Genomic DNA, 451,964 nt, shown 5'->3' on the forward strand with positions numbered 1-451,964 from the left:
GACCAGGGCCAGCACGGCGAGGGTCTGGAGGCTGCGGGTGGCGGCGAGCCCGATACCCCGCGACCAGAGTCCTGACTCTTCTCGGGGTGCGGTCCCCAGCGGCGTCGTCTCCGGTCGTCGGAACAGTCCCAGCACTAGCGTCCTCCTGCAGGTCGGAGATCGTCGGAGTGACGATCCGTGGCCGTGGTCTTTCTATCCGGGTAGCGGGGTCGATGGCAAGCCCCTGGCGCCGGCCGCATCCGAGCTTTGAACGTCATACCGGCGGCGTCGACTCCGGGGGATCGTACGTCTCCCGGGTCTGCCGCTCGACACGCTCATCGATGGCCTTGGCGCTGTACGCCCAGATCGCCGCGGCGCCGCCGTAGATGACGGCCTTGACAGGCCACTCGATCCACCAGCTGAGCAGTCCGAACCCGTTTGCGACGAGCATGGCGACCAGCGTCAGGAGAGCGGCGCCGACCCCGATCATCCACTTCTGACGGCGGGCTGTCCGGCGGAGGGTGCTGACCACTTCGGCTGCGCTGCTCACGTGCGGGACTCCTCTGACCGGGTACAAGAAAACCCGCGATCTCTCGCGGGTTTCGTTGTGGACCTGGGGGGACTCGAACCCCCGACCCCCTGCATGCCATGCAGGTGCGCTACCAGCTGCGCCACAGGCCCATAATCGCTTCGTTAGCTCCCGAAGCAACTTGAACAGAGTACTACACGCATCGCGCGCAACACCAATCGGCGCCGGTCTCCCGGGCGCGTCGCCGATGCCTGGTGAATAGGGTGGGGGAATGACGACGATCGACGCTCTCACACAGCACGACTTCTCGGACTGGGAACGTCTGTGGGCCGGCTATCTCACGTTCTATGGGGCCGAGATCTCGAGCGACGTCACCGCTGACACGTTCGCCCGTCTCGTGGAAGACCAGGACCTGCACGGCGCGATCGCTCGTGATGACGACGGCCGTGCCGTGGGCATCGTGCACTGGCTGACGCATCCGGCGACATGGAGCCGATCCGACTACTGCTATCTCGAGGATCTCTTCGTCGATTTCGAGTCGCGCGGCGCCGGCGCCGGGCGGATGCTGATCGCGCACGTTCGCGACTGGGCGGCGCAGCGCGGATGCACGAAAGTGTACTGGCTCACCCAGGAGGGCAACGAGACCGCCCGGGCGCTCTACGATCGCGTCGCCACCCACACCGGATACACGCACTACCAGATCGCCCTCTGACTCGCGAAGCCTGCCGACGATGGGCGGGTGGGCGCCGGAACAACCGCACCGCTGCGCGCGTTGACTCCATCGTGAACCTCCTCGACAGCATCGTGATCGGCGCGGGACAGGCCGGACTGTCGGCGTCCTTCCATCTCACGCGACTCGGGGTCTCCCACGTCGTGCTCGACGGCGACACAGAGCCTGGGGGAGCATGGCGTCACCGCTGGGATGCTCTGACGATGCGCGACGTGCACGGAGTCGCAGAGCTTCCCGGCGACGTTGCGCCGCCCCGCGACGGTCGCCGGGCGAACATGGCGGTGCCGGAATACTTCGCAGCGTACGAGCGCGATCATCGGCTGCCGGTCGTCCGGCCCGTGCGGGTCGACCGGGTGGAGGACGAAGACGGAGAGCTCGTCGTGCACGCGGGCGAGAGGTCGTGGCGCTCCCGCACGCTCGTGAACGCGACGGGTACGTGGACGCATCCGTTCCTGCCGCATTACCCCGGCATGGAGACGTTCGTCGGTGAGCAGCTGCATACCGTCGACTACCCCGGGCCCGAACATTTCGTCGGGAAGCGAGTGCTGATCGTCGGAGGCGGCGCCTCCGCCGTCCAGTTCCTCGGTGCGCTCGCTCCGATCACCGACACCCTCTGGGCGACTCGCCGGGAGCCGGTCTGGCGGACTGACGACTTCACCCCTGAGGCGGGCGCTGCAGCCGTCGCGCTCGTCGAGCAGCGGGTGGCGCGCGGTCTCCCGCCTCAGAGCGTGGTGAGCGTCACCGGACTCATGCTGCGCGATCAGGAGAGAGAAGCCGAACGGCTCGGTGCGTACGCGGCCCGTCGACCGATGTTCGTGCGTATCGAACCGGACGGCGTGCGTTGGGCCGACGGATCCTTCGAACGCGTCGACGTGATCCTCTGGGCCACCGGGTTCCGGCCCGCGATCGCTCATCTTGCGCCGCTGCGGCTGCGCAGCGAAGCCGGTGGCATCCAGCTCGACAGGGCCGGCCGCGGAACGACGTCGGTCAAAGACCCTCGCATCCAGCTCGTCGGCTACGGTCCTTCCGCGAGCACGATCGGCGCGAACCGTGCGGGGCGTTCTGCGGCGACAGGGGTGCGGAAGGCGCTTCGCGAGACATACTCTTCTGCCGTATCCCCCTGACCCGAGCTCTCTGCACTCACGGACAAGCCTGCCTCGGCCGCTACGCTGAGGCCATGCTGCGCGTGGTGGTCCTGGTCGTCTGGCTGCTTCTGTCCGCCTGGCTCGTCGTCTGGACGGGGGAGGGGCTCTTCGGCGTCGACCAGAGGGAGTCGATTCTGCCCTTCGGCGGCGAGGACACCCTGGCGGCCCCGATCATGATCGGCGTCGCGTGGGGTCTGATCCTCACATTCGCCGGAACGATGTCCGGGCTCGGAAGACGCCGCAGGGTGCGCGGAGAAGCGCATATCGGCGTGGGGCGCATCGTCGAGGTCGCCCGCACGGGACTGACCGTGAACGACATGCCGCAGTACGACCTGTTCATCCGCGTCACGCCTACGGCCGGCGACGACTTCATCGGCCAGCTCGGGATGCTCGTGGATGCCGGCGACATCTCCTCCGTGCAGGTCGGACAGGTGCTGCCGGTGCGTTACAGCGCGACCGACCCCGACACGCTGGAGCTCGCGGACGTCACCGATCCGGCGGTGCATGACGCACTGCTGCAGTGGCGGATCGACCGGGGCCTCATCGATCCGCGTCTCGTGAAGGCGCGGACGACCGGCATCCAGGTGCCGGCATCCGTGCTCGAGGTGCGTCCGACGGGCCGCAGGCTCGAAGGCCAGAGCGAGCTCGCACTTAAGGTGCTGATGGCGCCGGACGGAGTGTCGACCTGGGAGGCGGACACGACGGTGTTCGCGCACCCGGAGGCGATCTCGCGCTTCCAGGTCGGAGCGCCGATCTGGGCGTTCTACCGTCGCGAGGATCCGCAGACCGTGGCCGTGACGATCGAGAAGGAGCCGGCCCGATGAACATCCTCGACACCCTGATCTGGCTGGTGAACTTCCCCGCCGCCCACGGGTACGCGATGGTCTTCATCGCCGGCTTCTCGATACTCGGGCTGTTCGCGCTCTCGGGGTCTCGGAGCACGCCTGGCGCGGCACTCCGACGCGTCCGGGAGCGGGAGGGCCTGCTCCACGACGGCGATGCCACCCGCGGTCGGCTCGGCGGAGTCGTCCGTCGACTCGTGTTCAGGATCCTCGCCGTCGTCATGGTGGGAAATCTCGTCATCGGCATCCTCAGCCTCACCGGCGTGCCCGTCACTCGCGCGTACATCCACGAGCACGGCCAGCCCACGACCGGCACCATGGACGGAGAGTGGGTGACGTTCACGACCTCGACAGGCGTGGAGTACACGATCGAGAGCAACTTCTTCACTCCGGCCGTCTATCCGGATCGCGATGCCTACCTGCCCTTTGGGGAACCGGTCGTCGTGCGCTACCTGCCCGGGCACCCGCAGGCTTTCGTGATCGACAGCTCCGAAGGGCCGCGCTGAGTCTCACGAGAAGCGCATCCGGAGCCGACGTCGGAGAGGGCGCGTAGGGTGGAGGACATGTCGCGAATCATCGTCTTCGGCGGCCACGGCCGCATCGCACTGCTGCTCGCTCCTCTCCTCGTCGCTCGAGGTGACGAGGTCACGGCGGTCATCCGCAATCCTGATCATGTCGCCGAGGTCGAGCAGGGCGGTGCCCGTGCGCTCGTCGCCGACGTCGAGTCCCTGGGCACGGAGGAGCTCGCCGCGATCATCGGCGGCCACGATGCCGTGGTGTGGTCCGCCGGCGCAGGGGGCGGCTCAGCGGAGCGCACCTACGCGGTCGACCGCGATGCTGCGATCCGCACGATGGATGCCGCAGCGGATGCCGACGTGAAGCGATACGTGATGGTCTCCTGGATCGGGTCGAAGGCCGATCATGGCGTCCCTGAGGACTCCGACTTCTTCCCCTACGCCGACGCCAAATGGGCTGCAGACGAGCACCTGCGCGGCACCGATCTCGACGGCACGATCCTCGGACCGGGAACGCTCACGTTCGACGAGCCGACCGGGCGAATCCTCCTCGATGCCGAGGGCAAGGCAGAGGTCTCCCGTGCCGATGTCGCGGCCGTGATCGCCGAGACGCTCGAGAATCCATCGACCTTCGGCCGCACGATCCGCTTCGGCAACGGAGGCGACGAGGACTCCACGCCGATCGCCGACGCGTTCCGCGCCTGAGAGACATGTCTCGCTGCCGGGGCTGGGCCGCCGGAGCGATGATCGCCGTCGCGGCACTGGCCGTTCCGGCGAGCGCGTCGGCCGGAGCCGCCCACGCGGCCGCGACTCCCTCCGCGCACGTCGCCGCGGCGGGCGCCGCCTCGCCCGGCCCAGACGAACGCGCCGCGGCGATGGTCGAGAACATGACCACATCCGAGCAGGCGGCGAGCGTCGTGATGGGGCACACCTCCACGACCGACCCCGCGGCGTTGAGCGCGTATATGGCTCAGGGGCTGGGCGGGTTCATCCTGATGGGCGGGAACATCCCGGCCAGCGGTGTCGACCTGACGGCGATCACGACCGCACTCGCCCCTGACGCGGATCTGCCCCCTCTCATCGCGATCGATCAGGAGGGCGGCATCGTGTCGCGGCTGGAGGGCGACGACTACGCCGCATCCACGACGCTCAAGTCCGCGCCCCTCGATCAGACGACGGCCGCGTTCTCCGCGCGCGCCTCGCTCGTGGCGCAGTCCGGAATCACGGTGAACTTCGGCACCGTCGCCGACGTCACCGCCGACCCGTCGTCATTCATCCACGGCAGAGCGCTGGGCATCGATCCGGCCTCTGCGGCCCAACGGGTCGCTGCCGCCACCGTCGCGCAGGAGCAGTTCCTTGCCTCGACACTCAAGCACTTCCCCGGCCACGGCGCGGCTCCCGGTGACTCTCACCACGCGATCCCGAGCACGGACGAGTCGCTGGAGCAGTGGCGGGCCTCGGACGCGACACCGTTCGCTGCGGGGATCGACGCGGGGGCCTCCGTGCTGATGTTCGGGCACCTCGCATACACCGCGGTGGATCCGGCTCCGGCTTCGTTGTCGCCGCGGTGGCACGAGATCGCTCGTGAAGAGCTCGGTTTCGACGGAGTGATCGTGAGCGACGATCTCGGTATGCTCCAGTCCTCCGGAATCCCCGCGTATGCGGACCCCGTCGCGAACGCGATCTCTGCACTCGCGGCGGGTACCGACCTCGTGCTCATGATCGCCGGTTCGACGGATCAGACGGCGGGGCAGATCGTCAGCGGCGTGACCGCAGCGGTCGAATCCGGAGGCCTGTCGGCCGACCGGCTCGCCGATGCGGCGACGCGCGTGCTGACCTTGCGAGGGGAACTCAGCGCGTCGAGCGCCGAGTGGGTGCTGTGCGGCGAATGCGAGCCGGTCGAGTGAGGTCGCAGCGAGAAGGTGTCAGACGTCTGAGGTGACCGGAAGTTCCGCTCCGAGCCAGACGTTCAGCAACTCGGTGCGCAGCGATGCTCCTCGATCGGCGAAGACCCGCTGGCGACGCACATACTCGGCCTTGCCCTCAGCGGTCTCGATGCGCACGGGCACGATGCCCCACGCCGAGAGGTCGTAGGGCGCAGCCTGCATGTCGAGCAGCCGGATGTCGCGTGCGTGCTCGAATGCGTCGAGCAGCAGCTCGCCCGGTACGAGTGGCCCGAGCTTCAGAGCCCACTTGTACAGGTCCATACCGGCGTGCAGACATCCCGGTTGTTCGAAGAGGGGCTGGTCGTCGCGCGTCAGCGCTTCTCGGTTGAGCGGAACGGCCTCGGGGGTGAAGAACCGGAAGGCATCGAAGTGCGTGCAGCGCAGATCGTGGCTCTCGATCACCGCATCGGTGCCGGACCGGCCGAGCCGGAGCGGCACGGAATGTCGATGCTCGTCGGCGCGATAGACCATGGCCCACTCATGCAGCCCGAAGCATCCGAACTGTCCGGGTCGAGATGATGTGCGCCGCAGCATCCGCTCGATCAGCGCGGCGAGTTCGGACTTCTCGCTCGCGAAGAGATCCGCATCGGGAACGACGCCACCGGCCGTCGCGCCGGGGGAGTACCAGCGCCAGCTCGCGCGCTCGGGAGCGTCCTCGAGTTCGACGCCGGCGCCGGGGTGCCACCGTCTCAACTGTGCCGGCTTATACGAATAGTAGGTGAAGAGGAAGTCCCAGACCGGATGCTTCTCGCCGCGAGCCGAACGCGCGCGATGCTCGGCGGTGAGCGCATCCGCCCGCTCGTGGTGCGCCGCCTCGCGCCTCTGCCACTCGGCACGGAAGAGGATCATCTCAACGCAGGATGCCGGCTTCGCCGAGCAGATCGCGGAGGCCTGCTCCGTCTTCGGCGCTCACCCACGGGGCGACATCCTCGGAGTGGGGCTCGCGTCCTGCACGACCACCCGCGAGCACGGCCTCGGCGGGCAGCAGACGGCGGATGGCGACGCCTGCCACGGAGTCGGGGTGCTCGTCCATGAACTGGGAGTAGATCGCCTCGTCGTGCTGGCCGTCGTCGCCGATGAGCAGCCACTTCATCTCGGGGAACTCGGTGGCCAGGCGGCGCAGGTTCGTCAACTTGTGCTCACGACCGCTGCGGAACCAGCGGTCGTGAGTGGGGCCCCAGTCGGTGAGGAGCATGGACCCGGCGGGGAAGAGATGGCGTCCGAGAAAGCGGGTCAGTGTGGGAGCCACATTCCACGCCCCCGTGGACAGATAGATCATGGGAGCACCGGGATGCTCGCGCAGCACCTGGTCGAGCAGCACGGCCATGCCGGGCACAGGAAGTCGAGCGTGCTCGTCAACGACGAACGAGTTCCACGCGGCGATGAACGGGCGAGGGAGCGCGGTGACCATCACGGTGTCGTCGACGTCTGACACGATGCCGAATCGTGTGGACTCCGACACCACGAATGCCGTCGTCTCGACGGGTTTCTGACCTTCGACCGAGAAAGTGAACGTCTGCCACCCGGGCTCCAGCGTCGACTCCACGACCGAGTCGATCACGCCGCCCCGGTCTGCGATCACATGGTGCACCGAGTCGCCGATCTGCACGGTGACCTTGGCGAAGCTCACCGGGATGCCGACGAAGCTCCGCCAACCTCTGACGCTGGCAGGCTCTCCGTCCTTCGTCCGTCGCTGCGGAGGGACGATCAGCACCCGACCGACGACGCGCACCCATCCGGGACCGCCGTAACCGGGGAACGGCAGAATCGTCGCCGTACGACCGCGGCGGCGCGCTCGGCCCTCTCGCCACACATGGAAGCGGTGTTCGAGACGCGCGAACCAGTGGATCCGGGGCGCCGGGGGTGCGGAAGCCATTGCTTCAGTCTTTCACGTCCGCGCTGCTCTGCGTGTCGGCGTCGCCGGACTCGAGGTGGCGTGCCTCCAGACGCGCGAGCACCTTCTTGCCCACGAAGATCAGCACGAGGAAGAGCGCGATGATCCCGACGAAGATGTAGCCGGCGAAATGCACGCGGTCCACGAGCTCACGGAAGCTGCCGGCAGCGAGCGACGTGATGCTCACGTAGGCCGCCGCCCACAGCAGGCAGGCAGGCGTCGTCCATGCGATGAAACGTCGGTATGAGAAGTGGCTCATCCCCACCGTGAGCGGTACCAGGGAGTGCAGCACGGGAAGGAAGCGCGAGAGGAAGATGGCGATGCCGCCGCGCCGGGCGAGGTAGTTCTCCGCCCGGACCCAGTTGGCCTCGCCGACGCGACGGCCTATCCACGAGCGGCGGATGTGCGGCCCTGCCCAGCGGCCGAGCCAGAATCCGATGCTCTCGCCGATCAAGGCGCCGATGACGACGGCGACCACCATGGCGATGGCCTCGATGAGGCCGGAGACTCCCATGGAGGCGATGATGACGATCGTGTCGCCGGGAACGACGAGACCGATGAGAATGCTCGTCTCGAGCATCACTGCGACGCCGGCGATGAGCGTGCGCGTGACTGGATCGATCGACTGGATCAGGTCGAACAGCCACAGCAGCAGGTCATCCACTCCTTGAGAATACGGGAGCAGGGGAGGCCTAGGCTGAGAACGTGCCCGACCGCCTGACCGCTCGCGTCCTGCCCCTCGAGGTCGATCCCGACGCTCTGTTCGTCGCCCTCGAAGCCGTGGTCGAGGACGTCTTCTGGTTGGATGCCGGTGCTGGAGCCGTCGAGGGCTGGAGCTATGTCGGCACCGGGGAGGCGTCACCCGTTCCCGACGACGTTCGCATCGATGCCACGGCCGCGACCGTCGCGGCAGGGCCGCCGCTGCAGAGCGGCTGGATCGGGTGGTGGGACTACGAGTCAGGGGCGCGCGCCGCAGGGGCGCCGATCGTACTCGGGGAGGACGAGCCCGCGGCGGCAGGGGTGCGCATCACACGGATGGCCGCCTTCGAGCACGCGACGGGTCGAGTGTGGACCGTGACGGACGAGCACGATCATGACGCATGGGCGGGGTACATCGCCTCGGTGAGCCCGGCGCCGGCCGTGGCGGCTGTCTCGGAGACCACGGTGGCGGTCGCCAGGCATGCTCCTGACGAGTATGCGGCGCTCATCGAGCGATGCCGCGAGCTGATCCGGGCGGGCACCGCCTATCAGCTCTGCCTCACCACGCGGTTCTCCGTGCCCGGGGCCCATGACCCGGTGGCGACGTATCGCCGGCTCCGATCAGCGACACCGGCCCATCACGGGGGATACCTGCGCATCGCCGGGGTGACGCTTCTGAGCGCCAGCCCGGAGCAGTTCCTGCACGCCGAGGCCGGTGTGATCCGCACCCGACCGATCAAGGGCACGCGTCCCCGCGGACGAGACGCCGTCGATGACGCAGCACTCGCTGCGGAGCTCGCCGTCGACCCGAAGGAGCGTGCGGAGAACGTCATGATCGTCGACCTCATGCGCAACGATCTCTCGCGGGTCAGCGAGCCGGGGTCCATCCGCGTCGACGCGCTCTGGGAGGTCGAGACATATCCGGCCGTGCACCAACTGGTCAGTACTGTCAGCGGCACAGTGGCGCACGGGACGACGCTCGGCGGTCTCCTCGCCTCGGCGTTTCCCGCGGGAAGCATGACGGGGGCACCGAAGCTGTCTGCCATGACCGCGCTGCGGGACCTCGAAGGAGGACCGCGCGGGCTCTACTCCGGATGCTTCGGCTACGTCGGCGACGACGGGACGATCGACCTGGCCATGGTCATCCGGAGCGTCGTCCTCGATAATCGCGGTGCACGCGTCGGTGCGGGCGGGGGGATCACCTGGCGGTCGGTTGCGGCATCCGAGGTCCGAGAGGTCGCGACCAAGGCGAGTGCACCGTTGGCCGCACTCGGAGCGGAAATGCCGGGCGCCTGGGCTTCCGATATCCTGAGCTGATCCCCTTTTCCCTTCAGATTGGTCGTGCGTTCGTTGTCTGAGAACCTGTCCACCTCTCCCGTCGACGAGGAGTCCTCCTCGGCGCACGCCATCCAGGCCAAGTGGCAGAAGTACTGGGCGGAGAACGGCACGTTCCTCACTGGCGGCGACGACGACACGCGGCCGCGTCGCTACGTGCTCGCGATGTTCCCGTATCCCTCGGGCGATCTGCACATGGGGCACGCCGAGAACTACCTCTACTCCGACATCGTCGCGCGCTTCTGGCGCCACCGCGGCCACAATGTGCTCAACCCGATCGGCTGGGACTCCTTCGGTCTGCCCGCTGAGAACGCGGCGATCCGTCAGGGCGCCGACCCCCGCGAGTGGACCTACCAGAACATCGCCCAGCAGAAGGTCGGGTTCGAGGCCTATGGCGTCTCGTTCGACTGGAGTCGGGTGCTGCACACCTCCGACCCCGAGTACTACCGCTGGAATCAGTGGCTGTTCCTGCAGATGTCGGAGCGTGGCCTGGCTTACCGCAAGAAGAGCCCGGTCAACTGGTGCCCCAACGACCAGACCGTGCTGGCGAACGAACAGGTCGTCGACGGCCGCTGCGAACGCTGCGGCTTCGAGGTCGTCAAGAAGAAGCTGACCCAGTGGTACTTCCGGATCACCGACTACGCGGACCGTCTGCTCGACGACCTGAACCAGCTCGAGGGACGCTGGCCGCACAAGGTGCTGCAGATGCAGCGCAACTGGATCGGTCGCTCGGTCGGAGCCGATGTCGACTTCCGCATCGAAGGCCGCGACGAGCCGGTCACGGTCTTCTCGACGCGCCCTGACACCCTGCACGGTGCGACGTTCTTCGTCGTCGCGCCCGACGGTGATCTCGCTGCCGAGCTGGCAGCCGACGCTCCGGTCGAGGTGCGCGAGCGCTTCGAGAAGTACCTGGGTGACGTGCAGAAGACGACCGACATCGATCGCCAGTCGACGGATCGCCCGAAGACCGGTGTCTTCCTCGAGCGCTACGCGATCAACCCCGTGAGTGGCGAGAAGCTGCCGATCTGGGCCGCCGATTACGTGCTGGCGGACTATGGCCACGGCGCCGTCATGGCGGTGCCTGCGCACGATCAGCGTGACCTCGATTTCGCCCGCGCGTTCGACCTGCCGGTCAAGGTCGTGGTCGACACGACGGCACCGATCACCGGCGCCATGCCTGTGATCGAGGTCGACGATGAGGGCGTGCCGATCGATACCGGTGCAGCACTCGACGAGCAGAACCCGGCGTCGACGGGCATCGCGCTGACCGGCGAAGGCCGCATGATCAACTCCGGCGCGCTCAACGGCCTCTCCAAGCGCAATGCGATCGCCAGGGCGATCGAGCAGCTCGAGGCATCCGGAACGGGTCGTGCCGCGAAGAACTACCGTCTGCGCGACTGGCTGATCTCGCGCCAGCGCTTCTGGGGCACCCCGATCCCGATGCTCCACGCCGAGGACGGCAGCATCATCCCGGTGCCCGAAGACAAGCTGCCCGTCACGCTGCCCAGCGTCGAGGGCCTCGACCTGAAGCCCAAGGGCACCTCGCCCCTGGGCGGCGCGGAGAGCTGGGTGCGCACCGTCGATCCCGCGTCCGGTGAGCCGGTGCTTCGCGACCCCGACACGATGGACACGTTCGTCGACAGCTCGTGGTACTTCCTGCGGTTCCTCTCGCCGAACAGCGACACCGTGGCATTCGACCCGGCACAGGCTGCTCGTTGGGCACCGGTCGACTCATACATCGGCGGTGTCGAGCACGCGATCCTGCACCTGCTGTACGCGCGCTTCATCACGAAGGTCCTGTTCGACATGGGACTCATCGACTTCACCGAGCCGTTCTCGAACCTGATCAACCAGGGCATGGTGCTGCTCGACGGACAGAAGATGTCGAAGAGCAAGGGAAACCTCGTGCTCTTCCAGGAGGAGCTCGACGCTCATGGCGCTGACGCGCTGCGCGTGGGCCTCGCCTTCGCCGGCCCGGTCGAAGACGACAAGGACTGGGCCGACGTCTCGACGACCGGTGCCCAGAAGTTCCTGTCACGCGTGCTGCGCATCGCGCATGAGGTCTCGAGCCCCGTCGACGTGGTGTTCGCCGGCGGCGACGCCACGCTGCGCCGCGCGACGCACAAGCTGCTGTCCGAGGCGCCGGGTCTCGTCGAGCAGACGAAGTTCAACGTGCTCGTCGCCCGACTGATGGAGCTGGTGAACGTCACGCGCAAGACGATCGACGGCGCCGGAGGCGCGGGTGACCCCGCGGTGCGGGAGGCGGCCGAGACGATCGCAGTGATGCTCGACCTCATCGCCCCGCACACCGCGGAGGAGATGTGGGAGGCTCTCGGCCACGAGCCGTCCGTCGGCCTGGTGACGTGGCGTTCCGCCGACCCCGTGCTGCTGGTCGAAGACACCGTCACGGCAGTCGTGCAGGTCGGCGGCAAGGTCCGCGCGCAGCTGGAGGTCTCCGCTCGCATCGGCGAGGCCGAGCTCGAAGCGCTCGCCCGTGCCGACGAGCGTGTGATCCGCTCGATCGGCGACCGCGAGATCGTGAAGGTCGTCGTGCGCGCGCCGAAGATCGTGAGCATCGTCGTCAAGGGCTGAGCAGTCCTGCACCGCGTGCCGCTGTCCGTGATTCTCCACGGCCGGCGGCACGCTGCACGAGGCGAGGGATCGCCTCCCCTTAGCGTGGCCGGATGCCCGAGACACCGCCGAGTCCTCCGCGAACTCGCCGATTCCAGGTGAGTATCGGTGCGGCCGTGGTCGTCGGACTCGTGGTCCTGTCGGGAGCGGTCGGTCTCGGTCTGCTCAAGGGGCAGTCGGCGCCGACCGAGTCGGTGGCACTGACCGCGGACGCCGGTGAGACCGCGGCATCGGGAGAGCTCTACGTGCACGTGCTCGGGGCAGTCGCGCATCCGGGCCTGTATGTCCTCGATCTCGATTCCCGCATGGTCGATGCCGTAGCCGCCGCCGGTGGTACGACCGATGACGCCGATCTGGCAGGCATCAATCTGGCTCGCGTGCTCGAAGACGGCGAGCAGATCGTCGTTCCGGTCGTCGCGGCGGTGGGTGGTGAGGGCGGTGCCGGTCCGTCTCAGCCCGCCGACGACCGGATCGATCTCAACAGCGCGGACCAGGCCTCGCTCGAGACGCTGCCTCGCATCGGTCCGGCGCTGGCCGAGCGGATCATCGCATGGCGCGAGGAGAACGGGCGATTCGCGTCCGTCGACGATCTGCTGGCTGTGCCCGGAATCGGTGAGAAGCTGCTCGCCGGCATCCGCGATGGTGTGCGGGTGTGAGGGGCCGACGGCCTCAGTCCACGGCGTCCATCACAGAGCCGAGCTCAGACGGGTGAGTGAGTCGCCACCACTCGGTGGGCGGATCGATGGTCCCCGCGATCGTCACGGGAGCGGTGACGGTGTTCGGGCCGGCCGTCCAGGTGACGGTTCCGACGACCGTGCCGTCTCGGTAGGTGGGTGGGGTCTCGATATCCATCGTCACCTCGATCGGGGTGTCCGACCAGGTGAAGATCGACGCGCTCTCGCCGATCAGGAGCGTGGCGGTCTCTCCCCAGGGGGTCGAGATGGATCCGACTTCCTGGCCTTCGGTCGCGACGGGCACCTGGTGGAAACCTGAGCGGATGCTGTCGAGGGCGGAGACCACGGTGGCGTTCACCGACTCGCGCGATGCTCCTCCGAGGACGACGCCGGTGACGGCGAGCGGAGCGGCCGTGCCGACGTCGAGTGTCGCCGTGTACAGGAGGTTGTGTGTGCCCGTGCCCAGGTTGCCGGTCTTCAATCCCGTGATCCCGGCGGTGCCGAGGAGTCCGTTGGTGTTGTGCAGCGGGCCGGCGCCGGGGATCGTGACCGATGAGGTCGCGACGATCTGAGCGATGGCCGGATGCGCGGCGGCGAGTTTCGCGATGGCCAGCAGGTCGGCGGTCGTGCTCGTGTTGCGCGGACTGATGCCGGTGGGCTCCGCGACCGTCGTACCGGTGAGTCCGTGGGCTGCGAGCCAGTCGCGCGTCGCGCCGAGGAATGCACTCTGCGATCCGAAGATCCGCGATGACAGCGCCTCGGCGTAGTTGCTCGCGGAGGGGATGAGCATGACCGCCAGGGCATCGTGCAGCGACATCGAGGTGTCGGTGGGCATCGGAGCGATGGTCGCGCCCTGCACGTAGTACTGGTCGTAGAGATCGTGGTCGGCCTTGTCGAATGTGATGGTCGGCCCGGGGTCGTCGGCCGAGGCGAGCGGCGATGCATCGAGGATGACGAGGGCGGTGATCAGCTTGGTGATGCTCGCGATCGGGAGCGGTTCGCCCGTCCCTGTGATCGACCAGGTGCCGCTGGCCGTCTCGCCCAGATAGGCCTCGGCTCCGGCGATGCTGATCGCCGAGGCGGCGGCCGGCGGTGCGGCGAAGGCAGCAGGGGCGCCGACCGGGACCTGCGGTGTGTGCGTGGTCGCCGCGGGCGGGTTCACCGGCGTGGTGAGCGCCCACCCGATGTAGCCGCCCGTCACAGCGAGCAGCAGAACAATGCAGGCGGTGGTGATGATGAGCCCTCGTCGCCTGCGCTTTCGGCGCACCGCGGGATCGATCAGGTCGCCGCTGAGCTCCTGCTCGTGGGCCATGAGGTCTGCGAAATCGGAGAGGGCGTCGGCCGATTGATCGCGCGTCGTCATCGAGAGCCCCTCATCGCGCCCACCTGTCGCTCGCAATCCTCACAAAAGGCAATCCTCGCGTATGTCCGCAGCCTCCGGTATCGGCCGTTCGGGGGACAAGCGCGGCGTCGCGAGTACGTGAGACCGTCAGCTGTGATGCGGTGGGCTGCTGCTCGACGCTCGCGCGTCGGTCAAGAGCACACGCGCGGCGCGTTCGCCGGACGCGAGCGCTCCTTGGATCGACGCGGTGTCGCGATGGTCGCCGACGACGTACAGCCGCTCGGTGCGACGCGGCGGTCGGGGCGCGCGCAGGGGCGCCGGCTGGGCCGGGAGCGCGTCGACGATGTCGTCGCGCCGGATGAGCTCCCACGCGCTGATGTCTGCATCCCAGATCTCACCGAGGTGGCGGCGGACCTCGCTCTCCTCCGCGGGGTCACCGCCTCGCGGCAGCAGGCCAGTAGCAGCGATGAGGTGGTGCCCGGCCGGGGCGTAAGAAGGCACTGTGTGTGTCATCACGACGGTGTTGACGATGGGGCCGCGTCCGTGCCGCCCGTCGACGGTGAGCAACGCGGATCCGGTCGGCGGTTCGGCAGCGGCGAACCACCAGGTCTGCAGCCCGTTCGTCGCCGGCTCGGCAAGCCCGGTGAGACCGGCGACATCCTCGGGGCCGACCGCGACGACCACCCGGGCGGCGTGGACGGAGTCGCCGTCGGTCACGTCCGCGCGGATGCCTTCTCCGAGAGCCGAAACGCGTTCCACGGCGGCGCCGAGACGGATGTCAGCGCCCGCCGTGCGTGCGTGTGCCGCAAGCTGCTCCGGAACCGCAGCGATCCCTTGTGCGGGGAGGCCGGGGCGGCCCAGCGCGAAGTACCGCACGAGCAGCCGGGCGAACGCGTTCGATGTCTCGCCGCGGCTCTCCGCCAGGACCCCGGCGAGGAACGGTTCGAGCACGGCGGTGCGGAGCGGGCCGCGGAGCCCCACGGCGTCCCAGCCCTCGCGCAGCGTGACGTCGTTCCGTGCGAGACGTGAGAGCGGACGCACCAATGCCGGTGCGGCCCAGCGAGCCAGCCCGACCGCATCCCGACTGTTCACCAGGCCGCTGCGCAGTGAGGTGCCGATCGACAGCGGATGCCGCAACGGATGCCGCAGCTCGGCCATCCCATCCGCCGTGCGCACCCCTACACCCACCGGGAAGCTCCGCAGTGCGAGCGCATCGAGATCGACGCTGCGGCGGAGCGCGGGGTAAGCCGGGTTGAGTACCTGAAAGCCACGATCCAGCCGGAAGCCGTCGACGATGTCGGTGCGCTGACGTCCTCCGACGGCATCAGCGGCCTCGAGGACGACGACATCGAGCCCGCCCGCGGCGAGCAGTCCAGCGCAGCGGAGGCCCGCGAGTCCGGCGCCGATCACGATCACGTCATGCATTCGCGACGACTTCCTCTCTCGAGATCGAGCTGGTCGCGAGCACGATCCCCGGATTGCGCAGCGGCCGCTCCATGGCACCAGCGTACGATGGTGTCGAATCCTGTCCACGATCGCGCGCGGATGTCGTCGCGTCCCTCCGGCCTCAGGGGACGATCGAGTCGATGTAGCCGCCGTCGACGCGCACTGCGGCGCCGGTCGTCGCCGACGCGAGTGGGGAGGCGAGGTAGGTGACCATGTTCGCGATCTCCTCGGGCTCGATGAGTCGTTGCAGCAGCGACTGCGGGCGGTGCGACTTCATGAACTCGCGCTGTGCTTCGTCCCACGGCAGCTCTGTGTCGACCAGCTCGTAGACGAAGTCCTCCACGCCGCCGGTGTGGGTCGGGCCGGCGAGCACGGAGTTGACCGTGACGCCGGTGCCCGCAGCATCCTTCGCGAATCCGCGGGAGACGGCGAGCAACGCCGTCTTCGACATCCCGTAGTGGATCATCTCGGCGGGGATCACGACGGCTGAGTCGCTGGCGATGTTCAGGACCCGGCCCCAGCCGCGCTCCTTCATCCCCGGGAGTGATGAGCGGATCAGTCGAACGGCTGCGAGCACGTTCACGTCGAAGTAGCGCCGCCATTCGTCGTCGGTGATGTCGAGGGCGGGTGTCGAGCCGAAGATGCCGAGGTTGTTGACGAGGATGTCGACCCGCCCGACGGCATCGAGCACTGCGTCTGCCCCCGCCGAGTCGGTGACGTCGCCGGGTGCGGCGACCAGATCGCGACTGGGGTTCTCGCCCTGGAGGTCGGAGACGACGGACGACACGGTTTCAGGGGTGCGTCCGTTGATGGCGACACGAGCTCCGGCATCAGCGAGTGCTGTTGCTATCGCTCGTCCGATGCCCTGGGTCGAGCCGGTCACCAGGGCTGATTTGCCTGTGAGATCGATACGCATCTGAACGTCCTCTCGGTCGGGCGGTGTGGTTCCGCCATGGACCGGGCGCCGCGCGCATGCCGGGCTCCCGTGACCGGCAACGTTACGCCGATGATCGAGGAGAGGCGGTGGGTGCGGGTGCGTGAGGCGGGTGGGTGCCTCTGGTTGATGAGCACCCGTCGAGGGCGTTCTCGCGCAGTATCCCTCCGCTGTGCGCACCCCGTAGATACAGAAGTGTATTGGGCGTATGGTGGCCGTGGCCAAGGTACGCGGCCTCCAGCCGGTGGAGTCCCCAATGAAGCCGGCTAGGTGTCCCGATGGGTTCCCCCAGGACCGGTCGGGACGCCGTCACAGCGGCCTTCAGCTGTTCGCCCCGATCATCGGCCGCGTCGTGTCCCTGATGAACCGGCGACTCAGAGTGAGCTGTCACAGCGCGATCGTCGGGTCTTTCTGCTCCTGGTCTTCGCCTGCGCTGGCTCGCGATTCCCCGTCTCGCGGGGTGAGTGGGTTCCCACCGGCATCTCGGACCGTACGGTGTCGCGGGTGGCCGCTTCGAGCAGCTTGCGGGCAGGGCGACCTACGCACTGGATAAGGTGGAGTGCTCAGCGCGACGCGGTAAGCGGATCGCGCTGAGCACTGACTACCTCGTCATCGAGCGCGCGAAGAGCAAGACGGACTGCGCACATACACCCAGGGAGCCACCTCATGACGACTCGCACCGATCCGCGACCGGTTCCCCGCAGCATCTGGGTCGGCATCGCAGCCGCTGTCCTCTACGTCCTCATCGCCGCAGTCATCGCGAACCTCCTCGACCCGCTTGCCGGCGATGATGACGCCCTGAGCTTCATCATCAACACCTGGCTTCCGGTGGGTGTCCTCATCATCATCGGGCTGTTGTTCGCCCGGCGGGCCGGCTGGCTCCGAGAAGCGTGGACATCTCCATCGCCGTTCACCGAACGCAAGCGCTGGTGGCTGCTGGCCATCCCCGTGGTCCTCGTCGTCCAGATCACGCTGATCCTCCTCGACGTACCCTGGTCGGACCGAGCTGTCCCGGTCATGCTGATCTTCCTGGGCGGATCGCTCCTGATCGGCATCGGAGAAGAACTCTATTTCCGCGGCATTTTCCGAGTCGCCATCCGCGGACACCACGGCGAGCTCGCTGCACTGCTCATCACCTCGATAGCCTTCGGTCTCGGCCACATCGTCGGCTACCTCTTCAATGGCGTGCCACTTCCCGCGACGGTTCTGGCCGTCGCCTTCCTCGCAATGGACGGCGCGCTCTTCTACGGCGCACTGAGAGCAACCGGGACGCTCTGGGTGCCCATCCTGCTCCACGGCCTCGGGGATTTCGCCCGATTCATGCAACTGGGCAGCGACGCGCACTCGGACGCGCCTGTGCTCGGCGGTGACGCCGCGGTCGCCACCGTTGAGTACGTCCTCATCGGCCTCTCGATCGCGCTTGTGATCAGTGTCGCTCGCAGCGACCATCGCGCGCGAAAGTCCGGACAAGCTATCCGAATCGCGTAGTGATCGAGACTGTAACCTTTTGAGTCGCCTGCAACGTTTCGCGGCGCGGCTCTCGCTTCCAGCGTCAGGTCTGTCAACCTCGGGGCAGCTGATCTGTGTCAGTGAGTGCCACCGGCGGTGAGGGCGTCCGGAGGGGCAACATGGTCGGTATCGGAGACGCCGCGGCAGGGGCCGAAACTTCGACACTCGAGCGCACGCCGAAGCCACGGCGGGACGCCTGATCCTCGCCCCTAAGGCGGTGCCCCAGGACACCAGTGACCCCACCCGCCGGGGCTCGTACCCCCGCGACGAACAAGAGGTGTGTGTGGGATGGACTCCCCTCGTCGACGTGAGTGACGAGCAAGGCAGACTCCATCCGTTCGATTAGTCACGGACCGCGCGCCAGCGTCCCGCTGTGCGAGACGGTATTTCCCACTACGTCTGCACATCCCTCCAGCATCCACTTAGTCTCCACGCACGTGTTCGCTTCGATCAGCGCCGCTAGACAGCTGCCAATACGGTGTTCTGATGTGCGTGGCTAACGGGCCGAACGATCTGTGCGGAACTCCGATCCTCCAGATTTCTAACGGTGCGCGGGTGTGATGCGCGATCTGCGCGTTCTGCCGATGGCCGGAGCGGCGTGGGCGGTCGCTCTTCTGTGCGTGTTCGTGCCGGTCGCGGCGGGATGGTGCGCTCTCACGGGCGCGACGGGGGCGGCCGTGGTGCTGGCTGTCATGGTGCGCCGCGCGGACCGCTCGGCATCGAGGGGCGGATTGGTGCTGGTGGTGCTCGCTGCTGCGGCTGCCGTGGCGATAGCGGTTCTCACCGCGGTACCCGCTCGCGACAGCGCGGCGTCGTGGGACGGGCGTGTGGTCGAGGCGACCGGCGAGGTCACCTCGTCTGCGTCGGTCGGTCGCGACGGTCGGTTGTGGATGGAGGTGCAGCTCACGGGCATCGGGCCGCCGGGGTCGGTGCAGGCTGCGTCGGCGCCGGTGCGGGTCGGTATCGATCCGACGGAGGGCTTCGATCTCGGCGCGACGGTCAGGGTCATGGGCGAGGTTACGGCGACGGATCCGGGGGAGAGGGCGGCGCTCGTCGTGTTCGCGAGCTCGGCCGAGGTCGACGTGCCGGCGCAGGGCGTCTTCGCCGTGGCGGCCGATCTGCGCAGCGGCTTCATCGGTCGCGTACTGAAGCTGCCCGAGCCGGGTGCCGGGCTTCTTCCTGGCCTCGCCGTCGGCGACACCCGCGCGGTGTCGGCGGAGCTCACCGAGCAGATGAAGGCGAGCGGACTCAGCCACCTGACTGCGGTCAGCGGCGCGAACTGCGCGATCGTCGTGGGCGCCATGTTCTGGCTGACTGCGCTCTGCGGCGGCGGACGACGAACCAGGGTGATCGTCGCGGCCGTGGCGCTGAGCGGGTTCATCGTGCTCGTCACCCCCGAACCGAGCGTCATTCGCGCAGGGGTCATGGCGGGTGTCGCGATGATGGCAGTGATGCTCGGGCGTCCGAGTGCCGGTGCGGGCCTCCTCGCGCTCAGCGCGACCGGCATCCTGCTCGCGGATCCGTGGTTGGCGGCGAATGCGGGCTTCGCGCTCTCCGTCGCAGCATCGGGTGCGCTGATCCTGCTGGCTCCCCACCTCGCGCGCGGGATGCGACGATGGCTGCCCTCGCCGCTCGCGCTCGCGATCGCCGTGCCCCTGGCTGCCCAACTCGTGTGCGGACCGATCATCGCGCTGTTCGCCGACCAGCAGTCACTGATCGGACTCGCCGCGAACCTGTTGGCTGCGCCAGCCGCACCGGTCGCGACGGTGATCGGGATGCTCGCATGTCTGGCGGCCCCGATCCCGCCGGTGGCAGATCTTCTCGCAGCCTCCGCATGGCTGCCGTCATCATGGATCGCCGCCACGGCGGAGGTGAGCTCGACCGTGCCTCTCGCGCAGATACTGATGCCTGCCGGGGTCGTGAGCGCCGCAGCCGTCACTGCTGTCAGCGCGGCGGTCGGGATCGTGTTGATCGGCGGGCCTCTCACGGTCGGCGGGCGTCGTCTGCGGCTCCTGGCCGGAACTGTGCTCGCCGTCGTGATCGCCCTCGGCTGTGCGCGTCTTCTGCTCGACGGGCCTCTGGCGAGCTCGACCACGCCGGACGGCTGGTCGATGGTGGCGTGCGATGTCGGGCAGGGTGATGCGCTGCTCGTCCGGTCGGAGGGGAAGGTGGCGCTGATCGATACCGGACCCGAACCGGAGCCGTTGGCCGCATGTCTTCAGTCGCTGGGGATCGACAGGATCGATCTCCTCGTGCTCACGCACTTCGACCTCGACCATGTCGGGGGTGTGACTGCGGTGCAGGGGCGCGTCGGGACCGTGGTGCACGGCCCCATCGGCGAGAGCGCCGACGACCGCATGCTCGGGCTTCTGGCCGACGGAGGGGCCACGGTCACGCTCTCTTCCGCGGGCCTTCGCGGCGAGCTCGGGGCAGCCGAGTGGAAGGTGCTGTGGCCTCAGCGCGACGCTACGGCGTTCCAGCCCGGAAATGATCTGAGCGTGATCGTCGAGATCGGAGGAGGTGATGTCCCACGCTCGCTCTTCCTGGGGGATCTGTCGGCGGAGGCGCAGCGGATGCTGATGCGCACCGCGCACATCCGCGGCGCCTTCGATGTGGTGAAGGTCGCCCACCACGGGAGCGCGGATCAGGACGCGGGGCTGTACGAGGCTTTGGCACCCGCTGCTGCGATCATCAGCGTGGGAGCGGGCAACGACTACGGGCATCCGCGCGACGAGATACTGGCGATCCTGCAGGGGACCGGCGCCCACGTGCTGCGCACCGACCTGCAGGGCCGAGTCATCGTGGCGGAGCGCGAGGGCGAGCTTCAGGTGTGGACCGACAGGTAGGCACCGCATCTGCGCCGCCGTGGGATGGTGTCCGACCTCGCCGGTAGGCTGGAGGAATGCCAGCTTCGCGTCCCTCGTCTCGTGGTGGGGCATCCCGTGGGGGCGCCAAGACGACCAAGATCGCCCAGGTCTCGTGGCGTGATCCGCGCCCGGCGCCCCTGGTGCTGGTGTTCGGTCCCGAAGAGGTCTGTGCCGAGCGTGCGATCGCCGGAGTCCGCGACTATCTGCGTGCGGAGGACCCGGCCCTCGAGGTGACCGACGTGCGCGCCGACGACTACGCGCCCGGCACGCTCCTCGCGCTCACGTCACCGTCGCTGTTCGGCGAGCCGCGACTCGTGCGGGTGTCCGGCGTCGAGAAGTGCTCCGATGCGTTCCTGAACGAAGCCGTGTCGTACCTCGACCACCCGCAGGAGGGCGCGACCGTCATCCTCAGGCACACCGGTGCGAGCGTCCGCGGCAAGAAGCTGCTCGATGCGCTCCGAGCAGGAACCGGCGACGGCATCGAGATCGCGACTCCCGCGATCAAGCGTGACAGCGACCGCGTCGACTTCGCCGCCGGCGAATTCAAGGCAGCAGGCAAGCGCATCGCACCACCCGCACTGCGGGCGCTCGTCTCAGCCTTCGCCGACGATCTCACTGAGCTCGCCGCGGCATGCCAGCAGCTGATCGGTGATGTCGAGGGCGACATCACCGAAGACGTGGTCACCAAGTACTACGGCGGTCGTGTCGAGGTGTCGGCGTTCGTCGTCGCCGACACGGCGATCGCAGGGCGCTACGGCGAGTCTCTCGTGGCGTTGCGCCACGCGCTGGCATCCGGTGCCGACCCCGTGCCGATGGTCGCCGCCTTCGCGATGAAGCTCCGCACGATGGCGCGCGTCGCCGGCAACCGCGAGCCGAGCCGCCAGCTCGCGCAACGGCTGGGCATGAAGGACTGGCAGGTCGATCGTGCACGCCGTGACCTCGCCGGGTGGAACGAGCGCTCGCTGGGTCTCGCGATCCAGGCGACGGCGCGCGCGGACGCCGAGGTCAAGGGCGCGTCACGCGACCCGATCTTCGCGCTCGAGCGGATGCTGACCGTGATCGCGACCCGTCGACCGTTCGGCGAGTAGAGCGCGCCCACACGCAGGACGTACGGACACGAAAGAGCCCGCCCCGCGAACGGGACGGGCTCTTCACACCCTTGCAGGTCTGTTCTGCGAATGCAGAGTGCTCAGAGAGCGGCGACCTGCTTGGCGATGGCCGACTTCTTGTTGGCGGCCTGGTTCTGGTGGATGACACCCTTGCTGACGGCCTTGTCGAGCTTGCGGGCAGCGGTCTTCAGTGCGGCCTCAGCGGCGGCCTTGTCACCGGAGACGACAGCGGCGCGGGTCGCGCGGATGTGCGTCTTCAGCTCGCTCTTCACTGCCTTGTTGCGCTCGTGCGCCTTGTCGTTGGTCTTGTTGCGCTTGATCTGCGACTTGATGTTTGCCACGTGTGGACACTTTCTGTACAGGAGATATTCGGAGTGCCGGCAGAAGAAGAGGGCTTCCACACGGCGGTCGTGAGGGAAGAACCCACACGCAAGCCAAGAACCAACTCTACCAGCAGTCGGGTCGTTCGCCCTAAACGGCTTCTGAGGTGCACAATCATCTCAGCCGGAGACAGCGCGGCCGACCCGTTAGCGACGACGACGTCAAGGAGCCACATGATCCGCTGCTTCGGCACCACAGGACTCCGATGAGCGCCAAGGGACGGGTGGGCACCCGATGGATGACGCTGTTCACCCTCGCCTGGCTCGCCGTCTGGACCGTCCAGCTCACTCCGGTCCAGCTCCTTCTTCCCCTGCAGCTCGACACTCCCCAGGACGACTGGATCCGTGGAGTCGTGTCGTCGGGTCTCGTCCTGGGGATCGGCGGACTCGCGGGAATCGTCGCCGGCCCCGTGGCAGGTGCGCTCTCCGATCGCACGCGAGCGGGCCGCCGACGGCGACGCCCCTGGGCACTCGGCGCGGTCTGGCTCACCGCCGGATGTCTCGTCGCCACAGGGCTCGCAGAAGGCCCCTGGGCGGTGGGGGTCGCGTGGCTGGGCGTCTCCGTCGGGGTCGCCGTCGCTTCCGCGGCCTTCGGTGCTCTGATCGCCGACCAGCTTCCGCAGACACAGCGCGGTGCCGCATCGGCGGCGGTCGGGTCGAGCCAAGCAGTCGGGATCGTGCTCGGAGTCGGACTCGTCGTTCTGCTCGGACTGGGCATCCGCGAGGGCTATCTGATGCTCGCAGCGCTCATCGCCGTGGTCGGCACGACGACCTCTCTGCTGCTTCCGGATGCGCCGGCTCGCGATGAGCAGCGTCCGCCTCGGGAGAGGCGACGGGTGCTCGCTGCCTTGCGTGATCGTGACTTCGCCTGGATGCTGTCGGGGCGCCTGGTGACGAACGTCGGCAACGCGCTCGGCACGTCGCTGTTCCTCTTCTTCCTCATCCACGGTCTCGATCAGGGAACGGTCGAGGCGCAGGACAATCTGCTGCTGCTGATCGTCGTCTACACGGTCTTCGTCGTGATCGCCTCCTTGGCCACCGGCATCCTGTCGGACCGCACCGGCCGTCGTCGAGGGCTGGCGGTCACGGCTGCTCTCGTGCAGGCGTGCTCGGGCGTCGTGATCGCAGTCGTGCCGACGTTCGAAGCGACGATGTTCGCCGCAGCGCTCATGGGCATCGGCTACGGAGCGTTTTCGACGGTCGGCCTCGCCTTCGCCGCCGACCTGCTGCCCGACGATCAGGACCACGCGCGCGATCTCGGTGTGGTCACCGTCACGGCTGCACTCGGACAACTCATCGGCCCGGTGCTGGGCGCGGGTCTGGTCGCTCTGGCGGGCGGTTTCTGGCTCGTGTTCGTCGTCGCCGCGGTGCTGTCGGTGGTCGGAGCACTCCTCACCGCTCGCGCGCGTCAGCCTGTTCGCTGATCGCCACCTCGGCCTCGATCGTCGCGACACCCAGTTTCAGCACGGCGTTGAACACCTCGGGACGCATGGCTGTCACGAGGTGGGTGGTTCTCGGCACGACAATGAGCTCGGCACGCGGGGCGAGGCGGCGGAACAGCGCCTCGTTCAGGCGGAGCTGGTCGTACTGACCGTTGACGAACCAGAGCGGTACGTCGATGCGAGCGACCGCGGTGGCGAGATCGAGTGTGGCGAGGTTTCGCAGCGCAGTGTCCTGCGTGTCGAGCGCATAGCCGCCGGCGGCGAAATCGGAGCGGGTGTCTTCGGGGATCGTCGCCTCGAGGATCCGCTCGGTGATCCACATACCCCGGTCGGGCAGCCGATCCACCGCCCGCGCGATCACGCGGTACGCGGCGAGGCCGGTGCCGCGGGGGAGCGAGGTGCAGGAAGCGGCGATCAACCCCGACACCGGCGGACGCTGCGCCCCTCCCGTGTATGCCAGCGTCAACAGCCCGCCCATCGAATGACCGACGAGCAGCACCGGCCCACGCGTCGCAGCGTCGCGCACCGCCGCGTCGATCGTGTGCAGCGCCTCGTGCAGGGTGAAGTCCTCCTGCATCCGGGTGCCGTGACCGGGGAGGTCGACCGCATGAGCCGGTATCCCGGCCTCCTCCAGGAAGGCGAGCTGAGACCGCCACATCGTCGCGGACGTGCGGATGCCGTGCACGAGGACGATCTGGACGGTCACGTCTTCAGCATACGAAAGGGAAGCCCGTGTTCAGGATCCGGTTCCGAGGAGAGCATGGCGGGCGATGCGCCGCTGCGACTGCTCCGCGGGATCGGGGACCGGTGCGGAGGCGAGCAATGTCTTCGTGTACTCGTGTTGAGGGGAATGGAGCACGCGGCTGGCCGGGCCCTGCTCGACGGCGACTCCATCCTTCATCACCAGCACATCGTCGGCGAGCAGATCGATCACGGCGAGATCATGGCTGACCAGCATGCACGCGAACTCATACTGGTCCTGGAGCTCTTTGATCATGTCGAGCACCGCCGCCTGCACCGAGACATCGAGCGCCGAGGTGGGCTCATCGGCGATCAGGAGCTCGGGTCGGAGCATCAGAGCACGTGCGATGGACACTCGCTGGCGCTGGCCACCGGACAACTCGTGCGGGTATCGATTGATCACGCTGCGCGGCAGGCGCACGGCGTCGAGCAGTTCCTGGGCGCGTTCGAGACGCGTCTTGCGGGTGCCGACCTTGTGGATCACCATCGGCTCGATGATGCAGTCGCCGATCGGGAACCGTGGGTTGAGGGAGGCGGCCGGATCCTGGAAGATCACGCCGATCCTGGCCCTCGCCGCCTTGGCCGCTCTTCCGCGCAGCCGCGCGAGGTCCATGCCGTGAACCTTCAGGCTTCCACCGGCCACCGGCAGGAGACCCAGGGTGGCCTTCGCGATCGTCGACTTGCCCGAGCCCGACTCACCGACGATCCCCAAGATCTCCTTCTTCGACAGAGTGAAGCTCACCCCGTCGACCGCGCGGAAGATCTTTCCACGCTGGTCGTACTCGAGCACGAGATCGCGGGCCTCGAGGACGAGGTCCTTCCGGTTCTCGTCGTCGATCGCGCGCTCCACGGCCGGGGCGGCTGTGACGTCGAGCGGGCTGAGGCGGGGTACGGCATTCAACAGCTTCTGTGTGTAGGGGTGCTCGGGTCGCTTCAACACGTCGTCGACGCGTCCCGATTCCACGATGCGACCGCGGAACATGACTTCGACGCGGTCGGCCAGATCGGCGACCACTCCCATGTTGTGCGTGATCAGCAGGATCGCGGCACCCAGGTCGTCCTTGAGGCGACGAAGCAGGTCGAGGATCTCGGCCTGCACAGTGACGTCGAGTGCCGTGGTCGGTTCATCGGCGATGATCACCTTCGGCGAGCAGGCGATCGCCATCGCGATCACGATGCGCTGCCGCTGCCCGCCGGAGAACTGATGCGGGTACTGCCTGATGCGCTTCGCCGCGTCGGGGATCCCGACGAGGTTGAGGAGGTCCAGCGCCCGTTGCTTCGCGTCGGAGCCGTAGGCGATGTCGTGGATCTCGAAGATCTCGGTGAGCTGACGCTCGATCGTGAGCACGGGGTTGAGCGCGGTCATCGGCTCTTGGAAGATCATCGCGACCTCGGTCGCGCGCAATCTGTTGATCTGCGCCGCGGGGAGTCCCACGACCTCGATGTCACCGAGTCGCGCGGAGCCGCTGATCAGCGCGTTGTCGGGAAGCAAGCCCATCGCCGCCGACGAGGTGACGCTCTTTCCGGATCCGGACTCGCCGACCAGAGCGACGACTTCGCCGGGGCGCACATCGAAGGAGATGCCCTTCACGGCGTCGACGATCCCGCTCTCGGTGGCGAATTCGACGCGGAGGTCGGTGAAGGTCAGCGCGGCAGGGGAGACGGCGAGCGGGAGTGACTGATCGGAATCGTTCATGCGTCGTTCCTCCTCGCCCGGAGCAGGCGTCGGGTCTTGTGAGTCTGGCGAGGATCGAAGGCATCCCGGAGTCCGTCGCCGATGAAGTTCACCGAGAGTGCGATCACGAGGATCAGCATGCCTGGCCACCAGAACAGCCAGGGTCGCGATGCGAAGGCGTTCTGGTACTGGCTGATCAGCAGACCGAGTGAGGACTCCGGCGGTTGCACCCCGAAACCGAGGAAGCTGAGCGAACTCTCGAGCAGGATCGCCCCCGCGATGCCGAAGGTCGCGTTCACGACGATCACACCGACGGCATTGGGCAACAGATGGCGGAAGACGATCCGGGACGATCCCGCCCCCATCGAGCGCGCCGCTGAGACGAACTCCCGCTCACGCAGCGTGAGCACCTCTCCGCGCACCAGGCGAGCAAGACCCGTCCACGTCAGCAGCCCGAGCACGAGCGCGAGCGGGAGAATCGAGTCACCCAGGTTGCCGGCGATCTTGCCCAGCACGGCGGCGAGCGCGAGGAGCGGGATGACGATGAACAGGTCGGTCACTCGCATCAGGAACGAGTCCACGCGCCCACCCCAGTACCCGGCCACGGCGCCGACGATCGAGCCGATGCATGTCGCGACGAGCCCCACGACCAGTCCGATGATGAGGGACTTCTGGGTGCCGCTCATGACGAGCGCGAAGTAGTCCTTGCCGGTCGAGTCCTGACCGAACGGGTGCTCACCCCAGGTGATTCCCGTCCCTCCGAGCCACTCCGGGAGGAGGCTCAGCGTGGGACGACCCCCGTTGACGACATCGGCTGCGTCGAGATAGCTCTTGCCCCACCATCCGGGAATGCCCGCGATTCCCACGGAGGAGAACGCGACGATCGTGATGATCGCGAGCGTGATGATCGAGATCAGTGCTCCGCGGTGCCGGAAGAACCGGCGCCGTACGAGCTGACCCTGTGACAGCGGTGCCGCATCGTCGCGGAGGAGCGCGACGTCTTCGGCCTCGGCGAGGGAGTAGATCTCGGTGGGTGCTGTGCGTGGAGTGTTCTCAGTCATTTTTCCTCACACCCTGATCCGGGGGTCGAGCACGGCATAGAAGATGTCCGCGAGAAGGTTGAAGAAGATGGCCGCTGCTCCGGTGACCAGGAAGAAGGCCATGACCGGCGCCGGGTCGGCGTTGTTGAGGCCCGTGCGGAAGAGCTCGCCCATTCCCTTCCACCCGAACACCGTCTCCGTGATCACGGCACCGCCGATCAGACCCGCGAAGTCGAACGCCGCGATCGTCGCGATCGGGATGAGTGCGTTGCGGAAGGCGTGCCGGAAGATCACGACCCGCTCCGGTGCCCCCTTGGCCCGCGCGGTGCGGATGTAGTCCTGTCGCCCGACCTCGAGCATCGACGAGCGGGTGTATCTGCTGTAGCTGGCGAGAGAGATGAGGGCGAGGAGCAGCGTCGGCAGGAGAAGCTGAGTCGACAGGTCGAGGAAGGTCTCCCAGAACGTTCCGGAGAAGTTCGGAGTCTGCGATCCGATGGTGGAGATCGGTCGCGGCTTCTTCTCGAGGAACCCGGGCCAGCTGCGGAACAGGTGGTCGATGACGGTCAGAGCGGCGCCGCCGAGACCGGTGGTGATGCTCACTCCGATCGCGGCACTGCGATACCGCCCGCCGAGTCGTGCTCCGATCGCCCACGGTACTGCGATCGCCACGAGAGCACCGAGGATCAGGATCCACCAGTTCATGTAGTAGACGAACACGTTGACGAGCGCGAACTGCAGGACCACCACGAACCCGGCGGTGATGAGCGCCGGAAGAAGGACCTCGCGCCGATCCAGCCCGACGGTCATGGCCGTGGCGCTGAGCGCGAGTCCGATGGTGAGCACTGCCACGCCGGCGTACCCGAGCTGCGGCGTGCGGAAGAAGTCCGTCGCGAGCATCGCCGCGAGGCCGCCCCCGATGACGACGGCGGTCACGATGAAGGTGATGGCTCGCCGCTTCCAGGATCCGCCGAGCACGACCTGCAGGATGAAGGCGAACGCGAGGGCTATCAGCACTATCTGCAACGGAGGCAGTTGAGGTTCGGCGATCCAGTCGTTGAAGCCGATGGCGAGGTACTCCTTGAGGAGCACGGCCGCCCAGAAGACGGGCAGCGAGAAGAAGATGAAAGTGAGGAAGGTCACCGCGTAGTCGAGCCCGCTGTACTGGCGGATGGCGGTGAGGATGCCGATCGCGATGCCGACCACGAGGGCGATCACCGTGGCCAGGAACACGAGTCGCAGAGTCGACGACGCCGCCTGCCCCAGAAGGGTGCTCACCTCGACGCCGGTGCGATCCCGGCCGAGGTCGCACTGACCGATCACGCACTTGCCGACGCCGCCGAGCCACGTCAGATACCGCAGGTACCACGGCTGGTCGAGATTCATGAAGTCGATGCGACGCTCCATGAGAAGCTCGCGGTTCTTCGCGCGGCTCTCGCGCAGGTCTTCGAGGGGGTCACCCGCGTTGATGACGAGGACGTACATCAACACCGAGGCGACGAGGAGGATGCCGACGGCAGCGGCGAACCTCCGGAGGATGAACTTGATCACGGTAGGGGCCTCATCGTTCGATCACGACGGTGCGGGCCCGGCACTCCGGTGCCGGACCCGCACGGTCGCACGTGCAAGCGGTAGGGAGCTTATTCAGCCCGCTGCCATGCCTCCGCGTTCCAGATGATGCCCTGCTGGGTCACGTTGTGCTCCAGCCCTTCGAGATCGGACGACGAGGCGTCCAGGCTCGGGTGGGCGAAGACGGGAATCCCGAAGAGGTCGTCCCACAGGAGCTTCTCGATGATCTTCGTCTGCTCGAGGTGGACGGTCGGGTCCATGCTCGTCGCGAGCGTGGTCCAGGCTGCGTCGACCGCCGGGTTCGAGTACTGGCCGTAGTTCTGCGGCTTGCCCGTCGCGTAGATGTTCTGTCCGGATGTGATCTGACCGGAGCCGGCCCAGGCGAACAGCGCTACCTCGTAGTCGCCGCGCTCCTGGGTGCCGCCGGGAGCGAAGAAGTCCTCGTTGCCCGCGTCGACGATGTTGAATCCGGCCTTGTCGCAGGAGGACTTGATGATCGCCACTTCCTCGGTGCGCCGCGGGTTGGGAGCGGAGTAGCCGATGCGGATCTCGGTGCCGGTCGCGACCTGCTCTTCGACGATCGCCTTCGCGGCGTCGATGTCGACCTCGTCGTAGGCGCCGTCGTACGACGCGTCGACGACCTCCTGGTAGGTGTCCTGGAACGGGAAGACCTCGCGGGCGTTCATCACCTCTGCGTTCGGGTTGATCGGCTTGATGAGGTTGTCCACGATCTGCTGGCGAGGAACGCACAGGGCGAACGCCTTGCGCAGCTCGAGGTTGTCCGAGAAGACCGCACCGGGCATGAAGTTGAAGTCGAGGTGCTCCCACGTCAGGGTGTCACCGTCGTAGATCGTCGCCTTGTCACCGAGGTCTTCGAGCTGGCTCAGGGTGTCGACGGTCGGCTGGGGTGAGATGACGTCGAGATCTCCGTTGTCGAGGGCCTGGACCATCGCATCCTGGGCGACGAAGCGGATCACGAGCTGCTCGGTCTCCGGCGCGGGTCCGTAGAACTCGTCGTTGGCGACCAGCGTGACCGACTCGCCGGCCTGCCACGAGTCGATCTTGTAGGGGCCGGAGGAGGGGATGAGGGATTCCTCGGGCACCGTGCCCGGATCCGTCATCCAGCCTGTGTTCCAGAACTCGGCGGCATCCGCGAGCGCTGCCGCGTCCTTCGCGAGAATCGCTTCGGTGAGCTCTTCGACGCTCATGCCGGCCTGCTCCGCGACGACGTGTGCGGGGTCGAGGAGGTACGTCTGGATCTTCCAGTCGGGGTCGGGGTTCCCGTACTGCACGGTGAAGGTCTTGCCGTCGAAGTCTCCTTCGGGGCCCGCCGGAATCGTGTCACCGAGGTCCTGCGAGACGGAGTTGAACAGCGGCGCGCCCTCGGCGTCGGCGATGTTCACATTCTGCACACCCCAGGCGAGCACAGCGTCGGCGACCGTGATCGGTTCGCCATCGGACCACACGGCGTCATCCGCGATCGTGAACTCGATCGTCAGCGGATCGTCGGAGAGCACCTCGGCCGTTCCGAGTTCCTCGTACGGCTGGATCTCGCCCTTCGCGTCGAAGTAGAAGAAGCTCGCCTTGATGCGGTCCGTGATCGCGCTGTTGTACGTGCTGTAGGTCTCGGGCGTGAAGCCGTTGTAGCTGATGAAGTCGTTGGGTCCGACGGATACGGACACCGACGTGGAGGAACTGCTGTCACTGTCGACCTCACCTTCCGGCGGTGCACAGGCAGTGAGGACTATTCCGACGGCGGCAACGGATGCGATGGCCGTGGAGACACGCCTAAGACGCATATCTACTCCTTGGTTTCTTGTCGACGATGTGGCAGGCGACTCGGTGTTGGGTTTGTCAATTGGGCGACATAGGGACATACCGCCCGTGCATGTTGTGTGAGCCTGCCACCTGTCGAGCCCCAAAGCAACGATTGCGTGAATCACGGCTAACTGGTAAAGGCGATGCCCGTGGAGTGCCTGCGGGAGTCGAATCGGGCAATCCCTCGCCCTCACCGTAGAATCGACGGGACATGTCACCACGCTCCCTCACTCCGCTTCAGCCTGCCTCGACGCCTGCGACGAAGATCCGCAATTTCTGCATCATCGCCCACATCGACCACGGCAAGTCGACCCTCGCCGACCGTATGCTCCAGATCACCGGCGTGGTCTCGGATCGTGACATGCGCGCCCAGTATCTGGACCGGATGGACATCGAGCGCGAGCGCGGCATCACCATCAAGAGCCAGGCGGTGCGCATGCCCTGGGAGCTCGAAGGTGAGACCTTCGCGCTCAACATGATCGACACCCCGGGTCACGTCGACTTCACCTACGAGGTCTCTCGGTCTCTCGCGGCGTGCGAGGGCGCGATCCTCCTGGTCGACGCGGCGCAGGGAATCGAGGCTCAGACCCTCGCCAATCTCTACCTCGCGCTCGAGAACGATCTGCACATCATCCCGGTGCTCAACAAGATCGACCTCCCTGCCGCTGATCCTGACAAGTACGCCAAGGAGCTGGCATCCCTCATCGGAGGCAAGCCGGAGGACGTGCTGCGGGTGTCGGGCAAGACCGGCGTCGGCGTCGAGGAGCTGCTCGACCGCCTGGTGCAGGAGATCCCGGCTCCGGTCGGTGATGCGGACGCTCCTGCGCGAGCGATGATCTTCGACTCGGTCTACGACGCCTACCGCGGCGTCGTCACGTATGTCCGCATGGTCGACGGCAGCCTGTCGCCGCGCGAGCGCATCCAGATGATGTCGACCGGTGCGAACCATGAAGCGCTCGAGGTCGGCGTGTCGAGCCCCGAGCCCGTGCCCTCCAAGGGCCTGGGCGTCGGTGAGGTGGGCTACCTGATCACCGGAGTGAAGGACGTCCGACTGTCAAAGGTCGGCGACACCATCACCACGGCTCGCAAGCCCTCGACGCAGGCGCTTCCGGGGTACACGGATCCGAAGCCCATGGTCTTCTCGGGCATCTATCCGATCGACGGCAGCGACTACGCCGACCTTCGCGAGGCGCTCGACAAGCTCAAGCTCTCCGACGCCTCGCTCCAGTACGAGCCGGAGACCTCGGTCGCCCTCGGCTTCGGGTTCCGCTGCGGATTCCTCGGACTCCTGCACCTCGAGATCATCACCGAACGTCTCGAACGCGAGTTCGGCCTCGATCTCATCACCACCGCGCCGAGCGTGATCTACGAGGTCCTCACCAGCGACACGGGTGAGACGGTGACGGTGACCAACCCGAGCGAATACCCCGATGGCCGCATCGGCTCGGTGTCGGAGCCGATGGTGAAGACAGCGATCCTCCTGCCCAAGGACTATGTGGGCACGGTCATGGAGCTCTGCCAGTCCCGCCGAGGGACGCTGCTGGGCATGGAGTACTTCTCCGAGGAGCGCGTCGAGCTGCGCTACACGATGCCGCTCGGCGAGATCGTCTTCGATTTCTTCGATCAGCTCAAATCCAAGACGCAGGGCTACGCGTCGCTCGACTACGAGCCCGCCGGACAGCAGGAGGCGGACCTCGTGAAGGTCGACATCCTGCTGCAGGGTGACAAGGTCGATGCGTTCAGCTCGATCGTGCACCGCGACAAGGCCTACGCGTACGGGACGCTGATGACGGAGCGTCTGCGCAAGCTGATCCCTCGCCAGAACTTCGAGGTGCCGATCCAGGCCGCCATCGGCGCCAGGATCATCGCCCGCGAGACGATCCGGGCGCTCCGAAAGGACGTGCTCGCCAAGTGCTACGGCGGTGACATCTCCCGAAAGCGCAAGCTCCTCGAGAAGCAGAAGGAGGGCAAGAAGCGCATGAAGATGGTCGGTCGCGTCGAGGTCCCTCAGGAGGCGTTCATCGCAGCGCTCTCCGGCGACGTCGAGGGCAAGGACAAGAAGTAGCGTGAGGCTGCCGCGGTACGAGCGCGGCCTGACACGGCATCCGCTCCATGACGTCCCGAAGCGGATGCGCGGCGCCCAACGCTCGGTCGCCGTGCCGGAGTATGCCCAGGAGCGCGTCGCCGCGCTCATCACCTCATGGGATTTCAAGAGGCGCGCCGGATTCGAGGCGCCCGGGGACGATCCCTTCGCCGAGCAGGAAGGACGACTCGGCAAGACCGTGCTCGGGATTCACTTCGCCGAGCCGATCCGCGTGGTGTGGGCCGGCAGGCACGGATTCGGCTACGAGACGCGCCCGGGTCATCCGATCTACGGAGAGGAATCGTTCGTTCTCGAAAACGGGCGGTTCACCGCGCGATCGATCTCGCGCCCGTCGACCCTGCGATGGTGGCTGCTGACGCCGGTTCTCCGCGTCATGCAGCGCAGGGTGTTCCGTCGCTACATCTCGAGCGTCGAGTCGGAGATCGAGTGCTGCAGACAGGCCCGAGAGCTCGGAGTGAGTGATCGTCCAGGGAATGGCAAGTAGGCTGGTTCTCATGCGGCGCGGGACTTTCCGAGACGACACGGTGGACTATGCGGCCGTGGGTGCGACCCACGCCCCCGACCTGATGCAGTATCCGCCGGAGCGCAGCATCCCTGCGGAGAGCTCCTGGCGTATCGGCAGCGGCGTGGAGCGGTTCCAGACCGCGGGCGAATCGCTCCTGACCTGGACGGCGCAGCGCGCCTCGGGGCTGAGCGTCGACGACGTGCGTCCCGCTCCCGGCCCCGCCTACGCCGGTGTGAGCTTCGACGCGGAGGGCACCCCGATCGCCCCGAGCAAGAACGACGTCGAGCAGCGTTTCGACGCCGAGGGAACCCCGTTCGCAGGGCCGGGTATGACTCTGCATCTGCACGGCAGGGTCGCCGGTATGCGGGCCGATGCCGAACTGCGTGTCATCTCGGTCACCGAAGAGAAGCGCCGCATCGGCTTCGTGCTCGGAACCGTCGGTGGCTCGGTCGTGCGCGGCGAGGAGTCGTTCGACATCGACTGGCGTGAGGACAACGACGAGGTCTGGTTCACGGTCCGCGCTTTCGACGCGCCGAACTCCCTGCTCTACCGCACCGTGCCAGCACTCGTGAAGCGGCGTCGCCGTGAGCTGTTCGCCCGCTACCTGCGTGCGATCTCGCCGCTCTACGCGACGCCCGTCTGATGGATTCAGCCCTCTGATGGCCGGACCTCTGCCTCTCGGCGATCCGGCCCCGGCCGATGGCCGCCTTCCCTCCGATCTGCCGATCGATCTCGGAGTGCCGTTCTCGGCATACCTGCACATTCCGTTCTGCCGTGTGCGATGCGGTTACTGCGACTTCAACACGTATACGTCCGGAGAGCTTCGTGGTGCGAAGCAGGAGGACTACGCCTCGACGCTGCTCACCGAGATCGACCTGGCGAAGCGCGTTCTCTCGGATGCGGGCGCGCTGCGCCCGATGGACACCGTGTTCTTCGGCGGAGGCACGCCGACTCTCCTGCCCGCGGGAGATCTCGCCCGGATGCTCGGTGCGGCGACCGATGCGTTCGGTCTGACGGACGGCGCCGAGGTCACGGTCGAGGCGAACCCCGACACGGTGACCCCCGAGGTCGTCCGCACACTCGCGGATGCCGGTGTGACGAGGCTTTCGATCGGCATGCAGTCGGCAGTGCCGCATGTGCTCGCCGCTCTCGACCGCACGCATCGCCCCGAGAATGTGACGACGGCGGTCGCCGCGGCGAAGGACGCAGGCCTCGCCGTGAGCGTGGACCTCATCTACGGTGCCCCCGGTGAGTCGCTCGGTGATTGGGAGGCGTCGCTCGATGCGGCGCTCGCACTCGAATCGGACCACATCTCGGCTTACGCGCTGATCATCGAGGACGGCACGAAGCTCGCACGGCAGATCCGCCGAGGCGAGGTGCCGACGCCGGACGACGACCTGCAGGCCGACATGTATGAGCTCGCCGATGCGCGTTTCGCAGCGGCGGGCTTCGACTGGTACGAGATCAGCAACTGGTCGCGCACTGTGGAACAGCGCTCGCGTCACAACCTCGCCTACTGGCGGGGGAGCGACTGGTGGGGGTTCGGACCCGGAGCGCACAGCCACGTCGCCGGGCTCCGATGGTGGAACGTCAAGCACCCGGCGGCGTATGCGCAGCGCCTCTCAGCGGCCGAGTCTCCGGCGGCGGGGACCGAGCGCCCCGACGAGGGGTCGCGCACCCTCGAGCGGATCCTGCTGCTCAGTCGCATCCGCGAGGGCATCGCGGTGTCCGATCTGCAGGCCGACAAGCGCACGCGCGTGGCCGGACTGATCGCCGACGGGCTGGTCGATCCCGCCGCGGCGGTGCGTGGTCGCGTGCAGCTCACGCTGCGGGGGCGGCTGCTCGCCGACGCTGTCGTGCGAGAGCTCACGGACTGAGCGCCGTCGATCCGGCCGAGCGTCGATCGTCTACGGCAGCAGATCGAGTGCTGCGGCACGTCGCTGCGGCACCGTCGAGCTCTCGGCATCGAACACGCGGGTGATCCGGTCGGCGCCGAAGACGGGCCACCCGGGATCCCCGGTCTTGATGAACGAGATCCACGCAGCGTGCATCTCGTCCGCGAGCTTCTGCGGAGCATCATCTCCTGCGAGCCGCTGCGCCTCGGGATCGCCGAGACGGTCGAAGACGAAACCCAGCTCGAGAGCATGGGCTGCACGCAGGTCGCGCACAGGGCTCGCCCAGGCGAACTCGTAGACGTAGGTCGGCGCGGTGCGCACCTGCGCCACACGGGTGAGCGGCGCGCGCAGCATCACGTCCGTGGCGAGCTGGCCGAAGATCTCGCCGGTCGACGCTCCGGGAAAAGCTGACCGGTAAGCGGCGACGGCGCGTCGGGGGATGCGCAACGCGAGTCGTGCGAGCAGCAGTTTCACCTCGCTGATCGAGGCGAGCGCCGCCGGAGGGAACCACAGTCGGTACTCGTCGGTGTTGCTCCCGATGAGCAGCGGTACCGCGGTCTCGGCGATCACCTGATGCGGCGAGCGGGGGAGTGAATCGGCCCCCACTGCCAACTGGAATCCGGGGGCGCCGCCGAGGGGCGACGAGCCCGCCGCCTGTCGTCGCCGTGCATGCAGCAGGCGTCGGGGAGAGATGGACGAGAACCCGGCTCGGTCGGCGGTGACGCCGAGCATCTTCGCGATCTGAGCGGTGACGCGACCGGCCTTCGCGGTGCTCTGCGCCTCGAGCGGCCCGGATTCGATGATCGCGCGGGCGATGTGGGGACGCGAGGAAGCATTCGCGAGCAGGCCCGCGACGATCGCCCCGCCGGCGGATTCGCCCATGACGGTGATCTGCGCGGGATCGCCGCCGAATGCGGCGACCTCTCGGTGGATCCAGGCGAGACCGGTTGCCGCATCCTGCAGTCCGAGATTCCCAGGCGCGTCCTTCAGAACCGAGAAGCCCTCGGATCCGAGTCGATAGTTGATGGATGCGAAGACGATCCCTGCGCGCGCGAAGGCGGCGCCGTCGTAGAGGGGGAGTGCTGCAGTGCCGCGCTCGAGCGCGCCTCCGTGGATCCAGAGCACCACGGGGGCGCGATCGGCACCCTCCGGTGACCAGACGTTGACTGTGAGGATCTCCTCGCCGGGGATGTCGACCGAACCGAGGATTTCGGCGATGGCGCCGGGGTACGGATCCTGCGGGGCCGTGGGTCCGAATGCCGTGGCGTCGCGGACGCCGTCCCACGCAGGGACGGCCCGCGGCGCACGGAAGCGGTGGGCCCCGAAGGGAGCTGCGGCGTACGGGATGCCGAGATAGCGATGCACTCCGTCGACGGCTTCACCGCGCACGATCCCGCTCGACAGGGTGGTCTGCGCTGCGACACTCATGGTGCTCATCGTAGGGGGATCAGCGACTCGGGCTCCTCGACGGGTAGAATTGGCACTCGTCGTCCGTGAGTGCCAGAGGGAGGAGACACGATGGTCAGTGAACGAGGCCTTCAGGTCCTCCGTGCGATCGTGCAGGACTACGTCGAGACCCATGAGCCGGTCGGCAGCCGTTCCATCGTCGACCGCTACTCCTTCGGAGTCTCGGCGGCGACGATCCGCAACGACATGGCCCTGCTCGAAGACGAGGAGCTGATCGCCGCACCGCACACCTCATCCGGTCGTGTTCCGACCGACAAGGGGTATCGGGTATTCGTCGACCACCTCGCCCAGCTTCGCCCGCTCTCGGGCGCGCAGCGAACAGCCATCGAGTCGTTCCTCACCGACCCCGCCGATCTCGACGACCTCATGGTCCGCACTGTCAGGGTGCTCACTCAGCTCACCGGTCAGGTCGCGCTGGCGCAGTATCCGTCGTTCGCCCGCGCCAATCTCACCCACATCGAACTCGTCGCTCTCGCACCGACACGTCTGCTCATCGTCCTCGTCACCGATGCGGGTGGGGTGTCCCAACGCATGGCCCCCTTGCCGGCGGTGGTCGACGAGACCGACATGGCCGTGCTCCGCGCGAGGTTGTCGGCGCTCATCACGGGGCGGGCGGTCAGCGATGCAGCCGATCGGCTGCAATCGCTCCTCGCGGCAGACGAGCACGCGAACGATCATGTGCTTCGGGCACTGGCGACCATCATCATCGACGAACTCGGGCAGTTCCGGCAGGAGCGCCTCGTGATGGCCGGGGCCGCGACGCTCGCCCGACGCGAGCAGGACTTCCGCGGCAGCATCCATCCGCTGCTCGAGGCGATCGAGGAGCAGGTGACGCTGCTGCGGCTGATGAGCGAGATGGAGACCGACTCCCACGGTCTCGCCGCGAGCATCGGCACCGAGAACGCCTCGTTCGGTCTCGGCGAGGCATCGATCGTCGCAAGCAACTACGCCGCCCCCAGCGGCACCGCACGGGTCGGCGTGATGGGGCCGACCCGCATGGACTATCCGAGCAACCTCGCGGCGGCACGGGCTGTGGCCCGCTACCTGTCGCGGATGCTCGATGAAGACGAGGCCGCCCGCTGACGCGGGTGTCCTGACACAACACGCAGAAGGGCCATTGTGGCGGATCACTACGAGGTACTCGGCGTCTCCCGCGACGCTTCCACCGACGAGATCAAGAAGGCATATCGACGTCTCGCGCGTCAGCTGCACCCGGACGTGAATCCGGGTGAGGATGCCGCCGAGAAGTTCAAGCTCGTCACGCATGCCTATGACGTGCTCAGCGACGACGACTCGCGTCGTCGGTATGACATGGGCGGAGGCGACGGCGCGGCGGGCAACTTCGGCGGCTTCGGTGGCTTCGGCGACATCTTCGAGACGTTCTTCGGCGCGGCCCAGGGCGGCGGACGTGGAGCGCGACCGCGCTCTCGGCGCGAGCGAGGTCAGGATGCCCTGGTGCGCGTCACCCTCGATCTCGGCGACGTCGTCTTCGGGGCGCACCGCGACATCGAGGTCGACACGGCCGTGCTGTGCGAGACCTGCAACGGCTCGTGCTGTCAGGAAGGCACGTCGCCGGTCACGTGCGACATCTGCGGCGGCTCGGGTCACGTGCAGCGTCAGGTGCGCAGTCTGCTCGGCAACGTCGTCACGTCTCAGCCGTGCGGCACGTGCGAGGGGTACGGCACGACGATCCCGTATCCCTGCGGCACCTGCGGAGGCCAGGGCCGTGTGCGTTCGCGTCGGACGGTGTCGCTCGACATCCCGGCCGGCGTCGAGACCGGACTGCGCCTGCAGCTTCCCGGGTCGGGCGAGGTCGGCAAGGCGGGCGGCCCCAACGGCGACCTGTACGTCGAGGTCACCGTGAACCCGCATCCGTCGTTCAGCCGCGACGGCGACGACCTGCTGGCGACGCTCGAGGTCGCGATGACCGATGCGATCCTCGGCACCGAGACGAAGATCCAGGGGCTCGACGGAGAGGTCGATCTCGAGATCCGGCCCGGCGTGCAGTCAGGAGACGTGCTGACGATCAAGGGGCGTGGCATCACGCCGCTGCGCGGGAACCAGCGCGGCGACCTCAGAGTCGGCGTGCAGGTGCTGACCCCGACCAAGATCGATTCGGCTCAGCGGAGGCTGATCGAGGACTTCGCCACGAAGACCAAGGCTCCGGCGCCGCAGCTGGCACAGTTCCAGCAGGGACTCTTCTCGAAGTTCCGCGATCGTTTCCGTTCGCACTGATCGGCATCCCATGGCACTGCATTTCCTCGTCGAATCCGCATCGGACACCGCCGTCGGCGACATCGTCACGTTGACGGGGGCCGAGGCGAAGCACGCGGCGGTGGTGCGCAGGCTGCGCGTCGGTGAGTCCGTCACCGTGGGAGACGGTGCCGGGGTCTGGCTGACCGGCACCGCCGAAGAGGTGGCGCCGGCCCGCGTCGACGTGCGCGTATCTCATCGCACGGTCGTGCCCGCCCCGAGCCCTCGGATCATCCTCGTGCAGGCCCTCGCGAAGGGCGACCGCGACGAGCTCGCGGTGCAGGCAGCTTGCGAGCTCGGCGTCGATGAGGTCGTCCCCTGGCAGGCGAGCCGCAGCGTCTCGCGCTGGGAAGGCCCCAAGGCTGTCAAGGGTCGTGAGCGCTGGACGAGCATCGTGCGCGAGGCGGCCAAACAGGCGCACCGCACGTGGGTTCCTGAAGTCTCGGCGCCCGTGACGACCAAGGAGCTCGCCGCACGGGCGTCGCAGCAGCGGGTGCTGCTTCTCGACCCGACGGCCCGGACGAAGCTCTCGGAGGTGGAGCCGGACGGGCGCGATGTCGTGCTGGTCGTCGGGCCCGAGGGAGGAATCTCAGACGACGAGCTGTCGCGGTTGAGCGAGGCGGGCGCCGAACCGGTACTGCTCGGCGACACCGTACTGCGCACCTCGACAGCGGGACCCGCCGCGATCGCTGTGCTGTCGGTGGCGCTCGGGCGCTGGTGATCAGGCTCGGACCCCTCGAGTCACCCCTGTCAGTAGACTGAGATCATGGCAGAACCGTCGATCTTCACGCGCATCCTCCAGGGCGATATCCCGGGCGAGATCCTGCTGGACACCGGTCGGGTCTTCGCGGTCCGCGACATCGATCCGCAGGCGCCTCTGCACGCTCTGGTGATCCCCAAGACCGAGGACTACCGCGACGTCACCGAGCTCGCGGCAGGCGACCCCGGTCTGCTCGCCGAGATGGTGGCGGCTGCGAAGCAGCTCGCCGATGACCACGCGAACGGCGAGTACCGCCTCATCTTCAACAACGGCGCGAGCGCCGCACAGTCCGTCTTCCACGTGCACGCCCATGTGCTCGGCAATATCGAGGAGAACAAACTCGTTGGCTTCTGACGATCAAGACATCATCACCGAACGCGTGTACGCCGACGGTGTGGCGATGGTGCAGCTGCTGGGTCCGCAGGACCGCCTGCTCCGGATGCTCGAGAAGGAGCACCGCGATGTGCAGGTGCTCGTGCGCGGCAATGAGATCACGCTGACCGGAACCGCGGATGCCGTGGAGAAGGCCAAGACCCTCGTCGACGAGCTGATGACCATGACGAAGGCCGGGCACGACCTCGCTCCGAGCGATGTGACCAGCTCTGCACGCCTCCTGCGCAATGACGGCGGTCCCCGCCCGAGCGAGGTGCTCGGCGAGGCGATCCTGTCGACCAGGGGCAAGGTCATCCGGCCCAAGACCCTGGGTCAGAAGGAGTACGTCGACGCGATCGAGGAGAACACGATCGTCTTCGGCATCGGCCCGGCCGGTACAGGAAAGACCTACCTCGCGATGGCGAAGGCCGTCCAGGCGCTGCAGCGCAAGGAGGTCACCCGGATCATCCTCACGCGTCCTGCGGTCGAGGCGGGAGAGCGACTGGGCTTCCTGCCCGGCACGCTCACCGACAAGATCGACCCGTATCTGCGCCCGCTCTACGACGCGTTGAACGAGATGATGGACCCCGAGATCGTGCCTCGCCTGATGGCGACGGGGACGATCGAAGTGGCACCGCTGGCGTACATGCGCGGACGCACGCTCAACGACTCCTTCGTCGTGCTCGACGAGGCGCAGAACACGACGCCCGAGCAGATGAAGATGTTCCTGACGCGCCTGGGCTTCGGCTCCAAGATGGTGGTCACCGGCGACATCACGCAGGTCGACCTGCCGCAGGGCTCGTCGGGGCTGCGGCTCGTCACACGCGTGCTCGACGGCATCGACGACATCCACTTCGCCCGTCTCACCAGCGAAGACGTCGTGCGTCACTCTCTGGTCGGCCGCATCGTCGACGCGTACAGCGAGTACGACGAACGCCGCACCGCGCAGCGCTTCGAGCGCGAGCAGGCAGCCGAGTTCGCCAATCGCGCCGACCGCCGAGGCGCACAACGACCAGGACCCCGCGACCGGATGCCGAAACGGGGCCTCTCCTGATGAAACGAGCACAGCCATGATCGAGATCAACAACGAGTCGGCCATCGATGTCGACGAGACCGTGCTGCAGCGACTGACCGACTTCAACCTCGAACAGCTGCATGTGAGTCCGGATGCCGAGGTGGCCATCGTCCTCGTCGACGAGGGTGCCATGGAAGCCCTGCACGTGCAGTGGATGGACGAGCCGGGTCCCACCGACGTGCTCAGCTTCCCGATGGACGAACTGCGGCCCGGCACCGAAGACCGCCCGACCGCTCCGGGCCTGCTCGGCGACATCGTGCTGTGCCCGCAGGTCGCTGAGGCGCAGGCGCAGGCTGCGGGACACACGCTGATAGATGAGCTCATCCTGCTCACCACGCACGGACTGCTGCACCTGCTGGGCTTCGACCACGCAGAACCCGACGAGGAGCGTGAGATGTTCGGACTGCAGAAGGAGCTCATCCAGGGCTTCGCTGCCGTCGAACGTCGACGATGACCGCGGCTCTCCTGCTCGCGGGGGCCGTCCTGCTGGTGGCCTTCGGCGGTCTCATGGCCGCGATCGATGCGGCCTTCGGCGTCACCTCGCGCTCTGACATCGCTGAGATGGGTACAGAGGGACGCAACGCTCGCCAGCTGGCGCGGATCGCCGTCGACCCGGATGCGCACGTGAACTCGGTGTCGTTCATCCGCGTCCTGGCGGAGACCGCGGCTGCTGTGCTCGTGACCGTCGCCTTCAGCATCCTCTTCGACAACATCTGGTGGGCGATGCTCGCCGCCGCAGTGCTGATGACCGGCATCTCCTTCGTGCTCGTCGGCGCGAGCCCCCGGTCGTTCGGACGCCAGCACGCCGACCGCATACTCCGCGCCAACGCGCGCATCGTCCGTGGACTGCGCATCTTTCTGGGCCCGATCGCGCAGGGGCTCGTGCTCCTCGGCAACAAGGTGACGCCGGGTACCGGGCGCAGTTCGTTCACCTCCGAAGAACAGCTGCTGAGCATGGTCGACGAGGCAGCATCGAACTCGCTCATCGAGGCGGACGATCGCGACCTCATCCATTCGGTGTTCGACTTCACCGACCAGTTCGTGCGCGCCGTCATGGTGCCCCGTACCGAGATGGTCACGGTCGATGCGACCGCCACCACCGACGAGGCCATGACGCTGTTCCTGCAGCGCGGTGTCTCGCGCATGCCGGTGGTCGACGACGACGCCGATGATGTCGTCGGTGTGCTGTACCTGAAGGATCTCGTGCAGTTCGCCTATCGCGACGAGAGCGCGTGGCGAGCGGCATCGATCCGTCCCATCTCGCGACCCGCGACTTTCGTTCCCGAATCGATGCGCGCCGAGACATTGCTGCAGCAGATGAAGCGCGATGCGGTGCACGTCTGTCTCGTGATCGACGAGCACGGTGGCATCTCAGGACTCGTCACGCTCGAGGACCTCATCGAGGAACTCGTCGGCGAGATCTCCGACGAGTACGATCGAGTGGCAGCAGAAGTCGTCGAGCTCGGCGACGGACGATACCGCGTGAGTGCCCGACTCTCGCTGGAGGACGTCGGCGATCTGTTCGGACTCGAACTCGAGGATGACGACGTCGATTCCATCGGCGGGCTGCTGGGTAAAGCCCTGGGCCAGGTCCCGCAGCCGGGAGCCATGGCGACCGTCGAAGGACTGAACCTGACGGGTGGCGCGTCGAGAGGACGTGGCCGCGGGATAGCGACGGTGTTCGTCGAACGTGCGCCGAACGATTCTGCGGGAGCAGGACACGAAGGAGACCAGAACGATGACTGAGCAGATGCGAAGCGGGTTCGTGACCTTCGTCGGGCGACCCAACGTCGGCAAATCGACTCTCACGAACGCCCTCGTCGGCGAGAAGATCGCCATCACCAGTGAGAAGCCCCAGACGACACGTCGGGCGATTCGCGGAATCGTCAACCGCCCTCAGGGGCAGCTCGTGATCGTCGATACTCCCGGTATCCACAAGCCGCGCACTCTGCTCGGCGAGCGTCTGAACGACCTGGTCGAGCAGGTGCTCGGCGACGTCGACGTGATCGGATTCTGCGTGCCGGCGACGGAGAAGGTGGGCCCGGGCGATCGACGTATCGCCGCGTCGCTCGACGGCTACTCCCGCGCGAAGAAGGTGGCGATCGTGACGAAGACCGACGCCGCCGGCCGCGATGAGATCACCGAGCGGCTCCTCGAGGTCGATGCACTGCGCGAGGACTGGGCGGCTGTGATCCCGCTGTCCGCTCTGACGAGGGATCAGCTCGAAGTGCTCGCCGACGAGGTCCTCTCCCTCATGCCGCAGGGCCCTGCCCTGTACGGCGAGGGGGTCACGACCGACGAGTCGGAAGAGGATCGCATCGCCGAGATGATCCGCGAGGCGGCGCTCGACGGAGTCCGCGATGAGCTGCCGCACTCGATCGCCGTCGTGATCGATGACATCGCACCTCGCGAAGACAGCGACCTGACCGATGTGCACGCATCGATCGTGGTCGAGCGCGACAGTCAGAAGGCGATCATCATCGGTCACAAGGGCAAGCGGCTGGCTGATGTGGGGCGTCGCGCGCGCGTCGGTATCGAGGAGCTCCTGGGCACTCGGGTGTTCCTGGGGCTGCACGTCAAGGTCGCCAAGGAGTGGCAGCGCGACCCGAAGCAGCTCGGTCGACTCGGCTTCTGACATGGAGGGCCGACGCGCAGAGCGGGTCGGGTGCTCCACCGGACGACAGAGATGAGCACCCGCGGCGACGATGCCGAGAAGAAGAAGGATGCCGCCTTCAGCGCTGTGTTCGATGCGAACTGGGCGCGGGTCCGTCACCACGTCGAGGGAGTCGTCGACGACGACGCCGAAGTGACGGAGATCGTCTCGGAGATCTTCCTCGTGGCGTGGTCGCGGCTCGACCCCACCAAGCCGATGGATCGTCTGTGGCTCCTGCGCGCCGCCGACCGGGTGCTTCGCTCGCGGTCAGCCCGTGCCGTCACGCGACGGACTGCCCTCGACGCCGTGCACCAGGGGATGACCGGCACCGAGGGGGCTGCTGACCTCACCATGCGGGTGCGCGTGCTCACAGCTTTGGGTGTCCTATCCAGGGCTGAGCGGCGTATCATCATGCTGACATACTGGGATGGGCTCGCGGTGGGGGAGATCGCTGAGATGCTGCGCAGCCCACGAATCCGAGTGAGGAAGACGCTGCGTCGGGCACAGCAGAAGCTGAGCGCGGCGCTCGGACTGGAGGGGGGTGACGGCGATGGGTGACCACGCGCTGCTCGACCGTGTGCTGACGGAAGCGGATCCCGCTCGGACTCCTCGCGATGCGCATCCTGATGCGGCCGCATTGATGGTACGCGACAGGATCATCCGGAACGCCCGAGCGCCCCGACGCGGACGCGCCGTGCTCCTCGGCTGGACTGCCGGGCTCGCCACGGCCGCAGCCGCCGCGGTGGTGGCGGTCGCCGTGTTGATTCCGCAGGGCCAGGCGGTCGCCGACGGGCTCGACCCGCTCGACTTCTCACCCGCAGAGAGCACGGCGGCGACGGTCGAGACGGCGCAGGGTGCCCTCGCATCCACCGCGGGGCCCGCGGCACCTGAGAGGCTCGTCCGTTCAGCAGGGTGGGCCTTCGACATCGACGGCAGCACCGGCGAGACCGAGGTCGTGCCGCAGCTGACGGTCCTCGAGTGGGAGCCCGATCTCTCGGGCCACATGACGAGCGTCCTCGGCGTTCCCTACGATCCTGCCGATGCGACGGCCAACATGGGCGCCGAGGTGAGCAGCTCGGGAAAGGTCGCAGTCGAACTCCCGATCGAACCCGGTCAGTTCGCCACTCCCGTGCCGGATGCGTTCGGCAGCACGGAGGGTGACGTGGCAGCGGCGCTCACGGCGTTCGGGATGCCGGCGGATCCCAGCGGGGCAGAGATGCTGACTGCCATGACCACGATGCTGCAGCAGTGGACGCTGACGAACGCGCAGCAGTCGCAGCTGCTCGGCATCCTCGAAGCCACCGGCGATGCCGAGGGGCTGGGGACGACGGTCGACCGCCTCGGTCGGCCCGCGGCCGGCCTGAGGGTGGTGTCGGAGGAGGGGACGGCCAGCGACGTCGTACTCGTCTCAGCCGACACCGGTCGCATCATCGGCATCGAGCGCACCAATCTCGAGGACACCGACCTCATCGACGCCGGCGCGGTCGTGTCCTATACCCTGTGGGACGTCGACGAGAGCCTCGTCCGATGAGGGCTGGCCGGGTCGCGCTCGCGATCGCGCTGGGCGTTCTGACCGCCGGGACTGTGGGCGGTGCGGCGACTGCCGAGGACTTCGGCGACGAAGAAGTGGCCGCACTCGTCGTCGATGTGATGAAGGAAGTGCCTGGCGGAATCATCGTCGACGCGAACCGCGCGGTGTGGCCCGATCTCGGCATGACCCTCACGGTGCCGTCTCGGGCAGAGGTCGGTCTGCGCGCGGCGGTCGGATCGTGCGCCACCGGCCAGGTCTGCGCGTTCACAGGCGGTTCGCTGACCGGGGCCAAGCTGAGCTGGACCACCTGCTCGACCCACACGATTCCTTCGAGTTTCGTCACGAGGTCCATTGCGGATGCCCGCTCGAGCGGATCGCTCCAGGCACGCAACGGCTCGACGGTGTTGGCCACGGCACCCGCGAACGGGTGGGCGAATGTGTCGGGAACAGCGAACAACGTGCGCTGCATCCTCTGACTCGACCGCCGCTCTGCGCCGTGGCCGTCGCCCCGGTGTCCCGACGGCCGCGCGTCAGGAGATCGGCTGCAGTGCCGACGTGATGATCAGGACGCCGTCGCCGTAAGCGTCATCCACGGCATCCTGCAGAGTTCCGTCGTCCCACACCACCTGCACCCAGACGTATCCTCGCTCGGGCCAGGCCGTCAGCGCGTCGGTGCCGAGCCATGCGAACACCTCGTCCTGCACCAGGGACAATTCATGAGCATCGGTGCTCCCATCGACTCCTCGCGTGGGGTCCTCGATCGGCATCGGGTCGTACAGGGCGAGCAGGATCGGCGGATCGGTGAGCATGAATCGCTCCCCGTCATACGTACCCCGTGCGGCATAGGAGCCCCACCGGACCTCCCCGCTCGACTCGCTGCCCTCGACCTGATCCCACGTCCACCCGTCGACCGGCACGCCGACGCACTGTGGTGGGTACGACTCCATCACGCCGCCGAGACAGAACTCGACGTCACCGGCCGCATCGATCACCATGCCGGCCGCAGTCACCGGCCCCTCAGGCGGAGCCACGAAGGGGACCGTCGCGGCAAGGCCGGCAGGCGAGCTCGTCGGGGCGGGGGAGGAGCCGGCACCCGTCGAACAGCCCGACAGCACGAGAAGCGCGGCCACAGCGGCTGTGGCGGCGGCAGACGCGGAAGTGCGCGAGATCGTCATACTCCCTAGTGTCGCGCCTTCCGCGATCGTCTCACCGTGCGGCCTCCGTGTCTCTTCCTGCTAGCATGGCCGCATGCCTTTCGGCGGTCTGCTTCTTCTTAGCTGCCGCGACGAGTCCTAAAGCCAGGGCCTTCCTCGTCGCGGCGCTTGTGTTGGCCCGTTCACATTTCTGACGAAGAGAAGAAGCCCCATCATGCAGAACACTCAGCGCCCGTCTGCGATGCCGATCCACAAGTATCGGCCGTACCACGAGCAGATCGCGGTCACCCTGCCTGACCGCACCTGGCCCGACGCCCGAATCACCGAAGCCCCGCGCTGGTGCGCGGTCGACCTCCGTGACGGAAACCAGGCGCTCATCGACCCGATGTCGCCCGAGCGCAAGCGCGTGATGTTCGAGCTCCTCGTCAGCATGGGCTACAAGGAGATCGAGGTCGGGTTCCCGTCGGCGAGCCAGACCGATTTCGACTTCGTCCGTCAGCTGATCGAAGAGAACCTGATCCCGGACGACGTCACGATCCAGGTCCTGACGCAGGCGCGTGAGCACCTGATCGCCCGCACCTACGAGTCGATCGCCGGCGCCAAGCAGGCGATCGTGCACCTGTACAACTCGACCAGCGTGCTGCAGCGAGAGGTCGTGTTCCGCACCGACAAGCAGGGCATCATCGACATCGCCCTCGAGGGGGCACGCCTGTGCCGGAAGTTCGAGAAGACGATCCCCGACACGAAGGTGTATTACGAGTACTCGCCCGAGAGCTACACCGGCACCGAGCTCGAGTTCGCCGTCGACGTCTGCAACCAGGTGATCGAGATCTTCGAGCCCACCCCCGACCGCAAGGTCATCATCAACCTGCCCGCCACTGTCGAGATGGCCTCGCCGAACATCTACGCCGACTCGATCGAGTGGATGAGCCGCAACCTCGCACACCGCGAGAACGTGATCCTCTCGCTGCACCCGCACAACGACCGCGGCACGGCGATCGCGGCCGCAGAGCTCGGCTACATGGCCGGTGCCGACCGCATCGAGGGCTGCCTGTTCGGCAACGGAGAGCGCACGGGCAACGTCGACATCGTGGCGCTGGGCATCAACCTCTTCACGCAGGGTATCGACCCGCAGATCGACTTCAGCGACATCGACCAGGTCAAGCGCACGGTCGAGTACTGCAACCAGCTGCCGGTGCCCGAACGCAGCCCGTGGGCCGGAGACCTCGTCTTCACCGCCTTCAGCGGATCGCACCAGGACGCGATCAAGAAGGGCTTCGAGGCGATGGCCGCCCGTGCCGAGGCCGAGGGTGTCACGGTCGACGACATCGAGTGGGCCGTTCCCTACCTGCCCGTCGATCCCAAGGACCTCGGTCGTTCCTACGAGGCCGTGATCCGCGTGAACTCGCAGTCCGGAAAGGGTGGCGTCGCCTACCTGCTCAAGGCCGACCATGCCATCGACCTGCCGCGGAAGCTCCAGATCGAGTTCTCAGGCGTCGTGCAGACCAAGACCGATGCCGAGGGCGGCGAGGTCACGAGCGAGCAGATCTGGTCGATCTTCAACGACGAGTACCTGCCCGCCACCGACACCGAGGCCAAGTGGGGCCGGTTCGAGCTGCTCTCGACGCAGACCCGCAGTGACATGTCGGGCGATGTCGTGCTCGATGTGACGCTGCGCGACGATGACCAGCAGGTGGCTGTCGCGGGCAACGGCAACGGTCCGATCGCCGCGTTCATCGAGGTTCTGCGCGGTCAAGGCTTCGACATCACGCTCTACGACTACGTCGAGCACGCTCTCAGTGCCGGCGGCGACGCGCAGGCCGCGGCCTACGTCGAACTGCAGATCGGCGACCAGCGCCTCTGGGGCGTCGGTATCGACGGCGACATCTCGACCGCGTCGCTCAAGGCGATCGTCTCGGGTGTCAACCGCTCGATCCGCACCCGTCAGCAGGAGCTCGCAGCGGTCTGATCGGATGCTCGTTCCCGGTCGTCGAGCGATGCTCGTTCCCGGTCGTTGAGCGATGCTCGTTCCCGGTCGTTGAGCGATGCTCGTTCCCGGTCGTTGAGCGAGGACGGCGGAGCCGACCGAGACGAAACGTGGTGACGTACGCCACGCGGGTCACCACGTTTCGTCTCGGTGCTTCGCGCCTCGCTCAACGACCGGGGTCTCGGTGCCTCGGCCCTCGCTCAACGACCGGGGTCTCGGTGCCGTCAGGGCTTGATGATCGGGATGACACCGGTCTCGGCTGCCACCTTGCGGCGATAGAGGCGCCGCTGCTCGGGAAGCGAGACGTCGAAGCTCACGGCCAGCACGCGGATCACAGCGGTGACGACGATGCCGAGGATCGCCGCGAGGGTGATCGACATCCCCAGGGCGCTCGCGGTCGCGATGAAGACGCAGCCGGCCCCGGCCGCAACGGCGTAGAGCGAGCCCACGTGCATGATCGACGTCGGCAGGCCCATCAGCATGTCGCGCAGCACACCGCCTCCGACGGCTGCGCAGACGCCGATGAACACGGCGGGGACCGGCGGGATGCCGAGCGCGATCGCCTTGCTCGTGCCGAAAGCGCCGAACATGCCGATGACCACGGCGTCGAGCACGACGATCACGGTGTTCAGCCTGTTGAAGAGTCCGGCCAACAGCATCCCCAGCAGCGAAGCGCCGGTGGCCGTGAGCAGGTACCAATTGCTCTGCAACGTCGCCGGGGTCTGCCCCAGCAGGATGTCCCGGATGAGACCGCCGCCCATGCCGATCATGATCCCGATGATCGCGACCCCGAGCCAGTCGAGTCGTCGCTGCCCCTGGAATCCCGAGGCGAACATCGCACCCTGCACGCCGCCGAGCCCGACGCCGAGGAGGTCCGCCCAGAGCGGAATGATGAAGAGCGGTTCGGTCACCCCTCCATTCTCCCGCACGGAGGATAATCGAGGTGTGCCCACCTACCGAGACGAAGCGGTGATCCTGCGCACCCACAAGCTGGGCGAAGCGGATCGCATCGTCACGATGCTGTCCCGCCGCCACGGCAAGATCCGGGCTGTGGCTAAGGGAGTGCGTCGCACATCCTCGAAGTTCGGCTCACGCCTCGAGCCGTTCATGGTCGCCGACGTGCAGCTCTACCAGGGCCGCACTCTCGACATCGTGCAGCAGGCGGAGTCTCTCGGGTCGTACGGGTCCGACATCGCGGCGCACTACGACCGGTTCACGTCAGCCAATGCGATGGTCGAGACCGCCGACCGGCTCAGCGACTCCGAGGCGACGCCCCAGCAGTACCTTCTGCTCGTCGGCGGCCTACGAGCACTTTCACGGGGAGAGCATTCGCCCCGCAGCATCCTCGATTCGTATCTGCTGCGCGTGATGGCACTGTCGGGCTGGGCGCCATCGCTCGGAGACTGCGCTCGGTGCGCCGCGCCCGGCCCTCACGCGCACTTCGTCGGCCAGCTCGGCGGTGCCGTGTGCGTGAACTGCGCGCCGGCCGGCAGCCCGAGAGTCGCAGACAAGACCCTCTCGCTGCTGCGTTCTCTGATGGCCGGCGAGTGGGACATCATCGATGAGGCCCCGCACGCCGACAACGCCGCGGCATCCGGACTCGTCGCAGCCTACGCACAATGGCATCTGGAGCGCGGGATCCGCTCGCTCGCGCACCTCGTGGCCGACGAACCCCGAGAAGGAGCACGGTGAGCCCCAAGCCCTACACGCACAAGGATGCCGTGGCGTACCGCCCGCTCGATTGGACGGGCGTGTACCCGCCGGCATTCCCGGCAGTGCCAGAGCATGTGGCGATCGTCATGGACGGTAACGGACGCTGGGCGAACAGGCGCGGTCTGAGCCGTGTCGAAGGGCACAAGGCAGGGGAGGAGGTGCTCCTCGACGTGGTCGCGGGGGCGATCCAAGCCGGAGTGAAGCACTTGTCGGTGTACGCGTTCTCGACCGAGAACTGGGCGAGGTCTCCTGACGAGGTCCGCTTCTTGATGGGGTACAACCGTGATGTCCTGCACCGTCGGCGAGACCAGCTCAACGAGTGGGGCGTGCGCGTGCGCTGGGCAGGCCGCAAGCCGCGGCTGTGGGGCAGCGTCATCAAAGAGCTGCAGTACGCCGAGAAGCTCACGCAGGGCAACGACGTGCTCACGCTGACGATGTGCGTGAACTACGGAGGGCGTATCGAGCTCGTCGATGCCATGCGGTCGATCGCCGCCGACGTCGCTACCGGCAACGTCAAGCCGAACGCCATCAGCGAGAAGATGATCCGTCGCAACCTCTACGTGCCGGATATGCCCGACGTCGATCTGTTCCTGCGGAGCTCCGGCGAGCAGCGCACGTCGAACTTCCTGCTGTGGCAGGCGGCGTATGCCGAGATGGTCTTCCTCGACACGCTGTGGCCGGACTTCTCCCGAGAAGAGCTCTGGCGTGCGATCGGGGTCTACCTGTCGCGCGACCGTCGCTTCGGTGGGGCGATCGACACGCCTGACGCCTCCGCCTGAACCCGCAGCCACCGCTCTGTCTCGCGGGGATGGCCCAGCCGCACGATCGTGAGGTGGGGATGCCGGTCCGGCACACCGGGCATCCGTTCGGACCAGGTGTGCAGGGTCGCGGTCTGCCAGGCGATGATATTCCCTTCAGCTCCTCCCTGGAACATGCGCCACAGCGGCTTCTCGACATTGTCGTTCCACATCCTGGTGCGCAGGATGCTGCGCCCGATCGTCCGCCGCAGCAGCCGGGACCGGACGACGCGGTAGGGGTAGTCGAGCCAGACCACGAGCTGGGCGCGTGGCGTGAGGATCTCGTCCGTCCCCTTGCTGGTGTACTGCCACTCGGTGACCCACCGGTCGGTCGCCGCGAACGTGCGTACATCGTCGAGGAACGAGGGGCGCGGTGTCCAGTTCTCACCGTGGTAGAGGCCGTCGAGCTCGACATGACGGAGATTCCAGAGCGCTGCCACTCGACCACCGAGCGTCGTCTTGCCCGATCCGGTGACTCCGGCGATGAGCACTCTCTCGGGGAGGAGGGGGAGCGGATCGTCGGCGCGGAGCATCTGAGAATCCTAACGACGGAATACAGCACAGGCCCATGCGGTTGGATGTGAGTGTGATTGAAGCCATCTCGATCGACATCTGGTCCGACATCGCCTGCCCCTGGTGCTACATCGGCAAGCGCAACCTCGAGAAGGGGCTCGAAGCCGTGTCCGGTGACGACGACGCCCCGCAGGTGAACGTCACCTTCCACTCGTTCGAGCTCTCTCCCGACACCCCTGTCGACTTCGACGGTGACGAGGTCGACTTCCTCTCGGGACACAAGGGGATGCCTCGCGAACAGGTCGAGCAGATGCTGTCGAACGTCTCCGGTGTCGCCGCGAACGCAGGACTCGAGTACCGGTTCGACCTGCTTCAGCACACCAACACCGTGAAAGCGCACGAGCTGCTGCACTTCGCGAAGGCCCAGGGTCTTCAGCACGAGATGGAGGAGCGGCTGATGTCCGCGTACTTCACCGAGGGCAAGCACGTGGGTCGCATCGACGATCTGGTCGCCCTCGCGGTCGAGGTCGGGCTGAACCCCGACGACACCCGTGATGCGCTGGTGTCTTCACGCCACCTCGCAGACGTCCGCCAGGATCAGGCGCAGGCTCAGGCCTACGGGATCCAGGGCGTCCCCTTCTTCGTGATCGACGGGCAGTACGGCATCAGCGGCGCGCAGCCGCCGGCCGCTTTCGAGAACGTCCTGCGCGACCTCTGGGCCAAGCGCGGCGAGACCGAGAGCGATCTCGAGGACGCTGCGGTCTAACGGTCCACGAGCGCATCGAGCCACACGGCGCGGTGCGTGCCCACGTAGTCGACGACAGCGGTCCAGTGCGAGCCGTGGCCATCCGAGAACATGGATGCCCACGGCTCGCGGTGTTCCTCGTGGGCCGTGGTGAGCAGAGAGAGCATCGCCGCGGCACGCTCATGCATCGCGCTCGGCAGCCGCAGACGGAGTTCGAGGTCGGCCCCGTATCCGTCGACGAATGCACGCAGATCGGCTGCGGCGCGCGCGGGGGAGGCGTCGACGGCGGAGAGCGTGAAGCTCTGCGCCGCGTAAGCGAGATCCCAGAGGCGGGTGCTCGGCGCGGCGGCATCCCAGTCGATGAAGACCCACCGGTCACCGATCACGAGATTCCAAGGGGCGAGATCGTTGTGGCAGACGAGGTCTGCAGCCGGAGCCGCGATCGCGGTCTGCCACGACACGTCGGCCGGAGGCGTGAAGCTCTCGCTCGCGTCGTGGATCGCACGCACCATCGCACCGACCCTGTGCAGTTCTTCGCGGTTCAGCGGCGGCGAATCGATCGCGAGGCGCCCCGGCACGTACTCGATGATCTGGCGCGTGCTGTCGTCTTGACCGAGGGGCGAGGGGACGTCGACACCACCTTCTCGCACGTGCGCCATGTATGCCTGGACGCCGGGCGTCGCGGCAGTCCAGAGCTTGCGGACGGTGTCACCGACTCTGACTACGGCGCCGCTCGCGTTGCCGCCGGACAACTCGTGCTCGTGATCCATGGTCCGACACCGCCCAGGTCGAGCCTGCGACCGCAGCCGTCTAGCGGGTCAGTGCGGCTTCGATCGCGCCGACGATCTCGGGGTCGTTCGGCTTCTGCTTCGGGCGGAACCGGATGACCTCTCCGTCGGGCATCACGAGGAACTTCTCGAAGTTCCACTCGACGCGGCCGGCCTTGCCGCCGGCATCCGGGGTCTCCTTCAGCGTCTTGTAGAGGTCGCTGGCGTTCTTGCCGTTGACCTTGACCTTGTCGTTGATGGGGAAGGTCACGCCGTAAGTGGTGGAGCAGAACTCAAGGATCTGGTCTACCGAACCGGGCTCCTGACCGAAGAACTGGTTGCAGGGGAACCCGACGACGCTGAATCCGCGGTCGCCGTAGAGACGCTGCAGTTCTTCGAGCTGTTCGTACTGCGGGGTCAAGCCGCACTTCGAGGCGACGTTGACCACGAGCACCACGTCGGCGCCGAGATCGTCGATCGTCTTCTCCGCGCCGTCGGCGTCGATGAAGGGGATGGAGCGGACAGCGGGATCAGTCATGTTCACAGCTTAGATCGATGCGCCGCGACGGGCTCCGTGTCTGGGAGAATGGAAGGGACATGACTCTCGCCACCGCATCTGCTCGCACCCTCAACATCGGTCCGATCGCCCTCGACGTGCCGGTCGTCCTCGCACCCATGGCGGGCATCACCAACACCGCATTCCGTCGCCTGTGCCGGGAGTACGGCGCGGGACTGTACGTGAGCGAGATGATCACCTCCCGGGCGCTCGTCGAGCGCAACGAGACGACGATGCGTCTGATCCGCCACCATGAGTCCGAGACGCCGCGGTCGATCCAGCTCTACGGCGTCGATCCGCACACGATCTCCGAGGCCGTGCGCATCATCGTCGCCGAAGACCACGCCGACCACATCGACCTCAACTTCGGCTGCCCCGTGCCCAAGGTCACACGCAAGGGCGGGGGAGCAGCTCTTCCCTGGAAGAGTTCCCTGTTCTCGCAGATCGTCACGCAGGCGGTCAAGGCCGCCGGAGACATCCCGCTGACCGTCAAGATGCGCAAGGGCATCGATCCCGACCACCTGACCTTCCTCGATGCCGGTCGCGCGGCCGAAGACGCAGGCGTCGCATCGATCGCCCTGCATGCTCGCACGGCGAGCGAGTTCTACTCCGGTCACGCTGATTGGAACGCGATCGGCGAGCTCAAGCAGGCGGTCACGAGCGTGCCCGTGCTCGGCAACGGTGACATCTGGTCGGCAGACGACGCCGTGCGCATGATGCAGCAGACCGACTGCGACGGAGTGGTCGTCGGACGCGGATGCCTGGGCCGGCCCTGGCTGTTCGGAGAGCTCGCCGCGGCATTCGGGGCCGAGTCGCATCCGGTCGACGCCACCCTCGGGTTCGTGGCCGACGCCTTCCGTCGTCACGCCGAACTGCTCGTCGAGTTCTTCGAGGACGAGGACCGCGGATGCCGCGATGTGCGCAAGCACGTCGCCTGGTACTTCAAGGGCTACCCCGTCGGCGGCGACATCCGTACCGGGCTCGCGACGGCATCCAGCCTCGCCGAGATCGACGATCTGCTCGGGCAGCTCGATCACACCGCTCCCTACCCGGGTGCGGACGCCGAGGGCCAGCGCGGTCGATCCGGTCGCCCGAAGCGGCCGGCGCTGCCGGACAAGTGGCTGGAGTCGCGGGAGCTCGCGGCATCGGCGTCGGAGATGATGCGAGGGGCGGAGATCGAGAACAGTGGTGGCTGATCCTCAGTCGGGCGCGTCTCAGCGGCGCGCCGACGGCTACGACCCGCGCGACGCCGAGCGCTTCTTCGCTGAGACCCACCGTTCTGAACGAGACGACTTCGCCCGTGACCGTGCTCGCGTGCTGCACACCGCTGCACTGCGACGCCTCGCCGCGAAGACCCAGGTACTGAGCCCCGCGAGCACCGCCGACTTCGCGCGCAACCGGCTGACGCACTCGCTCGAGGTCGCGCAGGTGGGCCGCGAGTTGGCCACTGCCCTCGGCGTCTCGGCCGATGTCGTCGACACCGCCTGCCTCAGTCACGACCTCGGGCACCCGCCGTTCGGTCACAACGGCGAGCGGGCGCTCAACGAGTGGGCAGCTGACATCGGCGGGTTCGAGGGCAACGCGCAGTCCCTGCGTATCCTCACTCGTCTCGAAGCCAAGGTGATCGACGATTCAGGGCAGTCCGTCGGACTCAACCTCACGCGGGCGAGTCTCGACGCGACCTGCAAATACCCCTGGACCGTCGACAGCCCGGTGCCGGACCCCGGCGGCCGGCTCAAGTTCGGTGTATACCCCGAAGACGAAGCCGTGTTCCGGTGGATGCGCGAGGGCGCGACCGGTCGCCTGCGCTGCATCGAGGCCGAGATCATGGACCTCTCCGATGACATCGGCTACTCGGTCCACGATTTCGAAGACGCGATCGTCAACGGGTACGTCGACGTGGCGCAGCTCTCCGATCCGCGCGCGCACGAGTCGCTGATCGACCGCATCCAGCAGTGGGTCGGTTACGACTTCACCCGAGACGAGCTCGCCGACGCGCTGTACCGGTTGGCATCGCAGCCGATGTGGCTGGAGTCGTTCGACCGCTCTCGTCGAGACCTTGCGAGACTCAAGAACCTCACCAGCGACTTCATCGGACGCTTCGCCCGCGCCGCCGTCTCGGCGACGCGAGAGGCGTATCCCGGTACCGCTCTCGTGCGCTACAACGCGCACGTCGTGGTGCCGCGCGTGATCGAAGCAGAGATCGCCGTTCTCAAGGGCATCATGGGGCAGGCCATCGTGACCATCGATGCCCGCAAGGGCGTCTACAAGGAGCAGCGCCGCGTGCTCACCCGCCTCGCCGATGCGCTCTGGTCGACGGATGCGCTGTGGTCCGCCGGAGCCGATGTGCTCGAGCCCGCTTTCTCAGCGGACTTCGTCGCAGCGACCAACGACAACGAGAGGGCACGCGTCGTCGTCGACCAGATCGCGAGCCTGACCGATCAGAGCGCCATCGACTGGCACAACCGCCTCGTGAGTGAGATCGACCCCGCCGAGGTCGGCATCTGGAATCCGCGTCATGCACGCCCGGGCGCACGCGTGCACCCGCCGCGGCAGGCGGTCGTCGAAGGGGCCGGCTGATGCCCCGCATCCGCCAGGCAGACGTCGATGAGGTCAAAGCCCGCACGAACATCGCCGACATCGTCGGCGAGCGCGTCTCCCTCAAATCCGCCGGTGTCGGGTCGCTGAAGGGACTGTGCCCTTTCCACGACGAGAAGAGTCCGAGCTTCCACGTCAGACCGCAGGTCGGGTATTACCACTGCTTCGGCTGCGGTGAATCAGGCGACGTCTATTCGTTCCTCCGCGAGATGGACCATGTCAGTTTCACCGAGGCCGTCGAGCGCCTCGCCGGCCGCATCGGATACGCGCTTCACTACGAAGACGGGGGATCAGCCCCCGAGACCAGTGGCCGCAGTCGGCTCTATGCGGCCAACACGGCGGCGGCCGAGTTCTTCCGCAGTCAGTTGCTCACTCCGGATGCCGAAGCCGGGCGACGTTTTCTGGGGGAGCGTGGCTTCGACGCAGGAGCCGCGGCCCACTTCGGAGTCGGCTTCGCCCCCCGGGGGTGGGATGGGATGCTCAAGGCGCTCACGGCACAGGGTTTTACCCGCGATGAGCTCAGCACCGCGGGGCTCGTCTCGACCGGGCAGCGCGGCGTCTACGATCGCTTTCGCGGACGCCTGGTATGGCCGATCCGTGATGTGTCGGGCCAGACCATCGGCTTCGGTGCCCGCAAGCTGTTCGACGACGACCAGGGCCCGAAGTATCTGAACACCCCCGAGACGCCGATCTACAAGAAGGCGCAGGTGCTCTACGGCCTCGACCTCGCCAAGCGCGACATCGCCCGCGGCGATCCTCGCCGTGTCGTCGTCGTCGAGGGGTACACCGACGTCATGGCCTGCCATCTCGCGGGGTTGACCACCGCGATCGCCACCTGCGGCACCGCGTTCGGTACGGACCACATCAAGGTGCTGCGCCGGGTCATGGGTGACGACAACGCCTCGGGCGAGGTGGTCTTCACCTTCGACGGCGACGAGGCGGGGCAGAAGGCGGCACTCCGTGCCTTCACGGAGGACGATCGCTTCAATGCACAGACGTTCGTCGCCGTCGCACCCGACGGGCTCGACCCCTGCGACCTGCGGCTGCAGCGCGGAGATTCGGCCGTGCGGTCGCTCATGGAGACCAAGCAGCCCATGTTCGAGTTCGCGATCGACCGCAAGCTCGGCGGCTTCGACCTCTCCACGGTCGAGGGCCGCGTGGGGGCGTTGCGGGCCGCGGCACCGATCGTCGCCGAGATCCGCGACCGCCTGCTGCGCCCCGGATACGAGCGTGTCCTCGCTCGCCGGCTGGGCATGGATCCGACCGAGGTGCACGGTGAGGTCGAGCGCGCAGCGCGCGGCGCATCACAGGGCGGCAGGCAGGAGGCGGGGCGGCGCGAGACGACGCGCGACGAGCCGCAGGCCGGTGGTGGCCCGGCGGTGGCTGCGGTGACCCTCGCGAGCCTTCCGCGCACTGCTGATGTCGCCGTCGAGCGGGATGCTCTCATGGGGGCGCTGCAGTACGGACACCGCATCGACCAGGACCTGCTCACCAGGGCGCTCGAACAGCCTTTCCGCACGACGGGCCTCGATGCCGTGCGCGAAGCCGTGGCATCCGCTCCCGATCGCACGCGTGCCGGATGGGTGACGGAGGCGGTCAACTCGGTCCGCGAGCCGTACCGGTCTCTGGCCGGCGAGCTGCTGATGACGCCGTTCCCCGCGCGCAACGAGGAAGGGGCCGTCGTCTCGACGACCGATCTCGCCCGCCGCCTGATCCTGCGGGGTCTCGAGCGTGAGAAGCAGGAGCTGCTCGGCGCGGTGCAGCGGGTGCCCGCCGACTCCGACGGCGGCCGTGCTCTGCGGATGAGACTGCGTGACATCGACGTCGAGCGTCAGCGCTTCACCGAGTCGTAACGAGGCGTAGCCACCACCGCAGGGCAGGATGGGAACATGTCTGCCCGGCCCGAATCCACCAATGCGATCGACTGCTCCGACCTGGTGATCGACCGGATCGGACACAGCGGCCCGACCCGAGCGATCGACGGCGTCACGTTCTCTCTGGCGCCCGGTGGGCTGATCTGCGTCGCAGGTCCGACAGGATCGGGAAAGTCCACGCTCGTCGCCGCTCTCGCAGGTTCCACGGATGCCTCCGTGCGCGTCGTCGGCGGCACCGCGCAGGTGTGCGGGGTCGATGTGCGTCGGCCGGGGCGCAAGCATCGCGTGCTCACATACCGCACGGGATTCGTGCCTCAGGGAGCCGGAGCCGATCTGCCCCCGCAGCTCACGGTCAACGAGGTGATCGCAGAGCCGATCCTGATCCGCGAGAAGCGCGTCAACTCGAAGGCGCTGTCGATCCGTATCGCCACCCTGCTCGACGAGCTCCACCTGCCGCTCGGACTCGCGGCGAAGTTCCCTTACGAGCTCAGCGCAGGTATGCGCCAGCGCGTCGCGATCGCGCGATCGTTCGTGCTCGAGCCCCGTGTTCTCATCGCCGACGAGATACTCGCGAATCTCGACCTCGAAGTGCGTCCGGTCGTCTTCGACGCGATCACCCGTCGCCGTAAGGAGGAGGGGATGGGGGCGCTGCTGGTCACCAACGACGCCGACTTCATCCGCGAACTCAATGCCGAGACACTGATGCTCCGATCCGGTCATGTCGTCGCTCGAGGGGTCGGCAAGGACCTGCTCTGGGCGCCGAACGCCGAGGCGGATTCGCAGCCGTGATGGTGACCGCGAGCGACACGCCCGATGTGCGCCTGATGTCACGAGCACGTGCGGGAGTTTGCTAGGATTGACGAGTTGCCCGCGCAGCGGAGCACATTCCTCGGTAGCTCAATTGGCAGAGCAGCCGGCTGTTAACCGGCAGGTTCTTGGTTCGAGTCCAAGCCGGGGAGCCAATACCCCCGATCTTCGTCAGAAGGTCGGGGGTTTCCCTTTTCAGCCGCGTATTCCAGCGGATTCTCACTCGGGTGGTCCCCATATACAGGAAGGGGACCCCGCCGCCGGCGGAGTCCCCTTATGCTGATGCGCGATCTGATCAGCGCGCGGCGCCCGAAAGCGACCCTGTCGTCTGTCCGGCCTCGTCGAAGATGATGCACTGGATGACGCGGTCGTTCAGCTCGTCCCAGGTCTGCTGGGTCGGCGTGATCGTCGTCACCTGCAGGGCGGAGTCCTGGTAGCCGACTCCGACGAACGTCGTGTAGGCGTCGCCGATGCACTCCTCGGATGCTGCGTCCACGGCCTCGTCGGAGAACTCCCCGTCCTCCATCGTGATCTCGTGGTAGACCTCCATGTCGTGCGGCTGGTCGCACGGCACGACGTCGATGTCCTCGAGCTGTCCGGTTCCGCTGTCCATCGTGCAGTCGCCGAGCTTGAGCGCGAAGATGTCGATGTTGGCGCTCTCGGTGACCTGCCCGGTGTCCTCATCGCGGTCGGCATCTCCCGAGCCGCCGCCCAGGATGCCGTCGAGTGCGCTACAGCCGGTCAGAGCGAGCGACAGCGCCGCCGCGGCACCCGTGAGTGCCAGTGCGCGTCGAGTACGCAGTTTCATCATGATTTTCCCCTCCAGAGCCTCTTGGTGCGCGGGCATAGAGAAGCCCGCCTCAAGCACGCTATCCGCCTCGGAGTCTGTGATGCAACTCGGAAGACCCTGTGACCGGGCTGAAAGGTAAGGTCAGCCTTCCAAGTCGTCGACGCCCGGCATCCAGCTTGCGCCACCGCGGCCCCACCCGCGCTTCTTGGCGATCTTCTGCACCGTCTTCCAGTCGCCGTCCGAGAGGCGGTCGATGTAGAGGATGCCGTCGAGGTGATCGAACTCGTGCTGCATGATGCGTGCACGCCAGCCGTCGACCGCGATCTCGACCGGGCGCCCCTCGAGGTCGATACCGGTCACCCTCACTCGCTCCGAGCGCCGCAGCGCGAAGCGCTCGCCCGGGAACGAGAGGCACCCTTCGGATTCGAGATCGTCGTCGGGCGCGCCGGGCTCGAGTGGAACCATCCACAGCTCGGGGTTGATGATGACGCCGCGCCACGGCTCGTCGTCGTCATCGACATAGGAGTACGTGTACAGGCGCAGCGGCACGCCGACCTGGGGAGCCGCGAGACCGACGCCGGGAGCGGTGTCCATCGTCTCGAACATGTCGGCGACCAAGGTACGGATGTCGTCGGTGATCTCTTCGACGACGGAAGCGGGGGAGTGCAGGACGGGGTCGCCCATGATGCGAATAGGAAGTACAGCCACGCCATAACCCTACTCGGAGCATGTCGCCGGGTAGGGTCGTAGGGTGAGCATTTCCGTATGGACGACCGGGGCGGAAGACGTCACCGATCAGCTGGTCGGTGCATTCCAGAACCCCGGGCTGCTCCTCGGCATCCCCCTCGCCCTCGCGGGTGCCGTCTTCATGTCGCTCGGTGCGCAGTATCAGCACCGAGGCGTCGAGAAGGTCGAGCGGTTGAGCGGCTCGACCGGTACCAGCGGGCTCACCTTCGGTCAGGTGAAGGCGCTGCTCACCCGCCCCTCCTGGATCGCCGGCACGCTGATGCTCGGTCTGGCCGTCGTGTGCCAGCTCGCCGCTCTCGTGCAGGCGCCGCTCATCGTCGTGCAGCCCCTGGGCGCGATCGCACTCGTGATGACGACGCTGCTGAATGCACGTATCTCCGGCCATGCGCCCACCAGGCAATCGATCACGGCCATCGTGGCATGCGTGGGGGGTATCTTCCTCTTCGTCTTCTTCGCGGCGATCTTCGCGACCGAGAAAGACGTCACCGACACCGAGCTCTTCACGATCCTGGCGATCCTCCTGGTCGTGATCATCGTGCTCGGCGCGTGCTGGCTCGTCCTCCGCCACCGCATGCGCGCCCTCTTCTACGTGATCGGTGCCGGCATCCTCTACGGCTTCGTCGCGACACTCGCCAAGGTCGTCATCAAGCGCGTGCAGGCGGGTGACTTCGAGTGGATCACGATCGTCTGCGTGATCGCGCTCATCGCCGCTGCCGCCGTCGGTGCCTACTTCGTGCAGACCGCCTACAGCTCGGGCCCTCCCGACCTCGTCATCGCCGGCCTCACCGTCGTCGACCCGTTGGTTGCGGTCATCATCGGCATGACGATCCTCGGCGAGGCCGCCGCAGCCCCGCCCTGGGTGCTGGTCATCTTCGGCATCGCCGGGGCGATCGCGGTCTGGGGTGTCGTCGGGCTCGCGCGCTACCACCCACAGGTTCTGAGCGACAGTCAGGATCTCGGCATCACCCGCGGCAGCGATGCACCGGCTGATGGTCCGTCGAAGGACGCCGAGGCCTGACCGGCGCAGCGAAAACGCCGAGGCCCGAAGGCGCTCGGCGTTTCGACTGGAGCAACGATCAGTACGACTGATCGATGAGGTCTGGGGAGACCTCCGACGCTGCGGCGTCGTCGACGAAGAAGACCGTTCGCTTGCGCCCCTTCGCCCCGGCTACGGGCACGCTGGTGTAGCTGGCGCCGGCGAGAGCGAGGCCGAGAGCTGAGGCCTTGTCGGCCCCGGTGAGAACGAGCCACACACGCTTGGATGCATTGAGCACCGGGCGCGTGAGCGTGACCCGCTCGGGCGGCGGCTTCGGAGAGTTGCGCACCGGGAGGGCAGCGACATCGGTCACCGTCACCTCTTGGCGGTCGGGGAAGAGCGACGCGATGTGACCGTCGGGGCCCACTCCGAGGAAGCAGACGGCGAAAGACGGCCACGGGTGCTCATCGGTTCCGAACCGTGCGAGCTCGTCCGCGTACGCCGAGGCTGCCTCGTCGAGCGTCAAGCCCTCGCCTGCTGCGGCGACCTCATGCACGTTCTCCGGCGGCACCGGGATGTGATCGAGCAGTGCCGCACGTGACTGCACCGCATTGCGGTCGGCATCCGTCCGGGCGACGAAGCGCTCATCGCCCCACCAGAAGTGCACCAGCGACCAGTCGATGCTGTCCGAACGGGGATCTTCGAGCGTCGCGCGCAGGACCGCACTGCCCATGGAGCCACCGGTCAGGGCGACGTGGGCGATGCGGCCGTTGCGCGTGCGCGCGCGCAGCCGGGTGAGGAACCTGTCGGCCACCCGCGCAGCCAGTGCTCCGGGGGTGCTCTCGACCACGACCCGCTTCTCTGCGGGCGTCGGCTGCGTCGACATCATTCTCCTGTCTCGGGCGGGCCCAGCTTTTCCCAGCCCTCGGTGATCACTCGACCGTACAGGACGTCGGGGTCGAGGCGACGCAGCTCCTCAGCCAGGCACTCACGCAGAGTGCGGCGGGGCAGATGCAGATCGTGATCGGGCTGATCGGGCTGCGTGAGGACTGCGACCCCCGGCTCGGGGCGCTCGAGCAGGATGTCGCCGGACGCACGCGTCAGACGCACCGACTTGATGCCCTCCTGCCAGTTCTCCGGGTTCTCGTAGTGCCACGTGACCTTCACGTCGAGCGCCATCTGCAGCCATGCGGCGAGCAGGGCGGTGGACGGCGATGCCGAGCCTCCCCGCACCTCGACAGCGGTGACGTCTTCGAAGGGCGGCTGGTCGAGCACGGCCGCGAGCTGCTCACGCCAGTGGGTGAGTCGGGTCCACGCCAGATCGGTGTCGCCGGGCGCATGCGTCTCGCCGAGAAGCGCGAGCCGGTCGCGGACATCGGGAGCCGTCGCTGCATCTGTGATGCGGCGCTGAGCGATCTTTCCGAGTGGCGAGTTGGCGGGAGAGGCCGGAGCCTCCTCCGGCCACCATGCGACGACGGGAGCGTCGGGCAACAGGAGGCCGGTGACGAGGCTCTCCTCATTGCTCGCGGCGTCGCCGTACGCGTGGAGGACGACGACCTCGCTCGCGCCGGCGTCACCTCCGACACGGATCTGAGCGTCGAGGCGGGCATCGCCGTCGCCCGTCGTGAGCACGATGACGCGCATCGGATGCTCGCGGGAGGCGTCGTTCGCCGCATCGATCGCTGCTTCAGCGACGCCGTTGCGGGCGGAGATGATCAGCGTGAGCACGCGGCCGAGGGCCACGGCTCCGCCGTCTTCGCGCACCTTGACGAGCTGCTTGGCGACCTGGCTGACGGTCGTGTCGGGAAGGTCGATGATCACGGGCGTCTCCAGACTCGTCCGTCACGGGCAAGGAGGTCATCGGCGGATGCCGGACCCCACGAGCCGGGTGCGTACTGGTCGACCGGGCCGCCTTCGGCTGCCCAGAACTTCTCTACGGGGTCGAGGATCTTCCAGGAGAGCTCGACCTCTTCATGCCGCGGGAACAGCGGCGGGTCGCCCAGGAGGACGTCGAGGATCAGTCTCTCGTAGGCCTCGGGGCTCGCCTCGGTGAACGCATGGCCGTAGCCGAAGTCCATCGTGACGTCGCGGACGTTGGTGCCGTTGCCCGGAACCTTCGAGCCGAAGCGGATGGTGACGCCCTCATCGGGCTGAACGCGGATCACGAGGGCGTTCTGTCCGAGCTCGGAGGTGTTCGAACGGCCGAACAGGTGCTCCGGCGCCTTCTTGAACACGACGGCGACCTCGGTCACACGCCGACCGAGGCGCTTGCCGGTGCGCAGATAGAAGGGCACACCTGACCAGCGGCGCGTGTCGATCTCGAGCTTGATCGCGGCGTACGTCTCGGTCGCGGACTCGGGGTTCATCCCGTCCTCGTCGAGGAACCCGGTGACCTGCTCGCCGCCCTGCCATCCGCCGGCGTACTGTCCGCGGGCGGTGGCGAGGGAGAGGTCGTCGGGCACGTGCACCGCGGCGAGGACCTTCTCCTTCTCAGCGCGAAGGTGCTCGGCGGAGAGCGAGATCGGCTCTTCCATCGCGGTGAGCGCGAGCAGCTGCAGCAGGTGGTTCTGGATGACGTCGCGAGCGGCGCCGACACCGTCGTAGTAGCCCGCGCGGCCGCCCACGCCGATGTCCTCGGCCATCGTGATCTGCACGTGGTCGACGTAGTTGCGGTTCCAGATCGGTTCGTACAGCTCGTTCGCGAAGCGCAGCGCCAGGATGTTCTGGACCGTCTCCTTGCCGAGGTAGTGGTCGATGCGGAAGATCGAGTCGGCGGAGAACGCCACCTCGAGTGCGGCGTTGAGTTCACGCGCGGACTCGAGGTCGTGACCGAACGGCTTCTCGATGACGACACGACGCCAGCGCTCATCATCGTCGTCGTTCGCTCCGACGAGTCCCGAGTCCTTCAGCTGCTTGGCGACGAGCGGGAAGTCCTTCGGCGGGATCGACAGGTAGAACGCGTGGTTCCCCATCGTGCCGCGTTCGACATCGAGCTGGTCGACCGTCTCGCGGAGCTTGCGGAACGATTCGGGGTTGTCGAACTCGCCGCTGACGAAGCGGATGCCCTGCAGCAGCTGCGCCCACGTCTCCTCGCGGAACGGGGTGCGGGCGTGCTGCTTGACGGCGTCGTAGACGACCTGGGCGAAGTCCTGGTCCTCCCAGTCGCGGCGGGCGAACCCGACGAGCGCGAATCCGGGTGGCAGAAGACCGCGGTTGGCGAGGTCGTAGACGGCGGGCATGAGCTTCTTGCGTGACAGGTCGCCGGTGACGCCGAAGATCACGAGGGCACTGGGCCCCGCGATACGGTTCAGCCGGCGATCATCGGGGTCACGCAGCGGGTTGTGACCGCGCGAGATGGGAACAGACATCGGTGGGGGATTCTCCTGGCTGTTACTTCTGTGCTGCTTCGAAGAGGGTGAGGACGTCAGCCGACGAGTCGGTGATCGTCAGTGACACGACCGGTCGGCCGTGCTCGGCGAGGACACCGGCATCGCCGGCGGCCTGAGCCTCGATGAGCTGACCGAATGTGAACGGTCGTCCGGGGATCTCGAGATCCACCTCGGTGCGCTCCAGGATCTGCAGGAAGACGCCCTGTGCGGGGCCGCCCTTGTGATACTGGCCGGTCGAGTGGAGGAACCGAGGTCCCCAGCCGAAGGTGGCCGGCCGGCCGGAGTCGGCGGCGACCAGTTCGCGGATGCCCTGCAACTGCGGCACGTCGAGACGGTTCACGTAGGCCTGGATCGACACATAGCCGTCGACGGCGAGGCGTGCCCAGAGTGCATCGAGCACTCCTTCGACGGTGCCCGATGCTGCGAGAGCGGGGTCGGACACGCGGACCTCGACGCCGTTCTCGACGAACGCCGGGACGGTCGGGGCGGGACGTGCGTCGAGAAGACCGCGCGCGGCGACCTTCGCCGACTCGACGTCGGGCTGATCGAACGGGTTGATCCCGAGCAGGTAGCCCGCGATCGCCGTGGCGTACTCCCAGACGATGAGCTGCGCTCCCAGCGATCCGCTGACGAGGATCTCGCCTTCGTGGCGCTCTCGCAGGTGGAATTCGTTCGCGTCATCCACGAGCCGCACGATCTGCAGATCGGCCGGCTTCGATTCGAGCTCCGGGGAGACCGGGAGCAGGACGACCGGAAGGATTCCGGTGCCCGCCTTGCCGGTGGATTCCGCGATCAGCTGCTCGATCCAGTCGGGAAGACCGTTGATGTGCGTGCCGTCGGTGATGAGACCGAGCTTGTCGCGCCGTGGCACGGTCGCCGAGATCGCCGCGGCCAGTCGCAGAGCCGGGTTGTCCGCGGAATCGATCGCGAGCTCGAGCAGCGATGCCTCCGCCTCGCCCAGCAGCTCGTCGATGTCGACGCCCGCGAGCCCCGACGGCACAAGCCCGAAGGCGGTGAGCGCCGAGTACCGTCCGCCGACGTTCGGATCCGCGTTGAAGACACGGTATCCGGCCTCGCGAGCCGAGCTGTCGAGCGGCGATCCGGGATCGGTGACGACGACGATGCGCTCGACGGGGTCGATGCCGACGTCGCGGAACGCGGCCTCGAAGGTGCGTCGCTGCGAATCGGTCTCGACGGTGGAGCCGGACTTGGAAGAGACGACGAGAACGGTGTTCTCGATCCCCTCGTCGAGGGCTGCCAGCACCTGGCCGGGTGCCGTCGAATCGAGGATCGTGAGCGGCACGCCACTCGTCTGCGCGATCACCTCGGGGGCGAGCGAAGAGCCGCCCATGCCCGCGAGCACGACCCGGGTCACGCCCTTCGCGTGCAGCTCATCGCGCAGTGCTGCGATCTCCGCGACCAGCGGACGCGAGACCGAGACGGCCTCGACCCAGCCGAGGCGAGTAGCCGCCTCGGCCTCGGCCTCGGGGCCCCACAGGGTGGCGTCGCCGCCCGTCACGCGCGAGGCGATGAGATCGTGCACGAGCGCCGGCACGGTCTCATCGATGGCCGCTCGCGCCGCGCCCGAGGCGTGGATCGCGAATGTCATCGCTGCGCCTCGAGCCCTTCGCGCACCTGGGTGAGCAGGTCATGCCAGGAGTCGATGAACTTGGCGACGCCCTCGTCCTCGAGCACCTGGGTCACGTCGGTGAAGTCGATGCCGAGGTCTGCGAGGCCGGCGAAGACGGCGCGAGCCTCTTCGTAGCCACCCGTGATGGTGTCGCCGGTGACCACGCCGTGGTCGAAGGTCGCCTCGAGCGTCTTCTCGGGCATCGTGTTGACGACGTCCTTCGCGACGAGCTCGGTGACGTAGAGGGTGTCGGGAAGGGCCGGGTCCTTGACGCCGGTCGATGCCCACAGCGGACGCTGTGCGTTCGCACCGAGCTTGAGCAGGTCCTGAGCGCGCTTCTCGGCGAACTTCTGCTCGAAGAGCTCGTAGGCGAGACGGGCGTTCGCGAGTCCGGCCTTGCTCTTGAGCGCCTCGGCCTCGTCGGTGCCGATCGCGGAGAGACGCTTGTCGGTCTCGGTGTCGACACGCGACACGAAGAACGAGGCCACGGAGTGGATGCTCGACAGATCGAAGTCGGCACTGTGTGCCCGCTCGAGCCCGGTGAGGTACGCGTCGATGACCTCGGCGTAGCGCTCCAGGCTGAAGATCAGGGTCACGTTGACGCTGATGCCGGATGCGATCGCCTCGGTGATGGCCGGGAGTCCGGCCTTCGTCGCGGGGATCTTGACGAGCAGGTTCGGACGGTCGACCTTGGCCCAGAGCTGCTTGGCCTGTGCGACCGTGCCCTCGGTGTCGTGTGCGAGGTCAGGGGAGACCTCGATCGAGACGCGGCCGTCGACGTGGCCCGACTTCTCCCAGACGGGACGGAAGACATCGAGCGCCGCCGCGACATCCTGCGTCGTCGCGGCGAAGACTGCCTCTTCGGCGGTGGCGCCGGAGGCCGCGAGTTCGGTGACCTGCGCGTCGTACGACGTGTTGTTCTTGTCGGTGATCGCGTTGGCGAAGATCGTCGGGTTCGTGGTGACGCCGACGATGTTGCGGGTCTCGATCAGCTCGGCGAGGTTGCCGGAGGAGATCCGGGTGCGTGACAGGTCGTCGAGCCAGATGCTGACTCCGGCTGCGGCGAGGTCTGCGGTGGGGGTGCTCATGCGTTCTCCTTGATGGTCTCGCGTGCGGCCGCGATGACGGCCTCGGTGGTGATGCCGAACTTCTGGAACAGGGTCTTGTAGTCGGCGGAGGCGCCGAAGTGGTCGATGCCGACAGAACGGCCGCGGTCGCCCACGATGCCGCGCCAGCTGAGCACGGAGCCCGCCTCGACGGAGACGCGCGCGGTGACGGCCTTCGGCAGCACGGACTCGCGGTAGGCCTCGTCCTGCTCGTCGAACCACTCCAGTGAAGGAGCGGAGACGACGCGCACGTTGACGCCCTCTTCGGCCAGTGCGGCACGTGCGTCGACCGCCAGCTGAACCTCGGAGCCGGTCGCGACGATGATCACGTCGGGTGTGCCGTTCGGAGCCTCGGCGAGCACGTATGCGCCCTTCGAGACGCCGTCGGTCGAGGCGAAGACGTCACCGTCGGCCGCACCCAGGCCGCGCTCGAACACCGGGATGTTCTGACGGGTCAGCGCGATGCCTGCCGGGCCCTCGTGGCGCCGCAGGATCTCGAGCCAGGCGGCCGAGGTCTCGTTGGCGTCGGCGGGGCGCACCAGGGTGAAGTTCGGGATGGCGCGCAGCGTGGCGATCTGCTCGACCGGCTGATGCGTCGGGCCGTCTTCGCCGAGTGCGACGGAGTCGTGCGTCCAGACGAAGATGCTGGGCACGTTCATCAGCGCGGCCAGACGCACGGGCGGGCGCATGTAGTCGCTGAAGATGAGGAACGTGCCGCCGAAGGCACGCGTCGGGCCGTGCAGCACGATGCCGTTCACGATGGCGCCCATGGCGTGCTCGCGGATGCCGAAGTGCAGCACGCGGCCGTAGGGGTCACCCGACCACTCGTGGGTGGACCACTCGGCGGGGATGAAGGACTTCGAGTCCTTGATCGTGGTCAGGTTCGACTCTGCGAGGTCGGCGGATCCACCCCAGAGCTCGGGGAGCTCGGCGGCGAGTGCGTTGATGACCTGGCCGGAGGCCGCGCGGGTCGAGACGTCCTTGCCGCTCTCGAAGACCGGGAGAGCTGAGGTGATGTCCTCAGGCAGCGCCTTCGCCTCGAGGCGGTCGAGCAGGGCCTTGCGCTCGGGGTTGGCGGCTGCCCATGCATCGAAGGACTGCTGCCATGCGGCGCGGGTCTCAGCGGCGCGGTCGGCGAGAGCGCGGGTGTGGGCGATCACGTCGTCGGCGACCGCGAAGTGCTCCTCGGCGTCGAAGCCGAGGACCTTCTTGGTCGCGGCGAGCTCGTCTCCACCGAGGGCGGAGCCGTGGATCTTCCCGGAGTTCTGCTTGCCGGGCGAGGGCCAGCCGATGATGGTCTTCAGAATGATGAGCGAGGGCTTGGACGTCTCGCCCTTGGCTGCCTCGATCGCGGCGTTCAGCTCGGCGACGTCTTCGACGTACTCGCCCGTCTTCTTCCAGTCGACGGTCTGCACCTGCCAGCCGTAGGCCTCGTAGCGCTTGGCGACGTCTTCGGTGAAGGCGACGTTGGTGTCGTCCTCGATCGAGATCTGGTTGGAGTCGTAGATCGCGATGAGGTTGCCGAGCTCCTGGTGGCCGGCGAGCGAGGAGGCCTCGCTGGTGACGCCCTCCTGGAGGTCGCCGTCGCCGGCGATCACGTAGATGAAGTGGTCGAACGGGCTGGTGCCCGCTGCGGCCTCGGGATCGAAGAGGCCGCGCTCGTAGCGGGCGGCGTAAGCGAAGCCGACGGCGGAGGCGAGGCCCTGGCCGAGCGGGCCGGTGGTGATCTCGACGCCCTTGGTGTGGCCGTACTCGGGGTGTCCGGGGGTGAGCGAGCCCCAGGTGCGGAGCGCCTTGAGGTCGTCGAGCTCGAGACCGAAGCCACCGAGGTAGAGCTGCACGTACTGCGTCAGCGACGAGTGTCCGACCGAGAGGATGAACCGGTCACGGCCGAGCCAGTCGGTGTCGGTCGGGTCGTGGCGCAGCACACGCTGGTACAGGAGATAGGCGGCGGGAGCGAGACTCATCGCAGTGCCGGGGTGTCCGTTGCCGACCTTCTCGACAGCGTCCGCGGCCAGCAGGCGAGCGGTGTCCACCGCGCGCCGATCGATTTCTTCCCACTGCAGTTCCGACACGGTGAAGCCCTTCTCAGACAGTTCGAGAGCACCCGGAGAGCAGCATCGATGTCCGCGTCGTTACGGAAGGAATGTGATGTGCGCCGGGCACGCGAGTCTTTTCAGCATAGCGCTGTGATCCGACCCGTTACCTCCCTTTACAACGCGCGGCGAGGCGTGTAATTCCCGGGTCGACGGATCCTCTCCCGGGCTGCTGGAACCAGGGCTCATGACCTGCGAAACGCCGTGCCACACCGCCCGTCCCGCGGGGCTCGCAACGGCTGTGCGTCAGCATCCGATGCCGTCGGGATCCTCGGCGCAGGTGTGGGCGACGAGAGCAGTGTGGGCCTCGAGGATGCGGATGGTCTGAGGCGTGCCGGGAATCGTGATCTGCCCGGAGAGGGGGATCCAGCCCGTGCCGAGGTCGATCTCGACGCTGTAGCCGATGGCGACGGTGGCGGTGTAGTCGCCGCGCTCACCGTATACGTGCGTCGTCGGGGTCGGGGTGAACTGCGGCTGGCCGAGTGCTTGCCACGTTCTGCCCGGTGTGGTGAGGGTGGCCCTGATGTCGTCGCCATAGTCGTAGAGATAGGTGCTGGGGGTGAAGCGGACGGTGATCGGGACGCCGAACAGCTCACCGGTCTGGACCTGGATCTCCGGCGCTGCAGTGAAGTTGGCCGGGAGATCGGCGATGCCGACGTTGCCCGGTTCCGTCGTCGCTGCGGTGGGGGCGGGTGCGAAGCGAGCGAGATCGGCGATGGTGATCGTCGGAGTCGCTGGGGACGTCTGATCGCTCGGGATGCCGGCCGGTGGTACGTCGTCGGTCGGAGAGACGAAGGTCGAACAGCGGACGGTTCCCCCATCGTCCATGCACTCAGCGAGGCGGATGGCACGATCGCTGGGTGGTACCGGTTCGACGGGAACCTGCGGAGCGGTGTCGCTCCGACTGCCGGGTACTCCCGGCGTGTTCGGGATGGCGGGGGCGCCGGGGCGCTGTTGGGTGCCCGAAATCGTCAACGAGGAGGCGCCGTCGCTACCGACGACAACATCAGCGCCTCCAACGCCCTTATCGTCTCCCAAGCCCGCAGAGGCGAGAATCAGCGTTGCGACGACAAGTCCCACGGTTAACTGTTGCATTCAGATTCCTGATGGCGATCGGCGTGCTCGATCAGAAGGGTGTCGCTTGCCGCTACGAACCGGACGAGCAATGGGTTCACGTCGGGCCTCGATTCCGGCAGCACCGAGCGCCCGTCGGAGGTCGTCACGTCCGACCTGCTGACATCCACGCAGATAATCGCGGTCAGCGTCTCGAAGCGCGGCGAACGGTCGAACGCTTCGAAGTAGACCAGTTCGGTAGACCCAGCGAACGAAAACCCTTCGGCATGGAGTTCTGAGAGCGTCGTACGATCGGCCTCTTGGAAGTCGCCTGTCGTGAAGGAAAACACCGGCTCGAACGTCGCAGGATCCGCGAGGTCGATGGCATTGAATGCCTCGAGGTACGCCTGATAGACCTCCTCGGCGGCCGCGAAGGCTTCGGCTTCGCTCGCGAAAGCCGGCGTCGGTGTCGGGGTCGGGGTCGGCTCGACCGGAGCGCAGCCGCCGAGCAGCGACAGCAGAACGGGAAGCGCGGCGACCGCGGCGAGGGGGAGCACGGGGCGAAAGCGCGGATTCACCCGGTCACGGTAACCGTGATCGCGAAGGCGGCGGGCGCGTTATCCACAGCATCCCTGTGCCCTAGACTGGGAAAGCTGTCGTGACGCGTGCGGAGGAGGCGATCGAGATCTCGACGATGTCTGATCAGACCGTTGTGAAGAAGTCCATCGGTCGTACCGTGAAGGCGTACGTCGCCCTCACCAAACCGCGCGTCCTCGAACTGCTGCTCGTGTCGACCGTCCCGGTGATGTTCCTCGCCCAGGGCGGGCTGCCCGACATGCTGTTGGTGCTGGCGACCGTGATCGGCGGCTCGTTGAGCGCCGGATCCGCCGCCGCGTTCAACATGTATCTCGATCGCGACATCGATGCCCACATGCACCGCACGGAGAACCGTCCGCTGGTGACGGGGGAGATCACGCCACGCGGTGCTCTCATCTTCTCGTGGACTCTGGCGATCCTTTCGACGGTCTGGCTGCTCGTCACCACCAACTGGCTTGCTGCCGCACTCTCCGCATTCGCGATCTTCTTCTACGTCGTGATCTACACGATGATCCTCAAGCGTCGTACCGAGCAGAACATCATCTGGGGCGGCATCGCAGGGTGCTTCCCCGTGCTGATCGGCTGGGCCGCGGTCACGGGTTCGCTCGACTGGCCCGCGTTCATCCTCTTCGCGCTCATCTTCCTCTGGACGCCGCCGCACTACTGGCCGCTGTCGATGAAGTACAAGGATGACTACGAAGACGTCGACGTGCCCATGCTCGGAGTGACCCGCAATGCCTCGCAGGTCGGGCTCCAGGTCATCCTGTATGCCTGGGCCACCGTCGCCTGCTCGCTGCTGCTGATCCCGATCGCGAACATGGGCCTCGTCTACGGCGTCTCCGCCACAGTGTTCGGCGGATGGTTCATCTACGAATCACATCGCCTCTATAACCAGGCGGTGCGGGGGAACGAGGCGCGGCCGATGCGAGTCTTCCACGCCTCGATCACCTACTTGACGCTGATCTTCGTGGCCGTCGCGGTCGACCCGCTGCTGCCGTTCTGAGCGTCGTCTTCCTGAGCGGTCTCTGCGGCGGTGTCCGCGTCGACGGTCGCTTCGTCGGTCTGCGTGAGGTCGGTCTGCTCGACCTGGTCTGATTCGGACGTCCAGTCGATCGGCTCGACGACCACCGGTGCGGCCGACGGGATCAGTGCCTGTGCGGCGGTGAGCGCGATGGCGAGAAGGATGCCGAGCACTCCGGCGCCGAGCAGAGCCGCGCCGACGACGACGAGCGACTGGCCCACGTAGACCTCGATGCCGGTCGCCGTGCCGTCGAGCAGCGTGCTCGTCATCGTGCCGATCTGTCCGGCGATGAGCCATCCTCCGACGCCTGCCGAGGCGAGCGAGAGCACGAGGAGGAGCCAGAAGCCGATGCTGCGTGTCAGTGACTTGTTCATGCCCGCCACGTTGCACGACGAACTGATGAGCCTGTGATGTCGCGGCTATGCATCGCCTGTGCGCGGTCGGGCGGGCACAGGGCGCAGCGGGTCAGTCCCGGGTGTCGACGGGCTTCTTCAGGTGCAGCACGACGACGGTGTAGGCCGCCGCCGACAGCGAGGCCAGCACCATGTGGATGCCGACGAGCAACGGCGGGAGACCTTCGCGAGCCTGCCACACGCCCACGGCGACCTGCACGAGGATCGCGATCACCAGCACGAGGAGCCAGCGACGCGGTTCGAGTCGGAGAACCCAGGCCGAGACCGTCAGCGCGAGCACCAGACCCGCGAGGATGTACCCGGGCCATGAATGCACGTGCGCGAGGACCGTCGCGTCGAAGCCGTGCCGTAGAACGTCGGCGTCGCCGGAGTGCGGCCCGGAACCCGTGGTGAGGACCCCGAACACGATCGTGACGGCGAGAGCGAGACCGGTGACGTGGGTGAGGATGCCGAACCACTTGGGCACAGCTCGCTCGCGCGGTCCCGTGGCTGCATACAGGCGAACCAGGAACGCCGCAGTGACGCAGACGAGCAGCAGCGACGAGACGTAGTGGAACCCGACGATGAACGGGTTGAGCCCTGTGAGCACTGTGATGCCGCCCACGAGTGCCTGCGCGACGACTCCTGCGAGCACGATCCAGGCGAGGACGACGAGGTCTCGGCGTTCGGTGGTGAGGCGCAGCGACCGGACGATGGCAGCGATCACGGCCACGAGCAGCGCGCCCATCGCGAAGGGGGTCGCGGGGAGGTCGATGAGCGTCGCGACGAGGAAGACGACGCCTGCAGCGACGATTCCGCCCGCCGCGAACCGCAGCGCGGAGAACACCAGGCGCTTGCCGCCGACCCGTGCCAGCACGAGCAGCAGCACCGCGAGCGCGATGACGCCGACCACGCCCGTCATGACCCGGTTGCCGAATTCGATGATTCCGTGGATCCCCTGATCCGCGTAGATCGGCACGAGCGACTCGGGAGTGCAGAGCGGCCACTCGGAGCATCCGAGACCCGAACCGGTGAGGCGCACGGCACCGCCGGTGCCGATGATGATCGTCTGGGCGAGGAACGACAGCCACGCGAAGATGCGGAGTGCGCGGCTCCACAGGGCGGCGCGTGTCGAAGAAGCGGCCGGTGCGTGCGTGGGGGAGGAGATCGTCGTCTCGGGCATTGGTCTCTCCGAACCGCGTCGGACACGGCGAGCGGCCCTGTCTTCAGGCGGAACCTGTAGAATCGGATTGTTGTGATGAGCGCTGACCGCGCTGCACCATCACTAACAGTTTAGGCGCGATGGAAGCGCCGGTGATGAGGGCCCACCAACGGCACCCGCTCCCGCAGACTCGACGGGGATCAGGTGTGTCGGGGCGGATGACACCGTTTTGGGACCTGTGAGGAGAGTGTGTGATGTCGGATGTGCTGATCGACCGCCCGGAGCTTGATGGCCTGGGGGTGTATGAATTCGGATGGCACGATGAGGACGCCGCCGGAGCAATCGCCAAGCGCGGAATCTCTGAAGAGGTGGTCCGCGGGATCTCGGCGCTCAAGCACGAACCCGAATGGATGCTGAAGACCCGTCTCAAGGGATACCAGCTCTTCGGGCGCAAGCCGATGCCCACCTGGGGTGCAGACCTCAGCGAGATCGACTTCGACAACATCAAATACTTCGTGCGCTCCACGGAGAAGCAGGCGCAGTCCTGGGAGGACCTGCCTGCGGAGATCCGCGAGACGTATGAGCGCCTCGGCATCCCCGAGGCCGAACGCCAGCGTCTCGTTGCCGGCGTCGCAGCGCAGTACGAGTCCGAGGTCGTCTACCACCAGATCCGTGAGGATCTGGAGGAGCAGGGCGTCATCTTCATGGACACCGACACCGCACTCCGCGAGCACCCCGAGTTCTTCGAGGAGTACTTCGGCACCGTGATCCCGGCAGGTGACAACAAGTTCGCCGCGCTGAACACCGCCGTATGGTCGGGCGGATCGTTCGTCTACGTCCCCAAGGGCGTGCACGTCGAGATCCCGCTCCAGGCATACTTCCGCATCAACACCGAGAACATGGGCCAGTTCGAGCGGACCCTGATCATCGCCGACGAAGACAGCTACGTCCACTACATCGAGGGCTGCACCGCCCCGATCTACAAGTCCGACTCGCTCCACTCGGCCGTCGTCGAGATCATCGTGAAGAAGAACGCCCGCGTTCGCTACACGACGATCCAGAACTGGTCCAACAACGTCTACAACCTCGTCACCAAGCGTGCGGTCGCGCACGAGGGAGCGACGATGGAGTGGGTCGACGGCAACATCGGCTCCAAGGTGACGATGAAGTACCCGTCGATCTACCTGATGGGCGAGCACGCCAAGGGTGAGACCCTCTCGGTCGCATTCGCCGGCCCCGGCCAGCACCAGGATGCCGGCGCCAAGATGATCCACATGGCTCCCTACACGCAGTCGTCGATCGTCTCGAAGTCGATCGCGCGTGGCGGCGGACGTGCCGGATACCGTGGCGAGGTGCGGGTGGACGCCAATGCGCACCACTCGGCGAACACCGTGCGCTGCGACGCCCTGCTGGTCGACACCAAGTCGCGATCCGACACCTACCCGGCGATCGACATCCGGGTCGACGACGTGCAGCTCGGCCACGAGGCCACGGTCTCGAAGGTCAGCGAGGAGCAGCTCTTCTACCTGCAGTCCCGCGGCATGCCCGAGGACGAGGCGATGGCGATGATCGTGCGCGGCTTCATCGAGCCGATCGCACGCGAGCTGCCGATGGAGTATGCGATGGAATTGAACAAGCTCATCGAGATGGGCATGGAAGGATCGGTCGGCTGAGATGACGGCCCAGACGACGACGCCGACGGCGTCGCATCATTCGAGCGCGCATGTCGACCCGGCCGCGCAGGTCGCGGACGCCGGATTCGTTCCGGTTCAGACGCGTTCCGAGCGCCCCCATTCGTTCGAGCCGGCCGACTTCGGCACGCCGACCGGCCGCGAGGTCAACTGGAAGCACACTCCTGTCGCGAAGCTCTCGTCTCTCTTCGAGGTCGCAGGCCCCGCTGAGGGAGTGAGCTACACGTTCGGCGCCGGAGAGCAGTACGTCTCCGCGCCGCTCGCCGCCGGCGACGCTCCTCGTGGCGAGGTGTTCCTCGCCGAGGACGTCACCGCGGCCGTCGCCTGGCAGGGTGCGGCAGAGGCTCTGCACATCCGCATCCCTCGCGAGGAAGAGGTCGCAGAGCCGATCCTCGTCTCGATCGACGGTCTCGGCGCAGAACTGCGCGCCGATGCCCACATCGTGATCGAGGCTCTCGAGCACAGCTCGGCCACCGTCGTGCTTCAGCACACCGGAGCCGCGCAGTACTCGCAGAACGTCGAGATCATCGTGCGCGACGGCGCGAAGCTCACCGTCATCAGCCTGCAGCAGTGGCAGGATGCGGCTGTGCACACCTCGGCGCACCAGGCGCGGGTCGACGCGGATGCCACCCTCAAGCACTTCGTCATCAGCTTCGGCGGCGGCGTCGTGCGCGTGAACCCGAGCGTCGAGCTCGCGGGCGCCGGTTCCGAGGGCTACCTCTACGGTCTGTCGTACGCCGACGCCGGGCAGCACCTCGAGAGCCAGGTCTATCTGCACCACAAGGGTCCGCACACCAAGGGTGACGTGCTCTACAAGGGTGCCCTGCAGGGCCAGGGCGCGCACAGCGTCTGGATCGGCGACGTGCTGATCGGCGCCGACGCGACGGGCACCGACTCGTACGAGGCGAACCGCAACCTGGTGCTCACCGAGGGCGCTCGCGCCGACTCGATCCCGAACCTCGAGATCGAGACCGGAGACATCCTCGGCGCAGGCCACGCCAGCGCCACAGGTCGTTTCGACGACGAGCAGCTGTTCTACCTGCAGGCTCGTGGCATCAGCGAAGAGGAAGCACGCCGCCTCGTCGTGCTCGGCTTCCTCACCGACATCGTCCAGCGCCTGGGCATCCCGGCTCTGGAGACCGAGCTGCTCGACGCTATCGAGACGGAGCTCGCCGAGGTGAACGCGTGAGCGCCGAGCGCGTGTGCGGCGTCGCCGAACTCGAGCAGGACATGCCGATCCGTGTGGAGCCGAACGGCGTTCCGATCACCGTGATCAAGGACTCCGAAGGCGTCATCCACGCCATCGGAGACACCTGCACGCACGGCGACATCTCTCTCGCCGAGGGCTTCGTCGAGGGCGACACGGTGGAGTGCTGGGCCCATGGCTCCGCATTCTCGCTGCTCACCGGCAAGCCCCAGAACCTCCCCGCTTATGAGCCCGTTCCGGTCTACGTCGTCGAGATCGACGGCGACGACGTGCTCATCGACCCGACTGTGACGAAGGAAGTCTGAATGTCTGTTCTTGAAATCCGCGACCTGTACGTGACGGTCGAGACCGAGGCGGGTACCACCCCGATCCTCAACGGCATCAACCTCACCATGAACACCGGTGAGACGCACGCGATCATGGGCCCCAACGGCTCGGGCAAGTCGACCCTCGCGTACACGATCGCCGGACACCCGAAGTACACCGTGACGTCGGGGTCGATCACCTTCGACGGCCAGGACGTGCTCGAGATGAGCGTCGACGAGCGCGCTCGCGCCGGACTCTTCCTGGCCATGCAGTACCCGGTCGAGATCCCGGGCGTGACGGTGACGAACTTCCTCCGCACCGCCAAGACGGCACTCGACGGCGAAGCCCCCGCGATCCGCGGCTGGACCAAGGACGTCAAGGCGGCAATGGCGAACCTCCGCATGGACCCGAAGTTCGCGCAGCGCAACGTCAACGAGGGCTTCTCAGGTGGCGAGAAGAAGCGTCACGAGATCCTCCAGCTCGAGGTGCTCAAGCCGAAGTTCGCGATCCTCGACGAGACCGACTCGGGTCTCGACGTCGACGCTCTGAAGATCGTGTCCGAGGGCGTCAACCGTGCGAAGGAGACCACCGGACTCGGTGTGCTGTTGATCACGCACTACACGCGCATCCTTCGCTACATCCGTCCCGACTTCGTGCACGTGGTCGTCGCGGGCAAGATCGTCGAAGAGGGCGGCCCGGAGCTCGCCGATCGGCTCGAGGACGAGGGATACGACCGTTTCCTCGACCCCGCAGCCCCCATCGAGGCGTAGGCTGATTCGCATGACAGCCACCCTCACGGACCAGAAGTACGACGAGGTCACCGAGGCTCTCAAAGACGTCATGGATCCCGAGCTCGGGATCAATGTCGTCGACCTCGGCCTGATCTATGACCTCGCGTGGGACGACGAGAACGATGCTCTCGTCATCCACATGACGCTGACCAGTGCCGGTTGCCCCCTGACCGACGTGCTCGAGGATCAGACCGCACAGGCTCTGGAGAGTGTCGTCGATCGGTTCCGCATCAACTGGGTGTGGATGCCGCCGTGGGGACCTGAGAAGATCACCGACGACGGTCGCGACATGATGCGCGCCCTCGGCTTCGCCATCTGAGGATGCTCGAGGTCAAGGCTCTGCCTCTGGCCGAGCTCCGTGAGCGGAGCAGCGAGAAGTGGCGGGAGTATCCCGCCGATGTTCTTCCGCTGTTCGTCGCGGAGACCGACTTTCCCCTCGCGCCTGCGATCTCGGCGGCGCTTCGCCGCGCCGTCGAGACGGGGGACACCGGGTACATCGCGTCGCGGACGCCGCTGCCATCCACGTACGCGGCATTCGCCCGACGGCGATTCGGGTGGGACGCAGACCCCGCGCGCATGCGCAGCACGGCAGACGTCAGCATGGGCATCGTCGAGATCCTCCGTCGCGTCACCCAGCCGGGGGAGCGCGTCGTCGTGACTCCTCCCGTGTATCCGCCGTTCTACGATCTGGTCTCCGAGGCCGGCGCCGAGGTCTCGCGGGTTCCGCTGCATGACACGGGCACCGCGTGGGAGCTCGACCTAGACGGCATCCGTGCCGCGTTCGAAGACGGCGCGACCGCGATCCTGCTCTGCAACCCGCACAACCCGACGGGGACGGTGCACAGCCGCGATTCACTCACCGCGCTGGCTGAGATCGCCGACGAGTTCGGCGCCTCCGTGATCTCCGACGAGATCCATGCGCCGCTCGCGCAGCCCGGCACCGGGTTCACGCCTTTCCTCCACACCGGTGAGGCGGCCGAGAGGGTCGGATTCGCGGTCGTGAGCGCCAGTAAGGCGTTCAATCTTGCCGGACTCAAATGTGCACTGATGGTGACGGCATCCGACGCGACGAGCGAGGTCGTGCGGGGCCTGCCGATCGAGGTCGTCTGGCGCACCGGGCAGTTCGGCCTTCTTGCCGCGGTCGCCGCATTCTCGGAGGAGAGTGATGAGTGGCTCGACGGACTGCTGAGAACGCTCGATGCGAACCGTGTTCTGCTGGAGGATCTGCTCGCATCGAAGCTGCCTGAGGCCCGCTACCGGATCCCCGACGCCGGCTACCTCGCCTGGATCGATCTGTCAGGTCTCGGATGGGGCGAGAACCCTGCGCGCAGGATTCTCAAGGAGGCGAGAGTCGCGCTGCACTTCGGCCCGGCTTTCGGAGATGAAGGCGCGGGGTACGTGCGTCTGAACTTCGGCACGAGCCCTGAGATCATCACCGAAGCCGTCGAGCGCATCGCGGCGCTTGTGAAACGGTGATCGGGCAGAGGCGACCGCGCAGTAGGCGCCGGCCTCACCCGAGCTGTCTGCCACGCACCTCGTCGTCGACCGTGCCTCTCGACAGCGCTGTCACTCCGAGGTCGAAGATCCGATCCAGCCCCGCGGTGACATCGACCGAGTCGCCTGTGGAGACGGCACCGTGGCTGTCGGCGTGCATGCGCTGCTGCACGAGTGTCGCGTGACCGAGGATGAAGTGCAGGAGGGCGACCGCACGCTCCCGCGAGTCCTCGGCTCCCACACGATGCAGGGAGTCTTCGAGCGCCGTCTGCGCGTGCGAGGAGCCGAGCTGCAGTGCGTACGTGCTGAGCACGAGCTCCGCGCCGTCGCGATAGGTGAACAGGGCGTCGCGGATGCTGCGCGCTGTGGTCAGCACATCGACGTCATCACGCGGGATGGTCGAAGTGATGCGGTCGGCGAGATCGGCGAGCAGCTCCTGTTTGCTCGTGAAGTGCCAGTAGAGCGCGCTCGGCTGGACATCGAGCCTGCTCGCGATCCTGCGCATCGAGAGGTCGGCGAGTCCGACCTCGTCGAGAAGCGCCAGAGCGGCCCGAGCGACGCCGTCGCGATCATGGCGGGTCGAGTTGTGATCGGGGCTCATGTTCTCACTATAGTGAACACCGTTCAGGTGAACAGTGTTCAGGAAGGTGTCGACTATGACGCAGCAGCGAGGCGACCTCGGTCGCGAACTGGCCAGGGTGGCGATCTTCGCCGCCCTCATCGTGGTTCTCGGGATGGTGACGATACCGATCCCCGGCGGGGTGCCCATCACCGCACAGACTCTCGGAGTGATGCTCGCCGGCGCCGTCCTCGGCCCGCGGCTCGCTCCGCTCTCGATCCTGCTCGTGCTCGCTCTCGCGGCTGTGGGGCTTCCGGTCCTCGCCGGAGGGCGCGGTGGCCTCGCGGTGTTCGTCGGTCCCACGGCCGGGTACCTGCTCGGGTGGGTGGTCGGAGTCGTCGTGATCGGACTGATCGTGCATCGAGGCAGGCTCACGTGGTGGCGCATCGCGCTCGGCACGGCGGTCGGCGGCATCCTGGTCGTATACCTGTGCGGGATCCCCGTCACCGCGCTCGTCCTCGGCCTCGACCTCACGCCGACCGCCGTGGCGGCCCTCGTGTTCCTGCCGGGGGACCTCCTCAAGGCTGCGGCGGCCGTGGCGCTGACGCTCGCGGTGCGGCGCGCGTACCCGAGGGTGTTCGGCTCTCGGGGAGGTTTCGTGACTGCACCCGTCCGTGCGGTCTGAGACGACGGTCGCGCGTATCGCGCTCGACGGGGTGACCGTCGAGCGCGAGGGGCGACGGATTCTCCGCGATGTGAGTGTCGATCTCACGGCGGCGCGCATCGCGGTGATCGGTGCGAACGGATCGGGCAAGTCGACCTTCGCGCGGCTGTTGAACGGGCTCGTCATGCCCACGGCGGGGCGGGTGAGCGTGCACGGCCTCGACACGCGGCGTGACGTCGCGGCGCTGCGTCGACGCGTCGGATTCGTGTTCACCGACCCCCAGTCTCAGATCCTGATGCCGACTCCCGCCGAGGATCTCGCGCTGTCGCTGCGCGGGCTGTCCCGGCGGGAGGCCGACATGCGGGTGGCCGATGCGCTCGCTGAGCACGGACTCGCGGATCGGGCGGACGTCGCGGCATCCGACCTCTCCGGCGGTCAGAAGCAGCTTCTCGCACTCGCGTCGGTGCTCATCACGCAACCGGAGCTGATCGTCGCAGACGAGCCGACGACCCTGCTCGATCTGCGCAATGCGCGGCGCATCGCCGGCCTCCTGCTCGCGCAGGCGGCACAGGTCGTCATCGTCACGCACGATCTCGACCTCGCGGCACGCTGCGATCAGGCGGTGCTGTTCGACGACGGCGCTGTCGTGGCCGCGGGTGAGCCGAGCAGCGTGATCGCCGCGTATCGGGACCTGTGCCGATGATCCATCTGTATCGACCCGGGACGAGCATCGTCCATCGGATGCCGGCGGCGGCCAAGCTCGCGATCTTCGCCGCACTCGCGATCGGTGTGTCCGCCTATCCGCATGATGTCTGGAGTACCGGCGTCACCGTGATCGGCGTCGGCGCGCTCTTCCTCCTCGCCCGACTGCCGCTGCGCGTGCTGGGGGCTGAAGTGTGGCGACTCCGCTGGCTCGCGCTCGTGCTCGGAGCAGCGCTGTGGATCTTCGTCTCGCCACTCGCCGCCTGGATCAGTACCTCTCGTGTCATCTCGCTCGTACTTCTCGCCTCGCTGCTCACGATCACGACGCGAATGGGCGATCTGCTCGGCGTGCTGCACCGGATGCTGCTCCCGCTGCGACGCCTCGGCATCGACGCTGACGCCGTCTCGATGACGATCTCGCTCACGATCACGATGATTCCGGTCGTGGCATCGTTCTCCCACGAGGTCAGGGACGCACAGCGGGCGCGGGGGGTTCGGTTGGGCATCCGGGGCGTCGTGCCGCTTCTCGTCCGCACGCTACGCCACGCGGACGACGTGGGCGACGCTCTCGCCGCTCGCGGTCTGGTGTGAGCGGCGAGCCAGACGAAGCGCCCACAGCATTCCGCCGACGGCGACGGCCGCAGTGATCACGGTCGAACCGAGCACCAGCAACAGGACGACCGAGAGGAGCCCCGCAGCCACGGCGCCGAACAGGCGGCGAGGCGAGTCCGTCGGAGGGGGCGACGGTCGGGTCTCGAATCGAGTGAGCGCGACGGCCACCGCAGCGGTGAGGGCCACCGCGGTCGCGAGCCACAGTGGACGGGAGAGCCACCATGCGATAGTGCTCGGATCGGGGAGCGCCGATCCTGTCGCCAGGGCCGCCACAGCCGAGAGCCCCGCCATGCCGAGAAGTACCGGCATGTGCCAGAGGTAGATCGTCATGGTGCGACGGTTGACGAACGACGCGAAGGCCGCCGCCCGTGGGCGTCGGCTGAACGCCTCGATGCGATCCCGGAACAGCGAGACCGCGCTCAGATGCACGACCCCGACGAGCAGTAGCGCTCCGGTGGGCGGATTGATGTTCGCGATGAGGTCGGGGGAGTAGATGCCGCTCATGAATGTCGCGACGAGGGCCGTCGCCGCCGCTGTTCCGCAGACGGCTCTGCAGCGTCTGCTGAGTCGTTCGATCGTGCCGTCCGCGAGGAAGAATCCGACCTGCTGCAGTGCGAGCCAGACGAAGGCGAGGTTGAGGAACCCGAGACCGTCGACACCGGTCAGCGCCCGGAGCCCGTCGACAGTGATTGATGCCGCGACCAGCGCCGCCAGGGTCGACTTCGGCGCCCTGCCATGCGCACTCGCGAGAACCGGGAGCAGGGCCTGGCACAGCAGGAAGACGCCGAGGAACCAGAGTGGCTGACCGTAGCGGAAGCCGGCGACCACCACGAGCTCAGGGGGAACCCCGGCGAGACTCAGCACCGCGAGGACTATGCCCACGATCCCGATCGCGAACACGGCCGGCCGGAGGAGTCGGTGCACGCGAGCAGCCACGAAGCCGGATGCGGTGCCGCCGCGCTCTCGCTGCCGCCGATGGGCGAGGAAGCCCGCGAAGCCGCCGATGATGAAGAAAAGCGGCATGACCTGCAGCATCCAGCTGATTGGCACGATCCACCCGCTGCCGTCGCTGGCGTTCTCGAAGACGGGTGCGCCGTCGACGACGGTGACACCCACCATGATCGCGTGGAGCAGCACGACGCCGACGACGCAGAGTGCACGCAGGAAGTCGATCGCGGTGTCTCGACCACGTGGCTGCAGAGCTTGCTGAGCGGTGCGCCGGGGTGCCTCGACGATGGCCATGGGGTCCTCCTCGGATGGGTGTCCGAGGAGCGTATGAAGACGATATCGGCTGGGGGATCAACCCGTGGGGCTGTCCATCCCCCTACCGCGGGATGATCTCTCCGCCGACGATCACGACGCAGGTTCGACGAGCCCGGTGTCGTAGGCGAGGATCACGGCGTGCACGCGGTCGCGCAGCCCGAGTTTGGCGAGAACCTTGCCGACGTGGGTCTTGACGGTCTGCTCGGCGATGAAGAGGTCGCCTGCGATCTCGCTGTTGGATCGACCGCGGCCGATGAGCACCAGCACCTCGCGTTCGCGCTCGGTGAGGTCGGCCAACGCGGCGGCTGCCCGAGGGGTGCGCGGCCGGCGGCCGGCGAACTGTTCGATCATCCGTCGGGTGACGCTCGGCGCGAGCAGCGCGTCGCCTCCGGCGACCACGCGCACGGCATGGACGAGCTCTTCGGGGAGAGCATCCTTCAGCAGGAAGCCGCTTGCGCCCGCTTCCAGAGCGTCGTAGACGTAGTCGTCGATGTCGAAGGTCGTGAGCATGAGGATTCGGGGCACATGGGCTGCCGGATATCCGGGCCCCAGGATGCGCCGCGTCGCCTCGATGCCGTCGACCTCAGGCATCCGTACGTCCATCAGGATGACGTCCGGGTCGAGGCGGGCGGCGAGGGTGACGACTTCGGCGCCGTTCGCGGCCTGACCCGCGACGCGGATGCCCTCGTGAGCGTCGAGGAGCGCCGCGAAACCTGCTCTGACCATTGCCTGGTCGTCGGCGATGAGGACGCTGATGGTCACGGGGTCTCCTCCAGGGATGCAGCGGTGTCGGTGTGCGGATCCGGGTCGCGAAGTGGCAGCGACGCCGCGACCTCCCAGCCGCCGTCGGTGGTCGGCCCGGCCGTGAAGACGCCGCCGAGCAGTTCGACGCGCTCGCGCATACCGCGGAGACCGTAACCGCCGCCGGTCGGTACAGGGTGAGTGGAAGCGCGGCCGTTGCGCACCCGGACGCGGACCGCGTCGGCATCCGCCTGCACCCGAACGGTCACCGGAGCGCCCGATGCGTGCCGCACCGCGTTGCTCAGAGCCTCCTGCGCGATCCGGAACGCTGCGATCTGCACGGCCTGCGAGGCGTCACCCGCCGCTCCGGTGATCTCCAGACCGACCGTGACGCCGGCTCGTCGCATGGTGTCGACGAGTGCGGGGATGTCGTCGATGCGCTGCTGCGGGGCGAGCTCGGCGGTCTGATCCTCGGTGCGCAGGACGCCGAGCATCCGTCGCATCTCGGTGAGGGACTCCCGTGCGGTCGCCGCGATGCTGTCGAACTCGGCGGACGCTGTGTCGCCGATCTCGGGAAGCCGATATCGCGCCGTGGATGCCTGCACCTGGATCACCGACATGCTGTGTGCGATCACATCGTGCAGCTCACGGGCGATGCGCGTGCGTTCCTCGACGAGTCCGCGGCGGGATTCCTCGAGCGCGGAGTGCTCGCGCTCGCGCGTGAGTTCGGCAGACACGCGCACCCGGCCGGCGACCAGGATGGCGACCAGGAACATCGCCGCCGCCACGGACGTGGTGACGATGAGGTCGGCGGTCGCGCTGCCGGCCGTGGGCGCAGTGGCGACGATCTCGGGGCGCAGCAGGGGAGCCGTGAGAGAGAGCACGGCGCCGATCACGAGAGGGAACGCGCCGAGCCTGGCGCCGTGCATGAAGGTCACGACGCCGACGAAGAGCACGAGCGTCAAGAGCGCGGGCACCGACCACGGCCACGGTGACTCGGTCGCGAGCGTGGGGACGACGATGAGGGGAAGCGCGAAGGCGGAAGCACAGAACGCCGTGATCGCCCAGCGCGGGTGGGTCAGCGCCAACAGCGGCGATCCGCAGAGGGCCGCGCCCAGGATGAACGACAGGGGGAGGGACGTGCCGTAGAGAACGGTCTGGATCGGCACCAGTATGGAGAACAGCACGAGGCACGCAGCGCCGAGTGCCGCCAGAGCGGCGGTGCGGCGGCTGATGCGGGGAGCGCGCTCGGTGCGCGGCCGACGACGTGCCATGACTGTCATCCTGCCAGTTGTGCCACGGGTGCACGTCGCCGACGGGCGGCGGTGACCCGGTCGATGACGAGCCCGATGACGAGTGCGACGACGATCCCGATGCCGGCGCTGAGCAGGGGCTGGTCGGTGACCCACGAGCCGGCGAGCAGTCCGATGGCGAGGCTCAGCGCACTCCAGCTGATCCCGGCCACGACGCTCAGCGGCAGGAAACGTCGCCACGAGAAACGAAGGGCGCCGGCAGAGATGTTCACCGCGACCCGACCGACCGGGATGTAGCGGGCACCCAGGATGAGGGCGGCGCTGCGCTGCTGGAGTGCGCGTTCGGCGTGCGCGAATGCCGCCGCCACGCGGGGGCGACGCATCCAGGACCATCGGGTGGTGCCCAGGCGCCGTCCGAGCGCGAAGGCGATGTTGTCGCCGATCGCGGCGCCGAGCGCGGCGACCAGGCCCAGGGGGACAAGGGCCCAGTACTCACCCGCCGACGCGAGCACCGCCGCCGCGGCGACGAGGACGGTCTCACTCGGCACCGGCGGGAAGAACCCGTCTATCACGGTCACCGCGAGCAGCACGACGTACAGCCAGGGCGATGCGACGGTCTGCATGATGAGCTCGTTGATAACATCCACCCCAGAAGGCTAGGAAGCAGGTGGCACGTGGGGCATCACCCTGAGGTATCGACCGCATCCACCCGGAGAGGTAGATCGGCTGACCGTCCGACACGCGTCGGTGATGTCACTGTGCACGGGCTCGTGGTCGACGGCGAGACCCGCTGCGAGCACTACCGCGGTCCGCTCGACGTCATCGCGCTCAGGTTCGCCTGCTGCGGTGACTGGTATCCGTGCCATCTGTGCCACGAGGAGATCGCCGGTCATGAGGCGCGGCAGTGGGGTCGCGACGAACGTGAGACGCAGGCGGTCCTGTGCGGTGTGTGCGGGGCGCTGCTGAGCGTCCACGCCTACCTCGTGGCGCAGGGATGTCCCGAGTGCTCGGCCGGGTTCAATCCGGGTTGTCGACTGCACCACCATCTCTACTTCGACTGAACACTGCACGTCGACTGAACACACAGCCGATCGATCTATACTGGGAGTTTGGCCCCTCGGCCGCTTCCCCCCTGAAAGAACGGACATCCCGCCTGTGCTTGCCGTGCACGAACTCGAGATCCGCGTGGGCGCACGCCTCCTTATGGAGAACGTGTCGTTCCGTGTGAGCGACGGAGACAAGATCGGTCTCGTCGGCCGCAACGGTGCAGGCAAGACCACGCTCACCAAGGTGCTCGCCGGAGACGTCCTGCCCTCCGGCGGCAACGTGACGCGGTCGGGCGAGCTCGGCTACCTGCCGCAGGATCCCCGTTCGGGAAACCCCGAGGACCTCGCACGCACCCGCATCCTCGACGCGCGCGGACTCGGTCAGCTCAATCTCGGGATGACCGAAGCGGCACTCGCGATGGGATCAGACGACCCCGCGGTCGCCGAGAAGGCGATGAAGCGCTACGCGCGCCTGACCGAGGAGTTCGAAGGGCAGGGTGGGTACGCCGCAGAGGCTGAGGCGGCATCCATCGCGAACAACCTGTCGCTGCCCGACCGCATCCTCGACCAGCCGCTGTCGACGCTGTCCGGTGGTCAGCGCCGTCGCATCGAGCTGGCCCGCATCCTCTTCTCCGACGCCGAGACGATGATCCTCGACGAGCCGACCAACCACCTCGACGCCGACAGCGTGGTGTGGCTGCGTGAGTTCCTCAAGAACTACAAGGGCGGGCTGATCGTGATCAGCCACGATGTCGAGCTCGTCGGCGAGACCGTCAACCGCGTCTTCTACCTCGACGCGAATCGCCAGATCATCGACACCTACAACATGAACTGGAAGAACTACCTGCGTCAGCGGGTGGCCGACGAGGAGCGCCGTAAGAAGGAACGCGCCAACGCTGAGAAGAAGGCCACGACCCTGCAGCTGCAGGCGGCCCGCTTCGGGGCGAAGGCGTCGAAGGCCGCTGCCGCTCACCAGATGATCGCACGCGCCGACAAGCTGCTCGCCGGCCTCGACGACGTCCGCCAGGAAGACCGCGTCGCGAAGCTGCGCTTCCCGAAGCCGGCTCCCTGCGGCAAGACCCCGATGATGGCGACCGGACTCTCGAAGTCCTACGGGTCGCTCGAGATCTTCACCGACGTCGACCTCGCGATCGACCGCGGATCGAAAGTCGTCGTGCTCGGGCTCAACGGTGCGGGAAAGACCACGCTGCTGCGCATGCTCGCCGGCGTCGACAAGCCCGACACCGGCCAGCTCGAGCCCGGACACGGGCTCAAGGTCGGCTATTACGCGCAGGAGCACGAGAACCTCGATGTGAATCGATCGGTCCTCGAGAACATGGTGTCGGCCGCACCGCACATCACCGAGATGGAAGCGCGCAGGGTGCTCGGCTCGTTCCTGTTCACGGGAGATGACGTGCTGAAGCCAGCCGGAGTGCTCTCCGGAGGCGAGAAGACCCGTCTGTCTCTGGCGACGCTCGTGGTGTCGTCGGCGAACCTGCTGCTGCTCGACGAGCCCACGAACAACCTCGACCCCGCCTCGCGCGAGGAGATCCTCGGAGCTCTCGCGCATTACGAGGGCGCTGTCGTGCTCGTCTCGCACGACCCGGGGGCGGTGCAGTCGCTCAATCCCGAGCGCGTGCTGATCCTGCCGGACGGCGTCGAGGATCTCTGGAGCCAGGAGTACCAGGACCTCATCGAGCTCGCCTGAGACTCCGTCTCGCATGGCATAGTCGAGAGCGTGACGCACGATGAGCATGCCCTCGAATCCTTCTCAGTGAATGAGTGGCTGAGAGGCAGGCACGCTCTCACCGGATTCGCCCCGGAGTGGGACCTTGCAGCGCTGCCTGACGATCCGCGAGCGCTGTTCGCGACATGGCTGCGCGCAGCGGACGCGGCAGGAGTGCCGGAGCCGCACACGGCGACTCTGGCGACGACCGGGATCGATGACATCCCTGACGCCCGGACGCTCATCCTGAAGAGGATCGACGAGCGCGGGTGGGCGTTCGCCAGCACGCGGTCATCGCGCAAAGGGGCGCAGCTCGAAGCCTCACCGGCGGCGGCACTGAACTTCTGGTGGCAGCCTCAGGTGCGCGCGGTGCGCGTGCGTGGCCGGGTGCAGGAAGCGACAGTAGAGGAGAGCGCTGCTGACCTGGCCGCGCGATCTCCGGCCGCGAGGGAGGAGATCGCCGCCGGGGACTGGGCGCTGTGGCGGATCGTCCCCACCCGGATCGAGTTCTGGCAGGGCTCGCGAGACCGTCGTCACACGCGCGTGATCTACGACGCCGCGGACACCGCTTGGAGCCTGTCGGTCGTGGCGGGCAGCATGGGCCGTGAGCCGCACTGAGCGGCATACTGGCCAGCTCCAGCCCCGCCGCGGCAACAGTGGCATAGTCGTGGGAGTGACGCCCTTTCCTTTCTCTGATCACGGTTCGACCGCCGCCTGGCTGCGTGCCCAGCCTTCTCTCACAGGTGATGCACCAGCCCTCGACCCGAGCGCCGTGCCTGATGATCCACACGAGCTCTTCCTGTCGTGGCTCTCCGAGGCGATCACCCTGGAGGTCATCGAGCCCCTGGCGGCGACCCTCGCGACGGTCGATGCCGCCGGCGTTCCCGACGCGAGCACCCTGATACTCAAAGACGTCGATGAGCGTGGGTGGGCGTTCGCCGGACCACGCTCGTCGCGCAAGGCTGCGCAACTGGCCGCGCATCCGGTCGCGGCGATGAACTTCTGGTGGCAGCCGATCGTCCGTGCGGTTCGAGTGCGCGGGCGCGTCGTGGAGGCGTCCGCCGATGAGATCGCCGCAGACCTCGCCGCGAGATCGGCGGCGGCACGCGAAGGAATCGCCCCCGGCGAGTGGGTGCTGTGGCGGATCGTTCCCTCGCGTGTCGAGTTCTGGCAGGGCGAGACCGATCGACGTCACTCGCGCATCGTCTACGAACCCGGTCCCGAGGGGTGGACCCGCACGATCAGCGGTCGAGCAGCCGACCAACTCACCGAGGGCGACAGACGGTGAGCGACTACGAGGTGGTCGTGATCGGCGCGCTGGACGAGTGGCGGGCGCATCACGGCGGCTTCGACGAGGCGCGATCGTGAGACGGTCGGCGTGTCGTCGATCACGAGTTGACGATGCAGTACATAGGCCTCACGGCGAACGCGCTCGCGCCGGGTGAGCATGCGGGCTACTGGCACGTGCATTCGCGAATCGAGGAGCTCTACGTCTTCCTCGAGGGGCGCGGGCAGATGGCGCTCGATGACGACATCGTCGACGTCGGGGCCGGAACGGTGATCCGGGTGGGTCAGGGGGTTGCCCGCACGTGGCGGGCTCTGCCGAGCGTCACCGGCGAGCTGCGCTGGTTGTGCATCCGAGCCGGGGGAGAACAACTGCCGCACCTGCCGGACGACAGCGTGAGACTGCCAGAGCGGCCCATGCCGTGGATTCTCTGAGCGACATCCGTGCCGTCTGCTGGGATTGGAACGGCACATTGCTCGACGATGTCGAGATCTGCCTCCAGGTGATGAATGACCTGCTGATCGAGCATGGGGAGGCGCCACTCGTCGATGCGCACGACTATCGGTCGCTTTTCCGGTTCCCGCTGAAGGACTTCTATCGGGACGTCGGAATCGATGATGAGCGTTTCGAGGATGCCGTCACGCAGTACCTGCGTCTCCTGGCAGCCCGTGCAGGCGAGTCACGACTCCATCTGCATGCTCGACAGACGCTCGATGACGTCGCGGGCATGGGGATTCGTCAGGTGCTCGCCTCGGCGACCCTGCCGGATCTGCTCGAACTCCAGATGGCTCCCCACGGTGTCAGCGGAGCCTTCGAGAGGATACTTGCGATCGACGATCCGTACCGCGCGTCGAAGAGGGACGTGATCGAGGACTGGCTGAAGGAGTCCGGCCTGCCGGCGGCGCACGTGCTCCTGATCGGCGATACCAATCATGATCGTGAGAACGCGGAGGAGTTCGGCGCGCACTTCGTCCATTTCGGTGCCGGCCACCAGGCACACGGAGGACGCGGACTGAGCATCTCTGCGCTCGATGAGCTGCCTCGTCTGCTTCGCACAGCCGGCGGCGCCAGCCGGTGAGCAGGCCTGCTCATCGAGGGGTCAGCGAGCGTCGAGCAGCTCGTCCTCGATGTCGGCGTCACGGTCGCGCCGACGAGGCTGCGTCACAGGCGCAGGGGCGCCTTCGAGGTCTTCTCGTCTCTTGATGATCTCGGTGCGGATGATGTACCCGATGAAGATGAAGCCCATGAGAGCGAACAGGATCCACTGGATCGCATAGGAGAGATGCGGCCCGGGGTCGTCGGTGGGGGAGTCGAATCCACCGAGTGCGACCTCGGGAGACGGGTCCTCAGCGACGATCTGCCCATACGCGCTCGTCACGACATCGCCATCCACGATCTTCGCGATGGAGGGCAGATGGATCGTCGGGAGCTGACCTTCCGGTGCGCCCCGGCCCGAGGCGGGCAGCTGTTCTCCCGGTCGCAATCGCACGGTGACCTCGACCTCACCCTCGGGTGGGGCGGGAACGGCATCCGGTGACTCGCCGTCGCCGGGCGGCACCCAGCCACGGTCGACGATGAAGATGCGTCCGTCCGCGTCGCGGAACGGCACCAGCACTTCGAACGCGCTTGTGCCGCCGTGCGGCCGATTACGAACGAGCAGCTGCTCGTCGCTCAGATATTCGCCGGTGAGCACCACCGGGTGCCAGACGTCGCCTTCGGCGAGCTCGCCGTCGCTGCCGATGAGGTCGATCAACGGCACCGGGGTGGCGTCGTAGTTCTTCTCGACGAGGGCGATCTGCTCGGCGCGCGACTCATTGCGGTCGAACTGCCACTGGGAGAGGAAGGCGCAGCCGATGGCGAAGCCGATCGCGATCAGAACGTAGACCGTCCAGCGGGTCAAGCGGGAACTCACGAAGGAACACCGTCTCTCACGGTCACGGGAAAATCGCGGGCGGCCAGGTAGTCACGGAGGAAGACGACGTGCTCACCGCAGGCGAGCCACACCTTCTCGCGGTCAGCGGCGTGAATTCGCGGATTCCGCCACACGACCTGGGCGGTCGCCGCGTTCCGGCATCCGGCGCGCGAGCACTCCAGATCGTTCACGCGTCGTCCCGGCCGCTCTCCCGGATCGTGAAGATCTGAGGGTCCGACGGCGGCGCGGGCGTTTCAGGTACCGAGGCTGGCGCCTCGATCTCTTGGCGAGGAGATTCCGCAGTCGTCTCCGTGGAGTCGCTCCCGGCGTTCGCCAACACCACGGCGATGTACGGCAGCACTGCCGCCGCAGCGGCGAAGACCCAGGTGTACCAGCCATACGGCTGCACGAACATCATGAGGGCGAAGCAGACGATGCGAATCGTCATGGTGAGCGCATAACGGCGCACGCGATGGTCGGCCTCGGCCTGCGGCGATTGCGGCAGAGAGGTCACAGCGGGGACCAGGGGCTTGCTCTTCACGATGAGTCAAGCCTACGCCGACCTTGATCGAACGGCGCGCCGTTCTCAGGCGTCACGCGGAGAAGATGAAGGGCAGGGTGAATGCTCCGAGGAAGAGGAAGCTGAACACTGTGATCGCAACGCTGAACAGCAGGAAAGCGACCATGATGTAGCCCATGATCAGGCCGGCGATGGCCATGCCACGGCCGCCGAGTACAGGGCTCGTCCTGATCTGACGAAGTGCCAGATGTCCGGTGACGACCGCGACGATCGACGCGAGCATCGGTACGAACAACCAGAAGAGTGCCACGCCCGAGATCCCGCAGATGAGCGAGGTGAGGGCGAGGCCGCTCGTGGGCCGCGGGGCAGGAGCGTACTGGCCGTTGTACTGCGCATAGGCGGGCTGCGCCGGTGCGGTGTTGTACGTCGACTGCGATGCGGGGGCGAGTCCGTACGCGGGGGCGGCCGGTGGTGGGCCGTACGACGGTGCGGCGCCCGGATATGCCTGGTTCTGAAACGGCGGCGGGCCCTCGGTGTTCGGACCGGCCTGCGCCTGTATCTGCGGCGGGTACGGCACCGTGGGCTGCGTGGCGTTCAACGGGGGGAGAGGCGCTGTCACCTGGTCGGGGCTCGATGCGCCCGGCCATGATGATGCCGGCGGTGCGGGGGGAGCCGGGGGTGCGGCTGGCCGCGGTGTCTCGCTCGACGGGATGGGGATGCCACTGTCGCTCACTGTCGCGCCTTTCGTCGGACTCAGGGTTCCAGCGACAGGCTGCATCTGTCAAACGTCGCGAGGGATGGAGCATCGGTAGGATCGTTCTCGACCCGGCCGCAGTTCCTCGCGGCGAGATCAGGAGTGGAAATGAGTTCTCAGCGCGTCGTCCTCGTCACCGGCGGAAATCGCGGCATCGGCCGCGCCATCGCCGAACGCTTCGTGCGCGACGGCTACAGCGTGGCTGTCACGGCTCGCAGCGGCGAGGGGCCCGAGGGCACACTGACCGTTCGTGCCGACGTGACGGATGCTGTGGCGCTCGACGCCGCGTTCACAGAGGTCGAGCAGAAGCTCGGACCCGTGGAGGTGGTGGTCGCCAACGCGGGCATCACCAAGGACACTCTGCTGTTGCGGATGAGCGAAGACGACTTCGACAGTGTCGTCGCCACGAACCTCGGCGGCACGTTCCGGGTCGTCAAGCGTGCGTCCAAGGGCATGCTCCGAGCCCGTTTCGGACGAGTGATCCTCATCTCGAGCGTCGTCGGTCTCTACGGTTCCGCCGGCCAGGTGAACTACTCCGCGTCCAAGAGCGCACTCGTGGGATTCGCCCGTTCGCTGACGCGCGAGCTCGGGGGACGGGGGATCACCGCGAATGTCGTGGCCCCCGGATTCATCGAGACCGACATGACGGCTGAACTGCCCGAAGAGACGCAGAAGCAGTACAAGGCGAACATCCCGGCGGGCCGTTTCGCGACGCCCGACGAGGTCGCCGGCGTCGTCACATGGCTCGCGAGCGACGAGTCGGGCTACATCTCGGGTGCCGTGATTCCGGTCGACGGCGGCCTCGGGATGGGCCACTGAGCGTTTCTCAGTCCTCGCGACGGGTGACAGCCGCGTCGATGAGCGCAGCCAGGCGCTGCGGCACGGAGAACTGCGGCCAGTGCCCTGACCCGATCCGTACGACCTCTGCGTCGGAGATGGCGCGGAACTCGTCGGCGTACGGCTCCCACTGATCGAGCTCGGACTCGAGAGTGTCTCGGTCCATGCCGCCCATCAGCAGCGTCACGGGGACCGAGTGCCGTGCCCCGGGGCCGAGCGTGATCTCGTCTGTGGGCACCCTGGCCGGCACGCTTCGTGCGAGGGGCGCGGTGCGCGCGCGGGTCTCATCGTCGAGATCGTCGACGTCTTCGTCAGGGAAGTAGTCCCAGCCGGGGAAGGGGACGACGCCGTCGACCACCTCGAACGCGCTGATGCCGAAGCCGGACGGCGGCGGCACGGTGTCGACGAACACTGCTCGGCTCACGACGTCGGCGCGCGCATCTGCGACGCCCCACGCGACATTGCCGCCACCGCTGTGCCCGACCACCACGACGGGCCCGCCGACCGCGTCGACCGCGGCCACGGCGGCGTCGACCCACTCGGAGATGCCGATCTCTGATGACTCCGCGGCAGAGGCTCCGACACCGGGCATGGTCAACGGATGCACGGTGTGACCGGCGCGCTCGAGATCCGTGGTGACGTCGCTCCAGCTGGAGGCATCGAGCCAGAGGCCCGGGATGAGGATGATGTCCATGGCCCGACGATAGACCCGGCCACCGACATGCGCTACGGGAGCAGCGCGATGACCTCCGAAAGGTCGTGGGGGCCGACGACTAGGCTCGCCGCGGCGCGCACAGCAGGCTTCGCGTTGAACGCGAGTCCGAGCCCGGCGACCGACATCATCTGCAGATCGTTGGCACCGTCGCCGATCGCGATCGTCGCGTGGTGCGGTACTCCGAGCTCGTCAGCCCAGGCCAGCAGCGAAGTCGCCTTCGCAGCGGCGTCCACGATCTCGCCGTCCACGCGCCCGGAGAGGGCGCCGTCTGCGATCTCGAGGCGATTCGCGCGCCAACGGTCGACGCCGAGTGCGGGGGCGACGTCGTCGAGGATCTCGTGGAAGCCGCCCGAGACGACGCCGACGACACCGCCGCGCTCATGGACGGCGGCCGTCAGCTCACGCACCCCCGGGGTCGGCTCGATGCGGGCGAGCACTCGCGCGAACCCGGAGACGGGAACGCCCTTTAGCGCAGCCACGCGGGATCTCAGGCTCGTCGCGAAGTCGATCTCGCCACGCATCGCGGCCTCTGTCGCCGCCTGCACCTCGTCGCGACGCCCGGCTTCGTCGGCGATCAGCTCGATCACCTCATTGCGGATGAGGGTGGAATCGGCATCGAGGACGACGAGGAAGCGCGCTGAAGTCACGGTCCGAGCCTACCGATCGCAGAGTGACGCGACGTCCGTCGTGACGTGGCGCTCCGCCGCCGTGTCATCTCTCGATGAAGACGCCCTTGCCCACCACGGTGATGCCGGACTCCGTCACGGTGAACCCACGCGCGAGGTCACGCTCGCGGTCGACGCCCACGGTCGCGCCGTCGGCGAGAACGACGTTCTTGTCGAGGATCGCCCGATGCACCCGTGAGCCTGCCCCCACACGCACTCCGTCGAACACCACGGAGTCGGTGATCGTCGACCCGCCGCCGGCGAGCGTCCACGGACCGACCACGCTGCGTTCGAGGTGCGTACCGGAGAGCACGGATCCGAGAGACACGATGGAGTCGATCGCGTTGCCGATTCGGCCCACAGAGTCGCGCACGAACTTCGCGGGCGGCGAGTTCACCGCCTGCGAGTGGATCGGCCACTCCATGTTGTACAGGTTGAAGATAGGCAGCGTCGAGATCAGATCCATGTGCGCATCGAAGAAGGAGTCGATCGTACCCACGTCACGCCAGTACGAGCGGTCACGCGGCGAGGATCCCGGAACCTCGTTCTGCTTCATGTCGTAGTACCCCGCCTCGCCTCGGTCGACGAAGTACGGGACGATGTCGCCACCCATGTCGTGGCCCGAGGTGGGGGATTCGCCGTCGGCCTCGACGGCAGAGATCAGTGCATCGGCGTCGAAGATGTAGTTTCCCATCGAGGCGAGCACCTCATGCGGAGAGTCTTCGAGGCCGGCGATGTCGGTCGGCTTCTCGAGGAACTGCTTGATGCGTCCGGTCTCCGTGTCGGCATCGATCACACCGAACTGCGATGCCATCGCGAGGGGCTGGCGGATGCCGGCGACGGTGGCCTTCGCTCCGGATTCGATATGCGCCTCGAGCATCTGACGGAAGTCCATGCGGTAGACGTGGTCTGCTCCGATCACGACGACGATGTCGGGCTTCTCGTCGTTGATCAGGTTCATGCTCTGCAGGATCGCGTCTGCCGAGCCGGAGAACCACCGCTTGCCGAGGCGCTGCTGGGCGGGGACCGACGTGACGTACGAGTCGAGCAGTGCCGACATCCGCCAGGTCTGCGAGATGTGCCGGTCGAGGCTGTGCGACTTGTACTGGGTCAGCACGACGACCTGTCTCAGTCCCGAGTTGATCAGGTTCGAGATCGCGAAATCTATCAATCGGTACTGTCCGCCGAAAGGAACTGCCGGTTTTGCGCGGTCGCCTGTGAGCGGCATGAGACGCTTGCCCTCGCCGCCGGCGAGGATGATGCCGAAGATCTTCTTTGGTGCGGACATGCACCAACCATAGAGGCGAATCGGCCTGGCGAACTAGCATCTGGACAAGTGAGTCACTACCGTCTAGACATGCGCGTCGAGATGATCACGAAGGAATACCCGCCGGAGATCTACGGAGGTGCCGGAGTGCACGTCGCGGAGCTCGTCACGGCGCTGCGACAGAATATCGATGTACGGGTTCGAGCCTTCGGTTCGCCCCGTGAGGAGACGGGGACTTTCGCCTACCGGACGCCTGCCGAACTCTCGTCCGCGAACGCCGCGCTGCAGACGCTGGGGACGGACCTCGAGATCGTCGCGGCGATCTCCGACGCCGATGTCGTGCACAGTCACACCTGGTACGCGAACTTCGCCGGGCACCTCGCCTCGCAGCTGCACGGCATCCCTCACGTCCTGACCGCGCACAGCCTCGAGCCCCTGCGTCCGTGGAAGGCGGAGCAGCTCGGAGGCGGCTACGCCGTCTCGAGCGGAATCGAGAAACTGGCCTACGAGAACGCGGCGGCGGTCATCGCCGTGAGTGCGGGGATGCGCGCCGACATCCTGCGCAGCTACCCCGCCGTGGACCCTGCGAAGGTGCGGGTGATCCACAACGGCATCGACGTGGAGCGGTGGAGGCCGGTGCAGAACCCCGCCTTCCTCGATTCCGTGGGTATGGACCCGAATCGTCCGTCCGTCGTCTTCGTCGGGCGCATCACACGCCAGAAGGGTCTGCCCTATCTGCTCCAGGCGGCACGACTGCTGCCCCCTGAGGTGCAGCTCATCCTCTGTGCCGGGGCCCCGGACACACCGGAGATCATGGCCGAGGTGCAGGACGGTGTGAAGCTCCTGCAGCAGACCCGTGACGGTGTCATCTGGATCGACCGGATGCTGCCGCGCGACGAGCTCTCCGCGATCCTCACCGCCGCCACCACGTTCGTGTGCCCATCGGTCTACGAGCCACTGGGAATCGTGAACCTCGAGGCGATGGCGTGCGGGGCGGCCGTCGTCGGCACCGCGACCGGCGGTATCCCGGAGGTCGTGGCCGACGGCGTGACCGGACGGCTCGTGCCGATCGAACAGGTGCAGGACGGCACGGGCACGCCGGTGGACCCCGAGCGCTACATCGCAGACCTCGCCGGGGTGCTGACCGAGGTCACCTCCGATCCTGAGCGTGCTCGTGCGTACGGGGAGGCCGGTCGCGAGAGGGCTCGTGACGAGTTCAGCTGGGGGTCGATCGCCGACACGACGCGCGCGCTCTACGCGGAGCTGACCGACTGAGCCGATAGGCTGGAGGAATGTCGAGCGCTCTGGAATTCACCGACGTCGTCGTGCGCCGCGAGGGGCGCAACATCATCGATAACGTGACCTGGCAGGTCGACGATGATCAGCGATGGGTGATCCTCGGCCCCAACGGCGCGGGAAAGACCACGCTGCTGCAGCTGGCCGACACGCTGATGCACCCGACCTCGGGCACCGTGACCGTGCTCGGCGAGACCCTGGGCCGGACGGACGTCTTCGAGGTGCGGCCGCGCATCGGGTTCGCCTCGTCGGCGATGGCCAAGCGCGTCCCCCGAGACGAGACGGTGGTGAACACCGTGCTCACCGCCGCGTATTCGGTGCTGGGCCGCTGGAACGAGAGCTACGAGGACATCGATGAGCGTCGTGCTCTGCGTGTGCTCGGCGATTGGCGCCTCGACCACCTGGCAGACCGCACGTTCGGCACCCTGAGCGACGGCGAGCAGAAGCGCGTGCAGATCGCGCGCGCCGTGATGACCGACCCCGAGCTGCTGCTTCTCGACGAACCCACCGCGTCGCTCGACCTCGGGTCGCGTGAAGAGCTGCTCGCACTGCTGAGCGGTTATGCCTCGTCGCCCACGACGCCGGCGATGCTGATGGTCACGCACCACGTCGAGGAGATCCCGGTGGGCTTCACCCACGTGCTGCTGATGCGCGAGGGCCGGATCGTGGCCGCGGGCCCGGTGGCTGAGACGCTCACGGCCGAGACGCTGACCGAGACCTTCGGCATGCCCATCGTGCTGACCGGTGAAGACGGCCGATACGCCGCGCGCGCGGCATCCTGATCGCGATCTGGTAGCATTGATCCTTGGTGCATTCTGCACCGCAGACTTCCCTCGTCCCTGGCACAATCCAGGGCAGCAACTAAGGAATCCCATGAAGACTGACATTCACCCCGAGTACAAGGCTGTCGTGTTCCGCGACCTGGGCTCGGGAGAGACGTTCCTCACCCGTTCGACCGTGACGGGCGACAAGACCATCGAGCTCGACGGCGTCGAGTACCCCGTCATCGACGTCGAGATCTCGTCGGCATCGCACCCGTTCTACACGGGCAAGCAGCGCATCATGGACTCGGCCGGCCGCGTCGAGAAGTTCAACCAGCGCTTCAAGGGCTTCGGCGGATCGTCCAACTGACGACCTCCGCACGACGAAGGCCCCGGTTCATTCGAACCGGGGCCTTCGTCGTGTTCGGGATTCGTCAGAGGGTGAGGACGATGCGATCGCCGACGATCGGGCTGGGAGGATCCCCTGGGGACGGCGCGGGTGCGGTGCGCTTCGTCTGGCGGTCGCGTTCGATGGCAGCCTCGTGCGCCGACGGCGACCACACGCTGTCGAAGACGCCCACGAGCCCGCCGTTCGCCATGCCCTCATACTTCTGCTCTACCGGCTTGCGCGAGAACGTGTGCATCATGCCGTACACGATCAGGGCGGGGCCCGCCACAAGCACCATCGCCAGGGTTGCCCAGCCCATGATGTCGTTCATGTCGTCAGCGTAGACGAGCACGAGCGGAATGTCAGCGGATGCGGCGACCGTGCGCGAGATCGATCAGGCGAGTCAGTACAGGGCCCGAGCGCAGCCCGTTGTGCTCATGTTCACTGGTCACCCACAGCTGGATGCCCGGCAGCAGCCGAGCGGTCTCGAGCGAGTACTCGATGGGCACGTACGCATCGTTCACGTACACGGCGGCGGCGCCACGGGCGTTGGATGCCGAGATGGCGACCTCGTCGTAGATGCGCGGCCACTCGAAGTCCGCCAGCTCGAGAGCCACGTCCCGCCACGGCTGGAACGCGGGCACCGTCTCCGTCCACTCGCGTCTGATGTGCTCTCCCGTGAACAGTGTGACGTCGGAACGGAAGTCCGCTGGCTCCACGCGCTCCGCAGACCAGCGTGTCGCGTGTCCGTTCGCGTAGCTCGATTCGTGGAACGCGAAGTACAGGGGGTTGCGACCGCCGTACGGCATCGCGTGCATGAGGTCGTGCCGGAAGGCGTTCGACGCGGGGTCGCGCTCGAGAATCGACCAGAGGGTCTGCCAGCCGTCGTTCGTGCCCAGAGCGGAGCCGACGGACCGCAGCCGCGACGGTGACACGATCTCTCCGTCGGGGAGGACGATCTCTCCGGCAGCCGCCAGGTCGACGAGCCTGCGCATCACGTCGCGGTGCTCGGGGAAGCGGGAGTAATAACGCTCGGATGCTGCACGCATCTTGTCGTAGCAGAGCGCGTACACCTCGTCGGGGTGGCGGCTGACGGTGCTGAGACCACCCGTGATGAAGACGTCAGCGAGCGAGTCCGCGTCGGTCGACAGGTAGGCCAGAGTGGTGAAGCCGCCGAAAGACTGCCCCAGCACACTCCAGGTCTCGGCGCCGAGGTTCTCGCGCATCGCTTCACAGTCGCGGACGATGGAGTCCGCGCGAAGGTGAGTGAGGTACTCGGCGACCTCGGCGGAGCCTCGCACGAGATCGGCGTCCCCGACAGGGGAGGAGAGTCCCGTACCGCGCTGATCGAGCATGACCACCCGATAGTGCGCGAGAGCCTCATCGAGCCAGGCCGGAGAGGCGGACGAGTGGAACGGGCGCGGCGCCTCGTGTCCCGGGCCGCCCTGCAGGAAGACGAGGTAGGGGAGTCGTTCGCCTCCCTCGCGTGTGACGACGCGGGCGAAGACGTCGATCGTGCGGGTGTCGGCCGGGTCTTCCCAGACGAGCGGGACGGTGAGCGTGTGCTCCTCGACGGTCAGGTCGAGCAGGCGGCGGACGGTGGTCGTCATGTCACATCACATTTCCGATGTAGGAGTACTTGACGAACACCTCGGAGGCGATCCCGGCCTCGTCGAGCACGCCCTGTACCGCGTTCATCATGTAGTTGGAGTCCCACCCCATGTACAGGTGGTGTGAGTCGTCGAGCTGGTCCCACTGGCCCTTCCACGCCATCCCGTCGTAGATCGGGCCGCCGTGGGTGGCGCAGTACGAGACTGCGGCGACGCGGGTGTCGGTCCACGCGCGACGGAAGACGCGATTGAAGAGATACCTGACGTCGAACACCTCCCAGCGCTCTCCCCGGTACTCGACGTAGTCGAACTCGCGCTCCCAGCCGGCCGGCCAGCCGCGCCGACGGACGGCATCCAGGATCGGGGTGAGTCCGTCGTCGTCGATCTCGGGCAGGGCGGGACGCGCCCAGATGCGCAGCAGGTCGGCGGTGAGGCGGACCGTCCGATCCGAGATCGCGGCGGTGCCCCAGGTCTCGATCCGCTCGAGCGCCCTCGTCTCGGGCACCGCACTGCGCGCATACGCCGAGTCGCGCTTGACCGCGAACGACTCGCCGAACACCCGCTCCGCGAGGCGCTGCTCGAGCAGGGTGAGGTTGCCGAGAGTGGGGGCGAGAGCCCGGTGAGCGTTGCGCTCGTCATCCGAGTAGTCGATCCAGGGTCGCACTCCGTCGCCCGACCAGCTGTCGCTGGGAACGGTCGGAACGATGTGTTCGACGTCGAAGTCGTCGGCGTCGTCGACGCCCTCCAGGCGACCGAGCACATAGGCGGGATGCGGAAGCTCGCTGTACTTCAGCACCGCACTCACGCGCTCGTCCGACGGAGTGATGCGCGCGAAGGCCCGCGCGAGCGCGTCGCGGCCGTCGGAGCGGGCGCGGCAGAGACGCGCGATGAGCCTCTCGTTCGGAAGGTTCACGAGCGTACGACGCAGGTACATCGCCTGGAGCCATTCGAGCGTCTCGAGGAGCTCCTCCCGTGCGATCGCTCCCCGAGCGTGGTCGCTGTAGACGCTGAGAAGCAGAGGGTACGACGCGCGTCCGAAGGTGTTCACGAATCGCAGCTGCCGCGCGATCTCGGGATCCTTCTCGCGCGAGGGATCGAGCAGCGTCCCGTAGATCTCGGCGTAGTGGCGCCAGACCTCGGCATCCGCCTGCAGATGATCGAGGTCGACGCGGGGGAACGAGTGCCGGAACGCGCTGTAGACGCCGTGCTCGCCGTTCGCGGCGACCTCGCGCCCGGTGGTCATCACGAGATAGTGCCGCCAGAACGCGCCGATCGTCTCACCGGTGTGCTGCTCGATCGGAAGCCAGAAACGCGCCTCGACATCGATCTGCTCGGCGTGGGTGAGCCCCATCAGGATGTAGTTGTGGATGAGCTCGTGATCTCGCAGCGGCTCGCCTGTGGAGTTGAGGCTCTCGAAGATCTGCTGGGCGTTCGCGTCGGAACCGAGAGTGATCGAGACGTGCTCGAGCCTCTGAAGACCGGCCCAGATCAGCGGCGCCTCGTCGGCGTGGACCTGGCTGCGGAAGAACGCGTAGTTGTCGTCGAAGCGCGATTCGCGGTCGCCGAGATCGCCGTGCTCGAGCACCACGGACTCATAGAGGTGGGCCCATGCGTCGTGCGGGCGCAGCTTGGTGCGTGACGGGTCGTCGGATCGCACGAGCACTCGGTCGAGGTCTGCGGCGAGTTCGGGGGAGGAGTCCTGCACAGCGTGCCGGAGTGCGGCGACGAGGAGCATGAGTGTGGTGATCCGCTGCTGGCCGTCGATCAGCACGAGGTCGGTGTCCGCGTCGCTGTCGTCAGCCGCAGACAGGATCGAGCCGATGAAGTGGCGGTGAGAAGAGTCCTCGCGGGCGACCGCCCTGACGTCGGAGAGCAGCTGCTCACATCCGCCGATGTCCCAGCGATACTGACGCTGATACACCGGCACGACGATGGTCGTGGAGTCCGCTGCGAGCCATTCGATCGTGTTGACAGCTGTCGCCTCGACGTTGGTCGCAGTGCTCATGCTGGTGTCTCGTCCTCCCGTAACGCCGGGCGCCGAGGAGTCGCCAGGCGCCCGATTCAGTCTATTCGCTTATTCACGGCGACCCTCGGCGGCGCTCCAGAGGTGCCCTGTTAGGCTTGCCTTATCAGGGCCTGTTAAAACGTGCTGGCCCCCGATGAAAGGATCTGGTTCAGATCATGGGATACATCAAGTCTGCCGCGCTCGAAGACAAGGGCTTCGTCGTGCTCGACAGCTACAACCAGGAGCTCGACCCCAAAGAGTGGCTCGACATCGAGTACAACGACTGGAAGTCGTCGGGGGACACCCGCTTCGCGCCGCTCGCCAGTGCCAAGGGCGAGATCGAGTGCAACGGCTTCTGGAACCACAAGCCGCCGCGCACCGACAAGGACGGCGTCTGGATCGACGAGCAGACCTCCAAGGCCCCGAACCTGACGCGCCGCGCGCAGGAGCCGGGTGCCAACGTCGGTCGTTGCCGCGTGATCGAGCTGCAGCCCACCCCGTACGGGGAGTGCCTCTACAACCTCCACCAGGATGACAACAACCGTCTGAACCCGGACGGCACCGGCTGGGTGGTGCGCGGCTTCTTCAACCTCAGCGACGACAAGGACAGCTTCTTCGTCCTTCGCGAGAACCGCACCGATCCGAGCATCGAGTACCGCATCGCGCTGCCGGCCGGCGCTCAGCTGATCGTCGACACTCAGCGTCTGTGGCACGCCGCGACCCACGTCGGCACCGAGCCGCGCTACTGCCTCATCACGTCGTGGACGTCTGGCCCCGAGCTCGACGCCTACATCGAGAAGTACAACGGCACTGACGACGTTCCGAACGTCGATGTCCCGCAGGACGTGCGCGAGGCCGGCTACGCAGAGCAGGCTCGCCGCGACGCCGCCCGCGCCGCGTACTACGCCGCAAAGGGCCAGCAGGTCAAGCAGGCCATGAGCGAGGCGTGATCCTCGTCTGATTTTCAGGACCGGACACGGTCCGAAGGCCCCGGTCGCTCTGGCCGGGGCCTTCGTCGTCGAATCACATGCTTGTGATTTTGCCTGGTCTGGGCGAGAATAGCCCCATAACCGCATATTCACGCCAGTTCTCGTTGTTTCAGGTCGTTGGGGAAGACGCACCTGATGAAACGGAGAGATCATGGCGACGGCTTACGCACGCGGAGTGGTTTTCGTCCACTCTGCACCTCGCGCGCTCTGCCCGCACCTGGAATGGGCGGTGGGACGCGCCATCGGTCGTGCGGTGAACTTCGACTGGAGCGACCAGCCGGTGCTCGACGGCGCACGCCGTGCCGAGTTCTACTGGGACGGCCCGGTCGGCACCGGTGCGGCTCTCGCCACCGCGATCCGCGGCTGGGAGCACCTGCGCTTCGAGGTGACTGAGGACCCCACTCCTCGCAGCGACGGCGGACGCTGGCTGCACACGCCCGATCTCGGGATCCACTACGCGCAGACCGATGCCGCGGGCAACATCGTGATCGGTGAGGACCGCATCCGCTATGCGATGGAGATCGCCGCAGGCAGTGCGAGCGAACTGCAGCGCGAACTCGACATCGCGCTCGGGTCGGCCTGGGATGAGGAGCTCGAGCCCTTCCGCCACGCGAGTGACGATGCGCGTGTGGTGTGGCTCCACAAGGTCGGCTAGCCGATCGACACACAGACCTGGAACGGGAAGGCGCGAGTATCGGATGCCGGTGAGTGATCCCGGACGCTGAGAAGGCGAATTCCCGTTCCACACGACGAGGACCCCGTCCCTGAGATCAGGGGGGCGGGGTCCTCGTCTGCGGTCAGATCACGGCGGTGCGGGGCATGTCGTCGCTGAGCGAGGAGCTTCCCGCCATGACGTCGTGCCACGCGAGGCCCAGTCGGCTCATCGCCTCTGCGGTGCGTTCGGGCGGCAGCGTGATCGGGACTCGCAGGCGTCGCTCGAGCACGCCGCCGGTGGAGAAGCGCGGACCGGGCGGCAGGATCAGCCCGTGGTCGCGAGCTGCGAGCGACAGCGCCGTCGACGCAGGGGCACCGAGATCGAGCCAGGCCGAGAGCCCGCCGCTCGTGTGGGGCATGGAGATGCCCCCGATCGTCTCGAGTCCCGCAGCCACTGCGGCTCGACCCGCGCTGAGGCGCTCGGCGACGTGCGCCGTCAGCGCAGGCATGTCCTGCAGGAGCTCGAGGGCGATGCACTGCTCGAGCAGGGCGGTGCCCAGTTCGAATGATGGTCGTGTGGCGAGCAGGCGGGCGATGAGAGGACGATTCGCGCGGATCCAGCCGATGCGCAGTCCACCCCAGGCGATCTTCGACATGGAGCCGACGGTGATCACCTGGGGGCTGAACGCCGCCATCGGCAGCGGTGCCCACCCACGGTCGATGTCGAGTTCCGCAGTCGTCTCGTCGACGACGAGGTGTGTGCCGACGCTGCGAGCCGTCGTCGCGATGCGGGATCTCTCCGCGTCCGCGAGCGTGGCACCCGTCGGATTGTGGAAGTCCGGGATCAGGTACGCGACATGGGGGCGACTGCGAAGGAGGGTGTCGGTGAGATGCCGCTCATCCCAGCCTGTGACATCGACCGGAGTGGGCAGCAGACGGTATCCGTGCCGGTGCAGCGCCTCGAGCGCGTGCGGGAAGGTGGGCTGCTCGACGAGCGCGTGCTCGCCCCGTCTGCCGATGGCGGCGAGAACCAGATGGAAGGCGTTGAGCGCACCGGAGGTGATGATGATCTCGTCGGCATGCGTCTCGACACCGCGTTCGGTGAAGCGGAGTGCGACGGCTTCGCGCAGCTCTGCGAGCCCCCGCAGGGAGTAGCCGCTGGTGCCCCGGAGCGCGGCGAGCCGGGGCAGCGATCTCACCGTCGCGTCGTAGAGTCCCGGCGTCGAGTCCATAGAGGCGATCGAGAGGTCGATCGCGGAACCGTCGTCGTCGTTCGGCATCTGCGACGTGCGGTGGGGGAGCGCGACGCGGGTGCTCCCGCCGTGCAGTCGCGAGACGTAACCCTCGTCTTCGAGGAGGCCGTATGCGCGGGTCATGGTCGAGCGGGATCGACGCAGTTCCAGGGCCAGTGCGCGCTCGCTCGGAAGACGTTCTCCCACGGTCAGGCGCCCGTCGAGGATGAGCGCTCGGATATGCTCCGCCAGGGCCGCGGCGGTCGCGCCGACGATGTTCTGGGCTCCCAGCTGCTCGACGAGTCGTGAGGTCATATCTCCAGCATGCCGCAAAGTGGCCTGATAAGAGCAGGCCACTTTTCGACGAGTGGCCTGGCGTCCTGCGGTGGCTGTGGGGCCACGATGGAGGAATGCACCGTCGGTCCATCTTTCTCCCCATCAGCGCCACAAGCCGTCGCGACGTCGTCGAGCGCATCGTGCAGCTGCTCGTCGGCCTCTTCCTCTACGGCGTCGCTCTCGGGTTGATGGTCCGCGGCGGCATCGGTGTGGCGCCGTGGGACGTGCTCGCGCTCGGGATCGCCGGCCAGGCGGGGATCGGCTACGGCGTCGTCACGGTTCTCGTCTCCGTGCTCGTGCTGGTGCTGTGGATCCCGCTGCGGCAGCGTGTCGGACTGGGCACCCTGCTGAACGCGCTGCTCGTCGGTCCGAGCGCCGATCTGGCCCTCCTCGTGATTCCCACGCCTCCGTCGATCTGGGTGGGCGCCCCGATGTTCGTGGCCGGGCTGTTCCTTCTCGCGTTCGCGACGGGCCTCTACATCGCCGCGGACTTCGGCCCCGGTCCTCGCGACGGGCTCATGACCGGACTCGTGGCGCGCACGGGGCGGCCCGTCTGGCTGGTGCGCACCCTCATCGAGGGCAGTGTGCTGCTGATCGGCTTCCTTCTCGGCGGGCCGGTGGGCGTGGGAACCGTCCTCTTCGCCTTCGGGGTCGGCCCGCTCGTCGGCTGGTTCCTGCCGTGGACGACGCGTCTGCGCGCGGCCCGCTCGCGGCAGCTCGCCCGGGCATAGCCCCCGACAGGACTCACGACGAGAACGGCCCCCGGGATCACCCAGGGGCCGTTCGATCGTGTGTGCGGGTCAGTCGACGCTCGCGAAGACCGCGACGGCATTGTGCCCGCCGAAGCCGAACGAGTTGCTGATCGCGTACAGCTTGCCGTCACCGAGAGGCTGTGCCTCGCCCGAGAGGTTGAAGGGCACGGCCGGGTCGGGTTCGGTCATGTTGATGGTCGGCGGAGCGACGCGGTCGCGGAGAGCGAGCAGCGAGAAGATCGCCTCGAGCGCTCCGGTGCCACCGAGCAGGTGACCTGTCGATGCCTTGGTCGCGGATACCGGGATCTCGTCGATCCGGTCACCGAAGACCTTCTTGAGCGCGACGTACTCGTTGGGGTCGCCGACCGGTGTCGAGGTGGCGTGCGCATTGATGTGTGCGACCTGGTCGGCGGTGATTCCGGCCTCGTCGAGGGCCTGGGTGACCGCACGGGCGGCTCCGTTGCCCTCGGGGTCGTTGCCCGTGATGTGGTACGCGTCTGCGGTCACTCCACCGCCGAGCACGTAGCCGTAGATCTTGGCGCCGCGAGCCTTCGCGTGCTCCTCGGTCTCGAGGATCAGTGCTGCGGCTCCCTCGCCCATCACGAAGCCGTCGCGGTCGATCGCACCGGGGCGGGACGCGGTGGCGGGGTCGTCGTTGCGACGTGACAGTGCCTGCGCAGAGGCGAAGGACGCCATGGTGATCGGGTGGATGGCCGATTCGGTGCCGCCGGCGATCACGACGTCGGCGAGACCCTCCTGCAGGTGGTGGAACGCGTGGATGATCGACTCGGTGCTGGAGGCGCACGCGCTCACGACGGTCTGGGCATAGGCGCGGGCCTGGAACTGCAGCGAGAGGTTTCCGGCCGCCGCGTTCGGCATGAGCATCGGAACGGTCAGCGGCATCACGCGGCGAGGGCCCTTCTCTCGCAGCGTGTCCCACGCGTCGAGGAGGGTCCAGAGTCCACCGATGCCGGTGGCGAAGTCGACACCGAGGCGCTCGGGCGCGACCTCGGGGGATCCGGCGTCAGCCCAGGCCTCACGCGCAGCGATGAGCGCGAACTGGGAGGAGGGGTCGAGCCGCTTCGCCTCGTGGCGGGGCAGGACCTCTTCGGGCCGGACGATCGCCTCTGCGGCGAAGGTGACGGGCAGCTCGTACTGCTGCACCCAGTCATGTTCGAGGGGTCGGGTTCCGGACTGACCTGCGAGCAGGTTGGTCCAGTTCTCGGGAGCTGTCCCGCCGATGGCGGACGTGGCGCCGATGCCGGTGACGACGATGCGCTTGGTCATGTGTGGTTCCTTGTCAGGCGGGTCGAGCGGGATGCGGGCAAGGCGGAGGATGCCACGCCCCGCGAGCGCGGGGGTGGCATCCTGCGAGGATTACTCCTGGCCTGCGACGATGAAGTTGACGGCGTCGCCGACGGTCTTGAGGTTCTTGACCTCGTCGTCGGGGATGGTGACGCCGAACTTCTCTTCTGCGTTGACGACGATCGTCATCATCGAGATCGAGTCGATGTCGAGGTCGTCGGTGAACGACTTCTCGAGGGCGACCTCGGAGGCGTTGATGCCGGTCTCGTCGGTGATCAGCTCTGCGAGGCCAGCGAGGACCTCATCGTTGGTGAAAGCCATGTGGTCTTCCTCTTTCTTACGGGTTGTGTATCGGAACCGTGGAACAGTCTAGGGAAGGTCGGCGCGTTCTCAGGGGAGGACGACGACCTGAGCGGCGAACACGAGGCCCGCGCCGAAGCCGATCTGCAGTGCCAGGCCACCCGAGAGCTCGGGATGCTCGGCCATCAGCCGGTGGCTCGCCAGCGGGATCGAGGCGGCCGACGTGTTGCCGGTCGTCTCGATGTCGCGAGCGATGACGGTGGTCTCAGGCAGCTTCAGCTGCTTGGCGAACTCGTCGATGATGCGCATGTTCGCCTGGTGCGGGATGAACGCGGCGATGTCGGTCGGCTCGACGCCGGCCCGATCGAGCGCCTCGCGAGCGACCTTCGCCATCTCCCACACGGCCCAGCGGAAGACCGTCTGGCCCTCCTGACGCAGCGTCGGCCACGGCACCTCGCCGTCGCGGAACTCGGTGAGAGTGCCGTTCATTCCGACGGCGTCGGCCTTCGAGCCGTCCGAGCCCCAGACTGCAGGGGCGATGCCCGGCGTGTCGCTCGGGCCGATGAGTGCGGCACCCGCGCCGTCGCCGAGCAGGAACGAGATGCTGCGGTCGGCGGGGTCGACGATGTCCGAGAGCTTCTCGGTGCCGATCACGAGGGCGTAGCGTGCGGCGCCGGAGCGGATCAGCGCATCGGCCTGGGTGACGGCGTAGGCGTACCCGGCGCAGGCGGCGTTGATGTCGTAGGCGGCCGCCGGGTTCGCGCCCACGCGGTCGGCCACGATCGCCGAGACCGACGGCGACTGCTTGGGGTTGCTGATGGTGGCGACGATCACGAGATCGACCTGGTCGGCCGAGATACCGGACTTCTCGATCGCCTCGGCAGCCGCGACGGTCGCGAGATCGATCGCATCCGTGCCCTTGTCTGCCCGCACGCGCGTCACGATGCCCGTGCGCTGGCGGATCCACTCGTCGCTGGAATCGATCGGACCGATGAGGTCGTCGTTCGGGACCGCGTTCTCACCGCGCGCAGCACCGTACGAGTAGATGCGGGTGTACGCGGGACCGGTGACCTGGTTCAGGGTGGGGCTCATGCGGCTTCTCCGTTCAGCAGCGCGACGGCCGCATCGAGGTCATCGGGGGTCTTGACGGCGACGGTCGGCACGCCGCGCAGGCCGCGCTTCGCGAGCCCGGTCAGCGCACCCGCAGGGGCGAGCTCGATCAGACCGGTGATCCCCTGATCTGCGAATGAGGCCATGCAGAGGTCCCAGCGGACCGGCGAGGACACCTGGTCGACGAGGTAGGAGAGTGCCTGCGCGCCGTCGGACACGAGCGACCCGTCGCGATTGGTCCAGAGAGGGAGTTCCGGGTCGTTCGGTGCGACGGTCGCGACGACATCGCGCAGCGCAGCGACTGCCGATTCCATGTAGGAGGTGTGAAAGGCCCCGGCAACCTGCAGGGGGATCACGCGCGTGCCCTTGACCGGCTCGCTGGCGAGGGCATCGAGACCTGCGAGCTCACCCGCCACGACCAGCTGGCCGCCCCCGTTGTAGTTCGCGGGGGAGAGACCGAGTTCGGTGAGGCGAGTGAGGATGGTCTCCTCGTCGCCGCCGAGGACAGCGCTCATGCCGGTGGGCGTCTGTGCCGCGGCATCCGCCATCGCACGACCCCGGATGCCGACCAGGCGCATGCCTGTCTCGGCGTCGATCACGCCGCTGGCGACGAGCGCGGCGATCTCGCCGACCGAGTGGCCGGCGAGGCCGTCGGCGCGTCGGCCTGCCCGTGCGGCGAGGGCGTCGCCGGCGATCAGTGACGCTGCCACGATCAGCGGCTGTGCGATGCGCGTGTCACGGATGGTGTCGGCATCCGACTCCGTGCCGTGCTGCCGGAGATCTACCTCTGCCGCCTCGGAGTAGGCGGCGATGGTGTCGGAGACACCTTCGAGCTCGAGCCAGGGAGAGAGGAAACCGGGGGTTTGCGAGCCCTGTCCTGGGCATACGACGACAATCACACCCCCAGTCTGCCAACGATCGCTCGGAAGTGGTGGATGATCCATCACAAGATTCCGAAGAACGATTGTGTGTGGCGTACAGATCTCAGGGAATCCGGGTCAGCGAGAGGGGCGTCGCAATGGTGGACGACGACGAACCTGTTCGGCCGCGCCGATCGATCCCAGGATGAGAGCCGTCTGCAGGATCAGCGCCTCACGTGGACCGGTCGCGTCCCAGCCGATCACCTCACTGACGCGCTTGAGTCGGTACCGCACGGTGTTCGGATGCACGAACAGCTCGCGTGCGGTCGCCTCGAGCGAGCGTCCGTTGTCGAGGTAGCTCCAGAGAGTGGTGACGAGGTCTGTGGAATGTGCCTGCAGCGGGCGGTAGATCCGCTCGATGAGCGTCTGCTTGGCGAGCGGGTCGCCCGCGAGCGCACGTTCGGGCAGCAGATCGTCGGCTTCGACCGGCCGCGGGGCTGCGCGCCAGGCGCGCGCGACGGCGAATCCGGCGAGAGCGGCCCGCGCACTCTGGCTCGCGTCGACGAGCGCCGCGACGGCCGGGCCGAGCACGACGTAGCCGGGACCGAAGGACGGCTCGAGACGCGAGGCGATCTCTTCGAAGCCGAGTTCTTCCTCTTCGCCCTCGGGTGCTTCCTGTCCGGCGATGCGAGCGCGACCGATGACGAGCACGAGGCGAGAGCCCTGCACGCCGATGAGCACGTCGACGGCGAGCTTTCGTGCCGTGCGTCGTACCAGGTCGACGTCGAACTGCGGGGGAGTCGTGCCGACGAGCACGGCGACCTCGCCGTGGCCGTGCCATCCGAGGGCCGCGATGCGGCTCGGAAGCTCTTCGTCCGCCTCGCCGGTGAGGATCGAGTCGACGACGAGTGCCTCGAGCCGTGCATCCCAGAGTCCGCGCGCCTCGGCGGCGCGGGCGTAGACGTCGGCTGCGGCGAAGGCGACGTCGCGCGAGTAGAGCAGGATCGCTTCGCGGAGGTCCGCGCCCCTGCCCGCGACACGTTCTTCTGTCACCTCGACGGTGACGCGGATGAGCTGCAGGGTCTGCTGCAGGCTCACACTGCGGAGCAGCTCACGCGGCGCCGCGGCGAAGATGTCCGCCGCGATCCACGGGGTGGACGTCGGGTCTTCGTACCACTGGATGAACGAGGTGATGCCGGCCTGGGCCACCAGCCCGACCGCAGAGCGGCGGGCTGGTGGCATGTCGGCGTACCAAGGCAGGGTGTCTTCGAGGCGCTTGATCGTCACCGAGGCGATGTCACCGGAGATCCGGCGCAGCCAGGTGAGCGTGGCGGTCTTATCCATGCCGCGCGAAGAGGAACCCGTCACCGATGGCTCAGCTTTCGCCGCCCGCGTTGCCGCTGGTGCCGGCGTTCACGTCGTGCAGGCTGTACTTCTGGATGGCCTGCGCAGCGAGAGAACGGTCGACGACCCCGTCTTCTGCGAGCGACTGCAGCGTGCGGACGACGATCGACGGGCCGTCGATCTTGAAGAAGCGACGAGCCGCGGCACGCGTGTCGGAGAACCCGAAGCCGTCAGCACCCAGCGTCGCGAAACGCTGCGGAACCCACGGACGGATCTGGTCCTGCACGGCGTGCATGAAGTCGCTCACGGCGACGACGGGACCTTCGGCGCCCTGCAGCTTCTGCGTCAGGTATGCGGTGTGCGGCTCTTCTTCGGGGTGCAGGAAGTTGTGCTCGTCGGCGGCCAGGCCGTCGCGGCGCAGCTCGGTCCAGGAGGTGACGGACCAGACGTCGGCGATCACGCCCCAGTCGTTCTTCAGCAGCTGCTGTGCCTCGAGGGCCCAGGGGAGTCCGACGCCCGATGCGAAGAGCTGGGCGCGGGGGCCTTCGCCCTCGCCGACCGAGACGCGGTGGATACCGCGCACGATCCCCTCGACGTCGACGTTCTCCGGCTCGGCGGGCATGACCATCGGCTCGTTGTAGAGAGTGATGTAGTACATGACGTTCGGGTCTTCGTGGTCGCCGCCGTACATGCGCTCGAGACCCGAGCGCATGATGTGCGCGATCTCGTAGCCGTAGGCCGGGTCGTACGAGACCGTCGCCGGGTTGGTGGCAGCGAGCAGGTGCGAGTGACCGTCGGCGTGCTGGAGGCCCTCACCCGTGAGGGTGGTGCGTCCTGCTGTCGCGCCCATGATGAACCCTCGGGCCATCTGGTCTCCGGCCGCCCACTGGGCGTCGCCCGTGCGCTGGAATCCGAACATCGAGTAGAAGAGGTAGATCGGGATCAGCGGCTCGCCGTGCGTGGCGTAGGAGGTGCCCGCCGCGGTGAACGCCGCGAGAGCGCCCGCCTCGTTGATGCCGACGTGCACGATCTGGCCCTGCGGGCTCTCCTTGTAGGCGAGGAGCAGCTCACGGTCGACCGACGTGTAGTGCTGACCGTTCGGGTTGTAGATCTTCGCCGACGGGAAGTACGCGTCCATGCCGAACGTGCGAGCCTCGTCCGGGATGATCGGGACGATGCGGTGGCCGAAGTCCTTCGAGCGCAGCAGGTCTTTCAGCAGACGGACGAACGCCATGGTCGTGGCGATCTCCTGTGTGCCGGAGCCCTTCTTGGGCAGCGCGTACGCAGTGTCGTCGGGAAGGGAGAGCCCGACATGCGTGGAGCGGCGTTCCGGCAGGTAGCCGCCGAGAGCCTGACGGCGCTCGAGCATGTACTGGATCGTCTCGTCCTGCGGGCCGGGGTTGTAGTACGGCGGCAGGTACGGGTTCTCCTCGAGCTGAGCATCCGTGATCGGGATGTGCATCTCGTCGCGGAACGTCTTGAGGTTGTCCAGCGTCATCTTCTTCATCTGGTGGGTCGCGTTGCGGCCCTCGAAGTGCGGACCGAGGCCGTAGCCCTTGACGGTCTTCGCGAGGATGACGGTGGGCTTGCCCTTGTGCTCGGTCGCTGCCTTGAACGCGGCGTAGACCTTGCGGTAATCATGGCCACCGCGCTTGAGGTTCCAGATGTCGTCGTCGGAGTAGTCCTTGACCAGAGCGGCAGCGCGTTCGTCGCGGCCGAAGAAGTGCTCGCGGACGTACGCGCCGGACTCGGCCTTGTAGGTCTGGTAGTCACCGTCGGGGGTGACGTTCATGAGGTTGAGCAGCGCACCCTCGGTGTCGCGGGCGAGCAGGTCGTCCCATTCGCGACCCCAGACGACCTTGATGACGTTCCAGCCGGCACCGCGGAAGAACGACTCGAGCTCCTGGACGATCTTGCCGTTGCCGCGCACCGGGCCGTCGAGGCGCTGCAGGTTGCAGTTGACGATGAAGGTCAGGTTGTCGAGGCCCTCGTTCGCTGCGACCTGCAGCTGTCCGCGGCTCTCGACCTCGTCCATCTCGCCGTCGCCGAGGAATGCCCACACGTGCGACTGCGACGTGTCTTTGATGCCGCGGTTCTCGAGGTACTTGTTCGACATCGCCTGGTAGATGGCGTTGATCGGGCCGAGACCCATCGAGACCGTCGGGAACTGCCAGTACTCCGGCATCAGACGCGGGTGCGGGTACGAGGGGATGCCGTGCGGTGCGTGCGACTTCTCCTGGCGGAATCCGTCGAGCTGGTCTTCGCTCAGTCGGCCTTCGAGGAAGGAGCGCGCGTAGGTTCCGGGCGAGGCGTGGCCCTGGATGAAGATCTGGTCGGCGCCGCCGGGGTTGTCGGCACCCTTGAAGAAGTGGTTGAAGCCGACCTCGTAGAGAGCAGCCGACGACGCGTAGGTCGAGATGTGGCCGCCGACGCCGATGCCGGGGCGCTGCGCGCGGTGCACCGTGATGGCTGCGTTCCAGCGGATCCAGGCACGATAGCGGCGCTCGATCTCTTCGTCACCGGGGAACTCGGGCTCGTTCTCGGCGGCGATCGTGTTGATGTAGTCGGTGGTCGGGACCATCGGCACGCCCAGGTGCAGCTCCTTCGAGCGCTTGAGCAGGCTGAGCATGATCTCGCGCCCCCGGCCGTGGCCCTTGGCGTCGACGAGCTCGTCGAGCGACTGCTGCCACTCGCCCGTCTCTTCCGGATCGCTGTCGAGGGGGCCCTGGGAATACGGATCCTGGTCGTGCACAGTCACGGGGGAGCCTTTCGTCAAGCTGGCAGGTCATGCCATTGAAACGGGAAGCGACGCGGGCAGCCTTGTCGGCTGTGCACAACGCGTGCCTCCCTCACCCTATCCCCCTTCCACGACATGCTCGCGCATCGCGGCACCGATACACTGGAAGCACCAGGGCCTTTAGCTCAGCTGGTAGAGCGCCACGTTTACACCGTGGATGTCGTCGGTTCGATCCCGGCAGGGCCCACTCCGCACCGCCCGCCGCATACGGGGTCCCCGCCCGCCACGGCCGCCCTCGACGCCCCACGTGAGATACCGCACGCGGTGGTGCCGGTCGGGCGCGAAGACGAGTGATCATTCGCGGGGAGACATCTTCAGATCGCGCTGTTCCCTGGAATGCTTGCGGAGCGCGGAGAGCACCGCGCCTCGGATCACTGCCCACGAGATCGCCGCAGAGATGCTGGTGATGAGCGCCAGCATCGGGACGTTCCGCATGAAGTCGTCGAAGTCGATCATGGACGACAACATACCGACCTCTGACGGGGCCCGAGCTGCTCCGCTACGGCCGCGTGAGCTCCTCGAGGATCTCGATGACATGGCGATAGGGCTTTCCCGTCGCCCGCGTCATACCGATCTCGCACGTGCGGTTCGCTGACACGAAGGCATCGAACCCGGAGCGGACAGCGTCTGCCGCGGTCAGCTCTGCGCTCTCGGCGGCGGTGGCGCTTGCGGTGAGTTCGGGATGCAGCATCCCGCGGTCGCCCGCGAAGGCGCAGCATCCCCACTCGTCGGGGATGAACACCTCGTCGGCGACCGCCGCCGCGAGCGCGGTGAGCGCACTCGTCGCGCCGAGAGCGGTGGTGGAGCAGGTCGGATGCACCGCGACGCTGCCGAGCTTCATCGTGACCGACAACCGCGGCAGGACCTCGCGGGCGACATACGTCGTGGCGTCTTCGATCACGAGCCGGGAGTAATCCGGATGCGCCGCAGCGGCTTTCGCGAGCATCGTGTGGAGTCCTTCGGTGCACGATGCGGCGTCGCAGACGACGGGAATCGCACCCTGCCTGCTCGCAGCCCAGAGTGAGGCGAGCACGCGGTCTGTCATCCGCTCGTACCCTGCGAGGTGCCCCTTCGACTTCCACGGAGTGCCGCAGCAGAGCCCGCCCGCGTCGTCGGGTACCACGACGGGGATCCCCGCCCGATCGAGCACGGCGCGCAGCGCGTCTCTCGACCCTTCGCCGTCGCCCTCGGCCCCGAACATGGTGCCGATGCAGGCCCCGAAGAACACGACCTGCGCGTCTGCGCGGTTCAGCGGCTTCGGTGGCTTCGACCCGCCGCGGGGAAGGTCCTCGGCGTAGAGGGGGACGGTGTCGGCGCCGAGCACCGCGCGTCCGAGTGCCGTGACGCCCGTGACGAGTGCAGCAGGCATCGCATCGGCGACGGTGAGTGCCACCCCGCCGATCTTCGTGACGGCTCCCCAATTCTTCGCCGCGGCATCCCACAGCCCGTCTTCGAGCTTCGACGACTCCTCGGCCCGCAGCCGACGCACCAGGTCGCCGGTGTTGATGTCCACCGGGCAGGCGACGCCGCACATCCCGTCGACTGCGCAGGTCTGAACGCCTTCGTAGTCGTAGTCGGCACGGAGCTCGCTCGCGAGTTCCGTGTCTCCCTGCATCTCCGCCCAGGCCATGTCGCGTCGGAGCACGATCCTCTGCCGTGGCGTGAGCGTGATGCTCTTGCTCGGGCACGTCGGCTCGCAGTAACCGCATTCGACGCAGCGATCGACCTCGCTCTCGACCGTCGGCACGCGCTTGAGGTGATGCAGGTACGACTCGGGGTCGTCGGACAGGATCACGCCGGGGTTGAGGATGCCGGCCGGATCGATCAGCCGCTTGATGTCCCACATCAGATCGGTGAGGAAGTCGCCGTACTGGGTGCGCACGAACGGCGCCATGATCCGCCCCGTGCCGTGCTCGGCCTTCAGTGAACCGCCCTGGCCCAGCACCAGCTCGACGAGATCCGCGGTGAAGCGCCGGTAGCGGGCGAGGCTCTCGGCATCGTCGAACCGCTCGTTGAGCAGGAAGTGGACGTTGCCGTCCTTCGCATGACCGAAGATCACCGACCCGTCATAGTCGTGAGCCGCGAACAGCTCGATCAGCCGTTCGCAGGTGGTCAGCAGGCGATCGACGGGCACGACGATGTCTTCGAGAAGGGCCGTCGTGCCGCTCGGCCGTGCGCCCGCGACCGCCGTGTAGAGCCCTTTGCGCACGAGCCAGAGGGATGCGCGCTCGCTGGCATCGGTGGTGAGTCGTGGCGGCGAGGCGAGGGGAAGCCGGGCGAAGTGGGCGAGTGCCGAGTCCGAGGTGAGGGTCAGCTGCTCGGGATCGGAGGCGTGCACCTCGACCAGCAGAGCGGCATGACCTTCGACGACGATCTCGGCGATGGCCGACGGCACCTCGGCGAGTCCCTGGGCGACGCGGAGCGACGCCGCATCCATCAGCTCGATCGTGGCGAGGTTCTGAGCCACCAGTTCCGGGAGCGCGGCCATCGCCTCGGCGAGGGTCGTGAATACCAGCAGGCCGGTCGCGATGTGCGGGCGCACCTCGACGGTGCGGAATCGAGCCTCCGCGACGAAGGCCAGCGTGCCTTCGGACCCGATGATCAGGTGCTCGAGGATCTTCACCGGGTCGTCGAAGTCGAGCAGCGAGTTCAGCCCGTAGCCCATGGTGTTCTTCATCGAGAACTGCTGCTGCACGATCGCGGCATGCTCCGGTGAGGCGAGCAGTCGCGCGCGGAGGTCGCTCAGTCCTGCGGCGATCGCGGGCTCCGCCGCGGTGAGGTGCTCGAGGGCGTCGGGCGCTCCGGTGTCGATGACGGTGCCGCTGGGAAGCACCAGCAGCAGCGAGTCGATCGTGCGATAGGAGTTCTCGGTGGTGCCGCAGGCCATACCGCTGGAGTTGTTGGCGACGACGCCGCCGATCGTGCACGCGATCTCACTCGCGGGATCGGGGCCGAGCTTGCGTCCGTAGCGCGCGAGTCGCGTGTTGACCTGGCGCACTGTTGCGCCGGGGCCGACCGTGACGAGCGTTCCGTCGTCGTCGACGCGGATGCCGCGGAACGCGCTCCGGGTGTCGACGAGGATGTCGCCGGAGACGCCCTGGCCCGACAGGCTCGTGCCACCCGAGCGGAAGGTGAGCGTGCGTCCGGCGGCACGGACGGCCGCGAAAGCGCGCGCGACACCGCCCGCATCCTGCGGGGAGAGCACGGCATCGGGGATCAGCAGATAGTGCGAGGCGTCGTGCGCACGGGCGAACCTGTCGATGGAGCGCGACGCGACGACGGTGCCGTCGCCGAGGAGATCGCTGGAGAGCGGGGTGAGCAGAGTCGCGGACATTGAGGCTCCTTCGCCGAATTGTCTGACAAGAATACCTAAACCCGAGGAGTCGTCTACGCTGGTCGCATGACCGGCGCTTCTCCTCACGCATCGCTCGCTGTGGTGGGCGTCGTCGAGGCCGTCGCGATGCGGCTGCGGGCGGAGATACTCAGTGGTGCGCTCGGCTCCGGGGCTGCACTCACCGAAGCGCGGGTCTCTGCGGCCTACGGCGTCGCGCGGCCGACCGCGAAGGCGGCGATCGAGCAGCTCGTCGCCGCGGGCCTGCTCGTGCGCACGGCTCATCGAAGTGCGCGCGTCATTCCGATCGCCCCGGAGATGGTGCGCGATGTGTATCGCACGCGGAGCCGTCTCGAGAGCGCAGCCCTCAGGGAGCTCGCGCTGGACAGGGCGATCCCGCAGGCGGCGGTCGATGCCAACGCCGAGCTGCTCGCCATGCCGCCGGGCCCGGACGCCGCGACCGTTGATCCCGATCTCCGATTCCACACGGCGGTGATCGACGCGCTGGGCAGTGAGCGAACCTCGCGGATGTACCGCAGCGTGCTCGACGAAGTGCGTCTCTGCATGGCACAGGTTCAGGACCGGAAGCTGCTGGATGCCGAGGTCATCGCCGCCCAGCATGCGGCGATGTTGGACGCTGTGCGTGCCGGCGACGGAGACCTCGCGGCGGCACTGCTGGCAGAACACCTGGCATCGGCCGAGGAGCGGCTCGTCGACGCCCTCGATGTCTCTACGGGGACTCCACGGTCCATTCCAGCCGAGTGAGACCCCCGAGGGTGAGCGTCGCTCGGCCTTCGGAGCGCAGATAAGTCAGCATCGTGTGACCGCATCCTCGACACAACAGGATCATCCCGGCCTCGTCCAGCTCGGCGATGGCGTCTGCCAACGCGGCCTCGTGCTCGCAGTGCATGCACGCGGCTCGCGCGCTCGTCATGTCTCTGCCGAACAGCTCGAGCAGGAGACCTCCGGCCGCGTTGCCGTCGACTCTCTCACGGTGGCCGGGTTGTGCGGGGTGAGCGGGTTCCATCAGGCACCTCCGAAGCGCTCGGTACGGATGCGGTCGGCAGAGTGCCCTGCAGCGACGAGCAGATCGGCGACCGCCTCGACGAAGCCCGTCGGGCCGCAGACGTAGACGCTCGGGTTCTCCGACGCTGAGATGGTGGATGCCGAGATCGTCGCCGCGTCGACCCTCCCGGCCGGTCGTGCGACACCGTCGGGAGCGGTGCGCGTGTAGGCCCAGTCGAGAGCGAAGGTCGAGTCGTCGAGGGCGTCGAGCTCGTCGGCGTAGAACGCATCACCCGGACTCCGCACCGAGTAGAGCATCCGCATGGGCGCATGGCTGGCGGCGCTCGCGTGTTCACGCGCCATCGCGAGCAGAGGGACGATGCCGGATCCGCCGGCGATGAGCTGCACCGGTTCGGGTCGGTCAGGGGTCCACACGAAATAGCCGCCGATGGGGCCGCGAACCTCCAGTTCGTCGCCGGGGCGCACGTCCTGAACGAGGTAAGGGGAGACCTCGCCGTCGGGCACCTCGTCGACGGCGAGTTCGACGACGTCGGAGTCTCCCGTCGAGGCGAGCGAGTAGGAGCGGACGGCCTGATAGCCGTCTTCTGCGGTGAGACGCACATCGACGTGCTGGCCGGCCAGATTGCCCGGCCATCCGCCGACCTGCAGATGCAGCACCCGTCCGTGCGCGGTGATCGCTCGCGTCTCGACGACCCTGGCGACCAGCCACTCCGGCGCCGAGGTCACCAGTACCGCTCCTCTTTCCACGGATCCCCGTACATGTTGTAGCCGTTCTGCTCCCAGAAACCGGGCTCGTCGCTCTCGAGCAGATCGAGCCCGTGGACCCACTTGGCCGACTTCCAGAAGTAGAGGTGCGGGACGAGGAGGCGCGCGGGGCCGCCGTGCTCTGCGGCGAGCGGTCGGCCGTCGAACTCGAACGCGATCCACGCCTTCCCACCGGTGAGATCGGCTCGCGGGACGTTCGTCGTGTATCCGCCGTAGGAGAAGACTCGAGTGAACTCGCCGTCGCCGGAATCGGCGAGCAGATGGTCGAGCGAGACTCCACGCCACTCGGTGCCGAGTTTGGACCAGCGGGTCACGCAGTGGATGTCGGTGGTGATCGTGTCGATGGGGAGAGCCATCAGGTCGTCCCACGACCAGGTGCGGCGGATGCCGTCGAGCCCGACGACGGCGAACTCCCATGTCTCTGTATCGACGCGGGGCGTGGGGCCCGCGGAGAGCACGGGAAAGTCGGAGGTGAGGTACTGGCCGGGCGGGAGCCGGTCGTCGGATTCTCGTCGTCGTGCACCGAATCCGCGGGAGATCACAGCCATGGACCGATCCTACTGAGACGTGGAGTTCGGAGCACCGCTCTTCTGAAGCGATCTGTGTTTCCAGTCGGTGAACTTTTTACTTGTATACGCGTGAATCCTGCTATGTTCCTGATAAACCAGTTGAACAGATCTCGGAGTCACATTGCTGCGTCATTCTGATGTTTTTGCTGATTCTGAGAGATCTCAGGACGCACCCCTCACGCCCGAGCAGCTCGCGCGCGAGAACATGCCGCTCGCCACCTTCCTCGCGGTCGAGAAGGCGCGATCGGCGACGCACGTCGATCTCGACGACCTGCTCTCGGCTGCTCGACTGGGACTCGCTCGAGCAGCGATGTCGTTCGATCCGTCGCGAGGCATCCCGTTCGGTGCGTTCGCGAGCGGACAGATCAACTGGGCGATGCTGTCGGAGATGCGTCGGGCCGACCCCGCAGGGGAGCGCAGCCGCGACAAGATCGAGCGGGTGCGCGTCGCTGCCGAGACCGTGCTCGCACGGACGGGACGAGCGGCGACGACCGCCGAGCTGGCGAGGGAGTCGGGCCTCGATGCCGCCGCGGTCGCCGAGATGCTGAAGCTCGACGAGATGGTGCGCACCGCCACCAGCTTCGAGGCGCACTTCGATGTGGAGACGGGGCGCCAGGCCGCCGATCTCACCGACAGCGTGATCCTGCCCGAGCACGCCGCGGAGAGGTCGGAGCTGCGCACGATGCTCACGCGCGTCATCGAGGCGCTGCCCGAGGCGATGCGGAACGTCGTCCGCGGCATCTATCTCGAGGATCGGATGGTCAAGGACATCGCGGAGGAGCTGGCGGTGAGCCACGCCTACGTCTCGAAGCTGCGGTCGAAGGCTCTCGTGCTGATGCGCGAGGCCATGCAGGCCTGGGAAGACGGCACGACCGGCGACCGGTCGACCAAGGCGAAGTCGGAGTTCTTCGAGGTGCTGTTCGGCATGCCGGCACCGGTCGTGCCGCCCGTGTCGGAGCGGCTGCTCGCGGCGGTCTGAGAATTCCGCCTCGCGGCGGTTACGGTCGATCCGTGCGTCGCGAATGTGGGGAGTACGGGTCCACGGATGGACCTGAGTCCAACCCCATAACCACGGAGGAATTCTCATGGGTCTTCAGATCGCAACCAACGTCGGCGCGCTCAACGCGTACCGCAACCTGTCCGTCAACCAGAACGACGTCTCGAAGTCGCTCGAGAAGCTCTCGAGCGGTCTGCGCATCAACCGCGCAGCCGATGACGCCGCCGGTCTCGCCATCTCCGAGGGTCTGCGTTCGCAGGTCAACGGCCTGAACGTCGCAGCCCGCAACGCTCAGGACGGCATCTCGGTCATCCAGACCGCAGAAGGCGCACTGACCGAGGTCCACTCGATCCTTCAGCGCGTGCGTGACCTCGCCGTCCAGGCCGGCAACGACTCGAACAACGCCGACTCGCGCACCGCGATCACCACCGAGGTGACGCAGCTGGTCGATGAGCTCGATCGCATCGCCGACAGCGCCAACTTCAACGGCATCCAGCTGCTCGACGGCACCGCGGGAGCTGCCGGCGACGGCACTCTCAGCTTCCAGGTGGGAGCCGACGGTTCTGCATCCAGCCAGATCACCGTCGACCTGACCAGCGCCAACATCAAGGCGCTCACGACGCAGCTGCGCACCGACATCGTGACGACCGACGGCTTCGCCGACCCGACGGTGGCCGCTGCGACCATCACCACGGTCGACACCGCCATCAAGAGCGTCTCGTCGGCTCGCGCCGACCTCGGTGCCGTGCAGAACCGCTTCGAGTCGACGATCAACTCGCTGCAGGTCTCGGCCGAGAACCTCGGCGCTGCGAAGAGCCGTATCGCCGACACCGACATGGCTGCCGAGATGGTCAAGTACACCGCCTCGAACATCCTGCAGCAGGCCGGTACCGCCATGCTCGCGCAGGCGAACCAGTCGGGCCAGGGCGTCCTGCAGCTTCTCCGTTGAGTCGCTGCGCCTGAGGCGCACCGGGCGCTCGGGCGGAGTCACCTCCGCCCGAGCGCCTTCCTGTAGGACACCTTGACCACATCGCACGGAAGACGACCGGGATGAAACTCGACGGACTCGTATCAGGGCTCAAGACCGAAGAGCTCATCAAGGCGCTGATGGACGTGTCGGCGATCCCCAAGACGCTGATCACCAACAAGATCACCGATCGAAACTCGATCATCACGAACCTGCAGTCTCTCAACACGACACTGCAGGAGCTCGTCACGAAGGCCAAGACCGCAGCCACGCCGACATCGCTCTCCTCGTTCATCGCGTCCTCCTCGTCGGAGAGCGTGACCGTGACCGCCGGTTCGACGGCGAATGCCTTCTCGACGAGCATCGTCGTCGACGCGGTCGCCTCCGCGCACTCCGTCGTGACCGCCGCGGCCGGATCCTCCGCGTGGGGTGGCACGTTCACCGTGGTCGGTACCGACGGCGGGCCCGTCGAGATCACGCCGACCGGTACCGGGCCCCAAGATCTCGCGAAGGCCATCAACAACGCCAAGGCAGGCGTGATGGCCACCGTGGTCCCCGCGGGAACGGATGCCGACGGCAAGCCGCTCTCGCGCATCCAGCTGACCTCGATCGAGACGGGCGAAGCCGGCGGGTTCACGATCCATCGCGGATCCGCAGCCGATGTCGCCGCCGGGACAGCCACCGACATGGGGGCAGAGACCGGGGCGGCGATCCTCACCCAGGGTGCGGACGCCCGGGTGCGACTCTTCGCAGGCACCGCGGCCGAGCAGACGCTCACGAGCGCCAGCAACACGATCAGCGTGGGTGAGGGCATCGACGTCACGATCACGAAGCCGAGCACCGACCCCGTGACGGTGACGGTCGCGCGTGACGAGAAGAAGCAGACGACGACGGCCCAGACCTTCATCAAGGAGATCGCCGCGCTGCTGACGCGCATCGACAACGGCTCGAAGGCGACGGTCGGCGATGTCGGCGAGTCCACGACTCTCGGGGTCTTCACCGGCGACAGCACCGTGCGCAACCTCCGCGGAGCACTCGCCAATGCCGTGCAGCATCCGGTCGACGGGATCTCGCCCTCGACGATCGGCATCACGATCAGCGACAAGGGCGTGCTCTCGTTCGATGCCGAGAAGTTCGCTGCGGCCGTGGCCGACGACCCCGAAGCGACCCAGGAGCTGTTCTCCGCCATCGCGAGCCGACTCGAAGGGGTGACGACGCAGTACTCCGACAAGTACGACGGACTGCTCACGGCACGCATCACGGGTCAGGAATCCGAGGTCAAGACCCTGAAGACCCAGGTCGAGCGGTGGGACATCAGGCTCGAGCAGCGTCGCGCCACGCTCGAGCGCACCTACGCGCAGCTCGAGGTGCAGCTCTCCAAGCTGCAGTCGCAGTCGAGCTGGCTCACCGGTCAGCTCGCCGCGATGACGCCCAGCTCATCATCGTCCTGAGCCAACCCACCCTGACACCTCATCCGCATCCGCATTGGAGCCCGGAATCATGCCCATCACCTCTCTGGACCGTGCCAAGCAGCAGTACCTCGAGCAGCAGGTCGCCTCGGCGTCGCCCGAGCGCCTGCTGGTGCTCCTGTACGACCGGCTGCTCGTCGATGTCGACCGTGCCGGTGTCGCACAGGACGCCGGTGACTGGATCGCCGCCGGCACGCACCTGACCCACGCGCAATGGATCGTGGCGGAGCTGAACGGCTCGCTCAGCGACGTCTGGGACGGCGCGGATGACCTCCGTGGCCTCTATGCGTACCTGACCGGGCGTCTCATCGCCGCGAACATCGATCGGGATCGGTCGATCACGACCGAGTGCCGCGAGATCGTCGCCCCGCTTCGAGAGGCGTGGCACCAGGCCGCGGCCTCGACGGCCAGCTCGTCTCACGGCATCGCCACGGCGACGGCCTGACCGCCCGTGCCCGACAACCTCACGGCGTGGCTCGCGGTGCTCGACCAGTTCGAACGCGCACTCGATGCCGCCGACGATCAGATGGCGCCCGCAGACTTCGACCGGCCCCCTGGCGCCGTCCCGGAGCAGCTGCGTGAGCGAGCCGAAGCGGTGCTGGCCCGCCAGCAGCTCATGATCGGGGGCCTCGTCGCCTCGCGTGCGAACGTCGCGCGCGAGATCGCGGCTCTCCGCCGGGTGCCGACGGCTCCCGGCGGCACCCCTGCCTACCTCGACGTAGAAGGCTGAACGAAGCGGTTACGCCGCCCTCCACTGTCGCGATAGTCCCACCCGAGCACGGATCGCTCGATGATTGGCCAGGGATCGGCTTCTCCCACGACGTCCGGAGTGCCCCCGTGCTCGAATCCGTTACCTCTTCCGCGCTGATCAGCGCGCTCGACGGTCTGGCTCTGCGTCAGCGTTCGATCGCCGAGAACATCGCCAACGTCAACACACCGGGCTATCACGCCAAGCGCGTGCAGTTCGAAGACGAACTCCGCTCCGCCGTGTCAGCGGGGTCGGGAGCCGTCGCTCCCACCGTCGAACGTTCGCTCGAGCCGACCCGGATCAACGGCAACAACGTCAACCTCGACACAGAGACCCTGTCGAACATCGACACCGTGCTGCGCTTCCAGTTCGCGAGCCAGGCCATCGGCGGGCAGGCCGCATCGATCTCCAAGGCGATCGGACAGGCATCCGCATGACCTTCGACGCGATCGGCATCGCCGGCACAGGACTCACCGCACACCGCAAGTGGCTCGACGCGCTCAGCGACAACATCGCCAACGCCAACACGGTGACGCCCGCGGGCGAAGAGGCGTTCCGCGAGAAGCTCGTCACGGTTCAGGCGGGCACCGAGAGCCCGGGCGTGTACGTCACCGGTGTCGCCGAGTCGGAGGCCGAGGCCAAGCGCGTGTACGACCCTGAGCACCCCTACGCCGACGCGGACGGCTATGTGGAGTACCCGAACATCGAACTCGGCGACCAGATGAGCATGCTCATCGTCGCCCAGCGCGGCTACGAGGCGAACGCAGCAGTCGTCGACCGTGCCAAGACGACCTACGAAGCAGCGCTGCAGATCGGACGCAACTGATGAGCACCCCGATCGAGGGAATCTCGGCCGCAGGAGTGAGCCCGCTCTCGGCGCTGAGCTTCGAACGCGATGTCGAGGCTCCGAGCGCGACCGGCGGCGGCGCGTTCGCGAACTCGATGTCGGGAGCGATGGAGAACCTGCAACAGCTGCAGGCGTCGTCGAACGAACTCTCGGTGCAGGCCGTCACCGGAGACCTGCAGGACATCCATCAGGCGATGATCGCCTCATCGCGGGCCTCGGTGACGCTCGACCTGGTCGTCGCCGTGCGAGACCGAAGCGTCTCAGCCTTCAACGAGATCATGAGGATGCAGGCCTAAACGATGCCGAAGATGCTGACGGGTTATCTCGACCGCGCGAAGCAGGTCGTCTCGGGTTTCACCCTCGCCCAGCGGACCATCGCCATCATCGGCGTGGCGCTGCTGGTCATGGGGGCCATCGCACTGGGGTCATGGCTCGCGCGGCCGCAGATGAGCCCGCTGTTCACCGGTCTGAGCGCGGGAGACGCCTCCGCGGTCGTCGATCAGCTCAAGACCGCGGGGGTCTCCTACGAGCTCGCCGAGGGCGGCGCGACGATCCTGGTACCCGATGATCAGGTCTATGCGCAGCGGCTCAGTGCCGCCGCTGCCGGTCTTCCCGGTGACTCGAGCGAGGGCTACACGCTGCTCGACAAGATGGGTGTGACCGCGAGCGAGTTCCAACAGTCCGTGACGTACAAGCGCGCCATCGAGGGCGAGCTCGCGAGCACCATCGGATCGATGGACGGCATCACCGCGGCATCCGTGCAGCTCGCCATCCCCGAAGAGAGTGTCTTCGTGTCGGAGCAGCAGAGCCCGACCGCATCCGTCTTCGTCAAGACCCGCAACGGGTCGACGCTGGGTGACGAGAAGATCGAGGCCATCGTGCACCTCACGAGCGCCGCAGTGCCGGGAATGACCCCGGAGGACGTCGCCGTCACGGATCAGAACGGCGCGGTGCTCTCGGCCGTCGGCGCAGGTCTCACCGGGAACTCCTCGAAGCAGGCCACCGAGCACGAGGCGAAGGTCGCGGCATCCGTGAGCTCGATGCTCGAGACGATCGTCGGTCCCGGAAACGCCACCGTGACCGTCTCGGCGGATGTCGCGAACTCGACGTCCGAGCGGATGGAAGAGACGTATACCGCTCCGGAGGGCGAACTCAGCGCCTCGGAGCAGACCAAGACCGAGACCTACACCGGCGGGCAAGGCGGGGGAACCGGTGTGCTCGGCCCTGACAACATCGCCGTTCCGAACGGTGCGGCGGGCGATGGGGCGTACGAGTTCGAGGAGACGTCACGGGACAACGCCGTGAACAAGTCGACGGAGAAGACCGTCACCCCCGCCGGCGAGGTCACCAGGCAGACGGTGAGCATCGCCCTCAATCGCGGAGCGGTCACCGGCGTCACGGCCGCCCAGGTCGAGACACTCGTCGCCTCGGCGGCAGGGATCGACCTGGAACGGGGCGATGCGATCGCGGTGGAGTTCGTCGAGTTCAGCGAGACGGGTGCGACCGCAGCCCAGGCCGCGTTGCAGGCGGCGGAGGCCGAGCAGGCCGCCCAGATGCAGCAGGAGCTGCTGCGCGCCGCGATCATCGGCGGATCGATCCTTCTCGCGGTGATCATCCTCGTCGTCTTCCTGGCGGTGCGGCGCAAGATGAAGCGCCGAGTGATGTACACCGAGGACGGACCGATCGAGTACTTCGCGACCGTGACCGAGAGCGAAGAGCAGAAGTTGAAGTCGCTGCGTGGCCTGAAGGAGTCGGATGCGATCCCGCTGCCTGCCCCCACCACGCTGCTGCCGTCGGCCTCCGTCGACCTCGATGATGACGAGCGCGAGCCCGACCAGATGCTGGTCGAGCGTCGTCGCCGTGAGATCGACGACCTGGCGAAGCGCGAGCCCGAGTCGATCGCGGTCGCACTCGCGAGCCTGATGGATGAGGCGAGGGTATGAGCGCGCTGACCGAACTGCTCGATGCACAGGCCGACACCGTGGAGGTGTCCACGGCGCTGACGCCCTCTCCCGCATCGATCCCCGGCCAGGAGATGAGCGGCCTGCGCAAGGCCGCCATCGTGCTCATGAACATGGACCGTGCCGCGGGCGCCGAGGTGTTGCGTCACCTCGGCGAGGAGCGCTCGGAGATGCTGGCGGCCGAACTCACGCAGCTGGGCGGCGTCGATGTGGCCTCCACTGCCCGCGCTCTGGGCGAGTTCCGGCGCATCGCGACAGGTGGCTCTGTGCCGTCTCGAGGCGGGCAGGAGCTGGCGACCGGACTGCTCGAGACGGCGTTCGGGCGCGAGAAGGCCGTCGGGATGGTCGGGCGCGTGATGTCGCAGGGCTCTGTCTCCTTCGACTTCCTCAACGCCGCTGATCCCGCCCAGCTCGCGACGATCCTCGAGGGTGAGCTGCCGACGACCGTGGCCGTGGTGCTCGCGAACCTGCGGGCAGATCGTGCGGCCGCGGTTCTCGCCGCTCTGCAGGACCCGCTGCGCACCGACGTCGCCCAGGCCATCGCGACCATGGGCACGGCGACGCAGGAGGCCATCTCGATCGTCGCCGACTCGTTGCGCTCGCGCACCGGCGTCTTCGCGATGCGCGACAACCACGAGTCGATCGGCGGAGTGCAGCCTCTGGTCGAGATCATCAACCGCTCGGACACCGCGCTCGAGAAGTCGCTGCTCGCGTCTCTCGAAGGACGCGATCTGGCCCTGGCCGAGGACATCCGGAGTCGCATGGTCACGTTCGCCGACTTCGCGCGTCTCGAAGACCGCGACGCGCAGCGGGTTCTCCGTGGAATCGATCTGCGGATGCTCGCGCTCGCGCTCAAGGGAGCCGATGAGCAGATCGTCGAGAAGGTGCGCACCAACATGACCGAGCGCAATCAGGAGAACCTGGCGGAGGAGACCAGAGTCCTGGGACCGGTGCGCATGCGCCAGGTCGATGAGGCGCGATCGGAGATCGTGCGGATCATCCGCGAACTCGAGGCGTCCGAGGAGATCACGATCTCCCGCGAGGACGAGGACGAGCTGATCGAGTGATCCCTGCGCCGGTGCGGGACACGACGCTGGTTACGTCTTCGGCCGAGCGTCGCGATAGTGACGGGGGAGCACGGATAGCTCGCCCTTCGGGCCACGGACAGGCCAGACCTTCGACTCCCGGGGTGCCCACCGTGCTCGATTCCGCCTTCACGCCGCTGGTGGTGCCGCGCGTGGGCGAGGCGCCCGTGGACATTCGGGCAGAGGCCGAGCAGGCGCGAGCGCGCGGTTATGCCGAAGGCTTCGCGGAGGGTCTTCGGCGGGCGCGCGGTGAGGCGGCTGATCAGGCAGCGGTCGCGGAGCGACGCCAGCGAGAGCTCGCCGAGGCGTACCTGCATCAGAGGGGATCGGCGCTTCGGGCTCTCGACGCGGCACGCGATGCGCTCGACGCGCGGGCTGTGGGCCTGAGAGAGGTCGCGGTCGACGACATCGAACAGCTCGCCCTGGAGCTTGCCTCGACGATTCTCGGCGCAGAGCTCTCGGATCCCGCGCGCACCGCAGCTCATGCGCTGCGCAGAGCCATCGCCGAGGTCCCCGTCGAACGGTGGACCAGAGCGCTCCTCAGCGAGCAGGACGCGCGGACCGTCGAGGCCGATGACGAGCTGCGCGGCTTCACCGCAGGTGTCGAGGTCATCGGCTCATCGGCGGTGGATCCCGGCGGTGCGGTGATCGAGATCGAAGACGGCGCGGTCGACACGCGGATCCACGCCGCTCTGCGGCGCGTTCAGGCGGCGCTGCGACGCGACGTCGAAGATGGCGTCGAGGCATCCTGATGACGGCGACCTGGAAGCGTGCCCTCGTCGCCGCGCGCCCCGAGCACACGGGTGTGGTGCAGGCGGTACGTGGACTCGGTGTCGAGGTGCGTGGAGTCACGGGCGCGGTCGGCGACCGGGTGCGCATCGACACGACGGCCGGACGATCGGTCGAGGCAGAGATCGTGGCGCTCGACGGGGGATCGGCACGTTGTATGCCGCTCTCCCGACTCGACGGGATCACGGCACGCGCACGGGTGCGACACGGGGGTGCGCCCCTCCAGGTGCCGACCGGGCGGGCACTGCTCGGCCGGGTGCTCGACGGCCTGGGCCGACCGATCGACGGCAAGGGGCCGCTCGGTCACGCCGTACCGCTCGTGCCGCTCGACCACGACGCGCCGAACGTCATCACCCGACGACGGATCGACCGTCAGCTCGGTCTCGGCGTGCGCGTGCTCGACACGATGACCCCGGTCGGCTCGGGCCAGCGACTCGGTCTCTTCGCAGGATCGGGCGTGGGCAAGTCATCGCTCATGTCGATGATCGCTCGCGGATCGTCGGCCGATGTCACGGTGATCGCCCTCGTCGGCGAGCGCGGGCGTGAGGTGCGAGAGTTCCTCGAAGACGACCTCGGACCGGAGGGACTCGCCCGCTCGGTCGTCGTGGTCGCGACGTCCGACCAACCCGCCATGGCACGTCTGCGCTCGGCCTTCGTCGCGACCCGCATCGCGGAGCAGTTCCGTGATGACGGCCTCGACGTCGTGCTGATGATGGATTCGTTGACCCGTGTGGCGATGGCACAGCGCGAGATAGGACTCAGTGCCGGCGAACCGCCGGCTACGCGGGGCTACCCGCCGTCGACGTTCTCGGTGCTGGCGAGACTTCTCGAGCGCGCGGGCACCGCGGAGACCGGGTCGATCACCGGTCTCTACACGGTGCTCGTCGACGGCGACGACCACAACGAGCCGATCGCCGACGCGGCGCGCGGCATCCTCGACGGGCATGTGGTGCTCGATCGTTCGCTCGCGATACGAGGACACTTCCCCGCCATCGATGTGCTCGGATCCGTGTCGCGTGTGGTGTCGAAGATCACGACCCCTCAGCAGCGACAGCAGGCGGTGGCATTGCGCAGCGTGCTCGCCGCCCGCCGTGCGGCGAACGATCTGATCGACATCGGTGCCTACCGTCAGGGAGCGAATCCGCTCGTCGACGCCGCTCTCGCGCACGAGCAGGACATCGCGGGGTTCCTGACCCAGCCGATGGATCACCTGAGCGCGACGGACGAATCCTGGCAGCGACTGGCTGCCCTCACTGACGAGTTCGGAGGACTCACCTCATGACCTTCCCTCTGGCAGGGCTGCTGCGGGTGCGCGGTGCCCAGGAACGTGTCGCCGCCGAGCGGCTCTCGCGCGCGACCGCTGATCGCGTGCACACCGAATCCGCGGCACAGGACGTTCGAGCGAGCCTCGCCGAGCTCGGTGCTCAGGTCGGCGATGCGCACACTCTGCTCGCGATGGCGGCCGCCCGTGCCGCCGGACGCAGCACGCTCAGCGATCTGCAGGCACTCACCGAGCTGCGGCGGGCGGCGGAGGCGGACGCGAAGGACGCGCATGTCGAGTCGCGGCGTGAGCTGAAGGGTCTCGAACGGCTCGAGAGCACCCATCGAGTCGAGGAGGCGCGCGCAGACCTGTCGGCCGAGCAGAGCCGACTCGACGAGATCGCTGTCGCCCGTGCGGCACGCGGAGAGGGGAGTGCGGCGTGAGCGGGTTGGACGGCGTGCTCGCCCGCGTCGGCGAGATCGAGAGCCGCATCGTCTCACTGGATCCCACTGCTCGGGCTGCATCCGTCGAGTCGGCGACGTCGGCGACACCCGCGACATCGGGTGCGGGGGCCGAGTCCGCATCGGCATCGGCGTTCGCCGGGCTCCTGGAGGCGGCGAAGACCGCGATCCCCGAGGGGTCCGGGGCCCTCGCATCGACTGATCCGGCGGACCAGACCGCTGCCGCATCGTCTCAGAGCACGGCATCGGCGACGCAGACGAATGCAGGCACTGCCGAGCTGGCGACAGCTCTGCAGACTCTGTTCGCCGCGAACACCGGCTCGAGTGGCGGGGCCTCGTCGCTCACGCAGTACGCCGGGTTGATCGGATGACCGCGGTGAGTCTGCTGGGCGCATCGGTCGGCGGAGCATCCTCGGAGAACCCCGCTCAGCGCCGGGAGGTGGGGGAGGCGGAGGCTCGCTTCGGCGAGATCATCGTGCAGGTTCGCGAACGCGCGGCGGTGTCGGGCGAGTCCCCCTCGAACGACGGCATCACCGAAGACGCGGCATCGTCGGGTGACGTCGCAGCCCGGTCGGGGGCGGCACCTGCGGATGCCAGGGACATCGCCGCTGCGGCCGCGCTGTTCGGCGGAGTCGACGTGGCAGCCGTCGATGAGAGCACGCTGTCGACGGGCGCGGACGGGCAGGGCCCGGAGAAGCCGGGCGCTGACGAGCACGCTACCGGCGAGCACGGCGCAGACGAGCAGATCATCGCTGCGCCCGGTGCCGGCGAGCCGAGCACGACGCAGGTCGAGCCGACGTCGATCCCTCCGTTCGCCGAGTCCCCGGCCGTGACGACCGCGGTCGAGGGATCGGAGATGCGCCATGACCAGGGCGTGCGTGCCGCCGCATCCGCGGTCGCTCCGGCAGCGGCATCCGCCGTCGTATCCGACAGTGCCGATGCCCCGCAGGTCGGCCGCGGCGCGGCATCCGCGGTGGAGGCACAGGGCCCGTCGACCAGTGGCCGCACTGCTGCGGTGGCGCCCGACTCGTCGTCGGATGCCGAGCAGCCACGACTGTCTGCTCAGGCGCAGTCGTCGGGTTCGTCGGAGTCCGGGGCTGAGCGCGATGGGGCTTCTGCCTCGCCGACACCGACTCGCACGTTGTCGTCTCTGCCCGCGCCCATGGGGTCGTACGCAGAGATCCGCGCCTCCGCCGAGTCCGCCGCGAGCGGCACAGCACCCATCACCGGCGTCGACCTCTCGGCGGGCGATCGCGGGGTGTCCGTGGCTCCCGCCGCCGCGACCGCCGGCAGTGCCTCCGGCGCCGCGTCCGGCGCGTCGTCGATGCTCCCGATGGCTCCGGTCCTCGCTCCTCCTGCGCCGCTCGCCGTCGCTCCCGACGGTGCCCGCACCGTTGCCGCGCAGGTCGCCCCGGCGGTGCTCAGCATCGCTCAACGACCCGCCGGCGCACACCAGCTCACCATGACTCTGAATCCCGACTCGCTGGGGCCCGTCACGGTCCGCGCGAACATCGGTCAGGCCGGTGATGTGAAGGTGGAGTTGATCGGCGGTACCGATGCGGGCCGCGACGCGCTGCGTTCGCTCGTCGCCGATCTGCGCCGCGATCTGGCATCCGTGTCGCCGCACGCCACCCTCTCGGTGAGCACCGCAGTCGCGGCCGACACCGGAGCAGGCCGAGGAGGGCACCCGGGATCCGAGGCGGCGGCGGGGGAGCAAGGGGCCTCTCGTGACGGCGCATCCCCGCAGCGCGACCGACGCGCCGCCACCGACCGCATGGACGACCTGGCCCAGGTCATCCGGATCAGCACCAGCACCTTCGCCGGCTCAGGCGAGGGGCTCGACACCTTCGCCTGAGAGGACTCACCCATGACCGTCGACGCCGTGAGCGCACCGACCTCGATCCACACCACGGGCACGACCGACCCCGCGGCCCGCAAGCAGACTCTCGACGGCGAGGTCTTCCTGAAGCTGCTCGTCACGCAGCTGACCCACCAGGATCCGTCGAACCCGATGGACACGAACGAGATGATCTCGCAGACCACTCAGCTGGCGATGATGGAGCAGCTGACCACGCTGTCCGAGAACGGCACCGAGGCGTTCGCACTGAACATGCGCCAGGCGGCGACGGCACTGATCGGACAGGAAGCCAGCTACAAGGATGCCGACGGCAAGACGATCACCGGCATCGTGACGAAGGTGTCGTTCGACGGCCCCGTTCCCCAGGTGACCATCGGCGACAAGAGCATCTCGCTCGACGCCATCACCGGTGTCGCCACGCAGCCCGCACCCACCCAGACCCCTGCAGCACCCCAGACCCCCACCGCGCCGGAAACCCCCGCCGCGGCCTGACCTCGCATACCCACACAGGAAGAGAGACACACATGCTCCGCTCGCTCTACTCCGGTATCTCCGGCCTCCGTTCGCACCAGACCATGCTCGATGTCACCGGCAACAACATCGCCAACGTCAACACCGCAGGCTTCAAGGGATCCTCCGTGCTGTTCCAGGACTCGCTCTCACAGCTCATCGGCAACCCCGGCATCCCCGACGACGAGGTCGGCGGGCGCAACCCCGCGCAGGTCGGTCTCGGCGTGCAGGTCGCCGGTGTGCGCACCAACTTCGCGCAGGGGTCGGCTCAGGCGACCGGTCGAGGGGGCGACCTCATGATCTCGGGTGACGGGTTCTTCGCCGTGCGCTCGGGTGGAGAGACGCTCTACACCCGCGCGGGAGGGTTCTCCTTCGATCCCACCGGCAAGATGGTCACGGCCGACGGAGCCGTCGTGCAGGGCTGGTCGGCGCAGGACGGCGTGGTCAACACCGGGCAGGCCGTCGGCAACATCGTGCTGCCCCTCGACGCGGTGTCGCCGGCGCGGGCGACGACCACGGCGGCCGTCACGGGCAACCTCCCCTCGACGGCGGAGGTCGGCGACGAGCTCGTCCGCGATGTCGAGATCTACGACGCGCAGGGCGCCCCCTCGACGCTGAGCCTGACCTTCACCAAGACGGCCACGGGCTGGGATGTCGAAGAGCCGACCAGCGGCGCCACCGGAGCGCTCGCCTTCACCGACGGCGCCCAGACCCCTCCCGGTCTCACCCTCGCAGTCGGGGGCGTGAGCGTCGACCTCAGTGCGGTCACCGGGTACGCGACGCTGTCGACGGTGGCGGTCACCGAGCAGAACGGTGCGGCCGCAGGCACGCTCAAGTCGTACAGCATCACCGGAGACGGCTCGATCGTGGGCACGTTCAGCAACGGGGCCACCCAGACCCTGGGCAAGATCGCGATGGCGACCTTCGCGAACCCGGAGGGACTCGAGAAGGCCGGCGGAAGCGCCTATCGCCCGTCTGTCAATTCCGGCGCCGTGCGCATGGGCGAGCCCGGCCAGGCAGGGTTCGGCGACCTGGTCTCGGGTGCGCTCGAGATGAGCAACGTGGACCTCTCCCAGGAGTTCACCAATCTGATCGTGGCGCAGCGCGGCTTCCAGGCGAACGCCCGCATCATCACCACGAGCGACGAGGTCCTGCAGGAGCTGACACAGCTCAAGCGCTGATCCCGGCATCCGCCGCACCATGACGAGGGCTCCCCGCGGATCGCGGGGAGCCCTCGCGTGCTCCGGTTACCGCAGCGCATCCGCGTCGCGATAGTCAGGTGGACTTGCCCCTCCTCCCACGCTCGGAGACGATCCGATGATCACCGTCACCCGCCTCGACCGCACGCGGTTCGCGGTCAACCCCGACCTGATCGAACGTATCCAGGCATCGCCCGACACGACCCTGCACATGATCGACGGTCACGTGTACGTCGTCGCCGAGGATCTCGAGGCCGTCATCGACCTCATCGTGGCCTATCGCGCCAGAGTGCTGCACGTCGCGCAGGCGATGAGCGCGAAGTCGGGGGAGTGACGATGGATCCCGCATTCATCATCGGAGTGATCCTCGCGTTCGGCGCGCTGGTCGCGATGATCACGATGGAGGGCGCGAGCTTCCAGGCGCTGCTCATCCCCGCTCCGATGATCCTGGTGCTCGGGTCGACCATCGGTGTCGGCATCGCGAGCCACACGATGCGCGACACGATCATCGCGGTCAAGAGCCTCGGACGCATGGTGCGCGGACCGAAGGCGACACCCGAGGCGGTGATCCCTTTCCTCGTCGGTTACGCCGAGAAGGCTCGCGGTGAGGGGCTGCTGTCTCTCGAGCAGGAACTCGACTCGGCTCCCGACGTCTTCACTCGCCAGGCGCTTCAGGCACTCGCCGACGGCACCGACGCCGAGGACCTGCGCCTGACGATGGATGACGAGATCACCGCGACCTCGTCGCGCAACCGGGTCGCCGCGAAGTTCTTCGCCTCGCTCGGCGGATATGCGCCGACGATCGGCATCGTCGGCACGGTCGTCTCGCTCACGCACGTGCTCGAGAAGCTCGACGAGCCCGACCATCTCGGGCCGATGATCGCCGCCGCGTTCGTCGCCACGCTGTGGGGGCTGCTCTCCGCGAACTTCATCTGGAACCCGATCGCCGGGCGGCTGAGTCGCATCGGCGCCGTCGAGCTCGAGCGGATGACACTGGTCTCGGAGGGCATGCTCGCCATCCAGGCCGGCAGCGCACCCCACCTTCTGCAGGAACGACTCGAGGCCCTGTCGACGGTCAAGCCCAAGGCCGCCAAGAAGAAGGGTCAGCCCTCGGAGGAATCTCCGTGAGCGCGAGTCGTCGATCACGCGGGCGGGGCCATGACGAAGACACCCATGACGAGCCGGACGAGCGCTGGGCGGTCTCGTACGCCGACATGGTCACGGTGCTGATGTGCCTGTTCATCGTGCTGTTCGCCGTCTCGAACGTCGATAAGACGAAGTTCGAGCTGCTCGCCAACAGTCTGGCGACCGGATTCGGCCAGGAGAGCACCGAGGGCGGTGCCGACACGGCCGAGGGCATGGTGATCCCGCCGGAGCTGCAGGACGAGGACGGCGTCGTCGACCTGAGAGCTCGCGCCGAGGTCGAGTACGAATCGCTCGAGGATCTGCAGGAGCGGATGCATGCCGCGCTCGAAGTGCACGGGCTTCAGAATGCCGTCGAGTTCGTGATCGATGACCGCGGCCTCAACGTCGGCCTGATCGGAGCGGAGACGTTCTTCGCCGACAACAGCACGTCGCTGTCGGGCAAAGCCGATGCCGTGCTCGACGCGATCGGCGATGTGCTGCTGACCGTCGGCAACCAGGTCAGCGTCGAGGGACACGCGGACCATCGTGTCTCGGCCGACCCGTACCCCACGAACTGGGAGCTGTCCGGGGGCCGAGCCACTCAGGTCGCGCGCTTCCTGGTCGAGCACGAAGGAGTGGGCGGCCCGAGGGTGAAGGCGACAGCGTTCTCCGACACGCGTCCTCTCGTCGCCGGAGACAGCCCCGAGGCTCTGGCAGGGAACAGACGCGTCGACATCGTCGTCGAATCGACAGAGGAAGAGCAGGTGCGAGCGCTGATCCCGGCGATCGCGGCTGCCGCCGGGGGAGCTGACCGCAGATGAACACGACAGTCGAGGAGACTCCGATGACCGCATCCGCACGGACGGATGAGTCCGTGGCGCGGTACGCCGAGTACGACTTCAGTCGCCCGGCGCAACTCGGACGCGAGAGCACGCGCCACCTCGAGGCCGCATTCGAATCGTTCGCACGCCTGTGGTCGTCTCAGCTGACCGCGAAGATCAGGGTGCGGGCGCACCTCGCGCTCGAGAGCGTCGACCTGATCTCCTATGAGGAGTACGCCGAGACGCTGCCGAGTACGACCGCCATGGTCACGGGAGCGTTCGATGGACGCGACGAGCCCTGCGTCGTGCAGTTCGCGCTCGACAGCGCGCTGCTCTGGGTGGTCCAGATGATGGGTGGCAGAACGACCGCCCCGCCCGATGCACGCACTTTCACGCCGATCGAGCTCGCGCTCGTGCGCAACCTCATGGAGGGCACGTTCGAGCACCTGCATGCGAGCCTGGGTGCTCTTCTGCCGAGCGAACCCCGATACACGGCCGTTCATTACAACCCGCAGTACATGCAGGTGATCTCGGCCGCCGCTGCCGTCATCGTCGCCCGGTACACGATGCGTCTGGGCGATGTGGAGAGCACGGCGACGGTCATGCTCCCGGCGTCGACCGTGGTCGATCGCCTCGCGGCGTCGGGATCGGACTCTGCCGCCGAACACACACCTCGGCAGACGCTGGACCAGGTGCGCAGCACGCCGCTCGAGCTCACGCTGCGCCTCGCTCCGCTGACGATCGGTGCCGGTGAGGTGCTCGATCTCGCGCCCGGTGACCTGCTGAGGCTTCCCCACGCCGAGACCGCTCCGTTCGAGCTCGTCGCGGGTGCGACGCCGATCGCCCGGGCCACCCCGGGCAGCCGGGGCTCGCGCCTGACCTGCAAGATCATGACCATTCCCGAGGAGACCCACAGATGAGCACCTTCCACGAGACCGCCGTCGCCGCGGCGATTGCCGGCAGGCTGCCGTTCGCCTACCCCGTGATTCCGACGCCGTCGACGGACCCCGGTGCGGCGGGCGACGCTGTCGCCGTGACCGTCACCGGCACGCCCGGTGCGCGTATCGCGATCCAGATCATCGATCCGTCGCAGCTCGACGACGGATCGCCCACGGCGCGGCTCGCCGATCGACTGCATCCGATCTTCGAGTCGGCTGCGGCGGTGCTCGGTGCCGGGGCGCTCGGCGGCACCGAGTCTGTCGATGCCGCAGAGACCTTCACCCAGCGGGGTGCTCAGGTGTTCGACCTCGTCGACGCCGACGGCGCCGTGGTCGCCCGCACGTCCGTGCGGATCGACGGAGAACACCCGGCATCGGCACAGGGACCGCAGCGTCTCAGCCGGATCGCCGGGGTGGAGATGGAGCTGGTGGTCGAGATCGGACGCACTCGGATGCCGGTGCGCGACGTGCTCGCCCTCGAGCCCGGCCGCGTGGTCGAGCTCGATCGTGCTGCGGGGTCGCCGGCCGACATCAAGCTCAACGGTCGTCTGATCGGACACGGCACGGTCGTGGTCGCCGAGGGCGACTTCGCCATCCGTGTGGAGCGCATCCTCGACGGCGCCGAGACGGTCTGACGGTGGACGACCTGCTCGTCGCGCTCCGCGCAGTCGTCGCTCTCGCGGCGGTGCTCGGTCTGCTGTTCTTCCTCAGTCGCCGCCTGCAGAAGAGCCAGAACTCGGGGGCGAACCCACTCGCCGGCCTGATGCCGAAGAAGCTCGCGCGGCTCACCGCGCTCCGCCCCGCGAAGAGCTCCGGCGCCGAGCGGCCGCGCCCCGAGAAGATCACGGTCGTGGCGCGTTCCGGCATCGGCGGCAAGGCACAGCTCGTCGTCGCCGAGTTCGGCGGCATCCGCTACGTCCTGGGCGTCACGGAGCACGGCATCAACGTGGTCGACACCCAGGAGGCGCCGCTCATCGACGAGGACGCGTTCCGCGCGGAGGCGATCGATGACACGACGGACAGAACGGACGACCTCGACGACCAGCCGAACGACATCGTCGATCGGGCGCTGCGCTCGGTGGCCTGAGGGCTCGCCGCACCGGTTACGCCAGAGCATCCTGTCGCGATAGTCGTCTTCGAGCACGGATCGCTCGACACCCCTGGCTACGGATCGGCCACGTCACCCATCTTCGGAGTGCCGCCGTGCCCCCATCCGCGTCCACCACAGCGCCGCCCCCGCGCGCGTGGCAGCGGTCGCGACGCACGGCTCTGATCGTCCTTCTCGGATGCGCGTTCGCTGCGCTCCTCGTGATGCTGAGCGCCTCCGGAGCTCACGCTGCCGCTGCGATCCTCCCCACCGAGACGGTCGACGACGGCGGCGGAAGCGGGGTGACGATCAACGGCATCAACGGCACGCCGTCAGACAGCATCATGACGCTGCTGGGGATCACCGTTCTCAGCGTCGCACCGGCGCTTCTGCTGATGATGTCGAGCTTCACCAAGATCTTCGTCGTGCTGGCGCTGACCCGCAATGCTCTGTCGCTCCCGTCCATCCCGCCGAACCAGGTGCTCGCAGGCCTCAGCCTGTTCCTGACGCTGTTCATCATGTGGCCGGTGCTGACCGACATCAACGCGGTCGCCGTGAGCCCCTTCACCGCAGGACAGGTGGATTTCGGGCGGGCCTTCGAACTCGCTCAGGAACCGCTTCGCCAGTGGATGCTCACGTACACGCGCGAAGAGGACATCGCGCTCATGTACCGCGCCGCCCAGCTGGACAACCCGACCGACCCCTCGAGCATCCCGCTGCAGACGCTCGTGCCCGCGTTCATGATCAGCGAGCTCCGCGCCGCTTTCCTCATCGGGTTCATCATCTTCGTGCCGTTCCTCGTGATCGACCTCGTCGTCGCCAGCGCTCTGATGTCGATGGGCATGATGATGCTGCCGCCCGTCATGATCTCCCTGCCGTTCAAGATCCTGCTGTTCCTCCTCGTCGACGGGTGGGGCATGGTGATCACGGCTCTCGTGCAGTCGTACAGCGGGGGTGGCGGATGACTCCCGAGGCGGTCATCGACATCGGCACGGCTGCGCTGATCGTCGGAGCGAAGCTCTGCGCGCCGATGCTGGTGACGGCGCTCGTCGTCGGATTCGCCATCTCGCTGCTGCAGTCGATCACCCAGGTGCAGGAGATGACGATCTCCTTCGTGCCGAAGCTCATCGCCGTCGGCATCGCGCTGCTCGTGAGCGGCCAGTGGATGATCGCCGAGCTCATCGCCTTCACGAACGAGATGTTCGCGCGCATCCCGTCGCTGTTGAACGGCGGCTGATGAACATCCCGATCGACTTCACCTGGCTCGAGGCCACGGCTCTCGCATGCGTGCGCATCACGGCTTTCCTGGTCATCGCACCGCCGTTCAGTCACGGCACGATCCCGATGCGCATCCGCGCCATGCTCGGCGTGGGGCTCGCGCTCGCTGTCTCGCCGGTCGTCTCCGACGGCTACAAACGCCTCGACACCGGTGGCTTCATGTTCGCGCTCGTGGGGCAGACGCTCACCGGTGCTCTGCTCGGCTTTCTCGTGATGGTCCTGTTCAGCGCGATCCAGGGGGCCGGACACCTCATCGACACCTTCGGCGGGTTCCAGCTGGCACAGGCGTTCGACCCGGGGATGGCGATCAACGGCGCCCAGTTCACGAGGCTCTTCCAGATGACGGCGATCATGTTGCTGTTCGCCTCCGACGGATACCAGCTCGTGCTCGCGGGGCTCTTCCGCTCGTTCGATGCGGTGCCGGTGACGGGCATGATCGACCTCGCCGAACCTGCGCAGGCGCTCGTGGGTGCGGCGGGCCAGATGATGCTCAGTGCCGTGCAGATCGCAGGACCCCTGCTGATCGTGCTGTTCCTCGCCGACGTCGGCTTGGGTCTGGTGTCGCGCGTGGCCCCCGCGCTCAACGCCTTCGCGATGGGTTTCCCGATCAAGATCGGTCTCACACTGCTCCTCGTCGGCTTCGTCTATGCCGCGTTGCCCGCTGTCGTCGCCGTCATCGCCGACACCGCCGCCACGCTGCTCGTGGGGGTGACCCGATGAGCGATGGAGGAAGCGGCGAACGCACGGAGAAGACCACCGAACGGCGTCTGAAGGAAGCGCGTCGCAAAGGACAGATCGGCCGCAGCCAGGACTTCACCGCCTGGATCTGCATCGGCGCCGCAGCGGTCATGATCGTCCCGACGATCTCGTCGAGCACGCAGGTGCTCACCGAGCTCTTCCTCAGCGTGACGCAGGTCGCGAACCACCCGACCGATGCTGCCGCGCTCGATGTGCTGGGCGCAGCGTTCGGGTCGCTCGGAGGGATCCTGCTTCCGATGCTCGTCGTGGTGCTGCTGGCCACCACCGCCACTGCGGTGGCGCAGGGGGGCATCCATCTGCGCGGTGTCACCATGCGCATGGAGCAGTTCAACATCGCCACAGGTCTGATGAGGGTCTTCGGCAAGCAGGCTCTCTGGGAGGGCGCGAAGGCGCTGCTCAAGACGGTCGCGATCGGTCTGGCGCTCTGGATCGTGGTCTCAGGCCTCGTGCCCGTGCTCATGGCGAGTGGCAGCCACAACATCACCTGGCTGCTCGAGCAGGCTGCCGGGGGAGCCGCAGCACTGCTGCAGGTGGCGGTGGTCGTCGGCATCATCCTCGCGGCGCTCGACGTCGCAGTGGTCATGCGACGCAATCGCAAGCACACGCACATGACGAAGAACGAGTCGAAAGACGAGCACAAGAAGACCGAGGGTGACCCGCTCGTGCGTTCTCAGCGCCGTTCACGCCAGATCGCGATGAGCCGGAACCGCATGATCGCGGCTGTCGGCGACAGCGACGTCGTGCTGGTGAACCCCACGCATGTCGCGGTGGCCCTGCGGTACGAGCCCGGCAAGTCGGCTCCCCGGGTGGTCGCCAAGGGCGCGGGCATCGTCGCGCTCAAGATCAGGGAGAAGGCGGAGGAGGCCGGCGTGCCCATGGTCCGCGACATCCCGCTGGCTCGCGCTCTGCACTCGGCGTGCGACATCGGGCGGGAGATCCCCGAGGAGCTCTTCACGGCCGTGGCACAGGTGCTCGCGTTCATCGAGCACCTGAAACGACGAGGATCGGCGCGCGGCACGCACACGATGCCGTTCGCCAGCACCAGGGAGCGGGGACTGTGACGGGGCACCGGCACCGCTCGGCGGGAAGAACGACACGAACAGATGAGACCAGGAACGGGAAGGTGAGGACCGCATGATCGGTCAGCTGCTGTCGAAGGCCTCGGTGCCGGTCGGCGTCGTCGGCATCATCCTGCTGCTCATCGTGCCGATTCCCACGGGTCTGCTCGATGTGCTGATCGTGCTGAACATCTCGTTCGCGCTGCTCATCCTGCTCACCGCGATGTTCGTGAAGAAGCCGCTCGACTTCTCGGTCTTCCCGAGCCTGCTGCTGGTGGCGACGCTGTTCCGCCTGGGCCTGAACGTCGCCTCGACCAGGCTCGTGCTGAGCGAGGCCCACGCAGGTCAGGTGATCCAGGCTTTCGGCCAGATCACCATCAGCGGTTCCCTGGTGATCGGCGCGGTGATCTTCCTCATCCTGACCGTGATCCAGTTCGTCGTGGTGACGAAGGGCGCAGAGCGTGTCGCCGAAGTCGGCGCCCGATTCACCCTCGATGCGATGCCCGGCAAGCAGATGGCGATCGACGCCGACCTCAACGCGGGCCTCATCACCGACACCGAAGCGCGGCAGCGCCGAGCCGAAGTCGCCGCAGAGGCCGACTTCTACGGCGCGATGGACGGTGCCTCGAAGTTCGTCAAGGGCGACGCGATCGCCGGGATCGTGATCGTCGTCATCAATTTCGTCGGCGGCATCGTCATCGGCATGCTGCAGCACGGCATGGAGGTCGGCGAGGCGTTCGAGACGTACAGCATCCTGACTATCGGTGACGGACTCGTCACCCAGATCCCGGCGCTGCTCATGGCCGTGTCGACCGGCATGATCGTGACCCGCGAGAACGCCGAGTCCGAGATGGGGCAGGCCGCGGGCCGCCAGCTGATGCAGTCGCGCAACGCGCTCGTCATCACGGGGCTCGCCGCCATCGCGATGGGGTTCATCCCGGGGATGCCGCTCGTGGTCTTCCTGGCGATCGGCGCACTGCTGCTCTTCGCTGCTTCTCGAGTGAAGGCGAACGAGACCCGGGAGGCCGAGCGCGAGGTCGAGGCGCTGCAGAAGGAAGCGAATGATTCCGCTGCCGAGGGGCCGGAAGAGCTCATGGATCGGATGCGCGTGCACGCCCTCGAGATCTCGCTGTCGCCCGACATCGTCGATCTCGCGTCCGGGGGTGCCGGTGATCTGCTCACGCGAGTGAAGTCGCTGCGGCGCAAGCTGGCGCTCGACATCGGCATCCTGATGCCGCCCGTGCGCACGCGGGACAACATCGATCTGCCGGCGCAGACCTACGCGATCCTCATCGCCGGGGTCGAGGTCGGACGCGGGTCTGTTCCGCGTGGTCATGTCCTCGCCCTCGGCACCGGACTCGAGCAGCTTCCCGGTACGGCTGTGGTCGATCCGGTGTTCGGCCTCGAAGGCAAGTGGGTGCCGGCCGAGATGTCGCATGCGGCTGACATGGCGGGTGCCACCGTGATCGATCGGGTGAGTGTCATCATCACGCATCTCTCCGACGTCGTGCAGGGGCAGGCCGACCGACTGCTGTCGCTCGAAGACGTGCGTCAGCTGACCGAGCACCTCAAACAGACGAGCCCGACCACGGTCGAGGAGCTCACTCCGGCCGTGCTCTCGCTCGCCGCGATCCAGCGTGTTCTCGCGGGTCTGCTGGCCGAGCGGGTACCGATCAACGACTTGGCCCGCATCTACGAGGCATTGGCTCTGCGTGGCAAGACGTCGACCGAGACACCGGCTCTCATCGACGCGGCCAGGGCGTCTCTCGGACCCGCGATCGCCGCCCGATTCGCCGAGGAGGGCCGCATCCGGGTGATCATGTTCGATCCGATGCTCGAGCAGCAGATGCTCGAGGGAATGCGTGTGATCGACGGCCAGTCGCAGATCGTGCTCACGCCCGAGACGACGATGCAGGTGATCGACAGCGTGCGGAGCACGGTGACCGAACTCGACCAGCTCGGCCCGGAGCCGGTGCTCGTCTGTGCGCCCTCGTTGCGGCAGGCGGTGCGCCGGCTCGTCGCCGCCCAGGTGAGCGGGCTGCCGGTTCTGTCCTACGACGAGGCCGCAGCCGGTGGCATGGCGACGGATGTCGTCGGCGTGGTGCGGATGACGCGCTCTGCGCTTCCGAGCGGGTCTGCCTGATATCTATGTTCCTCTCATTTACGAGAGGAATACAGTATGTTTGCTCGAGTACGGTGCGCACGCGCACAGCCATGGAGGGCGGACGACGAGCATGCTGGTACTGACGAGGCGGGCGAACGAGAGCATCGTGATCGGCGATGACATCACGGTGACGATCCTGGCGGTCACGCCCGGTGGCGTGCGGATCGGGATCGACGCGCCACGCGAGACGCGGATCCACCGTGCGGAGATCGTGGTGGCCGTGAGCGATGCGAACCAGGATGCGGTGCAGGCGTCGTCCGACGGATCCGCGGAGGCTGCCCTGCTCGGGGCTCTGGGGCGGGTCGACGTCCCACGCTGAGCGTCACCGCTCGGGTGCGGCGTCCCCCGACGAGTTACTGCCGGGCATGTTGTCGCGATAGTCGCAGACATGACGGGCTGACCCGTCAGGAAACCGCGACTGACGAGGTGACGAACCGTGGCCGCTCACGACCTGAGCATGCAGCTGATGCGCGAGCGAGAGATGCTCGAACTGCTGCTCTTCAAGCTGGATGCACAGCAGATGCTGCTCGCGACCGGACGCAACCGATGGATCCGACACGCCGCGAACGAGATCGAGCGAGTGATCGCGGCGATGCCGACCATCGCGCTCTCACGGGATGCGCTCGTCGTCGCTGTGGCCGACGAGTGGGGCGTGCCCACGGCGACCTCCCTGCGCGAACTCATCGACGCCGCACCGACAGACGCCTGGCGTGAGGTGCTCACCGGTCACCTCACGACGATGATCGCTCTGGCTGAGGAGATCCAGCAGATGAAGCACATCAACGAGCAGCGGCTGCGCACGGCGATCCGTGTGACCCAGGAGACCATCGCCGGCCTCGGAACGCCGACCGGCGAGTACGACCCGACGGGGGGTGTCGTCCGCGATGCGGATGCACGACTCCTCGACACACGGATGTGAGGTGACCATGTCGTCGTTCGCAGGACTACGTCTCGCTGAATCCGCGCTCTCCGCGGCGCGCGCTGGCATGACCGTCACCGGCCAGAACATCGCCAACCAGACCACCTCGGGCTACACGCGGCAGCGGGTCGATCAGGCACCCGTGTCCGCTCCGGGGCTGTCGGGGCTCTGGAAGACCGGATTCGGTGCCGGCGCCGGTGTCAGCGTCACGGGTATCGCCCGTCTCGGCGACAACGTGCTCGACGCCAGAGTGCGCGATGCGCTGTCGACCGCGGGATTCTGGTCGGCCAGGGCGAGCGCGGCCGGTCAGGCCGAGAGCATGATGGCCGAACCCACCAAAGACGGGCTCGCCGCCAATCTCGACCGGTTCTGGGCCGGATGGTCCGACCTGGCGAACAACCCGGATTCGGCAACAGCCCAGGTGGTGCTCACGGACGCGGAGGTGCTGACCGGTCAGATCGCGGCCGGGTACCAGTCGATCGCCGGGCAGTGGACCGATCTGCGTGGTCAGGTCGATCGCGACGTCGCCGACGTCAATGCCGCTGCCGGACAGGTCGCCGCGCTCAACGGACAGATCCGCGACGCCCTGAACTCCGGGCGCAATGCCAATGAGCTCATCGACCAGCGAAACGTGCTGGCGCAGCAGATCTCGACCGCGGTCGGGGCCACAGGCATCGTCGAGGCGGACGGCACGCTCACGCTGCGCGTCGACGGCAATGCCCTCGTCTCGGGTGACTCCAGTCGCACCCTCATCACCAGCGGCCCACGGGAGATCTCGGACGCCGGACGCATCGCCGTCGCGTGGGCGGATCGACCCGGCGTCACGGTCCCTGTCACCGGAGGCGTGATCGGCGGCACGATCAGCGCGCTCGCCCCCGCATCAGACGGAGGTTCCCTCGCAGCGGTCGCCGCGGCGTACAACCAGACCGCGACCGAGCTCGCCACGGCCGTGAACGATCTGCACCGCAGCGGTGTCACGTCTTCGGGCGCCCCCGGTGGAGACTTCTTCGCCCTCGACGCCACGGGACCCGCAGCCCTCGGGCTCCGGGTCGTCCCGACCGGACTCGACGACCTCGCGCTCGCGGCTCCCGGCGCCGGGGCCAAGGACACCACCATCGCGGATCGCATCAGCGCGTTGGGCGCATCGGCGACCGGACCGAGCAAGACCTGGACGAGCTTCGTGACCGGCTTCGCCGTCACGGTGGCCGGCGACCTGCAGCGCGCCGACATCGCCGACATGGGCGCCGTGGCCGCAGTCACCGCCCAGCAGTCGAACGCGTCTGTCGACGGCGACGAGGAGACGGTGAACCTGCTGACCTACCAGACGGCGTACCAGGCTGCGGCGCGTGTGCTCACGGCTATGGACGAAGCACTCGACCTGCTGATCAATCGCACCGGCCTCGTCGGCCGCTGACCCGGGGAGACACCATGATCGGGCGCATCACGAGCACCACCATGACCCAGCAGTCGCTGCGGACGCTGCAGACCAATCTCGCCGATCGCGAGCGCCTGCAGAATCAGGCGGCGTCGCAGCGTGCGTTCCGCTCCCCGAGCGAAGACCCCGCAGCTGCCGCCACGACCATCGGCGTGCACGGCGAGCAGTCGAGGGTGGCACAGTTCGCGCGCAATCTCAGCGACGGCATGGCGTGGGTGACCACGGTCGACACGGCGCTGGACGCCAGCACCGATCTCCTCAATCGCGCCCGTGATCTCGTCGCTCAGGGGGCGAACTCCGGGGCGCTGAGTCCGACTGCGCGCGAATCGATCGCGCAGGAACTCGAGACGATCAGCAAGGAGCTGATCTCCCAGGCGAACACCACGCTGCTCGGGCGCAACGTCTTCGCTGGAACGAGTGACGCCGGGGCCGCGTTCGATCCGGCCACATTCACGTTCAACGGCAGTCCCGGTGACGGCGTGCAGCGCCGCATCAGCGACAACGAGACGGTGCGTGTCGACGCCGACGGCGCTCAGGTCTTCGGGCAGGGCGCGAACAGCGCGTTCGCGCTCCTGAACGACATCGCTGCCGAGCTCCGTGGGGGCACCAACATCGGTGGGCGCCTCGACGACATCGATGCTCGTCTCACGGATGTGGTCTCCGCGCGCGGTGCAACGGGCGCTCGTCAGATGCAGCTCGAACGAGCGACGGCACAGAATCTCTCGACGTCGATCGACCTCGAGGCCCGACGCACCGAGGTCGAGAACGTCGACACCCTCGAGGTGCTCGTGCACCTCGAGTCCGCCGAGCTCGTCTTCCAGTCCGCTCTGCAGGTGACGGCCCGGTCGATGCAGACCAACCTGATGGAGTTCCTGCGATGACCGCGACGCACGCCCCGATGTCCGACGTCGATGTCGAGTCGTCGCCGATCGACGTCGAGTTCTCCGCTCCGATGCTCGGGCTGAGCCCGCACACCGCGTTCCGCCTCGAGCGGCTCGGGGGAGCCGAAGGGCTCTACGCGCTGCGAGCGAACGACGCCGACCTGCGACTCTTCCTGGTCGACCCGCGATCGGGAGGACTCGACTACGAACCGGTCTTCTCGGCGGGCGATCAGGCAGAGATCGGGGCGACCGGAAGCGAGTCGTTCCATGTGTTCGTCGTGGCCAACCCGGCGGATGACGGGGTGTATCTCAACCTCCGCGCTCCTGTCATCGTCCATGCGCAGACGGGGCGAGCGGCGCAGGTCATCCTCGACGACCAGGCCTACCCGGTCCGTGCGCTTCTCGGCGGCTGAGCCGGAGAGTCCGACACCACGGCGACCGCATATCTGCGGGGCCGCCCCGCAGGCACAGGAGAGCACGAAGTGGTAGATCTTCGATCCAGGATCCACGGCGCAGGAGCGACGAGAGCCGTGAACATCGTCGTCATGGCATACGACGACCACGTCGTCATGGACGGCGACGTCATCACCCATCATCTCGACGCCCGCGTGCATCCGGGGGACCGGCGCGCGCCGGGCGAGACCGATCTCGCGCTCGTCCCCGCGACGTCCGGTGATCGTCTCGCGAACTCGGCCCCGTACTCGGCCGATCAGCTCGCATCGATCGTCCAGGCCGCGGGGGACAACACGAGTGACCTCTCCGACCCGACGGGCGCCGTCGTCGGACGCGCGTACGGAATCCGAGCCGATCTGTTGATCGATGACGGAGCCGTGGTGGTGAACACGAAGACGCTGCGGTCGACCGAACTGTCGGTAAGCGCCGATGTGAACGGCCGTGATATTCGGGAGCAGATCGAGGAATCGGTTCGACTGGCCAGGCGCGCGCGCGAAGCCGTACGCGCGACTGCCCTCGATGAGCCCGCGCTCGTGCAGTAGCGCGGAAGAGCGAAGAACTTCGAAGATCAGGGGATCCCGTAGTTCACTGCATATATCAAGGAAGAGGGGCTACCCTCGAAGAGCACAGGCTGGGGTACTGGCAAATCCCGGCGTCGTCGACGGAGATCACGATGTCGTCGCGCCGCGGGTCGCTGGTAGGGGTACAGCGCAAGACGCTCGGTGACGAGCGAAACCATTGGGACGGTAAGCAGATGAGCACTTCAAGGACGCTCGAGGCCAATCGCGTGAGCAAGCGCGAGTTCGTGCAGAGATTCGCACGACGGGGTGGGATCTCCGTGCATGCGGCGCAGACGGCGTACAACGCGATGATCGACGAGCTGCTCGACCTGGTCGGGCAGGGGAACACGGTCACGCTCACCAACTTCGGAAAGTTCTATCCGCAGAACCACAAGGGGCACCGAGTGCAGTTCGCGAAGAGCGAGGATGCGGCAGAGGTCACCGACTACACGGTGCTGAAGTTCTCGGCGACGCGTGAGGTGAACCGTCGAGTGAAGGTGAACGATTGAACATCGTTATCTGAACGTAAACGAGAATCCCCGGTGGTTTCGGCCATCGGGGATCTTTCATGCCCGCGGCGGCTCTAGCATGGAGACGAATGGACGTCTGGCCGCTGGGGTGTGGCCGCACTGTGAGTCGCTGGGGAGGGCTTGCGCTGACAGTGGAAGGGGCGGTGTGCAATGCCTCTGCGCGCACGCAACCAGCTCGTCGTCGATCACCTGCACATCGTGGGGGTGGCGACCGCCAAGGTGGCCGCCCGGCTCACCCATGTGTCGCGCGACGATCTCGCCTCGGCGGGATCGGTCGCGCTGATCCGTGCCGCAGACACGTTCGACCCGAGTCTGGGGGTTCCGTTCGGGGCCTACGCGACAGATCGTGTGAAGTGGGCACTGCGGGATGAGCTGCGGTCCATGGACTGGGCGCCCCGTGACATCCGCATCCGCGCGAGGCGGGCTACCAGTGTGCGCGAGACGCTCGGCGCCTCGCTCGGGCGCACTCCCAGCGCTTCCGAGATCGCTGCGGCGATGGGCGTCGAGCCGGAAGAGGTGCGCGAGAGTCTGGCCGACGCAGAGCTTCTGACCGTCACGAGCCTCGATGCCGCAGAGACGAACCAGGTCGCCTGGCCGGGGTTCCTGCCCGAAGAGATCGCGATCTTCACCGAACGCGATGCTCTGCTGCACAGGGCTGTCGACGCATTGCCCGAGCGTCGGCGCTACGTCGTGCGCGCGATCTACTTCGAGGAGCGCACGGTGGGGGAACTCGCCGCGGAACTCGGTGTCTCGCACGCTGCGATCTCTCAGCAGCGTGCCGAAGGCGTCCGCATGCTTCGTGACGCCCTCGATCGACACTATGCAGACGATCGTCAGATTCGCACGACGCCGACGTCGCGCTCTTCGGCTCCGATCCTCGAGGCCTATCTCTCGCGGATCGCGGCCGGCGGGCGGAGCCTCACGCGCGCGCTGACGCCGCAGCCGGTCGCTGTCTGAAGGACGTGCCCGTCACAGACCGAAGCCGTAGGCCGTCTGCGCCACGAGTGTGAGACTGACCGACGTCGGGTAGATCTCGGGTTCTTCGTCTTCATCGTCGAGGATGTCGAGACGGGTGATCGGCACGTAGATTCCGCCGTCGGGCTCGAAGATGAGGTCCTTGGGGGTGAACGACGCGAAGATCGAGCGCGTCGCATTACGGAGTTCGAAGGTGCGACCGACATCGCCGCGCTCGAACAGATTCATCTCGACCTCGTCGGACCACACCTTCCCGTCGGGAAAGCGCGCCTCGATGCGATACGTGCTCGGTTCGATGGATTTGATGTTCAGATCTTCGACGATTTCCGCGAACAGCGAATCGGGCTGTTGGAGCTCGAAGGCGATCGCGCGCAGGTGGTCGTAGTTCAGGCGTGCCCGACGAGAGAAGAGCGCGACGTTCTCGATCTCCTCCGGATGCGCGTTCGGCGCCTGATCGAGCAGGTACTGGCGCACCTCATCCGGCCCGGGGTAGTCGAAACGCATGTGGTAGTGGAATCGACCGGGGCGGTTCACGAGATAGGTGCTGATCTCGGCCACGTCGTTCACCGTCAGACAGTAGATGCGCTTCACGGCGGAGAGACCGTCGAACAGCGACAGGAACTGGTTCTGGCGGTTCCCACTGTCCGAGCCGCCGCGGCGACCGGCGGGGAAGATCTTCTCGAACTCGTCGAAGACGATCAGGCACTCGTCCAGGCTGTCGAGGAACTCGACGATCCCGTCGTGATCCTCCGATACGACGACGACGGGGAGGCCCTGCTCCCGTGCGGCCTCGGCGACCATCCGCAGGAACAGCGACTTGCCGATGCCCTTGTCGCCCGAGAGCATCACCCCGAGACTGCGCTCCGACAGAGCGTACGAACGGAAGATCTTCGCGACCTTGCGATCACGTCCGCCGTAGACACGCTCATCGCCCACGGTCAGATCATCGATCTTGATGAGGCTGAATCCCTCTTTCGAGGAGAAGTGCACGCGGTAGGTTCCGAGAGGGAAGATCTGATGCGTTCGGACGGCATCGTCGTAGACGCGAACATGTCCGCCGGTCTCGATGTAAGTGCTTGTCACTGGTCCTCCGACTGTCCTTTCCTCTCCCCACCATGACTATCGACAGGATTCGGCGATCGGTAAGGGAGATCGCGAAGAAAGTCTCCGTGCGTTCCGTCGATCGGGTCGCGGCAGTATCCTGGGCCGACAGCGGCGTGGGGCCGCTCAGGTCGGGGGACTGTCATGAGCGCACGCGCACCCGCGGAGGCGCCGTTCCACGGTGCCATCGAGATCGTCGTCGAAGCGGCGCCACAGGGCCTGCTGCGCTACACACTCGACCCGGACGGTCCGGGCCGGGTCTGGAGCGAGACATTGCTCGCGCACGACGACTCGGTGATGGGATCGGCGAGCTCGCCCGAGCAGACGGCGGAACTGCTGGTGCGCGGCAGCATCGGATGCATCGCACGGGAGATTCCGAGCCTGGCCGTGGGAGGGCTCACCATGCGCCCGGAACTGGGCCCCCACCTCAACGCTCAGATCGTCGCAGCGGGCGCCGCGACGTTCAGGGCGTCCGAGTGGGCGATCGTCAGGCGGCGGATGCTTTCGCTGTGAGTGCGGATCCCGCGGCGCGCACCTCAGGTCTCGGAGAGATAGGAATCGACCACCAGTGCGCCGCGGATGACACGGAGCGTGTCGATGATGCGTTCCACTCCACGCACGGTCACCGACGGCATCTGCAGATCGTGGGGGCCGAGCGATTCGAGGTGCCCGGTGCGGATCCGCACCACTTCCCAGCCTGCGGATCGCAGATGCCTGTCCTTGCGCAGATCCGAGTCCTGCCGCCTCCCGACATGCTCGAGTCCGTGTCGACCCACGGTGTCGTACTCGATCGCGACACGGAGTTCCGTCAAGACGATGTCCGGCCAGACCTCGGTGTGACGGAAGAACGGTCGAGCGATCTTGACGGCATTGGCGTCGCTTGCCACCGAGAGCCGTGAAGCCAGCATCTGGCGGAGCCGAGCCTCGGCGGCGGATGCGGGCGCTGGTGCGCACTCGCTGCTGAAGGCCTCGCCCGGGCGCAGCGGGGGAGTCTTGGTGCACAGCGCGGGAGCCTGTGGCTTCGCGCGTCGAGGGACAGCGCGAGGTTCGCCGAGGACGACCGGCTGTGGACGCGCGAGCGATGAGCATTCGGGGCACCATGCCGATCGTCGTCGCACGCGCCCGGGGCGTTCGCGCTGCTCGGCCGGTGTCGCGGCGAAGCGGTGGCCAACCCGGCATTCCCAGCACAGCAGCACCTCGGCTGCCAGTGGCACCTGCGACAGCGCTATGCCTCCGTTGAGCTCGGGGTGGTACTGCCGGATGAGCTCGGGGTAGGCGGCCCACGCGGCCCGGTACGTGCCGCGCTCGTAGGGCACGGCACGTCCTTTCGAGAACTGTCTCCGCGCCCACCAGATCTGCACGGTGTCGGTCACGCGGAGCACGCTACTGCGCAGCTCCGACATCGCCCGCGCAGAGACGAGCCGTGCGAGACTCGGAGCACGCGGTATCCACACGCGCATGGACAGGAGCGATCATGGCACAGCGCATCGTCATCAGCGGAGCATCCGGTCTCATCGGCTCAGCGCTCGCGTCGGCGCTGCGTGAGGACGGCATCGCCGTCACGACCCTGGTCCGACGCCCGCCGCGCACGCTCGACGAGGTGCAGTGGTGGCCGGGCGAGCGAGAGCTCGACCCCGACGTGCTCGCGGGAGCGCAGGCCATGGTCGCGCTCGGAGGCGCGAGCGTCGGACGACTGCCCTGGACACCGCGCTATCGTCGGGCGCTCGTCGATTCGCGCCTCGTGACGACGAGGGCGATCGCGACCGCCGTGCGGGCGCTGCGAACGGATGCGCCGGCGCTGGTGTCGGCGTCGGCCGTCGGCTACTACGGGTCGGTGCCGGGCGAGCCCCTCACCGAGGACTCTCGGGCCGGCGACACCTTTCTTGCGAAGCTCTGCGTCCGGTGGGAGGAGGAGGCGCGCCGAGCCGGAGACGATTCTCGCGTCGCTCTGCTGCGCACGGCCCCGATCATCCACCGACGTGGCGTGCTCAAGCCGATGATCCAGCTCACGCGGTTCGGGCTCGCCGGACCGATCGGACCCGGCTCGCAGATGTGGCCCTGGATCTCGCTCGACGATGAGGTGAGAGCGATCCGACACATCATCGATGAGCGCATCGGTGGTCCCGTCAATCTGACGGGCCCCACGCCCGCTTCGGCGAACCGCATCGGCCGCGCCCTCGCGCATCGTATGCGTCGTCCGTTCTGGCTCCCGGCTCCGAGCTTCGCGCTGCGGCTCGCGCTCAGTGCGGCAGCAGCGGACTCGCTTCTCCTCTCCGACGCCGACGTCAGGCCGGCGGTGCTCGAGCAGAGCGGCTTCACCTTCGTGCACCGCACGCCCGAGGCAGCGGTCGACGCCGCGCTCTGAGTCGCGGCGCCGAGCGTACCTCTCGGTGCCCGGTCAGCGCCGATCAGCGCCAGTACGAGGCCCGCGCTCGATCACTCGCGATGCCCGTGGGCTCATCGGAACCCAGCACGAGACCCGCGAACGGTAGTCGGCGAACTCGGCGCCGAAGCGCTCCTCGAGGTCCAGCTCCTCGAGCGGACGCACGACCGTGTTCCACAGCACAGATCCGCACAGCGAGTAAGCGACGACCATCCATGAACCGAGCAGCAGCCCGACAGCCACACCCTGCGCGATGCCGGCGACGGCCATGGGGTTGCGCACGAATCGGTACGGTCCGGTGATCACGAGGCGTCGGGCCATCTGCGAGGGCAGCGGTGTTCCTCGGCCCTCGACCGTCATCGATACGGCCGACCACACGCCCAGCGAGGTGGCGGCCACCAGAAGCACACCGCCGGCCGCATGCACTGCGAAAGGGAGATCGATTCGCAGCATCCATCGGGCCTCGATGAATGCGACGAAGACGGGGATGACGAGGAGGAACGTCCCCCAGAAGAAGACGGTCTGAAGACCTGTGCGTGCGAGGAGTCGTGTGGTGCCGATCGGGTCGGCACGCCGGAAGGCGAACGGACCGGTCACGATCCACTCGACCGGCGCCCGCCCACATACCAGCACGACGGCGGCCGCGGTGCTCGCCCCCGCGGCGAGCACCATGAGCAGAGCGCCCCAGCCGGCGATCGTCGTGGCGGTCGAGTACAGCGCCATGCCGATCGCCACGATCGCCGTCCAGGGCACCGTGATCCACAGCGCCCACCGCACCCCCAGGGCGACGAGTCCGGAGCCGATCACGAAAAGCGGGATGTCGAGAACCGCCACCGGGAGGATCGGCAGTTCTCCGAGCGTCGAGAAGCGCACCGTGTCAGAGGCGAACACGCCGATCCACCAGCCGACGCCCGCGAGCGCCTGCACGGCGAAGTAGACACGTGCCGTCGCGGGCGTGATCCGGAAGCCGGCGATGACGAGCATCCCGTCAGTCTAGAAGCGCGGTCGAGCGACCTCGCGTCGACGCGGTCTCAGGACTCCTCGTGCGTCGCGGGGTCTGCGTCGAAGAGGCGGCCGTCACTGCGTCCGAGCGCCGAGATCGCCTCGACCTCGGCGTCCTCGAGCGCGACCGATGCCGCTCTGAGGTTCGACTCCTGGTGCTCGCGCGAGGAGGCTTTGGGAATGGCGACGGTCTGTCGGGCGATGTGCCATGCCAGCACGGTCTGGGCGGGAGAGATGCCGTGAGCGGTGGCGATCTCGGTGATCACCCGCTCCGTCATCAGCTCCTTCGCACGTCCCAGCGGACTCCACGCCTCGGTGAGTATGCCGCGCTCGCGGTGGTACGCGAGCTGATCATCCTGCGGGAAGTACGGGTGCAGTTCGATCTGGTTCACCACAGGGCGCACCCCGGTCTCACGCTCGATGCGCTCGAGGTGCTCAGGGAGGAAGTTCGACACACCGATCTGGCGCACGACGCCGCGCTGCTGAGCCTCGACCAGCGACTCCCATGCCTGCACGTACTCGTCCTGCGACGGGTTGGGCCAGTGGATGAGGTGCAGATCGGTGACGTCGAGACCGAGACGCGACCTGCTCTCCTCGATGCTCTGGCGTGCCTTCGCCGTCGAGTGATGGCGACCGGGCAGCTTCGTCGTGACGATGAGTTCCGCTCGGTCGACACCCGAAGCCTGAACGCCGCGACCGACCGAACCTTCGTTCTCGTAGTTGAAGGCCGAGTCGATGAGGCGATATCCGGATGCGATGGCGGTGGCCACTGCATCGGCTCCGGCGTCACCGCCCAGGGCATAGGTGCCGAGCCCGAGGGCCGGGAGCGAGAAGCCGTTGTGGGCCGTGAAGAGAGGAAGAGCCGTCATGGCGCCAGCGTACGCTGGACGTATGAGCGAGGCCGAGACCGTGGCGCCCGACGCCGACATACGCGATGATTCGTCCCGCTGTCCCTGCGACTCGGGCGACGTGTTCGGCTCATGCTGCGCACCTCTGCTCGCGGGTGCGGCTGCACCGACCGCGTTACGTCTGATGCGCTCGCGGTACACCGCGTTCGCCCTGCGCGACGCGGGCCATCTGACGGCGACGTGGCATCCCTCGACGCGGCCGAGCAGGATCGAGTTCGATGATGATCTGCGCTGGCGTCGGTTGGTGATTGTCGACCGCACCGGCGGCGGACCGTTCGACGCAGAGGGTACGGTCTCGTTCGAGGCCCAGTGGCGGCAGGGAGATGAGCGAGGCACGCTGCGCGAGCGCAGCCGGTTCGTGCGAGAGCAGCGACGCTGGTTCTACGTCGACGGTGAGGTCGGGTGATGCCGTCGCCGTCGCAGCGGGTAGATTTGAGATCGTGAACGCCAGCCCCGAACATCAGCGCATCCTGCTCGACGTCGCCGACCTGGACCGGCGCATCGCGCAGGCCGATCGGGCGCGGACCAAGCCGACCCAGGCTGCTCGTATCGCCGAGCTCGTCGCCATCCGTCAGGAGCAGCTGCGAGAGCTGACGACCCTGACCGGTACCCGTGACGATGCCCGCACCGAGCTCACCCGACTCGAGTCCGACGTGACTCTCGTCGAGAAGCGTCGTGCCCGCGACGCCGATCGGCTCGCCGCGGCGACGAACGCCAAGGAGGCGCAGGCCCTGGAGCACGAGCTCGCGAGCCTCGCGAAGCGTCAGAGCGACCTCGAAGACATCGAGCTCGCCGTGATGGCGCGGGTGGAGGATGCTGATGCCGCGGTCGCCGCGCAGCAGGCACTGCTCGACGTCACGACATCCGAAGGCAGCGCGCTCACCGCTCAGGCCAAATCCGACGTCGCTGCCGCCACCGACCTCGGCGCGCAACTCGCGCGTGATCGACAGGCCGTCACAGAGTCTCTTCCCGCGCCGCTTCTCGCCGAGTACACACGTCGCGCGGCGAACAGCGCGGGTGCGGCGCTGCTGACGCGCGGCACCTGCGAGGGGTGCCGCATGATGTTGCCGGGAACCGCTCTGAACGACATCCGACGCGCGGCCGACGACGCCGTCGTCTCGTGCCCCGAGTGCGGCTGCATCCTGGTGCGCACCGAGGAATCCGGACTGTGATCCGCGTGCCGCGCGTGTTCGGGCGGTGACGGAGAAGCCGTCGACCGAGCGCCGTGTCGCGCTCCTCGCACTCGGCCGACGCGGTTACGCCGCGATCGAGCTCGGCGCGGATGATTCCGAGCTGAGCAGGGTCGATCTCTCCGTCTCCGAGATGCCGGAGTGGGTCGCGAACGAGGAGAGCACCGCTTCTCCGCGCTGGGTGATCCGCAGCGCACGCGAGATCTATCCCGCGCTCCTCGAGCGGGGCGTGCTGTTGGGCCGTTCTCACGACCTGCTGCTGTGTCATGCCATCCTGCGTGACACCGACACGGTGGCGCGACCGTTGGCGCCTTCGAGCGAGTGGGTGCGCCGCGATCCTGTCGATGATGCGCCCACCCTGTTCGACGTGGCGGACCACGGCGATGCCGGCGACCCGGTGGTCGCTGCGCTGGACCAGTACCGTGCGCAGCGCCGCGTTCTGAGAGAGGCCAAGGACGGACGGCTCACGCTGCTCACCGCCGCCGAGTCGGCGGGCGGGCTGATCGCGGAGGAGATGCGTGCCGCAGGGCTGCCCTGGAACGAGGCTGCGCACGATGCGATTCTTACGGAGATCCTCGGGACACGTCCCGTCGCGGGCGGTGTCCCGAGCCGCATGGCGGCGGAGGCGGATCGTGTGAGAGCGATCCTGAGCGACCCGACCCTGAACCTCGAGAGTCAGCCGAAGCTCCTCCGTGCTCTGCACCGCGTCGGAGTGCAGGTCGAGTCGACCGGTCGGTGGGAGCTCGCCCAGCACAGTCATGCGGTCGTGGAGCCGCTTCTGGCCTACAAGAAGCTGTCCAGGCTCCTCAGCGCCAACGGCTGGGGGTGGCTCGCAGAGTGGGTGCATGAGGGGCGCTTCCGCCCGATCTACATCACCGGCGGCGTCGTGACGGGCCGTTGGGCGTCGGCAGGAGGGGGAGCGCTGCAGCTGCCGCGCAACCTCCGTGCAGCGGTGCGGGCCGACGAGGGATGGACGCTCGTCGTCGCCGACGTCGCGCAGCTCGAGCCTCGCATGCTCGCCGGCATGGCCGGCGACCGGGCGATGGCCCGCGCAGCTCAGGGCAAGGATCTCTACGCGGGCGTCGTGGAGTCCGGTGCGGTCACCACGCGTGAGGAGGCGAAGTACGCGGTTCTCGGAGCGATGTACGGAGCCACGACCGGTGACAGCGGTCGTCTGGTGCCACGGCTCCGCAAGGTCTATCCGCGGGCCATGGCGCTCGTCGACAAGGCGGCGCGATTCGGGGAAGACGGGGGCGTCGTCTCGACCTGGCTCGGACGCTCGTCTCCCCGCCCCTCGAGCGAGTGGGAGGCGATGCAGGCAGCGGCCACGGATGCCGATGCGGACCCTGCGGCGGTCGCGCTGGCCCGCCGTCGCGCACGTGACTGGGGTCGATTCACCCGCAACTTCGTGGTGCAGGGCACCGCTGCCGAATGGTCGTTGATCTGGCTCGCGGAGATCCGGCACCGCCTGCAGAGCCTGCCCGCCGCGGAACGCCAGGCACCGGCATCCGGCGTGTTCCGTTCGCACGCGCATCTGGCGTTCTTTCTGCACGACGAGGTGATCCTGCACGTTCCCGCGGAGCAGGCCGAGGCCGCAGCCGAAGCGGTGCGTGAGGCGGCCGCCGTCGCCACTCGTCGCCTCTTCGGGGGGTTCCCGATCGACGTGCCCCTCGATCTGCGGATCGCGGAGTCGGCCGAGAAGTAGTGCGCCCTGGTCGTAGACTGGGTCTGCGAATGGGTCGACTGGACGGTCGCGTGGCGGGCAACCGCACCGAGGAACGTCCGGGCTCCTCAGGGCAGGACGGTGGGTAACGCCCACCCGGAGCAATCCGCGAGAAAGTGCCACAGAGAGCAGACCGCCCCGCAAGGGGTAAGGGTGAAAGGGTGGTGTAAGAGACCACCGGGGGCCATGGTGACATGGCCCGCCAGGTAAACCTCGTCCGGAGCAAGGTCAGACAGAGGATGTTGACGCGGCTCGCCGAGTCCTCGGGTAGACCGCTAGAGTGCCACGGCAACGTGTCGCCGAGAGAGATGGCCGTCGAAGGGGCGAAGAACCCCGGAACAGAACCCGGCGTACAGGTCGGCCCATTCGCCCTGAACGTGAAGAAGGCCCCGCCGAGTCGGCAGGGCCTTCTTCTGCTCCGGGGATCCGACGGATCCCCGGACGCGTCGGAGAGTCAGTCGCCGGCGAGCGATGCCGCGCCGATGATGCCGGAATTGTTGCGGTGGATCGCCGGGACGATCGGGGTCTTCAGATCGAGCAGCGGCAGGAAGTCGCCCGCATTCTTCGACACGCCGCCGCCGACCACGAACAGGTCGGGGCTGAAGAGGAACTCGATGTGCGAGTAGAACTTCTGCAGGCGCTCGGCCCACTCCGCCCAGCTGAGGCCCTCTCGCTCGCGCGCCGAGGTCGCGGCGAACGTCTCGACGGACTCGTACTTCCCGAAGTTCAGGTGTCCGAGCTCGGTGTTCGGCAGCAGCACGCCGTCGTACAGGAATGCCGACCCGATGCCGGTGCCGAGCGTGGTGAGCAGCGTGAATCCGCGTACATCGCGAGCCGCACCGTGGCGAGCCTCGGCGACGCCCGCCGCATCGGCGTCGTTCACGAAGACGATGTTGCGACCCAGGCCGTCGCGGAAGAACCGCTCGGCGTCGAAGTCGATCCATTCCTTCGAGACGTTGGCGGCGGAGAGCGTCTTGCCGCGCTTGACGATCGCCGGGAACGCGACGCCCAGCGGCAGGGTCGAGTCGTGCACGTCGAGCGTCTTGAGCACGGTCTGCACCGCCTGCAGCACATCCTGGGGAGAAGCGCCCTCAGGAGTGGGGACGCGCACCCTGTCGGATGCCATGGTCCCGTGCTCGAGGTCGACGATGCCTGCCTTGATACCCGTGCCGCCGATGTCGACGCCGATCGCTTTTGCCATGATGGATAGCTTAGCCAGGTGCTCCGCGCCGGTAGGATCGATGACATCACGTGATGAAGGGGATCTGCCATGTCGAACGGCGATGAGAAGTACTGGTACAACCTGGAAACCGGTCAGGTGGAGTTCGGCATGATCTCCGCATCCGCCGATCGGGTCGGCCCCTTCGATACAGAGGCCGAGGCATCCCGCGCTCCCGAGAAGCTGAAGGAGCGCTCGCGCGCCTGGGCCGAGGAAGAGGCCGCCGAGAGCGGCTGGGACTCCGGAATCGGCAAGGTCGCAGAGTGACGATGGACAAGCAGAGGGATTTCGTCCTCCGGACGATCGAAGAGCGCGGCGTCAAGTTCGTGCGGCTGTGGTTCACCGATGTCATCGGCACGCTCAAGTCCGTGGCGATCGCGCCGGCCGAGGTCGAGGGTGCCTTCGCCGAGGGCATCGGCTTCGACGGCTCTGCGATCGAGGGGCTCACCCGCAGCTACGAGTCCGACCTGCTGGCGCAGCCCGACCCGACCACGTTCCAGACTCTGCCGTGGCGGGGCGAGATCGACCCGACCGCGCGCATGTTCTGCGACATCACGACGCCCGACGGTCGCCCTGCCGTGTCCGATCCCCGGCACGTGCTCAAGCGCACACTCGCCAAGGCCGCTGACGCGGGCTTCACGTTCTACACACACCCCGAGATCGAGTTCTACCTGCTGAAGTCGTCGTCCTTCGGCCCCGAGGGTCCGGTTCCGGTCGATTCGGCAGGCTACTTCGACAACGTGCCAGGCGGCACGGCGCACGACTTCCGTCGTCGTTCGGTGCGGATGCTCGAAGACCTCGGCATCTCCGTCGAGTTCAGCCACCACGAGGGCGGCCCGGGACAGAACGAGATCGACCTCCGTTATGCGGACGCGCTGACCATGGCCGACAACGTCATGACCTTCCGCACCGTGATCAAGGAGGTCGCGATCGAGCAGGGCGTGTACGCGACGTTCATGCCGAAGCCGCTCAGCGGTCACCCCGGCAGCGGTATGCACACGCACATGTCGCTCTTCGAAGGCGAGCGCAACGCGTTCTACGAAGAGGGCGCCAAGTACCAGCTGTCGAAGACCGGCCGCCACTTCATCGCCGGTCTTCTGCGTCACGCGAACGAGATCTCCGCCGTCACCAACCAGTTCGTGAACTCCTACAAGCGGCTGTGGGGCGGAGACGAGGCTCCGAGCTTCGTCACATGGGGTCACAACAACCGCTCCGCGCTCGTGCGCGTCCCGATGTACAAGCCGAACAAGGGCGGCTCCTCGCGTGTCGAGTACCGTGCCCTCGACTCTGCGGCGAACCCGTACCTCGCCTACGCGCTCATGCTCGCCGCGGGCCTGAAGGGCATCGAAGAGGGTTACGAGCTGCCGCCTGAGGCAGAGGACAACGTGTGGTCGCTGAGCGACGCCGAACGGCGAGCACTCGGCTACGCGGCGCTGCCGGCCAGCCTCGACCACGCGCTCGAGTACATGGAGACCTCCGAACTCGTCGCCGAGACCCTGGGCGAGTCGGTGTTCAACTACGTGCTGCTGAACAAGCGCAAGGAGTGGGAGGCCTACCGCGGGCAGGTCACGCCGCTGGAGCTGAAGAACAACCTCGAGCTTCTCTGACCTTCCCGCATGGTCCGCTCGGACGATTCCGTCTCTCTCTCGGCACTGGCGCGGCTCGGGTTCGCCGAGCTGAGCGAAGCCGCGGCCAACCTCGCCGAACTGGCCGAGCTGCTCGGCCTCGACAGAGCGACTCTGCTCGAGGGAGCGGTGGCCGCCGACCCCGACGCCGCCGTCGACGGGATGCTGCGGGTCGCACGCCGTGACGCGAAACCGGTCGCTGCGCTGTTCGCGCACCCGGATGCTCGTCGCAGCGCGTGGCGTCTGTTCGGGGCCTCGAGTGGGTTCGCCGACTTCTTCCTGAGGCATCCGGGTGAGATCTCCGTTCTCGAGGAGCCCATCACGGTGCTTCCCTCGGCGGATGAGTTGCGCCGTCGCCTGCTCGACGCCGTCGGCGCACACGACGGATTCGCCGCCTCCGGCGAAGATTCCGAGGTGGTGGCCCTCCGCGTCGCGTATCGGCGGAATCTGGCAGCCATCGCTGCGTTCGACCTCGCCGCGCACAATCCCGTGATGATCGTGCCCGACGTCGCCGCAGCACTGGCCGACATCGCCGGTGCGGCGCTCGAGGCGTCGCTCGCCGTCGCCAGGACGAGGGTTGCCGATACGCTTCGCCGCGAACAGGTCGCCGCCACGCAGCTCGCCGTGATCGGCATGGGCAAGGCCGGCGCGCGCGAGCTGAACTATGTGAGCGATGTCGACGTGATCTTCGTCGGCGGCACGAGCGACGAGGAGATCGTCGAGGAGTCGAGGGCGATCGACATCGCCACTCGCCTCGCCCGAGAGACGATGCGGGGCCTCAGCGGAATCGAGGTCGAACCGCCGCTGTGGGAGGTGGATGCGGCACTCCGCCCCGAAGGCAAGCAGGGAGCGCTCGTACGCTCGCTGTCGTCTCATCTGGCCTACTACGATCGTTGGGCCAAGAGTTGGGAGTTCCAGGCGCTGCTCAAGGCACGGCCGCTCGCTGGAGACCCCGAGCTCGGTGCCGAGTACATCGCCGCCGTGCAGCCGAAGGTCTTCTCGAGCGCGGCGAGGGAGAACTTCGTCGACAGCGTTCAGCGCATGCGCGAGCGCGTCATGGAGTACATCGACCCGGCTGATGCGCCGTACCAGCTCAAGCTCGGTTCGGGCGGGCTCCGCGACATCGAGTTCACCGTGCAGCTCCTCCAGCTCGTGCACGGACTCACCGATCCGCGGCTGCGCACCCGCGGCACACTGGAGAGCCTGGACGCGCTCGTCGAGGGCGGATACATCGGTCGGGCGGAGGCGGGCACCTTCGCCGATGACTACTGCATCCTGCGTGTCATGGAGCATCGGCTGCAGCTTCGCGAACTGAGCCGCACGCATCTGATGCCGCGGACCCCGGCCGGACTCCGTGTGCTCGCGCGCAGTTCCGGTCTCGCCGACTCCGGCGAGGCGATCTGGGCGCGATGGGAGGGCGTGCGCCGCGAAGTGCGCGACATCCACACCAAGCTGTTCTACCGCCCGCTCCTCAGCGCTGTCGCGTCGCTGCCCGAGGAGGAGCGCACGCTCTCGACCGCGCAGGCGCACGACCGTCTCATGGCGATCGGCTTCAGAGACCCCGCGGGGGCACTGCGGCACATCGGCGCACTCACGACGGGTCTCAGCCGCAAGGCCACGATCCAGCGGCATCTCATGCCCGTCATGGTGCGCTGGTTCGCTGACGGCAGTGATCCCGACTATGCGCTCATCGCATTCCGACGCATCAGCGAGCGGCTCGGTGACACGCCGTGGTTCCTGCGCATGCTGCGCGATTCCTCGGGTGCCGCCGAGAGCCTGACCCGGCTCCTGTCGTCGTCGCGCTATGTCGGCGAGCTCATGGAGTGGATCCCCGAATCCGTCGCCTGGCTCGACAGCAGCGATCTCCTGCGGCCACGCAGCGGGGCGGCGATCGACGATGAGGCCAGGGCCATCCAGACACGCCACGAGACGATCGGCGGGGCGCTGCAGGCCGTACGCGCACTGCGGCGGCGTGAGCTGCTCCGCACCGCGATGGGCGGTGTGCTCGACGTGCTCACGATCGAGGAGATCGCCCGATCACTGACAGAGATCACCGAGGCGACGATCCAGGCTGCGCTTCGCGCGGTGCGGCGTGAGATCGTGCCCGATGAGGACGACGCCCTGGATTTCGCGGTGATCGCGATGGGGCGTTTCGGGGGAGCGGAGCTGGGATTCGGCTCCGATGCCGACATCCTCTACGTCTACGATGCGAACGGCGTCGATCCACAGCGCGCGCAGGCACTGGCCACGCGCATCGTCGCGGGGCTCCGAGAGCACCTCACCGATCACCGGGTACCGCTCGACCTCGACGCCGACCTGCGTCCCGAGGGGCGGAACGGCCCCGTCGTGCGCACCCTCGACGCATACGCCGAGTACTACCGGCGCTGGTCGCTCTCGTGGGAAGCGCAGGCGCTGCTTCGCGCTCGAGGCATTGCAGGGAGCGCGAAGCTCATCGCCCGCTTCACCGACCTCGCCGACAGCATCCGCTATCCCGAGGCGATCGATCTGCAGGGCACGCGTGAGATCAAGCGCATCAAGGCGCGCGTCGAGGGCGAGCGGCTGCCGCAGGGGGTCGACCCTCGACGGCATCTGAAGCTCGGTCCAGGCACGCTCAGCGACGTGGAGTGGCTCGTGCAGCTGCTGCAGCTGCAGCACGCGCACGAGGTGCCGTTGCTGAGGACGACCTCGACCCTCGCCGCCCTCGCCGCCGCCGTCGACGCGGGGTTCGTCCCATCGGAGTCCGCGGATCTGCTGCGCGACGCGTGGCTGCTGTCGAGTCGTCTGCGCTCCGCGATCACGCTGTACACCGGGAAGACCAGTGACATCCTGCCGACCGATCCGCGTGCTCTCGACGCGGTGGGTCGTCTGCTCGGCTACCCGGACCGCTCGGCGAGCGTGCTGGACGATGACTATCTGGGTGTGACACGGCGTGCTCGCAGAGCGTTCGAGGACCTCTTCTACGGGTGATCGCTCACGGGCGCGTCGTTTGCCTTTTCCGCGCCGTTCGCACAGGCTGAGCGCATGACGATCTCGAAGCTCGGTGTGATCTGGAACCCCTCGAAAATCGACGAGGGCAAGTTGCGCACCGCCGTGTCCGACACCTTCCCCTCCTCCGAGGTGGAGTGGTGGGAGACGAGCGTCGAAGATCCCGGCCGCGGAATGGCCGAGCTCGCCGTCGAAGCCGGCTGCGACGTCGTGGTGGCGGTCGGCGGCGACGGAACGGTGCGCGCTGTCTCCGAGGCCCTCGCAGGTACCGACGCGGCGCTGGGCATCGTCCCGCAGGGCACAGGGAACCTCCTGGCTCGGAATCTCGAGATCCCCCTCAACAACATCCCTGCCGCGCTGCAGCGGGTGCGTGACAGCGAGCCCAGGAAGATCGACATGGGCTGGGTCGACCTCGACGGCACCGAGCACGGTTTCGTCGTCATGGTGGGCTTCGGGATCGATGCGCAGATGCTCGTAGAGACGGACGATGACCTCAAGGACAAGGCGGGCTGGCTCGCCTATGTCGAAGCGATGGGTCGCGCACTCGCCGGCACGGAGATGACCGACATCACGGTGACGCTCGACGACGGCGATGCACAGGAGCTGCGCGGGCACACCATGCTGATCGGCAACTGCGGAATGGTGCAGGGCGGCATCCGCCTGCTCCCTGACGCGGTGCTCGACGACGGGCTCCTCGACATCCTTCTGGTGAGCGCCGACGGCCCGCTGCAGTGGCTCGACACGGTGCGCTCCTTCGTGTGGGAGAACGGCATCCGGCGCATTCTCGGCGGGGTCGACGAAGCCGTCAGCACCGAGTCCACGCGCCACATCTCGGCCGAACGCGCCACGATCGCGCTCTCGTCGCCGCTGGCCTTCGAGATCGACGGCGAAGAGGTCGGCGAAGTCTCGACGTTCTCGGTGCGGGTCCAGCCCGCAGCGCTCATCGTTCGCTGAGCGTTCCCGGGGGACGACCTTGCTGTCCTGAGTGGGGAACACGACCTTCTGCACGATGATGATGACGCTCGCTGCGACGGGGATCGCGACCAGCGCACCCAGGATTCCGCCGAGCGCACCGCCGGCGACGGCGGCGATGACGACGAGGGCGCCGGGCACGGCCACAGCCTTGTTCATGATGCGCGGCGAGAGCACGTAGGCCTCGATCTGCATGTACACGAGGTAGTAGCCGAAGGCGATCAATGCCGTGACCGGGCTCACGATGAGGCAGATCAGCGAGTTGATGATCGAGGCGCTGAGGGTTCCGACGAGGGGGATCAGTGAGCCGATGAAGGCGATCAGGGCGAGCAGAGCCGGCACCGGCGCTCCGATGATGCTCAGCACGATGAGGCTGAGGACGCCGTTGATGAGCGCGAGGCTGGCCTGACCCATCACGTATCGACCGACCGCGCCCGAGACGTCCTCGAGCAGGCCGCTGAAGGTCTCACGCTGGTACGCCGGGACGAAGCGCGCGGCCACGGTCTTGATACCGCGCAGCGATGCCATGAAGTAGAGCGTCAGGATGAGCACGATCGTCACGCCGGTGAAGCCGCCTGCTATCCCGGCTCCGACGGCGAACACCCCACCGCCGATGTCGGCGAGATTTCCCGGATCCTGCAGGAACGACAGGATGCCGTTCGCAGCGTCCTCGAAGGTCGATCCGAACTGGTCGTTGAGGTCCTCGAACCAGGCCGACGCCATGATGTCCTTGACCATCTGCGGGCCGTTCTCGATCAGGTTCGCGACCTGCTCCACCAGGATGGGGACGATCGCGAGGATGATGCCCGCGAAGGCGAGCACGACTCCGGCGACGACGATGGTGACTGCAGCCGGTCGGGGGAGCTTGCGCTCGAGGAACGAGACGATCGGGTCGAGACCGAGTGCCAGGAAGATCGCGACTCCGATGTAGACGAGCACCGTCGCCAGCTGGTTGACGATGCCGCCCAGCACGAGGGCCACGAGCACGCCCAGGGCGCCGAGGAGTCCGTACATGAACGGATTGATGCGAGCGATCGCCGCTGCCGCGGTCTTCGGCTGCGCCGGGGGAGTCTCAGAGGCGAAGACCCTCTTCGACTGCGACTTGTCGTGCTTGCGGCGCATTGCGGCCCCCACTGTGTTCGATCGGACCCCTCAGTTGACCAGTCGCACCGGGCGAAAGCAAGCGCGACACGGTCACGCGAGGTGCCGGGGTGCGTCGCGCGTGTCCGTGGCCTGTGACATCGTTCGTCCATGGAGACGATCACGCTGCGCCCCTGGTCGGCCGATGACATCGGTCTGCTCCGCCTGGCGAACACCGCGGAGATGACAGCCCACCAGAACGGTTCCGAGACCGAGGAGCAACTTGCCGAACGCAGTGCCCGGTACCTGCGCCTGCGCGAGACCGGCGAAGCCCGGATGTTCGTCATCGAGGACGACACAACACGAGCTGTGGGCTCCATCGGCCACTGGAAGACCGAGTGGCGGGACGAGCCGGCGCTGGAGACGGGATGGTTCGTCGTTCCCGCTGCGCAGGGAAGAGGGATCGCGTCGCGCGCCCTGCGCCTGCTGATCGATGACGCTCGTGCCCATCGAGACGGACGTCGATTCCTGACCGCATTCCCGTCGGTGACGAACCCGGCGTCGAACGCCCTGTGCCACCGCGGCGGCTTCGAGCACGTCGGCTCGTTCACCGGGATGTTTCGCGGCGCCGAGCTGACGATGAACGAGTGGGTCTTCGATCTCGAGAGCGGTCAGCGGTAGTGTGATGCGTCTCAGGGCGTCGAGCGGGGGAGAACAGCGATGACACGAGCGGTGCGCGTCGCGGCATGGACAGCCGCAGCAGGACTCCTGGTGGTCGGTGTCGCCGGCGCGATGGCGACGTACGCCACCTGGTCGGTGTGCGAGGGGGATCAGACCACCGAGCTCTGCCTGCAGACGATGGACCAGCCGGGGCACCTCGTCGCCCTGCAACTGCTCTGGCTCGCCGCGCTGGGACTCTGCATACTCGCGCTGGTCACGGCCCGCGGCCGCTCCGCACGTATCGCCGCCGGTGCAGCGGGGGTTCTCGTTCTCGTCATGAACTATCCGACGGAGTACATCCTGTGGCTCGGAATCGCCGGAGGGCACTGGGACGTGGCGCCGGGGACCGGATCCACGCAATCCCTCGCGTTCCTGCTGGCCGGTCTGCTCGCATCGCTCGCTGCGGCCCTGTCTTCACGGAGACCGCGGGCGACGGACCGCGAGCGCGCGATGCTGCCGAGCGAGGCCGCCGTCTGACGACAGAGCCCCGGCCCGCCCGGTCTCGATCACGAGATTCCAGGCGAGCCGGGGCTCAGTGCGACAGAGACTCAGACGCCGTAGTACAGCTCGAACTCGAACGGGTGCGGGCGCTGCGCCATCGGGAGGATCTCGTTCTCGTACTTGTACGAGATCCAGGTCTCGATGAGCTCCTCGGTGAAGACGCCGCCCTCGAGCAGGAACGCGTGGTCCTCACGCAGTGCATCGAGCGAGTCGAGCAGGGAGTTCGGAACCTGCGGGATGTTCTTGGCCTCCTCGGGCGGAAGCTCGTAAAGGTCCTTGTCGACCGGCTCGTGCGGCTCGATGCGGTTCTTGATTCCGTCGAGGCCCGCCATGAGCTGCGCGGCGAACGCGAGGTACGGGTTGCCCGAGGCATCCGGCGCGCGGAACTCGATGCGCTTGGCCTTGGGGTTGGAGCCCGTGATCGGAATGCGGATCGCGGCGGAGCGGTTGCCGGCCGAGTAGACCAGGTTGACCGGAGCCTCGAAGCCCTTGACCAGACGGTGGTAGCTGTTCAGCGTCGGGTTGGTGAAGGCGAGCAGTGCCGGAGCGTGCGCGAGGATTCCACCGATGTACCAGCGAGCGATGTCACTGAGCTGGCCGTAGCCGGCCTCATCGTAGAACAGCGGCTTACCGTCGCTCCAGAGCGACTGGTGGGTGTGCATACCCGATCCGTTGTCGCCGTACAGCGGCTTCGGCATGAACGTGGCGGTCTTGCCCCACTGGTCTGCCGTGTTCTTGACGATGTACTTGAACTTCAGGATGTCGTCCGCAGCGTGCACCATCGTGTCGAAGCGGTAGTTGATCTCCTGCTGTCCCGCGGTACCCACTTCGTGGTGCGAGCGCTCGAGGATGAATCCGGCGTCGATCAGCTTGAGCGTGATGTCGTCGCGCAGGTCGGCCGTCTTGTCGACGGGGGAGACCGGGAAGTATCCACCCTTGTACGGCGTCTTGTTGCCGAGGTTTCCGCCCTCTTCCTCGCGACCGGTGTTCCACGCGGCCTCTTCGGAGTCGACCTTGTAGAAGCTCTCGCCGGCGGTGACCGAGTAGCGCACCTCGTCGAAGATGTAGAACTCCGCCTCGGGGGCGAAGAACGCGGTGTCGGCGATGCCGGTCGACGCCAGGTACTTCTCGGCGTTCTTGGCGACCTGACGCGGGTCCTTCGAGTAGATCTCGCCGGTGCGCGGGTTGTAGATGTCGAAGATCATGACGAGGGTGCTGGCCTCGCGGAACGGGTCGATGTACGCCGTCGTGACATCCGGGATGAGCTGCATGTCGGACTCGTGGATGCTCGCGAAGCCGCGGATCGAGGAGCCGTCGAACAGCTGGCCGTCGGTGAAGAAGTCCTCGTCGACGGTGGAGGCGGGAATGTTGAAGTGCTGCTGGACACCAGGAAGATCGGTGAATCGGATGTCAAGGAACTTGACGTCGTTCTCCTTGATGTAGGCGAGCACCTCGGACGAATCTTTGAACATGTACGACTCCTGGATTGCGGATCGATGGCTTCACGGCCATTGTGCACAGTACGTGCAGGGCGTTACTCCACGGTATCGGCTTTGTTTCGGGCATGTTACGCGCCGGTAGGCTTGTCGTGTGACGGATGCCGCGAACACGTACCCCGGAGAACGACTCGGAATGCCGGAGGCGGGACCCGGAAGCATCGCCCGACCCGGGCGGAGGATCGGTGCACTTCTGATCGACTACGCCGCCGCGACGATCATCGCGACCGGATTCCTCGGATTCGACCAGTTCGCCTTGCCGAGCGAAGCGGGACTGACCCAGTTCGCGCCGCTCGCGGTGTTCGCGGTGCTTCAGATCCTGTTCATCCCCACCGCCGGGGGCAGCCCCGGCCATCGCATCCTCGGAATGCGCGTCGTCCGGTTCTCGGGAGGCTGGGTCGGTCTCTGGCGGCCGATCGTCAGGACGCTTCTGATCGTGGTCGTGATTCCGGCGGTCATCTGGGATGCTGACCAGCGCGGCCTGCACGACAAGGCGTCGGGGCTGGTGCTGGTTCGCGCCTGAGAGGTTTCAGTCCTTGCCGCGGTTGCGTCGACGGGCCTCGCGAGGAGCGCGACCTCCGACGAACGAGCGGGCAGGGTCTACGACGTATCCCTGTCGCAGCGCTTCGCGCCCGATGAGCATCCGGAATCCCATCTGATCCCGGTTGCTCAGTGTCACCTCGGCGAGCACCTCACGATCGTAGAGACGGATCAGCAGCTCGACCACATACCGTCGCTGCGCATGACCCGAGGAGCTTCGCACGTCGCGTCGATCATGGATCGGCGACTCGACGACGACGGTGTCGTCCTGGCTGTCCTGCCAGGGCTTGACCTGAAATCTCACCCACGACGCGCCGTCGCGCTCGAACTCGTGAATATCGAATGCGTGAAGTGAAGAGGTGCGCGCTCCCGTGTCGATCTTGGCTTTGATCCAGTCGACGCCGAGATCGGGCAGGCTCACCCATTCTCGCCACCCGATAAGAGTGTTTGAATGGGAAGACTTGCTCACCCGACCATCCTGGCAGGAATTCCCCGTGAAGATCGCAGTGCTCTCCCGTGCGCCGCAGGCGTACTCCACCCAACGACTGCGCGCGGCCGCGCTGCAACGCGGTCACACCGTCAAGGTGCTCAACACCCTGCGATTCGCCATCGATCTGACCGCAGACGAACCCGATCTGCATTACCGCGGGCGCCAGCTCAGCGACTACGACGCGATCCTGCCGCGCATCGGCAACTCGATCACCTACTTCGGTACGGCCGTGGTCCGCCAATTCGAGCAGATGGACGTCTACACGCCCAACACTGCGAACGGCATCTCGAGCGCGCGCGACAAGCTGCGTGCCAACCAGATCCTCTCTCGACACAACATCGCGATGCCGCCGACGGCCTTCGTGCGCAATCGGGCGGACGTGCGGCCTGCGATCGAGCGGGTCGGCGGGGCACCTGTCGTCATCAAGCTGCTGGAAGGCACGCAGGGCATCGGTGTGATCCTCGCCCCTCAGGTCAAGGTCGCCGAGGCGATCATCGAGACTCTGCATTCGACGAAGCAGAACGTGCTGATCCAGAAGTTCATCTCCGAGAGCCGCGGACGCGACATCCGTGCGCTCGTCGTCGGCGATCGGGTCGTCGCCGCCATGCGCCGATCGGCGGCCGGCGACGAGTTCCGCTCGAACGTGCATCGCGGCGGCTCGGTCGAGGCGGTGGAGCTCGACCCGATCTACGAGAGGGCCGCCGTGCGCTCGGCGCAGATCATGGGCCTGCGCGTCGCCGGCGTCGACATGCTGGAGGGCGATGACGGACCGCTCGTGATGGAGGTCAACTCCTCGCCCGGGCTGCAGGGCATCGAGACGGCCACGAAACTCGATGTCGCCGGGGCGATCATCGACTACATCGCAGGCCAGGTCGCGTTCCCCGAGATCGACGTCCGCCAGCGCCTCACGGTCTCGACCGGCTACGGCGTCGCCGAGCTCATGGTGCACGGGGCGGTCGATCTCGTCGGCAAGACGCTCGGCGAAGCGGGTCTCTGGGAGCGTGACATCACGGTGCTCACGCTGCACCGAGGGGTCTCCGTCATCCCCAACCCGCGCAAGCACGTGGTGCTCGAGGCAGATGATCGACTCTTCTGCTTCGGCAAGCTCGATGAGATGCGATCTATGGTTCCGGAACGTCGCCGTCGCCGTGCGAAGGTTCGCCGGCTTCCGCGACAGCCACTGTCGGAGTGAACGAGAAGCGCGGCCGCCCTTCGAAAAGGGCGGCCGCGCTTCTTCACGTGCGGATGAGCGGGATCAGCGCGGACGCTGAGCGCGGACCTTCGTCGGGTCGATGCCCTTCGGGATCGGCAACGAGGAGATGGACTGAGACACCGATTCGATGCGGCGGAGCACGGCACCCATCGTCGCCTTGTCGATCGCCTTCGGAAGCTTTTTGATCGTCTTCGCGAGGTCGGCGATCCTCAGATCGCCTTCGCCTGTGCCGACGTAGAGGACCGTGACCGGCACGCCGTGGGCGACACGAGCGGCCTTGCTGCGCTCATCGTTGACCAGACGGGTGAGGCGGCCTCGGGCGCCCTCGCCGACCACGACCACGCCGCCCCGACCGACGGTGCGGTAGACGGCGTCCTGGGTCTTCGGGTTGATGCCGACAGGAGCATCGGTCGCCGACCAGTGGCGGCCGAGGCTGGTGCTCATGACATGGCCCGCCGCGCCGGGCCTGCCCTCGATCTTCTGGTACATCGCTGAGGTCGACAGCCTGGTCATGAGGAACATCGACCCGAGCACGCCGACCATGAGTCCGGAGATTCCCCAGAGGACGAGGGTCCACACCTGGAACGGCGGGAGGAGATAGCCGACGATGAGACCGAGGAGCACGCCCAGCACCAACAGGGCGATCTGAGCCCAGGGAAGCCACGGGTACACCTCGCGGGTGAACCTGAAGAGGGACTTGATCTGGGAGAAGAACCCAGGACGCTTCTCGGGTGCGGGCGTGCGGTTTGCCATGCTTCTAAGACTACCGATTGCTCGACGGGTTCATGACGCCGTTCGCGTGAGGCGGATTCGGTGTGACGGACTGCTCCTGCACCGCTGAGGTGCCGTGTGCGATCGGTGCACAGCGGCATCGATCGGCACCGCGGTGAGTGCGACCGCGGTGTGATGGGTGGATGAACATCCCGGATGGTCCTCCCGAAACGAACATGCTCGTACCGGGGGCGCACCGGGTCATCCGCCTCCTCGGCGCCGACGAGGGCCCGTACAAGGGTGTACTCGTCACTGATCGGGACTCCGTGGCCGTGATGACCGACGCCGACGCGCTGAGCGGTTGGGCGGGGTGGGGCCATGCAGGTGACGAGCATGTCGCAGGTCCGGTGGACCTCGTCAGGCGAGCCGACGGCCACGATGTGCTGCTCCCGTGGTGCACCGAGCGCATCACGGTGTTCCTCGGGCGTCGCGAGGCTGCGGCCGAGACGCTCTCCGCAGGCGAGGTGAGCACCCTCGTCGGAAGCCTTCTTCGCGGACTCGGTGAGCTCGGACACTCATCCGCCGCCGTAGAGGGCGGCGAGTGGTGGCTCACCGACGACGGCCGTCCGCTGTTCGTCATCGGCGCCGGCGAGGATGCCCGTCTCGGTGCGGCGACGCTCATCGACCTCGTGCACCGTGCGACCGTCGACCGCACCTCGGCGCGTGTGCTGGCGGCGATTCGAGACGGGCTGCGGAAAGGCTCCGACCGTCCAGGCGCGCCGCATCGGCAGCTGCAGCTCTGGGAGACCGAGCTGTTCTCGATCGCCGCGCCTCGTCCCCTGCGGCGGGATGCCCATGCGCCGGAGCGGGTGCGCGATATCGAGATGGCGAGGAGTCTCCGCGCGGCACCGATCGAATCGCGACGTGACGCCCGGGCCACGGCGCGCGGTGTGGCGAGACGTGATCGGGAGTCGGCGCACGGTGGGATCGTCGCCGTGACAGCGCCGCTCCGTCGGGCGTTGCGGCAGATCGTCGCGCGGTGGATGAAGCTCGCGAGCCTGCGCACGAGGGCGCACCGCGCGTCTGCGAGCGTGCGAGGGCTCGCGAACGCTGAGCGGGAGGATGCGGTGGGGGCACCCTCCCGCTCAGGACGCAGGTACCTCCTCGCCGGGGCGGCCGCCGCTCTGATCCTCACGGGCGGTCTGCTGTGGCCGGGCGGGGCCACGGGCGAGGCCCCGGCCATGGATCGCGAGGTGGCGGACACCAGTGCCGACGCTGCCGCGGGCGCTGCGGAAGCCGGCAGCGGTGCGACTGCCTCGCCTGCGGAGATCCCGCCGGATGCAGTGTCGGAGGGGACAGCTCTCGACGACCCGGTGCTGGCGGCGCCGCGACTGCTGGCGGCGATCCGGCAGTGCGCCGATGCCGGAGACGACGCATGCGGCGAAGCCGTCGCACCGGGATCCACAGCGGTGAACGACGTCGGGTCCGCACGGTCCGACGGTGTGGGTGAGGCGCAGGAAGAATTCGCGCTGGTCGACGAGTACGGCGATATCGCAGTGGTGCGGATCACCACGACCGCTGGTGGTGTCGCCGACTCGCCTTCGACCACTGAGCGGATGCTCGTGCTCGTCAACCTGGAAGACGAATGGCTGGTCCGCGACGCCTACGACGTCGCGGACCAGCCAGGATGATTCGGTGCTCAGGCTCCGAGCTGTGCGGCGAACTGAGCCGACTCGAGACGCGCCTTGACAGCGCCGAGGAAGCGCGCGGCGTCCGCTCCGTCGATGATGCGGTGGTCGTACGACAGTGCCAGGTAGACGTACGAACGGACGGCGATCGCGTCGCTGCCGCCGACCTTCACCAGACCGGGGCGCTTCACGACCGTGCCGGTGCCGAGGATCGCGGACTGCGGGAGGAACACGACAGGTGTGTCGAACAGCGCGCCGCGCGATCCGGTGTTCGTCAGCGTGAACGTGCCGCCGGCGAGCTCGTCGGGCTTCAGCTTGTTGTCACGAGTGCGCGCAGCGAGGTCAGCGATTTCGTGGGCGATCTCGGCGATGTTCTTCGATGCGGCGTCGCGCAGAACGGGCGTGAGCAGACCGCGCTCGGTGTCGACCGCGATCGAGACGTTCTCGGACTCCGGGTAGACGATGTTCTCTCCGTCGACCGTGGCGTTCACGATCGGGAAGGCGCGCAGCGCCTCGGCGGCGGCGAGTGCGAAGAACGGCAGGAACGACAGCTTGTCGCCGGTCTTCTCGAGGAACGAGCCCTTGACGCTGTCGCGGTACTCCGCGAGAGCGGTGACATCGACCTCGACGACGGTGGTGAGCTGAGCGGTCTGCTGCATCGACTCGACGGCGCGCTTGGCGAGCACCTTGCGCAGACGCGACATCGGCTGTGTGGTGCCACGCAGCGGGGAGGTCTCGAGCGGAGCGGGAGCTGCGGGAGCAGCGCCCGCGGCCGGTGCGGATGCCGCGCTCTCAGCAGCCTTGAGTACGTCCTCCTTGCGGATGCGCCCACCGACGCCGGTGCCGGTGACGCTCGCGAGGTCGACGCCCTGCTGCGACGCGAGGCGCCGAACCAGCGGGGTCACGTACAGGTTGTCGTTCTCGGTCGGAAGCGAAAGCTTCGACTCGGCCGGTGCGGCTGCCGCAGCGGGTGCGGGCTCCGACGGCGCTGCAGGGGGAGCGGGAGCGACAGGTGCGGCCGCGTTCTCGGCAGCGGGTGCCTGAGCCACGGGGGCCTCGGCCGCCGGTGCGGCCGGAGCCTGGGCGGCGGGTGCCTCGGCGGCGGGCGCGGGTGCCTCAGCGGCGGGGGCAGGAGCGGCGCCGGAACCGACGCGAGCGAGAACAGCGCCGACGGCGACCGTCTCGTCTTCGGCGGCGACGATCTCCTGCAGCACACCTGCGACCGGCGAGGGGATCTCGGTGTCGACCTTGTCGGTCGAGATCTCGAGGAGTGCCTCGTCGACCTCGACCGTGTCGCCGACCTGCTTCAGCCAGCGGGTGACGGTGCCTTCAGTGACGCTCTCGCCGAGCTCGGGGAGGACGATGTCCTTCGCGTCGCCGGCGGGGGCGGCCGCGGGAGCAGCCTCAGCGGGTGCGGACTCTGCGGCGGGTGCGGGTGCCTCTGCCGGCGCGGCAGGCTCCGGAGCCTGCTCCTCGGCCGGAGCGGCCGCGGCGGGTGCATCCTGCTCGGGGGCCGCGTTGCTGCCGTCGCCGATGCGCGCGAGGAGCGCGCCGACCTCGACGGTCTCGTCTTCGGCGACGAGGATCTCCTCGATCACACCGGTGACGGGAGAGGGGATCTCGGTGTCGACCTTGTCGGTCGAGATCTCGAGCAGGCCCTCATCCGCCTGGACGGTGTCTCCCACCTGCTTGAGCCAGCGGGTGACCGTACCCTCTGTGACGCTCTCGCCGAGAGGGGGGAGGACGACGGATGTGCTCATGACTGAGGCTCCTTCAAAAGATGAAATGACGCGTGACTAGCTTAGTGAACTGTGCACCGGTTGGTGTTCAGAGGGCGTGGAGTGGCTTTCCGGCGAGTGCGAGGAAGGCTTCGCCGAGTGCCTCGCTCTGTGTGGGATGAGCGTGGATGAGGGGCGCGATGTCTTCCGGGTGTGCTTCCCATGCGACGGCCAGCTGGCCCTCGGTGATGAGCTCGCCCACGCGGTCGCCGAGCAGGTGGACGCCGACGACGGGACCGTCCTTGAGGCGCACGACCTTGACCAGGCCGCTCGTGCCGATGATCTCGCTCTTTCCGTTGCCGGCGAGGTTGTACTCGTAGGCGACGACGGCATCCGCACCGTGCTCGGCGACGGCAGCTTCCTCGGTGATTCCGACCGACGCGACCTCAGGGCTCGAGTAGGTGACCTTGGGGATCTGGATGTCGGGGATGTTCGCGGGGGACAGCCCCGCGATCCGCTCGGCGACGGCGATTCCCTGCTGGAAGCCGCGATGCGCGAGCTGCAGTCCCGGGGTGATGTCGCCGACGGCCCACACGCCGGGGACGCCGGTGCGCAGATCCTGATCGACCGTGACGAAACCACGGTCGAGGGTGACGCCGGCTTCTTCGAAGCCCAGGTCTGCCGTGACAGGACCGCGCCCGACCGCGACGAGGAGATAATCCGCGGAGAACTCCTTGCCGTCTTCGAGCGTGACCGTGACCGATCCACCGTCCTGCGTGGCCGACTGGAACCGGATTCCGAGCGAGTACTGGATGCCGCGGCGCCGGAAGGCACGCTCAAGACCCTTGCTCATCGCGATGTCCTCGTTCGGGACCAGATGCGGGAGAGCTTCGATGATCGTCACCTCGGAGCCGAACGAGCGCCACACGCTCGCGAACTCGACGCCGATCACGCCGCCGCCGAGGATCAGCACGCGCTCGGGGATGACATCCAGAGCCAGCGCCTGCTCGCTCGTCAGGATCCGCCCACCGATCTCGAGGCCGGGCAGGGTGCGGCTGTACGAGCCGGTGGCGAGGATCACGTCCGTGCCGACGTAGACGTCGTCGCCCACGCTCACGGAGCGGTCGGCGTTCAGCCGACCGAAGCCTGCGACGGTGGTGATGCCGCGGGCCTTCACGAGCCCTTCGAGACCTTTGTACTTCTTCGCGACGATCCCCTCGCGGTACGCACGCACGCCAGCCGGGTCGATGCCCTCGAGTGTCGCGGAGATGCCGACGTGAGCGGCATCCCGCACATGCTCCGCCACCTCTGCGGCGTGGAGGAGCGCCTTGGTGGGGATGCATCCGCGGTGCAGGCAGGTGCCGCCGACCTTGTCCTTCTCGATCAGCGCGACGGACTTGCCGAGCTCGCTCGCTCGCAGCGCTGCGGCGTATCCGCCGCTTCCGCCGCCCAGGACGACGATGTCGAAGGTGTGCGTGGTCATGGTCATACCTCCGTGTGGGATGCGTCGGCGAACGCGATGATCGATCGGACCATGGCGCCCGTGGGGCCCTTGTCGGTGAAGCCGTACGGCGCACCGTTGTGCTCGCCGGATCCGGCGATGTCGAGGTGCACCCAGGGGATGCGAGGGGCGTCCTTCTCGTCGGAGACGCGTCCGACGAAGCGTCGCAGGAAGAGTCCTGCATACGACGCACCGCCCATGCGGTCGCTCATGTTCGCGTTCTGCATGTCGGCGATGGGGGAGTCGAGCGAGTCCTCCATGTGCTCGGGCAGAGGCATGTGCCAGGCGAGCTCGTCTGCGCCCCGCGCGGCGCTCAGGAACTCGGCGACCGCGTCGTCGTCGCCGAAGACCCCCGTGTGGCGGTGGCCGAGCGCCATGACGATCGCGCCGGTGAGCGTCGCGACGTCGATGATCACGTCGGGGTTCTCGCGGCTGGCGGCGACCAGGCCGTCCGCCATGACGAGTCGCCCCTCAGCGTCTGTGTTCGGGACCTCGACGGTGGTGCCGTCGAGCATCCGGATGACATCGCCGGGGCGCAGCGCCCGCCCGGAGGGCATGTTGTCGGTGATGCAGAGCCAGGCCGTGACGTGCACAGGAAGACCCAGCGTGGCGATCGCACGCAGCGCGGCGACGCTCGTCGCGGCACCGGCCATGTCGAACTTCATGCCCACCATCGATGCCGCGGGCTTGAGCGAGAGTCCGCCGGTGTCGAAGGTGATCCCCTTGCCGACCAGGGCGATGTGCCGGGTGGCGTCTTCGGGCGCGTAGTCGAGCCGCACGAGTCGCGGAGGGCGGTCCGAGCCCTGGGCGACGCCGAGGATTCCCCCGAAGCCTTGCTCGGCGAGGGCCTTCTCGTCGAGGATCTCGACGGTCACGTCGAGGCCCTCGACGCTGTCCGCGGCGCTCTGCGCGAGCTGGGTGGGGCTCTGCCACTCGGCAGGAACGAACACGAGGTCCTTCACGAGAGCGACGGCCTCGCCGACCGCGACGGCTCGAGAGAGATCCTGGTCATCGAGATCCGCGTGGAGCACGACCGACGTGGCACGGCTCTTGCCGGGCTCGCGGCGGTAGCTGTCGAATCGGTAGCCGCCGAGCGCTGCGCCCTCTGCAGCAGCGGCGGCGAACTGCTCGAGCCCGGGAGCGAGTCCGAGGGAGACGCTCTCGAAACCGGTCAGGGAGCGAAGTGCTGCACCGACGGCGTTCCGAACGGCGGAGGCGTCGGGCTCGCGTCCGACACCGACGACGGCGAACGGCAGCTCCGTGACCTCGGGGGCGTACACGCGGGTGAACGCCGATGGCGAGCCCGTGAATCCGATGCCCTTCAGAGAGGCGGCGAGTCCCGGGTGGTCCGACAGCGACTCGGTGGAGTCGGAGATGTCGGGGATGACGAGCACTGCGGCGTCTGCAGCGCTTCCGGGAAACTGATCTGAGGTGCGCGTGAGCGCGGGAAGCGTCATGCACTCCATCCTACGGATCGACGACGGTCGGGTCGCGGAGCGGAGTGTTCGCTCTCAGCATGACAGCCGCAGCCCTCCCATCGGAAGGTGCTCGTAGCATGGACATATGCCCTTCTCCGGAGAGATCCTCGAACGTGTCGCGAACGCGCCGGCGGTGCCGCGCGGGCTGCCGCTTGTGCTGCTTCTGACGGGTTTCACCGACGCGGGCAACGCGGTCGCAGGGCTTATCGAGCACCTGCGCGAGACCACCTCGCCCGAACCGATCGCGATGTTCGACAACGATGTGCTTCTCGATTACCGCGCGCGTCGCCCCGTGATCTCGTTCGATCAGGATCACCTCACCGAGTTCCGTCCCGCCAGGCTCGAACTCTCGCTCGCGACCGATGCTCTGGGTCAGAAGTTCCTGCTGCTGGCCGGCTACGAACCCGATTTCGCGTGGAACGAGTTCGCACGCACTGTGCTCGATCTCGCCGACGAGTTCGAGGTCTCGGGCCTCAACTGGGTGCACTCGATCGCGATGCCGGTGCCGCACACCCGACCGATCGGAACCACTGTGAGCGGCAATCGACGCGAACTCACCGTCGCGCATTCGGTGTGGCGGCCACGGACCCAGGTGCCCGCCACGGCCGGTCATCTGCTTGAGTTCCGTTTCGCCGAACGGGGAGATCGCGTGGTCGGCTTCGTGCTGCTCGTGCCGCACTACCTCGCCGAGACCGAGAACCCCGATGCGGTGATCGCGGCCGCCGAACGCCTCATGGCCGCGACCGGTCTGGTGCTCATGCTCGACGAGGTGCGAGAGAGCCGAGAGGCCTACATCAACCGCGTCGACGAGCAGGTGATCGGCAATGACGAGTTGCAGCAGATGGTGCAGGGACTCGAGCGTCGCTACGACGCCTACATGGCAGGACGCGACCCGGAGGACGGTTCGTTCGACGAGGGCGGTTTCAACGAGCGCGACCTCCCCAGTGCTGATGAGCTCGCCGCCGAGCTCGAGAGATACCTCGCCTCACGCCCCAGCGGCGACGAGGACAAGCCCGGTCGAGGGTGAGCGCGACGGGCCGTACGGCACGGTCGTGAAGACCAACTCGTCCCGAATGCGCCCGCATGCCCACACGTGTGCGATACTAGGACTCTGACCCGTTGTCAATCGATCTTTCCGGAGATTCGACTTGACAAGGGTCTTACTAGTGTCCGAAAAGTCCCGGGGTCGCCAGCGGCCCCGTGAAAGGCGAAACGTGACTCCTGCCACGACAAAGAACACCCGGACGAAGAAGACCGCTGAAGCTCCGGAGGGCGAGGCGAAGGTCGAGGAGGTGGCTGAGAAGCCGGCCCCGAAGACCGCCGCGCAGCGTGCCGCTGCGAAGCGCGCCCCCGCCAAGAAGAAGAAGGCGGACGACATCGTCGAAGATGACGAGGCTCCCGTCGCAGAGGCGGCCGAGGACGAGGACGAGGACTCCAAGCCCAAGTTCACCGAGCCCCTGCCCACCGGCGCGATCGTCATCTCGTCGAACGATGACGAAGACGTCCCGGTCTACTCGACTCAGATCACCGGCGCCACCGCCGACCCCGTCAAGGACTACCTGAAGCAGATCGGAAAGGTCGCACTGCTGAACGCGGCCGAAGAGGTCGAGCTCGCGATGCGCATCGAGGCCGGGCTGTTCGCGGAGGAGAAGCTCTCCGCGATGTCGACCGCCGAGAAGACGAGCCAGCTCGGGCTCGACCTGCAGTGGGTCGCCCGCGACGGTCAGCGCGCCAAGAGCCACCTGCTCGGCGCCAACCTGCGTCTCGTCGTCTCTCTCGCCAAGCGCTACACCGGCCGCGGCATGCAGTTCCTGGACCTGATCCAGGAGGGCAACCTCGGTCTGATCCGTGCCGTCGAGAAGTTCGACTACACCAAGGGCTTCAAGTTCTCCACCTACGCCACCTGGTGGATCCGTCAGGCGATCACGCGAGCGATGGCCGACCAGGCCCGCACCATCCGCATCCCGGTGCACATGGTCGAGGTCATCAACAAGCTCGCTCGCGTGCAGCGTCAGATGCTTCAGGATCTGGGCCGCGAGCCCACCCCCGAAGAGCTCAGCCGCGAGCTGGACATGACGCCTGAGAAGGTCGTCGAGGTCCAGAAGTACGGTCGCGAGCCCATCTCGCTGCACACGCCGCTCGGCGAGGACGGCGACAGCGAGTTCGGTGACCTCATCGAGGACACCGAGGCCGTGGTCCCCGCGGACGCGGTCGGGTTCACGATGCTGCAGCGCCAGCTCGAGCAGCTGCTCGACTCGCTCTCCGAGCGTGAGGCGGGTGTCATCCGCATGCGCTTCGGACTCGGTGACGGCCAGCCGAAGACGCTCGACCAGATCGGTGACACGTTCGGCGTGACGCGTGAGCGCATCCGTCAGATCGAGTCGAAGACGATGGCGAAGCTCCGCCACCCGAGCCGCTCGCAGTCGCTGCGGGACTACCTCGAGTGATGCAGGCGAACGAAGGCAAGGCGCTCGAGACGAAGGTCGAGGGGAAGAGCTACGCTCGCATCCCTCTCAAGACGCGTGTCGTCATGCCGAGCGACGACCTCGACTCCGTGATCGCGGAGTACGCGAAGGATGCCGTGCAGCCGGGAGACCTGCTGTTCGTGACCGAGAAGATCGTGGCGATCACGCAGGGACGGTCCTACCGCCTCGATGAGATCACCCCGCGTCCCCTCGCGCGGTTCCTCTCCCGCCACGTCGTGCGTACCTCCTACGGCATCGGCCTCGGTATGCCCGAGACGATGGAGATGGCGCTGCGCGAGTGCGGCACGCTGCGCATCCTGTTCGCCGCAGGTGTCTCGGTGATCACGAAGGCCTTCGGCCGCAGCGGTGATTTCTATCGCATCGCGGGCGACAAAGCTCGCGCGATCGACGGTCCGACGAAGAACACGATCCCTCCATACAACGAGGCCGTCGTGCTCGGGCCGAAGGACCCCCGCGGCGTCGCGCTGCGGATCCAGATGCTGATCGGTGGAAAAGCCGATGTCGCTGTCGTGGACATCAACGACATCGGCGGCAACATCCTCGGCTCGACCCTCGACAAGGCAGGCGAACGCCGCCTCGTGCAGATCCTCGGTGACAACCCGCTCGGACAGGCCACGCAGTCGACCCCGATGGGCATCGTTCGCGAGGTCTGACCCTTCGACGGGCTCAGAGACTCACGGTCTCCGGGACGAAGGCCACAGCGACACAGACAGCGAGAAGGCCCGGATGCTCAGCATCCGGGCCTTCGTCGTATCAGCGTGTGCCGGGTCAGAACCCGATGGCCTCCTGATAGCGAGACTTGTGTCCGGTGCGGATGCCCGTGACGCTGGGCTTGTTCTCGTAGACGCCTGCACCCCAGTTGCCCTCGACGAGAACCGGACCGTCCGGCGTCACGACGATGTCCCAGCCCACATACTGCACCTGAGGCACGACCCGGGCAGCCTGATCGACGAACTCTTTCACCTCGTCGATCATCGGGAGCTGGAAGTCGGCGATCGGGAACCCGGAATCCGGGTGCGTCACGTGGACGTGGCCGTGCGAATCGTAGCCGGGGCCCACCGAGTGGCCGTTCTCATCGAGCATCGTGTAGAACCCGCCGAAGCTCATCTGATCGCTCACCGCGCCGCGGCCGAACTTCTGAGCCATCGCGAGGATGTGCGTCTTCTCACCGTCGAAGAACGCGGTCACTCGAGTCGTGTTGACGGTGCCGGGGCAGACGGCGGCGAGATCGGCATGCTGACGGATGACCTCCTCGACGAGTACCTGGTTCTTGCCGAGAAGTTCGGAGTGGAACGCGCTCCAGTCGGTGACATCGGCCGCGTGGTACCGGTGCACACCGGTGCCGGCCTGACCGTGCGTCTCTTTGACGACGATCGTGCCCTGTCGCTCGGTGAAGTCGCGCAGTTCGTCGGCATTGCCATCGACGATCATCATCCACTCGCGCTTGAGCAGCGCGTCGAAGCGCTGGTTGAACTCGGCCTTGTCGTGGAAGAGATGGCGGAAATCGGGGTGATCGTACTTCTGCGAGATCTCGTTGGAGACAGGGTGCGTCATGTACGTGTCGCGCTCCGCCTTGGTCAGGATCGCGAAGTCGTAGTCGATGTAATCCTGGAAGCCGACGTTGTGCCGGCCGGCTGACCACAGCATGTCCACGACCACGAGCGGCACGGCCTTGCCGTGCTGCGCAGAGGCCTCCTTGGCCCGCTCGACGACCGAGGCGACATCGATGCGACGGGCGCGCGCGAGCAGATAGCGGACGCGGGGCACGGGGGAAAAGCGTGACATGGATCTCCAGGGTCGGGTACGGCTCCAGTCTACGGGGGCCTCTCAGGGCAACCTGGAAGGCCCGGGCTAGTCTTGTCGGGTGTGTGAGACGACTACTTCCTCCCGCCCGCGCGCGATGATCTCCCGATCGGCACTCGCTTCGGCTGCGTCGGAAGCGGTGTCCGCCGGGGGCCGCGTGGCCGATCTCCGGCGCGACGCATGGGGGCACGGGGTTCTCGCGGTCGCCCACGCGGCGACCGCAGCCGGGGCGCGTGCCGTGCTCGTGGATTCCCGGGCAGAGGCTGACATGCTCGCGCTCGAAGGCATCGAGGCGATCATCGACGGCGCCGCCGACATCGACCCTCGCATCCTCTATGGGCTGCCGGATGACGAAGGGACGCTCAGAACACGCCCCGTGATGCGTCTCGTCGGTCGGGTGCTCTCGACGAAACCCCTCAAGGCAGGGGACGCGGTGTCCTACGGATACACGCACCGCGCCACCACCGCCACGACGGCAGCGCTCATCACCGGCGGATATGCGCAGGGGATCGTGCGCGCGCTCGGGAATGCCGCGCAGGTCGAGGTCGATGGGGCAGTCCGCCCCATCGTGGGTCGCGTCGCGATGGACGTCTGCGTGATCGATCTCGGTGATCAGGATGCCGCGGTCGGTACCGAAGCCACCTACTTCGGGGGGAACGGCCCGATCGCACCGGCTCTCGCCCGGTGGAGCACCGTCACCGGCCTCTCGGTCGCGGAGCTGATCACCGTGGCGGGCACCCACGCCGACCGGGGATGGGAAGCATGAGCCGCCCCGAACTGCGGCTGAGGACCGACCGTCTCGTCGCGAACGTCCGAGCAGTGCGCGAACGCATCGCGCCCTCGGAGCTGATGATGGTGTTCAAGGACGACGCCTACGGCCACGGCCTGACCTGGGCGGTCGAATCCGCGAAGGAAGCGGGAGTCGAGTGGTTCGGATCGTATGACATCCCGGACGGTGTCACGATGCGGCGGCTGCTCGGTACCGAGGGCAGGATCTTCGCCTGGGTCACATCGACGGATGCCGAGATCGACGAGGCCCTGATCCATCGGATCGATCTGGGAGTCGGCAGCACGGAGTACCTGGCGCGTGTCATCACACGGGCCAGTGAGCTCGGAGCATGTGCCCGAGTGCATCTCAAGATCGACACCGGACTGCACCGCAACGGGCTGCTGCCCGAGGAATGGCAGGAGACGGTCACGGTCGTCCGAGCGGCTGAGCGTGAGGGGCTCGTCGAGCTCGTCGGCGTCTGGAGCCATCTCGCCGAGTCGAGCGATTCCGAAGATGATGACGCTCGCGAGGTGTTCCTCGAGGCCGTTCGCGTGGCAGGTGAGTCCGGAACGACACCGGTGTCGCTACATCTCACCGCCTCGGCTGCGTCGTGGTGGCGACCGGAACTGCGCGGCACGCTCTCGCGCATCGGCGCCTTCTGCTACGGCATCCGCTCTGCTGACGGCCCGGAGATCGACGGCATCGACCCCGTCGCGGAGCTGACGGCCACGGTGACAGAGCTTCGGGGCGCCGACGTGGTCATCGCGATCGGCTCGTTCGACGGGATTCCGTCGACGCTCGCGGGTGCCGAGGTCGGCACCCCGGCCGGCGCACGCGAGCTGAAGATCGTCGACTCGACCGCCTCGATCGTGGCGGGCTGGCCGGGCGCAGCTCTGGGCGACACGGTCTGGCTGTTCGGTGCGGGGGAGCACGGCGAACGGACTGCGACCGGAATGGCGGAGTACATCGACACGGTCGGAGAAGAGATCCTCACGAGGCTGACTCCGCGCGTGCGTCGAGTCGTCGTCTCGTGAGACAGGTATGAGAGCCGTGACATGAAAAACGGAGCCCGGCCGATGTCGGGCTCCGTTCTCGGCTGACTGCCGCGATCAGTCGATCAGGCGAGCGGTCTCGTCGTGCCAGCTGGTGGCGATGCTGCGGAGCTTCTCTTCGTACTTGCGGCCGTGGTGGGCGCAGAAGAGCAGCTCGGAGCCATTGACCTCGGCCGCGATGTAGGCCTGAGCGCCACAGGAATCGCAACGATCCATGGCGGTCAGGCGGAACTCGACGGCGGAGGTCTCACGTTCGGTCGTTGCGTTCATCTCGGTGCCTCCTTGAGTGTCGGGTCCGCTGGTTGGGCGTGTTCAATACAACCACGCGATACCTGTGCGCATGCCCGCTTTGCGGCGTGTTTCGCTCAGCGCGTACGCGATGCGTCCAGGTCGCAGCCCATCGGGGAGTGTCTGCGCGGTTCGGGCACCTGCCGCGAATAGACTCGGAGATTGTGACCGCCGAGTATTCCGCCCATCATCTCCAGGTGCTCGAAGGGCTCGAAGCCGTCCGCAAGCGACCGGGTATGTACATCGGTTCCAACGGATCGCCGGGCCTGATGCACTGCCTCTGGGAGGTCATCGACAACGCCGTCGACGAAGCTGTGGCCGGCAACGGAACGAAGATCGACGTCATCCTGCATTCCGACGGAAGCGTCGAGGTGCATGACCGAGGCCGTGGCATCCCTGTCGATGTCGAGCCGCGCACGGGGCTCACAGGCGTCGAGGTCGTCTTCACCAAGCTGCACGCCGGCGGCAAGTTCGGCGGTGGCTCGTATGCTGCATCCGGCGGACTGCACGGTGTCGGGGCTTCTGTCGTGAACGCTCTCTCCGAACGTCTGGACGTCGAGGTGGATCGCGGCGGCAAGACCTACGCGATGTCCTTCCACCGGGGGGAGCCCGGGCTCTTCGCCGACAAGGGCGAGAAGCGCCCTGATGCGCCGTTCACGCCCTTCGAGCAGAAGAGCGAACTGCGCGTCATCGGCAAAGCGGCACGAGGTGCCACCGGCACCCGGGTGCGCTATTGGGCTGACCGACAGATCTTCACCAAGGACGCCGCGTTCCAGCTCACCGAGCTCGAGACGCGTGCACGTCAGACCGCGTTCCTGGTGCCCGGCCTCGAGATCGTGGTCAAGGATGCCCGAGCAGTGGGCGACGGCGACGCGGCCGCTCAGATCGACGAGACGTCGTACCACTACGAGGGCGGCATCTCGGAGTTCGTCGAGTACCTCGCGACCGACGCACCGGTCACCGACACCTGGCGCATCCAGGGCGAGGGCACCTTCACCGAGACCGTGCCGGTGCTGCAGGCGAACGGCCACATGGTCGCCACCGAGGTCGAACGCGTGTGCGCGGTCGACATCGCGATGCGCTGGGGCACCGGCTACGACACCGTGACACGCTCGTTCGTCAACATCATCTCGACCCCCAAGGGCGGCACTCATCAGCAGGGCTTCGAGCAGGAGCTCCTCAAGATGCTCCGCGCTCAGGTCGAGCAGAACGCGCGTCGCCTCAAGGTCGGCAGCAACGACAAGATCGAGAAGGACGATGTGCTGGCGGGTCTCACCGCCGTGCTCACCGTGAACGTCCCTGAGCCGCAGTTCGAGGGCCAGACCAAGGAGGTGCTCGGCACGCCCGCCGTGCGCCAGATCGTGGCCCAGGTGCTGCGCAAGGACCTCGCCGCGCGATTCTCATCGACCAAGCGCGATGACAAGAGCCAGGCGACGCAACTGCTCGACAAGGTCGTCGCCGAGATGAAGGCGCGCGTCTCTGCTCGCGCCCACAAGGAGACCCAGCGTCGCAAGAACGCGCTCGAGTCGTCGACATTGCCGACCAAGCTCGTCGACTGCCGCACGAACGAGGTCGAGCGCAGCGAGCTCTTCATCGTCGAGGGCGACTCCGCACTCGGCACCGCCAAGAACGCACGCAACAGCGAGTTTCAGGCATTGCTGCCGATCCGCGGCAAGATCCTCAACGTGCAGAAGGCATCGGTGGGCGACATGCTCTCGAACGCAGAATGCGCGTCGATCATCCAGGTGATCGGAGCGGGTTCCGGTCGGAGCTTCGACATCGATGCCGCCCGCTACGGCAAGGTCATCCTGATGAGCGACGCCGACGTCGACGGGGCGCATATCCGCACGCTGCTGCTGACGCTCTTCTACCGCTACATGCGTCCTCTCATCGAGCACGGCCGCGTGTTCGCGGCGGTGCCTCCGCTGCACCGCGTGATCGTGATGAACCCGGGTTCCAAGCCCAACGAGACGATCTACACCTACAGCGAGCAGGAGATGCATGCGCTTCTGACGAAGCTGCGCAAGGCCGGGAAGAAGTGGCACGAACCCATCCAGCGCTACAAGGGCCTCGGCGAGATGGATGCCGAGCAACTGGCGACCACCACCATGGATCGCGGTGGACGTCTGCTCAGGCGGGTCCGCATGGAGGACGCGGAAGCCGCAGGGCGCGTGTTCGAGCTGCTGATGGGCAACGAGGTCGCCCCTCGGCGCGAGTTCATCATCGAGTCATCCGACAGGCTCTCGCGCGAGGCCATCGACGCCTGATGGTCAGCGTCTCGGTGCGAGGACCGAGCGGTAGACATCGAGCAGCGCATCGCGATGGGTGCTCTGTGCGACGAGACGGCGGTGCTCGATCGCGGCGGTGCTCATCGTCGTGATCCGCTCAGGGGCGTCACGCAGCTCACGGAGTGCCGCGGCGAGCCCGGCGGCATCCGGAGCGCGGGTCACCAGTCCGCCGCCCGGGGGGAGCATCTCTGCCAGGTCGGGGTCGGTGACGATCACCGGAAGTCCGGCCGCGATGCCCTCGAGGATCACCATCGGTTGGTTGTCGAAGTCGAGCGAGCTCGAGACGAGAACGTGCGAGTGCCGCATCGCTTCCAGCACGCGCGCCTGAGGCACCCCGCCGTGCACCGTGAGCCTGCCGTCCGGCAGATGGGCTGCCGCTGCAGCGACTCGACTTCTCGCGATCCCATCGCCGAACATCTCGGCCCGAATGCCGGGCACCTCTCTGATGGCGTCGAGGAAGACCTCCGGTCTCTTCTCGGGCGAGAGACGACCGCACCACACGATGCGGAGGGGATCGCCATGCTCGACCACCCGCGGGGCGGGGGTGCCGACCGCGGCGAGCACCGTGTCCTCCAACCCGTTCGACAGAACGGTGACGGGTGTTCGGACCCCCTGGTCTGTGAGCTTGGTCGCGAAGTGCCGTGACGGCACGATGACGTGATCGGCGTGATTGGCCTGGCTCACCATCAGCCGCCACATCAGCCTCGCGCTTCGCGTGCCGATGTACGGTGCGTCCCTGTCGAGCCGAGCATCGTCGTGGCTCATTCGGCTGCGGTGCATCGCGGCGAGCAGCGCCGTCGTGACAGACGGCAGAGGGAGCACCGAGCGCGTGTAGACGTCGATGCGTCCGTGCATGGTCTGCACGACGGGAACCCCGCGCTCGCGTGCGGCTTCGAAGCCTGCGAGCGCGGCGAACATCTCGGTGTGCACGTGGACGACGTCGAATGCGTGCCTGCTCAGCGCATCCCGCAGTGCGGAGGCGGCGGCTGAGGGCGTCCAGGTGAAGGGGTACCCGTCGGGTGCGAAGCCACGCGCCGTGGGCAGCCGCACGATGTGTGGATCGCTGCTCGGCTCGGACAGGGGAGCGAACACGAACACCTCGTGACCGGCGTGCTCGAGGGCCTCCCGGTGTGCTTTGATCACCGTCTGCACTCCTCCGAGAGTCGGCAGGTAGTAATCGGTGACCATGGCGATGCGCACCCGACCACCATAGGACGACTATCGTGAAGTCCATGTCCGGAGCCCGTGTGCTGGTGACGGGGGCGAGCGGGTTCCTCGGTGGGTACGTGGTGCCCGACCTGCAGCGGCACGGCCACGAGGTCTTCGCGTCCGGCCGCAACACCGAAGCGCTCGCGGGTGTCGCCGACGAGGCGCACCGAGTGCCGGGGGACCTTGCGTCTCTCCGTATGCGCGATCTTCCTGTCGATGCCGTGATCCACTGTGCGGCGCTGTCGTCGCCCTGGGGGCCGTGGAAGGACTTCCACGAGGCGAACGTCATCGGCGCCGGTCATGTCGTCGAGTTCGCACGGCGCAACGACGTGCGACGTGTCGTGCACGTGTCGTCGCCGAGCGTGTATGCGACGAACCGTGATCGCCTCGGCATCCGAGAGACCGACGTCGATCCCAGCAATCGCCTGAACGGCTACATCCGCTCGAAGATCGCTGCGGAGAACCTGCTCCTCGAAGCGCTCGACGAAGGAGCGATCCGAGAGCTGGTGATCGTGCGCCCTCGTGGCCTCATCGGGGTGGGCGACCCGAGCCTCATCCCACGGCTGCTGGATGTTCACGAACGGATCGGCGTGCCACTGTTCGGCGGTGGCGAGAATCTCATCGACGTCACAGCGGTCGAGAATGTCGCGGCAGCTCTCCGGCTCGCCGTGACCCGAGGCGACGCCGCAGGAGGCGTGTACAACATCTCGAACGGCGATCCGCGGCGGTTCCGAGAGCTGTTGACGGCACTGCTGACGCTCATGGGCGTACGGCCCCGCTTTCGCCCCATGGATCGACGGATCGCCTGGGCTCTGGCGTCGGCGCTCGAGGGGGTCTGTACCGCCCTGCCGAACCGACCGGAGCCGCCGCTCACGCGCTACACCCTGAGCACGATCGCGTACTCGCAGACGCTCGACATCACCCGGGCGACGGCAGAGCTCGGCTACCGGCCCGAGGTCTCCCTCGACGACGCCCTCGCCGCGGTCGCCGCACATCTGACGGTGAGCGCCTGATGGGGCGTCTGCGTCACTATGTCTGCGGCAGCACGTCTCACGAGGTCGGCGCGATGTTCCGCGGAATGCCCGCCGAACGGCGCGAGTTCCCCGCGGGGGTCTTCCTCTACGACTCCGACGAGGGACGCCGCGTGCTCTTCGACACGGGCTACGCCACAGGACCCTGGCACACCGGCTGGCGTGGTCGTGCATACCGGCGATTGCTGCCGCCGCGGGTCTCAGAGGCCGATGACATCGCCGTGCGTCTCGCTGCAGACGGCGTCGACCCGGCATCCGTCACGCACGTCGTCCTGTCCCACCTGCATCCCGATCACGTCGGGGGAGTGCGGCGCTTCCCCGAGGCGACCTTCGTGCTCAGCGAGGGACACGAGCGGACGCTGCGCGCTCCACACCTGCGCACGGGGGTGCTGCCGGGGCTGATCCCGGAATGGTTCCCACGAGCCGCAAGGGTCGTCGTGCAGGATGACGCGTTCGAGCGCGTGAACATCGGTGGGGTCGAACTGCACGCTCATGACCTCCTCGGTGACGGTTCGTATCTCGTCGTCGACCTGCCAGGACACGCCGACGGGCACCTCGGAGCACTGATCGAATCCCGCGTGCTTCTCGCCGGAGATGCGGCGTGGGGACGGGACCTGATCGAAGCGTCGTCTCGGATGCGGCCGCTGCCGCGGGCGATCCAGAACGATTCGGCCCGGTATGTGTCGACCGCAGCGGTGCTCGGACTCCTTGTGGACGCCGGTGTCCGGGTGGTCTGCAGCCACGATCCGCTCGGATCGACGGAGTTGCTCGACTGATGGGGAAGCTGCGGATCCTGCGCGAGTTCGCGATGGTGCGATGGTTGCGCCCGCTGCGCACGCGAAAGTCGATCACGCGCCGTCAACGACGCCTGCTCACAGCACACCTGAGGTTCCTCCGTCGGAGCTCTCCGTACTTCAGGGGACTGCTGACGACCGGTTCGTTCGCGGATCTGCCGTTGATGGACAAGAGCATCATGATGAGCCGCTTCGATGAGATCAACACGGTCGGTGTCGGACGAGACGACGCTCTCGACCTTGCGATCGCGAACGAACGGGCGAGAGAGTTCGACATCGATCTCGGATCGAACTCCGTCGGGCTCTCGAGCGGCACGAGCGGTCATCGTGGTCTGTTCGTCGTCAGCGGCGCGGAACGCGATGCCTGGGTGGGCACTGTGCTCGCGCGCACTCTGCCGCGTGGCAGACTGCTCGGGCACCGGATCGCTCTCTTCCTGCGGGCGGACAACACCCTGTACGAGTCGGTCGGCTCGAAGGCGGTGTCGTTCCACTACTTCGATGTGTACGACGACATGCACGAGAACATCGCCCGGCTTCAGGCATACCGCCCGACCATTCTGGTGGCCCCACCATCAGTGCTCCGGATGATCGCGCGGGCAGCCGACGCCGGGGCGTACGATGCGATCCCGCAGAAGGTGTATTCGGTCGCGGAAGTCCTCGAGCTCTCGGATGCCGGCCGCATCGCGACGTCGCTCAATCAGCCGAGGATCCACCAGCTCTACCAGTGCACGGAGGGCTTCCTCGCTCACACGTGTGAACACGGCGTGATCCACCTGAACGAGGACAACGTCCTCGTCGAGCGCGAACAGCTCGATGCCCAGCGATTCACGCCGATAGTGACGGATCTGCGGCGCCGCGCGCAGCCGATCGTGCGTTACCGGTTGGACGACGTGTTGCGCGAACGAATCGATCCGTGTCCCTGTGGCAGTGCACTCAGCGCGATCGAGAGGATCGAGGGGCGAGAAGGAGACACCCTCCTCTTCCGGGGGCTCGACGGCGGTCGTATCCCGGTCTTCGCCGACATCGTGGCGCGCGCGATGATCCATGCCGATGGATTCGATGAATACCGTGTCACTCAGAAAGCCGAGTCACGGCTGGAGATCGCGCTCGACACGGTCGATGATCGTTCGAAGCGCCGCGTCACCGACGAGATCGACGCGTTGGCTGCACGGTTGCAGTGCGAGTCACCGGAGCTCGTGTTCGTCGACTACGTGCATGACGGGTCGGTGAAGCTGCGGCGCGTCGTGCGGGATTGGGGGGACCGGAGATGGTGAGGAACTGTGAGATCGCGGGGTGGGGAACGTCGTTGCCTGCGCGGACCGTGCATTTCGGTGCCGAGGTGAGGTATCGCATCGAAGACGATGTGTCCCATCTCGACATGCTCGCCCAGGCGTGCGAACGCGCGCTGGAGCACGCGGGCGTCACCGCAGACGAGGTGGATCTCGTGCTCGGCGCCGCAGCCGCAGGAATCCAGCCGATCCCGTGCACCGCGGCGCTCGTGCTCGAGCGACTGACGCTCACGGGGCATGCGGCGGCCTTCGACGTGAACTCGACCTGCACCAGCTTCATCACGGCGCTCGATGTCGCATCGCGCTACCTCGATGCCGGAGACCACGAGACGATCCTCGTGTTCGCGGGCGATGTCGGCACACGCTTCCTCAATCCGGCCCAGCGTGAGAGCTTCGAGCTGTTCAGCGACGCCGGCGCTGCCTTCGTGCTGCGACGTGCCTCGACGCCCGGTCGCGGGGTGATCGCGACCGCCCAGCGCACCTGGCCCGCCTACGCCCACGACACGGAGATCAGAGGAGGGCTGTCGAGGTCACCCGCGCAGATGTACGACAGGAGCGATCCCGGCGACTACCTCTTCGACATGGACGGGCGCCGGGCGCTGCTCGGGATGATGCGCGTGCTTCCGGAGTTCTTCGGCGAGTTCCACCGGACCTCGGGCATCGATCACGATGACGTCGCGCTGTGGGTGCCCCATCAGGCGTCCGCGGCCCTCGGGCCGATGCTCGATCGCCTCGGCATCCCCGCAGCGAGGCGCATCGATGAGGTCAGCGCTTTCGGCAACATGGTGTCCGCCTCGGTGCCGTTCATGCTCGCACGAGCTCTGGACAGCGGTCGTGTGAGTTCAGGAGACGTCGTGATCCTCTGCGGGACGGCGGCAGGCCTCACGGCGAACATCCTCGCGCTCAGGCTCTGAGCACGACCGCTCAGGCTCTGAGCACGACCGCTCGTGAACGGGGCGTCGAGCTCAGACGAGGGTTCGTCCGATGCTTCCGATCACGCCGTCGATGGGCTGACCCGATGCATCGCGTCGAGCACCCGGCTCGGGGAGCTTGCGTACGGCACCCGTCGGGTCGACGGCCTGAGCGGGACTCGGGCCGACCCATGCGACGGTGAGCCGGTCTTCGCCCTTCAGGAACGCGTGGGCGCGCACGCCGCCGGTGGCCCGCCCCTTCGAGGGGTACTCGGTGAACGAAGACACCTTGGCGCGACCCGGTTCCGTGCCGGGCAGACTGCTGTCGGCCCCCGAGACGGTGGCGACCACGGCGTCTGCCGCGGGCGACACAGCTCCGAAGAACAGCACAGCCGCTCCGGCACCGAGCTTCATTCCGGCCATCCCTCCCGCTGGGGCCCCCTGAGGGCGCACGGCAGAAGCGGAGAAGCGCAGGAGCTGAGCATCCGTCGTCACGAAGACCAGGTCGGCGTCGTCGGGAGCCGGGACCGCACCCACCACTGTGTCACCAGGCTTCATGCCGATGACCTCGAGATCGGGGCGCACCGGCAGCGTCGAGGGAACGATGCGCTTCACAGTGCCCTGAGCCGTGCCGAGCGCGATGGGTACATCGCTGTCGAATCGGACGAATTCGAGGATCCGCTCGCCTCTGGTCGTGATACCGAGATAGTCGCGCAGCGGAGTGCCGGCGGCGAGCTGCACCGAGGACGACGGGACGGAGGGGAGATCGACGGGCGAGAATCGCAGCACTCGACCCTCTGTCGTCAGTGCGCCGATGTCAGCGCGCACGGTGGTCTCGACGGTCGTCAGGATGGCATCGTGCTTGCTTCGACGGGCCGGAACCGTGAGCTCCTGGCCCTCCGCGAGGTCGACGCGCACCGCACGTCCGGTCGTGGAGAGCACGAGCACAGTCGGCGCGTCGGCGATCTGGAGATCGGCGGGCGCGCCCTTCGACGCTCGCGGTTTCGGGGGAGCGGCATTCATCAGCAGCGTGCGCCGCGGCGTGCCGTACGCGTCGGCCGCTGCGTCGAGCTCGGTGGCGACCGCGGCACGCAGGAGCACCTCGCTCGCGAGCAGCTCACGCAGCCGGGCGATCTCTGAGAGCAGCGCGTCTCTCTCGGCCTCCAGCTCGATGCGCGAGAACTTGGTGAGACGACGCAGACGGAGTTCGAGGATGTACTCCGCCTGGAGCTCGCTGAGGTCGAAGACCGACCTCAGCCGTGTGCGTGCCTGTTCGGAGTCGTCCGACGAGCGGATGACCTGGATGACCTCGTCGATGTCGAGGATCGCGACCAGAAGGCCCTCGACAAGGTGCAGACGCTCCTCGCGACGTGCGAGGCGGTACCGACTGCGACGAGTGATGACCTCGAGTCGATGCGCGACGTAGACGCTGAGCATCTCTTTGAGACCGAGCGTGCGCGGCTGTCCGCCGACGAGCGCGACGTTGTTGATGCTGAAGGAGTCTTCGAGAGGGGTCAGACGGTAGAGCTGATCGAGCACGGCGTTCGGTTCGAAGCCCGTCTTGATGCCGATCGCGACACGCAGACCGTGGTTGCGGTCGGTGAGGTCGGTGACATCGCTGATCCCCTGCAGCTTCTTCGACTGCACGGCGTCGCGGATCTTCTCGATCAGCCGCTCAGGACCGACCATGTACGGCAACTCGGAGACGACGATCCCTGTGCGGCGCGGGCCGAGGGACTCGATCGACACCTTGCCGCGCACCTTCAGCGCACCGCGGCCGTTCGCATACGCGTCTCTGACCCCGTCGAGACCCATGAGGATGCCGCCCGAGGGGAAGTCCGGGCCCGGCACGAACTCCATGAGCTCTTCGGTCGTCGCGTCGGGGTGTTCGAGCAGATGGGTGGCAGCGGCGACGACCTCGATCAGGTTGTGCGGCGCCATGTTCGTCGCCATGCCCACAGCGATCCCGCTCGCACCGTTGACCAACAGATTCGGGAAGGCAGCGGGGAGCACAGCCGGCTGTTGGAACTGACCGTCGTAGTTCGGGATGAAGTCCACGACGTCTTCGTCGAGGTTCTCCGTGAGTGCCATGGCGGGCGCTGCGAGCCGAGCTTCGGTGTAACGCGCGGCGGCGGGGCCGTCGTCGAGGGACCCGAAGTTCCCGTGACCGTCGACGAGGGGCACGCGCAGGGCGAAGTCCTGGGCGAGGCGCACCAGCGCGTCGTAGATGGCCGAATCGCCGTGGGGGTGCAGCTTTCCCATCACCTCCCCGACGACTCGGGCGCTCTTCACATGACCGCGATCGGGACGCAGCCCCATCTCCGCCATCTGGTAGAGGATTCGACGCTGCACCGGCTTGAGACCGTCGCGCGCGTCGGGGAGTGCGCGCGAATAGATGACCGAGTAGGCGTACTCGAGGAAGGAGCCCTGCATCTCGCTCTCGAGATCGATGTCCTGGATTCTCTCCGGAGCGAGCTCGGGCGGCGGGGTCTTCGGCATGGCCATCCTGAATGGTGCGAGGCTGAGATCGTAGGGGAGCCTGTGTCAGACTGGCTCGGATGTCCCTCATTCTACCGTCCGAGTCGGCCTCAGCCCGGAGCCTCGTCGGGGTGGCGGACCACCTGTTCGCCGCTCTTCGCGGAGAATCGACGCTGCTTCCGCGTGCGACCTCGGTCGTGCTGGTCCTCATCGACGGGCTCGGCGCGATCGCCCTGCGGGCGCACGCCGGTCATGCACGTGCCCTCACCGCCGGGATGGCGAAGAAGGACGTGGCACACTCCGTGTTCCCGTCGACGACGGCCGCGGCGCTCACGAGCGTCCTCACGGGCGCCTGGCCGGGAGAACACGGTCTGGTCGGGTATCGCGTCCTCGATCGTTCGCGCGATGTGCTCGTGAATCAGCTCACCGGCTGGGAGTCGGAGGGGTTGGATCCGGCCACGTGGCAGGCGATGCCGACCGTTTTCGAGCGTGCTCTCACCGAAGGGCGCCCGACTTTCGCCGTCGGGGTCGCTGCATATGCCCACAGCGGATTCACCAGGGCCACCCTGCGCGGTGCCGACTTCGTCGCCGCGAGCTCGCCGGCTGAGCGGATCGAGACGGCGTACGATCTGGCGGAGCGGCACCCCGGATCGCTCGTGTACTGCTACCTGCCTGAGGCGGACAAGGCAGGGCATCGGCACGGTGTCGCCTCGTTGGAGTGGGTGACCGCACTCGAGGAGATCGATGGAGCGCTCGCACGTCGTGTTCCGCCCGGCGTCGGCGTCCTCGTCACCTCGGACCACGGCATGGTAGACGTCCCGTCAGCGCGCCAGGTCGTGCTCGAGGCCGAGCACCTCCGGGGGGTGCATGCGATCGGCGGCGAGCCGCGAATGCTGCATGTCTATCTCGATCCCGAGTCCGATGCTGACGACGTCGCCGCTCGATGGTCGGGCGACTTGGACGGTTTGGCCGATGTGGGCACCCGCCAGGAGGCGATCGCGGCCGGCTTCTTCGGTCCGGCTGTGACGGACGCCGCGGCGTCGCGGATCGGAGACCTGCTCGTCGTCGCGCGCGGGAACGGAGCGGTCTACGACGGCACTGCGTCCGACCAGCGCGGCCGGGGCATGATCGGGCAGCACGGTGGCGTCACTCCGGAAGAACGTCAGGTGCCGCTGCTGCGCTTCGGAGCCTTCGCGCGCTGAGCGTCGATTCGGCGGTGGATGCCGGTCGAGTCGACGGACTACTCGTCGGTCCGAGCGCCGAACACGATCTCATCCCATGACGGCATGGCATTGCGCCGCTTGCGGCGGCCGCTGCTGTCGGAGCCGCCGGCTTCCGGGGCAGGAGACGGCTCCGCGGCCGGTTCATCGATGGGCCCGGTCTCGAATGCGTCGAAGATCGCGATCGGATCGTTGTCCACATCCTCGAAGGAGTCGTCGACGAGAAGTGGGGCCGTCTCGCGCTGACCGCGTCTGCGTCGCAACGCCTCCAGCAGATCAGCCGTCTCGGGGCTCGTCGTCTGAGATTCCGGTGCGCGCTTGGTGGCCGCCTCCTGAACGGATGCGGGGGAGCGCTCGTGCAGCGCCGCATCGTCGACGCCCTCCGGCGCCGGAACCAACCGGGGGCCGAAGGCTCCGGAATCGAATCGGCTCTCGTCCTTGTAGGGCGACGCCTGGCGCTCGCTCTCGACTGCGCGGAGCCGGGGGATGAGCCCATCCGGCAGCGATCCCTGACGAGACAGCTGCGTGGCGTCGGCGTTGAGCGGTGCGAGGGCGCTGCGTCGAGGGTCGAAACTCCAGCGCGCGTCATGTTCGACCTCGTTGGCTGCGAACTCGAGTTTGATGATCCAGCCGCTGTCGTCCTTCCAGCTCGCCCAGCGCTCGGCTGATGCCTCGACCTCGCTGAGCTTGGCCCGGATCGCTGTGCCGAACGTCGGCTGCGCATCGGGTTCCACATCGCTGCCGATCAGGACGGGGACGGCCAAGGCCTGACCGATGATGTGCTCGCGCTCGGCGAGCACGGGTCCCTCGAAACGAGCGACGTCTTCGACGGTGATGCCGAGCAGCTCCGCGACCTCCGGTGCGGTGAGACCGGCGCGGATCTGCGCCTGGATGTCTCGGGGACTCGCTGCCAGGCGCTGAGGCGTCGGCTCGCCCTGGCGGGTGGCTCGCCTGATCTCGCGGTGCAGGACGTCGTCGATGGGCAGCGCGAACCGCTCGCCCGACTCGGTCGCGAGTACGAGGACTCCTGCTTCTGTGCCGACGATGGTGACGTTTTCCATGCGAATGCCCCTCTGATGGGTGTGCGTTCATGGTGTCATGAGGGTGCGCCCGCAGCAGGGAATACTCTGGGCGCGCCGCCAGTTTGGTCTGTCGCACGCACGGGCATTTGCTTATTGTCTCGAGGTCGTGCAAACTATGGCCGCCGATTACCCCGACGGCGCACCACCCACTCGCATGAAAGTGGAGATTCACCACATGGCAACCGACTACGACGCTCCCCGCAAGAGTGAAGACGACTCCGAGTCGATCGAAGCCCTCAAGGAGCGTGTGCCGGACAAGAGCTCCGGCTCTTCGGGAGACGAAGATGCGGACAACCCGTCCAGCTTCGATCTTCCCGGAGCCGATCTTTCCGACCTCGAGCTCGATGTCGTCGTGCTGCCCGCGCAGCAGGACGAGTTCACCTGCATGAACTGCTTCCTCGTGAAGCACCGTTCTCAGCTCGACCACGAGGGCGCTTCCGGCCCCATCTGCAAGGAATGCGCCGCCTGAGCGCATCCGAGCGACGCTCCACGCGCCCCCGACCTTCCGGTCAGGGGCGCGTTCGTCGTTTCGGGCTCAGCCCTCGACGCCTCGGATCGCCGCGGCGAGTCGATCCGGCGTGCGGGTCGAGATCGTCCAGGTATCGACAGGGTCGTCCTGGTCGAGGTTGGGGATGACCACGACCCCGTCGACACCGCCGCGGATCAGGTGCCATCCGCGAGCAGGGAGCTTCGGGCCCCGTGCCTGGCGCGCCTCTTCGCCGCTGAGGGCGATGGGCTCACCGAGATGGCGCGCCTCGATGTGAGCGCGCCCTGCGCGAAGGACGCCGCCCTCCACTGAGACGACGGGTGTCACGATGACGAGCGCAGTCACGAGGAGTGCGGAGACTGCCGCCCCGACGATGAGAGCGAGGGTCGCTGAGCCGAGCGGGATGAAGATGAGTGACACCATGGGCCCCGCGAGCGCCACAGTCATCAGGAGCCACAGGCTCGGCGAGAGCCTCTCGCGGTAGCGCGGGCGTGTGTCGGGAGCGATGTTCTGCATTAGCCTCGGGGGGTGACTGAATCCGTTGATCTCCCCATTATCGCGCCTGTGCTCGACGGCGCAGCCGTCGTGCCCGGATATGCGCATCCGGGAGACGCCGGTGCCGACCTCGTCGCGGCAGAAGCCGTGCATCTCGAACCGGGCGAACGTGCCCTCGTCGCGACCGGCCTGCGAATCGCACTGCCCGACGGCTATGCCGCGTTCGTGGTACCGCGCAGCGGGCTCGCCGCCAAGCACGGGATCTCCATCGTGAACTCGCCCGGCACTGTCGATGCCGGATACCGCGGCGAGATCAAGGTGAGTCTGATCAACACCGACATCCGCAGCGCGTACGATGTCGCCGTCGGCGATCGCATCGCTCAGCTGATCGTGATGCCCGTGACGCGCGCCGTGTTCCTCCCGGTCGAGGAGCTGCCGGACAGCGTCCGCGGCGACGGCGGCTTCGGTTCGACCGGGTACCAGGCAGCATCCCATTCGACTCCAGCAGGACAGGCCAATGACTGACAACAACGCGACTCCCCCGAAGTCGGCTCCCGTGAACCGGGCGACCGAGGGCCCCTTCGACGATTCCGAGGCGAACCCGGTACGGCCCTACATCGACCTCGGGGGCATCAAGATCCTTCCGCGCGAAGGGCTGAACCTGCGACTCGAGGTCGAGGAGCAGTCGAAGCGCATCGTCGCTGTCGGTCTCGACTACGCCGACTCGTCGCTGCAGGTGCAGCCGTTCGCGGCCCCGCGCACCGGCGGGCTGTGGGACGAGACCCGGGTGCAGCTGCGCGATCAGGTCCGCACGCAAGGCGGACGCGTCGAGGAGCGCGAGGGGCCTCTCGGCAAGGAGCTCCTCGCCGAGGTCCCGGCGGCGGCGAACGAGGGCTCCGGCCTCCGTCTCGCACGCTTCATCGGGATCGACGGTCCGCGCTGGTTCCTGCGCGGAGTGATCGGTGGTGCCGCGGCATCCGACCTCGAGGCTGCGGCCAAGGTCGAGGATCTGTTCCGATCCATCGTGGTCGTGCGTGGTGGAGCCCCCATGCCGCCGCGGGATCTGATTCCGCTCAAGATGCCGGCGACGCCCGGTTCCGCGTGAGCACCCCGGCCCCGGACCCGGACCCGGAGCGCGAGCAGAGCACGTCGGACATGCTCGGCGCGGCTCTCGGCGGTGCGGCTCGCCGTGCAGGACTCGATCCTGCCGAGACCGGAGCGACCCACAAGGTCGTGTGGTCCGCCATCGGAGGCTGGCGAGGGATCCTCGAGTCGGTACTCCCGAGCCTCGCCTTCGTCATCCTCTTCACGATCGCGCCCGAACCGCTGCTCCTCCCGCTGGGTGTGTCGGTGGGGCTCGCCGCCGTGTTCACGGTCGTGCGGCTGATTCAGAAATCGCCGCCGTCGGCGGCGATCGGCGGTCTCGTGGCAGCAGCCGCGGCCGCTGCGCTCGCGCTGTGGACGGGGCGCGGTGAGGACAATTTCGTTCCCGGACTGCTCACCAATGCGGCGTACGGCACGGCGATGCTCGTCTCTGCGCTGGTCGGATGGTCGCTCATCGGACTCGCGGTCGGATTCCTCATGGGAGAGGGCACGGCGTGGAGGAAGGACAGGCGCAAGCGCCGGGCCTTCCTGTGGCTCGGCATCGCCTGGGCCGCGCTGTTCTACGCCAGGCTCGCCGTGCAGTTGCCGCTCTATCTCGCGGGTGAGGTGACCGCTCTGGGCACGCTGAAGCTCATCATGGGCCTCCCGCTGTTCGCGCCGCTGATCGCCGTCACCTGGCTCGTCGTGCGCGCCCTGTATCCGCGAACCCCGGATGCCGGAACACCGCCGCAGTCGTGATAGATTTATCTTGACATCAAGATAAATTGCAGGCTTTCGCCCGGAGGTCGTGTGGAGCAGACTGGTTAGGTCTGCCTTGCTAGCCGCAGGGGCTCGCTGGCGAGCAAGATGGAGGCGCCTGTCGCTCCCATCCGAATAGAAGGAGACGGATTCGTGTCCACGGTGAACAGCTTCGGTGCCCAGAGCACCCTGACGGTCGGCAGCACCGACTACGAGATCTTCCGCATCGACACGGTGCCCGGTTTCGAGAAGCTCCCCTTCAGTCTCAAGGTCCTCCTCGAGAACCTGCTTCGCACCGAGGACGGCGCGAATGTGACGAAGGCGCAGATCGAGGCTCTGGGGTCGTGGGATGCCGCGGCAGACCCGAGCACCGAGATCCAGTTCACGCCCGCGCGCGTGGTCATGCAGGACTTCACCGGTGTTCCCTGCATCGTCGACCTCGCCACCATGCGCGAGGCCGTCACGGCGCTGGGCGGCGACCCCAACAAGATCAACCCGCTCTCGCCCGCCGAGATGGTCATCGACCACTCGGTCATCGCCGATCTCTTCGGCTCGGAGAACGCACTCGAGCGCAACGTCGAGATCGAGTACGAGCGCAACGGCGAGCGCTACCAGTTCCTCCGCTGGGGCCAGACGGCCTTCAGCGACTTCAAGGTCGTTCCGCCCGGGACCGGCATCGTGCACCAGGTGAACATCGAGCACCTGGCCAAGGTCATCTACGACCGCGAGGTCGACGGCGTGCTGCGTGCGTACCCCGACACCTGTGTCGGCACCGACTCGCACACCACGATGGTCAACGGCCTGGGCGTGCTCGGCTGGGGCGTCGGCGGCATCGAGGCCGAGGCCGCGATGCTCGGCCAGCCCGTCTCGATGCTCATTCCGCGCGTCGTCGGCTTCAAGCTCTCGGGCGAGATCCCCGCCGGTGTGACCGCGACCGACGTCGTGCTCACCATCACCGACCTGCTGCGCAAGCACGGCGTCGTCGGCAAGTTCGTCGAGTTCTACGGCGCGGGTGTCGCATCGGTGCCGCTGGCCAACCGTGCGACGATCGGCAACATGTCGCCGGAGTTCGGCTCGACCGCCGCGATCTTCCCGATCGATGACGTCACCCTCGACTACCTGCGCCTGACCGGCCGCAGCGAAGAGGCCGTCGCCCTGGTCGAGGCCTACGCCAAGACCCAGAAGCTGTGGCACGACGAGAACGCCGAGCCGACCTTCAGCGAGTACCTCGAGCTCGACCTCGGCACGGTCGTGCCGTCGATCGCCGGACCGAAGCGCCCGCAGGACCGCATCCTCCTGTCCGAGGCGAAGTCGCAGTTCGAGCAGGACATCCTCGCCTACGCCGCGCCGTCGACGTCGGACGACGTCGTCGACCTCGAGTCGAAGCACTCGTTCCCCGCATCCGACCCGGGCAATGCACCGGGCGAAGAGGAGCCGCGCACCACCCGTCCGGTGCACATCAACAGCGGCGCTCCGGCCAACGCATCCAAGCCGGTGCCGGTCACCACGCCCTCGGGCGAGAAGTACATCCTCGACAACGGCGCGGTGACGCTGGCGGCCATCACGTCGTGCACCAACACCTCGAACCCGTCGGTCATGATCGCCGCAGGTCTCGTCGCCCGAAAGGCGCTCGAGAAGGGCCTCAAGCAGAAGCCCTGGGTCAAGACGACGCTCGGCCCCGGCTCGAAGGTCGTCACGGACTACTACGAGAAGTCCGGACTCGACAAAGACCTCGAGGGCCTCGGCTTCTACACCGTCGGCTACGGCTGCACGATCTGCATCGGAAACTCCGGCCCGCTGATCGAAGAGGTCTCCGCGGCCATCAACGACCACGACCTCGCCGTGACGGCAGTGCTCTCGGGAAACCGCAACTTCGAGGGGCGCATCAGCCCCGACGTGAAGATGAACTACCTCGCCAGCCCGCCGCTCGTGATCGCCTACGCCCTCGCAGGGTCGATGCACTTCGATTTCGAGAACGACGCGCTCGGCAAGGGAACCGACGGCGAGGACGTCTTCCTGAAGGACATCTGGCCCACCCCGGCCGAGGTGCAGGAGCTGGTCGACTCGTCGATCTCCCGTGAGCAGTTCATCAAGCAGTACGCGACCGTCTTCGACGGTGACGAGCGCTGGCGCAGCCTGCCCACCCCGGACGACGACATCTTCCAGTGGGACGAGAACTCGACCTACGTGCGCAAGGCGCCCTACTTCGACGGCATGACGATGGAGCTCACCCCGGTGAGTGACATCCAGGGTGCCCGTGTCATGGCGACCCTGGGCGACTCGGTCACCACCGACCACATCTCGCCCGCCGGAAACATCAAGGCAGGCACGCCGGCCGCGCAGTACCTCACCGAGCACGGTGTCGACCGCAAGGACTTCAACTCCTTCGGTTCGCGTCGCGGCAACCACGAGGTCATGATCCGCGGAACGTTCGCGAACATCCGTCTGAAGAACGTCATGGTCTCGGCCGTCAACGACGGTCAGGTCGTCGAGGGTGGATACACCCGTGACTTCACGCAGCCCGGCGGCCCGCAGTCCTACATCTACGACGCGAGCATGAACTACCAGGAGCAGGGCACCCCTCTCGTCATCTTCGGTGGCAAGGAGTACGGCTCCGGCTCGTCGCGCGACTGGGCGGCCAAGGGCACGAGGCTGCTGGGCGTCAAGGCGGTCATCACCGAGAGCTTCGAGCGGATCCACCGCTCGAACCTCATCGGCATGGGCGTCGTCCCGCTGCAGTTCCCCGCCGGCGAGAGCTGGGAGTCCCTGGGGCTCGACGGCACCGAGGTCGTCTCGATCACGGGTCTCGAGGAGCTCAACAACGGAGTGACGCCGAAGACGGTGCGCGTCACGGCCACCCCGAGCGAGCAGTCGCCCGAGGGCAAGCAGGTCGTCGAGTTCGACGCGGTCGTCCGTATCGACACCCCCGGTGAGGCCGACTACTACCGCAACGGCGGCATCCTGCAGTACGTGCTGCGTTCGCTCGTCTGATCCCGGTCAGGAAGGGCCCGATTCTTCGGAATCGGGCCCTTCCTGCGTCACGGGCCCGTGTCAAGGGGGAGCCTTCCTCCGGCCTTTCGCGGGCACCCCGGGGTAGGATCGAGCAGGCGTCCGAACCGGAATCGGATGCCGCGAACGGTGCCTATGAGGAGGTGCAGATGCCGATTCTTCCGAGCATCTCAGGACCCCGTGACCTGGACTCGCTGTCCGAGGATCAGCTCATCGAGCTGGCGGGGGAGATCCGCGAGTTCCTCGTCGAGAACGTGTCGCGCACCGGCGGGCATCTCGGTCCGAACCTCGGCGTCGTCGAGCTGACGATCGCCCTGCACCGCGTCTTCTCGTCCCCGGACGACCCGTTCATCTTCGACACCGGACACCAGTCCTACGTGCACAAACTGCTCACCGGTCGCCAGGACTTCTCCTCCCTGCGACTGCGTGGGGGCCTCGCCGGGTACCCGCAGCGCGCTGAGAGCCTGCACGACGTCGTGGAGTCGTCGCATGCGTCGAGCTCGCTCAGCTGGGCCGACGGAGTCTCGCGGGCGCTCACGGCCACCGGCCGCGCAGATCGTCACGTGGTCGCCGTGCTGGGAGACGGATCACTGACCGGTGGCATGACGTGGGAGGCGCTCAACAACATCTCCGACGACAACGATCGCAACCTGGTGATCGTGGTGAACGACAACGGACGCTCCTACGCTCCCACGATCGGCGGCATGTCCCGGTATCTCAACCGAGTCCGCACCGCGGCCGCGTACAAAGACCTGCATCACAGGTCAGACCGACTCTTCCGCGCGTTCGGCCCCGTGGGCCGCGCTGTCTTCCGTGGGGTCCGCGGCGGAACGCATGGCTTCCTCTCGCGCTTCACGAACAACGAAGCGCTGTACTCGAACCTCGACATCAAATATCTCGGCCCCGTCGACGGGCACGACCTGCCGGTCCTGCTCGAGACGCTGGAACTCGCGAAGTCGTACGGCGCACCCGTCATCGTGCATGCGATCACGGAGAAGGGGCGAGGCTACCAGCCCGCCCGCGACGACGAAGCCGATCAGTTCCACGCTGTCGGGCGCATAGATCCGACGACCGGCGAGACGCTCTCGTCGGGAGGAACCGGCTGGACCGATGTCTTCTCCGACGCGCTGGTCTCCGTCGGAGAGCGACGCTCCGATGTGATCGCCATGACTGCGGCGATGCTGCGGCCCACCGGGCTCGCTCCCTTCGCCGAGCGATTCCCCGACCGTGTGTACGACGTGGGGATCGCCGAACAGCACGCTGTCGCATCCGCCGCAGGTCTCGCCTTCGGCGGCCTGCACCCGGTCGTGGCGCTGTACGCGACCTTCATGGGCCGCGCATTCGACCAGGTACTCATGGATGTGGCGCTGCATCGCGCGGGCGTCACATTCGTCCTCGACCGCGCCGGCGTCACGGGCCCCGACGGCCCGAGCCACCACGGTATGTGGGACCTCGCCATGCTGCAGATCGTCCCGCACATCCGCATCGCCGCCCCGCGAGACGGAGCGCGACTGCAGGAAGCATTGGACGAGGCAGTGCTCGTCGAAGACGCCCCGACGGTGATCCGATTCCCCAAGGGCGACGTCGCGCCTGAGCTTCCGGCCATCGAGCGGCTGCATGACGGAGTCGACGTGCTCGCTCGCGGCGAGTCGGAGGACGTGCTCCTGGTCGCGATCGGTCCGTTCGCCGCACTCGCCATGGACGTCGCCGAGCGACTGCGCGCCCAGGGGATCGGTGCCACCGTCATCGATCCGCGGTGGGCGATTCCGGTGCAGCCGTCGATCGTGAGCATGGCCGCGCGCCACCGCCTCGTGATCACCCTCGAGGACGGCATCCGTGTGGGTGGCATCGGTACGCGTGTGCGTCAGGTTCTCCGCGAGGCCGGCATCGACACCGCCGTCGACGAGCTCGGGCTTCCTGATGAGTTCATCGATCACGCGACCCGCGACGAGATTCTCGCGGATGCGGGACTGACCGCATCGAAGATCGCGCAGGATGTCGTGTCGCAGGTGCTCGGAACACGGATTCCCGTCGCCCGGAACGCAGGTGAGACGGGTACCATCGACCTCCCGTTGCGCGAGCGCAGCTGACCGCTCAGTTCAGCGCGTGCAACGCAGCGACGGCTTCTTCCCGTCGGTCGCTGTCGCGAAGCGCCGTCGACAGCAGGTAGCCGTCGGTCAGCGCGTCTCCGGTGACCATGACCCGCACGAGTTCGACTCCGCACGCGCGACGCACATCGTCGGCGCTCGCTGTGAGGATCCGCGTGTTGATCTCATCGTTGTGGGGGAGCTCGGCGCCGTCCAAGCCGCGTATGACGTCGCGCAGAGCCGCCCCGACGATGTTCGACGCTCGCTCTGCCACGTTCACCACATCGAGCTCGAACACGCGCAGGTCCCGGCCCGTGGGGATCGGGCGCCATTCGAACGATGCGTGCACACGATGCTGATGCCCGGCGGCGCCGGTCATGTCGCGCGCAGGGAGGTCTGTCGCACGGCAGCGCACGTCGATGAGCCTGTACCAGTAGAACAGCGGGAACGCCCCGTGGGATCCGGGGCCGAGCACGACGACCTCGCCGACGGCTCCTCCCCGTGATGTCGGGCGGCGCTGCGGCCTGTTGCGGATGATCGGCTTGCCGTTGCGCGTGCGGATCGCCGCCCAGCCTTCATCGACCGTCACGACGAAGATCTTCAGCAGTGCCGGTACGACCAGCAGGATGGTGAGGATCGCCGTGCCGGTCTTGAACAGACCGGACATTCCTTTGCCGCCGAGCATCGAGAGGAGCATGTCCATGACACCACTGTGCCGCGTCACACGGGTGCGTGTGACTCTCCGAACGCCTGATGCGCCCGTGTTCACATGCTGTTCCGTCTTCGTTCTCCGCAGCGCCCTGAGGGAGCAACACCGCCGCGGCCGGCGCACACCCGCAGCGTGTCAGGCGAGGTCGGTGAGTGTCTCGGTCACGATGCGTCGAACGTGATCTTCGGCGCGCTGTCGTTGCGTCTCGACGAGGCCGACGCGGGTACGACGATCGAGCACATCGTCGGCTGTCAACGCTCCCTCCGCCCGCACGGCGAACTCGACCTGGGCACGTGACGGCAGGCCGCCGGAGGCGACGTCGGACATCAGTCGGGCCGTATCGGTCAGACGCAGCGACGCAGTCCGGCTCGGCCCGGCATTCAGGCCCCTCGTCTCCGACGCGAGGTCCACAGCGTCCTCCGCCATCCGGCGGTAGGTCGTGAGTTTTCCGCCGAGGACGTTCACGAAGCCACCCGCCGACACGGCGACCAGGTGGCGCCGCGATATGTCGGCTGTCGAGGTGGCTCCCGTGTCCACCAGCGGTCGGAGCCCGGCGAAAGCTCCCTGAACTCGGTCCCGGCCGATCGGGGTCGAGAGGACCCTGTTGAGATTGTCGAGCAGGAAGGAGATCTCCCGGTCCGTCGGCATGGCGATTCGCGGTGCGGGACCCGGCGCATCCTCGTCCGTCAGCCCGACGATCACGCGTCCGCTGCGCTGCGGCAGCGCGAACACGTAGCGGCTGACCGAGCCTTCATGCGGGATCGTGAGGGCGGCAGAGGGGAGTCCGAGGTCGACGGCGTCGAGCACGATGTGGGTTCCGCGGCTGGGTCTCACGGTGATCGAGTCATCCAGTGTGCCGGCCCAGACGCCTGTGGCGTTGATCACGCTTCGTGCTCGGATCTCCAGGGCCTCGCCGGTCAGGGTGTCTTCGACGATCGCCCCGTCGCTGCGGAGATCCCGTGCGCGGGTCCGCGTGAGGATGCGTGCGCCGAGAGCCGCGGCCGTGCGCGCGACAGTCACGACGAGGCGGGCATCGTCGATGAGTTGACCGTCGTACGAGAGCATCCCTCCTCGCAGGCGGTGACGGTCGAGAGCCGGAACCAGCTCGTGGGCCCTGCGCGCGGAGACGAGCCGTGGCGCGGGCAAGACCGCGCGGGGCGTTCGTGCGCGCATCCGCAGCAGATCGCCCATGGTCATCCCCACGACACCGGCTACGCGCTGCGTGGCCGTCACTCCGGGCGCGAACGGGAGGAGCTGGGGCAGCGGTCTGATGAGGTGTGGAGCGATGACCGACATCAACAGGTGTCGTTCGAGCGCGCTCTCCCTCGCGGTCGCGACATCGCCGGTCGCCAGGTAACGGAGCCCCCCGTGCACGAGCTTCGAGCTGAATCGACTCGTGCCGAATGCGAGGTCGTCCGCTTCGAGCAGCGTGACGGTCAGCCCTCGGGAGGCGGCGTCGAGAGCGACTCCCGTACCGGTGATCCCGCCGCCGATCACGAGCACGTCGACGGTCTCTTCGGCGGCCCGAACGAGATCTGCGGCCCGACGCGCGACGTTGAGGTCGGGGGAGTGGGGGGTCATGGCCGGAGCAGTCCGTCGAGTGCCGCACGCAGCTCGCGTTCCCACGATTGCTCGGAGATGAGCTCCGAGACGGTGCCGTGCGACAGCACCGCCGATTGCGCGATGAGCAGCAGCATCACCGCGATCTCGCTCGGCTCTCCCGCCCTGACGCTCCCGCCCTGCTGCGCGGTCCGGATCGCCGCGGCGAGCCACTGCAGGATCAATCGCTGGCTCGATCCGACGCGCTGCAGCGTATAGCGGGTGAAGACCTCGGGCTCGTCCGCGAGCAGTCGCCCGTACACCTCGTCGGAGCGGAAGGACGCCGAGAATCGGAGCACGTCGTCGACGAGGTCGTGGCGGGTGAGGGGCTCTGTCGGGAACTGCGAGACGATGCCGGTGACCCGGCGGAGCAGAGCCGAGCGAACGACGTCGTCGGCGTCGTTCCAGCTGCGGTAGATCGTCGGTCGACTGTGGCCTGCGCGACGCGCGAGTTCTGCGATGGTGACTCCGTGCACCCCCCTGCGGCTGATCAGCTCATCGGCCGCGTCGAGGATGCGCGCCTGGGTGGCGTCCCAGAGCGGATGCTGCGCGAGCCGCTCTGGTGTTATTGCTTGACGTTCTTCCATGATCTGTCACACTGTAACGCATGGGTCAGGAGAACGGCAGAGTCGCCGCACGATCGGAGATGCGCTGGAACGGGTGGGGTGACCCCGCGAAGGCCGATGATCTGCCGAGGGCTGTTCGGGCGCTGCTCCCGTTGCTGCTCGGGCGCATCCGCAAGCCCGCCGCGCCCGTCGAGCTCGGAGACGTGCTCGTCGACGCCTCTGCGCTGACTCCGGACGACATCGTGGCGTTCACGGTCGTCGTGGGCAAAGATCGGGTCGATGTCTCGGACGAGGCTCGGATCCGCCATGCGGGTGGCCGCTCCACGTCGGACCTGCTGCGAAGACGACGGGAGCGTCAGGCCACCACGGATGCCGTCGTCCTTCCCGCCGATCACGACGAGGTCGCCGCCGTACTCGGGGTCGCCGCCGAGCGGGGGGTCGCGGTGATCCCCTTCGGTGGAGGGACGAGCGTGGTCGGTGCCCTCGACCCCGAGCGCGGCCGACACCATGCCGTGGTCAGCCTGGATCTTCGCCGACTCAGCGGTCTTCTCCGTCTCGACGAGGTCAGCGGCGAAGCCGTTCTCGCCGCAGGAACCACCGGGCCTGATGCAGAGGCGCTGCTCAGCGCGCTGGGATACGAGCTCGGCCACTACCCGCAGAGCTTCCGCTATGCGACGATCGGCGGGTTCGCGGCTGCTCGGTCGTCGGGACAGAACTCTGCGGGTCACGGTCGCTTCGACAGCATGGTCACGGGCGTCAGAGTGGCCACGCCGACCGGCGACATCGACCTCGGGCGGTCGCCCGGCTCGGCTGCGGGTCCCGACCTCATCCGTGTCTTCCTGGGTTCCGAGGGCATCTTCGGGGTGATCACCGAGGTTCGCGTCCGCATCCATCCGATCCCGCGTGAGCGTGTTCTCGAGTCCTGGACCTTCCCGGATTTCGTGGCGGGTACCGATGCCCTCAGAGCGGTGGCGCAGCACGGTGGAGGGCCGACCGTCATCCGCCTGTCCGACGAGGCGGAGACCGCGGTCAGCCTGGCGCAGGTCGGCCGGATCGGCAAGGCGCTCTCGAAGGGCGCAGCGGTCGTCACGGTGTACGAGGGCGAGGGCATCGTCGAGCGCCGCGAGAGGACATCCGAACTGCTGGTGGCCGCCGGTGGAGTCTCCTCCGGCGAGGGAGCGGCGGAGGACTGGCTCGACGGACGCTTCGACGGCCCGTATCTGCGCGATGCGCTGCTCGACGCCGGAGTCTTCTGCGAGACGCTCGAGACCGCGACCACCTGGGCGAACCTCCACACGCTGAAGGCGGCGGTCTCTGCGGCCCTTCGTGACGGACTCTCGGATGCCGGCGCGAAGTCCTCCGTGATGTGCCATGTGTCTCACATCTATCCGACGGGCGCGTCGCTGTACTTCACGGTGCTGGCCGGCATCCGGTCCGACCCGCTGGAGGTCTGGGCTCAGGTCAAGGCGCGTGTGAACGATGCGATCATCGCGAGCGGCGGCACGATCAGCCACCACCATGCCGTCGGCCGGGACCATGCGCCGTGGCTGGAACAGGAGATCGGCGAGACCGGTGTCCGGATCCTGGGCGCGATCAAGCGAGAACTCGACCCGACGGGGATCCTCAACCCCGGTGCCGTGATCTCCGCTGATCGGACGCGTTGACGTGGGCGACCACATCGCCGTGCTGTCGAATCCCTTCGCGGGCAAGGGGCGCGCCGGGCGTGAGGCCGACGCGGCTCTGGCACACCTGCGGGCTCGCGGCCAGGACGTGCATGTGTTCACGGGGGATTCGGCGGCATCGAGTCTGGTACTCGCAACGCAGGCTCTCGCTGAAGCGCCTCGCGTGCTGGTGGTCGTCGGGGGAGACGGCACGCTGTCCGGCATCCTCGACCTGCTCTGCGAGAGCGCCGTCCCCGTCGCGCTGGTGCCCGCCGGCACGGGGAACGACCTCGCGCGGGCGCTGGGGCTGCCGCGCCACGACCCGGTGGCCGCAGCCGAGCTCGCGCTCTCCGGAATCGCCAGGGCGATCGATGTCGGCGAGATACGCACCGAGGGCAGAGTCGCGCCGTTTCTCACGATCGCCGCTCTCGGCTTCGACGCGAAGGTCAGCGATCGCACCAACCGACTCCGCTGGCCCCACGGCGTGCTGCGCTACTACCTCGCCCTCGTGATCGAGCTCCTGCGCCTGCGCCCGATGGAGTTCACGGTATCGGTCGACGGCTCTGACGCCGTGGCAGCTCCTGGCACACTCGTGGCGGTCGGCAACACCGAGAGCTATGGCGGTGGCATGCCGTTATGCGCCGGGGCATCGGCCGACGACGGTCTCCTCGATCTCGTGCAGGTGGCGCCGCTGAGTCGCCTTCGACTGCTACGACTGTTTCCGCTGCTGCTGCGGGGCACCCACCTGTCGCGTCGGGAGGTGTCTCACAGACGTGCCCGCGCGGTGACGGTGAGCGCGCCGGGACTCGTCGTGTACGCCGACGGAGAGCGGCTCGGCGAGGAGGAGTGCACGATCGGGATCCGCCCGGCCGCGCTCACCGTCCTCGTGCCGGCGAAGGAGATCGATCGTGGCTGACACCGGCAGGAAGGCGCACGAGAGTGCTGCGTTCGACGAGGACGTCATCGTGGTCGGCTCGGGGTTCGGAGGATCCGTCTCTGCGCTGCGGCTCGTCGACAAGGGGTATCGGGTGCGGGTCTACGAGGCGGGGCGCCGCTTCGAAGACGAGGACTTCGCGAAGACCAGCTGGGACGTGCGTCGCTACCTGTGGGCTCCGGCGATCGGCTGCTACGGCATCCAGCGCATCCATCGGCTGCCGCACGTCATGATCCTCGCCGGAGCGGGCGTCGGGGGAGGATCGCTGAACTACGCCAACACCCTCTACCAGCCGGGCGGCGCCTTCTTCATGGACCCCCAGTGGAGCGCGCTCGCGAACTGGGATGCCGAGCTGTCTCCCCACTACGCGACGGCCAAGCGGATGCTCGGTGTGGTCAAGCGGTACCCCCATTCCGGTCCCGTCGAGCGCATCATGGCGGGCGCCGCAGAAGATCTCGGCGTCGGAAGCACGTTCCGGCGCGCGCCGGTGGGCGTGTGGTTCGGTACGCCGGGGGAGCGCACGCCCGATCCGTTCTTCGAGGGAGAGGGCCCCGATCGCACCGGCTGCACACTCTGCGGCAACTGCATGGTCGGATGCCGTGTCGGCGCGAAGAACACGCTGATGAAGAACTACCTCGCACTCGCGGAGCGCCGCGGCGCGGTGATCGAGCCGCTCCGCACGGTCACCGAGGTGCGCGAGCTCGCGGGTGGCGGGTTCGCCGTGACGAGTGAGCGCAGCGGTGCGTGGCTGCGTCGTGATCGCCGCACTGTTCGCGCCGGTCAGGTCGTGCTGGCCGCGGGCACCTGGGGCTCGCAGCAGCTGCTGCATCGGATGAAGCACTCGGGTGCTCTTCCCCGTGTGTCCGACGCTCTCGGGCGACTCACGAGGACCAACTCCGAGGCGCTCGACGGCGCGATCGCGACACGGGTTCCGGCTTCTCTCGACCTCGCGAAGGGCATCGCCATCACGACCTCCTTCCACGTCGACGAGCGCACTCACGTCGAGAACGTGCGTTACGGGCCGGGCTCGAATCTGATGGGCGCGCTGGCATCGATCATGGTGCCGGGAGATGTGCCGCTCGGCCGCCGACTGGGCGGGCTCGTCGGGCGATTCCTCCGGGCGCCGATCCGTCAGCTGCAGTTGGGGTCTCTCCGGCACTGGAGCGAGCGCGGCATCATCGCCCTCGTCATGCAGACCGTGGACAACTCGCTCACGCTGTCTCTGCGGCGCCGATTCGGGCGCCTGGTGATGACGAGCAGGCAGGGGCACGGTGAGCCGAACCCGAGCTATCTGCCGCAGGCGCACCGGGCGGCCGCGGCGATCGCCGCGCGCATGCAGAAGGAGGGTGGCGTGCCGGCAGAGGCGCGGGGTTCTTGGCCCGAGGTCTTCGGCATCCCCCTCACCGCGCACTTCCTCGGCGGCGCCGTGATCTCGGCGTCTCCTGCGACCGGGGTCGTCGATCGCTATCACCGCGTGTGGGGGCATCCGGGGCTGCACGTCGTCGACGGGGCGGCGGTACCCGCGAATCCGGGCGTGAACCCGTCGTTGACGATCACGGCGCTCGCGGAGCGGGCGATGTCGTTCTGGCCGCGCTCCGGCGAGGCCGACGAGCGTCCCGTACAGCAGGCATGACGAAGGGGGCCGCGCCGAGCGCGACCCCCGTCGATGCATCCGCTCAGCGGCTTTCGATACCGCGGATCTGCGGGGTGTGGAACTCTCCGCCGAAGGCGCGCTCCGAGGCGCCCTCGCGGTCGAGGTACGGCGACGCGCCACCGTCGATGAACGGCCAGCCGGCGCCGAGGATGAGGCACAGGTCGATGTCCTCGACCTCGGGCACGACGCCCTCATCGAGCATCAGCTTGATCTCGCTCGCGAGACCGTCCTGCACCCGCTGCAGGATCGTCTCGGCCGACGCGGGAGTCTTGCCGACGGCGGGCTTCAGCAGCTTCTCGGCCTGCTTCGTCCAGCCGGTCACCCGACCGCCCTTGTCCTTCTCGATCACCGCGTCGAGCTCTGCGAGAGCGTGGAAGTTCTCGTTCGCGTAGAAGCGGTCCGGGAACGCGTGCGCCATCGTGTCCTGCACGTGGGCGGCGACCTTCCATCCGACCAGGTCGATCAGCTGGAAGGGCCCCATCGGCAGCCCGAGAGGCGCGAAGGCCTTCTCGACGTCGGTGATCGGAGTGCCCTCGTAGACCGCGCGAGCGGCCTCGCCCATGACCTTGGCCAGCAGACGGTTGACCACGAAACCGGGCGCGTCCGCGGTGAGCACCGCGTTCTTGCCCAGGTTCTTCGCGACGACGAACGCGGTCGAGAGCGCACCCTCTGAGGTGACGGGCGTGTTCACGATCTCGATCAGCGGCATCACCGCGACCGGGTTGAAGAAGTGGAATCCGACGAGGCGCTCGGGGTGAGCGAGCTTCGCGCCGATCTCCTCGACCGAGAGCGACGAGGTGTTGGTGGCCAGGATCGCGTCCTCGGCGATGATCTTCTCGATCTCGCCGAACACCTGCTGCTTGACGCCGACCTCTTCGAACACGGCCTCGATGACGAAGTCGCAGTCCGCGTACAGGCTCTTGTCGGTCGTGCCGGTGACGAGCGCACGCAGCTTGTTCGCGGAGTCCGCGTCCAGGCGGCCCTTGCCCTCGAGCTTGCCGATCTCTTCGTGGATGTAGGCGACACCCTTGTCGACGCGCGCCTGGTCGAGGTCGGTGATCAGCACCGGCACCTGCAGCTTGCGCACGAACAGCAGCGCGAACTGGCTCGCCATCAGCCCCGCGCCGATGATGCCGACTTTCGTGACCTTCTTGGCGAGAGCCTTGTCCGGCGCGCCGACGGGCCGCTTCGCGCGCTTCTGCACGAGGTCGAACGCGTACATGGACGCCGCGAACTGGTCGCCGGTCACGAGTTCTGCGAGCGCCTCGTCTTCGCGAGCGAAGCCCTCGGCCTTGGTGCCGCTCTTCGCCTTGTCGAGCAGTTCGAGCGCAGCGTACGGTGACTTCGGAACGGTGCCGATCTTCGACTCGAGCATGCCGCGCGCCATCTTGATGGCGATCGGCCACTTGGTGAGCCGCTCGATCTTGCCAGGCTCGTTCTTGCGCTCGACCTTCCTGCCGCCGAGAACTGCGTCTGCCCAGGCGAGCGAGTTCTCGAGGTAGTTCGCCGCGGGGAAGATCGCGTCGACGATCCCCAGGTCGAACGCCTGCTGCGGTTTCAGCATCCTGTTCTGCTTGAGCGGGTTGGAGATGACGACCTCGAGGGCGTTCTCGATCCCGATCAGGTTCGGCAGCAGGTAGGCGCCACCCCAGCCGGGGATGATGCCGAGGAAGACCTCGGGCAGAGCGATCGCCGCGGCGGATGCGTCGACCGTGCGGTAGCTGGAGTTGAGCGCGATCTCGAGGCCGCCGCCGAGCGCCAGCCCGTTCACGAACGCGAACGAGGGGACGCCGAGCTCGCCGAACTTGCCCAGCACCTTGTGGCCGAGCTGCGCGATCAGGCGGGCGTTGTCACGCGAGCCGACCTTGCTGATGTCGGAGAGGTCGGCGCCGGCGGCCAGGATGTACTGCTTGCCGGTGATGCCGACCGCCTGGATCTCGCCGGCAGCCGCGCGTGCGGCGAGGCCGTCGAGGGTCTCGCCGAGAGCGGTGAGCGTCGCCGGTCCCAGGGTGTTCGGACGCGTGTGGTCGCGTCCGTTGTCGAGGGTGATCAGGGCGAGCACCTTGCCCGATGCGAGGCGGATGTCGCGCACGGGAGAGTGCGTGATCACCTCGCCGTCGGTGAGGGCCTGGATGGGGGAGAAGTCGACGTTCGCGTACTGTTCGGAAATCGAGTGTGCCATCGGCGCTTACTTCCTCTTCTTGCCGTCGAAGTGCGGGTTCTCCCAGATGACGGAGCCGCCCTGCCCGAGGCCGACGCACATGGCCGTCAGGCCGTAGCGCACGTCGGGACGCTCGGCGAACTGCGCCGCGAGCTGGATCATCAGACGCACGCCGGATGCCGCGAGCGGGTGTCCGAGCGCGATGGCGCCACCCCACTGGTTGACACGGGGGTCGTCATCGGCGATGCCGAAGTGGTCGAGCAGGGAGATCACCTGGATGGCGAACGCCTCGTTGAGCTCGAACAGGCCGATGTCGGCGATCGTGAGCCCGGCCTTCTTCAGTGCCTTCTCAGTGGAGGGGATCGGGCCGATGCCCATGATCTCGGGCTGGACGCCCGCGAACGCGAACGACACCATGCGCATCTTCGGAGCGAGACCGAACTCCTTCACCGCACCGCCACCGGCGAGCAGCGACATCGTGGCGCCGTCGGTCAGGGGAGACGAGGTTCCGGCCGTGACGCGACCGTGCGGACGGAACGGTGTCTTGAGCGCGGCGAGGTCCTCCATCGTCGTCTGCGGGCGTCGGCCCTCATCCTCCGTGGCGAGTCCCCAGGCTCCGTCTGCGGTCTTGGTCGCGACCGACACGAGATCCGGCTGGATCTTGCCGGCGTCGTACGCGGCCTGCACCTTGTGCTGGCTGAGCATGCCGAACCGGTCGGAGCGCTCCTTGGTGAGGTGCGGGAAGCGATCGAAGATGCGCTCGGCCGTGACGCCCATGTTGAGGGCGCCGGGGTCGACCATCCGCTCCGCGACGAAGCGCGGGTTGGGGTCGGCGTTCCCGCCGATGGGGTGGTGGCCCATGTGCTCGACTCCGCCGGCCAGGGCGAAGTCGTACATGCCCACACCGATCGACGCGCCCATGGTCGTCACGCTGGTCATCGCACCGGCGCACATGCGCTCGACTGCCAGGCCGGGAACGGTCTGAGGGAGTCCTGCGAGGATCGCCACCGAGCGGCCGAGGGTGAGTCCCTGATCGCCCGTCTGGCTGGTCGCGGCGATCGCGACGTCGTCGATGCGATCAGCCGGGACGGCTGCGTTCCGCTCCATCAGGCCGATGGTCGCCTTCACGGCGAGGTCATCTGCGCGGGTGTTCCAGTACATGCCTTTTTCGCCGGCGCGCCCGAAGGGGGTGCGCACTCCATCGACGAAGAAGACGTCCGAGATCTCGGCCACTCTGCCTCCAAGTTTGTGCGGTGGCCTCAGTCTATGGAGGGCCGGAAACCGGGAGGAATCGGTTGGATCGAACCTACGAAGCGGGCGTGGACGCCTCGTCGGGCGTTTGCGCCGCCTCTACAAAGGCGTCGGCGATCTTCTGTGCGGTCTGTGCAATCTGCCACGGGCGGGCGCCGAGGGCGGCGAGCGCGCCGGCGATGGCATCCGGCGTGGTTCCGGGAACGTCCCATGCGACGCGTCGGAGGTAGTCGGGGGTGAGGAGATTCTCGGTCGGCATCCCGAGTTCGCCTGCCGTCGCCTCGACGAGGGGCCTCGCCGCCTTCAGCCGGGCGTCTGCTTCGGGGTTGCGATCGGACCAGGCACGAGGCGGCGGGAGCGTGTCGCTGGGAACGCGCTCCCGCGGGAGCTCCTCGGTCGTGCGCCCATCGACCATCGCCTGCCACCAGCGATCGAGCTGTGTGCGACTCGCGCGTCCTTGGAACTCCTTGATCCCCGCGAGCGCCTGCTTGCTCTGCGGGTTGGCGAGCACCGCGGCGATGAGCGAGCGGTCGGGGACCAGGCGCCCGGGTGAGACATCCTGTTGCTGGGCGTACGCCTCCCGGGCGTGCCAGAGAGAACGAGCAACGGCGAGATTGCGCGCTCCCCGCACCTGATGCAGGCCGCTCAGGCGGCGCCAGGGGTCGTCACGCGGGGGCTTGGGCATGCGGGTCAGAGTCGCCGCGAACTCCTGGGCCGCGAACTCGGTCTTGCCCTGTTCCTCGAGCTCCAGCGTCAGGATCTCGTACACGTCGATGAGGTGGAGTACGTCGAGTGCCGCGTACTCGAGCCACGCCGCGGGGAGCGGGCGCGTGGACCAGTCGGCGGCCGAGTGCTCCTTCTTGAGCGTGATGCCCAGAGTGTTCTCGACCACTGCAGCGAGTCCGACACGCTCATGGCCCAGGAGACGCGATGCCAGCTCGGTGTCGAAGATCGACTGAGGTACGAGATCGATCTCGCGGAGGGACGGAAGGTCCTGGCTGGCAGCGTGGAAGATCCACTCGACGTCGCCGATGGCAGCCTGCAGAGGGCTGAAGTCCCCGAGCGCCGGCGGATCGAAGAGGAAGACTCCGGCGTCGCGCCGGAAGACCTGCACCAGGTAGGCGCGCTGCGAATAGCGGAATCCGGATGCCCGCTCGACGTCGACGGCCACAGGGCCGCTTCCTGCGGCCAATGTCGCGCATGCCGCATGGAACTCCGAGACGTCGGAGATCACGGAGTATTCAGTCACGTGCTGCCTTTCGCGCGCCGATCACGGCGATGCCCTCGGATCCCGGCGGAAGGCCCGCCAGCATCCCCACCAATTCGGCCCACGCCTCGACATGAGGTCGGAAGGGGCCGGCAGGCGTCCAGGACGCCCTCAACTCTATCTGCGCTCCGTCGCCTTCGTCCGCGAGGCCGCCGAAACCCTTCGAGAGCGTCTTCGTCGATGTGCCGGAGGCGGCGTGATAACCGGCGTCGCGGGACTCGAGAGCATCGATGAGCCACGACCATGTGACATCTGCGAGCAACGGGTCGGTGCCGATCTCGGTCTCGAGCGGAGCCTGCGCGAAGATCACGATGCGCCATGCACCTCCCCACGCGGAAGGAGCCTCAGGGTCGTGCAGCAGCACGAAGCGCCCTGTGCCGTAGACGGACTCGCCCGAGTCGTCAGGTCGGACGTCAGCGGCCAGCGCGAGGGCGTGCGGAGCGAGGCCCTGTGGGGTGGAGATCTCTCGCACTGCGAGGTCGGAACGGAACGCCGTGTCACGGAGCTCTGCCACAGCAGCGTCGAAGATCGTCCCGGCATCGGGGTTTGCGGTCACGGCAACAGGCTAGAGTCAGGAGGCGATGAAGAGTCTCAGGCACGCCGTTGCGCTCCTTGTCCCCGCACTGCTCGCCCTGGGTGGGGCGATGACGCTGCTCGTGCTCGGCGTCGCGCGGAGGGTGGTGGTTCCGGCCTCACGCCCCGCTGATGTCGAGATCCTCGCCGTAGACACCGGCGCACAGACGATCGAGCTCACCCGAACTCCCGACACCGAACTTCCCGGTCGATACGGTCTCTTCACGTCCGGCACCCACGGCTATGTGAAGCTCGGCGCAGTGCTCGCAGCAGACTCCGACACGGTGCGGCGAAAGCTGCTCACGCAGATCGAGCCGGGCGCTCGGGTCGATCGTGCGGCCGCGTTCAGCGGCTGGTACTACTCGTCGCCGAGCGAGTTGCATCTGCGCTGGGAGAGCGTGCTGATCGGATCACCCGCCGGGCCCTGCCCGGCATGGTTCTTCCCCGCCGAATCGAAGACCTGGGTGATCCAGGTCCACGGCCGAGGCGTGACGCGGGCGGAGTGCCTGCGGGCCGTGCCCGTTCTGCACGCCGCAGGTTTTCCCACTCTCGTCGTGTCGTACCGCAACGACGGTGAGGCACCGCGCAGCCGCAGCGGTGCATATGGGCTCGGAGCCACCGAGTGGAGGGACGTCGACGCTGCGATCTCCTATGCGCTGCGCCGTGGAGCTGAGCGGGTCGTGCTGATGGGATGGTCCATGGGTGGCGCGGTGGCTCTGCAGACTTCACTCAACTCCGGCAATCGCGGACGGGTGGCAGGTCTGATCCTCGAGTCACCGGTCGTCGACTGGCGTACTGTGCTGCGCTTCCAGGCCAAGATCGCGGGTATGCGGGCGCCGCTGCCCGATCTTGCGATGAGTGCGCTGTCGGTTCCCCTGACGGCTCGTCTCAGCGGCGCCGACGACGCGATCTCCTTCGATCGCCTCGACATCGTCGCGCGGGCCGAGGAACTGGATCTGCCGATCCTGATCCTGCACAGCGACGACGACGGGTTGGTGCCTTCTGATGCCTCGCATGCGCTGCAGGAGGCGCGGCCCGACATCGTCACGATGCCGCGATTCTCCGTGGCCAGGCACACGAAGTTGTGGAACTACGACCAGATGGGGTGGAGCTCGGCGATCACCGACTGGCTGCGTGAGCAGGGACTCAGCGCTTCTGCCTGACCTGCTTCTTCGCGCGCATGAGCATTCCGGTCATCCCGCCGATCCGCAGGGGCGACACTGCCTTCGTGAGACCGATGGACTGCGGATAGTCGTCAGGAATCGCGAGCACCTCGTCGGTCGTGAGTCCGGTGATGCCCTGTACCAGGATGCTCGCGAAGCCTCGCGTCGTGGGAGCCTCGGCCGGGGCGGTGGCATGCATCGTCACGATGTCGTCGTGCACCTCGACGAAGATGTACACCGGCGACTGGCACTCCGCGACGCGTTCACACATCTCGGGGTGGTTCGCGACCTCGTCGGACACCTCGGGAAGCTCGTCGGAATACTCCAGGAGCAGGAGCAGCCTGTCGGTCTCGGGCGTCTCGAGGAAGCCGTCACGGATCTCGGCGAGGATGTCAGGGAGTTCGCTGGTGCTCATCCCTGACATTCTCACACGGTCAGAGCGATCCGGGCTCGGCGCCGGTGACGATCGGGACGCGCACCGCGCTGCCCCACTCTGTCCATGAGCCGTCGTAGTTGCGCACGTTCTCGAAGCCGAGCAGGTGCTTGAGCACGAACCAGGTGTGGCTGGAGCGCTCACCGATGCGGCAATAGGCAACCACATCGTCGCCGTCGGCGAGGCCTGCACCGTCGCGGTAGATGGCGTCGAGCTCGGCACGCGACCTGAATCCGCCGTCCTCGGCGACGGCCTTGGCCCACGGAACGCTCTGCGCGGTGGGGATGTGACCGGCACGCAGCGTTCCCTCTTCGGGGTACGCGGGGGCGGTGGTGCGCTCACCGCTGTACTCCTCCGGGGAGCGCACGTCGATCAGCGGGCTGCCGATGTGCGCGAGGACGTCTTCCTTGTACGCCCGGATGACGGAGTCGTCGCGCTCGACGACCGGGTACTCGGTGGGGGTGATCTGCGGAGCATCCCGTGTGATCTCGCGACCCTCGGAGATCCAGCGGTCGCGCCCGCCGTCGAGGAGGCGGACGTCTTCGTGGCCGAACAGCGAGAAGACCCAGAGGGCGTAGGCGGCCCACCAGTTGTTCTTGTCGCCGTAGATGACGACGGTGTCGTCGCGGGAGATGCCCTTGCTGCTGAGCAGCTTCGCGAACCCTTCGCCGTCGACGTAGTCCCGCACGACGGGGTCATTGAGCTCCGTGTGCCAGTCGACCTTCACCGCTCCGGGAATGTGGCCGGTCTCGTAGAGCAGCACGTCTTCGTCGGATTCGACCACCACGAGTCCCGGCTGACCGAGACGTTCGGCGAGCCACTCGGTGGTGACGAGCCGGCCGGGCTCGGCATACTCGGCGAACTTGGGCGATGACGTGTCGAACTCGATGGCCACAGGGATCTCCTCAGACTGTGAGCGGCGGTGATGCCGGGTGCGGACGGCGTAGTGTTGATCCGTCACTTCGACGATAGATCCACGCCGAGCGCACTGCACCCGATTCGTAAGACTTCGACACAGGTGCGCCCCCGATACAGGACCGTGATGACCGAATCGCCCACCCGCACGGGCATCGTGCACCTCACCGATCGCCAGCCGACCGTCACCGGTCCTGAGATGCTCGCAAGCCTCGTGCCGCCGCCCCAGTTCGACGGTGCGACCTTCGAGAGCTACCGGGCGGACGCGGAGTATCCGTCGCAGGAGGAGGCGAAGGAGACCCTCATCCGCTTCGCGGGGCGAGGCGCTGCCGTCAAGCGGGGCGGCTTCTTCAGCCGTGCGAAGAAAGAACCGGAGCTGAAGCCTGGCGTCTACCTCGACGGTGGCTTCGGAGTCGGCAAGACCCATCTCCTCGCATCGATCTATCATGCGATGCCCGCACGACGGAAGTATTTCGGCTCGTTCATCGAGTACACGGCTCTCGTGGGGGCTCTCGGCTACAAGAACACCGTCGACCTGCTCAAGGGCGCCGACCTGCTCTGCATCGACGAGTTCGAACTCGACGATCCGGGCGACACGATGGTGATGACCCGCCTCATCGGTGAGCTCGTGCCGACGGGCACCAAGCTCGCCGCCACATCGAACACTCCGCCCAACGCGCTCGGAGAGGGACGCTTCGCGGCTCAGGACTTCCTGCGCGAGATCCATGCGATGTCCGACAGCTTCCAGACGATCCGCATCGACGGGGTGGACTTCCGGCAGCGCGCGCTCGACGGCCACGCGGTGGTCAGCGACGGCGACTCGTATGCAGGGGCCATCGAACTCGGAGCCGAGCGGGGAACGGCATCCGACGATGCGTTCGCCGATGTGATCAGGCACCTGGCGCGTGTGCATCCGTCGCGCTACCTCCGGGTGATCTCGGGTATCGACCTCGTCGGGCTGCGCGATGTGCACGTGCTGACCGATCAGTCCGAGGCGCTGCGGTTCGTGGCCTTCGTCGACCGCGTCTACGACGCGCAGATCCCGATCGTCGCGACGGGTGTGAGCCTCGATCAGGTCTTCGCCGACGAGATGCTCGGGGGCGGTTACCGCAAGAAGTATCTGCGAGCTATCTCCAGACTCAATGCACTCACACACGCAGATCGCAGCATCGCGTAACGCGATGTTCACACGAAGCGCGCTGCTGTAACACCCCGGCAACAAACTTCACGCATTCCGGAAATCGGGCCTCGTCACACTGAAGCTCTCAGTTCCCGAATGTGAGGTTTGACTATGGATGCTCCAGGCAACATCTCCTGGGCGATCACCGCGACCGCCCTCGTACTGCTCATGACGCCCGGCGTCGCCTTCTTCTACGGCGGCCTCGTGAAGGCCAAGAGCGTCGTCAGCATGATGATGATGAGCTTCGGCTCGATCGGACTCGTGGCCGTGCTCTGGATCCTCTTCGGATTCTCGATGAGCGCCGTCGACAGCCCCACCGCCTTCGCAGGCAACCCCTTCGCCGACATCGGCCTCTCGTCCCTCGCTGAGGGCGAGGGATCCAACGTGGCGCTCCTCGGCGTCGCCTACGGTGCCACCTTCGCGATCATCACGGTCGCCCTGATCTCCGGCGCGATTGCCGACCGCGCGAAGTTCGGCAGCTGGCTGATCTTCGCCGGTGTGTTCGCCACCGTCGGATACTTCCCGGTCGCCGCCTGGGTCTGGGGCGGCGGTTGGATCATGAACCTCGGCACCACGCTCTTCGGTGAGGACAGCGGAATCGGTGTCATCGACTACGCCGGTGGAACCGCCGTGCACATCAACGCCGGCGCGGCGGCCCTCGCCCTCGCCCTGGTGCTCGGAAAGCGCATCGGATTCCAGAAGGGCATCCTGAAGCCGCACAACGTGCCGCTGACGCTCCTCGGTGCTGCACTGCTCTGGTTCGGCTGGTTCGGATTCAACGCCGGTGCCGAGTGGCTCGCAGAGGACATGGGCGGCGTCGGCCTCATCGGCCTGAACACGCTGGGTGCGACCGCAGCCGCGATCCTCGGATGGATCCTCATCGAGAAGATCAAGGACGGCAAGCCCACCTCTGTCGGCGCCGCATCGGGTGCTGTGGCCGGCCTTGTCGCCATCACGCCTGCCTGCGCCAACCTGACGCCCGGCTGGTCTCTGCTGCTCGGCGCGATCGCCGGTATCGTCTGCGCTCTCGCGGTCGAGATGAAGTTCCGCCTCGGCTTCGACGACTCGCTCGACGTCGTCGGCATCCACCTCGTCGGTGGTCTGATCGGAACGCTCTACCTCGGCTTCTTCGCCAGCGGCACCGGCCTGTTCGTCGGTGGCGACGCCCGTCAGCTCGCCGTCCAGGCGATCGCCGCACTGGGTGTGCTGATCTACTCCTTCGTGGTCGCCTTCATCATCGGCTTCGCGATCGAGAAGACGATCGGCTTCCGCGTCACGAACGAAGACGAGATCGCCGGTGTCGACCAGGTCGTCCACGGCGAGGAGGGATACGCTCTCGCGGACGCGTGACATGCGGTTAGGGTGACCGTGTGGCTAAGAGCAACGGCATCCTGACAAGACTCGCGGAGATCCTCCTCACGGCATTGGGATCTGACCGGGCGTCTCGGACAACACCCCGTCCGAGGCGCCCGGACGCGCGTCTGCGCACCTCCGACGAGGTGCGCATTTCGCCGTCGGTGGCGGGCACGGACACGAGACGGATCGATCCCAATCGGATCCATCGACTCCGCATCGAGTACGCCCCTGACCGCGACGGTGCCCCCGACGCCGGAGAGATCGTATGGACGTGGGTGCCGTACGAGGAGAACGACGGCCGAGGCAAGGATCGGCCGGTGCTGGTGATCGGCAGGCAATCCGCAGACCGCGTCTATGCGGTGCGGATGACGAGCAAGGCTCACGAGGGTGACCGTGACTATCTGTCGATCGGATCGGGGCGATGGGACTCGCAAGGGCGCGAGTCGTGGGTCGACATCGAACAGCTCTACAGCGTGCACGAGACGGGACTGCGGCGTGAGGCTGCGGCGCTCGACCGCTCACGCTATGGCCGCGTCGCGGCGGCGCTCGTCGGCCGCTACGGGTGGGCGGCTGCCTGAGAGTCAGCGGACTCCGGCATCCGTCGCTCGATCCGGACTCTGCTGAGTCCCCACACCAGGACTGCCGCGGCAAGCAGAGTCGCGAGCAGCGCGGCGACGGTCATCGCCAGCGACAGTGTCCCTCGCTCGGGGAGAAGGAACCCATAGGGCACCCATCCATCTGTCCGTCCCCGGATCAGCACGACGATCAGCCAGAGCAGGGGATAGGGCAGCACGACCCACAGAAGCCTCCACGGCTGTGGTCGGCGATCAGGCACGAGTGCCCAATCGATCAGGACGAGCAGCGGCAACGCGACGTGCAGGGTCACGCTCACCCACGCCGGTGCGCTCCCCGTGCCGGGGACGACGAGGTTGTACACCAGGGCCACCACGATCATCGACGCCACCGACACGGCACGGGCGGTGATGAGCCACGTCGGCACGCTCCGACGACGCAGCCCCAGGACTCCGGTGCTGCACAGCACGATCGCGGCGAGCAGGCTGGTGAGGTTCGTGAAGTAGCCGAAGTAGTCGAAAAGGCTCGCCCCCTGGCGCGGGATGCCGATCACATACGTGTGGATCAGAATGCCGATCACCGACGCTCCGACGACTGCTCGCAGAGCGGAGACCGCGCGGGAAGGCGGAGGCGTCGACGTCATCCGTCCAGGGTACGAGGGGGTGGACCGCAATCCGTTTCCCCGAGTGCTGCGAACCATCTGTGAGTCGCAGGACGCGACGACACCACAGGAGGAATCATGCGTTTCATCCCCACCAAGGTCCACGGAATTCTCGACTACGTCGTCGGAGTCGCATTGATCGCTGCTCCGTGGCTGTTCGGATTCGCGAGCATCGGCGGCCCTGCCGTCATCATCCCGATCGTGCTCGGTGTCGGACTCATCGTGTACAGCCTGTTCACCAAGTACGAATGGGGCCCCTTCGGATTCATCCCGATGCCGGTCCACCTGGTCTTCGACATCGTCGCGAGCCTGTTCCTGGCATTGTCGCCCTGGATCTTCGGCTTCTCCACCGAGGCGCCGAACGTGTGGGTCCCGCACGTCGTGGTGGGTGTCGCCGTGATCATCGTCGTGCTGTTCTCGCAGCCGCAGCCCGCGAAGGTGAAGGCCACGGCACGCGCCTGACCACAAAGACCCTGAGGCCCCGCACGGTATCGGTCCCGTGCGGGGCCTCAGTCCTGCAGTGAGGCACACACCCAGCGGGCGTAGAGCTGCCAGGGGTCGCCCACGGTGCGGAGCTCCGCGATGTGAGACTGGAGCTGCGCGGTGAGCGTGAACCATTCGCCCCCCTCGCGGATGTCGGCGAATTCCCGATGCCGTGCCTGTTCCACCGCCCGCCCGCCCTGCTCGAACGCCAGCAACTCTTCGTGACGGATGCTCGCGAGTCTCTGGCGGGGGCGTCGGCTCGTACCGATCTTCACCCGATGTTCGTAGCGGATGTAGTACACGACCTCGATGACGGGGCGCGAGAGGCCGGGGTCGGGAGAGTCGCCGTAGCGCCACCCGCACCAGGCGCACATCAGAGCCGCCGCGATTCGCACCGCGTCGCGGTGGCCGCAGAGTGCGCAGGGGCTCGGCAGCGGGGTCGTCTTCACCGTCGGCACGTTACCGGCGACCACCGACGTCAGACTTCTCCGCGGCGCCGCTGTCAGAGCTTCAGCGCGGAACGACGAGCGGGGTGCCCGTATGCGGGTCGGGGATGATCGAGCACTCCAGCCCGAAAACCTCCTGTACGCGCTCGGACGTCACGATCGACGCCGGGTCGCCTGCGGCGACGATCCGACCGTCGCGCATCATGATCATGTGGTCAGCGAACCGCGCCGCCTGATTGAGGTCGTGCAGCACGGCGACGATCGTGCGACCCTGCTGATGCAGGCCGTGGAAGAGCCTCAGCAGGTCGTACTGGTGCGCGATGTCGAGGAAGGTCGTCGGCTCGTCGAGCAGCATTGTCGGCGATTCCTGCGCGAGCAGCATCGCGACCCACACGCGCTGGCGCTGTCCTCCGGAGAGCTCGTCCACGAGCCGGCCGGCGAGCTCCGTCGTCCCGGTTGCGGCGAGCGCTGCGGCGACGGCCGTCTGGTCGTCGTGGGACCACTGTCGAAGGATCGTCTGGTGCGGATGACGACCCCGCGCGACGAGATCGGAGACGCGGATGCCGTCGGGGGCGATCGAGGTCTGCGGGAGCAGGCCGAGGCGTCGCGCGATCTCCTTGGTCGGGAGCTCGGTGATCGCACGACCGTCCAGCAGCACCTGGCCGCTCCTGGGCTTCAGGAGTCTGGCGAAGGCTCGCAGCAGAGTCGACTTGCCACAGGCGTTCGGCCCGACGATCACGGTGAAGGCGCCTGCGGGGATGTCGACGCCGAGGTGCTCGGACACGACCCGCCCGTCGTAGCCGATCATGAGATCCTCGGCGCGCAGCCGCGCTGTGGAGGTGTCGATGACGGTCATCGCTTTCTCGCTTCCTGAATGAGCAGCCACACCAGATAGACACCGCCGAGGCAGACCGTGACGATTCCGACGGGGATCTGGGTGGGCGCGAACAGCCGTTGTGCCAGCACGTCGCTGGATACCAGAAGCAGGGCACCGACCGCGGCGGAGGCCGTGAGGGTCACGCTCGCGGATCCGGTGAGGCGACGGGCGATCTGCGGGGCGGCGAGCGAGATGAACGCGATGGGGCCGGCCATCGCGGTCACGGCGGCGGTGAGGCAGACACCCAGGATGATGAGGGTCAGCCGAGTACCGCCGGTGCGGACACCGAGTGCAGAGGCTGTGTCGTCTCCGAGCTCGAGCAGATGCATCCGATCGGCGAGCGTGGCCACGGCGATGCCGATCGGGACGATGACGCACGCGGCGATGGCGACCTGCTCCGCGGTGATGACGTTGAGCGACCCCGCGCCCCATGCGCTGGCGAGCATCGCGATCCGCAGGTCGGCATTGAGGATGATCCACGTGTTCACCGACGCCAGCATCGAGGCGACGCCGATGCCGACGATGATGAGGCGGAAGCCCGTGAATCCTCGCCGGAATGCGAGCAGGTAGACGAGCAGAGCCGTCGCCGCACCGCCCGCCAATGCGGCTGCGGCCGTCGAGGCGACGCTGATGCCCATGGTGGTGATGACGATGAGCGCACCGGTGTAGGCGCCGGCGTCGAAGCCGATGACGTCGGGGCTGCCCAGCGGATTGCGGGTCAATGACTGGAAGATCGCACCGCCGATGCCGAGCGCGATGCCGAACACCAGGGCTGCGAGGACGCGGGGGAGTCGCCACTCGATGATCACGAGTTCCGCGCGAGGCTCACCGAAGCCGAGGAGCGTCATGAGCACCTCTCCCGGAGAGAACGGGGCGTCGCCGAGAGTCAGGGCGAAGACGCCGACGGCGACGGCGGCGAGCAGCGCAGCCACGGTCACGACGGTGGCGCGGACCCCGATGCGACGCGAGAAGACATCGGTCCGGGGGGCGAAGACCCGGCGACCGGCATCGACCTCGGTCGACGGAGGGAGCAGAGTGGTCACAGTCCGCTCACCTTCTTCCTGCGGACGAGGGCGATGAGCACGGGAGCACCGATCAGCGCGGTGACGACGGAGACGGGGAGCTCTCCGGCGCGAAGGACCAGGCGGCCCACGACGTCTGCGGTCAGCAGGAGCAGCGGAGCGGCGAAGACGGTGCCCAGGAGGATCCATCCCTGATGCGGCCCGACGAACCAGCGGACGGCGTGCGGCACCATCAGGCCGACGAAGGCGATGGGCCCGGCCGCGGCGGTGGCGGCTCCGCAGAGCAGCGTGACGGCCAGGATCGACAGCACCCGCGTCAGCACGACGCGCGAGCCGAGAGCGGTCGCCAGGTCGTCGCCCAGCGCCAGGGCGTTCAGCGAGGGCGCGAGACAGAAGGCGAGCACGAGTCCGACCACGAGGAAGGGGAGCACGGTGTAGGCATCCGGGGTGAGCGCCGACAGCGATCCTGCGTTCCAGGAGCGGATCGAGTCGAACGCCTTCGGGTTCAGCAACCCGATCGCCGCGACGACGCCGCCCATGACGGCGCCGAGTGCGACACCGGAAAGCGTCATGCGCATCGGGTCAGGCGCCGTCCGGCCCGCGGAGCCGATCAGATAGACCAGCACGGTCGCGACGATCGCTCCCGCGAAGGCGAACCAGATGTACCCGCTGGCGGCGCTGAGCCCGAAGAAGGCCACACCGATCGTGACTCCGAGGCTGGCGCCCGCGTTGACGCCGAGGACTCCGGGGTCTGCGAGCGGATTTCGGGTGAACCCCTGGATCAGCGCGCCGGCGATGCCGAGAGCGGCGCCGACCGACAGGCCGATGAAGGTGCGCGGGACGCGCATGCCTTGGACGATCGCGCCGGAGTCGCCTGCGCCCGTCGTGAGTCCGATCCAGACCTCGTCGACGCTGATGCGCTGGGAGCCGAGGAAGATGCTGGCGACGGAGGCGATCGCCAGTGCGATGGCGAGGATGAGGACGACCAGGCCCCGGCGCGTGGCCGAGACCTGGGTCGTCTGGTCCTCGGAGAGAACAGCGGTCATGAGTCGGTGATCACAGACCCAGCTTCTCGAGTTCGGCCTCGTAGGCTTCCTCGATGTCCTCTGTGGGGCGGGTGTCGTCGTCCCACATCGCCATCAGTCGCGCGTGAGTGGATTCGTCGAGCGACTCGTACCGCTCGCGCCAGGCTTCGGCGTTCTCGGTCCAGTAGCCGATCACCTTGTAGGCGGACGCGGGGAGCTTGAGCTCGTGCCGCAGGTGCTTGCGCACGCCACGGGTCGCCTTCGTCTCTCCGGCGACCCAGACGTATCCGGGACCGCGGGGAAGCTCGGAGGCTCGGAGGATCTCCTCGATGCGAGTGGGTGCATGGCCGTTCCCGCCGTGCACCCAGTGCAGCTCGACGCCATCCGCCGGGGTGAGATCGAGCTCGTCCTCGGGGGTGGACACCTCGAGCACCACGCGGGTGCGGATGCCCGACGGGGCGTTCTCCGCCAGGCGTGCGGCGGCGGGGAGCCCGGTCGCGTCGGCGATCAGCAGCTGCCACTCGATGTCGGCGGGCGGGTCGTACAGTCCCTTCGGGGTGTTGACGCCGATCACGTCGCCGGGTTTCGCCTGGAGCGCCCAGGCAGCGGCGACGCCACCGTCGTGCACCACGAAATCGATCGTGAGCTCGCCGGCCGCGGCATCCCAGCCGCGCACCGTGTAGGTGCGCATCGGTGCGGGCTCGACACCCTCGGGGTAGTCCCAGTAGCCGTCGTCCGTGGGGAAGGGGAGGTTCGGCTCGTGCTGCCCCTCGGTGGGGAAGAAGACGCGGAAGTACTCGTCACCGACGTCGGTGGAGACGAATCCCTCGAGCCCCTCGCCGCTGAACACGATCCGGACCATGCCGGGGCTCAGACGCTCGACTCGCTGGACGACGATGCGGTGGACCAGGTTGACAGTCATCCGAGCAGCGCCTTCTCGACCACGGTGAGGAACGCATCCATGCCGCTGGGCGATCCGTAGATCATCTCGTAGTTGTACGGGAAGTACGCGCCGTCCTGGACGAACGACAGGTTCTGCCAGAGCTGGTTCTGCTGCAGGGCGGCGTCATCCTCGATCCAGACCGTGCCGTCCTCGTCGGCTCCGGTGAAGACGACGTCGATGCCCTCCAGCTGGCCCACCTGCTCGGAGCTGAGCTCGGTGTAGTCCTCGCTCGCGGGGAGTCCCTCGTCGGTGGCGTTCATGAGTTCGTGCATCTCGAGGCCGAGGTCTGCGAACACCAGGCACGGCACGCCGTAGCAGGAGGTGGTGACCTGACCCTCGAAGTAGCCGACGTCGGCGACGACGGGGTGGATGTCCGCGGCATCGAGGCGCGACGTGATGTCGGCGACGCGCTCCTCGTACTGGTCGACCCAGGCCTGCCACTGGTCTTCCCGTCCGAGGTCGGATGCCGCCTGCGCGACCACATCGCGCCAGTCACCGCCGTCGAAGGCGTTGTAGGTGTATGTCGGGGCGATCTTCTGCAGCTTGCCGTCGAGGTCCTCCTCGTAGCCCAGTCCGTTAAGGATGAAGTCCGGGTCGGCCTCGAGCACAGCCTCGAGGTTGAACTCGGGGAAGTTGCCGAAGGTCTCGAGTCCCTCGAGCTCCTCCTGGGAGAAGAAGTCAGGGAACGCGGTGAAGTCGTCACGGATCGGCTGGGTGTCGGCGAGCTCGAAGCCGAGGGTGATGAGGATGTCGAGATCGGTCGTGTAGAACCCGAGAGCGGACTGAGGTTCGGCGGGGATCTCGATGTCGACGCCGGCGGGAGTGGTCAGTTCGACCGTCTCGGCATCGCCGGAGGCGCCCGCTGCGGTGGAGCCGGCGCAGGAGGTGAGCAGGAGGCCGGTCGCGGCGAGCGCGACGAGAGAGAGGGGAGTGGAGCGCATGGATCGTCTTCCAGGTGTGAGTTCGGGAGGGGCCAAGAAGGTTAGCTAAGGCTTGGCTTACCAAGTATCGAACGGCGCGATGTCGCTGAGGAGCCAGCCGCTGTCGCGCTCAGGCCGACTTCTTACCCGACTCGTTGCGCGCGGACGTGAACTCACCCGGGGTTCGGCCCAGTTCGCGGCGGAAGGCCTGCACGAACGCGCTCGGCGTCGAATACCCCGAGCGCCGGCTCACATACGCCACCGTGTGATCGGCGGCGAGCCACTCGATGGCTCGCCGCATGCGTGCACGTGTGCGCCAGGTCGAGAAGCTGAGGCCCGTCTCCGCGACGAAGAGACGGGACAGATTTCGGGCGCTGGCGCCCACGTGGCGCCCCCAGTCCTCGATCGATCGATCGTCGGCCGGATCGGACAGCAGTGCCTGGGCTACCACGCGTATCCTCAGGTCGAGCGGAAGGGGGAGGTCGATCGTCGAGACCTCCACCGGCTCGAGCAGGCTCAGGGTCAGCTCCTCGGCATGCAATCGCGGGGAGGGCGGAAGGTAGGGCGCCGCTTCGAGGCGCTCCAAGATCACTCTGACGACTTCGGGGATGGCGACAGCGGTGGTGCCCGTCGCTATCGAGGAGAGCTCGGCGTCGATGAACGTGCAGCGAAAGGTCGTCCCGGCAGCGGCGACCACGCGGTGCTCGGTCCCGGCCGGTATCCACAGACCCAGCGAACCGGGGATCGCGAAGTAGCCGTCCGCTGTCTCGGCCGTCAGAGCGCCCCGTGTGCCCCAGAGGAGTTCGTGGCGGTCGGAATGCGTGTGGGGTTCCCACTCGACGTGATCGGAGAGGGCGAAGGAGTTCGTGTCGATGCGCCAGGCGACCGACTCGGGGGCGTCTCCGATCAGCGACATCTTCAGCTCACCAGTCGTCTCGGGGATAGGTTAGGAGAACCTAACCTATCAGGAGTGCGGGTGGTGGCGACGACGCAGCAGCGGCGCAAGTGATCCCAGAGTACGCCCGCTCGTGGCGGTGCGCCACGGGGTGGTGCGACGCGGATGTCGGGCGTACGGTTCGCCCAGAGCACGCGCCGGAAAGGTCCATGGGGAACCCGTCGGGACGTGGCTCCGGTAGAGGGGTTCTCGCGCCGGTAGCGATCCGCCCGTCGCGCGAGGACCTCTCCGCTGTGCTGGCGTGAAACGCCGTTCGGGCGGCTGTGAACGCGCACAGCCAGCAGGCGTAACGTCAGCACATGAACGCACAATTGAAGATCGCGGGGCAGAGCCCCGAACTGCTGGGTCTGGAATCCATCCTTATCGGCTCGCTTCCTGCGGCGCTGATGACCGACGAGGCACCCGACCGTTACACCGTCGAAGCGGTGTTCACGCGCAAGACGGATCGCGACGAAGTCGCCGCCATCCAAGGCAGTGAAACGCGAGCGCACCTGTCCGCGAACGGTTTCCCGACCGTCGAGCTCCACGTCGCCGATCGTCGGCTGGAGATCGCCAACACCAATCTCGAGGAACTGCGAGACGGCCTCGCGGCCGTCATCGCGGAACGCCTCGCCGAGATCAGCGCATCCCTCGTGGCCGCTCGCGAGATCGCGGCCCTGCGCTTCCAGGACGCCACCGACCGCGAGCAGGCGAGGGCGGCATCCGTCGCGGCTCTCGCCGAATCGGTCGTCTTTGCCCGCCGTCCGATCGCCACCGTCCTCGATGACGATGCGCGCATCGAGGACTGGTTCGAAGAGGGCGGTGCCTTCCGCTCCTAGAGCGGATGCAGCATCGAGAGGAGTACCGGAGAAGAACTGAGCCCCTGAGTGGAGCGTAAGGCTCTGATCAGGGGCTGTGTGGTGGGCGATACCGGACTCGAACCGATGACCTCTTCCGTGTGAAGGAAGCGCGCTACCAACTGCGCCAATCGCCCATACCTGCGGGGTACGTCAACCGATACTACCGGACGCCTGGGCGCCCTGATGACCATGCATCTGGACACGCGCGAGATTCGTTCCCGGTTTTGACAGTCGCCGTTCATCGGCTAATGTTTCATATGTGCCCGGGACAACAACCGGGAACAACGCGGATGTAGCGCAGTTGGTAGCGCACAACCTTGCCAAGGTTGGGGTCGCGAGTTCGAGTCTCGTCATCCGCTCAAGTGCAGGGGCCTTCTTCGGAGGGCCTTCAGCACGTGGGGTCAATCCACACGGTGGCGTGGCCGAGCGGCTAGGCACCGGCCTGCAAAGCCGTTTACACGGGTTCGAATCCCGTCGCCACCTCTCTGAAAACTGAACAGCCCACTTGGGCGCGATTGGCGCAGCGGTAGCGCGCTTCCCTGACACGGAAGAGGTCACTGGTTCGATCCCAGTATCGCGCACAGATGAAAACCCCCGGTTCGCCGGGGGTTTTTTGTTTTCTACTGCGAGGTCTCCGGTGCGGATCATCCTCGGGCCGCCGCTCCTGGCTCTCAGACACCGGTGACCAGCGTCACCCACCGGGGCAGTCACAGTCGCTGCCGCTGTGACACATGCAGTGAAGCGGCTCTGTTGTCGTGTCGTGCGACGGCGCTGTGCCGCCACGGGGGACGTCGTGATACCAGTCCCTGGTGCTCAGTTCGATGACCAGGGCGCTGCCGCTCGCGGCGATGGCCCCGCCGTCGTGCGCGAGGAACTCGATCGCTTCGTCCTGTGGTTCGGCGTACGAGTGGAGTGCCGGTTCCAGCCCGCCCGGAGTCGAGAAGCGCAGAAAGACGTTCCCGTGCGACGGACACAGCGCGCTGGCCCCCGGCAGATTGTCGACGGTATAGGGATCTCCGTGGTCGTTCTCCCCGGGGATGCCGTACTGATTCCAGTACGAGGCGAGTATGTCCCACTCCGCTTCGTCAGGCGTGCACCCCACCTCGAGAAGGTGTGTCCGGTACGCCTCGATCAACACCCCGGCGTCCGTGATCTCTGTGGTGACGACCCACGATGTCCACCGTTCGCATTGCCAGTCGTAGCTGTCGAATGGCCCCCATGGGACGCTGTAGGAGCCGTGCTCGCACACGTCGTCGATGCTCTTCGACACGGGCTCTCCGAGTGCGGCCGCGTCGAGCGCCGACTCCTGATCCGCTTCGTGTGGAGCGGTACGCGGCCTGAGCCAGGTGTCCGTCAACCCTCGGTGCGGTCCGCGCGCTTCACCACGTCGTAGGCCGCGAGAGCAGCCTTGCGCGTGGCGGCGAGGTCGACGATCGGTTCCGTCGGCGCATCCGATGCCCACTCCGAGATGTAGAGCCCGTGCGGGTCGAACTTCTTCGCCTGCAGCTCCGGATTGAACACGCGGAAGTACGGTGCGGCGTCTGCGCCGGAACCGGCGACCCACTGCCAGTTGAACGGGTTGCTCGCGCCGTCGGCGTCGACGAGGGTGTCCCAGAACCATTCCTCGCCGCGTCGCCAGTCGATCAACAGGTTCTTGACGAGGAAGGATGCGGTGACCATGCGCACGCGATTGTGCATGAAGCCGGTATGCCAGAGCTCGCGCATCCCGGCATCCACGAGAGGGATGCCGGTCTCTCCCCGTTGCCAGGCTTCGAGCTGCGACGGGTGTAGCCGGGGCCACGGGAATCGGTCGTACTGAGGGCGGAGGTTCTTCGTCGCGATGTCGGGCGCATGGAACGCGGTGTGCCAGGCGAATTCGCGCCACCCGATCTCGGAGAGGAAGCCAGCCGCGCCCGCGGCCTCCACAGCCTCGTGCCAGACCGTGAAGGGGCTCAGCTCGCCCCAGCGCAATCGTGGGGAGAGCAGTGAGGTGGCCCCGGCCGACGGTTCGTCGCGGGCGCGGTCGTACGATCCGATGTCGTCGTGCAGGAAGGTGCGCAGCCGTGCCCGTGCGGCGGGCTCTCCGGGCTCCCAGGTGTCGCGGAGTCCTCCGGCCCAATCGGGACGAGTGGGCAGGAGGTCCCAGTCGTCGAGGTCGTCGGAGGGCGGAGGATGCGAGACCCCATTGAGTTTCCTCGGCGCAGGTAGCGGAGCTCGCGGCGTGGGAAGCGCGAGGCACGCTCGCCAGAAGGGCGTGAACACCGAGAAGTGCGTGCCGCTCCCCGTCTTCACCGTCCACGGCTCGTGCAGCAGCGATGCCTGGAAGGAGGTCACTTCGTGGCCGTCCGCGCGCAGCGATGACTTCAGGGTCGTGTCGATCTCACGCTCGGCACCCCCGTAGCGACGGTTCCAGAACACTGCCGTCGCGCCGGCGTCTGCGACGGCCTCGCGGACGACGCGATCAGCGGCACCCCTCCGGAGAGTCAGGGTGGCGCCGAGCTCACGCAGCGCGTCGCTCAGCGATGCGAGGGACTGGTGGAGCCACCAGCGTGCGGCGCCGCCGAAAGGACGGATGCCCGGACTCTCCTCGTCGAGCACGTAGATCAGGACGATCGGTTCGCCTCGGTCGACTGCGGCGCGAAGTGCCGGGTTGTCGGCGACCCGGAGGTCGTCGCGGAGCCAGACGAGAGAGGGAGAGGCCATGGCTCCATTCTCGCCCGTCCGATCGAACCCGCAGACAGGGTTGCGCGTCGCCCGGCTCAGCGGCTACGGCGTCGCGGCGAGACGGGATCAGGGGCGGTCGCCCACAGCGCCCAGAGCACGAGGACCGGCTGCAGGAACAGCCGACCGAAGCGCCGCGCCTCGGTGTCGAGACCAGGGGTCGAACGGTGAGTGCGCCATTGGTGCACGTTGCCGGGCAGGACAGCCACGAAGAAGGCGGCGGTGGCGAACCCGACGCGGCGTCGTTCGCGGGGCAGTGCGATGAGACCGGCCGCCAGGGCCACCTCGGCGGCTCCGGAGGCGATGATGATCGCCTCCTTGTCGAGACGCGTGGCCTTCGTCGCCCAGTCCGGTACGACGACCCGGAACCCTCTGGTGCTCACGAAGTGCACGATGCCGATCGCCCCGAGGGCGAGTGCGAGGATCCAACGCGCCAGTGCTTTGACCATCCGCTCACGCTACCCGGTCGCGCCGCGACGGCCCTGCGATCCATCGCGCGTCAGCCGCAGCGGTGCGACACACTTGGAGCCATGACCGTCCTGCGCATCAGCATCCTCTTCGTGCTCGCCGCCGTCGCCGAGATCGGCGGGGCCTGGCTGATCTGGCAGGCCGTCAAGGAGAACAGGGGATGGGTGTTCGCGGTGCTCGGGGTCATGGCGCTCGGCGCCTACGGCTTCATCGCGGCGCTGCAGCCCGACGCGAACTTCGGACGCGTGCTCGCCTCGTACGGCGGCGTGTTCATCGCGGGATCCCTGGCGTGGGGGATCATCGTCGACGGCTTCAAGCCGACGATCTGGGACTGGGTCGGCTCGGCGATCGCGCTGGTCGGTGCGGCGATCATCATCCTGGCGCCGACGGCCGCCAACACCGCGACCGAGGCGGTGTCGTAGCGGTCAGCAGCCCCCGGGCATGCGAGTAACCTGGATCCAGACCCAGATGGAGTGTGCAGTGCCTGAAAATGCTCAGCCGAAAGACGGCTTCGCCCTGTTCTCTGACCGTTCAGTCGTCGCGATGCGCGTCAACGGAACCCTCAAGGACCTCGCCGCGACAGTGACGGATGCCGACGAGGTCGAGCCGGTCACGATCGACAGCCCCGACGGGCTCAACATCCTCCGTCACTCGGCGGCGCACGTGCTCGCACAGGCGGTGCAGCGGATCAACCCGCAGGCGAACCTCGGCATCGGCCCGCCCATCACCGACGGCTTCTACTACGACTTCGGCGTCGACACTCCGTTCACGCCCGAGGACATCAAAGCCATCACGAAGGAGATGCAGCGCATCGTCCGTGAGGGCCAGCGCTTCGTGCGCCGCGTCGTCACCGACGACGAGGCACGGGCGGAGCTCGCAGACGAGCCGTTCAAGCTCGAGCTCATCGGTCTCAAGGGCCCTTCGGCAGGCTCAGGAACCCAGGTCGGAAAGGTCGAAGGCGCATCCGTCGAGGTCGGCGAGGGCGAGCTGACGATCTACGACAACACGACCCGCGATGGCGAGGTCGTCTGGAAGGACCTCTGCCGCGGGCCGCACCTGCCCAACACCCGCATGATCGGCAACGGCTGGGATCTCACCCGCATCGCCGCCGCCTACTGGCGCGGCAGCGAGAAGAACCCGCAGCTGCAGCGCATCTACGGCACGGCGTGGCCGTCGAAGGACGAACTGCGCGAGTACCAGCACCGTCTCGAGGAGGCCGCCAAGCGCGACCACCGGCGCCTGGGCAAGGAGCTCGACCTGTTCTCGTTCCCCGAGGAGATCGGCTCGGGTCTCTCGGTCTGGCACCCGCGCGGCGGCGTCGTCCGTGGCGAGATGGAGCAGCACGCGCGCAAGCGCCACATCGAGGGCGGGTACACGTACGTGTACACCCCGCACATCTCGAAGGAAGACCTCTTCCTCACCTCGAACCACCTCGTCACGTACAAGGAGGGCATGTACCCGCCGATCGTCATGGACGAGGAGCGCGACGACGAGGGCAACATCACCAAGCAGGGCCAGGACTACTACCTCAAGCCCATGAACTGCCCGATGCACATCCTGATCTACAAGGAGCGTGCGCGCAGCTACCGCGACCTGCCGTTGCGGTTCGCCGAGAACGGCACCGTCTACCGCAACGAGCTGTCGGGCGCGCTGCACGGCCTCACCCGCGTGCGCGGCTTCACCCAGGACGACTCTCACCTCTTCGTCACGCCCGATCAGCTCGAGGACGAGGTCTCGAAGGTCCTCGAGTTCATCCTGTCGATGCTGCGCGATTTCGGACTCACCGACTTCGAGCTCGAGCTGTCGATGAAGGACGACGAGAAGTCCAAGTGGATCGGCTCCGAGGAGTTCTGGGAGTCGTCGACGGATGCTCTGCGTCGCGTCGCTGTGGCATCCGGGCTCAAGCTCACCGAGGTCCCCGGTGAAGCGGCGTTCTACGGACCGAAGATCGACCTGAAGACGCGTGATGCCATCGGCCGCACCTGGCAGCTCTCGACCGTGCAGGTCGACCCGAACCTGCCCGAGCGCTTCGAACTCGAGTACATGGACAAAGACGGCCAGAAGAAGCGTCCGATCATGATCCACCGCGCCCTGTTCGGCTCGATCGAGCGGTTCTTCGCGATTCTGCTCGAGCATTACGCGGGTGACTTCCCCGTGTGGCTGTCTCCCGTGCAGGTCGTGGGCATCCCCGTGGCCGACGAGTTCGCCGACTACCTGGGCGAGATCGTTCAGACGCTTCGCACGCAGGGCGTGCGCGCCGAGCTCGACGCCTCCGACGACCGGATGCAGAAGAAGATCCGCACGCACACGACCGGCAAGGTCCCGCTGCTGCTGATCGCGGGGGAGAAGGACCGCGATGCCGGCACCGTCTCGTTCCGCTACCGTGACGGCACGCAGGAGAACGGCGTTCCGATCGCCGATGCCGTGTCGCGCATCCGTGCCGCGATCGATGCGCACACGCTCGTGCAGACAGCAGGGGATCTGGCGTGACGACGCCGCCTGCATCGTGGGAGGACGCCGGTGAGTTCGCCGGCGTCCCCGACGAGTTCCAGCGTCTGTGGACCCCGCACCGCATGGCGTACATCCAGGCGGGCCCCGAGCCGTTGCGCGAGGAGTGCCCGTTCTGCGAGGCTCCCAAGTTCCCGGATGCCGAGCGGCTGATCGTCGCGCGGGGTGAGACGGCCTATGTGCTGCTCAACCTTTTCCCGTACAACTCGGGGCACCTTCTGGTCTGTCCGTACCGCCACATCGGCACCTACGACCAGGCCACGGCCGAAGAGGTCGCCGAGATCGGGGCGCTGACCCAGATCGGCATGCGCGTTCTACGCGAGGTGTCGCGCTGCGACGGGTTCAACCTCGGGATGAATCAGGGTGCTGTCGCCGGTGCCGGCGTCGATGGACACCTGCACCAGCACATCGTGCCGCGGTGGACGTCGGACGCGAACTTCTTCCCGATCATCGCCAAGACCAAGGCCCTGCCTCAGCTGCTCGGCGAAGTGCGAGAAGCCGTGGCGAACGCCTGGCCGACCTCCGGTCGTTGATCGAGGAGCGCAGCGACGAGACGACACGCGCCGCGCTCGCTCGAGCCGCTCAGCGCACCTGGCGTGCGGTGAACTGCATCCGCGGGTTCGCGTAGAACTCCTGCGCCTCGACGAGCTGCAGTTCACGCGCGCCGGAGTCGAGGGTCGCGGCGAGCAGGTCGAACACGCTCGACGCCGTGCGCTCGAGCGCCGTCTTCGCGTCGCCGGTCTCGACGTAGTGGGCGGTGAACAGGGCAGCGGTCACGTCGCCCGAGCCGTTCGCCTTCATGGGCAGCCGGGGTGTCTGCACGATCCAGGCGCCCGCCGAGTCGGCGACGAGCATCTCGATCGTGCCCTTTTCGCGGTCGGGTCGCTCGACGCTCGTGACGAGCACGGTGCGCGGTCCCATCGCCATCGCCAGGTCGACAGAAGCGAGCGTGGACTCCAGCGTGTCGGGTTCGGTGCCGGTGAGGAAGCCGAGCTCGAACTGGTTCGGAGTGATGATGTCGGCGGCAGGCACGACCTTCTCACGCAGCAGGATCGGGATCGCCGGCGCGACGAAGCATCCGGACTTCGCGTTCCCCATCACCGGGTCGCACGCGTAGACCGCGTCGGGGTTCGCCGCCTTGACGCGGGCGACGGCGTCGATGATGACGTCTCCGATGCCCTCGCCGCCCTGGTATCCGCTGAGGACGGCGTCGATCTCGCCGAACACGCCGCGCTCCTCGATACCCGTGAGGACCTCGCGCACATCGTTCGGATCGATCATCGGGCCGCGCCAGGCGCCGTAGCCGGTGTGGTTCGAGAAGTTCACCGTGTAGACCGGGAGAACCTCGACGCCGATGCGCTGCAGCGGGAAGACCGCGGCGGAGTTGCCGACATGGCCGTACGCGACGGCGGACTGGATGGAGAGGACCTTCATTCCCCGATCCTTTCTTTCAGGGCGGGACTGCTCCCGCAGCGGTGGGTCATCGTGCGGCCGAGACCAGGTCGGCGACGAGCGTCGCGGTGTCGTCTTCGGACAGATCGTGCACCGTGAGGCGCAGGTGGCGCGACGGGTCGGCGCGCTCATCGAGGGCGAAGTCGTCGCCGGTGCGCGCGAGCCAGCCTCGGCGCATGAGCCGCTCGGCGACGAGGCGCGCGGGTGTCGGCAACTCGATCCACAGGCTCAGGCCGTCGGTGGTGGGGGAGTCGAGGCCGTGCTCGCGCAGGCGCGAGGCGAAGGCCTCGTTGCGTGCGGCGTAGTGCTCGCGAGCGTCGGCGATGCGTGAAAGCACCGAGTCGTCGGTCAGCTGCGTGAGCGTGAGACGCTGCAGCAGGTGGCTGACCCAGGTGGTCCCGGGGCTCAGGCGCATGGCGAGGCGCTCGGCCGTGGTGGCATCCGTCGCCGCGATGGCGAGGCACATGTCGGGACCGAGGAACTTCGACACCGAGCGCACCAGCGCGAACCGGCGGTGATCAGGGCCGATCAGGGACTCGTAGGTGCGCTGCGACAGCATCGAGAAGTGATCGTCCTCGATGATCAGCACGTACGGATGCTCGGCGAGCACGGCACGCAGCTCCGCCGCGCGAGCGGCCGTGAGACTCGCCCCCGTCGGGTTCTGAGCGCGCGGGGTGCAGATCACAGCGCGCACGCCGGCGTCCAATGCGGTGCGCAGCCCCTCGACCGTCATCCCCTGCTCGTCGACGGGCACGGGTACGGCCCGATACCCGCCGAGCCGGACCGTGTGGATACTCGCCAGGAAGCAGGGGTCCTCGAGGGCGACGGCGTCGTCGCGCATCAGCGCCTGGGCGAGCAGACGTTCGACGGCGTCGACGGCGCCGCTCGTGATGGTGATGCCGAAGTCGAGGTGACCGAGATCCTGCGCGATCCATTCCCGCGCCCACTCATCGAGTCCGCGGTCGATCACCGGCTCGCCGTAGAGCACCGGACGACCGGCGACCGTCGACAATGCCGGCGACGGATCGGGGATCAGGCGGGGGTCAGGGTTGCCCGTTCCGACGTCGCGCAGCACTGTGTCGGAGGCGTAGCCCTCTTGGGCGACCGATTCGAGCCCGGCGATGACGGTGCCTGCCCGCCCTCTCGAGATGACGAGCCCTGCCTGGGCGAGCTGTCGGTAGGCGGCGACCGCCGTGTTGCGATTGACACCGAGGAGGGTGGCGAGCTCGCGCACGGGAGGCAGGGGGCTGCCGGCGCGCAGCACGCCGCGGTCGCGCAGGCCGCGCACGCTGTCGGCGATGTCCGCTGCGGTCGTTCCGGTGATCTGTTCGCTCATGTCTCCTCACCACCGATTCTAGGTCGTTCCGGACAGTGCTACTGTTTGGCCTAGATCAAACGAGACATCGTTCGACACACTCATGCACATCGTGCTTCCCCGACAGGAGCTCTCATGACCGAACAGACCACCATCGGATCCTCGCGCGTCAAGCGCGGTCTCGCCGAGATGCTCAAGGGCGGCGTGATCATGGACGTGGTCACCGCCGATCAGGCGAAGATCGCCGAAGACGCGGGCGCCGTCGCCGTCATGGCGCTCGAGCGGGTTCCCGCCGACATCCGCGCGCAGGGTGGCGTCTCGCGCATGAGCGATCCCGACATGATCGACAGCATCATCGCGTCCGTGTCGATCCCGGTGATGGCCAAAGCTCGCATCGGTCACTTCGTCGAGGCTCAGGTGCTGCAGGAGCTCGGCGTCGACTACATCGACGAGTCCGAGGTGCTCTCGCCCGCCGACTACGTGAACCACATCGACAAGTACGGCTTCACGGTGCCCTTCGTCTGCGGTGCCACCAACCTCGGTGAGGCTCTCCGTCGCATCAACGAGGGCGCGGCGATGATCCGCTCCAAGGGTGAGGCCGGCACCGGGGACGTCTCGGAGGCGATGAAGCACATCCGCAAGATCCGCGGCGAGATCGCCGCTCTCACGGCTCTTCCGAAGGATGAGCTGTTCGTCGCCGCGAAAGAGCTGCAGGCGCCCTATGAACTCGTGGCCGAGATCGCCGAGACCGGCAAGCTCCCCGTCGTGCTGTTCGTCGCGGGTGGCGTCGCCACTCCTGCGGATGCCGCGATGATGATGCAGCTCGGAGCCGACGGCGTGTTCGTGGGATCCGGCATCTTCAAGTCCGGAAACCCCGCGGAGCGTGCCAAGGCGATCGTCAAGGCGACCACGTTCTTCGACGACGCGAAGGTGATCGCCGAGGTCTCGCGCGGACTCGGAGAGGCGATGGTCGGCATCAACGTGTCCGACCTCCCCGCCCCGCACCGCCTGGCCGAGCGTGGCTGGTAGTCCACGGGTCGGAGTGCTCGCTCTGCAGGGCGACGTGCGAGAGCACGCCGCCCTGCTCGCGGGGCTCGGCGTCGAGGTGTCGCTGGTGCGTCGCCCGGCGGAGCTGGCGGCCGTCGACGGCCTCGTCATCCCCGGCGGCGAGTCGAGCGTGATCGACAAGCTGTCGCGCATCTTCGGGATGCAGGAGCCGATCCGCGCCGCGATCGCGGCGGGCCTACCGGTGTACGGCACGTGCGCCGGGCTGATCCTGCTCGCAGACGAGGTGCTCGACGGCATCGAGGGGCAGCAGTCTTTCGGCGGCATGGACGTGAGCGTTCGCCGCAATGCCTTCGGTCGTCAGACCGAGTCGTTCGAGATCGGACTCGACGTGCCGCTGCTGGGCGATGTGCCGGTGCACGCGACGTTCATCCGCGCGCCGATCGTCGAGCGCGCAGGCGACGGGGTCGAGGTGCTCGCCTCGCTGCCGGACGGCGGTATCGTCGCGGTGCGCCAGGGGGCGCTTCTCGGAACCAGCTTCCACCCGGAGGTCGACGGCGAGACCCGTTTCCACGAGCTGTTCCTCGAAAGTGTCCGGGAGTACACCTCCGGGCATTGACGATCTATCGTTCGACCCGCCACGGTCCCGCGCATGACAAGCGAGGGGCCGAGGTCGGACTATTCTCGTTCGAGTGACTGGATCAAGGGCTGAGGCCGCGTACGCGCGTGCCGTCACCGCATTCAGCACCCCGACTCTTGACCTCCTGCACGGTCGTTTCGCTCCGTTCGTCGTGGCGTCGCTCACTCTGTTGTTCAACGCCGGCCGGGCGTCTGTTGCGGTCGCGGATGCGCATGCCGAACTGGCCGAGGTGCTCGACGAGCTCCGCGCGGCGGGGTACGACGAGGACGACCGGAAGCTGCCCTCGGGGAGCGGACGCGACGTGTGCAGGAACTGGGTGCGTCTCGGCTGGTTGATCCAGCAGATCGACGATGACGTCGAGGTGTATCGCCTGTCGGCCCATGCGGTCGCCGCACTCGAGATCTCGGGCCGCACCGGCGGAGGGCGCACTCGTGTGTCGAACTCGCGCGTCCGCACCCTGCTGGATGCCGTGGACCATCTCTCGGCCAGCGCCGAGGTCGACCCGGTTCGTCGCCTGTCGCGACTGCACGCCGAGCGCGAGCTGCTCGATTCCGAGATCGCTCGAATCCAGGAGTCCGGTCACGCGGACCCTGCGGACGACGAGGAGCTCCTCGAAGAGGCGGAGAACGTGCTGCACCTCGCACGCGAGCTCCCTGCGGACTTCACGCGAGTCGCCGAGTCGCTCAGAGCGATGCAGCGCGACGTCGTCGCGCACCTCCGGAGGGACGAGAGGCCGACGAGCGAGGTGCTGCGCGAGTACCTCCAGCGCGCGCAGGACGTGATGCAGTCGACCCCGGAGGGTCGGGCCTTCGCAGGCGCCCTGCGCCTGATCGGCGACCCCGACCGCATCGACGCCCTCACCGAGCAGCTCCGCGGGCTCCTCGACCAGCCCTTCGCCCGCATGCTCGACGGCACGCAGCGTGCCGAGCTCGACGCGATCGCGCGACGTGTGGAGCTGGGGGTCGAGGAGGTGCTGGCCGCTCAGCGCCGCGCCTCGCATGTCATCACCGGACAGGTGAAGACCCACGATCCGCTGCGTGATCGCCAGATCGACGACCTCCTCCGAGACGTCATCGCAGGACTCCACGGGTGGGCAGGGCCCGCGACCGTCGTCGACCCGGTGCGCAACATGCCGCTGATCGACCTCGGGCATCTCCGTCAGACCACCAGCGACATCCGTCCTCCGCGTGCTCCAGCACCCCTCACCGACGCGGATGACGTCGATTTCCTCGATCACGACACCCGGGCGTGGGGCGGTCCGCGATATGCGGAGCTCGAGGCGTACGTCGCAGGTCTCGGCGCGGACTTCGATCTCGCCGATGCGTTCCGCGCGGTGCCTGACGCGGCTCGACGCCCCGTCGATCTGCTCGGTCTTCTCGAGATCGCGCACCGGAACGGTCTCACGGACGGAGACGGCATCTCGACGGTCGAAGCGCTGCGACCCGACGGGACGACTCGTCGATTCGCCTTCGGCACCGTGACCGCCCGCAGCACGAAAGAAGATGCAGATGAGTGATGACGATCTCACCACAGCCGTCGCGGACGAGGGTTTCATCGCCCCCACGGCGATGGAGGACGACCTCGAGGCGCATTTCCCGGGCGACCGGGGCACGCTCGACCCCGAGATCAGGCGAGTGCTCGTGCACCTCCTCCAGCGCCGCTTCCTCTCGATGGAGCGCAACCGCCGGGAGTGGACTCTGCTGCTCGAGCACCAGCAGGTGATCGAGTCGCGTCTCAACGACATCTACCTGCGTCTGATCATCGATCACGCCCGAGGGTTCGCGTACAAGCAGCAGTTGCGCTCGGATGAGGTCGAGATGCCTGTACTGCTGAAGGACTCTCCGTACTCGCGTGCCGAGACGCTCGTCCTGGTGCACCTGCGGACCGTCTATCAGCGCGAGTCGGCGACGGGCGAGGGCTCGGTGCGGATCGACATCGAGGACGTCGAGCAGACGGTCCTCAGCTACTTCGCCGACGTCGACGGCGGAACGGCGAAGCAACAGCGGGCGATCCGCAGTGCGCTCGACCGCCTGGACCGAGAGGGCATCGTGCAGGAGGAGACCAGCGGACGGTATCGGATCACCGCCCTCGTCGAGGTGGTGCTCAGCGCCGAGACGCTCAAAGAGCTGCGGGAGTGGCTGCGAGCCCAGGCGGTGGTGGCGCGATGACGATGATGGACACGCTCTTCGGGATGATCCCCGTGAGCTCCCGCGGTCAGCAGTGGGTTGCCGAGGAGCTGCAGCTCATCAACTGGGGCGGCTACGACGGCGGACCGCACCGGGTGCGGTTCTCGCCCGATGCGACCCTGCTGTGCGGTGGTTCGGGATCGGGTAAGTCCACGCTCATGGACGGCTACATCGCGCTGATGATGCCGCACACGACGCCCTTCAACGGCGCCTCGAACGGCGGGGTCACGGGACGCCCGCGCGGTGAGGAGCAGCGGAACATCCTCTCGTACGGTCGGGGGAAGATCGACGAGTCCCGCACCGACGAGGGCACGAAGCTCCGCGTGCTGCGCGGTGACGGCGAGGACACATGGAGCGCCGTCTCGATGACCTGGTTGGACCACGACGGCTCGCGCTTCACGGCGGTGCGCGGGTGGTACATCCCCGCGGACGCCCGCACGCTCGAGGACACCACGAGGCTGCGTGCCACGATCGACGGGGCCTTCGATCTCACACAGCTCGAGCGTGCCGCGGGTCAGCGACTCAGCGACTCAGCGGTGCGCGCCGTCGGGCTCGATCCCGTCGCGACCGATCGCGAGTTCTCGGCGCGCCTGCACGCGGTGCTCGGCATCGGCGCCGCAGGCTCCGGGGCGAAGGCGATCAGCCTTCTCGCCCGGATCCAGGCCGGCCAGCAGATCACCACGGTCGACGACCTGTACAAGAAGCTCGTGCTCGAGGAACCCGAGACGATGGCGACTGCGGACGCGGTGGTCGCCCACTTCGACGAGCTGGAGAGTACGCGCACGCGGATGCTCGTCGCGAAGCAGCAGGTGGCGGCTCTCGAGCCCCTCCGGGGAATCTCGCAGCGCATCGAGGCGGCATCCGAGCGGATGCGGGTCGTGGACGAGGTCGGGGTCTTCTCCGAGCCGACTTCGCTCGCGGCACTGTGGAGCGCTGAACGTCGTCTCGACCTCCTGCGCGAGGTGGAGACAGATCTTCGCGACCGGACGCAGACCCTCCAGCTGGCGGTCAGAGAGAAGAACGCCCTCATCTCCGCCGCCGAGGTCGAGCGCGAGGGGCTGCTCGATGTGCTCCGACAGTCGGGAGGCGATCGCCTGGAGACCGCCCAGCGTGAGCTGCGCGGCGTCGAGCGCAGACTCGACGATGTCCAGCGCGAGCGGGCCCGTTTCGACGCCGTCGCAGCCGAGCTCGGCGCTGAGGTGCACGACGCCGCCGGGTTCGAGAGCCTGCTCGCCCGTCTCGGTCGCGAACTCCCGCAGACGGGTATCCGCGGCGCGCGTGCCGCCTTCGCAGACGCCGAGTCCGCGCGCAGGACGGCCCTGACGGAGTTGTCTCGCATGCAGGCCGAGCGGGACCGCACCCGAGAGCTGCGGGGGAGCATTCCCGCGCATCTGCACGAGTCGCGAGCCCTGCTCGCTCAGGCCGCGGGACTCGCTCCGACGGATCTGCCCTTCGTCGGTGAGCTGATCGAGGTGCGCACCGAGTTCGAGCCCTGGCGGGAGGCGTTCAATCTCGCGCTCGGCGGGTTCGCGCGCACGTTGCTGATCGACGCCTCGAACCTCGGACGATTCCGCGCCGCCATCGACACGGTGCGCACCGCCGAGCGCATCAGCTACGAAGGCGTGCACACCGGTCTCGCTGAGTCGAGCACCGCCGACCCGCGAACTCTTCCTGGGCGTCTCGATCACCGGTCCACCCCCTTCACCGGGTGGCTCCAGCAGCGACTCCGCGAACGGTTCGACTACGTGTGCGTCGACTCGTCAGCAGAGCTCGCCGAGCACCCTCGGGCGCTGACGATCGCGGGGCAGGTGTCCCAGGGCGACCGCGGGTCGCATGGCGGTCACGGACGCGCGAACCTACTCGGATTCTCGAACGCGCGCCGTCTGCGCGAGCTCGACGAACAGATCGGCGAGCTGGAGAGCCGACGGGATGCTGCGGCTTCCGCAGCTGCCGAGGCGGAGGCCGGTCTCGACCGGATCGAGGCCACAGCCAAGGCGCATGCGAAGATCGAGGACCTCACCTGGGATCAGATCGACGTCGAGGCCGTCGAGGCGGAGCGCGCGCGCTGGCTCACGGTCGAGGCGGAGGTCACCGACGAGAACCCCAAGATCGCCGAGCTGCGTTCTCAGGCCGAGGAGCTCCGCACGCGGGCGGGCCGTCTGCGGGATGAGACCTCCCGCCTGGGCGGCGAGCTCACGGTCGCTCAGGATCGATGGGTCGAGGTGACCGACCAGGTCGACGCGTGTCAGCGGATCGTCGACGCGGCGGAGGCAGCCGAGATCGCTCTCGAGGAGAGGCACCGTTCCTTCCTCGATGCACGCTTCCTCGGCGCGGACTCGGCTGTCAGCGTCACCGCGTCGGAGCGACTCGCCCACCTCGACTCCGCGTTGCGCACCGCGGCGACCAGGCTGCTCGAGGATCGCACGTCGGCAGCTGCCGCACACGCCGACCAGCGTGAGCAGATGCGACGCCTGATGACGGGGTTCCTCGAGCGCTGGGACACGCTCACGCTCCTGCCCGACCCCGACGAGTCGGTCGCCGAGTTCGAGGGCATCCTCGAGGCGCTCGAGACCAACGGGCTGCACGAGCTGGAGTCCGAGTGGCGAGACAGCCTGCTCAAGCTCTCCGGAAACGATCTGACGAGTCTCGATTCGACTCTGGGCCGCTCGCTGCGTGAGATCAAGAACCGCATCGACCCGATCAACAGGATCATGGAGGAGCTGCCGTTCTACGACGACGAACACCGCCTGCAGATCACGCCGCGCGAGAACCAGTCCGAGGCGCGCAGGCGGTTCCGCAGGGAGCTGCGCGAGGTGCGGGGGCTCATCGAGGCGGCGACGACGGATGCCGATCGCGAGAGCGTCTACCGGAGGATGAGCCGCCTCATCGGTCGGATGCGGCGGACCGCCCCGGACTTCGCCGAGCTCATCGATGTGCGAAACCACGTCAGAGTGAGTGCCGAACGGATCCACGCCACGACGCGGGAACACGTCGCGCTCTACGACCACATCGGCGAGAAGTCGGGTGGAGAGTCGCAGGAGCTCGTCGCGTTCATCGTCGGCGCCGCCCTGAGATATCAGCTCGGTGACGCGGGAGCTGCGCGTCCGCGGTACGCGCCGGTGTTCATGGACGAGGCGCTCATCAAGGCCGACGCGCACTTCACGAAGCGCGCGATCGGCGCCTGGCGCGGTCTCGGCTTCCAGCTCGTGATCGGTGCGCCGAATGACAAGTACAGCGCGATCGAACCGCACGTCGACGTCGAGTACGACATCTTGAAGGACACCCGCGGTCGCTCGTGGGCGCGGCCGAAGGTGGGCCTGCCCGCCGGGACCGAGTGATCCGAGTCGATGCGCCTCAGCCGGACACCAGAGCCCGGATCGCCCCGACCGTGCGGTCGATGTCGTCTCGAGTCGTCACCCACGATGACATCGAGCAGCGCAGTGCTGCGCGACCTCGCCATTGGGCTCCGGTCAGAGCGGCGGTGCCCTCCGCCAGCACGGCTTCGCCCAGGGCGCGGGTGGCATCGTCCTCATCGAGTCGGAACATGACCTGCGTGTAGTCGACGTCATTGAGGATGCTGATGCCGTCGATCGTGGCGAGTCCCGCGGCCATCGCGACCGCGTTCTCGTGCAGTCGGTCGATCAGACGGGCGATTCCGTCTCGGCCCAGGCTGCGCATCGCCGCCCAGGCGGGCACGCCGCGTGCGCGACGCGACAGCTCGGGCGTGACATCCCACGGATCCAGGCTCGTGTAGACCAGGTAGTCGCCACCGGTTCGGAAGGCGGCGATCGAGTCCGCCGGGTCACGGACGATCGCCATGCCGCAGTCGTAGGGCACGTTGAGGGTCTTGTGCGCATCGGTCGCCCAGGAGTCGGCGTCGCACATGCCCGTCGTGAGCGGCCGCAACGAGTCGGATGCCGCGGCCCACAGGCCGAACGCTCCGTCGACGTGCACCCAGGCGCCGTGGTCGTGGGCGATCGGCACGAGCGCTGCGAAGTCGTCGAACGCGCCGGTGTGCACCTCGCCGGCCTGAAGGCAGACGATGGCCGGACCTGAGCCGGTCGCGAGCGCGCGGCTCAGTGCGTCGGGGCGCATCCGCCCCTCGTCGTCGGAGTCGACGACGGTGATCTCGGAGCGGCCGATCCCGAGAAAACGTGCCGCGCGGTCGATCGACCCGTGACGGTCAGCGCCCACGATGAAGCGGATCGGCGGAGACTCCCGCAGCCCCTGCTCGCTGAGGTTCCATCCGACTCGGGCCAGCACGGCATTGCGGGCAGTCGCGAGGCAGGTGAAATTCGCCATCTGGCCGCCTGTGACGAAGCCGACGCTCGCGGAATCGGGCAGGCCGAGGATGTCGAGCATCCATCGCCCGGCCACGCGCTCCAGCGCCACGGTCGTCGGTGTGAGCAGCGCCGAACCTGAGTTCTGGTCCCACGCCGAGACGAGCCAGTCGGCGGCGAGAGCGGCGGGATGCGTGCCGCCGATCACGAATCCGAAGAAGCGCCCGCCGGGAATGGCGACGAGACCGGGGTCTGCCCGCGACACGATCTCGGCGATCACCTCGTCCGCGTCCGCGCCTTCGTAGGGCAACGGGCCGCCGAAGGCGTCCAGCATCTCGGCGAGAGTCGCACGCGGCCACACCGGTCTGTCGTCGAGCGACCGAAGGAACGCGAGTGCCGCTCGGTGGGCGGCGTCCAGTCCGCGGATCCTGTCATCGTCGACGCTGTCGTCCATGAGTCAGGACTACACCCGTGATCCGCGTCGCACCAGTGCGTCCTCAGTGTGCGACCGCATGGCGTAGACGTGGTTCGATAGAATGGACGATGCCCTGGGCCGAGCCCCCGGGCGGATACGACGAGCGGAGACTTATGTCCGGGCATTCCAAGTGGGCCACCACGAAGCACAAGAAGGCCATCATCGACTCCAGGCGCGCCAAGTCCTGGGCCAAGCTCATCAAGAACATCGAGGTCGCCGCCAAGCTCGGCGGAGCCGACCTGCAGGGCAACCCGACGCTCTTCGACGCCGTGCAGAAGGCGAAGAAGACGTCCGTCCCGAAGGACAACATCGACCGCGCGGTGAAGCGCGGAGCCGGCATCGGCGGCGAAGCCGTCGAATACTCCTCGATCATGTACGAGGGCTACGGACCCAACGGTGTCGCGATGATGATCGAGTGTCTGACCGACAACAAGAACCGCGCGGCAGCCGAGGTCCGCACAGCGCTCAGCCGCAACGGCGGCACGCTCGCCGACCCGGGCAGCGTCGCCTACAACTTCAGCCGCAAGGGCGTCATCGTCGTCGGCTCCGAGGGGACGACCGAGGACGACGTCATGATGGCCGCTCTCGAAGCGGGTGCCGAAGAGATCGAGCCCCACGCGGAGGGCTTCGAGATCATCACCGAGGCGACCGACCTCGTCGCGGTGCGCAGCGCACTGCAGGATGCCGGCATCGACTACGAGTCGGCAGACGTGGAGTTCGTGCCGAACCTCAAGGTCGAGATCGACGCCGACACCGCGCGTAAGATCTTCCGCCTCATCGACGCGCTCGAAGACAGTGAGGACGTGCAGAACGTCTTCACCAACTTCGATCTCACCGCCGACGTCCAGGCCGAGCTCGAGAACGACGACGCGTAGGCGCGCCGACCCGTCGACACGACGACCGGCGAATAGCCTGGGGGAGTGACCTCCTCTCTGCGTGTGCTCGGCATCGACCCCGGCCTCACCCGCTGCGGTGTGGGGGTCGTCGACGTCGACGGGTCGCGTCGTGGAACCCTCGTGCACGTCGGAGTGATCCGCTCCGATCCGGATCTCCCTATCGGAGAGCGGCTGGCGCTCGTCGCCGCAGGCATCCGTGAGGTGCTCGCCGAGCACCGCCCCGACGCGGTCGCCGTCGAGCGGGTCTTCGCGCAGCAGAACACGCACACGGTGATGGGAACCGCCCAGGCGAGCGGCGTCGCGTTGCTCCTCGCGGCCGAGGCCGGCCTCCCTGCCGCCACGCACACTCCGAGCGAGGTGAAGGCGGCGGTCACGGGCTACGGCTCTGCAGACAAGAAGCAGGTGCAGGCGATGATCGCCCGCATCCTGCGTCTGGATGCTCCCCCTCAGCCCGCCGACGCGGCGGATGCGCTCGCGATCGCGCTGTGTCATGCCTGGCGCCGCGGTGCCGCGGGAACTCCCGGCGGCGAGGCTCTGACCCCCGCCCAGAGGGCATGGGCCGACGCCGAGCGTGTCGCTCGAACATACCTACGATCCCGCGCTTAGTCTGGAGTGATGATCTCCTCGCTGCACGGCACCGTCCTGCACTCGTCATCCGACCAGGTCGTCATCGATGTCGGGGGTGTCGGTTTCTCCGTCGCGGTTCCCGCCGATGTGGCCCACACGGCCACCGTCGGCGAGAAGCTGCTGCTGCACACGAGCCTGATCGTGCGGGAGGACTCGCTGTCGCTCTTCGGGTTCGCCGATCGCAGCGAGCTCGAGATCTTCGGACTGTTGATCAGCGTGACGGGGGTCGGGCCGAAGTCGGCGCTCGGGGTGCTCTCGCACCTCACCGTGGATCAGATCGCCGATGCGGTGACGACCGAGGATGACGCGCCGTTCCGACGCGTCTCCGGGATCGGACCGAAGACAGCCAAGCTCATCGTCCTTCAGCTCGCGGGCAAGGTGCACCCGGTGGGTTCGCCGACCAAACAGGCGGCCAGCGGGCCCGTCGACGTGGTGGATCAGGTGACCGCCGCGCTGGTCGGCCTCGGCTGGTCTGAGAAGGTGGCGGCAGAGGCTGCCGCGCAGACCGCCGCCGAGGCGACGGACGCCGAGCGTGCGACCGTCGCGCCGTTGCTGCGGCGCACCCTCGCGCTTCTGGGGCCTGCGCGTGTCTGACGCCCTCGACGCGACGGAGCCGTCCGACGACACCGAGCTCGCGATCGAAGGCGCGCTGCGCCCGACGAGCCTCGGCGAGTTCGTCGGGCAGCAGAAGGTGCGGGGGCAGCTGCAGCTCCTTCTCGACGCCGCTCGCATCCAGAATCGTCCCCCCGACCACATCCTGCTCGCGGGCCCTCCCGGCCTCGGTAAGACGACTCTCGCCATGATCGTCGCGCACGAGAGCCAACGTCCGCTCCGCCTGTCCAGCGGGCCGGCGATCCAGCACGCCGGCGATCTCGCTGCGCTCCTCTCGAGCCTCGTGCCCGGCGAGGTGCTGTTCATCGATGAGATCCACCGCATGGCTCGCTCCGCAGAAGAGATGCTGTACCTCGCGATGGAGGACTTCCGCATCGACATCATGGTGGGCAAGGGCGCGGGAGCGACGAGCATCCCGCTCGAGCTCGCGCCGTTCACGCTGGTCGGAGCGACGACCCGTTCGGGATTGCTGCCCAATCCGCTCCGGGATCGCTTCGGGTTCACTGGGCATCTCGAGTTCTACGACGAGCCGGAGCTCGAACGGGTGATCGCCCGATCGGCACTCGTTCTCGGGGTCGATCTTCCGCACGACTCGCTCTCCGAGATCGCAAGACGATCCCGCGGCACACCGCGTATCGCCAACCGACTTCTCCGCCGGGTCAGGGACTACGCCCTCGTGCACGGCGGGGGAGCGGCGACGCTCGAGGGCGTGCAGGCGGCGCTCGAGCTCTACGACGTCGATCCGATCGGCCTGGATCGCCTCGACCGCGCAGTGCTCGAGTCTCTCGTGCGCAGGTTCCGCGGGGGGCCCGTCGGACTCAGCACGCTCGCGGTCGCGGTCGGCGAAGAGGCGGAGACGGTCGAGAGCGTGGTCGAGCCGTACCTGGTGCGCATCGGCTTTCTGGGGCGCACCCCACGAGGAAGGGTCGCGATGCCCGAGGCCTACGCACACCTGGGGGTGGCGCACCCTGACGGGGCGCTTCGCCTCGATGACCTATAATCGCTGAAGACTTCCCCCGTTAAATCTGTGCGCCCGTTGGTTGGTGCGTGCACCTGCGAAAGGCGCTAGCCACCCATGGAAATTCTCCTCTTCGGTCTTCTTGCCGTTCTCGTCGTCTTCATGTTCGTCAATGGCCGCAAGCGCCAGAAGCAGATGAAGGCGGAGCAGGAGGAGAAGGCTTCCAAGACCGTTCCGGGCGCCAAGGTCCTCATGCAGGGCGGCATCTACGGAACCGTGGTCGCCTACGACCACGAAGACCTCGACTCGCCCGCCCTCATCGAGATCGCTCCGGGCACCGTCATCGAGGTGCACAGCCAGGCCATCCTGCGCATCGTCGAGCCGAAGGACGACCTCACCGTCGCCTCGTTCGAAGACGACGAGACCCCGGTCGTGAGCGAGGTCGACCCGCTCGCTGCGGACGCCGCAGTGGTGGAGACCCCCGAGGAGACCCGCCGTCGCCTCGAGCGCGACGCCGACGACAAGTAAGCACCCTCGCTCGCTGTACCGCAGCGCTCCGCGCTCGGGCATCTCAGAAAGCTGATCACACGTGGCTTCATCCTCTCCGGTCCGTCACGCCTGGCGGGTCCTCCTCGGCCTGCTCCTGGTGACGGGGGTCCTGTTCGGCGTCAACGCCCTGGGCGTGTACGTCTTCCAGAAGAGTTCCTGGACGCCTGAGCTCGCCCTCGACCTGCAGGGCGGAACACAGATCGTCCTCAGCGCCGAGACCGAGAGCGGAGCCGCCCCTTCGCAGGAGCAGCTCGACCAGGCGGCAGCGATCATCCGTCAGCGGGTGGATGCGTCCGGCGTGGCCGAGGCTGACATCACCACAGAGGGCGGCCAGAACATCGTCGTCCAGATCCCGGGCAACGCCGACGAGGAGACGCGACAGCGCATCCAGTCGAGCGCCCAGCTCGAGTTCCGCCCGGTTCTGGCCACCACGGCAGCTGCCAACTCCTTCGTGGGTGAGGACGGCAACGCCACGCCGTACCCGACTCCCGACGACTCGCTCAACGCGACGCCGACCGCGGAGCCGACCGACGCCAGTGACCTGTCATGGGTGACCGACCGTCTCAGCGCGGAGTTCCTCGCGTACGACTGCGCCAACCCGTCGACTGATCCGTCCAACGCCCCGAAGGACGAGCCCCTCATCGCCTGCGATCCGACGAATCAGGCGAAGTACCTGCTCGGACCGACCGAGCTCACCGGCGACGTGATCACCGATGCCACCTCGGGCCGCGATCCGCGATCCGGAGCATGGCTCGTGCAGCTGGAGATGAACGGAGAGGGCACCGAGAAGTTCGGCGAGGTCAGCACGCGCCTCAACCAGAACCGCATCGACGGTCTCACCCCTCGTGACCAGTTCGCGTTCGTCCTCGACGGATCGGTGATCAGCGCCCCGCAGATGAACGGGCAGATCCTCGACGGCCGCCCCAGCATCTCCGGCAGCTTCACCCAGGAGACGGCGACGACGCTCGCCGACCAGCTCAAGTTCGGTGCGCTGCCGCTCAGCTTCGTCGTGCAGAGCAGCGACACCGTCTCGGCGACGCTCGGAACCCAACAGCTGCAGATCGGTCTGATCGCGGGTCTCATCGGTCTCGCGCTGGTCGCGATCTACTCTCTGATCGTCTACCGAGCGCTCGGCACGGTGATCATCGCGTCTATCGCCGTGATGGCGATACTGACCTACGTCATCATCTGCATCCTGGCGTGGCGGCTCGGATTCCGCCTCTCGCTCGCGGGGGTCGCCGGCCTCATCGTCTCGATCGGCTTCACGGCCGACTCGTTCATCGTCTACTTCGAACGAATACGAGACGAGCTGCGCGACGGCAAGTCGATCACCTCGGCGGTCGAAGACGGCTGGGGTCGAGCGAAGCGAACCATCTACATCTCGAAGTCGATCAACATCCTCGCAGCCGTCGTCCTGTACATCCTGGCCGACGCGACCGTGAAGGGTTTCGCCTTCACTCTCGGTCTCACGACCATCATCGACGTCTTCATCTTCGTGATCTTCACGCACCCGGTGATGCAGTTGCTCGCACGCACGAAGTTCTTCGGCGGCGGACACAAGCTCTCCGGTCTCGATCCGGAGTCGTTGGGTTCCGTCTATCGAAGCCGCGCACAGTTCCGCGAGGTGGCAACGGCGTCGGCCGGGCGTGGAGCGAAGAACACGCGTGCCCGAGGCGAGGCGGAACGCCGCCAGACCATCGCAGAGCGCAAGCGCGCCGAAGCACTCGCCGGTGAGAGATCCACCAGCACCGGAAGTGAGGGGGACGCGTGATGGCTTCCATGAACGAGTTCGGCAACAATCTCTACTCGGGTAAGACCTCTTTCCCGTTCGTCGGCAGGCGCCGACTCTGGTTCATCATCGCGATCGCACTCGTGGTCGGATCCGCGCTCGTTCCGCTGCTCCGCCCCATCCAGTTCTCGATCGAGTTCACCGGCGGTTCGCAGTTCACCGTCCAGGCGCCCGACTCCCTCGAGCAGGAGACGGCGACGGAGGCCGTGCAGTCGGTGGTCGCGAACGCGGCGACCAAGGTCGTCGTCGTGGGCGACACGGACATCCGCGTGCAGACCGACCAGATGAGTGCGGAGGAGACCCAGCAGGTGTCGGCCGCACTCGCCGACGCGTACGGTGTCGATCCCGACAGCGTCACCTCGTCGTTCATCGGTCCGGCCTGGGGCGAGAACGTGACGAAGCAGTCCCTCTGGGGGCTCGCGATCTTCCTCGCGCTCACCTTCCTGATCCTGGCGATCTACTTCCGCACCTGGAAGATGTCCGCAGCGGCGATCATCGGTCTGCTCGACGTGCTCGTGATCACCGTCGGCGTCTACGCGCTGGCCGGATTCGAGATCTCGCCCGCGGCCGTCATCGGCTTCCTCACGATCCTCGCGTATTCGCTCTACGACACCACGGTCGTGTTCGACAAGATCCGAGAGAACACGACGGAGGATGGCGAGCAGTCCTCGCGGCTGTTCGGTGAATCGGTCAACCTTGCGGTCAACCAGACGCTGATCCGTTCGATCAACACGTCTGTCGTCGCTGCGCTGCCGGTCGGTGCCGTGCTCTTCATCGGTGCCTTCTGGCTCGGTGCCGAGTCGCTCACCGACATCTCGTTGTCGATCTTCGTCGGCATCCTCGTGGCGACCTATTCGACGCTGTTCGTCGCGGCACCGCTGTACTCGCTCTTCCGCGAGAACGAGCCCCAGCTCGCCGCCCGTGACGCGCGGATCCGCGAGGCACGAAGTCTCGCCACCGCAGAGGCCTGATAGTCCCCGCTCCGCGGGGCCGCACCCCGCAGAGCACGCGTAAGCTGTTGTGATTCGGAGGTGAGCGGATGGCGGAACCGCAGACGGCGTCGCAGGGCTCCAGCCTGAGACGACTGGTTCCTCGCATCTTCTCCCGCGCGCCCAGGATCAACGACCTCGACAACCTGATCCGCACCGTGCGGGCGAACCACCCGCGTGGTGATCTCGCCGTGATCGAGCGCGCCTACGCCGTGGCGAAGACCAAGCACGAGGGCCAGAAACGGCAGAGCGGCGAGCCGTACATCACACACCCGCTGGCGGTGGCGCAGATCCTCGCTGAGATGGGACTCGGGCCGCGAGCGATCGCCGCCGCGCTGCTCCATGACACGGTCGAGGACACCGGATACGCGCTCTCTGACCTGACGGCGGAGTTCGGCGACGAGGTCGCGATGCTCGTCGACGGCGTGACGAAGCTCGACAAGGTCAAGTACGGCGAAAGCGCCCAGGCTGAGACCGTCCGCAAGATGATCGTGGCGATGTCGAAAGACATCCGCGTGCTGTTGATCAAGCTGGCCGACCGCCTGCACAACGCGCGCACCTGGGGCTTCGTCCCGCCCGAGAAGGCGGCGAAGAAGGCGAAAGAGACCCTCGAGATCTATGCGCCGCTGGCCAACAGGCTCGGTATCCAGGCGATCAAGTCCGAGCTCGAAGACCTCTCGTTCGCGGTGCTGCACCCGAAGATCTACAACGAGATCCACAACCTGATCGCGCAGCGCACCCCGCAGCGGGAGAAGTACCTCACGCAGGTCGTCGAGGAGATCGACGAGGATCTGCGCGACCTGCGGATCCGCGGCAAGGTCGTCGGACGCCCGAAGCAGCTCTACTCGGTGTACCAGAAGATGGTGGTCCGCGGCCGCGAGTTCGACGACATCTACGACCTCATCGGCATCCGCGTGCTCGTGGCGTCCGTCCGCGATTGCTACGCGGTGCTCGGGGCGATCCATGCTCGGTGGACCCCTCTTCCCGGTCGGTTCAAGGACTACATCGCGACGCCGAAGTTCAACCTGTACCAGTCGCTGCACACCACGGTGATCGGGCCGTCGGGTCGCACGGTCGAGATCCAGATCCGCACGCACGAGATGCATCAGCAGGCCGAGTACGGCGTCGCTGCGCACTGGATGTACAAAGAGCGGATGAACGGGGGCAAGGCCGAGGTCCGTGCGTCGGACAGCGACATGGCCTGGCTCGCACACATCTCGGACTGGCAGGCGGAGACCGCGGATCCGGGCGAGTTCCTCGACTCGCTGCGGTTCGAGATCGGGGCGAAGGAGGTCTACGTCTTCACGCCGAAGGGGCGTGTCGTCGGCCTCCCTGCCGGGGCGACTCCGGTCGACTTCGCGTACGCCGTGCACACCGAGATCGGTCACCGCACGATGGGCTCGAAGGTCAACGGTCGCCTCGTGCCGCTGGAGTCCGAGCTCAAGAGCGGTGACGTGGTCGAGGTCTTCACGTCGAAGAACCCCGACGCCGGTCCGAGCCAGGACTGGCTCGGCTTCGTCAAGAGCACACGTGCCAGGAACAAGATCCGCGGGTGGTTCACCAAGGAGCGACGCGAAGAGGCGATCGAGCAGGGCAAGGAGGCGATCGCCCGGGCGATGCGTCGCCAGAACATGCCCCTCCAGCGCCTGATGAGCCAGGACTCGTTCGCCGAGGTCGCTCATCAGCTCCGCTACGAAGACGTGTCTGCGCTGTATGCCGCGGTCGGCGAAGGCCACGTGTCGACGCAGTCGGTGCTCGAGAAGGTCACGGCACTCGTCGCCGCGACCGACCCGGCCACCGGGCCGATCGATCTCCCGGGCAGCATGCCTTCGCGAGAGCCGCGTGCCGGCGACTCAGGTGTGCTGGTGCGGGGTGCCTCCGACATCCTCGTCAAGGTCGCCAAGTGCTGTACACCCGTTCCCGGCGACGAGATCGTGGGCTTCGTGACGCGTGGAAGCGGCGTCTCGGTGCACCGCACGGACTGCCCGAACGTCAAGGCACTCGCGGGCGAGGAAGATCGTTTCGTCGAGGTGTCCTGGGCACCCACGACGAAGAGCGTCTTCCGTGTGCAGATCCAGGTCGAGGCGCTCGACAGGTCGGGTCTGCTCTCGGATGTCACCCGGGTGCTCAGCGAGCACCACGTGAACATCCTGTCAGCGACGGTGAGTACGACGGATGAGCGTCTGGCGATCAGTCGATTCGTCTTCGAGATGGGCGATGCCGTACATCTCGATCGGGTGCTCAACGCCGTGCGTCGGATCGACGCGGTCTACGACGTGTATCGCGTCACCTCGTCCTGATCGCCGTCCTCATCAGGGCTGCGCGCGCGGCCTTCGTGCCCGGCACGCGAACGAGAGCGTCGACATGACGGATCGCCGCATCGACGAGCGACTCGTCAGTCTCGGCGAGGAGCAGGAGCCACCGCATCAATGATTCGTCACGATGCAGTCCCAGTGCGAGGTCGACCATGGTCCGCACCCGGGTCATCACGACGACTCCGCCGAGCACCTCGAGTTCGTTCTGGGGAACGCTCGTGTCGTGAAGGATGATGCGTGCCATGCGAGTCGAGCGGATGCGGCGCTCGACAGCCCGACGCACATGGTGGATGGCCGGGGGTGAGTCGCCGGCGCCATGGATCCACGCGGCGGTGGGGCCAGAGGCAGCCGTGTCGACCGGGATCAGACCTGCGATCGATGCGGCTCGCGTGCCGCGCGCTTCGACGAGGTCGGCGGGGATGAATCCTTCGCCGATCTCGAACAGATCACCGTCGAGGCGCGCAGCGGTCAGTTCCGACACGGTGAGTGCGACTCCGGGCAGATACAGGAACGCGGGATGCATCACGCCAGTGTGGCGCAGTGAATCCCGCGTTTCCGATCGTCGCGTTGAACTGTGGAGAGATCAGCCGCCGAGTGCGCTCAGCCAGGTGCGTCGCGCCTCGAGCGCATCCGCTGCCTCCTTGGCGGCCTTCTTGTCGCCGGCCTTCTCGGCTGCGGCAAGTTCGGATTCGAGCTTCTCGATGGCCTCGAGCAGACGCGAGCTCATGTCATCAGCACGCGCCTTGGTCTCGGGGTTGTTCTTCTTCCAGTCGACTTCTTCGCGTGCCTTCAACGCCTGCTCGATCACGCGCAGGCGGTCATCGAGCGCGCGCTCCTTGTCGCGGGGGAAGATCCGTCCGATCTCGTCCCACTGGCGCTGGATGCCGGTGAGCAGCGCGCGAGCCTTCTTGATGTTCGGCTCGTCGGCGACCGCCTTGGCCTCTTCGAGAAGAGCCTGGCGTGCCTCGATCTTCGGTCCGGACTCGGCTTCTTCCGCAGCGGCCTGCTCGGCTCGGGCGGAGTAGAGGGCGTCGCCGGCCGCCTTGAATCGCGCCCACAGCGCGTCGTCAGCCTTGCGTCCGGCACGGCCGGCCGCCTTCCACTCGTCGAGCAGCGAGCGGTACGCGGGAATACCGTCGATTCCCCGCGGAGCGAGAGCCTCGGCGCGCTCCACGAGACGCGTCTTCGCGTCGCGGGCCAGCTTGTGCGAGTCATCGAGCTCCGAATAGAACGAGCGACGGGCCTTGTCGACCGTGGCGCGGGCGTCGCGGAAGCGCTTCCAGAGCTGCTGCGAGATGCCCTTCGAGAGGCGCGGGCCGTTCTGCTGGTGGGCCTGCCACGAATCGAAGAGCTCGCCGAGTTCGGCGGTGACCTGCTTCCACTGCACCTTCGTCAGGTCGCGGGCAGCGATGGCCTCGGCGCGTTCGACGAGTGCAGTGCGCTCGGCGACCGCCTGGTCGACGAGTTCCTTGGCCTGCTGCGCCTCCTGGGCGCTCGCCTCCGACAGCGAGGACGTGAGTGCGTCGAGCCGGGCGCGCAATCCGGCGAGGTCGCCGACTGCCGCAGCATCCGTCGCCTCTTCGAGGAGATGGCCCGCCTGCTTGACGAGGTCGCCGGCCGATGCGCCTCCGGCCTGATGGCGCTGTTCGAGCGTGGTGACCTTGAAGGCGATGTCCTCGTACTTGCGCACGAAGTAGGCGAGTGCCTCATCGGGCGTGCCGTCGGGATACTGGCCCACGACGCGCCAGGTCTCTTCTTCCCGCACCTCGACGGTGCCGTCGTCGGAGACACGACCCCATTTCGCCGCGTCAGCGGCGGAGGCGCTCGCGGAAGGCGCAGCAGGCGCTGCGGAGGGCGCGGGCGCCTGTGAAGGCAGCTTGCGGGGCAGCGGCTTCGCCGGGGGAGCGGGAACGGCGGGAGTCGGCTTCGACGGCTCTGTGGCAGACACGGTGATTCTCCTTGCGCGGTAGGCCCGCGGGAGGCGGAAAGGACGAGCTTCAGCCTAGTACGCACGGGCACTTCCGGTGTGGTCCGTCGCTCCGCCCGTGATCGTTACCGATTTGTGAGCAGAACGTTCGACGTCTGAAACACCGCCTGTCACATGTGGGAAACACGGTGCTCATATCGTCTCGATCACGACGTCCCGACGAATGGAGCAGAATGAACGACGCGATCCTCGCGACCGAGCAGATCGTGGTCGTGGGAGCGGGCATGGTGGCGCACCGTCTGGTGCAGAGCCTCATCGGCAGAGCCGAGACACGGTTCCATGTCACGGTGATCGGCGACGAGGGGCTGCTCCCGTACGACCGCGTCGCTCTGACCGGCGTCCTCACGGGCGCGCCAGGCCCAGGGCTGGAGCTCGACTGCTCGGTCTTCGACGATTTCCGGGTGCGCTTCCTCGCCGACGACAGGGTCGTCCGCGTCGACCGCGAGGCGCGGACCGTCAGAACGCGGTCTCGGCTGACCATCCCGTACGACACCCTCGTGCTTGCGACCGGGTCGTATGCGGTCACGCCAGAGATCGACGGCGCCGACCTCGACGGGTGCTTCGTTGTGCGCACGGTGGATGACGTCGAGCACCTGAAGACCTTCTCCGCCCAACGCGAGACCATGATCGGCCGAGGCCTTCGTGCTGCGGTCGTCGGCGGCGGGCAGCCCGCGCTCGAGGCGGTCGATGCTCTCGCAGTGATGGGCGTCGAGTCGAAGATCTTCCTCCATGCCGAGCCTTTCACATCGTCGCAGCTCGATCGGGCTGACGAGAACCTGCTCCCCGACTTGCTCGACGCCGTGCGAGCCGATGCGCACGTCGATCGCATCGTCGCCGGGCCAGCGGGAACGGTGACGGCTCTGATGCTCGATGACGGCACGACCGAACCCGTCGACCTCGTCGTGTTCGCCGCGGGGGTACGACCGCGGGATGAGCTCGCACGCAACTCGTCGATGCGGGTGGCCCCTGCGGGCGGGATCGTCGTCGATGAACGCTGCCGTACGTCGGATCCACACATCGTCGCAGTCGGTGAGGTCGCGTGCTTCCAAGGACGCTGCCTCAATCTGCTGGCGCCGGGATTGGCGATGGCTGAGGTGGCGACGACGCGGATCCTCGGCGGCGACGCGGTCCTGCGCAGTGACGACGACCCGTCGCGACCTGCGCTGCGTTGCGTCGAGATCGTGAACGTCGGCGACGCTGCGAACCCGGATCGGTATGGCGAGGGCTGGCGCCGGGTATCGCAGCGGCCGAACACGGCGGTCTCCGGGCCGGGCCGCGGTCGCAGTGCGCGCTCGCTGCGGGTGATCTGATGCATCTCGCGGCCGAATGTGAGGGAGGCGAGGTCAGCTGGTGCGGCGCGTCGCTTTCGTGAACACCGCGGATACGGATCTGACCGGCTGCGCTGTGATCGTCGTGGGCGCAGAGCGCGACCGGGCTGACGAGGAACTGCTGGCGGCTCGCGGGGCGGCCGTGGAGCGGTGTCTCCTTTCCCATCCCGTCGCGCGGCCGAAGGACGTGCAGAGGCTCGCGCGTTCCATCTCGCGCGCTTCGAAGGGGGAGGTCGACGCCGTGCTGTTCACCGCCGCGGCATCCGCCTCGGAGTGGATATCGCTCGCGCAACGAGCCGACGCGCTCGACATCCTCCGTCACCGTGTCGACGTCGGACGTTTGCTTCTCCTCTCAGCGGAGCACGGCGACGCGGCAGGGGCAGAGCCTGGATGCCTCCCGATTCCGATCGACGAGGTCGATCGGAGCACTTCGCTCGCGCTCCGGGTCATCGAACACTTCACCGGAGACAGCGCACCGTCGCTGTCCACGGACTTCGGATGGATCCAGGTCCGTAGCGGTGGTGTCGCGGTGGACGACGGATTCATCCCACTCTCGCGGTCCGCCGTGGCGCTGATGGATGCTCTCGCGGCGGCGCGTGGCCGCGTGATCTCGCGCGCCGAACTGGACAGTGTTCTGCCGGGGGAGGGGCGCACCGCGCACGCGGTGGAGGTCGCGATAGCTCGACTGCGCGAGACCCTCGGGGACAGGGCCCTCATACAGACCGTCGTGAAGCGCGGTTACCGGCTCGCCGTGACCGACGACTGAGTCGACGCCACAGAGGGCGATCGACCGCGGCGGAGATGAACAGGGGGGACCCGGCGGTCCCGGGCGCTACTCGGCAGGCGTGTTGGCGGGATCCGTCGGCTCGACCGTCGGGGTCGGAGCGGGAGCCGTCGGGGCGACCTGCGCATGGACGACCTGACTTCCGATCGCAGCGGCCACGATCATCACCGCGACGATCACCGCGATCGTGTTGTCACGCACCCGGCGTCGGATCTGTCCGTCGTGCCACTCGGTACGGGCGGTGTGGAGTCGTGCACGCTCCGCCTCGGTGCGCTGCTGGGTGTTCTTCGACCCGCGTGTTGCCATGCCGTGCTCCTTCGTGGAGGTCGACTCTCGACGTGCATGAGAGAACCTCGACGCCCGACGACGTCGATACATCAGAGCCTACCGGCGCGCTCGGCAGTCGATCGATCGCCGCCGCGTTGTCGGTGACCGGCGTTAGCCTGGACTGATGACCGCCGCCGCCGCACTGCTCTCTGGGCAGACGCCCCTTGCCGTGCGCATGCGCCCGGTCTCCCTCGACGAGGTGGCCGGGCAGAAGCATCTGCTGCGGGCCGGCTCGCCGATCGTCGCTCTGGCCGATCCGGCCGCCACGTCCCCCGGTGCGGTCTCGATCATCCTCTGGGGCCCCCCAGGCACCGGCAAGACCACGCTCGCCCAGGCGATCGCGCGGTCATCGGGCCGCCGGTTCGTCGAACTGTCGGCGATCACGGCCGGGGTCAAGGACGTGCGCGAGGTGATGCAGGAGGCGATCACCCAGCGCGATCTCTACGGTCAGACCACGATCCTGTTCCTCGACGAGATCCACCGCTTCACGAAGGCCCAGCAGGATGCTCTGCTGCCCGGCGTCGAGAACGGATGGGTGCTGCTGATCGCCGCGACGACCGAGAACCCGTCCTTCTCCGTCATCTCTCCGCTCATGTCGCGGTCTCTGCTGCTGACGCTGCAGCCGCTGACCGACGACGACATCGGGCTGCTCATCGACCGAGCGGTGACAGACGCCCGCGGGCTCAACGGCGCGGTGACCCTCGCCGACGACGCGCGGGCCGCCCTCATCCGGCTGGCTTCCGGCGATGCGCGGCGCGCTCTCACCGGGCTCGAGGCGGCAGCCGCAGTCGCCCTGTCCCAGGGTGCAGACGGTGCGGTGCCCGCCGCGACAGCCGACGACGTGGCACAGGCCGTCGACAAGGCCCTTCTGCGATATGACCGGCAGGGCGATGAGCATTACGACGTCATCAGCGCCTTCATCAAGTCCATCCGCGGCTCCGACCCCGACGCGGCGCTCCACTACCTCGCGCGCATGATCGAAGCGGGGGAGGACCCCCGCTTCATCGCGAGGCGCCTCGTCATCTCCGCCTCCGAGGACGTCGGGCTCGCCGACCCGCAGGCGCTCTCGATCGCGGTCGCGGCGGCCGATGCGGTCGCCTTCATCGGCATGCCGGAAGGGCGCATCCCGCTTGCCGAAGCGACCGTCTATCTCGCCACGACGGCCAAGTCGAACGCGGCATATGTCGGTATCGACGCCGCGATCGCCGACATCCGCTCGGGCGGATTCGGTCGCGTGCCACTTCACCTGCGCGACGCGCACTATCCGGGGGCCAAGCGACTGGGCCACGGTCGCGGCTACGTCTACCCGCACGACAGTGATTTCGGCATCCTCCCGCAGCAGTATCTGCCGGATGAGCTGCAGGGAAAGCGCTACTACGAGCCCAAGAATCTCGGCGCCGAACGCGACATCTCTGCTCGTCTCGAGCGCATCCGTCGCATCCTCGACGGGCGCTGACTCCGATCTGTTAGACTTGATCGGCTCGAAACCGAGTTTTCGGGCATCTCCTCGTTCACACCCCACCTTGCTGGCGCCCCGGCGTGCGCTCCAAGGCAGAACGCGGACGATACGTCCGTGAGTCGTGAGAGACGCGACCACGTCATCGGAAGGACAACTTCGTGACCACGAAGTCCCAGGACCGCCGCAAGGTACGTCTGAGCCGTGCCCTCGGCATCCCGCTCACCCCGAAGGCCGCCCGCTACCTCGAGAAGCGTCCCTACGCTCCGGGTGAGCACGGCCGCACCAAGCGCAAGGCAGACAGCGACTACGCCGTCCGCCTGCGTGAGAAGCAGCGTCTGCGCGAGCAGTACGGCATCCGCGAGAAGCAGATGCGCAACACGTTCAACGAGGCTCGTCGTCAGGACGGTCTGACCGGTGAGAACCTGGTCGAGCTGCTCGAGATGCGTCTCGACGCACTCGTCGTTCGTTCGGGCTTCGCTCGCACGACCGCACAGGCTCGTCAGCTCGTCGTGCACCGTCACATCCTCGTCGACGGCCAGCTCGTCGACCGCCCGTCGTTCCGCGTGAAGCCGGGTCAGCTCATCCACGTCAAGGCTAAGAGCGAGGGCACCGAGCCCTTCCAGGTCGCAGCCGCCGGCGGTCACGCCGAGGTCCTGCCTCCCGTTCCCGGCTACCTCGAGGTCGAGCTCGACAAGCTCCAGGCTCGCCTGGTTCGTCGTCCGAAGCGCGCAGAGGTCCCCGTGACCTGTGAAGTGCAGCTCGTCGTCGAGTACTACGCAGCTCGCTGAGTTCAGCTTTTCCACAGAAGGCGTCGGGTTTCCCCCGACGCCTTCTGTCGTTTCCGCATACGATGGAGGCACCGCGCCTTCGCGGATCAAGGGCAAGGATGGCGACATGAAGAACGTGCTGTGGTTTCTGATCGGTGTGATCGGCGGCTTCGTCGCGGCGCACTTCATGAACAAAGACCCGCGCGGCCACGACATCCTCGCCGAGGTCGATGCTCGATTCAACGAGTTCACCGGGATCATCGGCGACTCGTACCGCGAGCAGCAGGCCAGGCTCACCGAGCCGACCGACGACTGATCCCCGCGCGCACCCGCGCAGCTCAATCTCACCCAGTACGCAAGGACACCCGGCACCCCTATGAAAACTGCGGACATCGCGCAGCGCTATCTCGACTTCTTCGAGAAGAACGACCACGTCATCGTCCCGTCCGCCTCACTCGTGAGCGACGATCCGTCCCTGCTGTTCACGGTCGCCGGCATGGTTCCGATGATCCCGTACCTCACGGGCGTCGTGCCCGCGCCGCATCCGCGCATCGCCGACGTGCAGAAGTGCATCCGCACCAATGACATCGAAGAGGTCGGTCGCACCGCACGTCACGGCACGTTCTTCCAGATGCTCGGAAACTGGTCGTTCGGGGACTACTTCAAAGAGGGCGCGATCCGCTATGCCTGGGAGCTTCTGACCAGCGCCGAGGCCGATGGCGGTCTGGGGTTCGACGAGAAGGATCTCTGGGTCACCGTCTACGAGACCGATGACGAGGCCGAGGCGATCTGGCGCGACATCATCGGTCTGAAGCCGGAGCGCATCCAGCGTCTCGGGCGCGCCGACAACTACTGGAACACCGGGCAGCCCGGCCCGGGCGGTCCCGACTCGGAGATCTTCTTCGACCGTGGTCCCGCGTATGGCGCCGACGGCGGCCCGGCGGTGGACGACAACCGGTTCGTGGAGATCTGGAACCTGGTCTTCATGCAGGACTTCATCGACAACATCCGCGGCAAGACCGAGTTCGACATCGTCGGCGAGTTGCCGATGAAGAACATCGACACAGGCATGGGCCTCGAGCGCGTCGCCTTCCTCAAGCAGGGCGTCGAGAACATGTACGAGACCGATCAGGTGCGCCCGGTGCTCGACCGAGCCGTCGAGCTCTCCGGCCGTCGCTACGGAGCAGTGCACGAAGACGACGTGCGTTTCCGCGTCATCGCCGATCATGTGCGCTCGTCTCTGATGCTGCTCTCCGACGGTGTTCGTCCGTCGAACGAGGGCCGCGGCTACATCCTGCGCCGACTCATGCGTCGCACCGTGCGATCGATGCGTCTGCTCGGTGTCGACGACCCCGCTTTCCCCGAGCTGTTCGCCGCCTCGCGTGACGCCATGAAGTCGGCGTATCCGGTGCTCGAGACGGAGTGGGCGACGTTGTCGGCCTCGGCATTCGCAGAAGAGGAGACCTTCCGCCGCACTCTCGCGCAGGGGTCGACGATCCTCGATCTCGCACTCGACGAGACGAAGAAGAAGGGCGACGCCTCGCTGAGCGGTCGCGAGGCATTCCTCCTCCACGACACGTACGGATTCCCGATCGACCTCACGCTCGAGGTCGCCGAGGAAGCCGGGCTGAACGTCGACCGCGCGGCTTTCGACTCGCTCATGCAGGAACAGCGCACGCGCGCCAAGGACGATGCGCGCAACCGCAAGCGTCAGCTCGCCGATGTCTCGGTGTACCGGGACCTGCGCGCCCTCGGCGAGACCGGATTCGACGGCTACAGCGAGCTCGAGGTCGATTCACGCATCCTCGGGATCCTCGTCGACGGGCAGGTCGTTCAGAGCGCTGCCGAGGGGCAGATCGCCGAGGTCGTGCTGGCCGAGACGACGCTGTACGCCGAATCCGGCGGCCAGGTGGCGGACAAGGGCGTGATCGTCGGGCCCGGCTACGAGCTCGAGGTGCTCGATGTTCAGCGTCCGGTCGCCGGGCTGATCAGTCACACCGTCGAGGTGACCCGTGGTTCGGTCGCCGTCGATGATGCGGCGACCACGGTTGTCGATGCCGCGAATCGGCGCGCCGCGCGGCAGGCGCACTCCGCGACCCACCTCGTGCACGCGGCGCTCCGCGACACCCTCGGCCCCACCGCCACACAGTCGGGGTCGTTGAACCGGGCCGGGTACATGCGCTTCGACTTCGCCTGGTCCCAGGCTCTGTCCGCAGACACCCGCACCGAGATCGAGGAGATCACGAACCGGGCCGTGCAGGACGCCCTCGAGGTGACGACACGGATCGTCTCGCTCGACGAGGCGAAGGAAGCCGGCGCCATGGCGTTGTTCGGGGAGAAGTACGGCGATGTCGTGCGCATGGTCGACATCGGCGGCCCCTGGTCGCGCGAGCTCTGCGCCGGCACCCATGTGAGCACCAGCGCCGAGGTAGGACTGGTCAGCGTCGTCGGCGAGTCGTCGGTCGGCGCATCCAACCGGCGCATCGAGGCTCTCGTGGGGCAGGACGCGTTCCGCGAACTGGCGGCCGAGCGTGCTCTCGTCTCTCAGCTCACCTCTTCGCTCAAGACGCCGCGCGATCAGCTCGCCGAGCGCATCTCCGACCTGTCGGCGGGTCTCAAGGCAGCCGAGAAGCGCATCGCCCAGTTCGAGGCCAAGGAGCGTGCCGGACAGGTGCCTGCCATCGCCGATGCCGCCGGCCGCGTCGGCGACTTCCGCGTCGCAGCCCAGTCGCTCGGCGCGGTGGCGTCGGCCGATGACGTGCGCGAGCTCGTGCTCGGGGTACGCGACCGTCTCGGCTCCGAGGCCGCAGTCGTCGCACTCGGCGGCATCGTGAACGACCGCCCGGTCGTGGTCGTCGCCACCAACGACGCTGCTCGCGCAGCAGGAGCCAGAGCGGGGGCACTCGCGAAGCGCGCAGCGTCTGTGCTCGGCGGTGGCGGTGGTGGCCGAGACGATGTGGCGCAGGGCGGCGGCACGGATGCCTCTGCGCTGACCGCCGCGCTCGAGGCCGTGTCGCAGGAGCTGCGGACAGCGTGAGCGTGTTCCGTCGCGGGGTCCGCCTCGGAATCGACGTCGGCAGGGCCCGCGTCGGGGTCGCACGCTGCGACCCCGACGGCATGCTCGCGGTTCCCGTCGAGACGGTACCTCGCACCGACCAGTCGGTCGAGCGGATCGCCTCGATCGCTGAGGAGTACGAGCCGGTGGAACTCGTCGTCGGACTCCCTGTGAACATGCAGGGAGCGGACACCGCGTCGACGCTCGACGCGAGGGAGTTCGCGGCGGCCCTCAGCGCGCGCACGAGGATCCCGACGAGGTTGGTGGACGAGCGTCTGAGCACCGTGAGCGCACACGCCGCGCTGCGATCTTCGGGGAGAACTCAGAAGAACTCTCGTAGCATTGTGGATCAGGTCGCCGCGGTGGTTCTGCTGCAGCAGGCGATCGACACGGAGAAGAGCACCGGAAACCCGCCCGGTGACACGATTCCGCTCGATGAGGAGTCTTCCTGACATGCCCGAACGCGATAGTGCTTCCCCCCGGCACGATCCGGACGCCCGACTGAGCGACCTGTTCGAGAACCTGCCGGAGCCCACGCAGCAGATCCCGACGGTCGATGACGCACCCCCCGCTCCCGGATCCCGGCGGGCTGCCCGAGAGGCCGCCACGCGACCGGCCTCGTCCCAGCCGAACTCGGCCCCACAGGCCCCAGTACAGCCCTCTTCAGAGGCCTCACCCTCGGGCCGAGAAGCTCAGACCGCGCCCGACGGGCCTCAGCATGGCGAGGCTGCGCCAGAATTCGTGACCGCCGATCAGACAGGCCGTCGACAGGCGCCTTCTGTGTCGACTCCTGCCGCGGCCACGGCGGCCACCGCGGCATCGGCCGAGGTCGGCTCATCAGCGCCATCCGCCGCTCCAGGGCGCGACGGAGCGGGTGGCCGGCTCGAAGATCTGTTCCACAGCCACCCCGAAGACGACGGCGTCTCCAAGCCGCCCAAGAAGAAGCGGCGCACCGGGTGTCTCGTGGCGCTGATCATCGTCCTGGCAGTCCTCGGAGGCCTCGCGGCCGCGGGAGTCTGGGCGATGAACACCTACGGCGACAAGATCAGCGACGCGCTCGGTTGGGGTGAGCCCGACGATTGGGAGCCTGGTCTCGCCACCGGCGAGGTGCTCGTCACGGTGAAAGAGGGCGACACCGGCTCACCGGTCTCGACCGCGCTCTACGAAGCCGGTGTCACGCGCACCGACACGGTGTTCTACGACTACCTCGTCGACGAGGGCATCGCCGTGACGTTCTACCCCGGCAACTATCGCCTGCAGGAGAAGATGACGGCAGAGGCCGCTCTCGAGGCGCTGCAGAATCCGGAGAACAAGCTCGAGAACTCGGCCAATGTGGGGGAGGGCTCGACGATCGAGTCCACTCTTCCCGCAATCGCCGAGTCTCTGAGCATCCCGCTCGCAGATCTCGAGGCCGCAGTGGCCGATCCCTCGGTCTACGGCGTGACCGCCCAGACGCTCGAAGGATGGCTGTTCCCCGCGTTGTACACCTTCGACCCGGGAGTCACCGCGCAGCAGGTCATCCAGCGAATGGTCGACCGCACCCACGAGTCGTTGGACAAGGCCGGAGTGCCTGCTGAGGATGCACAGCGCATCCTCACCATCGCGTCGATCATCCAGCGCGAGGGACTCACCGCGGACTTCCCGAAGGTGTCGCGCGTGATCCAGAACCGCCTCGACATCGACATGAAGCTCCAGATGGACTCGACCGCGCAGTACGGGTACGGGTCGATGCACGAAGGCGTCGTCTCGAGTTCGGCGGAAGCGCTGGAAGACCAGAACGACTGGAACACGTACGTGCACACCGGTCTGCCGATCACCCCCATCGCCAGTGCGAGCGACAAGGCGATCGACGCTGCGATGCACCCCGCCGACGGACCGTGGCTGTACTTCGTCACGGTCAACCTGGAGACCGGAGAGACTCAGTTCTCCGAGACCTACGAGGAGCACCTCCGGGGCGTCGAGAAGTGGGGCCAGTGGTGCGAGGAGAACCCCGACGGCGGATGCTCGGCCGGATGACCGCGCGTCGCCTGGCGGTCTGGGGTGACCCGATCGCTCATTCGAGGTCGCCTCAGCTGCACACCGCCGCCTACGAGGTGCTCGGTCTCGACTGGCAGTATTCGCGCAGACAGGTGGGGGAGGCGGACTTCGCAGCGTCTCTCGGATCTCTGGACGCCTCGTGGAGGGGGCTGTCGCTGACGATGCCGCTGAAGGAGCCGGCGCGTCGGGCCGCAGACACCCTCGACACTCACGCCGACCTCACCGGTGCTGTCAACACGCTTCTCCTCGGCGACACTGTGCATGGGTACAACACGGATGTCGGGGGGATCGTCGACGCCTTGAACGACGAGGGCCTCACCCGGATCGACAGCGCCAGAATCCTCGGAGCCGGCGCCACGGCCGCATCCGCGCTGGTCGCCGTATCGGAGATGGGTGCGGCGAGGGTCGACGTGCGCGCCCGGCGCCCGGATCGTGCAGCTCCGCTGGTCGCACTCGGAGCTCGACTCGGCGTCGATGTCTCGGTGCGGGGCTTCGCGGAAGGCGCTGATCAGGTCGCTCTGACCGTCGCGACGCTCCCTGGTGGCGCGGCGGTCGATCCCGATGCGATCACCAGGATCTCGGCGACGGGCGGAACCCTCTTCGATGTCGCCTACTCACCGTGGCCGTCCGCGTTGGCGACGGGCTGGACAGGCGGGCCGACGATCTCCGGGCTCGGGATGCTTCTGCATCAGGCGGTGCGCCAGATCCGGGTCTTCCGTGACGGTGATCCCTCGCGTCGTCTCCCCGATGAGGACGCGGTCGTGACTGCGATGCGCGCCGTTCTGTCGTCGTAGGGCGACACGAGGGACGAGCGGGTCCGAAACGCATGGGAGACTAGAGCAATGCTCCGCGTGCTCACGGCCGGCGAATCGCACGGCCCAGAACTCATTGCCGTCATGGAGGGACTGCCCTCCGGCGTCCCGGTGTCGTCCGAGGCCATCCAAGCCGATCTGGCTCGACGCAAGCTCGGCTACGGTCGCGGCTCCCGTATGAAGTTCGAGCAGGATGAGCTCACGATCTCGGGCGGTGTCCGCCACGGCAAGACGCTCGGCAGCCCGATCGCGCTGCGCATCGGCAACACCGAGTGGCCGAAGTGGATCGAGGTCATGAACCCCGAGCCCGTCGAACTCACCGACAAGTCGAGGGGCCGCAGCGCGCCGCTCACCCGGCCGCGGCCCGGCCATGCCGATCTCGTGGGCATGCAGAAGTACGACTTCGACGAGGCGCGTCCGATCCTCGAGCGTGCGAGCGCCCGTGAGACCGCAGCTCGCGTCGCGCTCGGCGCCATCGCCCGCTCGTTCCTCGGCGAGCTCGGCATCCGCCTGGTCAGCCACACGCTCTCCATCGGTCCGGTGCGGGTTCCCGAGGGCAGCGCGCTCCCGACGCCCGACGACGTCGAGGCATTGGATGCCGATCCGCTGCGCTGCTTCGACCCCACCACCTCGGCGCTCATGGTCGCCGAGGTCGATGACGCCAAGAAGGACGGCGACACCCTCGGCGGAATCGTCGAGGTGCTCGCGTACGGTCTGCCGCCGGGACTCGGTTCGCACGTGCACTGGGACCGTCGGCTCGACGCCCGTCTCGCGCAGGCCCTCATGAGCATCCAGGCGATCAAGGGCGTCGAGGTCGGAGACGGTTTCGAGACCACCCGGCGCCGCGGCTCTGCCGCTCACGACGAGCTGTTCGCGACTCCGGACGGCATCAGCCGCGGCTCCGACCGTGCTGGAGGCACCGAGGGTGGCATGTCGACCGGAACCGTGTTGCGCGTCCGCGCCGGCATGAAGCCGATCGCCACCGTGCCGCACGCGCTGCGCACGATCGACATCGCAAGCGGTGAGGATGCCACGGCGCACCACCAGCGGTCGGACGTGTGCGCGGTGCCTGCGGCGGGAGTCGTGGCCGAGGCCATGGTCGCTGTCGAGCTCGCACGCGCGGTGCTCGAGAAGTTCGGTGGTGACAGCATCCGCGAGACCCGGCGCAACGTCGAGGGATACCTCGAGGGAATCCCCGCCGAGCTGCGGACGACGCCTGCGTCCGAGGCCGCGCTCATCGCGCATGACGAGCGCGACTGAGTCCCTGACGCTGGTGCTCGTCGGCCCGATGGCGTCCGGCAAGACCAGCATCGGGCGGAGGGTCGCACGTGCGCTCGCGCTGCCGTTCGTCGATACGGACAAGCGGGTCGTCGCGGAGCACGGGTCGATCCCGTCGATCTTCGAGGCGCATGGAGAACAGCATTTCCGCACCTTGGAGCGCTCCGCGGTGGCCACTGCACTCGCCGAGGGTGGGGTGATCTCGCTCGGGGGCGGCGCGGTGACCGACGCCGCAACCCGTGGTCTGCTTCGCGAGCACCCTGTCGTGTTCCTGACGGTGAGCCCCTCGGCGGTCGCCGATCGGATCGCCACCGGAGGGCGCCCGTTGCTCGAGGGCGAGGACCCGGTGACCCGCTGGACGGAGATCTTCGAGGCGCGCCGAGCCTGGTACGACGAGGTCGCGAGTGTGACGTTCGACACGTCCAGGCGGCCGATGCAGCGGATCGCCGAAGACATCGTGGCATGGAGGAGAGATCAGAGATGAGTACGACGACAATCACGGTCACCGGGGAGTCCCCCTACGACATCACGATCGGCCGCGGCATCCTCGACCGCGTGTCCGCGGCGCTGGCTCCGAGCGTGCGGAAGGTGCTCGTCGTGCACCCGCCGACGCTCGCCGCACGCGCCGCAGAACTGCGCGACCGGCTGCTGGCCGATGTCAGCGAGGGGCCCCGTGAGGTGCTGCTCGCCGAGGTACCGGATGCCGAGCAGGGAAAACGGGTCGAGGTCGCGGCATTCTGCTGGCAGGTCATGGGCCAGGCCGACTTCACCCGCACGGATGCCGTCGTCGGATACGGAGGCGGCGCGGTCACGGATCTCGCCGGCTTCGTCGCCGCGACCTGGCTTCGCGGCGTACAGGTCGTGCACGTGCCCACCACCGTTCTCGGACTCGTCGACGCCTCGGTCGGCGGCAAGACCGGCATCAACACGGCCGAGGGCAAGAACCTCGTCGGCGCGTTCTGGGCGCCTCGCGCTGTGATCGGCGACCTCGACGAGCTGGCGAGCCTCAGCCCGAACGAGGCGACGGCAGGTTTCGCGGAGGTGGTGAAGGCCGGGTTCATCTGGGCACCGGAGATCCTCGACATCGTCGAGGCCGACCCGGCTCGCGCGGTCGACACGTCGACTGCGGAGTTCCGTCGGGCGATCGAGCTCGCGATCGACATGAAGGCGACGGTGGTCTCGAGCGACTTCCGCGAAGCCGGACAGCGGGAGATCCTCAACTACGGGCACACCCTCGGGCACGCGATCGAGCACTCGGAGCGCTATCGCTGGCGTCACGGCGCGGCGGTCTCGGTGGGGATGCTGTACGCGGCCGAGCTCTCGCGGCTCGCCGGACGCCTCTCGGATTCCGCCGCCGAACGGCATCGGACGGTTCTCGAATCACTCGGTCTTCCCACCTCTTATCGCGCGGGCGCGTGGCAGCAGCTGCTCGCGACCATGCAGCGCGACAAGAAGAGCCGCGGCGGAATGCTCCGGTTCATCCTGCTCGACGACATCGCGAAGCCGACGGTGCTGCAGGCTCCCGATGAGTCGCTGCTCTTCGCGGCCTACCAGGAGATCGGCGCATGACCAGGCGGCTGCTCCTGGTCAACGGACCCAACCTCAACCTGCTCGGTACGCGTGAGCCCGACGTGTACGGCACCGCGACGCTCGCGGATGTCGAGCTTCTGACGCGCGCGGCTGCGAACGAGGCCGGCTTCGACCTGCGGGCGATCCAGAGCAACCACGAGGGGGTGCTGATCGATGCCATCCATGCCGCGCGCGAGGACTGCGTGGGCATCGTGATCAATCCCGGGGGGCTCACGCACACCTCCGTCGCGCTGCGCGATGCGCTCACCGGAGTGAACCTGCCCTTCGCAGAGGTTCACATCTCCGACGTCCATGCGCGGGAGGCTTTCCGTCATCATTCCTACCTGGACGATGTCGCCGCGGTCCGCGTGATCGGCGAGGGCGTCGATGGCTACGCGAGCGCTGTGCGGCAGCTCACCGCCCTCATCGCGTAGAATCGACTCTCGGCCCACCCAGTCCACCGGGACGTGAACGGCCCCCAGACTCTAGAAACGGAAAGTCCAGCGCATGGCATCTACCGCAGACATCAAGAACGGCGTGGTCCTCAGCATCGAGAAGCAGCTCTGGAGCGTCGTCGAGTTCCAGCACGTCAAGCCCGGCAAGGGTGGTGCTTTCGTGCGCACCAAGCTCAAGAACGTCATGAGCGGCAAGGTCGTCGACAAGACGTTCAACGCCGGTGCGAAGATCGAGATCGAGAACGTCGACCGCCGTGACTACACGTACCTGTACACCGACGGTGACGGATACGTGTTCATGGATCAGACCGACTACGACCAGATCACGGTCCCTGCCGCGACCGTCGGCGACGCGAAGAACTTCCTGCTCGAGAACCAGCAGGTCACGATCGCGCTCAACAACGGCAACCCGCTGTACATCGATCTTCCGGCGTCCGTGATCCTCGAGATCACCTACTCCGAGCCGGGCGTGCAGGGCGATCGTTCGTCGGCTGGCACGAAGCCCGCCACGCTCGAGACCGGCTACGAGATCCAGGTGCCGCTCTTCGTCGAGACCGGCACCAAGGTCAAGGTCGACACGCGCACCGGCGACTACCTCGGTCGCGAGAAGTAAGGCGTGAGCGCCCGTACGAAGGCGCGCAAGCGCGCACTAGACATCCTGTTCTCCGCCGACGTCCGTGGCGACGAGGTCGGCGTCGCGCTGGCCTCCGAGGCGAAGCGGGCGGCTTCCGAGCCTGCTCGGGAGGCTTCCTGGCTCTACGCCCGCGAAGTGGTCGACGGCATCATCGACCACCGCGACGAGATCGATGAGCAGATCACGACCCACAGTCGCGACTGGAAGCTCGAGCGGATGCCCGCGGTCGACCGCGCGTTGCTGCGTATCGGCGTCTGGGAGATCCTGTTCAACGACGAGATCCCGACCGCCGTCGCGATCGATGAGGCGGTCGAGCTCGCCAAGGAGTTCTCGACCGACGATTCCGGCGCGTTCGTGCACGGCGTTCTGGCACGGGTGGCCCGCGCCGTCTGAGGGCTTAGCCGCGGTCCGACATCGTCGATGTCGGTACCCGCGGGAAGGATGAGGGCATGTCCGCGCCGCACGTCGATCTCCGCGAGATCATGCAGATCACCGACGCCGGTGGATACAAGCGAGGTCTTGCGTACTTCCGCGAGGGCAACGTGCTCGATGTGGTGTGGCATGAGGATCTGCTCGAACTCGAAGGTCATGTGCGTGGCGGCCCGGAGACGCCCTATCTCACCGAGATCACGTTCATCTCGTCCAACGGCAGGCGCCGCATGCGAACGACGCGATGCTCCTGCCCGGTGCGTTCGGGATGCAAGCACGTCGTCGCGACCGTGCTGGCCTCTAACGTCCACGAGTACTCACAGCAGGCTGCCGCACTCGAGGTCGCTCCCGAGCCCTCGAAGACGCCGCAGAAGCCCGCAGCGACCTCCTGGCGCACACTGCTCGACCCGGAGGTCGTTCGCCACGCCCAACCGCTCGCTCTGGGCGTCGAGCTCCGCCATCGCGAATCGCGGGCGGAGAGCCACTGGGGGCCCCGCCCGATGCGCACGGCCACACTCCGAGATCTGGCCCGGCCTTCTGGTGAGCTACTGCTCGCCGTTCGCCCTCTCATGCGCAGCGCGCAGACCGGTTCCTGGATCCAGGGGCACGCCGGGTGGGATGCGGTCCGCCGAGATGCCGCACAGTTCGGTCGTGCGCAGACGCGCTGGTTCGGCGATCTGCTGAGCCTCTCCCGTGACTCGCTCCTGTCGGGCAACGCAGGCGAATGGCTCGTCGTGGACCAGATCGAGTCTGCTCTGCTCTGGGGTCATCTTCGAAGCGGCGCCGATCTCGGCATCCCGCTCGTCCCGAGCCAGAAGAGCGCCTCGGTGCGGCTGGCCGGCGCTGCGACCGTCGCTGCCGCGATCACCCGAGCCGACGACGGATCGCTGTCGGTCGGGGCCGATGTGACGGTGGACGGCATCACGGTCGCGGCAGCAGACGCGCATCCGATCGGCAGGACCGGTCTCTACACCGCGCGACTCACCGGCAATCGCATGGAGATCGTGCTGGCCGAGTCGCCGCTCAGCGAGCAGACGCGCACGCTTCTCGCTGCTTCGGCTCCGGTGCTGGTCCCGGCGACCGAGGAACAGGCGTTCATCGACGACGCCTATCCGCTGCTCGCCCGACGCGCTTCCGTTCGCGCCGTCGGAGCGGTGGATCTCCCCGAGGTGCCCGAACCCTCACCTGTGCTCACCGTCGTCTTCGAGCGCGGAGACGTCGTGAGCTACGAGTTCCGCTGGTCGTACGGCAGCTTCGGAACCGTACCCTTCGCGTGGAACCCCTCCGCGGTGCGGGATGCCGCCGTCGAGGCTGACCGACGGGCCGAGATCGAGGCTGTCTGGCAGGAGCACCGTGCCACGACGTTCCGCCCCGCGGGATCGCTGCACGACATCGATGCGGCGGACTTCGTCGCGCAGCTCGTGCCGGCGCTGCAGGATCGCGGAGTGCAGATCGACTCGCAGGGTCAGCGCAAGGACTATCGGGAGCTCACGGGCGATCCGCAGGTCACAGTCACGACGGTGGAGTCCACGGATTCCGACTGGTTCGATCTCGGCATCCTCGTCTCGATCGACGGACGCAGCATTCCCTTCGGCCCGCTGTTCGCAGCGCTGAGCAAGGGGAAGAAGAAGCTGCTGCTCGCAGACGGCGGCTACTTCTCACTCAGCCATCCCGCGCTCGACCGCCTGCGCGACCTCATCGACGAGGCCGGGGAGCTCAACGAGTGGGAGACCGGCCCACGGATCAACCGCTACCAGGTCGATCTCTGGGAGGAGTTCGAGGATCTCGCCGATGAGGCCCAGCCTGCCGTCAGCTGGAGAGCGACGGCCGAGGGGCTGCGTCGAGCCGAGGGCGTACCTGCCACGCCGGTGCCGGCCGGCCTGCGCGCCGAACTGCGGTCGTATCAGAAGACCGGCTTCGACTGGCTCGCATTCCTCTGGAAGCATCGACTCGGCGGAATCCTCGCCGACGACATGGGACTCGGCAAGACCCTGCAGCTGCTCACTTTCATCCAGCACGCGAGGGAGAGCGGGGAGGAGCGTCCGTTCCTCGTGCTCGCTCCCACCTCCGTCCTCAGCACCTGGCGGACGGAGGCTGCACGATTCACTCCCGAGCTGCGGGTCGCGGTCGTGGAGACCACGAGCTCGACGCGAACGACGGGGCTGCGTGCCGCCGCGGCGACAGCAGACGTCGTCGTGAGCTCGTACACGGTCGCGAGACTCGACGAGGACGAGTTCCGCGAGGTGGAATGGGCGGGACTGATCCTCGACGAGGCGCAATTCGTCAAGAACCCGAAGACCAAGCTCCATCGCGCGATCTCGACATTCCGCTCCGACGTGACGTATGCCGTGACCGGAACGCCGATGGAGAACAGCCTGACGGAGCTGTGGTCGCTGCTGAAGCTCGCAGCCCCTGGTCTCTTCCCCTCGGCCCGCAAGTTCCGGGATCGCTACGTCCAGCCCATCGAGAAGGGCAAGGTCCCCGAGAACGAGGAGGGCGGCGAGTATCGTGCTCGGCGCCTCGCCCAGCTGCGCCGTCGCATCCGTCCGCTCATGCTGCGGCGCACCAAGGAGCTCGTCGCGTCTGACCTGCCGGCGAAGCAGGAACAGCTTCTCGAGGTCGAACTCAGTCCGGCGCATCGGGAGCTCTACGACGTCGTGCTCCAACGCGAGCGGCAGAAGGTTCTCGGGCTGCTCGACGATCTCGACCGCAATCGCTTCATCGTCTTCCGATCGCTCACCCTGTTGCGAATGCTCAGTCTCGCTCCGGAGCTGATCGACGAGAACGATGCGGAGATCGGTTCGAGCAAACTCGACACGCTGCTCGATCGCGTGGTCGAGCTGCAGGCGGAGGGGCATCGCGCGCTGGTCTTCAGCCAGTTCACCTCCTTCCTCGATCTCGCCGCAGCCAGACTCGACGAGGCGGGGATCCCGTACGCCCACCTCGACGGATCGACTCGGCGCCGCCAGGACGTCGTGGACTCGTTCAGGGCGGGGGAGCAGCCGGTGTTCCTCATCAGCCTGAAGGCCGGCGGCTTCGGTCTCACCCTCACCGAGGCCGATTACGTCTTCCTCCTCGATCCGTGGTGGAATCCTGCGGCCGAGGCCCAGGCAGTCGATCGCACGCACCGCATCGGACAGACCAATCAGGTGTTCGTCTACCGCATGATCTCGACGGGCACGATCGAGGAGAAGGTGCTCGAGCTGCAGCGCCGCAAGGCGCGCCTGTTCACCGCCGTCATGGATGACGAACAGCTGTTCGCGCAGTCGCTCACCGCCGACGACATCCGCGGTCTCTTCGACGGCAGCTGATTTCTCCCGGCCGGTCACCGCGGGCGTACAGGGGCCCGCCGGTAGAATCGAACGGTTCACCTCAGGAGGATTGCATGCGGATCACCGGACTCGGCCACGCCGGGATGTTCATCGAGACGGTCGGCGGGAACATCATCTGCGACCCGGTTCTGGGGCCGTCGTTCTTCGGCTCGTGGTTCCCTTTTCCCGACAACCGCGGGCTCGACTGGGAGCGCTTCGGGCGCGACGCCGACTTCCTGTACATCTCGCACCGGCACCGCGATCACTTCGATCCCGCCCTGCTCGAGCGGTACATCCGCAAGGACATCGAGGTGCTCCTGCCCGAGTACCCGATCGATGACCTCGAACAGGACATCCGCGCTCTCGGATACACGAACATCACCTACGCACCCGCGGGGCAGATCATCGAACGCGGCGACCTGAAGATCATGATCACGCCGCTGCGTGCCCCCAGCGACGGTCCCATCGGCGATTCCTCCCTCAGCGTGGACGACGGGACCGGATCGGTGCTCAATCAGAACGACTCACACCCGCTCGACCTCGAGACCCTGCTGCACTTCGGCAAGCCCGACGCGTACTTCACCCAGGTCTCGGGCGCCATCTGGTGGCCGATGGTCTACGACCTCCCCCTCGATGCGAAGCAGAACTTCGCGCGTCTGAAGCGTGAAGCGCAGAACAAGCGCGCCATGTACTACATCGACAAGGTCGACGCCCCGCATGTCTTCCCGATGGCAGGGCCGCCCATGTTCCTCCGCGACGACCTGTTCGACTTCAACGGCGTCGGGCGCAACGGCGAATCGATCTTCACCGATCAGAAGCAGTTCCTCGCGCACATGAAGGAGCTGTCGCCGCAGTATGCCGGACACCTTTTCGTTCCGGGCACCGTCGTCACGGTCGACGGCGGCGAGGTCACCACCGAGCAATCGCTGTACTCCGAGGCAGAGCTCGCCCACATCTTCGACGAGAAGTGGGACTATCTCGACGAGCAGCGCGCGAGCCGGCAGGACGAGATCCGCGACGAGGAGGCCGCTCGCGCCGAGGTGCTTCCGGCGGCCGAGATGCTCGAGGCCCTCAAGACCTGGTGGGAACCACTGCTCAAGAAGTCGCGCACGATCCGACTCGGCGTCGGAGGATGCGTGCGCTTCAAGATCGGCGACCTCGACATGGTCGTGGACTTCCCCCGGGCAAAGGTCCGCGAGTATGCGGGGGAGGAGTGCATCTACTGGTACACGATCCCCGCCGAGCTCGTCTCCACCAACATCCGCGATCACGAGATCGACTGGTCCAACTCCATCTTCCTGTCGATGCAGTTCAGCGTCGGACGCAGCGGAAAATTCAACGAGTTCCTCACGACCTTCCTCAAGTGTCTGTCGGTCGACCGCATCGAGTACGTCGAGAACTGGTACCAGGAGCAGACCGATCAGACGGAGGACGCCGAGGTCGGCGACTGGATCGTGCAGCGGCGCTGCCCCCATCTGCGCGCAGATCTCACCCGTACCGGCACCGTCGATGAGAACGGCATCCTGACCTGCAGCATGCATGACTGGAAGTGGGATCTGAAGTCCGGCCGCTGCCTGTCGACGAGTGGGCACCCGATCCGTGCGACGAAGATCGACGAAGTCACGGACGCCGTTCTGCGCGAGGCCAGCTGAGGTGCCCGTCGGCTCGCACCCGCAGGGATCGGGCCGGGATGCTCGAACTTCGCGGCTGCGGTTCGAGGGCCCGTTCCGCGGCGCCCGATGGGTCGTGAGATCGGATGCTCCGCGATTGGTGCACATCGCCACGGAGTTCCTTCAGGAGCAGGGGTTCGAGACCCGCGGCGACGGCTTCGATGACGTGCTCCGTGAGCAGGGTTCTGACTGGACGGTCTCCACCCTCGAGATCGGCGACGAGAGACGTTCGCGTCGCGGATTCTGGCAGGGGCTCCTGACCGATGAGCTGCCGTTCCCGCTTCCGCGCGCGCTCCAGCACTCCATTCCGCCGACGCTCGTCGTCGTCGCGGCTCGCCGGGCAGCCACCGGGGTCGCCGAACTCGTGGTGTTCCCGCATGTCTCCCGCCGCGGTGATGCGGAGTACGCGCGGGCAGCAGGACCGCGCATCCGCGCAGCGCTCGAGGGCATCACCTCTGCGGCGGGCGCCGAAGGTGCCATGGTCTCGCACGAGTCCCTCCGCGGCGTTCCCGATGACGGCGCCCCGTTCTCGCAGGCGGTGGTCCGCGAGGTTCTCGGGTGGCGATGAGGTCGCGCTAGACTGGTGGCATCAAGCAACCTTTAACACCGTCCTGTGAGGCGGAGAAGGGAGCGGCTGATGAGTGCACGCACCGTACTGCACGAAGCCGATATCTCGCGGGCTCTCACCCGCATCGCACATGAGATCCTCGAATCGAATCGAGGGGCTGAGAATCTCGTCCTGCTGGGCATTCCGACCCGCGGCGTGACCCTCGCCCGACGCCTCGCCTCGGTCATCGGAGAGATCGCCGATACTACTGTTCCGGTGGGTGCTCTCGACGTCACGATGTTCCGCGACGATCTCGCGAAGCATCCGACACGGTCGCCGCGACCGACGGAGATCCCCGACGGCGGGATCGACGCCAAGACGGTCGTCCTCGTCGACGATGTGCTCTTCTCCGGCCGCAGCATCCGCGCCGCTCTCGATGCTCTGCAGTCGATAGGTCGCCCCGCGGTCGTGCGCCTCGCAATCCTCGTCGACCGCGGCCACCGCGAACTGCCGATCCGCCCCGACTTCGTCGGCAAGAACATCCCGTCCTCCCGGCAGGAGCGTGTCAACGTGCGCCTCACCGAAGACGACGGCGCCGAAGAGGTGACGATCGAAGCATGAGACATCTCCTCGACACCCGCACCCTCGACCGCGAGACCGCCCTGCGCATCCTCGACGTCGCCGAGGACATGTCCGACACGCAGTCCCGCGAGGTCAAGAAGCTCCCGACGCTGCGCGGCAAGACCGTCGTCAACCTCTTCTTCGAGGATTCCACCCGCACGCGCATCTCGTTCGAGGCCGCCGCCAAGCGGTTGTCCGCTGACGTCATCAACTTCGCGGCCAAGGGGTCGAGCGTGTCGAAGGGCGAGAGCCTCAAGGACACGGCTCAGACCCTGCAGGCGATGGGAGCGGATGCCGTGGTCATCCGCCACCATGCGTCCGGCGCACCGCAGACGCTGGCAACCAGCGGCTGGATCTCGGCCGGTGTCGTGAACGCGGGCGACGGCACCCACGAGCATCCCACCCAGGCGCTGCTCGATGCCTTCACCATCCGCAAGCGGCGTTTCGGTGCCGACAGTCGCGGGCGCGATCTCAGCGGCACCAGCGTCGTGATCGTGGGAGATGTGCTGCATTCGCGCGTCGCTCGCTCGAACGTGTGGTTGCTGACGACGCTCGGCGCCGACGTCACCCTGGTCTCACCGCCGACGCTCGTTCCGCAGAACGTCTCTCGCTGGCCCGTGCGGGTCGTGTACGACCTCGATCAGGCGCTCGCCCACGGGCCCGACGCCGTGATGATGCTGCGCATCCAGCTCGAGCGCATGAACGCGGCGTATTTCCCCACTGAGCGGGAATATTCCAGACGATGGGGTCTTGACGCACTGCGGGTCGCAGGCCTTCCGGACGGTAGCATTGTCATGCACCCCGGACCCATGAACCGTGGGTTGGAGATCTCTTCAGAAGCCGCCGATTCACCGCGCTCGACGGTGTTGGAACAGGTGACTAACGGGGTGTCCATCCGAATGGCAGTGCTGTACCTGCTTCTTGCAGGGGAACGAGACGACGAACGAGGGGGAGACCAGTGAGCGAGACCCTCGTCATCACCGGCGCACAGCTGCTCGGCGCGGAGAGCGCCGACATCATCGTGGAGAACGGCGTCATCGCTGAGATCGGCACCGGGCTCAGCCGCTCGGGCGCACGCGTCATCGACGCCTCCGGCCTGGTCGCGCTTCCCGGTCTCGTCGATCTGCACACGCATCTGCGCGAGCCCGGCTACGAAGCGTCCGAGACGATACTCACCGGCACCCGCGCTGCTGCTGCCGGCGGCTTCACCGCCGTCTTCGCGATGCCCAACACCTCGCCCGTGGCAGACACGGCTGGTGTGGTCGAGCAGGAGCTCGCACTCGGTGAGGCCGCACGCTACGCGACGGTGCAGCCCATCGGGGCCGTGACGGTCGGACAGAAGGGCGAGCGTCTCGCCGAGCTCGGAGCGATGGCGACCTCGCGCGCCCGGGTACGCGTCTTCAGCGACGACGGCTTCTGCGTGTTCGACCCGCTGATCATGCGCCGCGCGCTCGAGTACGTGAAGTCCTTCGGCGGAGTGATCGCACAGCACGCTCAGGATCCGCGTCTCACCGAGGGCGCGCAGATGAATGAGGGCGTGGTCTCGGCGGAGCTCGGCCTCGCCGGCTGGCCCGCGGTGGCTGAGGAGTCGATCATCGCGCGCGATGTTCTGCTGGCCGAGCACGTGGGCTCTCGCCTGCACGTCTGCCATCTCTCGACCGCCGGTTCGGTCGACATCATCCGGTGGGCGAAGAAGCGCGGCATCGATGTGACCGCCGAAGTCACGCCGCACCACCTGCTGCTGACCGACGAACTCGTGCGCGGGTACGACGCGCGGTACAAGGTCAACCCGCCGCTGCGTCGTGAAGAAGATGTGCTCGCGGTGCGCGAGGGCCTGGCAGACGGGACGATCGACATCGTCGCGACCGATCACGCACCGCATCCCAGCGAGCACAAGGCCTGCGAATGGCAGGCTGCGGCAAACGGCATGGTGGGTCTCGAGAGCGCGCTGCGCGTGGTGCACCAGTCGATGGTCGCAACCGGCCTCATCGGATGGAATGACGTCGCGCGCGTGATGAGTGCGACGCCCGCGCATATCGGACGTCTGGACGGCCACGGCACGCCGCTCGAGGTCGGTGCGCCCGCTCACCTCGCCCTCTACGACGCGTCGGTCGCCGGAGTCTTCACCGAGGCCGACCTGCGCGGACGCAGCCGCAACTCCCCGTACCTCGGACGCGATCTTCCCGGCAGCGTCGAGTACACGGTGCACGGCGGTGTGCTCACGGTCGACGCCGGAAACGTGGTCGAGGAGCTTCACGCATGATCCCCAGGGATCTCGCGATCGCGCTGATGATCGCTCTGGCGGTTCTCGTACTGCTCTCCATGCTGTTCGCCTGGCGACGACGACTCCGACGCGACGCCTCACTCGCGGCGCCCCTGGGCGTGCCGGAGCATGCCGAGGTCATCGATCGTCGCGCGGTGCTTTACGTGTCGACCACGAAGCACGATCAGCCGCTCGAGCGCCTGACCATGTCCCCTCTCGCATATCGCGCGCGGGGCGAGGTCGCGGTCACCGATCGGGGTGTGGCGCTCTGCCTCGACGGCGCGCCGACGGTGTTCCTGGCCTCGTCACGGCTCTCGAGCGTCGATCGCGCGACGGTCACCATCGACCGCGTGGTCGAACCGGGCGGCCTCGTGCGAATCGCCTGGAACGCAGACGACGACACGATCGTCGACTCCTACCTCCGTCTCACCGACGGAGACCCCCAGAACTTCATCTCAGAACTGCAGCGACTCGTCCCCGCCTCCGGCGCCTCGGACGACACCGCCGCCCCCGACACAGGAGCAACGTCATGACAGCCCTCCCCGAACCCGCCGTCCTCGTCCTCGAAGACGGGACCCGCCACACCGGCCGCGCGTACGGCGCCCTCGGCACCACGATCGGCGAGGTCGTCTTCGCCACCGGCATGTCCGGCTATCAGGAGACGCTCACCGACCCGTCGTACGCAGGACAGATCGTCCTGCAGACGGCGCCTCACATCGGCAACACGGGGATGAACGACGAGGACCCCGAGTCCCGCCGCATCTGGGTGGCCGGGTACATCGTGCGCGATCCCTCGCGCGTCGTCTCGAACTGGCGTGCGAACGCATCGCTCGACGAGATCCTCGTGCAGGACGGAATCATCGGCATCAGTGGCATCGACACCCGGTCGATCACGCGCCACATCCGGTCCGCCGGCTCGATGCGCGGCGGCATCTTCTCGGGAGAGGCCGCGCACCTCGATCCCGCGGAGCAGCTGCGCATCGTCGGCGAGGCACCGCAGATGGCCGGCCAGAACCTCTCGGCACAGGTGTCGGTCGACGTCGCCACGGTGACGACCGCCATGGGGGAGAGGGTGGGCAACCTCGCCGTCCTCGATCTCGGCGTCAAGCAGGCCACGATCGACAACCTCGCAGCCCGCGGCTTCGAGGTGCACGTGCTGCCGCAGAACGTGACGATCGACGACATCCGGTCGGTCGACCCGGTCGCCGTGTTCTACTCGAACGGTCCCGGTGACCCTGCGGCATCCGGCGACCATGTCGAGCTGCTCCGCGCCGTGCTCGACGACGGACTTCCGTTCTTCGGCATCTGCTTCGGGAACCAGCTGCTCGGACGCGCTCTGGGGCTCGGCACCTACAAGCTGCCGTTCGGCCACCGCGGCATCAACCAGCCGGTGCTCGACAAGTCGACCGGACGCGTCGAGATCACCGCCCACAACCACGGCTTCGCGGTGGACGCGCCGCTGGAGGGTTCGTTCGACAGCCCCCACGGCTACGGCAAGGTCGAGGTCAGCCACGTGGGACTCAACGACAACGTGGTCGAGGGCCTGCGCGCCCTCGACATCCCCGCGTTCTCGGTTCAGTACCACCCGGAGGCTGCCGCCGGCCCGCACGATGCCAACTACCTCTTCGACCGGTTCCGCGACATGGTCATCGCGAGCAAGAAGGACACCAAGTAATGCCCAAGCGCGACGACATCAACTCCGTTCTCGTCATCGGCTCCGGCCCGATCGTCATCGGTCAGGCCTGCGAGTTCGACTACTCCGGCACCCAGGCGTGCCGTGTCCTCCGCGAGGAGGGCGTGCGGGTCATCCTGGTCAACTCCAACCCGGCGACCATCATGACCGACCCCGACTTCGCCGACGCGACGTACATCGAGCCGATCACCTGGCAGGTCATCGAGACCATCATCGCCAAGGAGCGTCCGGATGCCATTCTGCCGACCCTGGGCGGTCAGACCGCGCTGAACGCCGCGATCGAACTCCACAACCACGGCATCCTCGAGAAGTATGACGTCGAGCTGATCGGTGCGAGCTTCGAGGCGATCAACAAGGGCGAGGACCGTCAGATCTTCAAGCAGCTGGTGCTGGATGCCGGAGCCGACGTCGCGCGCAGCATCATCGCGCACACGATGGACGACCTGCTCGAGGGCGCCGCCGAGCTGGGCTACCCGCTCGTCGTCCGCCCTTCGTTCACCATGGGCGGGCTCGGCTCAGGCTTCGCGTACGACGAAGAGGATCTCCGCCGCATCGGCGGCGCAGGGCTCCGGGACTCGCCGACCACCGAGGTGCTCCTCGAGGAATCCATCCTCGGCTGGAAGGAGTACGAGCTCGAGCTCATGCGCGACACGGCCGACAACACGGTGGTCGTCTGCTCCATCGAGAACGTCGATCCGGTCGGTGTGCACACGGGTGACTCGATCACCGTCGCCCCCGCGCTGACTCTGACAGACCGTGAGTACCAGAAGCTCCGCGACATCGGCATCGACATCATCCGCGCCGTCGGCGTGGACACCGGGGGCTGCAACATCCAGTTCGCCGTCGACCCCAGCAACGGGCGCATCATCGTGATCGAGATGAACCCGCGCGTCTCGCGTTCGAGCGCTCTGGCCTCGAAGGCGACGGGCTTCCCGATCGCCAAGCTCGCCGCCAAGCTCGCCCTCGGCTACCGGCTCGATGAGATCCCGAACGACATCACCGGCGTGACTCCGGCGAGCTTCGAGCCCACGCTCGACTACGTCGTGGTCAAGGTTCCTCGATTCGCGTTCGAGAAGTTCCCGGCCGCCGACGCCACCCTCACGACGACCATGAAGTCTGTCGGCGAGGCGATGGCGATCGGACGCAACTACGCGACCGCGCTGCAGAAGGCGCTCCGATCGCTCGAGAAGCGCGGCTCCAGCTTCCACTGGGGCACGGAGGAGCGTTCGGTCGACGAGCTGCTCGAGATCTCGAAGATCCCGACCGACGGTCGCATCGTCACCCTGCAGCAGGCGCTGCGCAAGGGCGCGACGATCGAGCAGGCGTTCGATGCGACGGCCATCGACCCGTGGTTCATCGACCAGATCGTCCTGATCAACGAGGTCGCCGAGCTCGTGCGCACGGCGCCCGAGCTCGACGCCGCGACCCTTCGGTACGCCAAGGAGCACGGTTTCTCCGACGCTCAGATCGCTGAGCTGCGCGGCGAGGCCGAAGCCGAGATCCGCGGCCTTCGTCACGGTCTCGACATCCGCCCGGTGTTCAAGACCGTCGACACCTGCGCCGGCGAGTTCCCTGCTCTCACGCCCTACCACTACTCGAGCTACGACTTCGAGACCGAGGTCACGCCGTCGGATCGCACCAAGGTCGTGATCATCGGCTCCGGCCCCAACCGCATCGGCCAGGGTGTCGAGTTCGATTACTCGTGCGTGCACGCGTCGTTCGCGCTGTCGGATGCCGGCTTCGAGACCATCATGGTCAACTGCAACCCGGAAACCGTCTCGACCGACTACGACACGTCAGACCGGCTCTACTTCGAGCCGCTGACGCTGGAGGACGTGCTCGAGGTCCTCGATGCGGAAGCCGCGAGCGGAACCATCCTGGGCGTCGTCTGCCAGCTCGGCGGCCAGACCCCGCTGGGTCTCGCGAAGGGCATCGAGGCTGCGGGGTACACCGTGCTCGGCACCAGCCCCGCGGCGATCGACATCGCGGAGGAGCGCGAGCTCTTCTCGCAGCTGCTCGACTCGGCAGGGCTCGTCGCTCCGCGTCATGGCACCGCGATCGATGCCGACGGCGCGGTGGTCATCGCCGAGGAGATCGGCTACCCGGTGCTCGTCCGCCCGAGCTTCGTGCTGGGCGGCCGCGGCATGGAGATCGTCTACAGCTCGGAATCGCTGCGCGAGTACTTCGTGCGCACCGCGGGCGAGGTCGTCATCGAAGAGGGCAAGCCCCTGCTCGTCGACCGGTTCCTCGACGATGCGATCGAGCTCGACGTCGACGCGCTGTACGACGGCACCGAGCTGTTCATCGGCGGCGTGATGGAGCACCTCGAAGAGGCGGGCATCCACTCCGGCGACTCCAGCTGCACCCTTCCTCCCGTCTCGCTGGGACGCACCGACATCGACCGGGTGCGCGAGGCGACGCTGGCCATCGCCGAGGGCGTGGGCGTGCGCGGACTGCTGAACGTGCAGTTCGCGATCAGCGCCGGCGTCCTCTATGTCATCGAGGCCAATCCGCGCGCGAGCCGCACGGTGCCGTTCGTGTCGAAGGCGCTGGGCATTCCGATGGCCAAGGCTGCCAGCCGCGTGATGGTCGGATCGACCATCGCAGAGCTCCGGGCCGAGGGCATGCTGCCCGAGCAGGACGGTTCGCGTGTGCCTCTCGACGCCCCGGTCTCCGTGAAGGAGGCAGTGCTCCCCTTCAAGCGGTTCCGCACGGCCGACGGCAAGACCGTCGACTCGATCCTCGGCCCGGAGATGCGCTCGACGGGTGAGGTCATGGGCATCGATCGCGACTTCCCGACGGCGTTCGCCAAGAGCCAGGCGGCCGCGTACGGCGGTATGCCGACCTCGGGCACGGTGTTCATCTCGGTCGCCGACTCCGACAAGAGAGCGGTCATCCTGCCGGCGCACCGCCTGCAGCAGCTCGGGTTCACGATCGTCGCCACCGAGGGCACCGCCGAGATCCTGTCTCGCAATGGCATCGCGGTCACGGTCGTCGAGAAGTACAGCGAGACCCAGGAGACGGGCGCGACGAACATCGTCGATCTGATCAACGACGGGTCCATCGACATCGTCGTGAACACCCCGTCCGGTGGTGCAGCGCGTGCAGACGGTTACGAGATCCGCGCGGCGGCGGTCGCCGCGGACAAGGCACTGTTCACCACGATGGCCGTGCTCGGCGCCGCGGTGAGCGGTATGGACGCGGCGCACGAGGGCTTCCAGGTCAAGAGCCTGCAGGAGTACGCGCTCGACCGGAAGGCGGCGGTGTGAGCGCACGCTTCGGAGAGAGGGTCCGCGCGGCGCTCGACGCGCGCGGCCCCCTCTGCGTGGGCATCGATCCGCATTCCGCACTGCTCAGCAGCTGGGGGCTGTCGGACGACTCCTCGGGAGTGCGTGAGTTCGGGCTCCGGACGGTGGATGCCGCGGCCGGGCGCGTGGGGATCGTCAAACCGCAGGTGTCGTTCTTCGAGCGTTTCGGGTCCGCCGGTTTCGCTGCTCTCGAGGAGGTGATCGCCGCGGCCCGTGCCGCCGATCTCCTCGTGATCGCCGATGCGAAGCGGGGGGACATCGGCTCGACGATGGATGCATACGCCGCGGCGTGGCTGTCGCCCGGCTCGCCGCTCGAGGCCGATGCCCTGACCGTCAATCCGTACCTGGGGGTGGGCGCGCTCGACGGCGCCTTCGAGCTCGCGAACACGCACGGCAAGGGGCTCTTCGTGCTCGCCGCGACGAGCAATCCCGAGGCCACGGCACTGCAGCGATCCTCGTCGGCGACCGGCCGCACGGTCTCTGCAGACATCGTCTCGGTGGTCTCCGCGCGCAACGCCGCACACACCGAGCCAGGGGAGTGGGGCAGTTTCGGATTCGTGATCGGAGCGACCGTCGACTGGACGGACGCCGGTCTCGCCGCGTTCACGCCCTTCGCTCCGATCCTCGCTCCGGGGTTCGGGAGTCAGGGGGCGACACCGGCCGATCTGCGGCACCGCTTCGGTTCGATGAGCGCAACCGTGGTCGCGAGTGAGAGTCGCAGCATCCTCTCGGCGGGACCGGCCGGTCTCTCCGCCGCCATCGACGCTCGCGTCGCAGAGTACAGGGAGGCCGACCGTGGCTGAGTCCCGTCCGGTACCCGAGGTGGATCGCGTCGCCGCAGCACGTCGCGCGGTGGAGCGGCGGCGCGCGCGCGCGTCTCTCAAGCGTGACCTCACCACGCGGGTCGTGACGCCTCAGAGCGTCCTTGCGCGGGCGACGGCCGATGCCGATTCCGTCGAGGGCTCGATGCGGATCACCGACTTCCTCCTCGCTCTTCCCGCGATCGGCGCCGGAAAGCGCGACCGCATTCTCGCTGAACTCGGAATCTCGCCGGTCAAGAGGCTCGGGGGACTCGGGGTGCGTCAGCGAGTCGCGCTGGCTCAGTGGCTCGACGCCCGATTCCCCGTGACCGAGCCCCGCGGCGCGCGCAGTCGTCTGCTCGTTCTCGCCGGCCCCACAGCCGTCGGCAAGGGCACGGTCGCGGCTCACATCAGGGAACACCACCCCGAGATCCATCTCTCGGTCTCGGCGACGACGCGTCCGCCGCGGCCGGGTGAGATCGACGGCGTGCACTACTTCTTCGTCGATGACGCGGAGTTCGATCGCCTCATCGCGGAGCATGAGCTTCTGGAGTACGCGGTCGTGCACAACCGCTCGCGCTACGGCACGCCGCGCGCTCCGATCGACGCGGCACTCGCGGCAGGCAAGACGGTGCTGCTCGAGATCGACCTGCAGGGCGCGCGCCAGGTGCGCAAGGCTGAGCCGAAGGCGACCCTCATCTTCCTGTTGCCTCCCACCTGGGACGAACTGGTGCAGAGGCTGGTGGGTCGAGGCACCGAGGACGCAGAGGAGAGGGCCCGGCGCCTGCGCACGGCGAAGGTCGAATTGGCGGCGCAGAACGAGTTCGATCACCTCATCGTGAACGAGGACGTCGCCTCGGCTGCCGCCGAGGTCGTAGAATTGTCTTCAAGCTCTGCGCGCTGAGCGTCTTCGCGCGCCCGCTGCACCGTCTTCGCGACGATCCCGTCGCCTGATCAGGAGGTCCCACCATGGCCGGACACCACACCAACGGAATCATCGATCCCCCCATCGACAACCTGCTCGACCGTGTCGACTCGAAGTACGAGCTCGTGATCTACGCCGCCAAGCGCGCACGTCAGATCAACGACTACTACTCCGACCTGCACGAGGGAAACCTCTTCGACAACGTCGGACCGCTGGTCGACTCGTCCGTCGAGGACAAGCCGCTGACGATCGCTCTGCACGAGATCAACGAGGACAAGCTCCGTCTCCGTCACGCCGAGTGACGTCCGATGACCGCATCGCCGACTGATGTCGGCGGTGCGGTCCATCATGGGAGCCACCCCCGTCCTGCTGTCCGATTCCGTTCTGGAGCCCTGATGAGCGCGCTGCGTCTGTTCACGTCCGAGTCCGTCACCGAAGGGCACCCCGACAAGATCTGCGACCAGATCTCGGACAGCATCCTCGACGGCCTCCTCGCGAAGGACCCCGGATCGCGTGTCGCGGTCGAGACCCTCGTGACGACCGGACTCGTGCACGTGGCCGGCGAGATCCGCACCGAGGCATACGTCGACATCCCCACGATCGTCCGTCAGGTCGTCAACCGCATCGGCTACACGTCGAGCGACACCGGCTTCGACGGCGACTCCTGCGGCGTCAGCATCTCGGTGGGAGAGCAGTCGACCGACATCGCCCATGGCGTCGACAACGCCCAAGAGCACCGCGACGGCAGCTCCGTCGACCCGCTCGACGGTCTCGGGGCCGGCGATCAGGGCATCATGTTCGGTTTCGCCACGAACGAGACCCCGCAGCTGATGCCCATGGCCGCGTGGACCGCACATCGCATCGCGGAGCGCCTCGCCGAGGTCCGCCGCTCGGGCGTTCTGCCCTTCCTGCGCCCCGACGGCAAGACGCAGGTCACTCTCGGATACGACGGCTTCACGCCCAAGACGGTCGACGCGGTCGTGCTGTCGACCCAGCACCACCCCGACATCTCCCAGGACGAGATCAAGGCGCAGGTTCGAGAGCACGTCATCGATCCGATCCTGGCGACCACAGGTCTCGATCTCGACGACATCACGTACTACATCAACCCGGCCGGCCCCTTCGTGACCGGCGGCCCCAAGGGCGATGCCGGACTCACCGGACGCAAGATCATCATCGACACCTACGGCGGGGCGGCTCGTCACGGCGGTGGAGCATTCAGCGGCAAGGACCCCTCCAAGGTCGACCGCTCCGGCGCCTACGCCACACGCTGGGTGGCCAAGAATGCGGTCGCAGCGGGACTCGCCGATCGTCTCGAGGTGCAGGTCGCATATGCGATCGGTGTCGCTCGCCCCGTCGGCCTGTACGTCGAGACGTTCGGCACCGGCCGGGTGTCCGACGAGGTCATCACCCGTGCGATCGACGAGGTCTTCGATCTCCGTCCGCAGGCGATCATCGAAGAGCTCGACCTGCTGCGCCCGATCTACGCGCAGACCGCCGCATACGGTCACTTCGGCCGTGAGCTCCCGGACTTCGCCTGGGAGCGCACCGACCGCGCAGAAGATCTGCGACGCGCTGCCGGTCTCTGATGCGCGGGCCGCTGACGACGGGCCAGCGACGCCGATGACGACGCAGAGCCGGCGTATAGCGCGTGTGCTCCTCGACTCGCCGTTGCCGCAGCTCGACCGACTCTTCGACTATTCGGTGCCGGCCGCGCTCGGCGACGTGCATCCGGGTGTACGCGTACGTGTTCCGCTGCGCACCGCAGGAAGAGTCATCGACGGTTACGTGGTCGAGCTCGACACCGAGGACGACGCCGACAGGCCGCTCTCAGAGGTCGACTCCATCGTCTCGCAGGTCCCGGTGCTTCCGGATCATCTCTACCGACTGGCACGGCGGGCCGCGGATCGCGCAGCCGGGTCTGCGTCGGACGTACTCCGTCTCGTCATCCCGAAGAGGCAGGTCAGGGTCGAGAAGGCATGGACCGCCGACGCTCCGCCACCGGTGCCATCTGCCGATGCCCTCGCCGCCGCTCACAGCCTCCTCGACACGTATGACGGCCTCGCGGATGTTCTCGAGACGCAGGGCAGGGCGGCGGTCGAGGCGATCCCCGTGTTCCACGAGGGCGAGCCCGGATGGGCGGCGCTGCTGGCATCGGTCGCGGCGAAGGCGCTGTCATCCGGTCGATCGAGCATCCTCGTCGTCCCCGACCACCGCGACCTCGATCACCTGCTCTCTGCCCTCGACAGATCGGTGCCGGCCGAAGCGGTGGCCCGCTACGACTCGCGCCAGACGAACCCCGATCGCTATCGCGCGTTCCTCCGCTCTCTCGAGGATTCTCCCTGTGTCGTGGTCGGCAACCGCTCCGCCGTCTACGCTCCTGTGCGGGCCGGAGTGGTCGCCGTGTGGGACGACGGCGATCCCCTGCTCGGCGAGCCGCTGGCGCCCTACGTCAATGCGCGCGATGCGGCACTGCTGCGCCAGGAGCAGGAGGAGTCGTCCCTGCTGTTCGTCGGGCACACGCGCACCACCGATGTCGAGCGACTGGTCGCGCACGGCTGGTTGCAGGACATCCGGGCGACTCGCCGGGTACTGCCGCGTGTGGTGCTGAGCACACCGCAGGAGATGGATGCGCCGACCGCGCAGCGGATGCCGTCATCGGCCTTCCTCTCGGCGCGCAACGCCGCTGCGGAGGGACCCGTGCTGGTGCAGGTGTCGCGCCCCGGCTTCGCCCCGTCGTTGGTCTGCGGCGAGTGCCGCGCGCCTGCCCGATGCGCCCACTGCGGCGGTCCGCTGGGCGCGAGGCATCGCGGTGCGGTTCCCGTCTGCGCCTGGTGCGGGCGAGGAGCAAGGGCCTGGGCCTGTCCCGCGTGCTCGTCGACGACATTGCGTCTCGCCTCCTCGGGCAGTGAGCGCACGGCCGATGAGCTGGGCAAGGCGTTTCCCGGAATCCGAGTGATCGTGGCCGACAGCGCTCACCCGGTGGAGCACGTCGCCGACAAGCCCTCGCTCGTGGTCGCGACACGTGGCGCGGAGCCGCTCGCCGAGGGCGGCTACCGCGCGGTCGTCCTGCTGGACGGACCACGGATGCTGCAGGCGCCTGACCTCCGCATCGGCGAGGCGTGCCTGCGGTGGTGGTCCAATGCCGCAGCCCTCGCGGCTCCCGGCGCTCCGATCCACCTCGTCGGAGTCGACGGCTCCATCGCGCGGGCCCTCGCCACGTGGAACCAGTCCGGCTACGCGAGGTCAGAGCTCGCTGAGCGCGCACCGCTCCATATGCCGCCGGCCACCCGCGTCGCGCTGGTCGAAGGCACCACCGCAGCGGTCGCTCGCGCGTTGGCGTCGCTGCAGGAGCTCGCGCTTCCGGCCGATGCGGTCCTCGGTCCGGTACCGATCGAGTCCGACGACCATCCGCCCCGTGTCCGCGCGCTCGTGCGCTTCGAGTACGGCTCGGGCGCGAAGGTCGCGACCACGCTCCGTGCCTCGGTCGTCGCCGAAGCCGTGAGTGCCCGTCGCGGCAAGGGCAAGTCCACTCGGAGCGCGCTCTCGGTTCGGCTCGATATCCTCGACCCAGAGCTCTGATCGCGCACAACCGTCAGCCGCCACCCGATCCACCCCGCATCCCTCCCGGAGCACCTTCATGCGTCTCGTCTTCGCCGGCACACCGTCGGCAGCCGTTCCCACCCTCCGTCGCCTCGCGACGGAGCACGACATCGCCGCGGTCGTCACGCGGCCCGACGCGCCGCTGGGCCGCAAGCGGGTACTGACGCCGTCGCCGGTCGCGCAGGTCGCCGCCGAGCTCGGTCTGCCGGTCATCAAGGCCGCGCGCCTGGATGCCGAGGCCACCGACGCCATCGCCGCACTCTCTGTCGACCTCGGCGTCATCGTCGCCTACGGCGGCCTCGTCCGGGAACCGCTGCTCTCGATTCCTCCGAAGGGCTGGATCAACCTGCACTTCTCGCTCCTGCCCGAGTGGCGAGGGGCAGCGCCTGTGCAGCGCGCGCTGATCGCGGGCGACGACCGCCTCGGCGCGAGTGTCTTCCAACTCGTCGCCGACCTCGACGCAGGTGACGTGTTCGCCACGCGCATCGTCGATGTCGCGTCGGACGCGACAGCTGACGCGGCGCTCGAGACCCTCGCGGTCGACGGCGCCGATCTGACATCCGAGGTCGTCGCCGCGATCGCCGACGGCACGGCTCGCGCCGTGCCTCAGGAGGGCGAGTCGACGCTCGCCCCCAAGCTCACCCTCGACGACGGGCTGCTCGATTGGAATGAGCCTCTCACCCGTGTCTTCGCGCGTTTTCGGGGAGTGACTCCCGAGCCGGGTGCCCACACGACCGTCGACGGTCTGCGCCTGAAGATCCTCGAGGCAGCACCGACAGCAGACGGGTCGCCGCTGGCGCCGGGCGAGATCACGGCGACGAAGACGGCGCTGCTCATCGGAACGGCATCAGCACCGCTGTCGGTCACGCGGGTGCAGCCCGCAGGAAAGGGAGCCATGAACGCTGTCGACTGGTGGCGTGGTCAGCGCGACACCGAGAATGTGCGGGCAGGAGCATGAGCGGCGATCAGAGCGACCGTCCCCGGCGCACCGGAGCGCCCCGAGGCCGCTCGCAGGGTGGACGCGGCCCCTCGCAGGGTCAGCGTGGTCAATCCTCGAGCGCCCCGCGGGCGCAGGGTACGCAGCAGCGCGGCCCGCAGCGGACGGTGCAGCCGGCGCGCAGGGTCGCGTACGAGGTGCTCCGCGCCGTGTCGGAGTCAGATGCGTACGCGAACCTGATCCTGCCTCCGGCCATCGCCGAAGCGGGCCTGAACCCGCAGGACGCGGCGTTGGCCACCGAGCTCGCCTACGGGACTCTGCGCCGACGCGGCACCTACGACGCGATCATCGCGGCCGCCGCCGATCGTCCTGCCGAGCAGATCGATCCGGCGGTGCTCGATGCTCTCCGGCTGGCGACGCATCAGCTGCTCGCGACCCGTGTCGCCTCTCATGCCGCCGTCAACGAGTCCGTGAACCTCGTCGCCGCCGCCCAGGGCAGGGGGGCCTCGAGCTTCGCGAACGCCGTTCTCCGCCGGATCTCACGCGAGACACCGGGGGAGTGGGAGCAGCGCATCGAGGGATCCGCCCGCTCGGACGATGAACGGCTCGCTCTGCGCTCCGCTCACCCGGTATGGGTCATCCGGGCGCTGCGCCGCGCGCTGGCGGCGGAGGGCAGGGCAGATGAACTCGATGATCTCCTCGATGCCGACAACGCATCGCCCGAAGTGACTCTCGTCGCGCTTCCCGGGCTCGCACAGCCGGGGGAGCCGCGCCGGCCCTATGCGCCGACGGCGTACGGCTCGCCGGGCGGAGACCCGCATCGGGTGATCTCCGAGTCCGGGGGAAGGGTGCGCGTGCAGGACGAGGGGTCGCAGCTGGTGGCTCTCGCCCTGGCGGAGGCCGCGCCGATCGCAGCGGGTGAGCGGTGGCTCGACCTCTGCGCGGGCCCCGGAGGCAAGACCGCGCTGCTCGCGTCGATCGCTCGCGAACACGAAGTGACGCTCGAAGCCAACGAGGTCGTCCCGACCCGCGCGCGCCTCGTGCGCAATGCGTTGCGCGCCGTGCCGGGCGAGGTCGTCGTGCACGAGGAGGACGGACGGTCCTTCGGCTCCACCCACACGGGCGTGTACCACCGCATCCTCGTCGATGCGCCGTGCACCGGCCTGGGGGCACTCAGGCGGCGCCCGGAGGCGCGCTGGCGCAAGACTCCGGCCGATGTATCCGAGCTCGTGCCGCTGCAGGTCGAGTTGCTGACGTCGGCGCTCGACGCGCTCGCCCCTGGTGGCATCGTCGCCTATGCGACTTGTTCTCCGCATCTCGCCGAGACCACCGGTGTGGTGCAGGAGGCGCTCCGCGGTCGCGCGGACATCACCGAACTCGATGCCCGCGCGGTGCTCACGGGCATCGCCGAATCGCCCATCGACCTGGGCAGCGACGGATCCGGACGAGTGCAGTTGTGGCCGCACCGCCATGGCACCGATGCCATGTTCCTGGCGCTGTTGAAGCGCGAAGAAGCCGATGAGCAGCTCGAGACCCACCGCACGGCGTGAGCGCCGAAGAAGGAGACCAGAGACGTGGAACTGCCCGGCGCACCGCGCATAAACCCCAGCATCCTCGCCGCCGACTTCGTGAACATGCAGCGCGATCTCGCGAAGATCGCCTCAGCGGACTTCGCGCATGTCGACGTCATGGACAACCATTTCGTGCCCAACCTCACATTCGGGCCGCAGATGGTCGAGCGGATCCAGGCGACCAGCCCGATCCCGCTCGACGTGCACCTCATGATCACCGAGCCTGAGCGATGGGCTCCCGCCTACGCCGAGCTGGGGGCGGCGAGCGTCACCTTCCACCTGGAGGCTGCGGCCGACCCGATCTCCCTCGCCCGCACTCTTCGGAGCATGGGGGCCCGCGCCGGAGTCGCGATCAAGCCCGACACTCCCGCCGAAGGCCTCTACAGCGTGCTCGAGGAGTTCGATCAGATTCTCGTCATGACCGTCGAGCCGGGGTTCGGCGGCCAGGGTTTCATGCCGGAGACGATGCCGAAGCTGCGCGCCCTCGCCGACGAGGCGAAGCGGCGCGGCTCGAACGTCTGGCTGCAGGTCGACGGCGGCATCTCGGATTCGACCATCGAAGCAGCCGCGGCCGCAGGCGCCGACACCTTCGTCGCAGGGTCGGCCGTATACGGCTCGGAAGACGTCGAGGCGGCCGTCACCCGGCTCAGAGACCGCGCCAGAGCCGCTAGCCTGGAATCGTGAAGACTTTCGACGAGCTGTTCGCCGAGCTCAGTGTCAAGGCCGAGACCCGACCCGAGGGATCGGGGACGGTCGCAGAGCTCGACGGCGGCGTGCACACGATCGGCAAGAAGATCGTCGAGGAGGCCGCAGAGGTGTGGATGGCATCCGAGTACGAATCGGATGACGCCGCTGCCGAGGAGATCTCGCAGCTGCTCTACCACGTGCAGGTCATGATGATCGCGAAGGGCCTGACTCTTCAGGACGTCTACCGACATCTGTGAAGCGCTCCGCCCCACTCGCTTCGATCCGAAGGCTTTCCATGCTGCGCATTGCTGTTCCCAACAAGGGCTCTCTCTCCGAGACGGCCGCCGACATGCTCGCGGAGGCCGGTTATGCCGGTCGTCGTGATCCCAAGACCCTCCACGTCGTCGACTCCGACAACGACGTCGAGTTCTTCTATCTCCGTCCGAAGGACATCGCCACCTATGTCGGTTCCGGGGCGATCGACGTCGGGATCACCGGGCGCGATCTCCTCCTCGACGCACGGATGCCGGGTGCGCGCGAGATCGAGGCGCTCGGTTTCGCCGGTTCGACGTTCCGCTTCGCGGCGCCGTCCGGCCGCTACACCGACGTCTCCGAGCTCGACGGGCTCCGCATCGCCACGTCGTACCCCGGGTTGGTCGACGCCTTCCTCGACGAGCGGGGCATCGCGGTCGACCTCGTGCCGCTCGACGGCGCGGTCGAGTCGGCCGTGCGCCTCGGCGTCGCCGACGCCGTCGCAGACGTCGTCGAGACCGGCACGACCCTGCGTCAGGCGGGGCTCGACGTCTTCGGTCCTGTGATCCTGCAGTCCGAAGCGGTCCTGATCGCCGGCCCGCAGGACGCCGAGGGTTCCGAGACGCTGCTGCGTCGCCTGCGCGGAGTGATGGTCGCCCGCCGATTCGTGATGATCGACTACGACCTTCCGCTGGCGCTGCTCGACGACGCGGTGAAGATCGCCGGGGGCATCGAGTCCCCGACGGTCTCGCCGCTGCGCGACCCGGAGTGGGTGGCGGTTCGCGTGATGGTGGCGCGGGCACGCGTGAACCCCGTGATGGACGCGCTGTACGCGCTCGGAGCGCGGGCGATCCTCGTCACGGCGATCCACAACGCGAGGCTCTGATGACGCTCGCGAGCCGAGTCATCCCCTGTCTGGATGTCGCCGACGGGCGCGTCGTCAAGGGCGTCAACTTCGAGAACCTCCGCGACATGGGCGACCCGGTCGAACTCGCGCGGCACTATGCGGCGCAGGGCGCGGACGAGATCACCTTCCTCGACGTCACAGCGACCGTCGATGCGCGCGCGACGACGTATGACGTGGTGCAGCGCACGGCGGAGCAGGTCTTCGTGCCGCTGACGGTCGGCGGGGGAGTACGCAGCGTCGACGACGTGGCGCGCCTGCTGTCGGTCGGCGCTGACAAGGTCGGGGTGAACTCCGCCGCGATCGCCCGCCCCGAGCTGATCGGCGAGATCGCCGACCGTTTCGGCGCGCAGGTGCTGGTGCTCTCGCTCGATGTGAAACGGGCCGACACGACACCCTCGGGTTTCGTGGTCACCACCCACGGCGGTCGGACGCGGACGACTCTGGATGCGCTCGACTGGGCGCGCGAGGCCGCGGAGCGTGGCGCCGGAGAGCTGCTCGTGAACTCGATCGATGCCGACGGCACCCGTGACGGCTTCGACCTCGAACTCGTGGCGCTCATGCGGGAGGCGGCATCCGTGCCGGTCATCGCCTCGGGCGGTGCGGGCAAGGCCTCGGACTTCGCACCCGCGATCAAGGCGGGAGCGGATGCGGTGCTCGCGGCGAGCGTCTTCCACACCGGCGCACTCACGGTCGGCGATGTGAAAGATGCTCTTCGAGCGGAAGGAGTGCTCGTCCGATGAGCGATGTGGAGGGGCGAATCGCCCAGGTCGCGTTCAACGCCGACGGTCTCGCACCTGTCATCGTGCAGCAGTGGGACACGAACGAGGTCCTCATGCTCGCGTGGGTGAACGACGAGGCTCTGCGCCGCACGCTCACGACGGGTCGCGCGGTGTACTGGTCGCGGTCCCGGCAGGAGTACTGGCGCAAGGGTGACACCTCGGGCCACATCCAGATCGTGCACGAGGCACGCCTCGACTGCGACGGTGACGCCATTCTGCTGCGAGTCGATCAGAGCGGCCCTGCCTGTCACACCGGAACCCGCACGTGCTTCGACACCACCGACCTCGAAGCTGTCGAAGGCAGCGCCTCCGCATGAGTCTTGCGCGCAGAGGGCGTTCGATCGCCGTGTCGGGGTTCCTCCTCGCCGGTTCGATCGGCATCATCTCCTCCACGCAGACCTGGCTCACGGTCGAGAGGGCGGATGCGGCGGAGGCGATCCTCGTGCCGGGTGCTTCCGCCTTGCCGCTTCTCGCCCCGCTCAGCCTGGCCGTGCTCGCCCTCGGGCTCGCGCTGTCCATCTCCGGACGGGTCGTGCGTCTGGTCTTCGGTGTACTGGCCACGGCCACGGCTCTCCTTCTCGGCTGGTCGACCCTGCAGCTCCTCGCATCCGAGCCGCTCGGAGCAGTCGGGCCGACCGTGACCGAGATCACAGGGCTCGCGGGCAGCGCCGCGATCGCCGACGTGGTCGCGGGCATCGAGGTGTCCGCGTGGCCGTACGTGACGCTCGTCGGCTGGATCGTCCTCCTCGTCGCCGCTGTCGTGGTGTTGCTCACCTGGCGCGGGTGGAAGTCCGGTGGACGCCGCTACCGCACCGATGCCGCGCACGAGACGGCCGCCTCGGGCCCCGTCGACGCGATCGATTCCTGGGACGACCTGTCCCGCGGAACCGATCCGACGCGGTGACCCCGATAGACTGAGACCGATCCCGCACGCCGTCCCCGGAGGAGAACATGACCAACCCGATCGCCGACCCCGGCCACGGACACTCGCCCGCAGCCTGGACGGCCGTGATCATCATGCTCGCCGGCTTCACGCTCGGAACGCTGGCGTTCTGCCTCGCCGAGTTCAGCCCGATCTGGGTCACCCTGGTCTGGGTGTTCGCCGCCCTCATCCCGATCGGCGCGCTCGTCGGTTGGGCACTGGCCAAGGCCGGCTACGGCGTGAAGGGCCCCAAGTACCAGCCGAAGGCGCACTAGTGGTACTCGCCGACCTCACGGCCGGCGCAGTGGCAGACGCAGAGCGCCGCGCTCTCACCCGGCCGATCGCCGAGGTCGAACGCGACGCGCTGGCTCGCCGTGCCGCCAAGGACGCGGTCGCCGCACTCTCACGCGCAGAACGCGTCAAGATCATCGCAGAGGTCAAGCGCGCGAGCCCGTCGCGCGGTGCACTCGCCGAGATCCCGGATCCAGCGCTGCAGGCCTCGCTGTACGAGACCGGAGGAGCGTCCGCGATCAGCGTGCTCACGGAGGAACGCCGGTTCGGCGGCAGCCTCGCCGATCTCGAGGCGGTCACCGCCCGGGTATCCCTGCCCGTCCTCCGCAAGGATTTCATCGCGACGCGCTATCAGGTGCTCGAGGCCCGCGCGGCCGGCGCGGACCTCGCGCTGCTCATCGTCGCGGGCATCGAGCCCGCGGTGCTGCACGATCTGTTCGGCTTCATCACCGAGCTCGGCATGACTCCGTTGGTCGAGACGCATTCCGCCGACGAGCTCGAGGCTGCGATCGATCTCGGTGCACCGCTGATCGGCGTGAACGCGCGCGACCTCAAGACCCTCGAGCTCGACAGGGATCTGTTCGGCCGCCTGGTCGAGCGCATCCCGGATACGGCCGTCAAGATCGCCGAGTCCGCCGTGCTCACCCCCGCAGACGTCACGCACTACCGCTCTGCGGGTGCCGACGTCGTCCTGATCGGTGAGGCGCTCGTCACGGGCGACCCGGTCGCCACTCTCAAGAGCTTCCTGGAGGCGTGATGAGCCTGCGTGATCAGCATGGTCCACTGTTCGGCGACTACGGCGGACGGTACATGCCCGAATCGCTGATCGCCGCGATCGACGAGCTCTCCGCGGCGTATGCCGACGCGATCGCCGACCCGGCCTTCCGCTCCGAGCTGGCGTCTCTGCTCAGTTCGTATGCGGGCCGCCCGTCGCCGCTCACCGAAGTCGCTCGGTTCGCCGAGCACGCCGGCGGCGCGCGCGTCTTCCTCAAGCGCGAGGACCTCAACCACACCGGGTCCCACAAGATCAACAACGTGCTGGGTCAGGCGCTGCTGACCAAGCGACTCGGCAAGACGCGTGTGATCGCCGAGACGGGCGCGGGACAGCACGGTGTCGCGACCGCGACCGCTGCGGCCCTCTTCGGACTCGAGTGCACGATCTACATGGGCGAGGTCGACACGGAGCGTCAGGCGCTCAACGTCGCACGGATGCGCCTGCTCGGTGCCGAGGTCATCGCCGTCACATCGGGATCCCGCACGCTGAAGGATGCCATCAACGACGCGTACCGGGACTGGGTCGCGAGCGTCGAGAACACCAACTACATCTTCGGCACCGCCGCGGGCCCGCACCCGTTCCCCGCCATGGTGCGCGACTTCCAGAAGATCATCGGCGAAGAGGCTCGTCAGCAGCTGCTCGACGAGGTCGGCCGTCTGCCCGACGCCGTCATCGCCTGCGTCGGCGGAGGCTCGAACGCCATCGGCATGTTCGATGCCTTCCTCGACGACGAGAGCGTCAAGCTCTACGGCGTCGAGGCTGCGGGCGACGGCGTCGACACGCCCCGTCATGCCGCGTCCATCGAGCGCGGACGCCCGGGCATCCTGCACGGCGCGAAGACCTATGTGCTGCAGGACGAGGACGGACAGACGATCGAGTCGCACTCGATCTCGGCCGGGCTCGACTACCCGGGCGTGGGGCCGGAGCACTCCTGGCTCGCCGACATCGGACGAGCCGAGTACATCCCCGCCACCGACGACGAGGCGATGCAGTCCCTGCGACTGCTGAGCCGCACCGAGGGCATCATCCCCGCGATCGAGTCGGCGCACGCGCTTGCGGGTGCGCTGCGCATCGGTCGTGAGCTCGGGCCGGATGCCGTGATCGCGATCTGCCTCTCGGGTCGCGGCGACAAGGACATGGACACCGCTGCACGCTACTTCGATCTCTACGACGCCGAGGCGCTCGCGCACGACGTCGCAGAGGAGAGCGCCGAAGAGCAGGCGGCGTCGAAGGGGGAGCCGGAGCTGTGAGCCGTGTAGAACAGGCGATCACCGCCGCACATGAAGCGGGTCGCAGCGCATTCGTCGGGTATCTCCCGGTCGGGTTCCCTGATCTGGAGACGAGCATCCAGGCCGCGATCACCCTCGCGCAGAACGGCGTGGACATCATCGAGCTCGGCCCGCCCTACAGCGACCCTGTGATGGACGGCGCGGTGATCCAGGAGGCGACCACCGCAGCGCTCGCGAACGGGTTCAAGATGAAGGACCTCTTCACGGCGGTCCGGGCGATCACCGCAGCCACCGACGTCCCGGTGCTGGTCATGACGTACTGGAACCCGGTGTTCCAGTACGGCGTCGACCGCTACGCCGACGCTCTACTGGCGGCGGGCGGTGCGGGACTCATCACTCCCGACATCACACCCGAGGTCGCAGGCGACTGGATCGCGGCGAGCGAGCGGACCGGCCTCGACCGTGTCTTCCTCGCCGCCCCCACATCGACGGACGAGCGTCTCGAGCTCGTCGTGAAGTCGTCGACCGGCTTCGTCTACACCGTCTCCACCATGGGCATCACGGGGGAGCGCACCGAACTCGATCGTGCGGCGCGCACCCTGGTCGGCCGCCTGCGCGAACACGGCAGCATCCGTGCCTGCGTCGGCATCGGCATCTCGACCGCCGAGCAGATCGCGGGCGTCTCCGAGTATGCCGACGGCGCGATCGTCGGCACCGCGCTCGTCCGCGCCCTCCGCGACGGCGGCCTCCCGGCCCTCGCCGAAGTGACCCGAAACCTGGCCGTCGGCACGTCTTCGACGCGCCCCGCACACGAGAACTAGAATCGCACTCATGTCCCTCGCGCTCCACAGCACCTTCAGCGGCGTGCTCGCCAGCATCCCGAGCCCCCCGGTCTCGTACATCGACCTCGGGCCGCTCCGGATCCACTTCTACGCGCTCTGCATCATCGCCGGCATCATCGCCGCGGTGCTGCTGACGAACCACCGCCTGACCAAGCGCGGTGCCGAGCCGTGGGTCGTGATCGACATCTCGATCCTGGCGGTTCCGCTGGCGATCATCGGCGCGCGCATCTTCCACGTCCTCACCCACCCGAACTTCTACTTCGGCGAGGGCAGGAACACCTGGAACCCGTTCGAGCCGGGTTCGGTCTGGGCCATCTGGGAGGGCGGCATCGCCATCTTCGGTGCCCTGATCGGCGGCGCCGTCGGCGCGTACCTGGGATGCCGCTGGACGGGCATCCGCTTCTGGACGTTTGCGGACGCGTTGGCGCCCGGCCTGCTCCTGGCACAGGCGATGGGACGTTTCGGCAACTGGTTCAACCACGAGCTGTTCGGACTGCCGACCGACCTGCCCTGGGGTCTGGAGATCGAATCCGACAACAGCGCGTTCCCACCCGGGCTTCCCGAGGGGACCCTTTTCCACCCGACGTTCCTCTATGAGGTGATCTGGAACGTCCTCGGTGTCATCGTCCTGCTCTGGTTGAGCCGCAAGGTCACCGCCTTGCAGTGGGGCAGGCTCTTCGCGATCTACCTCATCTGGTACAGCGCCGGCCGCGTCGTCTGGGAATCGATCCGCATCGATCCGAGTGAGATCATCCTGGGCCTGCGCAGCAACGTGTGGGCCGCGATCATCGGCATCGTGGTCGGCCTCGTCATCATCGTCGTCCAGTCGCGCCGTCACCCCGGTCTCGAGCCGTCTCCGTACCAGCCCGGTCGCGGACGGAAGGACCTGGACGCTGATGTAGAATCGCAGGACAATCCCTCCGATTTCGTGGACCTGAGCGAGCCTCCGTCCGAAGAAGTCACCGCAGGAGCCAGCGCCACAAGCACCGCTCCCTCGGACGCGGAAAGCTCCCGATAGCAGACCGGTCCGTGAGGACCCCATCGCATCCACCCGGCCAATGACGTCCCCGGGTCATCCGAAGATCTGAGGACGGTACAGGTGTATTTTCAGCCTCCGTACGGCGCATCCGGCGCATACCCCCCGAAGCAGGGCATGTACAACCCGGCGTTCGAGAAGGACGCCTGCGGCCTCGCCATGGTCGCGACCCTTCGCGGCGAAGCGGGCCACGACATCATCGCGCTGGCGCTCGAAGCGCTGCGCAACCTGGAGCACCGCGGAGCGATCGGCTCCGATGCCGGCACCGGAGACGGTGCGGGGATCCTGACGCAGATGCCCGACTCGTTCCTGCGAGCGGTCACCGGCTTCGAGCTGCCGCCGGTCGGCGAGTACGCCGCGGGTCTGGCATTCCTCCCGCGCGACTCCAGCGAGCGCCGTCAGCAGAAGGCCGGCATCGAGAAGATCGCCCGCAGCGAGGGTCTCCGCGTCCTCGGCTGGCGCGAGGTGCCCACCGTCAACGACAACCTCGGAAAGCTCGCCGACGAAGCGCGACCGGCCTTCGAGCAGCTCTTCGTGAGCGCCGGGGGAGCCACGCACGCGCAGGCGCCCCTCACCGGCATCGCCCTCGACCGCGTCGCCTACCGGTTGCGCAAGCGCGCGGGGCATGAGCTCGGTGCGTACTTCGTGTCTCTGTCTGCCCGCACGCTCGGGTACAAGGGCATGGTCACGACGCTGCAGCTGGAGCCGTTCTATCCGGACCTGCAGGACGAGCGGTTCATGTCCGAGCTCGCCGTCGTGCACTCGCGATACTCCACGAACACGTTCCCCTCGTGGCCGCTGGCTCAGCCGCTGCGGATGCTCGCGCACAACGGCGAGATCAACACCGTCGGCGGAAACCGCAACTGGATGCGGGCGCGTCAGTCCCAGCTCGAATCCGAGCTGCTCGGCGACGTCGCACCCCTCCTGCCGATCTGCACCGACGGCGCCAGCGACTCGGCATCCTTCGACGAGGTTCTCGAGCTGCTCACGCTGACCGGCCGCAGCCTGCCGCACGCCATCATGATGATGGTTCCCGAGGCCTACGAGAAGCAGTCCGACATCTCTCCCGAGCTCCGCTCGTTCTACGAGTACCACTCGAACCAGATGGAACCGTGGGACGGCCCGGCGGCACTCATCTTCACCGACGGCACCCTCGTCGGCGCCACGCTCGACCGCAACGGTCTGCGACCCGGACGCTGGACCGAGACGACCGACGGACTCATCGTGATCGGCTCCGAGACCGGCGTGCTCACCTTCGAGCCTGAGCGCATCAAGCGTCGCGGTCGACTGCAGCCCGGCAAGATGTTCCTGGTCGACACCGCACAGCGCCGCATCATCGAAGACGACGAGATCAAGCACGATCTCGCCACCATGCATCCGTGGCAGGAGTGGCTGGATGCCGGAGCGGTGCGGCTCGCCGATCTGCCCGAGCGCGAGCACATCGTGCATCCGCCCGCATCGATCACTCGGCGTCAGCGCACCTTCGGCTACACCGAGGAGGAGATCCGCATCCTTCTGACCCCGATGGGTCAGAACGGGATGGAGCCGCTCGGCGCGATGGGGTCGGACACTCCCATCGCCGTGCTCAGCAAGCGCCCGCGCCTGCTCTTCGACTACTTCACCCAGCAGTTCGCGCAGGTCACGAACCCACCGCTCGACTCGATCCGAGAAGAGGTCGTCACGAGTCTCAAGCTGGGACTGGGCCCCGAGAGCAACCTGCTCAGCTGGGGTCCCGACCACACGCGCACCGTGTCGCTCGATTTCCCGGTGATCGACAACGACGAGCTGGCGAAGATCCGCCACATCGACAAGGCGATGCCCGATCGCTCCAGCGTGACGATCAAGGGTCTGTACCACTTCGACGCCGGTTCCAACACGCTCGAGAAGCGCCTCACCGAGATGTGCGACGAGGTCGACGAGGCCATCGCACAGGGTGCGGAGTTCATCATCCTGTCCGATCGCGACTCGAACAAGGACCTGACTCCGATCCCGTCGCTCCTCATGGTCTCGGCGATCCATCACCACCTGATCCGTCGTGAGAACCGGATGAAGGTCGGCCTGATCGTCGAGGCCGGTGACGTCCGCGAGGTCCACCACGTCGCGACCCTCATCGGCTACGGCGCCTCCGCCGTCAACCCGTACCTGGCGATGGAGACGGTCGAGCACCTCGTGCGCACCGGATACATCACGGGCATCACCCCTGAGAAGGCCGTTCGGAACCTGATCTACGCGCTCGGCAAGGGCGTGCTGAAGATCATGTCCAAGATGGGAATCTCCACGGTGTCGTCGTACGCCGGGGCTCAGGTGTTCGAAGCCGTGGGTCTGAGCGAGGAATTCATCGACAGGTACTTCACCCGTACCGAGTCGAAGCTCGGCGGAATCGGCATCGAAGAGATCTTCATCGAGAACCAGGCACGCCACGACTACGCCTACCCGGAGGATGAGGCCGCGCGGGCGCACGAGCGTCTGTGGACCGGTGGCGAGTACCAGTGGCGCCGTGACGGTGCACCTCACCTCTTCAGCCCTGAGACCGTGTTCAAGCTGCAGCACTCGACGCGCGAACGCCGCTACGACGTCTTCCGCGAGTACACGAGACTGGTCGACGACCAGGCCGCCGAGCTCAAGACGCTTCGTGGTCTGTTCACGCTCCGCACGGGAACACGCAAGCCGGTGCCTCTCGACGAGGTCGAGCCCGTCTCCTCGATCGTGAAGCGATTCTCGACAGGGGCGATGAGCTACGGCTCCATCTCGAAGGAAGCCCACGAGACCCTCGCGATCGCGATGAACCGCATCGGTGGCAAGTCGAACACCGGTGAGGGCGGCGAGGACAACGATCGCCTCGTCGATCCCGAGCGTCGCAGCGCGATCAAGCAGGTCGCGTCGGGACGCTTCGGCGTCACGAGCCTGTATCTCACCGAGGCCGACGACATCCAGATCAAGCTCGCGCAGGGCGCGAAGCCCGGTGAGGGTGGCCAGCTGCCGCCGCAGAAGGTCTACCCGTGGGTCGCGCGCACACGCGGCGGCACCCCCGGCGTCGGACTCATCTCGCCGCCGCCGCACCACGACATCTACTCGATCGAGGACCTCAAGCAGCTCATCTTCGACCTGAAGCGGGCGAGCCCCGAGGCGCGCATCCACACCAAGCTGGTGAGCCAGTCGGGAATCGGCGCCGTGTCGGCCGGAGTCGCCAAGGCGCTCAGCGACGTCATCCTCGTCTCAGGGCACGACGGAGGCACCGGCGCCAGCCCGATGAACTCCCTCAAGCACGCGGGCACCCCGTGGGAGCTCGGTCTGGCCGAGACGCAGCAGACGCTCATGCTCAACGGCATGCGCGACCGCGTCGTGGTGCAGGTGGACGGCCAGCTGAAGACCGGCCGTGACGTCATCATCGGGGCTCTGCTCGGCGCCGAGGAGTTCGGTTTCGCGACCGCGCCTCTCGTCGTGAGCGGATGCATCATGATGCGTGTCTGCCACCTCGACACCTGCCCGGTGGGCGTGGCCACGCAGAACCCGGTGCTGCGTCAGCGATTCAGCGGCAAGCCCGAGTTCGTCGTGAACTTCATGGAGTTCATCGCCGAGGAGGTGCGCGAGCATCTCGCGGCGCTCGGCTTCCGATCGATCGACGAGATCGTCGGCCGTGCGGAGCTCCTCGAGGTCGACGCAGCCGTCGATCACTGGAAGGCCGCGGGTCTCGACCTGAGCCCGGTGCTCGATGGACCCGCCTTCCCGGCGAGCGAGCCCCGCCGCAGCGGCCGAACGCAGGATCACGAGCTCGAGAAGCACTTCGACGTGCAGCTCATCGACATCGCGAAGAACGCCCTGCTCAACGGCGAACCGGTGGTCGCAGAACTCGCCATCGCGAACACCGAGCGAGCGGTCGGGACGATGCTCGGTCACCAGGTGACCTCACGACACGGCGCAGCGGGTCTGGCGCGCGGCACGATCGACATCACGCTGCACGGCACGGCCGGCCAGTCGCTGGGTGCATTCCTCCCGTCCGGAATCGTCCTGCGTCTCGAGGGCGACTCGAACGACTACGTCGGCAAGGGGCTGTCGGGCGGCGACATCTCGATCCGCCCGCCGCGCGGATCGAAGATCGTTCCGCACGAGAACGTGATCGCGGGCAACGTCATCGGCTATGGCGCCACGTCGGGAACCATGTTCCTGTCCGGCGTCGTCGGCGAACGGTTCCTGGTGCGAAACTCCGGTGCCACGGCAGTGGTCGAAGGCGTGGGAGATCACGCACTCGAGTACATGACAGGCGGTGTGGCGGTGATCCTCGGATCGACCGGTCGCAACCTGGGCGCCGGCATGTCCGGGGGAGTGGCGTACATCCGCTCGCTCGAGACCGGCAAGATCAACGCGCAGTCGCTCAGCAGCGGAGAGCTTCTCCTCGAGCCGCTCGACCGCGCCGATCTCGAAGTGCTCCGCAGCCTGATCGCCGAGCACGTGGAACGGACGGCTTCGCCGCTCGGTTCCGACATCCTGGCGCGATTCGACGAGGTCGCCGGCCAGTTCACGAAGGTGCTTCCTCGCGATTACGCCGCTGTGCGGAACATGCGCGATGAGGCAGTCGCCGAGGGCATCGATCCTGACGGCGACATCGTCTGGAACCGCATCCTGGAGGTGACCGGTGGCTGACCCCAAAGGCTTTCTGAAGACCACGGAGCGTGAGCTCCCCAAGCGTCGCCCCGTGCCGGTGCGCATCATGGACTGGAAAGAGGTCTATGAGGCGGGCGATCAGGCGGTGCTGAAGCGCCAGGCCGGTCGCTGCATGGACTGCGGCGTGCCGTTCTGCCACTCGGGATGCCCCCTGGGCAATCTGATCCCGGAGTGGAACGACCTGACGTGGCGCGGTGAGGGACGCGCGGCGATCGATCGCCTCCACGCGACCAACAACTTCCCGGAGTTCACCGGTCGCCTGTGCCCCGCACCGTGCGAGAGCTCGTGCGTGCTCGGCATCAATCAGCCGGCCGTCACGATCAAGCAGATCGAGGTCTCGATCATCGACGAGGCCTTCGCCAAGGGCTGGGTCGAGCCGCAGCCGCCCGCGCGTCTGACCGGCAAGACGGTCGCCGTGGTCGGGTCCGGTCCTGCGGGGCTCGCCGCCGCGCAGCAGCTGACCCGCGCCGGACACACCGTGGCGGTCTTCGAGCGGGACGACCGCATCGGCGGTCTGCTGCGCTACGGCATCCCCGACTTCAAGATGGAGAAGGGGCAGCTCGAGTCGCGCCTTCGCCAGATGCAGGAGGAGGGCACCCGCTTCCGCGCCGGCGTCGAGATCGGCAAGGACATCTCCTGGGCCGACCTCCGCGCCCGGTACGACGCGATCGTGATCGCCACCGGATCGACGGTTCCTCGTGACCTGTCCATCCCCGGGCGCGACCTCGACGGCGTGCACTTCGCCATGGAGTACCTCGTCGAGTCGAACCACGCCGTCGCCGGAGACAAGGTTCCCGAGCAGATCACCGCGGAGGGCAAGCACGTCATCGTCATCGGCGGTGGCGACACCGGCGCGGACTGCATCGGCACGGCTCACCGTCAGGGGGCGCTGAGCGTCACCAACCTCGCGATCGGCAAGCAGCCGGGCACCGAGCGTCCGGATCACCAGCCCTGGCCGATGATGCCGACCCTCTTCGAGGTCTCGTCGGCTCATGAAGAGGGCGGTGAGCGCGTCTTCCTCGCCTCCACCGTCGAGTTCCTCTCGAACGACGTCGGCGAGGTCCGTGCTCTGCGCGTCGCCGAGACCGAGTACATCGACGGTCGCCGCGTGCCCAAGAGCGGCACGGAGCGCGAGATCCCCGCCGACCTCGTGCTCATCGCGATGGGCTTCACCGGCCCTGAGCAGGACGGCTACACCGAGGACACCCTTCCGCAGGTGACCGACCGCGGTGCCTTCCGTCGTGATGACAGCTACGAGTCCACCGTTCCCGGCGTCTTCGTCGCCGGTGACGCCGGCCGCGGGCAGTCTCTCATCGTCTGGGCCATCGCCGAAGGCCGGGCGGCTGCGGCGAACGTCGACCGCTTCCTCATGGGAACCACCGTGCTGCCCGAGCCGGTGCGTCCGCATGAAGTCGCTATCGGCCTCCAGCCCGCGTAGGCTGAGCCGCGGCACCGTCGCCTGATTTCCATCCCCCACTACCCTGGAGCAATCTTTGAGACGCGCGAAAATCGTCGCCACCCTGGGCCCCGCCACTTCCACGTATGAGACCGTGCGTGCCCTCATCGACGCGGGCGTGGACGTCGCCCGTCTGAACCTCAGCCACGGTGACTACTCCGTGCATGAGAACAACTACGCGAACGTGCGTCGGGCCGCTGACGATGCGGGTCGTGCCGTCTCGATCCTGGTCGACCTGCAGGGACCCAAGATCCGCCTCGGCAAGTTCGAGGCCGGCCCCTACGAGCTGGCCAAGGGTGACATCTTCAAGATCACCACTGAAGACATCATCGGCAACAAAGAGATCTGTGGGACGACCTTCAAGGGTCTGCCCAACGATGTCAAGCCGGGCGACTTCCTTCTCATCGACGACGGCAAGGTCCGGGTCGAGGTCGTCGAGACCGACGGCGTCACCGTCACGACGAAGGTCATCGTCGCGGGTGCCGTGTCGAACAACAAGGGCATCAATCTGCCCGGCGTCGCCGTCAACGTCCCCGCGCTCAGCGAGAAGGACGAGGACGACCTTCGTTGGGGCCTGCGCATCGGTGCCGACCTGATCGCGCTCTCGTTCGTGCGCAACGCGGCAGACGTCAGCCGCGTGCACGAGATCATGGCCGAAGAGGGCGTCAAGGTGCCCGTCATCGCCAAGGTCGAGAAGCCGCAGGCGGTCGACGCTCTCGAGGAGATCGTCGACGCGTTCGACGCGATCATGGTCGCACGCGGCGATCTGGGCGTCGAGCTTCCGCTCGAGGCCGTGCCGATCGTCCAGAAGCGCGCTGTCGAGCTCGCACGCCGCATGGCGAAGCCCGTCATCGTCGCGACGCAGATGCTCGAGTCGATGATCAACAGCCCGGTGCCGACCCGCGCCGAGACCTCCGATGTCGCGAACGCGGTTCTCGACGGTGCGGATGCCGTGATGCTCTCGGGCGAGACCAGTGTGGGAGACTACCCGGTCGTCGTCGTCGAGACCATGGCCCGGATCATCGAGTCCACCGAGGAGCACGGCCTGGAGCGCATCGCGCCCCTGACGACCAAGCCCCGCACGCAGGGTGGAGCGATCACCCTCGCAGCCCTCGAGGTCGCCGAGTTCGTCGAGGCGAAGTACCTGTGCGTCTTCACCCAGTCGGGCGATTCGGCGCGTCGTCTGTCGCGTCTGCGTTCACGCATCCCGATGATCGCGTTCACGCCGGAGCCGAACATCCGTCGTCGCATGGCACTCACGTGGGGCATCCAGTCGAAGCTCGTCGACATGGTGCAGCACACCGACCTCATGTATCTCCAGGTCGACGACTACCTGCTCTCGAGCGGTCTCGCCGTCGAAGGCGACAAGGTGGTCGTGATCTCCGGTTCCCCTCCCGGAATCGTCGGATCGACCAATGACATCCGTGTCCACAAGGTGGGCGACGCCGTCAACGGCGCTGCTCCCATCTACAAGGAGGCGACCGTCTGATCGGACGGACAGCGAAGGGGCGGAACCACGGTTCCGCCCCTTCGGCGTATCCGCGTATCGCGGTGTGGCGGCGCACGGGCTGGTGGATCGCCGACTACGCGTATGCCGTCTACTGGCAGCTGCGCGCCCTGATCGGGCACCGCGATCCTGCGGACTTCCGCACGGGCGACGGTGTACCGATCATCATCATCCCCGGTGTCTACGAGACCTGGCGATTCATGCAGCCGCTCGTGGTCGCACTGCATGATCGAGGTCATCCGGTACACGTCGTCGAGACTCTGTCGAACAATCGACGACCGGTGATCGAGACCGCGCGACTCGTCGCCGATGTGCTGGCGGCCGCCGACATCACTGATGCGCTCATCGTCGCACACAGCAAGGGCGGTCTCGCCGGCAAGGCGGTCATGGCGGGTGATGAGGGCGCCCGGGTGCGCGGGATGCTCGCGGTCGCCGCTCCCTTCGGCGGGTCGCGCTACGCGCGACTGTTCCCGGCTCGTTCGGTCCGAGCGTTCTCACCGTCCGATCCGGCCATCCTCGATCTCGCACGCATGCTTGAGGTGAACGGTCGGATCGTGTCGGTCTATGCGGCCTTCGACCCGCATATCCCCGAGGGGAGCGAGCTTGCCGGCGCGAGGAAGAACGTGAGGCTCGGCACCGGAGGTCATTTCCGCGTTCTCGCGCATCCGAGAGTGCTGGAAGAGATCACTGCGCTGGCCGACGAATGACGTCGGGAGGCGCTGACATGCGCGCATCCGAACAACTTCCACGTGGAGGTTTCTGCTAATCTGGGCGATGATGACGTCGAATCGTCATCGCTCGCACAACGAAGGAAGGTCACCGTGGCCCTGCCAGAAGCCTCAGTCCAGCTGTACACGCTCGCAGCGGAGTTCTCCGCCGACATGGAGGGATCGCTCGAGAAGCTCGCAGCGATCGGCCTGCGCAACGTCGAGGCATTCGACTTCGTGCGTCGCCCCGACGAGATCCGCACCGCGCTCGATGCCGCCGGGCTCGCCTCGCCCACCGGACACGCGCCTCTCCTCTCGGACGAGCTGTGGACGCCGGACGGATCCATCCCGACGCCAGCCCCCGAGGTCGTCTTCGAAGCTGCGGCGAAGGTCGGCATGAAGACCGTCATCGATCCGTTCGTCGCTCCCGAGCGCTGGTTCACGCTCGAAGGCGTGACCGACATCGCCGACCGGCTGAACGCGCTCGTCGAGACGGCCGCCGGTTTCGGCCTCGAGGTCGGCTACCACAACCATGCACAGGAGTTCGTCGAGAGCTTCGATGGAGAGAGCGCATTCGAACGCTTCGTCGCACTCACCGACGACCGCGTGGCGATCGAACTCGACCTGTACTGGGCGCTCGTCGGCGGCCAGGATGTGCCCGCGCTCGTCTCGCGCCTCGGCGGTCGTCTCGTCGCGGCGCACGTCAAGGACGGCGTCGCGCCCGCAAGCAACCCCTTCGCGCCGGGAGCGGCAGAGTTCGGCTCCGACGCCCTCGACCAGCGCCACGCCGGCACGGGCGATGTTCCTCTGGCAGATGCTCTCCGCGCCGCATCCGACCTCAAGTACGCGATCATCGAGTACGACAACGCGCCCGGTGATGTGTTCGCCGACATCGCGGCCAGCTATTCGTTCCTCATCGAGGCCGGGTTCGCACGATGAGCGCGGTCGGAATCGGCATCATCGGGGTCGGCGTCATCAGCGACACCTATCTCGAGAACCTCTCGTCCTTCCCCGACGTCGACGTGCTGATCGTCGGTGACCTGCTCACCGACCGTGCTCAGGCGCAGGCGGAGAAGTACGGGGTGCCGGCGTTCGGCTCCGCCGACGATGTGCTGGCCCACCCGGGCGTCGATCTGGTGGTGAACCTCACGATCCCTGCCGTCCACATCGAGGTCTCGCGCGCCGCGATCGCCGCAGGCAAGCACGTCTGGACCGAGAAGCCGCTCGGCCTCGATCGCGCCGGAGCCGCCGAGCTCCTGCGCGAGGCGGAGGCTGCAGGGCTCCGTGTGGGATCCGCTCCCGACACGCTTCTCGGCCCGGGGTTCCAAGCCGCACGGCGTGCGATCGAAGACGGCGTGATCGGTCGTCCGCTGTTCGCCCAGACCGTATTCCAGACGCAGGGTCCCGACCTCTGGCATCCGAACCCGGCCTTCCTCTTCGCTGAGGGCGCGGGTCCGCTGCTCGACATGGGGCCGTACTACTTCTCAGCGCTCGTGAGCCTGCTCGGCCCCGTCGATCGCGTGTCCGCCGTGGGCTCGAAGGCCCGTGAGGAGCGCGAGATCCACACCGGTCCGAACGCCGGCTCGTCCTTCCCGGTCGAGGTTCCCTCCACGATCCAGATCGTCACGGCCTTCGAAGCCGGCGCTCAGGCGCAGAGCCTGCTGAGTTTCGACTCCGCGCTCGAGCGCCACGGCATCGTCGAGATCCATGGCACCGAGGGAACGATCGTCATCCCCGATCCGAACACGTTCGCGGGCCGCATCGCCTATGTGAAGCCTCTCGGCGTGATCCGCGACGGCATGTCCTTCACCCAGGAGTGGATCGAGATCGAGCACGAGGACATCGAGATCGGTCGCGGTCTCGGCGCCCTCGACATGGTGCGTGCGATCGCCGAGGGGCGTCCGCACGTCGCTTCCGGCGAGCTCGGCTTCCATGTGCTCGACATCCTGCTTTCCGCACAGGAATCGGCGTCGACGGGCAAGACGGTCGTGGTCGACAGCACAGTCGCCCCCGTGCCGCTGCTCCCTTCGGGCTTCGACCCGTTCGCTGCGACTCTCTGACCCGAGCACGCTGCAGAGCAGAGCCCTCGGGTCGTCGGCACACGCCGCCGACCCGAGGGCCTGCGTGTGTCAGGTGCGGCTGCGTGCGGCGTCTCAGTTGCGGGCGAGCAACCGGTCGAGCATCTCCAGCGCCGCTTCGTGGTCGACCGTCGGGTCGAGCAGCCATTGCGTCTGCAGGCCGTCCGACGCGGCGATCACGAGCGCGGCGACGAGGTTCGGGTCGATATCGGAGCGCAGCTGTGCGCGTTCCTGCATCTCCCGCACGCGCTCTGCCATCTCGGTGCGCAGCCTCGAGAAGCGCTGCGTGGCGAACTCGTGTGCCACCGAGTGGTTCTCCTCGAGGGCTGTGGTCACCAGCATCGAGTACAGCTGAACCAGCCCCGGGATCGTGCGATTCTCTTCGGCGGAGACCCGCATCATCATCGCGGGGCTGAGATCGCTCTGCTTCGGATGCTCATCATCGGTGCGCCGCTCGGACTCTCGGTACACGGCGACCAGAAGTTCTTCGAGTGAGCCGAAGTAGTGGGTGAGAGCGGCATGGGTCACGCCGACCTCTTCGGCGATCGCGCGAAGTGACGTCTTCTTCGAGCCACGACGGGCGAACACCTCGATCGCCCTGTCGAGGATCTCCTGGCGGCGCGCGATGCCCTTGGCATACCGGCCCCTGGCGCGGGGGACACCGGGGGAGGGATCGGTCATCTCCTGATGATATCGAGGCGTTCACCGGCCAGTCCGCGACAGTCGCGTCATAGAAGCCCCTTCGCGCCGTCTCTCTGTATGAGGGCGTCATCATTCGCTCGCATCGTGTCGCTGGGAGATCGAGGAGGCCGGACCATGAGCACTGTGCCGAGAACGCGGCTCCGTCACCGATTCCGCGCGGAAGCGACCCTGTGCTCGGTCCTGCGCGACTTCGCTGCGGGTGGGCTGCCGAAGGATCCACTCACCGCGAGGATCGAGGTGGGGGAGCACGGCGGGTTGACCGCCCATGTCGAAGTGGCCGGTCGAAGGCTGCGGGTGTGCGCCGAGAACCCTCAGCGACTCGCCGCCGCCGTCGCGTCATTCCTGCAGGAGGGCGAGCTCCTGCGAGGCAATGAGTGGCCGAGCATCCCGGGTGTGGGAGTTCTACGACCGTTGGTGTTGGGCGAGAGGGCGGCGTGGGCGCTGCCGAACGGTGACGCGCTCTGCGAGATCGGAGAACTCTTCACCCCGGCGCCATAGGCGCTTCAGCGAAGCCGATCAAGAGTGCCGGCGGTGGGACTCGAACCCACACGCCCTTTCGGACAAAGCATTTTGAGTGCTCCGCGTCTGCCATTCCGCCACGCCGGCTCGTGTGTCGCGTGTTCGACCCTATCGCAGGACGCACCGCGCGACGGCCACGCGCAGCGCCTTCAAGAACGTCGGCGGCGCTCTCCAGTAGGATGGAGATGTGACCGAGCAAGAACAGGCAGCTGAGCAGCCCACGGCATCCGCACCCCGACGCGTCGTCGTCGCCGAGGACGAGTCGCTGATCCGTCTCGACATCGTCGAGATCCTTCGCGACAACGGCTTCGATGTGGTCGGTGAGGCCGGTGATGGCGAGACTGCGGTAGCGCTCGCGACCGAGCTCCGACCCGACCTCGTCATCATGGACGTCAAGATGCCCCAGCTCGACGGCATCAGCGCTGCCGAGAAGCTTCACAAGGGAAACATCGCCCCCGTCGTGCTCCTCACAGCCTTCAGCCAGAAGGAGCTCGTCGAGCGAGCGAGCGAGGCAGGCGCGCTCGCCTACGTCGTCAAGCCCTTCACGCCGAACGACCTGCTGCCGGCGATCGAGATCGCTCTGGCACGTCACGAGCAGATCATCACGCTCGAGGCCGAGGTCGCCGACATGGTCGAGCGCTTCGAGACGCGCAAGCTCGTCGACCGGGCCAAGGGCCTGCTGAACGAGAAGATGGGCCTCTCGGAGCCCGAGGCGTTCCGGTGGATCCAGAAGGCATCGATGGACCGCCGCCTCACGATGCAGGATGTCGCGAAGGCGATCATCGAGCAGCTCGCGCCGAAGAAGTAGTCTGTGCTTCCGCTTGACGCGGAGCACATTCTGCGTCCGGTCGAGATCGGCGACGGGGCTGCACTCGCGAGGGCGTATTCGGCGAATCGTGAGCATCTCGCACCCTGGGAGCCACTCAGAGAGCCGGAATTCTTCACGCCCCGATGGCAGGAGTTCCACGCCGAGCAGTGCGTGATCGAAGCGTTGGCCGGTCGGAACATCCGATTCGTGATCGAGTCGTCCGACGGCGAGATCCGTGGGCGGATCAACCTCAACAACATCGTTCGCGGTGCGTTCCGCAATGCCGATCTGGGCTACTGGATCGACGGGACGCGGCTACATCGTGGTCTCGCCTCTCGCGGAGTGCGCCTCGTCGCCTCCTACGCGCGGGACGAGGTGCGGCTCCATCGTCTGCAGGCGGCGACCCTGCTGCACAACACCGGATCGCAGCGTGTGCTCGCGCACGCCGGATTCGAGCGCATCGGCATCGCGCCGCAGTATCTGCGGATCGCTGGGGAGTGGCAGGACCATCTGCTGTTCCAGCTGCTGCTGGGCGAGTCTTCCTGACCTCACACGAGTTCGGGATCGGCGCGATCCTGGCCTGTCTCGTTGCCGGACGTCGCCGCCGACGCTAGCGTGAAGCCATGGAAGACGGATTCAGGACCACCTTGGCGGGGCTGGGCGATCCGGCGACACAGGTGACCGAGCTTCCTTTCTCGTTCCTCGCTGTCCTGCCGGTGACCGGAGCATCCGTCTCCACTCTCGGCGGGTTCCTCGGCAGCCAGACCGTCGCAGCGACCGACAAGGCATCGGCGTGGCTCGATGAGCTGCAGTTCGATCTCGGGGAAGGTCCGTGCTGGGATGCGATGCGTCTCGCCCGTCCCGTCATGGAGCCGCACCTGCTCAGCCCGCAGGGCGCCGACAGGTGGCCTGCATTCGGCCGAGCCGCACAATCGGGCGCGGTCGCGTCGATCTTCGCGTTTCCTCTGACGGTCGGCAATCTGAGGTTCGGAGCGATCGATCTCTACTCGGTCGCACCCCTCACCCTCGACCACGTTCAGACCACCCGCGCCACCGCGCTCGCAGACGTCATCGCACGTCGGGTGCTGCGCGACCGTATCAGCGAGCTCGATGTGACCGACGACAGCATTCTGCCGCCCCTCTCGAGACGCACGGTGCACCAGGCGACCGGCATGGTGCTCGCGCAGCTCGACATCGCGGCGGAAGATGCCAGACTTCTGCTCCACAGTCGGGCCTTCGCCACCGACTGCACGGTGATGGCCGTCGCCGAGGATGTGCTCACCGGGCGCATCGTCTTCACCAGGGACTCCGGGACGATCGAGGTCGCGTCGTGAGCAGGCTCGACCGTGACCGCCGACTTCTGCGCACCTTCGCGCAGCTCGCTGACACGCTTGTCGACGAGTACGACGTCGTCGAACTGATGCAGCAGCTCGCTGATACCTGTCGCGAGGAACTCGAAGTGGCCGCTGCCGGTATCCTCCTCGCCGATCCGAGCGGCGATCTCGAGCTCGTCGCGTCGACGAGCGAAGCGGGGACCGTGGTGGAGGCATTGCTGCTCGGTTCCCAGGGTCCGGCGCTGGGCAGTTACGAATCGGGAGCCGTCGTGGCTGTTCCCGACATCGACGATCTCGGCCCCGATGCCGACGAGTTCCGGCGAGTGGCGCGCGCGGCCGGCTACTCCTCGATCTTCGTCATCCCGCTGCGACTCCGCGATCAGACCATCGGAACCCTCACGCTTCTGCAGGCGGCGGGGGAGGAGCCGTCGGACGATGACCTGGTCGTCGCCCGTGCACTCGCGGACGTGGCGACCATCGGCATCCTTCACGAGCGCGTGCTGCGCGAGTCCGCGATCCTCGCCGAGCAGTTGCAGCACGCTCTCAACAGTCGCATCGTGATCGAACAGGCCAAGGGCGTCGTGGCCTACACGGTCGGAGTTCCGATCGATGAAGCCTTCGGACTGATCCGTGATCACGCGCGGCGCAACTCGCTGCGACTCGGCGAGGTGGCCAGACAGATCGTCGAGAGGCGACTCGTCCTCGACTGAGCAGCCGCTCCGACCCGTGGGAGCGAGCGAGAACCGCGGACGTACGCGTAGAATCCCAGGCACGCCCCAGACCCCGGCGCATCGTCTTTCAGCGAGTTCGGGGATCTTATGAAGCGGATCGTGACGCCCTTCGGGACGTTCCTCACAGGTGACCGTCTCGCAGACGCTGTCTGCAGGTATTCGCTCGCACTGGCGAGGAGCTTCGACTCCGCTTTCGTGGACATCCCCTATGCCGACGCGCACGGGCATCGCCGACGCGTGCAGCTGCGCGTGGGGTGGCTCGTCGACCTCAGCGTGGTGACGGCGAAGAGCGAGGGCGCCGAGGTGGAGGATGAGGAGACGGTCGACAGAATCCTGAGGCAGTCCGACTCCGTCGAACGACGGCCGGGACTGGGGGCGTCGTCATCGTCCGATCTGACGTACTGGGAGTCGTCGATCTGACGGGGGATCAGGCCGCCGGAGCATCCTTGATCATGTTGGTGATGCGGATCGTCGAGCACCGACGACCCTGATCGTCGGAGACGACGATCTCGTGCACCGTGATGCTTCGGCCGAGATGCACCGGCGTGCAGACGCCGGTCACGACCCCCGACGTCGCGGATCGCGTATGTGTCGCGTTGATGTCGACTCCGACCGCGAGCCGGCCGGGACCGGCGTGGAGGTTCGCCGCCATCGAGCCGAGTGACTCGCCGAGGACGACGTAGGCACCGCCGTGCATGAGGCCCACGGGTTGCGTGTTGCCCTCGACCGGAAGCGTCGCGACACAGCGCTCGGTGGTGAATTCGAGGAATTCCATGCCCATCTTCTGGGCGAGTGCGCCCATTCCACGGGCTGTCGCCCAGTCGAGTCCTGCGCTCGTCGCGGTCTCGGTCATGGATCCTCCTCAGCGGGTGTCTGTCGTCCTCGTTAGGCTGACAGGGTGACGGACTCCGCAAAGCCTACCCTCATGGTCGTCGACGGCCATTCCCTCGCCTACCGTGCTTTCTTCGCCCTTCCGGTCGAGAACTTCACGACCAAGGACAACCAGCACACGAATGCCATCTACGGCTTCCTGTCGATGCTGGTGAACCTCATCAAGGCCGAGCAGCCCACGCATATGGCGATCGCATTCGACACCTCGCGTCATTCTTTTCGCACCGATCAGTACCCCGAATACAAGGCGACCCGGTCGGAGTCTCCCCAGGAGTTCCGTGGACAGATCCCGCTGCTGCAGGACTGCCTCGCCGCGATGTCGATCCCGGTGCTCACGAAAGAGGGCTTCGAGGCCGACGACATCCTCGCCACCCTGTCGACACAGGGTGCTGAGCAGGGGTACGACGTCCTGGTCGTCTCCGGAGACCGAGACACGATCCAGCTCGTCACCGATGATGTGACGCTGCTCTACCCCTCGGTGCAGGGAGTCTCACAGCTCAAGCGCTACGACCCGGTCACCGTGCAGGAGCGCTACGGAGTGCGCCCCGAGCAGTACCCCGACATCGCCGCCCTTGTGGGCGAGACCAGCGACAACCTGCCCGGCGTTCCCAAGGTCGGCGAGAAGACCGCCGTCAAGTGGCTCACGCAGTTCGGGTCTCTCGATGACCTGCTGGAGCGAGCGGAGGAGATCAAGGGTGTGGTGGGCGGGAACCTCCGCGACCACATCGAGGACGTGCGGCGGAACCGTCGCCTCAACCGACTGCTGACGGATGTCGAGCTGCCCGTCGCTCCCGACGACCTCGCGGTGGCGCCGATCGATGCTCAGGCAGTGCGTGACATCTTCGCCCGCCTCGAGTTCCGCACGCTGCTGCCGCGCGTCTTCGATGCCGTCGGGGCCGGCGAGGTCGCCGACGACCCCGCCGCTGCAGTCGTGCTGCCGGAGCCCGCTCAGGTCACCCCTTCGGAGTTCGTCGCGTGGGCCGACGCGCAGACCAACGACGTCGCACTGCGGATCCTGGTGCAGGGCGGGGTGCCCACGCGAGTGGGGGCCGCGACCGAGAAGGAGCTCCGCGAACTCGACTGGACGGATGATGCCGCCGACGCTCTGCGCCCGTGGCTCGAGTCGACGAGCCCCAAGGTCCTCCACGACGCGAAGCCCCAGGTCAAGGCCCTGCTGCGACAGGGAATCCGCTTCCACGGACTCGCCTACGACACCAGCCTCGCCGGGTGGTTGCTGCGCCCGAGCTTCCCCGACAAGTCGCTCGGAGACCTCGTCGAGCGGTACCTCGGCGAGAAGCTCCCCGAGGCGGATCCGTCTCAGTTGGTCCCCGAGACCGAAGGTGCCACGCCCTCGCAGGAGGCGTGGTTCGCACTCCGCGTCGCCGCAGCGCTGCGCGAGGACATCCCCGAGCCAGTGGCCGCCGTCCTCACCGACATCGAGCTTCCCACGCTCCTGACTCTCGCCGACATGGAGGTGGCCGGCGTCGCGGTGTCGCACGAGGTGCTCTCCACGTTCTCGGGCGAGCTCGCCACGCGCGCCGAGGGGCTCGCTCAGGAGGCGTTCGGAATCGTCGGCCGCGAGTTCAACCTCGGCTCTCCGAAGCAGCTGCAGGAGGTGCTCTTCGACGACCTGCAGCTTCCGAAGACCCGCAAGACGAAGACGGGGTACTCGACGGATGCCGCGGTTCTGGCCGATCTGCAGGAGTCGAACCCGCATCCGTTCCTCGGGCTCCTGCTCCAACACCGCGAGGCCACGAAGCTCCGGCAGATCATCGAGTCACTCGACACGGCGATCGGGGTCGATGACCGCGTGCACACCACCTACGTGCAGACGGGCAGTCAGACCGGCCGACTCTCGAGCACCGACCCGAACCTCCAGAACATCCCCGTCCGCACCGAGGAATCGCGTCGCATCCGCAGCGCGTTCCAGGTCGGAGAAGGCTATGAGTCGCTGCTCACCGCCGACTACTCGCAGATCGAGATGCGCATCATGGCGCACCTCTCCGGCGACGAGGGCCTGATCGAGGCCTTCAACAGCGGCGAGGACCTGCACCGCTTCGTCGGCGCACGCGTGTTCGGTGTCGAACCCGGTGATGTGACCGCGGCCATGCGCACCAAGGTCAAGGCGATGTCGTACGGGCTGGTCTACGGTCTCTCGGCGTTCGGCCTGTCCAAGCAGCTCCGCATCGAACAGTCCGAGGCGAAGCAGCTGATGATCGAGTACTTCGCCCGGTTCGGCGCGGTGCGCGACTACCTCCGTGCGTCAGTCATGAAGGCCAAAGAAGTCGGCTACACCGAGACGATCTTCGGACGGCGTCGCCCGTTCCCCGACCTCGCGAGTCCGAATCGCGTGCTCCGAGAGAATGCAGAGCGCGCAGCACTCAACGCCCCGATCCAGGGAAGCGCCGCCGACATCATGAAGATCGCGCTGCTGCACATCCACGAGGATCTGCGCACCGAGGGCCTCACGTCGCGCGCTCTTCTGCAGATTCACGACGAGCTCGTGGTCGAGGTCGCTCCGGGGGAGTGGGACGCGACCGAGCGGATCGTTCGGACGCGCATGGGTGACGCGGCCGATCTCACCGTTCCGCTCGACGTGCAGGTCGGACGCGGGCAGGACTGGAACGAGGCCGCCCACTGACCGTCGGCGACGCACGCCAGACCGATGTCGTGCGCTGAGGGTGCGGGGCTACGCTGGAGGGATGACCTCATCTCCCCGCACCCCGTCTGCCATCGACAAAGTCGCCGATGAGTGGGTCGACACCATCGCAGTGCTCGCTCCGACCCTCGGCACATACATCGGTCGAGATGAGGTCAACGATCGGTTCGGCGACCTGAGCCCCGCCGGTCACGAGGAGATCGCTTCAGCGACCCGTGCAACGCTCGCGAAGCTCGCCGCGCTCGAACCTTCCGACGCGATCGACGAAGTGACCAAGACCGACCTCTCGGCGGAGCTCAGCCTCGATCTCGAGCTGCACGAGGCGAAGTGGCACCTGCGCGACCTCAATGTGATCGCCTCGGCTGCCCAGGACGTGCGCTCGGCATTCGACCTCATGCCCACTGCGACCGCAGACGACTGGTCGGTCATCGCCACTCGACTCGCAGCGGTGCCCGATGCGCTTCGCGGGTACACCGAGACGCTGCGGGCCGGTATCGCCGCCGGTGCCACGCCTGCGCGTCGCCAGGTCGTCGAGGTCGCGACGCAGATCGATCGCTACACGGCCGACGACGGGTTCTTCGCCGCGTTCGTCGCGGACGCCGCTCCGCAGGAGGGCAACCTCCCGGCCTCTCTCGCCCGCACGCTGGCCGACAACTCGGCGGCCGCGCGGGTCGCCTACGACGAGCTGCGCAGCTTCCTCGCAGAAGAGCTGGCTCCCGCCGCGACCGACGTCGACGCCGTGGGCCGCGAGCTCTACGCCCTGAACTCGCGCCGCTTCCTCGGCGCGACGATCGATCTCGACGAGACCTACGAGTGGGGTCGCGAAGAACTCGCACGTATGGTCGCTGAGCAGACGGCGATCGCGAACGAGATTCTCCCCGGATCGTCCGTCGAAGAGGCCGTGGCACATCTCGAGGCAGACCCTGCCCGCAAGCTCGTCGGCACAGAGGCGTTGCAGCGATGGATGCAGGAGACGAGCGACCGGGCGGTCGCCGAACTCGGCGCGACGCACTTCGACATTCCTGAGGCCATCCGAACGCTCGAGTGCATGATCGCCCCGACTCAGGAGGGTGGCATCTACTACACGGGGCCGACAGACGACTTCTCGCGCCCCGGGCGCATGTGGTGGTCGGTTCCCGAAGGCGTGACCGAGTTCGACACGTGGCGCGAGCTCACGACCGTCTACCACGAGGGCGTTCCCGGGCATCACCTGCAGATCGCCCAGGCGGTGTACAACCGCACCGAGCTCAACTCCTGGAGGCGTCTGCTCGCCGGCACGTCGGGCCACGCCGAGGGCTGGGCGCTCTATGCGGAGCGTCTCATGCAGCAGCTCGGTTACCTCGACGATCCGGCCGACCGGCTCGGCATGCTCGATGGACAGCGGATGCGCGCGGCACGCGTCGTGCTCGACATCGGCGTGCACCTCGGCAAGCCTCGCCTCGACGGCACCGGCGTCTGGGATGCGGACTATGCACTCGAGTTCATGCGTCAGAACGTGAATATGTCCGACCAGTTCGTGCAGTTCGAGGTCAACCGCTACCTGGGCTGGCCAGGGCAAGCTCCGTCGTACAAGGTCGGCCAGCGCATCTGGGAGCAAGTGCGCGACGCGTACCAGGTGGAGCGCGGGGCGGACTTCGACGTCAAGGATTTCCACAAGCGGGCTCTCGACATGGGCGGAGTCGGCCTCGACACGCTTCGGACAGCTCTTCTCGCCCGGTGAGGGAATGCGTCCAGCCCGTCTCGTGTTCATTCAGTTGAATAGAAAGGGCTGACATGAGCATCGAGTTCGGGCTGGACACCTTCGGCGACATCACACGAGGCGCTGACGGCGAGCTACTCACCGCTGCGCAGACGATCCGCAACGTCGTCGAGCAGGCAGAGATGGCTGATCGCGTCGGAGTCGACTTCTTCGGCGTGGGGGAGCACCACCGTTCGGAGTTCGCCGTGTCGGCACCCGAGATGGTCCTCGCGACGATCGCCGGCCGCACGAAGAGCATCCGCCTCGGCACAGCCGTGACCGTGCTGTCATCCGATGACCCGGTTCGCGTGTTCGAACGCTTCGCGACCCTCGATGCGCTGTCCGACGGTCGCGCCGAGGTCGTGCTCGGACGAGGGTCGTTCATCGAGTCCTTCCCGCTGTTCGGCTATGACCTGCACGATTACGAGGCGCTGTTCGAGCAGAAACTCGAACTCTTCGTCGAACTCCTCAAGGAGGAACCGGTCACCTGGTCCGGATCGATGAGAGCAGCGCTGCAGAACGCCGAGGTCTTCCCCAAGACGGAGAAGGGCCTCCGCACCTGGGTCGGCGTCGGCGGCAGCCCTGAGTCGGTCGTGCGAGTGGCACGACACGGTCTCGGGCTGATGCTCGCGATCATCGGCGGTCCCGCAGGGCGATTCAAGCCGTTCGTCGACCTCTACCACCGTTCCGTGGCATCGTTCGGCACGACGTCGCATCCGATCGCCGTGCATTCCCCCGGACACATCGCAGACACCGATGACGAGGCCTGGGACGCGGCCTACTCGGGTTTCGAGGCCATGAACAACACCATCGGCGCCGAGCGGGGGTGGCCTCCCTACAGCCGCGCGCGGTTCCAGAACGACATCGGTCCGGCAGGTGCGACCTACGCAGGCTCTCCTGACCGTGTGGCGGCGAAGATCGCAGACACAGTGAGCACGCTCGGACTCGGTCGATTCGATCTCAAGTACGCCACCGGCACGTTGTCACACGATGCGATGATGCGCAGCATCGAGCTCTACGGCACCGAGGTGATCCCGCGGGTTCGCAGGCTGCTCGCTCAGCGCGCCTGAGCGAGCGGGCGCGGCCGACGACGAGCCCGGCACCCCTACGATGAGGGGATGGCCAACACCTCGTTGCCGAGCCGCGCCTCGCTCGCCGGGCGTCTCGACGATCTGCCTTTCACCCGCCGCCACCTGCGTCTTCTGACCGGTTCGGGTGTCGGGTGGGCTCTCGACGCCATGGACGTCGGACTCATCTCGTTCATCCTCGCGGCCCTCACCCAGCAGTGGGGCCTGACCAAGACCGATGCCGGCTGGATCGCATCGGTCGGGTTCATCGGCATGGCGATCGGCGCCACCCTCGGCGGGCTCCTCGCCGACAGGTTGGGGCGGCGGCAGGTCTTCGCGCTCACGCTTCTCGTCTACGGCATCGCGACGGGTGCGAGCGCGCTCGTCGGAGGACTCGCCGCCTTGCTCGTGCTGCGATTCCTCGTGGGTCTCGGGCTCGGCGCGGAGCTCCCTGTCGCATCGACCTACGTCAGCGAGTTCGCGCCCGCGCGCATCCGGGGTCGGCTGATAGTGATTCTCGAAGCGTTCTGGGCGCTCGGCTGGACCGCTGCGGCACTCATCGGGTATTTCGTCATCCCCGCATCGGAGGACGGTTGGCGCTGGGCCTTCGCGCTCGGCGCCATTCCCGCGGTCTACGCCCTCATCGTGCGCTGGGGTCTGCCGGAGTCGCCGCGCTGGCTCGCCTCCCGAGGCAGGATCGCCGAAGCAGACCGCATCGTGTCGATGTTCGAAGCCGATGCCGGCGTCGAACCGGGCCCGGCGATCCGCCGCGAACCTGCATCGCGTTCGATAGCCGTGACTTCGCGAGCACGCCTCACGACGCTGTGGAACGCCGAGTTCCGAGTGCGTACGCTCTGCCTCTGGATCGTCTGGCTCTGCGTGAACTTCGCCTATTACGGCGCATTCATCTGGATCCCGAGCATCCTTGTCGATGCGGGATTCGATCTCGTCCGCTCCTTCGGGTTCACGCTGATCATCACACTCGCGCAGCTGCCCGGGTACGCCGTCGCCGCCTGGTTGATCGAGGTGTGGGGACGCCGCACCACGCTGTCGGTTTTCCTCGTCGGGTCCGCTGTCTCGGCCGTCTTCTTCGGCACCTCCACGACCGAGGCGACGATCATCGCGTCGGGGATGGCACTGTCGTTCTTCAACCTGGGTGCGTGGGGCGCGCTGTATGCGGTCTCTCCCGAGATCTATCCGACGTCGTTGCGCGGCACCGGAGCCGGATGGGCAGCGGGCGTGGGGAGGATCGCGTCGATCGTCGCGCCTCTCGCCGTGCCCGTCATGCTGCTGGCCGGTGGCGCACCGCTGCTCTTCGCCGTCTTCGGCGCCTGTTTCGTGGTCGCCGCCGCAGCGGCATGGGGACTGGTCGACAGGCGAGGCGAAGCGCTCGATGATCGATGAGCAGCTCGATGTCCGAGCACGGCAATAGGCTTGCTGTGTGACAGAGGTTCGATATGTGGCCATCGGCGATTCCTTCACCGAAGGGGTCGGCGACGTGCTTCCCGACGGTCGGGAACGAGGATGGGCAGATCTTGCCGCACAGGGCTGGGCCGACGCATCGGGGCATTCCGTCAAGTACGCGAACCTCGCCATCCGCGGCAAGCTCGCCTGGCCGATCGTCGAGCAACAGCTCGAACCGGCGCTCGCGCTGGGTCCCACGCACCTGTCCTTCAACGGCGGCGGCAACGACATGCTGCGCCCGCGCACAGACCTCGAGCACATCGCCGACGCCTTCAGCCGAGTGTTGCGGCGATGCGATGACGAGGGTGTGACGCTGATACTTCTCTCCGGTGCCAATCCGAGCGGCCAGCTGCCGATGGGTGGGTTGGTGAAGCGGCGGGGCGATCTGCTCTCCGAGGCGGTGCTGAGGCGTGTGCAGGGTCGGCCCGATGTGGTGCGAGCCCTGAACTGGCCCGACCGCGAGCTGTCGCAGCCGCAGTACTGGTCTGAGGATCGATTGCACATGAATTCGGCCGGGCACCACCGTGTGGCCGCGCGTGTGCTGCACGGGCTCGGATTCGAACCGGACCCGACGTGGTGGTCGCCGACATCACTGTCCGCGGTGGGACCGGGGGGTCTCGCGTATTACCGAGAGTTCGTCGGTCCCTGGGTGCGCCGACGCGTCACACGCACGTCATCGGGTGACGGACGTGCAGCGAAACATCCCACCTGGGTCGAGCTGGCCCCGCGCTCGTGACAGACATCGAGATGCGCCGCATCGGCGGGGGGCGGGTCACGCTGCACGACGCCAGGCGTAAGGTCGAGCGCTCGGTCGACCTCGAGGATTTCGAGATCGGCGTGTTCCCCGTGACCGAGGAGCAGTTCGCCGAGATCCTTCCGATCCCCTCGAAACACCCGCGCCGCCCGGCGGCAGATCTGAGCTGGCTCCGTGCCGTGCACTTCTGCAACGCCGCCTCGGAATGGGAGGGACTCGATCCTGTCTACCGCTTCGATGGCGAGGACGTCACCTGGGACACCACCGGAGACGGCTACCGGCTCCCTACGGAAGCCGAGTGGGAGTTCGCTTGCCGAGCCGGTTCCGTCGGGCCCCATTACGCCCCTCTCGCCGACGCCGCGTGGACGAGCTCGGACGGCGTGACGTCGCCTCAGGACGTCGGGGCGAAGCTGCCGAATCTCAACGGCCTCTTCGACACCCTCGGCAACGTCTGGGAGTGGTGCTGGGATCTCCTTGACCCCGGCCGCTACGGCGACTACCGGGTGTTCCGCGGCGGCGGTTTCGCCGACGACTCCTGGAGCGTGCGGGCCTCGGTCCGCCGCGGGGGAGGGCCTCGGATGCACCACGAGGATGTCGGCCTGCGAGTGGCGCGGGGCGCTTTCGACACATCGGCGAAGGCCCAGGGGTGGTCGGACCACGCGGATCGCGAGAACGCGTTTCTCGACGGACCGGTGCCGTTCGGCTGGACGCCGCTACGGCGTCCGGAGCGTTGACCGCCGCAACGCGAAGAGACCGCTTACGAGTCAGCTTCGCTCCATCTGCCTGATCATGTAGCGGTTCGGGCCGGGCGACTCCGCGAATCCGTATCGCGCATACAGGCCGTCTGCGGTGCTCGTGGCGAGCATGATCCGCTTCACCGTCGATGAGTTCTGCAGGTCGTCCAAGACCCCTTCGACGAGCATCTTCCCGAGGCCGTTCCCGCGTGCGGCCTCGTCGACGAACACGTCGCAGAGCCACGCGAACGTCACTCCGTCCGTGACCACGCGCGCGTAGGCGACCTGTCGGTCATCGCCGTCGAGGATGCCGTAGTTGCGAGACGCGTCCATCGCGGCTTCCTGAGTCTCACGCGTTCGCCCCTGCGCCCAGTACGACTGCTCGCTGAGCCACCGGTGCACGAGGGCGCGGTCGATGACAGAGGCATCGTCGGAGAATCTGAAGGCCGGGGGCATGCACGACAGCCTAGGGGCGTCGGCGAGGCTTCTCTGGATCCAGCCCCATTCTGATGCGCGTGCGTTTGCGCTCGACGAGGATGAAAGTGACGCCGAGGATCCAGAGCGGGATGGGCATGAGGAACGCGATGCGGAATGCCTCGAACGAGTAGGTCTCGGGGGTGCCTGCGCCCTGGATGTCGAGGGCGAGGCCGATCAGCCAGATCGCTATGAGCGCTGCGATGAAACCGCCGGCGTTGGTCACCCCGGTCGCCGTGCTGAGCCGATGCGACGGATTGTGTGTGCGCGCATGGTCGAACGCGATCATGCTCGCCGGGCCCCCGGTTGCGAGAGCGACCGCGAGCATGTACAGCATCCACAGCGGTGCAGGGCCAGGCATCGCGAGCGCAGCGACCCACGCGACGAACTGCACTCCGACGGCCGGAAGCACGAGGGCGAGCGAGCGCTGATTCGGCAGGCGACGCGAGAGATCGCCGATGATCGGACCGAGAACCATTCCCGCGATCACATAGACAGAGATGATCCCGGCGGCGTGGGCGGTGTCGAGGCCCTGAGCGGCCGTCAGGAACGGCATGCCCCAGAGCAGGATGAAGGCGGTTCCTGCGAACGGCGTCGTGAAGTGAGACCAGAAGGCGAGTCGGGTGCCGGGGTGCGCGAGCGCGGCCCTGATGCCCACGCCGGTGTCGATCGACGATGTCACGACACGGATCACGCCGGTGTCGGTGTCGACCGACACATCGGCCCCTCGCTCGACGGGGTGGTTGCGGATCAGCAGCGCGACGAGGATGGTGAAGAGCACCCCGAGCCCGGCGACGCTCCCGAAGGTGATGCTCCAGGTGGTCGCGTGCAGCAGTGCTGCGAGCGGAACCAACGCGATCAGTTGGCCAGCCTGGCCGATGATGCCGGTGAACTGCACCATGATCGGTCCGCGTTGGGCCGGGAACCAGGTGGCGACGAGCCTGAGCACCGCCGGGAAGATCGCCGCGTCGCCCGCGCCGAGGAGGACACGGGCGAACACCGCGATGCCGATGCTGGGGGAGAGCGCCATCGTGAGCTGCCCCGCCGCCATCAAGAGCATGCCGATCGTCATGATCGGACGCGAGCCGAAGCGATCCAGCAGGATGCCGATCGGAATCTGCATGCCTCCATACACCGCGAGCTGCACCACGGCGAAGAGCGCGAGTGTGGATGCATCGGCTTGGAACCGGTCGGCAGCCTCGACTCCCACGGCGCCGAGAGAGGTTCGGTTCGTGATGGCGAGAACATACGCAGCAACGCCGACCGACCAGATCAACCAGGCCCTCCACCCCGGGGTGACCACGGGGGAGCGGGGAACCTGTTGCACCCCTCAACGCTACTCCTGCTCTGTGCGTGCTCCGGCCGCGCGAGGCTCATCGAGTGTGGGTACCGGATGTCGGATGCTGTCGCTAGCGTTGCCGCATGACACCTGCACCGGTCAATCACGCGATCAACTACGTCGAGCTCGTCGTCACAGATCTCGACACCGCGAAGCGCTTCTACCAGAACGCATTCGGGTGGAGTTTCGTCGACTACGGCCCTTCCTACGCGGGTATCGCCGACCCATCCGGCGACGGCTCCGAGATGGGTGGTCTACTGCTCTCCGACACCGGGCGCGCCGCAGGCGGACCGCTCGTGCTTCTGTACTCCGATGACCTCGACGCGACCGAGACCGCGATCACCGCGGCCGGAGGCGCCGTCACGCAAGGGCCGTATGAGTTCCCTGGAGGGCGGCGCCTGCACTTCACCGACCCGACGGGCAACGAGCTCGGAGTCTGGTCTGCCCAGTGACGTCAGAATAGACGGGTGACCTTTCGACCTCAGCGACCATCCACGACCGTGCGGCACGCCTCCTGGGACGGCGCCGACGTGGACGATGTGGGCTCTCTCGTGCGGGCATATCTACTGCAGACCGAAACGGAGAAAGTCGAGCACGACACAGCCGAATCATCGTCCTCCATGGGGATGCTGCCCTCAGGATACGAGCGTGAGGTCGCAGATCCAGGATCTGCCTACGCCGAGTGCACGACGCTGATCGCAGAGGTCGATGAGCGTGCTGCAGGCGTGGCGGTCGTCAGAATCACCGGGGGAGACGCCGAGATCAAACGACTGTGGGCCGATCCAGATGTGCGTGGCAGAGGCGTGGGGTCCGCTCTGCTGGATGCAGCCTTGTCGCTGACGGACGGTTCCGTCAGGCTCTCGGTCTGGGAGTGGCGCACCGCCGCGATCCGGCTGTATAAATCCCGGGGCTTCGGGAGAGTCGCTTCCTGGGACGATCGGAGAGGTCTCGTCTGCATGGTTCGCCCCTCGCGCTCACGCTGAGTTCATCGGCGCGCACACGCGCGCTTCCGGCGGAGATTCTCGACACGATAAATACTTTGCCCTTGCGCATACTGTACGCGTCGGGTAATACTTTCACCCATGGCTAACCATGGCGATGAGAGCGGAGTATTCCTCGCTCTCGCCGACCCCACTCGCCGCGAGGTGATCCGAAGACTCGGCGCGGGGCCGGCGAGCGTCGGCGAGCTGGCCGGGTCGTTCACGATCACGCTCCCGTCCTTCATGAAGCACATCCGAACTCTGGAGCAGTGCGGGCTGATCAACACTGCGAAGCGGGGCCGGGTACGAACGTGCACCCTCGACCGGGAACGACTCGCCGTCGTGGGGGATTGGCTCGACGATCAACGTCGCATCTGGGAGCAGCGGACCGATCGTCTCGAGGGCTTCGTGACCGAACTGAAGGAGAACCGATGACCGCCTCCACCCCTGACGCCCGTCTGGATCTGACCCTCGAGAGGCTCATCCGCGCTTCTCCCGAGGCGATCTGGCGCGCGTGGACAGAACCGCGGCTTCTCGAGCGCTGGTGGGTCCCCAGGCCGACGGTGGCGCGGGTGGAGCGGCTCGAAGTGGTCGCCGGCGGCGCCTTCGTCACGAGCATGAGCGAGGACGGAGTCGACTATGTGCCGCACATCGACGGTGTCTTCATCGTGGTCGAGCGCGCACGGAGACTGGTCTTCACGAATGCCCTGGACAGCGAGTGGCGGCCGGCGAGCCCCGAGCCCGTGTCAATGACGGCTGAGATCGTTCTTGAAGAACACGCAGAGGGAACGACATATCGAGTGCTCGTCCGGCACGCTGACCCCGAGACCCGGAACCTCCATGAACAGCTCGGCTTCTTCGACGGGTGGGGAGCGGTGACCGGAGCCCTGGCCACTCTCGTCGAGGGCGAAGCGGAGCGGCGACTATGACAGTCGACTCGATGGATCCGAGCTCGGCGCGGGAGTTCTTCGTCATCGTCGAACATCAGCAGTTGTCCGGTTCGCATATCGACGCGCTCCGAGCGCTGTTCGACAGCGAATACCTGGCGACTCACGGCGACTGGGATCCGGGCCGCCCATACGGATACTCACCGGCAGACGTGCACGTCCTGCTCTTTCGTGATTCGACGCTGCTCGGCCATGCGGGGTTCCAACGCCGCCGAGTGAGTGTCGGCGCGCGGGAAGTCGGCGTCGCGGGCACTGGGGGAGTGCTGGTCCATCCCGGCTGGCGCGGCTCGGGCGTGGGGCGACGTGTGATGGTCCGTGCACAGCAGGAGATGCTCGACGATGGCGAGATCGACTTCGGCTATCTCGGATGCCGCGACGACGTCGTGCCGTTCTATGCAAGCGCGGGGTGGTCGCGAATACATGCGACCGAGCACCATGTCTCGATGACCGATCCGCCGACGATGATCGTCTCGCCGGAGGGGCCGATCCTCATCTTCGAGGCCGCAGGATCACCGTGGCCAGAAGGCGACATCGATCTCCGGGGCACACCGTGGTGACCGTGCTCACATAGCGAGTGAAGGATCAGCCGACCGGCACGTCACCGAACGTCCCAGAGACATAGGTGATGCCCTGCTCTCCGAGCGCTCCGAGTACGAATTCGAGCGGGCACCCGTCGACATCCGCAGTCGCAAATCGGGGATCACGCAGCCGGGCAGCCACCTCTTGCTGCTGCGGGGGAGTGAGGCGGGAGACGTAGAAAGTGGGGGATTGCACGCCGCTTGTCGTGGCTTCCAGCAGGACTTCGGCATCGGGATAGTCCTGCGCGATGGAGATGATCTCGCGGATCGCATCCTCCGACGTGCGTGAGGGGACGTGGACGATCCGGAGGCGCTCGTCCAGCGACTGCAGCGTGTACGTCGCGCCGTCTTCGAACACCCCACGAGAGAGCTGTTGGAACACCTGTTCGAACAGCTCCAGGTGCTGCACCACGACAGAGCCCCAACCACCCTCATGTGTGATGCCGACGGCGCCGGGGACAGTCGATGCAGCGAGCATGTCGCTCACCATCTCGTCGACAAGTGCCGGGTCGACGGCATTCAATTCGATCCGCCATGTGAACGGTGGGGCCACCTCGGGGGTCGAGGACGACATCGTGCGAGGGCCGGGCTTCGAGACTCACCGTGCCATCGAACGCCGACGTCGCATGGTCGAGCGCTGATGCGAACTCGGAAACGGCTCCGTTCGGCGAATCAGCATCGATCACCACGAGTGTCGATTCTGCAGCGCGTTCGCACGAGATCACGAGTGGATCATCGCAGAGCTGCTCGAACGCGACGCCGGGCACCGCAGCACATGCGGTGAGTAACGCGCCAGCCGACATCAGCGTGGTGAGAGCGGCTGAGGTCCGCAGTGTTGCGCGCATCCACCGATTGACGCAGACGGGGACCGCGCAGCCGGTGAAGCGGAGTCGGATTCATGTGAGCTGACATAATGTGCATTATCAGCGTTACCACGAGCACGGCGATCGGGGCTGTCGATAGGCTCGAGCCGTGAACGGACGCAACGTCGAGATCGACTGGGAAGCTGCACGCACCGCGAACCGGCAGAACTGGGACGACCGCGCACCACTGCATGAAGCCGCGTACGGGCTGGATGCATTCGACGAACCGAGCCATCTCAGCGACGTCGTGACCGACGATCTGCCCGTGCTCGACCGTTTCGTCACCGGCGGAAGCCTGTCAGGACTCGACCTGTGTCATCTGCAGTGCCACATCGGCACGGACACCATCTCGCTGGCGCGTGCCGGCGCCCGTGTGACCGGCGTGGATTTCTCAGAGCCTGCGCTGCGGGCGGCAGCGGCTCTCGCCGCGCGCACCGGAGTTGAAGCGACGTGGGTGCATACCGACGTCCTCGATGCCAGGAACGCGGTGTCGGGCGACTTCGACGTGGTGTACACGAGCATCGGCACGATCTGCTGGCTCGAAGATCTCGATCGCTGGGCGGCTCAGATCGTCGCCCTGCTGCGTCCCGGCGGGACGTTCTTCATCCGGGACGGTCACCCCGCACTACTCGCCCTCGACGAAGACGCCGAGGGATTCGCCACGAGGTATCCGTACTTCGGCGACGGTCGCGCACAGCAGTGGGATGACGAATCCACGTACGCCGGAGACGGCACTGTCGCCCATCCGCGAACCTACGAATGGCCGCACCCGCTCTCGGAGATCCTCACGGCCCTCCTGCGCGCAGGCCTGCACCTCGTCCACTTCGACGAGGGTCGAACGCTCCCCTGGCGGTTCAGCCCCCGAATGGTCGAGGTTCCGCGCGGCTATGCCTGGCCCGAGGCCGAGCGCGACCTCATCCCCTGCACCTATACGATCGTCGCTCGCATGGCCTGAGCGATCGCCTCTCGCCCTACGCCCCGACGTAGGCGGCGAGGTGCTCACCCGTCAGCGACGACTTCTCCGCCACGAGGTCTGCAGGGATGCCCTCGAACACGACACGGCCGCCGTCGTGCCCGGCACCGGGGCCGATGTCGATGATCCAGTCGGCGTGGGCCATCACCGCCTGGTGGTGCTCGATGACGATCACGGTCTTACCTGACTCCACGAGCCGGTCGAGCAGCCCCAGGATGTTCTGCACGTCGGCGAGGTGCAGACCGGTCGTCGGCTCGTCGAGCACGTACGTATCGCCTTTCTCCCCCATCTGGATCGCGAGCTTGATGCGCTGGCGCTCGCCTCCCGACAGGGTCGACAGCGGCTGACCGAGCGAGAGATAGCCGAGACCCACGTCTTCCAGACGTCCGAGGATCGCAGCGGCCGCCGGCAGCTTCGCGTCGCCCTCGGAGAAGAAGACACGCGCCTCGGAGACCGGCAGATCCAGCACCTGGGTGATGTCCTTGCCTGCGAGCTTGTACTCGAGCACCGCCGCCTGGAAGCGCTTGCCGCCGCAGTCTTCACAGGGCGTCTCGATGGTGTCCATGAATCCGAGCTCGGTGATGATGACGCCCGCGCCCTTGCAGGTCGGGCAGGCACCCTCGGAGTTCGCGCTGAACAGGGCCGGCTTCACACCGTTCGCCTTGGCGAACGCTTTGCGGATGGGCTCCAGCAACCCCGTGTAGGTGGCGGGGTTGCTGCGGCGCGAGCCCCTGATCGCACCCTGATCGATGGCTACGACTCCCTCGCGCTTCGACACCGATCCGTGGATCAACGAGCTCTTTCCCGAGCCGGCGACCCCTGTCACGACAGTGAGCACGCCGGTGGGGATGTCGACGTCGACACCTCGAAGATTGTTGGCGGTCGCGCCCCTGATCTCGATCGCACCCGTGCTGCGTCGCACTGCGGGCTTGAGTGACGCCCGATCGTCGAGATGGGCTCCGGTGCGTGTGCCGCTGGCTTTGAGTCCCTCGACAGTCCCTTCGAAGCAGATCTCGCCGCCGGCGCTTCCGGCGCCGGGTCCGAGATCCACCACGTGATCTCCGATCACGATGGTCTCGGGCTTGTGTTCGACGACGAGCACCGTGTTGCCCTTGTCCCGAAGCCGCAACAGCAGCGTGTTCATGCGCTGGATGTCATGCGGGTGGAGCCCGATCGTGGGTTCGTCGAAGACGTAGGTGACGTCGGTGAGAGACGAGCCGAGGTGCCGGAGCATCTTGATTCGCTGTGCCTCCCCCCGGACAGTGTTCCCGATGGGCGCTCCAGACTGAGGTATCCGAGCCCGAGCGTCACGAAGGCATCGAGATTCGCCTTCAGCGCGTCCAGGAGCGGGCCGGCGCCGGGCAGATCGAGATCGCGCACCCAGGCGGCGAGGTCTGTCACCTGCATCCGACACGCGTCGGCGATGCTGATCCCGTCGATCTTCGACGACCGCGCGCCTTCGGTGAGCCGGGTACCGTCGCATTCGGGACAGGTCGCGAAGGTCGCGACGCGCTCGACGAAAGCGCGGATGTGCGGTTGCAGCGCATCCAGGTCTTTCGAGAGCATCGCCTTCGTGATCTTCGGGATCAATCCCTCATAGGTCATGTTGATACCCGAGATCTTGACCTTCGTGACCTCGCCGTAGAGGAAGAGGTGACGCTGCTTCTCGGAGAACGATGAGACCGGCTTGTCTGCCGGGTAGAAGCCCGACGCCGAGAAACCCTTGACCATCCAGCCGTCCGCGGTATAGCCGGGCACCATGATCGCGCCTTCGTCGAGCGACTTCGACTCATCGACGATCTGGGCGAGGTCGAGGTCGGAGACCGCTCCCCTGCCCTCACACCGTGGGCACATACCGCCGAGATAGATCGCATCCTTGACGATCTTCTTCTCGCCGCCCGGCCCCGTCATCACGCCGCTGGCCTTCTGAGTCGGGATGTTGAAGGAGAAGGCCGTCGGCCCGCCGATGTAGGGATCGCCGAGCTTGCTGAAGAGGATCCGCAGCATCGCGTTCGCGTCGGTGACAGTGCCGACGGTCGATCGCGGGTTGGCCCCGAGACGTTCCTGGTCGACGATGATCGAGGTCGTGAGCCCCTCGAGGACATCGACATCTGGCCGGGGCACCGAGGGCATGAAACCCTGCACGAAGGCGCTGTAGGTCTCGTCGATCATCCGCCTCGACTCGGCCGCGATGGTGTCGAAGACCAGCGAGCTCTTACCCGAACCGGACACGCCGGTGAACACCGTCAAACGGCGCTTCGGAATGTCGACGCTGACGTCTTTGAGGTTGTTCTCCCTGGCGCCCTGAACGCGGATCAGGTCGTGGCCGTCGGCGGCGTGGGTCATGGTGGTCCTCGGGACTCGTGGCTGCTCAGGCGGCCTGGTTGATACGGAGAAGATTGCCTGCGGGGTCGCGGAACGCGCAATCGCGCACTCCGTACGGTTGATCCATGGGCTCCTGAACGACGTCTGCGCCGTGTTCGACGAGGCGATCGAACAGTGCGTCAAGGTCGTCGCTCGCCAGCGTGAGGGCGCCGTAGCTTCCCTTCGCGATGAGCTCGAGAATCGTCTGCCGCTCGGCATCGGTGATCCCTGGATCGGTTGCCGGCGGATGCAGCACGATCGAGGTCCCCGGCTGCCCCGAGGGGCCGACCGTGAGCCAGCGGAGCCCGTCGTAGCCGACGTCGTTGCGCACCTCGAAACCGAGGGCGTCACGATAGAAGCCGAGTGCGGCCTCGGCATCGGTGTGCGGGAGGAATGTGTAATGGATGCTGATTTTCATGGGTTCAGGTTAGGTTCGCGTCCGTGCGTGGTGCTTCTTGATTCCTGATCGGTCTGACGACGTGTTTGGTGTGGAAGGTCGGAATACCCTCGATGTTGGCGGCGCGTTCACGGTACACCCGAGGTGCGACACCGACGAGTTCGGTGAACCGTGTGCTGAAGGTGCCGAGCGACGAGCACCCCACTTCGAAGCAGACCTCCGTCACTGTGAGATCACCGCGGCGAAGAAGTGCCATCGCACGCTCGATCCGGCGAGTCATCAGATACGAATACGGCGACTCACCGTATGCATCGCGGAACCTGCGACTCAGGTGCCCTGCCGACATGTGCACGCCTCGTGCCAGTGCTTCGACGTCGAGAGGGCGAGCGTACTCCCGGTCGATGCGATCCCGGACCCTGCGCATGACGGTGAGCTCACGGATGCGAGAGTCGGCGTCAGAAGTCCCGAATAGATCGTCGCATGTCCGTGCAGGTCGTGAGATTAACTCGGGAGTCGAACGCAGAGGGTCCTCTCCCGCTCCCCCGCACATGGCGCTACTCTGTGAGCATCCCTCACAGGGATTTCTCAGAAAGGCTCCCCACCCATGTCTGATTCGATCGCCGCAGAGGCGAAATCATTGTTCAAGTCCATCCGCATCACGCTCGCCGTCTCCGGCGTGATCGCGCTCATCGCCGGCATTGTGCTGCTCGTCTGGCCCGGAAAGTCCGCCGTCGTCGTGACCGGAGTCGTCGCCACTTATCTGGTCATCGCGGGCCTCGTCTACATCGGGCTCGGCATCTTCTCGCACAAGAAGGGCGGATGGGCACGCGTCGGTCACATCGCCCTCGGGCTGCTCTACATCGTCGCGGGCGTGATCGCTTTCGCGAACCTGGGGGCAGCCGCCGCCACACTCGCACTCGTCGTCGTCATCTTCATCGGCATCAGCTGGATCGTCGACGGCGTCGTCTCGCTCACCCTGCTCGGACAGGACGGCTCGCGCGTCTGGACGTTGCTCTACGCGCTGCTCAGCATCATCGCGGGTATCGTCGTCCTCTTCTCGCCGCTGTACGCGGCCGCCGTGCTGTGGCTCGTGTTCGGCATCTCGCTCGTCGTCCTCGGCATCGTGCAGATCGTCCGCGCGATCACGCTCGGCAAGGACTCGAAGGACTTCGTGTCCGGCGTGCAGGCGGCCTGACGCCACCGTACGAAGAAGGCGCCCCGACCGATCGGTCGGGGCGCCTTCTTCATGCACGGATCACTCGGCGTCGAAACCGCTCACATCTCCGACGAGTCGGGTGTTGTCGGCAGGCACGGGGTCGACCGCTGCGCGAGCGACCTCTGCAGCGAACTCCGAGACGTTGTAGAGCTTGCCGGCGGACTCGCGCCGTTCTGCGATCGCACCGGGATTCGCCCGTTCGAGGAGCGTCGCAGTGATCGTGCCTTCGATCATGTCGCCGGAGACGACGGTGAACCCGACCCCCTGCTCGGCCAGAGCCGGGATGCGCTCGCGCAGCGCGTCCTCGCCCGCTCGCTTGGAGAGTGCGACGGGTTCGTACTCCGGCATCGTCGGAGTCGTCCGGATGAAGTGCGCCTGGTGGCTGGTGACGAAGACGACACGCGAACCGTCGGACAGCAGCGGAACTGCCGCATCGAGCACAGTGAGCTGGGCATCGCGGTTGAGGGTGAGAGCGTAATCGGCGGCCATGCCGGACTCCATACCTCCGGAGGCGTTCAGCACGAGGACGTCGAGTCCACCGAACTCCGCCTTCACGGCATCGAACATCTCGGCGACGGATGCCGGATCGGTGAGGTCGGCCGCGACGACGAGAACACGACGACCGAGCTCCCGCAGCTGGGTGGCGAGCTTCTCGGCGCGCGGGGCCTTGTTGCGGTAGTTGATGACCACGTCGGCGCCGGCCTCGGCAAGGTAACGCACGGTGTCGGCGCCGATCCCCCGTGATGATCCGGTGACAAGAGCGACCTTGCCGTCGAGAGAACCTGCGGGAAGAACGTCGGTCACGGGTGACTCCTCAAGTGCGTGAAGTGCCGCGATCGCACGGCACACCCAGACTACCAAGCGGCCGATGCGGCACCGTGATGTGCCTTCCGGCGCGTGATAGGTTGACCGCAAAGGAGGCCGCATGGACACTTTCGCGACATTCGTCGAGTTCATCGACCAATGGGCATGGGTCGGCTGGCTCGTTCTGATAGCCCTCTTCCTCGTGATCGAGATGTTGACTCTCGACTTCACCTTCCTGATGCTCAGCTTCGGCAGTGCTGTCGGTCTCGTGACCGACTTCCTCGGTATCCCCGTGTGGGTGCAGGTGCTCATCGCGGCGGCCGCCGCCGCGCTCTTCATCCTCTTCCTGCGCCCGCCTCTCATCAGGCGACTCCATCGCGGTGAGGATCCGACGAAGTCCAACGTCGACGCCCTCGTCGACCTGCGCGGCACCGCGCTTCAGGACATCACTCAGATCTCGGGCCAGGTCAAGCTGAGCAACGGCGACACCTGGACCGCACGAACCACCGGCCCCATGCCGATCCCTCAGGGCGCGACGATCGCGGTCATCGCGATCCACGGTGCCACTGCCGCAGTCCGCCCCGTCAACGACTAGGAGAATCCCGTGGACGACGCCTCGTTCATCCCCGCAGCCATCGGCTGGATCCTCGTCATCGCGATCATCATCTTCGTGGTGGTCACGCTGGCTCGCTCCATCCGCATCATCCCTCAGGCGACGGCCGGCGTCGTCGAGCGTCTCGGCCGCTACCACAAGACGCTCACCCCCGGTCTGAACATCCTCGTGCCGTTCATCGACAGGCTGCGCCCGCTCATCGACATGCGCGAGCAGGTCGTCTCCTTCCCCCGCAGCCGGTGATCACCGAAGACAACCTGGTCGTCTCGATCGACACCGTCGTCTACTTCCAGGTGACGGATGCGCGAGCCGCGACATACGAGATCGCGAACTACCTCGGCGCGGTCGAACAGCTCACCACGACGACCCTGCGAAACGTGGTCGGCGGTCTGAACCTCGAAGAGGCGTTGACCAGCCGAGACAACATCAACGGACAGCTCCGCGTCGTCCTCGACGAAGCGACCGGCAAGTGGGGCATCCGCGTGGGTCGTGTCGAGCTGAAGGCGATCGATCCGCCCGTCTCGATCCAGGACTCGATGGAGAAGCAGATGCGCGCGGAACGTGATCGCCGTGCCGCGATCCTCACGGCCGAGGGATCGAAGCAGTCTCAGATCCTCGAGGCCGAAGGTCGCCGACAGGCAGAGATCCTGCGGGCCGAGGGCGACAAGCAGGCCGCTGTGCTCCGCGCGCAGGGTGAGGCGGAAGCCATTCAGAACGTGTTCACCGCGATCCACCAGGGTCAGCCGGACGACAAACTCCTCGCCTACCAGTACCTGCAGATGCTGCCCAAGATCAGCGAGAGCTCGTCGAGCAAACTCTGGATCATCCCGAGCGAGCTCACGGAGGCGCTGAAGGGAATCGGATCCGCGTTCACGCCGAAGCCCGGTCAGCCCCCGATGAGCGCGCAGCCCCCGACACACACACCCGGCGCGTGACGCACCCGTACTTCGAGAAGACGGAACGCCCCCGCATCTTCGCCCACCGCGGGCTCATCACCGCAGCGGGCGAAGCCTCAGGAGTCTGGGAGAATTCGGCGGCCGCGTTCGCCGCCGCCCACGCTGCGGGTGCGGACTACATCGAGACGGATTGCCGGGTGACGGCAGACGGCGACGTCGTGCTCTTCCACGATGTGACGCTCCAGCGACTCACCGGCGACGCCAGACGAGTCGCCGAGGTGTCCACGCGAGAGCTCGCCGCGATCTTCGCCGACCATGGGGGTCTGCTGAGCGTCGCGGACGCTCTCGACACGTTCCCGAGAACCCGCTTCAACATCGATGTGAAGACAGCAGACGCAGCGCTCCCTCTGGGGCCGCTACTCGCCGATCACACCCACCGGGTGCTGGTGACGAGCTTCTCCGATTCGCATCGCCGAGACACCGTCGCATCGGTGCTCCGCGCGGGAGCGGACATCCCTCCTGCGACATCCGGCGGCAGTCGCACCATCGCCGCAGTTCGCGCGCTGTCGACATTGCGTCTGCCCGTCGCACGTGCACTGCGCGGTATCGACGCTCTGCAGATCCCGGAGCGGCATCGCGGCGTGCGTGTGCTGACACCCGCCCTCCTGCGGGCCGCGCACCGCCAGGGCACCGAGGTTCATGTCTGGACAGTGAACGACGTCGACGAGATGCGCCGGCTGATCGCGGCAGGCGTCGACGGTGTCGTCACCGATCGCGCCGACGTCGCGATCGGCGCCCTGCGGCGCTGACCCGCGGCGCGCCGTGCATACGCTCCCGCGCTGGGATTCCCCTGTGAAAAGCGCGTAGATCGTCGCTGCATGGATGAAGCGCACAGGCTGGAGCGTTATACCTGACAGCGACGAGAGGACCACACAATGGCAGATCGCAGCCTGCGCGGCATCCGACTCGGCGCCCAGAGCCTACAGAGCGAAGAGGGCGTCGTTTTCATGGAGCGCCGTGAAACCACCTACACCTGTGACACCTGCGGCCACGTCACGAACCTGATGTTCGCGGCCGACGCCGAGCCGCCGCAGACCTGGGAATGCCGTGCCTGTGGCGCGGACGCCCGGCTGAACGTCGACGGCCAGGCCGTCACGCTCGAAGCGAGCGATGAGAAGGCAGCACGTACGCACTGGGACATGCTCATGGAGCGACGCACCCGTGCGGAGCTCGAAGAGCTCCTCGAAGATCGACTCGCCTTCATCCGCGCACGTCGCGGAGCCGGTGAAGACCCGACCCGAGAGAAGATCGGCGCCTGACTAGCGCCGGCGGGCGCGCCACCACCCGAACACGAGTGCGCCGAGTCCGCCCCAGAGCAGCACCTGCTGCACCCACGACCCCAGCACGACCCCCGCAGTGAGGCCGGTGCGCAGTTCGACATCCTCGAGCAGCGCACCGGCCTCACCGGCGTCGAGGCTCGAGACGGTCGAACCGTCCGCTCGGATGATCTGGCTGGTGCCGACGGTCGAGACGTTCACGACACTGCGTCCGGTCTCGATCGCGCGCATGCGGGCGAACGCGAGCTGCTGCACGTTCTCGTCGGTGCCCCGGAAGTCGGCGTTGTTCGTCTGGAAGACGAGGACCTGAGCGCCGTCGTCGATCCCGGTGCGAATTACATCGTCGTAGATCACGTCGAAGCAGATCGCGAGACCGACCATCACGCCGTCGACGTCGACCACCGGGGCGTTGGTCCCGGGCGTGTAGTCGCGCTGAAGCAGTCCGATGAGGTCGGGAGCCAGTGCGTTGAAGAACGCCCTGTCTGGCACATACTCTCCGAACGGCACCGGATGCCGCTTGTCATGGATCTGGTCGGCGGTTCCCTGTTCGGTCCACAGCATGGACGTGTTGAAGAACTGTCCCTCGCGTTCCGTCGCAGCGTTGGCCAGCAGCGGCGCCCCGATGCGCGTCGAGACAAGTGTCATACGTCGCGCGAGCGCTTCCGACTGGAACGGATCGTAATCCAGCGATCCCTCGGGCCACACGAGCAGATCGATGTCCTCGCTGACCAGAGGCGCGGTGGCTTCGGTCTGCGCCTGCACGACCGAATAGGGCTCCCGCTCGTCGAAGTAACCCGTCGGGCCGTTCCCCTGCACCGCAGCGATGCGAATGGTCCCGTCGGGGATCGTCGGGAACAACGGGGTGAACAGGAGCGCGATGGCCACCACCGCGGGTGCCAGGAGCGTGACGGGACGCCGCCATGATCGCATCCGCACGATCTCGATGATCGCCGCGACGACGAAGACCATCAGGAAGCCGAGTCCGCCGACGCCGACCCACGACACAACGTGCGCCAGCGGGCTCTGCGCCTGACTCATGCCCAGCCGTGCCCACGGGAAGCCGCCGTAGGGCCAGGAGCCCACGAATATCTCACGGCCGACCCAGAGCGCAGCGATCACCGCCGGAAGCAGCAGCAGACGTCCCCAGCGGCCCGGAACAGCCTTCGGGATCCACCGGTACGCGAGAGCTATGGGGATGAGTGCCAGCCCGGTCAGGACCCCCTCCAGCACGCTCAGAGCAGCCCAGGGCACCGGACCGAGATACCGCGATGTCCACGACACCAGGAGGCCGAAGAAGAGCACGCCGTAGACGGCCCCCACCAGGAGAGCGCCCCCGGCGCGACGGCCGATCAGGCTGATCAGCAGAAGAGCGGTCGCCGGGAATGCGAGCGCCCAGATCGCCGCGTCGGGGTAGGAGAGATCCATCAGGAGCGCGGAGAACGCCGCGGCGAGGACCGCAGCCCACAGTGGCAGGATCGGGCGCTCGCGCGCGCGGGAATCAGACATCGATCCTGTCTCTCACATCGACGAGTACGCGACGATGCCGCGACGCACGCCGTCGAGAGCAGCCCGTGCGTTCCGCGCGAGCGCGGCGTCCTCGGCGACGATCGACAGCTGATCCAGAAGATCGATCGTCTGCTTGGTCCAACGCACGAAGTCTCCGGCCGCCATATCGGCGTCGACCAGCACCCTGTCGAGTGACGCCCCGCGAGCCCAGGAGTGCATCGCTCCGGCGAGTCCGGCGGCGAGCGGTTCGGAGCCGGGAAGATGGTGGTCCTTCTCGAGATCATCGAGCTCGGCCCAGAGAGTCGTGGTCTGCTCGTACGCGCTGCGGAACGCTCCGCGCGGCAGCCCCCGCTCCCCCGCGTTCGCCTCGTCGCGCCGCGGCTCATACACCAGGCAGCACGCCATCGCGGCGAGCGACGGAGCGTCCAGTCCCTTCCACAGCCCCTGGCGGAGCGACTCTGCGATGAGCAGGTCCCGTTCGCCGTAGATCCTGCGCATAGTGCGTCCGGCGGAGGTGAGAGACATCTCCGCTCCGTCGCGCTCGAGATAGTCGAGCGTCTCGAGCACCTCGACCACGCGATCGAACACCCGGGCGACGGTTCCCGTCCGGTTCTCGATCTGACGACGGATACGGTCGGTCTGCCGCTTCAGCTTCCAGTAGCGCTCGGCCCATCGCGCGTGCGCCTCCCGATCGGGACACCGGTGACAACCGTGTCGCTGCATCTTCGTACGCAGACTCTGGACCTGCTTCATCCGCTTGTCCCGCGCCACCCTGGGGGCATTCGAATCCTGGCGGTTCTTCTTCTCGAGATCACTGAGCTCACGCCGAAAGGCGGCGTACTCCATGAAGTCTCCGTGGTCGCAGACCATCGATGCCCGATAGCCCTCGAGAGAACTCTCGGCCTCACGCACCTGACGGGCGAGCCCCACCACGGCGCGATCGGCCTGGAACTGCGCGAATGACGACTCGAGCACCTCACGCGCGCGGGGCTTGCCGAACAGGTCGATGAGATTGACGGCCATGTTGTATGTCGGGCGGAAGCTCGAATTGAGAGGATACGTGCGTCGCGATGCCAGGGCAGCGACGGCCTGCGGGTCCATCCCCTCGGTCCACTGCACGACCGCGTGTCCTTCGACGTCGATCCCGCGACGACCCGCACGCCCGGTCAGCTGGGTGTACTCCCCCGACGTGATCGCGACCCTGGCCTCGCCGTTGAACTTCTCCATCTTCTCGAGCACGACCGTACGCGCAGGCATGTTGATGCCCAGCGCCAGCGTCTCGGTCGCGAAGACCACCTTGACCAGCTTGCGTCGGTACAGCTCCTCGACGACCTCCTTGAAGGCCGGGAGGAGCCCCGCATGGTGCGCCGCCACGCCACGCTCGAGGTTGTCGAGCCACTCCCAGTACCCGAGTACGCCGAGATCCTCGTCCTGCAGCGTGCGTGTGCGCTCTTCGACGATCTCCCGGATCTCCTCGCGCTCTTCATTCGACGTGAGGCGGATTCCCGATCGGCGCACTTGCTGCACCGCGGCATCGCAGCCGACGCGACTGAAGATGAAGAAGATGGCGGGCAGAAGGTTCGCGCGCTCCAGCAGTTGGATCACGTCAGGGCGATCGAGACGCTCGATGCGGCGCACATTCGCCGAGCGCACCGGACGCCGCCCTCCGCGTGGGGGCCGCTGGGCCTGTCTTCCCGCGTGGCGATTGCTGCGATACGTCTGCGCCTCGCGATTGCTGTCATAGGTGGACCCGGTGAAGGAGCGGATGCGCATCAGCTCCTGATTCACCTTGGCCGTTGCGAGCCCGGCGCGATCGTCGAACAGGGGAAGCAGGTCGTCTCGCACGAGGACGTGCTGCTCGAGCGGTACCGGTCGGATCTCGGAGACGATGACCTCGGTGTCTCCGCGCACGGTGTCCAGCCAGTCGCCGAACTCCTCGGCGTTCGAGACGGTCGCGCTCAGAGACACCAGCCGCACGTGCTGCGGCAGATGGATGATGACTTCTTCCCACACGGCGCCGCGGAAGCGGTCTGCGAGGTAGTGGACCTCGTCCATCACCACGAAGCGCAGGTCCCGCAGCGCCGCGGAGTCGGCGTAGATCATGTTCCGCAGCACCTCGGTCGTCATCACGACGATCCGAGCGTTGCCGTTGATGTTCGTGTCACCCGTGAGCAGACCCACCTGGTCGGCGCCGTAGACGTCTACGAGTTCACGGAACTTCTGGTTCGAGAGTGCCTTCATCGGCGTCGTGTAGAACGCCTTGTCACGGGGGGTCTGCATCGCCAGATGGATCGCGAACTCGCCCACTATGGTCTTGCCGGCGCCGGTCGGCGCAGCCACGAGAACGCTGTCGCCCCGCTCGAGCGCATGGCATCCCTCGATCTGGAAGGGGTCCAGTTCAAACCTCTGCTTCGCGGCGAAGGCCACGGTCTCGGGGTTCGCCGACGCGGCGCGGGCCGCCGAATACCGCTCTGAAGGGGAGGTCATGCGTCGCCGGGGACGACACCCGCGGCAGCGTCGATCTTTCGCTTACGACGGTCGAAGAGCATCGACACGAGGGTGGCCAGGAAGTACAGCACGATCATCGCTCCCATGAGGAGAAGCATCGAGAAGACATCGGCCGGCGGCGTGGTGACTGCGGCGAACAGGGTGCACACGAGGATCGCGACCCGCCAGCCTTTCAGGATCTCCCTGCCGGAGATGACTCCGGCGAGGTTGAGCGCCACGAGGAACACGGGAAGGACGAAGGCGATGCCGACGACCAGGAGGAACTTGAAGACGAAGTCGTAATAGGCCGAGTAGTCGAAGAACTGGGCCATTCCCTGCGGCACGAAACCCGCCATGATCTCGATCACGTGTGGAAGCACGAAGAACGCGACAGTGCATCCTCCGAAGAACAGCGGGATGGCAGCGCCGAGGAAGCCCCACGTGTACTGGGTCTCCTTCTTCGTGAGACCCGGCATGATGAACGCCCAGATCTGCCAGAGCCAGACCGGCGCGGAGATGAGGAGTCCGATCGCGAAGGCGATGCGCATGCGCAGGTCGAAACCGCTCGTCACCGTGGTGAAGTTCAGCCCGACGTACTCTTTGCCCTGCTGCTCGGCGATCGTGCGGATCGGTATCGACAGGAGATCGATGATCGGACCGGTCACGATGAATGCGACGATCATTCCCACGACCAGCGCCGCAGCCGCGATCACGAGACGCTTGCGGAGTTCGATCAGATGCGATCCCAGCGACATCCGCTTGTCGCGGCCCGGCGCCAGTGGGTCAGCGGATTCCAGAGCCGACACGGACTATGCGGATCGAGGAGGCTGACCCGGATCGGAGTCGCGAGCGGTCACCGTGGTCTCCGGAGCGACCGACTGCTGCGGGGAGACAGCGTCTTTGTTCGTCTCGTCGGATGTGTCGTCGTTCTTCATCGCCTTCATCTCGCCCTTGAAGACCCGGGCCGACTGACCGAGGCTCTTGGCCAGCGCCGGCAGCTTTGCCGCACCGAAGAGCAGCAGGATGACGGCGAGGATGATCAGCAGATGTGGCCAACCGAAAGCGCCCATGATTCTCCTTCGTCGTTTTCTAGAGTCTAACCGGCGTCGCCGTGCTCCGGGTCACGATAGAGGGCGAGTCCGGCAGCGGCCCATTCCCGAGCGGCGACCCGGGCGATGCTCGGCTCGACGACCTCGAGAGCGCAGCCGAAGCGTCCCGCGAAGCGCTTGATCCCCCTCGGATCCGCAAGGCGCAGCCTCGCAGTGACGATGCCGCCCTCCACCTCGACATTGTCGGCGTTGAGGAAGTCGCCTAGGAGTGGTGCCACGCGCTCCGGCAGCCGCACCCGCACCTCGCCCTCGTCGTCGACGGCGGAGAAGGCTTCCGGCACCTGATCCCCGGCATGAGTGATCGGGATGTCTGTGAGCCGCGGGTCGCTCACACGGTCGAGATGGAAGGTTCGCATCGCCTCGCGCATGTGGCACCAGCCCTGCAGATACCACTGGGCGTTGGTGATCAAGATCTGCACGGGATCGACTGTGCGCGTGGTCGGTGACGAATCCGGTGCCTGGTATGTGAACGAGACCGCGACGCCCTGCTGTACTGCACGCGACACGACCTGCCTGACCTCATCGACGGCGCTCGGTGCCACCACGACCTCGGCCGGAGCATCCGCAGCGCCTCGGGAGAGTTTGGAGATCAGTCCGCTGACGAGTCCGGAATCAGAGACCGCGGGGACGGCGGCGACCATCTGGAGCCCTGCGAGCAGCGCGGCGGCCTCACGAGCGGTGAAGCGCGGCACCCGCCTCAGCGCGACATCGTTCGTGATCTCGATCACGTCCTCCTGATCCAGGAGGTCCCAGTTGATGTCGAACAGCTCCTGCGGCTGCTGCCAGAATCCCGCGTCACCGGGGAGCCCGATGACGGTGAGCTTCTCGACCATCTTTCGCATCTCGCTCGGCGTCACCCCGAACTCCTCGGCCGCCTCGACGAGCGAGACCTGCCCGAGTTCGAGCAGGTACGGCACGAGCGTGAGATAGACCCGCACGCGGTCCGATGCCAGGAGAGGCTTGGATTGAGCGCTCATCGCGTCTCCTCCTGATCGGAGTTCGCGAGCACAACGGCTGTTAGTCGTGCGATGACCGCATCGCGCAGAGCAGCGGGCTCGACGACCCGAACCTCGGGTCCGTACGACGCGAGCTCGTCCGCGAGGATGTGAAGGTCCACGAACGGCACGGTGATTCCCTGCCTCGCGGGCCTGGCGCGTCGCCCGAGCCTCAGCGCCGCCTCGGTTCCGGGCGTGACCTCCAGCAACGCGGCGTTCTGGGCGGCAACGCGCTCGAGTCCCGCCAGGGCACGCTCCCCCGCGCCGTCGCGCAGGTCGGGAGCGAATGACGTCGAAGTGACGCGCACCTCGCCGACGATACGGCTGAGCAGGAACATGCGGTCCGCCTCGATGTCGACGTCGACACCGTAGACGTGCCAGCGAGCCTCATAGTCCACGAGTGCGAGCGGACGGATGCTTCGGCGCCGCGGGGCCGCCTCGCCCGGCTTGAGGTAATCGAAGACGACCACTCGGCACTTCTCGATCGCCTCCTGCAGGTGCGGGAACGCGGCGTCTCGTGCGGTGATCCTCGGGGCGAATCCGATGATGGGCTCGTCGCCGTCGATGCCGAGCGCTCGGATCTTGCGGACCCCCGCCTTGGCATCACCGGACGCCGACTCGGCACTCCAGACGCTGCCGGCCAGCTGCAGCACCGCAAGCTCGGCCGGAGTGAATTCGATATCGCCGGGAAGATCGTATTCTGCCTGCGGAATACGATAGCGAGCCTCACGGAGGTCGTTCGGGTCTGCAGGATCGCCGATCGTCTCCACGGGCACGCCGAGCGTTCGAAGCTCGTCCTTGTCTCGCTCGAACATCTTCTCGAGAGCATCCGACCGCGCCCCGGCGCTCGCCCGCTGACGATAACCCGAGACGTTGTCGAGGATCTGCTGCTTGGTCAACCCGATCTCCGTGGCCATCAGCGCCACGACGAGATTCGTCAGGCGCTCTTCCGCGGGAATGCGGGCAGCCATCACTGCTCCGGGACGGGAACGATCCCCAGGATGTCGACGACGATGGCGGTCGCCGAGGCACCCTCGGCGCCGGGCGCTACGACGAGAACCTGCGAGCCGACGTTCGCACCGACGAGCTCCTCAGCCGCGAGGCCGATGTTGGGCTCGGCGCCCCAGGTGCTGGTGACGACGGTCTTATCGTCCCAACCGACGGCCATGATGTTCGTCACGACGACGGAATCCTTCTCGACCTCGGCGCCGTCGCCCTTGATGAGCGTCTGAGTCACCGTCTCCTCCGGAGCAGAGGAGTCGGGGATGATGACGCCGGGGGTGCCGTCAGCAGCACGAACCACTGTGGGCAGGCCTCGCGCGTCGTTGAACTGAGAAGCACCGTCGGCCTTCGCCAGGTAGACGTCGAGCACATCGACGACGGCGATGACGTTCTCGCCGTCCTCGAGACCGAAAGCCTCCACGTTGCTCTCGCCGAAGTCCTCGGGAGTCAGCACCGCGACCGTCCGCGTTCCACCGGTGGCGCACTCGAGCACCGTCTCCAGGCCGGGCGACCGCTGCGCCCAGTAAGTGATGTTGTGGACGCGGCTGAGATCGCCGTTGTACTCCGACTCGTAGAGCTTCTCGCCGCTGTCGCCGCCGTAGAACGAGATGTCCAGCACCATGGGCTGGACCGCCGACGTCAGGGTTTCACCGTCTCCGACGATCGCATCCGAGAACGCCGTCGACGAAGACTTGACCGGAGTGAACACCGTCACATCCGGGCTCGCGCCGATTTCTCCGTCGACAGTCACCGAATCCGCGACCGCAGCCGAACCCGCACGATCACAGACCGCGCCGGCGAACGACGGTGCTGCAGTGCACCCTGTCAGAGCGAGGACGGCGAGGCTGAGAGTGGCCAGAACGGCGGACGTTTTACGCACGCGCTCCAGTCTATTCCGTTGCGCCGTCGGATTCGCGCGATGCGGCAGCGATGCGCGCGCCTTCCGCCGCCTTCGTCGCTTCGCGAGCGCGTTTGCGGAGGTTCTTGTCGTTGATCACCCGATCGCCGACGGCACCGGGCGTCCAGAGCTCGACGTCGTCGTCGCCGTAGCTGCTCTTCGAAGCCCGGCGCTTGACCGACGGTGCGACGGCGCCGGGCGCGAGCCGACGAGCGGTCAGGAGGAAGCCGGTGTGCGCGACCATCCGGTGATCGGGCCGGACGGCGAGGCCCTCGACGTGCCAGCCGCGCACCATGGTCTCCGACGCATCAGGATCGGTGAACAGCCCGGTTCCCCTGATGTACTCCGCCACGCGTGAGAGCTGCGTCGCGGTCGCGATGTAGCAGAGCACGACGCCCCCGGGTGTGAGAGCCTCGGCGACGGCATCCATGCACTCCCAGGGGGCCAGCATGTCGAGCACGACCCGGTCGACCGTGCCCGGCGAGAATCGGGAGGGAAGTTGCTCTGCCAGATCGCCGACCACGACATCCCAGGTGTCGGGGGTCTCGCCGAAGAACGTCTCGACGTTGCCGCGAGCGACCTCCGCGAAGTCTTCCCGACGCTCGAAGGAGACGAGCCTGCCGGCCGGCCCGATCGCGCGCAGCAGCGACAGCGAGAGCGCTCCGGAGCCGACGCCGGCCTCGACCACGACGGAGCCCGGGAAGATGTCCGCCTGCATCACGATCTGGGCGGCGTCCTTCGGATAGACGATCGCCGCGCCGCGCGGCATCGACATCGCGAAGTCGCGCAGCAGGGGCCGCAGTGCGAGGTAGTCGTGACCGGAGGTGTTCGGCACCACCGAGCCGTCGGGCAGCCCGATGAGGTCGCGGTGACGGAGCACGCCTTGATGCGTGTGCAGTTCGCCGTCTTCGCGGAGGGTGACCGTGTGCAGACGTCCCTTCGGACCCGTCAGCTGCACCCTGTCCCCTGCTCGGAAAGGGCCGCTCGGCCGCGGCGCACTGGAATTGGTCATCGGGTGGCTCCCGTCATGGAGGTCTGGCGGTCGAAGAGGTCGATCAGATCGGCCGCGGTGCGGCCTTCGAGCGTGGGCCACAGCTCATGTGCGCCGACGTGATCGAGCGAGACGATGTGCGGCACACCGAGCGAGACGGCACCGGCCGCGATCCCGGCCCGCAGACCGGTGGGCGAGTCCTCGATCACCACGGCGTCCGCGATGTCGATGTCGAGAAGCGCCGCGGCATGCAGATAGGGCTCCGGATGGGGCTTCGGATTCGTGACGTCGTCGCCTGCGACGACGATGTCGAAAGCATCGAAATCGATGAGCTCGACGACTCCGAGGGCCATCCGCCGGAGCGACATGGTCACCAGGCCCGTGGGTATCCCGGCGGCGCGGAGGTCTCGCAACAGCTCGGGCGCACCTGGCCGGAACGGCACGCCCTGGGTCCGGAGCGCGTGCTGCACGCCGTCGGTCAGGAGGGAGATGATCGACTCCGCCTCCATGTCGACTCCCGCATTCTGCAGGATGATCGCGCTGTCGATCAGGCCGTTGCCGACGAGCTGCAGCGCATCGTCATGCGTCCATGTTCCCCCGAAGGATTCGACGAGAGAGGTCTCCGCCGCCATCCAATACGGCTCGGTGTCGACGAGTGTTCCGTCCATGTCCCAGAGGATCGCGCGGGGCTGTCTGCTCACCGAACCATGTTACCCGTGGCTGCGCCCGCTCCTCGTCGGAGCGGGCTAGCCTGGAGCGATAGGTTTCGGCGACCACGAAGGGAGACCTCGATGGATGTCCTCGGTTCACGCATCATCATCGCCGCCTTCGATGGCTGGAACGATGCCGGAGAAGCGGCGAGCGGTGCGATCTCGGCGCTCCGCGCGAAGTCGGAGTACGACCTCGTGCACGCGATCGATCCGGAGCTCTACTTCGACTACCAGTACACCCGGCCCTCGACGAAGATGGATTCCGAAGGGCGCCGCCAGCTCACGTGGCCCGAGGCAGGGCTGTGGCGCCCTCGCGACCCTGGCCCCGGACCGGAGTTCTGGGTGCTCACCGGTGTGGAGCCTGCTCGGACCTGGCAGTCATTCGCCGCGGAGTTCATCGACGTCGCCCTCCGCGACGACGTCACCGGCCTCGTCACACTGGGCGCGATGCTCTCGGACGTGCCGCACACCCGACCGATCTCGATCTTCGCTTCCAGCCAGAACGAGCAGGTGCGCGAGACCCACGGCCTCGAACGGTCGCTGTACGAGGGCCCCGTCGGCATCCTCAGCGTCTTCGAGCAGTTCGCCGAGAGCGCGGGCATCCCCACGGCGAGTCTGTGGGCGAGTGTGCCGCATTACGTGGCATCCGCGACGCCATCGCCGAAGGTGACGCTCGCTCTTCTCGATCGTCTCGAGGAGCTGACCGGCGTCGAGATCGCACACGCCAACCTGCGCACCGAGGCGGCCGCGTGGGAGGCCTCGATCGATGCAGCCGCTGCGGACGACGAGGACATGGCGGAGTACATCCGTCAGCTCGAGCAGACGCGAGACACCTGGGACTCCCCCGACGCCTCGGGCGATGCGATCGCGCAGGCGTTCGAGCGCTACCTGCGTCGGCGCGGCGACGGCCCGAGCGACCACAAACGCTGAACCGTTCGACCTCGGCGAGACCTCGAACATGTCGTGAGACCCACCTGCAGCAGGTGGGTCTCACGACTGCATGCGGGCCTCAGACCCGCAGGCGCTCCGAGTCAGGCAGCGATCACACCCGTGCCGAGCAGGACGAGCAGCACGGTGCCGAGCAGGATGCGGTAGATCACGAACGGCAGGAAGCTGCGCTTCGAGATGTAGTTCATGAAGAACGCGATGACCGCGAGCGCGACGACGAACGCGATTCCGGTCGCTGCGAGCGTGTCGCCGAACGAGAAGAACGACGGCTCATCCCAGCTCTTGAAGAGCTGGTAGAAACCGCTTCCGAACACGGCGGGAATCGCGAGGAGGAAGGCGTAGCGGGCTGCCGCGGCGCGCTCGTAGCCGAGGAAGAGTCCCATCGTGATGGTGCCCCCCGAGCGGGAGACGCCCGGGATCAGCGAAAGAGCCTGCGCCACTCCGTAGGCGACGCCGTGCGGGTACGTCAGCTGGTCGAGCTTGCGTCGCTTCGCACCCACGTGGTCGGCGATGCCGAGCAGGATGCCGAAGACGATGAGCATGATCGCGACGATCCAGAGCGACCGGAACACCGTCTCGATCTGGTCCTGGAACAGCAGTCCGAGTACGACGATCGGGATGCTGCCGATGATGATCATCCATCCCATCCGGGCATCCGGGTCGCTGCGGGGCACCTTGCCCGCAAGGGAACGGAACCACTGGGCGATGATCCGGACGATGTCGCGCCAGAAGAAGACCACGACAGCAGCCTCCGTGCCGATCTGCGTGATGGCGGTGAACGCAGCGCCAGGGTCCTCACCGGACGGGAGGAACGTTCCGACGATGCGCAGATGCGCGCTGGAGGAGATCGGCAGGAACTCGGTGAGTCCCTGGATGATCCCGAGGATGAGCGCTTCGAACAGATGCATGGATGGGCCTTCTCGGTCGTGGGGCGGCGCAGACGTGGAGCTGAGCGCTCAATACGTGCGCAGCAGATCGGCCAGCACCCGCTGACCGAAGACAAGCGATTCTACGGGTACGCGCTCGTCGACTCCGTGGAACATGCCCGTGAAGTCGAGATCGGCGGGGAGCCGAAGGGGTGCGAAACCGTAGCCCGTGATCCCGAGCGCGGCCAACGCCTTGTTGTCGGTACCCGCCCCGAGCAGGTACGGGATCACCGGAGTGCCCGGATCATGCCGATTGAGGCTCGCCACCATCGCCTCGACGAGCTCACCCGCGAACGGGGTCTCCATGCCGATGTCTCGAACGACGGTCTGGATCTCGATCTCGTCGCCGACGATCGCCTGCAGCTGTGAGAGCACATCGTCCTCGGTTCCAGGAATGACGCGCACATCGATGAGTGCTTCGGCGCGCTCAGGAATGACGTTGTGCTTGTATCCGGCGGTGAGCGCGGTGGGATTGGTCGTGGTGCGGAACGTCGACCGCAGAAAGGCCTCAGCCGGGCCGGCCGCTGCCGCCAGCGCATCAGGATCGTCCATCGGGCGTCCCGACAGGTCGCTGAGTCCACGGAGCAGAGCCTCTGTGGTCGCGGTGAGCCTGATGGGCCACCGCGTGCGGCCGATCGCCGCCACTGCTTCGGCGAGCTTCGTCACCGCGTTGTCATCGTGCAGCCGGCTCCCGTGCCCCGCACGCCCCTTCGCGACGAGTCGAATCCAGATGAGCGCCTTCTCCCCCACCTGCAGCAGGTAGGCCCGTCGATCGTCGACGGTGATCGAGTAGCCGCCGACCTCGCTGATCGCCTCCGTCGCTCCCTCGAACCAGTGAGCGCGGTGCTGCACAGCGAGCGCAGAACCCTCGACTCCCCCGTTCTCCTCGTCGGCGAAGAAGACCAACACGAGATCGCGCTCAGGCGCATCGCCCGCCCTGAGGATGTCCGCGACAGCCGTGAGGATCATCGCGTTCATGTTCTTCATGTCGACCGCGCCGCGCCCCCAGAGCATCCCGTCCTTCACCTCACCGGCGAACGGGTCGACGGTCCAGTCCTCGGCCATCGCCGGCACCACGTCGAGATGCCCATGCACGACGAGCGCGGGCTTCTGCGGATCGCGGCCGCGAACCCGGGCCATCACCGTGGTGCGGCGATCGATCGGCTCGTAGTATTCGATCTCGAGGCCGAGGCGCTGCAGATACGCACCGACGTACTCCGCGGCTTCTCGCTCGCCCTTGGCGTTCCCACCACCGAAGTTGGAGGTGTCGAAGCGAATCAGGTCCTGCGCGACACGCACGACCTCGGGAAGCGACGGTTCAGTCATAGGCACCAGGCTATCGAAGCGCCGTGGCGCGCCCGGGAAACGTGCTCGTTTTCTGAGTGCGGCGAAGCCCGTGCTAATGTAAATCTTCGTTCGGCAACGAGCATCCAACACCTGCGCGGGTGGCGGAATGGTAGACGCGCTACGTTGAGGTCGTAGTGCCCGTAAGGGCGTGGGGGTTCAAGTCCCCCTCCGCGCACAGAGGAGAAGCCCCGGAACCACTGGTTCCGGGGCTTCTTTCGTTTCCCGCTCTCCCCCGACGGGGCGTGCAGACTCAGACTGCTCCGACCCCGAACAGCAGACCGAGACCGTAGGTGATCGCCGCTGCGCCGAATCCGATGGCCAACTGGCGAAGTGCGCGCCTCAGGGGCGGACCACCAGACAGGATGCCGACCATGGCACCTGTCACGAGGAGTGCGACGCCGACCAGAACGAGCGCCACGATCACGGCGGCGGTGCCTTCGAGTCCGAAGATCCAGGGAAGCACGGGGATGATCGCTCCCGAGGCGAAGAGCAGGAAGCTCGACAACGCGGCCGTCCAGTCGCTGCCGACGATGTCGTGATCAGTGGCCGCGTGAACGTGCACCGGCCCCGTGGCCGTGCGCTCGACCCCGGCGCGGGCCGCGGCGACGATGCGGCGCGCGCGCTCCAGTGCCTCCGTCGACTCGATGCCACGCGCCCGGTAGACGAGCGCGAGTTCGTTCTCATCGATGTCGAGGTCGGCGGCTGAGGCCGCCGCATCCTCGTTCGCCTCGGTCGCCGCCAGCAACTCGCGCTGCGACCGAACCGAGACGAATTCGCCTGCTCCCATCGACAGCGCGCCGGCGAGAAGACCTGCGACACCGCTGAAGAGGACGAACCCTGAGCTGACCCCTGTCGCCCCGATGCCCAGCACGAGAGCGAGGTTGCTCACGAGGCCGTCGTTGGCACCGAAGACGGCTGCTCGGAACGAGCCGGAGAGTCGGCGCCGACCACGCGCGGCGAGCCCACGCACCACTTCGTAATGCACCTTCTCATCCGCTCGCATGGCGGGCGTCGCATACTGCTCAGAGTCGTACGGAGACCTGGCCTCGGCGCTCTGCGCGAGAGCGAGCACGAAGATCGATCCGAAGCGTCCGGCCATCCACCCGAGAAGTCGTGACCGGAATCCCGCGCGGGGCAGGCGTGCGGGCTCGGCACCGAGCAGATCGAGCCAGTGCTGCTCGTGTCGACGTTCGGCGTCTGCGAGGCTCAGAAGGATCGCCTGCTCCTCCCCCGCCCGCCGCTGCGCGAGACGCTGATACACCATGCCCTCGGCGCGCTCCTCGACGAGGTAGCGCGCCCATCGGCGGCGGTCGGCGGCGGTCGGTTCCGTGGTGGCAGCGGGGGCTGTCATGCGATCTCCTGTGTGATGGTCCCCGATACGGGACGACCGTTCCACGCTAGCTTCGGCGTCCGCGCGCGGTCGCACCGGAAGCGGTATTGCCAGGATTTCGGGAATCCGAAGGACGGGAGCGACGCGCGCGACACGCGTCTCAGGAACGCACGCGCTTGCGCAGAACCTCGATACGCGCCTGCAATTGCGTGACTGTGGCCTGTGCGACTGCCGGCCCCCCGCAGATGCGTCGGAGCTCTGCGTGCACAGCTCCATGAGGCTCGCCCCGCTGCCGGGCATACAGGCCGACGAGGCTGTTGAGGAGTTGCCGCTGCTCCTTGAGCGTGCGGTGCAGCGGGGCAGGAAGAGTCGTCGTCTCGTCGGGAGCGGCCTTCGCCTCTCTTGCTTCCCGCAACCGGGACTGCCGTGACTGGCGTTGCATGAGAAGCTCGTGCACGTGTTCTGGCTCCAGCAGCCCCGGGAACCCGATGAACTCCTCTTCCTCGGGCGTCCCCGGCTCTGCGAGCTGACCGAACTCCTGCCCCTCGAACACGACCCGATCGAAATGCGCCACGGACGACAGCGCCTGATAGCTGAACTCCTGCGTCAGAGCGTCGGACGCGTCGTCCTCACGATTCGCGCTCTCCAGCAACGAATCGTCGAGCCCCTCGTCGTCTTTGGACTGCCGATCGAGGGCGTGATCGCGCTGCTTGTCCATCTCGTTCGCGAGCCCCATGAGCACGGGCACCTGCGGGAGGAACACACTCGCCGCTTCTCCGCGTCGACGAGCTCGCACGAATCGCCCGATCGCCTGCGCGAAGAAGAGCGGAGTCGACGACGAGGTCGCGTACACGCCCACCGCGAGTCGAGGCACGTCCACACCTTCGGACACCATTCTGACCGCGACCATCCAGCGCGCGTCTCCCGTGCTGAACTTCTCGATGCGTTCCGAGGCCGTCGCATCGTCCGACAGGACGATGGCCGGCTGCTGGCCGGTGATGCTGTGCAGGATCTTCGCGTAGGCGCGCGCGACGGTCTGGTCTGTCGCGAGCACGAGTCCGCCGGCGTCCGGCACGTGGTGCCGGATCTCGGTGAGACGACGGTCGGCCGCCGACAGCACGGCCGGCATCCACTCGCCCTCCGGGTCGAGCGCGGTGCGCCAGGCCTGCGAGGTGACGTCCTTGGTGTTGTCCTGCCCGAGGTGCGTCTCCAGCTCATCGCCCGTACTCGTGCGCCACCGCATCTTGCCCGCGTACATATGGAACAGCACGGGGCGGACGACGCCGTCGGCGAGGGCGCGCCCGTAGCCGTAGTTGTAGTCGGTGCGCGAGATGCGCGCTCCCGACTCGTCGGGGTGGTACTCGACGAACGGGATGGGAGCCGTGTCGCTTCGGAACGGCGTACCCGAGAGCAGGAGCCGCCGTTTGGCCGGCCCGTACGCATCGCGGATCGCATCGCCCCAGCTGAGCGCGTCGCCACCGTGGTGCACTTCGTCGAGGATGACGAGCGTCCGGGCGTCCTCGGTGAGATGCCGATGCACCGACGACTTCGCCGCGACCTGCGCATAGGTCACGACGGCCCCGTGGTAGTGACGCGCCGGGGCCCAATCGCTGTTGCGGAAGCGCGGATCGAGACGGATGTGCACGCGCGCGGCGGCATCGGCCCACTGCGTCTTGAGGTGCTCGGTGGGTGCGACCACGATGATGCGATTGACCTCGCCCATGCGCATCAGCTCGACGGCGAGCGTCAGTGCGAAAGTCGTCTTTCCGGCGCCCGGTGTCGCGGCGACGAGGAAGTCGCGCTGGTCCGCCTCGAAGTACTGCTCGAGGGCCTCCTGTTGCCAGGCGCGCAGCTTGTTCGCGGTTCCCCATGGGGCACGCTGAGGAAAGGACGGAGAGAGCATCGACTCCACGATAATCGCTGCCGCCGACACTCGGCTCCCCCGCCGACTCGGGGTGCACGATCTCGCGCCGGAGGTCGGCGCGCGGGTAGGCTCGGTCGGTGCGCCGACACGACCGATGCGCGGCGCACGCTCGCGAAGGGGAGCTCGATGACAGACCAGGATTCGACTCGTAAGCCGTATCTCGACAACGAGAGTCCGCACCCGTGGCGACGTTTCGTCGCGATCGGCGACTCGTTCACCGAAGGCATCGGAGACCCCGATCCCTCGCACCCCGGGAGCCACCGCGGCTGGGCCGACCGTGTCGCCGAGGTGCTGTCACAGCAGGTCGACGATTTCGCCTACGCGAACCTCGCGGTGCGGGGAAAACTCATCGCGCAGATCGTGCATGATCAGATCGAACCGGCGGTCGCCCTCCACCCCGATCTCATCTCCATCTGCGCGGGCGGAAACGACGTCATCCGCCCCGGGACCGATCCCGATGCCATCGCCGTCCAGCTCGAGGATGCTGTCGCGCGCCTGTCATCCACGGGAGCCGCGGTGCTTCTCTTCACGGGCGTCGACACGGCCTTCACGCCCGTCTTCCGCCCCTTCCGCGGCAAGGTCGCGATCTACAACGAGAACATCCGCGCGATCGCCGAGCGCCATGACTGCATCGTGGCGGATCAGTGGGCGCTCAAAGTCGTGCAGGACATGCGCTTCTTCGACGACGACCGGCTGCACTACAACCCGCTCGGCCACCACGAGATCGCACGGATGGCGCTCCGCGCTCTCAACGTTCCGAACGAGCTCGAATCGATGCAGCCGGAGCCGCTCCCGATCCGCACCTGGAGAGAAGCCCGTTCCGGGGACATCGGTTGGGCGCGGGAACATCTCGTTCCCTGGGTCCTTCGACGACTGCGCCACGAATCCTCGGGCGATCACATCATGGCGAAGCGTCCCGAGCCCTCGCCCGTGGTCTTCCCCGCGCCCGACCGACGGCCGTAGCCGGTAGGTCAGCGCGTCCCGAGCGCCCAGAGAGCCACCGCTGCCGCGGAGGCCACGTTCAACGAATCGACACCGCCGAACATGGGAATCCGCACGACGGTGTCGGCATTGTCGAGCGCCGTGCGCGAGAGACCGTCGCCCTCAGAGCCCATGACGAGCGCGACGCGCTCCGGACGATCCGCGGCATAGGCGTCGAGGGTCACGGCGTCATCTCGGAGCGCCAGAGCCGCGACGTCGAACCGCGCCGCATGAAGATCAGCGACGGCCGACTCCCAGTCCGTGATGCGGGTCCACGGCACCTGGAACACGGTTCCCATACTGACCCGCACGCTGCGTCGGTACAGCGGATCCGCTCCCCCCGGCGAGACCAACACCGCATCCGCGCCCAACCCGGCCGCTGCCCGGAATGCCGCGCCGACATTGGTGTGGTCTCCGACGTTCTCGAGGATCAGCACCAGGGTGGCGCCGTCGATCACCTCGCGCACGGTCGGCAGCTCCGGGCGATGCATCGATGCGATCGTGCCCCGATGCACGGCGAAACCGGTGACCGCTTCGGCCACCTCGTCCGGGACCACGTACACCGGCACATCGAGATCGCCGACGATCGCTCTGATGTCGTCCACGCGGCGTTCCTGCACGAGGACGGAGCGCGGACGGTGGCCTGCTGCGACCGCGCGCGCGATGACCTTCGTCGACTCGGCGATGTACAGCCCGCCGGCCGGGTCCTTCACGGTTCGGAGCGCCGTGTCGGTGAGTGCGCGGTAGTCGTCGAGTCGTCGATCGTCGGGATTCGTCACGCGCAGCAGTTCCACGCGCCCCAGTCTGCCATCGGCCACGCGTCGCACTGCGCGGTCGGCCGTCGGCGGCGAGGCGTATGCCGGTCCGCACGTCGTAGACTCGACGGAGGAGGTCTTGTGAGCGCACCCAGTCCGGTCGAAACGTCGACTGCCGTCGCTCGCGCCGCCGAACTGCTGCAGGGCCGTCGCATCGCTCTGCTCACGGGGGCGGGCATATCCACCGACTCGGGCATCCCCGCCTATCGCGGCGAGGGAGCTCGCACCCGGTCCGACCCGATGACGATCCAGCGCTACCTCGGCGACGAGGCATCCCGCCGGCGTTACTGGGTCGGCGGACATCTCGGATGGCGGGCGTTCGCTCAGGCCGGTCCGAATCGCGGGCACGCAGCACTCGCCGAGATGGAATCCTCGGGACACGTCAGCGGTGTGATCACTCAGAACGTCGACGGTCTGCATCTGCGGGCCGGCAGCTCGCACGTGATCGAGGTGCACGGCACCATGAGGCGGGTGCTCTGTCTGCACTGCGGTCAGGTGTTCGACCGCCGCGATGTCGCGGTGCAGATCGAGGAGCTGAACCCCTGGATCTCCGTTCCCGAGAACGTGGCGCTGAATCCCGACGGCGATGTGCTCCCCGAGAGCACCGACGGGTTCGTCGTGCCCGTCTGCACCGTGTGCGGCGGGATGCTGAAACCCGACGTGGTGTTCTTCGGCGAGTATGTCCCTCAGGACCGATTCAAGGCAGCAGAGTCGCTCCTCCGCTCCAGCGATGCCCTCATAGTCGCAGGTTCATCTCTGGTCGTGAATTCCGGCGTCCGTCTGGTCGAACGCGCGCGGCGCCGCAGCATCCCTCTCATCATCGTCAACCGCGAGCCGACGCGTGCGGATGTCTGGGCCGATGTCACCATCGCCGCAGGTACCAGCGACGTGCTCCCCGCGATCCAGGAGCTTCTCGAATGACTCTGCTCACACTCGTACGTCACGGCCAGACCGATTGGAATCTCGACCGTCGAATCCAGGGATCGACCGACATCCCGTTGAACGAGACCGGTCGGGCCGATGCGCGCACGGCCGCGGCGCACCTCGCAGACGGCACGCATCACGCGATCTACACCAGCCCGTTGCTGCGCGCCAGAGAGACCGCGGAGATCATCTCGGCGGAGCTCGGCCTCGGCGCGCCGGTGCTGGTTCCCGGCATTCGGGAACGCGAGTTCGGCGAGGGCGAGGGGATGCTCGTCTCCGAGTACATGGAGACGTACGGCGGTTGGCACTCGGAGGTTCCGGGTGCGGAGACGCTCGAAGACGTCGCCGAGCGTGCGCTGCTGGCGCTCGATGCCATCGCTCGCGATTCCCGTCGGCGCTCGACTCCCGTCGCGGAGTCCGTGGTCGTGGTCGCACACGGCGGAGTGATCAGATCCCTCATCGACCACGTCTCGGGAGGCACGCTCCCCCGCATGGGTGATCAGATCGTGAACGGCTCGGCACACCGCTTCGAGGCATCGCCGGGAGTCCTCCGTCTCCTCGACCAGACCGTCCTGATCTGACTCAGCGCATCCGGGCGAGCACCGAGCGAGCGTGTCTGAGCACCGGCTCGTCGACCATGCGGCCGCGGAAGCGGAAGACCCCCCGCTCGGACGCAGCCGCCTCGAGCACGGATCGCGCCCAGTCGACGGCTGCGGCGTCGGGCGCGTATGCCGCACGGATCACGGCGACCTGATTCGGATGGATGCAGGCGGTGGCGGCGAAGCCCGACGCGGCTGCATCCTCGGCCTCGGATGCGAGGCCGTCGAGGTCGTCCAGAGCGATGTGCACCGCATCGATCGCGGCCTTGCCCTGCGCACCGGCCTCGAGGAGCACCCGCGACCTCGAGTACCGCGCGATGTCGCGATAGGCCCCGTCGGCGTGACGGCTGGATGTTCCGCCGAGCGACGCGACCAGGTCCTCCGCGCCCCACATCACCGCGACGACCCTCGGGTGCGCTGCGATGCGGTCGACGGCCTGGATGCCACGGGCCGTCTCGCAGAGCGCGATCACCGAGAATCGCTCGTCGAAAGCATCGAGGCTCGACGCGTTCTCGGTCTTCGCGACCATGACGGTGCGGAAGTCGGTCTGCGACAGTGTGGCGAGGTCGGAGGCGAAGGAATCTGAGTCCGGGGAGTTCACTCGGATGATCACACGATCCGGATCGATGTCGGCGTCGATGAGATTGCCGCGAGCCGTCGACTTCGCGTCCGGCAGCACGGCGTCCTCCAGATCCAGGATGACGGCGTCGGCCTTCGCGAGTGCTCCGCGGAACCGTTCGGGACGATCCGCGGGGCAAAAGAGCAGTGCGGGACCGAGTTCGAATGTCATTCGACACCTCCGGGATGGCACAGTACGAGCACGGTGCGTGTGGCAGTCGCCACGACGACTCCGTCCTGATTGCGGCCGATGTGGGCGATCGTGACGACTCCCTGCCCCTGACGCGAGGCGGAGAGCCGCTTCTCGACGATCGTGCTCTCGGTGTAGAGCGTGTCGCCGGCGAAGAGCGGGCGAGGAAACGTGATGTCTCCCAGGCCGAGCTGGGCCACGAGCGTGCCCTGGGTCAGTTGTGCGACGGAGGACCCGACCATGGTCGAAAGGGTCCACATCGAGTTGATGAGCCGGGCGCCGAAAGGCTCCTGGGACTCAGCGAACGACGCGTCGAGGTGCAACGCCTGTGTGTTCATCGTGAGGGTCGTGAACACCACGTTGTCTGCCTCGGTGGCTGTGCGACCGGGCCTGTGCAGATAACGGGCATCGGGCTCGAACTCCTCGAAGTAGAGTCCGCGCTGCAGGATCTCTTTCGCGGTCATGCTGCCACGCTACCCGGCGAGCCCGAGCGAGCGCGCGATCACCAGCAGCTGCACCTCCGTCGTGCCCTCGCCGATCTCCAAGATCTTCGAGTCCCGATAGTGGCGGCCGACGGGGAACTCGTTCATGAAGCCGTTCCCTCCGAAGATCTGCGTCGCGTCCCGGGCATTGTCCATCGCCGCCTCCCCCGCCACGAGCTTGGCGATGGCAGCCTGCTCGGCGAAGGGCGCCCCTGCGTCACGCAATCGCGCCGCATGGTGCCAAGCGAGTCGCGCCGTGTGCACCCGCGAGCGCATGCGCGCGAGCGTGAACTGGGCGTTCTGCCTGGTGCTGAGCGCGCTGCCGAAGATCGTCCGCGATTTCGCATAGTCGACCGCGGCTTCGAGACAGCCCTCTGCAGCACCGGTCGCCAGGGCCGCGATCGCGATACGTCCTTCGTCGAGGATGCTCAGGAAGTTCCGGAAGCCGCTCCCCCGCTCACCGAGCAGATTTCCCACCGGCACGCGGGCCCCGTCGAGGCTCAGCGGATGCGTGTCGGAGGCGTTCCACCCGACCTTGTCATACGGCGGGTCGACGGTGAATCCAGGAGTGCCGTTCGGCACGATGATCGTCGAGATCTCCTTGCGGCCGTCGACCGTACCCGTGACAGCGGTGACCGTGACGAAGCGCGTGATGGGGGTTCCGGAGTTGGTGATGAACTGCTTCGACCCGTCGATGACCCACTCGTCATCGTCGAGTCGCGCAGTCGTGCGGGTGGCCCCCGCATCGCTCCCCGCCTCCGGTTCGGTCAGTCCGAAGCCGGCCAGCGCTCGGCCTGCGAGCAGGTCGGGCAGCAGCTCTCGCTTCTGCTCGTCGGAGCCGAAACGGAACACCGGCATCGCACCGAGGCTGACACCGGCCTCGAGCGTGATCGCGATCGACTGGTCGACGCGACCGAGAGCTTCGATCGCGATTCCCAGTGCCATGTAGTCGCCGCCCTGGCCGCCGTACTCCTCGGGAAACGGCAGCCCGAAGAGTCCGAGATCGCCCATCTGAGCGACGACGTCCATCGAGAGCGTGTGCGTGCGATCGGCCTCATACGCCTGGGGGGCGACGACCGTCTCTGCGAACTCGCGCACCATGGCGGCGAGCTCGCGTTCCTCATCCGTCAGCTGAAACGTCATCGTTCCTCCTCTGTCGTGACGCGGGCGACCACCTGATCGCGTCGCACCTGATCGCCGACGGCGACCAGCAGTCTCACCGTCCCGTCGTGGGATGCCACGACAGGATGCTCCATCTTCATCGCCTCGATCGAGACGAGCGGCGCGCCGGCGGTGACGCTCTGTCCGTCTTCGACGTGCACGACCACCACGCTCCCCGGCATGGGCGCGCGGGCGTCGGGTTCTGCGGCAGTGGTGCGCGCATCGCGCGCAGCGAGTCGTCGAAGCAGTCGAGCGCGTCGGTCCATCGGGCGAAGTCGCAGCGTCCGCCCGGCCTCGGCGACCCAGACCGCGCCGTCCTCGTCTGAGGCGACGGCGGTTCTGCGGGAGACCGCTCCGTGCGGAGCGACGTAGACCTCGTCGAGATCCGTCAGGAAGGCGTGCTCCACCAGCGAGGCGTCGGTGAGTCGCTGCCACACCCTTCCCCCTCGATGCGAGACGGCGTCGTCGTGGCTCGGCGCACGAGTGTGTTCGCGGGCCGCCGCGAGCATCGACGCGGACGGCGGCTCGGCTTGCAGAGGCAGCAACGACTCGATGAGCCCTGTGTCGAGATCGCCCGATACGACGCGCTGGTTGCGGCAGAGCTGCCGCAGGAAGTCGATGTTCGTCTCGACACCCAGCACGGTTGTCCGGCTCAAGGCCGTCTCCAACAGTCGCAGGGCGGTCATCCGGTCGTCTGCATACGCGATCACTTTCGCGATCATCGGGTCGTAGAACCCCGTGACCTCCGAGCCGGTCTCCACCGCAGCATCCACCCGAACCCCCTTCGGGGCGTCGAAGAGCAGCAGCCGCCCGGTCGACGGCACGAAGCCGCGCTCCGGGGACTCGGCGTAGACGCGAGCCTCGACAGCGTGTCCCCGCAGGGGCGGAGCGTCGATCAGCGCGCCGCCGGAGGCGACGTCCAGCTGCAGCGCCACCAGGTCGAGACCTGTGACCTCCTCGGTGACGGGATGCTCCACCTGCAGTCGCGTGTTCATCTCGATGAAGAACACCTCGTCCTGCCGATCGGCATCGACGAGGAACTCGACGGTGCCGGCTCCGACGTAGTCGACGCTCTGCGCAGCCTGCACTGCGGCCGCGAGCAGCCGGTCTCTCGTCGCCCCGGGAATGCCGGCAGACGGCGCCTCCTCGATGACCTTCTGATGGCGTCGTTGCAGGGTGCACTCGCGCTCCCCGAGGGCGATCACCTTTCCGAGTGCGTCGCCGAAGACCTGCACCTCGATGTGTCGAGGGCGCCGGATGAGCCGTTCGAGGATCAGTGCGTCGTCTCCGAATGCGGCGGCCGCGATCCGACGGGCAGAGGCGAGCGCGGGAGCCAGGCCCGACGCGTCCTCGACCACCTCCATCCCCTTGCCTCCGCCGCCGGCGCTCGGCTTCACCAGCAGAGGAAAACCGACGCGATCGGCCTCTTCGGCGATCTCTGCATCTGAGAGTCCTCGTGCATCGAACCCCGGAACGACCGGCACACCGGACCTGGCCACGTGCTCGCGCGCCCTTGCCTTGTCTCCCATGATCTGCAGGGCCTCGATCGACGGCCCGATGAACACGATGCCGCTCTCGGCGCAGGCCTCGGCGAGTCCCACGCTCTCCGAGAGGAACCCGTAACCCGGATGGATCGCCTGGGCACCGCTGGCGCGGGCGGCCGCTATCACCGCATCTACGTCGAGATAGGAATCGGCAGCGGGTGCCGGCCCGATCCGTACGGCGGAATCGGCTTCCTTCACGTGCGGCGCTGCGGCGTCGGCATCGCTGAACACGGCCACGCTGCGGATGCCCCGCGTGCGCAGGGTCCGGATGATGCGTCGCGCGATCTCGCCCCTGTTCGCCACCAGTACCGTGTCGAATCCGGTGACCGGCCGCACAGCCGGCATGCCTTGAGTCATCTCGTCATCACATCCTGAACAGGCCGAAGCGAGGCTCCGGAAGCGGGCTCGCGGCGACGACGTCAAGGGCGAGACCCAGCAGATCGCGGGTATCCACGGGGTCGATGATCCCGTCGTCCCACAGCCGAGCCGTGGCGTAGTACGGCTCGCCCTGAGCGTCGTACTGCTCGCGGATCGGATCCTCGAACGCGCGCCGCGCCTCGGCATCCCACGGCTGACCGCGGGCTGCGAGCTGATCCTCCTTGACAGTGGCGAGCACCGACGCCGCCTGCGAGCCGCCCATCACCGAGATGCGGCTCGCTGGCCAGGTCCACAGGAATCTGGGTGAGTACGCACGCCCGCACATCGAGTAGTTGCCAGCGCCGAACGAGCCGCCGATGATCACCGTGAGCTTCGGGACTCGCGTGCTCGCGACAGCCGTGACCATCTTCGCGCCGTCCTTCGCGATCCCCCCTGACTCCGCTTCCGTTCCCACCATGAATCCGCTGATGTTCTGCAGGAACAGAAGCGGGATACCGCGCTGATCACACAGCTCGATGAAGTGCGCACCCTTGAGCGCGGACTCGCCGAAGAGTACTCCGTTGTTGGCGACGATGCCGATCGGGTGCCCGTGCAGACGCGCGAACCCGGTCACGAGCGTCGTCCCGTACTCCGCCTTGAACTCGCGGAAGGATTCTCCGTCGACGATGCGGGCGATGACGTCGTGAACGTCATATGTCGTGTTGACGTCGACCGGCACCACGTCGTACAGCGACCCGGTGATCGATGGCGGCCGGCTGTCGATGACGTCCCAGGCCGGCGCCGGGGATCGAGGAAGCATCTCGACGATATCCCGCAGGATCTCGAGCGCGTGCTCGTCGTCCTCGGCGAGGTGGTCCACCACACCGCTGCGCCGCGCGTGCAACTCCCCACCGCCGAGTTCCTCCGCCGAGACGATCTCGCCGATAGCCGCCTTCACGAGAGGCGGACCGCCGAGGAAGATCGTGCCCTGCCCTCGAACGATGACGGTCTCATCGCTCATCGCCGGAACGTAGGCGCCTCCGGCCGTGCACGAGCCGAGTACGGCAGCGAGCTGCGGGATTCCCTGTGCGGACATACGCGCCTGATTGAAGAAGATGCGACCGAAGTGCTCACGGTCGGGGAAGACCTCGTCCTGCCGCGGAAGGAAGGCGCCCCCCGAATCGACCAGGTAGAGACACGGCAACCGGTTCTCGAGCGCGATCTCCTGTGCACGCAGGTGCTTCTTCACAGTGAGCGGATAATACGTTCCGCCCTTCACCGTCGCATCGTTGCACACGACCATCACGTGTCGGCCATGGACGAGACCGATTCCGGCGATCACTCCCGCTCCGGGGGCGTCTCCGTCGTACATTCCGTCGGCGGCGAGAGGCGCCACTTCGAGGAACGGACTCCCCTCGTCGAGAAGACGCGCCACGCGGTCGCGCGGAAGGAGTTTTCCCCGTGCCACATGCCTGTCACGCGAGGCCTCGGGGCCACCCCGTGCGGCCACGTCGAGCCGCGTTCTCAGCTCGGCTGCCAAGGACTGCTGGGTCGCAGGCATCGTGATGTCCTCCTCGACACACGTGCGCATTCGTCACACTCTGGTGCGACTCGTGCTTCTTCGGTTAGTGTGCACTAACCAGTCACTCTAGGTTAGCGAGGATTAACTGAGATGACAACCCCGACCACCGCCCGAGATCGGGCCAAGGCGGAGCGCTCCGACGCGATTCTGCGCGCCACCGCGCACCTCTTCGCCGAGCGTGGATACAACGGAGTCAGCCTCGAAGACATCGGCGCCGCCGTGGGAGTGTCCGGACCAGCTGTCTACCGGCATTTCGCCGGCAAGCAGGCGCTCCTCGGTGCTGTTCTGATCGAGGTCAGCAGGGACCTCGTCGACGGCGGGTCCAGCGTCGCCGCCGTTGCGGCGACGCCCGATGACCGCATCCGCGACCTGATCGTCTTCCACGTCGACTTCGCGCTGCGCCATGCAGACGTGATCCGTGTCCATGACAGCGACGTCGCACACCTCGCTCCGCACGATCACAGCGAGGTACGCCGACTGCAGCGGGCATACATCGAGCTCTGGATGGAAGCCCTCGCAGCACTGATCGACGCCGAGACCGATGAGCTCCGACTCCGGGTCCAGGCCTGCTTCGGACTCATCAACTCGACCCCGCACAGCACGAGCTCGGCCGCCCGCCGACACTCCGCCACCGCGACCGTGCTGGCCGCGATGGCGGAGTCCGCTCTTCGGGCGCCTGTCTGAGCAGCCGGACCTCAACTCAGCAGGAGCGCGCGCCCGGGCTCTTCGAGCACATCGGCGATGTCTTTGAGGAACCGCGCGCCCTCTGCACCGTCGACGACTCGGTGGTCGAACGACAGACTCAACGTCATCATCTGACGTAGCGCGATCTCTCCTCGGTACTCCCAGGGCTGACGTCGGATCGCTCCCACGGCCAGGATCCCCGATTGCCCCGGCGGCAGGATCGGAGTACCGGAATCGATACCGAACACCCCGATATTGGATATCGAGAACGTGCCCCCAGCCAGATCCGCAGGCGTGGTGCGCCCTGCACGAGCGGTCTCGGCGAGACTCTGCAGCGCATCAGCGAGATCGATGAGCGTCAGATCCGCGGCATCACGGATGTTCGGCACGAGGAGTCCCCGTTCTGTCGCGGCGGCGATGCCGAGATCCACGTACCCGGGGCGCACGATCTCGCCCGCGCCCTCATCCCACCGCGAGTTCAGTTCGGGTGTGCGACGCAGAGCCAGGCATACTGCTTTGGCCACGACGGCCAGCGGGCCGATGCGGTGTCCGGCGAGCGACCGATCTGCCCGGATCGACGACACCAGATCCATGGTGGCCGTGACGTCGACTGTGTGGAAGACCGTCACATGGGGCGCCGTGAACGCGCTCTCGACCATGGCCGCGGCTGTGTGCTTGCGGACACCTCGGATGGGGATGCGCACCTCCCGCGGGTCCTCCGGCAGAGGACGGGAAGCCCCGAGCCCCCCTGCTTCGGGGGGCTCCGCCGGGCGCTTCCGAGCAGATGCCGCGCGTCCGATTCGATCAACATAGGCATCGACGTCCGAGCGCGTGATGAGCCGGTCTCCGACGGACGCTGCCACGAGTGCCAGATCGATCCCGAGACTCTTCGCATGCGCCCGCACCGGAGGGGTCGACCGCGGCCTCTCGACCGTGACATCGAGGCTCGGAGAGGGTGCCGCATCGTGTGGCGCAGCCTCGAGCACGGAGACGTCACGGGCGGGCGCATCGACGCTCACGCGCCGGGCACGACGTGCGGGCCGTGCCGCCGACGTCGGAGCCGCCCCATAGCCGACGAGATTCGGTTCGCCCATCGGCTCGTCCGCCCGTGGGGGAACTGCGGTGGCGTCGTCGGCTCCGTCGACATCGAACTCGATCAACGGTGCCCCCACCGCGACGGTCTCGCCGGCCTCGGCATGCAGAGCCGCGACTGTGCCCTCATAGGGCGACGGGAGTTCGACCACCGCCTTGGCGGTCTCCACCTCGGCGAGCGTCTGATTGAGCGAGACGCTGTCGCCCGGCGCGACCAGCCACTGCACGACCTCGGCCTCAGTGAGTCCCTCGCCGAGGTCCGGAAGGCGGAATTCCGCGATCATGCGTCCACTCCCGTCAGGCTGTTGGGACGATCGAGCACACGATCCACGGCATCGAGGAGTCGATCGAGGTCGGGGAGGTGGTGCTTCTCGAGCTTCGCAGGCGGATACGGCACATCGTGCCCGGTCACACGCAACGGAGCGGACTCCAGGTACTCGAAGCATCGCTCGGTGAGACTTGCGATCACCTCCGCAGCCACTCCGGCCTCTCGCGATGCCTCGTGGGCGACGACGATGCGGCCGGTCTTGCGCACCGACGCCGCGACCGAGTCGTAGTCGACTGGTGAGAGAGAACGCAGATCGATCACCTCGATCGACACTCCCTCATCTTCTGCGGCCTGCGCCGCCTGGAGAGCAGTCGTCGTCATCGCGCCGTAGGTGATGAGCGTCACATCCGTACCAGGGCGCACGACCCGCGCGAGGCCCATGGGTGGGGCATCGGCAAGGGGCGCCTCGAGGTCGACCTCCCCCTTGTGGTGATACAGCCGCTTCGGCTCGAAGAAGATCACCGGATCGTCCGACGCGATCGCCTGGCGGAGGCTGCGATACGCGTCCTCGGGATTGGACACCGCGATCACACGCAGACCGGCCGTGTGGACGAAGTAGGCCTCCGGCGACTCGGAGTGGTGTTCGACCGCGCCGATGCCCCCCGCCCACGGGATCCGGATCGTGATCGGCATCTTCACGCGCCCCTGGGTGCGGTAGTGCAGTTTGGCGACCTGGGCGACGATCTGGTCGAACGCCGGGTACACGAACCCGTCGAACTGGATCTCGACCACGGGACGGTATCCCCGGAACGCGAGCCCCACGGCTGTGCCGACGATCCCGGATTCGGCGAGAGGGGTGTCGATCACGCGCTGCGCCCCGAACTCGTCGAGCAGCCCATCCGTGATCCGGAACACCCCGCCCAGTCGTCCGATGTCCTCTCCGAGGAGAACGACCCGATCGTCGTCCCGCATCGCCTGACGCAGTCCTGCACCGAGCGCCTTGCCGAGAGTGAGTTCAGTCATCTCACGCCTCCCCGTCGAACGACGCGAGATAGGCAGCGTAGTCCGAGCGCTGACGATCGAGACCCGAGTGGGGCTCGGCGTACACGCCGTCGAAGACGGCGAGCGGTGGGCGAGTGACCATGCCCAGGCACTGAGCGCGCATCTCTTTCGCGATGGCATCCGCCGCGGCTCGCGTGTCCTCCACGTGGTCGTCACGGAGTTCGCCCAGAGTCCGCAGATGCGCTTCGACACGCGCGATCGGGTCGAGGCGGCGCCAGGCCTCGAGCTCGTCGCTCCCGCGATACCGGGTCGGGTCGTCTGCAGTGGTGTGCGGTCCCATCCGGTAGGTGACGGCCTCGATGTATGCGGGGCCCTTGCCGGATCGCGCATGCTCCAGGGCCCATCGCATCGCGGCCATGCATGCGAGCACGTCGTTCCCGTCGACACGAAGACTGGGGATCCCGAAGCCCGGCGCTCGCCCGGAGATCGGGTACTGGGACTGGACCGAGACCGGCTCCGAGATCGCCCAGTGGTTGTTCTGGCAGACGAAGACCACGGGGGCGCGGTACGACGAGGCGAACACCATCGCCTCATTGACATCGCCCTGACTCGTCGCGCCGTCGCCGAAGTACGTGACGGCGACCTCGTCGGCCGCGTCATGCTGGATGCCCAGCGCATAGCCGACCGCGTGCAGCGTCTGCGCGCCGATGATGATCTGCAGCGGGGCCACTCGCAGCGCTGCGGGATCGTGCCCTGCGCCTTCTTCGCCTCGCCACATGCGCACGAAGTCTGCGGGCTGCGCACCACGGGCGTAGATGACGCCCGTCTCCCGATAGCTCGGGAAGACATAGTCCTGCGGCATCAACGCCCGCGCGGTTCCGATCTGAGTGGCCTCCTGGCCCTGGCACGGCGCCCAGAGCCCGAGTTGCCCCTGACGCTGAAGGGCCACACCTTCCGCATCGATACGGCGCAGGACGGTCATGTCGCGAAGGAGATCCCTCAGCATCACGGCATCGACATCGGCCACGAAGGGGTCGAGTTCGGGGTGAGGGATCCGAGTCCCATCAGGTGCCAGCATGCGCTCGGACAGATCCAGGTCCTGCGCGGTGTCGACTATCGGAGTGCTCTGCGGTGACATCGTCGTCCTCCTTGCTCGTGGATGCCCTCGTGAGGCCTCACACGCGTCCGCCGGCGTCATCGCCGGCCACTTCGAGCCTACGTCCGCTCAGCAGCTCGCTCAAGCAATGAGGGAGCCGCTGAGCATGTTGCCAAATACGTCCCTGCTCGACGCTGCTACTCTTTGGCACTATGGCCGGACTTGACCGCATCGATCTGGAATTGCTCGCCGCGCTCGCCGACGATCCGCGCATCACGATCGTCGCTCTGGCAGAGAGTCTCGGACTTTCCCGGAACACCATCCAGGCGCGGATGGCACGTCTGGAGGAGACGGGAGTGTTCCTCTCGTACGAGAGGTCGTTCTCGCCCGACGTGCTCGGGTTCCCGCTTCAGGCTTTCGTGAACATCGGTGTGCGCCAGACCGAGCTCCCGCGCATCATCAACGAACTCGCGCGGATTCCGGAGATCGTGCAGGCACATGGGCTCAGTGGGTCCGTCGATCTTCTCGCGCGCGTGGCATGTCGTGATGCGCGCCACCTCTTCGACACCGATGCGCGCATCCTCTCGGTCGACGGCGTCGAGAGGACCGAGACCTCTCTCGCGATGGGTGAGGTGATCCCGTTCCGCGTTGCCGGCCTCATGGGCGTCGCGCGACGGGAATCCTGAGGAAGCGTCGGATCGCCCCTGCGGCTTCCGCCGGGGTCTCGTAGTGGATCAGATGCCCGACGTGAGCGATCTCCACGAGAGAAGAATCGACGAAACGCGTCGCGAGCTCGCGCTCCACCTCGATCGCGGTGATGTCGTCGCGTTGCGCCGCGATGAGCAGCGTCGGCACGTCGATCATCTCGGCGACTTCGCTCACATCGTGCGACACGCTCGCCACGAACGCGTCTCGCAGCACGTCGCGATCGGCGAAACGGGAGAAGTAGGTGTCGTGCTGATCGTGGATGAAGCGCCGGAGTTCCGGATCGGAGGTCTTGGCCATCGTGATGCTCATCACTCGCACGATCAGCCGGTTTCGGAGCAGTGCCGTGCCCAGCCTTTCCGGCAGCCGAGCGCCGAGCGCGTAGTAGAGCACGGCGAGCCTGGTCATGATGCCCTTGGGGCCTTCGAGGGCCGGCGCGCCGATCGGGTTGATCAGGATCAGTCGCGGCGTCTCGAGCCCGCGGGCGACAGCAGCCGACGTGACGATCGAACCGAATGAGTGTCCGAGGATCACGGCGCCCGGCGCCACCGCAGCCGAGAATTCCGTGAGCCAGGCGACGTACTCGTCCAGGTCATATGTGCGCCCGGAGACAGGTGCCGACTCGCCGAATCCCGGCAGATCGGGCGCGATCACACGGATCTCGGGCAGAAAGGCGAGGACCGGCTCCAGGCCGTGGTGATCGCCACGAAAACCGTGCACGGCAACCACCGTCGTCGCAGCATCGGCGGGGCCGTACTCCCAGTAGGCGGTCGTGCCTCCCCGCACCTCGACCTCGCGGCGGACGACCGGCAGGCGGCTCAGGCGTTCGGCGTACGGCGAGGGCGCGGTCATCCGTCCAGTCTACGAGTGGGGCGCGGGTCTTCGCCGTGCGCCTCACCTCCGATGTCGGTGGCGGGCTCTAGCGTGAATGCATGACTGCGGTTCCCGATGCTCCCCCGTGGATCCGACGAGTGGGCGTCTTCGATCTGGAGACCACAGGAATCGACGTCGAACACGATCGCATCGTCACAGCACATGTCGGCCTGCTCGACGGCGACGGCCAGGAGATCGCTTCGAAGACCTGGCTCGTGGATCCCGGTGTCGACATCCCCGAAGGCGCGACGGCGATCCACGGGATCACGACCGAACACGCGCGTCGGAACGGCCGCGCCGCTGCCCTCGCGGTCGCCGAGATCACAGCCGCTCTGGATTCGCTTCTGTCACAGGGCGTGCCGGTGGTCGCTTACAACGCGTCGTACGACCTCTCGCTTCTCGCGCATGAGGCTCGACGTCACGGTCTCGCTCCGCTCGAGAATCCTCACCCCATCATCGATCCGCTCGTCATCGACAAGGCGTACGACCGCTATCGCCCGGGCAAGCGGACGCTCACGGTCGTGGCGTCTCTGTACGCAGTCACCCTCGACGACGCGCATGACGCCTCCGCAGACGCGGTCGCGGCGGGGCGGGTCGCACAGGAGCTCGCGCGGAGGTTCGTGTTGCCCGAGTCGCTCACCGATCTGCACACGCGTCAGGTCGGCTGGGCGCGCTCTCAAGCGGCGAGCCTGACAGAATATTTCATCAGGATCGGCCGATTGGACCCCGAAGAGCAGCTCGACGGGACATGGCCAGTACGCGCCCCTCGCGCACAAGGAGAATGACAGAGCAGATGAGGTTCCGTACTCGCGATGTGACGCGTGTCGAGACGACCTGGAAGCAGTTCGTGCCCGGGGCCGTGCTGCACGACGTGGATCCCCACCGGTTCAACTTCGACTGGCTGTCGGCAGACCTCGGCAGCGCGAGTCTCGTGCGCTACGACCTGGCTGCGTCGGTGTTGTCGACTGCGGAACCGCTGGATCAGTTTCTCGCCTGCCGAGTCGAGGGCGCAGATGCACAGGTGTGGTCCGACCGTGACGATCTCGACGCCACGCGGCCATGGATCTCCGACGGCCCCAGAGTGCACGCCCGCTGGCAGGGAGGCGCTCGAGTCACGGCGCTGATCTTCGAGCGCGATGAGCTTCAGCGGCTCGCTCAGAAGATCACCGGCCGTGACACTCTCTCACTCCATGTCTCCGAGCTGTCACCCCGCTCTGCGGAGGCAGCCGACCAATGGAATCGGATGTTCTCGTACCTCGAGCAGAGCGCGTCGAGCCTCGGACCCGACGATGCCCTGCTTCGAGCAGAGTTCGCCAGGCATGCGGGCGCGACGACGCTGTCGACGTTCTCGACATCCATGTCGCAAGACCCACATCGTCCGGTGCAGACCGCCCCTGCCCCGGCGACCGTTCGGCGAGCCCTGGCCTTCATCGCCGAGAACGCGCACCTCCCGATCACGGTCGATGACATCGCCGCGTCCGTCCACATCTCCACCAGAGGCCTCCAGTACGCATTCCGCCGCACACTCGACGCCACTCCAGCCGAATGCCTTCGCAGGGCGCGTCTCGATGGGGCACATCGAGAACTGCGTTCCGGAATGCCGACGTCCGTCGCCGCCGTCGCGCGGCGCTGGGGCTTCTCGCACCCATCGCGTTTCGCTGCTGCGTACCGCGACGCCTTCGGAGTGCTTCCTTCGGCCACTGCGGGCAGGCACCGCAGATGACATCGCACGCAGAGGATGTTCGCGTCGCGCGCGTGGCGCCCCTGCGCGGAACGATGTCGTGATCTCGAGGCCGTAGATTCCGATCATGGGTTCTCTGTACTACGGCACCTCTGAGCCGATCTCGATCGAGGATCGGGCGCTCGCACATCTCAAGGTCGTCGTCTCGACCAAGCTTCGCCGAAACGAGAGCTTCACACTCTCGTGGCAGCACCAGAGCGTGGAACAACCGGGTCGATCCACTGTCTGGCTGCACCCCTCGATCCCGCTGCGGTTCGTCTTCGACGATCCCGAGCCACCGGAATTGAGCCGACGCTGGATCGAGGAACTCGCCCACTCAGCCAATTCCAGCGGCGGCATAACCCTCGTCGCGGAGCATCTTGAGACGGCCGAGCCGCTCGGCTCGTTTCTCTCCTGAGCGCCTTCTCTGACACAGACTGCCAGCGCGGTCGAGAGAACAGGCGATGGTAGGGCGGGCGGGACTTGAACCCGCGATCGTTGGGTTATGAGCCCACTGCCTTAACCAGCTTGGCCACCGCCCCGTGATCCCAGCCTAGCGGGAGCGCGCCATGCTTCAGATCGGACGCGCCTCGGTGTGGGTCTGAACGTGCGCGAGGTAGATGGCGGCGTTGCGGATGAGCCCTGCCTGCTCCTCATCGCTCAGGGCACGGCGCACCTTCGCGGGAACACCTGCGACGAGGGACCCGTCGGGGACGGTGGTGCCCGCGAGAACCACGGCGCCGCCGGCGACGAGACATCCGGAACCGATCACGGCACCGCTGAGCACGACCGCACCCATTCCGATCAAAGAGCCTTCCCCGATCGTGCAGCCGTGGACGACAGCGTTGTGACCGATCGAGACCTTCGGGCCGATGTCCACCGGATGCTCGACATCGACGTGGATCGAGACGTTGTCCTGCACGTTGCTTCCGACGCCGATTCGAATGGACGCCGAATCACCCCGGAGAACCGCGTTGTACCAGACGCTCGACCCGGCCCCCAGGGTCACATCGCCGACGATCCGTGCCCCCTCCGCGATGAAGGCCGCGTCATCGATCGTCGGCGACACTGAGGGCAGGGCGAGAACGGATGCTCCAGATGCGATGACCATGAGGTGAGACTACCCTCACAACCCCGTTCTCCCGCGTGATTACGCGGGACTAAGCCGAGCCTTCGCTTGCTTGCGGAATGTTTCAGCCTGAGTAACGTTGTCATCATCAGGTACGAAGCACACCACTTGGAGGAGCCAAGATGAGCAAGGCACAGACCGTTTCCACCACCGCCAGCGACCCGACCGTGGCAGCCGCAGCAGCCCAGTTCCTCTCCCCCGTCGTCCTCGGTCTGCAGGCTCTGACCGTCAATGGCAAGCAGGCGCACTGGCACGTCCGCGGGGCCAACTTCGTCGGCGTTCATGAACTGCTCGACACCATCGTCGCCCACGCCGGCGACTTCGCAGACACCGCTGCGGAGCGCATCGTCGCTCTCGGCCTGCCGATCGACGCGCGCATCACCGCGGTCGCCGCCAAGGGCGGCTCCACGGTCGTTCCCGCCGGGTTCACGCAGTCCGACGAGCTCGTGCGCGCCGTCATCGCCGACATCGACGCCATCCTGATCGACACAAAGGCCGCCATCGACGGTCTCGATGAGGTCGACCTCACGAGCCAGGACGTCGCGATCGAGATCATGCGCGGACTCGAGAAGGACCGCTGGTTCCTCGTGTCGCACATCGCCGCGTAATCACCCGAGTACGACGAAGGGCACCGGGATCATCCCGGTGCCCTTCGTCGTACTCGGCGAGGTGTCAGCCGCCGAACGACAACCGCCCTGCGACCATCGTCGCCGTGACGGGCATGGCTCGGAGGTCGGCGCCGGACGCGCCGAGCGGATCGAATCCGCACAGTGCGATATCCGCCGGCTCCCCCGGTCGCAGTGCGGTTCGCACGCTCGCCTGGAGCGACTGCGCGCGGGTCATCCGCTCTTCGGGATGCCACGGCTCCCGGTCGTCGTCCGTGCGGGTGACGGCCGCCGCGATCGCCTGCCAAGGATCCAGCGGTGCGACCGGCGCATCGGACCCGAACCTCAGTTCGACCCCCGCGTCACGCAGCGCTCCGAGTGGGTAGCCGATCGACGTCTGTCCCGCCCAATGCCGGCCGACGAGATCTCTGTCGTCGAGCGCATGCTGCGGCTGCACGCTCGCGATGACGCCGAGCCGGCCGAAGCGGGCGAGATCGGAATGACGCACGAGCTGCGCGTGCTCGATCGTGCCCACCGCGCCGGACACCGTGAAGGCGTCGAGAGCCCCCGTGACGGCGCGATCCCCGATCGCGTGGACCGCCACCGCGAGACCTGACCCCGTGGCGTTCGTGAGCAGCTCGCTGAGTTCTGCGGGGGGAACCGTGAGCACGCCGAAGTTCTGCGGATCGCCGGGATAGGAGTGGGAGCAGGCGGCAGTTCTCGTACCGAGCGACCCGTCGCTGATGATCTTCAGCGGTCCCACTCGGATCAGCCCGCGCCCCGACTCGGGTGCGTCACCGGCCTCGCGCAGCTCTCCCGTCCGGAGTCCTTGACCGATGGCCCGCTGCAGATCGAACGGGTAGATCGCGAACTCGACGCGGTGGGCAGCGAACCCCGCAGCGATCCGGCGCGGCCAGGCATCCGCGTTCCATGCCATGTCGAAGTCGACGAGTCCGGTGATGCCCCGAGAGGCCGCTCGCTCCCCCGCTGCCAGGACCGCTGCGTCGCCGCGTGCGGGATCGACCGCGTTGAGCCGCCGCGAGATCTCGAAGGCATCCTGCTCACGGAGCATCCCATCAGCGCTGTCGAAGCCCTCGAGCCGCAGCGCCGCAGAGTTCAGCCAGGTGCTGTGCACATCGGCATTGATGAGATAGGTCGGCACGGTTCCGGTCGCGCCGTCGAGCAGGGCGAGCGTCGGCACATCAGGCCAGAGGGCATCGCGGAAGCCGCTGCCGACCTTGCGTCCATCGGGCAAGGGGGCAACAGCCTCCATGATCGACGCAGCCTCAGCGGCGGACGCCGCACCGCCGAGAGCGACGCGCTCGTTCGCGAGCGCCCACTGCACCGTGTGCACATGGTTGTCCCACAGTCCGGGCACAGCCCACGCACCCTGCCCGTCGAGCACCTCACCGCGCGCCGGGAGTGCCCGAGTGGGAGCGATGTCGGTGATGACTCCGTCGTCGATGAAGATGTCGACCGGCTCGTCGTCGATCAGGAACTCGCTTCCGGGGCCCGCGATCCGCACGGCCGTGATCGTGCCGATACGGCGATCGATCCCGCTCATCAGTTTCCTCCCGTACGCGCTGCCTGGGCGCGTCGCATCTCCGCAGCCAGCTCGGGCTGAGCATAGGGTCCGTCGCCCTCCAATTCGGCGATCACCGTCTCGATCGTCTCCGTCGGCTTGTTCTGGCTCAGCTTCCGCTTCGCGACCACGCGTGTCGGGGTGAGCCGGAACCCGACCGTCCCCGCGGCGAGGCGGGTGACGAACGCAGGATCGTTCGGACGTTCCCACATGCGCCGCGGCTCAGACATACGCCCTTCGAATCGCTCGACGAGTCGAGCGAGGACGGCGAGATTCTCCTCGTCACTGAGGATCTCGGGGATGCCGGACAGATGCACGGCGATGTAGTTCCAGGTCGGAACAGCCTGCACATCGCCGTACCATCCGGGCGAGATATAGCCGTGTGGTCCCTGGAAGACGACCAGCAGCTCGCGCTCTCCGAGACCGTGGATGAGGTCATCGGGGCGACCGACATGTCCCACGAGCGTGAGGTCATCGCGGGCCGCGTCGAGCAGCACCGCGTAGTGCGATGAGACGAGTCCGTCAGGCCCATCACTGACGATCGTCGCCCACGGATTTCCGTCGATGACGCGGCGTATCTCCTCGACATCAGCGAGCGTGAAGCTGGGGTTCTGACGCATCCTCCCAGCCTATGGCCGAAGCGTCACGCCTGGCAGCGAGGACACCAGTAGAGCTTGCGCGCGCCGATCTCCTCGAGCGCGATCTCCGTCCCACAGATCCGACACGGGAGACCTGCCCGGTGGTAGACCCAGTGGCGGTCGTCCCTACTCGCCATCGCTGCTCGGTAGTCATCAGGCGAGAGATCGTCCATGGTCATCATCTGACCCGTCTCGACCCCGATCGCCAACAGCCGCACCCAGTCGTGCCACAGCGCGCGCACGACATCCTCCGGCACGTCGCGCCCGGGCGTGTGGGGGTTCAACTGCTGGCGGAAGAGCATCTCGGCGCGGTACACGTTGCCGATACCGCTCACCACCGCCTGGTCCATGAGGAGAAGAGCGATCACGGTCTGCTTCTTGCGGACGGCCTGAACGAAGCGCTCCTCGTTCTCCACCGGATCGCCCACGAGCGGATCCGGGCCGAGCTTCGCCACGCTGGCGAGCATCTCTTCGGGCGTCTGCAGCACGCACGCGGTCGGCCCGCGCAGGTCAGCGGCGGTGATGTCGGTCATCAGACGCAGCCGCACCTGACCGACGACGGGAGGGGGCCACTCCAGCCCCTCGTCGGCGAGTCCCTTCGTCTGCTCGGACATGCGGACGTGCACTCGGGTGCGCCGTGGTGCGCCGATGGAGGCGAGGGAGTTCTCCCCCGCGTCATCGAGGATCGCCTCGTCGACGACAGTTCCGCGCTGATTCGTCTGCCCCATGCGTCCGTTGGCGGACGCGATCGTGGGGTCGACGAGGATCTCCCCGGCGAAGTCCCATGCACCATAGAGGCCGAGGTGCACGCGCAGCCAGAGGTCGCCCTCCGCTTCGAGGAACATCTGCTTCCCGACCGCCTGAACGCTGATCGCCTCTCGGCCGTCGAGGACGGCCGAGCCCTCGGCGAATCGTCCCTGCGGACTCGACGCGCTCACCGTCTTGCCGACGAAGTTCCGCTCGAACTGACGAGCGATGCGGTGTACGGAATGCCCCTCGGGCATGTCAGGCCCGCGGATCCGGCAGGAGCGACCCGTCGCGCTCGAAGTCCGCGATCTGACCGATGCGACGGACGTGGCGCTCGTCCTGCGAGAACGGTGTCGCGATGAAGGTGTCGATGAGCGAGACCACCTCCTCGAACGTATGCTGGCGAGCGCCGATCGAGATCACGTTGGCGTCGTTGTGCTCCCGCGCGAGCTCGGCCGTCGAGGTGTTCCACACCAGTGCGGCGCGGATGCCCTCGACCTTGTTCGCTGCGATCTGCTCGCCGTTTCCCGAACCGCCGAACACGACACCGAGCGCGTCGACGCCGCCGCGCTGATCGACGACCACGGCCTGCGCCGCGCGGATGCAGAAGGCCGGGTAGTCGTCGAGCGCGTCGTAGGCCACGGGACCGTGATCGACGACCTCGTGACCGGCGCTGCGAAGGTGATCCTGCAACTGCGTCGAGAAGTCGAGACCGGCGTGATCGGTGGCGATGTGGATGCGCATGGCATCCATCCTAGAAGCGCTGAGGGTCAGCGGGTGATCACGGGGCGACGCCGGCAGCGGCCGGCTTGAACCCGGCGCGCACGTTCTCGCAGCATCCGGGCCGGCACACGTCGAACGCGCCGGGCAACGGTGTCACGTGAGGGCGCTCCTCGTTGGGGCGTCCTTCGAGCCGCTCGACGATCAGATCGACGATCCCGGTGACGAAGGACGGAGCGACTCCGGGCGTCGGCGTTCTCGTGAACGCCAGGCCGGCTTCCTCCGCCGCTTCCGCCGCTTCGGTGTCGAGGTCCCAGAGAACCTCCATGTGATCGCTCATGAATCCGACCGGAACGACGGCCACCGCCTTGCGTCCGCGAGCGGGCAGCTCCCCGATCACGTCGCAGACGTCCGGATCCAGCCACGGCTGCGAAGCGGGGCCGGAGCGGGACTGGTAGACGAGCTCCCACGAGACGTCGGCCGCTGCGGGGATGCTCTCTCGCACGCGATCCATCACCCAGGCGGCCACGGCGAGGTGCTGTGCCGCGTACGCGCCGCCCTCTCCCCACTCGATATCCCGAGCGCCCGATCGTTCGGCGTCAGCCGTCGGGATGCTGTGGGTGGAGAACAGGATCTGGATCTCCGGCGCCGCGATGCCCTGGTCGAGGAACTGTTCGACAGCTTCGCGCACTCCCGTCTCGAATGACTCGACGAAGCCGGGGTGGTCGTAGAAGGGGCGGATCTTGTCGATCGTGACCGTATCGCCGAGCTTCGTCTCCTCGAGCACGCGAGCGAAATCCTCGCGGTACTGACGGCAGCTCGAGAACGAGCTGTAGGCGCTCGTCGCGAAGGCGAGCAGTGTGGTTCGTCCATCCGCAGCCGCCTCGGTCACGACCTCTTCGAGGTACGGGCTCCAGTTGCGGTTTCCCCAGTACACCGGCAGGTCGATTCCTCGACGAGCGAGCTCGGCCTCCAGTGCCTCCTTGAGGACCCGGTTCTGGCCGTTGATCGGACTCACTCCCCCGAAGTGGCGGTAGTGGTGCGCGACCTCCTCGAGGCGCTCGTCGGGGATGCCGCGCCCTCGCGTGACGTTGCGGAGGAAGGGGATGACATCGTCCTGTCCCTCTGGTCCACCGAACCCGGCCAGGAGGATTCCGTCGTAGGTCGTCGGGGTCGTCACATAGGGCACGCCTGCGGCAGCGGCGGGAGAGGCAAAGAGGACGGTGTTCGGCTCGATCGCGGTCACCCTTCCATCCTCGCACCTTCCGAGAGTGGGACAGGCCGTCGCCCTGGCGTAGGCTGTCATGGTTGCCGTGGGCGCCAACTGCGCTGGGTTGCGGCAGCATCCCCTCACCCCTGGGAGTAAAGCTGTGCCTGGAGAGAATCTCACCCGCCTCGAAGCGCAGGAGCGCCGCGATGTCATCGATACCCAGTCGTACGAGGTCTCGCTCGATCTGACCAAGGGCGCGGAGGTCTTCGGCTCCCGCAGTGTCGTGCGATTCACCGCGACGCCCGACGGGTCCACCTTCATCGACCTGATCGCGCGCGAGGTTCGCGAGATCTCGCTCAACGGCGAGCAGCTCGACCCCGATGAGGTGTTCGCCGATTCGCGGATCACCCTGTCGGGCCTGCAGGCCGAGAACGTTCTCGTCGTCGACGCGGACTGCCTGTACACGAACACCGGCGAGGGCCTGCACAGGTTCGTCGACCCGGTCGACGGCGAGGTGTACCTGTACTCGCAGTTCGAGGTTCCCGACTCACGTCGCGTCTTCGCCGTGTTCGAGCAGCCCGACCTGAAGGCGACGTTCCAGTTCACGGTGACGGCACCGGCATCGTGGAAGGTCGTCTCCAACTCCCCCACCCCCGAGCCCATCGTCCACGACGACGACACGGTGGCCACGTGGGGTTTCGAGGCCACCCCGCGAATCTCCTCGTACATCACGGCGCTGGTCGCCGGTCCCTACGAGTCGACGTTCTCCGAACTCACCAGCTCCACCGGACGCGTGGTTCCGCTCGGCGTCTACGGCCGCAGGAGCCTCTGGCAGCACCTCGACGCCGACTACATCTTCGAGAAGACGCGGCAGGGCTTCGAGTACTACGAGTCGAAGTTCGGCGTCCCGTACCCGTTCGCCAAGTACGACCAGCTCTTCGTTCCCGAGTTCAATGCGGGCGCGATGGAGAACGCAGGCGCGGTGACGTTCACCGAGACCTATGTGTTCCGCAGCAAGGTGACCGACGCCGTCAAGGAGCGTCGCGTCGTCACGATCCTGCACGAGCTCGCGCACATGTGGTTCGGTGACCTGGTCACCATGAAGTGGTGGAACGACCTCTGGCTGAACGAATCGTTCGCCGAGTGGGCATCCACGATCGCCACAGCCGAGGCCACCGAGTGGACCGAGGCGTGGACGACGTTCAACGCGATGGAGAAGACCTGGGCGTACCGCCAGGACCAACTGCCGTCGACGCACCCGATCACCGCGGTGATCAACGACCTCGAGGACGTACAGGTCAACTTCGACGGCATCACCTACGCGAAGGGCGGCTCGGTCCTCAAGCAGCTCGCCGCGTGGGTGGGCATCGAGGAGTTCTTCGCGGGCGTCTCGCAGTACTTCCAGAAGCACTCGTGGGGAAACACCGAGCTGAGCGACCTGCTTGTCGAGCTCGAGGCGACGAGCGGCCGCGACCTCAGCACCTGGTCGAAGAAGTGGCTCGAGACCGCCGGCGTCAACACGCTGGAGCCGGTCATCGCCGAGGACTCCGACGGAACGATCTCGCGCTTCGCCGTCACCCAGACGGCACCCGCCGACTATCCGACGATCCGTCCGCACCGTCTGGGCATCGGGTTCTACAACCTCACCGACGGTGCGCTCGTGCGCAGTCACTACGCCGAGGTCGACGTCGATGGCGACCGCACCGAGGTTCCGCAGCTGCACGGACACAAGCGCCCCGACCTCGTGCTGCTCAACGACAACGACCTCGCCTACGCGAAGATCCGCCTCGACGAGCGCTCCCTCGCGACCGCGATCGCGCACCTCGCCGACATCAGCGATCCGCTTGCACGCTCCCTCGTCTGGGGTGCCGCGTGGGACCAGACCCGTGATGCCGAGACACCGGCATCCGCCTACATCGATCTGGTGCTCGGCAACATCGGTCGCGAGACCGAGTCGACGACTGTGCGCACCACGCTCGCACAGCTGCGCACCGCCGCGACCCTGTACGTCGCGCCCGCCGATCGCCTCGCCGCTCGCCAGAAGATCGCGGACGGCCTCTGGTCACTCGCCGAGGCCGCGGAATCGGGCAGCGACAGCCAGCTGCAGTTCGTGACCGCCTTCGCGAACGCGCTGGTCACCCCGGATCACGCCGGCGTCGTCGGCCGACTGCGTGCGGGAGAAGAGACGCTTCCCGGGCTCGAGATCGACGCTGACCTGAACTGGCAGTTGCTCGTCGGCCTCGCCACGATCGGTGCGACGGATGCAGCCACGATCGATGCCGCTCTCGCCGCGGACAATACCGCCAAGGGCGGGGAATTCGCAGCCCAGGCACGAGCTGCACTGCCCGATGTCGCGTCGAAGAGGGCTGCCTGGTCGTCTCTGATCGAGCGGGATGACGCGCCCAACACGATCGTGCGCTCTGCGGCGCTCGGATTCGTGCACCCCGCAGGAGCCGACGCGCTGCGTGAGTTCGTGCCGTCGTACTTCGACATGCTGATTCCGATCTGGGAGTCGCGGACCTACCAGATCGCGCAGTATCTGATCGTCGGACTGTTCCCGACGGCGCTCGCCGACCTGGAGCTCCGCGACGCGACACGCTCCTGGCTCGCGTCGAACCAGGACGCTGCTCCCGCGCTGCGTCGCCTGGTGCTCGAGAACCTCGCCGACGTCGAGCGTGCTCTCGCCGCGCAGGTGCGCGACTCCGAGGACTGAGACGGCGCTGGCGATCTGGCCTCTGCACGGTGCGTCCAGCCCGTGCAGAGGCCAGATCGCTACTCTGGAGGGGATGATCATGCTCCCGCTCACAGCTCCTGATGCTCCCGCCGAAATCCCCGTGTGGTGGGCGGACTTCCTCAGTGTCCTCGGCGTCGTCGGGCTGCGAGCTCTCCACGTCGCCATCATCATCGCCACATGCGTGATCATCGCGCTCGTGCTGCGTGTCGTGATCCGGCGGGTCGTGCATCGCATCGTCGACTCGGCGAAGAGCAAGGCAGACGTCGACGACACACAGGCGCTGGAGCGCTCGCCCCTCGCCGACATGCGGCTCGTTCAGCGCACCCGCACCCTGGGAACGATCCTCCAGAACATCGTCAATGTGATGCTCGTCGTCATCGCCGTCGTGCTGATCGTGAATGCGCTGGACAACAGCCTGCTCGGGTCTCTGACGCTGCTGACCGCAGCCGTCGGCGCCGGTCTCGGTTTCGGCGCACAGAACATCGTCAAAGACGTGCTGAACGGCATGTTCATCGTCGCAGAGGATCAGATCGGCATCGGCGACGTCGTCGATCTCGGTCTCGCCTCGGGCGTGGTCGAGTACGTCAGCGTGCGGATCACTCAGGTGCGCGACGTGAACGGCACCCTCTGGTACGTCCGCAACGGCGAGGTGCTCCGCATCGGCAACATGTCGCAGGGATGGGCGAGGGCCATCATCGACCTCGGCGTACCCGTCGATGCCGACCTCGAGAAGGTCGAGCAGATCATGCTCGAGACCGCCCAGGGAATCGCAAAGGACCCCAAGTGGCGCACGCGAATCATCGAGAAGCCCGAGTTGTGGGGCCTTGAATCGGTGAACGGCGATGCACTGGTCGTGCGGCTCGTGATCAAGGCGCGTGCGAACGCCAAGGACGACGTCGCCCAGGAGCTGCGCAAGCGTCTGCGGGCTGCGATGCTCGAGAACGAGATCGCGTTCCCGAGCATGACGACCGTCGTACCGACCGGACTCGACGGCGCTCGCCGGGTTCGAGGCGCGAACCCGCCCAGAACTCGACCCAACGCGGTGACGGGTGTGCCCGTGATCCCTGATCGCGGGATATGGCGCCGCAAGAAGCCGAACAGTGACGGGAGCACCCAGAAATGACGTTCTACGACGAGGTCGGCGGCCGCGAGACCTTCGCGAAGATCGTCTCGGTGTTCTACCGCGAGGTCGCGCTCGATCCGGTGCTGAAGCCGATGTACCCCGAAGATGACTTGGGTCCGGCGGAGGAACGCCTGCTGATGTTCCTCGAGCAGTATTGGGGCGGCCCCACGACCTACGGCGAGACGCGCGGGCATCCGCGCTTGCGCATGCGTCACATGCCGTTCCATGTCGATCCCGACGCGCGCGACAGGTGGCTGCGTCATATGCGAACGGCCGTGGACGAGGCCCGGTTGTCGCCCCTCCACGAATCGACGCTATGGGACTACCTGGAGCGCGCCGCATATGCCATGGTGAACACATTCGAGCCGTCCGGCATCGGCGCCACCGCCGCCGGACGCCCCACGCTCGAGACCCGGTCGAGTCAGGAATCAGCGGAGAAGCCATGACGAAGAAGCCCCTGTCAACAGACGTCCTGGTCATCGGATGGGGGCTCGCCGGTCTCGTCGCCGCGAGCGAGGCGCTCGATGCAGGCAAACGCGTCATCGTGATCGACCAGGAACCGCGAACCAACCTCGGCGGCCAGGCATGGTGGTCGTTCGGCGGCCTTTTCCTGATCGACTCCCCCGAGCAGCGACGCATGGGCATCCGCGATTCGCATGCCCTCGCCTCGCAGGACTGGTTCGGGAACGCCGCATTCGATCGCCCTGAAGATCACTGGCCGCGCCGCTGGGCCGAGGTGTACCTCGAATTCGCCGCGGGCGAGAAGCGGGCGTGGCTGCGCGAACGAGGCGTGAGCTTCTTCCCGGTCGTCGGCTGGGCCGAACGAGGCGGCTACGGCGCTCTGGGCCCGGGCAATTCCGTCCCGAGGTTCCACATCGCCTGGGGTACCGGTCCCGGAGTGGTGGCGCCGTTCATCGCCGCTGTCGAGCAGGGCGAACGCGAAGGCCATCTCACGGTTCTCCCCCGTCACAGGGTGACCGAGCTCATCACGACAGACGGTGCCGTGACCGGTGCACGCGGCTCGATCCTGGCATCGACACCTGCCGCCCGGGGAGTCGAGACGTCACGCGAGATCATCGGAGACTTCGAGATCGCGGCGACTGCGACCATCGTGAGCTCCGGCGGTATCGGCGGCAACCACGATCTCGTCCGCGCGGCATGGCCCGAGCGTCTCGGCACGCCGCCCACGAAAATGCTCACGGGGGTGCCGGCGTACGTCGATGGCTCGATGCAGGCGGTGACACAGACGGCGGGAGCACGCCTCATCAATGGCGACCGCATGTGGCACTACGTCGAGGGGATCACGAACTGGGACCCGGTGTGGCCGTCGCATGGCATCCGCATCCTTCCCGGCCCGTCGTCGCTCTGGCTCGATGCCACCGGTACCCGATTGCCCGGCCCTCTCTTCCCCGGCTTCGACACGCTCGGAACCCTGGCCCACTTGCGTAAGACGGGTCATGACCATTCATGGTTCATCACCTCGCGACAGATCGTCGAGAAGGAGTTCGCGCTGTCAGGCAGCGAGCAGAATCCTGATCTGACCGGCAAGGACCTGAGCCTGCTGCTGAAGTCGCGTCTGGCCAAGGGACCGACCGGCCCCGTGCAGTCGTTCCTCGATGAAGGCGCCGATTTCATCGTCGAGAACGATCTCGAGTCGCTCTTGGAGCAGATGCGCCGCCACTCGGGTGGTGAGCTCCTCGACATCGACCACGTGCGCCGAGAGGTCGTGGCCCGTGATCTCGAGATCGAGAACGATTTCACCAAAGACGCGCAGATCGGGATGCTTCGGTCGATGCGGGCTTACCGCGGCGACAAGCTGATACGCACGGCCTCACCGCATCGTCTGCAGGATCCCAGCGCGGGTCCGATGATCGCCGTGAAGCTGCATGTCCTCACCCGGAAGTCGCTCGGTGGCATCAACACCGACCTCGACGGTCGGGCGCTCGGCCCGGATGGCGAGCCGATCGTCGGCTTGTTCGCTGCCGGCGAGGCGAGCGGCTTCGGTGGCGGAGGCGTACACGGATACCGAGCTCTCGAAGGGACGTTCTTGGGCGGGTGCCTGTTCTCCGGCCGTCAGGCCGGCCGCGCGGCGGCTCTCTGACGGGCCGTCACTCGCCGGCGCCGGAACCGGTGCCGCGAACGGCCGTGAGCCCGGTCGCGACGGGACCGCGCGACAACACATGTCCTCGTCGAAATGCCAGACGGGTCCATCTGCCGGATCGAGTGACCGGAACCTGTTCTTCTCCGGAGATGAAGCCGAAAGCGTCGGCGGCGAAGGCCACACCGCGCGGTAGAGCGTCGAGGTCCTCATCCGCCTCACCCCAGATGGCCGCTCGCAGTGCTCGAACCGCCTCTTCGCCGGAGCCGGGTGTCGCGCCGCGCGCCACAGCGCTGATACCCCACTGCGCGCGCTGGGCGATGAACGATGCCGCGATGCTCGATGTCGCCTGCCACTGCCCCCGCGGGGGCGCGACACCGGCCCAAGCGGGCGACAGTCCGGTCTCCGGCAACGTGAGTACGCGATCGTCGTCAGTGGCGGCGAGGGACGCGACCACGACATCGCATTCGAGCTCCGGGTCGACACGCACGATTCGCATCGCCAACACCGTGGGCGTCTGATCGAAGAGGCCATGCGGGGCGAGTGCCGCTGCGGTCAGAGCGAGTACTCCGTCTGCGGCCTGGAGGCGAACACCTTCGTCGGAGATGCGTGCCGCCCGTCCGACGAACGTCAGGACGTCTCTGGCGGTGTCGGAGTCGGCGAGAAGGAGCTGGTGCGGCACACCCTCTAAACTATCAAGGCCGTAGCGACCGCAGTCGCGGGAAGGACATCATGGCCGTCGACGAACACGCGATCCGCACCGTGGAACAGCTCTTGGCGGTGTTGGACCTCGACTCGACACAGGCCAGGACGACAGAGGACATCTTCACGGGAGCTTCGCATCCGATGCCCTCCGGCCGCATCTACGGCGGCCAGGTTCTCGCTCAGAGCCTGCTCGCGGCGGAGCGCACCCTGCCGGAAGACCGGGCGGTGCACTCGATGCACGGGTACTTCCTGCGTCCGGGCGATGCGAGCCAGGGACTCACCATCGCGGTCGACCGCATCCATGACGGCAGGTCGTTCTCGACGCGACGCTCGCAGGCGTATCAGAACGGCGTGCCGATCTTCTCGATGATCGCGTCGTTCCAGGATGACGATCCCGGAGTCGAGCACGCCGTGGCGATTCCCGAGGGGGTACCGACTCCCGATTCCCTGCTGCCTGACGAGCAGCGGGTGCAGGGGCTTCCGCCGGGGGCCGCGCGCATGCTCAGCGACCGTGCTGCAGATGTGCGCCACATCGCCAGTCCCCTGTTTCTGCCGAGTGACGACGCTCGCGTGCCCCACCAGGGTGTCTGGATGAGGATGCGCGCGCCTCTCCCCGACGACCAGCGCATCCACAGGGCCGCTCTCGCATACCTCAGCGACATGACCATTCAGGAATCGATCCTCCGAGCGCACGGTCTCCACTGGTCGCTGACCGGGCTCAAGGTCGCGAGCCTCGACCACGCGATGTGGTGGCACCGACCCGCTCGAGTGGATGAGTGGCTCCTGTACATGCAGGAGTCCCCCAACGCTCGCGGGGGGCGAGGCCTCGCTCAGGGCCGGATCTTCTCGCACTCCGGCGAACTCGTCGCGTCCGTAGCGCAGGAGATCATGGTCAGGGTACCGACGACGGACTGATGCGGTGAGCCTCGCTCAGCGGTGCGCGTACTCGATCGAGGGGCCGACGAACGGTTCCCAGGCGTCGCGCATCTCCTGAGTGAGCCTGGTCGGGCGCCCGGTGGCGGCGTCGACGAGCACGATGATCGCCGTCGACCGTGCATAGATCGTTCGCGGTTCGGCTTCGGGGTCGTTGTGCACCTCGTAGCAGACCTCGACACTGGAGCCGCCGAGCTTGCCGAACCACATCTGCACTTCGAGCGGACGCCGCTGGTACGGCACCGGTGCGAGGTACTCGATCTCCTGACGAGCGATGAGCGTGAGCACGCCCTCGTCGATGCCGGGGTCGAGCACAGCCGTCGACGGCGCCCGCTCACCGGGACCCGCTCGCCAGAATGCGCGCACGCGCGCCTCCTCGAGCAGCTTCAGCATCGAGGTGTTGTTGACGTGGTTGAACGCATCCAGATCGCCCCAGCGCAGGTGGATCGGGATGTGCAGGCGGGTGCCCGGTGTCGGGTCTGTCATCGACGGGTCAGTCGCGCGTGAGCTTGCGGTGCGTCGAGCGGTGCGGCTTGGCCGCGTCGGCGCCGAGACGCTGGATCTTGTTCTCCTCGTAGGCCTCGAAGTTGCCCTCGAACCAGTACCACTGGGCGGGCTTGTCGTCGGTGCCCTCGTAAGCGAGGATGTGCGTCGCGATGCGGTCGAGGAACCACCGGTCGTGGGTGATGACCACGGCGCAGCCGGGGAACTCGAGCAGCGCGTTCTCGAGGGAGCTCAGCGTCTCGACGTCCAGGTCGTTCGTCGGCTCGTCGAGGAGCAGCAGGTTGCCACCCTCCTTCAGCGTGAGGGCGAGGTTCAGTCGGTTGCGCTCACCACCCGAGAGCACGCCGGCCTTCTTCTGCTGGTCGGGGCCCTTGAATCCGAACTTCGAGACGTACGCACGAGACGGGATCTCGGTCTTCCCGACCGTGATGAAGTCGAGTCCGTCGGAGACCACCTCCCACAGAGTCTTGTCGGGGTCGATGTTCGAGCGCGACTGGTCGACGTAGCTGATCTTGACGGTCTCACCGATCTTGAGGTCGCCACCGTCGAGCGGCTCGAGACCCACGATCGTCTTGAACAGCGTGGTCTTTCCCACACCGTTCGGACCGATCACGCCGACGATGCCGTTCGGCGGCAGGTTGAAGCTGAGCCCGTCGATGAGTGCGCGGCCATCGAAGCCCTTCTGCAGCTTCTTCGCATCGATGACGATGCTGCCGAGTCGGGGACCTGCAGGAATCGAAATCTCCTCGAAGTCCAGCTTCCGAGTCCGCTCCGCCTCCGTCGCCATCTCCTCGTAGCGGGCCAGACGCGCCTTGGACTTCGTCTGACGACCCTTCGCACTCGATCGAACCCACTCGAGCTCCTCCTTGAGGCGCTTGGCGAGCTTGGCGTCTTTCTTGCCCTGGATCTCGAGGCGTTCGCCCTTCTTCTCCAGGTAGGTCGAGTAGTTGCCCTCGTAGCCGATCAGACGACCGCGGTCGACCTCGGCGATCCACTCGGCGACATGGTCGAGGAAGTACCGGTCGTGCGTGATCGCGATGACGGCACCCTTGTACGCCTGCAGGTGCTGCTCGAGCCAGAGAACACTCTCGGCGTCGAGGTGGTTGGTGGGCTCGTCGAGGAGCAGCAGGTCGGGCTTCTGCAGAAGCAGCTTCGCGAGTGCCACACGACGCTTCTCGCCACCGGAGAGAGGCGCGATCGCCGCGTCTCCCGGCGGGGTGCGCAGTGCGTCCATCGCCTGCTCGAGCTGAGAGTCGAGATCCCAGCCGTCCGCCGCGTCGATCTCTTCCTGCAGAGTGCCCATCTCGGCGAGCAGCGAATCGAAATCAGCGTCCGGATCGGCCATGAGCATCGAGATCTCGTTGAAACGGTCGACCTTCGCCTTGATCGCGATGCCGTCCTGGACGTTCTCGAGAACCGTCTTCGTCTCGTCGAGCTCGGGTTCCTGCATGAGGATCCCGACGGTGAATCCGGGCGTGAGCTTCGCTTCGCCGTTCGACGGGGTGTCGAGTCCTGCCATGATCTTCAGGATCGTCGACTTACCGGCGCCGTTCGGACCGACCATGCCGATCTTCGCGCCGGGGAGGAACGACATCGTCACGTCGTCGAGGATGAGCTTGTCACCCACCGCCTTACGCGCACGGACCATCGAGTAGATGTACTCAGCCACCGAAAAGACTCCTTCTGTTGGCGTCGAGGATCGACACTCCAGCCTACCGGCCCCCCACCGCACTCCCGCCGGACACGGTCACAGGTTGAACCGAGCCGACGGACCCGTCACCAGTCGATCGCGCGGGTGGCTCCGACCAGGCAACGACCCTCGGCGAGCTGAGGCATGACCGCGGTGACCGGCTCCCCCGTCGACGGCCCGACCTGACCGACCAGACACTGGGTCGTTCCCCATCGCACCGAGAACTGCAGACTCTCCGCAGGGTTGCCGACCGTCGTCACGTCCTGCGTGACCTGCATCGCTGTGCGGTCGAAGCCGGCCGCGATGAGAGCGTCGATGTAAGAGCGTCCTGAGCTTCGCCCCTCTGATGACCACACCTGCGCCGTCACCGCGCTGAAGAGGGGCAGATTGTCCTCGGCGCTGCCGTCGGCGATGTACTCGGGGTCCGTAGGCGCGGGCACCGCGGAGGGGCTCGCTGAGGCCGACGCATCCGGCGCCTGCGGCTCGGACGGAGCCGACGGGGCGCACGCAGCGAGCACGCATGCGAGCAGAGTTGAAGCGATGGCGGCGATCGCCAGGCGAGAGGCGGAGGAGTCCGATCGTCGAGACACGGGTCGAGTCTACGGGCCGGTCTCCCCCGCCAGCGCTTCTCCCCCACCAGAACGCGCGCCGTTACGACCTGAGACGAGCGAGCGGCGTTCAGAGCGGCGAGGTCGCGGCGGCGAACTCCGCGTCGAAGTCGGGCGCACGGTCGGCAGTCGCCCAGGGCGTATCGATCTCAGGGTCGGATGCGCCGTCCGCGCCACGCTCTTCTCCATCGCGCGATCCTCGGTCCTCACGCCCCTGACCTGCTTGATCTCGAGCCTTCTCGATGCCCGGATTCCGAGGTGTCCGCCGGTAGGCGGCCGTTCCCCACCGAAGGTCGTGGCCGATGGCGTCCGCGTCGATGTCGACGCTGGTTCCCTGTTTGCCGTTGTTCTCCCACGACCGGATCTTGATCCGGCCCGTGACGATGACGCTGTCGCCCGATCGCAGCGACGCCTTCGCATTCTCGGCGAGTTGACGGAACGCAGCGACCGAGTACCAGTTGGTGGCGACGTCGACCCAGGTCTGGGTGGCGTCATCGAATCGCCGGTGCGTGCTGGCGAGTCGGAAGTTCGTAACGGGGATGCCGCTCGCCGTCTGGCCCTGCGTGGGGTCGGTGGCGACGTTTCCGACGATCGTGACCGTGTCTTGCATGGGTTCTCTCCTCTGTACGCCGGGACGTACGCCCGGACGCACTCAGGATGCTCGCTGACGAGGCCCGCCGGACGCCGGGATGACGCGGATTGTGCACAGACCCGTCCCCTGCGAGATCGTGCAGGTGCAGTCGCGCGGTGCCCGCGATCAGCGGCGATCCGAATGTCGGTGGCCGACCATATGTTCGACACAGAGAGGAGATACCGATGTCCGAGACTTTGATCGCTTCCCACCCCGAGGTTCCTTACGCCGCGCCGAAGCTCACCTCACCGCGAGAACACCTGATCCGCGCTGGGGCTCATCTCTGGCGCGTCCAGGATTCTTCGGGCCGTGTGCTCGGACACCTACGCCTTCTGAGCGATCCACTCGGTATCCGCTACCGCGCCGAACGGCTGCACCTCGCAGCCGGGTCGTTCAGACTCGTCGGCGACTTCTGGCGACCCGACGATGCTGTCGCCGCACTGCGCAACGGCTGAGCTTCGACGGGCCCGATCGATGGTGCCCCCGGCAGGATTCGAACCTGCGACCAAGAGATTAGAAGGCTCCTGCTCTATCCCCTGAGCTACGGAGGCGGCCCTTCTACCGTACCGCGCCCGCGCTCGATGTCGGTGCCGTCGATAGGATGGCGGCATGGTATCTGCGTCAGAGAACGACCGCCTCGTCTGGATCGATTGCGAGATGACGGGACTCGATCTCTCCGTAGACGAACTCGTTGAGATCGCTGTGGTGATCACTGATTTCGAGTTGCGTCCTGTCGACCCCGGGTTCCAGATCGTGATCAGGCCCAGCGCCGCCGCTCTCGCGAACATGAACGCCTTCGTCACGACGATGCACAAGACCTCCGGTCTCATCACCGAGATTCCCGATGGCGTCTCACTGCAGGACGCACAGGCGCAGACTCTCGCCTACATCAAGCGATTCGTACCGCTCGAGCGCAAGGCACCGCTCGCGGGAAACACCATCGGTACCGACCGTATGTTCCTCGCGAAATACATGCCCGACATCGATCAGTGGCTGCACTACCGCAACGTCGATGTCTCGAGCATCAAAGAGCTCTCTCGCCGCTGGTACCCGCGGGTGTTCTTCCAGGCACCGGCCAAAGACGGTGGGCATCGCGCCCTTGCAGACATCCTCGAGTCCATTCGCGAACTTCGCTACTATCGCGAGGCCGTCTTCGTCGACGAACCGGGACCGTCCAGCGATGATGCACGCGCCATCGCGACCCGCACCGTGTCAGAGTTCACTCCGGACATGTAATAGACTTGTCAGGTCGCCAACGCAGGTTGGCACATGGTGGGTATAGCTCAGCTGGTAGAGCGCTGGCTTGTGGTGCCGGATGTCGCGGGTTCGAGTCCCGTTACTCACCCCACACGAAAGCCCGGGTCGTCGACCCGGGCTTTCTGCTTTCCACAGCCCCTCCGGCGGAATCGAAGACCCGCCGTCGAGGCCTAGGATTGCGGGGTGTCACTCGCCGTATGGTTCTCGCTCCTGACCGCCTGCGTGGTGATCAGCTTCACGCCGGGCGCCGGCGCCATCAATACCATGTCGAACGCGCTCAACCAAGGATGGCGCCGATCGATCTGGGGCATCGTGGGCCAGCAGCTCGCGCTGATCGTCCACGTCGTCATCGTGGCGGCAGGGCTCGGGCTCCTGGTGTCGCAATCCGAGGTGCTGTTCAACGTCATCCGGTATGCCGGAGCCGCATACCTCGTCTTCCTCGGAATCCGACTGATCCTGACGAAGCCTGCTTCCACAGAACTCGAGGACGAGACCGGCGTCGACCTCCGCGAAGGCCACTGGTCGATGATCCGACGGGGCTTCTGGGTGAACCTCCTCAACCCGAAGGCGATCGTCTTCTTCCTCGCGTTCATCCCCCAGTTCATCCGCCTGGACCAGCCCCAACTGCCTCAGTACCTCACACTGATCCTCACCGTCATGGTGGTCGACGTCGTCGTGATGTGGGGGTTCTTCGCGACTGCGGCCCGTCCGTTCCGCCGCCTGAGCCGCTCGGTCAAGGGGCAACGCATTCTGAACAGCGTCTTCGGTGCGCTCTTCATCGCGGTCGCCGCGCTCCTGGTGTTCCTCCACTGACACCTCGACCGCGCTCGCGGCAATAGGCTGGGACCGATGGAGATGGATGCTGCACCCTTCGAGGAACTCGTGATCGACGAGCTCGACCGGCTGCCCGATGAGATGGTCGACGGACTCGAGAACGTCGTGTTCGTCGTCGAGGACCGCCCGGAGGACGGGAGTCTCGACCTTCTCGGGCTGTATGACGGTCTGGCGCTGACCGAGCGCACGCAGTATGGCTCCGGCGAGTTGCCCGACCGCATCGTGGTGTATCGCGAGCCGCATCTCGCGGCCTGCGCGAGCGAAGAGGAACTCCGAGACGAGGTCCACACGACCCTGGTGCACGAGATCGCCCACTTCTACGGCATCGATGACGCGCAACTCCACGAACTGGGGTGGGCATGAGCCCTCTTGCCACTCCTGATGTCGATGAGCTCGTGGAGCTCACCGCCGCGCCCCTCGAGCCCTGGGAGGTCGTCGTGTGGAACGACCCCGTCAATCTGATGAGCTATGTCGTTCGAGTGTTCCGCACCTACTTCGGGTACTCGCTGGAACGGGCGACGCAGCTCATGCGCGCGGTCCATCACGAAGGTCAGGCCATCGTCGCCACGGGCCCCCGCGAAACGATGGAGGTGCACGCCCAGGCGATGCACGACTACGGCCTCTGGGCGACGGTGCGAAAGGCTTCCCGATGACCCAGAAGGTCGTGCACGTCAGGATGGCGAGGGCGGAAGGCGCCCAGCTTGCACAGCTCGTCGACGACTTCCGCGAGCTCGTCGGCTCTGACCGCGACGCCACCGACCCGGCGCTCGGGCGTCTGGCTCCCGACCCGTACCCCGATGACGAAGACGCATCGCAGGCTTTTCGCGACGCGACGCGCGAAGACATTCTCGACCGGCGCGCCCTCGATGCCGACGTGGTCCGGGCAGCGCTCGCCGATCTCCGCGGCGACCTCGACTCGATGTCGCAGAGCGAGGCGTTCAGAGAACATGACGTGGCGATCCGGCAGTCCGATGTCGACGCCTGGCTGCGCACGCTCACCGCACTGCGTCTGGTGATCGCGGAACGTCTCGGCATCGAGAGCGACGAAGACCACGATTCAGACGACGCGAGGTTCGGCGTCTACGACTGGCTCGGGTACCGTCTCGAACTCACTGTCGAGGCGGCAGACGAGCTGCTCTGAGCGATCACGGCACGTCGATGACTCGCGTCGCGAGCGCTCGAGGGTCGTCTCGCGCGATGTGAGCCGTCTCCTGCGCAGCCCACCGGTCCCAGTACGGACGATAGGTGTCACCGTCACGATGGAGAGCGCGTGCCTTTCGGCCCGGTTCCGCAGATTCCAGCCAGACGCGCACGTCAGCGATCGCTGCGCTGGCGGGAGTCAGGATTCCGCTTCCTTCGAGGATCACGCCAAGAGCCGGATCGACGGCGTGACTCTCCGCCTCGGCATCCTGTTCCCAATCCCAGCGCCGCCACTCCCCGAGGTAACCCCGTCCGTGGGGACGGAGGATGCCGTCGAGCGCGCGATCGACGCCGTCCTGCAGCCCATCCCACCCCGGGTAGATCGAGTCGAGAGCCACGAGTTGCACGCGGCCGGCGATCGGCCAGCGTTCGACCAGCATGCGCGCGAGGCTCGTCTTGCCGGCTCCACTGCGTCCGTCGATGATGACGACGGGGTTCACGGCCGCGAGGACGCCGATGTCTTCGACGATCAGCGTCGCGGCACGCTCGAGCGCTGCCGCGACGGCGGCATCACTTCTTGAGGGCACGAATGATGCGAGAGAATGCTCGCCCGGTCACCCAGACGAACGGCACAGCGACGACCAGCAGCGTGATGATGTTGGGCTCGAACCGGAGACCCTCTTCACGACGGACGTAGACGCCGACGGGAATCGAGACCCCACCGCCACCACCGCCCTCAGCACCGTCGCCGCTTCCACCCCCGAAACCCGAGTAGGTCAAAGCGACGGGCGTGATGCTGACGCCGTCGACGTCCTGCGGCTCGCCGTAAGCGCTCTTCACGCCGAAGGTGGATGCCTGCTTACCGAGTTCCAGTGCAATGTTGGGCATGGTTCCACGCTAGTCCAGGAAGCGGTGCACGACAGGGTCAATCCACGCCGTGCGCCTTCGGATGCTGCGCGGCTCCGCGTCCGTCACCTCTGCCGATGTGCCTGGCGCGCCCGATCATGGACGAGCCGAACCGCGCGACCGCATCGTCCACAGCGCCCTCGACGCGACGCCAGTCCTCATCGTCGTCCCACAAGCCGATGCCTCCGCCGCCAGCGGGCCGGAGCTTCTCGGCTCGCACACCGACGAGCCGAACCGGGTCGTGACGGTCGATCTGCTCGAACAGCGCCTGGGCCGCCTCGCCGATGCGCTGCCCCACAGCCGTCGGCTCCGGCAGCGTCTGACTGCGGCTGACCGTGCGGAAGTCGTCGAAGCGGATCTTGATCGCGATCGTCGCCGTCTCCCATTCGGCTTTCCTCAGGCGGGCAGCTACGCGGTCGGCGAGCCTGAGCAGCTCGGCGCGCAAGTAGGTGCGATCCGAGATGTCGGAGTCGAAGGTCTCCTCATGGCCGATGCTCTTCTCGACACGCTCGGTCTCGACCGCCCGCGCATCCTCACCTCGGGACAGTTGCATGAGCCGTGAGCTCAGCGCCGGACCGACCGCGCGGTCCAGCATGTCGCCCGATGACATCCTGATGTCGCGGATGGTGCGGATGCCGCGCCCTTCCAGAGCCTCCGCCGCCTTCGGACCCACCCCCCACATCGCCCGCACCGGTCGGGGGTCGAGGAACGCCTGGGTATCGGATGCGGGGATGACGAGCATGCCGTCCGGCTTGGAGATGGTGGATGCCATCTTCGCGACGTGCTTGGTAGCCGCAACGCCGACGCTGCATGTGATGCCGACCTCGTCGCTCACGCGCTCGCGCACGAGCTGAGCGATCTGGGCAGGGCTCCCCCACAGCCGCCTGACGCCACGGACATCGAGGAACGCCTCGTCGACCGAGAGCGGCTCGACCAGCGGCGTGATCGACTCGAAGATCGCCATGACCTGCCGAGACACCTCCTGGTATCGATGGAAGTGCGGCATCACGATCCTGGCCGACGGACAGAGGCGGATCGCCTGGGACACCGGCATCGCAGCACGGACACCGTAGCGACGGGCTTCGTAGGAGGCGCTGGACACGACGGATCGGCTTTCAGGGGCGCCGATGATCAGCGGGAGGCCGCGCAGACTCGGATCGTCGAGAACCTCGACCGCCGCGTAGAACGCGTCCATGTCGACGTGGAGGATGCTGGTGCCGGTGTCATCGGCGTCGACGGACGACACGATGCGCCCTCTGCCGTCACCGTGTCCCATGAGACCATTCTCCCCCGGACCTCCGACATGAGGTCCGGGGGATGCGGTTACTGCGCAGCGCGCTCGAGGACGAGTTCGCGGACCCTGGCGGCATCCGCCTGGCCCTTCATCGCCTTCATCACCGCGCCGATGACCGCGCCGGCGGCCTGGACCTTTCCGTCCTTGATCTTCGCGAGCACGTCGGGCTGGGCCGCGAGGGCCTCGTCGATCGCGGCGATCAGCGCGCCGTCGTCCGAGACGACGGCGAGTCCGCGACTGTCGACGACCTCCTGCGGTGTGCCCTCCCCGGCGATGACGCCTTCGAGAACCTGGCGTGCCAGCTTGTCGGTGAGCGTCCCGGCGTCGACGAGCTTCTGCAGCGCGGCGACGTTCTCCGGCGACACGAGCTCGGTGGCGTCCTTCTCCTGCGCGTTGGCCAGGCGGGTGATCTCGCCCGTCCACCACTTGCGCGCGGTCGCCGGCGTGGCGCCCGCTTCGATGGTCGCCACGACGACGTCGAGCAGACCGCCGTTTCGCACGTCCTGGAACTCCAGGTCGGTGAAGCCCCACTCGGCCATCAGACGGCGTCGGCGTGCGACCGGCTGCTCGGGAAGCTCTGCCCGCAGGGCCTCGATGAGCTCCGCGGCCGGCTCGACCGGCAGCAGATCCGGCTCGGGGAAATACCGGTAGTCGTCGGCGTCCGACTTCGGACGACCGGGCGACGTCGTTCCGGTGTCCTCGTGCCAGTGCCGTGTCTCCTGGGTGATCGTCCCGCCGTCGGCGAGGATCTGCGCCTGACGCTGGATCTCGTATCGCACCGCGCGCTCGACCGACCGCATCGAGTTGACGTTCTTCGTCTCGGTGCGCGTGCCCAACTTCTCCTGGCCGCGAGGGCGCAGCGAGATGTTGGCGTCGCAGCGGAGGTTGCCGCGCTCGAGACGCGCCTCGGAGATACCGAGGCTGCGGACGATGTCACGGATGGTCGCGACGTAGGCCTTGGCCACCTCGGGAGCACGGTGTTCGGTGCCGAAGATGACCTTCGTGACGATCTCGACGAGCGGCACACCCGCGCGGTTGTAATCGACGAGCGAGTACTCGGCACCCTGGATGCGGCCGGTCGCCCCACCCAGGTGGGTGAGCTTTCCCGCGTCCTCCTCCATGTGCGCACGCTCGATCGGAATCTGCACGATGGTGCCGTCTTCGAGCTCGACCTCGACGGATCCTTCGAACGCGATCGGCTCGTCGTACTGCGAGATCTGATAGTTCTTGCCGAGATCGGGGTAGAAGTAGTTCTTCCGGGCGAACCGGCTCGACGGGGCGATCGAGCAGCCCAGCGCGAGACCCAGGCTGATCGACGAGCGGATCGCCGTCTCGTTGACGACGGGGAGCGATCCCGGAAGACCGAGGTCGACCGGGGCGATCAGCGTGTTCGGCTCAGCCGCGTGGTACAGCTCGTTGGCCGGGTTCGGCGCATCCGAGAACATCTTCGTGTTCGTGTTGAGCTCGACGTGCACCTCGAACCCGAGCACCGGCTCGTACAGTTCGAGAGCCTTGTCGAAGTCCATGAGCTTGGCGGTGGCCATCAGCGGGTCCCTCCCACGAGCTGGGGCGCACGCGTGAGCAGCGGCGCTCCCCATGAATCCACGAGCAGTGTCTCGACTGCGGCGCCGACCTTGTAGAGGCGCGCGTCTTCCCGTGCCGGTGCGATGAACTGAATACCGACCGGGAGACCGTCTTCTGCGGCCAGTCCGCTCGGGATCGAGATGCCCGGAACGCCGGCGAGGTTCACCGGGATCGTGGTGATGTCGTTGAGATACATCTGCAGCGGGTCGTCGATCTTCTCGCCGATCTTGAACGCGGTCGTCGGGGCTGACGGCGTCGCGATGACGTCGACGTCGGCGAACGCGTTCGCGAAGTCCTGCTGGATGAGCGTGCGCACCTTCTGCGCGCTGCCGTAGTAGGCGTCGTAGTATCCGGCCGACAGCGCATAAGTGCCGAGGATGATGCGGCGCTTGACCTCGTCGCCGAAGCCGGCGTCACGCGTGGCCGACATAACGTCCTCGACGGTGGGGTTGCCGTCGGGGGTCACGCGGAGGCCGAAGCGCACCGAGTCGAACTTCGCCAGGTTGCTGGAGGCCTCTGCGGGGAGGATCAGGTAGTACGCGGCCACCCCGTACTCGAAGTGCGGCGCGCCGATCTCGACGATCTCCGCTCCCTGCGCCTCCATCAGTGCAAGTGCGCTGCGGAACGACTCCGCGACGCCGGACTGGAACCCGCTGTCCGGCAGTTCGCGGATCACCCCGACCTTCAGACCCTTGAGCACGTCTCCACGGGCGCCCTCACGCGCGGCATCCGCGAACGAGGGCCACTCGTCGCGCAGCGACGTGGAGTCCTTCGGGTCGTGGCCACCGATCGCATCGTGCAGCAGGCCCGCGTCGAGCACCGTGCGAGTCACGGGGCCGACCTGGTCGAGGCTCGAAGCGAGGGCGATCGCGCCGTAGCGGCTCACGCCGCCGTACGTCGGCTTCACACCCACGGTGCCCGTCACGTGCGCGGGTTGACGGATCGACCCGCCCGTGTCGGAGCCGAGAGCCAGCGGCGCCTCGAAGGCGGCCACCGCAGCTGCGGATCCGCCGCCCGAGCCACCGGGGATCCGGTCGAGGTCCCACGGGTTGCGGGTGGGGCCGTACGCGGAGTGCTCGGTCGAGGACCCCATGGCGAACTCATCCATGTTGGTCTTGCCGAGCGGTATCAGGCCGGCTGCACGCGAGCGGGCGACGACGGTGGCGTCGTACGGCGAGCGGTAGCCCTCGAGGATGCGCGAACCGCTGGTGGTCGGCTGGTCGGTCGTGACGAGCACGTCTTTGATGGCCAGCGGCACGCCGGCGATCGGTCCGAGCTGCTCGCCGGCCGCGCGCTGCGCGTCGACGGCCGCGGCGGCGTCGAGCGCGCCCTCATTGATGTGGAGGAAGGCATGGACGTCGCCGTCGACGGCGGCGATGCGATCGAGGTGCGCGCGGGTCGCCTCGACGCTCGAGATCTCGCGGCTGGCGAGCTTGTCCGCAAGCTCCGCCGCGGTCATGCGGATGATGTCGCTCACTGCTCTTCTCCCAGGATCGCGGTGACGCGGAACCGGCCGTCTGCCTGGTCCGGCGCGTTCTGGAGCACCTGCTCGTGCGTGAGGGTCTCGCCCACCACGTCGGGGCGGTAGACGTTGCTCAGCGGGATCGGATGACTCGTCGCGGAGACGTCGGGGCTTGCGACCTCCGACACCTTGGCGATGTTGTCGACGATGGCGTCGAGCTGGCCCGTGAGCCTCGTCACCTCGTCGTCGTTGAGCTGGATGCGCGCGAGCACGCCGAGATGGCGCACAAGATCAGGGGTGATTTCAGACACGGCCCCAGTCTAGTTGGCGCACCCGCCTGCTCCCGTTGTCGTCTGCACGGCCGCCTTATGCTGGGCGGGTGAGCTCCTACCAGCCTCCCCGCCCGTGGATCGCCAGCTACGCCGACGACGTCCCGGATGACCTGGCCCCCGTCTCCGGATCCCTCATCGACATCGTGGCCGCCTCTGCGCGCGATTACCCGGACGAACCGGCCTTGCAGTTCTTCGGGCGCGAGACCACGTACGCGCAGCTGCAGGAATCGATCGACCGGGCTGCCGAGGGCCTGCGCGCACGGGGTGTGCGGGCAGGCGACCCGGTGGCGATCGTCCTTCCGAACTGCCCGCAGCACATCGTCGCGTTCTACGCAGTGCTCCGGCTCGGAGCTGTGGTCGTCGAGCACAACCCGCTGTACACGCCGAGGGAGCTGAGAAAGCAGTTCGAGGATCACGGCGCGAAGCACGCGATCGTCTGGAACAAGGTCGTCTCGACCGTGCAGGAGTTCCCGGCCGACCTCGCGGTGACGAACCTCGTCTCCGTCGACGTCACCCGGGCCATGCCCCTTCTCACCCGCGTGGCGCTGCGCCTGCCTGTGGCCAAGGCGAAGGAATCACGCGCGGCCCTCACCGAGCGCGTCCGCGGAACCGTGACCTGGGACTCGCTCGTGCAGTCCGGCCCGATCGCCACGACGCATCCGAAGCCGACCACCGGCGACCTCGCCATCATTCAGTACACGTCGGGAACGACGGGCACTCCGAAGGGTGCCGCGCTCACTCACGCGAATCTTCTCGCCAACGCCGCACAGTCGCGGGCATGGGTGCCGTCGATCCAGCGCGGCAGGGGCTGCGTCGTCTACGCAGTGCTGCCGATGTTCCACGCGTACGGCCTCACGCTGTGCCTGACGTTCGCGATGTCGATGGGGGCGCGCCTCGTGCTGTTCCCGAAGTTCGACCCCGACCTCGTGCTCGACGTGATGAAGAAGCACCCGGCGACCTTCCTGCCGCTCGTGCCCCCGATCGCGGATCGGCTTCTGGCGGCCGCCAACGCCAAGGGGGTCTCGCTCGAGGGCATCGAGGTCGCGATCTCCGGCGCGATGGCGCTGCCGCACGAGCTCGTCGTCCCGTTCGAGGCGGCGACCCACGGCTTCCTCGTCGAGGGGTACGGGCTCAGCGAGTGCTCCCCCGTGCTGATGGCCAACCCGGTCGCAGACAACCGAGTGCCTGGAACCGTCGGACTCCCTCTGCCCGGCACAGAATGCCGCGTCGTCGATCCCGAGAACCCGACCGTCGATGTCCCCGCTGGCTCGGCTGGCGAGCTTCTCGTGCGCGGACCTCAGGTGTTCTCCGGGTATTACGGCAAACCGGAGGAGACCGAGGCGGTCTTCGTCGACGGGTGGTTCCGCACCGGCGACATCGTCACAGTCGATGACGCGGGCTTCATCCGTATCGTCGATCGAATCAAGGAGCTCATCATCACCGGCGGCTTCAACGTGGCGCCCACCGAGGTCGAGAACGCGCTGCGGCAGCATCCGCAGGTCTCGGATGCCGCCGTCGTCGGACTGCCGAGCGATCACTCCGGCGAGGAGGTCGTCGCGGCGATCGTCGTCGACGGAGACACGGATGTCGATGTCGAGGCCATCCGCGAGTATGCGCGCAGCATCCTGACCCCGTACAAGGTGCCCCGTCGCGTCTTCATCGTCGATGAGCTTCCGAAGTCTCTGATCGGAAAGGTGCTGCGCCGTCAGGTCAAGGAGAAGCTTCTGACCCTGACATCGGGAACTTGAGGGCGCCCTCACAGGCGCCGAATCCCGCGAAGCGCTACCCTTGGTCAGTGACTCCTGAAGACGCTGTGCCCACCGACGCCCCCGAGACCCCTGGATTCGAGGAGCTCGGCATCACCGGCCCCGTCCTCAAGGCCATCAAGGACCTCGGCTACGAGACCCCCTCCCCCATCCAGGCCGCTACGATCCCGACCCTCCTCTCCGGTCGCGACGTCGTCGGCATGGCGCAGACCGGAACCGGAAAGACCGCGGCCTTCGCGCTCCCCGTGCTCGAGCGCCTCGACGTATCGCAGAAGACCCCGCAGGCCCTCGTGCTCGCACCCACCCGCGAACTCGCTCTGCAGGTCTGCGAGGCGTTCGAGTCGTACGCCTCGAAGATGAAGGGCGTGCACGTCCTCCCCGTCTACGGCGGACAGGGTTACGGCGTGCAGTTGTCGGCACTCCGCCGCGGCGTGCACGTGATCGTCGGAACCCCCGGCCGCATCATGGACCACCTCGCCAAGGGCACCCTCGACCTGTCCCAGCTGCAGTACCTGGTGCTCGACGAGGCCGACGAGATGCTGAAGATGGGCTTCGCCGAAGACGTCGAGCAGATCCTCGCGCAGACGCCCGAGGAGAAGCAGGTCGCCCTGTTCTCGGCGACCATGCCCCCGCAGATCCGTCGTCTGGCGCAGAAGTACCTGCGCGAGCCCGAAGAGATCAGCATCAAGTCGAAGACCGCCACCGGCACCAACATCACGCAGCGCTATCTCGTGGTGTCGTACGCGCAGAAGGTCGACGCGCTGACCCGCATCCTCGAGGTCGAGAACTTCGACGGGATGATCGTGTTCGTCCGCACGAAAAACGAGACCGAGACGCTGGCCGAGAAGCTGCGAGCTCGTGGATACTCCGCGGCGGCGATCAACGGCGACGTCCCCCAGGTGCAGCGCGAGCGCAGCGTCAACCAGCTCAAGGCGAGCAAGCTCGACATCCTCGTCGCGACCGATGTCGCGGCGCGTGGTCTCGACGTCGAGCGCATCAGCCACGTCGTCAACTTCGACATCCCGACGGACACCGAGTCCTACGTGCACCGCATCGGTCGCACGGGACGCGCCGGCCGCACGGGAGACGCGATCAGCTTCATCACCCCGCGCGAGCGCTACCTGCTGAAGTCCATCGAGAAGGCCACGCGTCAGCAGCCCACGCAGATGCAGCTGCCGACTCTGGACGACGTGAACACCACACGTCTCACCAGGTTCGACGACGCGATCACGGCGGCTCTCGGCGATGCCGCACGGATCGAGAAGTTCCGCGACGTCATCGATCACTACGTGCGCAACCACGATGTGCCGGAGGCCGATGTGGCTGCTGCTCTCGCGGTCGTCGCACAGGGCGACACTCCGCTGCTGCTCGACCCGGCCGACGACCCGCTGTCGAAGGCCGTCGAGTATGACAACCGTCCGCCCCGTGAGAACACCAAGGGCGAGCGTCGAGAGACCCGCGAGCCTCGTGAGCGTCGTGGGCGCGGTGACTACAAGCCGTACCGCATCGAGGTCGGGCGTCGCCACCGTGTCGAGCCTCGCCAGATCGTCGGCGCACTCGCGAACGAGGGCGGCCTCGGCCGTGACGATTTCGGTGCCATAAACATCCGCCCGGACTTCACCGTCGTGGAGCTCCCGGCGAACATGGATTCCTCAGTACTCGACAAGCTCAAGGACACCCGGATCTCGGGTCGCCTGATCGAGATCAAGCCGGACCGCGGCCCCGCAGGCCGTCGCAACGACGGCCCTCGCGACGGCGCCCGTGGCGGGTACGATCGCCCGCGCTATGACCGTGACGAGCGTCCGGCTCGTGACGATGAGCGCGGCGAGAAGCCGTTCCGCAAGCCCCGCCACAAGGGCTGACACAGCGGCATACGCACAGAACGCGCCGCCCCTGACCTCGTCAGGGGCGGCGCGTTCTTGTTGACTCGGTCGAATCCGTCGACCCCGCTGGTGACGCGGCGAAGCGACCTCAGGAGCCTGAAGCTCCGGCCGCCGCGCTGCGGGCCAGACGCGCCGCCACATCGATGAGCGGTGCAGGGCGAGCCAACAGCGATCGCTGCTCCGGATGATCGATGAGGTGCTGCAACAGCCTGTGGGCGCCGTCGACCGTCGGTGCCCAATACCCGCCGATGTGGTGGCGGCTCAGTGGTGCGGTGGTCACTTCCCCGTCGATCAGCACGTCGACGGTGCCGTCATCCGGATCCATTCCGAGGTCTGAGAGGGCGAGGAACGTCAGCGCACCGAGCACGATCGTGCTCGCGAGACCCGGCAGCCTGAATCGCGTCACCGGAAGGTCGAGAAGCACCCGATCGACCTGGCTCCACGGCACGATCCCTCGGTTCTCGGTGCCTTCGCGGAAGATCACGGCATCCGGGGTGAGACGAAGGTGATGACGACCAGGGTCACCGACGGCCAGAGCGCCGGGAACGACGATCAGCGGCCCGTAGCGCTTCATCCGAGCGCGTCCGGCCCTTCGGTGACGAGGATGTGGAACTGCGCCGCGTCGAGGATGCGGATGCCGAGCTCTTCCGCCTTGCCGAGCTTCGATCCCGCCCCCGGGCCGGCCGCGACGAAGTCCGTCTTCTTCGAGACGCTCGACGCCGCTTTTCCGCCGGCCTTGATGATGGCCTCCTGTGCGCCGTCGCGCGTGTAGCCGTCGAGCGAGCCCGTCGCCACGATGGTGAGCCCGTCGAGCACACCGCCCTCGATGACCGCCGCGCCGGGTCCGGGGTGTCCGGGCGTGGCCCACTGCACGCCGGCCTGCGTCCACTGCATCACGATCTCCTGATGCCAGTCGACGTCGAACCAGGCGAGCAACGAGTCGGCGATGATGCCGCCGACACCCTCGACCGCAGCGAGTTCTTCTCGAGACGCCGCGCGGATGGCGTCGAGCGAACCGAACCACTGCGCGAGCGCTCGGGCGGCGACGGGCCCGACGTGACGGATGTTCAGCGAGACGAGAAGACGCCAGAGATCCTTGGTCTTGGCCTTCTCGAGCTCGGCGAGAAGCGTGAGCGCCTGCGACGACGGCTGGGGGCCCTCGAGGCCGGACTTCTTCTCCGCCGCGCTGGGATTCCGGCGAAACGGTGCGCGGGTCTTGACGAGACCGTCGTCGTCTTCCTTCGGCAACCCGGTCTCGGCATCGCGCACGAACAGCTCGATCGGCACGATCTCGTCGAGGGTGAGAGCGAACAGGCCGGCCTCGGTCTCGAGAGGAGGAACTTCCGGGAACGTCGGCTGTGTCAGAGCGGCTGCCGTGACCTCGCCCAGCGCCTCGACGTCGAGAGCGCCGCGGGATCCGATGTGCTCGACGCGGCCGCGCACCTGGGCGGGGCATGACCGCGCGTTCGGGCAACGCAGATCGATGTCGCCCTCTTTCATCGCGCGCAGCGGCGTTCCGCATTCGGGGCAGTCCGCCGGCATCACGAACTCGCGCTCGGTGCCGTCGCGTTTCTCGACGACAGGGCCGAGGACCTCGGGGATCACGTCTCCCGCCTTGCGCAGCACGACGGTGTCACCGATCAGCACACCCTTCGCCTTCACGACGTCCTTGTTGTGCAGGGTCGCCTGTCTGACGACGGACCCTGCGACGTGGGCGGGCGCCATCACCGCGAACGGCGTGGCGCGCCCGGTACGGCCGACGGAGACGACGATGTCGAGGAGCTTCGTCTGCACCTCTTCGGGCGGGTACTTGTACGCGATCGCCCACCGCGGAGCCCTGCTCGTGGCACCGAGCTCGTCGTGCAGCGAGAGTTCATCGACCTTGACGACGATGCCGTCGAGCTCGTGCTCGATGTCGTGACGGTGCTCTCCGAAGTACTCGACGAACGCCGCGACCTCGTCGATGCTCGTGCAGACCTTCGTGTGCGGGCTCGTGGGCAGCCCCCACTCGGCGAGCTGCTCATAGACCTGGCTCTGCGCGGCGACCGGAGGATTCTCCCACGCTCCGATGCCGTGCACGTAGAGCGCGAGTGACTCGATGCGCAGCATCCCCGCTTCGAGCTCCAGCCCGTCTTTCTTGTCGATCTGCTGACGCAGACCGCCGCTCGCCGCGTTCCTTGGGTTCGCGAACGAAGGGAACCGCCGTGCTGCCGCGGTGCGCGCCTTCTCTTCGTCGAACGGCTTCTTCGCACCGCCTCGCGCATCCCAACGGGCCAACGCATCGGCATACGCCCGATCGCGGAACGAGGCCTGCGCGGCGTTCAGACGTTCGAAGGCGGCCACGGGGATGAACACCTCTCCGCGGACCTCGACGATCTCGGGGTGCCCGTCGCCATCGAGTTGCACAGGGATCTCGGGAAGACGCAGGGCGTTCTCGGTGACGATCTCACCGACGCGTCCGTCGCCCCGTGTCGCCGCCGACGTCAGGCGTCCGTTCTCGTAGCGCAGATTGATTGCGAGGCCGTCGATCTTAAGCTCGGTGAGCCAGTCGACATCTCGCCCCGCGGACGCGCGCGTCTTCACTGCCCACTCGCGGAGTTCATCGATCGAGAACACGTTGTCGAGGCTCAGCATGCGCTCGGCGTGCTCGATGGTGGCGAGCCCTGTCGCCTCGGCTGCGCCCACCATCTGGGTGGGCGAGTCCTGGCCCTGCAGCTCCGGATGCAGTCGCTCGAGCTCCTCGAGCCGGTGCATCCAGCCGTCGTAGGTGGAGTCGTCGACGACGGAGGTGTCGCGCCCATAGTACGCGTCCTTCGCCTCGAGGATGCGAGTGGTCAGCTCGTCGGCTTCGATACGGGCGTCTTCCAGCGAGATGTTCTCCGGCACTCCGCCAGTCTACGAGCGGCCGCCGACATCCCGAGGGAGGCGCTACGCGTCGACCGGTACCGCCGACACCGTGCGGTCGATCGTGAACTGGCCCAGCACGCGCGTGCCGACGTAGAGCACCGCCGTCTGTCCGGGCGCGACGCCGTTGAGCGGCTCCTGTGGCACGACACGCACGCCCTCGGATGTCACGAAGGCTCGAGCGACCTCGGGCTCGGCGTGAGCGCGGATCTGCACCTCGCAGTCGAACTCCGACTCCACGGGAGCAGCTCCCGCCCAGCTGAAGCGCTCGCCGGATATCTCGCGGATCGCGAGGGCCTCCTTCGGTCCGACGACCACCGTGTTCGATACCGGACGCACTTCGAGCACGAATCGCGGCTTGCCGTCAGCGGCCGGAACACCGAGTTTGAGCCCACGACGCTGACCCACGGTGAACGCGTGTGCACCCTCGTGCGAACCCACGATCTCACCCGTGCGGTCGACGATCTCGCCTGTGGCCGTGCCGACCTTCTCGGCCAGCCAACCGCGGGTGTCGCCGTCGGGGATGAAGCAGATGTCATGGCTGTCGGGCTTCTGGGCGACGGTCAACCCGCGCTCCGCGGCCTCTGCCCGTACGACGGCCTTCGAAGGCGTCGTTCCGAGCGGGAAGTAGGTGTGGGCGAGCTGCTCGGCCGTCAGCACCCCGAGCACGTATGACTGGTCCTTGGCGTTGTCGGCTGCGCGATGCAGCTCGAGGCCGGCATCCGTCGGGATGAGGGTGGCGTAATGGCCGGTGCACACGGCGTCGAAGCCGAGCTCGATCGCACGCTCGAGGAGGGCGGCGAACTTGATCTTCTCGTTGCAGCGCATGCAGGGGTTCGGTGTGCGCCCTGCCTGATACTCCGACACGAAGTCGGCGATCACGTCTTCGCGGAACCTCTCCGAGAAGTCCCAGACGTAGAAGGGGATGCCGAGGAGGTCGGCTGCGCGTCTGGCATCGAGCGCATCCTCGATCGTGCAGCATCCTCGGCTGCCCGTGCGCAGGGTTCCCCCGGCTCGGGACAACGCCAGGTGCACGCCGACGACGTCGTGACCGGCTTCGACCGCACGCGCGGCAGCGACGGCGGAGTCCACCCCGCCACTCATGGCCGCAAGAATCCTCATGGATCCAGTCTACGAGCGTGCGGCTGAGCCGGAGCCGGATGCGCGGGAGTACGCGTCGGCGATCGACGCGAGGACCGCATCGATGTCCGCATCCGTGGATGTACGCCCGAGCGAGAATCGGAGCACACTGCGCGCATCCTGTTCGCTGCGTCCCATGGCCATCACCACATGTGACGGCTCTGCCACCCCCGCCTGACATGCGGATCCTGTCGATGCGGCGATCCCCGCCATGTCGAGCAGGAAGAGCAGACTCTCCCCCACTGCGCCGGGGAACAGAATGTGCGCATTGCCCGGAAGCCTCTCGACGCGATCCCCGAGGACTTCGGCGGTGGGAAGACGGGCGAGGATGCCGTCGACCAGTCGATCGCGCATCGAGCTCAGCCGGACGTTCTCCGTCAGCCGCTCCGCCTCGGCGAGCTCCAGTGCGACCGCGAACGCGGCCGCACCCGCGACGTCCTGGGTCCCCGCGCGCAGGCCGCGTTGCTGCGCACCGCCTCGAATGACGGCCGCGAGGCGCGCGGTGCGCGACGTGATGAGGGCGCCGACGCCGACGGGCGCGCCGATCTTATGACCGGCGACGCTCATCGCGACCAGACCGACGGCATTCGCGGCGTCGCCGCGCAGGGCGCGGAAGGACAACGGAACGTGTCCGAGTGCCGACACGGCATCGAGGTGCAGCGGAACCCGCGCGGCCGCGGCCGATGAGGCCAGTATCGCGGCGTCGTTGATGGTCCCGGACTCGTTGTTGGCGACCAGTGCGGTGGCCAGCGCCGCCCCCGGAAGCTGTGCGGCGAATGCGGCCGAATCGATCGCCGCTGTGCGATATACCGGAACAGCGCGTAGAACCGCTCCCGTTCCGACCAGCGCCTCCACCGTGTCCATGGTCGCGTGATGCTCGGCATCCGGCATCACGATCGCGTCGGTCCCTGCGGGCCGCGCCTGCCACAGCCCCTGCAGCGCGAGGTTGATCGACTCGGTGCCTCCGGAAGTAAAGACCACCTCGATCGGATCGGACCCGAGCACCGCGGCGGCCCGCTCACGAGACTCCTCCAGCAAGCGCCTGGCGTCTTGCCCCGCTCCGTGCGTCGACGACGCGTTGCCGACGATCGCGCTCGCGTCCAGCCACGCCTCGCGCGCCTCCGGGCGCAGCGGGGTCGTGGCGGCGTGATCGAGATAGTGCTGCATCCCTCAACTCTCCCCCATTTTCGCCCGCAGGAGCGCACATGGAACTGAGTGCATGCTGTCCTGAGACCCGAGCGCAGACCCCTATGGTGTATTCATGCCCGCGATCCGAGACATCACCGTGCCCGGCGGTACTGCACTCGACCACCTCGGCGTTCGCCTTCACGACGGCGTCGGAACCCTCCGCGTCTGGTCGCAGAACGCGTCCTCCATCGAGCTCGTCGTCTTCGATGCCACCGACCTGGACTGGGTGACCGATCAGGTCGACCTCGAGCGACTCCCGGGAGGTGTCTGGGAGGTCACGACCGAGCTGCTGCAGCCGGGCACCCGTTACGCGATCCGCGTCGGCGGTCCTCACGGTCCCGGCAACACCTTCAATCCCGAGACCCTCCTCCTCGACCCGTATGCGCGCGGACTCGCCCAGGGCGACGGCTACGAGGAGTGGCGTTCCGTCGTGATCGTCGACGGCTTCGACTGGGGCGACTCGGTCAAGCCCCGCATCTCTCTCGATCGCACCGTCATCTACGAGGGCCATCTGAAGGGTCTCACCAAGCGTCAGCCGGACGTGCCCCCTGCACTGCACGGGACATACGCGGGTCTCGCCCACCCCGCGATGATCGAGTACTTCCATGAACTCGGCATCACCTCGATCGAGCTTCTCCCCGTGCATGCGTTCGTGCCTGAGCCCCGCCTGCTCGAGCGCGGACTCACCAATTACTGGGGGTACAACACCCTCAACTTCTTCACGCCCCACAACGCGTACGCGACGGAAGACGCGCGAAAGGGGGGCCCTGAGGCCGTGCTCGCCGAGTTCAAGGGAATGGTGCGACTGCTCCACGAGGCCGGTCTCGAAGTCATCCTCGACGTCGTCTACAACCACACCTCGGAAGAGGGGCTCGGTGGTCCTCGCTCGAGTCTGCGGGGCATCGACAACGCCGGCTACTACCGTCAGGACGCGTCCGGGGCCTACATCGACACGACCGGCTGCGGAAACACGCTCGACACCTCGACGGATGCCGGCGCCCGCCTCGTCCTCGACTCGCTGCGCTACTGGGCCCAGGAGATGCAGATCGACGGGTTCCGGTTCGATCTCGCCGCCGCCATCGCGCGCGACGGCTCGCACACCTACACCCCCGACCACCCGCTGCTCACGGCGATCGCGAACGATCCGATCCTCAAGGAGACGAAGCTGATCGCCGAGCCGTGGGACGTCGGCATGGGCGGGTGGCAGACGGGCAACTTCCCGAGGGGCTGGCTGGAGTGGAACGACCGCTACCGCGACCGCGTGCGCAACTTCTGGCTGAGTGACATCGATTATGCGCGCAGAGCGTCGGCGCCGGTCGGCATCGGTGGTTTTGCGACCCGTCTCGCAGGCTCCTCCAACACCTTCGCCGACGAGCGCGGACCGCTCGCGAGCATCAACTTCGTGACGGCGCACGACGGCTTCACCCTGCACGATCTCGTGTCGTACGACGTCAAGCACAACGAGGCGAACGGCGAGCACAACCGCGACGGCGCCGATATGAACCGCGCGTTCAACCACGGGATCGAGGGTCCGACAGACGACCCGGCCATCCTCGCGGCTCGACGCAAGGCGATGCGCAACCTGTTGGGCACGCTTCTGCTGTCCGCGGGAATCCCGATGCTCACCGCGGGTGACGAAGTCGGGCGCACGCAGCGGGGCAACAACAACGCCTACGCACAGGACTCCGCGATGACCTGGCTCGGCTGGGATCCCGAGCCGTGGCAGGAAGATCTGCGAGCTCACGTCAGCAGGCTGATCGAGCTGCGCTCCGAGAACCCCGCGTTGCGACCGAGCCGCTACGCCCGACTCGGCGAGCACATCCCGAACGCGTCCGTCATGGACTGGTTCGATCAGAACGGCGAGACGATGGAGAGCGAGCAGTGGGCAGACCCGGGCAACCGCACGCTGCAGTACGTCGCCGCATCCACTCCGGATCGTGAAGCAGCCAATCGGATCCTCCTGATCGTGCACGGCACGGAGTCGCCGATCGACGTACGGCTGCCCGAGGAACTCGAGGACGCGACCCGGTTCGTGTCGCTGTGGTCGAGCGCCGACGAGCGCCCCGGCGCCGACGGTGAGACGTTCGCGCCCGGCGACATCCTGCCCATTCCCGGCACTTCGATGAGGCTCTTCCGCGTCGAATGACCTGCGGCGCGCCGAAGCCGTCCGCTCGCTACCCGCGGTGCGTCGGTAGCGGTACATTCGGGGGGTGGCCGCACGTATGAGCAGCACCAGTCCCAAGGCTCTCCGGAGCCCCGCTCAGATCCCTCTGCGTCCTCTGGGCGCCATATCGGACGGTGACTCGCTCCGCGCCACTCGCATTCCGCTAGTGGACGCGAGACCCGTTGTTCCCGGTGGGTTCGCGCCCAAGGCCTTCGTGGGAGAGGTCGTGCCCTTCAGCGTCGTCGCCTTCCGCGAGGGGCACGACCTGATCGGTGTGCAGTTGCGGCTGACCTCGCCGGACGGCGAGGAGTCCCTCCATCGCCTCTCCCCCCTGCTGGACGGCACCGACAGGTGGAGTGCCGAGGTCGCGATCGACGTCCAGGGCCGATGGATGTTCCGCTTCGAGGCGTTCTCCGACGACTTCGCGACCTGGGCCCACGCCGCCGAGCTGAAGGTGGCGGCCGGTGTGGACGTACCGGTCATGGCCGCTCTCGGTGCCGAGCTCCTCACCCGCGCCGCCGCGGAGAAGGACCGCCCTCTCGCACAGCGCAAGCGCCTCGCCGCCGACGCCACCGCGATCTTGGAAGGAGACGCTGCGACGACGATCGCGCTGTCGACGGATGCCGAGCTCGCCCGGGTGTTCCTCGAGCGGCCGCTGACGACGCTGCGCTCCATGTCTGCGACACACACCCTGCTCGTCGAGAGGACCTCAGCGGGGGTCGGCGCCTGGTACGAGTTCTTCCCCCGATCAGAGGGGGCCAGACGGCTGAAGGACGGCTCGATCAAGGGCGGCACCTTTCGAACAGCTGCGAAGCGCCTGCCGGCCGTCGCCGCGATGGGGTTCGACGTCATCTATCTGGTGCCGATCCACCCGATCGGGATCACCAACCGCAAGGGGCGCAACAACACGCTGACCACCGAGCCCGGCGACCCCGGATCGCCCTACGCGATCGGCTCCGCAGAGGGTGGCCACGACGCGATCCATCCCGAGCTCGGCAAGCCGGCCGATTTCCGAGCCTTCGTGCGGGCGGCGCGCGCTGAAGGGCTGGAGGTCGCCCTCGATCTCGCCCTGCAGGCGTCTCCTGATCACCCCTGGGTCACAGAGCACCCGGAATGGTTCACGACTCTTCCCGACGGAACGATCGCGTATGCGGAGAATCCGCCGAAGAAGTATCAGGACATCTACCCGCTGAACTTCGACAACGACCCGGCCGGCATCTACCAGGAGATGCTCCGGATCGTGCAGCACTGGGTGCGCGAGGGCGTGAAGATCTTCCGTGTGGACAATCCGCACACCAAGCCGCTGCAGTTCTGGGAGTGGCTGATCGCCACGGTGAACGCCGCCGACCCCGATGTGATCTTCCTCGCTGAGGCCTTCACCCGCCCCGCCGTCATGCGAGCACTGGCCGCGGTCGGATTCCAGCAGAGCTACAGCTACTTCACGTGGCGAAACACCAAGGCAGAACTCGAGGAGTTCCTCTCGGCCGTGTCGCACGAGACCAGCGACTACATGCGGCCGAACCTCTTCGTGAACACCCACGACATCCTCACCGAGTACCTGCAGTTCGGGGGGCGTGCCGCGTACCGCATCCGCGCCTGCATCGGTGCGACCGCGGCCCCGGTGTACGGCGTGTACGCGGGTTATGAGCTCTTCGAGAACGTCGCCCGTCCCGGGTCCGAGGAGAACATCGACAACGAGAAGTACGAGTACAAGCTTCGCGACTGGGAGGGAGCCGAAGCCGCGGGCGACTCGCTCGCCCCCCTTCTGCGTCGTCTGAACGAGATCCGACGCGCACACCCGGCTCTTCGTCAGCTTCGCAATCTCTCGGTCCACTGGAGCGATGACGACTCGGTGCTCGTCTACAGCAAGCATCTCGATGCCGCGTTCACGGGAACGGGCACCGCGGACACGATCCTCGTGGTCGCCAACGTCGATCCCCACTCGGTGCGGGAGACCACGGTCCACCTCGACACGACGATCTGGGGAGTTCCTCTGGGCGAATCCTTCGACGTCGAGGACCTCCTCACCGGAGCCGTCTGGACGTGGACCGACCACAACTACGTGCGCCTCGACGCCTTCGCCGAGCCAGTGCACATCCTGAAGGTGAGGAAGCGTTCATGAGCTACCTGGAAGATGCGACGACGTCGTCGGAATGGGCCGCGGTGGCGGCAGGATCCCACCACGACCCGCACTCGGTGCTGGGTGCGCACCCGTTCACCGATGCGGGCGACCGCACGGTCACCGTCATCCGAGCCCGTCGTCCGCTCGCAGCGACGGTGGCAGCCGTGTTCGGCGACGGCACCCGCCTCGACCTGGACCACGTCGCGCACGGTATCTGGGAGGGCCATCATGATGGCCCTCCGGTGCCGTACCGGATCGCGACGGCATACGGAGACGATGACGAGACGGTCAGCGGCGACCCTTACCGGCATCTCCCGACGCTGGGCGACGTCGATGTGCATCTGATCGCCGAGGGGCGTCACGAACGCCTGTGGCAGGTGCTGGGCGCGCATGCACGTGTCGTGGAGGGCGACGCAGGTGTGGCCTTCGCCGTGTGGGCTCCCAACGCCACCGCTGTGCGGGTGGTCGGTGACCACAACGGCTGGAACGGCGAGCCTCACGCGATGCGTTCGATGGGCGTGAGCGGGATCTGGGAGCTGTTCATCCCCGATCTCCCGGTCGGCACCACCTACAAGTACGAGATCCGGACGCGCGACGGTGCCTGGATCTTCAAGGCGGACCCGATGGCCCAGTCCGCGCAGGTTCCTCCGGAGACCGCATCCGTGGTCACCGAGTCGACATTCGCCTGGTCGGACGGCGCCTGGATGACCCGCAGAGCCGCGACCCATGCCGTCGCGCAGCCACTGTCGGTCTACGAGGTGCATCTGGGATCCTGGCGCGCCGGTCTGAGCTATCGCGACGCAGCCGACCCCCTGATCGCACACGTGACCGCCGCGGGCTTCACCCACATCGAGTTCATGCCGCTCGCCGAGCATCCCTTCGGCGGCTCCTGGGGCTACCAGGTGAGCGGCTACTACGCCGCGACGAGCCGCTTCGGCAGCCCCGACGACCTGCGCTACCTGATCGATCGCCTGCACCAGGCCGGCATCGGCGTGATCATGGACTGGGTGCCCGGCCATTTCCCGAAGGATGCGTTCGCTCTGGCGAGGTTCGACGGGCAGGCCCTCTACGAGCACCCCGATCCCCGACGCGGCGAGCACCAGGACTGGGGCACCCTCATCTTCGACTACGGTCGCCCCGAGGTTCGAGGGTTCCTCGTCGCGAACGCTCTCTTCTGGCTCGAGGAGTTCCACGTCGACGGGCTCCGGGTCGACGCCGTCGCCTCGATGCTCTACCTCGACTATTCCCGCAACGACGGCGAGTGGGAGCCGAACATCCACGGCGGCCGCGAGAATCTCGAGGCGATCCGTTTTCTCCAGGAGGTCAACGCCACCGCTTACCGGCTTCACCCGGGCGTGCTCATGATCGCCGAGGAGTCGACGAGCTTCCCCGGTGTCACGGCGCCGACCGACCACGCCGGACTCGGGTTCGGGTTCAAGTGGAACATGGGCTGGATGAACGACTCGCTGCAGTACATCGAGAGGGATCCGATGTACCGAGCCCATCACGAGGGTGAGATGACGTTCTCGTTCGTGTATGCCTTCGGCGAGAACTATCTGCTCCCCATCAGTCATGACGAGGTCGTCCACGGCAAAGGCAGTCTGCTCGCGAAGATGCCGGGAGATCACTGGCACAAGCTGGCGAACGTCCGGGCATACCTCGCGTACATGTGGGGACACCCCGGCAAGAAGCTTCTCTTCATGGGGCAGGAGTTCGGCCAGCTCGCTGAGTGGTCGGAGTCACGCGAGCTCGACTGGTGGCTCCTCGACCAGCCGTCGCACGCCCAGCTGCAGGATTTCGTCGGCCAGCTCAACCACACCTATCGCGCGCAGTCCCCTCTGTGGGAACGAGACAATGACGGCTCGTCCTTCTCCCGCCTCGGGGCGCCGACGTGGGATCCCTCCATCGTCGCATTCGAGCGGCGCGATGCCCACGGTGGTCGAGTCGTAGTCATCAGCAACTTCGCCGGAATCGAGCGGACGAATCACCCGCTCGCCCTTCCGCGAGAGGGCGTATGGCACGAGATCCTCAACACGGACGCGGCAGCGTTCGGTGGCCGCGGGTCAGGGAACCTCGGCATGGTCGTCGGACACAGCGACGGTGGGAGCACCGCCGAGGCGCGAATCACTCTGCCCGCACTCTCGACGATCTGGCTGCGCTATGAGAGCGATCCGCATGTCCCGACGGTCACCCGCGGGTGACCGTCGGGAGATCGGTCAGAACAGCAGCGAGGAGAGCCGATTGCGCGCGGAGACGACGCGCGGGTCGGCTGCTCCGATCACACCGAACAGCTCGATGAGCCGCTCGCGGACTGCGCTGCGCTGATCCGACGGCAGCTGCGCGAACAGATCGAGCAGACGACCGAACGCGTCATCGACATGTCCGCCTGCGAGATCGAGATCCGCGACCGCGAACTGGGCTTCGGGGTCGAGAGGGGCAGCGGCAGCTGCCGCGCGCGCCTCCTGAAGATCGAGATTCTGAACCCTGTCGAGCAGACGCACCTGTCCGAGACCGGCGATCGCGTCCTCGTCACGGGGATTCTCTGACAGCGCCTTCTCGTACGCGGCAACGGCCGATCGGTAGTCGCCGATCTCGATCGCGGCGAACGCCTCAGCGTGGAGAGGCGGCATCGGCGGTTCCACCGGAGCGTCTTCTTCGGCGGAGCGATCCTGTCCGGCGCCGGGCAGCGTGCCGGTGACACCGTTCTGAGCGGCCAGCTGCAACAGCTGTGCGAACACTTCCCGCACCTGCTGCTCAGGCACCGCACCGGTGAACATCGGCACGGGCTGTCCTGCGATCAACGCGACCACCATCGGGATCGACTGAGCACGGAAACCTTGCGCGAGCTGCGGGTTGGCGTCGACGTCGACCTTCGCCAGCAGCACCTTGCCGTCGAGTTCGCGGGTCACCTTCTCGATGATCGGACTCAACTGCTTGCAGGGGCCGCACCACTCAGCCCACAGGTCGACGACCACCGGCACCGTGCGGGAGATCTCCAGGATCTGACCGAACGACTCGTCCGTGGCATCGACCACGAGGTCGGGTACCGATCCACCGGAGGTCGGCGCGCCCGCAGGAGGCGCGGACGGCCTGTTGCGAAGGGTGGAGAGGTCGACGGCGCCACGCAGGGCTGCGGGAGAGATATCGGTCACTTGAGCACCTCGGCGGAGAGAAGGTCCTGACGCACTGCCAGGAGTCGGATCTGCTCGGTCGAACCCTGCGCGGGAACGGAGAAGAACAGCTGGAATTCGTAACGGGTCGTCACGCCCTTGGCGGATTCGCTGACACCGGTCAGCGCCTTCACCTGCGCATTCTCACCGAATCGGATGACCGCATCGGCCGAGGTAGGCGTGACGGTCTCGTTGTCGATCAGCGACACCGCCACGATCGCGCCGCTGCCGAGCGTCGCGAGCGATACCGGAGCGTCATCGGAAGGTGCGATGTCGAAGGCCGTCTGAGAGGTCTCGGCTGCGCCGTTGTCTGCGAGGTTCTGTACGACAGCCTGGCGACTGTCCTGAATGGACTTGGCGAGGTTCAGAGCAAGATCATCGAAGAGGCCGTAGGCGGCGCTCTGCTCGCCGGCGTCGACCACATCAGCGAATGTCGCCGCGAGCTCCCCCGGGGGGATGCTGAGGAACGCCGAGTCGTCCGGTACGAGCGATGTGCCGAGCCAGGTGGCCGCCACATCGGGGAACACCGCATCGGCCGACATCTCGGCCATGTTCGTGATCTGGTAGTTCGACCAAGGATCGTCCTGCGTCATCGTCAGGATCACGGGCGGAACCGTGTCGTCTCCCTCGCTCTTCGAGAGCATGAGCACAGTGCGCGGCCAGCGATCCGTCGCCTCGGGCAGCACCACTTCGACGTCCTCTGTCGGGATCGCCGACGGCGGTGTCGTCTCGGGCAGTGCGGTTCGCAACGCGTACTCGGTGGTTCGCGCCGTCAACGCCGGGCCGTCGAGGCGCGTGCCGGCGAGGTCGATGTCCATCGCGGCATCCGCTTCGCTGATCGTGGCAGCCGTGTTCTGCAGGATCTTCTGCGCCTGCGCCTCGGTCACTGCCGGGGGTTTCTGGTTGTCAGGTGCGATCACGGTCTCGGTCGGCGTCGGCGATGGCGTGGCTCCCCCGATCTGCGGCCACGAATCCGCGGAGCATCCGGTCGCCAGCAACGCTGTGAGTGCTATCGCGGGAAAGACGAACAAGCGTCGGCGGCGCGCGGGCGCACGGCCTCGCATCTCGGTCGACGTTCCTTCGGAGCGTGGTCTGGCACTTCCGCTCGAGTCGCCTTCGGGGAGCGCTTCGTCGCCCTCGGCGGGCTCGGAGGCGGACGACGGGTCGGGGCGTTCGATAGCCGCGCGCTCTGCGGGCGGCAGCTGAGCGAGGTCGATCGGCTCGGTGACCGGAAGAGGCCCGGGTCCCTTGCGTCGGGGTCCTCGACCGCGACGCTGATGGCGGATGCCGAGGACATAGAGAACGAGGCCGACGACCAGTACCGCCGCTCCACCCGCCATGAGCGGTCCGGCCAAGGGGGTCGAGTTGTCGAGGGGCCATGACAGTGAGATGTCGTCCGGCGCATCCTGCACACCGTCGTAGGCGATGAGCACGCTCACGCCCTCCGGCACCTGAAGGTCGGCATCCATCGAATCGGTCTCGGTGAACGAGTCGAGCCACAGGTCAGATCCCGCAGGGTTGCGGCCTGGGGACTCCGCGGGCGGCGCGCTTTGTTCAACGGCGTCCCCCGGAGCCGCTGCAGGAGTCTCCTCTGGAGCGGGTTCTGTCGCCGTGTCTTCCGCCGTCGGCTCCACGAACTCGACATCGAGCTCGCCGGGATCACCGGCGGTCACATGGTTGTACTCGGTGTCCGAGAGCCATGCCTCCATGTCGGCGGTGCGGCCGTACGCCGCGAAGATCTCTCCGTCACCGCGGATCTTGAGGGTCTGAGCCCCCGGATTCTCCCGCAGCACTTCACCGTCCATCAGCACGAAAGGCGCGGGATCAGCGACGTCGACGGTGACCTTCTGGCTCGACGGACCTTGGAAAATGGTTCGCTGCGCGATGCCTGCACCGATCAGTCCCGCGGCCAGCACGAAGGCCACCACGGCCCATACGAAACGCACGAATAGTCTCCTCACGCGCCCCGGACGCCTGCCCGAGTCGCAACACTCGACGTTCCAGACTATCGAAATCACCTGTGTGTTGCCCACGAGGTCCGACCTCGGAGAGCTGGCGGCACGTCGCGCCGGGTCCCGGCCGAGCCTGTGGATACCCTTGCAGCACCCCCTTTTCCCGAGGAGTCGCGATGAAGATCCACAACCCGTTCCGCACCGCCCTGGTCGCGACCCTCGGCGTCGGTCTGGGGATCCTGCTCATCGGGAGTGTCGAGAGCCTGTCGACCGTGCTGCTGTATGTCGGCACGGCGCTGTTCCTCAGCCTCGGACTCGACCCGCTCGTCAGCTTTCTCGAGCGTCGCAGGCTCCCCCGTTGGCTGGCGGTCCTGATCACCATCGTCGCCGTCCTCGGTGTCTTCGCCGGAGTGGTGCTCATCGTGCTCCCGGTTCTGGTCGATCAGATCTCGCAGCTCATCGCGCAGATCACCGCGATCGTGCAGCGCGGCACATTCCTCGAAGACCTGCGTGAATGGATGGTCGACACCTTCCCCAATCTGAAGGTGGACGAGGTCTTCGCCTATGTCGCGAACTGGCTCGAGACGAACGTCGCGCAGATCGGCGGCTCGATCGGCCAGGGCGTGCTCGCAGTGAGCGGCGCGGTCGTCAGCGGACTGTTCGGCGCATTCATCGTGCTGATCCTCACGATCTACCTCACGGCGTCCACGCCGTCCCTGAAGAGAGCCGTCTATCAGCTGGCTCCTGCCTCGAAGCGCGAGCGCTTCATCGACCTCGCCGAGCAGATCACCGACTCCGTCGGCTACTACGTCATGGGCCAGGTGTCGCAGGGAGTCATCAACGGCGTGCTGAGCATGATCTTCTTGACCATCATCGACGCCCCGTTCCCCGCGGTCCTCGCTGTGATCGCGTTCTTCTTCTCCTTGATCCCTCTCGTCGGCACACTGACCGGATCGACGATCATCGTGCTCGTCTGCCTGATCCCGGGACTGGGCTCCCCCGCGACCGCGATCGCGGCGGCGATCTACTATCTGATCTACATGCAGCTCGAGGCCTACATCATCTCGCCGAGGATCATGAGCCGCGCGGTCGCTGTTCCCGGAGCCGTCGTCGTGGTGGCCGCGCTCGCGGGGGGTAGCCTGCTCGGCCTCCTCGGCGCACTCATCGCCATCCCCGTAGCGGCCAGCATCCTGATCATCTACCGCCAGGTGCTGATCCCCCGGATGAACGAGCTCTAGACCGCCGGCCAGGTCGTGGGGAGCGGAAGGGCTGCGGGGTTGACCGCCGCGACGATCTCGGTCAGGACACGTCGCGTCTGCGTCTCCCCCACCCAGAGGTGCTTTCCGCCTTCGACCGCGATCAACGTCGCATGCGGGATCGACGCGAAACGCTCTCGAGCTTCGTCCGGCCGAAGGTAGTCATCGAGCTCAGGAACGAGGACGATGACTTCCAAACCCGACTCCGCCCATGCGGCGACCTCGTCGTCCGTCGCCCGATGCAGGGGCGGGGAGAGGAGGATGATCCCCTCGATGTCATGCTCGCGGCCATACTTCAGAGCGAGCTCCGTTCCGAACGACCAGCCGAGAAGCCACGGACGCGGGAGTGCTCGGTCGCGGACGAAGTCCATCGCGGCGGCGACGTCGAACTGCTCAGCTGCTCCCCCGTCGAACTGCCCTTCGCTCGTTCCACGAGGTGAGCTGGTGCCCCGGGTGTTGAACCGCAGCACGGCGAGATCGGCCGTCGCGGGAAGCCGCGCTGCCGCCTTGCGAAGGATGTGAGAGTCCATGAAGCCACCGGCCGTGGGCAGCGGATGCAGAGTGACGAGCGTCGCGACCGGGGCCGTCACCTCCGGCACGGCGAGTTCCCCGACGAGCGTGAGCTCATCTGCGGTCGTCAGTTCGATGTCCTCGCGCCGCGCCGGCAACTCGAGGGGTCCACGGATCTCGATGCTCACGCCATCCTCCAGCAGTGTGTGTGCCAATGTCGGCGCGCCGCCAGGTCGGCGGCCGCTCCGAGGACCCCGTCCGCCCGCCAGGCGACGAGATGCGCGGTTCCGGGCTCGATCATGCGACTGCATCCCGGGCAGCTGTACTCTTTCTGCGCCTGTACCGCAGAGACCGGCTGCACAGTCCATTCAGCTCCTCGACGCACCTCCGTGCGTTTCCAGGAGGCGAGCAAGCGATCGAGCGAGTCTTCAGAATCGGGGCGCGTCTGACGGCGGCGGTGCGAGCGGGGCATGGATGCCGCTCACCACCAGTGGTTCTTCGTCCAGAACGCGTGCGCGCCTGCCCAGCTGCCGTACCGACCGGTCGCGTATCCCGTCGCCCAGCGCAGGTTGTCGATCGGGTCGTAGCCGTTGCCGGGAACCTTGCTGCAGGGCAGCGCCTGGACGAGTCCGCATGCGCCGGAAGACTTGTTCGTGGCGTTCGGATTCCATCCGCTCTCGCGGGAGACGATGTAATCGACGTAGCCCCAGTCGCCCTCGGCGATCCCCGCGGCCGACATCCACTCGGCCGGAGCGCCCCCGCCCGTGTAGAACAGCGGTCCGCCGCCACCACCACCGCCGTCACCCGGCGACGACGGCGACTTCTCGGTCGGAGTGGGCGTCGGGGTGGGAGTGGGCGTCACGTAGACCGTGAACGTGCCACGCTGCACCGGCGCGATGGCCGCGCCTCCCGAAGTGACCGTGAGGTTCTGGGTGTCCGCGAGCGCGAGCGAGTACGCCGACTCCGGCGTCACTTCGGCCGGCTGCTCAGCGAGCGCCACCCCGGTGGGCGCCACCATCGCACCGGCGAACCCGATGACTGCCAACGCACTGACGATACCCGCCAGCGTGTGCTTCCGTGATCCCTTGCGCACCGAAAGAGCCGGCGCTGATCGCACCGGCGTCACGTCTTCTCGCTTCAGGCTCATGTCGTCTCGGGGGTTCACGATAGGAGGGAGTCTACCGGGTGAGTCTCAGCGCGGCCACGGGAACGTTCAGCGAACAGCCAGGATCACGTCGACCGTCGCGTCGAGAAGAGCGTCGACCTGCTCCTCACGGTAACCGCCCCGCTGCATGCGGAAGGCTGCGGAACGGAGCTGTTCGGCGGAGAGCGACTCACCGTCACGGAGATACCGGACTATGCGACCGGCGACATGATCGACCTCATCGACCCGGTAGCCGAAGGTCAGGACGTTGGTTCGGGCGAAGCGATGACGCGGCGAACGAGCGAGGTGATCGAGGATGACCTGCGCGTCACCACGCGCCTGGTCGACCCACACACCGGCTCCGCGCGAACGCACGGCTTGGTCACGCTCTCGGGCAGCCAGCGCGTCTTCCACTCTGCCGAGCGCGGCATCGACCTCCGCGACCACGTAACCGTCTTTGACGAGTGGAAAGGACGCCACTCTCACATCTGCCGCGCTCAGCTCTCCGTCTGAGTTCTCGAAGGCGGCTCGCGCGGCGGAGAGGAAGGTGTCGACGGCCGCCCTGTGGTAGCCCTTGTCTCGCCCGCTCGTCAGAGAGAAAGCCGGGGCCGTGCGCGCGCTGCCTTCAGCGGCGGTCATGTCGTCGGAAGTCATCACAGCACCGTCCAGGAGGAGAAGAGGAAGTACAGACACAACGCGGGGATCGTCGACGGCAGGATGCTGTCCAGCCGATCCAGAAGACCGCCGTGTCCGGGAAGCCATGAGCTCATATCCTTGATCCCGAGATCGCGTTTGAGCATGGATTCACCGAGATCGCCCAGCGTCGCCGACAGCAGGATCGCGATTCCGAAGATGACTCCGATCCACCATGGCAGACCGAGCAGGAAGATCGCGAGCAGAACGCCCGCGGCGATCGACCCCACCACAGCACCGCCGAATCCCTCCCAGGTCTTCTTGGGACTGATGCGTGGGGCCATCGGATGGCGACCGAATGCCAGGCCTGCGGCGTAAGCGCCGGTGTCGGCGACCACAGCGATCGCGATGAAGCTCAGCACCCACCACTGACCGCCGTCCTGCTTGAGCAGGATCAGCGCGACAGCGGCGAGAAACGGGACGTAGATCTGGATGAACCCGGCGACGACCGCATCGGTGAGCACGTCGCCGTAGGTCCGACCGTCTTTCGTGATCATCTGGGCGACGAGTCGCCAGACGATCACCACGGCAACGGCGATGAACAGCATCACCCAGACGAGCCACACGTCGACGAAGAACGCTGTGAGCACGAGGAGACCTGCGGCGCCGAGCTGCGGAGCCACATCGACCCGTCTTCCGGCGGTGCGCAGCGCGAGTGCGAGCTCGTAGACGCCGAGGAGCGCAGCCGCGAGAGCGAACGGCACGAAGAGAACCTTGATGAACAGAAGCGAGGCCAGCAGAGCGCCCCCGAATGCGAGGCCGATCAGGATCGCGAGCACGAGATCGCGCCCGGTCCGCTCCTTGATGCGCTCGTTCGCCTGATCGAACTGGCCACGCGCGTTCAGGACATGAGTGCCCAGCTCATCGCGCGCCAGTCGCCACTGGTCGCGGATCGCGCTGTGATCCCCGGTATCCAGTGCCGCTACCGGCACATCGGATTCGCGAGCAGGCAACGGCGGACGCGGCGGAACCGACGCGCTGTCGAAAGCGGGGACTGATTCGCCCGCGAGCGGGACACCTCCAGGCGACGCCGAAGAGTCACGTGCCTCTCGGCGCGTGTTCGGCTGGTCGACGCCAGCACCGGTGGAATCGTCTGACATCCCGCCTACACCTCGAGCAGTTCGGCCTCTTTGCGCTTGAGTGCGTCGTCGATCAGGTCGACGTGCTGGCGCGTGAGTGCGTCGAGGTCCTTCTCACCGCGAGCGATCTCGTCTTCGCCGACCTCGCTCTTGAGCGCGTCGAGGTCATCTTTCGCCTTGCGACGGATGCCGCGGACATGAACCTTCGCGTCCTCGGCCTTCGCCTTGACGAGCTTGACGTACTCCTTGCGACGCTCGGCCGTGAGCTCGGGCATCGTGACACGCACGAGGTTGCCGTCATTGGTCGGGTTCGCCCCGAGGTTCGGCATATCGCGAATGGCCTGCTCGATCGCCTTCAGCGCGGACTTGTCGTACGGCGTGATGATGAGCGTCCGTGCCTCTTGGTTCGCCAACGAGGCGAGCTGTGCGAGCGGCGTGGGTGTTCCGTAGTAGTCGACCAAGACCTTCTGGAAGAGCTGCGGGTTCGCCCGCCCCGTGCGCACGGTGGAGAAGTCCTCCTTGGCTGCGTCGACCGCTCGGGCCATACGTGAGGTGGTTTCTGCGAGGACATCCGCGATCACGGTGACTCCTATCGTCGGGGTGTGAAGCAATTCTATCGGCCAGGGACCGAGAGCCCAGTCAGGCGCTCAGGCCGTGACGAGAGTTCCGATGTGCTCGCCGAGGAGCGCACGGGTGACGTTGCCCGCGGGCTCCATACCGAACACGCGCATGTCCATGTTGTTGTCCATGCAGAGACTGAACGCGGTCGAATCGACGACCTTCAGTCCGCGCTGCAGCGCATCGCGATAGGTGACGCGCTCGATGCGCTCGGCATCCGCGTGCTTGTTCGGGTCAGCGGTGTAGATGGCGTCGACGCCGTTCTTGGCGACGAGGACCTCCTCCGCGCCGATCTCGAGCGCACGCTGCGCCGCGACCGTGTCGGTCGAGAAGTAAGGCAGGCCGGCACCAGCACCGAAGATGACCACGCGGCCCTTCTCCATGTGGCGTTCCGCGCGCAGCGGGATGTACGGCTCGGCGACCTGCGTCATGGAGATGGCGGACTGCACGCGCGTCGGCGCACCGGCCTGCTCGAGGAAGTCCTGCAGGGCAAGTGCGTTCATCACGGTGCCGAGCATGCCCATGTAGTCCGCTCGTCCGCGGTCCATGCCGCGCTGGCTGAGTTCCGCACCCCGGAAGAAGTTGCCGCCACCGACCACGATGGCGATCTCGACGCGGTCGACAGCTGCCGCGATGTCGCGAGCGATCTGGCTGACGACGTCGGGGTTGACTCCCAGCTGGCCGGCGCCGAACGCCTCACCGGAGAGCTTCAGAAGAACGCGACGGCGTCCATTGCCTTCGGTCATGGGGGTGATCCTCTCGTCTGGATTCAAGATAGTGCCTTCTGGGCATGAAGAAGGGGTCCGGATCGCGTTGATCCGAACCCCTTCGACGATGTTACGCGCCGACCTTGAAGCGCGCGAAGTCCGTCACGGTGATACCGGCGTCCTTCGCCACCTGGGCGACAGAGAGCTTGTTGTCCTTCGCGTAGTCCTGCTCGAGCAGTGCGACCTGCTTGATGAACGCGGAGACACGGCCCTCGACGATCTTGGGAAGAGCCGCTTCCGGCTTGCCCTCGTTGCGGGAGATCTCGGTCACGATCTCGCGTTCCTTCTCCACTGCGTCGGACGGAACGTCCTCGCGGGAGAGGTACGACGGGTTCGCGAACGAGATGTGCTGTGCGATGCTGCGGGCCGTCTCGGCGTCGTCACCCGAGTAGGCGACGACGACACCGATCTGCGGCGGCAGGTCCTTGCTCGTGCGGTGGAGGTAGACCTCGACCTTGTCGCCCGAGATCGTACGCGCACGGCGCAGTTCGACCTTCTCGCCGATGATCGCGGCCTCTTCCGAGATGACCTGCTCGACGCTCTTGTCGCCTGCCTGAGCAGCGAGCGCAGCCTCGACCGAGTCGGCCTTGACGGCTGCGACAGCGTCGGCGACCTTGTCGGCCAGCGCGATGAATCGCTCGTTCTTCGCGACGAAGTCCGTCTCGCAGGCGAGCTCGATGAGCGTCACAGCGCCATCCTGCTCGCGAGCGACGATGAGGCCCTCGCTGGTCGAACGGTCAGCACGCTTCGCGTTGCCCTTGGCACCCTTCAGGCGCAGGATCTCGGTGGCCTTCTCGACGTCTCCGTCAGCCTCCTCGAGCGCCTTCTTGGTGTCGACCATTCCCGTGCCGAGCTGCTCACGCAGCGCCTTGAGGTCGGCGATGGTGAAGTTGGCCATGTGTGGTGGCTCCTTGCTTCGTGATGTGTGGTGGTCGCGGAATTACTTGGAGTCTGCCTCAGCGGGGGCCTCGTCGGCCTCAGCTGCGGGAGTCTCGGCGGTCTCGGCCTCTGCGGCCGGAGCCTCAGCTGCAGCCTCTTCGGCCGGAGCCTCAGCAGCAGCGTCCTCGGCCGGAGCCTCAGCGGAAACCTCTTCGGCCGGAGCCTCAGCAGCAGCGTCCTCGGCCGGAGCCTCGAGGAGCTCCTTCTCCCAGTCGGCGAGCGGCTCAGCGTCACCCGTGTCGGGGTTGTGCTTCTGCTGAAGGCCCTCTGCGGCGGCGTCCGCGATGATGCGGGTCAGCAGCGAGACCGAGCGGATCGCGTCGTCGTTGCCGGGGATCGGGTACTGGAAGTCATCCGGGTCGGCGTTGGTGTCGAGGATTCCGATCACCGGGATGCCGAGCTTCTTGGCCTCATCGATCGCGAGGTGCTCGCGCTTGGCGTCGACGACCCAGATGGCCGACGGCGTCTTGGTGAGGTTGCGGATACCGCCGAGCGACTTGTGCAGCTTGTCGAGCTCGCGCTTCTTGAGGAGCAGCTCCTTCTTGGTGAAGCCGCTGTTCGCCGGCGTCTCGTAGTCGAGCTCCTCGAGCTCCTTCATGCGTGCGAGACGCTTGGAGATCGTCTGGAAGTTCGTGAGGAGTCCACCGAGCCAGCGCTGGTTCACGAAGGGCTGGCCCACGCGGGTCGCCTGCTCGGCGAGGATCTCCTGCGCCTGCTTCTTCGTGCCGACGAAGAGGATGGTGCCACCGTGGGCGACGGTCTCCTTGACGAAGTCGTAGGCCTTGTCGATGTAGCCGAGCGACTGCTGGAGGTCGATGATGTGGATGCCGCTGCGCTCGGTGAGGATGAAGCGCTTGACCTTCGGGTTCCACCGACGGGTCTGATGTCCGAAGTGCACGCCGCTGTCGAGCAGCTGGCGGATGGTGACCACAGCCATGGTCGTCTCCTGGTTCTGACGCGATTCTGCGCCGTTGAGGTTGTCAAGTCGATCAGACGATCGAACTTCCTGGTGCCCGGCGCACCCCCACCTGCGCTGTAGCAGGACCTGCGGGAGTGGATGCCACGACCTGAGTCGCTCTGGGCACGCGTAGTCACCTCGAGATCGAGGTGCTCGTCAATCATACAGGATCCCCGAGCGGGACTCGCTCTGCACAGCAGCGTGAATGGACGCCTTCTCCGTGACGACCGCTCCCAGGACGGACTGCATGGCCGCGGCCCGACCCTCCGGCAGGAGGATCGGTCGATGCACAGACGCTTCGCACGCCTCCTCTGCCTCCTCGCCCTCGTCGCGCTGCCGGCGGCGATCGGCCACGCTTCGGGTGCCTCCGCCGCCTCTCAGCCTGAAGCCGAGTCGGCGCACCCTCTGTGGGCCTGGCCGGTCGAGGGGGCTCGAGAGGTCCTTGCCGCGTACCGTGCCCCGGCCAACGAGTACGGGGCGGGTCACCGTGGCGTCGATCTGGCGCCGGGGACCGGAGTCGTGAGAGCGCCGGACGACGGGGTCGTCGCCTTCCGCGGAACGGTCGTCGATCGTCCGCTCCTCACCATCGAACATCCAGGTGGATACGTGTCGACGTTCGAACCGCTTCTGTCGGATCTCTCCGTGGGCGATCTCGTCTCGGCGGGCGACGAGATCGGCACGGTCGCTCACGGTGGACACGCGGCGGCGGGGGCTCTGCATGTCGGTGTGCGTCTCGACGGTCTCTATATGAATCCGCTGCTGATGTTCGGACAGGTGCCCCGCGCCGTGCTTCTCCCCTGCTGCGCGCCACTGTGATCCATGGCCATCCACGGGCGCCCCCGACCACGTGGCCACTCCGCCCCTCCCCCGCCCGCGAGGTCTGTTCAGGCTCTGGGATGCGAAAGCCGATACGCGGCGGTGAGCCGCTCAGCCGATACGTGCGTGTAGATCTGAGTCGTGCCGAGGCTCGCGTGTCCCAGGATCTCCTGCACCGCCCGAAGGTCTGCGCCTCCGTCGAGGAGATGCGTCGCCGCAGTGTGACGGAGCGCGTGCGGTCCCACGGTCTCTGCTCCGACGACCGGCGACAGCACGTCTGCGACCAATGAGTAGACCGCCCGTGAGCCTATGCGGGACCCACGGGAGCCCAGGAACAGAGCGGCCGTAGCGGTGGACGAACGCGTGAGCAGGGCGGGGCGTGCACGTGTGAGATAGTCGCCGATGGCGGTCCGGGCCGGGGCTCCGAACGGAACGACCCGCTCCTTGGCGCCCTTGCCGAGTACACGTACGGTGCAGCGGTCGAGATCGACGTCGTCGACGTCGATCCCGCACAGCTCCGAGACGCGAATGCCTGCGCCGTAGAGAAGCTCGAGGATCCCGTGGTCGCGGAGCGCGATCGGCTCGCCCGACTGCGCCATGATGCGCTGGTCGTCGAGCAGGCGTTCCATCGCATCCTTCGATGCGACTGTGGGCAGGGTTCGACCGCGCTTCGGGGCGACGAGCCGCAGACTCGGGTCGACGTCGATGAACCCCTGCTCCTGCGCCCAGCCGAAGAAAGACCGGGCCGTGGCCGTTCGGCGCGCGAGTGTGGCACGCGCATCGCCTCGCTGAGTGGCCCGCCACAACCAGTCGCGGAGCATCTCGAGATCGATGGCCTCCAGCGACGCGTCGCTCACACTCGTCCTCAGATCACGAAGATCCGAGCGATATGCCCGTACCGTCGCAGCCGACAATCGGCGCACCTTCTCGAGGTGATCGACGAATGCGTCGGCCGCGACCGAGAACTCCATGGTGACAGCTTGCCCGAGCCTGACGCGCGCGGAGGTCAGCCTCGCCGATCGCTGAGCCGCTTCTTCCTCCACCCTGCCTCGCCGCGCTCGACCACACCCTCGAGATCGAGGATGCCCAGCAGCGCGGTCACGCGACCGGGAGCGAGCCCGGCACGCCTGGCGATCTCTGCGCTGGGCAGCCAGTTGCGACTTCCGATGGCATCGAGCACCCGACGATTCTCCGCATCGATCGCGCTCTCCGGCATCGGACCGTCGCCCGTCACGGCCTCCCACAGCTCGCGCACTTCGCTGGCGTTCGTGACACAACGGGCGTCGTATTCGCGAAGCAGGCGGTGGCACCCGGCAGATGATGCGGAGGTGACAGGCCCGGGTACGGCGCCTAGAGGTCGACCGAGCGAGGCAGCATGCCCGGCAGTGTTGAGCGACCCGCTTCGCCACCCCGCCTCGACGACGACAGTCGCCTGGCCGAGGGCGGCGATGAGTCGATTCCGCGACAGGAATCGCCATTTCGTCGGAGCCACCCCGCATGGCACCTCGCTCACCACGGCACCGGTGTCGACGATCCTGCGAAGAAGCTGCTGGTGGCCTTGCGGGTACGCCCTGTCCACACCCCCGGCGAGGAATGCCACGGTGGCGCCGTCGACGGCGAGAGCCGCCCGGTGCGCTGCACCGTCGATGCCATACGCGGCGCCTGAGACGATCGATGCGCCACCTGCCGCGAGATCGCCCGCCATCTCTGCGGCAACCATCTCACCGTACGCACTCGCCGCTCGCGCACCGACGATCGCGACCCGCGGAGACCTGCTGAGCAACGAGCGGTCACCGCGCACCCACAGCACAGCCGGCGCGTGCACACCGAGATCGTCCAGTCCGACCGGCCAATCCGGGTCGCCTGGGATGACAAGGCCGGCCGACACGTCTCGTGCGTCGGTGATCGCGCGTCGCACCGCCCGAGGGTCGGCTCGAACGGACCATCGGGCGATCGCCTCTGTGAGCGCACGACTCTCGCTTCCGGGAGGAACCAGTGTCCGGCTCTCGCCGAACACGAATCGCAGTGCATCAGCGGCGCCCAACTCCCCGATCAGCGTGCCCGCCACCCCGTCCCCCGGCTCGGCAAGCACCGACCACGCGATCCGCGCGACCGCCTCGGCGTGCTCAGCGTGCTGGTGCACGTCGTCGAGGGATGCTCGGAGGCCCTCGTCCGCAAGAAGCGCATCGATCACGAGGCGACCCCTCTCTTGAGAAAGAGCGCGCCGCCGACCTCGTCACGACCGGGCCTGTCCACTCCTGCGAGATCCGCCAGCGTCCAGGCGACCCGCAGCACGCGATCGTAGCCTCGCAGCGTGAGCGCACCACGTTCGAGAGCGCGGTCGAGTGGAGAGCGCGCGTCGGATCCGATCCTGATATCGATCTGACGCAGGCGAGCTCCCGGTATCTCGCCGTTGCGCCGCCAGGGTGTACCTCGCCATCTCGAGGCCGCCCGGTCCCTCGCCACCAGGACACGGTCACGAGCCGACGCCGAGGTGAGGTCCGTTCGCGACCCGCTCATCGCGTGGATCGCGGCGACGCGCGCCACGTGCAACTCGATGTCCAACCGATCCCGCAGGGGTCCGGACAACCGGGTCGAGTAGCGGCGGATCGCAAGCGACGGGCACACGCACTCGAGTCCTCGCACGCCGTAGTTGCCGCACGGACACGGGTTCATCGCCAGCACGAGTTGGAAACTCGCAGGGTAGCTCGCTGTGAATCCCGCTCTACTGACCTCGATGCTCCCCGATTCGAGCGGCTGTCGGAGTGAGTCGAGCGCGACCCGGGAGAATTCGGCGGCCTCGTCGAGAAAGAGCACCCCGCGGTGCGCGCGGACGATGGCACCCGGGCGTGCTGCTTTGGACCCTCCCCCGACGAGGGCCGCGACCGACGCACTGTGATGCGGCGCCTGGATGGGCGGGACGAAGTCGAGTGTGCGCACGGATTCACCAGTGAGAGAGCGGATCGATGCGACCTCGAGAGCCTCCTCGTCGCTGAGCCTGGGCAGGATGCCGGGTAGCCGCCTCGCCAGCATCGTCTTCCCTGCACCGGGAGGACCGCTCAGCAGCATGTGGTGGCCACCCGCCGCCGCGACGATGAGAGCCTCGACGGCGGCATCCTGGCCGACGACATCAGCGAGATCGAGCGATTCCGAATGGTCGGCGACGGCCACCGGCGAGTCGACCGGTTCGAACTCACCGATCTCGACCTCGGCGCCATGCCACAGCGCCACCTGGGCGAGGCTCGACGCGGCCCGCACATCGATCCCCGGAACCAGCAGCGCCTCCGCCTCATTCGCATGCGGCACGATCATCGTGTCGAATCCTGCGCGGACCGCTGCGAAGACGGCGGGGAGCACGCCCGGAACCGGCCGCAGCCGCCCGTCGAGGCCGAGCTCGCCCAGATGCACGGTCCGGGCGATCGACCGCCCCTGGAGCGCACCGCCCGCTGCCAACGCGGCTACAGCGATGCTCAGATCGAACGCCGACCCCTGCTTGGGCAGACTTGCCGGAGACAGGTTCACAGTGAGACGGCGGCGCGGAAGCGACAACCCGACGTTCTTGCAGGCGTTGTGCACGCGCTGAACCGCTTCTCCGAGCGATTTGTCCGGCAACCCGATGATCTTGAACTCCGGCGTCTGGTTGGAGAGGTCGGCTTCGACCTCGACCATGTGTCCGACCACGCCCGCGAGCGCCACAGCCCACGTCCTCGCGGTCGTCACGAGAGATCCGTGAGGTGCTCGAGGTCTCCGCTGGCCGGGTCGGCGCCGATGATCCCGATCGCTTCAAGAGAGATGTCGAGCCCGAGGGCCTCCTCGGGATGCGCCGCCGCCCAGGCATGGGCGAGCTGCCAGAGTCGACGCCGCTTTCGCTGATCGAGCGCCTCGAACGGGTGGCCGAATGCTGCGGTGCGCCGGGCCTTCACCTCGACGATCACCAGGCGTCCGTCGATCCGGGCGACGATGTCCAGCTCGCCCTGCCCGCAGCGCCAGTTCCGGTCCAAGACGCGATAGCCGACCGCGCTCAGATAACGGACCGCTCGCTCTTCACCGGCTCTGCCGAGTTCATCTTTCGCTGCCATGAGGACAGCCTGTCGACGAGTTCGACCACGCGTTCACGAGAGAGCCCGGAATCACCGGCCAGCCGGGAGAACCTCTAGCGGACGGTTCCCTGTGCAGAGATGATCACTCGCCGTCGAGCGAGAGCTCTTGGGGAATCTCGAACTCGCGCCGCTGCAGTTCTTCCACGTTGACGTCCTTGAAGGTGAGGACCCGGACAGCCTTCACGAATCGATCTGCGCGATAGATGTCCCATACCCAGACGTCGCTCATCGAGATCTCGAAGTAGAAGTCGTGTTCGGTGTCACGCCGGACGACGTTGACCTCGTTCGCAAGATAGAACCGTCGTTCGGTCTCGACGACGTACTGGAACTGGGCGACCACATCGCGGTACTCGCGGAACAGAGCGAGCTCGAGCTCGCGGTCGTAGTCGTCGAAGGCTTCCTCATCCATGATGTGTCCATCCTAGAGTCGACCGCACAGCTGAGCCGCACCGGAGTTCAGAACAGCGTCGGCGCATCGGCGATGGCCCAGGACGACCGGTGGTGAGGCGACAGTCCCAGAGCACGGATGGCGTCTCGATGCTCAGCGCTCGCGTATCCCTTGTTCCTGCTCCACTGATAGGCCGGGTGCTCTTCATGGATCATCGCCATATGGGAATCACGGGCGACCTTCGCGATGACCGATGCGGCCGAGACGGATGCACAGTCCCTGTCCGCCTTGATCACCGGCCGCACTCGGAGCGGCTCCGGATGGACGGCGGAGAGATAGTCGTGATTTCCATCGAGCAGCACCAGGGCGTTCGTGAGCACGGCGCCCTGGTCGACGATGCTCTGCACCGCGCGCGAAGCCGCGAGGCCGAGCGCACCCATGATTCCCACAGCATCGACCTCAGCCGAACTCGCCCATCCGACGCCGGAGGCCTGCACCCACGCGGATGCACGCTGAGCCACGTCGGGCCTGCGCTTCTCGCTGACGAGTTTGGAATCCCGGAGCCCCTCGGGCACGCGGCGCCGAGCCCCGGCAGCATCCATCATCGCGGCGCCCACCGCGACAGGCCCGGCCAGCGCACCTCTGCCCACCTCGTCGAGCGAGATCACGAGGTCGCAGTCGTGGAGCATTCTCCGCTCCAGTGCGAGCGTCGGCACGGCGATGGTCATTCCGGTTCCGGCACCCCGTTGAAGCTGTCGTGGTGTCCGTCGATCGACCCGAGACGGTCGAGCGGCCAGGTGGTGAGGAACGCTCTGCCCACGACGTTGTCGAGCGGCACGAATCCGCCGCTCGGCAGCTCCTGGTGCGCTCGCGAATCGCGCGAACGGTCACGATTGTCGCCGAGGAGCCACAGCGAACCCTCCGGCACGGTCACGTCGAAGGCCTCATTCGATGCAGCGGTATCGCCGTCCGGAAGATTGAGATAGTCGAGTTCGTCTATCGGAGCACCGTTGATCGTGATCTGCCCCAGGGCATTGCAGCAGACCACGTGGTCGCCCGGGAGTCCGATGACTCGCTTGACGAGGTGATCCTGCGAGTCCGTCGCAGAGATGCCGACCACGTTGAGAACCCAATCGACCGCTTCGAGCAAGGGCGGCTGAGCGGGAGTCTGGGGAAGTCCGTCCAGCCATCCGCCCGGATCCTTGAACACGACGACGTCGCCGCGGTCGTAGGAGGTCCAGCGTGGCGTCAACTCATCGACGAGGATGCGGTCTTTGACCATGAGCGTCCGCTCCATGGACGCGGACGGAATGTAGAACGAGCGGACGACGAACGTCTTCACCACGAACGACACGAGGGCCGCGATCACGATGATCACGAGCACGTCGCGGAGGAAGATCAACAGACCGCGGCGACGCCTGGTCCGGGGCGCGGACGCGGCCGCTGAGTCAGTCGTCATCTGGAATCCTTCACAGTCTCGCACCGCTCGGAGACGGCCGTACCAAGGTTCGCACACCTCGCTGAAAACACAGCACCCCGAGACATCGTGTCCCGGGGTGCTGTGGAGAACGCGAACGTCAGTTGTCGCGCTTCTCCTTGATCTTCGCCTTCTTGCCACGCAGCTGGCGGAGGTAGTACAGCTTGGCGCGACGCACGTCACCGCGCGTGACGACCTCGATGTGGTCGATCACCGGGGAGTGCACCGGGAACGTACGCTCGACTCCCACCTGGAAGCTGATCTTGCGAACGGTGAACGTCTCGCGCACACCGTCGCCCTGGCGGCCGATGACGACGCCCTTGAAGACCTGGATACGCGAGCGGGTTCCCTCGGTGATGTTCACGTGCACGTTGACGGTGTCACCGGGGTTGAAGACGGGGATGTCGGAACGCAGCGAGGCTGCGTCGACGGCGTCGAGGATCTGCATGATCGTCTCTCTCTGCACTCGCCTCAGGTCGGATGCATGATGTAGGAAGGAATAAGAACGGGTTCGTGCTGAACGGCGCCGAAGCGTCCGCGGGCTCCCCTGAGGCAGAGCCGGTCACGGCACAATCATCCATTCTGCCACGGAAGCGCGTCGCAGCCAAAACACGCTGACCGACTGTCAGTCGCGGGAGTCGGTCTCCCGAACGACGATGACCTCGGGCCCCCTGGCCGATCGCTCGGAAGAACCCTCCGCTCCGACGCCCTCCGCCATCGACCACGACACCGTCTGACGGAAACCCGCGCCATTCGCCTTGGCCTCGGTCCAGAGCTGCCAGAACTGGAGCCAGAACATGCCGACACCCACGACGACGGCTGCGGCGAGGAGCCAGCCGAACGCACCGTCGATGAAGCAACCGACCGCGATGGTCAGAGCATGCCACAGGGTGAATCCCGCGACATCCAACCATGAGACGGCCCGTTCGGCTCGCACAGAGGGCCGGGAGCGCGTGAGCAACGTCAGCACCAGCTGCCCGACGAAGACCGAGGGTACGGCGATGAAGAGGACCCAGAGGATCGCCCAACCTCCCTGGAAGACTCCCCAGCCGATCAACAGCCACAGCGGCAGCAGGAAAGCCGCTGGAATCAGCCAGCGGAAGAACGCCTGACGCAACCACATGACTGAATCGTACGACGCCTCGGCTCCCGCTGTCCTGGTGTTCGCTGTGAGCGCGTGAACGCCGGCCATCGGCATATCGGGGAGAATGGACGAGACGAGAGGACACCCGATGATCGAACTGCGCACCCCTGCCGAGATCGACGAGATGCGCGCCGCAGGTCGATTCGTGGCCGAGGCCCTGGCCACGCTGCGGGATGAGACGAAGGTCGGAACGAACCTGCTGACCATCGACCGGCGAGCTCACGAGATGATTCGCAAAGCGGGCGCCGAGTCCTGCTACATCGACTACCACCCGTCATTCGGCGCGAGCCCTTTCGGCAAAGTGATCTGCACGTCGATCAACGACGCCGTCCTTCACGGGCTCCCCCACGACTACTCGTTGCGCGACGGTGATCTGGTGTCCCTCGATTTCGCAGTGTCCGTCGACGGCTGGGTCGCGGACTCTGCCCTGTCGTTCGTGGTCGGCACGCCGCGCGACGAAGATCTCCGGATCATCGAGACGACCGAGCGCGCTCTCGACGCTGCGATCGCTGCGGCGGTCGTAGGAAACCGGATCGGCGACATCTCCGCGGCCATCGCGGCCGTCTCGCACGGTGAGGGCTACTCGATCAACACCGACTTCGGCGGTCACGGCGTCGGACGCATCATGCATGGCGACCCCCATGTTCCCAACGACGGCCGGGCGGGACGAGGATTCCCTCTGCGGGAGGGCCTGGTTTTCGCCCTCGAGCCCTGGCTGCTCGGGACCACGGACGAACTCATCACCGATCCGGACGGCTGGACCCTTCGCAGCGTCGACGGATCACGAGGCGCTCACTCAGAGCACACGGTCGCCGTGACGAGCGACGGACCGATCATCCTCACCGACAGGTCGTTCCTCGGCGTCGACTGACCGGCGGGTGGGCTGCGCCCGCCGACTCCTCTCGCGACCCGGCACCGTCCGGCACGTCCCCCGTACCTACGGACGGAGACTGCGCTATGCCATTCTGAGTGCATGATCCCGCAGGACCGTCATGTGCCTGAGCGCCTCTTCCTGGTTCGTCATGGCCAGACCCGGTGGAATCTCGCTCATCGGCTCGAGGGTCAGCAGGACTCGCCACTCACAGGCGACGGCATCCTTCAAGCGAAGAGCGTTGCCGAACGACTGGTGGGTCGCGGGATAACGACGGTCTGCACAAGTCCTCTCGGCCGCACGCTGCGGTCGGCGCTCATCATCGCAGCTCGCATAGAGGCGGAGGTCGTCGAGGTGCCCGAGCTCGCTGAAGTCGACCACGGCGAAATGGCCGGGCTCACATGGGGTGAGATCGATGAGCGCTTTCCCACCGCCCGGGAGGAACGGGCCGGTAATCCCTACGGCTGGGCATTCCCCCGCGGAGAGAGCTACGCGCAGGCGCGGGCCCGTGCTCGGCAGGCGCTGTCATCGTGCGGCTGGGCGTCTACGGGGGCGCCCGTCCTCGTGACACACGAGATGCTGGGACGAATGATCCGTGCCGAGCTGGGCGGACTCGAGCCGGCATCGGCACTGTCGCTGCGGCATCCGCATGACGTCGTCTTCGAGATCGATCGCGGCGTCGAGTCGATGATCTAGAGCTCGTCCTCCGACAGGAGGTCCGGACGGCGTCGGCGGGTCCTCTCGATCTGCTGCGCGTGCCGCCACGACGCGATCACAGCATGATTGCCGCTGAGCAGGACGTCTGGTACCGCACGATCGCGCCACATCGACGGTTTCGTGTACGAGGGGTATTCGAGGAGGCCGTCCTCGTGGGATTCCTCGACGAGGCTCTCGGGATTGCCGACCACTCCGGGGATGAGGCGGCCGATGGCCTCGATCATCGCCATGGTCGCCACCTCCCCGCCGTTGAGGACGTAATCGCCCAGGCTGACGAGACGGACCTCACCCAGCGACGCCGCGTACTCGAAGACCCGCTCGTCGATCCCTTCATACCGGCCGCAGCCGAAGATCAGGTGATCGCGGGTGCTCAGGTCGCGTGCGGTGGCCTGAGTGAAGACCTCCCCTGCCGGCGAGGGGAAGATGATCGTGGGTCGGGTCTGCGTCGCCTCGGCGCTCGTTGACGCGAGCTCGTCGAGCGCAAGGCCCCAGGGTTCGGGCTTCATGACCATCCCGGCGCCGCCACCGTACGGGGTGTCGTCGACGGTGCGATGACGATCAGAGGTCCACTCGCGCAGATCGCGCACTCGGAGATCGAGGATGCCGGTGCTCTGCGCCTTGCCGAGCAGGGAGAGCGTCAGGCCGTCGAAATACGACGGGAAGATGGAGAGGACGTCGATGCGCACGGAGGAACCGTACCAGCGGTCACTCGGACGCGTCGGAGTCCGGGGACTCTCCCGCATCCGCTGTGTCGGTCGGGTCCGGGAGCTCTTCGAAGAGCCCGGGGGGCGGAGTCACGACGACGCGGCCGCCTCTGACATCGACTGTCGGGACGATCGCCTGGACGAACGGCACCATGATGTCCCGATCTCCGGATCGGACGATGAGCAGATCCTGGGCGGGGAAGTGCTCCACGCGCACGACCTTGCCGATGACGACGTCATCGCGCACGACATCGAGCCCTGTGAGCTGATGGTCGAACCATGCGTCGTCCTCGACCTCGTCGTCGTCCTGATCGATCCAGAGGATCGCTCGGACGAGAGTCTCGGCTCCCTCACGATCGTCGACGTCCTCGAGGAAGACGACCGGATTGCCGTTCATCACGCGGTACTCGCGGACGACGACGGTCTTGCCGTGCCACGGAGATGCCTCTGGCACCTGCAACGTGAACTCGGCGCCCGGCGTGAAACGACGCTCGGGGTTGTCGGTGTAGAGCTCCAGCTTGAGCGCGCCCTTGAGGCCATGAGCCTTGACGAGACGCCCTACGCGGAGCTGGTTCTTGCCCTGGTTGCGTTCTTTCGCCACCACGTCAGTCGTCCGCGACGTCGACGCGGACGCGACGCCCATCAGCCAGCGCGGAGACGAGCGTGCGCAGTGCCTTGGCGGTGCGGCCGCCGCGCCCGATCACGCGTCCACGATCATCGGGGTGCACACGCACCTCGAGGAGATCGCCTCGCGGCGAGGTGGACGAGTTGATACGCACATCATCCGGGTGATCGACGATCCCCTTGACGATGTGTTCGAGCGCGGCGGCGAGCACGACGGATTACTCCGAGTCGGCGGCGGGAGCCTCAGCGGCCTCCGCGTCGGCCTTGGCGGGAGCCTCCTCAGCGGGAGCCTCCACCTTCTTCTCGGCCTTGGGCTTCACGACGGACTTCTTGGACGCGTCGATCTCGAACGGAACCTTGGGCTCCTTGACCTTCAGCGTGGACTTCGCGTCCTTGTCGCCCTTGAACTTGCCCCAGTCGCCCGTGATCTTGAGAAGGGCGGCGACCTGCTCGGTCGGCTGAGCGCCGACGGAGAGCCAGTACTGCGCACGCTCGGAGTCGATCTCGATGAACGAGGGCTCCTCGGTGGGGTGGTACTTGCCGATCTCCTCGATCACGCGACCATCGCGCTTGGTCTTCGAGTCGGCGACGACGATGCGGTAGTACGGCGCACGGATCTTGCCCAGGCGCTTGAGACGAATCTTGACAGCCACGATTCTCCTGAATTGTGTGGAAGTTGACGAACCGATCGCCTGGAGAGTGGGGTGCACACCCGGCGGAAGCTCAAAGAGGGAGGACGAATGCTGGATAGAGGGTCGAGCATGTCGTCCGACCTTCTATTCTGCCAGATGCGCGGCCCAGGCGCGAAACGCGGCGACATGACGGTTGCCGTGTCGCCGCACCTGCGTGTCAGACTGTGCTCGTGAAGCTCGATTTCGCGCCCTCGGCGCGGTCCACCGTCGGCCTGGAGTGGGAGATCATGCTCGCCGATCCGGTGAGCGGTGATCTCGTCGGCCGAGCGCCTGAACTCCTGGCGGCGCTCGAAGCGGAGAGTGCCGAAGAACGCCACACGGTGACCGGCGAACTGCTCACGAACACGATCGAGGTCACCAGCGGCATCGGCGACTCGGTGGCCCACGCCGTCGATGACATCGCCAACGCCATCTCTGCGGTGCGCGAGGCCACGGATCCCGCCGGTATCGAACTCCTCTCCGCCGGGAGTCACCCGTTCGCCCAGTGGTACGAGCAGGAAGTGACCGACAAGACGCGCTACCACACGCTCATCGAGCGCACCCAGTGGTGGGGTCGGAACATGATGATCTGGGGCATTCACGTACACATCGGAGTGGAGGATCAGCGGAAGGTGATCCCCATCATCAACGCTCTGGCCGCGTACCTCCCCCACCTGCAGGCGCTGGCCGCATCAAGCCCCTTCTGGGCGGGTGAGCGCACCGGCTACGCGTCGAACCGTGCTCTCGTCTTCCAGCAGCTCCCGACCGCCGGTCTTCCCTGGCCGCTGAAGGATTGGGCTCAGTACGAGTCGTATCTCGAGGACATGGTGCGGACCGGTGTGATGGCCGATGCCACCGAAGTTCGGTGGGATATCCGTCCCGCGCCGCGCTGGGGCACCATCGAGGTCCGCGCCTGCGACGGACTCTCGACGTTGCCGGAACTCGCAGCGATGGCTGCCCTCGTGCAGGTGCTCGTGGAGCATCTCTCGCGACAGCTCGATGAGGGACGCGACCTGGCGATGATGCCCGCGTGGTTCCACCGAGAGAACAAGTGGCGCGCGGCACGCTACGGCCTCGACGCGCGAGTGATCGTCGATGACTCCGGAACCCAGCGTCCCGTGCGTGAACACCTGACGGAGATCGTCGAGGAGCTCGCGCCGGTCGCCGTGGAGCTCGGCTGCGGCCGCGAGTTCGGAAGCATCGGTTCGATCCTCAGCGACGGCGCCAGCTACGAGCGGCAGCTCACCATCGCCAACGCCACCGGAGGAGACCTCGGAGCGGTCGTGCAGCACCTGATCCGTGAGTTCCGATCCGGCCCCGAAGCGTCGACAGACGGCCCCTGAGGTCAGTCCTCCACGAGCATCCGCGCAAGGCCCTCATCGAGCACGACGTCGGTCACGAGGTCTGCGGCGATGGCCGCTCGAAGGCTCACGAGCTTGGGCACCCCTGACACCACGCACACGCGTCGGGGGACGCGGCGAAGCCTGTCGAGACCGGGACCTGTCGCACGCGCATTCACCCGGATGTCGCGCCATGAGCCGTCCGCACGGAAGAACACGGTCGCGACGTCCCCGATCGCGTGGTCCTCGCGCAGACTCCGGTAATCGTCTCTGCTGAGGTATCCGCCGACGTAGACCCGGCTCGGGACCTCTGCAGCCGGCGACCCGAGACTGAACACCGCGATGTCCATCTTCGACTGCAGGTCGAGCACACGACGCGTGCTGCGTTCACGCCACATCGCCTCACGGGTCGACGGATCATCGAAGAACGCCGGCACCGGGAACTGCTGCACCTGCGCTCCGAACGCACTCCCGAAGCGCTGCAGGATGTCGCTCGAGTACTCGACCCCGCTCGTTTGAGTGTTGCCAGCACCGTTGAGCTGCACGAACGTGGTGTTGTGGGTCTCCTTCTGCGTCAGGCCCCGGCTCACGGCGCTGATCGTCGAGCCCCAGGCGACGCCGACGATCATGTTGGAGTCGACGAACTGCGACAGCAGCCGGCCCGCAGTGAGCGCCACCCTCTCGAGTCGGTCAACCTCGCTGACGATCTCGGGGATCGGCACCACATGCGCGACGACATGATGACGGTCGCGGATGCGCTGCTCCAGCATGCCCAGCCGTTCGAGCGGCGAGTTGATGCGAATGTCGACGAGTCCGCTTTCGCGTGCGTAGCTGAGAAGTCGGGAGACGGAGGATCGCGAGGTCCGGAGCTCTTGGGCGATCACCTCCATGGTCTTGTCCTGCATGTAGTACAACTGCGCCGCCGTGAGCGCGGCGACCATCTTTGCATCCCGGAATTCTGCGCCTGACTGCCCCATGTCGACCTCCTCGACCTCGATCCTTGCACATATGTGCAGCTGGCTTGCGCGCAGTGGTCGTGCGGGTCGAAGCTGGGGGCACGCACAGAGAAGGGTCGAAGATGATCGAGTCGACACACTCATCACCGGAACGCGCCGAAGTCCGCGCGGTCCGTGAATCGGGACGCACGACCGTCCTTGTCATCGGAGCGGGGATCAACGGCATCTCCACATTCCGTGACCTCGCACTGCAGGGCGTTGACGTCCTGCTCGTCGAACGCGGAGACTTCGCCTCTGGCGCGTCGGCAGCGTCGAGCCACATGATCCACGGCGGCATCCGCTACCTCGAGAACGGCGAGTTCCGACTGGTGCGCGAGTCCGTCGAGGAGCGCAACGGTCTGCTCAAGATCGCGCCTCACTACGTGAAGCCGCTCGAGACGACGATCCCGATCTACTCGACCTTCTCGGGCATCCTGTCCGCTCCCCTGCGCTTCCTGACGCACAAGAGCGGCAAGCCCCAGGAGCGCGGCGCGTTCCTGATCAAGGTCGGCCTCACGATCTACGACACGTTCTCGCGCGACGGTGGCATGGTCCCCCGTCACCGGTTCCTCGGTCGAAAGCGCTCGCTGGCCGAGCTCCCCTCGCTCGACCCGAACATCAAGTACACGGCGACCTACTACGACGCCTCCATGCACGACCCCGAGCGACTTGCGCTCGACGTACTGCAGGACGGACGCGCCGCGCATCCGGGCGGCGCCATCGCGCTGAACTACGTCGAGGCCATCGCACGCGACGGCGCGAACGTCGTGCTCCGCGACCGCGAGAGCGGCACCGAGTTCACCGTCACGGCCGACGTGGTCGTCAACGCCTCCGGCCCCTGGACCGACCTCACGAACGATTCCCTCGGCACCGACACCCGATTCATGGGTGGCACCAAGGGATCGCACATCGTGCTCGACCACCCCGAGCTCCTCGAGGCGACCCGCGGGCGCGAGATCTTCTTCGAGCACTCCGACGGCCGCATCGTGCTGATCTACCCGCTCAAGGGACGCGTCCTCGTCGGAACGACCGACATCGACGCCGACCCGCGAGAGGTCCCGGTGTGCACCGAGGAGGAGATCGACTACTTCTTCGACCTCATCCACCACGTGTTCCCGCAGATCGACGTGACGCGCGAGCAGATCGTCTACAACTTCTCCGGCATCCGCCCGCTTCCCCGCCACGAGGACACAGCTCCCGGGTTCGTCTCCCGCGACTACCGCATCGAGGTCGACGAGAAGGGCGCAGCACCCCTCGTCAGCCTGGTCGGAGGCAAGTGGACGACCTTCCGCGCCCTCGGAGAGTCTCTCTCGGATGTCGTGCTCGGTCTGATCGGCCGCACCCGCACCGTGTCGACGGCCGGGCGCGCGATCGGCGGAGGCCGCGACTTCCCGCGCACCGAGAAGGCCCGTCGCATCTGGTTCCAGGAGAACCTGCCCGGAGCCGGAGAGCGTGCCGAGCGCCTGCTCGCCCGCTACGGAACCCGAGCAGCGCAGGTGTGGGAGTACATCGAACAGGGCGACGACACTCCCCTCGCCGGTGGCGATCTCTCGACGCGCGAGCTCGCCTGGATGGTGGAGAACGAGATGGTCGCGCGCCTGCAGGACGTCATCCTGCGCCGCACCAGCATCGCTTTCACCGGACACGCCGATGCGGATGTGCTCGAAGAGCTTGCCGATGCACTGGCACCTCTGCTCGACTGGGATCGTGCACGACACGATGCCGAGCTGGATCAGACGCGCACGCTGCTGAACGAGCGACATGGACTGAAGATCTCGTCCCGCACACGCGGCTGACGAGGCATCCGAACACCGCCCTCCACGCGGTGTAATTCCCAACAAGTGCCAGGGCTAAGGGGCCCTTGCACTCAAGAAAGGTCAATGAAGACATGACTGATGTGAATCTCGGTCTCTACTTCCTCTCGGAGTTCGTCGGCACGGCAATGCTGATCCTCCTCGGTTGTGGTGTGGTCGCCAACGTCGCCCTCGCGAAGAACAAGGGCTTCGGCGGCGGCTTCCTGATGGTCAACTGGGGATGGGGTCTCGCGGTCTTCGTGGGTGTCCTCGCCTCCGCATACTCCGGCGCGATCCTGAACCCGGCTGTCGGCATCGGCCTCCTGGTCGGAGGGAAGATCGACTTCTCGCAGTTCGCCGTCGCGACCGGCGCCGAACTGCTCGGAGCGATCGTCGGTGCGGTGCTCACCTGGCTCGCCTACAAGCAGCACTTCGACGAGGAGCCGGAGGCCGCCAACAAGCTCGGCGTGTTCTCGACCGGCCCCGCGATCCGCTCCTACGGCTGGAACCTCGTCACCGAGATCATCGGTACCTTCGTGCTCGTGTTCGCGGTCTTCGCGTTCGCCGACTACGGCGTCGCGGACATCGGCACCCCCGGAGGCCTCGGACCGCTCAGCGCGCTCCCCGTCGCACTGGTCGTCGTCGCCATCGGTGCATCGCTCGGTGGACCGACCGGCTACGCGATCAACCCTGCACGTGACCTCGGACCGCGTATCGCCCACGCCATCCTGCCGATCAAGGGCAAGGGTTCCAGCGACTGGTCCTACTCGTGGGTCCCGGTCGTCGGTCCGCTCATCGGTGGTGTCCTCGCCGCCGTCGCAGCTCCCGTCCTGCTGAACCTCGCCTGAACCAGAACCTGACTTCAAAGGAGAACACAATGGCCGACTACATCATCGCCATCGATCAGGGCACCACCTCCAGCCGCGCGATCATCTTCGACAAGAAGGGCAGCATCGTAGCGACCGGCCAGAAGGAGCACGAGCAGATCCTGCCCAAGGCGGGTTGGGTCGAGCACGACCCCGCCGAGATCTGGCGCAACGTGCAGGAGGTCATCGGGCTCGCTCTCAGCCGCGCCGACCTGACGCGTCACGACATCGCAGCCGTCGGTATCACCAACCAGCGCGAGACCGCTGTGGTGTGGGACAAGACGACCGGCAAGGCCGTCTACAACGCCATCGTCTGGCAGGACACCCGTACGCAGGAGATCGTCGACCGCCTCGCGGCTGACGGCGGCGTCGAGCGGTTCAAGCCCGTCGTGGGCCTCCCCCTCGCCACCTACTTCTCCGGCACCAAGATCGCCTGGATCCTCGAGAACGTCGAGGGTGCACGTGAGAAGGCCGAGGCGGGAGACCTCGTCTTCGGCACGACCGACAGCTGGGTGCTGTGGAACCTCACCGGTGGCGTCGACGGCGGCGTGCACGTGACCGATGTCACCAACGCCTCGCGCACCATGTTCATGGATCTCGAGACGCTCGAGTGGCGCGACGACATCCTCGAGGCATTCGGCGTGCCGCGCTCGATGATGCCGGAGATCCGCTCGTCCTCCGAGGTGTACGGCGCTGCAGAAGACTCGTCGCTGCTGCGCGAGACCCCGATCGCCGGCATCCTGGGCGACCAGCAGGCCGCGACGTTCGGTCAGGCCGCCTTCAACACGGGTGAGAGCAAGAACACCTACGGCACCGGTTGCTTCCTCATCTTCAACACGGGCGAGGAGATCGTCCACTCGAAGAACGGGCTGCTCACCACCGTCGGCTACAAGCTCGGCGACGGCCCGACGCACTACGCACTCGAGGGCTCGATCGCCGTCACCGGATCGCTGATCCAGTGGCTCCGTGACCAGCTCGGCATCATCGGATCCGCTCCCGAGGTCGAAGAGCTCGCCAAGCAGGTCGACGACAACGGCGGCGTGTACATCGTGCCCGCGTTCTCGGGGCTCTTCGCTCCGTACTGGCGTCCTGACGCACGGGGCGCGATCGTCGGTCTCACCCGCTACGCGAACAAGAACCACATCGCGCGCGCCGCACTCGAGGCGGTCGCTTTCCAGACCCGCGACGTGCTCGACGCGGTCAACGCCGACGCCGGCGTCGACCTGACGGAGCTGAAGGTCGACGGCGGCATGGTCGCGAACGACGCGCTGATGCAGTTCCAGGCCGATGTCCTGGGAGTCCCGGTCGTCCGTCCGGTCGTCGCCGAGACGACGGCACTCGGTGCCGCGTACGCCGCAGGGCTCGCCGTGGGCTTCTGGAACGGGCTGGACGACCTGTCCGCCAACTGGCAGGAAGACCGTCGCTGGGAGCCGTCGATGGAGGACGCCGAGCGCGACCGCCAGCTGCGGCTGTGGCGCAAGGCCGTCAGCAAGTCGATGGACTGGGTCGACGAAGACGTGAAGTGACCTCAGAGTTCTGAGGAGGCGGGCCCGGAGGATTCCTCCGGGCCCGTTTCGCGTCCCCGGGGACCTGTCATGGAGTCGAGGATGCGAAGGAAGGCGGTCGCGACGCTGCGCGGCGCGCGGTCGTCCCACGCGACGTACTGGACGCGAACGGGGCCGTCACCCAGCTCGACCGCGACCGCATCCGTGTGTGACGCGGCGATCACCCCCGGCGCGAGCAGCGCGACCGCGAGCCCCTCCGAGACGAGTCCGAGGAGCAGCTCCGACGAGTCGGCCTCGAATGCCACATCGCGCGAGATGCCGGATGCCGCGAATGCCGCGTCTCCCTGCGCACGCCCCGACGTGCCGGCAGGGAAGTCCGCGAAGACCTCTTCGCCGAGGTCCGCAAGCCGCACTCGGGCCCGGCCCGACAGGCGATGCGTCGGCGGCACCGCGACGACCAGGCGCTCGCGACCGAGTTCGCGGGCGGCGACGCCCCTCGGCGCGGCCTGCTCACGCAGACCGAGAAGCGCGACATCGAGGTCGCCCAGCCGCACCGCATCGGCGAGCGTGTCGCTGTTGCCGACGGAGAGCTCCACCCGAGCATCAGGATGCGCCTCGCGGAAGCGAGAGATGACCCGCGGCACCGAGACCGCACTCGCCGTGGGGATGACGCCGAGGCGGAGCGTGCCCACGACGCGACCGGAAGCCGCAGCCGCGGCCTCACGGGCGTCGTCTGCCGCCATCACCGCCGTCTTCGCGTGAATCAGGAAAGCCTCCCCCGCCTCGGTGGTCCGGACTCTCCGACTCGAGCGGACGAAGAGACGCTGACCGAGCTCCCGTTCGAGCGCGGCGATCTGATGACTGAGCGCCGACTGCGTGACGAAGCACCGTTCGGCCGCTCGAGTGAAGCTCGACGTCGATGCGATCTCGACGACATATCTCAGCTGCTGCAGATCCACTCGTCCATGATCTCTCCTCATGCGACGTGTGACAACTATGGCTTGGACTCATCCGGCGCAACGGTTCAGGCTGAAGACATGAAACGCGTGTCCGTTCTCCTCCTCACAGCGCTGGCTCCCCTCTCCTGGGGCACCACCTACCTCGTGACGACGGAACTGCTCCCCTTCGGTCATCCTCTCCTGGCGGGTCTGCTCCGCGCACTCCCCGCGGGACTCGTCGCGCTGGCGATCGGCAGGACCCTCCCGTCCGGCGGCTGGTGGCTGAAGACTCTGGTGCTCGGAGGCCTCAACATCGGGGCATTCTTCCCCCTGCTCTTCCTGGCCGCCGAGCGGCTGCCCGGTGGAGTCGCCGCTGCCGTCGCGGGAGCACAGCCGATGATCATCCTCGGCCTGAGCACGCTCGTTCTCCGCGACCGGATCCGCCCACTCACCGCCGCCGCTGCCGTCGTGGGAACGGGCGGCGTCGCTCTCGTCGTGCTGGGCCCGGCCGCGCGGCTCGACGCACTCGGTATCCTCGCGGCGCTCGCGGGCGTGACCGCCACCGCACTCGGAATGATCCTCACCAAGCGCTGGGGCCGCCCCGCAGGCGTCGGGTCGGTCGCCTATGCAGGGTGGCAGCTGACCGCGGGCGGACTCGTTCTGCTGCCCCTCGCTCTGTTCTTCGAAGGCGTCCCTGCCACCATCGATGGCGGAGCGATGCTCGGATACGTGTGGCTGGGCTCGGTGGGAGGGCTGCTGGCCTACACCCTGTGGTTCCGCGGCATCCAGCTGCTGCCGGTCATCGCCCCCGGGCTGCTCGCGCTGCTCTCCCCCGTGGTGGCAACGCTGCTGGGCACCCTCGTGGCCGGCGAGACGTTCACGCCGCTTCAGGCGCTCGGAATCGCACTCGTACTCGTCGCCCTAATCGTGGGACAGCTGACGGCGCTCAGAACGCCGCGTCGGTCGCTGGCCCCTGCTCGGGGGCACTCGCTGCCGGCATCCCGAGCCTGACGAGCGTCAGTTCTTGCCGAACAGCTTCTGGATCTCGGCGAGGTCTGCCTCGCTGGGTGCCTTGGCGCCGCCCAGACCGAATCCTGACCCGGTCGGGGTGGACGCGGTCGCGATCCCCGCATTCTCGGCCGCGCGCTTCGCCGGGTTGCCCGAGCGGGAACCGCCCGATGACTTGCCCTTCTTGCCGCGCTTCGACGAAGCCCCGGGCTTGCCCATGCCGGGCATGGATCCCATACCTGGAATGTTCGGAGTGCCACCGCGAGCGACGGTCTTCATCATCTTCGCGGCCTGGTCGAAGCGCTGCACGAGCTGGTTGACGTCGGTGACGGTCATACCGGAACCACGCGCGATGCGCAGACGACGTGATCCGTTGAGGACCTTGGGGTTACGGCGCTCACCGGGGGTCATCGAGCGGATGATCGCCTCGGTGCGATCGATCTCACGCTCGTCGAAGTCCTCGAGCTGCTGCTTCATCTGGCCCATGCCGGGGAGCATCCCCAGCATCTTCTTCATCGACCCCATCTTCTTCATCTGCTGAAGCTGGTCGAGGAAGTCCTCGAGTGTGAACTGCTCTGTGGCGAGCTTCTCGGCCATCTTGATGGCCTCGTCCTCGTCGAAGGCCTGCTGAGCCTGCTCGATGAGGGTGAGGATGTCGCCGAGGTCGAGGATCCGACTGGCCATGCGGTCGGGGTGGAAAGGCTCGAGATCTTCGAGACGCTCTCCGGTCGACGCGAAGATGATGGGCCGGCCGGTGACCGACGCCACAGACAGCGCGGCTCCACCGCGCGCGTCGCCGTCGAGCTTGGAGAGGACGACACCGGTGAAGTCGACACCCTCCTGGAATGCCTTGGCCGTGTTGACCGCGTCCTGACCGATCATGGCGTCGATGACGAACAGGACCTCGTCAGGGTCGGTCGCCTTGCGGATGTCGGACGCCTGCTTCATGAGCTCGGCGTCGACTCCCAGACGGCCGGCGGTGTCGATGATGACAACGTCGTGCTGCTGGCGTCGGGCGTACTCCACGCCGTCGCGAGACACCTTGACCGGGTCTCCGACACCGTTGCCCGGCTCGGGAGCGTAGACGGTGGCACCGGCCTGCTCCGCCACGACCTGGAGCTGGTTGACTGCGTTCGGGCGCTGGAGGTCGGCGGCGACGAGGAGTGGCGTGTGCCCTTCGCCCTCGAGCTGCTTCGCGAGCTTGCCCGCGAACGTGGTCTTTCCCGACCCCTGAAGACCGGCGAGCATGATCACCGTCGGTGCGGTCTTTGCGAACTGGAGTCGACGCTGCTCGCCGCCGAGGATCTGGACGAGCTCCTCGTTGACGATCTGCACGACCTGCTGCGCCGGGTTGAGCGCCTTGTTGACCTCGTCGCCGAGTGCGCGCTCGCGCACCTTGGCGGTGAACTCCTTGACGACCGTCAGGGCGACGTCAGCGTCGAGCAGGGCGCGACGGATCTCGCGCACTGTGCCGTCGACGTCGGCCGCTGTGAGCTTTCCCTTCGTGCGCAGATTGCGGAAGGTCTCGGTGAGCCGATCGGAGAGCGTGCCAAAGGTAGCCATGGTGAGACCGAGTTTACGCGAATCTCACGGCTTCGCCGCGCTCACGGCGCACTCCGGCCGTTCAGTTCGTGCCGTCGATCACGCGGGTGCGGAACCCCAGGGCAGCCGGTCGATCGTGCGCACCGCGTCGGCGAACCTGTCTCCGACCGATCCGCGCCCGGCTCCACCCTCCGCCCACGCCCGCACGGCGGCGAGAACCGCGGCAGACCAGGTGGCGGCCACGATGTCGGCCGGAAGAGGCGCGACGCCCGATCGACGGGCCAGATCCGCGAGCGCCGCAGCGAGTCGGGCCTGGCGCAGCGCGGCATCCTGCTCGAGCTCGTCATCGAGCCCCATCGCGGACGAGTTCGTCATCGCCAGTGCGAGGCTGTCGGGGGCGAAGCCGTCGACAAGTCGTGTGAGGATGCGTCGGACCTCTACTCCATCCCGATCAGCGGCGACGGTGACGAGGTCCTCGACCGCGCTCGATATGCGGTCATCGAGACCAGACCACAGCACGTCGCTCTTGGACGAGAAGTAGTTGAAGAAGCTCGAGCGGCTCACACCCGCGCGCTGAGTGATGTCAGCGACGGACGTGGCGTCGTATCCACGCTCGAGGAAGAGCTCACAGGCTGCCTCGGCGAGGGTCTCGCGTGAGGACGCCTTGGGGCGCCCCGCTCGGCTCATGCTGCTCATGTTCTCACGCTACCGCGCGTCGCTGTCGCGTGCCGGGGATCGCGAGGAGGAGTATTCTTAGACGCAATCCATTTATTGAGCGAGAGCGACCTGATCATGCTCGACATTCTGACCCCCGGACTCGCTCCGGCCTACGTTCCCTACACGGACGGGTGGAATCTGCAGCGACGCATCCACGCCGATGTGGTCGACGGCACGCGCCCTGACACCCTCATCCTCCTCGAGCACGAGGCCGTGTACACCGCCGGAAAGCGCACGGAACCGCAGGAGAGACCGCAGGACGGTACTCCTGTGATCGACGTCGACCGGGGCGGAAAGATCACCTGGCACGGACCGGGACAGTTGGTCGGGTATCCGATCGTCCGACTGCCGGAGCCCATGGACGTCGTGGCGCACGTCCGCCGGCTCGAACGAATCCTCATCGAGGTGCTCCGACCGCTCGGGGTCGACGGATACCAGGTCGATGGTCGCAGCGGGGTGTGGGTGCGTCGCCCCCTCTCCGAAGACAAGGTCGCAGCCATCGGCGTGCGCGTGCAGCAGGGAGTCACCATGCACGGCTTCGCGATCAACTGCGACAACAGCCTGTCGGGATTCGGCGGCATCATCCCCTGCGGCATCACCGACGCCGGTGTGACCACCGTCAGTGAGGTCGTCGGCGCCGACGTCTCCCCCACGGACATCGTCGACGCAGTCGCCGCCGCCTTCCTCGCCGAATACTCGCCCGCCGACCACGCAGGAGTTCCCGCATGACCGCCGCACCCGAGGGGCGCAAGCTCCTCCGCCTCGAGATCCGAAATGCCGAGACCCCCATCGAGCGCAAGCCCGAATGGATCAAGACCAAGGCGAAGATGGGGCCCGAGTACACGGCGCTCCACTCGCTCGTGAAGAGCGAGGATCTTCACACGGTCTGCCAGGAGGCCGGCTGCCCCAACATCTTCGAATGCTGGGAGGACCGGGAGGCGACGTTCCTCATCGGCGGCTCGCAGTGCACACGGCGCTGCGATTTCTGCCAGATCGACACCGGCAAGCCCGACGCCTACGACACGGACGAACCGCGACGGGTCGCCGAGAGCGTCGCGCGAATGAACCTGCGCTACGCGACGGTCACGAGCGTCGCGCGGGACGACCTGCCGGACACGGGCGCCTGGCTCAACGCCGAGACGGTCCGCAAGATCCACGAGCTCAACCCGAACACCGGTGTCGAGCTGCTCGCGAACGAGCACAACGCAGACCCCGCATTCCTCGGGCAGATCTTCGATGCCCGCCCCGAGGTGTTCGCCCACAACGTCGAGACCGTGCCGCGCATCTTCAAGCGCATCCGCCCGGCCTTCCGCTACGAGCGTTCACTCGACGTGATCACTCAGGGAAGGAACGCCGGACTGATCACCAAGTCGAACCTGATCCTCGGAATGGGCGAAGAGCCCGAAGAGGTCGTGCAGGCTCTGAACGACCTGCACGACGCAGGCTGCGACATCATCACCATCACGCAGTATCTGAGGCCGTCGCCTCGCCATCTGCCGGTCGCTCGGTGGGTCAAGCCGACAGAATTCGTGGAGTTCAAGGAAGAGGCCGAGCGGATCGGCTTCCTCGGAGTTCTCGCCGGCCCTCTTGTGCGGTCTTCGTACCGCGCAGGACGACTCTGGGCCCAGTCGATGGTGTCGAAAGGACGCCAGATCCCCGCACACCTGGCGCACATCGCCGACAGCGCCGACCTCGGCTTCGCTCAGGCCGTCTGAGCCGCCTCATCGGTCATGGGCGTCAATCGGCGCTCATGACCGATTGCACACTGCCGTCGGAGCCGAGGTTCACGAGCAGCACGTCGTCGGTCGTGCCTTCGTCCAGCGCATACTCGAGCACTGCGAACGGCTCGGAGCCGCCGTGCTCGTCGGCCAGGATCGTCATGCTCATCAGCCTGAGCGACCGGATGATGTCGACCGCGGCGTCGCCGCTCACGTCGACGAGGACATCCTCGAGTTCGTCACCATAGGCCTCCTGCTGCTGCAGGATGAACTCGGTCACCTCACTCGTGCGGTCATCGACCTCCGACAGCATGCCGCGCCGTGCCGTGGCATCGACATTCTCCAGACCGGCGATCAGCGATGCAGCGATGTCGAGCGCGTCCGCAGACACGTCGTCCTGGTCGGGGGCGGTGAGATCGACGGTGACGCTCTGGTCACCGAGCTCCACGGTCTCCGACCAGAAGATCGAGCCGTCGGGCCCTGAGGACAGGAGTCCGAAGTAGTCGTGTTCGATCGCCATAACGCTATGAAACCAGCCTCGTGCTCGTGACGGTAGTCCTGTGTCAGCCGACCATCGACTGCACGAAGACGTGCGGGGTGAATCCGGTGAGATCGTCGATGCCCTCGCCCCGCCCCAGAAGCTTGACGGGGATCCCTGTACGTTCTTGCACTGCGAGCACGAATCCGCCCTTGGCCGATCCATCGAGCTTTGTGAGCACCAGGCCTGTGACACCCGCATGCTGCAGGAATGCCTCGGCCTGCATGACGCCGTTCTGCCCCGTCGTGGCATCGAGCACCAGAAGGACCTCGCTGATGGGAGCCTGCTTCTCGATGACCCGACGGATCTTGGACAGCTCATCCATGAGACCGCCCTTGGTGTGCAGGCGGCCTGCGGTGTCGATGATCGCGATCTCGATCCCCTCGCGCTGCGCATACTCGACGGTCTGGTACGCGACCGATGCCGGGTCCTGACCCTCCTGCTGAGGCCGCACGATGGCCGCTCCGCCGCGCTGCGCCCAGGTCGCGAGCTGGTCGACGGCTGCCGCGCGGAAGGTGTCGGCGGCTCCGACGACCACGCTGCGCTGATACCCGCGGAGGAACTTCGTGAACTTGCCGATGGTCGTGGTCTTGCCCACGCCGTTGACGCCGACGACCAGAACGACAGCCGGACGCTCGGTGAGTTTGAGAGTCGTGTCGAACTTCGAGAAGTGCTCCTCGAGCGTCTCCCGGAGCATCCGCTGGAGATCCTGAGGGTCGGTCGTCCGATAGCGCTCGACCTTCTCCCTCAGCTCGTCCACGACGCGCTCGCTGATGTCGGGACCGAAGTCGGCTGTGATGAGCGCGGTCTCGAGGTCCTCCCACGTCGTCTCGTCGATCGTGGGCTTGACGAACATCCCGCGCAGAGCACGAGTGAGGGACCAGGACTTCTCCGCCATGACTCCAGCCTACGGGTAGCGCCCCGAGCTCTCGCGGCCCACGCCTACGCTCTGAGCACAACGTGCGTCCGCCGAGCGGGGGTCCGTACTGCTCGGGTCAGCCTGCTGCTGCGGCACGATCGCCGACACGTTGACCCACCACAGCGGATACGCCGTCCTGGCGCATCGAGACACCGTAGAGCGCATCCGCGATCTCCATCGTGCGCTTCTGATGCGTGATCACGAGCAGCTGCGAGCTCTCGCGCAGCTGCTCGAAGACGGTGAGCAGTCGACCGAGGTTGGCATCGTCGAGCGCCGCCTCCACCTCGTCGAGGATGTAGAACGGGCTCGGGCGCGCCTTGAAGATGGCGACCAGCAGGGCCACCGCAGCGAGCGATCGCTCACCTCCGGAGAGCAACGACAGGCGCTCGATCTTCTTGCCGACGGGACGCACCGACACCTCGATGCCCGTCGTCAGCATGTTGTCGGGATCGGTGAGCGAGATGCTCCCCGATCCGCCGGGGAACAGCAACGGGAAGACCTCACCGAACGCCACCCTGGTGTCCTCGAACGCGCTCGCGAAGATCGTCTGCATACGCTCGTCGAGATCGGCGATGATCGTCAGCAGATCCTGGCGGGTCTGTGTCAGGTCGGCCAGCTGCTCCGTCAGGAACGCGTGCCGCTGTTCGAGCGCGGCGAACTCCTCGAGGGCCAGCGGGTTGACGCGTCCGAGCTGTGCGAGCTTGCGCTCCGCCTCGGCCAGTCGACGCTGCTGGATGCGCCGATCGAACGGGATCGCTGTGTCATCTCCGTGGCCATCATCGGAGTGGTCTGGGCCAGGATCGCGGGGAACCAGCTGTTCAGGGCCATATTCCGCAATGAGAATATCTTCATCGAGCGCGAGTTCCGACGCGACTCGTTCGAGCAGGCTGTTGAGGTGGAGCTTCTTCTCGTGGATCTGCAGTTCGAGTCCGTGAACGCTCTCGGTCAGACCCGCGAGGCGCTCGCGAAGAGAGGTCTCCTGTGCGCGCAGAGCCACGAGCTCCTGGTTCTGCGCTGACCGCGCCGCCTCCGCCTCCGCGAGGGCGATCCTCGCCTCTGTCACCGATCTGTCGATCGAGTCGAGGATTCGCGGGAGCTCGTCGGCCACACCGGATGCCGCCTCTCGCTGCGCGCGCCGGATCACCGCGCGGCGGGCCGTTTCAGCGGCGGCGTCACGCTCCTGCTCGCGCTGACGTTCGAGACTTCCGACACGCGCCTGGGCCGCGCGCACCCGCTCGCGCAGTGTCTCGATCTCGAGCCGTGCTCGGACCTCGCCCTCGCGTGCGAGTTCGAGCGCCTCGAGCAGTCCGTCCCGCGCCGATGCGTCAAGCACCGGACGCGGCGCGGACACGGCACCCTCGAGCTCGGTCTTCGCCGCCTCGGCCTTCGCCTCGGCATCCTCGACAGCGGACTGTGCCTGGGCGAGGCCGGCTTCCAGACGCTCGCACTCGGCGACAGCGGACTCATGCATCACGGTGATGCGGTTGACCTGCTCCGCGTGGCTCGCGAGCGCGGCATCGTGTTCGCGAAGCGACCGAAGGGCATCCTTCGCGTGACGTCGGGTGCTCTCGACGGTCTCGTTCGCATCCTCGCGTGCTTCTCGCAGCGAATCGACGATCACCTGCACCTCCGCGAGACGATCGTTCGCCGCATCGCGCTCGGCCGCGAGCTCGATGCGCGATCGCTCTCCTCCGGAGCCGGTTCGCAGCGTCTGGGCGGTGATCACATCGCCCCCTGTCGTGACGATCGTCGTCGCGGTGTCGCCGATCGCGTCGAGCGCCGCGCGTGCCGTGCGCGCAGAGACCAGCCCGTCGGCGATCAGGACGTGCGCCAGGATTCCGAGCACTCCCTCAGGAGCGGTGACCGTATCGATCGCGGGTGTCACTCCTTCGAGCGAGGGCAGATCGACAGTGGGTCGCTGGGCGTCGGCGACGACGAAGTCGACGATGCCCCTGCGCTGCTCCGCAGCATCCTCGGCGAGAGCGAACGCGTCGGACGCCCGGTCCACGAGAACCCCTTCGGCGAGTGAGCCGAGAACTGCCGCGATCGCTGCCTCGAAACCGGCTCTGACCTGGACGGAGTCGCCGACAAGTCCCCGGATGCCTGCCCCTCCGGTCTTCACGATCTCGGCAGCGCCGCCCGAGATCGAGAGCGCACTTCCCAGTGCCGCCGACTTCGCGGTGAGCGAGTCGACCTCGCGCTCGGCAGCATGCAGACGCTCCCGAAGCGTCTCGCGCTCGGCC

Annotated in this window: 446 protein-coding genes, 12 tRNA genes, 1 other RNA gene and 3 pseudogenes (2 of these 462 only partly in view); 270 read left to right on the forward strand and 192 right to left on the reverse strand. The window is 67.2% G+C overall.

The window, feature by feature from the left end:
- The 3 genes from ACZZZN_RS05230 to ACZZZN_RS05240 form a co-directional block, all read right to left on the reverse strand.
- Positions 1-132, reverse strand: the beginning of a protein-coding gene (locus ACZZZN_RS05230) for an AI-2E family transporter (protein ID WP_463506550.1). It extends 999 nt beyond the left edge of the window; 132 of the gene's 1,131 nt are visible here — the first part of the coding sequence; the start codon lies at positions 130-132; its stop codon lies off the left edge, out of view.
- Between the two features lie 121 nt (positions 133-253).
- The gene (locus ACZZZN_RS05235) at positions 254-529 is read right to left on the reverse strand and encodes a hypothetical protein (RefSeq protein WP_463504137.1); all 276 of its coding nucleotides are present in this window, start codon (positions 527-529) and stop codon (positions 254-256) included.
- 58 nt (positions 530-587) lie between these two features.
- Positions 588-660, reverse strand: a tRNA-Ala gene (locus tag ACZZZN_RS05240).
- Positions 661-779: 119 nt separating this feature from the next.
- Between ACZZZN_RS05240 and ACZZZN_RS05245 the strand changes: the two genes are divergently transcribed.
- The 6 genes from ACZZZN_RS05245 (at position 780) to ACZZZN_RS05270 (ending at position 5,647) form a co-directional block, all read left to right on the forward strand.
- A complete protein-coding gene (locus tag ACZZZN_RS05245; RefSeq protein WP_463504138.1) occupies positions 780-1,220 on the forward strand; it encodes a GNAT family N-acetyltransferase in 441 nt (146 codons plus the stop codon).
- Positions 1,221-1,291: 71 nt separating this feature from the next.
- The gene (locus ACZZZN_RS05250; RefSeq protein WP_463504139.1) at positions 1,292-2,362 is read left to right on the forward strand and encodes an NAD(P)-binding domain-containing protein; all 1,071 of its coding nucleotides are present in this window, start codon (positions 1,292-1,294) and stop codon (positions 2,360-2,362) included.
- 53 nt (positions 2,363-2,415) lie between these two features.
- A complete protein-coding gene (locus ACZZZN_RS05255) occupies positions 2,416-3,207 on the forward strand; it encodes a hypothetical protein (RefSeq protein ID WP_463504140.1) in 792 nt (263 codons plus the stop codon).
- Entirely contained in the window at positions 3,204-3,731 is a 528-nt protein-coding gene (locus ACZZZN_RS05260) for a hypothetical protein (protein WP_463504141.1), read from the forward strand. Before ACZZZN_RS05255 ends, ACZZZN_RS05260 begins: the two co-directional genes overlap by 4 nt.
- 57 nt (positions 3,732-3,788) lie before the next feature.
- A complete protein-coding gene (locus ACZZZN_RS05265) occupies positions 3,789-4,445 on the forward strand; it encodes an SDR family oxidoreductase (RefSeq protein WP_463504142.1) in 657 nt (218 codons plus the stop codon).
- Positions 4,446-4,450: 5 nt separating this feature from the next.
- Entirely contained in the window at positions 4,451-5,647 is a 1,197-nt protein-coding gene (locus tag ACZZZN_RS05270; protein WP_463504143.1) for a glycoside hydrolase family 3 N-terminal domain-containing protein, read from the forward strand.
- Positions 5,648-5,665: 18 nt separating this feature from the next.
- Here ACZZZN_RS05270 and ACZZZN_RS05275 read toward each other — a convergent pair whose 3' ends face one another.
- Genes ACZZZN_RS05275 through ACZZZN_RS05285 form a run of 3 tightly spaced genes read right to left on the reverse strand, consistent with a single transcriptional unit; the run spans position 5,666 to position 8,244 of the window.
- Positions 5,666-6,535 carry a 3-methyladenine DNA glycosylase gene (locus ACZZZN_RS05275; RefSeq protein ID WP_463504144.1) on the reverse strand — a complete coding sequence of 290 codons (870 nt, stop codon included), beginning with the start codon at positions 6,533-6,535 and terminating at the stop codon, positions 5,666-5,668.
- 1 nt (position 6,536) lies between these two features.
- Entirely contained in the window at positions 6,537-7,562 is a 1,026-nt protein-coding gene (locus tag ACZZZN_RS05280; protein WP_463504145.1) for an App1 family protein, read from the reverse strand.
- Positions 7,563-7,566: 4 nt separating this feature from the next.
- Positions 7,567-8,244 carry a DedA family protein gene (locus ACZZZN_RS05285; protein WP_463504146.1) on the reverse strand — a complete coding sequence of 226 codons (678 nt, stop codon included), beginning with the start codon at positions 8,242-8,244 and terminating at the stop codon, positions 7,567-7,569.
- Between the two features lie 41 nt (positions 8,245-8,285).
- On the opposite strand from ACZZZN_RS05285, the gene ACZZZN_RS05290 reads away from it, so the two are divergent.
- From ACZZZN_RS05290 to ACZZZN_RS05300, 3 genes are all read left to right on the forward strand, one after another.
- Positions 8,286-9,596 (forward strand): anthranilate synthase component I family protein, encoded by a 1,311-nt coding sequence (locus ACZZZN_RS05290; protein ID WP_463504147.1) that lies wholly within the window; start codon positions 8,286-8,288, stop codon positions 9,594-9,596.
- A 33-nt stretch (positions 9,597-9,629) separates the two neighbouring features.
- Positions 9,630-12,206 (forward strand): leucine--tRNA ligase, encoded by a 2,577-nt coding sequence (gene leuS, locus ACZZZN_RS05295; RefSeq protein WP_463504148.1) that lies wholly within the window; start codon positions 9,630-9,632, stop codon positions 12,204-12,206.
- A 92-nt stretch (positions 12,207-12,298) separates the two neighbouring features.
- Positions 12,299-12,901 carry a helix-hairpin-helix domain-containing protein gene (locus ACZZZN_RS05300; RefSeq protein ID WP_463504149.1) on the forward strand — a complete coding sequence of 201 codons (603 nt, stop codon included), beginning with the start codon at positions 12,299-12,301 and terminating at the stop codon, positions 12,899-12,901.
- Between the two features lie 13 nt (positions 12,902-12,914).
- Here ACZZZN_RS05300 and ACZZZN_RS05305 read toward each other — a convergent pair whose 3' ends face one another.
- The 3 genes from ACZZZN_RS05305 to ACZZZN_RS05315 all read right to left on the reverse strand — a co-directional run bounded on the left by ACZZZN_RS05305 (position 12,915) and on the right by ACZZZN_RS05315 (position 16,623).
- The gene (locus tag ACZZZN_RS05305; protein WP_463504150.1) at positions 12,915-14,282 is read right to left on the reverse strand and encodes a D-alanyl-D-alanine carboxypeptidase family protein; all 1,368 of its coding nucleotides are present in this window, start codon (positions 14,280-14,282) and stop codon (positions 12,915-12,917) included.
- Between the two features lie 126 nt (positions 14,283-14,408).
- Positions 14,409-15,686, reverse strand: a complete 1,278-nt coding sequence (locus tag ACZZZN_RS05310) for an FAD-dependent oxidoreductase (RefSeq protein ID WP_463504151.1) — start codon at positions 15,684-15,686, stop codon at positions 14,409-14,411.
- A 142-nt stretch (positions 15,687-15,828) separates the two neighbouring features.
- Entirely contained in the window at positions 15,829-16,623 is a 795-nt protein-coding gene (locus ACZZZN_RS05315; RefSeq protein WP_463504152.1) for an SDR family NAD(P)-dependent oxidoreductase, read from the reverse strand.
- A gap of 684 nt (positions 16,624-17,307) precedes the next feature.
- On the opposite strand from ACZZZN_RS05315, the gene ACZZZN_RS05320 reads away from it, so the two are divergent.
- The 3 genes from ACZZZN_RS05320 (at position 17,308) to holA (ending at position 22,105) form a co-directional block, all read left to right on the forward strand.
- Positions 17,308-18,129, forward strand: coding sequence for a lysostaphin resistance A-like protein (locus ACZZZN_RS05320; protein WP_463504153.1), 822 nt, complete (start codon positions 17,308-17,310; stop codon positions 18,127-18,129).
- A 581-nt stretch (positions 18,130-18,710) separates the two neighbouring features.
- Positions 18,711-20,996 carry a ComEC/Rec2 family competence protein gene (locus ACZZZN_RS05325; RefSeq protein WP_463504154.1) on the forward strand — a complete coding sequence of 762 codons (2,286 nt, stop codon included), beginning with the start codon at positions 18,711-18,713 and terminating at the stop codon, positions 20,994-20,996.
- A 56-nt stretch (positions 20,997-21,052) separates the two neighbouring features.
- Complete coding sequence (holA, locus tag ACZZZN_RS05330) at positions 21,053-22,105, forward strand: DNA polymerase III subunit delta (RefSeq protein WP_463504155.1); 1,053 nt, start codon at positions 21,053-21,055, stop codon at positions 22,103-22,105.
- Between the two features lie 101 nt (positions 22,106-22,206).
- Here holA and rpsT read toward each other — a convergent pair whose 3' ends face one another.
- On the reverse strand, positions 22,207-22,467 hold the full coding sequence (gene rpsT / locus ACZZZN_RS05335; RefSeq protein ID WP_201470029.1) for a 30S ribosomal protein S20: 261 nt from the start codon (positions 22,465-22,467) through the stop codon (positions 22,207-22,209).
- A 245-nt stretch (positions 22,468-22,712) separates the two neighbouring features.
- Here rpsT and ACZZZN_RS05340 point away from each other — a divergent pair, with 245 nt between their 5' ends.
- Entirely contained in the window at positions 22,713-23,930 is a 1,218-nt protein-coding gene (locus ACZZZN_RS05340) for an MFS transporter (RefSeq protein WP_463504156.1), read from the forward strand.
- On the opposite strand, the gene ACZZZN_RS05345 is transcribed toward ACZZZN_RS05340, so the two are convergent.
- The 5 genes from ACZZZN_RS05345 to ACZZZN_RS05365 form a co-directional block, all read right to left on the reverse strand.
- Positions 23,899-24,654 (reverse strand): alpha/beta fold hydrolase, encoded by a 756-nt coding sequence (locus ACZZZN_RS05345; protein ID WP_463504157.1) that lies wholly within the window; start codon positions 24,652-24,654, stop codon positions 23,899-23,901. The two genes, ACZZZN_RS05340 and ACZZZN_RS05345, sit on opposite strands and share 32 nt — an antisense overlap.
- Positions 24,655-24,684: 30 nt before the next feature.
- On the reverse strand, positions 24,685-26,385 hold the full coding sequence (locus tag ACZZZN_RS05350) for a dipeptide ABC transporter ATP-binding protein (protein WP_463504158.1): 1,701 nt from the start codon (positions 26,383-26,385) through the stop codon (positions 24,685-24,687).
- The gene (locus ACZZZN_RS05355; protein WP_463504159.1) at positions 26,382-27,425 is read right to left on the reverse strand and encodes an ABC transporter permease; all 1,044 of its coding nucleotides are present in this window, start codon (positions 27,423-27,425) and stop codon (positions 26,382-26,384) included. Before ACZZZN_RS05355 ends, ACZZZN_RS05350 begins: the two co-directional genes overlap by 4 nt.
- Before the next feature lie 6 nt (positions 27,426-27,431).
- Entirely contained in the window at positions 27,432-28,952 is a 1,521-nt protein-coding gene (locus ACZZZN_RS05360) for an ABC transporter permease (RefSeq protein WP_463504160.1), read from the reverse strand.
- Positions 28,953-29,041: 89 nt separating this feature from the next.
- Positions 29,042-30,769, reverse strand: coding sequence for an ABC transporter substrate-binding protein (locus ACZZZN_RS05365; RefSeq protein ID WP_463504161.1), 1,728 nt, complete (start codon positions 30,767-30,769; stop codon positions 29,042-29,044).
- 230 nt (positions 30,770-30,999) lie between these two features.
- On the opposite strand from ACZZZN_RS05365, the gene lepA reads away from it, so the two are divergent.
- From lepA to hemW, 4 genes are read left to right on the forward strand one after another with little or no spacing between them, the layout of a single operon-like run.
- A complete protein-coding gene (gene lepA, locus ACZZZN_RS05370) occupies positions 31,000-32,853 on the forward strand; it encodes a translation elongation factor 4 (protein ID WP_463504162.1) in 1,854 nt (617 codons plus the stop codon).
- A gap of 1 nt (position 32,854) precedes the next feature.
- Positions 32,855-33,376 carry a DUF1990 family protein gene (locus ACZZZN_RS05375; RefSeq protein WP_463504163.1) on the forward strand — a complete coding sequence of 174 codons (522 nt, stop codon included), beginning with the start codon at positions 32,855-32,857 and terminating at the stop codon, positions 33,374-33,376.
- A gap of 10 nt (positions 33,377-33,386) precedes the next feature.
- On the forward strand, positions 33,387-34,040 hold the full coding sequence (locus tag ACZZZN_RS05380) for a DUF1990 family protein (protein WP_463504164.1): 654 nt from the start codon (positions 33,387-33,389) through the stop codon (positions 34,038-34,040).
- Between the two features lie 16 nt (positions 34,041-34,056).
- Positions 34,057-35,274 carry a radical SAM family heme chaperone HemW gene (hemW, locus tag ACZZZN_RS05385; RefSeq protein WP_463504165.1) on the forward strand — a complete coding sequence of 406 codons (1,218 nt, stop codon included), beginning with the start codon at positions 34,057-34,059 and terminating at the stop codon, positions 35,272-35,274.
- A 30-nt stretch (positions 35,275-35,304) separates the two neighbouring features.
- On the opposite strand, the gene ACZZZN_RS05390 is transcribed toward hemW, so the two are convergent.
- Complete coding sequence (locus ACZZZN_RS05390; protein ID WP_463504166.1) at positions 35,305-36,720, reverse strand: carboxylesterase/lipase family protein; 1,416 nt, start codon at positions 36,718-36,720, stop codon at positions 35,305-35,307.
- A gap of 90 nt (positions 36,721-36,810) precedes the next feature.
- On the opposite strand from ACZZZN_RS05390, the gene hrcA reads away from it, so the two are divergent.
- The 11 genes from hrcA to ACZZZN_RS05445 are packed head-to-tail and all read left to right on the forward strand — an operon-like array spanning position 36,811 to position 45,879.
- Entirely contained in the window at positions 36,811-37,842 is a 1,032-nt protein-coding gene (gene hrcA / locus ACZZZN_RS05395; protein WP_463504167.1) for a heat-inducible transcriptional repressor HrcA, read from the forward strand.
- A 36-nt stretch (positions 37,843-37,878) separates the two neighbouring features.
- Positions 37,879-38,994, forward strand: a complete 1,116-nt coding sequence (dnaJ, locus tag ACZZZN_RS05400) for a molecular chaperone DnaJ (protein ID WP_463504168.1) — start codon at positions 37,879-37,881, stop codon at positions 38,992-38,994.
- Positions 38,995-39,004: 10 nt separating this feature from the next.
- A complete protein-coding gene (locus tag ACZZZN_RS05405; protein ID WP_463504169.1) occupies positions 39,005-39,733 on the forward strand; it encodes a 16S rRNA (uracil(1498)-N(3))-methyltransferase in 729 nt (242 codons plus the stop codon).
- Positions 39,734-39,778: 45 nt separating this feature from the next.
- Positions 39,779-40,126: an HIT domain-containing protein gene (locus ACZZZN_RS05410; RefSeq protein WP_463504170.1), complete on the forward strand. Its 348-nt coding sequence runs from the start codon at positions 39,779-39,781 to the stop codon at positions 40,124-40,126.
- Positions 40,127-40,172: 46 nt separating this feature from the next.
- A complete protein-coding gene (locus ACZZZN_RS05415) occupies positions 40,173-41,198 on the forward strand; it encodes a PhoH family protein (RefSeq protein ID WP_463506551.1) in 1,026 nt (341 codons plus the stop codon).
- 16 nt (positions 41,199-41,214) lie between these two features.
- Complete coding sequence (gene ybeY, locus ACZZZN_RS05420; RefSeq protein WP_463504171.1) at positions 41,215-41,673, forward strand: rRNA maturation RNase YbeY; 459 nt, start codon at positions 41,215-41,217, stop codon at positions 41,671-41,673.
- Complete coding sequence (locus ACZZZN_RS05425; RefSeq protein WP_463504172.1) at positions 41,670-42,965, forward strand: hemolysin family protein; 1,296 nt, start codon at positions 41,670-41,672, stop codon at positions 42,963-42,965. The genes ybeY and ACZZZN_RS05425 overlap by 4 nt, the downstream gene beginning before the upstream one ends.
- Complete coding sequence (era, locus tag ACZZZN_RS05430) at positions 42,958-43,854, forward strand: GTPase Era (RefSeq protein ID WP_463504173.1); 897 nt, start codon at positions 42,958-42,960, stop codon at positions 43,852-43,854. Before ACZZZN_RS05425 ends, era begins: the two co-directional genes overlap by 8 nt.
- Positions 43,855-43,905: 51 nt before the next feature.
- A complete protein-coding gene (locus ACZZZN_RS05435; RefSeq protein WP_463504174.1) occupies positions 43,906-44,430 on the forward strand; it encodes an RNA polymerase sigma factor in 525 nt (174 codons plus the stop codon).
- Positions 44,423-45,403 (forward strand): hypothetical protein, encoded by a 981-nt coding sequence (locus tag ACZZZN_RS05440; protein ID WP_463504175.1) that lies wholly within the window; start codon positions 44,423-44,425, stop codon positions 45,401-45,403. The genes ACZZZN_RS05435 and ACZZZN_RS05440 overlap by 8 nt, the downstream gene beginning before the upstream one ends.
- Positions 45,400-45,879, forward strand: a complete 480-nt coding sequence (locus tag ACZZZN_RS05445) for a hypothetical protein (RefSeq protein ID WP_463504176.1) — start codon at positions 45,400-45,402, stop codon at positions 45,877-45,879. The genes ACZZZN_RS05440 and ACZZZN_RS05445 overlap by 4 nt, the downstream gene beginning before the upstream one ends.
- 54 nt (positions 45,880-45,933) lie before the next feature.
- Here ACZZZN_RS05445 and ACZZZN_RS05450 read toward each other — a convergent pair whose 3' ends face one another.
- A complete protein-coding gene (locus ACZZZN_RS05450) occupies positions 45,934-46,578 on the reverse strand; it encodes a hypothetical protein (RefSeq protein WP_463504177.1) in 645 nt (214 codons plus the stop codon).
- A gap of 193 nt (positions 46,579-46,771) precedes the next feature.
- Here ACZZZN_RS05450 and leuA point away from each other — a divergent pair, with 193 nt between their 5' ends.
- Positions 46,772-48,526, forward strand: a complete 1,755-nt coding sequence (gene leuA / locus ACZZZN_RS05455) for a 2-isopropylmalate synthase (RefSeq protein WP_463504178.1) — start codon at positions 46,772-46,774, stop codon at positions 48,524-48,526.
- Between the two features lie 242 nt (positions 48,527-48,768).
- Here leuA and ACZZZN_RS05460 read toward each other — a convergent pair whose 3' ends face one another.
- Positions 48,769-49,455, reverse strand: a complete 687-nt coding sequence (locus tag ACZZZN_RS05460; protein WP_463504179.1) for a trimeric intracellular cation channel family protein — start codon at positions 49,453-49,455, stop codon at positions 48,769-48,771.
- 34 nt (positions 49,456-49,489) lie between these two features.
- Between ACZZZN_RS05460 and recO the strand changes: the two genes are divergently transcribed.
- Positions 49,490-50,236, forward strand: a complete 747-nt coding sequence (gene recO / locus ACZZZN_RS05465) for a DNA repair protein RecO (RefSeq protein ID WP_463504180.1) — start codon at positions 49,490-49,492, stop codon at positions 50,234-50,236.
- The gene (locus ACZZZN_RS05470; RefSeq protein ID WP_463504181.1) at positions 50,233-51,036 is read left to right on the forward strand and encodes an isoprenyl transferase; all 804 of its coding nucleotides are present in this window, start codon (positions 50,233-50,235) and stop codon (positions 51,034-51,036) included. Before recO ends, ACZZZN_RS05470 begins: the two co-directional genes overlap by 4 nt.
- Here ACZZZN_RS05470 and ACZZZN_RS05475 read toward each other — a convergent pair.
- A complete protein-coding gene (locus ACZZZN_RS05475) occupies positions 50,976-51,587 on the reverse strand; it encodes a P-loop NTPase family protein (protein ID WP_463504182.1) in 612 nt (203 codons plus the stop codon). The two genes, ACZZZN_RS05470 and ACZZZN_RS05475, sit on opposite strands and share 61 nt — an antisense overlap.
- Before the next feature lie 53 nt (positions 51,588-51,640).
- Here ACZZZN_RS05475 and ACZZZN_RS05480 point away from each other — a divergent pair, with 53 nt between their 5' ends.
- Positions 51,641-52,333, forward strand: coding sequence for a DsbA family oxidoreductase (locus ACZZZN_RS05480; RefSeq protein WP_463504183.1), 693 nt, complete (start codon positions 51,641-51,643; stop codon positions 52,331-52,333).
- On the opposite strand, the gene ACZZZN_RS05485 is transcribed toward ACZZZN_RS05480, so the two are convergent.
- Both ACZZZN_RS05485 and ACZZZN_RS05490 read right to left on the reverse strand, forming a co-directional pair.
- On the reverse strand, positions 52,330-53,082 hold the full coding sequence (locus ACZZZN_RS05485) for a phosphotransferase (protein WP_463504184.1): 753 nt from the start codon (positions 53,080-53,082) through the stop codon (positions 52,330-52,332). The genes ACZZZN_RS05480 and ACZZZN_RS05485 overlap by 4 nt on opposite strands.
- Before the next feature lie 40 nt (positions 53,083-53,122).
- Positions 53,123-53,617, reverse strand: coding sequence for a glutathione peroxidase (locus tag ACZZZN_RS05490; protein WP_463504185.1), 495 nt, complete (start codon positions 53,615-53,617; stop codon positions 53,123-53,125).
- 59 nt (positions 53,618-53,676) lie between these two features.
- Here ACZZZN_RS05490 and dusB point away from each other — a divergent pair, with 59 nt between their 5' ends.
- The 5 genes from dusB to ACZZZN_RS05515 all read left to right on the forward strand — a co-directional run bounded on the left by dusB (position 53,677) and on the right by ACZZZN_RS05515 (position 59,069).
- Entirely contained in the window at positions 53,677-54,831 is a 1,155-nt protein-coding gene (gene dusB, locus ACZZZN_RS05495) for a tRNA dihydrouridine synthase DusB (RefSeq protein ID WP_463504186.1), read from the forward strand.
- Positions 54,821-56,215 carry a deoxyguanosinetriphosphate triphosphohydrolase gene (locus ACZZZN_RS05500; RefSeq protein ID WP_463504187.1) on the forward strand — a complete coding sequence of 465 codons (1,395 nt, stop codon included), beginning with the start codon at positions 54,821-54,823 and terminating at the stop codon, positions 56,213-56,215. Before dusB ends, ACZZZN_RS05500 begins: the two co-directional genes overlap by 11 nt.
- Complete coding sequence (dnaG, locus tag ACZZZN_RS05505) at positions 56,215-58,086, forward strand: DNA primase (RefSeq protein ID WP_463504188.1); 1,872 nt, start codon at positions 56,215-56,217, stop codon at positions 58,084-58,086. The genes ACZZZN_RS05500 and dnaG overlap by 1 nt, the downstream gene beginning before the upstream one ends.
- A 36-nt stretch (positions 58,087-58,122) precedes the next feature.
- Positions 58,123-58,896: an ATP-binding cassette domain-containing protein gene (locus ACZZZN_RS05510; protein ID WP_463504189.1), complete on the forward strand. Its 774-nt coding sequence runs from the start codon at positions 58,123-58,125 to the stop codon at positions 58,894-58,896.
- 97 nt (positions 58,897-58,993) lie between these two features.
- A tRNA-Asn gene (locus tag ACZZZN_RS05515) sits at positions 58,994-59,069 on the forward strand.
- 140 nt (positions 59,070-59,209) lie between these two features.
- Here ACZZZN_RS05515 and ACZZZN_RS05520 read toward each other — a convergent pair.
- Together ACZZZN_RS05520 and def are read right to left on the reverse strand one after the other, a co-directional pair.
- Positions 59,210-59,725: a septum formation family protein gene (locus tag ACZZZN_RS05520; RefSeq protein WP_463504190.1), complete on the reverse strand. Its 516-nt coding sequence runs from the start codon at positions 59,723-59,725 to the stop codon at positions 59,210-59,212.
- Between the two features lie 120 nt (positions 59,726-59,845).
- Positions 59,846-60,412, reverse strand: a complete 567-nt coding sequence (gene def / locus ACZZZN_RS05525; protein WP_463504191.1) for a peptide deformylase — start codon at positions 60,410-60,412, stop codon at positions 59,846-59,848.
- Positions 60,413-60,455: 43 nt separating this feature from the next.
- On the opposite strand from def, the gene ACZZZN_RS05530 reads away from it, so the two are divergent.
- Complete coding sequence (locus ACZZZN_RS05530) at positions 60,456-61,469, forward strand: DMT family transporter (RefSeq protein WP_463504192.1); 1,014 nt, start codon at positions 60,456-60,458, stop codon at positions 61,467-61,469.
- A gap of 58 nt (positions 61,470-61,527) precedes the next feature.
- On the opposite strand, the gene pgl is transcribed toward ACZZZN_RS05530, so the two are convergent.
- The 8 genes from pgl to ACZZZN_RS05570 all read right to left on the reverse strand — a co-directional run bounded on the left by pgl (position 61,528) and on the right by ACZZZN_RS05570 (position 71,279).
- Positions 61,528-62,313 carry a 6-phosphogluconolactonase gene (gene pgl / locus ACZZZN_RS05535; RefSeq protein ID WP_463504193.1) on the reverse strand — a complete coding sequence of 262 codons (786 nt, stop codon included), beginning with the start codon at positions 62,311-62,313 and terminating at the stop codon, positions 61,528-61,530.
- Entirely contained in the window at positions 62,313-63,248 is a 936-nt protein-coding gene (locus ACZZZN_RS05540) for a glucose-6-phosphate dehydrogenase assembly protein OpcA (RefSeq protein ID WP_463504194.1), read from the reverse strand. Before ACZZZN_RS05540 ends, pgl begins: the two co-directional genes overlap by 1 nt.
- Positions 63,245-64,795 carry a glucose-6-phosphate dehydrogenase gene (zwf, locus tag ACZZZN_RS05545; protein WP_194763286.1) on the reverse strand — a complete coding sequence of 517 codons (1,551 nt, stop codon included), beginning with the start codon at positions 64,793-64,795 and terminating at the stop codon, positions 63,245-63,247. Before zwf ends, ACZZZN_RS05540 begins: the two co-directional genes overlap by 4 nt.
- 22 nt (positions 64,796-64,817) lie before the next feature.
- Positions 64,818-66,425: a glucose-6-phosphate isomerase gene (locus ACZZZN_RS05550; RefSeq protein ID WP_463504195.1), complete on the reverse strand. Its 1,608-nt coding sequence runs from the start codon at positions 66,423-66,425 to the stop codon at positions 64,818-64,820.
- Entirely contained in the window at positions 66,422-67,534 is a 1,113-nt protein-coding gene (gene tal, locus ACZZZN_RS05555; protein WP_463504196.1) for a transaldolase, read from the reverse strand. Before tal ends, ACZZZN_RS05550 begins: the two co-directional genes overlap by 4 nt.
- Positions 67,531-69,627, reverse strand: coding sequence for a transketolase (tkt, locus tag ACZZZN_RS05560; RefSeq protein WP_463504197.1), 2,097 nt, complete (start codon positions 69,625-69,627; stop codon positions 67,531-67,533). Before tkt ends, tal begins: the two co-directional genes overlap by 4 nt.
- Before the next feature lie 267 nt (positions 69,628-69,894).
- Complete coding sequence (locus tag ACZZZN_RS05565) at positions 69,895-70,476, reverse strand: hypothetical protein (protein ID WP_463504198.1); 582 nt, start codon at positions 70,474-70,476, stop codon at positions 69,895-69,897.
- 254 nt (positions 70,477-70,730) lie between these two features.
- A complete protein-coding gene (locus tag ACZZZN_RS05570; protein ID WP_463504199.1) occupies positions 70,731-71,279 on the reverse strand; it encodes a hypothetical protein in 549 nt (182 codons plus the stop codon).
- 107 nt (positions 71,280-71,386) lie between these two features.
- Here ACZZZN_RS05570 and ACZZZN_RS05575 point away from each other — a divergent pair, with 107 nt between their 5' ends.
- Positions 71,387-72,301, forward strand: a complete 915-nt coding sequence (locus ACZZZN_RS05575) for a heme o synthase (protein ID WP_463506552.1) — start codon at positions 71,387-71,389, stop codon at positions 72,299-72,301.
- Here ACZZZN_RS05575 and ACZZZN_RS05580 read toward each other — a convergent pair.
- Both ACZZZN_RS05580 and ACZZZN_RS05585 read right to left on the reverse strand, forming a co-directional pair.
- Complete coding sequence (locus tag ACZZZN_RS05580) at positions 72,247-72,693, reverse strand: hypothetical protein (protein ID WP_463504200.1); 447 nt, start codon at positions 72,691-72,693, stop codon at positions 72,247-72,249. The two genes, ACZZZN_RS05575 and ACZZZN_RS05580, sit on opposite strands and share 55 nt — an antisense overlap.
- A 91-nt stretch (positions 72,694-72,784) precedes the next feature.
- Positions 72,785-73,894, reverse strand: coding sequence for a COX15/CtaA family protein (locus ACZZZN_RS05585; RefSeq protein WP_463504201.1), 1,110 nt, complete (start codon positions 73,892-73,894; stop codon positions 72,785-72,787).
- A 233-nt stretch (positions 73,895-74,127) separates the two neighbouring features.
- On the opposite strand from ACZZZN_RS05585, the gene sufB reads away from it, so the two are divergent.
- From sufB to ACZZZN_RS05615, 6 genes are read left to right on the forward strand one after another with little or no spacing between them, the layout of a single operon-like run.
- Complete coding sequence (gene sufB, locus ACZZZN_RS05590) at positions 74,128-75,546, forward strand: Fe-S cluster assembly protein SufB (RefSeq protein WP_053096457.1); 1,419 nt, start codon at positions 74,128-74,130, stop codon at positions 75,544-75,546.
- A 1-nt stretch (position 75,547) separates the two neighbouring features.
- Positions 75,548-76,753: a Fe-S cluster assembly protein SufD gene (gene sufD / locus ACZZZN_RS05595; protein WP_463504202.1), complete on the forward strand. Its 1,206-nt coding sequence runs from the start codon at positions 75,548-75,550 to the stop codon at positions 76,751-76,753.
- The gene (locus ACZZZN_RS05600; protein WP_053096453.1) at positions 76,750-77,076 is read left to right on the forward strand and encodes a non-heme iron oxygenase ferredoxin subunit; all 327 of its coding nucleotides are present in this window, start codon (positions 76,750-76,752) and stop codon (positions 77,074-77,076) included. The genes sufD and ACZZZN_RS05600 overlap by 4 nt, the downstream gene beginning before the upstream one ends.
- Positions 77,077-77,847 carry a Fe-S cluster assembly ATPase SufC gene (gene sufC, locus ACZZZN_RS05605; protein WP_463504203.1) on the forward strand — a complete coding sequence of 257 codons (771 nt, stop codon included), beginning with the start codon at positions 77,077-77,079 and terminating at the stop codon, positions 77,845-77,847.
- A gap of 10 nt (positions 77,848-77,857) precedes the next feature.
- On the forward strand, positions 77,858-78,187 hold the full coding sequence (locus ACZZZN_RS05610; RefSeq protein ID WP_463504204.1) for a metal-sulfur cluster assembly factor: 330 nt from the start codon (positions 77,858-77,860) through the stop codon (positions 78,185-78,187).
- 2 nt (positions 78,188-78,189) lie between these two features.
- Complete coding sequence (locus tag ACZZZN_RS05615; protein ID WP_463504205.1) at positions 78,190-79,344, forward strand: MalY/PatB family protein; 1,155 nt, start codon at positions 78,190-78,192, stop codon at positions 79,342-79,344.
- Positions 79,345-79,378: 34 nt separating this feature from the next.
- Here the strand turns inward: ACZZZN_RS05615 and ACZZZN_RS05620 are convergent, their stop codons facing one another.
- A complete protein-coding gene (locus tag ACZZZN_RS05620) occupies positions 79,379-79,963 on the reverse strand; it encodes a TetR family transcriptional regulator (RefSeq protein ID WP_463504206.1) in 585 nt (194 codons plus the stop codon).
- 55 nt (positions 79,964-80,018) lie between these two features.
- Between ACZZZN_RS05620 and ACZZZN_RS05625 the strand changes: the two genes are divergently transcribed.
- From ACZZZN_RS05625 to ACZZZN_RS05635, 3 genes are read left to right on the forward strand one after another with little or no spacing between them, the layout of a single operon-like run.
- On the forward strand, positions 80,019-80,606 hold the full coding sequence (locus tag ACZZZN_RS05625) for a biotin transporter BioY (RefSeq protein ID WP_463504207.1): 588 nt from the start codon (positions 80,019-80,021) through the stop codon (positions 80,604-80,606).
- Positions 80,596-81,288, forward strand: a complete 693-nt coding sequence (locus ACZZZN_RS05630) for an energy-coupling factor ABC transporter ATP-binding protein (protein WP_463504208.1) — start codon at positions 80,596-80,598, stop codon at positions 81,286-81,288. The genes ACZZZN_RS05625 and ACZZZN_RS05630 overlap by 11 nt, the downstream gene beginning before the upstream one ends.
- On the forward strand, positions 81,285-81,878 hold the full coding sequence (locus tag ACZZZN_RS05635; RefSeq protein ID WP_463504209.1) for an energy-coupling factor transporter transmembrane component T family protein: 594 nt from the start codon (positions 81,285-81,287) through the stop codon (positions 81,876-81,878). The genes ACZZZN_RS05630 and ACZZZN_RS05635 overlap by 4 nt, the downstream gene beginning before the upstream one ends.
- On the opposite strand, the gene ACZZZN_RS05640 is transcribed toward ACZZZN_RS05635, so the two are convergent.
- The 4 genes from ACZZZN_RS05640 to ACZZZN_RS05655 all read right to left on the reverse strand — a co-directional run bounded on the left by ACZZZN_RS05640 (position 81,825) and on the right by ACZZZN_RS05655 (position 85,803).
- Complete coding sequence (locus tag ACZZZN_RS05640; RefSeq protein ID WP_463504210.1) at positions 81,825-83,141, reverse strand: acyltransferase family protein; 1,317 nt, start codon at positions 83,139-83,141, stop codon at positions 81,825-81,827. The two genes, ACZZZN_RS05635 and ACZZZN_RS05640, sit on opposite strands and share 54 nt — an antisense overlap.
- 111 nt (positions 83,142-83,252) lie before the next feature.
- On the reverse strand, positions 83,253-83,924 hold the full coding sequence (locus ACZZZN_RS05645; RefSeq protein ID WP_463504211.1) for a response regulator: 672 nt from the start codon (positions 83,922-83,924) through the stop codon (positions 83,253-83,255).
- The gene (locus ACZZZN_RS05650; RefSeq protein ID WP_463504212.1) at positions 83,921-85,177 is read right to left on the reverse strand and encodes a sensor histidine kinase; all 1,257 of its coding nucleotides are present in this window, start codon (positions 85,175-85,177) and stop codon (positions 83,921-83,923) included. The genes ACZZZN_RS05645 and ACZZZN_RS05650 overlap by 4 nt, the downstream gene beginning before the upstream one ends.
- Positions 85,178-85,182: 5 nt before the next feature.
- Positions 85,183-85,803, reverse strand: coding sequence for a DedA family protein (locus ACZZZN_RS05655; RefSeq protein ID WP_463504213.1), 621 nt, complete (start codon positions 85,801-85,803; stop codon positions 85,183-85,185).
- Between the two features lie 111 nt (positions 85,804-85,914).
- Here ACZZZN_RS05655 and ACZZZN_RS05660 point away from each other — a divergent pair, with 111 nt between their 5' ends.
- From ACZZZN_RS05660 to ACZZZN_RS05685, 6 genes are all read left to right on the forward strand, one after another.
- Positions 85,915-86,217, forward strand: a complete 303-nt coding sequence (locus ACZZZN_RS05660; protein ID WP_463504214.1) for a CHY zinc finger protein — start codon at positions 85,915-85,917, stop codon at positions 86,215-86,217.
- A gap of 94 nt (positions 86,218-86,311) precedes the next feature.
- A complete protein-coding gene (locus ACZZZN_RS05665; RefSeq protein WP_463504215.1) occupies positions 86,312-87,910 on the forward strand; it encodes an ABC-F family ATP-binding cassette domain-containing protein in 1,599 nt (532 codons plus the stop codon).
- Positions 87,911-87,940: 30 nt separating this feature from the next.
- Positions 87,941-88,546 (forward strand): pyridoxamine 5'-phosphate oxidase family protein, encoded by a 606-nt coding sequence (locus ACZZZN_RS05670; protein ID WP_463504216.1) that lies wholly within the window; start codon positions 87,941-87,943, stop codon positions 88,544-88,546.
- A 154-nt stretch (positions 88,547-88,700) separates the two neighbouring features.
- The gene (locus tag ACZZZN_RS05675) at positions 88,701-89,216 is read left to right on the forward strand and encodes a pyridoxamine 5'-phosphate oxidase family protein (protein ID WP_463504217.1); all 516 of its coding nucleotides are present in this window, start codon (positions 88,701-88,703) and stop codon (positions 89,214-89,216) included.
- 113 nt (positions 89,217-89,329) lie between these two features.
- Positions 89,330-89,647, forward strand: a complete 318-nt coding sequence (locus ACZZZN_RS05680; RefSeq protein WP_463504218.1) for a cupin domain-containing protein — start codon at positions 89,330-89,332, stop codon at positions 89,645-89,647.
- Complete coding sequence (locus ACZZZN_RS05685; protein WP_463504219.1) at positions 89,635-90,291, forward strand: HAD family hydrolase; 657 nt, start codon at positions 89,635-89,637, stop codon at positions 90,289-90,291. The genes ACZZZN_RS05680 and ACZZZN_RS05685 overlap by 13 nt, the downstream gene beginning before the upstream one ends.
- 21 nt (positions 90,292-90,312) lie before the next feature.
- Here ACZZZN_RS05685 and ACZZZN_RS05690 read toward each other — a convergent pair whose 3' ends face one another.
- The 4 genes from ACZZZN_RS05690 to ACZZZN_RS05705 are packed head-to-tail and all read right to left on the reverse strand — an operon-like array spanning position 90,313 to position 92,264.
- Positions 90,313-91,125 (reverse strand): SURF1 family cytochrome oxidase biogenesis protein, encoded by an 813-nt coding sequence (locus ACZZZN_RS05690; protein ID WP_463504220.1) that lies wholly within the window; start codon positions 91,123-91,125, stop codon positions 90,313-90,315.
- Positions 91,122-91,316, reverse strand: a complete 195-nt coding sequence (locus tag ACZZZN_RS05695; RefSeq protein ID WP_463504221.1) for a hypothetical protein — start codon at positions 91,314-91,316, stop codon at positions 91,122-91,124. Before ACZZZN_RS05695 ends, ACZZZN_RS05690 begins: the two co-directional genes overlap by 4 nt.
- Positions 91,313-91,666, reverse strand: a complete 354-nt coding sequence (locus ACZZZN_RS05700) for a DUF3099 domain-containing protein (protein WP_463504222.1) — start codon at positions 91,664-91,666, stop codon at positions 91,313-91,315. The genes ACZZZN_RS05695 and ACZZZN_RS05700 overlap by 4 nt, the downstream gene beginning before the upstream one ends.
- 52 nt (positions 91,667-91,718) lie before the next feature.
- Positions 91,719-92,264 carry a DUF4190 domain-containing protein gene (locus ACZZZN_RS05705; RefSeq protein WP_463504223.1) on the reverse strand — a complete coding sequence of 182 codons (546 nt, stop codon included), beginning with the start codon at positions 92,262-92,264 and terminating at the stop codon, positions 91,719-91,721.
- Positions 92,265-92,507: 243 nt separating this feature from the next.
- Between ACZZZN_RS05705 and ACZZZN_RS05710 the strand changes: the two genes are divergently transcribed.
- On the forward strand, positions 92,508-93,218 hold the full coding sequence (locus tag ACZZZN_RS05710) for a beta-ketoacyl-ACP reductase (protein ID WP_463504224.1): 711 nt from the start codon (positions 92,508-92,510) through the stop codon (positions 93,216-93,218).
- A gap of 7 nt (positions 93,219-93,225) precedes the next feature.
- Here the strand turns inward: ACZZZN_RS05710 and ACZZZN_RS05715 are convergent, their stop codons facing one another.
- From ACZZZN_RS05715 to glgC, 3 genes are all read right to left on the reverse strand, one after another.
- Positions 93,226-93,930 carry an alpha/beta fold hydrolase gene (locus ACZZZN_RS05715; protein ID WP_463504225.1) on the reverse strand — a complete coding sequence of 235 codons (705 nt, stop codon included), beginning with the start codon at positions 93,928-93,930 and terminating at the stop codon, positions 93,226-93,228.
- Positions 93,931-93,962: 32 nt separating this feature from the next.
- On the reverse strand, positions 93,963-94,598 hold the full coding sequence (serB, locus tag ACZZZN_RS05720; RefSeq protein ID WP_463504226.1) for a phosphoserine phosphatase SerB: 636 nt from the start codon (positions 94,596-94,598) through the stop codon (positions 93,963-93,965).
- A gap of 64 nt (positions 94,599-94,662) precedes the next feature.
- On the reverse strand, positions 94,663-95,904 hold the full coding sequence (gene glgC, locus ACZZZN_RS05725; protein WP_463504227.1) for a glucose-1-phosphate adenylyltransferase: 1,242 nt from the start codon (positions 95,902-95,904) through the stop codon (positions 94,663-94,665).
- A gap of 69 nt (positions 95,905-95,973) precedes the next feature.
- Between glgC and glgA the strand changes: the two genes are divergently transcribed.
- From glgA to ACZZZN_RS05740, 3 genes are all read left to right on the forward strand, one after another.
- Positions 95,974-97,158 carry a glycogen synthase gene (gene glgA / locus ACZZZN_RS05730; RefSeq protein WP_463504228.1) on the forward strand — a complete coding sequence of 395 codons (1,185 nt, stop codon included), beginning with the start codon at positions 95,974-95,976 and terminating at the stop codon, positions 97,156-97,158.
- 17 nt (positions 97,159-97,175) lie between these two features.
- Positions 97,176-97,961 carry an ABC transporter ATP-binding protein gene (locus ACZZZN_RS05735; protein WP_463504229.1) on the forward strand — a complete coding sequence of 262 codons (786 nt, stop codon included), beginning with the start codon at positions 97,176-97,178 and terminating at the stop codon, positions 97,959-97,961.
- A gap of 91 nt (positions 97,962-98,052) precedes the next feature.
- Complete coding sequence (locus ACZZZN_RS05740) at positions 98,053-98,310, forward strand: type B 50S ribosomal protein L31 (protein ID WP_463504230.1); 258 nt, start codon at positions 98,053-98,055, stop codon at positions 98,308-98,310.
- A 64-nt stretch (positions 98,311-98,374) separates the two neighbouring features.
- On the opposite strand, the gene ACZZZN_RS05745 is transcribed toward ACZZZN_RS05740, so the two are convergent.
- From ACZZZN_RS05745 to ACZZZN_RS05755, 3 genes are read right to left on the reverse strand one after another with little or no spacing between them, the layout of a single operon-like run.
- Positions 98,375-98,659 (reverse strand): hypothetical protein, encoded by a 285-nt coding sequence (locus ACZZZN_RS05745; protein WP_463504231.1) that lies wholly within the window; start codon positions 98,657-98,659, stop codon positions 98,375-98,377.
- A 31-nt stretch (positions 98,660-98,690) separates the two neighbouring features.
- The gene (locus tag ACZZZN_RS05750; RefSeq protein ID WP_463504232.1) at positions 98,691-99,938 is read right to left on the reverse strand and encodes an alpha/beta fold hydrolase; all 1,248 of its coding nucleotides are present in this window, start codon (positions 99,936-99,938) and stop codon (positions 98,691-98,693) included.
- Position 99,939: 1 nt separating this feature from the next.
- Entirely contained in the window at positions 99,940-101,943 is a 2,004-nt protein-coding gene (locus ACZZZN_RS05755) for a DUF262 domain-containing protein (RefSeq protein WP_463504233.1), read from the reverse strand.
- 176 nt (positions 101,944-102,119) lie between these two features.
- Here ACZZZN_RS05755 and ACZZZN_RS05760 point away from each other — a divergent pair, with 176 nt between their 5' ends.
- Together ACZZZN_RS05760 and ACZZZN_RS05765 are read left to right on the forward strand one after the other, a co-directional pair.
- Entirely contained in the window at positions 102,120-102,893 is a 774-nt protein-coding gene (locus tag ACZZZN_RS05760; RefSeq protein ID WP_463504234.1) for a hypothetical protein, read from the forward strand.
- 190 nt (positions 102,894-103,083) lie between these two features.
- Positions 103,084-103,587, forward strand: coding sequence for a DUF3145 domain-containing protein (locus tag ACZZZN_RS05765; RefSeq protein ID WP_056516966.1), 504 nt, complete (start codon positions 103,084-103,086; stop codon positions 103,585-103,587).
- A gap of 142 nt (positions 103,588-103,729) precedes the next feature.
- Here ACZZZN_RS05765 and yczR read toward each other — a convergent pair whose 3' ends face one another.
- The gene (gene yczR / locus ACZZZN_RS05770) at positions 103,730-105,133 is read right to left on the reverse strand and encodes a MocR-like transcription factor YczR (protein WP_463504235.1); all 1,404 of its coding nucleotides are present in this window, start codon (positions 105,131-105,133) and stop codon (positions 103,730-103,732) included.
- A 95-nt stretch (positions 105,134-105,228) separates the two neighbouring features.
- Here yczR and yczE point away from each other — a divergent pair, with 95 nt between their 5' ends.
- Positions 105,229-105,885, forward strand: coding sequence for a membrane protein YczE (gene yczE, locus ACZZZN_RS05775; RefSeq protein WP_463504236.1), 657 nt, complete (start codon positions 105,229-105,231; stop codon positions 105,883-105,885).
- A 69-nt stretch (positions 105,886-105,954) separates the two neighbouring features.
- Here the strand turns inward: yczE and ACZZZN_RS05780 are convergent, their stop codons facing one another.
- The 6 genes from ACZZZN_RS05780 to aceE form a co-directional block, all read right to left on the reverse strand.
- Complete coding sequence (locus ACZZZN_RS05780; protein ID WP_463504237.1) at positions 105,955-107,193, reverse strand: beta-ketoacyl-[acyl-carrier-protein] synthase family protein; 1,239 nt, start codon at positions 107,191-107,193, stop codon at positions 105,955-105,957.
- Between the two features lie 90 nt (positions 107,194-107,283).
- Positions 107,284-107,532 (reverse strand): acyl carrier protein, encoded by a 249-nt coding sequence (locus ACZZZN_RS05785; protein ID WP_017202249.1) that lies wholly within the window; start codon positions 107,530-107,532, stop codon positions 107,284-107,286.
- 69 nt (positions 107,533-107,601) lie between these two features.
- Entirely contained in the window at positions 107,602-108,603 is a 1,002-nt protein-coding gene (locus ACZZZN_RS05790; RefSeq protein WP_463504238.1) for a beta-ketoacyl-ACP synthase III, read from the reverse strand.
- Positions 108,600-109,520 (reverse strand): ACP S-malonyltransferase, encoded by a 921-nt coding sequence (locus tag ACZZZN_RS05795; RefSeq protein ID WP_463504239.1) that lies wholly within the window; start codon positions 109,518-109,520, stop codon positions 108,600-108,602. The genes ACZZZN_RS05790 and ACZZZN_RS05795 overlap by 4 nt, the downstream gene beginning before the upstream one ends.
- A gap of 99 nt (positions 109,521-109,619) precedes the next feature.
- Complete coding sequence (locus ACZZZN_RS05800) at positions 109,620-110,825, reverse strand: PucR family transcriptional regulator (RefSeq protein WP_463504240.1); 1,206 nt, start codon at positions 110,823-110,825, stop codon at positions 109,620-109,622.
- 31 nt (positions 110,826-110,856) lie between these two features.
- Positions 110,857-113,583 carry a pyruvate dehydrogenase (acetyl-transferring), homodimeric type gene (aceE, locus tag ACZZZN_RS05805; protein WP_463504241.1) on the reverse strand — a complete coding sequence of 909 codons (2,727 nt, stop codon included), beginning with the start codon at positions 113,581-113,583 and terminating at the stop codon, positions 110,857-110,859.
- Positions 113,584-113,736: 153 nt separating this feature from the next.
- Here aceE and ACZZZN_RS05810 point away from each other — a divergent pair.
- Positions 113,737-113,809 (forward strand) — tRNA-Val (locus ACZZZN_RS05810).
- Positions 113,810-113,916: 107 nt separating this feature from the next.
- Here the strand turns inward: ACZZZN_RS05810 and ACZZZN_RS05815 are convergent.
- Both ACZZZN_RS05815 and ACZZZN_RS05820 read right to left on the reverse strand, forming a co-directional pair.
- Positions 113,917-114,078, reverse strand: coding sequence for a hypothetical protein (locus ACZZZN_RS05815; RefSeq protein ID WP_463504242.1), 162 nt, complete (start codon positions 114,076-114,078; stop codon positions 113,917-113,919).
- Between the two features lie 43 nt (positions 114,079-114,121).
- Positions 114,122-116,956: an FAD-binding and (Fe-S)-binding domain-containing protein gene (locus ACZZZN_RS05820; RefSeq protein ID WP_463504243.1), complete on the reverse strand. Its 2,835-nt coding sequence runs from the start codon at positions 116,954-116,956 to the stop codon at positions 114,122-114,124.
- A 66-nt stretch (positions 116,957-117,022) separates the two neighbouring features.
- Here ACZZZN_RS05820 and ACZZZN_RS05825 point away from each other — a divergent pair, with 66 nt between their 5' ends.
- Positions 117,023-117,718 carry a GntR family transcriptional regulator gene (locus tag ACZZZN_RS05825; RefSeq protein ID WP_463504244.1) on the forward strand — a complete coding sequence of 232 codons (696 nt, stop codon included), beginning with the start codon at positions 117,023-117,025 and terminating at the stop codon, positions 117,716-117,718.
- Here the strand turns inward: ACZZZN_RS05825 and ACZZZN_RS05830 are convergent.
- Genes ACZZZN_RS05830 through ACZZZN_RS05840 form a run of 3 tightly spaced genes read right to left on the reverse strand, consistent with a single transcriptional unit; the run spans position 117,684 to position 119,292 of the window.
- Positions 117,684-117,980 (reverse strand): DUF6510 family protein, encoded by a 297-nt coding sequence (locus ACZZZN_RS05830; RefSeq protein ID WP_463504245.1) that lies wholly within the window; start codon positions 117,978-117,980, stop codon positions 117,684-117,686. The genes ACZZZN_RS05825 and ACZZZN_RS05830 overlap by 35 nt on opposite strands.
- Positions 117,980-118,705 carry a ferredoxin reductase gene (locus tag ACZZZN_RS05835; protein WP_463504246.1) on the reverse strand — a complete coding sequence of 242 codons (726 nt, stop codon included), beginning with the start codon at positions 118,703-118,705 and terminating at the stop codon, positions 117,980-117,982. The genes ACZZZN_RS05830 and ACZZZN_RS05835 overlap by 1 nt, the downstream gene beginning before the upstream one ends.
- Complete coding sequence (locus ACZZZN_RS05840; protein WP_463504247.1) at positions 118,702-119,292, reverse strand: sulfite oxidase-like oxidoreductase; 591 nt, start codon at positions 119,290-119,292, stop codon at positions 118,702-118,704. Before ACZZZN_RS05840 ends, ACZZZN_RS05835 begins: the two co-directional genes overlap by 4 nt.
- A gap of 142 nt (positions 119,293-119,434) precedes the next feature.
- On the opposite strand from ACZZZN_RS05840, the gene ACZZZN_RS05845 reads away from it, so the two are divergent.
- From ACZZZN_RS05845 to ACZZZN_RS06020, 36 genes are all read left to right on the forward strand, one after another.
- Entirely contained in the window at positions 119,435-120,292 is an 858-nt protein-coding gene (locus ACZZZN_RS05845) for a sigma-70 family RNA polymerase sigma factor (RefSeq protein WP_463504248.1), read from the forward strand.
- A 106-nt stretch (positions 120,293-120,398) separates the two neighbouring features.
- Positions 120,399-121,259 (forward strand): flagellin N-terminal helical domain-containing protein, encoded by an 861-nt coding sequence (locus ACZZZN_RS05850; protein WP_463504249.1) that lies wholly within the window; start codon positions 120,399-120,401, stop codon positions 121,257-121,259.
- 101 nt (positions 121,260-121,360) lie between these two features.
- On the forward strand, positions 121,361-122,728 hold the full coding sequence (gene fliD, locus ACZZZN_RS05855) for a flagellar filament capping protein FliD (RefSeq protein WP_463504250.1): 1,368 nt from the start codon (positions 121,361-121,363) through the stop codon (positions 122,726-122,728).
- 49 nt (positions 122,729-122,777) lie between these two features.
- Positions 122,778-123,191 carry a flagellar export chaperone FliS gene (fliS, locus tag ACZZZN_RS05860; RefSeq protein ID WP_463504251.1) on the forward strand — a complete coding sequence of 138 codons (414 nt, stop codon included), beginning with the start codon at positions 122,778-122,780 and terminating at the stop codon, positions 123,189-123,191.
- Positions 123,192-123,197: 6 nt separating this feature from the next.
- On the forward strand, positions 123,198-123,476 hold the full coding sequence (locus ACZZZN_RS05865; protein WP_463504252.1) for a hypothetical protein: 279 nt from the start codon (positions 123,198-123,200) through the stop codon (positions 123,474-123,476).
- A 107-nt stretch (positions 123,477-123,583) separates the two neighbouring features.
- A complete protein-coding gene (flgB, locus tag ACZZZN_RS05870) occupies positions 123,584-123,931 on the forward strand; it encodes a flagellar basal body rod protein FlgB (RefSeq protein ID WP_463504253.1) in 348 nt (115 codons plus the stop codon).
- Positions 123,928-124,320 (forward strand): flagellar basal body rod protein FlgC, encoded by a 393-nt coding sequence (gene flgC / locus ACZZZN_RS05875; RefSeq protein WP_463504254.1) that lies wholly within the window; start codon positions 123,928-123,930, stop codon positions 124,318-124,320. Before flgB ends, flgC begins: the two co-directional genes overlap by 4 nt.
- On the forward strand, positions 124,320-124,637 hold the full coding sequence (gene fliE, locus ACZZZN_RS05880) for a flagellar hook-basal body complex protein FliE (protein WP_463504255.1): 318 nt from the start codon (positions 124,320-124,322) through the stop codon (positions 124,635-124,637). Before flgC ends, fliE begins: the two co-directional genes overlap by 1 nt.
- Positions 124,638-124,640: 3 nt before the next feature.
- Positions 124,641-126,284, forward strand: a complete 1,644-nt coding sequence (gene fliF, locus ACZZZN_RS05885) for a flagellar basal-body MS-ring/collar protein FliF (protein WP_463504256.1) — start codon at positions 124,641-124,643, stop codon at positions 126,282-126,284.
- On the forward strand, positions 126,281-127,369 hold the full coding sequence (gene fliG / locus ACZZZN_RS05890; protein ID WP_463504257.1) for a flagellar motor switch protein FliG: 1,089 nt from the start codon (positions 126,281-126,283) through the stop codon (positions 127,367-127,369). Before fliF ends, fliG begins: the two co-directional genes overlap by 4 nt.
- A 122-nt stretch (positions 127,370-127,491) precedes the next feature.
- Positions 127,492-128,139 (forward strand): FliH/SctL family protein, encoded by a 648-nt coding sequence (locus ACZZZN_RS05895; protein WP_463504258.1) that lies wholly within the window; start codon positions 127,492-127,494, stop codon positions 128,137-128,139.
- Positions 128,139-129,458 carry a FliI/YscN family ATPase gene (locus ACZZZN_RS05900; RefSeq protein WP_463504259.1) on the forward strand — a complete coding sequence of 440 codons (1,320 nt, stop codon included), beginning with the start codon at positions 128,139-128,141 and terminating at the stop codon, positions 129,456-129,458. Before ACZZZN_RS05895 ends, ACZZZN_RS05900 begins: the two co-directional genes overlap by 1 nt.
- Positions 129,455-129,880, forward strand: a complete 426-nt coding sequence (locus ACZZZN_RS05905) for a flagellar export protein FliJ (protein WP_463504260.1) — start codon at positions 129,455-129,457, stop codon at positions 129,878-129,880. The genes ACZZZN_RS05900 and ACZZZN_RS05905 overlap by 4 nt, the downstream gene beginning before the upstream one ends.
- Complete coding sequence (locus tag ACZZZN_RS05910) at positions 129,877-130,269, forward strand: hypothetical protein (RefSeq protein WP_463504261.1); 393 nt, start codon at positions 129,877-129,879, stop codon at positions 130,267-130,269. Before ACZZZN_RS05905 ends, ACZZZN_RS05910 begins: the two co-directional genes overlap by 4 nt.
- Complete coding sequence (locus ACZZZN_RS05915; RefSeq protein WP_463504262.1) at positions 130,266-131,753, forward strand: flagellar hook-length control protein FliK; 1,488 nt, start codon at positions 130,266-130,268, stop codon at positions 131,751-131,753. Before ACZZZN_RS05910 ends, ACZZZN_RS05915 begins: the two co-directional genes overlap by 4 nt.
- 12 nt (positions 131,754-131,765) lie before the next feature.
- On the forward strand, positions 131,766-132,248 hold the full coding sequence (locus tag ACZZZN_RS05920) for a flagellar hook capping FlgD N-terminal domain-containing protein (RefSeq protein WP_463504263.1): 483 nt from the start codon (positions 131,766-131,768) through the stop codon (positions 132,246-132,248).
- Between the two features lie 32 nt (positions 132,249-132,280).
- A complete protein-coding gene (locus ACZZZN_RS05925) occupies positions 132,281-133,447 on the forward strand; it encodes a flagellar hook protein FlgE (protein WP_463504264.1) in 1,167 nt (388 codons plus the stop codon).
- A gap of 136 nt (positions 133,448-133,583) precedes the next feature.
- On the forward strand, positions 133,584-133,799 hold the full coding sequence (locus ACZZZN_RS05930) for a flagellar FlbD family protein (protein ID WP_463504265.1): 216 nt from the start codon (positions 133,584-133,586) through the stop codon (positions 133,797-133,799).
- A 2-nt stretch (positions 133,800-133,801) separates the two neighbouring features.
- Positions 133,802-134,593: a motility protein A gene (locus ACZZZN_RS05935; protein ID WP_463504266.1), complete on the forward strand. Its 792-nt coding sequence runs from the start codon at positions 133,802-133,804 to the stop codon at positions 134,591-134,593.
- Positions 134,590-135,411, forward strand: coding sequence for an OmpA/MotB family protein (locus tag ACZZZN_RS05940; protein WP_463504267.1), 822 nt, complete (start codon positions 134,590-134,592; stop codon positions 135,409-135,411). Before ACZZZN_RS05935 ends, ACZZZN_RS05940 begins: the two co-directional genes overlap by 4 nt.
- Positions 135,412-135,434: 23 nt before the next feature.
- The gene (locus ACZZZN_RS05945) at positions 135,435-136,331 is read left to right on the forward strand and encodes a flagellar motor switch protein FliM (RefSeq protein WP_463504268.1); all 897 of its coding nucleotides are present in this window, start codon (positions 135,435-135,437) and stop codon (positions 136,329-136,331) included.
- Positions 136,328-136,984 (forward strand): FliM/FliN family flagellar motor switch protein, encoded by a 657-nt coding sequence (locus tag ACZZZN_RS05950; RefSeq protein WP_463504269.1) that lies wholly within the window; start codon positions 136,328-136,330, stop codon positions 136,982-136,984. Before ACZZZN_RS05945 ends, ACZZZN_RS05950 begins: the two co-directional genes overlap by 4 nt.
- Positions 136,985-136,986: 2 nt before the next feature.
- A complete protein-coding gene (locus ACZZZN_RS05955; RefSeq protein WP_463504270.1) occupies positions 136,987-137,436 on the forward strand; it encodes a flagellar biosynthetic protein FliO in 450 nt (149 codons plus the stop codon).
- A gap of 116 nt (positions 137,437-137,552) precedes the next feature.
- Positions 137,553-138,401 carry a flagellar type III secretion system pore protein FliP gene (fliP, locus tag ACZZZN_RS05960; protein ID WP_463504271.1) on the forward strand — a complete coding sequence of 283 codons (849 nt, stop codon included), beginning with the start codon at positions 137,553-137,555 and terminating at the stop codon, positions 138,399-138,401.
- Positions 138,398-138,673: a flagellar biosynthesis protein FliQ gene (gene fliQ, locus ACZZZN_RS05965; protein WP_463504272.1), complete on the forward strand. Its 276-nt coding sequence runs from the start codon at positions 138,398-138,400 to the stop codon at positions 138,671-138,673. The genes fliP and fliQ overlap by 4 nt, the downstream gene beginning before the upstream one ends.
- The gene (locus tag ACZZZN_RS05970) at positions 138,673-139,434 is read left to right on the forward strand and encodes a flagellar biosynthetic protein FliR (protein ID WP_463504273.1); all 762 of its coding nucleotides are present in this window, start codon (positions 138,673-138,675) and stop codon (positions 139,432-139,434) included. The genes fliQ and ACZZZN_RS05970 overlap by 1 nt, the downstream gene beginning before the upstream one ends.
- On the forward strand, positions 139,431-140,534 hold the full coding sequence (locus ACZZZN_RS05975) for an EscU/YscU/HrcU family type III secretion system export apparatus switch protein (RefSeq protein ID WP_463504274.1): 1,104 nt from the start codon (positions 139,431-139,433) through the stop codon (positions 140,532-140,534). The genes ACZZZN_RS05970 and ACZZZN_RS05975 overlap by 4 nt, the downstream gene beginning before the upstream one ends.
- Positions 140,535-140,607: 73 nt before the next feature.
- A complete protein-coding gene (locus ACZZZN_RS05980; protein WP_463504275.1) occupies positions 140,608-142,674 on the forward strand; it encodes a flagellar biosynthesis protein FlhA in 2,067 nt (688 codons plus the stop codon).
- 91 nt (positions 142,675-142,765) lie between these two features.
- Positions 142,766-143,014 carry a carbon storage regulator CsrA gene (csrA, locus tag ACZZZN_RS05985; RefSeq protein WP_463504276.1) on the forward strand — a complete coding sequence of 83 codons (249 nt, stop codon included), beginning with the start codon at positions 142,766-142,768 and terminating at the stop codon, positions 143,012-143,014.
- 117 nt (positions 143,015-143,131) lie between these two features.
- Complete coding sequence (locus tag ACZZZN_RS05990) at positions 143,132-143,614, forward strand: flagellar protein FlgN (protein ID WP_463504277.1); 483 nt, start codon at positions 143,132-143,134, stop codon at positions 143,612-143,614.
- A gap of 7 nt (positions 143,615-143,621) precedes the next feature.
- Positions 143,622-145,028, forward strand: coding sequence for a flagellar hook-associated protein FlgK (gene flgK, locus ACZZZN_RS05995; RefSeq protein ID WP_463506553.1), 1,407 nt, complete (start codon positions 143,622-143,624; stop codon positions 145,026-145,028).
- Positions 145,029-145,042: 14 nt separating this feature from the next.
- On the forward strand, positions 145,043-145,930 hold the full coding sequence (gene flgL, locus ACZZZN_RS06000) for a flagellar hook-associated protein FlgL (RefSeq protein ID WP_463504278.1): 888 nt from the start codon (positions 145,043-145,045) through the stop codon (positions 145,928-145,930).
- Positions 145,927-146,343 (forward strand): flagellar assembly protein FliW, encoded by a 417-nt coding sequence (fliW, locus tag ACZZZN_RS06005; protein WP_463504279.1) that lies wholly within the window; start codon positions 145,927-145,929, stop codon positions 146,341-146,343. Before flgL ends, fliW begins: the two co-directional genes overlap by 4 nt.
- Before the next feature lie 117 nt (positions 146,344-146,460).
- The gene (locus ACZZZN_RS06010) at positions 146,461-146,925 is read left to right on the forward strand and encodes a hypothetical protein (RefSeq protein ID WP_463504280.1); all 465 of its coding nucleotides are present in this window, start codon (positions 146,461-146,463) and stop codon (positions 146,923-146,925) included.
- A 212-nt stretch (positions 146,926-147,137) separates the two neighbouring features.
- The gene (locus ACZZZN_RS06015) at positions 147,138-147,452 is read left to right on the forward strand and encodes an HU family DNA-binding protein (protein ID WP_463504281.1); all 315 of its coding nucleotides are present in this window, start codon (positions 147,138-147,140) and stop codon (positions 147,450-147,452) included.
- A 171-nt stretch (positions 147,453-147,623) separates the two neighbouring features.
- Complete coding sequence (locus ACZZZN_RS06020; RefSeq protein WP_463504282.1) at positions 147,624-148,430, forward strand: sigma-70 family RNA polymerase sigma factor; 807 nt, start codon at positions 147,624-147,626, stop codon at positions 148,428-148,430.
- 12 nt (positions 148,431-148,442) lie between these two features.
- Here ACZZZN_RS06020 and ACZZZN_RS06025 read toward each other — a convergent pair whose 3' ends face one another.
- Entirely contained in the window at positions 148,443-149,531 is a 1,089-nt protein-coding gene (locus tag ACZZZN_RS06025; RefSeq protein WP_463504283.1) for an AAA family ATPase, read from the reverse strand.
- Between the two features lie 162 nt (positions 149,532-149,693).
- Between ACZZZN_RS06025 and ACZZZN_RS06030 the strand changes: the two genes are divergently transcribed.
- Positions 149,694-150,062 (forward strand): hypothetical protein, encoded by a 369-nt coding sequence (locus ACZZZN_RS06030; RefSeq protein ID WP_463504284.1) that lies wholly within the window; start codon positions 149,694-149,696, stop codon positions 150,060-150,062.
- Positions 150,063-150,085: 23 nt separating this feature from the next.
- On the opposite strand, the gene ACZZZN_RS06035 is transcribed toward ACZZZN_RS06030, so the two are convergent.
- Positions 150,086-150,922: a zinc-ribbon domain-containing protein gene (locus ACZZZN_RS06035; RefSeq protein WP_463504285.1), complete on the reverse strand. Its 837-nt coding sequence runs from the start codon at positions 150,920-150,922 to the stop codon at positions 150,086-150,088.
- 101 nt (positions 150,923-151,023) lie between these two features.
- On the opposite strand from ACZZZN_RS06035, the gene ACZZZN_RS06040 reads away from it, so the two are divergent.
- Entirely contained in the window at positions 151,024-151,914 is an 891-nt protein-coding gene (locus ACZZZN_RS06040; RefSeq protein ID WP_463504286.1) for a TIGR01777 family oxidoreductase, read from the forward strand.
- Between the two features lie 33 nt (positions 151,915-151,947).
- Here ACZZZN_RS06040 and ACZZZN_RS06045 read toward each other — a convergent pair whose 3' ends face one another.
- A complete protein-coding gene (locus tag ACZZZN_RS06045; protein WP_463504287.1) occupies positions 151,948-152,916 on the reverse strand; it encodes a methyltransferase family protein in 969 nt (322 codons plus the stop codon).
- Positions 152,917-152,963: 47 nt separating this feature from the next.
- On the reverse strand, positions 152,964-153,803 hold the full coding sequence (locus tag ACZZZN_RS06050) for an aldo/keto reductase (protein WP_463504288.1): 840 nt from the start codon (positions 153,801-153,803) through the stop codon (positions 152,964-152,966).
- Between the two features lie 22 nt (positions 153,804-153,825).
- Between ACZZZN_RS06050 and ACZZZN_RS06055 the strand changes: the two genes are divergently transcribed.
- The 4 genes from ACZZZN_RS06055 (at position 153,826) to rnpB (ending at position 157,124) form a co-directional block, all read left to right on the forward strand.
- Entirely contained in the window at positions 153,826-154,248 is a 423-nt protein-coding gene (locus ACZZZN_RS06055) for a YchJ family protein (RefSeq protein ID WP_463504289.1), read from the forward strand.
- Positions 154,249-154,282: 34 nt separating this feature from the next.
- Complete coding sequence (locus ACZZZN_RS06060; protein WP_463504290.1) at positions 154,283-155,014, forward strand: zinc ribbon domain-containing protein; 732 nt, start codon at positions 154,283-154,285, stop codon at positions 155,012-155,014.
- Between the two features lie 25 nt (positions 155,015-155,039).
- Positions 155,040-156,737, forward strand: coding sequence for a bifunctional 3'-5' exonuclease/DNA polymerase (locus ACZZZN_RS06065; RefSeq protein ID WP_463504291.1), 1,698 nt, complete (start codon positions 155,040-155,042; stop codon positions 156,735-156,737).
- Between the two features lie 30 nt (positions 156,738-156,767).
- Positions 156,768-157,124, forward strand: an RNA gene (gene rnpB / locus ACZZZN_RS06070) — RNase P RNA component class A.
- A gap of 85 nt (positions 157,125-157,209) precedes the next feature.
- Here the strand turns inward: rnpB and ppgK are convergent.
- Positions 157,210-157,956: a polyphosphate--glucose phosphotransferase gene (ppgK, locus tag ACZZZN_RS06075; protein WP_463504292.1), complete on the reverse strand. Its 747-nt coding sequence runs from the start codon at positions 157,954-157,956 to the stop codon at positions 157,210-157,212.
- Positions 157,957-158,025: 69 nt separating this feature from the next.
- Between ppgK and ACZZZN_RS06080 the strand changes: the two genes are divergently transcribed.
- From ACZZZN_RS06080 to ACZZZN_RS06095, 4 genes are read left to right on the forward strand one after another with little or no spacing between them, the layout of a single operon-like run.
- Positions 158,026-158,241, forward strand: a complete 216-nt coding sequence (locus tag ACZZZN_RS06080; protein WP_463504293.1) for an SPOR domain-containing protein — start codon at positions 158,026-158,028, stop codon at positions 158,239-158,241.
- A gap of 2 nt (positions 158,242-158,243) precedes the next feature.
- Positions 158,244-159,581, forward strand: coding sequence for a type I glutamate--ammonia ligase (gene glnA, locus ACZZZN_RS06085; RefSeq protein ID WP_241795389.1), 1,338 nt, complete (start codon positions 158,244-158,246; stop codon positions 159,579-159,581).
- A 9-nt stretch (positions 159,582-159,590) separates the two neighbouring features.
- Positions 159,591-162,566 (forward strand): bifunctional [glutamine synthetase] adenylyltransferase/[glutamine synthetase]-adenylyl-L-tyrosine phosphorylase, encoded by a 2,976-nt coding sequence (locus ACZZZN_RS06090; protein WP_463504294.1) that lies wholly within the window; start codon positions 159,591-159,593, stop codon positions 162,564-162,566.
- Positions 162,567-162,620: 54 nt separating this feature from the next.
- Positions 162,621-163,538: a diacylglycerol/lipid kinase family protein gene (locus tag ACZZZN_RS06095; protein WP_463504295.1), complete on the forward strand. Its 918-nt coding sequence runs from the start codon at positions 162,621-162,623 to the stop codon at positions 163,536-163,538.
- Positions 163,539-163,595: 57 nt separating this feature from the next.
- On the opposite strand, the pseudogene ACZZZN_RS06100 reads toward ACZZZN_RS06095, so the two are convergent.
- Positions 163,596-164,678: pseudogene (locus tag ACZZZN_RS06100) on the reverse strand (AI-2E family transporter); the annotation flags it as partial.
- 129 nt (positions 164,679-164,807) lie between these two features.
- On the opposite strand from ACZZZN_RS06100, the gene ACZZZN_RS06105 reads away from it, so the two are divergent.
- Complete coding sequence (locus tag ACZZZN_RS06105) at positions 164,808-165,317, forward strand: GNAT family N-acetyltransferase (RefSeq protein ID WP_463504296.1); 510 nt, start codon at positions 164,808-164,810, stop codon at positions 165,315-165,317.
- A 39-nt stretch (positions 165,318-165,356) separates the two neighbouring features.
- Positions 165,357-165,833: an LPXTG cell wall anchor domain-containing protein gene (locus tag ACZZZN_RS06110; protein WP_463504297.1), complete on the forward strand. Its 477-nt coding sequence runs from the start codon at positions 165,357-165,359 to the stop codon at positions 165,831-165,833.
- 71 nt (positions 165,834-165,904) lie between these two features.
- Here ACZZZN_RS06110 and glnA (ACZZZN_RS06115) read toward each other — a convergent pair whose 3' ends face one another.
- On the reverse strand, positions 165,905-167,329 hold the full coding sequence (glnA, locus tag ACZZZN_RS06115) for a type I glutamate--ammonia ligase (RefSeq protein ID WP_463504298.1): 1,425 nt from the start codon (positions 167,327-167,329) through the stop codon (positions 165,905-165,907).
- Positions 167,330-167,489: 160 nt separating this feature from the next.
- Here glnA (ACZZZN_RS06115) and ACZZZN_RS06120 point away from each other — a divergent pair, with 160 nt between their 5' ends.
- Positions 167,490-167,876: an RDD family protein gene (locus ACZZZN_RS06120; RefSeq protein WP_463506554.1), complete on the forward strand. Its 387-nt coding sequence runs from the start codon at positions 167,490-167,492 to the stop codon at positions 167,874-167,876.
- Between the two features lie 6 nt (positions 167,877-167,882).
- On the opposite strand, the gene ACZZZN_RS06125 is transcribed toward ACZZZN_RS06120, so the two are convergent.
- Entirely contained in the window at positions 167,883-168,362 is a 480-nt protein-coding gene (locus ACZZZN_RS06125) for an ATP-dependent zinc protease family protein (RefSeq protein ID WP_463504299.1), read from the reverse strand.
- A gap of 25 nt (positions 168,363-168,387) precedes the next feature.
- Here ACZZZN_RS06125 and ACZZZN_RS06130 point away from each other — a divergent pair, with 25 nt between their 5' ends.
- The gene (locus ACZZZN_RS06130; protein ID WP_056307480.1) at positions 168,388-169,575 is read left to right on the forward strand and encodes a RimK family alpha-L-glutamate ligase; all 1,188 of its coding nucleotides are present in this window, start codon (positions 168,388-168,390) and stop codon (positions 169,573-169,575) included.
- 63 nt (positions 169,576-169,638) lie between these two features.
- On the opposite strand, the gene ACZZZN_RS06135 is transcribed toward ACZZZN_RS06130, so the two are convergent.
- Positions 169,639-170,349 (reverse strand): DUF4191 family protein, encoded by a 711-nt coding sequence (locus ACZZZN_RS06135; RefSeq protein ID WP_463504300.1) that lies wholly within the window; start codon positions 170,347-170,349, stop codon positions 169,639-169,641.
- 161 nt (positions 170,350-170,510) lie between these two features.
- Here ACZZZN_RS06135 and ACZZZN_RS06140 point away from each other — a divergent pair, with 161 nt between their 5' ends.
- A complete protein-coding gene (locus ACZZZN_RS06140) occupies positions 170,511-171,998 on the forward strand; it encodes a hypothetical protein (protein ID WP_463504301.1) in 1,488 nt (495 codons plus the stop codon).
- An 8-nt stretch (positions 171,999-172,006) separates the two neighbouring features.
- Here the strand turns inward: ACZZZN_RS06140 and sucB are convergent, their stop codons facing one another.
- The 3 genes from sucB to ACZZZN_RS06155 all read right to left on the reverse strand — a co-directional run bounded on the left by sucB (position 172,007) and on the right by ACZZZN_RS06155 (position 176,671).
- Positions 172,007-173,755 carry a 2-oxoglutarate dehydrogenase, E2 component, dihydrolipoamide succinyltransferase gene (gene sucB, locus ACZZZN_RS06145; protein ID WP_463504302.1) on the reverse strand — a complete coding sequence of 583 codons (1,749 nt, stop codon included), beginning with the start codon at positions 173,753-173,755 and terminating at the stop codon, positions 172,007-172,009.
- Between the two features lie 67 nt (positions 173,756-173,822).
- The gene (gene lpdA, locus ACZZZN_RS06150; RefSeq protein ID WP_463504303.1) at positions 173,823-175,196 is read right to left on the reverse strand and encodes a dihydrolipoyl dehydrogenase; all 1,374 of its coding nucleotides are present in this window, start codon (positions 175,194-175,196) and stop codon (positions 173,823-173,825) included.
- 2 nt (positions 175,197-175,198) lie between these two features.
- Positions 175,199-176,671, reverse strand: coding sequence for a leucyl aminopeptidase (locus ACZZZN_RS06155; RefSeq protein ID WP_463504304.1), 1,473 nt, complete (start codon positions 176,669-176,671; stop codon positions 175,199-175,201).
- A gap of 106 nt (positions 176,672-176,777) precedes the next feature.
- Here ACZZZN_RS06155 and ACZZZN_RS06160 point away from each other — a divergent pair, with 106 nt between their 5' ends.
- The 3 genes from ACZZZN_RS06160 to ACZZZN_RS06170 all read left to right on the forward strand — a co-directional run bounded on the left by ACZZZN_RS06160 (position 176,778) and on the right by ACZZZN_RS06170 (position 179,831).
- Positions 176,778-177,719: a proteasome assembly chaperone family protein gene (locus tag ACZZZN_RS06160; protein ID WP_463504305.1), complete on the forward strand. Its 942-nt coding sequence runs from the start codon at positions 176,778-176,780 to the stop codon at positions 177,717-177,719.
- Between the two features lie 187 nt (positions 177,720-177,906).
- Complete coding sequence (locus tag ACZZZN_RS06165; protein WP_463504306.1) at positions 177,907-179,139, forward strand: RNA polymerase sigma factor; 1,233 nt, start codon at positions 177,907-177,909, stop codon at positions 179,137-179,139.
- The gene (locus ACZZZN_RS06170) at positions 179,139-179,831 is read left to right on the forward strand and encodes a coenzyme F420-0:L-glutamate ligase (RefSeq protein ID WP_463504307.1); all 693 of its coding nucleotides are present in this window, start codon (positions 179,139-179,141) and stop codon (positions 179,829-179,831) included. The genes ACZZZN_RS06165 and ACZZZN_RS06170 overlap by 1 nt, the downstream gene beginning before the upstream one ends.
- A 115-nt stretch (positions 179,832-179,946) precedes the next feature.
- On the opposite strand, the gene ACZZZN_RS06175 is transcribed toward ACZZZN_RS06170, so the two are convergent.
- A complete protein-coding gene (locus tag ACZZZN_RS06175) occupies positions 179,947-180,963 on the reverse strand; it encodes a sugar-transfer associated ATP-grasp domain-containing protein (protein ID WP_463504308.1) in 1,017 nt (338 codons plus the stop codon).
- Between the two features lie 175 nt (positions 180,964-181,138).
- Between ACZZZN_RS06175 and ACZZZN_RS06180 the strand changes: the two genes are divergently transcribed.
- Together ACZZZN_RS06180 and ACZZZN_RS06185 are read left to right on the forward strand one after the other, a co-directional pair.
- Entirely contained in the window at positions 181,139-181,747 is a 609-nt protein-coding gene (locus ACZZZN_RS06180; RefSeq protein ID WP_463504309.1) for an alanine racemase, read from the forward strand.
- Entirely contained in the window at positions 181,744-182,784 is a 1,041-nt protein-coding gene (locus ACZZZN_RS06185; protein ID WP_463504310.1) for an alanine racemase, read from the forward strand. Before ACZZZN_RS06180 ends, ACZZZN_RS06185 begins: the two co-directional genes overlap by 4 nt.
- 75 nt (positions 182,785-182,859) lie before the next feature.
- Here ACZZZN_RS06185 and ACZZZN_RS06190 read toward each other — a convergent pair whose 3' ends face one another.
- Positions 182,860-183,072: a DUF7455 domain-containing protein gene (locus ACZZZN_RS06190; protein WP_042540282.1), complete on the reverse strand. Its 213-nt coding sequence runs from the start codon at positions 183,070-183,072 to the stop codon at positions 182,860-182,862.
- Positions 183,073-183,254: 182 nt separating this feature from the next.
- Here ACZZZN_RS06190 and ACZZZN_RS06195 point away from each other — a divergent pair, with 182 nt between their 5' ends.
- Positions 183,255-185,357, forward strand: a complete 2,103-nt coding sequence (locus ACZZZN_RS06195; protein WP_463504311.1) for a DNA gyrase/topoisomerase IV subunit B — start codon at positions 183,255-183,257, stop codon at positions 185,355-185,357.
- 3 nt (positions 185,358-185,360) lie between these two features.
- Here the strand turns inward: ACZZZN_RS06195 and ACZZZN_RS06200 are convergent, their stop codons facing one another.
- Positions 185,361-186,578 (reverse strand): glycosyltransferase, encoded by a 1,218-nt coding sequence (locus tag ACZZZN_RS06200; RefSeq protein ID WP_463504312.1) that lies wholly within the window; start codon positions 186,576-186,578, stop codon positions 185,361-185,363.
- 32 nt (positions 186,579-186,610) lie between these two features.
- On the opposite strand from ACZZZN_RS06200, the gene ACZZZN_RS06205 reads away from it, so the two are divergent.
- The 4 genes from ACZZZN_RS06205 (at position 186,611) to ACZZZN_RS06220 (ending at position 190,615) form a co-directional block, all read left to right on the forward strand.
- Positions 186,611-187,600, forward strand: a complete 990-nt coding sequence (locus ACZZZN_RS06205) for an NAD-dependent epimerase/dehydratase family protein (protein WP_463504313.1) — start codon at positions 186,611-186,613, stop codon at positions 187,598-187,600.
- The gene (locus tag ACZZZN_RS06210) at positions 187,600-188,394 is read left to right on the forward strand and encodes an MBL fold metallo-hydrolase (RefSeq protein ID WP_463504314.1); all 795 of its coding nucleotides are present in this window, start codon (positions 187,600-187,602) and stop codon (positions 188,392-188,394) included. The genes ACZZZN_RS06205 and ACZZZN_RS06210 overlap by 1 nt, the downstream gene beginning before the upstream one ends.
- Positions 188,394-189,686 (forward strand): F390 synthetase-related protein, encoded by a 1,293-nt coding sequence (locus ACZZZN_RS06215; RefSeq protein ID WP_463504315.1) that lies wholly within the window; start codon positions 188,394-188,396, stop codon positions 189,684-189,686. The genes ACZZZN_RS06210 and ACZZZN_RS06215 overlap by 1 nt, the downstream gene beginning before the upstream one ends.
- A 65-nt stretch (positions 189,687-189,751) precedes the next feature.
- Positions 189,752-190,615, forward strand: a complete 864-nt coding sequence (locus ACZZZN_RS06220) for a 3-oxoacyl-ACP synthase III family protein (protein ID WP_463504316.1) — start codon at positions 189,752-189,754, stop codon at positions 190,613-190,615.
- Positions 190,616-190,666: 51 nt separating this feature from the next.
- Here the strand turns inward: ACZZZN_RS06220 and ACZZZN_RS06225 are convergent, their stop codons facing one another.
- A complete protein-coding gene (locus tag ACZZZN_RS06225; RefSeq protein WP_463504317.1) occupies positions 190,667-193,111 on the reverse strand; it encodes a DNA gyrase/topoisomerase IV subunit A in 2,445 nt (814 codons plus the stop codon).
- Between the two features lie 110 nt (positions 193,112-193,221).
- Between ACZZZN_RS06225 and ACZZZN_RS06230 the strand changes: the two genes are divergently transcribed.
- Entirely contained in the window at positions 193,222-194,292 is a 1,071-nt protein-coding gene (locus tag ACZZZN_RS06230; RefSeq protein ID WP_463504318.1) for an alkaline phosphatase family protein, read from the forward strand.
- Between the two features lie 38 nt (positions 194,293-194,330).
- Here the strand turns inward: ACZZZN_RS06230 and sepH are convergent, their stop codons facing one another.
- Positions 194,331-195,371: a septation protein SepH gene (gene sepH / locus ACZZZN_RS06235; RefSeq protein WP_463504319.1), complete on the reverse strand. Its 1,041-nt coding sequence runs from the start codon at positions 195,369-195,371 to the stop codon at positions 194,331-194,333.
- 196 nt (positions 195,372-195,567) lie between these two features.
- Between sepH and ACZZZN_RS06240 the strand changes: the two genes are divergently transcribed.
- Positions 195,568-195,861, forward strand: coding sequence for a DUF4193 domain-containing protein (locus tag ACZZZN_RS06240; RefSeq protein WP_463506555.1), 294 nt, complete (start codon positions 195,568-195,570; stop codon positions 195,859-195,861).
- A 66-nt stretch (positions 195,862-195,927) separates the two neighbouring features.
- Here the strand turns inward: ACZZZN_RS06240 and ACZZZN_RS06245 are convergent, their stop codons facing one another.
- Entirely contained in the window at positions 195,928-196,395 is a 468-nt protein-coding gene (locus ACZZZN_RS06245) for a DUF3093 domain-containing protein (RefSeq protein ID WP_463504320.1), read from the reverse strand.
- Between the two features lie 12 nt (positions 196,396-196,407).
- Between ACZZZN_RS06245 and dut the strand changes: the two genes are divergently transcribed.
- From dut to dxs, 5 genes are all read left to right on the forward strand, one after another.
- A complete protein-coding gene (gene dut / locus ACZZZN_RS06250) occupies positions 196,408-196,899 on the forward strand; it encodes a dUTP diphosphatase (RefSeq protein WP_463504321.1) in 492 nt (163 codons plus the stop codon).
- A complete protein-coding gene (locus ACZZZN_RS06255) occupies positions 196,892-197,479 on the forward strand; it encodes a DUF3710 domain-containing protein (RefSeq protein WP_463504322.1) in 588 nt (195 codons plus the stop codon). Before dut ends, ACZZZN_RS06255 begins: the two co-directional genes overlap by 8 nt.
- A 50-nt stretch (positions 197,480-197,529) precedes the next feature.
- Positions 197,530-198,216 (forward strand): DUF3159 domain-containing protein, encoded by a 687-nt coding sequence (locus tag ACZZZN_RS06260; protein ID WP_463506556.1) that lies wholly within the window; start codon positions 197,530-197,532, stop codon positions 198,214-198,216.
- A gap of 108 nt (positions 198,217-198,324) precedes the next feature.
- Entirely contained in the window at positions 198,325-201,207 is a 2,883-nt protein-coding gene (locus ACZZZN_RS06265; protein ID WP_463504323.1) for an aconitate hydratase, read from the forward strand.
- A gap of 167 nt (positions 201,208-201,374) precedes the next feature.
- Positions 201,375-203,315 carry a 1-deoxy-D-xylulose-5-phosphate synthase gene (gene dxs, locus ACZZZN_RS06270; RefSeq protein ID WP_463504324.1) on the forward strand — a complete coding sequence of 647 codons (1,941 nt, stop codon included), beginning with the start codon at positions 201,375-201,377 and terminating at the stop codon, positions 203,313-203,315.
- Between the two features lie 4 nt (positions 203,316-203,319).
- Here the strand turns inward: dxs and ACZZZN_RS06275 are convergent, their stop codons facing one another.
- The 3 genes from ACZZZN_RS06275 to ACZZZN_RS06285 all read right to left on the reverse strand — a co-directional run bounded on the left by ACZZZN_RS06275 (position 203,320) and on the right by ACZZZN_RS06285 (position 206,207).
- Entirely contained in the window at positions 203,320-204,015 is a 696-nt protein-coding gene (locus tag ACZZZN_RS06275) for an SPFH domain-containing protein (RefSeq protein ID WP_463504325.1), read from the reverse strand.
- A gap of 141 nt (positions 204,016-204,156) precedes the next feature.
- A complete protein-coding gene (locus tag ACZZZN_RS06280) occupies positions 204,157-205,602 on the reverse strand; it encodes a glycerol-3-phosphate dehydrogenase/oxidase (protein WP_463504326.1) in 1,446 nt (481 codons plus the stop codon).
- Positions 205,599-206,207 carry a TetR/AcrR family transcriptional regulator gene (locus ACZZZN_RS06285; RefSeq protein WP_463504327.1) on the reverse strand — a complete coding sequence of 203 codons (609 nt, stop codon included), beginning with the start codon at positions 206,205-206,207 and terminating at the stop codon, positions 205,599-205,601. The genes ACZZZN_RS06280 and ACZZZN_RS06285 overlap by 4 nt, the downstream gene beginning before the upstream one ends.
- 20 nt (positions 206,208-206,227) lie before the next feature.
- Here ACZZZN_RS06285 and ACZZZN_RS06290 point away from each other — a divergent pair, with 20 nt between their 5' ends.
- From ACZZZN_RS06290 to ACZZZN_RS06300, 3 genes are read left to right on the forward strand one after another with little or no spacing between them, the layout of a single operon-like run.
- Positions 206,228-207,850 (forward strand): FAD-binding oxidoreductase, encoded by a 1,623-nt coding sequence (locus tag ACZZZN_RS06290; protein WP_463504328.1) that lies wholly within the window; start codon positions 206,228-206,230, stop codon positions 207,848-207,850.
- A 1-nt stretch (position 207,851) separates the two neighbouring features.
- A complete protein-coding gene (locus ACZZZN_RS06295) occupies positions 207,852-208,763 on the forward strand; it encodes a diacylglycerol kinase (protein WP_463504329.1) in 912 nt (303 codons plus the stop codon).
- Entirely contained in the window at positions 208,756-210,414 is a 1,659-nt protein-coding gene (locus ACZZZN_RS06300) for a GMC oxidoreductase (RefSeq protein WP_463504330.1), read from the forward strand. Before ACZZZN_RS06295 ends, ACZZZN_RS06300 begins: the two co-directional genes overlap by 8 nt.
- Positions 210,415-210,457: 43 nt before the next feature.
- Here the strand turns inward: ACZZZN_RS06300 and ACZZZN_RS06305 are convergent, their stop codons facing one another.
- The 4 genes from ACZZZN_RS06305 to ACZZZN_RS06320 all read right to left on the reverse strand — a co-directional run bounded on the left by ACZZZN_RS06305 (position 210,458) and on the right by ACZZZN_RS06320 (position 215,670).
- A complete protein-coding gene (locus ACZZZN_RS06305; protein WP_463504331.1) occupies positions 210,458-212,617 on the reverse strand; it encodes a 3-hydroxyacyl-CoA dehydrogenase NAD-binding domain-containing protein in 2,160 nt (719 codons plus the stop codon).
- Positions 212,618-212,623: 6 nt separating this feature from the next.
- Entirely contained in the window at positions 212,624-213,829 is a 1,206-nt protein-coding gene (locus ACZZZN_RS06310) for a thiolase family protein (protein ID WP_311245196.1), read from the reverse strand.
- A gap of 73 nt (positions 213,830-213,902) precedes the next feature.
- Complete coding sequence (locus ACZZZN_RS06315) at positions 213,903-215,096, reverse strand: ribonuclease D (protein WP_463504332.1); 1,194 nt, start codon at positions 215,094-215,096, stop codon at positions 213,903-213,905.
- A complete protein-coding gene (locus tag ACZZZN_RS06320) occupies positions 215,089-215,670 on the reverse strand; it encodes a DUF3000 family protein (RefSeq protein ID WP_463504333.1) in 582 nt (193 codons plus the stop codon). The genes ACZZZN_RS06315 and ACZZZN_RS06320 overlap by 8 nt, the downstream gene beginning before the upstream one ends.
- Before the next feature lie 25 nt (positions 215,671-215,695).
- On the opposite strand from ACZZZN_RS06320, the gene ACZZZN_RS06325 reads away from it, so the two are divergent.
- Positions 215,696-216,850, forward strand: coding sequence for an alpha/beta hydrolase (locus ACZZZN_RS06325; RefSeq protein ID WP_463504334.1), 1,155 nt, complete (start codon positions 215,696-215,698; stop codon positions 216,848-216,850).
- Here ACZZZN_RS06325 and ACZZZN_RS06330 read toward each other — a convergent pair.
- Together ACZZZN_RS06330 and ACZZZN_RS06335 are read right to left on the reverse strand one after the other, a co-directional pair.
- Positions 216,834-217,265 (reverse strand): SufE family protein, encoded by a 432-nt coding sequence (locus tag ACZZZN_RS06330; RefSeq protein WP_463504335.1) that lies wholly within the window; start codon positions 217,263-217,265, stop codon positions 216,834-216,836. The genes ACZZZN_RS06325 and ACZZZN_RS06330 overlap by 17 nt on opposite strands.
- 19 nt (positions 217,266-217,284) lie before the next feature.
- Positions 217,285-218,178, reverse strand: coding sequence for a sulfurtransferase (locus ACZZZN_RS06335; RefSeq protein ID WP_463504336.1), 894 nt, complete (start codon positions 218,176-218,178; stop codon positions 217,285-217,287).
- 147 nt (positions 218,179-218,325) lie between these two features.
- Here ACZZZN_RS06335 and zapE point away from each other — a divergent pair, with 147 nt between their 5' ends.
- From zapE to ACZZZN_RS06350, 3 genes are all read left to right on the forward strand, one after another.
- Entirely contained in the window at positions 218,326-219,375 is a 1,050-nt protein-coding gene (gene zapE / locus ACZZZN_RS06340) for a cell division protein ZapE (protein WP_463504337.1), read from the forward strand.
- Between the two features lie 114 nt (positions 219,376-219,489).
- Entirely contained in the window at positions 219,490-220,728 is a 1,239-nt protein-coding gene (locus ACZZZN_RS06345) for an ammonium transporter (RefSeq protein WP_463504338.1), read from the forward strand.
- A gap of 20 nt (positions 220,729-220,748) precedes the next feature.
- Entirely contained in the window at positions 220,749-221,312 is a 564-nt protein-coding gene (locus ACZZZN_RS06350; protein WP_463504339.1) for a type II toxin-antitoxin system PemK/MazF family toxin, read from the forward strand.
- On the opposite strand, the gene ACZZZN_RS06355 is transcribed toward ACZZZN_RS06350, so the two are convergent.
- Complete coding sequence (locus ACZZZN_RS06355) at positions 221,291-221,950, reverse strand: Pr6Pr family membrane protein (protein WP_463504340.1); 660 nt, start codon at positions 221,948-221,950, stop codon at positions 221,291-221,293. The genes ACZZZN_RS06350 and ACZZZN_RS06355 overlap by 22 nt on opposite strands.
- 96 nt (positions 221,951-222,046) lie before the next feature.
- Between ACZZZN_RS06355 and ACZZZN_RS06360 the strand changes: the two genes are divergently transcribed.
- Complete coding sequence (locus ACZZZN_RS06360; protein WP_312168067.1) at positions 222,047-222,430, forward strand: SPW repeat domain-containing protein; 384 nt, start codon at positions 222,047-222,049, stop codon at positions 222,428-222,430.
- Between the two features lie 47 nt (positions 222,431-222,477).
- Here ACZZZN_RS06360 and ACZZZN_RS06365 read toward each other — a convergent pair whose 3' ends face one another.
- The 7 genes from ACZZZN_RS06365 to ACZZZN_RS06395 form a co-directional block, all read right to left on the reverse strand.
- Complete coding sequence (locus ACZZZN_RS06365) at positions 222,478-222,900, reverse strand: GIY-YIG nuclease family protein (protein ID WP_463504341.1); 423 nt, start codon at positions 222,898-222,900, stop codon at positions 222,478-222,480.
- Positions 222,901-222,961: 61 nt separating this feature from the next.
- Complete coding sequence (locus tag ACZZZN_RS06370) at positions 222,962-223,753, reverse strand: ABC transporter ATP-binding protein (protein WP_463504342.1); 792 nt, start codon at positions 223,751-223,753, stop codon at positions 222,962-222,964.
- The gene (locus tag ACZZZN_RS06375) at positions 223,750-224,817 is read right to left on the reverse strand and encodes a FecCD family ABC transporter permease (RefSeq protein ID WP_463504343.1); all 1,068 of its coding nucleotides are present in this window, start codon (positions 224,815-224,817) and stop codon (positions 223,750-223,752) included. Before ACZZZN_RS06375 ends, ACZZZN_RS06370 begins: the two co-directional genes overlap by 4 nt.
- Positions 224,814-225,842, reverse strand: a complete 1,029-nt coding sequence (locus ACZZZN_RS06380; protein ID WP_463504344.1) for an iron chelate uptake ABC transporter family permease subunit — start codon at positions 225,840-225,842, stop codon at positions 224,814-224,816. Before ACZZZN_RS06380 ends, ACZZZN_RS06375 begins: the two co-directional genes overlap by 4 nt.
- Positions 225,843-225,852: 10 nt before the next feature.
- Positions 225,853-226,743 (reverse strand): siderophore-interacting protein, encoded by an 891-nt coding sequence (locus tag ACZZZN_RS06385; RefSeq protein WP_463504345.1) that lies wholly within the window; start codon positions 226,741-226,743, stop codon positions 225,853-225,855.
- Positions 226,740-227,705, reverse strand: coding sequence for an ABC transporter substrate-binding protein (locus ACZZZN_RS06390; RefSeq protein WP_463504346.1), 966 nt, complete (start codon positions 227,703-227,705; stop codon positions 226,740-226,742). The genes ACZZZN_RS06385 and ACZZZN_RS06390 overlap by 4 nt, the downstream gene beginning before the upstream one ends.
- A gap of 109 nt (positions 227,706-227,814) precedes the next feature.
- A complete protein-coding gene (locus ACZZZN_RS06395) occupies positions 227,815-228,600 on the reverse strand; it encodes a helix-turn-helix domain-containing protein (protein WP_463504347.1) in 786 nt (261 codons plus the stop codon).
- Positions 228,601-228,938: 338 nt separating this feature from the next.
- Between ACZZZN_RS06395 and ACZZZN_RS06400 the strand changes: the two genes are divergently transcribed.
- Positions 228,939-229,457: a hypothetical protein gene (locus tag ACZZZN_RS06400; RefSeq protein WP_463504348.1), complete on the forward strand. Its 519-nt coding sequence runs from the start codon at positions 228,939-228,941 to the stop codon at positions 229,455-229,457.
- 79 nt (positions 229,458-229,536) lie between these two features.
- Here ACZZZN_RS06400 and ACZZZN_RS06405 read toward each other — a convergent pair.
- Positions 229,537-229,612, reverse strand: a tRNA-Val gene (locus ACZZZN_RS06405).
- 152 nt (positions 229,613-229,764) lie between these two features.
- Between ACZZZN_RS06405 and ACZZZN_RS06410 the strand changes: the two genes are divergently transcribed.
- The 3 genes from ACZZZN_RS06410 to ACZZZN_RS06420 all read left to right on the forward strand — a co-directional run bounded on the left by ACZZZN_RS06410 (position 229,765) and on the right by ACZZZN_RS06420 (position 230,059).
- Positions 229,765-229,837, forward strand: a tRNA-Gly gene (locus ACZZZN_RS06410).
- A 53-nt stretch (positions 229,838-229,890) separates the two neighbouring features.
- A tRNA-Cys gene (locus ACZZZN_RS06415) sits at positions 229,891-229,961 on the forward strand.
- Between the two features lie 26 nt (positions 229,962-229,987).
- Positions 229,988-230,059, forward strand: a tRNA-Val gene (locus ACZZZN_RS06420).
- Positions 230,060-230,169: 110 nt separating this feature from the next.
- On the opposite strand, the gene ACZZZN_RS06425 is transcribed toward ACZZZN_RS06420, so the two are convergent.
- From ACZZZN_RS06425 to ACZZZN_RS06435, 3 genes are all read right to left on the reverse strand, one after another.
- On the reverse strand, positions 230,170-230,748 hold the full coding sequence (locus tag ACZZZN_RS06425) for a hypothetical protein (RefSeq protein ID WP_463504349.1): 579 nt from the start codon (positions 230,746-230,748) through the stop codon (positions 230,170-230,172).
- Positions 230,749-230,831: 83 nt separating this feature from the next.
- Positions 230,832-232,181, reverse strand: coding sequence for a cryptochrome/photolyase family protein (locus ACZZZN_RS06430; protein ID WP_463504350.1), 1,350 nt, complete (start codon positions 232,179-232,181; stop codon positions 230,832-230,834).
- Positions 232,182-232,237: 56 nt separating this feature from the next.
- On the reverse strand, positions 232,238-232,648 hold the full coding sequence (locus ACZZZN_RS06435; RefSeq protein WP_463504351.1) for a DoxX family protein: 411 nt from the start codon (positions 232,646-232,648) through the stop codon (positions 232,238-232,240).
- A gap of 81 nt (positions 232,649-232,729) precedes the next feature.
- Here ACZZZN_RS06435 and ACZZZN_RS06440 point away from each other — a divergent pair, with 81 nt between their 5' ends.
- The 3 genes from ACZZZN_RS06440 to ACZZZN_RS06450 are packed head-to-tail and all read left to right on the forward strand — an operon-like array spanning position 232,730 to position 235,708.
- Positions 232,730-233,089 (forward strand): YnfA family protein, encoded by a 360-nt coding sequence (locus ACZZZN_RS06440; RefSeq protein ID WP_463504352.1) that lies wholly within the window; start codon positions 232,730-232,732, stop codon positions 233,087-233,089.
- 46 nt (positions 233,090-233,135) lie between these two features.
- The gene (gene thrS, locus ACZZZN_RS06445; protein ID WP_463506557.1) at positions 233,136-235,157 is read left to right on the forward strand and encodes a threonine--tRNA ligase; all 2,022 of its coding nucleotides are present in this window, start codon (positions 233,136-233,138) and stop codon (positions 235,155-235,157) included.
- Positions 235,154-235,708 carry an HIT family protein gene (locus ACZZZN_RS06450; RefSeq protein WP_056307599.1) on the forward strand — a complete coding sequence of 185 codons (555 nt, stop codon included), beginning with the start codon at positions 235,154-235,156 and terminating at the stop codon, positions 235,706-235,708. The genes thrS and ACZZZN_RS06450 overlap by 4 nt, the downstream gene beginning before the upstream one ends.
- 49 nt (positions 235,709-235,757) lie before the next feature.
- Here ACZZZN_RS06450 and pdxY read toward each other — a convergent pair whose 3' ends face one another.
- Together pdxY and ACZZZN_RS06460 are read right to left on the reverse strand one after the other, a co-directional pair.
- On the reverse strand, positions 235,758-236,609 hold the full coding sequence (pdxY, locus tag ACZZZN_RS06455) for a pyridoxal kinase PdxY (protein WP_463504353.1): 852 nt from the start codon (positions 236,607-236,609) through the stop codon (positions 235,758-235,760).
- Positions 236,610-236,655: 46 nt separating this feature from the next.
- Entirely contained in the window at positions 236,656-237,963 is a 1,308-nt protein-coding gene (locus ACZZZN_RS06460; RefSeq protein WP_463504354.1) for an aminotransferase class I/II-fold pyridoxal phosphate-dependent enzyme, read from the reverse strand.
- A 114-nt stretch (positions 237,964-238,077) separates the two neighbouring features.
- Here ACZZZN_RS06460 and pdxS point away from each other — a divergent pair, with 114 nt between their 5' ends.
- The 5 genes from pdxS (at position 238,078) to ACZZZN_RS06485 (ending at position 245,111) form a co-directional block, all read left to right on the forward strand.
- Positions 238,078-238,971, forward strand: a complete 894-nt coding sequence (gene pdxS / locus ACZZZN_RS06465) for a pyridoxal 5'-phosphate synthase lyase subunit PdxS (protein WP_463504355.1) — start codon at positions 238,078-238,080, stop codon at positions 238,969-238,971.
- Positions 238,961-239,566: a pyridoxal 5'-phosphate synthase glutaminase subunit PdxT gene (gene pdxT / locus ACZZZN_RS06470; RefSeq protein WP_463504356.1), complete on the forward strand. Its 606-nt coding sequence runs from the start codon at positions 238,961-238,963 to the stop codon at positions 239,564-239,566. Before pdxS ends, pdxT begins: the two co-directional genes overlap by 11 nt.
- A 73-nt stretch (positions 239,567-239,639) precedes the next feature.
- Positions 239,640-241,103, forward strand: coding sequence for a DUF3375 domain-containing protein (locus ACZZZN_RS06475; RefSeq protein ID WP_463504357.1), 1,464 nt, complete (start codon positions 239,640-239,642; stop codon positions 241,101-241,103).
- On the forward strand, positions 241,096-241,755 hold the full coding sequence (locus ACZZZN_RS06480; RefSeq protein ID WP_463504358.1) for a DUF4194 domain-containing protein: 660 nt from the start codon (positions 241,096-241,098) through the stop codon (positions 241,753-241,755). The genes ACZZZN_RS06475 and ACZZZN_RS06480 overlap by 8 nt, the downstream gene beginning before the upstream one ends.
- Positions 241,752-245,111: an ATP-binding protein gene (locus ACZZZN_RS06485; protein ID WP_463506558.1), complete on the forward strand. Its 3,360-nt coding sequence runs from the start codon at positions 241,752-241,754 to the stop codon at positions 245,109-245,111. Before ACZZZN_RS06480 ends, ACZZZN_RS06485 begins: the two co-directional genes overlap by 4 nt.
- Before the next feature lie 16 nt (positions 245,112-245,127).
- Here the strand turns inward: ACZZZN_RS06485 and ACZZZN_RS06490 are convergent, their stop codons facing one another.
- The gene (locus ACZZZN_RS06490; RefSeq protein WP_463504359.1) at positions 245,128-246,507 is read right to left on the reverse strand and encodes a pyridoxal phosphate-dependent decarboxylase family protein; all 1,380 of its coding nucleotides are present in this window, start codon (positions 246,505-246,507) and stop codon (positions 245,128-245,130) included.
- Between the two features lie 134 nt (positions 246,508-246,641).
- Between ACZZZN_RS06490 and ACZZZN_RS06495 the strand changes: the two genes are divergently transcribed.
- The 8 genes from ACZZZN_RS06495 to ACZZZN_RS06530 all read left to right on the forward strand — a co-directional run bounded on the left by ACZZZN_RS06495 (position 246,642) and on the right by ACZZZN_RS06530 (position 255,248).
- Positions 246,642-247,403 carry a YebC/PmpR family DNA-binding transcriptional regulator gene (locus ACZZZN_RS06495; protein ID WP_463506559.1) on the forward strand — a complete coding sequence of 254 codons (762 nt, stop codon included), beginning with the start codon at positions 246,642-246,644 and terminating at the stop codon, positions 247,401-247,403.
- A gap of 45 nt (positions 247,404-247,448) precedes the next feature.
- Positions 247,449-248,030 (forward strand): crossover junction endodeoxyribonuclease RuvC, encoded by a 582-nt coding sequence (gene ruvC / locus ACZZZN_RS06500; RefSeq protein ID WP_463504360.1) that lies wholly within the window; start codon positions 247,449-247,451, stop codon positions 248,028-248,030.
- Between the two features lie 9 nt (positions 248,031-248,039).
- Positions 248,040-248,645 carry a Holliday junction branch migration protein RuvA gene (gene ruvA / locus ACZZZN_RS06505; protein ID WP_463504361.1) on the forward strand — a complete coding sequence of 202 codons (606 nt, stop codon included), beginning with the start codon at positions 248,040-248,042 and terminating at the stop codon, positions 248,643-248,645.
- Positions 248,638-249,663: a Holliday junction branch migration DNA helicase RuvB gene (ruvB, locus tag ACZZZN_RS06510; RefSeq protein ID WP_463504362.1), complete on the forward strand. Its 1,026-nt coding sequence runs from the start codon at positions 248,638-248,640 to the stop codon at positions 249,661-249,663. Before ruvA ends, ruvB begins: the two co-directional genes overlap by 8 nt.
- Positions 249,664-249,738: 75 nt before the next feature.
- Positions 249,739-250,149, forward strand: a complete 411-nt coding sequence (locus tag ACZZZN_RS06515; RefSeq protein ID WP_463504363.1) for a preprotein translocase subunit YajC — start codon at positions 249,739-249,741, stop codon at positions 250,147-250,149.
- A 61-nt stretch (positions 250,150-250,210) separates the two neighbouring features.
- Positions 250,211-251,941, forward strand: a complete 1,731-nt coding sequence (secD, locus tag ACZZZN_RS06520) for a protein translocase subunit SecD (RefSeq protein WP_463504364.1) — start codon at positions 250,211-250,213, stop codon at positions 251,939-251,941.
- Positions 251,941-252,930 (forward strand): protein translocase subunit SecF, encoded by a 990-nt coding sequence (gene secF / locus ACZZZN_RS06525; protein WP_463504365.1) that lies wholly within the window; start codon positions 251,941-251,943, stop codon positions 252,928-252,930. The genes secD and secF overlap by 1 nt, the downstream gene beginning before the upstream one ends.
- Positions 252,931-252,998: 68 nt before the next feature.
- On the forward strand, positions 252,999-255,248 hold the full coding sequence (locus ACZZZN_RS06530; protein WP_463504366.1) for a RelA/SpoT family protein: 2,250 nt from the start codon (positions 252,999-253,001) through the stop codon (positions 255,246-255,248).
- Here ACZZZN_RS06530 and ACZZZN_RS06535 read toward each other — a convergent pair.
- Together ACZZZN_RS06535 and ACZZZN_RS06540 are read right to left on the reverse strand one after the other, a co-directional pair.
- On the reverse strand, positions 255,235-255,786 hold the full coding sequence (locus tag ACZZZN_RS06535; RefSeq protein ID WP_463504367.1) for an SAM-dependent methyltransferase: 552 nt from the start codon (positions 255,784-255,786) through the stop codon (positions 255,235-255,237). The two genes, ACZZZN_RS06530 and ACZZZN_RS06535, sit on opposite strands and share 14 nt — an antisense overlap.
- 60 nt (positions 255,787-255,846) lie before the next feature.
- A complete protein-coding gene (locus ACZZZN_RS06540; RefSeq protein WP_463504368.1) occupies positions 255,847-257,211 on the reverse strand; it encodes a DUF349 domain-containing protein in 1,365 nt (454 codons plus the stop codon).
- A gap of 212 nt (positions 257,212-257,423) precedes the next feature.
- Between ACZZZN_RS06540 and ACZZZN_RS06545 the strand changes: the two genes are divergently transcribed.
- Complete coding sequence (locus ACZZZN_RS06545; RefSeq protein WP_463504369.1) at positions 257,424-258,560, forward strand: NAD(P)/FAD-dependent oxidoreductase; 1,137 nt, start codon at positions 257,424-257,426, stop codon at positions 258,558-258,560.
- Positions 258,561-258,618: 58 nt separating this feature from the next.
- A complete protein-coding gene (locus ACZZZN_RS06550) occupies positions 258,619-259,344 on the forward strand; it encodes a winged helix-turn-helix domain-containing protein (protein WP_463504370.1) in 726 nt (241 codons plus the stop codon).
- Between the two features lie 66 nt (positions 259,345-259,410).
- On the opposite strand, the gene ACZZZN_RS06555 is transcribed toward ACZZZN_RS06550, so the two are convergent.
- Positions 259,411-259,668 (reverse strand): hypothetical protein, encoded by a 258-nt coding sequence (locus tag ACZZZN_RS06555; protein ID WP_463504371.1) that lies wholly within the window; start codon positions 259,666-259,668, stop codon positions 259,411-259,413.
- Between the two features lie 145 nt (positions 259,669-259,813).
- Here ACZZZN_RS06555 and ACZZZN_RS06560 point away from each other — a divergent pair, with 145 nt between their 5' ends.
- The 46 genes from ACZZZN_RS06560 to ACZZZN_RS06785 all read left to right on the forward strand — a co-directional run bounded on the left by ACZZZN_RS06560 (position 259,814) and on the right by ACZZZN_RS06785 (position 311,545).
- A complete protein-coding gene (locus ACZZZN_RS06560) occupies positions 259,814-261,145 on the forward strand; it encodes a replication-associated recombination protein A (RefSeq protein WP_463504372.1) in 1,332 nt (443 codons plus the stop codon).
- A 161-nt stretch (positions 261,146-261,306) separates the two neighbouring features.
- Positions 261,307-261,936, forward strand: coding sequence for a 30S ribosomal protein S4 (gene rpsD / locus ACZZZN_RS06565; RefSeq protein WP_052677824.1), 630 nt, complete (start codon positions 261,307-261,309; stop codon positions 261,934-261,936).
- Between the two features lie 106 nt (positions 261,937-262,042).
- A complete protein-coding gene (locus tag ACZZZN_RS06570; protein ID WP_463504373.1) occupies positions 262,043-262,231 on the forward strand; it encodes a hypothetical protein in 189 nt (62 codons plus the stop codon).
- Between the two features lie 60 nt (positions 262,232-262,291).
- The gene (gene alaS, locus ACZZZN_RS06575; RefSeq protein WP_463504374.1) at positions 262,292-264,952 is read left to right on the forward strand and encodes an alanine--tRNA ligase; all 2,661 of its coding nucleotides are present in this window, start codon (positions 262,292-262,294) and stop codon (positions 264,950-264,952) included.
- Positions 264,949-265,422, forward strand: a complete 474-nt coding sequence (ruvX, locus tag ACZZZN_RS06580; RefSeq protein WP_463504375.1) for a Holliday junction resolvase RuvX — start codon at positions 264,949-264,951, stop codon at positions 265,420-265,422. Before alaS ends, ruvX begins: the two co-directional genes overlap by 4 nt.
- 328 nt (positions 265,423-265,750) lie before the next feature.
- Complete coding sequence (gene mltG / locus ACZZZN_RS06585) at positions 265,751-266,986, forward strand: endolytic transglycosylase MltG (protein ID WP_463504376.1); 1,236 nt, start codon at positions 265,751-265,753, stop codon at positions 266,984-266,986.
- Entirely contained in the window at positions 266,983-267,801 is an 819-nt protein-coding gene (locus tag ACZZZN_RS06590; protein WP_463504377.1) for a shikimate dehydrogenase, read from the forward strand. The genes mltG and ACZZZN_RS06590 overlap by 4 nt, the downstream gene beginning before the upstream one ends.
- A gap of 48 nt (positions 267,802-267,849) precedes the next feature.
- Positions 267,850-269,079 (forward strand): chorismate synthase, encoded by a 1,230-nt coding sequence (gene aroC, locus ACZZZN_RS06595; protein WP_463504378.1) that lies wholly within the window; start codon positions 267,850-267,852, stop codon positions 269,077-269,079.
- Positions 269,063-269,581, forward strand: coding sequence for a shikimate kinase (locus tag ACZZZN_RS06600; protein ID WP_463504379.1), 519 nt, complete (start codon positions 269,063-269,065; stop codon positions 269,579-269,581). Before aroC ends, ACZZZN_RS06600 begins: the two co-directional genes overlap by 17 nt.
- Positions 269,578-270,666, forward strand: a complete 1,089-nt coding sequence (gene aroB / locus ACZZZN_RS06605; RefSeq protein ID WP_463504380.1) for a 3-dehydroquinate synthase — start codon at positions 269,578-269,580, stop codon at positions 270,664-270,666. Before ACZZZN_RS06600 ends, aroB begins: the two co-directional genes overlap by 4 nt.
- Complete coding sequence (gene aroQ / locus ACZZZN_RS06610) at positions 270,663-271,100, forward strand: type II 3-dehydroquinate dehydratase (protein WP_463504381.1); 438 nt, start codon at positions 270,663-270,665, stop codon at positions 271,098-271,100. The genes aroB and aroQ overlap by 4 nt, the downstream gene beginning before the upstream one ends.
- A 73-nt stretch (positions 271,101-271,173) precedes the next feature.
- Positions 271,174-271,734 carry an elongation factor P gene (gene efp, locus ACZZZN_RS06615; RefSeq protein WP_463504382.1) on the forward strand — a complete coding sequence of 187 codons (561 nt, stop codon included), beginning with the start codon at positions 271,174-271,176 and terminating at the stop codon, positions 271,732-271,734.
- A 3-nt stretch (positions 271,735-271,737) separates the two neighbouring features.
- Positions 271,738-272,148 carry a transcription antitermination factor NusB gene (gene nusB, locus ACZZZN_RS06620; RefSeq protein ID WP_463504383.1) on the forward strand — a complete coding sequence of 137 codons (411 nt, stop codon included), beginning with the start codon at positions 271,738-271,740 and terminating at the stop codon, positions 272,146-272,148.
- Between the two features lie 56 nt (positions 272,149-272,204).
- The gene (locus ACZZZN_RS06625) at positions 272,205-275,495 is read left to right on the forward strand and encodes a DEAD/DEAH box helicase (RefSeq protein WP_463504384.1); all 3,291 of its coding nucleotides are present in this window, start codon (positions 272,205-272,207) and stop codon (positions 275,493-275,495) included.
- A gap of 74 nt (positions 275,496-275,569) precedes the next feature.
- The gene (locus ACZZZN_RS06630; protein ID WP_463504385.1) at positions 275,570-277,147 is read left to right on the forward strand and encodes a Rieske 2Fe-2S domain-containing protein; all 1,578 of its coding nucleotides are present in this window, start codon (positions 275,570-275,572) and stop codon (positions 277,145-277,147) included.
- Between the two features lie 118 nt (positions 277,148-277,265).
- Positions 277,266-277,733 (forward strand): hypothetical protein, encoded by a 468-nt coding sequence (locus ACZZZN_RS06635; RefSeq protein ID WP_463504386.1) that lies wholly within the window; start codon positions 277,266-277,268, stop codon positions 277,731-277,733.
- 69 nt (positions 277,734-277,802) lie between these two features.
- Positions 277,803-278,333 carry a bifunctional pyr operon transcriptional regulator/uracil phosphoribosyltransferase PyrR gene (pyrR, locus tag ACZZZN_RS06640; RefSeq protein WP_463504387.1) on the forward strand — a complete coding sequence of 177 codons (531 nt, stop codon included), beginning with the start codon at positions 277,803-277,805 and terminating at the stop codon, positions 278,331-278,333.
- The gene (locus ACZZZN_RS06645; protein ID WP_463504388.1) at positions 278,330-279,295 is read left to right on the forward strand and encodes an aspartate carbamoyltransferase catalytic subunit; all 966 of its coding nucleotides are present in this window, start codon (positions 278,330-278,332) and stop codon (positions 279,293-279,295) included. The genes pyrR and ACZZZN_RS06645 overlap by 4 nt, the downstream gene beginning before the upstream one ends.
- Entirely contained in the window at positions 279,292-280,596 is a 1,305-nt protein-coding gene (locus ACZZZN_RS06650; RefSeq protein WP_463504389.1) for a dihydroorotase, read from the forward strand. The genes ACZZZN_RS06645 and ACZZZN_RS06650 overlap by 4 nt, the downstream gene beginning before the upstream one ends.
- Positions 280,593-281,129 carry a PH-like domain-containing protein gene (locus ACZZZN_RS06655; protein WP_463504390.1) on the forward strand — a complete coding sequence of 179 codons (537 nt, stop codon included), beginning with the start codon at positions 280,593-280,595 and terminating at the stop codon, positions 281,127-281,129. Before ACZZZN_RS06650 ends, ACZZZN_RS06655 begins: the two co-directional genes overlap by 4 nt.
- Positions 281,126-282,271: a glutamine-hydrolyzing carbamoyl-phosphate synthase small subunit gene (gene carA / locus ACZZZN_RS06660; protein ID WP_463504391.1), complete on the forward strand. Its 1,146-nt coding sequence runs from the start codon at positions 281,126-281,128 to the stop codon at positions 282,269-282,271. The genes ACZZZN_RS06655 and carA overlap by 4 nt, the downstream gene beginning before the upstream one ends.
- Entirely contained in the window at positions 282,271-285,558 is a 3,288-nt protein-coding gene (gene carB, locus ACZZZN_RS06665; protein ID WP_463504392.1) for a carbamoyl-phosphate synthase large subunit, read from the forward strand. The genes carA and carB overlap by 1 nt, the downstream gene beginning before the upstream one ends.
- Positions 285,555-286,400 carry an orotidine-5'-phosphate decarboxylase gene (pyrF, locus tag ACZZZN_RS06670; RefSeq protein WP_463504393.1) on the forward strand — a complete coding sequence of 282 codons (846 nt, stop codon included), beginning with the start codon at positions 285,555-285,557 and terminating at the stop codon, positions 286,398-286,400. Before carB ends, pyrF begins: the two co-directional genes overlap by 4 nt.
- Entirely contained in the window at positions 286,393-287,301 is a 909-nt protein-coding gene (gene gmk / locus ACZZZN_RS06675; protein WP_463504394.1) for a guanylate kinase, read from the forward strand. Before pyrF ends, gmk begins: the two co-directional genes overlap by 8 nt.
- Before the next feature lie 65 nt (positions 287,302-287,366).
- Positions 287,367-287,624, forward strand: coding sequence for a DNA-directed RNA polymerase subunit omega (rpoZ, locus tag ACZZZN_RS06680; protein ID WP_042536631.1), 258 nt, complete (start codon positions 287,367-287,369; stop codon positions 287,622-287,624).
- A gap of 93 nt (positions 287,625-287,717) precedes the next feature.
- Entirely contained in the window at positions 287,718-288,911 is a 1,194-nt protein-coding gene (gene metK, locus ACZZZN_RS06685) for a methionine adenosyltransferase (RefSeq protein WP_463504395.1), read from the forward strand.
- A gap of 34 nt (positions 288,912-288,945) precedes the next feature.
- On the forward strand, positions 288,946-290,904 hold the full coding sequence (locus ACZZZN_RS06690; protein ID WP_463504396.1) for a primosomal protein N' family DNA-binding protein: 1,959 nt from the start codon (positions 288,946-288,948) through the stop codon (positions 290,902-290,904).
- 58 nt (positions 290,905-290,962) lie between these two features.
- Positions 290,963-291,883, forward strand: a complete 921-nt coding sequence (fmt, locus tag ACZZZN_RS06695) for a methionyl-tRNA formyltransferase (RefSeq protein WP_463504397.1) — start codon at positions 290,963-290,965, stop codon at positions 291,881-291,883.
- Positions 291,880-293,412, forward strand: coding sequence for an RsmB/NOP family class I SAM-dependent RNA methyltransferase (locus ACZZZN_RS06700; protein WP_463504398.1), 1,533 nt, complete (start codon positions 291,880-291,882; stop codon positions 293,410-293,412). Before fmt ends, ACZZZN_RS06700 begins: the two co-directional genes overlap by 4 nt.
- A gap of 24 nt (positions 293,413-293,436) precedes the next feature.
- Positions 293,437-294,117 carry a ribulose-phosphate 3-epimerase gene (gene rpe / locus ACZZZN_RS06705; RefSeq protein WP_463504399.1) on the forward strand — a complete coding sequence of 227 codons (681 nt, stop codon included), beginning with the start codon at positions 293,437-293,439 and terminating at the stop codon, positions 294,115-294,117.
- The gene (locus tag ACZZZN_RS06710; protein ID WP_463504400.1) at positions 294,114-294,377 is read left to right on the forward strand and encodes a phosphoribosyl-ATP diphosphatase; all 264 of its coding nucleotides are present in this window, start codon (positions 294,114-294,116) and stop codon (positions 294,375-294,377) included. The genes rpe and ACZZZN_RS06710 overlap by 4 nt, the downstream gene beginning before the upstream one ends.
- 38 nt (positions 294,378-294,415) lie before the next feature.
- On the forward strand, positions 294,416-295,258 hold the full coding sequence (hisG, locus tag ACZZZN_RS06715; protein ID WP_463504401.1) for an ATP phosphoribosyltransferase: 843 nt from the start codon (positions 294,416-294,418) through the stop codon (positions 295,256-295,258).
- The gene (gene hisF / locus ACZZZN_RS06720) at positions 295,258-296,019 is read left to right on the forward strand and encodes an imidazole glycerol phosphate synthase subunit HisF (RefSeq protein WP_463504402.1); all 762 of its coding nucleotides are present in this window, start codon (positions 295,258-295,260) and stop codon (positions 296,017-296,019) included. The genes hisG and hisF overlap by 1 nt, the downstream gene beginning before the upstream one ends.
- Entirely contained in the window at positions 296,016-296,375 is a 360-nt protein-coding gene (gene hisI / locus ACZZZN_RS06725; protein WP_463504403.1) for a phosphoribosyl-AMP cyclohydrolase, read from the forward strand. Before hisF ends, hisI begins: the two co-directional genes overlap by 4 nt.
- A complete protein-coding gene (locus ACZZZN_RS06730) occupies positions 296,372-296,962 on the forward strand; it encodes a Trp biosynthesis-associated membrane protein (RefSeq protein WP_463504404.1) in 591 nt (196 codons plus the stop codon). Before hisI ends, ACZZZN_RS06730 begins: the two co-directional genes overlap by 4 nt.
- 47 nt (positions 296,963-297,009) lie before the next feature.
- On the forward strand, positions 297,010-297,255 hold the full coding sequence (locus tag ACZZZN_RS06735; RefSeq protein ID WP_241795261.1) for a DUF6704 family protein: 246 nt from the start codon (positions 297,010-297,012) through the stop codon (positions 297,253-297,255).
- Positions 297,255-298,028 (forward strand): indole-3-glycerol phosphate synthase TrpC, encoded by a 774-nt coding sequence (gene trpC / locus ACZZZN_RS06740; protein ID WP_463504405.1) that lies wholly within the window; start codon positions 297,255-297,257, stop codon positions 298,026-298,028. Before ACZZZN_RS06735 ends, trpC begins: the two co-directional genes overlap by 1 nt.
- Complete coding sequence (gene trpB, locus ACZZZN_RS06745) at positions 298,028-299,296, forward strand: tryptophan synthase subunit beta (protein ID WP_463504406.1); 1,269 nt, start codon at positions 298,028-298,030, stop codon at positions 299,294-299,296. Before trpC ends, trpB begins: the two co-directional genes overlap by 1 nt.
- Positions 299,293-300,096, forward strand: a complete 804-nt coding sequence (gene trpA, locus ACZZZN_RS06750) for a tryptophan synthase subunit alpha (RefSeq protein ID WP_463504407.1) — start codon at positions 299,293-299,295, stop codon at positions 300,094-300,096. Before trpB ends, trpA begins: the two co-directional genes overlap by 4 nt.
- 10 nt (positions 300,097-300,106) lie before the next feature.
- A complete protein-coding gene (gene lgt / locus ACZZZN_RS06755; protein WP_463504408.1) occupies positions 300,107-301,135 on the forward strand; it encodes a prolipoprotein diacylglyceryl transferase in 1,029 nt (342 codons plus the stop codon).
- A gap of 135 nt (positions 301,136-301,270) precedes the next feature.
- Positions 301,271-305,794, forward strand: coding sequence for a glutamate synthase large subunit (gltB, locus tag ACZZZN_RS06760; protein ID WP_463506560.1), 4,524 nt, complete (start codon positions 301,271-301,273; stop codon positions 305,792-305,794).
- Positions 305,787-307,253, forward strand: coding sequence for a glutamate synthase subunit beta (locus ACZZZN_RS06765; protein WP_463504409.1), 1,467 nt, complete (start codon positions 305,787-305,789; stop codon positions 307,251-307,253). The genes gltB and ACZZZN_RS06765 overlap by 8 nt, the downstream gene beginning before the upstream one ends.
- Before the next feature lie 55 nt (positions 307,254-307,308).
- The gene (gene pyk / locus ACZZZN_RS06770) at positions 307,309-308,760 is read left to right on the forward strand and encodes a pyruvate kinase (RefSeq protein WP_463504410.1); all 1,452 of its coding nucleotides are present in this window, start codon (positions 307,309-307,311) and stop codon (positions 308,758-308,760) included.
- Between the two features lie 62 nt (positions 308,761-308,822).
- Complete coding sequence (locus ACZZZN_RS06775; protein WP_463504411.1) at positions 308,823-309,485, forward strand: esterase/lipase family protein; 663 nt, start codon at positions 308,823-308,825, stop codon at positions 309,483-309,485.
- A gap of 114 nt (positions 309,486-309,599) precedes the next feature.
- The gene (locus ACZZZN_RS06780) at positions 309,600-310,424 is read left to right on the forward strand and encodes a sugar phosphate isomerase/epimerase family protein (RefSeq protein WP_463504412.1); all 825 of its coding nucleotides are present in this window, start codon (positions 309,600-309,602) and stop codon (positions 310,422-310,424) included.
- A complete protein-coding gene (locus ACZZZN_RS06785) occupies positions 310,421-311,545 on the forward strand; it encodes a Gfo/Idh/MocA family protein (protein ID WP_463504413.1) in 1,125 nt (374 codons plus the stop codon). The genes ACZZZN_RS06780 and ACZZZN_RS06785 overlap by 4 nt, the downstream gene beginning before the upstream one ends.
- 93 nt (positions 311,546-311,638) lie before the next feature.
- On the opposite strand, the gene ACZZZN_RS06790 is transcribed toward ACZZZN_RS06785, so the two are convergent.
- Positions 311,639-312,244: a TetR/AcrR family transcriptional regulator gene (locus tag ACZZZN_RS06790; RefSeq protein WP_463504414.1), complete on the reverse strand. Its 606-nt coding sequence runs from the start codon at positions 312,242-312,244 to the stop codon at positions 311,639-311,641.
- Between the two features lie 135 nt (positions 312,245-312,379).
- On the opposite strand from ACZZZN_RS06790, the gene ACZZZN_RS06795 reads away from it, so the two are divergent.
- On the forward strand, positions 312,380-312,763 hold the full coding sequence (locus ACZZZN_RS06795; RefSeq protein WP_463504415.1) for a hypothetical protein: 384 nt from the start codon (positions 312,380-312,382) through the stop codon (positions 312,761-312,763).
- Between the two features lie 25 nt (positions 312,764-312,788).
- Here the strand turns inward: ACZZZN_RS06795 and ACZZZN_RS06800 are convergent.
- Positions 312,789-312,871, reverse strand: a tRNA-Leu gene (locus ACZZZN_RS06800).
- Between the two features lie 100 nt (positions 312,872-312,971).
- Between ACZZZN_RS06800 and ACZZZN_RS06805 the strand changes: the two genes are divergently transcribed.
- The 5 genes from ACZZZN_RS06805 (at position 312,972) to ACZZZN_RS06825 (ending at position 316,077) form a co-directional block, all read left to right on the forward strand.
- The gene (locus ACZZZN_RS06805) at positions 312,972-313,592 is read left to right on the forward strand and encodes an ANTAR domain-containing response regulator (protein ID WP_067118227.1); all 621 of its coding nucleotides are present in this window, start codon (positions 312,972-312,974) and stop codon (positions 313,590-313,592) included.
- A 3-nt stretch (positions 313,593-313,595) separates the two neighbouring features.
- Positions 313,596-314,138: a GNAT family N-acetyltransferase gene (locus ACZZZN_RS06810; protein WP_463504416.1), complete on the forward strand. Its 543-nt coding sequence runs from the start codon at positions 313,596-313,598 to the stop codon at positions 314,136-314,138.
- Between the two features lie 77 nt (positions 314,139-314,215).
- A complete protein-coding gene (locus ACZZZN_RS06815) occupies positions 314,216-314,926 on the forward strand; it encodes a GAF and ANTAR domain-containing protein (protein WP_463504417.1) in 711 nt (236 codons plus the stop codon).
- Complete coding sequence (locus tag ACZZZN_RS06820) at positions 314,923-315,636, forward strand: GAF and ANTAR domain-containing protein (protein ID WP_463504418.1); 714 nt, start codon at positions 314,923-314,925, stop codon at positions 315,634-315,636. Before ACZZZN_RS06815 ends, ACZZZN_RS06820 begins: the two co-directional genes overlap by 4 nt.
- 120 nt (positions 315,637-315,756) lie before the next feature.
- Positions 315,757-316,077, forward strand: a complete 321-nt coding sequence (locus tag ACZZZN_RS06825; protein WP_463504419.1) for a hypothetical protein — start codon at positions 315,757-315,759, stop codon at positions 316,075-316,077.
- Between the two features lie 7 nt (positions 316,078-316,084).
- On the opposite strand, the gene ACZZZN_RS06830 is transcribed toward ACZZZN_RS06825, so the two are convergent.
- Entirely contained in the window at positions 316,085-316,510 is a 426-nt protein-coding gene (locus ACZZZN_RS06830) for a hotdog fold thioesterase (RefSeq protein ID WP_463504420.1), read from the reverse strand.
- 45 nt (positions 316,511-316,555) lie between these two features.
- Here ACZZZN_RS06830 and polA point away from each other — a divergent pair, with 45 nt between their 5' ends.
- The 6 genes from polA to ACZZZN_RS06860 all read left to right on the forward strand — a co-directional run bounded on the left by polA (position 316,556) and on the right by ACZZZN_RS06860 (position 324,964).
- Positions 316,556-319,189, forward strand: a complete 2,634-nt coding sequence (polA, locus tag ACZZZN_RS06835) for a DNA polymerase I (RefSeq protein WP_463504421.1) — start codon at positions 316,556-316,558, stop codon at positions 319,187-319,189.
- Between the two features lie 61 nt (positions 319,190-319,250).
- Positions 319,251-320,927 carry a DUF885 domain-containing protein gene (locus ACZZZN_RS06840; RefSeq protein WP_463504422.1) on the forward strand — a complete coding sequence of 559 codons (1,677 nt, stop codon included), beginning with the start codon at positions 319,251-319,253 and terminating at the stop codon, positions 320,925-320,927.
- Positions 320,928-320,980: 53 nt separating this feature from the next.
- A complete protein-coding gene (locus tag ACZZZN_RS06845; RefSeq protein WP_463504423.1) occupies positions 320,981-322,015 on the forward strand; it encodes an LLM class flavin-dependent oxidoreductase in 1,035 nt (344 codons plus the stop codon).
- Between the two features lie 48 nt (positions 322,016-322,063).
- Entirely contained in the window at positions 322,064-323,416 is a 1,353-nt protein-coding gene (locus tag ACZZZN_RS06850) for an MFS transporter (RefSeq protein WP_463504424.1), read from the forward strand.
- Positions 323,417-323,453: 37 nt separating this feature from the next.
- The gene (locus ACZZZN_RS06855; RefSeq protein ID WP_463504425.1) at positions 323,454-324,212 is read left to right on the forward strand and encodes an SGNH/GDSL hydrolase family protein; all 759 of its coding nucleotides are present in this window, start codon (positions 323,454-323,456) and stop codon (positions 324,210-324,212) included.
- On the forward strand, positions 324,209-324,964 hold the full coding sequence (locus ACZZZN_RS06860) for a formylglycine-generating enzyme family protein (protein ID WP_463504426.1): 756 nt from the start codon (positions 324,209-324,211) through the stop codon (positions 324,962-324,964). The genes ACZZZN_RS06855 and ACZZZN_RS06860 overlap by 4 nt, the downstream gene beginning before the upstream one ends.
- A 30-nt stretch (positions 324,965-324,994) precedes the next feature.
- Here the strand turns inward: ACZZZN_RS06860 and ACZZZN_RS06865 are convergent, their stop codons facing one another.
- A complete protein-coding gene (locus tag ACZZZN_RS06865) occupies positions 324,995-325,420 on the reverse strand; it encodes a GNAT family N-acetyltransferase (protein ID WP_463504427.1) in 426 nt (141 codons plus the stop codon).
- A 10-nt stretch (positions 325,421-325,430) separates the two neighbouring features.
- Entirely contained in the window at positions 325,431-326,765 is a 1,335-nt protein-coding gene (locus ACZZZN_RS06870; RefSeq protein WP_463504428.1) for an MFS transporter, read from the reverse strand.
- Positions 326,766-326,860: 95 nt separating this feature from the next.
- On the opposite strand from ACZZZN_RS06870, the gene ACZZZN_RS06875 reads away from it, so the two are divergent.
- The 5 genes from ACZZZN_RS06875 to ACZZZN_RS06895 all read left to right on the forward strand — a co-directional run bounded on the left by ACZZZN_RS06875 (position 326,861) and on the right by ACZZZN_RS06895 (position 329,261).
- On the forward strand, positions 326,861-327,229 hold the full coding sequence (locus ACZZZN_RS06875; RefSeq protein ID WP_463504429.1) for a VOC family protein: 369 nt from the start codon (positions 326,861-326,863) through the stop codon (positions 327,227-327,229).
- Between the two features lie 78 nt (positions 327,230-327,307).
- A complete protein-coding gene (locus tag ACZZZN_RS06880; RefSeq protein WP_463504430.1) occupies positions 327,308-327,760 on the forward strand; it encodes a GNAT family N-acetyltransferase in 453 nt (150 codons plus the stop codon).
- Between the two features lie 99 nt (positions 327,761-327,859).
- On the forward strand, positions 327,860-328,192 hold the full coding sequence (locus ACZZZN_RS06885) for an ArsR/SmtB family transcription factor (RefSeq protein WP_463504431.1): 333 nt from the start codon (positions 327,860-327,862) through the stop codon (positions 328,190-328,192).
- Positions 328,189-328,686 carry an SRPBCC domain-containing protein gene (locus ACZZZN_RS06890; RefSeq protein WP_463504432.1) on the forward strand — a complete coding sequence of 166 codons (498 nt, stop codon included), beginning with the start codon at positions 328,189-328,191 and terminating at the stop codon, positions 328,684-328,686. Before ACZZZN_RS06885 ends, ACZZZN_RS06890 begins: the two co-directional genes overlap by 4 nt.
- Before the next feature lie 11 nt (positions 328,687-328,697).
- Positions 328,698-329,261: a GNAT family N-acetyltransferase gene (locus ACZZZN_RS06895; protein ID WP_463504433.1), complete on the forward strand. Its 564-nt coding sequence runs from the start codon at positions 328,698-328,700 to the stop codon at positions 329,259-329,261.
- A gap of 25 nt (positions 329,262-329,286) precedes the next feature.
- On the opposite strand, the gene ACZZZN_RS06900 is transcribed toward ACZZZN_RS06895, so the two are convergent.
- Positions 329,287-329,760: a hypothetical protein gene (locus ACZZZN_RS06900; RefSeq protein ID WP_463504434.1), complete on the reverse strand. Its 474-nt coding sequence runs from the start codon at positions 329,758-329,760 to the stop codon at positions 329,287-329,289.
- Here ACZZZN_RS06900 and ACZZZN_RS06905 point away from each other — a divergent pair.
- On the forward strand, positions 329,759-329,923 hold the full coding sequence (locus ACZZZN_RS06905) for a hypothetical protein (protein ID WP_463504435.1): 165 nt from the start codon (positions 329,759-329,761) through the stop codon (positions 329,921-329,923). The genes ACZZZN_RS06900 and ACZZZN_RS06905 overlap by 2 nt on opposite strands.
- A 331-nt stretch (positions 329,924-330,254) precedes the next feature.
- Positions 330,255-331,100, forward strand: coding sequence for a class I SAM-dependent methyltransferase (locus ACZZZN_RS06910; protein ID WP_463504436.1), 846 nt, complete (start codon positions 330,255-330,257; stop codon positions 331,098-331,100).
- Positions 331,101-331,116: 16 nt separating this feature from the next.
- Here the strand turns inward: ACZZZN_RS06910 and ACZZZN_RS06915 are convergent.
- The 3 genes and pseudogenes from ACZZZN_RS06915 to ACZZZN_RS06925 form a co-directional block, all read right to left on the reverse strand.
- Positions 331,117-333,464: pseudogene (locus tag ACZZZN_RS06915) on the reverse strand (ATP-binding cassette domain-containing protein).
- Positions 333,465-333,489: 25 nt separating this feature from the next.
- Positions 333,490-333,900: a VOC family protein gene (locus ACZZZN_RS06920; protein WP_463504437.1), complete on the reverse strand. Its 411-nt coding sequence runs from the start codon at positions 333,898-333,900 to the stop codon at positions 333,490-333,492.
- A gap of 4 nt (positions 333,901-333,904) precedes the next feature.
- Positions 333,905-334,303 carry a helix-turn-helix transcriptional regulator gene (locus ACZZZN_RS06925; protein ID WP_463504438.1) on the reverse strand — a complete coding sequence of 133 codons (399 nt, stop codon included), beginning with the start codon at positions 334,301-334,303 and terminating at the stop codon, positions 333,905-333,907.
- A 180-nt stretch (positions 334,304-334,483) separates the two neighbouring features.
- Here ACZZZN_RS06925 and ACZZZN_RS06930 point away from each other — a divergent pair, with 180 nt between their 5' ends.
- A complete protein-coding gene (locus ACZZZN_RS06930) occupies positions 334,484-335,074 on the forward strand; it encodes an HdeD family acid-resistance protein (protein WP_463504439.1) in 591 nt (196 codons plus the stop codon).
- A gap of 60 nt (positions 335,075-335,134) precedes the next feature.
- Here the strand turns inward: ACZZZN_RS06930 and ACZZZN_RS06935 are convergent, their stop codons facing one another.
- Positions 335,135-335,899 (reverse strand): SDR family oxidoreductase, encoded by a 765-nt coding sequence (locus ACZZZN_RS06935; RefSeq protein ID WP_463504440.1) that lies wholly within the window; start codon positions 335,897-335,899, stop codon positions 335,135-335,137.
- Positions 335,900-336,020: 121 nt separating this feature from the next.
- Here ACZZZN_RS06935 and ACZZZN_RS06940 point away from each other — a divergent pair, with 121 nt between their 5' ends.
- The 4 genes and pseudogenes from ACZZZN_RS06940 to ACZZZN_RS06955 all read left to right on the forward strand — a co-directional run bounded on the left by ACZZZN_RS06940 (position 336,021) and on the right by ACZZZN_RS06955 (position 338,727).
- Positions 336,021-336,494, forward strand: a complete 474-nt coding sequence (locus tag ACZZZN_RS06940) for an NfeD family protein (protein WP_463504441.1) — start codon at positions 336,021-336,023, stop codon at positions 336,492-336,494.
- 9 nt (positions 336,495-336,503) lie between these two features.
- Positions 336,504-337,447, forward strand: a pseudogene (locus ACZZZN_RS06945) (SPFH domain-containing protein).
- Positions 337,444-338,217: a glycerophosphodiester phosphodiesterase family protein gene (locus ACZZZN_RS06950; protein ID WP_463504442.1), complete on the forward strand. Its 774-nt coding sequence runs from the start codon at positions 337,444-337,446 to the stop codon at positions 338,215-338,217. Before ACZZZN_RS06945 ends, ACZZZN_RS06950 begins: the two are co-directional and overlap by 4 nt.
- Positions 338,218-338,343: 126 nt before the next feature.
- The gene (locus tag ACZZZN_RS06955; protein ID WP_463504443.1) at positions 338,344-338,727 is read left to right on the forward strand and encodes an RNA polymerase-binding protein RbpA; all 384 of its coding nucleotides are present in this window, start codon (positions 338,344-338,346) and stop codon (positions 338,725-338,727) included.
- Here the strand turns inward: ACZZZN_RS06955 and lnt are convergent, their stop codons facing one another.
- The 9 genes from lnt to ACZZZN_RS07000 are packed head-to-tail and all read right to left on the reverse strand — an operon-like array spanning position 338,728 to position 348,434.
- Positions 338,728-340,251 carry an apolipoprotein N-acyltransferase gene (gene lnt, locus ACZZZN_RS06960; RefSeq protein ID WP_463504444.1) on the reverse strand — a complete coding sequence of 508 codons (1,524 nt, stop codon included), beginning with the start codon at positions 340,249-340,251 and terminating at the stop codon, positions 338,728-338,730.
- Positions 340,252-340,263: 12 nt separating this feature from the next.
- On the reverse strand, positions 340,264-342,738 hold the full coding sequence (locus ACZZZN_RS06965) for a DEAD/DEAH box helicase (protein WP_463504445.1): 2,475 nt from the start codon (positions 342,736-342,738) through the stop codon (positions 340,264-340,266).
- On the reverse strand, positions 342,735-343,493 hold the full coding sequence (gene tatC, locus ACZZZN_RS06970) for a twin-arginine translocase subunit TatC (protein WP_463506561.1): 759 nt from the start codon (positions 343,491-343,493) through the stop codon (positions 342,735-342,737). Before tatC ends, ACZZZN_RS06965 begins: the two co-directional genes overlap by 4 nt.
- Before the next feature lie 54 nt (positions 343,494-343,547).
- On the reverse strand, positions 343,548-343,808 hold the full coding sequence (tatA, locus tag ACZZZN_RS06975; protein ID WP_463504446.1) for a Sec-independent protein translocase subunit TatA: 261 nt from the start codon (positions 343,806-343,808) through the stop codon (positions 343,548-343,550).
- Between the two features lie 26 nt (positions 343,809-343,834).
- Positions 343,835-344,824, reverse strand: coding sequence for a helix-turn-helix transcriptional regulator (locus ACZZZN_RS06980; RefSeq protein WP_463504447.1), 990 nt, complete (start codon positions 344,822-344,824; stop codon positions 343,835-343,837).
- On the reverse strand, positions 344,821-345,813 hold the full coding sequence (locus ACZZZN_RS06985) for a helix-turn-helix transcriptional regulator (protein WP_463504448.1): 993 nt from the start codon (positions 345,811-345,813) through the stop codon (positions 344,821-344,823). The genes ACZZZN_RS06980 and ACZZZN_RS06985 overlap by 4 nt, the downstream gene beginning before the upstream one ends.
- Positions 345,813-346,724 (reverse strand): hypothetical protein, encoded by a 912-nt coding sequence (locus ACZZZN_RS06990; RefSeq protein ID WP_463504449.1) that lies wholly within the window; start codon positions 346,722-346,724, stop codon positions 345,813-345,815. Before ACZZZN_RS06990 ends, ACZZZN_RS06985 begins: the two co-directional genes overlap by 1 nt.
- Positions 346,725-346,734: 10 nt before the next feature.
- Positions 346,735-347,754 (reverse strand): tRNA (adenine-N1)-methyltransferase, encoded by a 1,020-nt coding sequence (locus ACZZZN_RS06995; protein WP_463504450.1) that lies wholly within the window; start codon positions 347,752-347,754, stop codon positions 346,735-346,737.
- The gene (locus ACZZZN_RS07000; protein WP_463504451.1) at positions 347,751-348,434 is read right to left on the reverse strand and encodes an HAD family hydrolase; all 684 of its coding nucleotides are present in this window, start codon (positions 348,432-348,434) and stop codon (positions 347,751-347,753) included. The genes ACZZZN_RS06995 and ACZZZN_RS07000 overlap by 4 nt, the downstream gene beginning before the upstream one ends.
- A 90-nt stretch (positions 348,435-348,524) precedes the next feature.
- Here ACZZZN_RS07000 and ACZZZN_RS07005 point away from each other — a divergent pair, with 90 nt between their 5' ends.
- On the forward strand, positions 348,525-349,373 hold the full coding sequence (locus ACZZZN_RS07005; protein ID WP_463504452.1) for a PAC2 family protein: 849 nt from the start codon (positions 348,525-348,527) through the stop codon (positions 349,371-349,373).
- Between the two features lie 101 nt (positions 349,374-349,474).
- Here the strand turns inward: ACZZZN_RS07005 and ACZZZN_RS07010 are convergent, their stop codons facing one another.
- Complete coding sequence (locus ACZZZN_RS07010) at positions 349,475-350,299, reverse strand: undecaprenyl-diphosphate phosphatase (protein ID WP_463504453.1); 825 nt, start codon at positions 350,297-350,299, stop codon at positions 349,475-349,477.
- Between the two features lie 48 nt (positions 350,300-350,347).
- The gene (locus tag ACZZZN_RS07015) at positions 350,348-351,643 is read right to left on the reverse strand and encodes a M20/M25/M40 family metallo-hydrolase (RefSeq protein ID WP_463504454.1); all 1,296 of its coding nucleotides are present in this window, start codon (positions 351,641-351,643) and stop codon (positions 350,348-350,350) included.
- 113 nt (positions 351,644-351,756) lie between these two features.
- On the opposite strand from ACZZZN_RS07015, the gene ACZZZN_RS07020 reads away from it, so the two are divergent.
- Positions 351,757-351,839: transfer RNA gene (locus tag ACZZZN_RS07020), tRNA-Leu, on the forward strand.
- A 75-nt stretch (positions 351,840-351,914) separates the two neighbouring features.
- On the opposite strand, the gene ACZZZN_RS07025 is transcribed toward ACZZZN_RS07020, so the two are convergent.
- Complete coding sequence (locus ACZZZN_RS07025) at positions 351,915-353,015, reverse strand: VIT1/CCC1 transporter family protein (RefSeq protein ID WP_463504455.1); 1,101 nt, start codon at positions 353,013-353,015, stop codon at positions 351,915-351,917.
- A gap of 139 nt (positions 353,016-353,154) precedes the next feature.
- Positions 353,155-354,897, reverse strand: a complete 1,743-nt coding sequence (locus ACZZZN_RS07030) for a DEAD/DEAH box helicase (protein WP_463504456.1) — start codon at positions 354,895-354,897, stop codon at positions 353,155-353,157.
- A 147-nt stretch (positions 354,898-355,044) separates the two neighbouring features.
- Here ACZZZN_RS07030 and ACZZZN_RS07035 point away from each other — a divergent pair, with 147 nt between their 5' ends.
- Positions 355,045-355,881, forward strand: a complete 837-nt coding sequence (locus ACZZZN_RS07035; protein ID WP_463504457.1) for an SGNH/GDSL hydrolase family protein — start codon at positions 355,045-355,047, stop codon at positions 355,879-355,881.
- A gap of 8 nt (positions 355,882-355,889) precedes the next feature.
- Here the strand turns inward: ACZZZN_RS07035 and ACZZZN_RS07040 are convergent, their stop codons facing one another.
- A complete protein-coding gene (locus ACZZZN_RS07040; protein WP_463504458.1) occupies positions 355,890-356,693 on the reverse strand; it encodes a TrmH family RNA methyltransferase in 804 nt (267 codons plus the stop codon).
- 102 nt (positions 356,694-356,795) lie between these two features.
- On the opposite strand from ACZZZN_RS07040, the gene ACZZZN_RS07045 reads away from it, so the two are divergent.
- Entirely contained in the window at positions 356,796-357,635 is an 840-nt protein-coding gene (locus ACZZZN_RS07045; protein WP_463504459.1) for a Sir2 family NAD-dependent protein deacetylase, read from the forward strand.
- Entirely contained in the window at positions 357,632-358,219 is a 588-nt protein-coding gene (locus tag ACZZZN_RS07050; protein WP_463504460.1) for a histidine phosphatase family protein, read from the forward strand. The genes ACZZZN_RS07045 and ACZZZN_RS07050 overlap by 4 nt, the downstream gene beginning before the upstream one ends.
- Before the next feature lies 1 nt (position 358,220).
- On the opposite strand, the gene ACZZZN_RS07055 is transcribed toward ACZZZN_RS07050, so the two are convergent.
- From ACZZZN_RS07055 to ACZZZN_RS07075, 5 genes are read right to left on the reverse strand one after another with little or no spacing between them, the layout of a single operon-like run.
- A complete protein-coding gene (locus ACZZZN_RS07055; protein WP_463504461.1) occupies positions 358,221-359,027 on the reverse strand; it encodes an HpcH/HpaI aldolase/citrate lyase family protein in 807 nt (268 codons plus the stop codon).
- Complete coding sequence (locus ACZZZN_RS07060; RefSeq protein WP_463504462.1) at positions 359,024-359,509, reverse strand: MaoC family dehydratase; 486 nt, start codon at positions 359,507-359,509, stop codon at positions 359,024-359,026. Before ACZZZN_RS07060 ends, ACZZZN_RS07055 begins: the two co-directional genes overlap by 4 nt.
- A gap of 9 nt (positions 359,510-359,518) precedes the next feature.
- Positions 359,519-360,670: an acyl-CoA dehydrogenase family protein gene (locus ACZZZN_RS07065; RefSeq protein ID WP_463504463.1), complete on the reverse strand. Its 1,152-nt coding sequence runs from the start codon at positions 360,668-360,670 to the stop codon at positions 359,519-359,521.
- Entirely contained in the window at positions 360,667-362,589 is a 1,923-nt protein-coding gene (locus ACZZZN_RS07070) for an acetyl/propionyl/methylcrotonyl-CoA carboxylase subunit alpha (RefSeq protein WP_463504464.1), read from the reverse strand. The genes ACZZZN_RS07065 and ACZZZN_RS07070 overlap by 4 nt, the downstream gene beginning before the upstream one ends.
- Positions 362,590-362,596: 7 nt before the next feature.
- Positions 362,597-364,150 (reverse strand): carboxyl transferase domain-containing protein, encoded by a 1,554-nt coding sequence (locus tag ACZZZN_RS07075; protein WP_463504465.1) that lies wholly within the window; start codon positions 364,148-364,150, stop codon positions 362,597-362,599.
- A 111-nt stretch (positions 364,151-364,261) separates the two neighbouring features.
- On the opposite strand from ACZZZN_RS07075, the gene ACZZZN_RS07080 reads away from it, so the two are divergent.
- Positions 364,262-364,855, forward strand: a complete 594-nt coding sequence (locus ACZZZN_RS07080; protein ID WP_463504466.1) for a TetR/AcrR family transcriptional regulator — start codon at positions 364,262-364,264, stop codon at positions 364,853-364,855.
- Between the two features lie 11 nt (positions 364,856-364,866).
- On the opposite strand, the gene ACZZZN_RS07085 is transcribed toward ACZZZN_RS07080, so the two are convergent.
- From ACZZZN_RS07085 to pdhA, 3 genes are read right to left on the reverse strand one after another with little or no spacing between them, the layout of a single operon-like run.
- Positions 364,867-366,231 (reverse strand): dihydrolipoamide acetyltransferase family protein, encoded by a 1,365-nt coding sequence (locus ACZZZN_RS07085; RefSeq protein WP_463504467.1) that lies wholly within the window; start codon positions 366,229-366,231, stop codon positions 364,867-364,869.
- Complete coding sequence (locus ACZZZN_RS07090; protein WP_463504468.1) at positions 366,228-367,238, reverse strand: alpha-ketoacid dehydrogenase subunit beta; 1,011 nt, start codon at positions 367,236-367,238, stop codon at positions 366,228-366,230. Before ACZZZN_RS07090 ends, ACZZZN_RS07085 begins: the two co-directional genes overlap by 4 nt.
- 1 nt (position 367,239) lies before the next feature.
- A complete protein-coding gene (gene pdhA, locus ACZZZN_RS07095; RefSeq protein WP_463504469.1) occupies positions 367,240-368,355 on the reverse strand; it encodes a pyruvate dehydrogenase (acetyl-transferring) E1 component subunit alpha in 1,116 nt (371 codons plus the stop codon).
- Positions 368,356-368,525: 170 nt separating this feature from the next.
- On the opposite strand from pdhA, the gene ACZZZN_RS07100 reads away from it, so the two are divergent.
- Entirely contained in the window at positions 368,526-368,999 is a 474-nt protein-coding gene (locus tag ACZZZN_RS07100; RefSeq protein ID WP_463504470.1) for an Lrp/AsnC family transcriptional regulator, read from the forward strand.
- On the opposite strand, the gene ACZZZN_RS07105 is transcribed toward ACZZZN_RS07100, so the two are convergent.
- Positions 368,971-369,870 (reverse strand): alpha/beta fold hydrolase, encoded by a 900-nt coding sequence (locus tag ACZZZN_RS07105; RefSeq protein WP_463504471.1) that lies wholly within the window; start codon positions 369,868-369,870, stop codon positions 368,971-368,973. The genes ACZZZN_RS07100 and ACZZZN_RS07105 overlap by 29 nt on opposite strands.
- Before the next feature lie 80 nt (positions 369,871-369,950).
- Between ACZZZN_RS07105 and ACZZZN_RS07110 the strand changes: the two genes are divergently transcribed.
- The 3 genes from ACZZZN_RS07110 (at position 369,951) to ACZZZN_RS07120 (ending at position 372,029) form a co-directional block, all read left to right on the forward strand.
- On the forward strand, positions 369,951-370,676 hold the full coding sequence (locus ACZZZN_RS07110) for an exonuclease domain-containing protein (RefSeq protein WP_463504472.1): 726 nt from the start codon (positions 369,951-369,953) through the stop codon (positions 370,674-370,676).
- A complete protein-coding gene (locus tag ACZZZN_RS07115; protein ID WP_463504473.1) occupies positions 370,673-371,614 on the forward strand; it encodes a helix-turn-helix transcriptional regulator in 942 nt (313 codons plus the stop codon). Before ACZZZN_RS07110 ends, ACZZZN_RS07115 begins: the two co-directional genes overlap by 4 nt.
- An 85-nt stretch (positions 371,615-371,699) precedes the next feature.
- Entirely contained in the window at positions 371,700-372,029 is a 330-nt protein-coding gene (locus ACZZZN_RS07120; protein ID WP_463504474.1) for a DUF7882 family protein, read from the forward strand.
- 47 nt (positions 372,030-372,076) lie between these two features.
- Here the strand turns inward: ACZZZN_RS07120 and ACZZZN_RS07125 are convergent.
- Both ACZZZN_RS07125 and ACZZZN_RS07130 read right to left on the reverse strand, forming a co-directional pair.
- Positions 372,077-372,153: transfer RNA gene (locus ACZZZN_RS07125), tRNA-Ile, on the reverse strand.
- A gap of 32 nt (positions 372,154-372,185) precedes the next feature.
- On the reverse strand, positions 372,186-372,722 hold the full coding sequence (locus ACZZZN_RS07130; RefSeq protein WP_463504475.1) for a gamma carbonic anhydrase family protein: 537 nt from the start codon (positions 372,720-372,722) through the stop codon (positions 372,186-372,188).
- A gap of 140 nt (positions 372,723-372,862) precedes the next feature.
- Here ACZZZN_RS07130 and ACZZZN_RS07135 point away from each other — a divergent pair, with 140 nt between their 5' ends.
- On the forward strand, positions 372,863-373,348 hold the full coding sequence (locus ACZZZN_RS07135) for a Dps family protein (protein WP_463504476.1): 486 nt from the start codon (positions 372,863-372,865) through the stop codon (positions 373,346-373,348).
- Positions 373,349-373,412: 64 nt separating this feature from the next.
- Here the strand turns inward: ACZZZN_RS07135 and ACZZZN_RS07140 are convergent, their stop codons facing one another.
- The 5 genes from ACZZZN_RS07140 to ACZZZN_RS07160 are packed head-to-tail and all read right to left on the reverse strand — an operon-like array spanning position 373,413 to position 378,278.
- Positions 373,413-374,909, reverse strand: a complete 1,497-nt coding sequence (locus ACZZZN_RS07140) for an amidohydrolase (protein ID WP_463504477.1) — start codon at positions 374,907-374,909, stop codon at positions 373,413-373,415.
- The gene (locus tag ACZZZN_RS07145; RefSeq protein ID WP_463504478.1) at positions 374,909-375,547 is read right to left on the reverse strand and encodes an FMN-binding negative transcriptional regulator; all 639 of its coding nucleotides are present in this window, start codon (positions 375,545-375,547) and stop codon (positions 374,909-374,911) included. Before ACZZZN_RS07145 ends, ACZZZN_RS07140 begins: the two co-directional genes overlap by 1 nt.
- 23 nt (positions 375,548-375,570) lie before the next feature.
- Entirely contained in the window at positions 375,571-376,569 is a 999-nt protein-coding gene (locus tag ACZZZN_RS07150) for an Fpg/Nei family DNA glycosylase (protein WP_463504479.1), read from the reverse strand.
- Position 376,570: 1 nt separating this feature from the next.
- Positions 376,571-377,056 carry a ribose-5-phosphate isomerase gene (locus tag ACZZZN_RS07155; RefSeq protein WP_463504480.1) on the reverse strand — a complete coding sequence of 162 codons (486 nt, stop codon included), beginning with the start codon at positions 377,054-377,056 and terminating at the stop codon, positions 376,571-376,573.
- A 37-nt stretch (positions 377,057-377,093) separates the two neighbouring features.
- Positions 377,094-378,278 (reverse strand): ferrochelatase, encoded by a 1,185-nt coding sequence (locus tag ACZZZN_RS07160; RefSeq protein WP_463504481.1) that lies wholly within the window; start codon positions 378,276-378,278, stop codon positions 377,094-377,096.
- 124 nt (positions 378,279-378,402) lie between these two features.
- On the opposite strand from ACZZZN_RS07160, the gene pepN reads away from it, so the two are divergent.
- The 4 genes from pepN (at position 378,403) to ACZZZN_RS07180 (ending at position 384,200) form a co-directional block, all read left to right on the forward strand.
- Positions 378,403-380,955, forward strand: coding sequence for an aminopeptidase N (gene pepN / locus ACZZZN_RS07165; protein ID WP_463504482.1), 2,553 nt, complete (start codon positions 378,403-378,405; stop codon positions 380,953-380,955).
- Between the two features lie 79 nt (positions 380,956-381,034).
- Positions 381,035-382,099 (forward strand): mechanosensitive ion channel family protein, encoded by a 1,065-nt coding sequence (locus tag ACZZZN_RS07170; protein WP_463504483.1) that lies wholly within the window; start codon positions 381,035-381,037, stop codon positions 382,097-382,099.
- On the forward strand, positions 382,096-382,545 hold the full coding sequence (locus ACZZZN_RS07175) for a globin (RefSeq protein WP_463504484.1): 450 nt from the start codon (positions 382,096-382,098) through the stop codon (positions 382,543-382,545). Before ACZZZN_RS07170 ends, ACZZZN_RS07175 begins: the two co-directional genes overlap by 4 nt.
- Positions 382,542-384,200, forward strand: a complete 1,659-nt coding sequence (locus ACZZZN_RS07180) for an FAD-binding dehydrogenase (protein WP_463504485.1) — start codon at positions 382,542-382,544, stop codon at positions 384,198-384,200. Before ACZZZN_RS07175 ends, ACZZZN_RS07180 begins: the two co-directional genes overlap by 4 nt.
- A 7-nt stretch (positions 384,201-384,207) precedes the next feature.
- Here the strand turns inward: ACZZZN_RS07180 and ACZZZN_RS07185 are convergent, their stop codons facing one another.
- A complete protein-coding gene (locus ACZZZN_RS07185; RefSeq protein WP_463504486.1) occupies positions 384,208-384,879 on the reverse strand; it encodes a hypothetical protein in 672 nt (223 codons plus the stop codon).
- 50 nt (positions 384,880-384,929) lie between these two features.
- On the opposite strand from ACZZZN_RS07185, the gene ACZZZN_RS07190 reads away from it, so the two are divergent.
- Entirely contained in the window at positions 384,930-385,817 is an 888-nt protein-coding gene (locus ACZZZN_RS07190; RefSeq protein WP_463504487.1) for an acyl-CoA thioesterase, read from the forward strand.
- 15 nt (positions 385,818-385,832) lie between these two features.
- On the opposite strand, the gene ACZZZN_RS07195 is transcribed toward ACZZZN_RS07190, so the two are convergent.
- The 4 genes from ACZZZN_RS07195 to ssb all read right to left on the reverse strand — a co-directional run bounded on the left by ACZZZN_RS07195 (position 385,833) and on the right by ssb (position 389,247).
- A complete protein-coding gene (locus ACZZZN_RS07195; RefSeq protein WP_463504488.1) occupies positions 385,833-386,321 on the reverse strand; it encodes an acyl-CoA thioesterase in 489 nt (162 codons plus the stop codon).
- 7 nt (positions 386,322-386,328) lie between these two features.
- On the reverse strand, positions 386,329-388,008 hold the full coding sequence (ettA, locus tag ACZZZN_RS07200; RefSeq protein WP_463504489.1) for an energy-dependent translational throttle protein EttA: 1,680 nt from the start codon (positions 388,006-388,008) through the stop codon (positions 386,329-386,331).
- A gap of 107 nt (positions 388,009-388,115) precedes the next feature.
- Positions 388,116-388,619, reverse strand: a complete 504-nt coding sequence (locus tag ACZZZN_RS07205; RefSeq protein WP_463504490.1) for a DUF6993 domain-containing protein — start codon at positions 388,617-388,619, stop codon at positions 388,116-388,118.
- A gap of 88 nt (positions 388,620-388,707) precedes the next feature.
- Positions 388,708-389,247 (reverse strand): single-stranded DNA-binding protein, encoded by a 540-nt coding sequence (gene ssb / locus ACZZZN_RS07210; RefSeq protein ID WP_463504491.1) that lies wholly within the window; start codon positions 389,245-389,247, stop codon positions 388,708-388,710.
- A gap of 206 nt (positions 389,248-389,453) precedes the next feature.
- Between ssb and ACZZZN_RS07215 the strand changes: the two genes are divergently transcribed.
- Positions 389,454-389,723: a hypothetical protein gene (locus ACZZZN_RS07215; RefSeq protein ID WP_463504492.1), complete on the forward strand. Its 270-nt coding sequence runs from the start codon at positions 389,454-389,456 to the stop codon at positions 389,721-389,723.
- Positions 389,724-389,743: 20 nt separating this feature from the next.
- On the opposite strand, the gene ACZZZN_RS07220 is transcribed toward ACZZZN_RS07215, so the two are convergent.
- Positions 389,744-389,819, reverse strand: a tRNA-Arg gene (locus ACZZZN_RS07220).
- 58 nt (positions 389,820-389,877) lie between these two features.
- Here ACZZZN_RS07220 and orn point away from each other — a divergent pair.
- The 6 genes from orn to ACZZZN_RS07250 all read left to right on the forward strand — a co-directional run bounded on the left by orn (position 389,878) and on the right by ACZZZN_RS07250 (position 392,500).
- On the forward strand, positions 389,878-390,504 hold the full coding sequence (orn, locus tag ACZZZN_RS07225; protein ID WP_463504493.1) for an oligoribonuclease: 627 nt from the start codon (positions 389,878-389,880) through the stop codon (positions 390,502-390,504).
- Positions 390,505-390,540: 36 nt separating this feature from the next.
- Positions 390,541-390,616 (forward strand) — tRNA-His (locus tag ACZZZN_RS07230).
- A 92-nt stretch (positions 390,617-390,708) separates the two neighbouring features.
- The gene (locus tag ACZZZN_RS07235; RefSeq protein ID WP_463504494.1) at positions 390,709-391,338 is read left to right on the forward strand and encodes a LysE family transporter; all 630 of its coding nucleotides are present in this window, start codon (positions 390,709-390,711) and stop codon (positions 391,336-391,338) included.
- A gap of 36 nt (positions 391,339-391,374) precedes the next feature.
- Positions 391,375-391,722 carry a metallopeptidase family protein gene (locus ACZZZN_RS07240; RefSeq protein ID WP_463504495.1) on the forward strand — a complete coding sequence of 116 codons (348 nt, stop codon included), beginning with the start codon at positions 391,375-391,377 and terminating at the stop codon, positions 391,720-391,722.
- The gene (clpS, locus tag ACZZZN_RS07245; protein ID WP_463504496.1) at positions 391,719-392,012 is read left to right on the forward strand and encodes an ATP-dependent Clp protease adapter ClpS; all 294 of its coding nucleotides are present in this window, start codon (positions 391,719-391,721) and stop codon (positions 392,010-392,012) included. Before ACZZZN_RS07240 ends, clpS begins: the two co-directional genes overlap by 4 nt.
- Positions 392,009-392,500, forward strand: coding sequence for a DUF2017 family protein (locus ACZZZN_RS07250; protein WP_463504497.1), 492 nt, complete (start codon positions 392,009-392,011; stop codon positions 392,498-392,500). Before clpS ends, ACZZZN_RS07250 begins: the two co-directional genes overlap by 4 nt.
- Positions 392,501-392,504: 4 nt before the next feature.
- On the opposite strand, the gene ACZZZN_RS07255 is transcribed toward ACZZZN_RS07250, so the two are convergent.
- The 6 genes from ACZZZN_RS07255 to gatC are packed head-to-tail and all read right to left on the reverse strand — an operon-like array spanning position 392,505 to position 398,056.
- Positions 392,505-393,086 carry a nucleoside/nucleotide kinase family protein gene (locus tag ACZZZN_RS07255; RefSeq protein WP_463504498.1) on the reverse strand — a complete coding sequence of 194 codons (582 nt, stop codon included), beginning with the start codon at positions 393,084-393,086 and terminating at the stop codon, positions 392,505-392,507.
- A complete protein-coding gene (locus ACZZZN_RS07260; RefSeq protein ID WP_241795146.1) occupies positions 393,070-393,387 on the reverse strand; it encodes a hypothetical protein in 318 nt (105 codons plus the stop codon). Before ACZZZN_RS07260 ends, ACZZZN_RS07255 begins: the two co-directional genes overlap by 17 nt.
- A gap of 37 nt (positions 393,388-393,424) precedes the next feature.
- Positions 393,425-394,681, reverse strand: coding sequence for a DNA polymerase IV (gene dinB, locus ACZZZN_RS07265; RefSeq protein ID WP_463504499.1), 1,257 nt, complete (start codon positions 394,679-394,681; stop codon positions 393,425-393,427).
- A 47-nt stretch (positions 394,682-394,728) separates the two neighbouring features.
- Entirely contained in the window at positions 394,729-396,243 is a 1,515-nt protein-coding gene (gatB, locus tag ACZZZN_RS07270; protein ID WP_463504500.1) for an Asp-tRNA(Asn)/Glu-tRNA(Gln) amidotransferase subunit GatB, read from the reverse strand.
- Entirely contained in the window at positions 396,243-397,760 is a 1,518-nt protein-coding gene (gene gatA / locus ACZZZN_RS07275; protein WP_463504501.1) for an Asp-tRNA(Asn)/Glu-tRNA(Gln) amidotransferase subunit GatA, read from the reverse strand. The genes gatB and gatA overlap by 1 nt, the downstream gene beginning before the upstream one ends.
- A complete protein-coding gene (gene gatC / locus ACZZZN_RS07280) occupies positions 397,757-398,056 on the reverse strand; it encodes an Asp-tRNA(Asn)/Glu-tRNA(Gln) amidotransferase subunit GatC (protein WP_463504502.1) in 300 nt (99 codons plus the stop codon). Before gatC ends, gatA begins: the two co-directional genes overlap by 4 nt.
- A gap of 68 nt (positions 398,057-398,124) precedes the next feature.
- Between gatC and ACZZZN_RS07285 the strand changes: the two genes are divergently transcribed.
- Together ACZZZN_RS07285 and ACZZZN_RS07290 are read left to right on the forward strand one after the other, a co-directional pair.
- Positions 398,125-399,825: a long-chain-fatty-acid--CoA ligase gene (locus ACZZZN_RS07285; RefSeq protein ID WP_463504503.1), complete on the forward strand. Its 1,701-nt coding sequence runs from the start codon at positions 398,125-398,127 to the stop codon at positions 399,823-399,825.
- Positions 399,826-399,872: 47 nt separating this feature from the next.
- Positions 399,873-401,705, forward strand: a complete 1,833-nt coding sequence (locus ACZZZN_RS07290) for a DEAD/DEAH box helicase (RefSeq protein WP_463504504.1) — start codon at positions 399,873-399,875, stop codon at positions 401,703-401,705.
- Positions 401,706-401,814: 109 nt separating this feature from the next.
- Here the strand turns inward: ACZZZN_RS07290 and ACZZZN_RS07295 are convergent, their stop codons facing one another.
- The 4 genes from ACZZZN_RS07295 to ACZZZN_RS07310 are packed head-to-tail and all read right to left on the reverse strand — an operon-like array spanning position 401,815 to position 406,937.
- The gene (locus ACZZZN_RS07295; protein WP_463504505.1) at positions 401,815-402,300 is read right to left on the reverse strand and encodes a hypothetical protein; all 486 of its coding nucleotides are present in this window, start codon (positions 402,298-402,300) and stop codon (positions 401,815-401,817) included.
- Complete coding sequence (gene ligA / locus ACZZZN_RS07300; protein ID WP_463504506.1) at positions 402,297-404,612, reverse strand: NAD-dependent DNA ligase LigA; 2,316 nt, start codon at positions 404,610-404,612, stop codon at positions 402,297-402,299. The genes ACZZZN_RS07295 and ligA overlap by 4 nt, the downstream gene beginning before the upstream one ends.
- A gap of 42 nt (positions 404,613-404,654) precedes the next feature.
- Positions 404,655-405,752: a tRNA 2-thiouridine(34) synthase MnmA gene (gene mnmA / locus ACZZZN_RS07305; RefSeq protein WP_463504507.1), complete on the reverse strand. Its 1,098-nt coding sequence runs from the start codon at positions 405,750-405,752 to the stop codon at positions 404,655-404,657.
- A gap of 9 nt (positions 405,753-405,761) precedes the next feature.
- Positions 405,762-406,937, reverse strand: a complete 1,176-nt coding sequence (locus ACZZZN_RS07310; RefSeq protein WP_463504508.1) for a cysteine desulfurase family protein — start codon at positions 406,935-406,937, stop codon at positions 405,762-405,764.
- Positions 406,938-407,031: 94 nt separating this feature from the next.
- On the opposite strand from ACZZZN_RS07310, the gene glgX reads away from it, so the two are divergent.
- The 3 genes from glgX to glgB all read left to right on the forward strand — a co-directional run bounded on the left by glgX (position 407,032) and on the right by glgB (position 413,445).
- On the forward strand, positions 407,032-409,104 hold the full coding sequence (glgX, locus tag ACZZZN_RS07315; RefSeq protein ID WP_463504509.1) for a glycogen debranching protein GlgX: 2,073 nt from the start codon (positions 407,032-407,034) through the stop codon (positions 409,102-409,104).
- Between the two features lie 76 nt (positions 409,105-409,180).
- Positions 409,181-411,244 carry an alpha-1,4-glucan--maltose-1-phosphate maltosyltransferase gene (locus ACZZZN_RS07320; RefSeq protein ID WP_463506562.1) on the forward strand — a complete coding sequence of 688 codons (2,064 nt, stop codon included), beginning with the start codon at positions 409,181-409,183 and terminating at the stop codon, positions 411,242-411,244.
- On the forward strand, positions 411,241-413,445 hold the full coding sequence (gene glgB / locus ACZZZN_RS07325; RefSeq protein ID WP_463504510.1) for a 1,4-alpha-glucan branching protein GlgB: 2,205 nt from the start codon (positions 411,241-411,243) through the stop codon (positions 413,443-413,445). Before ACZZZN_RS07320 ends, glgB begins: the two co-directional genes overlap by 4 nt.
- Before the next feature lie 15 nt (positions 413,446-413,460).
- Here glgB and ACZZZN_RS07330 read toward each other — a convergent pair whose 3' ends face one another.
- A complete protein-coding gene (locus ACZZZN_RS07330; protein WP_463504511.1) occupies positions 413,461-414,396 on the reverse strand; it encodes a tetratricopeptide repeat protein in 936 nt (311 codons plus the stop codon).
- A complete protein-coding gene (locus ACZZZN_RS07335) occupies positions 414,393-416,360 on the reverse strand; it encodes a glycosyl transferase (RefSeq protein WP_463504512.1) in 1,968 nt (655 codons plus the stop codon). The genes ACZZZN_RS07330 and ACZZZN_RS07335 overlap by 4 nt, the downstream gene beginning before the upstream one ends.
- 182 nt (positions 416,361-416,542) lie before the next feature.
- On the opposite strand from ACZZZN_RS07335, the gene ACZZZN_RS07340 reads away from it, so the two are divergent.
- Positions 416,543-417,604: an AI-2E family transporter gene (locus tag ACZZZN_RS07340; protein ID WP_463504513.1), complete on the forward strand. Its 1,062-nt coding sequence runs from the start codon at positions 416,543-416,545 to the stop codon at positions 417,602-417,604.
- Here the strand turns inward: ACZZZN_RS07340 and ACZZZN_RS07345 are convergent.
- The 9 genes from ACZZZN_RS07345 to rpsB all read right to left on the reverse strand — a co-directional run bounded on the left by ACZZZN_RS07345 (position 417,601) and on the right by rpsB (position 424,309).
- The gene (locus ACZZZN_RS07345; protein WP_463506563.1) at positions 417,601-418,314 is read right to left on the reverse strand and encodes an alpha/beta hydrolase; all 714 of its coding nucleotides are present in this window, start codon (positions 418,312-418,314) and stop codon (positions 417,601-417,603) included. The two genes, ACZZZN_RS07340 and ACZZZN_RS07345, sit on opposite strands and share 4 nt — an antisense overlap.
- 2 nt (positions 418,315-418,316) lie before the next feature.
- Positions 418,317-418,604: a hypothetical protein gene (locus tag ACZZZN_RS07350; RefSeq protein WP_463504514.1), complete on the reverse strand. Its 288-nt coding sequence runs from the start codon at positions 418,602-418,604 to the stop codon at positions 418,317-418,319.
- A gap of 9 nt (positions 418,605-418,613) precedes the next feature.
- Positions 418,614-419,279, reverse strand: a complete 666-nt coding sequence (locus ACZZZN_RS07355; protein ID WP_463504515.1) for an aggregation-promoting factor C-terminal-like domain-containing protein — start codon at positions 419,277-419,279, stop codon at positions 418,614-418,616.
- Positions 419,280-419,345: 66 nt separating this feature from the next.
- Complete coding sequence (locus tag ACZZZN_RS07360) at positions 419,346-419,930, reverse strand: DivIVA domain-containing protein (protein WP_463504516.1); 585 nt, start codon at positions 419,928-419,930, stop codon at positions 419,346-419,348.
- A complete protein-coding gene (locus ACZZZN_RS07365; protein WP_463504517.1) occupies positions 419,930-421,069 on the reverse strand; it encodes a phosphatidate cytidylyltransferase in 1,140 nt (379 codons plus the stop codon). The genes ACZZZN_RS07360 and ACZZZN_RS07365 overlap by 1 nt, the downstream gene beginning before the upstream one ends.
- Positions 421,070-421,074: 5 nt before the next feature.
- On the reverse strand, positions 421,075-421,629 hold the full coding sequence (gene frr / locus ACZZZN_RS07370; protein WP_463504518.1) for a ribosome recycling factor: 555 nt from the start codon (positions 421,627-421,629) through the stop codon (positions 421,075-421,077).
- 66 nt (positions 421,630-421,695) lie between these two features.
- Complete coding sequence (gene pyrH, locus ACZZZN_RS07375; RefSeq protein ID WP_463504519.1) at positions 421,696-422,412, reverse strand: UMP kinase; 717 nt, start codon at positions 422,410-422,412, stop codon at positions 421,696-421,698.
- 91 nt (positions 422,413-422,503) lie between these two features.
- A complete protein-coding gene (tsf, locus tag ACZZZN_RS07380) occupies positions 422,504-423,331 on the reverse strand; it encodes a translation elongation factor Ts (RefSeq protein ID WP_463504520.1) in 828 nt (275 codons plus the stop codon).
- A 42-nt stretch (positions 423,332-423,373) separates the two neighbouring features.
- Positions 423,374-424,309, reverse strand: a complete 936-nt coding sequence (gene rpsB / locus ACZZZN_RS07385; protein WP_463504521.1) for a 30S ribosomal protein S2 — start codon at positions 424,307-424,309, stop codon at positions 423,374-423,376.
- A 306-nt stretch (positions 424,310-424,615) separates the two neighbouring features.
- On the opposite strand from rpsB, the gene ACZZZN_RS07390 reads away from it, so the two are divergent.
- Positions 424,616-425,146 carry a peptidoglycan DD-metalloendopeptidase family protein gene (locus ACZZZN_RS07390; protein ID WP_463504522.1) on the forward strand — a complete coding sequence of 177 codons (531 nt, stop codon included), beginning with the start codon at positions 424,616-424,618 and terminating at the stop codon, positions 425,144-425,146.
- Between the two features lie 68 nt (positions 425,147-425,214).
- On the opposite strand, the gene ACZZZN_RS07395 is transcribed toward ACZZZN_RS07390, so the two are convergent.
- The 9 genes from ACZZZN_RS07395 to ACZZZN_RS07435 all read right to left on the reverse strand — a co-directional run bounded on the left by ACZZZN_RS07395 (position 425,215) and on the right by ACZZZN_RS07435 (position 432,234).
- Complete coding sequence (locus ACZZZN_RS07395; protein ID WP_463504523.1) at positions 425,215-426,117, reverse strand: tyrosine-type recombinase/integrase; 903 nt, start codon at positions 426,115-426,117, stop codon at positions 425,215-425,217.
- Positions 426,118-426,152: 35 nt separating this feature from the next.
- A complete protein-coding gene (dprA, locus tag ACZZZN_RS07400) occupies positions 426,153-427,340 on the reverse strand; it encodes a DNA-processing protein DprA (RefSeq protein ID WP_463504524.1) in 1,188 nt (395 codons plus the stop codon).
- Positions 427,337-428,866, reverse strand: coding sequence for a YifB family Mg chelatase-like AAA ATPase (locus tag ACZZZN_RS07405; protein ID WP_463504525.1), 1,530 nt, complete (start codon positions 428,864-428,866; stop codon positions 427,337-427,339). The genes dprA and ACZZZN_RS07405 overlap by 4 nt, the downstream gene beginning before the upstream one ends.
- Complete coding sequence (locus tag ACZZZN_RS07410; protein ID WP_463504526.1) at positions 428,863-429,225, reverse strand: YraN family protein; 363 nt, start codon at positions 429,223-429,225, stop codon at positions 428,863-428,865. Before ACZZZN_RS07410 ends, ACZZZN_RS07405 begins: the two co-directional genes overlap by 4 nt.
- 103 nt (positions 429,226-429,328) lie before the next feature.
- On the reverse strand, positions 429,329-429,655 hold the full coding sequence (locus ACZZZN_RS07415) for a DUF2469 family protein (protein ID WP_056419488.1): 327 nt from the start codon (positions 429,653-429,655) through the stop codon (positions 429,329-429,331).
- Between the two features lie 47 nt (positions 429,656-429,702).
- Positions 429,703-430,362, reverse strand: coding sequence for a ribonuclease HII (locus ACZZZN_RS07420; protein WP_463504527.1), 660 nt, complete (start codon positions 430,360-430,362; stop codon positions 429,703-429,705).
- A complete protein-coding gene (lepB, locus tag ACZZZN_RS07425; protein WP_463504528.1) occupies positions 430,359-431,093 on the reverse strand; it encodes a signal peptidase I in 735 nt (244 codons plus the stop codon). The genes ACZZZN_RS07420 and lepB overlap by 4 nt, the downstream gene beginning before the upstream one ends.
- Before the next feature lie 118 nt (positions 431,094-431,211).
- Positions 431,212-431,559: a 50S ribosomal protein L19 gene (gene rplS / locus ACZZZN_RS07430; RefSeq protein ID WP_463504529.1), complete on the reverse strand. Its 348-nt coding sequence runs from the start codon at positions 431,557-431,559 to the stop codon at positions 431,212-431,214.
- A gap of 177 nt (positions 431,560-431,736) precedes the next feature.
- Positions 431,737-432,234, reverse strand: a complete 498-nt coding sequence (locus ACZZZN_RS07435; RefSeq protein ID WP_463504530.1) for an MFS transporter permease — start codon at positions 432,232-432,234, stop codon at positions 431,737-431,739.
- A gap of 109 nt (positions 432,235-432,343) precedes the next feature.
- Between ACZZZN_RS07435 and map the strand changes: the two genes are divergently transcribed.
- Positions 432,344-433,126 (forward strand): type I methionyl aminopeptidase, encoded by a 783-nt coding sequence (map, locus tag ACZZZN_RS07440; protein WP_463504531.1) that lies wholly within the window; start codon positions 432,344-432,346, stop codon positions 433,124-433,126.
- Positions 433,127-433,228: 102 nt separating this feature from the next.
- Positions 433,229-433,822 carry a histidine phosphatase family protein gene (locus ACZZZN_RS07445; RefSeq protein WP_463504532.1) on the forward strand — a complete coding sequence of 198 codons (594 nt, stop codon included), beginning with the start codon at positions 433,229-433,231 and terminating at the stop codon, positions 433,820-433,822.
- Here the strand turns inward: ACZZZN_RS07445 and trmD are convergent.
- The 4 genes from trmD to rpsP are packed head-to-tail and all read right to left on the reverse strand — an operon-like array spanning position 433,819 to position 435,824.
- Positions 433,819-434,529: a tRNA (guanosine(37)-N1)-methyltransferase TrmD gene (gene trmD, locus ACZZZN_RS07450; protein ID WP_463504533.1), complete on the reverse strand. Its 711-nt coding sequence runs from the start codon at positions 434,527-434,529 to the stop codon at positions 433,819-433,821. The two genes, ACZZZN_RS07445 and trmD, sit on opposite strands and share 4 nt — an antisense overlap.
- Positions 434,530-434,548: 19 nt before the next feature.
- Positions 434,549-435,151, reverse strand: coding sequence for a ribosome maturation factor RimM (rimM, locus tag ACZZZN_RS07455; protein WP_463504534.1), 603 nt, complete (start codon positions 435,149-435,151; stop codon positions 434,549-434,551).
- A 1-nt stretch (position 435,152) separates the two neighbouring features.
- On the reverse strand, positions 435,153-435,383 hold the full coding sequence (locus tag ACZZZN_RS07460) for an RNA-binding protein (RefSeq protein ID WP_463504535.1): 231 nt from the start codon (positions 435,381-435,383) through the stop codon (positions 435,153-435,155).
- Between the two features lie 6 nt (positions 435,384-435,389).
- Positions 435,390-435,824, reverse strand: coding sequence for a 30S ribosomal protein S16 (gene rpsP, locus ACZZZN_RS07465; protein ID WP_056307932.1), 435 nt, complete (start codon positions 435,822-435,824; stop codon positions 435,390-435,392).
- A 209-nt stretch (positions 435,825-436,033) separates the two neighbouring features.
- Between rpsP and ACZZZN_RS07470 the strand changes: the two genes are divergently transcribed.
- Entirely contained in the window at positions 436,034-437,185 is a 1,152-nt protein-coding gene (locus ACZZZN_RS07470) for a glutamate--cysteine ligase (protein ID WP_463504536.1), read from the forward strand.
- A 2-nt stretch (positions 437,186-437,187) separates the two neighbouring features.
- On the opposite strand, the gene ACZZZN_RS07475 is transcribed toward ACZZZN_RS07470, so the two are convergent.
- Positions 437,188-438,159: a sugar-binding transcriptional regulator gene (locus tag ACZZZN_RS07475; protein WP_463504537.1), complete on the reverse strand. Its 972-nt coding sequence runs from the start codon at positions 438,157-438,159 to the stop codon at positions 437,188-437,190.
- A 101-nt stretch (positions 438,160-438,260) separates the two neighbouring features.
- Here ACZZZN_RS07475 and ACZZZN_RS07480 point away from each other — a divergent pair, with 101 nt between their 5' ends.
- From ACZZZN_RS07480 to glpK, 3 genes are all read left to right on the forward strand, one after another.
- Entirely contained in the window at positions 438,261-439,973 is a 1,713-nt protein-coding gene (locus ACZZZN_RS07480; protein ID WP_463504538.1) for a glycerol-3-phosphate dehydrogenase/oxidase, read from the forward strand.
- 92 nt (positions 439,974-440,065) lie between these two features.
- Positions 440,066-440,818 carry an MIP/aquaporin family protein gene (locus ACZZZN_RS07485; RefSeq protein WP_463504539.1) on the forward strand — a complete coding sequence of 251 codons (753 nt, stop codon included), beginning with the start codon at positions 440,066-440,068 and terminating at the stop codon, positions 440,816-440,818.
- A gap of 29 nt (positions 440,819-440,847) precedes the next feature.
- Entirely contained in the window at positions 440,848-442,362 is a 1,515-nt protein-coding gene (gene glpK / locus ACZZZN_RS07490) for a glycerol kinase GlpK (protein WP_259159233.1), read from the forward strand.
- Positions 442,363-442,364: 2 nt separating this feature from the next.
- On the opposite strand, the gene ACZZZN_RS07495 is transcribed toward glpK, so the two are convergent.
- Positions 442,365-443,300: a LysR family transcriptional regulator gene (locus ACZZZN_RS07495; RefSeq protein ID WP_463504540.1), complete on the reverse strand. Its 936-nt coding sequence runs from the start codon at positions 443,298-443,300 to the stop codon at positions 442,365-442,367.
- Between the two features lie 78 nt (positions 443,301-443,378).
- Here ACZZZN_RS07495 and ACZZZN_RS07500 point away from each other — a divergent pair, with 78 nt between their 5' ends.
- A complete protein-coding gene (locus tag ACZZZN_RS07500) occupies positions 443,379-444,290 on the forward strand; it encodes an EamA family transporter (protein WP_463504541.1) in 912 nt (303 codons plus the stop codon).
- Between the two features lie 6 nt (positions 444,291-444,296).
- Here ACZZZN_RS07500 and ffh read toward each other — a convergent pair whose 3' ends face one another.
- Together ffh and ACZZZN_RS07510 are read right to left on the reverse strand one after the other, a co-directional pair.
- Entirely contained in the window at positions 444,297-445,850 is a 1,554-nt protein-coding gene (gene ffh / locus ACZZZN_RS07505) for a signal recognition particle protein (protein WP_463504542.1), read from the reverse strand.
- Positions 445,851-445,928: 78 nt separating this feature from the next.
- A complete protein-coding gene (locus tag ACZZZN_RS07510; RefSeq protein WP_463504543.1) occupies positions 445,929-446,525 on the reverse strand; it encodes a TetR/AcrR family transcriptional regulator in 597 nt (198 codons plus the stop codon).
- 96 nt (positions 446,526-446,621) lie between these two features.
- Here ACZZZN_RS07510 and lipB point away from each other — a divergent pair, with 96 nt between their 5' ends.
- Together lipB and lipA are read left to right on the forward strand one after the other, a co-directional pair.
- Entirely contained in the window at positions 446,622-447,275 is a 654-nt protein-coding gene (gene lipB, locus ACZZZN_RS07515; RefSeq protein WP_463504544.1) for a lipoyl(octanoyl) transferase LipB, read from the forward strand.
- Positions 447,272-448,261: a lipoyl synthase gene (lipA, locus tag ACZZZN_RS07520; RefSeq protein WP_463504545.1), complete on the forward strand. Its 990-nt coding sequence runs from the start codon at positions 447,272-447,274 to the stop codon at positions 448,259-448,261. Before lipB ends, lipA begins: the two co-directional genes overlap by 4 nt.
- Before the next feature lie 22 nt (positions 448,262-448,283).
- Here the strand turns inward: lipA and ACZZZN_RS07525 are convergent, their stop codons facing one another.
- From ACZZZN_RS07525 to smc, 3 genes are all read right to left on the reverse strand, one after another.
- Positions 448,284-448,784 (reverse strand): DUF2004 domain-containing protein, encoded by a 501-nt coding sequence (locus ACZZZN_RS07525; RefSeq protein ID WP_463504546.1) that lies wholly within the window; start codon positions 448,782-448,784, stop codon positions 448,284-448,286.
- Positions 448,785-448,827: 43 nt separating this feature from the next.
- On the reverse strand, positions 448,828-449,700 hold the full coding sequence (gene ftsY, locus ACZZZN_RS07530; protein ID WP_463504547.1) for a signal recognition particle-docking protein FtsY: 873 nt from the start codon (positions 449,698-449,700) through the stop codon (positions 448,828-448,830).
- 97 nt (positions 449,701-449,797) lie between these two features.
- A protein-coding gene (gene smc / locus ACZZZN_RS07535) for a chromosome segregation protein SMC (protein WP_463504548.1) crosses the window boundary here: on the reverse strand, positions 449,798-451,964 show its 3' portion. The gene runs 1,379 nt beyond the window's last position; the window shows 2,167 of its 3,546 coding nt (coding positions 1,380-3,546); its start codon lies beyond the right edge, outside the window — the gene reads right to left on this strand; it ends in the stop codon at positions 449,798-449,800.

It is taken from the genome of Microbacterium sp. AC145, from assembly GCF_979258505.1.

Excerpts from the sequence above, each read along its gene's own strand:
- pgl (WP_463504193.1), bottom strand. The coding sequence starts at position 62,313 with ATGTCGACGCAGCCGACGCCCGCAGAGAAGCGGGTCGTGGTCGAGAGC.
- ACZZZN_RS06135 (WP_463504300.1), bottom strand. The coding sequence starts at position 170,349 with ATGGCAAACCGCACGCCCGCACCCGAGAAGCGTCCTGGGTTCTTCTCC.
- ACZZZN_RS07445 (WP_463504532.1), top strand. The coding sequence starts at position 433,229 with ATGATCCCGCAGGACCGTCATGTGCCTGAGCGCCTCTTCCTGGTTCGT.
- rplS (WP_463504529.1), bottom strand. The coding sequence starts at position 431,559 with ATGCAGATCCTCGACGCCGTCGACGCAGCCTCGCTGCGTTCCGACATC.
- ACZZZN_RS06290 (WP_463504328.1), top strand. The coding sequence starts at position 206,228 with ATGGGTCAGGAGAACGGCAGAGTCGCCGCACGATCGGAGATGCGCTGG.
- ACZZZN_RS06965 (WP_463504445.1), bottom strand. The coding sequence starts at position 342,738 with ATGACCTCCCCTTCAGAGCGGTATTCGGCGGCCCGCGCCGCGTCGGCG.
- ACZZZN_RS05610 (WP_463504204.1), top strand. The coding sequence starts at position 77,858 with ATGACAGCCACCCTCACGGACCAGAAGTACGACGAGGTCACCGAGGCT.
- ACZZZN_RS06830 (WP_463504420.1), bottom strand. The coding sequence starts at position 316,510 with ATGACCGAGACCGCGACGAGCGCAGGACTCGACTGGGCGACAGCCCGT.
- ACZZZN_RS06325 (WP_463504334.1), top strand. The coding sequence starts at position 215,696 with ATGAAGAGTCTCAGGCACGCCGTTGCGCTCCTTGTCCCCGCACTGCTC.
- ACZZZN_RS05435 (WP_463504174.1), top strand. The coding sequence starts at position 43,906 with ATGAGCACCCGCGGCGACGATGCCGAGAAGAAGAAGGATGCCGCCTTC.
- ACZZZN_RS06630 (WP_463504385.1), top strand. The coding sequence starts at position 275,570 with ATGCGGATCACCGGACTCGGCCACGCCGGGATGTTCATCGAGACGGTC.
- ACZZZN_RS05325 (WP_463504154.1), top strand. The coding sequence starts at position 18,711 with ATGCGCGATCTGCGCGTTCTGCCGATGGCCGGAGCGGCGTGGGCGGTC.
- ACZZZN_RS07075 (WP_463504465.1), bottom strand. The coding sequence starts at position 364,150 with ATGCCTGCGACCCAGCAGTCCTTGGCAGCCGAGCTGAGAACGCGGCTC.
- ACZZZN_RS06490 (WP_463504359.1), bottom strand. The coding sequence starts at position 246,507 with ATGGACGACAGCGTCGACGATGACAGGATCCGCGGACTGGACGCCGCC.
- ACZZZN_RS06080 (WP_463504293.1), top strand. The coding sequence starts at position 158,026 with ATGTCGAACGGCGATGAGAAGTACTGGTACAACCTGGAAACCGGTCAG.
- glpK (WP_259159233.1), top strand. The coding sequence starts at position 440,848 with ATGGCCGACTACATCATCGCCATCGATCAGGGCACCACCTCCAGCCGC.
- ACZZZN_RS07510 (WP_463504543.1), bottom strand. The coding sequence starts at position 446,525 with ATGAGCAGCATGAGCCGAGCGGGGCGCCCCAAGGCGTCCTCACGCGAG.
- ACZZZN_RS07320 (WP_463506562.1), top strand. The coding sequence starts at position 409,181 with ATGAGCAGCACCAGTCCCAAGGCTCTCCGGAGCCCCGCTCAGATCCCT.
- ACZZZN_RS06495 (WP_463506559.1), top strand. The coding sequence starts at position 246,642 with ATGTCCGGGCATTCCAAGTGGGCCACCACGAAGCACAAGAAGGCCATC.
- ACZZZN_RS06050 (WP_463504288.1), bottom strand. The coding sequence starts at position 153,803 with ATGACGGCTCTTCCTCTCTTCACGGCCCACAACGGCTTCTCGCTCCCG.
- ACZZZN_RS05900 (WP_463504259.1), top strand. The coding sequence starts at position 128,139 with ATGACGGCGACCTGGAAGCGTGCCCTCGTCGCCGCGCGCCCCGAGCAC.
- ACZZZN_RS05450 (WP_463504177.1), bottom strand. The coding sequence starts at position 46,578 with ATGACGATCTCGCGCACTTCCGCGTCTGCCGCCGCCACAGCCGCTGTG.
- fliF (WP_463504256.1), top strand. The coding sequence starts at position 124,641 with ATGCCGAAGATGCTGACGGGTTATCTCGACCGCGCGAAGCAGGTCGTC.
- hisG (WP_463504401.1), top strand. The coding sequence starts at position 294,416 with ATGCTGCGCATTGCTGTTCCCAACAAGGGCTCTCTCTCCGAGACGGCC.
- ACZZZN_RS05800 (WP_463504240.1), bottom strand. The coding sequence starts at position 110,825 with ATGGATAAGACCGCCACGCTCACCTGGCTGCGCCGGATCTCCGGTGAC.
- glgC (WP_463504227.1), bottom strand. The coding sequence starts at position 95,904 with ATGTCCGCACCAAAGAAGATCTTCGGCATCATCCTCGCCGGCGGCGAG.
- ACZZZN_RS06845 (WP_463504423.1), top strand. The coding sequence starts at position 320,981 with ATGAGCATCGAGTTCGGGCTGGACACCTTCGGCGACATCACACGAGGC.
- ACZZZN_RS06485 (WP_463506558.1), top strand. The coding sequence starts at position 241,752 with ATGACGATGATGGACACGCTCTTCGGGATGATCCCCGTGAGCTCCCGC.
- ACZZZN_RS07180 (WP_463504485.1), top strand. The coding sequence starts at position 382,542 with ATGACGAAGAAGCCCCTGTCAACAGACGTCCTGGTCATCGGATGGGGG.
- ACZZZN_RS06555 (WP_463504371.1), bottom strand. The coding sequence starts at position 259,668 with ATGGCAACACGCGGGTCGAAGAACACCCAGCAGCGCACCGAGGCGGAG.
- tal (WP_463504196.1), bottom strand. The coding sequence starts at position 67,534 with ATGAGCACCCCCACCGCAGACCTCGCCGCAGCCGGAGTCAGCATCTGG.
- ACZZZN_RS05485 (WP_463504184.1), bottom strand. The coding sequence starts at position 53,082 with ATGGATCACGAGCACGAGTTGTCCGGCGGCAACGCGAGCGGCGCCGTA.
- ACZZZN_RS06120 (WP_463506554.1), top strand. The coding sequence starts at position 167,490 with ATGCCGGAGGCGGGACCCGGAAGCATCGCCCGACCCGGGCGGAGGATC.
- carA (WP_463504391.1), top strand. The coding sequence starts at position 281,126 with ATGACAGCCCTCCCCGAACCCGCCGTCCTCGTCCTCGAAGACGGGACC.
- carB (WP_463504392.1), top strand. The coding sequence starts at position 282,271 with ATGCCCAAGCGCGACGACATCAACTCCGTTCTCGTCATCGGCTCCGGC.
- ACZZZN_RS06925 (WP_463504438.1), bottom strand. The coding sequence starts at position 334,303 with ATGCGCAGGGTCCGGGATCGCATCGACCGGGAGTACGCTCGCCCTCTC.
- ACZZZN_RS06900 (WP_463504434.1), bottom strand. The coding sequence starts at position 329,760 with ATGCTCGCTGCATCGACTGTCCCCGGCGCCGTCGGCATCACACATGAG.
- ACZZZN_RS06240 (WP_463506555.1), top strand. The coding sequence starts at position 195,568 with ATGGCAACCGACTACGACGCTCCCCGCAAGAGTGAAGACGACTCCGAG.
- ACZZZN_RS07025 (WP_463504455.1), bottom strand. The coding sequence starts at position 353,015 with ATGACAGCCCCCGCTGCCACCACGGAACCGACCGCCGCCGACCGCCGC.
- ACZZZN_RS07150 (WP_463504479.1), bottom strand. The coding sequence starts at position 376,569 with ATGCCCGAGGGGCATTCCGTACACCGCATCGCTCGTCAGTTCGAGCGG.
- ACZZZN_RS07135 (WP_463504476.1), top strand. The coding sequence starts at position 372,863 with ATGAGCAAGGCACAGACCGTTTCCACCACCGCCAGCGACCCGACCGTG.
- ACZZZN_RS06480 (WP_463504358.1), top strand. The coding sequence starts at position 241,096 with ATGAGTGATGACGATCTCACCACAGCCGTCGCGGACGAGGGTTTCATC.
- ACZZZN_RS06155 (WP_463504304.1), bottom strand. The coding sequence starts at position 176,671 with ATGACGCTTCCCGCGCTCACGCGCACCTCAGATCAGTTTCCCGGAAGC.
- ACZZZN_RS06905 (WP_463504435.1), top strand. The coding sequence starts at position 329,759 with ATGTCGCTCACCATCTCGTCGACAAGTGCCGGGTCGACGGCATTCAAT.
- ACZZZN_RS06920 (WP_463504437.1), bottom strand. The coding sequence starts at position 333,900 with ATGAAAATCAGCATCCATTACACATTCCTCCCGCACACCGATGCCGAG.
- ACZZZN_RS06225 (WP_463504317.1), bottom strand. The coding sequence starts at position 193,111 with ATGCCGAAGACCCCGCCGCCCGAGCTCGCTCCGGAGAGAATCCAGGAC.
- pyrH (WP_463504519.1), bottom strand. The coding sequence starts at position 422,412 with ATGACCGAAGGCAATGGACGCCGTCGCGTTCTTCTGAAGCTCTCCGGT.
- tatC (WP_463506561.1), bottom strand. The coding sequence starts at position 343,493 with ATGTCGCTGGGATCGCATCTGATCGAACTCCGCAAGCGTCTCGTGATC.
- orn (WP_463504493.1), top strand. The coding sequence starts at position 389,878 with ATGGTATCTGCGTCAGAGAACGACCGCCTCGTCTGGATCGATTGCGAG.
- ACZZZN_RS07395 (WP_463504523.1), bottom strand. The coding sequence starts at position 426,117 with ATGGAGTTCTCGGTCGCGGCCGACGCATTCGTCGATCACCTCGAGAAG.
- ACZZZN_RS05735 (WP_463504229.1), top strand. The coding sequence starts at position 97,176 with ATGTCGAGCGCTCTGGAATTCACCGACGTCGTCGTGCGCCGCGAGGGG.
- ACZZZN_RS06245 (WP_463504320.1), bottom strand. The coding sequence starts at position 196,395 with ATGCAGAACATCGCTCCCGACACACGCCCGCGCTACCGCGAGAGGCTC.
- ACZZZN_RS05840 (WP_463504247.1), bottom strand. The coding sequence starts at position 119,292 with ATGGCTGTGATCTCCCGCGGATTCGGTGCACGACGACGAGAATCCGAC.
- ACZZZN_RS07170 (WP_463504483.1), top strand. The coding sequence starts at position 381,035 with ATGCTCCCGCTCACAGCTCCTGATGCTCCCGCCGAAATCCCCGTGTGG.
- ACZZZN_RS05510 (WP_463504189.1), top strand. The coding sequence starts at position 58,123 with ATGTCTGCCCGGCCCGAATCCACCAATGCGATCGACTGCTCCGACCTG.
- ACZZZN_RS07175 (WP_463504484.1), top strand. The coding sequence starts at position 382,096 with ATGACGTTCTACGACGAGGTCGGCGGCCGCGAGACCTTCGCGAAGATC.
- ACZZZN_RS06395 (WP_463504347.1), bottom strand. The coding sequence starts at position 228,600 with ATGTCGCTGATCGGAGACGCCCCCGAGTCGGTCGCCTGGCGCATCGAC.
- ACZZZN_RS07110 (WP_463504472.1), top strand. The coding sequence starts at position 369,951 with ATGACTGCGGTTCCCGATGCTCCCCCGTGGATCCGACGAGTGGGCGTC.
- lepB (WP_463504528.1), bottom strand. The coding sequence starts at position 431,093 with ATGACGACTGACTCAGCGGCCGCGTCCGCGCCCCGGACCAGGCGTCGC.
- ACZZZN_RS06275 (WP_463504325.1), bottom strand. The coding sequence starts at position 204,015 with ATGGACATGCTCCTCTCGATGCTCGGCGGCAAAGGAATGTCCGGTCTG.
- ACZZZN_RS07215 (WP_463504492.1), top strand. The coding sequence starts at position 389,454 with ATGTCCGAGACTTTGATCGCTTCCCACCCCGAGGTTCCTTACGCCGCG.
- ACZZZN_RS06590 (WP_463504377.1), top strand. The coding sequence starts at position 266,983 with ATGACCGCGCGTCGCCTGGCGGTCTGGGGTGACCCGATCGCTCATTCG.
- ACZZZN_RS05365 (WP_463504161.1), bottom strand. The coding sequence starts at position 30,769 with ATGCGTCTTAGGCGTGTCTCCACGGCCATCGCATCCGTTGCCGCCGTC.
- ACZZZN_RS07015 (WP_463504454.1), bottom strand. The coding sequence starts at position 351,643 with ATGACTGAACCGTCGCTTCCCGAGGTCGTGCGTGTCGCGCAGGACCTG.
- ACZZZN_RS06170 (WP_463504307.1), top strand. The coding sequence starts at position 179,139 with ATGCAGGCGAACGAAGGCAAGGCGCTCGAGACGAAGGTCGAGGGGAAG.
- ACZZZN_RS05245 (WP_463504138.1), top strand. The coding sequence starts at position 780 with ATGACGACGATCGACGCTCTCACACAGCACGACTTCTCGGACTGGGAA.
- ACZZZN_RS06460 (WP_463504354.1), bottom strand. The coding sequence starts at position 237,963 with ATGAGCGAACAGATCACCGGAACGACCGCAGCGGACATCGCCGACAGC.
- ACZZZN_RS05945 (WP_463504268.1), top strand. The coding sequence starts at position 135,435 with ATGACCGCATCCGCACGGACGGATGAGTCCGTGGCGCGGTACGCCGAG.
- ACZZZN_RS05255 (WP_463504140.1), top strand. The coding sequence starts at position 2,416 with ATGCTGCGCGTGGTGGTCCTGGTCGTCTGGCTGCTTCTGTCCGCCTGG.
- ACZZZN_RS06285 (WP_463504327.1), bottom strand. The coding sequence starts at position 206,207 with ATGGAAGAACGTCAAGCAATAACACCAGAGCGGCTCGCGCAGCATCCG.
- ACZZZN_RS05410 (WP_463504170.1), top strand. The coding sequence starts at position 39,779 with ATGGCAGAACCGTCGATCTTCACGCGCATCCTCCAGGGCGATATCCCG.
- ACZZZN_RS05915 (WP_463504262.1), top strand. The coding sequence starts at position 130,266 with ATGACCGCGGTGAGTCTGCTGGGCGCATCGGTCGGCGGAGCATCCTCG.
- ACZZZN_RS06430 (WP_463504350.1), bottom strand. The coding sequence starts at position 232,181 with ATGGCCTCTCCCTCTCTCGTCTGGCTCCGCGACGACCTCCGGGTCGCC.
- ACZZZN_RS06730 (WP_463504404.1), top strand. The coding sequence starts at position 296,372 with ATGAGTCTTGCGCGCAGAGGGCGTTCGATCGCCGTGTCGGGGTTCCTC.
- metK (WP_463504395.1), top strand. The coding sequence starts at position 287,718 with ATGAGCGCGCTGCGTCTGTTCACGTCCGAGTCCGTCACCGAAGGGCAC.
- ACZZZN_RS05710 (WP_463504224.1), top strand. The coding sequence starts at position 92,508 with ATGAGTTCTCAGCGCGTCGTCCTCGTCACCGGCGGAAATCGCGGCATC.
- yczE (WP_463504236.1), top strand. The coding sequence starts at position 105,229 with ATGCACCGTCGGTCCATCTTTCTCCCCATCAGCGCCACAAGCCGTCGC.
- ACZZZN_RS05975 (WP_463504274.1), top strand. The coding sequence starts at position 139,431 with ATGAGCGATGGAGGAAGCGGCGAACGCACGGAGAAGACCACCGAACGG.
- ruvA (WP_463504361.1), top strand. The coding sequence starts at position 248,040 with ATGATCTCCTCGCTGCACGGCACCGTCCTGCACTCGTCATCCGACCAG.
- ACZZZN_RS06850 (WP_463504424.1), top strand. The coding sequence starts at position 322,064 with ATGGCCAACACCTCGTTGCCGAGCCGCGCCTCGCTCGCCGGGCGTCTC.
- sufB (WP_053096457.1), top strand. The coding sequence starts at position 74,128 with ATGTCGGATGTGCTGATCGACCGCCCGGAGCTTGATGGCCTGGGGGTG.
- clpS (WP_463504496.1), top strand. The coding sequence starts at position 391,719 with ATGAGCCCTCTTGCCACTCCTGATGTCGATGAGCTCGTGGAGCTCACC.
- ACZZZN_RS07365 (WP_463504517.1), bottom strand. The coding sequence starts at position 421,069 with ATGTCAGACGATTCCACCGGTGCTGGCGTCGACCAGCCGAACACGCGC.
- ACZZZN_RS05550 (WP_463504195.1), bottom strand. The coding sequence starts at position 66,425 with ATGACATTCGCGATCCACGCCTCGGGCGCGGCGCGAGCGGCCATCGAT.
- tsf (WP_463504520.1), bottom strand. The coding sequence starts at position 423,331 with ATGGCCAACTTCACCATCGCCGACCTCAAGGCGCTGCGTGAGCAGCTC.
- ACZZZN_RS07310 (WP_463504508.1), bottom strand. The coding sequence starts at position 406,937 with ATGCAGCACTATCTCGATCACGCCGCCACGACCCCGCTGCGCCCGGAG.
- ACZZZN_RS06090 (WP_463504294.1), top strand. The coding sequence starts at position 159,591 with ATGGTCCGCTCGGACGATTCCGTCTCTCTCTCGGCACTGGCGCGGCTC.
- gatB (WP_463504500.1), bottom strand. The coding sequence starts at position 396,243 with ATGGCCACCGCCAAGCTCATGGACTTCGACAAGGCTCTCGAACTGTAC.
- ACZZZN_RS06625 (WP_463504384.1), top strand. The coding sequence starts at position 272,205 with ATGTCCGCGCCGCACGTCGATCTCCGCGAGATCATGCAGATCACCGAC.
- ACZZZN_RS05745 (WP_463504231.1), bottom strand. The coding sequence starts at position 98,659 with ATGAACGACATCATGGGCTGGGCAACCCTGGCGATGGTGCTTGTGGCG.
- ACZZZN_RS06175 (WP_463504308.1), bottom strand. The coding sequence starts at position 180,963 with ATGTCACGCTTTTCCCCCGTGCCCCGCGTCCGCTATCTGCTCGCGCGC.
- ACZZZN_RS07350 (WP_463504514.1), bottom strand. The coding sequence starts at position 418,604 with ATGCCCCGCTCGCACCGCCGCCGTCAGACGCGCCCCGATTCTGAAGAC.
- ACZZZN_RS06040 (WP_463504286.1), top strand. The coding sequence starts at position 151,024 with ATGGCACAGCGCATCGTCATCAGCGGAGCATCCGGTCTCATCGGCTCA.
- pdxS (WP_463504355.1), top strand. The coding sequence starts at position 238,078 with ATGACCGAACAGACCACCATCGGATCCTCGCGCGTCAAGCGCGGTCTC.
- ACZZZN_RS06370 (WP_463504342.1), bottom strand. The coding sequence starts at position 223,753 with ATGACCGTCATCGACACCTCCACAGCGCGGCTGCGCGCCGAGGATCTC.
- ACZZZN_RS06815 (WP_463504417.1), top strand. The coding sequence starts at position 314,216 with ATGGAAGACGGATTCAGGACCACCTTGGCGGGGCTGGGCGATCCGGCG.
- ppgK (WP_463504292.1), bottom strand. The coding sequence starts at position 157,956 with ATGGCAAAAGCGATCGGCGTCGACATCGGCGGCACGGGTATCAAGGCA.
- ACZZZN_RS07070 (WP_463504464.1), bottom strand. The coding sequence starts at position 362,589 with ATGACTCAAGGCATGCCGGCTGTGCGGCCGGTCACCGGATTCGACACG.
- ACZZZN_RS05440 (WP_463504175.1), top strand. The coding sequence starts at position 44,423 with ATGGGTGACCACGCGCTGCTCGACCGTGTGCTGACGGAAGCGGATCCC.
- aroQ (WP_463504381.1), top strand. The coding sequence starts at position 270,663 with ATGACCAGGCGGCTGCTCCTGGTCAACGGACCCAACCTCAACCTGCTC.
- glgA (WP_463504228.1), top strand. The coding sequence starts at position 95,974 with ATGCGCGTCGAGATGATCACGAAGGAATACCCGCCGGAGATCTACGGA.
- ACZZZN_RS07130 (WP_463504475.1), bottom strand. The coding sequence starts at position 372,722 with ATGGTCATCGCATCTGGAGCATCCGTTCTCGCCCTGCCCTCAGTGTCG.
- fmt (WP_463504397.1), top strand. The coding sequence starts at position 290,963 with ATGCGTCTCGTCTTCGCCGGCACACCGTCGGCAGCCGTTCCCACCCTC.
- ACZZZN_RS06255 (WP_463504322.1), top strand. The coding sequence starts at position 196,892 with ATGACTGACAACAACGCGACTCCCCCGAAGTCGGCTCCCGTGAACCGG.
- flgC (WP_463504254.1), top strand. The coding sequence starts at position 123,928 with ATGACCTTCGACGCGATCGGCATCGCCGGCACAGGACTCACCGCACAC.
- ACZZZN_RS06955 (WP_463504443.1), top strand. The coding sequence starts at position 338,344 with ATGGCAGATCGCAGCCTGCGCGGCATCCGACTCGGCGCCCAGAGCCTA.
- ACZZZN_RS05280 (WP_463504145.1), bottom strand. The coding sequence starts at position 7,562 with ATGGCTTCCGCACCCCCGGCGCCCCGGATCCACTGGTTCGCGCGTCTC.
- ACZZZN_RS07035 (WP_463504457.1), top strand. The coding sequence starts at position 355,045 with ATGACAGACCAGGATTCGACTCGTAAGCCGTATCTCGACAACGAGAGT.
- ACZZZN_RS06030 (WP_463504284.1), top strand. The coding sequence starts at position 149,694 with ATGAGCGCACGCGCACCCGCGGAGGCGCCGTTCCACGGTGCCATCGAG.
- ACZZZN_RS07415 (WP_056419488.1), bottom strand. The coding sequence starts at position 429,655 with ATGGATGAGGAAGCCTTCGACGACTACGACCGCGAGCTCGAGCTCGCT.
- ACZZZN_RS05380 (WP_463504164.1), top strand. The coding sequence starts at position 33,387 with ATGCGGCGCGGGACTTTCCGAGACGACACGGTGGACTATGCGGCCGTG.
- ACZZZN_RS07090 (WP_463504468.1), bottom strand. The coding sequence starts at position 367,238 with ATGACTGAACTCACTCTCGGCAAGGCGCTCGGTGCAGGACTGCGTCAG.
- fliE (WP_463504255.1), top strand. The coding sequence starts at position 124,320 with ATGAGCACCCCGATCGAGGGAATCTCGGCCGCAGGAGTGAGCCCGCTC.
- ACZZZN_RS07295 (WP_463504505.1), bottom strand. The coding sequence starts at position 402,300 with ATGAAGCGCTACGGGCCGCTGATCGTCGTTCCCGGCGCTCTGGCCGTC.
- flgL (WP_463504278.1), top strand. The coding sequence starts at position 145,043 with ATGATCGGGCGCATCACGAGCACCACCATGACCCAGCAGTCGCTGCGG.
- ACZZZN_RS06345 (WP_463504338.1), top strand. The coding sequence starts at position 219,490 with ATGGATGCTCCAGGCAACATCTCCTGGGCGATCACCGCGACCGCCCTC.
- leuA (WP_463504178.1), top strand. The coding sequence starts at position 46,772 with ATGCAGAACACTCAGCGCCCGTCTGCGATGCCGATCCACAAGTATCGG.
- glgB (WP_463504510.1), top strand. The coding sequence starts at position 411,241 with ATGAGCTACCTGGAAGATGCGACGACGTCGTCGGAATGGGCCGCGGTG.
- ACZZZN_RS06530 (WP_463504366.1), top strand. The coding sequence starts at position 252,999 with ATGGCGGAACCGCAGACGGCGTCGCAGGGCTCCAGCCTGAGACGACTG.
- ACZZZN_RS07480 (WP_463504538.1), top strand. The coding sequence starts at position 438,261 with ATGATCGAGTCGACACACTCATCACCGGAACGCGCCGAAGTCCGCGCG.
- ffh (WP_463504542.1), bottom strand. The coding sequence starts at position 445,850 with ATGGCTACCTTTGGCACGCTCTCCGATCGGCTCACCGAGACCTTCCGC.
- sepH (WP_463504319.1), bottom strand. The coding sequence starts at position 195,371 with ATGGAAAACGTCACCATCGTCGGCACAGAAGCAGGAGTCCTCGTACTC.
- ACZZZN_RS05790 (WP_463504238.1), bottom strand. The coding sequence starts at position 108,603 with ATGAGCCCCACCCTGAACCAGGTCACCGGTCCCGCGTACACCCGCATC.
- ACZZZN_RS05620 (WP_463504206.1), bottom strand. The coding sequence starts at position 79,963 with ATGAGCCCCGATCACAACTCGACCCGCCATGATCGCGACGGCGTCGCT.
- ACZZZN_RS05310 (WP_463504151.1), bottom strand. The coding sequence starts at position 15,686 with ATGCATGACGTGATCGTGATCGGCGCCGGACTCGCGGGCCTCCGCTGC.
- ACZZZN_RS06795 (WP_463504415.1), top strand. The coding sequence starts at position 312,380 with ATGAGCACTGTGCCGAGAACGCGGCTCCGTCACCGATTCCGCGCGGAA.
- trpB (WP_463504406.1), top strand. The coding sequence starts at position 298,028 with ATGAGCCTGCGTGATCAGCATGGTCCACTGTTCGGCGACTACGGCGGA.
- ACZZZN_RS06535 (WP_463504367.1), bottom strand. The coding sequence starts at position 255,786 with ATGCATCCCGCGTTCCTGTATCTGCCCGGAGTCGCACTCACCGTGTCG.
- pdhA (WP_463504469.1), bottom strand. The coding sequence starts at position 368,355 with ATGTCACCGCAGAGCACTCCGATAGTCGACACCGCGCAGGACCTGGAT.
- ACZZZN_RS05920 (WP_463504263.1), top strand. The coding sequence starts at position 131,766 with ATGACCGTCGACGCCGTGAGCGCACCGACCTCGATCCACACCACGGGC.
- ACZZZN_RS07105 (WP_463504471.1), bottom strand. The coding sequence starts at position 369,870 with ATGACCGCGCCCTCGCCGTACGCCGAACGCCTGAGCCGCCTGCCGGTC.
- ACZZZN_RS07475 (WP_463504537.1), bottom strand. The coding sequence starts at position 438,159 with ATGGGGCAGTCAGGCGCAGAATTCCGGGATGCAAAGATGGTCGCCGCG.
- pyrR (WP_463504387.1), top strand. The coding sequence starts at position 277,803 with ATGAGTGCACGCACCGTACTGCACGAAGCCGATATCTCGCGGGCTCTC.
- ACZZZN_RS06140 (WP_463504301.1), top strand. The coding sequence starts at position 170,511 with ATGAACATCCCGGATGGTCCTCCCGAAACGAACATGCTCGTACCGGGG.
- ACZZZN_RS05740 (WP_463504230.1), top strand. The coding sequence starts at position 98,053 with ATGAAGACTGACATTCACCCCGAGTACAAGGCTGTCGTGTTCCGCGAC.
- ACZZZN_RS05405 (WP_463504169.1), top strand. The coding sequence starts at position 39,005 with ATGGCACTGCATTTCCTCGTCGAATCCGCATCGGACACCGCCGTCGGC.
- ACZZZN_RS07525 (WP_463504546.1), bottom strand. The coding sequence starts at position 448,784 with ATGGCGATCGAACACGACTACTTCGGACTCCTGTCCTCAGGGCCCGAC.
- ACZZZN_RS05350 (WP_463504158.1), bottom strand. The coding sequence starts at position 26,385 with ATGAACGATTCCGATCAGTCACTCCCGCTCGCCGTCTCCCCTGCCGCG.
- ACZZZN_RS06545 (WP_463504369.1), top strand. The coding sequence starts at position 257,424 with ATGAACGACGCGATCCTCGCGACCGAGCAGATCGTGGTCGTGGGAGCG.
- ACZZZN_RS07065 (WP_463504463.1), bottom strand. The coding sequence starts at position 360,670 with ATGACGTTTCAGCTGACGGATGAGGAACGCGAGCTCGCCGCCATGGTG.
- fliW (WP_463504279.1), top strand. The coding sequence starts at position 145,927 with ATGACCGCGACGCACGCCCCGATGTCCGACGTCGATGTCGAGTCGTCG.
- ACZZZN_RS06700 (WP_463504398.1), top strand. The coding sequence starts at position 291,880 with ATGAGCGGCGATCAGAGCGACCGTCCCCGGCGCACCGGAGCGCCCCGA.
- ACZZZN_RS06440 (WP_463504352.1), top strand. The coding sequence starts at position 232,730 with ATGACCGTCCTGCGCATCAGCATCCTCTTCGTGCTCGCCGCCGTCGCC.
- ACZZZN_RS05305 (WP_463504150.1), bottom strand. The coding sequence starts at position 14,282 with ATGACGACGCGCGATCAATCGGCCGACGCCCTCTCCGATTTCGCAGAC.
- ACZZZN_RS06400 (WP_463504348.1), top strand. The coding sequence starts at position 228,939 with ATGAACGCACAATTGAAGATCGCGGGGCAGAGCCCCGAACTGCTGGGT.
- ACZZZN_RS05475 (WP_463504182.1), bottom strand. The coding sequence starts at position 51,587 with ATGCTCCGCGCCGACGATCCGCTCCCCCTCCTCCCCGAGAGAGTGCTC.
- fliD (WP_463504250.1), top strand. The coding sequence starts at position 121,361 with ATGAAACTCGACGGACTCGTATCAGGGCTCAAGACCGAAGAGCTCATC.
- ACZZZN_RS05980 (WP_463504275.1), top strand. The coding sequence starts at position 140,608 with ATGATCGGTCAGCTGCTGTCGAAGGCCTCGGTGCCGGTCGGCGTCGTC.
- ACZZZN_RS05680 (WP_463504218.1), top strand. The coding sequence starts at position 89,330 with ATGCAGTACATAGGCCTCACGGCGAACGCGCTCGCGCCGGGTGAGCAT.
- ACZZZN_RS06435 (WP_463504351.1), bottom strand. The coding sequence starts at position 232,648 with ATGGTCAAAGCACTGGCGCGTTGGATCCTCGCACTCGCCCTCGGGGCG.
- ACZZZN_RS07410 (WP_463504526.1), bottom strand. The coding sequence starts at position 429,225 with ATGGCAGCGAAAGATGAACTCGGCAGAGCCGGTGAAGAGCGAGCGGTC.
- hemW (WP_463504165.1), top strand. The coding sequence starts at position 34,057 with ATGGCCGGACCTCTGCCTCTCGGCGATCCGGCCCCGGCCGATGGCCGC.
- ACZZZN_RS07010 (WP_463504453.1), bottom strand. The coding sequence starts at position 350,299 with ATGCATCTGTTCGAAGCGCTCATCCTCGGGATCATCCAGGGACTCACC.
- aroB (WP_463504380.1), top strand. The coding sequence starts at position 269,578 with ATGAGTACGACGACAATCACGGTCACCGGGGAGTCCCCCTACGACATC.
- fliQ (WP_463504272.1), top strand. The coding sequence starts at position 138,398 with ATGACTCCCGAGGCGGTCATCGACATCGGCACGGCTGCGCTGATCGTC.
- glnA (WP_463504298.1), bottom strand. The coding sequence starts at position 167,329 with ATGTTCAAAGATTCGTCCGAGGTGCTCGCCTACATCAAGGAGAACGAC.
- ACZZZN_RS06095 (WP_463504295.1), top strand. The coding sequence starts at position 162,621 with ATGACGATCTCGAAGCTCGGTGTGATCTGGAACCCCTCGAAAATCGAC.
- sufD (WP_463504202.1), top strand. The coding sequence starts at position 75,548 with ATGACGGCCCAGACGACGACGCCGACGGCGTCGCATCATTCGAGCGCG.
- ACZZZN_RS06930 (WP_463504439.1), top strand. The coding sequence starts at position 334,484 with ATGTCTGATTCGATCGCCGCAGAGGCGAAATCATTGTTCAAGTCCATC.
- ACZZZN_RS06160 (WP_463504305.1), top strand. The coding sequence starts at position 176,778 with ATGCCCTTCTCCGGAGAGATCCTCGAACGTGTCGCGAACGCGCCGGCG.
- ACZZZN_RS07360 (WP_463504516.1), bottom strand. The coding sequence starts at position 419,930 with ATGACTTCCGACGACATGACCGCCGCTGAAGGCAGCGCGCGCACGGCC.
- glgX (WP_463504509.1), top strand. The coding sequence starts at position 407,032 with ATGCCCGCGATCCGAGACATCACCGTGCCCGGCGGTACTGCACTCGAC.
- ACZZZN_RS06185 (WP_463504310.1), top strand. The coding sequence starts at position 181,744 with ATGAGCCGCCCCGAACTGCGGCTGAGGACCGACCGTCTCGTCGCGAAC.
- ACZZZN_RS05260 (WP_463504141.1), top strand. The coding sequence starts at position 3,204 with ATGAACATCCTCGACACCCTGATCTGGCTGGTGAACTTCCCCGCCGCC.
- ACZZZN_RS05625 (WP_463504207.1), top strand. The coding sequence starts at position 80,019 with ATGACGCAGCAGCGAGGCGACCTCGGTCGCGAACTGGCCAGGGTGGCG.
- ACZZZN_RS06260 (WP_463506556.1), top strand. The coding sequence starts at position 197,530 with ATGCTCGGCGCGGCTCTCGGCGGTGCGGCTCGCCGTGCAGGACTCGAT.
- ACZZZN_RS06560 (WP_463504372.1), top strand. The coding sequence starts at position 259,814 with ATGACCGCCGCCGCCGCACTGCTCTCTGGGCAGACGCCCCTTGCCGTG.
- ACZZZN_RS07500 (WP_463504541.1), top strand. The coding sequence starts at position 443,379 with ATGAAACGCGTGTCCGTTCTCCTCCTCACAGCGCTGGCTCCCCTCTCC.
- lepA (WP_463504162.1), top strand. The coding sequence starts at position 31,000 with ATGTCACCACGCTCCCTCACTCCGCTTCAGCCTGCCTCGACGCCTGCG.
- glnA (WP_241795389.1), top strand. The coding sequence starts at position 158,244 with ATGGACAAGCAGAGGGATTTCGTCCTCCGGACGATCGAAGAGCGCGGC.
- ybeY (WP_463504171.1), top strand. The coding sequence starts at position 41,215 with ATGATCGAGATCAACAACGAGTCGGCCATCGATGTCGACGAGACCGTG.
- mnmA (WP_463504507.1), bottom strand. The coding sequence starts at position 405,752 with ATGAGGATTCTTGCGGCCATGAGTGGCGGGGTGGACTCCGCCGTCGCT.
- ACZZZN_RS05445 (WP_463504176.1), top strand. The coding sequence starts at position 45,400 with ATGAGGGCTGGCCGGGTCGCGCTCGCGATCGCGCTGGGCGTTCTGACC.
- tatA (WP_463504446.1), bottom strand. The coding sequence starts at position 343,808 with ATGGGCGCTTTCGGTTGGCCACATCTGCTGATCATCCTCGCCGTCATC.
- ACZZZN_RS06875 (WP_463504429.1), top strand. The coding sequence starts at position 326,861 with ATGACACCTGCACCGGTCAATCACGCGATCAACTACGTCGAGCTCGTC.
- ACZZZN_RS07140 (WP_463504477.1), bottom strand. The coding sequence starts at position 374,909 with ATGAGCGGGATCGATCGCCGTATCGGCACGATCACGGCCGTGCGGATC.
- rpsB (WP_463504521.1), bottom strand. The coding sequence starts at position 424,309 with ATGGCTGTGGTCACCATCCGCCAGCTGCTCGACAGCGGCGTGCACTTC.
- ACZZZN_RS06330 (WP_463504335.1), bottom strand. The coding sequence starts at position 217,265 with ATGAGCACCAGCGAACTCCCTGACATCCTCGCCGAGATCCGTGACGGC.
- aroC (WP_463504378.1), top strand. The coding sequence starts at position 267,850 with ATGCTCCGCGTGCTCACGGCCGGCGAATCGCACGGCCCAGAACTCATT.
- dxs (WP_463504324.1), top strand. The coding sequence starts at position 201,375 with ATGCCGATTCTTCCGAGCATCTCAGGACCCCGTGACCTGGACTCGCTG.
- ACZZZN_RS07435 (WP_463504530.1), bottom strand. The coding sequence starts at position 432,234 with ATGTGGTTGCGTCAGGCGTTCTTCCGCTGGCTGATTCCAGCGGCTTTC.
- ACZZZN_RS05715 (WP_463504225.1), bottom strand. The coding sequence starts at position 93,930 with ATGGACATCATCCTCATCCCGGGCCTCTGGCTCGATGCCTCCAGCTGG.
- era (WP_463504173.1), top strand. The coding sequence starts at position 42,958 with ATGACTGAGCAGATGCGAAGCGGGTTCGTGACCTTCGTCGGGCGACCC.
- ACZZZN_RS06110 (WP_463504297.1), top strand. The coding sequence starts at position 165,357 with ATGACACGAGCGGTGCGCGTCGCGGCATGGACAGCCGCAGCAGGACTC.
- ACZZZN_RS07115 (WP_463504473.1), top strand. The coding sequence starts at position 370,673 with ATGACAGAGCAGATGAGGTTCCGTACTCGCGATGTGACGCGTGTCGAG.
- ACZZZN_RS07030 (WP_463504456.1), bottom strand. The coding sequence starts at position 354,897 with ATGCTCTCTCCGTCCTTTCCTCAGCGTGCCCCATGGGGAACCGCGAAC.
- ACZZZN_RS05415 (WP_463506551.1), top strand. The coding sequence starts at position 40,173 with ATGGTGCAGCTGCTGGGTCCGCAGGACCGCCTGCTCCGGATGCTCGAG.
- ACZZZN_RS06385 (WP_463504345.1), bottom strand. The coding sequence starts at position 226,743 with ATGACTGTCAACCTGGTCCACCGCATCGTCGTCCAGCGAGTCGAGCGT.
- ACZZZN_RS05315 (WP_463504152.1), bottom strand. The coding sequence starts at position 16,623 with ATGCGTATCGATCTCACAGGCAAATCAGCCCTGGTGACCGGCTCGACC.
- efp (WP_463504382.1), top strand. The coding sequence starts at position 271,174 with ATGGCATCTACCGCAGACATCAAGAACGGCGTGGTCCTCAGCATCGAG.
- ACZZZN_RS05340 (WP_463504156.1), top strand. The coding sequence starts at position 22,713 with ATGAGCGCCAAGGGACGGGTGGGCACCCGATGGATGACGCTGTTCACC.
- ACZZZN_RS05970 (WP_463504273.1), top strand. The coding sequence starts at position 138,673 with ATGAACATCCCGATCGACTTCACCTGGCTCGAGGCCACGGCTCTCGCA.
- flgK (WP_463506553.1), top strand. The coding sequence starts at position 143,622 with ATGTCGTCGTTCGCAGGACTACGTCTCGCTGAATCCGCGCTCTCCGCG.
- ACZZZN_RS07355 (WP_463504515.1), bottom strand. The coding sequence starts at position 419,279 with ATGAGCCTGAAGCGAGAAGACGTGACGCCGGTGCGATCAGCGCCGGCT.
- lgt (WP_463504408.1), top strand. The coding sequence starts at position 300,107 with ATGTCCCTCGCGCTCCACAGCACCTTCAGCGGCGTGCTCGCCAGCATC.
- ACZZZN_RS06885 (WP_463504431.1), top strand. The coding sequence starts at position 327,860 with ATGGCTAACCATGGCGATGAGAGCGGAGTATTCCTCGCTCTCGCCGAC.
- ACZZZN_RS05785 (WP_017202249.1), bottom strand. The coding sequence starts at position 107,532 with ATGGCTTTCACCAACGATGAGGTCCTCGCTGGCCTCGCAGAGCTGATC.
- hrcA (WP_463504167.1), top strand. The coding sequence starts at position 36,811 with ATGGTCAGTGAACGAGGCCTTCAGGTCCTCCGTGCGATCGTGCAGGAC.
- ACZZZN_RS06570 (WP_463504373.1), top strand. The coding sequence starts at position 262,043 with ATGAAGAACGTGCTGTGGTTTCTGATCGGTGTGATCGGCGGCTTCGTC.
- ACZZZN_RS05635 (WP_463504209.1), top strand. The coding sequence starts at position 81,285 with ATGATCCATCTGTATCGACCCGGGACGAGCATCGTCCATCGGATGCCG.
- zapE (WP_463504337.1), top strand. The coding sequence starts at position 218,326 with ATGACCGAATCGCCCACCCGCACGGGCATCGTGCACCTCACCGATCGC.
- ACZZZN_RS05830 (WP_463504245.1), bottom strand. The coding sequence starts at position 117,980 with ATGGAACCCGCTCACCCCGCACAACCCGGCCACCGTGAGAGAGTCGAC.
- ssb (WP_463504491.1), bottom strand. The coding sequence starts at position 389,247 with ATGCAAGACACGGTCACGATCGTCGGAAACGTCGCCACCGACCCCACG.
- ACZZZN_RS06205 (WP_463504313.1), top strand. The coding sequence starts at position 186,611 with ATGTCCGGAGCCCGTGTGCTGGTGACGGGGGCGAGCGGGTTCCTCGGT.
- ACZZZN_RS07340 (WP_463504513.1), top strand. The coding sequence starts at position 416,543 with ATGAAGATCCACAACCCGTTCCGCACCGCCCTGGTCGCGACCCTCGGC.
- ACZZZN_RS07420 (WP_463504527.1), bottom strand. The coding sequence starts at position 430,362 with ATGACCATCGCCGTGCCGACGCTCGCACTGGAGCGGAGAATGCTCCAC.
- alaS (WP_463504374.1), top strand. The coding sequence starts at position 262,292 with ATGAAAACTGCGGACATCGCGCAGCGCTATCTCGACTTCTTCGAGAAG.
- ACZZZN_RS05585 (WP_463504201.1), bottom strand. The coding sequence starts at position 73,894 with ATGCCCGAGACGACGATCTCCTCCCCCACGCACGCACCGGCCGCTTCT.
- ACZZZN_RS06390 (WP_463504346.1), bottom strand. The coding sequence starts at position 227,705 with ATGCGCTCCACTCCCCTCTCTCTCGTCGCGCTCGCCGCGACCGGCCTC.
- ACZZZN_RS06940 (WP_463504441.1), top strand. The coding sequence starts at position 336,021 with ATGGACACTTTCGCGACATTCGTCGAGTTCATCGACCAATGGGCATGG.
- ACZZZN_RS05930 (WP_463504265.1), top strand. The coding sequence starts at position 133,584 with ATGATCACCGTCACCCGCCTCGACCGCACGCGGTTCGCGGTCAACCCC.
- ftsY (WP_463504547.1), bottom strand. The coding sequence starts at position 449,700 with ATGGCGGAGAAGTCCTGGTCCCTCACTCGTGCTCTGCGCGGGATGTTC.
- ACZZZN_RS05650 (WP_463504212.1), bottom strand. The coding sequence starts at position 85,177 with ATGGCACGTCGTCGGCCGCGCACCGAGCGCGCTCCCCGCATCAGCCGC.
- ACZZZN_RS05935 (WP_463504266.1), top strand. The coding sequence starts at position 133,802 with ATGGATCCCGCATTCATCATCGGAGTGATCCTCGCGTTCGGCGCGCTG.
- ACZZZN_RS06985 (WP_463504448.1), bottom strand. The coding sequence starts at position 345,813 with ATGGCTGCCCGCATTCCCGCGGAAGAGCGCCTGACGAATCTCGTCGTG.
- ACZZZN_RS05565 (WP_463504198.1), bottom strand. The coding sequence starts at position 70,476 with ATGGACGATGGGGGAACCGTCCGCTGTTCGACCTTCGTCTCTCCGACC.
- ACZZZN_RS06515 (WP_463504363.1), top strand. The coding sequence starts at position 249,739 with ATGGAAATTCTCCTCTTCGGTCTTCTTGCCGTTCTCGTCGTCTTCATG.
- ACZZZN_RS06265 (WP_463504323.1), top strand. The coding sequence starts at position 198,325 with ATGGAGGCGCCTGTCGCTCCCATCCGAATAGAAGGAGACGGATTCGTG.
- ACZZZN_RS06215 (WP_463504315.1), top strand. The coding sequence starts at position 188,394 with ATGGGGAAGCTGCGGATCCTGCGCGAGTTCGCGATGGTGCGATGGTTG.
- ACZZZN_RS07120 (WP_463504474.1), top strand. The coding sequence starts at position 371,700 with ATGGGTTCTCTGTACTACGGCACCTCTGAGCCGATCTCGATCGAGGAT.
- dinB (WP_463504499.1), bottom strand. The coding sequence starts at position 394,681 with ATGGGACACGGTGACGGCAGAGGGCGCATCGTGTCGTCCGTCGACGCC.
- ACZZZN_RS05300 (WP_463504149.1), top strand. The coding sequence starts at position 12,299 with ATGCCCGAGACACCGCCGAGTCCTCCGCGAACTCGCCGATTCCAGGTG.
- ACZZZN_RS07145 (WP_463504478.1), bottom strand. The coding sequence starts at position 375,547 with ATGCGTCAGAACCCCAGCTTCACGCTCGCTGATGTCGAGGAGATACGC.
- ACZZZN_RS05520 (WP_463504190.1), bottom strand. The coding sequence starts at position 59,725 with ATGATGAAACTGCGTACTCGACGCGCACTGGCACTCACGGGTGCCGCG.
- ACZZZN_RS06690 (WP_463504396.1), top strand. The coding sequence starts at position 288,946 with ATGACGACGCAGAGCCGGCGTATAGCGCGTGTGCTCCTCGACTCGCCG.
- holA (WP_463504155.1), top strand. The coding sequence starts at position 21,053 with ATGCCAGCTTCGCGTCCCTCGTCTCGTGGTGGGGCATCCCGTGGGGGC.
- ACZZZN_RS05755 (WP_463504233.1), bottom strand. The coding sequence starts at position 101,943 with ATGAGCACTGCGACCAACGTCGAGGCGACAGCTGTCAACACGATCGAA.
- ACZZZN_RS06355 (WP_463504340.1), bottom strand. The coding sequence starts at position 221,950 with ATGACGTCGACGCCTCCGCCTTCCCGCGCGGTCTCCGCTCTGCGAGCA.
- ACZZZN_RS05265 (WP_463504142.1), top strand. The coding sequence starts at position 3,789 with ATGTCGCGAATCATCGTCTTCGGCGGCCACGGCCGCATCGCACTGCTG.
- thrS (WP_463506557.1), top strand. The coding sequence starts at position 233,136 with ATGGAGTGTGCAGTGCCTGAAAATGCTCAGCCGAAAGACGGCTTCGCC.
- ACZZZN_RS05355 (WP_463504159.1), bottom strand. The coding sequence starts at position 27,425 with ATGACTGAGAACACTCCACGCACAGCACCCACCGAGATCTACTCCCTC.
- ACZZZN_RS05905 (WP_463504260.1), top strand. The coding sequence starts at position 129,455 with ATGACCTTCCCTCTGGCAGGGCTGCTGCGGGTGCGCGGTGCCCAGGAA.
- ACZZZN_RS05925 (WP_463504264.1), top strand. The coding sequence starts at position 132,281 with ATGCTCCGCTCGCTCTACTCCGGTATCTCCGGCCTCCGTTCGCACCAG.
- ACZZZN_RS05760 (WP_463504234.1), top strand. The coding sequence starts at position 102,120 with ATGGGATACATCAAGTCTGCCGCGCTCGAAGACAAGGGCTTCGTCGTG.
- ACZZZN_RS07390 (WP_463504522.1), top strand. The coding sequence starts at position 424,616 with ATGCACAGACGCTTCGCACGCCTCCTCTGCCTCCTCGCCCTCGTCGCG.
- yczR (WP_463504235.1), bottom strand. The coding sequence starts at position 105,133 with ATGACCTCACGACTCGTCGAGCAGCTGGGAGCCCAGAACATCGTCGGC.
- ACZZZN_RS07060 (WP_463504462.1), bottom strand. The coding sequence starts at position 359,509 with ATGACCGCGAAAGAGATCCTGCAGCGCGGACTCTACTTCGAGGAGTTC.
- ACZZZN_RS07155 (WP_463504480.1), bottom strand. The coding sequence starts at position 377,056 with ATGCGCATCCACATCGCCACCGATCACGCCGGTCTCGACTTCTCGACG.
- fliG (WP_463504257.1), top strand. The coding sequence starts at position 126,281 with ATGAGCGCGCTGACCGAACTGCTCGATGCACAGGCCGACACCGTGGAG.
- ACZZZN_RS06995 (WP_463504450.1), bottom strand. The coding sequence starts at position 347,754 with ATGACCAATTCCAGTGCGCCGCGGCCGAGCGGCCCTTTCCGAGCAGGG.
- ACZZZN_RS05825 (WP_463504244.1), top strand. The coding sequence starts at position 117,023 with ATGACCGGCGCTTCTCCTCACGCATCGCTCGCTGTGGTGGGCGTCGTC.
- ACZZZN_RS05615 (WP_463504205.1), top strand. The coding sequence starts at position 78,190 with ATGCTCGAGGTCAAGGCTCTGCCTCTGGCCGAGCTCCGTGAGCGGAGC.
- ACZZZN_RS06840 (WP_463504422.1), top strand. The coding sequence starts at position 319,251 with ATGACCTCATCTCCCCGCACCCCGTCTGCCATCGACAAAGTCGCCGAT.
- ACZZZN_RS06380 (WP_463504344.1), bottom strand. The coding sequence starts at position 225,842 with ATGACCGCTGTTCTCTCCGAGGACCAGACGACCCAGGTCTCGGCCACG.
- ACZZZN_RS06015 (WP_463504281.1), top strand. The coding sequence starts at position 147,138 with ATGAGCACTTCAAGGACGCTCGAGGCCAATCGCGTGAGCAAGCGCGAG.
- ACZZZN_RS06600 (WP_463504379.1), top strand. The coding sequence starts at position 269,063 with ATGACGAGCGCGACTGAGTCCCTGACGCTGGTGCTCGTCGGCCCGATG.
- ACZZZN_RS06020 (WP_463504282.1), top strand. The coding sequence starts at position 147,624 with ATGCCTCTGCGCGCACGCAACCAGCTCGTCGTCGATCACCTGCACATC.
- ACZZZN_RS05750 (WP_463504232.1), bottom strand. The coding sequence starts at position 99,938 with ATGACGACCACCGTCCGCCGCCTGCTCGACCTGACCGTCGAGGAGCAC.
- fliS (WP_463504251.1), top strand. The coding sequence starts at position 122,778 with ATGCCCATCACCTCTCTGGACCGTGCCAAGCAGCAGTACCTCGAGCAG.
- ACZZZN_RS06055 (WP_463504289.1), top strand. The coding sequence starts at position 153,826 with ATGAGCGAGGCCGAGACCGTGGCGCCCGACGCCGACATACGCGATGAT.
- dusB (WP_463504186.1), top strand. The coding sequence starts at position 53,677 with ATGACTCTCGCCACCGCATCTGCTCGCACCCTCAACATCGGTCCGATC.
- ACZZZN_RS07050 (WP_463504460.1), top strand. The coding sequence starts at position 357,632 with ATGACTCTGCTCACACTCGTACGTCACGGCCAGACCGATTGGAATCTC.
- ACZZZN_RS07250 (WP_463504497.1), top strand. The coding sequence starts at position 392,009 with ATGACCCAGAAGGTCGTGCACGTCAGGATGGCGAGGGCGGAAGGCGCC.
- ACZZZN_RS05640 (WP_463504210.1), bottom strand. The coding sequence starts at position 83,141 with ATGGCCATCGTCGAGGCACCCCGGCGCACCGCTCAGCAAGCTCTGCAG.
- lpdA (WP_463504303.1), bottom strand. The coding sequence starts at position 175,196 with ATGACCACGCACACCTTCGACATCGTCGTCCTGGGCGGCGGAAGCGGC.
- ACZZZN_RS06280 (WP_463504326.1), bottom strand. The coding sequence starts at position 205,602 with ATGACCCCCCACTCCCCCGACCTCAACGTCGCGCGTCGGGCCGCAGAT.
- sucB (WP_463504302.1), bottom strand. The coding sequence starts at position 173,755 with ATGAGCACATCCGTCGTCCTCCCCCCTCTCGGCGAGAGCGTCACAGAG.
- ACZZZN_RS06360 (WP_312168067.1), top strand. The coding sequence starts at position 222,047 with ATGCGTTTCATCCCCACCAAGGTCCACGGAATTCTCGACTACGTCGTC.
- ACZZZN_RS07260 (WP_241795146.1), bottom strand. The coding sequence starts at position 393,387 with ATGCCCAACATTGCACTGGAACTCGGTAAGCAGGCATCCACCTTCGGC.
- ACZZZN_RS05820 (WP_463504243.1), bottom strand. The coding sequence starts at position 116,956 with ATGTCCGCGACTCTGCTCACCCCGCTCTCCAGCGATCTCCTCGGCGAC.
- ACZZZN_RS06890 (WP_463504432.1), top strand. The coding sequence starts at position 328,189 with ATGACCGCCTCCACCCCTGACGCCCGTCTGGATCTGACCCTCGAGAGG.
- ACZZZN_RS05270 (WP_463504143.1), top strand. The coding sequence starts at position 4,451 with ATGTCTCGCTGCCGGGGCTGGGCCGCCGGAGCGATGATCGCCGTCGCG.
- ACZZZN_RS06865 (WP_463504427.1), bottom strand. The coding sequence starts at position 325,420 with ATGCCCCCGGCCTTCAGATTCTCCGACGATGCCTCTGTCATCGACCGC.
- dnaG (WP_463504188.1), top strand. The coding sequence starts at position 56,215 with ATGCCCCGCATCCGCCAGGCAGACGTCGATGAGGTCAAAGCCCGCACG.
- ACZZZN_RS06895 (WP_463504433.1), top strand. The coding sequence starts at position 328,698 with ATGGATCCGAGCTCGGCGCGGGAGTTCTTCGTCATCGTCGAACATCAG.
- ACZZZN_RS06045 (WP_463504287.1), bottom strand. The coding sequence starts at position 152,916 with ATGCTCGTCATCGCCGGCTTCCGGATCACGCCCGCGACGGCACGTGTC.
- ACZZZN_RS07085 (WP_463504467.1), bottom strand. The coding sequence starts at position 366,231 with ATGATCGCGGAATTCCGCCTTCCGGACCTCGGCGAGGGACTCACTGAG.
- pdxY (WP_463504353.1), bottom strand. The coding sequence starts at position 236,609 with ATGAAGGTCCTCTCCATCCAGTCCGCCGTCGCGTACGGCCATGTCGGC.
- ACZZZN_RS05850 (WP_463504249.1), top strand. The coding sequence starts at position 120,399 with ATGGGTCTTCAGATCGCAACCAACGTCGGCGCGCTCAACGCGTACCGC.
- ACZZZN_RS05490 (WP_463504185.1), bottom strand. The coding sequence starts at position 53,617 with ATGACTGATCCCGCTGTCCGCTCCATCCCCTTCATCGACGCCGACGGC.
- map (WP_463504531.1), top strand. The coding sequence starts at position 432,344 with ATGATCGAACTGCGCACCCCTGCCGAGATCGACGAGATGCGCGCCGCA.
- ACZZZN_RS07080 (WP_463504466.1), top strand. The coding sequence starts at position 364,262 with ATGACAACCCCGACCACCGCCCGAGATCGGGCCAAGGCGGAGCGCTCC.
- ACZZZN_RS07055 (WP_463504461.1), bottom strand. The coding sequence starts at position 359,027 with ATGACATTCGAACTCGGTCCCGCACTGCTCTTTTGCCCCGCGGATCGT.
- ACZZZN_RS07240 (WP_463504495.1), top strand. The coding sequence starts at position 391,375 with ATGGAGATGGATGCTGCACCCTTCGAGGAACTCGTGATCGACGAGCTC.
- ACZZZN_RS06305 (WP_463504331.1), bottom strand. The coding sequence starts at position 212,617 with ATGGCACACTCGATTTCCGAACAGTACGCGAACGTCGACTTCTCCCCC.
- ACZZZN_RS05780 (WP_463504237.1), bottom strand. The coding sequence starts at position 107,193 with ATGACCAAGCGCATCGTCGTCACCGGCATCGGCGCCACGTCCGCCATC.
- lnt (WP_463504444.1), bottom strand. The coding sequence starts at position 340,251 with ATGTCTGATTCCCGCGCGCGCGAGCGCCCGATCCTGCCACTGTGGGCT.
- sufC (WP_463504203.1), top strand. The coding sequence starts at position 77,077 with ATGTCTGTTCTTGAAATCCGCGACCTGTACGTGACGGTCGAGACCGAG.
- ACZZZN_RS06980 (WP_463504447.1), bottom strand. The coding sequence starts at position 344,824 with ATGAGCGCTCAATCCAAGCCTCTCCTGGCATCGGACCGCGTGCGGGTC.
- ACZZZN_RS05765 (WP_056516966.1), top strand. The coding sequence starts at position 103,084 with ATGGCGACGGCTTACGCACGCGGAGTGGTTTTCGTCCACTCTGCACCT.
- lipA (WP_463504545.1), top strand. The coding sequence starts at position 447,272 with ATGACCGCCGCACCCGAGGGGCGCAAGCTCCTCCGCCTCGAGATCCGA.
- ACZZZN_RS06785 (WP_463504413.1), top strand. The coding sequence starts at position 310,421 with ATGAGCGCGGTCGGAATCGGCATCATCGGGGTCGGCGTCATCAGCGAC.
- ACZZZN_RS06735 (WP_241795261.1), top strand. The coding sequence starts at position 297,010 with ATGACCAACCCGATCGCCGACCCCGGCCACGGACACTCGCCCGCAGCC.
- ACZZZN_RS05275 (WP_463504144.1), bottom strand. The coding sequence starts at position 6,535 with ATGATCCTCTTCCGTGCCGAGTGGCAGAGGCGCGAGGCGGCGCACCAC.
- ACZZZN_RS05320 (WP_463504153.1), top strand. The coding sequence starts at position 17,308 with ATGACGACTCGCACCGATCCGCGACCGGTTCCCCGCAGCATCTGGGTC.
- ACZZZN_RS07005 (WP_463504452.1), top strand. The coding sequence starts at position 348,525 with ATGGATGTCCTCGGTTCACGCATCATCATCGCCGCCTTCGATGGCTGG.
- ACZZZN_RS05950 (WP_463504269.1), top strand. The coding sequence starts at position 136,328 with ATGAGCACCTTCCACGAGACCGCCGTCGCCGCGGCGATTGCCGGCAGG.
- ACZZZN_RS07485 (WP_463504539.1), top strand. The coding sequence starts at position 440,066 with ATGACTGATGTGAATCTCGGTCTCTACTTCCTCTCGGAGTTCGTCGGC.
- ACZZZN_RS06655 (WP_463504390.1), top strand. The coding sequence starts at position 280,593 with ATGATCCCCAGGGATCTCGCGATCGCGCTGATGATCGCTCTGGCGGTT.
- ACZZZN_RS05390 (WP_463504166.1), bottom strand. The coding sequence starts at position 36,720 with ATGAGTGTCGCAGCGCAGACCACCCTGTCGAGCGGGATCGTGCGCGGT.
- ACZZZN_RS06210 (WP_463504314.1), top strand. The coding sequence starts at position 187,600 with ATGGGGCGTCTGCGTCACTATGTCTGCGGCAGCACGTCTCACGAGGTC.
- ACZZZN_RS06105 (WP_463504296.1), top strand. The coding sequence starts at position 164,808 with ATGGAGACGATCACGCTGCGCCCCTGGTCGGCCGATGACATCGGTCTG.
- ACZZZN_RS05425 (WP_463504172.1), top strand. The coding sequence starts at position 41,670 with ATGACCGCGGCTCTCCTGCTCGCGGGGGCCGTCCTGCTGGTGGCCTTC.
- hisI (WP_463504403.1), top strand. The coding sequence starts at position 296,016 with ATGAGCGATGTGGAGGGGCGAATCGCCCAGGTCGCGTTCAACGCCGAC.
- rpoZ (WP_042536631.1), top strand. The coding sequence starts at position 287,367 with ATGGCCGGACACCACACCAACGGAATCATCGATCCCCCCATCGACAAC.
- ACZZZN_RS07195 (WP_463504488.1), bottom strand. The coding sequence starts at position 386,321 with ATGACAGACCCGACACCGGGCACCCGCCTGCACATCCCGATCCACCTG.
- ACZZZN_RS06645 (WP_463504388.1), top strand. The coding sequence starts at position 278,330 with ATGAGACATCTCCTCGACACCCGCACCCTCGACCGCGAGACCGCCCTG.
- ACZZZN_RS05815 (WP_463504242.1), bottom strand. The coding sequence starts at position 114,078 with ATGATCGACTTCGACGACTTCATGCGGAACGTCCCGATGCTGGCGCTC.
- ACZZZN_RS06790 (WP_463504414.1), bottom strand. The coding sequence starts at position 312,244 with ATGACCGATCCCTCCCCCGGTGTCCCCCGCGCCAGGGGCCGGTATGCC.
- lipB (WP_463504544.1), top strand. The coding sequence starts at position 446,622 with ATGCTCGACATTCTGACCCCCGGACTCGCTCCGGCCTACGTTCCCTAC.
- hisF (WP_463504402.1), top strand. The coding sequence starts at position 295,258 with ATGACGCTCGCGAGCCGAGTCATCCCCTGTCTGGATGTCGCCGACGGG.
- csrA (WP_463504276.1), top strand. The coding sequence starts at position 142,766 with ATGCTGGTACTGACGAGGCGGGCGAACGAGAGCATCGTGATCGGCGAT.
- secF (WP_463504365.1), top strand. The coding sequence starts at position 251,941 with ATGGCTTCCATGAACGAGTTCGGCAACAATCTCTACTCGGGTAAGACC.
- zwf (WP_194763286.1), bottom strand. The coding sequence starts at position 64,795 with ATGTCTGTTCCCATCTCGCGCGGTCACAACCCGCTGCGTGACCCCGAT.
- ACZZZN_RS07190 (WP_463504487.1), top strand. The coding sequence starts at position 384,930 with ATGGCCGTCGACGAACACGCGATCCGCACCGTGGAACAGCTCTTGGCG.
- gltB (WP_463506560.1), top strand. The coding sequence starts at position 301,271 with ATGTACAACCCGGCGTTCGAGAAGGACGCCTGCGGCCTCGCCATGGTC.
- ACZZZN_RS07100 (WP_463504470.1), top strand. The coding sequence starts at position 368,526 with ATGGCCGGACTTGACCGCATCGATCTGGAATTGCTCGCCGCGCTCGCC.
- ACZZZN_RS06190 (WP_042540282.1), bottom strand. The coding sequence starts at position 183,072 with ATGAACGCAACGACCGAACGTGAGACCTCCGCCGTCGAGTTCCGCCTG.
- ACZZZN_RS05580 (WP_463504200.1), bottom strand. The coding sequence starts at position 72,693 with ATGAACAAGTCACTGACACGCAGCATCGGCTTCTGGCTCCTCCTCGTG.